We start from the raw sequence: 450,709 nt of genomic DNA, 5'->3' as shown, positions 1-450,709 counted from the left end.
GTGGCCGATCGCCACGTACGTGCACTTCAGCTTGGCCAGCATCGGGCCGGAGATCTCGCCGGTGTAGGCGCCGGAGTCGTGCGCCGAGATGTCCTGGGCGCCGTACTTGATCTTCAGCTTGTCGCCGTCGACCAGGGTCTGCACGGAGCGCAGGTCGGTGAAGGGCGGCAGGACGGCGACCTCGACGGCGTCGTAGTCCTTGTCGGCGAGGGCGAAGGCGAGCTTCTGGACGTGGGCGATGGCCTCCAGGTGGTTGAGGTTCATCTTCCAGTTGCCCGCCATCAGCGGCGTGCGGGTGCTCATTGAGGTCAGTCCTCCAGTGCGGCGAGGCCGGGGAGCGTCTTGCCCTCGAGGTATTCGAGGGAGGCGCCGCCACCGGTCGAGATGTGGCCGAATGCGTTCTCGTCGAAGCCCAGGGTGCGGACGGCCGCGGCGGAGTCGCCGCCGCCGACCACGGTGAAGCCCTGGGAGTCGACGAGGGCCTGGGCGACCGCCTTGGTGCCCTCGGCGTAGTCGGGGTGCTCGAAGACGCCCATGGGGCCGTTCCAGAAGACGGTGGCCGCGTCGGCGAGCTTCGAGGCGTACAGCTTGCGGGTCTCCGGACCGATGTCCAGGCCCTCCTGGTCGGCGGGGATGGCGTCCGCGGCGACGGTGGTGGGGTTGGCCGGGGCCTTGGTCTTCAGGTCCGGGAACTCGGTGGAGACCAGCACGTCCACCGGCAGGACCAGCTCGACGCCGTTCTTCTCGGCGCGCTCCATGTACTCGGTGACGGCCGGGATCTGGTCCTCCTGGAGGAGCGAGATGCCGACCTCGTAGCCCTTGGCCTTGAGGAAGGTGTAGGCCATGCCACCGCCGATGAGCAGGCGGTCGGCCTTGCCGAGGAGCTGGTCGATCACGGCGAGCTTGTCGGAGACCTTGGCGCCGCCGAGGGCGACGACGTACGGACGCTTGACGTCCTCGGTGAGCTTCTTCAGGACGCCGACCTCGGTGGCGATGAGGTGGCCGACGTAGTGCGGCAGCTTCTTCGGGAGGTCGAACACCGAGGCGTGCTTGCGGTGCACGGCGCCGAAGCCGTCACCGACGTAGACGTCGGCGAGGGCGGCCAGCCGGTCGGCGAAGCCGGCGCGCTCGGCGTCGTCCTTGCTGGTCTCACCGGCGTTGAAGCGCAGGTTCTCGATGACGGCGACCTGGCCGTCGGCGAGGCCCGCGACGGTGGACGTGGCGGAGTCGCCGACCGTGTCGGTCGCGAAGGCCACGTCGGCACCGAGGAGTTCGCCGAGCCGGGCCGCGGCGGGGGCGAGCGAGAAGGCGGGGTCCGGGGCGCCCTTGGGGCGGCCGAGGTGCGAGGCGACGACCACGCGGGCACCCGCCTCGGCGAGCGCCTTGACGGTGGGCAGGACCGCGCGGATGCGGCCGTCGTCGGTGATGGTGGTGCCGTCCAGCGGCACGTTGAGGTCGGCGCGGACGAAGACCCGCTTGCCCGCGACCCCGTCGGCGAGGAGTTCGTCGATCGTCTTCATGTTCAGGGGACTCCTACAGGAGGCTCGTTCTGCTCGTGACCGGATGGCTCGTGACCGATGACCAGGCCTGATCCTAGAGAGGAGGGCCGGTCGTGACGCGCGTCAGGGCCCGGGCCGCGCGTCCCTGCGCCTGGCCCGAGCCCTGCTCTCACATCAAAGTTGCTGCTTCAGCCGATCAGAGCTGGTTGCCCACGAAGACCGTGAGGTCGACGAGGCGGTTGGAGTAGCCCCACTCGTTGTCGTACCAGCCGATGACCTTCACGTTCTTGCCCTCCTGGACCATGGTCAGGGAGGAGTCGAAGGTGCAGGACGCCGGGGCGTTGACGATGTCGGAGGAGACGATCTGGTCCTCGGTGTAGTCGAGGAGACCCTTCAGCTCGCCCTCGGCGGCCTTCTGGAAGGCGGCGTTGACCTCTTCCTTGGTGACCTCGCGGGACAGCTCGACGACCAGGTCGGTGACCGAGCCGGTCGGGACCGGGACGCGCATGGCGATGCCGTCCAGCTTGCCCTTGAGCTGCGGCAGCACCAGGGAGGTGGCCTTCGCGGCACCCGTGGTGGTCGGGATGATGTTCTCGGCGGCGGCACGGGCGCGGCGCAGGTCCTTGTGCGGGAAGTCCAGGATGCGCTGGTCGTTCGTGTACGCGTGCACCGTGGTCATCAGACCCTTGACGATCCCGAAGTTCTCGTCGAGGACCTTCGCCATCGGGGCCACACAGTTGGTGGTGCAGGAGGCGTTGGAGATGACGTGGTGGTTCGCCGGGTCGTACTTGTCGTGGTTGACACCCATGACGATGGTGATGTCCTCGTCCTTGGCCGGAGCCGAGATGAGGACCTTCTTCGCACCGCCCGCGATGTGCTTCGCGGCGTCTTCCTTCTTGGTGAAGATGCCGGTGGACTCGATGACGATGTCGACACCCAGCTCGCCCCACGGGATGTCGGCGGGGTTGCGCTCGGAGAGCACCTTGATGGTGTGGCCGTCGACGGTGATCGTGTCGGCGGTGTGCGTGACCTCCTGCTTGAGGCGGCCCAGGATGGTGTCGTACTTCAGCAGGTGAGCGGTGGTCGCGGTGTCACCCAGGTCGTTGACAGCCACGATCTCGATGTCTGCACCCTGCTCCAGCAGCGCGCGGAAGTAGTTACGACCGATGCGGCCGAAGCCGTTGATGCCTACGCGGATCGTCACGAACCGATCTCCTCGTTGGTACGCCGGCTCCGTTGTCGCCGGCGAGCTCTATTTGGGATGTCCCCGACCGCCTACGACCCTACCTCTCCGAAGCCTCCGAAGTGACATCGAGACGGCCCCTACAAGGCACGGCGGTCCGTACCCGCCAGTAGGGGTACGGACCGTCTCAAGTGTGGCGGGTGGCGCTCAGGTGCGCCCTGTTGTTTTCAGTCGTCGAGCACGGCGAGCGCCCGGCCGATCAGGGCTGTGCGGTCGGCCGCCGCGGCGACGTGCTCCAGGCCGAAACCCAGCAGCACGGTGTCGTCCGTGGTGACCGCGCCGTACGTCTTGAACAGTTCCCCGGAAAGGCCCCAGTCCTCCACCACGGCGGGACTTCCGGCGGGCGGGCCGGAGGTGGTCCAGACGCCGAGCGACGTCTCGAAGCCCTCCGTCTGTCCCGCCGTGCCGCCGATGACGACGGAGGCGTTGTCGGCGAGCACGCCGTGGCCGCCGGAGCCGGGGTCGGTGATGTAGCTGAGCGACAGCTCCACCTTCTTCCCCGCGTACGCGGAGAGGTCGAAGGAGACGTCCTGCCAGCCCGCGGAGACGCCGGTGAAGCTGTTCCAGGCGCCGCTGGTCCCGGCGGGCGCGCACCCGTCGTCGCCGAGCGTCAGATACCGCTTCAGCGCGGGGTGCGCCTGGAGGAAGAACCCGGCCTCGCACTCGGCGGGCACGGCGGTGCTCGTGGCGCCGTTCCGCTCCGGGAGGGTGGTCCAGTCGTCGCCCCCGGCCGTACGGGCCTCCAGCACCGCGTGGTCGTAGCCCTCCTCGGTGTCCCACAGCAGGCGGGTGCGCAGGGCGGGCTGGTCGGAGGCGGTCACGCCGGTGAGGTCGACGGTGCGGGTGAGGCGGTTCCAGGCGTAGTCGGAGTGCGTGACGGCCGCCATGGAGGTGCCCTCGTACGGCCCGTAGGGGTTGACCGTGCCCGGGTACTGGCCCGCTCCCGCGCTCGTGAACTGCGGGAAGTCCGCCGCGGGCAGCGTGTCGGAGGTTACGCCGAAGGACCCGGCCGTGTTCAGCGGGTTGCCGGGCGCGTCGCCGAGCGGTGCCTTGACGCCCGCGAGGGCGCCGGTGCCGTCGAAGCCGGTGACCTTGGGGAGGGTCGTACGGGTGTAGGCGCCCAGGTAGTACTGGCTGAAGTCGTTCGACAGGGTGCCGCCGCCGAGGTCGACGGAGCCGCCGGCCGTCTCGCCCGCCTCGATCAGCTCGCCGCCCTCGTTGAGGTAGGCGCGCAGTTCGAGCTGGGTGGCGTTGCCGGGCCGCAGGGCGCCAGTGTAGTGGACGACCGTTCCGAAGTGGCCGAGGACGCCGAGCGCGTCGGGCGCGCCCTGGGTGGCGACGTCCCAGACGACGGCCTTCTCACCGTTGGCCCTCAGCGCGTCGACGTAGGTCTGGGCCTGCGTCGCGGCCTGCCCCTCCTCGGCGACGACGAGGACGTCCGCGCGGGGGCGTTCGGCGACGGTGTAGGTGAAGTGCTCGCTCTCGGTCCGCTTCCCGGAGCGGGTCTCGCCGGTGAACCAGACCTCGACCTTGTCGCCGCGATCGCCGTCGGCTACCTTCGCGCGGTACTCGTCGAAGTACAGGTTGTCCTCACCGCCGTAGGTCTCGCCGCCCTTCCAGGGCCGCAGCCGCATGTCGTGGACGCGGCCGCCGTTGACGCGGTACTTCAGCTCCTTGTCCCGCACCGACTTGCGGACGACGACCGAGACCTCCTGGTCGGCGCCGCGCGAGTACGAGGTGGTGAAGGGCGCCGGGGTGAAGTCGGGGGCGGGGGTGCCGACCGAGGACCTGGGCTGGTCGGGGCGGGCGGCGGACTCGGCGACGGAGAGCGCGAACGGGATGTTCTTCTCGAACTCCTGCTGGATCAGCTTCTCGTCGTCCGGGAAGGTGAAGACGGAGGCGCAGTCCGAGGCGTTCCAGGCGTCGTCCGGGTAGGCGTTCGACACGGTCTGGCAGGTCGACATCTCCGGCGTGAACATCGCGGTGCCGTTGACGTTGGCCGCGTGGCCGTCCGCCTCGCCGTTGGTGGTGTACAGCTCGGAGGAGACCTGCGGGTGGTAGCCGGGGATCGCCGAATTCCCGGGGGTGCCGGCGAGCGCCTTGTAGAGCACGTCGTCCGGGGTGTCGGTGGCGACCTGCCAGCCGACGCCGTAGAGGAGCAGTTCGGCCGCCGAGTGGTAGTTGATGCCGTACTCGAAGCCGACGCGCTTCTGGAAGGCGTCGACGGCCCGGGTCTCGGGCTCGGAGTTGGGGCCGCCGCCGCGGTAGGTCTGGCTGGTGGGGTACGGGGACGAACCCTCGTCGTCGTAGCCCCACTTGTAGGCGAAGTTGCGGTTGAGGTCGACGCCGTCGCCGATGGTGATGGCGCCGTCGCCGTTGACGTCGCGCATGTTCTTGCGCCACTGGCGGTCGCCGTCGGCGGCGTGTGTGTAGTCGTAGCCGTCGGGGTTGGCGGAGATGACGAACCACAGTTCGGTGGTGTCGACGATCTTCTTGACGCGTTTGTCGGTGCGGTAGTTGTCCAGGTAGTGGTGCATCAGCCGGCGGGTCATCTCCGGGGTGATCCACTCACGGGCGTGCTGGTTGGACATGTACAGCACGGCCGGCTTGGCGCCGTCCTCGCTCTTCCTGGCGTTCTTGGTGAGTTTCAGGGCGAGGATGTCCTGGCCCTTGACGGTCTTGCCGATGGAGACCACTTTGGTCAGGTCCGGGTGCTCCTGCCCCGTCCGGAGGATCTCCTCCTTGAGGTTGCCCGGTCCGCTGTACGGGCGGTAGACGCCGTTCCCGGCGGCGGCCACGCGGGCGCGGGTCCTCGCGGAGAGCGTGTGCTCCTCCAGGTCGACGCCCTGCTTCTCCAACTGTGCGGCCTGCTTGTCGGTGAGGTACACCTCGACGGAGGCGGTGCCCTTGTCGGGAGCCTGCTCGCCGAGTTCATGGGCGTCCTGACCGGCCGCCAGCAGCAGCGGGATCTGCTGCTTGGTGACCTCGGCGCGGAACACCCTGACTTCCTCGGTGTCGGGTTCCGGGGAACTCGCGTTCTGCGCCTGGGCTACGGGTGCGATGCTCACTCCGCTGATCAGGAGCGTGCCGATAGCGAGGATCGATCTCGCTCTGCGTCTCATGAACCCCCCTGCTGGTGGTTCGCCACAGCGACGAATAGGTGCCAGGCTCATGACAGTTCATGATCGAGTCAAGGGTGCCCGAACGAAGGCAGGCGGACGCGAACACGCCGGTGCCGACGCCCGATCGGACGTCGGCACCGGCGTGTTGACGAGGTGTCAGCCCACGAGGTTGTCGGCCAGCTCCTCACTGAGGTTGGCCTCCGTGCCCGGGATGCCCAGGTCGGCGGCCCGCTTGTCGGCCATCGCCAGCAGCCGGCGGATCCGGCCGGCGACCGCGTCCTTGGTGAGCGGCGGGTCGGCGAGCGCGCCCAGCTCCTCCAGGGAGGCCTGCTTGTGCTCCATGCGCAGCCGGCCCGCGGCGGCCAGGTGCTCCGGGACGTCGTCGCCGAGGATCTCCAGGGCGCGCTGGACGCGGGCACCGGCGGCGACGGCGGCCCGCGCGGAGCGGCGCAGGTTGGCGTCGTCGAAGTTGGCCAGGCGGTTGGCGGTGGCGCGCACCTCGCGCCGCATCCGGCGCTCCTCCCAGGCCAGCACCGACTCGTGGGCGCCGAGGCGGGTGAGCAGGGCGCCGATCGCGTCACCGTCCCGGACCACCACGCGGTCCACGCCGCGCACCTCACGGGCCTTGGCGGCGATGGACAGCCGGCGGGCGGCGCCGACCAGGGCGAGCGCGGCCTCGGGGCCGGGGCAGGTCACCTCCAGGGAGGACGAGCGGCCCGGCTCGGTGAGCGAGCCGTGCGCCAGGAACGCGCCGCGCCAGGCCGCCTCGGCGTCACAGGTGGCGCCGGAGACGACCTGCGGGGGCAGCCCGCGGATCGGTCGGCCCCGGCCGTCCACCAGGCCCGTCTGCCGGGCCAGCTGGTCGCCGCCCGCGACGACCCGCACCACGTACCGCGAGCCGCGGCGCAGCCCGCCGGGCGCCATCACGATCAGCTCCGAGCTGTGCCCGAAGATCTCGAGGATGTCCCGCTTGAGCCGGCGGGCCGCCATCGCGGTGTCCAGCTCCGCCTCGATCACGATGCGCCCGCTGACCAGGTGGAGGCCGCCGGCGAACCGCAGAATGGCGGAGACCTCCGCCTTCCTGCAGCAGGTCCGGGTGACGGGGAGCCGGGAGATCTCGTCCTTCACCGCTGCCGTCATCGCCATGGGCCGATCCTTCCATGCATCCGAAAAATACGGTCGTACGCGGCGGCCAGCAGCTCGGGGTCGTGCCGCGGAGTTCCGTCCCTCCGGGCCACCGGCGCCAGCTCGACCGCGGCCCCGAAACGCTTTGCGGCGTCGGTCAGCGAGTCGCGGTCGGGCACGGCGGCCTCGTCGGCCAGCACCACGTCCAGGGCGAGTTTAGGGGCGTGTCGTCCCAAAACCTCCAAATGACGCTGCGGGGAGAAGCCGTCGGTTTCTCCGGGCTGCGGCGCGAGGTTGAGGGAGAGCACGCGGCGCGCCTTCGTCTCCGTGAGCGCGTCCAGCAGCTGCGGCACGAGCAGGTGCGGGATGACCGAGGAGAACCAGGAGCCGGGACCGAGCACCACCCAGTCCGCGTCCAGGACGGCCGCGACGGCCTCCGGGACGGCTGGCGGGTCGTTCGGGACGAGGTGCACCGACTGCACCTCGCCCGGGGTGAGGGCGACGGTGGCCTGGCCGCGGACGGTCCCGACCTCGTCGGGCCGCTCCGGGTCGTGGCCCTTGACCAGGGCCTGCAGCTCCAGCGGCACGGCGGACATGGGCAGCACCCGGCCGTGCGCGCCGAGCAGCTTGCCGACCAGGTCCAGGGCCTGGACGTGGTCGCCCAGCTGCTCCCACAGGGCGACGATCAGCAGATTGCCGACCGCGTGGTCGTGCAGTTCGCCGTGCGACTGGAAGCGGTGCTGGATGACGCGGGCCCAGGTCTGGCCCCAGTCGTCGTCGCCGCACAGCGCGGCCAGCGCCTTGCGCAGGTCGCCTGGGGGCAGTACGCCCAGCTCGTCGCGCAGCCGCCCGCTGGAGCCGCCGTCGTCGGCCACGGTGACGACGGCGGTGAGGTCGCCGGTGATCCGGCGCAGCGCGGCGAGCGAGGCGGACAGGCCCATGCCGCCGCCGAGGGCCACCACCTTGGGCTGGGCGCCCCGCCGGCGCGCCCTGCCGCCACGGGGTTCGGCGGACCGGCCGCCGCGCCCCTCGGGGATGGCCCGGCGCAGCCTGCTCAGCCGCGGAGTACGTCCGGTCATTCGCGTCCCATGTCCCGGTGCACGACCACCGTCTCCACGCCCTCGGCCGCGAGGCGTGCGGCCAGCTTCTCCGACATGGCGACCGAGCGGTGCTTGCCGCCGGTGCAGCCGACCGCGATGGTCACATAGCGCTTGCCCTCGCGCCGGTAGCCGGTGGCGATCAGCTGGAGCAGTTCGGCGTACCGGTCCAGGAACTCCTTGGCGCCGGGCTGGTTGAAGACGTACGCCGCGACCTCGTCGTTGAGGCCGGTGAACGGGCGCAGCTCGGGCACCCAGTGCGGGTTGGGCAGGAACCGGCAGTCGACGACCAGGTCGGCGTCGACGGGCAGGCCGTACTTGTACCCGAAGGACATCACGGTGGCCCGCAGCTCGGGCTCCTCCTCGCCGGCGAACTGGGCGTCCATCTTGGCGCGCAGCTCGTGCACGTTGAGGCTGGAGGTGTCGATCACCAGGTCGGCGTCGCCGCGCAGCTCGCGCAGCAGTTCGCGCTCGGCGACGATGCCGTCCACGATGCGGCCGTCGCCCTGGAGCGGGTGCGGGCGGCGCACCGACTCGAAGCGGCGCACCAGGGCGTCGTCGGAGGACTCCAGGAAGACGATCCGCCGGGTCACGCCCCGGGTGTCGAGGTCGGCCAGGGACTCGCGCAGATTGTCGAAGAAGCGACGGCCGCGCACGTCGACGACGACCGCGATCCGCGCCACGTTCCCCTGGGAGCGGGCGCCCAGCTCCACCATGGTGGGGATGAGGGCGGGCGGGAGGTTGTCGACCACGAACCAGCCGAGGTCCTCCAGACACTTCGCGGCCGTGGAGCGGCCGGCGCCGGACATGCCGGAGATGATCACCAGCTCGGGGATCGCCGCCTCGGGCACCCCGGGGGCCTCGGCGCCCGTGTTCGTCTGTGCTCCGTTGCCCTGGGCCTCCTTGCGGTTCTGGTCCTCGCCGGTCTCCTTGTGTGGTTCCTGGATGTGGGCCACCTCGGCGTCCGCGTTCCCGGCCGCGCGGTCCGGCCCCGTCGTGGGACGGTTCTCGTGTTCGGTCATGTCTCCTGCCCCCGTCGCTCGTCCGGGGCGCCCGTGGGCACGGGCTCCCCTTGGGCATCCGCCGTCGTCTCGGGTGCCCCGTATTCCACGTCATCCATGATCTCTCCAGTCGCCGTGTTCACGGCAGGCGCGGCCGGAGCCGCCTGGGCGAGGACCACGGCGATGGTTTCGGCCGTCTTGCGGCCTATGCCGGGCACCTCACAGATCTGGTCGATTGTCGCGGATCGCAGCTTCTTCACCGAACCGAAGTGCTTGATGAGGGCCTGTTTGCGTGTCGCGCCGAGGCCGGGCACGTCGTCCAGCGGGCTGGTCCGGATGCGCTTGGCGCGCTTGCTGCGCTGGTAGGTGATCGCGAACCGGTGGGCCTCGTCCCGGACGCGTTGCAGCAGGTAGAGACCCTCGCTGGTGCGGGGCAGGATCACCGGGTCGTCCTCGCCGGGCAGCCAGACCTCCTCCAGGCGCTTGGCGAGACCGCACACCGCTATGTCGTCGATGCCCAGCTCGTCCAGCGCCCGCTGGGCGGCCGCGACCTGGGGCCGGCCGCCGTCGACCACGACGAGCTGCGGCGGGTAGGCGAACCGCTTGGGGCGGCCGTCGTCCTCGGTGAGGCCGCCGGCCGGAGCCTCGTCGGCGCCGTCCGTCAGAGCGGGCTCGCCGTCGGCCCACTCCCCCGTCCTCTCCTTCTCGGCCAGGTAGCGCCGGAAGCGGCGGGTGATCACCTCGTGCATCGAGCGGACGTCGTCCTGTCCCTCGAAGCCCTTGATCTGGAAGCGGCGGTACTCGCCCTTGCGCTGGAGACCGTCCTCGAAGACGACCATGGACGCCACCACGTCCTCGCCCTGGAGATGGGAGATGTCGTAGCACTCGATCCGCAGCGGGGCGCTGTCCAGGCCGAGGGCGTCGGCGATCTCCTCCAGGGCGCGCGAACGGGTCGTCAGGTCGGAGGCGCGCTTGGTCTTGTGCAGGACGAGCGCCTGCTGGGCGTTGCGCTGCACGGTCTCCATGAGGGCCTTCTTGTCGCCGCGCTGCGGGATGCGCAGCGAGACGCCGGAGCCGCGCCGCTCGGTGAGCCACTGCTGCACGGGGCCGACCGGGTCGGGCAGCGCCGGGACCAGGACCTCCTTGGGGACGGCGTCGCCGGTCTCCTCGCCGTACAGCTGCTGGAGGGCGTGTTCGACCAGGGCGCCGGTGGTGATCTCCTCGACCTTGTCGGTGACCCAGCCGCGCTGGCCGCGCACCCGGCCGCCGCGGACGTGGAAGATCTGCACGGCGGCTTCCAGCTCGTCCTCGGCGACCGCGATCAGGTCGGCGTCGGTCGCGTCGGCGAGCACGACCGCGTTCTTCTCCATGGCCTTCCTCAAGGCCTCGATGTCGTCGCGCAGCCGGGCCGCCCGCTCGTACTCCATCTCCTCGGCGGCCTCCGTCATCTGCTTCTCCAGACGGCGGAGGTAGGTGCCCGTACGGCCGGTCATGAAGTCGCAGAACTCGTCCGCCAGCTCCCGGTGGTCGTCGGCGGTGATCCGGTCGACGCACGGGGCGGAGCACTTGCCGATGTAGCCGAGCAGGCAGGGGCGGCCGGTGCGGGCGGCGTTCTTGAAGACGCCGGCCGAGCAGGTGCGCACCGGGAAGACGCGCAGCAGCAGGTCGACCGTGTCGCGGATGGCCCACGCGTGCGCGTAGGGCCCGAAGTAGCGCACGCCCTTCTTCTTGTGGCCGCGCATCACCTGCACGCGCGGGAACCGCTCGTTCATCGTGACCGCGAGGTACGGGTAGCTCTTGTCGTCGCGGTACTTGACGTTGAACCGGGGGTCGTACTCCTTGATCCAGGAGTACTCCAGCTGCAGCGCCTCGACCTCCGTGGACACCACCGTCCACTCCACCGACGCGGCGGTGGTCACCATGGACCGTGTGCGCGGGTGGAGGTTCGCCAGGTCCTGGAAGTAGTTGGCCAGGCGCTGGCGCAGGCTCTTCGCCTTTCCGACGTAGATCACCCGGCGGTGCTCGTCGCGGAACCTGTACACCCCGGGAGAGTCCGGGATCTCACCCGGCCTGGGGCGGTAGCTGGAGGGGTCGGCCATGTCTCACACCCTACTGGCGAGGACCGACACTCCGGCGGGCCTGTGGACGACGCCGCGGCCGCCGTGCGGTGACGTGGCGGACACCGGCCACGCCGGCATGGTCGAACCTCGGCCAGGAGTGCGCCACGGTTGGGTTTCAGGTGTTGTCGGGGCCTGGTCCACACGCTTCAATGCGGGGGAACTCGGGGCCCCTGAAACATGGCGTACGGATGTGCAGAACGCCGGCGCCGACGGGGGTGGCCCCGCTCAGCACCCGCGCGAACGGTCTGACCAGCCGTTGTGACCCGCAGAGAAAGGCCCCTGCATGCCGCACGCCACACAGCACGCGGACACCGCCGACATAGCCGCCGACGCGGACCTCGCCGACGCCGACCTGGACACGGCCCTGCGGGGCGGCCCCTTCCACGTCGCGCTGCGCGCCGCGATCGCCGCCCGCGGACTGCCGCTCCAGCGCGTGCAGCACCATCTGTCGCGGTACGGCGTGAAGGTGGGCGTCACCAGCCTGAGCTACTGGCAGCAGGGCGCCCGCCGGCCGCAGCGGCCCGAGTCGCTGCGCGCCGTCCGCGCGCTGGAGGAGATACTCCACCTGCCCGACGAGTCGCTGATCCGGCTGCTCGCCGACAGCGGAGAGCGCTCCGCGCGGCGCCCGGCGGCCCGCTCGTACCGGTCCCTCCTTGAGGCCTCCGACGTGCTGGCCCGGCTCCTCGTCGAGCTGGGCGCCCAGCTCGACTGCGGACTGCACATGCTCGGCCACCACGAGCGGGTGCGGATCGGGACGCGCCGCGAGCTGGTGGCGCGCGAGTCGCACCACATCGTCCGCGCGTACCAGGACGGCGTCGACCGCTTCGTAGCCGTCCACCACGGCGACCCGGGGTGCGCGCCGGAGCGGATGACGGTGCACGCCCTGGACAACTGCCGCACCGGGCGCGTGCGCTGGCACCGGGAGACCGGGGTGCTCGTCGCGGAGCTGCTGTTCGACACCCGGCTGCGGGCCGGGGACACCTTCCTCTTCCGGTACGGCGTCGAGGACGGCACGGCGGGGACTTCTCGTGAGTACGTCCGCGGGTTCGGACCCGCGGGCGGGCAGTACGCGCTCCAGGTGCGGTTCGACGAGGGCGCCCTGCCGGTGCGCTGCCACCGCTTCACCCAGCACTCGGCGGCGGCCCCCCGCAGCGGCCGCCAGGAACTGGCCCTGACCGGCCTGCACCACTCGGTCCACCTCGTCGAGCCCCGGGTGCGGTCGGGGATCGTGGGGATCGGGTGGGAATGGGAGTGAGCGCCCGCCCCGGGAGGGCGTAGGGCGTCCTCCCACGCGCGTGCCGTCAGGCCCGGGGGCTCGCCACGATCCTGCCGTTCTCGCTGCTGACCTCGAGTTCCGTCAGCGGCACGGTGGCCGGGGGAGCAAGCACCTCACCGGTCATGGCGTCGAACTCGCTGCCGTGGCAGAAGCACATCAGCTTGGTGCCCTCCAGCTTGCTGATCGGGCACTGCGCGTGCGTGCAGATCGTGCTGTACGCCTTCAGGGCGCCCTTCTCGTCCCGGCTGACGACCACGTTGTGCTCGCGGTACAGCCGCGCGCCGCCCTTCGCGACCTCGCTCTCCGCGCCGAGTTCGACCGGCGCGGTCGGGGCGGCCGGCTTGGCGGAGCCTCCCCCCGAGGAGCAGGCGGCCAGGCCGAGCCCGGCCACGGGCGCGAGCGCGGCTCCGCGCAGGACGGTGCGGCGGCTCGCGGAGGGACGGGGGGACATGCGGTTCTCCGACATGCGGGCTCCACTGGTCGTGGCTGGTGGGCTGGCGTGGCTGGCGGGCTGGTCGTGGCTGGTGGGAGGGGTGCGGCGCGGGTGCGGGGCGTGGGCGCCGCGTCCGCGTGCCGACGATAACCGGGGTGGTTTCGGGGTGTTCGGGTGGGGTGTGCGTAAGGCCCGGTGGGCGCGTAAACGCTTGCGTAAGCGTTTACATCTGCGGCCGGATGAGATACCTTCCCGCGCAGAAGGCCGGGCCGCCGCCCGCAGCCGTTCGCGTTGCCGCTGCCGCTGCCGTCGTGAGGAAGGAGAAACCGGGATGCCGACCATGGCCGACGTCGCACGGAGCGCCGGGGTCTCCGTGGCGACCGTCTCCCACGTCCTGAACGGCACCCGGCCCGTGCTGCCCCACACCCGGCAGGCCGTCCTCGACGCGATCGACGAGCTGGGCTACACCCCGAACACCCTCGCCCGCTCCCTGGTGACCTCCCGGACCCGCTCCATCGGCCTGGCGGTGTCCGCGATCAGCAACCCGTACTTCACGGAGATCCTCCAGGGCGTCGAGGCGAGCGCCCTGGAGCACGGCTACAGCCTGCTCATCGCCGATCCGCACGACGACCCCGAGCACGAGCGCAAGGTCGTCCAGCTGCTGCACGAGCGCCGGGTGGACGGCATGATCGTCGCCCCGTCCGCCGATCCGCGGGAACTCGTCTCCTACCTGCGCCGCCACGACGTACCGGCCGTCTTCCTGGACCGCGTCGTCGACGACCGCGCGGAGGGCGCCCAGCGCTTCGACCAGGTCTGCGCCGAGAGCGCCGAGCCCATGACCCGGCTGGTCACCCATCTCGCCGGGCTCGGCCATCGCCGGATCGGCCTGGTCGCGGGCCGGCCCGGACTCAGCACCACCGGCGAGCGGATCACCGGCTACCGGCACGGCCTCGCGGCCGCCGGGCTGCCGTTCGAGGAGCGGCTGCTGGAGCACGGCGACTCGGAGCAGGCGGGCGGTGAGCGGGCCACCCAGACCCTGCTGTCGCTGGCCGCGCCGCCCACCGCGCTCGTCACCGCCAACAACGCCATGACCATCGGCGCACTGCGCGCGCTGCGCGACCGCGGCCTGACCGTGCCCGACGACCTCGCGCTGTGCTGCTTCGACGACTTCGCCTGGGCCGACCTGTTCTCGCCCCGGCTCACCGCGATCGCCCAGCCCAGCAAGGAGCTGGGCGCGGAGGCGGTACGGGTGCTCCTGGAGCGCCTGGCCGCGCCGGACCGGCCCGCCCGGACCGTGCGGCTGCCCTGTGTGTTCGTCCACCGCAGTTCCTGCGGCTGTCCCGACCGGCCCGCGCGGCCGGATACGTCCGAAGGGCTCCAGCGGCCCGAGAGAGGAGCCGACTCGTGATCGTCGTCGCCGGTGAGGCCCTGATCGACCTGGTACCGCACGGCCCGGGTGCCCTGGCGAGCCTGCGGCCGGCGCTCGGCGGCGGCCCGTACAACACGGCCGTCGCGCTCGGCCGCCTCGGCTCGCCCACCGCCTTCTGCTCCCGCGTCTCCTCGGACGCCTTCGGCGAGGCGCTGCTGGACGGTCTGCGGGCGGCCGGGGTGGACGTGTCGGGCGTGGAGCGCGGCGCCGAGCCGACGACGCTCGCCGTCGCCACGATCGACGAGCAGGGCTCGGCGGCCTACTCGTTCTACGTGGACGGCACCGCCGACCGGCTGTTCACCGCTCCGGCCGCGCTCCCGGCGGGGACCCGCGCGGTGTCGTTCGGCACGTGCTCGCTGGTGTTGGAGCCGGGCGCGAGCGCCTATGAGGAGCTGATGCGGACCGCGACCGGGCAGGGCGTGTTCACGGCACTCGATCCGAACATCCGGGCGGGTCTGATCCCGGACGCGGACGCCTATCGGGCGCGATTCCTGAAGTGGCTGCCGTCGGTGACGCTGCTGAAGCTGTCCGAGGAGGACGCGCGGTGGCTGGGCGGCACGCCGCACGAGTGGCTGGCGGCCGGGCCCTCGGCCGTCGTGATCACCCGGGGCGGCGACGGGCTGACCGTCTTCACACGGGACGGCGCGGAGTACTCGGTGCCGGGCGAGAAGGTCACGGTGGTGGACACCATCGGCGCCGGGGACACCGTCAACGCGGCCCTGCTGCACGGTCTGGCCGCCCGGAACGCCCTCACCGCCGAGGCGCTCGCCGACCTGGGCGCCGACGGCTGGACGCGACTCCTGCGGTTCGCGTCCCGCGCGGCGGCGATCACCTGCTCCCGGGCCGGCGCGGAGCCGCCGTACGCGCGGGAACTGGACGACTGACGCCGGGCCCCTCCGGGGAGGACAGTGGTCGGGGGGCCGGTGGAGCGGTCGGCGTCGCGCCGCGAACGGGCGTCGTTCGGCGGTCGGGACGCCGGTCGAACGGGCGACGTCCCGAGACCCTGCGGCGCCCGGAGGCCCCGTGGCGGTCGCGACGCCGGCGAAATGGTCGGCGTCGCGCCGGGCGAAGATGGCGTCCGGTGCCCGGAGACCCTACGGCAGTCAGAGGCCGACGGAACGGTCGGTCAGCGTGGCGCCGGGCGAGCAGACGGCGTCCGGCACCCAGAGACGCTGCGGCGGTCGAGCGGGCGGCGTCCCGAGACCCTGCGGCGCCTGGAGCCCCATGGCGGTCCGGACGCCGACGGAACGGTCAGCGTCGCACCGGGCGAACGGACAGCGTCCGGGCTCGGACACCCGGTGGCGGTCGGGACGCCAGCGAAACGGTCGGCGTCGCGCCGAACGAAGATGGCGTCCGGTCCCCGGAGACCCTGCGGCGGTCAGAGGCCGGCGGAACGGTCAGCATCCGGGCCCGGAGACCCGGTGCGGCCGGGACACCGGTCGTCCGGGCGGCGTCGCGGCGGTCGAACGGGCGGCGCCCAGAGACGCTGCGGCGCCCCGCGCCCGACACTCGGCGCTACAAAACCCGCACCCCGCGGGGCCCTCAGCCCGCTGCTCGGCTCACCGCGCGCAGGGCGCCCGGGCGGCGGCCGGTCAGGCGGTCCAGGGCGGCTGCCGTGGCCTCGTCGGCCGGGAGGTGGATGACGACTCGCTGGCCGTCCTCCGGCAGGGCGAGCGTCTCGTGCAGCAGCCGCAGCGGACCGACCTCGGGGTGTTCGACGTGCTGTGAGCCCACCCGCCGCGGGGCCGTCGCCAGATCGGCGAACCGGTCGGCGAACTCCGCTCCCGCCGTCACCGTCAGCTCCTCGGCCAGCTCGGCGGCGTACGGGTCCCGGAGGGGGACGTCGTGCCGGAGCTGGGCGACCAGGTTGTCCGCCTCGCGTTCCCAGTCGGGGTAGGCGTCGCGCGCCCGGGCGTCGGTGAACAGATGGCGGAGCAGGTTGGGCTGCTCGGCGTCGAGCACCCCGATCGGGCCGAACAGCCCCGCGTACCCGGTGGTGTGGGCGAGGACGTCGCCGATCCAGTTGAGGACCACGGCGGGGGCGGGCTCCAGGTGCTCCAGGACGGCGCGCACGGTGGGGCGCGGAGTGCGGCTGAGCGGCGGGGCCGCCCCGCAGACGAGCGGGTCGCCGCCGTCCGCCTCCTTGGTCAGGCGGCGCAGCACCACCCGGTCCTGCAGGGTCAGGTTCAGCGCGTCGGCGAGGGCGCCGAGGACCTGGGCGGACGGGTTGCGGTCCCGTCCCTGTTCCAGCCGCGTGAGGTATTCGACGCTGATCCCGGCCAGGGTGGCCAGCTCGGCGCGGCGCAGTCCGGGGGTGCGGCGGCGCAGGCCCGGGGGCAGTCCGACTTCCTCCGGAGTCACCGCCTCGCGCCAGGTCCGCAGGTACGTGCCCAACTCGTTGTCGCTCACCCTGCGAACGTACCAACGCCCGCGCGCCGAAGGGTGGCCCTGCGACTACCAGGCTCGGCCCGGTCTCCCTGCGGCGCTTTCCGGCCCCCAGGGTGGAGGCATGACGCGAAACGACTTCTCGAACACGCTGACCACCTCCGCCCTGCCCCTGTCCCCCGGCGACTGGGAGCTGGACCACCTGCACTCGGCCGTCAACTTCACCATCCGCCACCTGGGCATCGCCAAGGTGCGCGGCCGCTTCACCGAGGTGAAGGCCGCCCTCCACGTCGGCGAGGCGCTGGAGGACGTACGGGTGACGGCGGAGATCGCGCTCGCCTCGATCGACACCGGCAACCCTGACCGGGACGCGCATGTCCGCGCCTCCGACCTGCTCGATGTGGAGAAGCGCCCCACGATGGCCTTCCGCTCGACCCGGGTGTCGGGCGAGGGCGAGGACTGGACCATGGAGGGTGAGCTGACGATCGGCGACGTGACCCGTCCGGTGACGCTCGCCGTGGAGTTCGGCGGACTGGTCGACGTGCCGATGGACGGCAGCCGGCACGCCGGATTCGAGGCGACGGGCGAGATCCGCCGCACCGACTACGGCCTCGACTTCGCGCCCGGGCTGCTCGGTGACGTGGTGAAGATCCAGCTCGACATGCAGTTCGTGGAGCCGAAGGCCGCCTGAGGGGGCGAGACGCGCGGTGCCCCGGGGGAACGGTCCGAACGGTCCGTCCCCCGGGGCACCGCGCGTCGCCGCGCGAGATCAGGCCTTGCGGGCCCGCGTGGTCTTCTTCGCGGGCGCTGCTTTCTTCGTGGCCGCGGCAGCCTTCTTGGTCGCCGTGTTGTTGGCGCTCTTGGCGGTGACGGTCTTCTTCGCCGTGGACCTGGCGGCGACAGTCTTCCGGGCCGTGCTCCGCGCGGGGGTCCGGACCGGCTCGGCGTCGCTGATCCGGTCGGCGCCGAGGACCTCCCGCAGGAACTTGCCGGTGTGGCTGGCCGGGACCGCGGCGACCTCCTCGGGGGTGCCCTCGGCGACCACGACACCGCCGCCCGCGCCGCCCTCGGGACCCATGTCGACGATCCAGTCGGCGGTCTTGATCACGTCGAGGTTGTGCTCGATGACGATGACCGTGTTGCCCTTGTCGACCAGGCCGGACAGGACCTTCAGCAGCTTGCTGATGTCCTCGAAGTGCAGACCGGTGGTCGGCTCGTCCAGGACGTAGACCGTACGGCCGGTGGAGCGCTTCTGCAGCTCGCTGGCGAGCTTGACGCGCTGCGCCTCACCGCCGGACAGGGTGGTCGCGGACTGGCCGAGGCGGACGTAGCCGAGGCCGACGTCGTTCAGCGTCTTCAGGTGGCGGGAGATCGCCGGGACGGCCTCGAAGAAGTGCATCGCCTCCTCGATCGGCATGTTCAGGACCTCGGCGATGGACTTGCCCTTGTAGTGGACCTCCAGGGTCTCCCGGTTGTACCGGGCGCCGTGGCAGACCTCGCACGGGACGTAGACGTCCGGGAGGAAGTTCATCTCGATCTTGATGGTGCCGTCGCCCGCGCAGTTCTCGCAGCGGCCGCCCTTGACGTTGAAGGAGAAGCGGCCGGGCATGTAGCCGCGGACCTTCGCCTCGGTGGTCTCGGCGAACAGCTTGCGGATGTGGTCGAAGACGCCGGTGTAGGTCGCCGGGTTCGACCGCGGGGTGCGGCCGATGGGCGACTGGTCGACGTGCACCACCTTGTCGACGAGGTCGTCGCCGTCCACGCGCGTGTGCCGCCCGGGGACGGTCCGCGCGCCGTTCAGTTCGCGGGCCAGGTGGGTGTACAGGATGTCGTTGACCAGGGTCGACTTGCCGGAGCCGGAGACGCCGGTGACGGCCGTGAACACGCCGAGCGGGAACGAGACGTCGATGTCCCTGAGGTTGTTCTCGCGGGCGCCGTGCACGGTGAGCCGGCGGGACGGGTCGAGCGGGCGCCGGATGTCCGGCACCGGGATGGACTTCTTGCCCGCCAGGTACTGGCCGGTCTGCGACTCGGCGTTGGCGAGCAGTTCCTTCAGGGAGCCGCTGTGCACCACCTTGCCGCCGTGCTCACCGGCGCCGGGGCCGATGTCGACGATCCAGTCGGCGACCTTGATGGTGTCCTCGTCGTGCTCGACGACGATGAGCGTGTTGCCCATGTCGCGCAGCCTGACCAGGGTCTCGATCAGCCGGTGGTTGTCGCGCTGGTGCAGGCCGATGGACGGCTCGTCGAGGACGTAGAGGACGCCGACGAGACCGGAGCCGATCTGGGTGGCGAGCCGGATGCGCTGGGCCTCGCCGCCGGAGAGCGTGCCGGCCGCGCGGTTCAGCGAGAGGTAGTCCAGGCCGACGTCGACCAGGAACCGCAGCCGCTCGTTGACCTCCTTCAGCACCCGCTCGGCGATCTTCTTGTCGCGGGCGTTGAGCTTCAGCTCGCCCAGGAACTCCGCGCAGTCGCTGATGGACATCGCGGAGACCTCGGCGATCGACTTCTCCATGATCGTGACCGCGAGGACGATCGGCTTCAGGCGCGTGCCCTCACAGGTGGGGCAGGGCACCTCGCGCATGTAGCCCTCGAAGCGTTCGCGGCTCGCGTCGCTCTCGGCCTCGCTGTGCCGGCGCTTGACGAAGGGCACGGCGCCCTCGAACGGCGTGGTGTACACGCGCTCGCGGCCGTACCGGTTGCGGTAGCGGACCTCGATCTGCGTCTTGTGGCCGTACAGCAGGGCCTTCCTGGCGCGCTGCGGCAGGCCCGCGAACGGGATGTCGGTGCGGAAGCCCAGCGCGTCCGCGAGGGCGCCGATCAGACGGCCGAAGTAGTCCTTGGTGTGACCGTGCGACCAGGGGTGGATGGCGCCCTCGTCGAGGGACTTGTCCGGGTCCGGGACGATCAGCTCGGGGTCGACCTCCATGCGCGTGCCGATGCCGGTGCACTCGGGGCAGGCGCCGAAGGGCGAGTTGAAGGAGAAGGAGCGCGGCTCCAGCTCCTCGAAGGACAGGTCGTCGTACGGGCAGTACAGGTGCTCCGAGTACATCCGCTCGCGCTCGGGGTCGTCCTCGGGGAGGTCGACGAAGTCGAGCACGACCATGCCGCCGGACAGGCCGAGGGCGGTCTCCACGGAGTCGGTGAGGCGGCGCTTGGCAGAGTCCTTGACCGTGAGGCGGTCGACGACCACCTCGATGGTGTGCTTCTCCTGCTTCTTCAGGGTCGGCGGGTCGGAGAGCTGGATCGTCTCGCCGTCCACGCGCGCGCGGGAGTAGCCCTTGGTCTGGAGGTCGGCGAAGAGGTCGACGAACTCGCCCTTGCGCTCGCGCACCAGCGGTGAGAGCACCTGGAAGCGGCTCCCCTCCGGCAGCTCCAGGACCTTGTCCACGATGGCCTGCGGCGACTGGCGCGAGATCGGGCGGCCGCACTCGGGACAGTGCGGCTTGCCGATGCGGGCGAAGAGCAGCCGGAGGTAGTCGTAGACCTCGGTGATGGTGCCGACCGTCGAGCGCGGGTTGCGCGAGGTCGACTTCTGGTCGATGGAGACCGCCGGGGAGAGGCCCTCGATGAAGTCGACGTCCGGCTTGTCCATCTGGCCGAGGAACTGGCGGGCGTACGAGGAGAGCGACTCCACGTAGCGCCGCTGGCCCTCGGCGAAGATGGTGTCGAAGGCCAGGGAGGACTTGCCCGACCCGGACAGGCCCGTGAAGACGATGAGCGAGTCACGTGGCAGGTCGAGCGAGACGTTCTTCAGGTTGTGCTCACGCGCGCCACGGACGATGAGACGGTCGGCCACGCCGGTCCGCACCTTTCTTGAGAGAAGTGACAGGGGCGGGGCCCCCGTCTTCCTCAGACTAGGGGGAGCCACTGACAACGCCGGTCGGATTTCCCGGTCGCATAACAATCCCCGACCATCCAGCATGCCCGACGCCGCCTTCGACCATATAGCACGCGCATTCGATTTATGGCCCCGGTCCGCCTCCTTCACCCGAAGGAGTGGCGGGGCTAGGGTCAGGCCCATGATTGATCACGCTCGTGACCTGGTGTCTGTACGCGAGGCGACCGAGCGGCTGCTCACCGCAGCCGCCAAGTTGGACAACGCGACCGTGACGGAACCGTCACGGCTGCCCGGCTGGACCCGCGGCCACGTCCTCGCCCACCTGGCCCGCAACGCGGACGCCCTCGTGAACGTCCTGGAAGGCCGGCCCATGTACGTCTCCGGCGAGGCCCGGAACGACGACATCGAGCGGGACGCCCCCCGGGCCCTCGACGTCCAGCTCGCCGACGTCCGCGCGAGCGCCGAGCGCTTCCAGGAGACGGGGGCGGCGCCCGCCGACTGGTCGCGGACCGTGGAGCTGCGCAACGGCGTCACCGACTCGGCGTCCCGGGTGCCCTTCCGGCGGTGGGTCGAGGTCGAACTGCACCACGTGGACCTCGGCATCGGCTACGAGCTGGAGGACCTGCCGGCGGAGTTCACGGAGCGGGAGATCGACTTCCTCGCCGACCGCTTCACGGGCAGCCCCGAGGTGCCGCCGACCCGTCTGACGGACGGCACGCGCGCGTGGAGCACCGGCCGGGAGGCCGACGTCCCCGAGGTCACCGTGCGGGGCACCCGCGCGGAGCTGCTCGGCTGGCTCGCGGGCCGGCGCGACGGGTCGGGGCTGACCGTGGCGGGCGGGACGCTGCCGCCGCTGCCTCCGCTGTGACCGCGACCTAGACTGGCGGCCATGACGTACAGCGGACAGGTGACGGTCGGCGGCCCGGCGGACGTGCACGAGCTCAAGGACCTGATGATCACCAAGATCGCGGTCGGCCCGATGGACAACAACGCCTATCTGCTGCGCTGCCGGGCCACGGACGAGCAGTTGCTGATCGACGCGGCGAACGAGGCGCGGACGCTGCTCGGCATGATCGGTGACGACGGCATCGCCTCCGTCGTCACCACCCACCGCCACGGAGACCACTGGCAGGCGCTCGCCGAGGTCGTCGCGGCCACCGGCGCCCGTACGTACGCGGGCCGCGACGACGCCGAGGGCATCCCCGTGCCGACCGACGTGCTGGTCGACGACGGCGACGTCATCCGGGTGGGGCGCGTGGAGCTCACCGCGCGCCACCTCGTCGGCCACACGCCCGGGTCGATCGCCCTCGTCTACGACGACCCGCACGGGCACCCCCACGTCTTCACGGGCGACTGCCTCTTTCCCGGCGGTGTCGGCAACACCCACAAGAACCCCAAGGCGTTCGCCAGCCTGATCCACGACGTCGAGACCAAGATCTTCGACGTCCTCCCGGACGAGACGTGGGTCTACCCGGGACACGGCAACGACACCACGCTGGGCACGGAGCGCCCGCAGCTGCCGGAGTGGCGGGCGCGGGGGTGGTGAACCCCGGGTGACGTCGGGGCGCGCGGCATCGCACGCGCGCCCCGTGTGAACGGCGTGCACGCACCGAGGCCCCGCGCACGCTCCCCGCGAACCGCATCGCGCGGTCAACTGATGGCAGCCCCGCGCGGGATGACGTTCCCGATGACGTTTCCGCGTGGCACGGGCCGCCGGTCTTCGATCCCCGCCCTCGGCCGGCGGCCCAGGGCGGGACACGCCCCCAGGGGTTACGCCTCCGCCCGAGTCTCCCCGAGCAGCGCGGCGACGCGTTCCACGCCGAACACGTATCCCTGGATGCCGCAGCCGGCGATGATGCCGTCGGCGCGCAGGGAGACGTAGGAGATGTGCCGGAACGACTCCCGCTTGTGGATGTTGGAGATGTGGACCTCCACCACCGGCATGCCGTCACAGGTGTTCAGCGCGTCGAACAGCGCGACGGAAGTGTGCGTGTAGGCACCGGGGTTGATGACGATCGCGCAGTGGTTCTCCCGCGCCTCGTGGATCCAGTCGACCAACTGGCCCTCGTGGTTGGTCTGCCGCAGGTCGATGGTGCCGCCGTGCGCGGCCGCCGCCTTGGCGCACAGCGCCTCGACGTCGGCGAGGGTGTCGGAGCCGTAGATCTCCGGCTGGCGCTGCCCGAGGAGGTTCAGGTTGGGGCCGTTGAGAATCATGATCGGGGCGTTGGCCAGGGTGCGGGGCACTGTTCCTCCGGTCGTTCGAGGTGGGGCGGTCCGGCCGGGACCGCTGCTCGACCCGGTTTATCACGGTGCGTCGGCGGCTCGACCGGCCGTACCCTCCCGGCATGATCACACCGGAGTACCCTCCCAAGCCCTCCCCCGGCGACCGCATAGCCGTCATCTCCCCGGCCAGCGGCCTGCCCGGCCTCTTCCCGCGCCCCCACGAGCTCGGCCTGGAGCGGCTGCGCGGCGAGTTCGGCCTCGAACCGGTCGAGTACCCGGCGACCCGGAAGATGGGGGCGACACCGCGCGAGCGGGCCGACGACATCCACGCCGCCTTCGCCGACCCGGACATCAAGGCGGTGATCGCCTCGATCGGCGGCGACGACCAGATCACCGTGCTGCCGCTGCTGGACCGGGAGCTGATCCGGGCCAACCCGAAGCCGTTCGTCGGGATGAGCGACAACACCAACCTGCTGGTCTACCTGCGCAACACCGGCATCGTCGGATACCACGGCGCGAGCGTGATGGTGGAACTGGGCCGCCCCGGCGCCATGAACCCGCGGACGGCGGACTCGCTGCGGGCGGCGCTGTTCACCTCCGGCCCGTACGAGCTGCGTCCCGCCGAGCGGTGGAACGACGTGGACCGCGACTGGGCCGACCCCGCGACCTTCCAAGAGGAGCCGCCGAGCCGGCCCAACGACGGCTGGACCTGGGTGAACGCCGACCGCGTGGTGGAGGGCCGCAGCTGGGGCGGCAATCTGGAGATCCTCGGCTGGATGCTGATGGCCGACCGTGAGATCGCCCGCGACCCGGCGGAATACCAGGGCGACGTGCTGTTCCTGGAGACCTCGGAGGAACTGCCGAGCGCCGCGGAGGTCTACCGCACGCTGCGCAACATGGGCGAGCGCGGGCTGCTGCGGCAGTTCTCCGCGCTGCTGATGGCGCGCGCCAAGACCTGGTCCTTCGAGCGCCCCAACAGCCCCGATGAGGGCGCCCGTTACGCCGCCGACCAGCGCGAGGCCGTACTGCGCGCCATGCGCGTGTACGCCCCCGACACCCCGATCGTCTTCGACGTCGACTGCGGCCACACGGACCCGCAACTCGTGCTCCCGTACGGCGGCACGGTACGGGTCGACGGCCCGGCCCGGCGCATTACGATCACATACTGAAGCGGACCGGCCACCTCCACGCGCCCCCGTAACCCGCGATCACTGTGGGTAGTTGACGCGGCATGCACGACGTACGCACCGTAAAGGCACCGTCCATGCTGCGGCTCGCGAGCGCCGCCCTGGCCGGTACCGCCATCGAGTTCTACGACTTCTTCGTCTACGGGACCGCTGCCGCGCTGGTCCTCGGGCCGCTGTTCTTCCCGACCGTCTCCCCGCTGGCGGGCACGCTGGCCGCGTTCGCGACCTTCGGCGTGGGATTCGTGGCGCGGCCGCTGGGGTCGGTGCTGTTCGGGCACATCGGGGACCGGCGCGGACGCCGGCCGGTCCTGGTCGTCTCGCTGCTGCTGACGGGGGCCTCCACGGTCGCGGTCGGCTGTCTGCCGACGTACGGCTCGATCGGCATGGCCGCTCCCCTGCTGCTCGTCACCCTGCGCTTCCTCCAGGGGCTGGGGCTCGGCGGGGAGTGGGGCGGGGCGGTGCTGCTGACCGCCGAGCACGCGCCCGCCGAGCGGCGCGCGCTGTGGTCGAGTTTTCCGCAGGTCGGGCCCGCGGTGGGCTTCCTGCTCGCCAACGGCTCGATGCTGGTTCTGTCGGCCACCTTGTCGGAGGCGGAGTTCGCCGCGTGGGGCTGGCGGGTGCCGTTCTGGGCGGCGGGGGTGCTGGCCGCCGTGGGGCTGTGGCTGCGCTCGTCGCTCGCCGAGAGCCCCCGCTTCCTGGAGATCGAGGAGCCCGCGCGCGTGCCGCTCGCCGAGGTCGTGCGCGGCCACTGGCGACTGGTCCTGCTGACCGCCGGCGCCCTCGCCGTCGGCTACGCGGTCTTCTACGCCGTCACCACCTGGTCCCTCGCCTACGGCACGGAACGGCTGGAGGTGAGCCGCAGCGTGATGCTGACCTGCATCATGGCCGCGGTGGTGGTGAAGGGCGCGCTCACCCCGGTGGCGGCGGTGCTCGGCGACCGGTACGGCCGGCGGCCGATGTGCCTGGCCGGCTGCGCGGCCACCGCCCTGTGGATGTTCCCGATGGTGGCGCTGCTCTCGACCGGCGCGCCGCTGCTGATGTTCCTCGGGTTCCTCGGCGCGATGCTCGCGTTCATCACGATGTTCGCGGTGATCGCCGCCTATCTGCCCGAGCTGTACGAGCCGCGGGTGCGCTGCACGGGCGCGGCCGTCGGCTACAACCTCGGCGGGGTGCTGGGCGGCGCTCTCACCCCGATCGCGGCGACCGCTCTGGCCGAGCAGGGCGGCCGGGTGCCGTGGGGCGTGGGCGCCTATCTGACCGGGATCGCCCTGCTCAGCCTGGCGTGCTTCGCGCTGCTGCCGGAGACCCGTCCGGTGCCGGTCGCGGTGGCGAAGCCGGTCATGGATTGATCGCCAGCTCCAGGTAGGCCGCGAACAGCACCAGGTGCACACCGCCCTGGAGGGGGGTGGCACGGCCCGGTACGACCGTCAGCGACGCCACGACCACGGTCAGCGCGAGCAGCACCATGTGGGTGGCGCCCAGGCCGAGGACGAGTGGTCCGGAGAGCCAGACGGAGGCGAGGGCCACGGCGGGAATGGTCAGGCCGATGCTGGCCATCGCGGAGCCGAGCGCCAGGTTGAGGCTGGTCTGGACCCGGTCGCGGCGGGCGGAGCGCAGTGCGGCGATGGTCTCGGGGAGCAGCACGAGCAAGGCGATGATGACGCCGACCACGGCGTGCGGCAGCCCGGCGGCCGCCACGCCGGACTCGATGGTCGGCGACACGCCCTTGGCCAGCCCGACCACGCCGACCAGGGCGAGGCCGAGCAGCCCGAGACTGAGCCAGGCGGTGCGGGCGGACGGCGCGTCGGCATGGGCGTCCTCGCTCATCACCTCTCCCTGCCGGGTGATGGGCAGGAAGTAGTCGCGGTGTCTGACCGTCTGGGTCGCCACGAACAGGCCGTACAGGGCCAGCGACGAGATCGCGGCGAAGGTGAGCTGCACCCCGGAGAACTCGGGGCCCGGCTTGCTGGTGGTGAACGTCGGCAGTACCAGGCTGAGCGTGGCCAGGGTGGCGACCGTGGCGAGGGCGGCGCCGGTGCCCTCGGGGTTGAAGAGCGCCGTGCCGTGCCGCAGCGAGGCGACCAGGAGACAGAGGCCGACGATGCCGTTGCACGTGATCATCACGGCCGCGAAGACGGTGTCCCGCGCCAGGGTCGCGCTCTTGTCGCCGCCGTCGGCCATCAAGGTGACGATCAGAGCGACTTCGATGATCGTGACGGCGACGGCGAGGACGAGGGAACCGAAGGGCTCCCCGACCCGGTGGGCGACGACCTCGGCGTGGTGCACGGCGGAGAGCACCGAGCCGGCCAGCACCAGGGTCACGACCGCGACGACCGCGCCGGGAAGATCACGACCCCAGGTGAAGACCAGCAGGATCACGGCGAGCACCGGCACGAGGAACGTCCACTGGTGGGTGAGCGACCTGAGCCGAACGATCATGTGGCGATCGTCGCAGCCGGGCTGTGGCCTCGCATTCCGGTCCGCGGGCCGTTCGACGGTCCAGCTCCCGCTGGTCAGGTGTTCCTTCTGGCCGGCTCCTACATCTCCTCCTCGCGTTCGCGTCTCGTCGCCCGGTCACGTCTTCGCTCGTGTCGGTGGCCCTCCTCGGTGGTCGGTGTGTTGTCGCGTGCGTCGGTGCACGGTGCCGGAAACGCGGCACCGGGAGCGGCGGTCGGCGGTGCGCCGCTGCCGCTCCCGGTGCTGGGTGCGCTGTCAGTACGACGCGATCAGGCGTCGACGCTGTCCTTCGGGTTCTGCTCACCCTCCGTCCGCGCCGCCTCGGCCTCGGTCTGCTTCCTGGTGGCCATCAGGCTGGTGATCGTGGTGACGATCAGGACGGCGCAGATCACGCCGAGGGAGACCGGGATGCTGATCTCGGGGACGTGGACCCCGGACTCGTGCAGGGCGTGCAGCACCAGTTTGACGCCGATGAAGCCCAGGATGACGGACAGGCCGTACGACAGGTGGACCAGCTTCTTCAGCAGGCCGCCGATGAGGAAGTACAGCTGCCGCAGACCCATGAGGGCGAAGGCGTTGGCGGTGAAGACGATGTACGGGTCCTGCGTGAGGCCGAAGATCGCCGGGATGGAGTCGAGGGCGAACAGGACGTCGGTGGTGCCGATCGCTAGCATCACGACCAGCATCGGCGTCATGACGCGCTTGCCGTTCTGCTCGATCCACAGCTTGGTGCCGTGGTATCGGTCGGCCACGCCGAAGCGGCGCTCGGCGGCCTTGAGGAGCTTGTTCTCCTCCCACTCCTCGTCCTCCTCGTCGGCCCGGGCCTCCTGGATGAGCTTCCAGGCGGTCCAGATCAGGAAGGCGCCGAAGATGTAGAACACCCACGCGAAGCTGGCGAGGATGGCGGCGCCGGCGGCGATGAAGATCGCTCGCAGCACCAGGGCTATGAGGACGCCGATGAGCAGCACCCGCTGCTGGTACTGCGACGGAACCGCGAACTTCGCCATGATCAGGACGAAGACGAAGAGGTTGTCGACGCTCAGCGACTTCTCGGTGATGAAGCCCGCGAAGAACTCGCCGGCGGGCTGGCCGCCGCCGAAGAAGAGCAGGCCGAGCCCGAAGAGACCGGCGAGGACGATCCAGACGACGGTCCAGATCCCGGCTTCCTTGATGGATACGTCATGGGGCTTGCGGCCGATGAAGAAATCGACCGCGATCAGGGCGGCGAGGCCCACGACCGTCAGGACCCACAGGGTCACGGAAACTTCCACTGCGCCTCCGGCAGTACGTAGCGGCGAACAGAACAGTCAGCGTCGTCGCGCTGCCGGAGGTCTCTTCCACCCACGATGGGCCGACGCCCCGGGATCTGGCCAGATCCGTATTGACGGGTACGCCGCAGCAGACAGGGAGTACTCCCCTCCGTGCGGAAAAGAGTACCCCAATCACCAAGGAAAGGTAAAGCGATTGGTAAAGGGAAAGGTAAATGACCAGGTCAGGCCGCTTTACTAAGGCTTGGCCCAGTACTGGGTGAGGGTCATGGGCGCCAGGCTCGGCGAGCCGCCGCGACCTGGGTGAGCACCTGCTGGAGCACCTGGCTGCCGGGCGGCACGAGCGGCGGCTCGTACGTCCAGGCGTGCCCGACCCACGGGTCGGCGAGGTGGTCGTCCGGCACCGGCGTCAGCCGCAGCAGCGAGCGCCACAGCGGATCGAGCAGCGGGCCGTACCCCGCGGCGTCCTCGCGGTCCGCGACCATCATCAGGTGGACGCCGACGTCGGGGCCCTCGTCCGCGAGGTACCGCAGCTGTGTGACGGCCCGGTCGTCGAAGCCGTGCGGGAAGTCGTTGACCACCAGCAGGTGGCGGGAGGTGTCGAAGCCCGGCGGGAGCGAGTCGGCGGCACCGCCGCGCACCGCCATCTGCACCAGGTCGACCCGCTGGGTCAGCCGGGACAGCACGTCCGCCACCCCCGCGGCGCCCAGCGCGGGCGGCGCCGCGAGGACGCCGGTCTGCACCAGCGGTGCCAGTGCCTGCGCGCCGGACCCGGCCGGGTCGATGACGTAGACGGTGAACTCGCCCGCCGGGTGGACGGCGAGCAGCCGGGCCGTGTGCGCCACCGCCGACTCCATCGCCAGGCGGCGCGACTCGTGCGTGTCGGTGAACGAGCCGTCGAGCGATCCCGCGCGCCCGCTGTCGATCCACAGACCGCGCTCCAGCGGCAGCCGGACCAGCATCGGGATGCGCAGCCGGGCGCACTCCGGCAGGTGCAGGTCGCCGAGGCGCACGGCCATCGGCAGTTCCATCGGCACCTGGTAGCCGTGCCAGACCGGGTTGTCCCAGCCCGCGTACGCCGACGGCAGCGCGGGTTCGACGACGTCCGCCTCCGCGGTGAGCTGGGCGAGGTCCCGGTCGAGGGCCTGGCGGGCCTGGTCGACGAGCTGGGAATGCTTGGCGCGGGCCGCCTCCCGGGCGGCGTCGGCCTGTCCGCCGATGCGGCTGCGCGGGTCGGAGAGGACCTGTTCGAGTTCCTTCTCCATGCGCGAGTCGGCGAAGTCGACGGCGCTGCGGTAGGCCGCCGTGGTGCGGGCCAGGTCCTCGAACATGCCCCACACCTGGTTGTAGAGCCGCTCGTCCATCGACCAGCCGGTCGCGTCGCCCGCGACGGGGTGCGCCGGCTGGCCGGGCGCCGCCGGGGGCGCGGTCGGTGGGGGCGGGGGCGGGGCGGCGTTCTGCCGGCGCGGGTGGTGGTAGTTGACCGGGCCGCCTGCGGTGGGCACGGACGGCTGGGTGACGGCGGACGGGTCCGCCGGGGCGGGGCCCGATCCGTACCCGGACGGGTCCGCCGGGGCCGGGTCCGCGCCGTAGCCCGGCAGGGAGCCGGTGGCCCTCTGAGTGCCCGGTGTGCCGTAGGGCGATCCGCCGCCGGCTTCCGGGCCGAGGGTGGGGGTGGCGGGCTGCCGGGTGCGGTCGCCGTCCGCCGTACGCGGCGGGGGCGCCGCCACCGAGCGGGCCATGCCCTGGGCCACCGCGTCGTTGATGACGGCGGCGAGGCCGTGGGCCTCGGGGAGGCTCTGGTCGGCGAAGAGGTCGGCGAGACCGCCCGCGTAGCCCTGGCCGACCGCGCGCACCTTCCAGGCGCCCTGCCGGCGGTAGAGCTCCAGGGCGACGACGGCCGTCTCGGCCTCCAGGCCGGTGAGGGTGAAGGTGGCTATCTCGGCGCCGTCGAGGCCGGTGACCGCGACGAAGGGTGCGGCGACGGCACCGAAGCGGCCGGGGCCGCCCGCGGTGCCGACGGGAAGGGAGAGCAGCACGTGAACCCGGTGCACGGCGTCCGGCATGGCGTCCAGGTCCACGGCGAGGCGGTGGTCGGCCGCCGCCTGGCGGGAGACCTCCAGGCCGGGCAGCGTGGGTGCGCCCGGGTGGGCCACCCCTTCCACGCCGTGGACCTTGCCGTTCTCGTCGCCGAGAGTGGCCGCGGCCACGATCGGCGTGCCGGCCGAGACCCTGATCTCCAGACGGGCCTGGGAGAGCGGGTGGTTCTGCCCCCGCACCAGCTCGGCCGTCATCGCCTTGTCCCCCTGTTGTCGCCGTGTAGGTGTGGTGTGCCGGACGCCGGCCGGGTCAGAGCAGCGGCAGGATGGCCGGCATCAGGTCCTGGAAGGTGCGGCCGTTGGCCGGGTTGCCGAGGGCGGTCATCGACCAGCCGGCGCCCGCGCGGTGCACCTTCGCCATGATCTGGGCCGTGTAGGCGCCGCCGCCCGCGAGGGTGTAGCGGGCCAGCTCCTGGCCGTTGGTCTCGTCGACCAGGCGGCAGAACGCGTTCTGCACCTCCTGGAAGGTCTGGCCCGTGAAGGAGTTCACGGTGAAGACGATCTGGTCGATGTGGACCGGGAGGCGCTGCAGGTCGACGAGGATCGCCTCGTCGTCGCCGCCCTGGCCGACACCGCCGACGAGGTTGTCGCCGGTGTGGCGGACCGAGCCGTCGTCGCTCACCAGGTGGCGGAAGAAGACGACGTCGACCGGCTGCTTGTCCGCGAACAGGACGGCGGAGGCGTCGAGGTCGATCTCGCGGGTGCGCGAGCCGAACAGGCCGCGTCGCGGGGCCGCCTGCCAGCCGAGACCCATGCGCACCGCGGTCAGGCTGCCGCCGTCGTTCTTCTGCAGACTGATGGCCTGACCCTTGGTCATGTTGACGGTCACGCGCTGATTCCCCTCTCGAACAGTCCCCTGTTGCCGCGGTGTCCGCGGTTGACCTGAACACTACGCAGGGGCACTGACAGTGCCGTACCCCGGCCCGGACTTTGTGTCGGTCTTGCAACACAGCGCAGCCGGTGGCGGGGCCTGCGGGGCTGCCGGGGCGCCGGTTCCGGGAGCGGAGGGCCGGCGCCCGCGCGGAGCCGTCAGGACAGGCCCGCCTCCTTCATCTGGCGCAGTTCCTTCTTCATCTCGGAGACCTCGTCGCGCAGTCGGGCCGCGATCTCGAACTGGAGGTCCGCGGCGGCGGCCCGCATGCGGGCGGTCAGCTCCTCGATCTGCTCGGCGAGTTCGGCCGCCGGACGGTCGGTCGGCACCGTCTCCCTGGCCTTGCCCTTGGCCGGCTTGGCGGCCTTGGTGGCCTTCGCGCCCTTGACCCCGTGCGCGGCGAGCGAGGGGACCGGGGCCTTGGTGCCGCGGCCGTCCTTCTTGGCCCGGTAGCCGGTGCCGAGCAGCTGCTCGGTGTCGACCTCCTCGCGGGCGATCTGAGCGACGATGTCGTTGATCTTCTTGCGCAGCGGCTGCGGGTCGATGCCGTTCGCCTTGTTGTAGGCGATCTGCTTCTCCCGGCGGCGGTTGGTCTCGTCGATGGCCTTCTCCATCGCCGGGGTGATCTTGTCCGCGTACATGTGGACCTGGCCCGAGACGTTGCGCGCCGCGCGGCCGATGGTCTGGATCAGGGAGGTGCCGGAGCGCAGGAAGCCCTCCTTGTCGGCGTCGAGGATCGCCACCAGGGACACCTCGGGCAGGTCGAGGCCCTCACGCAGCAGGTTGATGCCGACCAGGACGTCGAACTCGCCGGCCCGCAGCTCGCGGAGCAGTTCGACGCGGCGCAGGGTGTCGACGTCGCTGTGCAGATAGCGGACGTGGATGCCCATTTCCAGGAAGTAGTCGGTCAGGTCCTCGGCCATCTTCTTGGTGAGGGTGGTGACCAGGACTCGCTCGTCGCGCTCGACGCGGGTGCGGATCTCGTGCACCAGGTCGTCGATCTGACCCTCGGTCGGCTTGACGACGACCTCCGGGTCGACGAGGCCGGTCGGGCGGATGATCTGCTCGACGACGCCGTCCGCGCGGGACAGCTCGTAGGTGCCCGGGGTCGCGGAGAGATAGACGGTCTGGCCGATGCGCTCCTGGAACTCCTCCCACTTCAGGGGGCGGTTGTCCAGCGCGGAGGGCAGCCGGAAGCCGTGGTCGACGAGGGTGCGCTTGCGGGAGGCGTCACCCTCGTACATGGCGCCGATCTGCGGCACGGTGACGTGCGACTCGTCGATGACGAGGAGGAAGTCCTCAGGGAAGTAGTCCAGCAGCGTGTTGGGCGGGGAGCCGGGCGAGCGGCCGTCGAAGTGCATCGAGTAGTTCTCGACGCCGGAGCAGGTGCCGATCTGGCGGAGCATCTCCAGGTCGTAGGTGGTGCGCATGCGCAGCCGCTGGGCCTCCAGGAGCTTGCCCTGCTTCTCCAGATCGGTCAGCCGCTCGGCGAGCTCCTTCTCGATGTCGTTGACCGCGCGCTCCATGCGCTCGGGGCCGGCGACGTAGTGGGAGGCCGGGAAGACGTAGAGCTGCCGGTCGTCGCTGACGATCTCGCCGGTGATCGGGTGGAGCGTGGACAGGGCCTCGATCTCGTCGCCGAACATCTCGATGCGGACGGCCAGCTCCTCGTAGACCGGGAAGATCTCGATGGTGTCGCCGCGGACCCGGAAGGTGCCTCGGGTGAAGGCCATGTCATTGCGCGTGTACTGGATGTCGACGAAGCGGCGCAGCAGCTGGTCGCGGTCGATCTCGTCGCCCACCCGGAGGGGCACCATGCGGTCCACGTACTCCTGGGGCGTGCCGAGGCCGTAGATGCACGAGACCGAGGCGACCACGACGACGTCACGCCGGGTGAGCAGCGAGTTGGTCGCGGAGTGGCGCAGGCGCTCGACCTCCTCGTTGATCGAGGAGTCCTTCTCGATGTAGGTGTCCGACTGCGGGACGTAGGCCTCGGGCTGGTAGTAGTCGTAGTACGAGACGAAGTACTCGACGGCGTTGTTCGGCAGCAGCTCGCGGAACTCGTTCGCCAGCTGGGCGGCCAGGGTCTTGTTCGGCGCCATGACCAGCGTGGGGCGCTGGAGCTTCTCGATCATCCACGCGGTGGTGGCGGACTTGCCGGTGCCGGTCGCGCCGAGCAGCACGACGTCCTTCTCACCGGCTTCGACACGCCGGGCGAGGTCGGCGATGGCCGCCGGCTGGTCGCCGTTCGGCTGGTAGGGGCTGACGACCTCGAAGGGCGCCACCGTACGTTCGATCTGGGAAACGGGCCGCATGCCATCCACCGTACGACCCGCCACTGACAACGGGCTCGGGATCAGTGGTTCTGCGGCGTGCGGGCCCGGCGGCCGGCCGGCCGGCGGCGGGCGCGGAGCGGGAAGCGGATGTGCTGATGGCGGCCGGGGACGTGGGCCGGGACGCCCGGCTTGTTCTCCGGCCGGGGCCAGTCGGGCTTGCCCATGACCATCAGCGGGTCGAACAGAACGACGACGCCCGCGAGGCCGAGGAAGGCCAGCGGGCCGATCAGCATGGGGGCGAGCAGGGCGGCGGGCGAGTCGCCGGCGGTGGGGGCGGCGGTGCCGTGGACGTGGACGCTGAGCGCGGCCATGCCGGTGTAGTGCATGCCGCTGACCGCGAGGCCCATGACGAGGCTGGCGCCGATGCTCCACAGGAACCCTCTGACCTGCCCGGCGGCCCAGAGGGCGGCGGTCGCGGCGGCCATGGCTATGACGACCGAGGCGGAGACGGTGAGGGTGTTGTACTCCAGCTGCCCGTTCAGCCGCATCCCGGCCATGCCCAGGTAGTGCATCGAGGCCACGCCCAGACCGGTGATCGTGCCGCCGGTGAACAGCGCGGCCCCGCGGGCGCCCCGGTAGCCGACGATGAAGATCCCGACGCCCACCATGACGATGGCGACGGCCAGGCTGGCGTACGTGGTGGGCTTGTCGTAGTGGATCGGCGCCTCCTCGACCGTGAACCCCATCATCGCGATGAAGTGCATGGTCCAGATGCCGGAGCCGATGGCCGCGGACCCGAGGGCGAGCCAGCCGGGGCGCCAGGACCCGGCCACCAGCATGGATCTGGTGGTGCAGCGCAGGCCGAGGGCACCGCCGAGGCAGGCCATGAGATAGGCCGCCAGCGGGGTGACGAGGCCGTAGCTGAATCCGTCGACCGTGCCTTGCATGCGCGGTAGCCCTTCGCCCTCTTCCGTCCCGGAATTCCCTGAAATGACGCCCCTTCCCAGGACCGCCCGAGCGGTCAGGGTTGAGGCAGAGAGTATGACTCCCACCGGAATGGTCGAACGACTTTCCGGCAAAGAAACACGCCCCCGCCGCAGATGTGCGGTCCCGGTGAGCGGCTTCCGGTAAACCCGTTCCATCTGTGGTCATCGTGTACCCACCTCACGTTGACCCTCTGCTGTCAGAGTTGAGCTGACCGTGATCGCTCTACGCGAGGAGTACGCATGCACCCGCGCGCAGCCGCCGCCGCGACCACCGCGCTCCTGGGCGCCGCAGCCCTGCTGGTACCGGCCCCGCACCACCGCGCGGAGGCCGCGGTGGCCGAGCGGCCCGCCGTCATCGCCCACCGGGGGGCCTCGGCGTACGCCCCGGAGAACACCCTGGCCGCCGTCGACAAGGCCGCCGAGCTGGGCGTCGAATGGGTCGAGAACGACGTCCAGCGCACCAGGGACGGCGAACTCGTGGTGATCCACGACGACAGCCTGCAGCGCACCACCGACGCCGAGGCGGTCTTCCCCGGCCGGGCTCCCTGGAAGGTGAAGGACTTCACCGCCGCCGAGATCGCCCGCCTGGACGCCGGGAGCTGGTTCGACCCCGCGTACGCGGGCGCGCGCGTGCCGACACTGAAGGAGTATCTGCACCGCGTGGAGTCCCATCACCAGAAGCTGCTCCTGGAGATCAAGAAGCCGGAGCTGTACCCGGGCATCGAGCAGGACACGCTCAAGGTCCTCGCCAACGAGGGCTGGCTCGACCAGCAGCACGAGACGGACCGGCTCGTGCTGCAGAGCTTCAGCGCGGACAGCCTGCGGACCGTCCACGAGCTGCGCCCCGGCGTCCGGACGGGCTTCCTCGGGACACCGCCGGTGGCGATGCTCCCGCGATACGCACGGTTCCTGGACCAGATCAACCCCCCGTACACCAGCGTCCACACCGGTTACGTCCTCACCGTGCACGCCTTCACCGGGGCGCACGGCCAGAAGCTCCGGGTGTCCGCCTGGACCGTCGACTCCGCGGACACCGCCCGGACCGTCGCCTCGTACGGAGTGGACGGCATCATCACCAACAGGCCCGACCTGGTTCGGGATGCGCTGGGCGGCGAGTGACTTCCGGCCGGCGGGCGGGCGTTGTCAGTGGCGGGCCGTACGGTGGGTCGCATGAGCAGCGATGGGCAGTACGAGCAGCAGGTGGTGTGGACCGTCGTCGGTACCGACATCGGTCCCCTGCTGCTGGCCGCGACCCGTGACGGCCTGGTCAACGTCGTCTTCCATGCCACGGACGCCGTACGCGACAGGGCCCTGGACCGGCTCGCCGCCCGGCTGGGCACCGAGCCCGTCGAGGCTCCCGGCTCCCCGCTGCTCGCCGAGGCGATACGCCAGGTCGAGGACTACCTCACCGGCGCGCGGCACGACTTCGACCTGCCGCTGGACTGGTCACTGATCTCGGGCTTCAACCGGCAGGTGCTCCGCGAGCTGGCCCTGGGCGTGCCGTACGGCACGGTCGTGGGCTACGGCGATCTGGCCGACCGGGTCGGGCAGCCCGGCGCGGCGCAGGCGGTGGGCGCGGCGATGGGCGCCAATCCGCTGCCCGTCGTCGTGCCGTGTCACCGGGTCGTCGAGCGCGACGGCGGGATCGGTGGGTTCGGTGGCGGCCTGGAGACCAAGCGGAAGCTGCTGGCCCTGGAGGGCGTGCTGCCGGAGCCGCTGTTCTGAGGCCCGCTCTTCTGAGGCTCACTGTTCTGAGGCTCGTTGTTCTGAGGCTCGCTTCGAACTGGTGGCGTCTGGCACGGGCCGCGCGCGTTTGAGCGGGGCCGCCGCCCGCCAGGGATGAGGGAGGACCGGCGGACAGGAGGCAGTCGTATGACGCTGGTGGTGTCGGAAGAGGTGCGGGAGGCGGTCGCCGCACGCCGCCCGGTGGTGGCCCTGGAGTCCACGATCATCGCTCATGGACTGCCTCGCCCGCGCAATCTGCAGGTGGCGCTGGAGCTTGAGGAGGCGGTACGCCGCGAAGGGGCCGTCCCCGCGACGATCGCCGTCCTGGACGGGCGGCCGCACGTCGGCCTCGACAAGGAGCAGGTGGAGCGGATAGCCAACGAGGAGGGGATCCGCAAGCTGGGGCACCGGGACCTGCCGCTCGCCGTGGCCTTGGGGGCGAGCGGGGCGACGACGGTGTCCGCGACGGCGCTGCTCGCGAACCGGGCCGGTGTGCGGGTGTTCGCCACGGGCGGGCTCGGCGGCGTCCATCGGCAGTGGACGGTGACCCAGGACGAGTCGGCCGACCTCGGGCTGCTGGCCCGCACCCGGATCACGGTGGTGTGCGCGGGGGTCAAGTCGATCCTGGACGTACCGGCGACGCTGCAGCGGCTGGAGACCCTGGGCGTGGCGGTCGCCGGGTACGGCACGGACCGGTTCCCCGGCTTCTACCTATCCGACTCCGGCCACCCGGTGGACTGGACGCTGGACAGCCCGGAGCAGGTCGCGCGGGTGATGCGGGCTCAGGACACGCTCGGCACACCGGAGTCCGCGCTGATCGTGGCCAACCCGGTGCCGCGGGCGGAGCAGCTGGATCCCGAGCTGCACGCACGCGTGCTGGCCGACGCGCTGCGCGCCTGCGAGGAGGAGGGCGTCAGCGGTCAGGCGGTCACGCCGTTCCTGCTGGACTATCTGGTGCGGCACACCGACGGCGCCTCCCTGAGCGCCAATCTCGCGGCGGTGCGGGGCAACGTACGGCTGGCGGGCCGGATCGCGGCGGCCTGGGCCGGGGCGTGAGCGGGGCGGGGGGAACGGCGGGGGCACGGTCTCCCGGAGACGGCGCGCTGCCGGACGGCGCGCTGCTGGTCGTCGGCGACGTGATCACGGATGTCGTCGCCCGGCACAGCGGGCCGTTGGCGCCGGGCACGGACACGGCCGCCGCGGTCCGTACCGTGCCCGGCGGCGCGGGCGCCAATGTGGCCTGCTGGGCCGCTCGTTCCGGGAACGCTCAGGTGCGTCTGCTCGGGCGGGTCGGGGCGGAGTCGGCCGCCTGGCACGAGCGGGAACTGGCGGCCTGCGGGGTGCGTGCGCGGCTCGTCGTCGATCCCCAGGCGCCGACCGGCACGGTGATCTGCCTGGTCGACACGGGTGCGGCGGCCGAGCGGACGTTCCTCACCGACAGCGGGGCGTCACTGCGGCTCGACCCCGGCGACTGGTCGGACACGCTGCTCGACGGTGTCGCACGGCTGCATCTGTCGGGCTATCTGCTGTTCTCCGAACCGAGCCGGGCACTGGTGGCGGTGGCCATGGCGGCGGCACGCGCGCGTGGCGTGCCGGTGAGCCTGGATCCGGCGTCGGCCGGCTTCCTGAAGGACCTGGGCGTGGACCGGTTCCTCACGCTCGTCGACGGGGTGGACGTCCTGCTGCCCAGCCGTGACGAGGCCTGCCTGCTCACCGGCCTGAGCGACGCTGCGGCCGCCGCGGCCGAGCTGAGCCGGCGCATCCCGCTGGTGGTGGTCAAGCAGGGTCCAGACGGCGCGCTGCTGGCCCGGTCCGGCGCCGTTACCGCTCACGTTCCCGCCGTACCGGTGACGCCCCGGGACACCACGGGCGCCGGGGACGCCTTCACGGGAGCGTTCCTCGCGGCCCTGCTGGCGGGCGCCCACCCCGAGGCGGCAGCGGAAGCGGGCTGCGCGGCGGGAGCTCGGGCGGTCGAGGGGGTGGGAGGCAGACCGCCGGGACGCGGGGACCGTTCTGCAGGGGGCTGATCCCGGTCCATAGGGGGCTGATCCCGGCGCCTCACGCCTCACACCTTGCGCCGCCCCCACGCCGAGATCATCGGCGGCGCCGCCAGGTCCATCGCGCCGGCGGCGACGTTTCGGAGGTGGCGGTCGATGTCGTAGGCGTCGGCGAGGCCCTCGCGGATCAGCTCGTCGCGGATCTGATGGATCGTCGACGCCTCCAGCGAGGCGCACGCCGGTGAGGTGACGGGGAAGTACGCGTCGGCCTCGACGCGACGCAGACCGGCCGCGCGGAGCAGGCGCGGCAGGCCGCGGCCGTAGGCGAGGTCGGCGCCGCGATGGGCGAGGAGCTGGCGCAGCGCCTCCCGCATCCGGTTCGCCAGCTGCTGCTCGGGGCCGTACTCGTCGGGGCAGACCAGTGGCTGGAGGGCGAGGTCGACGTCCTCGACGAGCAGCCGGCCGCCGGGGCGCAGGGCCTCGACCATCGCGCGCAGCGCCTTCGCGCAGTCGGGCACCTGGGCGAGCACCAGCCGGGCGTGGACGAGGTCGAACCCGTCCCCCGGCGGCCCGTCGACGCTCACGTCGTGGACGCGTACCTCGACCGGCGGGCGGGAGGGCGACGCCGCCCAGGAGGGGTCGGGGTCGGTCGCGAGGACCTTGCCGGTCGGACCGACGCGCTTGGCCAGCCAGGAGACGATGGTGGTACCGCCCGCGCCGACCTCCCAGCAGCGCCAGCCGGGCCCGACGCCGAGCGCCTCGAAGTGCCGGAACGTCGTGGGGTCGAACAGGGCGGCGAGGGCGGCGGAGCGCTCGGCCGACCCGGACTGCCGGTGATCGCGGAGATTCCCGTCGGTTAGCGTCATGCCGCGATCATCCCAGTTGCCCGACTTGCCGGGAGTGGTCGACGCTCCGACGGCACCGAAGTCCCGTTGTCCACAGGCGGGAACAAAGCGGAACCCGCGCCGCCCACAGCCTTTTCCGCTGTTCTCGCCGTCCTGGCACACTGGCGCGACAGGCGCGGGAACGCGACGTGAGGATCCACGCGAGGAGATCCAGATGTCCATGGCAGGGAATCTGCGGAAGGTGACGAGCCTCGGCCGGGTCGGCGGCCTCCGCAAGGTGGCGGGGCTGGCGCGGCGACGCCGGCGTGTCGACCTGAGCCACCCGGCCCGCTCCCCGCTCGGCTCCTCCGTCGTGAACTGCGTGGCGTACGAGGAGGGTGCCCGGCTCCCGGTCGGCGGCGACCTGGTCGACGCCGTGGAACGGGTCCGCAAGAGCGGTGACGGTTTCGTCTGGCTCGGGCTGCACGAGCCGACGGTGCAGGAGTTCGCGGGTATCGCCGAACTGTTCGACCTGCATCCGCTGGCCGTGGAGGACGCCATCGAGGCGCACCAGCGCCCGAAGGTGGAGCGGTACGGCGAGACGCTGTTCGCCGTGTTCAAGACGGTCTGCTACGTCGATCACGAGGAGCTGACGGCCACCAGCGAGGTGGTGGACACCGGCGAGATCATGGTGTTCGTCGGCCGGGACTTCGCGATCACGGTGCGGCACGGCCGGCACGGCTCGCTGGGCCCGCTGCGCGAAGAGCTGGAGTCCCAGCCGGGCCAGCTCGCCAAGGGCCCGTCGGCGGTGCTGCACGCGATCGCGGACAACGTCGTCGACGACTACCTCAACGTCATCGAAGCGGTCCAGGCCGACATCGACCAGGTCGAGACGGACGTCTTCGCGGAGAACGGCGCCCGTGCCGACCCGGGCCGTATCTACCAGCTCAAACGGGAGTTGCTGGAACTGAAGCGGGCGGTGGTCCCGCTCGGACGGCCGCTGCTCGATCTCGCCGCCCGGCCGATACGGGTGGTCGACCCGGAGATACAGGCGTACTTCCGTGACGTCTCCGACCACCAGCTGCGCGCCGCCGAGCAGATCGCCGCCTTCGACGAACTGCTGAACTCGATCCTCCAGGCCCACCTCGCCCAGGTCACGGTCGCCCAGAACGAGGACATGCGGAAGATCACGGCGTGGGCGGCGATCGTCGCCGTGCCGACGATGGTGTGCGGGGTCTACGGCATGAACTTCGACCACATGCCGGAGCTGCACTGGCGGTACGGCTACGGCATGGTCATCGGCGTCATATCGGTGGCCTGTCTGGTGCTGTACCGGGGCTTCCGGCGCAACGGCTGGCTCTGAGGCGTGCCGCGGCGCACCGGCGCCGACGGGACGGATCGCGCGCCGGCGCCGGACGCGGCGGGGTCACCGGGGCGGGTCGTCAGCCCCTGGCGTAGACCTGCTCGGCCCACTCCGCGATCTGGTTCTCCGGCAGGTTCCGGACCAGGTCGGCCTCGCTGATCATGCCGACGAGGCGCTTGTTCTCTATGACGGGCAGCCGGCGGATCCGGTGGTCCTCCATCTCCTGGAGCGCGTCCCTGATGTCGGCGTTCGCGTCGATCCAGCGCGGGGTGCCCTGGGCCATCTCGCCCGCGGTGACCTTGGACGGGTCGTGGCCCATCGCCACACAGCCGACGACGATGTCGCGGTCGGTGAGGATGCCGCACATCCGTTCGTTCTCGTCGCTGATGGGCAGGGCTCCGACGCCCAGTTCACGCATCAGCTGGGCGGCGCGGTCCAGGGTCTCGTGAGCGGGGATCCACTGTGCGCCGCGGTGCATGATGTCTCCGGCAGTGGTCATGAAGTACCTCCCGATGCCGGACGGCCGGCGCGGCGCGGGGGGGCACCGCTAGTCCCGGCGCCCTTAATTCTCGCCGTGCCCCACGGCCCCCGCACCCGGAGTCAGGCCCTGGCCAGCGCCTGCCGGGCCGGATAGGTGCGGGTGCGGGCGCTCAGCCCCGCCAGGCCGGTCGCCGTGGGTCGTCCGCGCGCACCAGGACGTCGGCGGTGCCGGCGGGGTCGGTCTCCTCGTCGTAGCGCTCGAAGGCGGGCAGCGTCCAGTGGTCGGCGTCGGGGGTGCGGCGGCGCAGGGCACCCGGCGAGAGCAGGAGGTGAACGGTCAGGTCGAAGGGGAACCAGTGCCGCAGCAGGAGGGGGCCGTGCAGCAACAGCAGACCGTCGGGAGGGAGTTGGACGTAGGGGCTGCGGGTGGCGCGGTCGGTGACCGGGTCCCGGAGGTCGGGCAGGACCCGGCCGTCACCGCCCGGTTCGAGCGGGCCGAAGACCTCCCGCCACAGCGCTCCGGTGTCGAACCAGCCGTCGTAGTAGGCGTCCACGTCGCGGTGGCCGTGTTCGAGCCGGAGCGAGGCGGGGCGCAGGAAGCCTTCCGTGCCCACGACCAGGGAGGGCCTGCCGCGCAGGCGCAGCGCCTCGTGGACCCGCGCGGCGAGGTCTCCAGGGCGGGCCGCCGGGGCGCCGTCGAAGGCGATGCGCGGCCAGGGGCTGCCGTCGCCGGGCTTCAGGTCGAGCAGCCGCTCGGCCAGGAGATCGCCGAGCCGGTCCCAGGTGATCGCTTCGAGTCGCACATGGCCCATGATGCGTCAGCGGGCGGTCGGGACGTGTCTCGTAGTTGGCTCGGCGGGCGGCGGCGGACGCCGGCGGCTGCGCGCCCGGGCCGTCCGTGGCCCGGGTGGGGCGGGCGGCGCGGCGGCGTAGCTCCCCGGGCTCCGCGGGCATGAACCGGGTATGGCCGCACCCTTGAGTCCCCAGACCTTCCGGACGCCTGAGGGCCTTCTCGCCGTCCAGCCGCTGAAGCGCAAGCGCTGTGCCGCGTGCCGCCGCGGGCCGCTGCCGCTGCTCGTCCTGGAGGAGGGGGTGCCGCGCTGTCTCGACTGTGCCGACCTCGGGCATCTGGTGTTCCTGCCGCGCGGCGACACGGCCCTGACCCGCCGGGCACGCGAGGAGAGCGGGCTGTCGGTGGTGGTCATACGGTTCAACCGGCGCAGGGGGCGCTACGAGCGGCAGGGCGTGCTGGTGGAGGCGGCGGGGCTGGCCCGGGCCGAGCAGCGGTGCCTGGCGGACGCGGAGGTGCGGCGCCGGCGGCGGATGCGGGACGCGCAGCGGCGGGCGGAGCAGGACGTGCGGTTCGCGGAGGCGTTCGCCGCGGAGATACGGCGGCTGTTCCCGGGCTGCCCGGCCGGGCGGGCGCGGGAGATCGCCGCGCACGCCTCGGTACGGGGCAGCAGCCGGGTCGGCAGGAGTGCGGCGGGGCGGGCGTTGTCCGAGGGGGCGGTGATCTCGGCGGTCGTGGCCTCCGTACGGCATGTGGACACGCCGTACGACGACCTCCTGATGAGCGGGGTGCCCCGGCACGAGGCGCGGAGGCGGATCTCGGCGGCCGTGGAGAGCGTGCTGCGGGGCTGGCAGGACGAGGGGGCCGAAGCGGTCGGCTGAGGGCGGGCGCGGAGGCGGTCGGATGAGGGCGGGCGCGGGGCCGGGCGTCCGCGGCGGATCGGTGGACGCGCTCGCCGGTGTGCGGAATCGCTGGACGCTCGCTTATGGGTGTGCGGCGCTCGGGCATGGCTCGGTGGCGCGGACACGGCTTGGCTGGGGGTGACGGCAGGGCGGGGCACGACAGCAGGTCGGGGCGCCGGCCGGACGGGGAGACGAGGGCGACATGATCGAGGGTCCGTATTTCGTGCTGACGGTGCTGGGGGTGCTCGGCACCGGCCTGGTGGCCGGGGTCTTCTGCGCCTTCTCCACCTTCGTGATGCGCGGTCTCGCCGCCCTGCCGCCCGCGCAGGGCGTCGCCGCGATGCAGGCGGTGAACGTGGCGGCGGTGCGGCCGGCCTTCATGAGCGTCTTCCTCGGGTCGGCGGTGCTGTGCGCGGTGATCGCGGTGGTGACGTTCGTGCTGTGGCCGGACGCGGGCACGGTGGAGCTGCTGGCCGGCAGCGCGCTGTACCTCGTGGGTTCCCTCGGCGTCACGGTGGTCGCCAACGTGCCGCGCAACGAGGCACTGCGGCGGCTGGATCCGGGCACTCCGGAGGCCGCCGCGTACTGGGCGTCGTACGTGCGCCGGTGGACGGCGTGGAACCACGTCCGCACGGTCGCCTCGGCCGCCGCCGCACTCGCGTACGTGCTCGCGCTGACCTGACGGCCCCGGCGGCTTGGAAGCGCTCTCCGCCCCCGCTCTCCGACCCCTCTGCGGACAGGGCGAACGGGACGTATCGTGGCCGGAAGAGTGCCGCCGAGGACGCACGGCCGTCGAGGGCACGCGCGAGGAACACGCGAGACCCGCGCCTGCCACATGGAACGTGGAACGTACGCCAGCAAGCGTAGGGAGACGGCCATGGCCGATCCCAAGGGATTCATGACCACGCCTCGCCGGGAGTGGCCCCGCCGGCCCGTGGACGAGCGCGTGCGGGACTGGAACGAGGTGTACGTCCCGGGGGCGCTGCTGCCGATCATCAGCGAGCAGGCCGACCGCTGCATGGACTGCGGCGTCCCGTTCTGCCACCACGCCTGCCCGTTGGGCAATCTCATCCCCGAGTGGAACGACCTGGTCTCCCGGGAGGACTGGCGGGCGGCGGCGGACCGGCTGCACGCCACGAACAACTTCCCCGAGTTCACGGGCCGGTTGTGCCCGGCGCCGTGCGAGGCGGGCTGTGTGCTGGCCATCAACCAGCCGGCCGTGACGATCAAGAACGTGGAGTGCGCGATCGCCGACCGCGCCTGGGAGGAGGGGTGCGCCGCGCCCCGGCCCCCGGACCGGCTGTCCGGGCACACGGTCGCGGTGATCGGCTCGGGGCCCACCGGGCTCGCCGCGGCCCAGCAGCTGACCCGCGCGGGGCACACGGTCGCCGTCTACGAGAGGGACGACCGGCTCGGCGGGCTGATGCGGTACGGCATCCCCGAGTTCAAGATGGAGAAGCACCACCTTGAGCGGCGGCTGGAGCAGATGCGGGCCGAGGGGACGAAGTTCCGCACCTCGACGGAGGCCGGGCGGGACATCGACACGGCGGAGCTGCGGTCGCGCTACGACGCCGTGGTGATCGCCACCGGTGCCACGGCGTGGCGGGAACTCCCGGTGCCGGGGCGCGAGTTGACCGGGGTACACCAGGCCATGGAGTACCTGCCGCTGGCCAACCGGGTGTGCGAGGGGGACATCGCGGTGTCCCCGCTGTCCGCCGCCGGAAAGCACGTGGTGATCGTCGGGGGCGGCGACACCGGCGCGGACTGTCTGGGCACCGCGGTACGGGAAGGCGCCGCGTCCGTGACCCAGCTGGACATCTACGCCCAGCCGGGCACCGAGCGCGACGACGACACCGAGCCCTGGCCGACGTACCCGCGGATCTACCGGCTGTCGGCCGCCCACGAGGAGGCGGGCGAGCTGCGTACGGCACCGGCGGCGGACGCCGACGCCCGGCTGTTCGCGGCGTCGACGCTGCGGTTCACCGGCGACGCGGACGGGCATGTGCGCACGCTCCACCTCGTCGAGGTGGACGCGGAGCGCCGGCCGCTGCCCGGGTCCGGCCGCTCGCTCCCCGCCGACCTGGTGCTGCTCGCGCTCGGCTTCTCCGGGCCGGACCGCGCGGACGGGCTCATCGATCAGCTGGGCCTGGAACTCGAGCCGCGCGGCACGATCGCCCGGGACGGCGGCTTCGCGACCAACGTGCCCGGCGTGTTCGCCGCCGGGGACGCCGCGCGGGGCCAGTCGCTGATCGTGTGGGCCATCGCGGAGGGGCGGGCGGTGGCCGCGGCCGTCGACCGCTGTCTGACCGGCAGCTCCCGGCTGCCTGCGCCGATCGGGCCGTACGACCGGCCGATGAGCGTGTAGCCGGGCCGCCCGATGCGTGTGGGGCGCCGGGGCGGGCCTGCCGGTGAGCGTCGGGTGGCCGCGGCCCGCTGCGGCTTCAGCGGCGGCGCTCGTCCGTGCCCGCGCGCTTCGCCGTGGCCAGGGCCACCCGGTTCCAGGTGTTGATCGCGAGGATGAGGGCCAGGACCTGGCCCAGTTCCTCCTCGTCGAAGTGGGCCGCGGCTTCGGCGTAGACATCGTCCGGGACACCCTGGCCGGCCACCAGCGTCACCGCCTCCGTCAGGGCGAGAGCGGCCTGTTCCCGCTCGGTGAAGAAGTGCCGGGCCTCGCGCCACACGGCGACCATGTGCAGCCGTTCCTCGCTCTCGCCGGCCCGGCGGGCGTCGCTCGTGTGCATGTGGAGGCAGTACGCGCAGTGGTTGAGGTGCGAGGCGCGGATCTGGACGAGTTCGACGAGGGCCGGATCGAGTCCGGCGCGGGCGGCGGCGTCGAAGCCGACGAGCGCGCGGAAGGCCTTCGGGGCGGACCGCGCGAAGTCGAGGCGTGGCGTGTTCGTCGTCGTCGCCTTCCGAGCGTTCGTCGTCATCTCGTGCGTGCTCGTGGTCATGTGCTGCGTGTTCGTCGTCATGTGCTTCAACCTACGGGCCGTAAAGACCCTCTGTAGGGTGCACTTTCATGACGGATTCATGGGTCAATTCGGCGGAGCGGATCGGCGCCGACCTGCATCTGGAGCTGTCGGGGCCGGGCGGGCGGCGGGCCGCGCTGATCAGGGCGCTGCGCGAGGCGGTGCGCGGCGGGCGGCTGGCCCCCGGCACCCGGCTGCCGCCCTACCGTTCACTCGCCGCCGACCTCGGGGTCGCCCGCAACACGGTCGCCGACGCGTACGCCGAGCTGGTCGCCGAGGGCTGGCTGACCGCACGGCAGGGCTCGGGCACCCGGGTGGCCGACCGGGCCGAACCCCTCAGGAGCACCGCGCGGGTCCCCAAAAAGGCACCGCCACTCGCGCGTGGGCCCCGGCACGACCTGCGCCAGGGCACCCCTGACGCGTCGGCGTTTCCGCGCGCGGCGTGGCTCGCGTCCTACCGCCGGGCCCTCCAGCAGGCGCCCAACGAGGTGTTCGGGCCGGGCGATCCCGCCGGACGCCGGGAGCTGCGCGAGGCGCTGACCGAGTACCTGGCACGCGCGCGGGGAGTGCGCACCGAGCCGGACCGCATCGTCATCTGCTCGGGCTTCGCGCACGCGCTGCGCCTGCTGTTCCAGCAGAGCGGCCCCGGCGGCGCGCCCGTGCTGCGCGGCCCGCTGGCCGTCGAGGCGTACGGACTCGGCTTCCACCGCGGTCTGCTGACCTCCGCCGGCGTCCGTACGGTGCCGCTCCCCCTGGACGAGGACGGCGCCCGGGTCGACCGGCTGGGGCGCGAGCGGGGCGTGCTGCTCACCCCGGCGCACCAGTTCCCCACCGGCGGTCCCCTGCATCCCGCCCGGCGTGCCGCCGTCATCGACTGGGCACGCGCGCGTGGAGGGGTGGTTCTGGAGGACGACTACGACGGTGAGTTCCGCTACGACCGCAAGCCCGTCGGCGCCGTCCAGGGCCTCGACCCCGAGCGCGTGATCTACATCGGCTCGGTCAGCAAGAGCCTGTCGCCGGCGCTGCGGCTGGGCTGGATGGTCCTGCCGGAGCGGTACGTCGACGGCGTGCTCGCGGCCAAGGGCGAGCGCGAGGCGTGGGCGAGCGTGCTGGACCAGCTGAGCCTCGCCGACTTCGTCGCCGGGGGGTCGTACGACCGTCATGTACGGCGCATGCGGCAGCGGTACCGGAGCCGCCGGGACCGGCTCGTCGCGGCCCTCGCCGAGCAGGCGCCGCACATCGGGGTCACCGGGGTCGCGGCGGGCCTGCACGCCGTGCTGCGGCTGCCGCCCGGCACCGAACCGTCCGTCGTCAAGGCAGCCGCGTGGCAGGGCATCGCCCTGGACGGCCTGGCCGGGTTCCGGCACCCGTCGGCCGAGGCCGACGGGACGACGACGGACGGACTGGTGGTGGGGTACGCGACACCCTCGGAGCACGCGTACGGGGCGGCGCTGGAGGCACTGTGCGGCGTGCTCCCGCCGCCGTGACGGCAGGAGCGAACGACCGGACCACCAAAATGCGTCAGTTGGACGGGAAGCCAGACGGAAAGCCAGTACGAGAACGATGGAAAGGCGGGTGGGGAAGCATGAAAAGAAGATACAGAAAAGGAATTAACAGACAATCAGCATCAAATGGAGCGATTCACGACAGCAGGAAGTCCGCCACCCCCGCCTTGGCCCCCTCGATGAACGCCGTCATCTCGTCGGTGGTGTAGATCAGCGCCGGCCCGTCGGGGTCGGTCGACTGGCGGACGGCGATCCGGCCGTCGTCGAGCTTCATCGCCTCCAGGCAGTTGCCCCCGTTGCCGCCGCTCCACGGCTTGTGCCAGCCCTCGCTGCCCAACTCCCGCGCGGGCATGCCGTTGTAGATCCGCTCCGCGCGGACCCCCGGCTGGTGCTGGGACGTGATGCGATCCATTCACAGCTCCTTGCGGAGATCCCGCAGGATCTCCTTCGTGCGTTGTGCCGTGGCGGCCTGCGCCGCCATGCGGTCCATGACCTCCAGGTGGGTGGCCACCTCGGCGCGCGCGTCCAGGTAGACGGCGCCGGTCAGGTACTCGCTGTAGACCATGTCCGGCAGTTCGGGCATGGTGAATCGGAACAGCACGAAGGGCCCGTACGTGCCGGGGTGCGGTCCCGTGGAGAACGGGACGACCTGCAGCGTCACATGGGGCAGCTTCGTGGCCTCGAGCAGCTTGTCGATCTGCGCGCGCATCACCTCCGGGCCGCCGACGGGGCGGCGCAAGGCGGTCTCGTCCATCACCATCCACAGCCGTGGGGCGTCCGGACGCGTGAGCAGTTCCTGACGCTGCATGCGCAGCGCGACATGGCGCTCGATGTCCTCGGGACAGGTCTGGCCGACGGCTCCGGAGGTCAGGACCCCGCGCGCGTACTCCTCGGTCTGCAGCAGTCCGGGGACGAAGTGGGGCTCGTAGCTGCGGATGAGGCCGGCGGCGCCCTCCAGGCTGACGTACATCGAGAACCAGCCGGGCAGGATGTCGTGGAAGCGCTGCCACCAGCCCGGCTTGTTGGCCTCCTCGGCCAGCTGCACGAACGCTTCGGCCTCGTCGTCGGGGACGCCGTAGGCCTTCAGGAGGAGTTGGAGGTACGGGATCTTGAGTGCGACCTCGGCGGTCTCCATGCGGCGCACGGTGGCGGGGGCGACGTGGAGGACGCGGGCGGCCTCCTCGCGCTTGAGACCCGCGCGTTCCCGCAGGTCCAGCAGGCGCCGGCCGAGGACGACCTGGCCGACCGTCGGCGCGGACCGCGGCTCGCTCACGCTCCACCTCCAGTCAAGGGTTTCCGTACAGCCCGGCGGCGCCATTCGAAGACCCATTCGAAGGCCCGATCCGGTCGATGTCGATCCTGAACGGGCTGAAATCAGCCACATCCGGACGGCTCAGGCCTTCGGCGATCCCAAGTGGCGCCGCGCGACGTGCTGTTGCGAGCAGTGTGCCATGGCCGTTCAGAGAGTCACACCGCACTCTGCAATTTTCATAGTGACCCTTGCCAAGTGTTCGCGCCGGGGAGATAGTGGCAAGCGTGATTCCGTCCGCGCCCTTAGGAACAGACGCGGCAGCCGGCCGCCCGTTCGGCCCCGGCGCCGCCACGGAAGCCTCCCCCACCGGGGTCGCTGCCGAGCGCCGGTTCCGCTTCGAGCTGGCCGCACACCCGGGCTCTCCCGCGCAGGCCAGACGCCTGACACGGGCCCGACTGACCGGCTGGTCGGTGTGCGAGGACACCTGCGACTCGGCCGCCCTCGTGGTCTCCGAGCTGGTCACCAACGCCATCGTGCACACCGCGAGCGACGTCGTCGTCTGCGAGCTGTACGACGGCGCCGAACTGGTGCGCATAGCCGTGCGCGACCAGGGGTGCGCGCCGGGCGAGCTGTCCCCGTCCCCACAGCGACCCGACGAGGAGCACGGGAGGGGGTTGCTCCTCGTCGACGCCCTGAGCCACTCGTGGGGCGCGCAGGAGCACGGTCCCGGCCTGCTGGTGTGGGCCGAGCTGCCCCGCCAGGCCGAGGCGCCGCGCTCCGACCTCGGCTGGGGCGCCCGCCCCAAGCCGGGCCCGCAGGACGACGCCCCCGGCGAGGAGGACGAGGCGGAGGCGCGGACCCTGCCGGCGGGCGGCGGAGACGCACACGCCTCGGGCCTGGGACTCGGCTGGGGAAGCGTGTGACCGCCCTGTCCGGCGGCAGGCAGGTGCGCAACCTGGACACGCTGGTCCGGTTGGGGCGCGAGCCGCGTACGCCCGGCACGCCCCGTCGGCTGACCGTCCCCGACGGGATGACGGCCCCGCTCGGCTGCGACGCGGTCGCGGTGCCGGCGCGGTTCGGTCCCCAAGTGCTGACCCGGCTGCCGCGTGTGGGATGCGTGTACGCAGACCACACGCACTGGTGGTGGCTGGTCCCGTCCGACTCCGACTACGCCCTGGAATGGCCCGCCCCCGCGCGGTACGCCACAGGCGCGGTCGCCCCCGACGCGCCACGCCTCATCCACCGCCCGGACGGCGAGGTTCCGTACACCCCGCCGATCCCGCTGTACCTCACCCTCTGCCGGCTCACGGACACGACCCCGACGTGGTCGCGCCCGGTCAGCGCCTGAGGGCCGGCTCTCGGCGCACGCCGATGCCGCGGGCCCCGGCCCCCGCCCGCTGCAAGCTCCCCGCCCCGTGCGAGTCCCCGGACCCGGCGCACGTCCGCAGACCCTCGTCCAGCGCACGCCCGCGCACCCCCGCCCCGCCCCGCTGCGCCCTGCCTCACGGCATTCCGCGCCGGAATAGTGACCCTTCGTAGGGCGTCGGGGGAGGCGAACGGTGGGCGGGAAGCGTGACGAGGCGGCCGGGCAGGCGGAGCCGTCCGAATCGGAGCGGCTGCTGTTCGGCGGACCGTTGCGCTACGACATGGGTTGGAACCAGCACGCCGACGCCTTCCTGGAGCTGTCCTTCCGCGCGATGGTCGTGCGGCTGCCCGGCCTGCTGGCGTCCAGTCTGCGGCTGGCCCGGCGGGCCGACGGCCGGGCCGCGCGGACCGTGCTGACCGCCGAGGCCGGCCGGGGCGCTGCCCAGGCGGTGAGCCTGCTGGCGATGAACAGCGTGCTCGGTGACCTGATGGGCGGCGGCCCCATCGAGGACCGTCTGCGGAGCGTGGTCCCGGCACTGGTCACCATGGCCGTCGTACTCCTGGTCGCCGCCCTGCTGCGTGCCGCCTCGACGTACGCCACCGGTCGGCTGGAGCCCAAGGTCGAGCGGGTGGCGACCGAGCTGTATCTGGAGCGGGCCGCGTCCGTGGAACTGGCCGCGATCGAGGACCACGCCTTCCACAAGCTGCTGGACACCGCGCAGTACGGCGCCGACTCCGCCCGCCGGATGATCACGTACGGCACCCGCGTGGTGAACGCCATGATCTCCCTGATCGCGGCGGCCGGCGTGCTGACCGTCCTGCACCCCCTGCTGCTGCCCCTCCTCGTCACCATGACGCTGCCCAGCGCCTGGAGCGCGCTGACGAACGCCCGCCGCCGCTACGAGTCGTTCCACATCTGGGTGCAGCACGCCCGCGCGGGGCACCTGATCAGCGGTCTGCTCACGGAACCGGCCGCGGCCCCGGAGATCCGTGTGCACGGCGTCGGCCCCTTCCTGCTGCGTCACTTCCGGTCGATGTCGGAGGCGGCGGAGGCCGAGCAGGCCCGGCTGGCCCGGCTCGCCGCCCGGACCGGACTGTTCGCGGCGGCCTGGACGGGCCTCGCCGCGGTCGCGACCTACGCGACGCTCGGCGGTCTGCTGCTGGTCGGCGCGATGTCGCTGTCGGTGGCCGGTACGGCCGTGATCGCGATCCGCACCGGCTCCGCGAGCCTGGACTCCCTGGTCCTGGAGGTGAACCTGCTGCACGAGGAGGCCCTGTTCGTGGGCGACCTGGAACGGCTGTACACGGAGGCCGCCGAACGGGCGATCCCGGTCGGCGGCGCGGCCCTGCCCGAGAACCCGCGCGAGATCCGCTTCGAGAACGTCACGTTCAGCTATCCGGGCGACTCCGCCCGCCCCGCCCTCGACGACGTCACCCTCACCCTGCCGCTCGGCCGGATCATCGCCCTGGTCGGCGAGAACGGCTCCGGCAAGACGACCCTGGTGAAGCTGCTCGCCGGGCTGTACACCCCGGACCGGGGCCGGATCCTGTGGGACGGGGTGGACGCGGCGACCGCGGACCGGCACCGGCTGGCGGAGCGGATCGCGATGGTCGCCCAGGACTTCAAGCGCTGGCCGTTCACCGCGCGGGTGAACGTCGCGCTGGGCCGTCCGTCCGCACCGGTGACGGAGGAGCGGCTCACGGCCGCGATCGGCGAGGCCGGCGCCGAGGAGGTGGTCGCGGATCTGCCGCGCGGTCTGGACACCCTGCTGGCCCGTGAGTTCAGCGGCGGGCACGAACTGTCGGGTGGTCAGTGGCAGCGGCTGGGCATCGCCCGCGCGGCGTACCGGCGCGGCGGCATCCTGATCGTCGACGAACCGACGGCGGCCCTGGACGCCCGCGCCGAACTGGAGGTCTTCGAGAAGATCCGCGCGCTGGCCGGGACCGGGCAGACGGTCGTCCTCATCACCCACCGGCTGGCGTCCGTCCGCCACGCGGACCTGGTGCACGTCCTGGAACAGGGCCGGCTGGTGGAGTCCGGCGCACCGGAGGAGCTACTGGCCGGCGGCGGTGTCTACGCGGAGCTGTACGGGCTCCAGGCGCAGCAGTTCGCCGCGCGGGTGCCCGCCCCGAAGGCGGGCTGACCCCACCGGTCACAGGAGGGCCGCACAGATCCACTCGGGTCAGGCGGCCGCCTCGGCGACCGCTTCGCGGACGATCACCAGGAACGTGTCCGTCGCGAGGTCCATGACGACCTCCGCCGGCTGGCCCTCCAGACGCCGCGCGTGCGCGAACTCCTCGGCCGGCCACGACCCGCGCGGACCGCCGGCGGGAAAGCGCTCGAGCACTGTTCGCCCGTTCACCCTGCACCTCCAGAAAGCGACGTACGTGTACGAGTTAACGCCTACAGGAGGTCAAACACCTCGCTCGGTGACGGGACTGAGACGTAGTTGGCACCCGTTCACTCCAAAGTGTGAGCCGCGTCTCGGTGAACTCCCGATTTCGCATACCTGACGTATGCGCTCTCGTACTCGTCGTGAGATCGGATGGTCTCACCGTCCGCAGCGGTCCCGAAGGCCGACGCGCGCCCCTCGGGTCACTCCGCGTCGTACCGCTGGACGCGCCGCCCGTGCCCCCGGTCGAGGAGCGCCGGCAGGCGCTTCCCCAACTCCCTGACGGCGGACGCCACGTCGAGGGTGAGCAGCTCTCGGTCGCGCATCAGGACACGGCCGTCGACGATCGTGGTGCGGACGTCGGAGGCGCGGGCACTGTGCACCAGGGTCGCGGCGAGGTCGTGGACGGGCTGGGTGTGCGGTCCGGTCAGGTCGACGAGGACGATGTCCGCGCGGTGCCCCGGTGCCAGGGAGCCGACGACACCGTCGAGGCCCACCGCGCGGGCGCTCTGCAGGGTGGCGTGGTGGAGCGCCTGACGGGAGGTCATCCAGCGGGGATCGCCCTCGGCCGACTTCTGGACCAGCGCGGTGAGCGCCATCGACTCCCAGACGTCGAGGGAGTTGTTGGAGGCCGCGCCGTCGGTGGCGAGCCCGACGGGGACGCCGGCCGCGCGCAGGGCCCGTACCGGCGTGGTGGTGGGCCAGGCGAATTTCAGGTACCCGCGCGGTGCGCTCGCCACCGCGACCCGCCCGCCGGCCCGCTCCAGGACGGGCAGGTCGCGTTCGACGACACCGGTGCCGTGCGCGATCAGCACATCGGTGCCGAGGATGCCGGTGCGCTCCAGGACCTCGATCGGGGTGACGCCGTGCCGGGCGAGGCCGGCGGCGGTCTGGTCGCGGTTCTCGGCGGCGTGCAGATGCACCGGCAGGCCGTGCTCACGGGCCAGCTCGGCGGTGGCGGCCAGGTCGGCGTCGTCGACCGTGTAGGGGGCGTGCGGGGCGAGGGCGGTGGTGATACGGCCGCCGGCACCGCCCCGGTGCCGCAGCGCGAACTCCAGCGACCGCTCGCGCCCTTCGGGCCCCTGGGAGGAGAAGAACGCCTGGCCCAGATGGGCGCGGATCCCGCATTCCTCGACGACCGCGGCGACCGCGTCCATGGCGAAGTAGTGGTCGGCGAAGCAGGTGACGCCGCCCCGGATCATCTCGGCGCACGCCAGCCGCGCACCCCACTCGACGTCCCGCGCGGTGAGGTTGCTCTCGACGGGCCAGATCACGTCGTCGAACCACGCCTCGGTGGGCAGGTCCTCGGCGGCCCCGCGCAGCGCGACCATCGGGGCGTGCGTGTGGCAGTTGATCAGGCCGGGCAGGGCGGCCTGTCCGCGCGCGTCGATCCGCTCGGCGGCGGGCAGCCCCACGACGTCGGCGGCCGCGGTGACGGACTCGATCAGCCCGTCGCGTACGACGATCGCGGCGTCGTCCCGGAAGGCGACCCGCTCGTGGTCGTCCCGGCCTTCGACATGCACGAGAGCGGTGCATCCCGTGATGATGAGGTCGGCGGGAGAAGTCGTCATCACGCCAACGTACGGCGGGGCGGTACCGCGAGGTGAGCGGAACCGCGCATCCGGCCCCCGGCCCTGTCGCGAAGCGGCCGGGGACCGCACCCTGGCCTCACCACGCCCCGCCACCAGGCTCTGCGAAAGGGGCCCGGAATGCTTGTAGGCACCTGGAATCTGGAGAACCTCTACCGGCCCGGCGGGCTGTTCGGCCCGAAGGACCAGGCCGGGTACGAGACCAAGCTGGCCTCCCTCGCCGCCGTGATCACCGAGCTGGATCCGGACCTGCTGGGACTGCAGGAGATCGGCGAGCCGGTGGCGCTGACCGACCTGGTCGGCATGCTGGACGGCGACTGGCACACCGTGGTCTCCACGCATCCCGACGCCCGGGGCATCCGCGTCGGGTTCCTCAGCCGTACGCCGCTGCGCGTCCTGGCCGACACCACGGCGTTCCCGGACCCGGTGCGGTCGGTGCAGACCGACGACGCGGGGCACACCACGACCCAGGCGGGGCGGGGCGTGCTGGCCGTGGAGACGGCCGGCATGAGTGTCGCGGTCGCGCATCTGAAGTCGAAGCTGCTGACCTACCCGGGCAATCGTTTCAGCCCGAACGACGAGGGCGAACGCGCGCGCTTCGGCGCCTACGCCCTCTACCGCAGGGCCGCCGAGGCGACGGCGCTGCGCGCGCTGGCCGACGTGCTGCTGGCCGGTGACGGCCGGGAGCGGGACGTGGTGGTGCTGGGCGACCTGAACGACGAGGTGCAGGCGGCGACCACGCAGATCGTGCTCGGCCCGCCCGGATCGGAGATCGGCACGGGCGGGTTCTCCCGGGAGGACAAGGGCGACGCGTTCCGGCTGTGGAACATCGCCCCGCGCATACCGGACGAGCAGCGCTACTCGCGTGTGCACTCCGGCCGCCGCGAGCTGATCGACCACATACTGCTCAGCCATCGCCTGGTGCACCGGATCACCGCCGCGGGCACCGGGCTGCCCGGCGAGGAGGCGCCACGACTGCCGTCGGTCGGCGAGGACCCGGTCGAGCGGCGGGACGCCCCGGGCTCGGACCACGCGCCGGTGTGGGTGCGGATCGGCTAGCGCGGGCGTCCGTCCGCACCCGGTGGGCCTCCCGGTCGAGGCGCAGGGTCTCTACGGCGTCTGTGTCCCTGGAACGCCACTGGGCGGCTAGACGGCCAACGGGAGACGCGCCGCCCGTAGCCCGCCGCGCTCCGCGGCGAGGACGCCCAGCACGCCGAGCGCGTCGGTCTCCGCGGCCTCGGCGAGGAGGCGGTCGAGCCGGCCGATGTGCCGGGGCGTGAGCCGCCCGGTGTCGTCGAGGTGCACGGCACACGCGGTGGTCGTGTCCACGAGCCGTTCGAGGACGGCTGCCGCCTCGTCCGCGCCCCGCGTGTGCCGGGCCAGCGCGGGCAGTTCCGCCGCGGCGACGGCGATGGCCGTACGGGCCTCGGCGAGCGCGCGGTAGGCCTCTCGGCGCAGCACCCACCGCGCGGGGCGGTCGTCGGACCCGGCGAGCACGTGCGCGAGATAGGCGTGCGCGGCCCCGCCCGCCGCCGCCAGCCGGGCCCGCACCGTGCCGCCCCGCTCCCCCGGCATCGGCAGATGCCCGACGATCAGTACGATCGCGCAGGCCAGCAGCGTCTCACCGATCCGGCTCGCGGAGGCCTGCGGCTCCCCGCCGACCATCACCAGGGCGAGCACCAGCACCGTCACGACGGCGGTCTGCGCGGCGAAGTGCCGGGTGGCGACCGGGATCAGCGCCCCACTGACCGCGACGACCGCCACGAGCCCCGCCGGCTGCGGCAGCACGGCGGCGAGCCCGGCGAACACCAGCGCCCCCAGGACGGTGCCCACGGCCCGGCACAGCACCCGCGACACGAGCGGCCCCAGGTCGGGCTTGACGAGGAAGACGGCGGTGGCGGGCAGCCAGTACCAGTGGGTGTGGTGCAGCGCCTGGGCGATGGCGCCGGCAGCGCCGAAGGAGAGGGCCACCCGCACCCCGTACTCCCGCCCGCCGGCCCCGAACGCGGCGCGCAGCAGCTGCCGCGCGGTCCGCCGCCGGGTGTGCAGCGCGCCGCCCTCGGCCCGGTCGAAGGCCTCCGCCGCGCGCAGCAGCGCGTCGTCCAGGGCCCGCAGGGCGGGCGCGGAGCGCGAGGGCGCGGGCAGCGGCCCTGTGTGCGTGTTGCGGCGCACGGCCGCGGCGAGCCGCCGGGGCGCCTGCGCGGCCCGCGCGGAGACCGGCTCCCCCGCCCAGGCGAGCGCCGTGGCGGCCTCGGCGAGGGGCAGCGCGGCGGCGTACTGCGCGTGCAGCCGCCGCTCGGCCGCGGACCCCGCGTAGCGGCGCAGCCGGGGCCCGGTCAGGGCGTCCTGGGCGTGGTCGAGAGCGGCGGTGAGCGCGGCCCGGCGGGTCGTGGCGTGCGGGCCGCCGACGGCGTCGAGCAGGTCGGCGACGGCGTCGTACACGCCCGCCACGGCGGCCCGCTCCCCGTCGAACCTGAAGTCCCCGGCCAGCGCGCCGGGCGTAGGCACGACCAGCCGCAGCGCCAGCAGCCATCCGGCGCCGCACAGGAACGCGAGTCCGCGCAGCCACCCCGGCTCGGGCAGCGGCATCCCCGCCCCCACGACGCAGGCGACCAGCACCTGTGTCCCTGCCGCCGAGGCGACCGGGCCCACCGCGCTCACGCACCCGGCGAGCAGCCCCAGTGCCGTGAGCAGCACCGTCAGCGCGACGGGCCCGCCGTGCTCCCCCGCGTACGCCCCCACGACCAGCCCGGCCGCGCCTGCCGCCGCCGGAACACCCAGCCGCCGCACCGCCGCGCGGCGGCTCCCCGGCCGGTCGTTGATCCCCGCGAGCATCGCCGCGATCGCCGCCACGACGCCGACCGAGGCCCGCCCCGCCACCACGGCCACCGCCAGCAGCGGCCCCGCGGCCGACGCGCCGCGGACCACCGCGGCCCACGGCACGGGGCCCCGCTGCGCCCGCAGCGCATGGGTGAACCAGAGGGGCAGTGCGGGTACGACACGTCGCGACACGCGGCTCCTGTCGACACGAGGGCGGGGTGTGCCTGCGGGCGACGGCGGCCGGGCGGTAGTACAACCCACGGTAAGGGGCGTTGTCGGCGGACATGGGACGGGCGTGTTTCGGCCGTGTGACGGTTGGCCGGGGGCGTCAGCCGGCCCGCTCGGTCCGCTCCGGGGCGACCCGCGCGAACAGCCGCTCGACGCGGGCGATCGTCCGGCTGAGGGCGTGCGCGTCGCGTGCCGCGAACAGTGACGCGATGATCTCGTCCATCTCCCGCAGCCCCGCCCGTTCCAGCAGCCGCTTCTCGTTGGTCACCCACTCTCCCCTGGCCGCCAGTACGGCGTGGCTCGCCTGGGTCGCGGCGACGGCGAGGGCGCCGGCGAGTTCGGTACGGCGGTCGGCGGGGACGTGGTTGGCCTTGGCGTAGCCGAGGGTCGCGCGCGCGGCGCCGTACCAGCGGTCGGCGGCGGAGCGGCGGAGCTCGTCCGGGTAGCGCTCGGGGCGCGGCAGCGTGCCGCGCAGGGTCCGGTTGACGGCCAGTTCGGCGACGACCAGGTAGCTGGGGATGCCGGCGAGGTGGAAGAGCAGCGGCTCCACGCGGAACCTGCCCGTCTCCGCCTCCGCCAGCTCGTGCTCGATCACGTCGAGATCGCGGTAGTGCACGTCCACGCGCCGGCCGTCTACCGTCAGCCACGCGCCCCCGTTGAACACGCCGCCGCCCCAGCCGCCGATCTCCGACACCTCGCCCTCCCAGCCGAGGGCGCGCAGGTCGGCGGGGTCGAAGGGGCCTCGGTAGTAGATGCCGAGGTCCCAGTCGCTGTCCGCGCGGTGGGTGCCCTGGGCGCGGGAGCCGCCCAGAGAGACGGCTTCGACCGTGGGGAGGGCGGCGAGAGCGTCGGCGACGGTGTCGAGGAAGGCCGAGTCGGTGAGGGCGGGCATCGGCGGCTCCGGACGGTCGTACGGCCAGTGGGACGGGGCGGCGAGCGCATCGGGCGGCCACACGAGGGGGCCCGTGTCCGCGCGGGTCGCAGATTATGCGGGCCCGGACCGTCCCGCACCGGATTTTCCCCCACGTCAGCCTTCCGCCGTCGTCCGCGTCTGCGGTTGTCAGTGGCGCGCGCTATCAATGAATCGTCACGTGGTGTGATGATTACGGGGGAACGGCGATGATGACGCAGAGCAGGGCCGGCAACGGCCGCCGGCAAGAACCGCAGCCGGTACTGACGCACTGGTCCACGGCCCGGCTGAGGGCGCGCGGCTGGACCGCCACCATGGTGCGCCAACTCCTCGGCGAACCAGACCTGCTGCGCCCGCATCCGCTCTTCCGCACCGCCCGGCAGATCCGCCTCTATCGCGTGGAGCGGGTCCTGGAGGCCGAGCGCGGCGCCGAGTTCCGGGCCCTCGCGGCCGCCGCCGCACGACGCGGCGCCGCGGCACGGACCGCCGCGCTGCGCAGGCGGCGGGTAAATCCGGGTGCGGGCCCGTCCTCCGGCCCAGATGATCGACTGAACCGGCCCGATTGACCGACTGATCGTCGGCCGGACGTCCGTCATCGACAGCTCAGGAGCGCTCATGATCCGACGCGTCACCGTGCCCACCCTGTTCCCGCCCCCGACCTACTCCCACGCCTCCGTGGTCGAGGCCGGCACGAAACTGGCGTTCCTCGCCGGGGCCGTTCCGCTCGACGCCGAGGGCAAGCTGGTCGGGGAAGGCGATCCGGTCCGGCAGGCACGGCAGGTGATCGCCAATCTGGAGGAACAACTGCGCGCGGTGGACAGCGACTTGGCGCACGTCGTGGCGACCGACGTGTACGTGGTGAGCGGTGAGCCCGCGACGCTCTCCGCGGTGTGGGACGTGGTCGAGGCGTCCGGGCTCGGCACCGGCCCGCATTCGTCGACCCTGATCGGTGTGGCCTGCCTCGGCTACACGGGACAGCTCGTGGAGATAACGGCCACCGCCGTCGTCCCCGAGGAAAGCCACCCGTGACGCCGGCGGCCGCGCTGCGCCGGGCGACCCCTTCCGACGCCCGCCCCGCCGCCGACGTGTGGCTGCGGTCCTTCGCCGCCGCGCTGCCGGGCGTCGTACGCGCGCACTCGGACGACGAGGTCCGCGACTGGTTCCGGCATGTCGTCGTGCCGCGCCACGAGACGTGGGTCGCCGAGGCGGCGGACGGGACGGGGCTGGTCGGGGTCATGGTGCTGGACGAGGCGGAGCTGTCGCAGCTGTACCTCGCTCCCGACTGGCGGGGGCGAGGTCTCGGCGACCGGTTCGTCGCGCTGGCCAAGGAGCGCCGGCCCGACGGCCTCGGCCTGTGGACCTTCCAGGTCAACACGCCCGCCCACCGGTTCTACGAGCGTCATGGCTTCGTCGCCGTCGAGTGGACGGACGGCAGCGTGAACGAGGAACGGGAACCGGACGTGCGCTACGTCTGGCGGCCGGACCAGCCGCCCGGCGCCGCCGCCCACAGCTGACACTGCACGGGGGGGCGCTGGCAGAACTCTCCCGGTCGAATCCCCAGCAGGGTCCCTGGCCTGCCTAGCGGCGGGCGTACCCGTCCGTCGCGGCGACCAGCAGGTCCGCGATGCCGGGCGCGCCCGCGCTGTGCCCGGCCTGGTCCACGATCCGCAGCTCGCTGCCGGGCCAGGCCTGGTGCAGACGCCATACGACGCCCAGGAGGTTGCCGAAGTCGAGGGCGCCCTGCACCAGGGTGCCCGGGACGCCCTTCAGCAGGTGGGCGTCGCGCAGCACCACCCCCTCGTCGTTGCCGTCGCCGAGGAAGTGGTCGTGGCCCCAGTAGTGGGTCACCGTCCGGGCGAAGCCCATCCGGAACTCCGGGTCCTCATAGCGCGCCACCGAGCGCGGCGGGGCCGGCACGGTCGCCGTCTCCCAGTCGGTCCAGCCGCGCGCCGCGCGCTCCCGCACCTCCGGGTCCGGGGACTCCAGCAGCCGGTTGTACGCGGCGGCGAGGTTGCCGTCGCGCTCGTCCTCGGGCACGAGGGACACAAATCGCTCGAAGGCCTCCGGGAAGATCTTCCCCAGCCCCCTGGTCATCAGGGCCACTTCGGGGTTCGAGCCGGTCGCGACCCCTGTGAGCACCAGCTCCGAGACCACCCCGGGGTGCGTCTGCGCGTAGCGCAGCCCGAGCACCGAACCCCACGAGCCGCCCCACACCAGCCACCGTTCGACGCCCAGATGCCGGCGTAGCAGCTCGAGATCGGCCATGACGTGGGCCGTCGTGTTGACTCTCATGTCGGCCCCGTGGACGCCCGCGTGCGGTGTCGAACGCCCGCAGCCGCGCTGGTCGAGCTGGACGATCCGGTAGGCCGCGGGGTCGAACAGCCGCCGGAAGTAGGGCAGGCTGCCGGAGCCGGGCCCGCCGTGCAGCACCAGCGCCGGCTTGCCGCGCGGGTTGCCGCTGGTCTCCCAATAGACGCGGTTGCCGTCGCCGACGTCCAGCATGCCGTGGTCGTACGCCTCGATCTCCGGGTAGAGGGCCATCGCAGCAACGTAACGCCGCCCCGGCGGACTGTCGCCCGGTTTCCGGCCGGGCGGCGGCCGACAGTGACTCCGGCCCTACGGCAGCCCGGCCGCGGTCGCCGCCGTGCGCAGCACCTCGCGCAGCATCTCCGGGGTGAGCCGGCCGGTGAAGGTGTTGCGCTGACTGACGTGGAAGCAGCCGAAGAGGTCGAGGCCGGTGGCGCTTTCGGGGGCGTCGGAGGCGTCGAGGTGGACGCGAGCGCCGTGTCCGAAGGCGGGGCGCGGCCTCGGCACGGTCCAGCCCGCCTCCGCGAACGCGGGCAGCGCCGCCTGCCAGCCGAAGGCGCCGAGCACGACCACCGAGCGCAGCGTCGGACGCAGCAGCCTCAGCTCCTGGACGAGCCAGGGCCGGCAGGTGTCCCGCTCCCCCGGCGTGGGCTTGTTGGCGGGCGGGGCGCAGTGCACGGGCGCGGTGACGCGCACCCCGTACAGCTCCAGGCCGTCGTCGGCGGTGACGGCCGTGGGCTGGGAGGCGAGCCCCACGTCGTACAGCGCCTGGTACAGCACGTCACCCGAGCGGTCGCCGGTGAACATCCGCCCGGTGCGGTTGCCGCCGTGCGCGGCCGGGGCGAGCCCGACGATCAGCAGCCGGGCGTCCGCCGGCCCGAACCCCGGGACGGGACGGCCCCAGTACGTCCGGTCGGCGAAGGCGGCGCGTTTGACGCGGGCCACCTCCGTACGCCACGCGACCAGCCGTGGGCACGCGACGCAGTCCGCGATCCGGGCGTCCAGGTCGGCCAGGCTGTCCATGCCTCAACGGTACGGGCGCGGCGTTAAGGTCGGGGCATGGCTTCCGAGCGTACGGACAGGAACAGAGGCGACGGCCGCCGTGGGGACCGCCGACGGGGCACCGAGATCCCCGGCCCCACCGGGAGCGGACCGCGGGACGTCGTGGCACGCCGGGAACCGGAGGGCACCGGGCCGGACGGAAGCCGGGAGCACGCGCGGCCGACCGCTCAGGATCAGGTGCTTCCGCGGACCGGCGACGCCGGGAAGCCCGAGGAGAGCGTCTCGGCGGCTGCGCCGGACACTGTCGGCACCGGCTCCGGCGGCCACCCCGCGCCCGCCGCTGGCTCCGGCCCCGTGGATCCCAAGGTCGCCGCGGCCATCGCCGCCGCCGAGGCCGCCGCGCCGGCGAGCGGCGAGACCGTACGGGTGGACAGCTGGATCTGGTCGGTACGGCTGGTCAAGACCCGCTCCCTCGGCGCCGCCGCCTGCAAGGGCGGGCACGTCCGGGTGAACGGTGAGCGGGTCAAGCCCGCTCACTCGGTGCGGATCGGCGACGAGGTGCGCCTGCGGCACGAGGGCCGCGAGCGTGTCGTCGTCGTCAAGCGGCTGATCCGCAAGCGGGTCGGTGCGCCGGTCGCCGTGCAGTGCTACATCGACAACAGCCCGCCGCCACCGCCCCGCGAGGCCGTGGCCCCCGCCGGAATCCGCGACCGCGGCGCAGGCCGGCCGACCAAGCGCGACCGCCGCGAGCTGGAACGCCTCCGCGGCCTGGGTGGCCTCGGGGGCGCCGGAGGTCCCGGAGGCCTCGGAGGCCACCCTGGAGGGCGATGAATCCAGGCGGGGGCGGCGTACGGCCTGACAGATGCACGGGGACGGCGGACCTACGGGCCTACCGGCCCGCCGGCACCGCCCTCACCCAGATCCGGTCCTCCGTCAGATATCTGTCCACCTTCAGCCCTGCCTCCGCCAGCGCGTCCTCGAACTGCTCCTTGGTCAGGGGCCGCACCCGGAACGTCTGGGTCCAGGCGGCGTCCGGGAACTCGTACTCCGCGCGCACCGAACGCAGGCCCTCGCCGACCGGTTCGGACGACACGATCCGCACGGTGAAACCGCTGGGGTCGACCCGCTCACGCGGCACGTCGGTGTGGTAGTCCTCGCCCTCCCGCTGGATCAGCACGCAGCCGTCCTCCGCCACGTGCCGCACACAGGTCCGCAGCAGCCCCCTCCGCACCTCCGGGTCCCCGGTGTGCACCAGGAAGGAGGCCAGCAGCACCGCGTCGAACGTCTCGCCCAGGTCCAGGTCCTCGATCGGGCTGAGGACCGTCCGCGCCCCGCGGACGCGCTCCAGCATCTCGGGTGACTCGTCGACCGCCGTCACCCGGTAGCCACGCTCCAGCAGCGGATGTGTCATCCGCCCCACCCCGCTGCCCAGCTCCAGGATGTGCGCACCCGCCGGCACGGCGGAGGCGATGACGTCCGGCTCCGGCCCGACCGGAAGCCGTGAGTAGAGCTCGACCGCGCAGCCGTCCGGGGTGATCGCCCCGGGCCCCGTCCCCTGATGTCCCGCTCGCATTTTCAGCTCCATGACCGGCCAACGGACCGCTCCCGCACGCCCGTTCCCACCCCACCGCGACACCACCCGTTCGAGCGACACCCGGCGACGGCCGGTCGACGCCCGGCCGGCACCCGGCTGCCACCCGGTCGGCACCCAGCCGGAGAACCCCTGGCGGGACGGATGGGCCCGGGGCCTGGAGCGTGACGGCGCCCAGGAGTACGTTTCAAGGAGGAGTGGTGGTCCGATGCGTACCGGCAGTGAGCCGATGACCGCGCGCAGTGCACTGCGGGCGCGCTTCTGGCTGAGCCTGTGGGGCCTGACCTGGGCGATCTTCGGCACGGCCGCGTTCGCCCTGGTAGGGCGGGTCGGCTGGGCCATCGCCTGCGGCGTGCTGTGGCTGGTGGCCACGATCGACATGATCATGGTCCTCCGGCACATCCGCCAGGGCCCGCACTACCAGCCCGGGCCCGACGTCCCGCCGTACGAGCCACCGAAGAACCACCCGCGTTAGTCGAAGCGCGCCGCCTTCAGGTACTCCGGGTTGGGGTCCAGCGCGGCCGCCAGACGGAAGTGGCGCTTGGCCTGGTCGGGGCGGCCCTGACGCTCGTAGGTACGGGCGAGCGCGAAGTGCGCGAACGCGTTGTCCGGCTCGCGCTCCAGCACGATGGTGAATTCGAGTTCGGCGGGCCGCAGTTGCGCGGCCGCGAAGAAGGCGCGGGCGCGCAGCAGCCGCGCGGCGGTGTTCTCGGGGTGCGCGGCGATGACTCCGTCGAGCAGCTTCACCGCGCCCCGCGGGTCGCGCGCGGCGAGCAGTTGCTCGGCAGCGCGGAAGTCGATGACGTCCGTCTCCGGCGTACGTCCGGTCGAACCGCTGATCTCGGGCACGGCTTGTTCCTTCCCTCGCTGCACCCGTTCAACGCCCGCGAGCCAGGCCGCTATTCCTGGCCCGTGCCCAGGCCTACTCCTGGGCCGGCTGCTTCGGCGTGCGCGCTCGGCGCGCCAGTTCGGCCCAGACCTCCTTCACCCGCCGCTCCAGCTCCTCCAGCGGTACGTCGTTGTCGATCACGATGTCCGCGATCTCCCGGCGCTTCTCGCGGGTCGCCTGTGCCGCCATCCGCGCGCGGGCGTCCTCCTCGCTCATGCCGCGCAGCCGGACGAGGCGGTCGAGCTGGGTCTCCGGGGCGGCGTCGACGACGATCACCACGTCGTACAGCGGGGCCAGGCCGTTCTCCGTGAGCAGCGGTACGTCGTGCACGACGACGGCGTCCGGCGCGGCCGCGGCCTCCAGCTCGCGGGAGCGGGCGCCGACCAGGGGGTGCACGATCGAGTTGAGGACGGCCAGTCTCCCGGGATCGGAGAAGACGATCGAGCCCAGCTTGGGCCGGTCCAGACCGCCGTCCGGGCCGAGCACCTCCTCGCCGAAGGCCTCGACGACCTCGGCGAGCCCGGGCGTCCCGGGCGCGACCACCTCACGCGCGATGCGGTCGGCGTCGATCAGTACGGCACCGCACTCCACGAGGAGCCGCGACACCTCGCTCTTGCCGGCGCCGATGCCGCCGGTCAGGCCCACTGTCAGCATGAGCGGAAGCTTAGGCCCTGCCACCGGCGGCGCACCCCGGCGGGGCGCCGGCCGGGCAGACCGGCCCGCCCCGCCCCGCGTCTCAGCCGTCTCCCTCACGTTCCGCGAGGAACCGCTCGAACTCCCGCCCGATCTCGTCCGCCGACGGGATCTCCACGGGCTCGGCGAGCATGTTGCCGCGCGTCTCGGCGCCGGCGACCGCGTCGTACTGGTGCTCGAGACCCTGGACGAGCGCCGTCAGCTCCTCGTCGCCCTCGCGGATCTGGCGCTCGATCTCCGTCTGGGTGCGGTGCGCGTCGGTGCGCAGGGAGTGCGCGATGCCGGGGAGGACGAGCCCGGTGGCCGCGGTGACGGCCTCCAGGACGGTCAGCGCCGCGTCCGGGTACGGCGAGCGGGCGATGTAGTGCGGCACGTGCGCGGCGACGCCCAGCACGTCGTGCCCGGCCTGCATCAGGCGGTACTCGACCAGCGACTCGGCGCTGCCGGGCACCTGCGCCTCCTCGAAGGGGCTGCGGTGGCCGGGGACCAGCTCGCTGCGGTTGCCGTGCGGGGTGAGGCCCACCGGGCGGGTGTGCGGGACGCCCATGGGAATGCCGTGGAAGTTCACGGCGAGGCGCACGCCCAGCCGCTCCACGATCTGCTCGACGGCCGCCGCGAAGCGCTCCCACTCGACGTCCGGCTCGGGGCCGGACAGCAGCAGGAAGGGCGCCCCGGTGGCGTCCTGGACGATCCGGACGGCGAGCGTGGGCTCCTCGTAGCCGGTCCAGCGGTCGCGCCGGAAGGTCAGCAGCGGACGGCGGGCCCGGTAGTCCACGAGCCGGTCGTGGTCGAAGCGGGCGACGACCTGGTGGGGCAGCGAGTCGAGGAGCCGGTCGACGATCTGGTCGCCGGTCTCGCCCGCGTCGATGTATCCGTCGAAGTGGTAGAGCATGACAAGACCGGCCGACTCCTGGGCGAGCGCCATGTCGACGACGGCCAGGCCCTTCGGCTCCCACGTGTACAAACCCTGCGGATCAAGCACTGTGACCGCTCCTCCTCGTGTTCGTACTGCACAACGCGGCGCGGAGCACGGGCATTCCCGTCCGGTCCCGATCAACTACCGCGCGTGGTGGGCGGCTTCGCCATGGGGCACCGAGTCGCCCGCGTACGGTCCCGGAAACGCCGAAGGCCCGCATCCCTGACGGGATGCGGGCCCTCGGTCATCGGCTAACCCTCAGCGAGGAGCTGGGGTGCCCCCTCGGGGGGAGCTCAGCTCTGGCCGCCGGCGAGCTTCTCGCGCAGCGCGGCAAGCGCCTCGTCCGACGCCAGGGCGCCGGAGGTGTCGCCGCCCTCGGAGGAGTACGAACCGCCGGTCGCGGCCGGAGCGGCGGCCTCGCCACCCTCGGCGGCGGCAGCGGCGTCCGCCTCGCGGGACTTGATGACCTGCTGCTGGTGCTGCTCGAAGCGGGACTGCGCCTCGGCGTACTGGCGCTCCCACTCCTCGCGCTGCTTCTCGTAGCCCGGCAGCCAGTCGTTGGTCTCCGGGTCGAAGCCCTCGGGGTAGATGTAGTTGCCCTGGTCGTCGTAGGACGCGGCCATGCCGTACAGGGTCGGGTCGAACTCGACCGCGGACGGGTCGGCACCGAAGGACTCGTTGGCCTGCTTCAGCGAGAGGCTGATGCGACGGCGCTCGAGGTCGATGTCGATGACCTTGACGAAGATCTCGTCGTTGACCTGGACGACCTGCTCCGGGATCTCCACGTGGCGCTCGGCCAGCTCGGAGATGTGGACCAGACCCTCGATGCCCTCGTCCACGCGGACGAACGCACCGAACGGAACCAGCTTCGTGACCTTGCCGGGCACGACCTGGCCGATCTGGTGGGTGCGGGCGAACTGCTGCCACGGGTCTTCCTGGGTCGCCTTCAGCGACAGGGAGACGCGCTCGCGGTCCATGTCGACGTCGAGGACCTCGACGGTGACCTCCTGGCCGACCTCGACAACCTCGGACGGGTGGTCGATGTGCTTCCAGGACAGCTCGGAGACGTGGACCAGACCGTCGACGCCACCCAGGTCCACGAAGGCACCGAAGTTGACGATCGAGGAGACCACGCCGGAGCGGACCTGACCCTTCTGCAGGGTCGTGAGGAAGGTCTGGCGGACCTCGGACTGGGTCTGCTCGAGCCAGGCACGGCGGGACAGGACCACGTTGTTGCGGTTCTTGTCCAGCTCGATGATCTTCGCCTCGAGCTCCTTGCCGACGTACGGCTGAAGGTCGCGAACACGGCGCATCTCGACCAGGGAGGCCGGAAGGAAGCCGCGGAGGCCGATGTCGAGGATGAGACCACCCTTGACGACCTCGATGACGGTACCGGTGACGATGCCGTCCTCTTCCTTGATCTTCTCGATGGTGCCCCAGGCACGCTCGTACTGGGCGCGCTTCTTCGAGAGGATCAGGCGGCCTTCCTTGTCCTCCTTCTGGAGGACCAGGGCCTCGATCTCGTCGCCGACGGCGACGACCTCGTTCGGGTCGACGTCGTGCTTGATCGAGAGTTCGCGGCTCGGGATGACACCTTCGGTCTTGTAACCGATGTCGAGCAGGACCTCGTCCCGGTCGACCTTCACGATGACGCCGTCGACGATGTCGCCGTCGTTGAAGTACTTGATCGTCTCGTCGATCGCTGCGAGGAAGGCTTCCTCGTTACCGATGTCGTTGACCGCTACCTGCGGGGTGGTGGCGGTGGTCTCGGTGCTGCTCGTCATGTGGGAAAGGGCTCCGGTACGGACATTGAAGTCGTAGGTACTGCTACGCCGGGAGCCCGTTTCGCTCTGCAGAAGCCGGACAGCCAAGGAAGCGCCTCACCGGGGGAACCGGTGTTGGCGCCTCGACAACCGAGGGGACATACAACAGATGCGAGCGCAGCCTGCTACGTCTGAGGTGCGCAGGCCCGCAGCGCAACTTGTAGCATACGGGGGCAGCCGGGCAGGGTCAATGCGCGAAGCCGCACACCCGGGGCGGTTCGCCGCATTCCCGGCACAAATCCTGTCTCCTGAGGCCACGACGGCCTCGGCGCGTCCCTTCGGCGACGCCGCCTGGACGGGTTGCACGGAAGAGTACGACGAGGGAGCCCATCATCCAAGAGCCCGTTTCCCCCGAGCCCGTATCCGAGCCTGAGGCCACCCGTCGTGACGCCGGGGTCGCCGAGAGCGCCCGGGCCAACCGGGGCTGGTGGGACCGCAACGCGGACGAGTACCAGATCGAGCACGGCACGTTCCTCGGCGACGACCGGTTCGTGTGGGGCCCGGAGGGCCTGGACGAGGTGGAGGCCGAGTTGCTGGGCCCGCCGGAGGAGCTGAAGGGCAAGGACGTCCTGGAGATCGGCGCCGGCGCGGCGCAGTGCGCGCGCTGGCTGGCCGGCCAGGGGGCCCGTCCCGTCGCCCTGGACCTCTCCCACCGCCAGCTCCAGCACGCCCTGCGGATCGGCGGATCGTTTCCGCTGGTGTGCGCCGACGCGAGCGCGCTGCCCTTCGCGGACGCCTCCTTCGACCTGGCGTGCTCGGCGTACGGCGCGCTGCCGTTCGTGGCGGACCCGCGGCTGGTGCTGCGGGAGGTGCGCCGGGTGCTGCGGCCGGGCGGCCGCTTCGTCTTCTCGGTGACCCATCCGATCCGGTGGGCCTTCCCGGACGAGCCGGGCCCGGAGGGGCTGTCGGTCTCCGCCTCCTACTTCGACCGCACGCCCTACGTCGAGCAGGACGACGAGGGCCGCGCGGTGTACGTGGAGCACCACAGGACGCTCGGCGACCGGGTCCGGGACGTCGTGGCCGCCGGCTTCCGGCTGGTGGACCTGGTGGAGCCGGAGTGGCCCGCGTGGAACACCGTCGAGTGGGGCGGCTGGTCGCCGCTGCGCGGCAGTCTGATCCCCGGTACGGCGATCTTCGTCTGCGAGCGGGACTGAGGCGTGATCCGGCACGACGCCCTGGACGCCCTGCCCGTCCGCGACGCCCTGCCCGCGCTGCGGGACGCCCTGGAGGGGCCCGGTGCCGCCGTGCTGGTGGCGCCGCCCGGTACCGGCAAGACGACGCTGGTGCCGTTGGCGCTCGCCGGGCTGCTGGGTGAGGGGCCCGCGCGGCGGGTGCTGGTCGCCGAGCCGCGGCGGATCGCCGCGCGGGCGGCGGCCCGGCGGATGGCGTGGCTGCTGGGCGAGAAGGCGGGCGGGACCGTCGGCTACACGGTGCGCGGCGAGCGGGTGGCCGGGCGGCACACGCGCGTGGAGGTCGTCACGACCGGTGTGCTGCTGCAGCGGCTGCAGCGGGACCAGGAGCTGACCGGGGTCGACGTGGTGCTGCTCGACGAGTGCCACGAGCGGCATCTGGACGCGGACACGGCGGCGGCCTTCCTGTGGGACGTACGGGAGGCGCTGCGGCCGGAGCTGCGGCTGGTGGCCGCGTCGGCGACGACGGACGCCGAGGGGTGGGCGCGGCTGCTGGGCGGGGCGCCGGTGGTCGAGGCGCGGGGCGTCTCCCATCCGGTGGAGGTGGTCTGGGCGCCGCCCGCCCGTCCCGTACGGCCGCCGCACGGGATGCGGGTGGATCCGGCGCTGCTGACGCATGTGGCGTCGGTGGTGCGGCGGGCGCTGGCCGAGCGGCCGGGGGACGTCCTGTGCTTCCTGCCCGGTGTCGGCGAGATCGCCCGGGTCGCCGGGCAGCTGGGGCGTCTCGGGGACGTCGAGGTGCTCCAGGTGCACGGGCGGGCCCCGGCGGAGGTGCAGGACGCGGTGCTGGCGCCGGGGGCGCGCCGTCGGGTGGTGCTGGCGACGGCGGTCGCGGAGTCGTCGCTGACGGTCCCCGGGGTGCGGGTGGTCGTCGACGCGGGGCTGGCGCGGGAGCCGCGGGTGGACCACGCGCGCGGTCTGAGCGCGCTGACGACGGTACGGGCCTCGCAGGCGGCGGGGCGGCAGCGGGCCGGGCGTGCGGGGCGTGAGGCGCCGGGTGCGGTGTACCGGTGCTGGGCGGAGGCCGAGGACGCGCGTCTGCCGCGTTTCCCGGCTCCGGAGATCCAGGTGGCCGACCTGACGGCGTTCGCGCTCCAGGCCGCCTGCTGGGGCGATCCGGAGGCGACGGGGCTGGCGTTGCTCGATCCGCCGCCGGGCGGCGCGATGGCGGCGGCGCGGCAGGTGCTGTCGGCGGTCGGCGCGGTGGACTCCGCCGGGCGGGCCACCGAGCGCGGCGTCCGGCTCGCCCGCCTCGGTCTGCACCCCCGGCTGGGCCGTGCCCTGCTGGACGCCGCGCCGCTCGTCGGTACCGACCGGGCCGCCGAGGTCGTGGCGCTGCTCAGCGAGGAGCCGCCGCGTGAGTACGGCGACGATCTGGCCGGTGCCCTGCGGGCCGCCCGGCGCGGCGGTGACGGGTACGCGGCTCGGTGGCGCGCGGAGGTGCGGCGGCTGCGGGCCCTGGCGGGCGAGGCCGGCGGCTTCGATCGGGCGGCCGGGGCGGACGGCGCGAACGATCGGACGAACACAGCTCGTGATCGAAGTGCGGGCGGTCGGGCGAGCACCGGAGAGGACCACCTCGTCGGGCTGGTCGCCGCCCTGGCCTACCCGGAGCGGACGGCCCGCGTCGACGGTGGCTCCTATCTGATGGTGTCCGGGACGCGGGCCGAGGCCGGTGAGGGCACGGCGTTGCGGGGCGCGCGGTGGATCGCGGTCGCGGTGGCCGACCGGCCCGTCGGCCGGGGACACGCGCGCGTGCGGCTCGCGGCGGCCGTCGACGAGGACGTCGCGCGGCGGGCGGCGGGGGCGCTGCTGGCGGAGGGCGACGAGATCCGCTGGGCGGACGGCGACGTCGTCGCCCGGCGCGTGGAGCGGCTGGGGGCGGTCGAGCTGGCCGTACGGCCCCTCGCCGAGCCCGCCCCGGAGCTAGTGCGGGAGGCGTTGCTCGACGGGCTGCGGCGGGAGGGGTTCGGGCTGCTGCGGTGGTCGCGGGAGGCCGTCGTCCTGCGGCAGCGGCTCGCGTTCCTCCGGCTGCACCTCGGCGAGCCCTGGCCCGAGGTCTCCGACGAGGCGCTGCACGCGCGCGTGGCGGAGTGGCTGGAGCCGGAGCTGGGCCGGGCGCGGCGGCGGGCGGATCTGGCGCGGATCGGCGCCGCGGACTGTCTGGCGCGGCTGCTGCCGTGGGCGTCCGGCGACGCCGCGCGGTTCGACGAGCTGGCGCCGGAGCGGATCACCGTGCCGAGCGGGTCGGCCGTACGGATCGACTACGCGGATCCGGAGCGGCCGGTGCTCGCCGTGAAGCTTCAGGAGATGTTCGGGCTGCAGGAGTCGCCCCGGGTGGCCGGTGTGCCGCTGCTGGTGCACCTTCTCTCGCCCGCCGGGCGGCCGGCGGCCGTCACCGCCGATCTCGCCTCGTTCTGGAAGGACGGCTACCGGGGTGTCCGCGCGGAACTGCGCGGCCGGTATCCGAAGCATCCGTGGCCCGAGGATCCGGCGACGGCGGAGCCGACCCGGCACACCAACGCGCGGCCAAGGCGGTGAGCGGGGCGGGTTCGGTGGTCCGCGCGGGGGGCGGGCCGCCGGGCCGGCGGCCGCGGGCCTCCAGGAGGAGGGCGAGGGCCAGCAGGAGGGCGCCGAGGGTCAGCAGGCCCCAGGGCAGGTAGGACGTCGTCAGCAGGACGGGGGTGACGCCCTCGACGGGCATGGCCTTTGGGGAGGGGACCCGGGTCCAGGGGATGGTCTGCTCCAAGTGGTAGACCTCCAGGCCGCGGAAGTCCCGCGTGTCCTTGTAGTGGATGGGGGCCGTCACGCGCGCTTGTGCGTCGAAGTACTGGTAGTTCCGTTTTCCGGTCAGGAACGGCCATTTGAACTCGATGCCCTCGCGCCGCACGGGGTCGCCGTCGACCGTCTCGCCGCCTGCGTGGACGGGTTCCTGGGTGTGGGCGTCGAAGACGTACCGCTCGGGGATCCTGGAGACCATCTCGCCGTCGGGGCCCTGGACGTAGGAGAGGCCGTCCCGGACGACGACGTCCCGGTCCGTGGTCCGCTCCACGCCTTCGGAGGGCTCCACGTCGCCCCTGAGGGTCTGGACGATCGTGACCCGGGGGACCTCGCGGCCTTCATGGTGCCGTAGTCGAGGAGGGTGGCGTCCTTCGCCTCCATGACCTGCTACTGGTGCGCCGGGACCTTGGCGAGCCGGGGGAAGGCGTACCGGCGCAGCAGAGGGGACAGCGCCGTGCAGAACACGGCGAGGGCGAGCAGGACCAGGCCGGCCTTGCGGCGCATCTCGGCCTCCCTCCCGGGGTCACGGGTGTGCGGGCACGGTCGTCAGCAGCGGCTTCGGGGAGGTCTCGCCGTCCGGTGTGCCGAGCGCGGTGAGGGTGAGGACGAGGGCGAACGCGAGGGCGAGACCGGTCGCGGCGGCGATCAGGGCGCGCATGCGGGCCTCCCGGCTCCGGAAACTGATGCATCGTCAGATCGGGCCGCCGTAGCAACGCCGGGGTGAGATGAGAACACGTCGCACGCATGACGAGGGCGCCCGTCCGCCGCGGCGGAGGGGCGCCCTCGTGCGGGCCGGGTGCGGTTACGCGCCGGCCGGGGCCGACTCGCTCGCCGACGGGCTGGGCGAGGCCTCGGGTGCCGTCACCTTCAGCTCCACGGTCAGCGTGGCGCCGCCCGTGGTGGTGATGCGCAGCAGGAACGTGCCGGTGGCGTCGTCCGCGTACAGCTTCGGCAGCGTCAGCAGGCCGTCCTCGTCGGTCTTCAGGTCCTTCAGGGTGCGTACGGGCTTGCCGTCCGCGTCCTTGAAGTAGGGGCCCTTGTCGTTGGCCGTCGGGTCGTCCGCCGACTTGACGAGGGTCGCGGTGGCCGCGACACCGTCCGCGACGGCGCCCTTGTACGTCGCCTTCACCTGGACCTGGTCGGCGAACTCACCGCCCGCGACGCAGGTGAGCGCGGTGTCGCCGGTGCGGGCGAGGGTGTCGGCGGCCCGCGCGGTGACGGTGGCGGTGTAGCCGACACCGCTGATCGAACGGCCCACGACGTTGGCGCGCACGGTGAACGAGCCGGTCTTCTCCCCCGCCTGGAGGGAGGGCGCGACGGCCACGCCGGCGCTGCTGGTGACGACGGTGGCGACCTTCTCCCCGCCGGGGAAGGTGGCGTCCGTGGTGCCGACGATGGTGAAGCGGACCCGCACCTTGCCGACGCCCTCGCCGGACTCGGTCTCCGCGCGGGTGCTGATCCGCTCGGCGAACGTGTCGCCCGCCATGGCGGTCAGCTTCCCGGTGCCCGCGTCCTCCAGGTGGTGCACGGTGTCGGTCGGGGTCGGCGGGGTCGTGGTCGGCGGCGGGGTGGCCGGCGGGGTCGTGCCGGGCGGGGTGGTCGGCGGGGTCTGGGAGCCGCCGCCCGAGGCGGGCGGGGTGGGCTTCGGCTTGTGCGTGGGCGGCTTCGAGGTCGCGGGCGGCGTCGGCGACGGGCTCGCCCCCACGGTGTCGTCGCTGCGGTCGGCAGGCAGCTGGCCGGTGCCGTCCGGGACCTCGTGGGTGCCCTTGCGGTAGTACTCCAGCCAGGACAGGACCGTGTTCAGGTAGTCCGTCGAGTTGTTGTAACTGAGGATCGCGCTGCGCAGATCGGCGTCGGTGGACAGGTCCCAGCCGAAGCGGCACAGGTAGTGGCCGGCCGCGAGGGCGGCGTCGTAGACGTTGTTGGGGTCCTTCTTGCCGTCGCCGTTGCCGTCACGGCCCGCCCACTCCCAGGTGGACGGGATGAACTGCATCGGGCCGACGGCACGGTCGTAGGAGGCGTCCCCGTCGTAGGCGCCGTCGTCGGTGTCGCTGATGTTGGCGAAGCCGACGCCGTTGAGCTGGGGGCCGAGGATCGGGCTGGTCGTGGTGCCGTCGGCGGTCACCCGGCCGCCGCGGGCCTGACCGGACTCCACCTTGCCGATGGCGGCGAGGAGTTCCCACGGCAGGTTGCAGCCGGGCTTGCTCTCGCGCAGCTCGGCCTCGGCCTTCTTGTAGGCGTCGAGGACGGTGGCGGGTATGCCCGCCGCGGTCTCGCCGGTGACGCCCGGGGTGGCGGTGGCGCCGCTGGAGGGCGAGGGTTTCGGACTGTTCAGCGGCGGCAGGTCCGTGTAGTACGGCGAGTTGCCGGTCGCGCTGTCGTCGGCGAGCGCGTCGGGCGAGGGCGCGCCGGAGGTGGTCGGTCTGCCGGCGCCGTCGGTCGTCAGATCGGGAGCCTGGGACGCGGCCAGGGCCGCGACCGCGGCCGCGGCCACGGCGGTGTTCGCCGCCCCCTTGCGCAGCCTCGTGCCGAAATGCGCCGCCATGAAGTGAACCCCTCCCAGCGGGCGTCCCAGCGCCCGCGTCTGCCTGTCCTGTTGGCGTTGATCCGCTTTTGTGATTTTGTTGGCCGGCTCGACGCGCTCCCCGCACGCCAACCCTGGCGACCCTACGACAACTTGGTACGCACGGGCACCCGTCGGTGCCCGTTTTCCCCTACTTGGCACGCGACAGTCACGCACGCGGTTCCCGAGGGAGCGGACACCCTGCGCATACTGGGCGTCAACGTTCTTCGCGGGGGGCTCCGTTGCCGTTCACACTCAGCCACGCGGCAGCCGTTCTGCCCGCCGTACGCACCGACGGAACCGGCCGGTGGCGCCTGCTGCCGGCCGTGCTGGTCGCGGGGTCGTTCGCGCCGGACATGACGTACTACGCGGCGAGCGCCCTGCCCGAGGCGATGGAGTTCGGCGACGTCACCCACTCCTTCCCCGGGGTGTTCACGGTCGATGTGGCGGTGGCCTGGCTACTGGTGGGGCTGTGGCTGCTGATCCGGGAACCGCTGGTGGCACTGCTTCCGCGCGCGGGGCAGCACCGCGTGGCGTCACTGCTGAGATGCGGGGCGCCCCGCGCGCGCGTGCGGGCCGATCTGGTGCTGCGCTGGTACGCCTCCGCGTCGCTCGGGGCGCTGACCCATGTCGTGTGGGACGCGTTCACCCACTTGGACCGGTGGGGCATGCGGCTCTTCCCGGTGCTCGGCGAGGAGATCGCGGGTTCACCGCTCTACTGGTACCTGCAGTACGGCGGTTCGGCGGTGGCGGCGGCCGTGATCGCCGTGTTCGCCGCCCGGGCGCTCCGGCGTGCCCCCGCCGCGCGGCCGTCCGGAGTGCCGGTGCTGTCGTCGCGGGACCGGTGGTGGGCGGCGGCCCTGATCGGCGGTTGCGCCGGGGTCGCGGCGGCGCGGCGGGTGATGCGGTGGTGGGACCACTGGGGTGCCATGGCAAAGCCCTGGGAGCTGATCCCCACGCTGTGCTTCGGCGCGGGCGCCGGGCTGGTGGCCGGCGTGCTGCTGTACGCCGTGGGCGTCAGGGTGTGGCGCCCGGCCTCGGTGCCGGACGGTACGGGCACGGGCGGCGAGGACCGGCCCCGGAGCCGTTCGGCGGCTCGCTGAGAGCGGGGACCGTCGCGGTGAAGACGGTCACGGTGTACGCCGGCCTGGGCCGTGACAGCAGACGGGACATCAGGGCCAGGAACAGCGCCGGATAGCCGCGGACCAGATCGGCCCGCGGCCGCCGGGCCCCGGTGGCGTCACGCAGGCGTACGGCGGACGGCACGCGTCGGCCGATCCGGCGCCGGAGGTCCGTCGCGGTGTGCCGCAGGACCGTCGTCGGGCCGGCGACACGGGCGGTGCTTGCGCCGGCCGAGAAGGCCGGGACCGGCCGGAGCGGGGTCGCCGTCCGGCGGAGGCTGAGCATGCGTATACCCATGGCGGCATCTTGACGGCAGCGGTGGGTGGGGGCGTTTTCACGGAGGCCACGGGAGTGAAGGTGCCCTCCGGGGTCAGCCGGGTCTTCCCTGAGCGTCTGCCGGGTTGCTTGTCGTCCGCGGGTGCGGGCCGGCTGTGGCTGGTCGCGCGGTTCCCCGCGCCCCTTGGCGGCACAGCCGTCCCGCCCCCGAGAAAACCACTGCTAGTGCGCCGCCGACTCCCAGTCCGGGCCCACGCCCACCGAGACGTCCAGGGGAGCCCTGAGCTGTACCGCGGTGGCCATCTCGTGGCGGACGATCCTCTCGACGGTGTCGCGTTCGCCGGGGGCGATCTCCAGGACGATTTCGTCGTGGACCTGGAGGAGCATGCGGGAGGTGAGATCCGCCTCCCTCAGGGCGCGGTCGACGTTCAGCATGGCGATCTTGACGATGTCCGCGGCGGTGCCCTGGATGGGGGCGTTGAGCGCCATCCGCTCGGCGGCCTCGCGGCGCTGCCGGTTGTCGCTGTTGAGGTCGGGCAGGTAACGGCGGCGCCCGAAGAGCGTCGCCGTGTAGCCCGTCGCCCGCGCCTCGTCGACGACCCTGCGCAGATAGTCCCGCACGCCGCCGAACCGGTCGAAGTAGGCGTCCATCAGGGTGCGGGCCTCGGCGGCCTCGATGTTCAGCTGCTGGGAGAGACCGAAGGCCGACAAGCCATAGGCCAGGCCGTACGACATGGCCTTGATCTTGCGGCGCATCTCCGCGTCGACCGCGCCGGGCTCGACGGAGAAGACCTGCGCGGCGGCGGTCGTGTGCAGGTCCTCGCCGGAGGTGAACGCCTCGATCAGGCCCGCGTCCTCCGACAGGTGGGCCATGACGCGCAGCTCGATCTGGCTGTAGTCGGCGGTCATCAGGGACTCGAAGCCCTCGCCGACCACGAAGCCGCGCCGGATCGCCCGGCCCTCGTCGGTGCGGACCGGGATGTTCTGCAGGTTCGGGTCGGTCGAGGAGAGCCGGCCCGTCGCGGCGACGGTCTGGTTGAACGTGGTGTGGATCCGGCCGTCCGTCGCGATGGTCTTGATCAGGCCCTCGACCGTGACCCGGAGCTTCGCCTGCTCGCGGTGGCGGAGCATGATCACCGGCAGCTCGTTGTCGGTCTGGCCGGCGAGCCAGGCCAGGGCGTCGGCGTCGGTGGTGTAGCCGGTCTTGGTCTTCTTGGTCTTGGGCAGGCCCAGCTCGCCGAAGAGGACCTCCTGGAGCTGCTTGGGCGAGCCCAGGTTGAACTCGTGCCCGGCTGCCGCGTGGGCCTCCTTCACGGCCTGCTGCACGGCGCCCGCGAACATCTGTTCCATGGCTTCCAGGTGCGCGCGGTCCGCCGCGATGCCGTGCCGCTCCATCCGGGCCAGCAGCGCGGAGGTGGGCAGCTCCATGTCCCGCAGCAGGTCCGCCGCGCCGACCTCACGCAGCCGCTCCTCGAAGGCCTCGCCCAGGTCCAGCACCGCGCGGGCCTGGATCATCAGCGCCTCGGCCTCCGCGCCGTCGTCCGTGCCGAAGGCGAGCTGGCCGTCGGCCGCGGCGGCGGGGGCCAGCTCGCGGTGCAGGTACTCCAGGGACAGCGCCTCCAGGTCGAAGGAGCGGCGGCCCGGCTTCACCAGGTAGGCGGCGAGCGCGGTGTCCATGGTGACCCCGGCGACGGTCCAGCCGTGCTCGGCGAAGACCCGCATCGCGCCCTTGGCGTTGTGGAAGACCTTGGGTCGGGCCTCGTCGGCCAGCCAGCCGGCGAACGCCGTCTCGTCGGCCTCGTCGAGCTGCGAGGGGTCGAACCAGGCGGCCGGTCCGGAGGCGGCGGCGAGGGCGACCTCTGCGACCGAGCCGGTGCCGAGCGCCCAGGTGTCGACGGTGGCCACGCCGAGCGGGCCGGTGCCGTGCTCGGTGAGCCAGCCGGCCAGCTCGCCGGTGCCGAGCACCGTGCCGTCCAGCTCCACCCCGTCCGCGACGACCGGGGTGGTCTCGGCCTCCTGGGCGCCGGGGTCGACGGCGAGCAGCCGCTCGCGCAGCGAGGGGTTGCGGATCTCCAGGGTGTCGAGGACCATCGCGACGGCCTTGCGGTCGTACGCCGCCCGCTCCAGGTCGGCGACGGTCTTCGGCAGCTCGACCGTGCGCACCATCTCGGTGAGCCGGCGGTTGAGCTTGACGGCCTCCAGGTGGTCGCGCAGGTTCTGGCCGGCCTTGCCCTTGACCTCGTCGACCCGCTCGACCAACTCGGCGAAGGACCCGAACTGGTTGATCCACTTCGCGGCGGTCTTCTCGCCGACGCCGGGGATGCCGGGGAGGTTGTCGGACGGGTCGCCGCGCAGGGCGGCGAAATCGGGGTACTGGGCGGGCGTCAACCCGTACTTCTCGATGACCTTCTCCGGGGTGAACCGGGTCAGCTCGGAGACGCCCTTCGTCGGGTAGAGCACCGTGGTGTGCTCGCTGACCAGCTGGAAGGAGTCGCGGTCACCGGTGACGATCAGCACCTCGAAGCCCTCGGCCTCGGCCTGGGTGGCGAGGGTGGCGATCACGTCGTCCGCCTCGAACCCGTCGATCGCGAAGCGGGAGACGTGCATCGCGTCGAGCAGCTCGCCGATCAGCTCGACCTGGCCCTTGAACTCGTCCGGGGTCTTGGAGCGGTTCGCCTTGTACTCGGTGAACTCCTCCGAGCGCCAGGTCTTGCGGGAGACGTCGAAGGCCACCGCGAAGTGCGTGGGTTCCTCGTCACGCAGAGTGTTGGCGAGCATCGACGCGAAGCCGTAGATCGCGTTGGTCGGCTGGCCCGTCGCGGTCGTGAAGTTCTCCGCGGGCAGCGCGAAGAACGCGCGGTAGGCCAGGGAGTGCCCGTCCATGAGCATCAGCCGGGGACGGCTCCCGCCGGAGGGGTTGTCGGTCTTCTTCGATGCTGTCTCTGCCACGTCCCCGATCCTGCCACGCCCCACTGACAGTCGGCCCCCACGCGGGGACCGCCGCCGTGCCCGGGCACCGCGCGGGGGCGGGCCGGGAGGGGGCGCGCGAACCCCGGGACGTTCCGCAAGCGTTGCTCACGCGGGCCCCCGACCCCGCGGGCTGATCGTCGTCGGTGCCCCGTGCGAGGATCGGAGACGTACCTCACACGAGTACGCGAAGGAGAGCGCGCGATGGCGACGAAGCCACCGAAGGCCGATCCGGTGCAGGACGCGCCGCAGGTCGCCGAGCCGAAGCACGCCGCGGCGGGACTCCCGGCCATCGGGCACACCCTGCGCGTCGCCCAGCGGCAGATGGGTCTCAAGCGGACGGCGCTGACCCTGCTCAGCGTGAACCAGAAGGACGGCTTCGACTGTCCGGGCTGTGCCTGGCCGGAGCCGGAGCACCGGCACAAGGCGGAGTTCTGCGAGAACGGCGCGAAGGCGGTCGCCGAGGAGGCGACGCTGCGCCGGGTCACGCCCGAGTTCTTCGCCGCGAACCCGGTGGCCGATCTCGCGAACCGCAGCGGCTACTGGCTCGGCCAGCAGGGCCGTCTCACGCACCCCATGTACCTGCCGGAGGGCGGCGAGCACTACGAGCCGGTCACCTGGGAGCGGGCCTTCGACATCGTCGCCGAGGAGATCGCCGCGCTCTCCTCCCCCGACGAGGCCGTCTTCTACACCTCGGGCCGCACCAGCAACGAGGCCGCGTTCCTGTACCAGCTCTTCGCCCGCGAGCTGGGCACGAACAACCTGCCGGACTGCTCGAACATGTGCCACGAGTCCTCCGGCTCGGCACTGGGCGAGACGATCGGCATCGGCAAGGGCAGCGTCCTGCTGGAGGACCTCTACAAGGCCGACCTGATCATCGTGGCGGGCCAGAACCCGGGCACCAACCATCCCCGCATGCTCTCCGCTCTGGAGAAGGCCAAGGCGGGCGGCGCGCGGATCATCAGCGTCAACCCGCTGCCCGAGGCGGGCCTGGAGCGCTTCAAGAACCCGCAGACCCCGCAGGGCATGCTGAAGGGCGCCGCCCTCACCGATCTCTTCCTGCAGATCCGCATCGGCGGCGACCAGGCCCTCTTCCGGCTGCTGAACAAGCTGATCCTCGAGACCGAGGGCGCGGTGGACGAGGAGTTCGTCCGCGAGCACACCCACGGCTACGAGGAGTTCGCCGAGGCCGCCCGCGCCGCCGACTGGGACACCACGCTCACCGCGACCGGTCTGACCCGGCCGGAGATCGAGGAGGCCCTGCGCATGGTGCTGGCCTCCAAGCGCACCATCGTCTGCTGGGCCATGGGCCTCACCCAGCACAAGCACTCCGTGCCGACCATCCGCGAGGTGGTCAACTTCCTTCTGCTGCGCGGCAACATCGGCCGCCCCGGCGCGGGCGTGTGCCCGGTGCGCGGTCACTCCAACGTGCAGGGCGACCGCACGATGGGCATCTTCGAGCGGCCCGCGCCGGCCTTCCTGGACGCCCTGGAGAAGGAGTTCGGCTTCGCTCCCCCGCGCGAGCACGGCTACGACGTCGTGCGGGCGATCCGCGCGCTGCGCGACGGCGAGGCGAAGGTGTTCTTCGCCATGGGCGGCAACTTCGTCTCCGCCTCCCCCGACACGGAGGTCACCGAGGCGGCGATGCGGCGGGCGAGGCTCACCGTGCACGTGTCGACGAAGCTGAACCGCAGTCACGCGGTCACGGGCGCCCGGGCGCTGATCCTGCCGACGCTGGGCCGCACCGAGCGCGACGTCCAGAGCGGCGGCGAGCAGTTCGTGACCGTCGAGGACTCCATGGGCATGGTGCACGCCTCGCGCGGACGCCTGGAACCGGCGAGCCCGCGGCTGCTCTCCGAGCCGGCCATCGTGTGCCGGCTGGCCCGCCGCGTGCTGGGCGAGGGCAGCCGTACGCCGTGGGAGGAGTTCGAGAAGGACTACGCGACGATCCGCGACCGCATCGCGCGCGTGATCCCCGGCTTCGAGGACTTCAACGCGCGCGTGGCCGTCCCCGGCGGCTTCGCCCTGCCGCACGCCCCGCGGGACGAGCGCCGCTTCCCGACGGCCACCGGCAAGGCGAACTTCACCGCCGCGCCCGTGGAGTATCCCGAACTGCCCGAGCGCCGGCTGCTGCTGCAGACCCTGCGCTCGCACGATCAGTACAACACCACGATCTACGGCCTGGACGACCGCTACCGGGGCATCCGGAACGGCCGCCGCGTGGTGCTGGTGAACCCCGGGGACGCCGCCGCTCTCGGCGTCGCGGACGGGTCGTACGTGGACCTGGTGAGCGAGTGGAAGGACGGGGTCGAGCGGCGCGCGCCCGGGTTCCGCGTGGTGCACTACCCGACCGCGCGGGGCTGCGCGGCCGCGTACTACCCGGAGACCAACGTCCTGGTGCCGCTGGACGCCACCGCGGACACCAGCAACACCCCGGCCAGCAAGTCGGTCGTGGTGCGTCTGGAACAATCGGCGACCGACTGAGCGTTTGCTCAGCCAGAGCGACGACAGACGAACGGAGCCGGGCCCCATGGGCGAGCAGCACACCGTGAAGTTCCCGCAAGAGGTCATCGACGAGTACGCGGCGCTGGGCGTCGACCTGCCCGCCCTGTTCTCCGCCGGGCACCTCGGCACGCGGATGGGCGTGCAGATCCTGGAGGCCTCGGCGGACCGGGTCGTCGGCGTCATGCCGGTGGAGGGGAACACCCAGCCGTACGGGCTGCTGCACGGCGGCGCCTCGGCGGTCCTGGCCGAGACGCTGGGCTCGGTGGGCTCGATGCTGCACGGCGGCGTCTCGAAGATCGCCGTCGGCGTCGACCTGAATTGCACGCATCACCGCGGCGTGCGCTCGGGCATGGTCACCGGTGTGGCCACGCCCGTGCACCGGGGGCGGTCCACGGCGACGTACGAGATCGTGATCAGCGACGAGGACGACCGGCGGGTGTGCACCGCGCGGCTGACCTGCCTGCTGCGCGAGGTGACCCCGAGCGACGAGAAGCGCGCGAGCTCGCTGGGCTGACGACTCGCCAGGTCTCCCAACAGCCGCCGTGCACCGGCCCGTTGCCACGGGCCGGTCGCGGCGGCTTTCGCGTGTTCCGGAGCCTTTCCGTGACGGAACCTCACCCGCCTTTCCGGACGAAGACCGCCGAAGCCCGGCGAAGACCGCCGAAAACCGGATTCCTCCGCAAGATCACCCTTCTCATACCGGTGATCGAATGCGCGAAAGCACCTCCGGAACCCCAGATTCCCTTTCACGAGTGTAACTCTTCGTAATACGCGCGCAATACAAAGGCACCCTTTTCGGCATCCCTTCGCGCCCGGCGGACCCCGCCGCACGGCCGCTCCCGCAGGCCTCTCAAGTAGCCTGCAGCAACGAATCCGCGACATCAGCAAATGGCAAGAACACTACTGATAGAGGCAATGAAGGCCTGCGAGTCTCACGATATGGAACGGGCGAATCGGCCAGAATTCCGCTCTTCCACCCGTCGAGTACCGCTCTGCATTACGCCGTGTCATAACAAGAGAGTCACAGCCTTCGACAGGGTCTCCTCCACGTTCCCCACACACGCTTAGAGTCACGGCCAGTCACCGCGCCAACGGATTCGAAGTCACTTCGGTCCCGCGCTCGACTCGGCGTGCTCCACAGGGAGCCGGCGTGCCAGGGAAAGGACCTGATTCGTGCGTCAACGTTCGCTCATTGCCATCACGGCCGCGCTCGCGGCGGGATCGCTCACCCTCACCGCATGCGGGTCGCGCGACGACAGCAGCAACGGCGGCGGCGGCGGTGGCGACAAGACCACTGTCGTGATCGGCGTCGACGCCCCTCTGACGGGTGACCTCTCCGCCCTCGGCCTCGGCATCCGCAACTCTGCCGAGCTGGCCGTCAAGACGGCCAACAAGGAGGAGTTCGTCGAGGGCGTCGAGTTCAAGCTGGAGCCCCTGGACGACCAGGCCCAGCCGTCCGTCGGCCAGCAGAACGCCCAGAAGTTCATCAGCAACAAGGACGTCCTCGGCGTCGTCGGCCCGCTGAACTCCAGCGTCTCGCAGCAGATGCAGAAGCCGTTCAACGACGCCGGCCTGGTCCAGGTCTCCCCGGCCAACACCGGCACCGAGCTGACCCAGGGCGACGGCTGGAAGACCGGCAACTCGGTCCGCCAGTTCAAGACGTTCTTCCGCACCGCCACCACGGACGAGATCCAGGGCGCCTTCGCCGCCGAGTACCTGTACTCGAAGGCCGGCATCAAGAAGGTCTACCTGATCGACGACCAGAAGACCTACGGCGCCGGTCTCGCCGCCTCCTTCAAGGCGAACTTCACCAAGCTCGGTGGCAAGATCGTCGGCAGCGACCACATCAACCCCGACGACCGCGACTTCAACTCCGTCGTGGCCAAGATCAAGAAGACCGGTGCCGAGGCGCTCTACTACGGCGGCGAGTACCCGGCCGCGGCTCCGCTGAGCCAGCAGCTCAAGGACAGCGGCCAGAAGATCCCGCTGATGGGCGGCGACGGCATCTACTCCGGCGAGTACCCGAAGCTGAACAAGAAGGCCGAGGGCGACCTCGCCACCTCCGTGGGCAAGCCGGTCGAGCAGCTCGACTCCGCCAAGACGTTCATCAAGAACTACGAGGCCGAGAACTTCGAGGACGACTACGAGGCCTACGGCGGTCTGACCTACGACGCCACCTGGTCGATCATCGAGGCCGTCAAGCTGGCGGTCGAGGGCAACGACGGCAAGCTGCCGTCCGACGGCCGCAAGGCGGTCCTGGACGCCATGGCCAAGGTCAAGTTCGACGGCGTCACCGGCACCATCTCCTTCGACGAGTTCGGTGACACCACCAACACGCTGATGACCGCGTACAAGGTCAAGTCCAACGCCTGGGCGCCGGAGTACAGCGCCTCTCCCAAGGTGGACTGAGCAGGGGACGAGTAGAGAGAACATCCCCCTCACACATTGATCAGGCCGCGCGGGTAGCGCCCACCAGCGCTCCCGCGCGGCGCCATATCCGAACCACTCCACGGAGGCCCTGCGGTGAACGAACTGCCGCAACAGCTGGCCAATGGACTCATCCTCGGCGCGATGTACGGACTCATCGCGATCGGCTACACGATGGTCTACGGCATCGTCCAGCTCATCAACTTCGCCCACGGCGAGATCTTCATGGTCGGGGGCTTCGGGGCCCTCACCGTCTGGCTGATACTCCCCGACGGCTTCGCGCTCGGCGCGGCCGTCCCCCTCATGATCGTGGGCGGCATCCTCGTCTCGGTGGCCGTCGCCACCGCGGCGGAACGCTTCGCCTACCGGCCGTTGCGCACCGCGCCACGGCTCGCACCGCTGATCACCGCGATCGGCCTGTCCATCGTCCTGCAGCAGGTCGTGTGGATGTGGTACCCGGACGCGAAGAAGGACGTCTCCTTCCCGCAGTTCGACGGCGACCCCATCGACATCCTCGGCGCCAGCGTCCAGCGCGGTGACCTCTTCGTCCTGATCGCCGCCCCGCTGTGCATGGTCGCGCTCGGCCTCTTCGTCACGAAGACCCGCTCCGGCCGCGGCATGCAGGCCACCGCCCAGGACCCCGACACGGCCAAGCTGATGGGCATCAACACCGACCGCATCATCGTCATGGCCTTCGCCATCGGTGCCGCGTTCGCCGCCATCGCCGCCGTCGCCTACGGCCTGAAGAACGGTCAGGTCGGCTTCCGCATGGGCTTCCTGATGGGCCTGAAGGCCTTCACCGCGGCCGTGCTCGGCGGCATCGGCAACATCTACGGCGCCATGCTCGGCGGCATCGTCCTCGGCGTCGCCGAGTCCCTCGCCACCGGGTACGTCGGTGACATCCCCGGCATGGAGCTCTTCGGCGGCGGCGCCTGGAAGGACGTGTGGGCCTTCTCGCTGCTCATCCTCGTCCTGCTCTTCAGGCCACAGGGCCTGCTCGGCGAACGCGTCGCGGATCGGGCGTGATACCCATGACCACGAACACCACCAAGACCGACGCCACCACCAACGTGGCCACCGCCCCGGCCACCCCGATCGTCCCGCTGCCGCCCGCCGCGGCCCGCGCGATCGCCGTCGCGGGCTCCGCCGTCGCCTTCGTCGGCACCTTCCTCGCCTGGACCTGGACCGAGGAGTTCCCCGGCAACCTCACGGTGACGGGCTACCCCGGCGGCCTGCAGGTGCTCACGCTCGTGGGAGCACTGCTGACGCTGCTGTTCGCCGTCTCCGGCTACGGCGTCCGGGGCCTTCGCTGGCTCACCCCCGGCGGCACCAACAGCCCCGTGCTGCTGAGCGCCCTCGGTGTCCTCGGCACCACCGGCTACGCCCTCGGCGCGATCAGCTACGAACTCGGCGGCCTGGTCAACCTGGAGCCCGGTGCCTGGGTCTCCGGCGCCGGTGCCCTGCTCGCCCTCGTCGGCGCCCTCGGCCTCCCGGCCGACCAGCCCCACGACGCCGGCGACCCGGCCCCGAGCCTGTGGGGCCGCGTCCGCCACGCGTTCACCGCCCCCGAGCCCGCCCGCGCCAAGCAGCTGCCCTCCTGGGCGGAGATCCTGGTCATCGCCGCCGGCTTCGGCGTCGGCCTGTACGTCTTCGCGTACGGCATCGGCACCGAGTACTCCGAGCTGTTCATCGGCTTCCTGATCGTCGCCGCGTTCGGTTTCACGGCCGTCACCCGCGCGGGCCTGCTCAAGCGGCTCTCCGCGCTGACCGCCAAGCACCGCAACGTCACCATGGCGGCGGCGTTCGTCGCGGCGATCTGCTTCCCGTTCACCCAGTCGAACGACCAGTTCGCGCTGATCGGTGCGAACATCCTGATCTTCGCCACGGTCGCCCTGGGCCTGAACGTGGTCGTCGGCCTCGCCGGCCTCCTCGACCTCGGTTACGTCGCCTTCCTCGGCGTCGGCGCCTACGCCGCCGCCCTGGTCTCCGGCTCCCCGCAGTCGACGATCGGCGTGCACTTCCCGTTCTGGGCGGCCGTCCTCACCGGTGCCCTCGCCTCGCTGATCTTCGGCGTGGTGATCGGCGCCCCGACCCTGCGGCTGCGCGGCGACTACCTCGCCATCGTGACGCTCGGTTTCGGTGAGATCTTCCGCATCACCATGAACAACCTGAACGGCAACAGCGGCCCGGACGTCACCAACGGCTCCAACGGCATCCCGAACATCCCCGACCTGGAGGTCTTCGGGTTCAACCTCGGGATCCCGCACAACGTCCTCGGCCACGAGCTGACCCGCTCCGGCAACTACTACCTGCTGATGCTGCTGTTCACGGCGATCGTCGTGCTGGTCTTCCGCCGCTCCGCGGAGTCCCGCATCGGCCGTGCCTGGGTCGCCATCCGCGAGGACGAGACCGCCGCCACCGCCATGGGCATCAACGGCTTCCGCCTGAAGCTGCTCGCCTTCGCGCTCGGCGCCTGCCTCGCCGGTCTGGCCGGCACCGTCCAGGCACACGTGTCGTACAGCGTCACCCCCGAGCAGTACCAGTTCGCCGGTTCCGTGCCGCCGAACTCGGCCTTCCTGCTCGCCGCCGTCATCCTCGGCGGCATGGGCACCATCAGCGGCCCGCTCATCGGTGCCGCGCTGCTCTACCTGATCCCGGCCAAGCTCCAGTTCATGGCGGAGTACCAGCTGCTCCTCTTCGGCATCGCGCTGATGCTCCTGATGCGCTTCCGCCCCGAGGGCCTGGTCGCCGACCGCAGGAAGCAGCTCGAATTCCACGAGACCGGACAGCTCGACGTACCGGAGGACAAGTCGCTGCCCGAGGGCGCGACCGGCGTCGCCAAGGCAGGGGCGTGACCGCCATGACCACCACCACGACCGCACCCACCAGCACCACGGTGCTCGACGCCAGCGGCGTCACGATGCGCTTCGGCGGCCTCACCGCCGTCCGCGGCGTCGACCTCACCGTGAACACCGGGGAGATCGTCGGCCTCATCGGCCCCAACGGCGCCGGGAAGACGACCTTCTTCAACTGCCTCACCGGCCTGTACGTGCCGACCGAGGGCAAGGTCTCCTACAAGGGCACCGTCCTGCCGCCCAAGCCGCACCTGGTCACCCAGGCCGGCATCGCCCGTACGTTCCAGAACATCCGGCTCTTCGCCAACATGACCGTTCTGGAGAACGTGCTGGTCGGACGGCACACCCGCACCAGGGAAGGCCTCTGGTCGGCCCTGCTGCGCCTGCCCGGCTTCAAGAAGGCCGAGCAGGAGTCCCGGGAACGCGCCATGGAACTCCTGGAGTTCACCGGTCTCGCCGCCAAGGCCGACCACCTCGCCCGCAACCTGCCCTACGGCGAGCAGCGCAAGCTGGAGATCGCCCGGGCGCTGGCGAGCGAGCCGGGTCTGCTCCTTCTCGACGAGCCGACCGCCGGTATGAACCCGCAGGAGACCCGGGCCGCGGAGGAGCTGATCTTCGCGATCCGGGACAAGGGCATCGCCGTCCTCGTCATCGAGCACGACATCCGGTTCATCATGAACCTCTGCGACCGGGTCGCCGTGCTCGTCCAGGGCGAGAAGATCGTCGAGGGCCCCGCCGAGGTCGTCCAGGCCGACGAGCGCGTCATCGCCGCCTACCTCGGTACGCCCTTCGAGGGCGCGCCGGGCAAGGAGGAGGCCGCCGAGGTCGCGGCCGCGGAGGCCGAGGCCGAGGCGCACAGCACCACAGAGGGAGACGACAAGTGACCGCACTGCTGGAGGTCGAGGACCTCAGGGTCGCCTACGGCAAGATCGAGGCCGTCAAAGGCATCTCGTTCAAGGTGAACGCGGGCGAGGTCGTCACCCTCATCGGCACCAACGGCGCGGGCAAGACCACCACGCTGCGCACGCTGTCCGGGCTGCTCACGCCGGTGTCCGGCGAGATCCGCTTCGACGGCAAGTCGCTGAAGAAGGTCCCCGCCCACAAGGTCGTCTCGCTGGGCCTCGCCCACTCCCCCGAGGGGCGGCACATCTTCCCCCGGATGACCATCGAGGACAACCTCCGTCTCGGCGCCTTCCTGCGCAGCGACAAGGAGGGCATCGAGAAGGACATCCAGCGCGCCTACGACCTGTTCCCCATCCTCGGGGAGCGCCGGAAGCAGGCCGCGGGCACCCTCTCGGGCGGTGAGCAGCAGATGCTCGCCATGGGCAGGGCGCTGATGTCCCGGCCCAAGCTGCTGATGCTCGACGAGCCCTCCATGGGTCTGTCGCCGATCATGATGCAGAAGATCATGGCGACCATCCAGGAGCTGAAGTCCCAGGGCACCACCATCCTGCTCATCGAGCAGAACGCCCAGGCCGCGCTCTCGCTGGCCGACCACGGCCATGTCATGGAGGTCGGCAAGATCGTCCTGTCGGGCACGGGCCAGGACCTGCTGCACGACGAGTCGGTACGGAAGGCGTACCTCGGCGAGGACTGATCGCCCCTACGGGTGAGGCCCGCGTCCCCCTCGGGGGCGCGGGCCTCACTCATGCCGGTGCGGTGCCGGGCGTCAGCCCTTGGCGGCCTTCTTCTCCTCGGCGTCCTGGATGACGGCCTCGGCGACCTGCTGCATGGACATCCGGCGGTCCATGGAGGTCTTCTGGATCCAGCGGAACGCGGCCGGCTCGGTCAGGCCGTACTCCGTCTGCAGGATGGACTTCGCCCGGTCGACGAGCTTGCGCGTCTCCAGTCGCTGGGTGAGGTCGGCGACCTCCTTCTCCAGCTCCTTGAGCTGCGTGTACCGGGAGACGGCCATCTCGATCGCCGGTACGACGTCGCTCTTGCTGAACGGCTTCACCAGGTACGCCATCGCACCGGCGTCCCGGGCCCGCTCGACCAGGTCGCGCTGGGAGAAGGCGGTGAGCATCAGCACCGGGGCGATGGACTCCTCGGTGATCTTCTCGGCCGCGGAGATGCCGTCGAGCTTCGGCATCTTCACATCGAGGATCACCAGGTCGGGCCGGTGCTCGCGGGCCAGCTCCACGGCCTGCTCGCCGTCGCCGGCCTCGCCGACGACCGTGTAGCCCTCTTCCTCCAGCATCTCTTTGAGGTCGAGCCGGATCAGGGCCTCGTCCTCGGCGATGACGACTCGGGTCGTCAGCGGAGGCACGTGCGACTTGTCGTCGTCGGGCGCGTCTACGGGCTGGGGCGACTCGGCGGTCACGGGGGCTCCTTGTTCAGGGCAGGGGTACTGCTGACAAGAGCCTACCTAGCTGCGGTAAGGTGGGGACACGGCGGGTAGCCGCCAACCTTCTTTTTGAAGGGGGCCCCGGTAGCCCAGCGGTAGAGGCAATGGTCTCAAACACCATCCAGCGTCGGTTCGAATCCGACCCGGGGTACTTTTCCTTAATCTCCAAGGTCACGCCAAAAGCGGATGTCCACACTCACGTGAACATCCGCTTTTTCTCGTTGTCCACGGCTTATCGGGTACCGCGGTCCTCTCCGATGTGGTGGACGTGAACCAGATTGGTCGTGCCGGAGACACCGGGCGGGGAGCCGGCGGTGATGACGACCGTGTCGCCCTTCTGGCAGCGGCCGTATTCGGTGAGGAGTTCGTCCACCTGGGCGACCATGGCGTCCGTCGATCCGACGTGCGGGCCGAGGAAGGTCTCCACGCCCCACGACATGCTGAGCTGGGAGCGGGTGGCCGGGTCCGGGGTGAAGGCGAGGAGCGGGATCGGGGAGCGGTAGCGGGAGAGGCGGCGGACGGTGTCGCCGGACTGGGTGAAGGCGACCAGGAACTTCGCGCCGAGGAAGTCGCCCATCTCGGCGGCGGCGCGGGCGACGGCTCCGCCCTGGGTGCGGGGCTTGTTGCGCTCGGTCAGCGGCGACAGGCCCTTGGCGAGCAGGTCCTCCTCGGCGGCCTCGACGATCTTCGCCATCGTGCGGACCGTCTCCACCGGGTACTTGCCGACGCTCGTCTCGCCGGACAGCATCACCGCGTCCGTGCCGTCGATCACCGCGTTGGCCACGTCGCTGGCCTCGGCACGGGTCGGCCGCGAGTTCTCGATCATCGAGTCCAGCATCTGGGTGGCGACGATGACCGGCTTGGCGTTGCGCTTGGCCAGCTTGATCGCGCGCTTCTGCACGATCGGGACCTGCTCCAGCGGCATCTCGACGCCCAGGTCCCCTCGCGCGACCATGATGCCGTCGAAGGCGGCGACGATGTCCTCGATGTTCTCGACCGCCTGCGGCTTCTCGATCTTGGCGATGACCGGGAGGCGGCGGCCCTCCTCGTCCATGATGCGGTGGACGTCCTCGACGTCCCGGCCGCTGCGGACGAAGGACAGGGCGATGATGTCGAAGCCGTTGCGCAGGGCCCAGCGCAGGTCCGCCTCGTCCTTCTCGGACAGGGCGGGCACGGAGACGGCGACACCGGGGAGGTTGAGGCCCTTGTGGTCGGAGACCATGCCTCCCTCGACGACGGTGGTGCGGACGCGGGGGCCGTCGACCTCGGTGACCTCCAGGGTGACCTTGCCGTCGTCGACGAGGACGCGTTCGCCGGGGGTGACGTCGGCGGCGAGTCCCTTGTAGGTGGTGCCGCAGGAGTGCCGGTCGCCCTCGGCGCCGTCCTCGACGGTGATGGTGAAGGTGTCGCCGCGTTCGAGGAGTACAGGGCCTTCGGTGAAACGGCCGAGCCGGATCTTCGGGCCTTGAAGGTCGGCGAGGATCCCGACGCTGCGGCCCGTCTCGTCGGCGGCCTTGCGCACCCGGTGGTAGCGCTCCTCGTGTTCGGCGTGGCCGCCGTGGCTGAGGTTGAAGCGGGCGACGTCCATTCCGGCGTCGACCAGGGCCTTGATCTGGTCGTACGAGTCGGTGGCGGGCCCAAGGGTACAAACGATCTTTGCTCGGCGCATGTTTCGAGCCTATGACTTACCGGCGGGTAGACAATTGGCCGGGCATGACTACTCAACAACCTTTGCGTGAAGGGGCGTTGACAAGCGTTGAATTGTGCGGTGGGCCGCTCTGATGAGCATTTCGAGCAACCCATTTGCCGGTACTCCCTTTCCAGGATCGACCGCTTATTCGACTTTCGGGTCGGCCCGGCATTCTCCTCACAGCCGGGGCGGCGCCATCGTGAAGCGGGCGTTGACCGCGGCGAACACGTGCTGCCGCTGCGGTTCCAGGTCGAGCGGCGGTGCCGCGCCGGGCTCCGCGGGGCCGGCGAGGGCCGCGGCCCGCGCCCGGCCGGGAGCCTGCGGGAAGGACGCCGCCGGCCCCTCCGCGCCGATGTCGGCGAGTTCGACCAGGGCCGCGAGGGTGGTGCCCAGCGCGTCGGCGTACTCGCGGGCACGCTGCACCGCCTCCCGGACCGCCTGCCGGCGGGCGTCGCGGTAGGCGGGTGAGTCGCGGCGCAGCGCCCACCAGGGGCCGTCGACCCGGGTGAGGTCGAGGTCGGCCAGGCGGGTGGTGAGTTCGCCGAGCGCCGTGAAGTCGGACAGTTCGGCGGTGACGCGGACGCCGCCGTGGTAGGTGCGGACGCGTTCGCCGCGGCCGTGCTTGGTGAGTTCGGGGGTGATGGAGAAGGCGCCGGTCTCCAGCCGTTCCACCGCGTCACCGTAGGACTTCACGAACTCCAGGACCGTGGCGTTGCGGCGGGTGAGGTCGTCCAGGGCGGCGCGCCGGTCGCGGCCTCGGGCGCTGACGGTGATGCCGAGCCGGGCGATCTCCGGGTCGACTTCGAGGCGCGCCTCGCCGCGGACGGCGATACGCGGGGCGTCGGGGGTGCCGTAGGGGACGGCGGGCTGGTCTTCGGCTGCGGCGGGGCTGGTCATGGGACCCACTCTGTCACTCGTGCGCGGGGTCCAAGCCCCCGGCGGCGCACCGGGGTTTCACCGGTGAGGTCACCAGATCGAAACCTCGCGGACCTGTTGCCGCCGGGCATGTCCGGGTCAGAATCTACGCGCGTTTCGTCTACGCGCGTCATCGACCGTGGCACCGAGGAGAGCACGACATGCCGTTGAACCGCCGGAAGTTCCTGAAGAAGTCCGCCGTGACCGGAGCCGGGGTGGCACTGGCCGGTGCGGCGGCGGCGCCGTCGGCGCAGGCCGCGGAGACGGAGAAGGGCGCGACGCCGGCCAAGCGGTACTCGTTCACCGTGATGGGCACCACCGACCTGCACGGCAACATCTTCAACTGGGACTACTTCAAGGACGCGGAGTACACCGACGCCAAGGGCAACGCGAAGGGCCTGGCGCGGATCGCCACGCTGGTGGAGCAGGTCCGCGAGGAGAAGGGCCGCCGCAACACCCTGCTGCTGGACGCCGGTGACACGATCCAGGGCACCCCCCTGACGTACTACTACGCGAAGGTCGACCCGATCACCGCCGAGGGCGGCCCGGTGCACCCGATGGCGCAGGCGATGAACGCCATCGGCTATGACGCGGTGGCGCTCGGCAACCACGAGTTCAACTACGGCATCGAGACCCTGCGCAGGTTCGAGGAGCAGTGCGACTTCCCGCTGCTCGGCGCGAACGCGGTGGACGCGAAGACGCTGAAGCCCGCCTTCCCGCCGTACTTCATGAAGAAGTTCAAGGTGCCGGGCCTGCCGCCGGTCAAGGTCGCCGTGCTCGGCCTGACCAACCCGGGCATCGCGATCTGGGACAAGGCGTACGTGCAGGGGAAGCTGGCGTTCCCGGGTCTGGAGGAGCAGGCCGCGAAGTGGGTGCCGAAGCTGCGTTCGATGGGCGCGGACGTGGTCGTGGTGTCGGCGCACAGCGGTTCCTCCGGCACGTCCTCCTACGGCGACCAGCTGCCCCACGTGGAGAACGCCGCCGCGAACGTGGCGAAGCAGGTGCCCGGGATCGACGCGATCCTGGTCGGCCACGCCCATGTGGAGATCGAGGAGCTGCTGGTCACCAACGAGAAGACCGGCCGGACCGTCGTCCTGTCCGAACCCCTGTGCTACGCCGAGCGGCTGACCCTGTTCGACTTCGAGCTGGCCTTCCGCAAGGGCCGCTGGCACGTCGAGTCGGTGAAGGCGTCGCTGCGCAACTCCAACACCGTCGAGGACCACCCGTACATCGGCAAGCTGCTCGACGACGAGCACGCCAAGGTGGTGGCGTACGTCAACCAGGTCGTCGGCACCGCCACCGACACCCTGACGACGGTTGACGCCCGGTACAAGGACGCCCCGATCATCGATCTGATCACCAAGGTCCAGGAGGACGTGGTGAAGGCGGCCCTGGCGGGCACCGAGCACGCCTCGCTGCCGGTGCTGGCGCAGGCCTCGCCGTTCTCGCGGACCAGTGAGATCCCGGCCGGCGACGTGACGATCCGGGACCTGTCCAGCCTGTACGTGTACGACAACACGCTGGTCGCCAAGCTGATGACGGGTGCGCAGCTGCGGGCGTACCTGGAGTACTCGGCGGAGTACTTCGTGCAGACGGCGGCCGGCGCGCCGGTCGACGTGGACAAGCTGACCAACGCGAACGGCCGCCCCGACTACAACTACGACTACGTCTCCGGCCTGTCGTACGACATCGACATCGCCCAGCCGGCCGGTTCCCGGATCAAGAACCTCACGTACGGCGGTGCCCCGCTGGACGACGCGGCGCGGTTCGTGCTCGCGGTGAACAACTACCGGGCCAACGGCGGCGGCGCGTTCCCGCACGTCGCCTCGGCGCCGGAGCTGTGGGCGGAGTCGACGGAGATCCGCACCCGGATCGCCGAGTGGGTGACGGCCAAGGGCGTGCTGGACCCGAAGGACTTCGCGTCGGTGGACTGGAAGCTGACGCGGAACGGCACGCCGGTCTTCTAGGCCCGGCTCGGAGAACGGCCTCAGATCCCGTCCGCCAGCGGAGTCAGCGCCTTCGGGTGCTGGGCGGACGGGATCCGGGGCCGTCCCTGTTCCAGGCCGAACGTGGTGAACGCGGTGCGGTCGGGCAGCGGGTAGGGCTCCTTGCCGGTGAGGGAGTTCAGGATGCTCGCGCTGCGCCAGGCGGCGAGGCCGAGGTCGGGGGTGCCGACGCCGTGGGAGTGCGGTCCGGCGTTCTGCACGTACACCGAGCCGGTCACGGACGGGTCCAGGACCAGCCGGAACTCGTCGTCCACGCGCGGGCGCTCGCGGCTGTCGCGGCGCAGGTAGGGGTCGAGACCGGCGAGAATGCGGCCGAGCGGGCGCTCGCGGTAGCCGGTGGCGAGGACGACGGCGTCGGTGGTGAGCCGGGAGCGGGTGCCCTGCTGGAGGTGCTCCAGGTGCAGTTCGATCCTGGTGGTGGCGATCCGGCCGGCGGTGCGCACCCGGACGCCGGGGGTGAGGACGGCGTCGGGCCAGCCGCCGTGCAGGGTGCGGCCGTACAGCTCGTCGTGGACGGCGGCGATGGTTCCGGCGTCGATGCCCTTGTGGAGCTGCCACTGGGCGGCGACGAGTCCGTCGCGTACCGGTTCGGCGAGGGCGTGGAAGTAGCGGGCGTAGTCGGGGGTGAAGTGCTCCAGGCCGAGCTTGGAGTACTCCATGGGCGCGAACGCCTCGGTACGGCCGAGCCAGTGCAGCCTCTCCCGGCCGGCCGGGCGGCCGCGCAGCAGGTCGAGGAAGATCTCGGCGCCGGACTGCCCGGCACCGACGACGGTGACGTGCCCGGCGGCGAGCAGGGCGTCGCGGTGGGCGAGGTAGTCGGCGGCGTGCACGACGGGCACGCCGGACGCGTCGACGAGGGGGCGCAGCGGGTCGGGGACGTACGGCTCGCTGCCGATGCCGAGGACGACGTTGCGGGAGTACGTCCGGCCCAGGGCCTCCGCCTCCCCGTCGGCGTCGAGCTGCGTGAAGTCGACCTCGAAGACATCGCGTTCCGGGTTCCAGCGGACGGCGTCGACCTGGTGGCCGAAGCGCAGTCCCGGCACGCTCTGCGACACCCAGCGGCAGTAGGCGTCGTACTCGGCGCGCCGGATGTGGAAGCGCTCGGCGAAGTAGAAGGGGAAGAGCCGGTCGCGGCTCTTGAGGTAGCTGAGGAACGACCAGGGGCTGGCCGGGTCGGCGAGGGTCACCAGGTCGGCGAGGAACGGCACCTGGATGGTGGCGTCGTCGAGGAGCAGGCCGGGGTGCCAGTCGAAGGCGGGGCGCTGGTCGTAGAAGACGGCGTCGAGTTCGGTGAGCGGGTGGGCGAGGGCGGCGAGGGAGAGGTTGAACGGTCCGATGCCCACGCCGACCAGGTCGCGGGGTGCTTCGGGTTCGGTCCGGGGGACTCGGGGGGCGGGGGCCGGGGTCATCGGGGGGTGTGTCCTTCCACCAGTTCCAGGAGCGCGGCCAGGTCGTCGGGCCGGGCGTGCGGGTCGAGCAGGGTGGCCTTCAGCCAGAGCCGGCCGTCGAGGCGGGCCCGGCCGAGGACGGCGCGGCCGTCGGCGAGGAGGGTGCGGCGTACGGCGGCCGCGGCGTCGTCGGCGGCCCGTGCGGGCCGGAACAGGACCGTGCTGATCGTGGGCCGGTCGTACAGTTCGAGGGCGGGGCGCGCGGCGATCAGGCCGGCCAGCTCGCGGGCGCGGTCGCAGACCTGGTCGACGAGGGCGCCGAGCCCGGCGCGGCCGAGGGCCTTGAGGGTGACGGCGATCTTGAGGGCGTCGGGGCGGCGGGTGGTGCGCAGGGAGCGGCCGAGCAGGTCGGGCAGCCCGGCCTCGGTGTCGTCGTCGGCGTTGAGGTAGTCGGCGCGTTGGTGCAGGGCGGCGACGTCGCGGGCGTCGCGCACCGCGAGGAGTCCGGCGGCGACCGGCTGCCAGCCGAGTTTGTGCAGGTCGAGGGTGACCGTGTCGGCGGCGTCGAGTCCGTCGACGAGGGCCCGGTACCGGTCGCTGAACAGCAGGCCGCCCCCGTAGGCGGCGTCGATGTGCAGCCGCGCGCCGTGGGCCCGGCAGCGGGCGGCGATCTCCGGGAGCGGGTCGATGATCCCGGCGTCGGTGGTGCCGGCGGTGGCGGCGACGAGCAGCGGGCCGCGCAGGGCCGTGAGGGCGTCGTCGAGGGCGGCCGGGTCGAGGGTGCCGGCGGGTGCGGGGACGACGACGGGGCCGGGCAGGCCGAGCAGCCACGCGGCGCGGGTGAGCGAGTGGTGCGCGTTGGCCCCGAGGACCAGGCGTACGCCGCCGCCCAGGGCCTCGCGGGCGAGGAGGAGAGCGAGGTGGTTGGACTCGGTGCCGCCGGTGGTGACGAGGCAGTCGGGGGTGGGCGGCTCGTCCGTCTGCCGTCCGGGGGCGTCCGTGCGGCCGTACACCTCCGCCGCGAGCGTCGCCGTCACCAGCGCCTCCAGGGCGGAGGCGGAGGGGGCCTGGTCCCAGGAGTCCAGGGACGGGTTCAGGACGCTCGCGGCGAGGTCGGCGGCGGTGGCGACGGCGAGGGGCGGGCAGTGCAGGTGGGCGGCGCAGAGCGGGTCGGCGGGGTCGGCGGCGCCCGCCGCGAGGGCGTGCACGAGCAGGCGCAGGGCGTCCGGGTCGCCTTCGTCGGGGAGCAGCTCCCCCACCGCCGCCCGCATCCGCGCGGCGACCGTGCCGGGGCCGCCCCTCGGGAGCGGGCCGCCTCGCGCCCGGCCGCCGGCCGCCAGCGCGTCGAGGACCGTGTCGAGCAACGGCCGCAGCGCGCCGGGGCCTTGGGGGCCCGAGGCGAGAGGCGGCATGTGCATGCGGTCAGCTTGTACACGGCTGTGGCCACGCGCCCGGGAAGCGTGGAATCAGTACCCGAAAGGGGGTACCGCCGGCTTCAGCGCCGGAAGTCCGCCGCGTGGTCCTCGGCCCACTCGGTGAAGGTGCGGGCCGGGGCACCGGTGACCTTCTCCACGGTCCGGGTGATCTCGGGTTCGGTGCCGACCATGTCCCCCATCGTCTTCAGCAGGACGCCCAGCATGCCCTCCGGGACGTGCGGGAAGAGGTCGGGGCCCGCCTCGTGCGGCGGGACCTCGACGAAGCGAAGGTCCCGGCCGATCGCCCGGCCGATCACCGCGACCTGACCGGCGTGGGTGACCGCCTCCGGCCCGGTGAGCCGGTGCACGGCGCCCTCGTGGCCGTCGTCGAGGAGGGCGCGTTCGGCGACGGCGGCGATGTCGTCCTCGTGGATCGGCGCGGCGGGCGCGTCGGCGAAGACGCCGCGCACGGTGTCGCCGGAGCGGATCTGCGGGAGCCACTGGAAGGCGTTGGTGGCGAAGGCGTTGGGGCGCAGGAACGTCCACTCCAGACCGCTGTCGCGGACCTGGCGTTCGACGGTGGCGTGCATGACGTGGATCGGGTGGGTCTCGTCGGCGCCGTCCTGGATGATCCCGGAGGAGAGCATCACCACGTGCCGCACGCCTGCCTCGCGCGCGGCGGCGAGGAAGGCGCCGGTGCGGTCCCCGGCACCCTGGGCGTACAGGAACAGCCTGGAGGCACCGGCGAACAGCGGCGCGGGGTCGTCGAGGTCCAGCCGCGCCACCTCGGCTCCCTCGGGCAGCGCGGCGCGCGCCGGGTCCCGGGTCAGTGCCCGGACCGGGTGCTCGCGGGCGATGAGACGGCCGACGAGGGCACGGCCGACGTTGCCGGTGGCTCCGGTCACCACGATCACGGTTTGCCTCCTGGGGGCGCTGGGCTGATCGGTCTTGGCCCGGTCGAGCCTAGGAAGACCGATCAGCCGCCCGCGTCGGCCGATGGGAGGAGCCGCGCCCTACGCCGAGAGCCCTAGGGCTCCGGGAGCGCGTCCCTAGGACGCGGCCTCCCGGACCCGCAGCGCGCGCGCCAGGTCGTCGAGCTGGTCGACGAGCTTGCGGCGCAGCGCGGGGATGGGGTCGCCGTCGCTCAGGCACCGCTCGCCGAGGGTCAGGTTCTCGGCGTCGACGGCGTGCGCGGGGAACGCCCAGCGGCCGGCGGCGTCGGCGATGGCGGGGCCGCGCCGGGCGGCGACGGCGAGCGCGTCGTCGTAGAAGCGCGCCACGTACGGGCGTACCAGCTCGGCCTGTTCGGGCTGCCAGAAGCCGCGAGCGGTGGCCGTGAACAGGTAGTTGGACAGGTCGTCGCGGGCGAACATCGCCTCCCAGGCGCGTTCCTTGGCCTCCGGGTCGGGCAGGGCGGCGCGGCAGCGGGCGGCGCCCTCCTGGCCGGTGGCGCTCGGGTCGCGGTCCAGTTCGGCGGCGATGGCGGCCTCGTCGGTGGCGCCGAGGACGGCGAGCCGGCCGAGGATGCGCCAGCGCAGCTCCGGGTCGAGCTCGGGGCCGCCGGGCACGGTGCCGTCGGCGAGCCACGCGGCGATGGTCTCCGGGTGGGCGGCGACGTCGATGAAGTGGCGTACGGCGATCAGTCGCAGGCCGGGGTGGTCGCCGTCCTCGGTGCGGCGCAGCAGGTCCCGGCAGAGGCCGGCGACGGTGGCGAGGGCCGCCGGGCGGGCCTCGGGGGCCAGGTAGCGGTCGGCGACCTGGCCGGTCGCGAAGCCGAGGACGCCCTGGACGAGGGCGAGGTCGGTCTCGTGCGGGAGGTGGGCGCGGGCGGTCTCCAGATAGGCGTAGGCCGGGAGTTCACCGTCGCGGACGGCGTCCCGGAGCGCGTTCCACACCACCGCGCGGCTGAGCGGCTCGGGCAGTCCGGACAGGCCGGTGCGGACCGCTTCGAAGGACTCCGCGTCGAAGCGGACCTTGGCGTAGGTGAGGTCGCCGTCGTTGGGAAGCAGCAGGGTGGGCCGCTTGCCGATGGGCTGCGCGGCGGTCTGCGGCACGTCGAGTTCGAGGCGTTCGCGCAGGGTGAGGCGGCCCTCGTCGGCGACGTCCAGGTCGTACAGGCCGACGGCGATGCGGTGCGGGCGGCTGCCCGCGTGGTCGACGGTCAGGGCGCAGGTGCCGTCGGCGCCGGCGGTGACGCGCGGGGTGAGGGTGTCGACGCCGGTGGTGCGCAGCCAGGCGTCCGCCCAGGCGTGCACGTCGCGCTCGGTGGCGGAGGCGAGGGAGTCGATGAAGTCGGCGAGGGTGGCGTTGCCGAACCGGTGCCGGGCGAAGTGGGCGTTGATGCCGGCGAGGAAGTCCTTCTCGCCGAGCCAGGTGACCAGCTGGCGCAGCGCGGAGGCGCCCTTGGCGTAGGAGATGCCGTCGAAGTTGAGCAGTGCGGCGGCGGTGTCCTCGACGGCCTCGGGGGCGACGGGGTGGGTGGAGGGGCGCTGGTCGGCGTCGTAGCCCCAGGCCTTGCGGACGACGCCGAAGTCGGTCCAGGTGTCGGTGAAGCGGGTGGCCTCGGTGAGGGTCTGGTAGCCCATGTACTCGGCGAAGGACTCGTTCAGCCAGATGTCGTCCCACCACTTGAGGGTGACGAGGTCGCCGAACCACATGTGGGCCATCTCGTGGGCGATGACCATCGCGCGGGTCTGCCGCTCGGTGTCGGTGACGGCGGAGCGGTAGACGAACTCGTCGCGGAAGGTGACCAGTCCGGGGTTCTCCATCGCGCCGGCGTTGAACTCGGGGACGAACGCCTGGTCGTAGGAGTCGAAGGGGTACGGCTCCTCGAACTTCTCGTGGTAGCGGTCGTAGCACTGCTGGGTGATCTCGAGGATCTCCTCGGCGTCCGCGTCCAGGTAGGGGGCGAGGGAGCGGCGGCAGTGGATGCCGAAGGGCAGGCCGCGGTGCTCGGTGCGCACCGAGTGCCAGGGGCCGGCTGCGACGGCGACGAGGTAGGTGGAGATCAGCGGGGTCGGCGCGGCCTTCCACACGCCGTCGGTGTGCTCGGTGACACCGTTGGCGAGGACGGTCCAGCCGTCGGGGGCCTTCACCGACAGCTCGAAGACGGACTTGAGGTCGGGCTGGTCGAAGGCGGCGAAGACGCGCTGGACGTCTTCCATGAAGAGCTGGGTGTAGACGTACGTCTCGCCGTCGGTGGGGTCGGTGAAGCGGTGCATGCCCTCGCCGGTGCGGGAGTAGCGCATCGCCGCGTCGACGCGCAGCTCGTGCTCGCCGGCCGTGAGGTTCTTCAGCGGCAGGCGGTTCTCGACCAGGGTCTCGGGGTCGAGGGGCTGTCCGTCGAGGGTGACGGAGCGCAGCTCGGCGGGCTTGAGCTCGACGAAGGTGTCCGCGTCCGTGCGGGTGGTGAACCGGACGACGGTGAGGGAGTCGAAGGTCTCGTCCCCGGTCGTCAGATCGAGGCCGATCGTGTAGCGGTGGACGTCGAGGAGCTGGGCACGGGTCTGCGCTTCGTCGCGCGTGAGTACGGACATGCAGCACATGCTGCCTGATGGCATCGGCACGGGACAGAGGCGGAGGGGGGAGGCGGACGGGGGGAGGTACGGAGGGAGGTGCGGGGCGGGCGCGTCCCGCCCCGGGCCGGGCGCCGGGGCCGACCGGCGTTCGCGGTCAGCCGGCGGTCGGCGTCCGGCCGTTCACCGCGTCCTCGGCGATCCGCTCGTGGTGCCTGATCACCTCGGCGATGATGAAGGACAGCAGCTTCTCCGCGAAGGCGGGGTCCAGCTTGGCGCTCTCCGCGAGCGCCCGCAGCCGCTCGATCTGGCGCGCCTCGCGCGCGGGGTCGGCGGGCGGCAGCTGGTGCACGGCCTTGAGGCGGCCGACCTGCTGGGTGCACTTGAAGCGCTCGGCGAGCATGTGGACGACGGCCGCGTCGATGTTGTCGATGCTGTCCCGCAGCCGGGCGAGCTCCTCGCGGACGGCGGGGTCGACGTCACCGGTACCGGTGTTGCTGGTGGTCATGAGGGGCACCCTACGGGGCGGCGTCCCGGTCGCTCATGTGCCGATCACCTTGTGGAACGACACGTCGGCGTGGCCGCCGGGAACGCCGGGGGTGCGCCCCGTCTCCCGGAAGCCCAGCTTCAGGTAGAACTCCGGGGCCTGGAAGGTGTACGTCGAGACGACCATGTCGGTGCAGCCGCGCCGCACGCCCTCCTCCTCGGCGGCCCGCATCAGCCGGCTCCCCCACCCGTCGCCCCGCACGTCCTCGCGCACCCACAGCAGGTGGACGGCGCACAGGCCGCCCCAGGTCCACCCGGTGAGGCCGCCCGCCGGTTCACCGGCGGCGTCGTCGACCCGGACGCTGAACTCCTCCGGGGTCCCGGCGCCGCAGGCCGCGCCGTTGAAGGCGGTGAGTTCGTCGTCGAGGAGCTTTTCCAGGGCTTCGTCCTGGCCGCCGGTCCGCAGGGTGAGCGGGGCGGCGCCGGGGTGCTGCTGTTCGGCGGTCACGTGCCGGATTGTGCCAGGGGGTGGAGCGGGGGCCGAACGGTTTTCGCCGGGTGCGAGTGAGATCCGCACGGGCGCCGGAACGTCAACGGCGGAGCCGTCTCCCCCTGGGGGCGGCTCCGCCGTGCGTCTCGCGTCGGCCGGTTACAGCGCCGACGCGGCCTTGGCTATGTCCTTGGCGAAGGTGCTGACCTCGGTGTAGACGCCGGGCACGCCGGTGCGGGCGCAGCCGTCGCCCCAGCTGACGATGCCGACCTGGATCCACTTGCCCGCGTCGTCCTTGCGGAACATGGGACCGCCGGAGTCACCCTGGCAGGTGTCGATGCCGCCGCTGGTGTAGCCGGCGCACAGTTCCTCCTTGGGCACCAGGCGGTTGCCGTAGTGCCACTTGCAGGCCCGGTCGCTGACGAAGGGGACGGACGCCTTCTGGAGCTTGGTGGTGCCGGTGCCGGCACCCTCCTTGGTGTCGCCCCAGCCCGCGATGGTGAAGGTGCCGCGGTTGTAGCGGGTGGTGGTGGCGATCTTCAGCGTGGGCTTGTCGATCGGCTTGGCGAGCTTGATCAGCGCCCAGTCCTTGCCCGTGCCGTCGTAGCCGGGCGCCACCTTGACCTTGGTCGACTTGACCTTGATCGCGGAGGAGGAGTTCAGGTCGGCGACACCGGCGGTGACGGTGATGCTGGTGTTGTTGCCGGAGCCGTCCATGCAGTGGGCGGCGGTCAGGACGATGTCCTTCTTGTAGAGCGCCCCGCCGCAGCCCATGGAAAGGTGGACCATGAAGGGGTACTCGTTCTGCGCGGCGGGCTTCCCGCCGATGACGCGCGCGTCCGCGGCGTGCGCGCTGACCGGCTGGAGGCTGGCGACCGCGAGGGCTACGGCACCGGCCGCGGCGGCCTTCTTCGCCAGCGCCAGGCCGCCTCTCTTGGCGGCGGTGGTCGAGGTAAGTGTCAACGTATGTCCTTTCGTGGGGGGTTGGGCGGCTCGCAGTATGTGATCAGACGCCGTTCATGACAAGGACGGATCTCACGTCGTGCGGAAGGAACCCCTCGGGCGAAAATCCGCTCCCCTGCTCGTAGAGTGGGAAACGGGTTCAGGACGTCCTGGGGGTCGGCGTGGCGAACGGCGGACCGGTCGAGCACGGCTACCCACATCTGGAGACGGTGCGGGCCGCCGTCACCGCGCTGTACAAGCGCCTGTCGTACGACACCGTCCAGACCTTCGCGACCAGCGTGGCCCCGGCCGACGTGGCCTTCTGCGACACCGACGACCTGTATCTCGGGGCGCAGCGGGTGGCCCGGGAGCTGGTGCTGCACTACCGGCTGCCGGACGCCCGGCTCGTCGTGAGCTTCCGCGAGATGACCCACGCGGCGAACGTCGAACTCGCTGCGGGACCCGAGTACTTCGTGGAGCTGAACGACCGCTTCCGCACCCATCGCCGGGACATCGGCGCGGCCCTGGCGCACGAGGTGACGCACGTCTATCTGCACCGTCTGGGCCTGGCGTTCAACGGCACCCGTGACAACGAGATCCTGACGGACACGGTGACGACGTACCTGGGCGCCGGGTGGCTGCTGCTGGACGCCTACCGGGAGGACGCGGCCTCCAGCCAGAAGCTCGGCTATCTGACCCCGGAGGAGTTCGGCTACGTACTCGCCAAACGGTCCCTGGTGTTCGGGGAGGACCCGTCGACGTGGTTCACCAGCCCGCAGGCGTACACGGCGTACACCAGGGGCATGGCCCTGGCCCGCCATGACGGGGAGCAGCCCCCGCTGACGGCGGCCGGCTGGGCGGGCCGCCGCCGCTACGCCCGCGACCGGCGGCACGCCCAGGACCGGCGCACCGGCGTCACCGCGCCCGGCGCGCCCTACGCGTTCACGCCCGACGCGCAGGGCCCGCTGCGGGTGTCGTTCCCCTGCCCGACCTGCCATCAGCGGATCAGGGTGCCGGTGCGGGGGCGGATGCGGGCGCGGTGCGCGCTGTGCAGGACGGTGCTGGAGTGCGACACCTAGGGCGCGTGGGGCGAGGACCTAAAGCCGGTCGTGGGGGACTTCACCGATCCCCCCGCGGCCGGTGCGCTCGCCAAGACGGAGGTGCTGTTCACCGGCTGGGGCTGCCCGCCGCTGACCGCGCAGGCGCTGGAGCGGATGCCGCGGCTGCGCACGGTGGTGGACGCGGCGGGCTCGGTGAAGCACCACATCACCGACGCCTGCTGGGCGCGCGGTCTCACGGTCGCCTCCGCCGCCGACGCCAACGCGGTGCCGGTGGCCGAGTTCACGGTCGCCGCGATCCTCTTCTCCGGCAAGCGGGTCCTGCACGCGGCCCGCGTGTACCGGGAGCGGCGGTCCTGGGTGAGCCCCATCGAGGTGATCGGCGCGGGCGGCACTACCGGCAGCGTCGTCGGGGTGTCCCGCATCGGCCGCCGGGTGCTGGAGCTGCTGCGCCCGTACGATCTGCGGGTCCTGCTGTACGACCCGTGTGTCGACGCGGAGGAGGAGTTCAGGTCGGCGACACCGGCGGTGACGGTGAGGCCTGTCTGCGCCAGCAGGCGGAGCCGAGCCTGCGCCGGCTGGGCACCGACCGCCTCGACCCCGACTACCCGCTCGCCGACCAGATCGGCGCGCTCCGGCAGCTCCAGGAGGAGTGCAAGGTCCGGCACATCGGTCTGTCCGAGGTGTCGGTGGCTCAGATCGAGGCGGCGTCCGAGATCGCGCCGATCGCGGCCGTGCAGAACATGTACGACCTCGCCGAGCGCGGCCACGACCCGGTGGTCGACCACACCGCGAGGCGGGGCATCGCCTTCGTGCCGTACTTCCCGATCGCCATGGGCGAGCACGCGGCGGACGGGAGCCCGGTCGCCGCCGTCGCGGACGAGCTGGGCGCCAGCCGCTCGCAGACCGCGCTGGCGTGGCTGCCGCACCGCGCGCCGAACGTGGTGCCCATCCCCGGCACGTCGTCGCCGGAACACCTCGCGGAGAACGCCGGCGCGCCCGGCGTCACCCTCACCGAGGAGCAGTTCGAGCGGATCTCGTGAGCGGCTACGGCCGTACGATCCCCTGGGCCCGGGCGGCCGTCAGCCACGCCGGGAACTCGCCCACCAGGCGGTCGTACAGCTCCGCGTCGGACACCGCCCGCGGGTCCTCCCCCGCGTGGAAGAACCCGGCGTTGTCCACCGTCCGCTTGGCGGGCACCGGCAGTTCGTCCAGCTTGCGCAGGAACTCGAACTGCCGGCTGCCCGGGTCGCCGAAGCCGATGAACTGCCAGAACAGCGGCAGCCGGGAGGCCTTGCACAGGAACCGCTCGGCGGCGAGCTTGTTGATCGGGCCGCCGTCGGTCTGGAAGACGACCAGGGCGGGGGCGGTGGCGCCGCTGTCGAGGTAGTGGTCGATGACGGCGTCCATCGCCAGGTGGTAGCTGGTCTTGCCCATGTGGCCGAGCCCGGCCACGATCCGCTCGATCCGCCCCTGGTGGCCGTCGAGCGCGATGTCGGTGACGGCGTCGACGTCCGTGGAGAAGAACACCACCGGCACCCGGCCGTCGTCGTCGAGGTGGGCGGAGAGCCCGAGCACCCGGTCGGCGAGCGCCTGCACGGTGCCGTCCTTGTAGTACGGCTTCATGGACCCGGAGTAGTCGACGACGAGGTACACGGCGACCCGCTGCCCGTCCAGTCCGTGCCTGGCGAGCGAGACCCCGGCACTCTTGTACAGGTTCACCAGCGCGGGCGCGGTCTCCTGCACCTTGCTCAGACTGATCGCCGCCATAGCGCCACCGCCCCCTTGTGATCACCGCTCCCCGACCCGCCGAGCGTACGGCAACCGGGACCTCACGGGCCCCACCTTCCCCTGGCACCACCGGCGTTCGTTATTTTGTTCGCCGCCGTCCCCACCGGCTCAGTCCGTCCCCCAGCCCCAGAGGAGCCGGCCGTGGAACCCGAGTCCACCGTCACGACCTGTTACCGCCATCCCAAGGTGGAGTGCCGCGTCCGCTGTGTCCGCTGCGACCGGTACATCTGCCCGGACTGCATGCGTGAGGCCGCCGTCGGCCACCAGTGCCCGGAGTGCGTCAAGGAGGGCGCCCGGTCCGTCCGGCAGGCCCGGACGGTCGTCGGCGGCAAGATCTCGGGCACACCCGTGGTGACGTACGTCCTGATCGGGCTGAACGTGCTGGCCTACCTGCTGCAACTGGTGCTCCCGGACTTCCAGGACCGGTTCGCGATGCTCGGCGCCCGGCTGGTGGGACCGGACGACGTCCACTACGTCTACCAGGGCTCCTACTTCGGCATCTACCACGCGGAAGGCCTGGTCGCCGGGGAGTGGGAGCGGCTGGTCACCAGCGGGTTCCTGCATCTGATGCCCACCGAGGGCACCTTCGGGATCGCGCACATCGTGATGAACACGTTCGCCCTGTGGCACCTCGGGCGGATCCTGGAGACCCAGCTCGGCCGGGCCCGCTACCTCGCTCTCTACCTGCTGGCGATCCTCGGCGGATCGGTCGCCGAACTGCTCCTCGCCGAGCCGTCGGCCGTCTTCGTCGGCGCCTCCGGCGGCCTCTTCGGCCTGGGCGCCGCCTACTACGTCATGGCCCGGCGCTTCGGCGGGGACATGGCCACCGTCAACCGGGACACCGCGATGCTGCTGGTGTGGCTGCTGATCTCGGCGGGCGTCACCTCATGGCAGGGCCACCTCGGCGGCCTGCTCGCGGGCGGCGCGGTGACGGCGGCGTACGCCTTCGTGCCGCGGGGGCCGCGCCGCACCCTCGTGCAGACCGCGGCCTGCGCGGGGCTGCTGGTGCTGCTCCTGCTGCTGGCGTACGCGAAGGTCTCCCAGCTGAAGGGGTCCTGAACCCACCGCGCGCAAAAAGCGGCGGCGCCTGCCCATCGTCCGGTCGGGGACTGTCGGGCAGGCGCCGTCTGTGTTCCGTACGCCTTTGTACGGGACGTTCTGTGGTGGACCGTCAGACGGTCAGGGCGCGGTCCGTCGGGCGGATCGGGGCCGGCAGGTCGCTGGCTCCGGTCAGGAACCGGTCCACGCCACGGGCGGCCGAGCGGCCCTCGGCGATCGCCCACACGATGAGCGACTGGCCGCGGCCCGCGTCACCGGCGACGAAGACACCCGGGACGTTGGTCTGGAAGTCGGCGTCGCGAGCGATGTTACCGCGCTCGTCGAGGTCCAGGCCGAACTGCTCGACCAGGCCGTTCTCCCGGTCCGTGCCCGTGAAGCCCATCGCCAGCGTCACCAGCTGGGCGGGGATCTTGCGCTCGGTGCCCGGCTTCTGGGTCAGCTTGCCGTCGACGAACTCGACCTCGACCAGGTGCAGCCACTGGACGTTGCCGTCCTCGTCGCCCTCGAAGTGGGTGGTGGAGACGGAGTAGACCCGCTCGCCGCCCTCCTCGTGCGCGGACGTGACCTTGTAGAGCATCGGGAAGGTCGGCCACGGCTGGTTGGCGTTCCGCTCCTCGCCCGGCCGCGGCATGATCTCCAGCTGGGTGACGGAGGCCGCGCCCTGGCGGTGGGCCGTGCCGACGCAGTCGGCGCCGGTGTCGCCGCCGCCGATGACGACGACGTGCTTGCCCTCGGCCGAGACCGGGGTGGTGACGTAGTCGCCCTCCTGGACCTTGTTGGCCAGCGGCAGGTACTCCATCGCCTGGTAGACGCCCTTGAGCTCGCGCCCCGGCACCGGCAGGTCACGCGCGGTCGTCGCGCCGACGGCCAGGACCACCGCGTCGTACCGCTTCTTCAGGTCGGTCGCCTTGAGGTCGCGGCCGATCTCGACGCCGGTACGGAAGCGGGTGCCCTCCGCGCGCATCTGCTCGATACGGCGGTTGATGTGCCGCTTCTCCATCTTGAACTCGGGGATGCCGTAGCGGAGGAGGCCTCCGACGCGGTCCGCGCGCTCGTAGACGGCGACGGTGTGGCCGGCGCGGGTCAGCTGCTGGGCGGCGGCCAGACCGGCCGGGCCCGAGCCGACGACGGCGACGGTCTTGCCGGACAGCCGCTCCGGGATCTGCGGGGCGACGTCACCGGTCTCCCACGCCTTGTCGATGATCGAGACCTCGACGTTCTTGATGGTGACCGCCGGCTGGTTGATGCCCAGCACACACGCCGACTCACAGGGAGCGGGGCACAGACGGCCCGTGAACTCCGGGAAGTTGTTCGTCGCGTGCAGCCGCTCGGAGGCGGCGCCCCAGTCCTCGCGGTAGGCGTAGTCGTTCCACTCGGGGATCAGGTTCCCCAGCGGACAGCCGTTGTGGCAGAACGGGATGCCGCAGTCCATGCACCGGCTGGCCTGCTTGCTGATGATCGGCAGCAGCGAGCCGGGGACGTAGACCTCGTTCCAGTCCCTGACGCGCTCCTCGACGGGGCGGGACTTGGCGACCTCGCGGCCGTGGTTCAGAAAGCCCTTCGGGTCAGCCATTGATCGCCGCCTCCATCATCTTCTCGGTGATCTCGGACTCGGAGAGACCGTCTCGCTCGGCGGCGTCCTTGGCGGCGAGCACTGCCTTGTACGTGCTGGGGATGATCTTGCTGAAGCGCTCCGCGGCGGAGTCCCACTCGGCGAGCAGCTTCTCGGCGACGGTCGAGCCCGTCTCCTCGTGGTGGCGGCGCACCACGTCGTGCAGCCACTGCTTGTCCGCGTCGTCCAGCGCCTCGACGGCGTCCAGGTTGCCGACGTTGACGTTGTCCCGGTCGAGGTCGATGACGTAGGCGACACCGCCGGACATGCCGGCCGCGAAGTTGCGGCCCGTCTCGCCGAGCACCACCGCGTGACCGCCGGTCATGTACTCGCAGCCGTGGTCGCCCACGCCCTCCGAGACGACCAGCGCGCCGGAGTTGCGGACGCAGAACCGCTCGCCGACCTTGCCGCGCAGGAACATCTCGCCGCCGGTGGCGCCGTAGCCGATGGTGTTGCCGGCGATGACGCTGTACTCGGCGAGGTGGTCGGCACCGCGGTCCGGGCGGACCACGATCCGGCCGCCGGAGAGGCCCTTGCCGACGTAGTCGTTGGCGTCGCCCTCCAGACGCAGCGTGACACCGCGCGGGACGAAGGCGCCGAAGGACTGGCCGGCGGAGCCGGTGAAGGTGATGTCGATGGTGTCGTCGGGCAGGCCCGCGCCACCGAACTTCTTCGTCACCTCGTGGCCGAGCATGGTGCCGACCGTGCGGTTGATGTTGCGGATCGCGACCTGGGCGCGCACCGGCTGGGCGTCGGTGGCGTCCGAGGCGGCCAGGGCGTCCGCGGCGAGCTTGATCAGCTCGTTGTCGAGCGCCTTCTCCAGGCCGTGGTCCTGGGCGATCAGCTGGTGGCGGACCGCGCCCTCGGGCAGCTCGGGCACGTGGAACAGCGGCTCCAGGTCCAGGCCCTGCGCCTTCCAGTGGCTCACCGCGCGGGTCACGTCGAGGACCTCGGCGTGACCGACGGCCTCCTCGATGGAGCGGAAGCCCAGCTCGGCGAGGAGCTCGCGGACCTCTTCGGCGATGTAGTTGAAGAAGTTGACGACGTACTCGGCCTTGCCGGAGAACCGGTCCCGCAGGACCGGGTTCTGGGTGGCGATGCCGACCGGGCAGGTGTCCAGGTGGCAGACGCGCATCATGACGCAGCCGGAGACGACGAGCGGCGCGGTCGCGAAACCGAACTCCTCGGCGCCGAGCAGCGCGGCGATGATCACGTCACGGCCGGTCTTCAGCTGGCCGTCGGTCTGGACCACGATCCGGTCGCGCAGGCCGTTGAGCAGCAGGGTCTGCTGGGTCTCGGCGAGGCCGAGCTCCCAGGGGCCGCCCGCGTGCTTCAGCGAGGTGAGCGGGGAGGCACCGGTGCCGCCGTCGTGGCCGGAGATCAGCACCACGTCCGCGTGCGCCTTGGACACACCCGCCGCGACCGTGCCGACACCGACCTCCGAGACCAGCTTGACGTGAATCCGCGCCTGCGGGTTCGCGTTCTTCAGGTCGTGGATCAGCTGGGCCAGGTCCTCGATGGAGTAGATGTCGTGGTGCGGCGGCGGGGAGATCAGGCCGACGCCCGGCGTCGAGTGACGGGTCTTGGCCACCCACGGGTAGACCTTGTGGCCGGGCAGCTGGCCGCCCTCGCCGGGCTTGGCGCCCTGGGCCATCTTGATCTGGATGTCGTCCGCGTTGACCAGGTACTCGGAGGTCACACCGAAGCGGCCGGAGGCGACCTGCTTGATGGACGACCGGCGCGCCGGGTCGTACAGGCGCTCCGGGTCCTCGCCGCCCTCACCGGTGTTGGACTTGCCGCCCAGCTGGTTCATGGCGATGGCGAGGGTCTCGTGCGCCTCCTTGGAGATGGAGCCGTACGACATGGCGCCGGTGGAGAAGCGCTTGACGATCTCGCTGGCCGGCTCGACCTCGTCGATGGAGATCGGCTGCCGGTCCGACTTGAAGCCGAACAGGCCGCGCAGCGTCATCAGCCGCTCGGACTGCTCGTTCACGCGCTCGGTGTACTTCTTGAAGATGTCGTAGCGACCGGTGCGCGTGGAGTGCTGGAGGCGGAAGACCGTCTCCGGGTCGAACAGGTGCGGCTCGCCCTCGCGGCGCCACTGGTACTCGCCGCCGATCTCCAGCGCGCGGTGCGCGGGAGCGATGCCGGAGGCCGGGTAGGCCTTGGCGTGGCGGGCGGCGACCTCCTTGGCGATCACGTCGATGCCGACGCCGCCGATCTTGGAGGCGGTGCCGTTGAAGTACTTCTCGACGAAGGCCTCCTCGAGGCCGACGGCCTCGAAGACCTGGGCGCCGCGGTAGGAGGCGACGGTCGAGATGCCCATCTTGGACATGACCTTCAGGACGCCCTTGCCGAGGGCGTAGATCAGGTTGCGGATGGCCTTCTCGGGCTCGATGCCGGGCAGGAAGGTGCCCGCGCGGACCAGGTCCTCGACGGACTCCATCGCCAGGTACGGGTTGACCGCGGCGGCGCCGTAGCCGATCAGCAGGGCGACGTGGTGGACCTCGCGGACGTCACCGGCCTCGACCAGCAGGCCCACGTGGGTGCGCTGCTTGGTGCGGATGAGGTGGTGGTGGACGGCCGCGGTGAGCAGCAGCGACGGGATCGGCGCGTGCTCGGCGTCCGAGTGGCGGTCCGACAGGACGATCAGGCGGGCGCCGTTCTCGATGGCGGCGTCGGCCTCGGCGCAGATCTCCTCGATGCGCGCGGCGAGGGCGTCACCGCCGCCCGAGACCCGGTACAGGCCGGAGAGGGTCGCGGCCTTCATGCCGGGCATGTCGCCGTCGGCGTTGATGTGGATGAGCTTGGCCAGCTCGTCGTTGTCGATGACCGGGAAGGGCAGCACGACGGACCGGCAGGACGCGGCGGTCGGGTCGAGCAGGTTGCCCTGCGGGCCCAGCGAGGAGCGCAGCGAGGTGACCAGCTCTTCGCGGATCGCGTCCAGCGGCGGGTTGGTGACCTGCGCGAACAGCTGGGTGAAGTAGTCGAAGAGCAGCCGGGGGCGCTCGGAGAGGGCGGCGATCGGCGAGTCGGTGCCCATCGAACCGATCGGCTCGGCACCGCTCTTGGCCATGGGGGCCAGGATGACGCGCAGCTCCTCCTCGGTGTAGCCGAAGGTCTGCTGGCGGCGGGTGACCGAGGCGTGGGTGTGCACGATGTGCTCGCGCTCGGGCAGGTCGCCCAGCTCGATCTCGCCGGCCTCCAGCCAGTCGGCGTAGGGCTGCTCGGCGGCGAGCTGCGCCTTGATCTCGTCGTCCTCGATGATGCGGTGCTCGGCGGTGTCGACGAGGAACATCTTGCCGGGCTGGAGGCGGCCCTTGCGGACGACCTTGGCGGGGTCGATGTCGAGGACGCCGACCTCGGAGCCGAGGACGACGAGGCCCTCGTCGGTGACCCAGTAGCGGCCGGGGCGCAGACCGTTGCGGTCGAGCACGGCGCCGACCTGGGTGCCGTCGGTGAAGGTGACACAGGCCGGGCCGTCCCAGGGCTCCATCATCGTGGAGTGGTACTGGTAGAAGGCGCGCCGGGCCGGGTCCATGGAGTCGTGGTTCTCCCACGCCTCCGGGATCATCATCAGCACGGAGTGCGGCAGCGAGCGGCCGCCGAGGTGCAGCAGCTCCAGGACCTCGTCGAAGGAGGCGGAGTCGGAGGCGTCCGGGGTGCAGATCGGGAAGACGCGGTCCAGCTCGCGCTCGCCGAACAGGTCGGAGACCAGCTGCGACTCGCGGGCGCGCATCCAGTTGCGGTTGCCCTTGACGGTGTTGATCTCACCGTTGTGCGCGACGAACCGGTACGGGTGGGCGAGCGGCCACGACGGGAAGGTGTTCGTGGAGAACCGGGAGTGCACGAGCGCGATCGCGGAGGCGAAGCGGCGGTCGGACAGGTCCGGGAAGAAGGGCTCCAGCTGGCCGGTGGTCAGCATGCCCTTGTAGACGATGGTCCGCGCGGACAGCGACGGGAAGTAGACGCCGACCTCGCGCTCGGCGCGCTTGCGCAGCACGAACGCCTTGCGGTCCAGGGCGATGCCCGTGCTGGTGCCGTCGGCGACGAAGATCTGCCGGAAGGCGGGCATGGTCGAGCGGGCGGTGGCGCCGAGCAGGTCGGGGGCGACCGGGACCTCACGCCAGCCGAGGACGTCCAGGCCCTCCTCACCGGCGATCGTCTCGATACGCGAGACGGCGTCGGCGGTGCCGTCCTCCGGCAGGAAGGCGGTGCCGACGGCGTAGGCGCCGGCCTCGGGCAGCTGGAATCCGGCCACCTCGCGGAAGAAGGCGTCCGGCACCTGCGACAGGATGCCCGCACCGTCGCCGGAGTCCGGCTCGGAGCCGGTGGCGCCGCGGTGCTCGAGGTTCCGCAGGACGGTGAGGGCCTGCTCGACCAGCGTGTGGGACGCCTCGCCGGTGAGGGTGGCGACGAAGCCGACGCCACAGGCGTCGCGCTCGTTGCGGGGGTCGTACATACCCTGCGCAGCAGGGCGAGCATCCATGAAGGACCAGTTCTGGCCATTCGCGGAGTGCTGGGACGGCTGGCGCGGCGTACGCATCGGCTCTCCCGTCGTCGTCATGTGGCTGGTGGTACCTCCCAGGCCCGAAAGGCACTGGGGGAGCTGCCGAGGGACGACGTTGGCCCTCTGCGAGATCTGCGATGAGATCAAAATTTCGTGCAGGTTACATGATGGAGCGGTTCTCGGGAACCGGATACTCCGTTCCAGCATGCGGACACCGCGGTGGCGGCGAGTGCCGCGCTCGGCGGCGGAAAGTATGGGGGACCGGTGCGAACAGATCGGTGTCCGACGGCCCGAAGGCGGGGTCAGCAGCGTCGCTCACCCCGCGGTGCGCCGCGGGCGTCATTGCCCGCAGCGCTTACGGCTCATGCCCGCTGGTCACGCATCCGAAACCAACGAGTAACGGCTACTTATGCGGCCCATCGCATAAGTTCCAGCCGGGTCATCCTACGGCCACTCCGAACGCCATGCCCAGGGCGTACGTCACACCGGCCGCCGCGCCACCCAGGGCGAGCTGCCGCAAACCGCTGAACCACCAGCTGCGCGCGGTCACCTTCGCCACCACCGCGCCGCACAGGAACAGCCCGAGCAGCGCCAGCAGCACGGCCGGCCACAGGGCGCTCGCCCCGAGCAGGTACGGCAGCACGGGGAGCAGGGCGCCCAGCGCGAAGGAGCCGAAGCTCGACACCGCGGCGACCGCCGGCGACGGCAGGTCACCGGGGTCGATGCCCAGCTCCTCGCGGGCGTGGATCTCCAGCGCCTGCTCGGGATCCCTGGACAGCTGCCGGGCCACGTCCCGCGCCAGATCGGGATCCACTCCCCGGGACACGTACAGCGCGGCCAGCTCGGCCTCCTCGTCCTTGGGGTGCTTGCGCAGCTCGCGCCGCTCCACGTCCAGCTCCGCCTCGACCAGCTCGCGCTGGGAGGCCACGGACGTGTACTCGCCGGCCGCCATGGAGAACGCGCCGGCGGCGAGCCCCGCGAGCCCGCTCAGCACCACGGTGTGCTGACTCGCCGCACCGCCCGCGACACCGGTCATCAGGGCGAGGTTGGAGACCAGGCCGTCCATCGCGCCGAAGACGGCGGGGCGCAGCCAGCCGCCGTTGACGTCCCGGTGCGTGTGGTTGTCGCGGTGCGCCTCGTGCAGCGGCGCCTCGGTCTCGATGATGGCCATGAGGGTCCCCCAGAATGCTTCTTTGGACTGCTTCTACTTTTCGACAACACCCACGTTACGTCGTGAAATTTCCTCCCGCCAGCAAGGAAAGGCTGGGCTAACCTGCACTTTTACCCTCTTCCGCTCAATCGTGCGAGAGCTTGCACATATGTCGACCGGGTGACGCTGAGGCGCCTGAGGCTGCGCCGCACACCGCACCGGGGGACAGTTCCGCAAAGGGCTCTGCGCCGTCTCGGCGCCCTTGAGAGGAGAGGCCCGTATGGCATCGATCGCCTGCATTCCCTCGGTCCCGGCGCCCGGCGACGCCGCCGAGTTCCGCGAACGGGCACGCGGCGCGCTGCTCGGGCTCGCCGTCGGGGACGCGCTCGGCGCGCCGGCCGAGAACATGAAGCCGTCGGAGATTCGCGCCCGCTGGGGCCGCATCACCGGCTACGTCACCGACACCCCGTCCGGCACGGACGACACCGAGTACGCGATCTTCTCGGGCCTCCTACTGGCCCGGCACGGCTCCGCGCTCACCCCGGCCCATGTGGAGGCCGCCTGGCACGAGTGGATCGCCGACCGCGCCGAGGGCCCCTTCCGGGGCGCCGGCTTCAGCGAGCGCGGCACCCTGGAGAACCTGCGCCGGGGCCTGGCCGCCCCCATCTCCGCCCAGCACCGGCACGCCTGGAGCGACGGTCTGGCCATGCGCGCGGCCCCCTTCGGCGTCTTCGCGGCCGGCCGCCCCGCCGAGGCCGCCCGCCTGGTGGCGATCGACGGTTCCGTCAGCCACGACGGCGAGGGCATCTACGGCGGCCAGGCCGTCGCCGCGGGCGTCGCGGCGGCGATGACCGGCGCCCCGACGATCGCGGTGGTGGCCTCGGCCCTCGCCGTGGTCCCGGACGACTCCTGGACGGCCCGGTCGCTGCGCCGGGCCGTGACCGTGGCCCACCGGGGCGAACGCGCGGTCCGCTCCGCGGTCGTCATCGGCGGCTACCCCTGGACCGACCTCGCCCCCGAGGCGGTGGCCCTGGCCTTCGGCGCGTACGCCGCCGCCGACGGCGACTTCAAGGAGGCCGTCCTGACCGCCGTCAACATGGGCCGCGACGCCGACACCACGGCCGCGGTCGCGGGCGCCCTCGCCGGCGCGACCCAGGGCGTGTCGGCCATCCCCGCCGACTGGGCGTCGGCGATCGGCCCGGCCCGCGGCAGCTGCCTGCCGTCGATGGCGGGCCACCACGTCCTGGACGTGGCGGACCTGCTGACCGCGAAGACGGCGGAGAGGGCGACGGACAGGGCGCCGGACAGGGCGCCGGAAACGGCGGCGGAGAGGACGCCGGAGGTGACGCGGTGACGCCGCCTCCGGCTCCGTGGGACGACGCGACGACGACCCTCGACACACCCGCGGCCGCCGGCGGCGGGCAAGCCCCGCCGGGGCCACCCGCACCCGGCGACGAAAGCGGTACGGGTGGTGCCGGTGGGAACGACCCGGCCGAAGGCGGAGCCGAGACCGGAGCCGCACGGCCCCGCGCGGCGGCCCGCATCGAAGGCCTCCTGCTCGGCCTCGCCGCAGGCGACGCCGCCGGCTGGCCCGCCGCCCGCCACCGCGCCGCCCGCATGCCCGACTGGACCCGCCGCCTCACCCGCGAGCTGGACACCTTCGCCGAGCACAACGCCACCACCACGCTCCCCGTCCCCATCGCCCTGAACCAGCCCCCGGAACCCCTGCGCCTCGGCCCCTCCGACGACGCCGAGTGGGCGGCGTTCGCCGCCGAGGCGGTCCTGCGGGCCGGCGACGACGCCGCCCTCGGCGACCTCAGCCGGGACCGCCGGATGCGCGCGGCGATCGACCTCACCTGGAACGCGGTCGCGAGCGAGGTCGCCGCGGCGGCGGAACGCGCCCCCGAGGTCGAGTCCGCCGTACTCCCGCTGCGCGCCCGCATCTCGGTCCGGGCGGGTCTCGGCAACCTCGCCGCCGGCCTGCGCCCGCCCGCCACCGGCCACGACAACCCGCACTACTTCGACGACGCGGCCTGCGTCCGCGCCTGCGTGCTGGCCGTCGCGCACCCCGGCGACCCCGAGGGCGCCGCCGGCCTCGCCGAGTTCGACGCCCGCTACACCCAGGACGGCGACGGCGTGCACGGCGCCCGCGCGATGGCCGCGGCGGTGGCCGTCGCGCTGACCGGCGCGGACCCGCGGGCCTGTGCGTCGGCGGCGCTCGCCGAGCTGCCGGCGGAGACGGAGATCGGCCGCAACGCCCGTCACGCCCTGACCCTGGCGGACGAGGCCGACGGCGCCTTCGCGCTGGTTCCGCTGCTGGAGCACCAGATCGTCGACCACGTCTACAGCTACGGCATCGCCGCCGCCGAGACCGTCCCGGTGGCGCTGGCACTCGCCGTCGCCGCGCGGGGCCGGATCGCCGAGGCGATCCCCGCGGCGGCCTGTCTGTCCCGGGTCGCCGACTCCGCCCCGGCCCTCGTCGGCGCCCTGACCGGAGCGCTGGGCGGCGGCGCGGCGGTCCCCGCGTCGTGGCGGGACGCCTGCCGGGTGCTGTCCGGCTGTGTCCTGCCCCGGCTCACCGGCACCGATCTGGTGGAACTCGCCGAACTCCTGGAAGCGGCACAACCGGCCCCACCAGGAGGATGATTCGGGGCATGACGCCCAAAGGAGAAGAAAGCCGAGCGGAGTCCCTGGCCGAGCGGATCACCGGCGCACTGGTCGGCGCCGCCGTCGGTGACGCGCTCGGCGGCCCGGTGGAGGGCTACTCCCCCGACCAGATCCTCGAACGCCACGGCGGCCGCGTCCACGGCGTCGTCGGCCCCTGGAACGGCGACGCCTGGCGCACCGCCCGCCCCCTCGCCCCGTACCACAAGGGCGACGGACACGTCACCGACGACACCTTGATGACCCACGCCCTGGTCCGGGTCTACGCCCGGGTCCGCGACCATCTGGACGCCTACGCGATCGCCGAGCACCTGGTCCCGGACCTGATGACGACACCGCGCTGGATCCCCGAACTGGAGGCCGAGGCACTGCCGTTGCACCGCGTCTTCCTGGCGGAGAAATGGCTCGTGACGAGACTCCACTACGGCCATGCCGACCCCCGCGAGGCGGGCGTCGGCAACATCGTCAACTGCGGTGCCGCGATGTACATGGCGCCGGTCGGCCTGGTCAACGCGGCCCACCCGGCGGGCGCGTACACGGAGGCGCTGGACGTCGCGGGCGCCCACCAGTCGTCGTACGGCAGGGAGGCGGCCGGGGTCTTCGCGGCGGCGGTCGCCGCGGCCTGCGCCCCGGACGCGACCCCGGACTCGGTGGTGGCGGCCTGTCTGTCGCTGGCGAAGGACGGCACGCGGACGGCGATCGAGCGGGTCTGCGAGACCGCCGCCCGGCACGGCGACTTCGAGTCGGCGCTGGTGCCGCTGCGGGAGGCGGTGGCCCCGTACGACACGGTGGGCCCCGACTACCGGGCCCCCTCCCTGGGCGCCCGCCGCCCCTCCCGGCTGCACGCGATCGAGGAACTGCCCATCGCGCTGGGCATGTTGCTGGTCGCGGGCGGGGACTACCGGCACGCGGTCCTCGGCTCGGTCAACTACGGCCGTGACTGCGACTCCATCGCCACCATGGCCGGCGCGCTGGCCGGCGCCCTGGGCTCGCCGGTCCCGGAGGACTGGGCGAAGACGGTCGCCGAGGCCAGCCGTCTCGACCTGCACGAACCCGCACGCGTCCTCACCGAGGTGACCCGGGAGGTCTTCGCCCGTGACGTACGGCGCCGCCGCGCCCACGAGGCGGCCTTCGCCGCGCTGGGAGGTGCCGGATGCTCCGACTGACCTGGGTCCAGCCGGAGGACCTGCTCGGCCACGAACTCCGCCAGGCCGCCCTGGACGGCCGTGAGCCGTCGGCGATCGCCGAACGCTGGAAGGCGGCGGGCGGCTGCGAGGCCCCCGCCCGCGCCGGCGCCTCCCCCGAACCCGCGTCCCGCTATCTGCGTCTGCTCGCGGAGGACCTGCTCGACGAACTGGCCGACCTGCCCAGCAGGTTGGCGGACCAGGAGCCGACCGACCTGGGCCGGATCACCGCCCTGTGCCCCGGCTGGCCGTCCACACCGACCACCGCCCCCGCGCCGCCGGACGCCCTGCTGCCCCGGCTGCACGCCGCCTGGCTGGGCCGGGCCGTGGGCTGTCTGCTCGGCAAACCCGTCGAGAAGCTCCCCCTCGACGGCATCCGCCAGATCGCCCACGCCACCGGCAACTGGCCCCTCACCACGTACTTCACCGCCCGGGGCCTGCCCGACGACCTCGCCGCGAAGTACCCGTGGAACCGCCGCTCGGCCACCACCTCGCTCGCCGAGAACATCGACGGCATGCCCGAGGACGACGACCTCAACTACCCGCTGCTGAACCTGCTTCTGCTGCGCCGCCACGGCCGGGGCTTCACCACCGACGAGGTCGCCGCCCTCTGGCTCGACGCACTCCCCGCGGGCCGCGCCTTCACCGCCGAGCGCGTCGCCTACCGCAACCTGCTCTGCGGTCTGGAACCCCCGCGCACGGCCCGCCACCGCAACCCGTTCCGCGAGTGGATCGGCGCGCTGATCCGCGCCGACGTGCACGGCTGGACCAACCCCGGCGACCCGGCCCGCGCCGCCGCCCAGGCCCACCGCGACGCCACCCTCACCCACACCGCCAACGGCGTCTACGCGGCGATGTTCACGGCCGCCGTCATCGCCTGCGCCGCCACCGGGTCGTACGACGTCCACACCTGCCTGCGCACCGGCCTCACCGTGGTCCCGCCGCGCTCCCGGCTCGCCGGAGCCGTCCGCCACGCCGTCCGGCTGGCGCGGACCACACCGGACTTCGACATGGTCGTGGACGAACTCCACGCCACCCACGCCGCCCGCCACCACTGGGTGCACGCCGTCCCCAACACCGCCCTGATCGCCGCCGCGCTCACCCACGCCGACGGCGACTTCACCGGCTCCGTGTGCCGCGCGGTGTCGGGCGGCTGGGACACCGACTCCAACGGCGCCACGGCCGGCAGCGTCGCCGCCCTCCTCGCCGGGCACCCGGACGCCCTGCCCGAGCGCTGGACGGCCCCGCTGAAGAACCGCCTGGCCACCTCCGTCGCCGGGTTCGACGGCACCGGCTTCGACACCCTGGCCCAGCTCACCCTCCAGGAGGCAACCCGCCCATGACCCATATCGCCGTCCTCGGCAGTACGAACATGGACCTCGTCGCCTACGTCGAGAAGGCACCGCAGCGCGGAGAGACCGTGACCGGACGGGAGTTCCGTACGATCCCCGGCGGCAAGGGCGCCAACCAGGCGATCTCCCCCACTCTCGGCTTCGCTCGAGCGGGGGCACCCCCATCCGCCCGCGCCGGAGCGGCCGTGTCGATGATCGGCGCGGTCGGCAACGACGCCTTCGGCACCCGGCTGCGCGCCACCCTCGAGCACTCCGGGGTGGACACCGGCCGCCTGCGCACCACCGAGGGCCCGTCCGGCACCGCCCACATCGTCGTGGACGACGAGGGCGGCAACGCCATCGTGGTGATCGCCGCGGCCGACGCGCTGCTGCTCCAGCTGGAGGTCCCCCTGGCCGGGGTGACCGCCGGCGCGGAGGCGGCCCGCGCGCACGGCGTCCGCACCATCCTCACCCCGGCCCCGGCCCGCCCGCTGCCGCCGGAACTGCTCGCCGCCGTCGACCTGTTGGTGCCGAACGAGCCCGAGGCCGCCGCGCTGACCGGCGTCCCCGACCCGCGCGGGGCGGCCCTCGCCCTGCTCGACCGGGTCCCCGAGGTGGTGATCACCCTGGGTGCGGCGGGCAGCCTGCACGCCGCCCGGGGCACCGAACCGCTCACCGTCCCCGCCCCGCGGGTCAAGGCCGTCGACTCCACCGGCGCGGGCGACACCTTCGTCGGCGCGCTCGGCGAGGGCCGCCCGATGCCTCAGGCGCTGCGCTGGGCCGCCCCGGCGGCCGCCCTGTCGGTGCAGCGGGAGGGCGCGTCGGCGTCGATGCCGTCCCGCCAGGAGATCGAGGCCGGGTTCACGTCATGACCCAGGCACCCCCGCTGACCGGTCTGCGCGTCCTCGACCTCGCCACCCTGTTCGCCGGCCCGCTCGCCGCCACCCTCCTCGGCGACTTCGGCGCGGACGTCGTCAAGGTCGAGCACCCCATCCGGCCCGACCCGTCCCGCGGCCACGGCCCCTCGAAGGACGGGGTGGGCCTGTGGTGGAAGCTCCTCGGCCGCAACAAGCGCACCATCACCCTCGATCTGTCCAAGCCCGGCGGCCGCGCCACCCTGCTGCGGCTGGCCGCGACCGCCGACGTCGTCGTCGAGAACTTCCGCCCCGGCACCCTGGAGAAGTGGGACCTCGGCTGGCCCGAGCTGTCCGCCGCCAACCCGCGGCTGGTCCTGGCCCGGGTCACCGGCTTCGGCCAGTTCGGCCCGTACGCCCGCCGACCCGGCTTCGGCACCCTCGCCGAGGCGATGAGCGGCTTCGCCGCGATCACCGGCGAGCCGGACGCGCCCCCGACGCTCCCGCCGTTCGGCCTCGCCGACTCGATCGCCGGGCTGGCGACGGCGTACGCCGTGATGACCGCGCTCGCCGCCCGCGAGCACACCGGCGAGGGCCAGGTCGTCGACATGGCGATCATCGAGCCGATCCTGACCGTCCTCGGCCCGCATCCGCTCTGGTACGACCAGCTGGGTCACGTCCAGCCCCGCACCGGCAACCGCTCCCAGAACAACGCGCCGCGCAACACCTACCGCACGGCGGACGGCACCTGGGTCGCCGTCTCCACCTCCGCCCAGTCCGTCGCCGAACGCGTGATGCGGCTGGTCGGCCGCCCCGAGCTGATCGACGAGCCCTGGTTCGCCACGGGCGCCGACCGCGCCCGCCACACCGACGTCCTCGACGAGGCGGTCGGCAGCTGGATCGCCCGGCACACCCGCGCCGAGGTCATGGACGCCTTCGAGAAGGCGGAGGCGGCCATCGCCCCCATCCAGGACGTACGGGACGTGATGGCCGACCCGCAGTACGCCGCCCTCGACACCGTCACCACCGTCGACGATCCCGAGCTGGGCCCGCTGCGCATGCAGAACGTCCTCTTCCGGCTGTCCGCGACCCCCGGCGCGATCCGCTGGGCCGGCCGCCCGCACGGCGCGGACACCGACGCGGTCCTCACCGAACTGGGCCTGACCCCGGACGAACTGGCCGCGTTGCGCGCGGAGGGCGCGCTGTGATCCCGCTGACCTGGCTGTACGCCCCCGGCGACCATCCCCGCACCGTCGCCAAGGCCCTCGTCAGCGGTGCGGACGTGGTGATCGTCGACCTGGAGGACGCGGTCGCGCCGGACCGCAAGGAGTACGCCCGTACGGCCACCGCCGAGCTGCTCGCCGAGCCGCAGCCGGTGCCGGTCCACGTCCGGGTCAACGCCCTCGACGGTCCGCTCGCCGCGGCCGACCTGCGCGCGATGGCCGGTCTGCCCGGGGTGTCGGGGCTGCGCCTGCCGAAGGTGACCGCGCCCGGGCAGATCGTGCGGATCGCCGAGCACGCGGCACCCGCCGAGGGCGGGGCACCCGCGCTGTACGCCCTACTGGAGTCGGCCCTCGGCGTGGAGCACGCCTTCGCCATCGCCGCCGCCCACCCCGCGCTGCGCGGTATCGCGCTCGGCGAGGCGGACCTGCGGGCCGACCTCGGGGTACGGGACGACGCGGGCCTGGAGTGGCCGCGCTCCCGGGTGGTCGTCGCCGCCCGCGCGGCCGGCCTGCCGCCCCCGGCCCAGTCGGTCCATCCCGACACCCGGGACCTGAAGGGCCTGGCCGCCTCCTGCGCCCACGGTCGCGCGCTCGGCTTCCTGGGCCGTGCGGCCATCCACCCGCGGCAGCTGCCCATCATCGAACGGGCCTACCTCCCCACCCACGAGGAGATCGAGCAGGCGGAGACCGTCCTGAAGGCGGCGGCCCTGGAGCGGGGCGCCCAGGCGCTGGAGGACGGCACCTTCATCGACGCGGCGGTGGTGGTGGCGGCGCAGCGGACCCTGGCACTGGCCCACCGGCTCTGATCGCCGGTGTCCCGCCACGGACACCGAGAGGGCGCCCGGAAGATCTCCGGGCGCCCTCGGTGACGTAGGAGCCGCCGTCAGCTCTGCTTCGCCGACCCGGCCTCGTCCTTCGCGTCCGCGTCCTTGCCCTCGGCCTCCGCGTCCTTGCCCGCGGCCTCGGCGTCCTCGGTCGCGGCGTCGCCGCCGTCCTCGCTCTTCGCCGCCGTGTCACCGTCGCCGTCCGACGGCTGCGCCCCCGGCTCCACGACGTCCTCACGGCCGGGCCGCTTCTTCGCCGACACCACGATGTAGGTGACGGCGAGCAGGAAGACGACCAGCGCGGTCCAGTTGTTCAGGCGCAGGCCCAGGATCTCGTGGGCGTCGTCCACGCGCATGTACTCGATCCAGAACCGGCCCGCGCAGTACGCGGCGACGTACAGCGCGAACGCGCGGCCATGGCCCAGCTTGAAGCGCCGGTCGGCCCAGATCACCAGCAGGGCGACGCCGACGCACCACAGGGACTCGTACAGGAACGTCGGGTGGTAGTAGCCGGGCATCCGGCCGTCCGCGGTGGAGGTGATGTGCAGCGCCCACGGCAGGTCGGTCTCCCGGCCGTACAGCTCCTGGTTGAACCAGTTGCCCCAGCGGCCGATGGCCTGCGCGAAGGCGATACCCGGGGCGACGGCGTCGGCGTAGGCGGGCAGCGGGATGCCGCGGCGGCGGCAGCCGATCCACGCGCCCAGCGCGCCGAAGGCGATGGCGCCCCAGATGCCGAGTCCGCCCTCCCAGATCTTGAAGGCGTCCACCCAGTCACGGCCCTCGCTGAAGTACAGCTGATAGTCCGTGATCACGTGGTACAGCCGACCGCCGATCAGGCCGAACGGCACCGCCCAGACCGCGATGTCGGCGACCGTGCCGGCCCGCCCGCCGCGGGCGATCCAGCGTTTGTTGCCGAGCCAGACGGCAACGAACACGCCGATGATGATGCAGAACGCGTAGCCGCGCAGCGGAACGGGTCCGAGGTGGATCACCCCGCGCGACGGGCTGGGAATATAGGCAAGTTCCATGGCAAGGTCGACGCTACCGTGCCGGACCGGCCCGGCGACGGGCAGCCCGGCTACGGGTCCATAACGGGCGGTCGCCCGGCGTCATTTCCCGGTCACGACTTCGCGGCCTGCTGCACCTGCTGCTTCAGCTTGGCAGGGGTCATCGTCCGGTCGTCGAAGATGTTCTTGCCGTTGAGCAGCACGGTCGGCGTGCCCCGGAAGCCGCCGTTGCTGAACGCCTGGGCGGACTTGTCGACCCAGCTGTCGTGGGTGCCGTCCTCGACGCACTTTCTGAACGCGGGCGTGTCGAGGCCGTCGACCTTGCCCGCCAGCTCGATCAGCTCGTCCGTCTGGGCGAACGCGTCGTCGGTCTCGGGGGGCTGGTTGTCGAACAGCACGTCGTGGTAGGCGACGAACTTGCCGGCGTCCTGGGCGCAGGCCGCGGCGTTGGCGGCGGTCCGGGAGCCGCTGCCGCCCATGTTGCCGTCGATGATCGTGGCCAGGCGGTAGTCGACCTTGAGCTGTCCGGCGTCCGTCAGCTCGTGGACCGTCTGCCGGTACGTCGTCTCGAAGGACTTGCAGGCCGGGCAGCGGAAGTCCTCCCAGACGGTGAGCGTCGACTTGGCGCCGCTCTCGCCGACCGGGATGACGAGGCTGTCCTCGCCGTTGGCGCCCGAGGGGGCCACGACCGGGCCCGCGCTGTCGCCGCCGTCGTCCTTGCCGGCGTTGGCGGCGACGACGCCGATCACCGCCGCGAGGCCCAGGACGCAGACGACGCTCGCGCCCACGATCAGCGCCCGCCGTCGCTTCTCCGCGCTCTTCTGCTTCGCGCGCTCCGCCGCCAGCCGCTCTCGGGCCGTGCGCTTTCCGTCACGGTTGTTCTCGCTCACACCCGCAGAACGAACCGGGGAGACGCAGCGCGCCTCCCCGGCTCCAGGACCACCCGTTCGAGCGACCCGTACGAAGATCGCTCTGTTACTCCCGGCGAGTCACCCGCGTGACCGTCACGCCTGTCGGCGCACGCCCCGCGCGAGCTCACCGGCGAGCGCGCGGACGGCCTCCACGCCGGCCGCGTCGTCCGGGGCGTCCAGCATCCGCTTGACGAACGCCGAGCCGACGATCACGCCGTCGGCGAAGCCGGCCACCTCGGCGGCCTGCGCGGCGTTGGAGACACCGAGGCCGACGCAGACCGGCAGCTCGGTGGTGGCGCGGGTGCGCTCCACCAGGTTCCGCGCCTGCGTGCCGACCGACTCGCGGGTGCCCGTGACGCCCATCAGCGAGGCGGCGTAGACGAAACCGCTGCCCGCCGCGGTGATCTCGGCGAGCCGCTTGTCCTTGCTGCTGGGCGCCACCACGAAGACGGTCGCGAGGCCGTGCTTCTCGGCGTGCTCCCGCCACAGGGCGGACTCCTGCACGGGCAGGTCGGGCAGGATGCAGCCCGCGCCGCCCGCCTCGGCCAGTTCGGCGGTGAACCGCTCGACGCCGTAGCGGTCGATGGGGTTCCAGTACGTCATGACGAGGATCGGCTTGCCGGTGGCCTGGTGGGCCTCCCGGACGGTCCGCATCACGTCGGCGATCCTCACTCCGCCGCGCAGGGCGATGTCGTCGGCGGTCTGGATGACCGGGCCGTCGAGGACGGGGTCGCTGTGCGGCAGACCGACCTCCACGACGTCGGCGCCGCCGTCGAGGACGGCCTTGATCGCCTCGATGCCGCCGTCCACGGTCGGGAACCCGGCCGGGAGGTAGGCGATGAGGGCGGCGCGGCCCTCGGCCTTCGCCGCGGCGAGCGTGTCGGTCAGCAGCTGGACGTTCCCGCTCACTTGGCGTCCCCCTCGATCTCGGCGACGTCGGCGGCGTCGGCCGCGACCTCGGCGTCGGTGTCGTACAGGCCGAAGTAACGCGCGGCGGTGTCCATGTCCTTGTCGCCGCGGCCGGACAGGTTGACCACGATCAGCCCGTCCTCGCCCAGTTCCCGGCCGACCTCCAGGGCCCCGGCCAGGGCGTGGGCGCTCTCGATGGCGGGGATGATGCCCTCGGTGCGGGACAGCAGGCGCAGTGCCTGCATGGCCGCGTCGTCGGTGACCGCGCGGTACTCGCCGCGGCCGCTGTCCTTGAGGTACGAGTGCTCGGGGCCGATGCCCGGGTAGTCCAGGCCGGCCGAGATGGAGTACGGCTCGGTGATCTGGCCCTCGTCGTCCTGGAGGACGTAGGAGCGGGAGCCGTGCAGGATGCCGGGCTCGCCGGCGGTCAGGGTCGCCGCGTGCTCGCCGGTCTCGACGCCGTGCCCGGCGGGCTCGCAGCCGATGAGGCGGACGCCCTCGTCCGGGATGAACGCGTGGAACAGGCCGATCGCGTTGGAGCCGCCGCCGACGCAGGCGATGGCGGCGTCCGGCAGGCGTCCGGCGCGCTCCAGGAGCTGGCGGCGGGCCTCGACGCCGATGACGCGGTGGAAGTCGCGGACCATGGCCGGGAAGGGGTGGGGGCCGGCGACCGTGCCGAACAGGTAGTGGGTGTGGTCGACGTTGGCGACCCAGTCGCGGAACGCCTCGTTGATGGCGTCCTTCAGGGTGCGGCTGCCGGACTTCACGGCGATGACCTCGGCGCCGAGCATCCGCATCCGGGCCACGTTGAGGGCCTGGCGCCGGGTGTCGATCTCGCCCATGTAGATGGTGCAGTCGAGGCCGAACAGGGCGCAGGCGGTGGCGGTGGCCACGCCGTGCTGGCCGGCGCCGGTCTCGGCGATGACGCGGGTCTTGCCCATGCGCTTGGTGAGCAGGGCCTGGCCGAGCACGTTGTTGATCTTGTGGGAGCCGGTGTGGTTCAGATCCTCGCGCTTGAGGAAGATCCGGGCGCCGCCGGCGTGCTCGGCGAACCGCGGCACCTCGGTCAGGGCGCTGGGACGGCCGGTGTAGTTGACGAGCAGGTCGTCGAGTTCGCGGGCGAACTCGGGGTCGTTCTTGGCCTTGTCGAACTCCACGGCCACCTCGTCGACCGCCGCGACGAGGGCTTCCGGGATGAACTTGCCGCCGAACGCGCCGAAGTAGCCGTCCGCGCTCGGGACCTGGCCCTCCGGGTCGGGGATGAAGAAGTTGCTGGGCATGCTTGAGCCTCACGGTGGGTGTGGTGAAGAGTCACTGTTCGCCGTGGGGGCGGGGCTTGTCGTGTGGCCTCAGGTCGTCTGTGGCTTTTCGCGCAGTTCCCCGCGCCCCTGAAAGCCCTGCTGCCATCGGCGGCCGTTCACCTGCCCCGGTTCGTCACCGATGACGTACCGCACCCGGCGGCCGTGCACCCGGCGGGCGGGGGCACGGCAGCCACGGGGCCGGCAGCCGCGCGCGAGGCGGGCGTACGGGTCCCTGGCGGTCTCGGTGATCGGAGGAGTCATCGTCGGTCAGCCTAGCGAAGGATCAGCCCCGGCCGTGGCGCAGTGCGGGGTGCTCGCCCGCGGCCACCAGGTCGGCGACGGCCGCCTTCGGGTCCTTGCCCGTGACGAGGGACTCGCCGACCAGGACGGCGTCGGCTCCGGCGTTGGCGTAGGCGATGAGGTCGTGCGGGCCGCGTACACCGGACTCGGCGACCTTGACGATGTGGTCCGGGATCTCCGGGGCCACCCGCTCGAAGGTGCCGCGGTCGACCTCCAGCGTCTTGAGGTTGCGCGCGTTGACACCGATGACCTTGGCGCCGGCGTCCACCGCGCGGTCGACCTCCTCCTCGTCGTGGACCTCGACGAGCGGGGTGAGGCCGATGGAGACGGCACGCTCGATCAGCGACTCCAGCGCGGACTGGTCGAGGGCGGCGACGATCAGCAGCGCGAGGTCGGCGCCGTACGCGCGGGCCTCCCACAGCTGGTACGAGGTGACGATGAAGTCCTTGCGCAGCACCGGGATGTCGACGCGCGCGCGGACCGCCTCGAGGTCGGCGAGCGAGCCGCCGAAGCGGCGCTGTTCGGTGAGGACGGAGATGACGGCCGCGCCGCCCGCCTCGTAGTCCGCGGCGAGGCCCGCGGGGTCGGCGATCGCGGCCAGCGCGCCCTTGGACGGGCTGGAACGCTTGACCTCGCAGATCACCTTGACGCCGTCGCCCTTGAGCGCGGCGACCCCGTCCTTGGCGGCGGGCGCCTTCGCCGCGCGCTCCTTGAGCTCGTCGAGGCTGACGCGCGCCTGCCGCTCCGCGAGGTCGGCACGGACTCCGTCGATGATCTCGTCGAGCACACTCACGCGAGCGGCCCCCTTCCAGTCGGCTGACTGTCACAGCGGTCGGTCGAAACCTATGGTCATAGCGATGGTATCCGGGATGGGGCGAAGGCCCCGCATCCGGTTGACGCCGGTCCCAGTACCTGGACACCCGTCCGATGATCAAGGATGCAGCCAGCCACCGAACGGCAGGTTCCGGACAACCGTGAAGACCAGCACCAACGCGCCGACGGCCCACAGGTGCGCGGACCGCAGGTCGAGCCGCAGCGGCCGGCCGCGCGCCGCGCGGACCACCCAGACGGTCCACGCCACGGCGAACAGCGCGTAACCGGCGACCGCCACCGCGTTCGCCTGGAGCGCCGCCGCGAGGTCGCCGTGGACGACGGCGTGCGCGCTGCGCAGCCCGCCGCAGCCGGGGCAGTACAGGCCGGTGAGGCGCAGCAGCGGGCAGACCGGGTAGTGGCCGGGTTCGTTGGGGTCCACGGCCCCGACGTACGCGAAGGCCCCGGCGACGGCCGCCAGCACTCCGGCGGGCACGGCCAGCCGGCCCGCGGCCGGTGTCGTTCTGGGGGTGTCGGCGCTCACGTCTCGCATTGTGCCTCGCGGGGCCCCGGACACGCGTGAGGGGCGGCTCGTGGGCCGCCCCTCGACGAAGTACGCCGTGCTGTGTCGCGCCGGTCAGCTCTCGGCGGCGACGGGCTCGCGGGTCGCGGTGGCGGCCGGCTTCACCGTGGTGGCGCCCTGGACCATCTTCAGGGGCTGCGACTTCGGCATGCCCAGGCCCATCGTGCGCATCACGCCGCCCACGACACCGCCGAGGAGCACGATGGCCATGCCGCCCCAGAAGCCCATCGGGTTGGCCATCACCATGAAGGCACCCGCGACGGTGAAACCGATGAAGGCGATGATGACACCGGTCCAGGCGGCCGGGGTGTGACCGTGCCCGTGGCTGCTGTCCGCCATTGCTTGCTCCTCGTAGCCGTGTGCGTGTGTGAGCCTCGCGCTCGTCGTCCATTGTCCCGTACGCGTGCGCGTGCCATGCGCGGGGGTGGCCCCGGCGTCGCGTCTGTTTCGCCACATCCGGGCGCCGGTCCGGGGCGTCGGCGCCCGCCGGACGTCAGGCCGGTCAGGCCGGTCCGGTGCCGGTCGGGTCCTCGCCGCGGTCCAGGGCCTTCCACAGGTCCTCGGGCCGGTCCGGGTCGACGGCCGGCGCGGCGCGGCGGGGGCGGGGGGTGCCGGAGCGCTCGTAGCGGCCGGACATCGCGGGCCACAGCCGGCCGTAGCGCAGGGCGAGCAGTCCGGCCAGCAGGATCAGGGCGCCGCCGACGGCCGCGACGTACGGCCACGCGGAGTGGCTGAGCGCGTGCACGGTGGCGGAGGTGTCGCCGGAGACGCGGGCGGCCTGCTCGTCGAGCGCGGAGCTGTCCGAGGCGCCGAGCACGGCGGAGACGACGGTGCCGATGCCGCAGAGCGCGAGCAGCGCCGCGACCAGCAGCCGGCCCGCCCGGCGGACGGCGAAGACGGCGACGAGCGCGGCCAGGCCCACTATGGCCAGGGCCGCGGGGACGCCGGTGACGTCGCTGCCCTTGGCGGTCAGGGGGAAGGCGCCGCCGGCCACCGTCGCGGTGCCCTCCGACCACTGCTGGCGGGTGGCCAGCAGTGTCACGGCCGCGCCGAGCGCGCCGCACAGCAGGGCGATGGCGAGACTCCGGCGTCCGGCCCGCGCGGGTCGTGCGGCTTCGGTACGGGGGTGAGGTACGGCAGTCACGTACTCCACTATCGCCTGAACCCCGGGCGAACCGTCACCCGGGGTTCACGTGATAAGCGCCCTACTCGCCGAGCCGGTTGGCCGTGTGGACGGCCCTGAGGACCGCGGCGGCCTTGTTGCGGCACTCGGTGTCCTCGGCGACCGGGTCGGAGTCGGCGACGATGCCGGCGCCCGCCTGCACATAGGCGGTGCCGTCGCGCAGCAGGGCGGTGCGGATGGCGATGGCGGTGTCGGAGTCGCCCGCGAAGTCGAGGTAGCCGACACAGCCGCCGTACAGGCCGCGCCTCGACGGCTCCAGTTCGTCGATGATCTGCATCGCGCGCGGCTTCGGGGCGCCGGAGAGGGTGCCCGCCGGGAAGCAGGCGGTGAGCACGTCGAACGCGGTGCGGCCGGCGGCGACCTTGCCGGTGACCGTGGAGACGATGTGCATGACGTGCGAGTACCGCTCGACGGACATGAAGTCGACGACCTCGACCGAGCCCGGCTCGCAGACCCGCCCCAGGTCGTTCCGGCCCAGGTCGACGAGCATCAGGTGCTCGGCGCGCTCCTTGGGGTCGGCGAGGAGTTCGTCGGCGAGGGCCTGGTCCTCCTGCGGGGTGGCGCCGCGCCAGCGGGTGCCGGCGATGGGGTGGACCATGGCCCGCCCGTCCTCGACCTTGACCAGCGCCTCGGGGGACGAGCCGACGACGTCGAACCCGTCGAAGCGGAACAGGTACATGTACGGCGACGGGTTGGTGGCCCGCAGCACCCGGTACACGTCCAGCGCGCTCGCCGTGCACGGCGTCTCGAAGCGCTGCGAGGGGACGACCTGGAAGGCCTCGCCCGCGCGGATGCGCTCCTTGATGTCCTCGACGGCCGTCCGGAACTCGGGTCCGCCCCACCGCGCGGTGTACTCGGGCAGCTCGGAGGGCGGGAGGACGGCGGGCGGCTGGGCGACCGCGCGGGACAGGTCGGCCTCCATGGCGTCGAGGCGGGCGATCGCGTCCGCGTAGGCCTCGTCGACGCCGGTGTCCAGGTCGTTGTGGTTGATCGCGTTGGCGATCAGCAGGACGGAGCCCTCCCAGTGGTCCATCACCGCGAGGTCGCTGGTGAGGAGCATGGTCAGCTCGGGGAGCCGCAGGTCGTCCCGCTCGCCGGGGCCGATCTTCTCCAGTCGGCGCACGATGTCGTACCCCAGGTAGCCGACCATGCCGCCGGTGAAGGGCGGCAGGCCTTCCTGGTGGGGGGTGTGCAGCGCCTCGATGGTGGCGCGCAGCGCGGCGAGCGGATCGCCGTCGACGGGGACGCCGACGGGCGGCGTGCCCAGCCAGTGGGCCTGCCCGTCGCGCGCGGTGAGGGTCGCCGCGGAGCGGACGCCCACGAAGGAGTAGCGGGACCAGGAGCGGCCGTTCTCCGCGGACTCCAGGAGGAAGGTGCCGGGGCGCTCGGCGGCCAGCTTGCGGTAGAGCGCGACCGGGGTGTCGCCGTCGGCGAGCAGCTTGCGGGTGACGGGGATGACCCGGCGGTCGGTGGCGAGCTTGCGGAACGTCTCGATGTCCATGGCCGCCGACCTCACTGACCCGGCGCCGGCACGCCGGCGTCCTTGAGCAGCACGTCCTCGTCGAAGCAGGTGCGCGCGCCGGTGTGGCAGGCGGCGCCCACCTGGTCGACCTTGACCAGCACGGTGTCCGCGTCGCAGTCCAGGGCGACGGACTTCACCCACTGGAAGTGGCCGGAGGTGTCCCCCTTCACCCAGTACTCCTGGCGGCTGCGCGACCAGTAGGTGCAGCGGCCGGTGGTGAGCGTGCGGTGCAGCGCCTCGTCGTCCATCCAGCCGAGCATGAGCACCTCACCGGTGTCGTACTGCTGGGCGATGGCGGGCAGGAGCCCGTCCGCGCTGCGCTTGAGGCGCGCGGCGATCTCCGGGTCGAGGCTGCTGGGCGGCGGCGTGCTGGTCATGGGTGCCATTGTGCCGCGCCCCACAGACAGTCTCGGCCCGGCGTCCACTGGTTGAGCAAGGCGGCGCGCAGCGCCTAGTCGAGGGGTGGTGGCCGGGTGACGGGTGGGCGGACTTCTCCGGGCGGTCGTAGGCTGAACCGCATGTCGACCTTTGCCAAGCGTGAACGGCTCCTGCTCGCCGACCTCTTGGAAGCTCTGGGCCCGGAGGCCCCCACCCTGTGCGAGGGCTGGCAGACCCGTGAGCTGGCCGCGCACGTGGTGGTGCGGGAGCGCCGCCCGGACGCCGCCACCGGCATCCTGATCAAGCAGCTCGCGCCACGCCTGGACAGGGTGATGGACGAGTTCACGGCGAAGCCGTACGAGGAGCTGATCCAGCTCATCCGCACCGGCCCGCCGCGCTTCTCCCCCTTCGCGCTCAAGCAGATCGACGAGATGTCGAACACCGTCGAGTTCTACGTCCACACCGAGGACGTCCGCCGCGCCCAGTCCGACTGGTCCGCCCGCGTCCTCGACCCCGTCTTCCAGGACGCCCTGTGGTCCCGTCTGGAACGCACCGCCCGCCTCATGGGCCGCTCCGTCCCCACGGGTCTGGTCCTGCGCCGCCCCGACGGCCAGACGGTGGTCGCCCACCGCGGCACCCCGGTGGTGACGGTGACGGGCGAGCCCTCCGAACTCCTCCTCTTCCTCTACGGCCGCCAGCGCGCCGCCAAGGTGGACCTGGACGGCGACGCGGACGCGATCGACCGCCTGCACGACAGCAAGCAGCTGGGCATCTGAGGCCTCAGAGTTCCGCGCGGCGCACCGCGGACGACCCGAGGCCGACGACACCCGCCATCGCGCAGACGGCCGCACAGGCCGTGAACACCGGGCCGGTGCCCCACACGCCGATCGCGGCGCCGACCAGCGGCATGGTGAGCGGCGCGACACCCAGGCTGACCAGGTTGGACGCGGCGGTGACCCGGCCCAGGCAGGCGGGGTCGGACTCGGTCTGCAGCAGCGCCCCGCACAGGGCGCCGCTGAGCCCGGCCAGCAGGCCGATCACCACGGCCGCGGCGACGGCGGCCGGAACCGACGGGGCGTGGGCGAGCGCCGTGATGGCGCCGGCGCCGCCGACCACGGTGACCGACAGCACCAGCCCGGCGCGCGGTATCCGGCCCCGGACCGCGAGCAGCAGGGAGGCGGCCCCGGCGCCGATCCCGAACCCGGCGAGCACCCAGCCGACACCGGAGGCGCCCCAGCCGCGCCGGTCGGCGAGCAGCGTCAGGCCCACGTTGAGCGGCCCCACGAACCCGAGGTCACCGAGGGCGACGACCAGGAGGAGCGGCCCGAGCACCCGGTGCCGCCGGATGTACCGCAGCCCCGCGCGCAGGTCTTGCCAGGCGCCGGGCCGGGTGTCCCGGTCGTCGGGCGGCAGCTCGCCCACCCGCACCGAGACCAGCAGCGGCACCGAGACCGCGATGAGCAGTCCGGCGATCCCGAAGGCCGTGGCGGCACCGCCGAGCGCCACACCGAGACCGCCCAGGGGGGCGCCCACCACATGGGCGAGCTTGACGACCAGGCCGCGCATGCCCTGCACCCGGGCGAGCTGGTCCCGACGGGTGATCCGGGCGGGGAGGGCGCCCACCGCGGGCATGAAGACGGCGTCGACGGCGCCGAAGAGCAGGGCGAGCAGCGTCAGCGGCCACAGGCCGGGGTCGGCGGCGAACAGCAGCAGAGCCACCGCGAGCACGGCCGCGCAGCGCACGGCGTCGCTGCCGATGACGACCCGGCGCGGCCCGAACCGGTCGGCGATCACTCCCCCGCCGAGCATCAGCAGTGCCCGGGGTACGGCGCTGAGCGACATCACCAGCCCTGCCTGGGCGGGGGTGCCGGCGCGGACGGCCGCCCAGGACAGGGCGATGTAGTAGACGTTGTCGCCGATCGCCGAGGAGGCGTACGCGCCGAGCCAGCGCAGGACGTCGGGGTCGCGGTGGGCGGGTCCGGCGATGTCCGCCGCCGCCGGTAAGCGGGTCGTCGTCATGTGGAAACCCCCGGTCAGACGCGGAACGGGAACGTGTACGTGTGCACCGCGACGTTCTCGCGTCCCGTGCTCTCCCCCGCCGCCTCGGCGGCCCGGCCGCGTTCCTCGTACTTGCGGGCCAGGGCGAGCAGTTCGGCGTTGAACTCGGCCAGTTCGGCGGCGGTGAGGCGCAGCACGGACTCGGCGGAGTCCGCGGAGGTGTTCCACTCGGGGCCCCAGTGCGCCCGCTCGTCGAGGTAGCGGCGGTACATGGCCATGCGCTGGTCGGCGAAGAGCCGGCTGGCCGCGGTGTGCGCGGCGGCCTTCTCCGGGGCGTCCCGGAAGTCCTCGTCGCGGATGCTCACGCCGTCGGAGGCGGGCTGCCACCAGCGCTCCCGCCCGTCCTCGCTCTGCGGTTCGGCCTCCTCGATCAGGCCGTGCTCGGCCAGTTTCCGCAGGTGGTAGCTGACGAGCGACACCGCCTCGTCGACCTGTTCGGCCAGCTGGGAGGCGGTGGCGGTGCGTGCCACGAGCAGCCCTCGGTAGAGGTTCATCCGCAGCGGGTGGGCGAGCGCCTTGAGGGTGCCGAGGTCGGTGATCCGACGGTCTCTCTCCTTGTCTGCCATGCGTGCACGGTAGCCAGGAAAGAAAACTTGCACAATAAGTATTGCGCAAGTTCCCCTTCGCATCTGCTCGCGAAAGAGCCCCGGCCGAACGACCGGGGCTCAAGGACTCTACGAGCGGGCGGCTCGGGCCGAGGTCACCTGACCGCGTGCCCGGCCTCCCGCAGCGTCTCCTTCACCTGGCCGATGCGCAGGTCGCCGAAGTGGAAGACCGAGGCGGCCAGGACCGCGTCCGCGCCGGCGGTGATCGCCGGGGGGAAGTCGGTGAGCTTGCCGGCTCCGCCGGAGGCGATCACGGGGACGGTGACGTGCTTGCGGACGGCGCGGATCATCTCCAGGTCGTAGCCGTCCTTGGTGCCGTCCGCGTCCATGGAGTTCAACAGGATCTCGCCGGCGCCCAGCTCGGCGGCCCGGTGGGCCCACTCGACGGCGTCGATGCCGGTGCCCTTGCGGCCGCCGTGGGTGGTGACCTCGAAGGAGCCGTCCTGCGTGCGGCGGGCGTCCACTGACAGGACCAGGACCTGTCGGCCGAAGCGCTCGGCGATCTCGCGGATCAGGTCGGGGCGGGCGATCGCGGCCGTGTTGACGCCGACCTTGTCCGCGCCCGCGCGCAGCAGCTTGTCCACGTCGTCGGCCGTGCGCACGCCGCCGCCCACCGTCAGCGGGATGAACACCTGCTCGGCGGTGCGGCGGACGACGTCGTAGGTCGTCTCGCGGTTGCCGGACGAGGCGGTGATGTCCAGGAACGTCAGCTCGTCGGCGCCCTCGGCGTCGTACACCTTCGCCATCTCGACGGGGTCGCCCGCGTCGCGCAGGTTCTGGAAGTTGACGCCCTTGACGACCCGGCCGTTGTCCACGTCCAGGCAGGGGATGACTCGGACCGCCAGGGTCATGACTGCTCGGCTCCTCTGAATGCTTCTACTTCGACTTCGACCAGGATGCGCGGGTCCACGAAGCCCTCCACGACCAGGAGGGTGGACACCGGCCGCACCGCGTCGAAGATCTCCTTGTGGGCCCGGCCCACCTCGTCCACGTCCCGGACGTGGGTCAGGTACATCCGGGTGCGGATCACCGACCCGACCCCGAGTCCGAACTCGCCGATCGCCTCGATCGCGCTGGTGAAGGCCACCTTGGCCTGTTCGTAGGGGTCGCCCTCGCCGTACAGCACCCGCCCCTTGAAGGACGTGGTGCCCCCCACCAGCACACGGTCGCCCGCCGCGACGGCGCGTGCGAAGCCGAAGGAGTCCTCCCAGGGGCTTCCGCTCTGCACGCGCCGTACGGCTCCGGACGTCATGACGACACCGTCTCCAGGGCCTCTTCGAGGGTGAACGCCTTGGCGTACAGGGCCTTTCCGACGATGGCGCCCTCGACACCGAGGGGCACAAGACCGGACAGCGCGCGCAGGTCGTCCAGGGACGACACGCCGCCGGACGCCACGACCGGGCGGTCCGTGGCCGCGCAGACGTTCTTCAGCAGCTCCAGGTTGGGGCCCTGGAGGGTGCCGTCCTTGGCGATGTCCGTGACCACGTACCGCGCGCAGCCCTCCTTGTCGAGACGGTCCAGCGTCTCGTAGAGGTCGCCGCCGTCGCGGGTCCAGCCGCGGCCGCGCAGGGTCGTGCCCCGCACGTCCAGGCCCACCGCGATCTTGTCGCCGTGCTCGGCGATGACCTTGGCGACCCACTCCGGGGTCTCCAGCGCGGCCGTGCCGAGGTTGACGCGGGTGCAGCCGGTGGCGAGCGCGGCGGCCAGGGTGGCGTCGTCGCGGATGCCGCCGGACAGCTCCACCTTGATGTCCATCGCCTTCGCGACCTCGGCGATCAGCTCACGGTTGTCGCCGGTGCCGAAGGCCGCGTCCAGGTCGACCAGGTGCAGCCACTCGGCGCCCGCCCGCTGCCAGGCCAGGGCGGCCTCCAGGGGGGAGCCGTACGAGGTCTCGGTGCCGGACTCGCCGTGCACGAGGCGGACGGCCTGGCCGTCGCGGACGTCGACGGCGGGGAGCAGTTCGAGCTTGGCCATGTCTCTACAGGGTTCCGATCCAGTTGGTGAGCAGCTGCGCGCCGGCGTCGCCGGACTTCTCGGGGTGGAACTGCGTGGCCCACAGGGCGCCGTTCTCCACGGCGGCCACGAACGGCTTGCCGTGCGTGGACCAGGTGACCAGCGGTGCGGCCATCGCCGGGTTGGTGGTCTCCAGGGTCCAGTCGTGGACGGCGTAGGAGTGCACGAAGTAGAAGCGGGCATCCGCGTCCAGGCCGGCGAACAGCTCGGAGCCGGCCGGTGCCTCGACGGTGTTCCAGCCCATGTGGGGCACGATGTCGGCCTGGAGCGGTTCGACGCTGCCGGGCCACTCGTCGAGGCCGTCGGTCTCCACTCCGTGCTCGATGCCGCGCGCGAAGAGGATCTGCATGCCGACGCAGATGCCCATCACGGGCCGCCCGCCGGACAGCCGGCGATCGATGATCCAGTCGCCGCGCGCCGCGCGCAGCCCCTGCATGCAGGCGGCGAAGGCGCCGACGCCCGGCACCAGCAGGCCGTCGGCATTCATGGCGGCGTCGAAGTCGCGGGTGATCTCGACGTCGGCGCCGGTGCGGGCGAGGGCGCGCTCGGCGGAGCGGACGTTGCCGAAGCCGTAGTCGAAGACCACGACCTTCTTCGGGGTGCTCATCAGTTCCACACCTCCAGCCGCATGACGCCCGCGACGAGGCACATCGCGGCGCCGATGGAGAGCAGCACGATCAGGCTCCTGGGCATCTTCTGCTTGGCGAAGGAGATGATGCCGCCGACCAGGAACAGCCCGACGACGATCAGGACGGTCGACAGCCCGTTCACAGTGTCTCTCCGTTCTCTTCTCCGCCCGCGCGGCGCAGAGGTGCGGCCATCGTCGTCGTCTGCGGCCCGGCGGCCGCGCGTGCGTCGCTCACAGGGCGCCCTTCGTGGAGGGAAGGATGCCCACCGCGCGCGGGTCGCGCTCGGAGGCGTACCGCAGGGCGCGGGCGAGCGCCTTGAACTGGCACTCCACGATGTGGTGCGCGTTGCGCCCGTACGGCACGTGCACGTGCAGCGCGATCTGGGCCTGGGCGACGAAGGACTCCAGGATGTGCCGGGTCATCGTGGTGTCGTACTCGCCGATCATCGGCGCCATCTTCTCGGGCTCGGTGTGCACGAGGTACGGGCGGCCGGACAGGTCGACGGTGACCTGGGCGAGGGACTCGTCCAGCGGGACCGTGCAGTTGCCGAAGCGGTAGATCCCCACCTTGTCGCCGAGGGCCTGCCTGAAGGCGGCGCCCAGCGCGAGGGCGGTGTCCTCGATGGTGTGGTGGGAGTCGATGTGCAGGTCGCCCTCGGTCTTCACGGTGAGGTCGAACAGACCGTGCCGGCCGAGCTGGTCGAGCATGTGGTCGTAGAAGCCGACACCGGTGGAGATGTCGGTCTTCCCGGTGCCGTCGAGGTCTATCTCGACGACGACGGAGGTCTCCTTGGTCGTGCGCTCCACGCGTCCCACGCGGCTCATGTGTTCTGCTCCTTCTTCACTTCACGGACCGCGTCGAGGAACGCGTCGTTCTCCTCCGGGGTGCCGGCGGTGACCCGCAGCCATCCCGGTACGCCGTTGTCCCGGACCAGGACGCCCCGGTCGAGGATCCTCCGCCAGGCCTCGTGGGCGTCGGCGAACCGGCCGAACTGGACGAAGTTCGCGTCGGACTCCGTCACCTCGTAGCCGATCGCGCGCAGCTCGGCGACCAGCCGGTCCCGCTCGGCCTTCAGCTGCTCGACGTAGCCGAGCAGGGTGTCGGTGTGCTCCAGGGCGGCGAGGGCGGTGGCCTGGGTGACGGCCGACAGGTGGTAGGGCAGCCGGACCAGCTGGACGGCGTCCACGACCGCCGGGTGCGCGGCGAGGTAGCCGAGGCGCAGCCCGGCCGCGCCGAACGCCTTCGACATCGTGCGGGAGATCACCAGGTGCGGGCGGCCGTCGAGCAGCGGCAGCAGCGAGTCGCCGTGACTGAACTCGACGTACGCCTCGTCGACCACGACGATCGACGGCTTCGCGGCCTGCGCCGCCTCGTACAGCGCGAGCACCGTCTCGGGCGGGACGGCGTTGCCCGTGGGGTTGTTGGGGGTGGTGACGAAGACGACGTCCGGCCGGTTCTCGGCGATGGCCTTCTCGGCCGCCGCCACGTCGATGGTGAAGTCGTCGTTGCGCGGGCCGGAGATCCAGCCGGTGCCGGTGCCGCGCGCGATCAGGCCGTGCATGGAGTACGACGGCTCGAAGCCGATCGCCGTACGGCCCGGTCCGCCGAAGGTCTGCAGCAGCTGCTGGATGACCTCGTTGGAGCCGTTGGCCGCCCACACGTTGGCCGGGCCCACCTCGTGGCCGGACGTCTTCGCCAGGTACTCGGCGAGCCGGGTGCGCAGCTCCACCGCGTCCCGGTCCGGGTAGCGGTTGAGGCCGCGGGCCGCCTCGCGCACCCGCTCGGCGATCCGCTCGACCAGCGGCTCGGGCAGCGGGTAGGGGTTCTCGTTGGTGTTCAGCCGTACGGGGACGTCCAGCTGCGGGGCGCCGTAGGGGGACTTGCCGCGCAGTTCGTCCCGGACGGGGAGATCGTCGATGCCAGTCACTTGCCCTGCGGAACCTTCCAGTCGAACCTCGCCTTGATCGCCGCGCCGTGCGCGGGCAGGTCCTCCGCCTCCGCCAGCGTCACCACGTGGTGCGCGACCTCGGCCAGCGCGTCCTTCGTGTAGTCGACGATGTGGATGCCGCGCAGGAAGGACTGCACGGACAGACCCGAGGAGTGGCAGGCGCAGCCGCCGGTGGGCAGGACGTGGTTGGACCCGGCGGCGTAGTCGCCGAGGGAGACGGGCGCCCACGGGCCGACGAAGATCGCGCCGGCGTTCTTCACCCGGTCGGCCACGGCCGCGGCGTCGGCGGTCTGGATCTCCAGGTGCTCGGCGCCGTACGCGTCGACCACCCGCAGGCCCTCGTCGACCCCGTCGACCAGCACGATCGCGGACTGCTTGCCCTTCAGGGCCGGGACGATCCGGTCGTCGACGTGCTTGGTGGCCGCGACCTGCGGCTCCAGCTCCCGCTCCACGGCGTCGGCCAGCTCCACCGAGTCGGTGACCAGCACGGCCGCCGCCAGCGGGTCGTGCTCGGCCTGGCTGATCAGGTCGGCGGCGACGTGCGCCGGGTCGGCCGTGGCGTCGGCGAGGATCGCGATCTCGGTCGGGCCCGCCTCGGCGTCGATGCCGATCTTGCCGGTGAAGAAGCGCTTGGCGGCGGCGACCCAGATGTTGCCGGGGCCGGTGACCATGTTGGCGGGCGCGCAGGACTCGGTGCCGTAGGCGAACATCGCGACGGCGGTGGCGCCGCCCGCGGCGTACACCTCGTCGACGCCGAGCAGCGCGCACGCGGCGAGGATCGTCGGGTGCGGCAGCCCGCCGAACTCGGCCTGGGCCGGTGAGGCGAGCGCGATGGACCCGACGCCGGCCTCCTGGGCGGGCACGACGTTCATGACCACGGAGGACGGGTAGACCGAGCGGCCGCCCGGCACGTACAGCCCCACGCGCTCCACCGGCACCCACTTCTCGGTGACCGAGCCGCCGGGCACCACCTGGGTGGTGTGGGTGGAGCGGCGCTGCGCGCGGTGGACGAGCCGGGCGCGGCGGATGGACTCCTCCAGGGCCGCGCGGACGGCCGGGTCCAGCTCGTCGAGGGCACGGGTGAGCGCCTCGGCCGGCACCCGGACCCGCTCCAGCTTCACGCCGTCGAACTTCTCGGCGAAGTCGATCAGCGCCGCGTCGCCACGATGATGCACGGCCTCGCAGATCGGACGCACCTTCTCAAGGGCGACCGATACGTCGAAGTCGGCTCGGGGCAGCAGGTCGCGCAGGGCGGGACCCTCCGGGAGGGCGTCGCCGCGCAGATCGATTCGGGAGATCACAGGCCCAATTCTCGCAGACCGGTGACGGCGGCCGTCCGCACGTATCAATGGCTGATACAGAGTGTCCAGCGAACCGGGAGGATTCCCCTCACTTCCCGTGTTCCATCCGTCACAGAGCGGGCATGAACAGCTGTACGAAGGGATGAACCCGTGAGTATCCGGGAGGGGAGTGACAGCTGTGACCGAGGGGGCCGCCCTGCGGGCCGGGGACGTTCCGGACGATCTGACCGCCGCCGAGGCCGGCATGTGGCAGGCCTTCCGCAACGGCACCGTCTACGACCTCACCAGCGGTGACGCCGTCGTCGACGATCCGCACGGCGGGCATCCGTGGGGCCCGGAGCGGACCGTGCGGGCCCGCATCGTGTGCTGGCTGCTTCTGGACGGTCCGCCCGCGCTGGCCGGCCGGGTGTCCTCGCTGAAACTGTCCGGCGTGCAGATCAGCGACACGATGGATCTGTCCGGCGGGACCGTGGTGCCGTACGTCGAGCTGACCGGCTGCCGCTTCGAGCGGGAGGTCAGACTGCCGGAGGCCCGCTTCAGCACCGTGCGCCTGGTGAACTGCTCGGTGCCGCGGCTGGAGGCGGCCCGGGTGCACACCGAGGGCGACCTGCACCTGCCGCGCAGCCGGTTCCTCGGCGGGATGCGGCTCACCGACGCGCACATCGGCACCGACCTGCTGCTCAACCAGGCGATCGTGTACCGCGACCGCAGCGGCCGCTCCATCGCCGGGGACGGCATGAACGTCGGCCAGGACCTCCAGGCCGAGCTGCTGGAGTCGCACGGCGAGCTGAGCCTGCGCGGCGCCACCGTCGGCGTGTCGCTCAGCCTGCGCGGCGCGCGGCTGCGCAACCCGTACGGCAGGCTCGCGCTGAACGCGCCGCAGCTGACCGTCGAACGGACCCTGTACCTCACCCCGGCGGGCGTCGGCAGCCTCCAGCTGAGCGGCCGGACGCCCGCGCAGGGGACCCGGATCCAGCGGTTCGAGTGCCAGGGCGGGCTGCGGCTGGACGACGGCCGGTTCGGCGACGCGGTCGACTTCGACGGCGCCCGCCTCGTCCTCGACGACGACCAGGAGCTGTCCCTGCGCCGCGTCCAGGTGCCGGAACTTCGCTTCCTCGGGGACGGGCCGCAGCGCGGCAAGGTGGTGCTGTCCGGCGCGCGGGTCGTCAACCTCGTCGACCGGGCGAGCAGCTGGCCGGGCCCCGGCCGCCTGCACATGCCTGGCTTCACCTACGAGAACCTGGTCCCGCAGGGGCCTTTCCCGCTCGCCGAGCGGCTGGAATGGGTGGCCGCGGCCACCGCCGAGTACAACCCGGACCCGTACGAACGCCTCGCCTCCGTGCTGCGGGCCGGCGGCGAGGACGAGGACGCCCGCGAGGTGCTGCTCGCCAAGCAGCGGCGGCGGCGCGAGACGCTGCCGCCCGCGGCCAAGTTCTGGGGCTACGCGCAGGACTGGACCGTGGCCTACGGCTACCGGCCGGGCCGCGCCGCGGTGTGGATGGCGGTGCTGTGGGCGGCGGGCTCCCTCGCCTTCGCGTACGCCGGGCGGCCCGAGGCGGGCGGCGGCGGCGCCGCGAAACCGCCCTGGAACCCGGCCCTGTTCGCCCTCGACCTGCTGCTGCCCGTCATCGACCTCGGCCACGCGGGCGGCTGGCAGCTGCGCGGCGGGTGGCAGTGGCTGGGCGCGGCGATGATCCTGCTGGGCTGGGTCCTCGCGACGACGGTCGCGGCCGGGGCGACACGGCTGCTGAGCCGGAACTGACCGGACGGGACAGGGCCCGGCCCGCCCGGTCCGTGGGCGGGACGGACACGCCGCCCTCCGCGACCATTAGGCTTTTGCGTCGTGACCACCGTCCGGCTGCCGCTCTTCCCCCTCAACTCGGTGCTGTTCCCGGGACTCGTTCTCCCGCTGAACGTCTTCGAGGAGCGCTATCGCGCCATGATGCGTGCGCTGCTGAAGACCCCCGACGACGAGCCGCGCCGGTTCGCCGTCGTGGCGATCCGCGACGGCCACGAGGTGGCCGCGAGCGCACCGGGCATGCCCGACCCGACCTCCCTGCCGGAGCGCGGCCCCGCCGCCGGATTCGGCCCGGACCCCGTCAAGGCGTTCCACGGCACCGGCTGCATCGCCGACGCGGCGACCATCCGGGAGCGGGCCGACGGCGGCTTCGAGGTGCTGGCGACCGGGACCACCCGGGTGCGGCTGCTGTCGGTGGACGCGTCGGGGCCGTACCTCACGGCCGAGCTGGAGGAACTGCCCGAGGAGCCTGGCGACGAGGCGGGGGCGCTGGCCGAGGGCGTGCTGCGGGCGTTCCGGCAGTACCAGAAGCGGCTGGCGGGCGCGCGGGAGCGGTCGCTGGCGACCGGCGGGGACCTGCCGGACGAGCCGTCGGTGGTGTCCTACCTGGTCGCGGCCGCGATGATGCTGGACATCCCGACCAAGCAGCGGCTCCTCCAGGCGCCGGACACCGCGTCCCGGCTGCGCGACGAGCTGAAACTCCTTCGCGCGGAGACGGCGATCATCCGTACGCTGCCGTCGCTGCCCGCGGTGGACCTGACGCGCGGCCCCACGAGCCTGAACTGACCACGGAACTGGACGAGCGGAAGCCCGGATGGCGAAGAAGTCGAAGAAGCAGCAGTCCGGCGGCACTCCGGCGACGGTGGCGTTGACGGCGGCGGGCGTGGAGTACACGGTCCACGTCTACGACCACGACCCCTCCCACCCGTCGTACGGCGAGGAGGCGGCCGAGGCGATGGGCGTCTCCCCCGAGCGGGTCTTCAAGACGCTGGTCGCCGACGTCGACGGCAGCCTCACCGTGGCGGTGGTGCCGGTCGCGGGGCAGCTCGACCTGAAGGCCCTCGCGGCAGCGGTCGGCGGCAAGCGCGCGGCCATGGCCGACCCCGCCCTCGCGGAACGCACCACCGGCTACGTCCGGGGCGGCATCTCCCCCCTGGGCCAGCGCAAGAAGCTCCCGACGGTCCTGGACGCGTCGGCCTCGTTCCACACCACGATCTGCGTCTCGGCCGGCCGCCGTGGCCTGGAGGTGGAACTGTCCCCCACGGACCTGACAAAGCTCACGGACGCGGTGGTGGCCCCGATCGGCCGGACCTGACGCCTACCCCAGGCCAAGCCCCGGCACCTCGCCGCGCCGCCGAGAGCTTGGGGGAGGGTGGGCGCGGGCGGCACCCCGTCGCGCCGGGTCGCGCAACACTCCGCCCCAGCGAAAACGCCGGGCCCAGCTCAGCCCTGCCCTGCGGCAGCCCCCTTCGGCCCGTACCCGTACGGCACCTCCGGGTCCCGGGGCCCGAACAGCGCCGTGAGTCCGAGGTGCACCAGCAACCCGGCGAAGGACCACGTCAGCAGCACCCCCTTCGCGCCCAGCTTCACCGGCGCGGAGAACGTCACCCCCCGCCCGGCCGCCTTCGCGTGCGCCAGCACGTCCTGTGACGGTCCGAGCCACACGCCGACCCGCCACGCCACCAGCGATCCGAGCAGTCCGCCGACGCCCAGCGCCAGCACCAGCGGCACTCCGCCGCGCCGCCGCAGCAGGAACACCACCACGCCGGTCAGCACACCGAACGCCAAGGCCAGCAGGGTGAACGTTCCGTCGACGCCGACCGCCTGCTCGCCCTCGGTGTCCTTGACGTACACGACCCAGCTGCCGTCGATCACTTCCCCGACCAGCGGCACCCGGGGCGCCAGCCAGTTCCACAGCACCCCGAGCAGCACCCCGGCGAGCGCCGCCGCCACCGTGATCACCGCGGCGTCCCGCACTTCTTCGGTCTTCATCCCGGGGCCGTCCTGTCCCTGCCCTCCGTGGGCTCCGTACGCCACTGCCCCGTACCCGGCGCCGACGGCACCCGAGGGCGGCCACTGGCCGTGCGAGGAGTGTTCGTGCGGCGGCGGAGGCGGAGTCAACGGTGCTGTCACCCTGACATCGTGCCAGGCCCGTCCACCGGGCGCGTCACCGGACGGCGGCCCGCCGATACGCCCAGGTGGCGACGGCCAGCGAGATCACTCCGACCCCCGCGCACACCGCGAGGTCCACCGCGACGACGGCCCAGTCCGGGTCGGCCGCGAAGGTCCGCGCGTAGGCCTCCACCCCGTAGGTGGACGGCAGCAGGTCCCGCGCCAGCCGGATGATCTCCGGCATCCGCTCCGGCGGCAGCACTCCGAGCAGCAGCGCCGCCGACATGCCCAGCTGCCCGAGCAGGGTGGCCAGCTCCGGCCGCGGCGCGAGCAGCCCGCATGCCGCGCCGAGCCCGGCGAGTGCCGCTCCGGCGAGCGGGACGACGGCGAAGAGGATCCACAGATGGGTCAGCGGCAGCCCGAAGAGGAGGCAGCCGAAGACGGCGGTCACGAAGGTGCCGGGCACGGTGAACGAGGCGTACGCCCCGGCCGCCCCGAGCACCACCGCCGCGGGCGGCACCGGCAGGGTGGCGTAGTGGTCGAGCCCGCCGGTGGCGCGCAGCTGCCCGAAGTACTGCGCGAGCAGGTTCAGCGCGACGAAGGCGACGACCACGACGGAGGACCCGGCGACGACGGAGTGCGCCTCGCCGCCGCCGTCCACCACTCCCCGCATCATGATCATGATGCCGATGGACTGGAAGGTGGCCACGAACAGCAGCGGGATCCGCGCCACCCGCGCCCGGGACAGCTGGGCCCGGTACACGGCGGCGAGCGCCGGCCACAGCCGGGCCGGCGGCGCCAGCTCGGCGGCCGGACGGTCCGCCCCGTCCCCGGCCACGGCACCGCCCGGCAGAACCTCTGCGGGTACGACACTCACGTCGTGCTGCTCCTCTTCCCTGCGGCGGTGGCCCTGTTCCGTACGGACGCGGTGGCCGGGCTGCTCATGCCTTCACCAGTCCCTGCCGCGCGGCCCCGCCGAGCGCCATGTACACGTCCTCCAGGCTCGGCGTGGTCAGCGTGAAGTCGTCCAGCGCGGCGAAGGCCGCCCCGCCGGTGACGGTGGAGACGACCGCGCGGGCCTCCTCGGGGGCCAGCCGGAGCGTCCAGCGCCGTCCGGCCTGCTCGGCCCGGTCCTTGAGCGCGGCGACCTCCGGCACGTCCAGCGGTGCCCGCTCCCGCCACACCAGGTCGACCCGCACCTCGCCGGCGACCTGCTCCTTGAGCCCGGCGGGGGTGTCGCAGGCGATCACCCGGCCCTCGTCGAGCACGGCGACCCGGTCGAGGACGGTCTCCGCCTCGATGACGTTGTGGGTGACGAGGACGACGGTGGTGCCCCGCTCGGCGCGCCGCCGGTCGACGGCGGACCACACCGCCCGGCGCGCCACGGGGTCCATCGCGGTGGTCGGCTCGTCGAGCACCAGCAGCGGCCGCTCCCCCACCAGCGCGGCGGCGAAGCAGGCCAGCCGCCGCTGCCCGCCGGACAGCTTGCGCAGCGGCCGCCCGGCGATCGGCGCGAGCCCGAGTTCGTCGAGGACGGCGTCCCGCTCGGCCCGCGCCCGGCGCACGTCCAGCCCGCGCAGCCGCCCGGTGGTCTCGGCGGCGAGGGAGACGGTCAGGTCGTCGAGGGCGGTGGACTCCTGGCCGAGGTAGGCGAGGATGCGGGAGGCGCGCTCGGGGTGACGGACGATGTCGTGGCCGAGGATCTCGACGCGGCCGCTGTCGGGCCGCATCAGGCCGGTGAGCTGGCGTACGAGGGTGGACTTGCCGGCGCCGTTCGGTCCGAGCAGCCCGAAGATCTCACCGCGCCGCACGTCCAGCCGTACGTCGTCGGTGGCGCGCACCTCGGGGGTGCCCGGAGTGCCGCGCCGTCCCCGCGTCGCGGGGTACGTCTTGGTCAGTCCGCGCACCGCGCACACGACCTCATCGCTGTCCCCGAAGGCCTGTCCCGCGCGCGTACTCACAAGGGACGAGACTACGGGGTGCCGGACCGGCAGCCGAGCCCGGGGCGCCGTCCGCGCCCAAAAACCACCGTTACCGATAAATCCGCCGCGTTCCGCAGGGCCGTCCCGGGCGCCGCTACTCGCCCGCCGGCGCGTGTTCCACGCCCGTGCGGCCGTCGACCTCGCGCCAGAACCCGGCCCGGATCGCGTACCGGTCGTGCTCGTCGATCTGGTCGTCCTTGTGGGCCAGCAGCCCGAACCGGGCGGCGTAGCGCAGCAGCTCGCCGTCGATGCGGTGCGGGATGCGCGGGTACATGCCGGACAGCCGCTGCAGATGCCCGTGGTCGCCGAGCCGGGAGATCCAGCGCCTCGCGAAGACCTGCCCGACCTCGTACGGGTCGCCGCCGACGGTGGTGATGTCCTCCTCCCGGTCGGCCCACCGCTGCTCGGCGGTGGTCAGCTGGGCGAGGGTCGGCATGGAGACGGCCTCGGGCGGCTCGGTGGTGACGCCGGGCCGGTCCACCCACCCCTTGTCGGAGGACCAGCGCAGGGTCGCGGTGGCGGGATGCCGGTCCGCGGGCTGGGCGCCGTGCGCGCGCAGCGCGGCCAGGTCCTTCGGCGTCGGCACGCCCTTGGACGCCGGCACCCGCTCCTCCGCGCCGTTCTGCGCGGCGGCGGGCGCCGGGTGCGGGGGTTCCTCGGTGGTGCGTTCCGCCGCGCCGAGCGCCGACTCGGGCAGCGGCGCGGACAGGATCGCGGCGATCTCCGGGCGCGGCACGGGCGGCGGCGCGCAGACTCCGCCCAGTTCCTTCGCGCGTACCGCCTTGGTGATCCACGTGCGGTCCAGCACACGCCGCTCGTCGGCCTCGGCGACCAGGTCCTCGGACTGGTTGTAGTCGCCGTCGGCGGCCTGCACGGCCCACAGGTGGACGGCGACGCCGTGCTCCTTGGCCGCCATCATGCCGGGCAGCAGATCGCCGTCCCCGGTCACCAGCACCACGTCCGAACAGGCCCGGTTGCGGGCGAGTTCGGTCAGTTCGGCGTGCATGGCGGCGTCCACGCCCTTCTGGGCCCAGCGGCCGTCGCTGCGGGTGAGCGCGCCCAGCCGGACGGTGACCCGGGGCATCACCCGCAGCCGGCGGTGCTCGGGTTGCGGGACGCGGTCGGGGGCGCCGTCGAACCAGTAGATGCGCAGCAGCGGCTGCTGGGTGTCCGACTCGGCTCGTTCTCGCAGGCCCTGGATGAGGGCGGTGTGGTCGACGGTGATCCGGGACCTCGACGGCTCTCCGGCGAGGAGGCTGGCGGCGGCCCCCAGCAGATACCCGGCGTCCACCAGGACGATGCAGCGGTCCACGCGACTCACCCTCTTCCCGGGAGGTTTGCTTCGGGCTTCCTTCGAGTCTGCCCGACCGCGCGAGGGTTAACGGCCCGAACTCGATCTTCGGCGTGGCGTTTATGCGAATCGGCTCGCGGCCGCGCCCCTGGCGCACGCCGACAAGCCCTGTTACAGACGGTAATTGTCCGACATGCGCTGCGTGTCGGCGTATGTGAATCTGAACGCGGCCCTGGCCCCTAGATCCCCCAAGGGAGGCAGATCACCATGGCCAAGAACAAGAACCGTGACCGTAAGCAGCCCCAGTCCGAGCGCGGGCGGCAGCAGGCCCAGCAGAGCACGATCGAGCCGCAGGCCGAGCAGGACGCCCAGCAGATGAGCCCCGGCGACTTCGCCCACAAGGGCCGGCAGAAGCGCTTCGGCCACAACTGACATCCGTGTGACGGGCGTTGAGGCCCGGACACAGACCGAGGGGCGCATCCCGGCCGGGATGCGCCCCTCGTGGTGAGTGCGGTCAGCCCGCGAGGCAGGACGGCCCGAGCAGCACCTTCAGGTCGCCGAAGAGCGCCGGATCCGGCTTCACCCGGTGCCGGTCCAGGCGCAGCACGGTCGTCTTGGTCGGGCCCTGGAGCCTGATCCGCACCTCGCTGTCGCCCTTGTGGTGGGTGAGGATCTCACCGAGGCGGCTGACCATGGGCGGGGTGACCCGGGTGGCCGGGATGGTGAGCACCACGGGCGCGTTGGTGCCGGCGTTGGACAGGTCGGGGACCATCAGCTCCATGGCGACCAGCCGGGGCACGTCCTCCCGCTTGTCGAGGCGGCCCTTGACGAACACCACGGCGTCCTCGACGAGTTGGGTCGAGACCAGCTGGTAGGTCGCCGGGAAGAACATGCACTCGATGGAACCGGCCAGGTCCTCGACGGTGGCGATCGCCCAGGCGTTGCCCTGCTTGGTCATCTTGCGCTGGAGGCCCGAGATGATGCCGCCGATGGTGACGACCGCGCCGTCCGCGTGCTCACCGCCGGTGAGCTGGGCGATGCCCGCGTCCGCCTTGTCGGACAGCACGTGCTCCAGACCGAAGAGCGGGTGGTCGGAGACGTACAGGCCGAGCATCTCCCGCTCCTGGGCGAGCAGATACGTCTTGTCCCACTCGTCGGTGGAGAACTCCACGTCGAGCCCGAAGCCGGGTTCGCTGCTGTCCTCCTCGCCCATGCCGCCGAAGAGGTCGAACTGGCCCTCGGCCTCCTTGCGCTTGACCGCGACCACGTTGTCGATCATCGGCTCGTACTGCGCGGTCAGACCCTTGCGGGTGTGCCCCATGGAGTCGAAGGCGCCGGCCTTGATCAGCGATTCCGTGGTCCGCTTGTTGCAGACGACCGCGTCCACCTTGTCGAGGTAGTCCGGGAAGGAGGAGTACTTCCCCTTCGCCTTGCGGCACTTGATGATCGACTCGACGACGTTGGTGCCGACGTTGCGGACGGCGGACAGGCCGAAGAGGATCACGTCGTCGCCCTGGGCGGCGAAGTTGGCCTCCGACTCGTTCACGTTCGGCGGCAGCACCCGGATGCCCATGCGGCGGCACTCGTTGAGGTAGACCGCCGACTTGTCCTTGTCGTCCTTGACCGAGGTGAGCAGCGCCGCCATGTACTCGGCGGGGTGGTTCGCCTTGAGGTAGGCGGTCCAGTACGAGACCAGGCCGTACGCGGCGGAGTGGGCCTTGTTGAACGCGTAGCCGGCGAACGGGACCAGCACGTCCCAGAGCGCCTGGATGGCCTCGTCGCTGTAGCCGTTCTTGCGGGCGCCGGCCTGGAAGATGACGAAGTTCTTCTCCAGTTCCTCCGGCTTCTTCTTGCCCATCACGCGGCGGAGGATGTCGGCCTCGCCGAGCGAGTAGCCCGCGATGATCTGGGCGGCCTTCTGCACCTGCTCCTGGTAGACGATCAGGCCGTAGGTGACGTCCAGGACCTCCTTGAGCGGCTCCTCCAGCTCGGGGTGGATCGGCGTGATCTCCTGCTGGCCGTTCTTGCGCAGCGCGTAGTTCGTGTGGGAGTTCATGCCCATCGGGCCCGGGCGGTACAGGGCCGACACGGCGGAGATGTCTTCGAAGTTGTCCGGCTTCATCAGCCGGAGCAGCGAGCGCATCGGGCCGCCGTCGAACTGGAACACGCCGAGGGTGTCGCCGCGCTGGAGCAGGTCGAAGGTCGTGGGGTCGTCGAGCGGGAGGCTGAGGAGATCGATGTCGATCCCCTTGTTGGCCTTCACCATCTTGACGGCGTCGTCCATGATCGTGAGGTTGCGCAGGCCCAGGAAGTCCATCTTCAGCAGGCCGAGCGACTCACAGCTCGGGTAGTCCCACTGCGTGATGGTGACGCCGTCGGTGTGCCTCACCCAGACCGGGACGTGCTCGGTGATGGTCTCGCTGGACATGATCACGCCGGCCGCGTGCACACCCATCTGCCGGACCAGGCCCTCCACACCGCGCGCGGTGTCGATGACCTTCTTCACGTCCGGCTCGTTCTCGTACATCGACCGGACCTCGCCCGCCTCCGAGTAGCGGGGGTGGTTCGGGTCGGTGATGCCGGACAGCGGGATGCCCTTGCCGAGGACGTCGGCGGGCATGGCCTTGGTGATGCGGTCGCCCATCGCGTACGGGTAGCCGAGCACGCGCGCGGAGTCCTTGATCGCGTTCTTGGCCTTGATGGTGCCGTACGTGCCGATCATGGCGACCTTGTCGGCGCCGTATTTCTCCGTCACGTACCTGATCACCTCGACGCGCCTGCGCTCGTCGAAGTCGATGTCGACATCGGGCATCGAGATGCGCTCGGGGTTGAGGAACCGCTCGAAGATCAGGCCGTGCGGGATCGGGTCGAGGTCGGTGATGCCGAGGGCGTAGGCGACGATCGAGCCGGCCGCGGAGCCCCGGCCGGGGCCGACGGCGATGCCCTGCTTCTTCGCCCACATGATGAAGTCGGCGACGACGAGGAAGTAGCCCGGGAAGCCCATCGAGATGATCGTGTCCATCTCGTACTCGACCTGCTTCATGCGGTCGTCCGGGATGCCGTCCGGGAAGCGGCGCTGCATGCCGCGCATGGTCTCCTCGCGGAACCAGCTGACCTCGGTGTAGCCCTCGGGGATGTCGAACTTGGGCATGAGGTCGCGCTTCTCGAACATGCCGGTGGTGTCCACCATCTCGGCGACGAGGAGCGTGTTGGCGCAGCCCTCCTGCCAGGCGTCCGAGGAGTCGATGGCGTACATCTCCTCCGTGGACTTCAGGTAGTAGCCGGTGCCGTCGAACTTGAAGCGGTCCGGGTCGGAGAGGTTCTTGCCGGTCTGGATGCACAGCAGGGCGTCGTGCGCGCCCGCCTCGTGCGCGTACGTGTAGTGCGAGTCGTTGGTGACCAGCGGGGGGATGCCGAGCTTCCGGCCGATCTCCAGCAGGCCGTCGCGGACCCGGTGCTCGATGTCGATGCCGTGGTCCATCAGCTCCAGGAAGTAACGGTCCTTGCCGAAGATGTCCTGGTAGTCGGCGGCGGCCTTGAGGGCCTCGTCGAACTGTCCGAGCCGCAGCCGGGTCTGCACCTCGCCCGAGGGGCAGCCGGTGGAGGCGACGATCCCCTCGGACCACTTGGAGATCGTCTCCTTGTCCATCCGGGGCCACTTCTGGAGCCAGCCCTCGGCGTAGGCGTCGGAGGAGAGGCGGAAGAGGTTGTGCAGCCCCGTCCGGTTCACGGCCCACATCGTCTTGTGGGTGTAACCGCCGGAACCGGAGACGTCGTCCCGCTTCTGGTGCGGCTGGCCCCACTGGATCTTGCGCTTGTTGCGCCGGGACTCGGGGGCGACATACGCCTCGATCCCGATGATCGGGGTGATTCCGGCCTTCTTCGCGGAGTGGAAGAAGTCATACGCGCCGTGCAGGTTGCCGTGGTCGGACATGGCGATATGGGTCATGCCCATCTCGTTGCACGCGTTGAACATGTCCTTCAGCCGCGCGGCACCGTCCAGCAGCGAGTACTGGGTGTGGACGTGCAGGTGCGTGAACGGCGGCTTGGACACGGCTGCGGCCTCCTGGGGAAACGCGGGTCGACGGGGGCCCGACAGGCTGCGGACAGTCTGGGGGACAGCGTCGAAGTCTATGCCTCGGGACTGACAACCCGCGGGCACTCACGCGTACCGTCGGACGTTGGAAGGTGACGGACACCGTGTCCGAATCCTGTCCGATTCCCGTCCGCACAGGTCACGCACCATCCGTACCAGGAGGCACCCAGCGATGTCGTTCCCGCAGCTCAGCGACGAGCACCGCGGCGAGGAGATCCTTGCCGTCCTCGACACCGCCTTCGGCGAGCTCCTGGCCGCCGACCCGGCCGCGTTCCGGGTGAAGTTCCGGAAGATGGCCGCGTCCGCGTTCGCCTTCTACCGGGGCACGGCGGCGCTCTTCTACCACGACCTGGACGAGGAGAAGCGGGGCGGTCCGTACCTGGACGAGCGCACCTCCCGGGTGTGGATCCACGGTGATCTCCACGCCGAGAACTTCGGCACGTACATGGACTCGACCGGCCGCCTGATCTTCAACGTCAACGACTTCGACGAGGCCTACGTCGGCCCCTTCACCTGGGACCTCAAGCGCTTCTCCGCCTCGATCGCGCTGATCGGGTACGCCAAGGCGCTCAGCGACGAGCAGATCACCGAGCTGGTGCGGACCTACGCGGCGGCGTACCGCGAGCGCATCCACGCCCTGGCCACCGGCGCCAAGAGCGACGAGGTGCCGCCGTTCACCCTGGACACCGCCGACGGCCCGCTGCTGGACGCGCTGCGCGACGCCCGCTCGCTGACCCGGTTCGGGCTGCTGGACTCGATGACCGAGATCCGCGACTTCGAGCGCCGCTTCGCGCCCGGCGGCGGCGCCGTCGAGCTGGACGCGGCCACCCGCTACAAGGTGCTGGCCGCCTTCGACGGCTACCTGGAGACGCTGCCGGAGACCTCCCTGGCCCGCCCGGACTCCTACCGCGTGAAGGACGTCGTCGGCCGCCGCGGCATCGGCATCGGCTCGGCGGGCCTGCCGTCGTACAACATCCTGCTGGAGGGCCACAGCGACGCCCTGGAGAACGACGTCGTGATCTACATCAAGCAGGCCCAGACCCCGGCCGTCTCCCGGCACATCACGGACCCGTCGATCCGCGAGTACTTCCGGCACGAGGGCCACCGCACGGTGATCTCCCAGCGCGCCCTGCAGGCGCACGCCGACCCGTGGCTGGGCTGGACCGAGCTGGACGGCGCGGGCCAGCTGGTCGCCGAGGTCTCGCCGTACGCGGTCGACCTGGACTGGGGCGACATCGACGACCCGGAGGAGATCGCGGCGGTCGTCGCCGACCTGGGCCGGGCCACGGCCACCATGCACGCGGCCGCGGACGACGAGAGCGGCCACTCGGACCTGGTGCCGTTCTCCACCGAGCGGGCCATCGACGCGGCCCTCGCGGCCGACGAGGAGAGCTTCGCGCCGCTCCTGGTGGACTTCGCGCACGGCTACGGGGCACGCGCGCGTGCCGACCACCAGATCTTCCTCGACCTGTTCCGCAACGGCCGGATCCCCGGCCTGTAGCACCGGTCCGCCCGGCTCCCTCACAGGAACCTTTTAGGGGTCCCTTACGGGAGCCCATGACACACTCTCCAGACGATGGACATATCCGGGACCCAGCTCAGAGCCGTACGCGCGGCGCTGTTCACGGCGATCGTCGTGACGCTCAGCACCGCGTCACACGTGCTGCTCTCCGGCGTCCCGCTGCCCGTGGGGACGGTGGCGGCGATCGCCGCCGCCGTGTTCCTGATCGCGTACGCGCTGGCCGGCCGGGAACGCGGCTTCGGCCGGATCGCGGCGCTGCTGATCCCGCTGGAGCTGGCCGCGGACACCGTCTTCACCGCCGGCCAGCACGCCTGCTACGGCCGCGCGGGCGGCCCGGTCGCCGGTCCGCTGCGCTCGGTCGGCCTGGACGTGCTGTGCGCCGGCGAGGTGGGCGGCCCGCTGACCCGGATGGCCGGGACGACCGGCACCGACCGGGTCGCCGCGCTGCTCGCCGACGCCCACCCGGAGACCGCCTGGCTGCTGCTGGGCGCGCATGTCGGCGTGGGTCTGCTGGCGGCGGCGTGGCTGCGCCGCGGCGAGCGGGCGCTGGCCCAGGTGCTGCACGCGATGACCGCGACCACGTTCCGGCCGCTGCTGCTGGCGGCCGCCGCGGTGGCGGCCCGGCCGGCCCCGGCGGTCCGCCGGCTGCCGCGCCCCGCGCACCGCACCGCCCCCGTCCGTGACCTGCTCCTCGCGCACTCCCTGGGACGGCGTGGACCGCCGTGCTCGGCCACCGTCGCTCTCGCCGCCTGAGCGAAGCGACACATCCGAACACGAGCAGTCCTTCGTCCGTATCCGCGCACACCGGTGCGCGACCTTCAGGGAGAACACGAACATGAGCAAGCGGAACAGCCAGGCGGCGAAGACGGCGGCCCGGGAGCGGCTGCGCCAGGAGCGCGAGCGGCAGGCCAAGCGGGAGAAGACCAGGCGGCAGCTGATCGTCGCCGGGTCCATGGTCGCGGTACTGGCGCTGGCCGGCGGCATCGGCTACGCAGTCGTGCAGACCAACCAGCCCTCGGCGTGGGAGGCGGCCGCCGACGCCAAGGTCGTCGCCCCGGCCAACACCTCCGGCAAGAACGGCACCACGATCCTCGTCGGCGACTCCAAGACCGACAACGTCGTCCACCTCTACGAGGACCCGCGCTGCCCGGCCTGCGCCTCCTTCGAGCAGACCATCGGCGAGACCGTCAACAAGGGCATGGAGGACGGCGACTACAAGCTCTCCTTCACCCTCGGCACCTTCCTCGACGGCAACCTCGGCGGCGAGGGCTCCAAGAACGCGCTGAGCGCGCTGGGCGCCGCGCTGAACGTGAGCACCGACGCGTTCCTCGACTACAAGGCCGCGCTGTACTCGGCGGAGTACCACCCCGCGGAGACCACCGACGAGCTCGCCGAGGACGACTACCTGATCAAGGTGGCGAACACGGTCGACGCGCTGAAGGGCAACAAGAAGTTCCAGGACGCGGTCGAGAAGGGCACCTACGACGCCTGGGCGATGAAGATGAGCGACTCCTTCGACAGCACGGAGGACGTCAAGTCGACCCCGACCATCAAGATCAACGACAAGGTCATCACCAACCCCGAGACCGTCGACCAGTGGAAGGCGGCGCTCAAGGACGCGGGCGTCACCAAGTAGCGCCGGATACAAGTGCGGGCGAACTCTTGATCGGTTCGCCCGCTCTTCATGTCCGTTGCCTTACCAAGCCCCTTACCGATCAGTAATCTGATCGGCCGTGACCAGTCGTAACAGATCCCACACCGCCGCCAACCCGCCCGCCCCGCGCCGCCGTACGGTCGTCAAGGCCGCCGCGGCCGGGGCCGTTCTCGCGGCCCCGCTGGCCGTCCCCGCCCCGGCGCTCGCCGCCGAGGCCCCCGCCTTCCTGCACGGCGTCGCCTCCGGCGACCCGCTGCCGGACGGCATCCTGCTCTGGACCCGGGTGACGCCCACCCCGGAGGCCGTCCCCGGCTCGGGGCTCGGCCCCGATGTCGAGGTGCGCTGGACCGTCGCCCTGGACAAGGCGTTCACGAACGTCGTCGCCAAGGGCTCCGTCACCGCCACCGCCGCCTCCGACCACACCGTCAAGGCCGACGTACGCGGCCTCGCGCCCGCCACCGACTACTGGTTCCGCTTCTCGGCCGGCGCCACCGACTCCCCCGCCGCCCGCACCCGCACCGCCCCGGCCGCCTCCGCCGCGGTCGCGAACCTGCGCTTCGGCGTGGTCTCGTGCGCCAACTGGGAGGCCGGGTACTTCTCCGCGTACCGCCATCTCGCCGGCCGCGGCGACCTGGACGCCTGGCTGCACCTCGGCGACTACATCTACGAGTACGGCACCGGCGAGTACGGCACGCGCGGCACGGTCGTCCGGCCGCACGTCCCCGCCCACGAGATACTGACGCTCGCCGACTACCGTGCCCGGCACGGCCGCTACAAGACCGACCCGGACCTCCAGGCGCTGCACGCCGTGGCCCCGGTCGTCGCCATCTGGGACGACCACGAGATCGCCAACGACACCTGGTCCGGCGGCTCCGAGAACCACACCGAGGGCGCCGAGGGCACCTGGGCGGCGCGCCAGGCCGCCGCCAAGCGGGCCTACTTCGAGTGGATGCCGGTCCGCCCGGCGATCGCGGGCACCACCTACCGCCGGCTGCGCTTCGGCAAGCTCGTCGACCTCTCCCTGCTCGACCTGCGCTCCTTCCGTTCCCAGCAGGTGTCCGTGGGCGACGGCGAGGTCGACGACCCGGAGCGGACCCTCACCGGGCGGGCCCAACTGGACTGGCTGAAGGCGGGACTGACCTCCTCCGACACCACCTGGCGGCTGGTCGGCAACTCGGTGATGATCGCGCCGTTCGCCGTCGGCTCGCTCTCCGCCGACCTGCTGAAGCCGCTGGCGAAGCTGCTGGGCCTGCCGCAGGAGGGCCTCGCCATCAACCCCGACCAGTGGGACGGCTACACCGACGACCGCCGGGAACTGCTGGCCCATCTGCGGGCGAACGCCATCCGCAACACCGTCTTCCTCACCGGCGACATCCACATGGCGTGGGCCAACGACGTGCCGGTGAACGCCGGTACGTACCCGCTGTCGGCCTCGGCCGCCACGGAGTTCGTGGTCACCTCGGTCACCTCCGACAACCTCGACGACCTGGTGAAGGTGCCGGAGGGCACCGTCTCCGCGGTCGCCGCCCCGGTCATCCGGGCCGCCAACCGGCATGTCCACTGGGTCGACACCGACCGGCACGGCTACGGCGTCCTGGACATCACCGCCGACCGTGCGCAGATGGACTACTACGTCCTGTCCGACCGCACCGAGGCGGACGCGACCGCGTCCTGGGCCCGCTCGTACCGGACCCGCAGCGGCACGCAGAAGGTGGAGCGCACGTACGACCCGGTGTGACAGCCACGCCTGAGGGGTCATTTTCAGCCAAGAACAGCAGCACGGTGAGCTGTTAAGGCGAGATCACAACATCCTCCTCCTCGCTACGGCGGGTGGTGCGGACCATGGCTCGAATCCGGACACACCACCCGCCTGGTAACGGCCTTCGTTACGTCGAGATCTCAAACCTCGGACAGGCCGCCAGTTCATCTCCTCAATTCTCCCTGTTTGCCGGGAATTTGATTGGGCCTGATCGCCCCTCTTCCCGTCTGAGCATGTCCACGTAATCTCCGGGCGGCGGCCAGGAAGACCCCTGCGCCCCATTCCCCACCGCATCCGCTAGGAGCCAGCATGCGTGCGCTTGCCCGGATATCTCCCTCGACGCGCAGACGTGTTCTCGCCACCGCCGTCGTGGCCGGAACCCTGATGCTCACCCCCCTGTCGGCGCCCACGGGCGTCGCGGCGGCCGGCACTCTCGCCGCCGCCGACTGCGTCGAGGACACCCACGCGGACACCCACGCGAACGCTCCGGCCACGGCCCGCGAGGCCCGCCCCGGGTCCGGCGAGCACGCCGCCGAGCCCAACGCGGTGAGCGCGGCGAAGGCCCAGGCCATGGAGGCCGACCTGCGCAAGAAGCTCGACAAGCTGCCGGGCAACGGCCGCAGCCTGTCGGCCACGGCCACCATCCCCGTGTACTTCCACGTCATCCACGACGGTGCCGCCGGGCAGCTCGACTCGGCCGACATCAGCGCCCAGATGAACGTGCTCAACGCGGCGTTCGGCGGCCAGGGCACCGGCAACGTCGACTCCGGCTTCCAGTTCTCGCTGGCCGGCACCGACTACACGGACAACGCCGCCTGGTACAACGTCTCCTCCGGCTCGGCGGAGGAGAAGGCGATGAAGTCCGCCCTGCGCAAGGGCGGCGCGAACGCGCTGAACATCTACACCGCCAACCTCGGCGGCGGCCTGCTCGGCTGGGCCACCTTCCCCAGCTCCTACAACTCCAGCCCGTCCATGGACGGCGTCGTCCTGCTGGACGCCTCGCTGCCCGGCGGCTCGGCCGCGAACTACGACGAGGGCGACACCGCCACCCACGAAGTCGGCCACTGGCTCGGGCTGTACCACACCTTCCAGGGCGGCTGTAACGGCAACGGCGACTACGTCGAAGACACCGCGGCCGAGAAGAGCCCGGCCTACGAGTGCCCCGAGGGCCGGGACACCTGCACCCGCAAGGCGGGCGCCGACCCGATCCACAACTTCATGGACTACACGTACGACGCCTGCATGTACCAGTTCACCTCCGGCCAGGTGACGCGCATGCAGCAGAGCTGGGCGGCCTACCGCACCGCCGGCTGAACCGGCTAGCCGAGCGAGTCCAGGAAGCCGAGCGCCACCCGCCAGGTGGCCTCGGCGGCCTCCGCGTCGTAGTCCGGCAGGTCGGGGTCGGTGTACAGGTGACCGGCTCCGGCGTACCGGTAGACCTCCACGTCCGCGCCCGCGCGGCGCATCTGCAGATACCAGGAGCTCAGCCAGTCGTCCGTCTCGAACGCGTCCGGCTCGGCGACGTGCAGCTGCACCGGCAGGTCGTCCACCGTCGCGTTCGGCGCGATGTCCGAGGTGCCGTGCAGAAGCAGCAGCCCCTTGGCCTTCTCGTCGCCCAGCGCGAGGGTCTGCGCGATCGAGGCGCCGAGGGAGAACCCGGCGTAGACGAGGCCGCGCTCCGAGTAGGGCGCGGCGGCCAGCACGGCCCGCTTCAGCAGCTCGTCCTTGCCGATCTCCTCCTTGGCGGCCATGCCCTCCTCGACCGTGTCGAACGTGCGCCCCTCGAAGAGGTCCGGCGTCCACACCTCGTGCCCGGCGGCGCGCAGCCGGTCCGCCGCGGCACGCACCGCGGGCCTGAGGCCATAGGTCGAGTGGAAGAGCATGATGTTCATGAGGCCAATGGTGCCAGCCGGGTGTGACGAGGCGGGTCCGGGGCAGTACCCGCAACCGCCCCGGATTCACATGTTCAGGCCCGCCCGTGGCCGGTTACGTTCGAGGACATGGAGAACGTACTCCGCCCACTGATCGTGGTCGGCGGCGCCGTGCTGCTCACAATGGTGATCGGCTGGGCCACCGACCTGCTGCTGCGCAGGGCCGACGGACGGCAGAGCGAAACCCCGCTGTGGGGTCTGCTGCGCCGCGGCCGTGTCCCCTACCAGCTCCTGCTGTGCGCCGCCCTGCTGAGAGGGTCGTACGACGAGGCCCAGCTGTTCCAGGACCACCGCGTCGGGATCGGCCGCACCCTGACGGTCGTGCTGATCGGCTCGGCCGCCTGGCTGGTGATCCGGATCGCGGCGGCCGTCGTCGAGACGTCGTACACCCGCTACGCCAGCTCCCGCGCCCACCGCGACCCCGCGCGGGTCCGCCGGGTGCGCACCCAGGTGACGCTCATCATGCGGGTGGTGTCGGCGGTCGTCGGGGTGGTGGCGGTGGCGGCGATGCTGCTGACGTTCCCCGCGTTCCGCGCGGCGGGCGCCTCGCTGCTGGCCTCGGCGGGCATCCTCGGCATCGTCGCCGGTGTCGCGGCGCAGTCCACGCTGAGCAACATGTTCGCGGGGTTCCAGATCGCGTTCGGCGACATGGTGCGCATCGGGGACACGGTCGTCGTGGACGGCGAGTGGGGCACCGTCGAGGAAATCACGCTGACCTATCTGACGGTGCGGACCTGGGACGAGCGCCGGATCACCATGCCGGTGTCGTACTTCACGTCCAAGCCGTTCGAGAACTGGTCGCGCGGCACCCCGCAGATGACCGGCGTCGTCTACTGGCAGCTGGACCACTCCGCGCCGGTCGACGAGATGCGCGAAAAGCTCCGCGACATCCTGCGCGAGTGCCCGGCGTGGGACGGGCGGGCCTACGACCTGTCCGTCACCGACACCACGCCGAACACCATGGAGGTGCGGGCGCTGATGACGGCGAAGGACGCCGACGACGTCTGGACGGTCCGGGTCACGGTCCGCGAGCGGATGATCGGCTGGCTGGTCCGCGAGCACCCGTACGCGCTGCCCCGGGTCAACACGGCCGACGCGCTGCTGCCGCCGCACCGGCCGCCGGCCCCCCGCCGCTCGCCCGACGGCTTCCCGAACCGACGGGCCGTGGAGACGCCGAGGGCGGACCGGGGCTGAGCCGCGCTCAGCGCAGGCTGCGCACGTCCAGCTGGCGCAGCACCCTGTCCACCACCTCGGGGTCCGCCCCGGGCTCGCTGCGCGCCGCCAGCACCTCGTGGCGGGCGGCGCTCAGCAGCTCCCCCTCGATGCGGCGCACCCGCTGCAGCCGCCGCACCCGCTTCTCGTGCGCCTCCCGCCGCTCCTCCTCGCCGATCTCCGGGCTGATCCGCACCCCGATCTCGAAGGCCCGCCGCAGCATCCGCTCCGACAGCTCGTCCGGCAGTTCCTCGACCGACTCGATCTCCCGCAGCCGCCGCTTGGCCGCCTTGGCCGCCCGCACCGCCAGCGCCTTCTCGAACTCCTTCTCCCGCTCGGTGTCGGCCTGCACGCCGAGCCGCTTCACCAGCCACGGCAGCGTCAGGCCCTGGAGCACCAGCGTCACCATGATCACTCCGAACGCGATGAAGACGATCTCGTCCCGGTCGGGGAACGGCGAGCCGTCGTCGGTCCGCAGTGGAATGGCCAGCGCCAGCGCCACCGACGCCACGCCCCGCATCCCCGACCACCACATGACGACCGTCTCCCGCCAGCTCATCGGGATCTCCTCGTCGTAGTCGCGCCGCGCGTGCAGCCGTTTGGTGAGCCAGGTCGCGGGCAGCAGCCACAGCAGTCGTACGAGGACGACGACCCCGGCGATCGCGAGGGCCCAGCCCAGCATCTCGCCCCAGCGCCCGGACGCGGTGCGGACCGCGTTGTGCAGTTCGAGCCCGATCAGGCCGAAGGCGACCCCGGTGACGAGGGTGTCGACGATGTCCCAGAAGGTGTGCCCGGCGAGCCGGGTCATCACGTCGTCGGCGTCCGTCGCGTACTCGGAGATGAACAGCGCGGTGGTCAGCACGGCCAGCACACCGGAGCCGTGCAGTTCCTCGGCGAGCACGTAGGAGGCGTACGGCACCAGCAGGGTGAGCCCGATCTGCAGGGTCGCGTCGCCGAGCAGGTCCATCAGCTTGTTGGCGCCCCAGCCGAGGACGAGCCCCACGGCGACCGCGACCACGGCGGACAGCACCAGGTCGAGCCCGGCGCCCCAGGGCGAGAAGGTGCCGCTGACCACGGCGGCGATCGCCACGTGGTAGAGCACGATGGCCGTCACGTCGTTGAACAGCCCCTCGCCCTCCAGGATCGACACCAGCCGGCGCGGCAGCCCCAGCTGCCCGGCGACGGCGGTCGCGGCAACCGGGTCGGGCGGCGCGACCAGCGCGCCGAGCGCCAGGGCGGCGGCGATCGGCAGCCCCGGCACGATGGCGTGGGCGACGCCGGCGACGCAGAACATGGTGACGAACACCAGCGCCACGGCGAGCAGGAAGATCGGCCGTTTGTTCGCCGTGAACTGCCGCCAGGAGGTGCGCCGTACGGCCGCGTAGAGCAGCGGCGGCAGCAGCAGCGGAAGGATCAGGTCCGGCGGGATCTCGACGTTCGGCACGAAGGTGAGCAGCGCCAGCACGACGCCCAGCAGGGTCATCAGCACCGGCGACGGCAGACCCAGCCGGTCCCCGACCGGCACGCTCACCACGGCCCCGAGCAACAGGACGAACAACAGGGCCAACTGGTCCACGCTCAGCGCTCCGACGGTCTAGGCGATCACAACCCCCGGCCCAGCCTGCCACGCGCGCTACAGAACGCGGCGCATCCCCTGGTGCGGGATCCCGGCCTCCAGGTACTCCGGCCCGTACGCCTCGTACCCCAGCCGCTCGTAGAACCCCAGCGCGTGCGTCTGCGCGTGCAGGTCCACCACCGCGAGCCCGCGCGCGCGTGCCGCGTCCTCGATGGCCCGCACCAGCAGCGCGCCGAGGCCCAGCCCCCGCGCGTCCTTGGCGACCGCCAGCCGCCCCAGGGACCCCAGGGACGGGTCGCCGCCGGTGCGCTCCTTCGCGCCCTCGCCGTACAGCAGCCGCCCGGTGCCCAGCGGAGTGCCGTCCTCGCGCACGGCGAGGACATGCAGCGCCACCGCGTCGAACTCGTCGTACTCCAGGTCCTCCGGGACGCCCTGCTCGGCGACGAAGACCTCCTTGCGCACCGCGAAGCACGCCTCGCGGTCGGCGGCCTCCTCGGCGACGCGCACCGCGTACGACGGCGAGGTCATCCGTAGGTCTCCTCACGGACCTGGTCCAGCGCCTGCTGGAGGTCCTCGGGGTAGTCGCAGGCGAACTCGGCCCACTCGCCGCTGCCCGGGTGCTCGAAGCCGAGGCGCACGGCGTGCAGCCACTGGCGGGTCAGCCGCAGCCGCTTGGCGAGCGTCGGGTCGGCGCCGTAGGTCAGGTCGCCGACACAGGGGTGGCGGTGGGCGGACATGTGGACGCGGATCTGGTGGGTGCGGCCCGTCTCCAGCTTCACGTCGAGCAGGGAGGCCGCGCGGAACGCCTCGATCAGGTCGTAGTGCGTGACCGAGGGCTTGCCCTCGGCGGTGACCGCCCACTTGTAGTCGTGGTTCGGGTGGCGGCCGATGGGCGCGTCGATGGTGCCGCTGGTCGGGTCCGGATGGCCCTGGACCAGGGTGTGGTAGCGCTTGTCGACCGTGCGCTCCTTGAACTGGCGCTTCAGCGACGTGTACGCGTACTCCGACTTCGCCACGACCATCAGGCCCGAGGTGCCGACGTCGAGGCGGTGCACGATGCCCTGGCGCTCGGCGGCGCCGGAGGTGGAGATCCGGTAGCCGGCCGCGGCGAGGCCGCCGATGACCGTCGGACCGGTCCAGCCGGGGCTGGGGTGGGCGGCCACGCCCACCGGCTTGACGATGACGACCACGTCGTCGTCGTCGTGCACGATCTCCATGCCCTCGACCGGCTCGGCCACCACCTGCACCGGCGCGGCGGCCTGCGGCATCTCGACCTCCAGCCAGGCGCCGCCGCGCACCCGCTCGGACTTGCCGACGACCGTGCCGTCGACCAGCACCTTGCCCGCCGCGGCCAGCTCCGCCGCCTTCGTACGGGAGAAGCCGAACATGCGGGAGATGGCGGCGTCGACGCGCTCGCCCTCCAGGCCGTCCGGCACGGGCAGGGTACGGATCTCGGGAATCGTGCTCACCCGTCGAGTATGCCGGACGGGTCCGGCAACCCTGCACGCGCGTTCAGTCCTTGTGGACGGTCCCGTCCGGGTCGAGGCCCCTGAACGACAGCAGCACGATCAGGATGCCGCCGCACACGATCGCCGAGTCGGCGAGGTTGAAGACCGCGAAGTGCTTGGGCGCGATGAAGTCCACCACCGCGCCCTCGAAGACGCCCGGCGAGCGGAAGATCCGGTCGGTGAGGTTGCCCAGCGCGCCGCCCAGCAGCATGCCGAGCGCGATCGCCCAGGGCAGGCTGTACAGCTTGCGGGCGAGGCGGGCGATGACCACGATCACGGCCGCCGCGATCACCGTGAAGATCACGGTGAAGGCCTCGCCGAAACCGAAGGCCGCGCCCGCGTTGCGGATCGCCTCGAACCGCAGCCAGTCGCCGATGATCTCGATCGGCTCCTGGTGCTCCAGCTTCTCGACCACGATTATCTTGCTGACCAGGTCGAGGACGTAGGCGAAGGCGGCGACCGCGAAGAGCACGGCGATCCGCCGCTTGCCCCGCGGCCGCGCGGGGGCGTCCCCGGCCTCGGACCCGCCGTCGCCGGTCCCCTCGACGTCCGGCCGCTCCGGTCCCTCGGCCCGCGCCGCGTCCGAATCGTCCGGCGTACCGATGATGCGTTCCGCCTCTGCCACGTGAGTCCCTCAACTTAGGTACCTGACTGAGGACGAGGGTACGGCACGCCCTCGGCGCCGATCAGTACCGGCGTTCCTGCTTCTGCTTGCACTCCACGCAGAGGGTTGCCCGCGGGAAGGCCTGCATGCGTGCCTTTCCGATCGGGTTGCCGCAGTTCTCGCACAGGCCGTAGGTGCCGGCGTCCAGGCGGTGCAGGGCGCGCTCGGTCTGGTCGAGCATCTCGCGCGCGTTGGCGGCCAGCGCCAGCTCGTGCTCGCGGGTGATGTTCTTGCTGCCGGTGTCCGCCTCGTCGTGGCCCGCGCCGTCCCCGGGGTCCCGCATCAGGCCGGCCAGGGACGCCTCGGAGGAGGCGATCTCGGCGCCCAGCCGCTCCAGCTCGCCGGTCAGCTCCGCGCGAGCCTCCTCGACCTCCTCCGCGGTCCAGGGGTCCTCACCGGGGCGCACCGCCAGCTCGCCGGGCTCCACCGCGGCGACGCGTGCCTTGGGAACGGCGGTCTGGGCCGCCGCGGCCGTGCCAGGAGTCTTCTTCGCAACCACCGTCGTGGCTCCCGTCTGCTCCGCGGCCTCAGCCGCGCCCGCCTTCTTCGCCCTGCTCTTCCCGCCCGTACTCCGGGCGACGCTCTCCGAACCGAGGTCCTCCCCGCCCGACGCGCCACCGACGCCCAGGCCCTCGGCGCCCGCGCCCTCCGCCGCCACTCCGGCGGCGACATCCTCATCGGCGACGGCCCTGTCGGCGACCACCTCATCGCCCGCCGCTGCCCGAGCCGCCACCTTGCCGGCGGCGGTCCGCTGGCCGGCGGTCCTCTTGGCCGCCGCCTTCTCCGGGCCCGTCTCACCGGCGACGCCCTTCTGGGCAGCCGCTTCGTCGGACACCGCGGCACCGGCCGCCACCTTCCCGGAGGCCGACCGCCTGGCAGCCGTCTTCTGGGGCGCCGCCCGCTCAGCCGCCGTCTCACCGGCGCCTGCCTTGCCGGCGGCGGTCTTCCTGACGGCCGACTTCTTGGCGGCCTGCTTCTTCGCTGCCGACTTCTCCCCGGCGGCGGCTTGGGGAGTCGCCGTCCTTCCCACCGGCTCCTTCGCAGCCGGGGTCTTCTTCACGGCGGCCTTCTTGACCGAGGCCTTCTCCACCGCGGCCTCCGTCGCGGTCTCCCTCGCCGCGCTCTTCTTGACCGCTGCTTCCTTGACGACCGCTTCCTCGGCCCTCCCGTGCCTGGCCGCCTTCAGGTCGGAGCCCGGCCCCTTGGAGGCCTGCTCCTTGGCAGCCGACTCCTCGGGGGCCGACTTCCTCCCGGCCGGCTTCCTCGCAGCCGTCTTCTTCGCCGCCGACTTCTTGCCCGCGGTCCTGTCGGCCGCGGTCTTCCTGGCCCCCGCCTTCTTCCCGGCCGCAGCCCCCGTCCCGGCCTTCGTCTGCGCCACAGCCGCCGAATCCGCCACCGCCGTCCCCGCGGCCGCCGAATCCGCCCCCGCCGCCGTCTTCCGCACGGCACCCGAATCCGCCCCCACCCGCGCCCTCACCCCAGCGGCGCCCGCCCCCGAGACCGCCTCCCCCCGCACCGCCCTCACCGACTTCACCGCGCGCTTCGCCGCCCCCTCCCCCCGCGCGCTCTTCTTCCCGCTCGCGTCCTTGGCCGTACCCGCGGCGGCGTCGGCGTCGGCGCCGGTGCGTGTGGGCCGGCCGGACGCCGACTGCTGTACGGCGGTCTTCTTCGCCACCATGGCCGCGGCCCCTTCACATATTGTGATCTTGCTCGCGAATCGTGCTGGGACGATAAATCGACTCGAGTCACGCGGCAACGGGGCACGCCGCCCGATTCGCCCGCCCCGCGCCCCCCGCGCGTCCGGCATGCATGCGTTGTGCCCAGCTCCCCGCGTGGTAATCCGCCGAGCCGGACATCCCCGGATCCGGGCCCGCGCACCTGACCATTCGGGTCATCCCGCACCCGGTCCGCCCCGCGCCCGTAAACCGGTCGGCCGCTGTCCGTGTGGCGCCGTACACTGGGCGGAGCGAAAAGCGTGGATGGGGACGAGTAGCGGCGTACGCAGCCCAGAGCGACCCGGGGACGGTGGAAGCCCGGGGGCGAGCGCGACGTGAAGATCACCCCGGAGCCGCCGGAAGAAAGCCGCAGCCAGCGAGCCGCGGCGAGTAGAACCGGCATCGCGACCCCAATGAGGGGGCTCACCGAGGCACGACCTGCCCCGGAGGGCCAAGGAGGGTGGTACCGCGGGAGCGCGCCGAAGGCGGCGTAAGGAAAGACGTAGCTCTCGTCCCTCCGACGGAAGGCAGCAAGTCCGCCGGAGGAAGATCGATGACGACGTACCGCCAGGTGCCCGCACAGGTCGACCTGCCCGCCCTTGAGCACGCCGTGCTCGACTTCTGGCGCGAGCAGAAGATCTTTGCCAAGAGCCTGGAGCAGTCCCAGGGCCGCCCCGAATGGGTGTTCTACGAGGGCCCGCCCACCGCCAACGGCATGCCCGGCGCCCACCACATCGAGGCGCGCGTCTTCAAGGACGTCTTCCCCCGCTTCCGCACCATGCGCGGCTACCACGTGGCCCGCAAGGCGGGCTGGGACTGCCACGGCCTCCCCGTCGAGCTGGCGGTCGAGAAGGAGCTGGGCTTCAGCGGCAAGCAGGACATCGAGGCGTTCGGCATCGCCGAGTTCAACGCCAAGTGCCGCGAGTCCGTGACCCGCCACACCGACGCCTTCGCCGACCTGACGACCCGCATGGGCTACTGGGTCGACCTCGACGACGCCTACCGCACGATGGACCCCGAGTACATCGAGTCGGTGTGGTGGTCGCTCAAGGAGATCTTCGACAGGGGACTCCTGGTCCAGGACCACCGCGTGGCCCCCTGGTGCCCCCGCTGCGGCACCGGCCTGTCCGACCACGAGCTGGCGCAGGGCTACGAGACGGTCGTCGACCCCTCGGTCTACGTCCGCTTCCCGCTGACCTCCGGCCCGCTGGCCGGCGAGGCCGCGCTGCTGGTCTGGACGACCACTCCGTGGACCCTGGTCTCCAACACCGCCGTGGCCGCCCACCCCGAGGTCACCTACGTCGTCGCCACCGACGGCGAGGAGAAGCTGGTCGTCGCCGAGCCGCTGGTCGCCAAGGCCCTCGGCGAGGGCTGGGAGCTCACCGGCCAGTCCTTCACGGGCGCCGAGATGGAGCGCTGGACGTATCAGCGCCCGTTCGAGCTGGTCGACTTCCCGGCCGAGGCCCACTTCGTGGTCAACGCCGACTACGTCACCACCGAGGACGGCACGGGTCTGGTCCACCAGTCCCCCGCCTTCGGTGAGGACGACCTCAAGGTCTGCCGTTCGTACGGCCTGCCCGTGGTCAACCCGGTCCGCCCGGACGGCACCTTCGAGGAGGAGGTCCCGCTGGTCGGCGGCGTCTTCTTCAAGAAGGCCGACGAGAAGCTCACCGAGGACCTCGGCGCCCGCGGCCTGCTCTTCAAGCACCTGCCGTACGAGCACAGCTACCCGCACTGCTGGCGCTGCCACACCGCGCTGCTCTACTACGCGCAGCCGTCCTGGTACATCCGCACGACGGCCGTCAAGGACCGCCTGCTCCAGGAGAACGAGAAGACCAACTGGTTCCCGGACACGGTCAAGCACGGCCGGTTCGGCGACTGGCTGAACAACAACATCGACTGGGCACTGTCCCGCAACCGCTACTGGGGCACCCCGCTGCCGATCTGGCGCTGCGAGGAGGGCCACCTCACCTGCGTCGGCTCCCGCGCGGAGCTGACCGAGCTGACCGGCACCGACCAGTCCGGCCTCGACCCGCACCGCCCGTTCATCGACGACGTCACGTTCACCTGCACCCACGAGGGCTGCTCCCTCGACGCGGTGCGCGTGCCGGAGGTCATCGACGCCTGGTACGACTCGGGCTCGATGCCGTTCGCGCAGTGGGGCTACCCGTACAAGAACAAGGAGCTGTTCGAGAGCCGGTACCCGGCGCAGTTCATCTCCGAGGCCATCGACCAGACCCGCGGCTGGTTCTACACGCTGATGGCGGTCGGCACGCTGGTCTTCGACAGGTCGTCGTACGAGAACGTGGTCTGCCTCGGCCACATCCTCGCCGAGGACGGCCGGAAGATGTCCAAGCACCTGGGCAACATCCTCCAGCCGATCCCGCTCATGGACCAGCACGGCGCGGACGCGGTCCGCTGGTTCATGGCGGCCGGCGGCTCCCCGTGGGCGGCGCGCCGCGTGGGCCACGGCACCATCCAGGAGGTCGTCCGCAAGACGCTCCTCACGTACTGGAACACGGTCGCCTTCCAGGCTCTGTACGCGCGTACGTCGAACTGGGCGCCCTCCGAGGCCGACCCGGCCCCGGCCGACCGCCCGCTGCTGGACCGCTGGCTGCTGTCCGAGCTGCACGCGCTGACCGACCAGGTGACCCAGTCGCTGGAGGCGTACGACACCCAGCGCGCCGGCAAGCTGCTGTCCGCGTTCGTCGACGATCTGTCGAACTGGTACGTCCGCCGCTCGCGGCGCCGCTTCTGGCAGGGCGACAAGGCCGCGCTGCGCACCCTGCACGAGGTCGTCGAGACGGTCACCAAGCTGATGGCCCCGCTGACCCCGTTCATCACCGAGCGGGTCTGGCAGGACCTGATCGTCCCGGTCACCCCGGGCGCGCCGGAGTCGGTGCACCTGGCGTCCTGGCCGGAGGCGGACCTCGGCGCCATCGACCCGGAGCTGTCGAGGCAGATGGTGCTGGTGCGCCGCCTGGTGGAGCTGGGCCGGGCCACCCGCGCGGAGTCCGGGGTCAAGACGCGTCAGCCGCTCAGCCGCGCGCTGATCGCGGCGACCGGCTTCGAGACGCTGGACCGCGAGCTGCACACCCAGATCACCGAGGAGCTGAACGTCGAATCGCTGGCGTCGCTCTCCGAGGTCGGCGGTTCCCTGGTGGACACCACCGCCAAGGCCAACTTCCGTGCCCTGGGCAAGCGGTTCGGCAAGCGGGTCCAGGACGTCGCCAAGGCCATCGCGAACGCCGACGCGGCCGCGCTGTCGCTGGCCCTGCGCGAGGGCACCGCCTCCGTGGAGGTCGACGGCGAGACGATCACCCTGGCCCCGGACGAGGTGATCATCACCGAGACCCCGCGCGAGGGCTGGTCGGTGGCGTCCGACGCGGGTGCCACGGTCGCCCTCGACCTGGAGATCACCGAGGAGCTGCGGCAGGCGGGTCTCGCCCGTGACGCGATCCGGCTGATCCAGGAGGCCCGCAAGAACAGCGGCCTGGACGTGGCGGACCGGATCGCGCTGCGCTGGACGGCCACGGACCCGGCGGTCGTCGCGGCCCTGTCCGAGCACTCCGGGCTGATCGCGGACGAGGTGCTGGCCACGGACTTCGCCCAGGGCGAGGCGGACGACACCGGTTACGGCGAGCCGTTCACCGACGAGGGCCTGTCCCTGACGTTCCGCCTGCGCAAGGCGTAAGCGGGAACGAATCCGGCAGGCAGCGCACGCAGAAGGCCCGGTCCCCCACGGGGGCCGGGCCTTTCGCGTGCGCACGCCGGTCACAGGTCACGGAAGGACGGCGAGGACGCCGGGGTGGGCCGGATTCGAACCGGCGTCCTCCGTCGATGCCATCGAGGCGCGACTACCACTGCGCTACACACCCCGCCGCCGCGAGCACCCTACCGTCCGCGTCGTGACCCGGCCCACTCGGTTCCCGCGCCCCCGGAACGACAGCCGAAAAGGGCGGGGCCCCGGATCGGAATCCGGGGCCCCGCCCTGAACGCTGCCGACTGCTACGCCGTACTACGAACCGTCAGTTGTCGTCCTCGTCGATGAGGAACCCACGCATCGGCGAGGGGGCCTGACCCATCGGCGACGGGCCCTGCGGCCGCACCGGAGCCATCGGCTGGGTCATCGCCGGGGACATCTGCTGCTGACCGCCGTAGGACGGAGCGGACGGGCTCGGCGCACCCCCCATCGACTGGTTGCCGCCGTAGGACGGGGCGCTCGCGCCGGCCGGCGCCATGGAGGGCGACGGGGACGGCGGGAGGGACGCGGCCGCCGGGGTCCGCGGCGGGGCGAGGGAGTCGTCGGCCTGGGTCTCCAGCTGGCGCAGCTGCGACTCCAGGTACGACTTCAGTCGCGTGCGGTACTCGCGCTCGAAGCCGCGCAGGTCCTCGACCTTGCGCTCCAGCGTGGCGCGGGCGGACTCCAGGGAGCCCATCGCGACACGGTGCTTCTCCTGCGCGTCCCGCTCCAGGGCGTCGGCCTTGGCACGGGCGTCACGCTCCAGACCCTCGGCACGCGAACGAGCCTCGCCGACGATCTTGTTGGCCTCGGAACGGGCCTCGGCGATCGCCTGGTCGGCCGTCTGCTGGGCCAGCGACAGGACACGGGCGGCGCTGTCGCCACCGGGGCCCTGACCGGGGCCGCCCATGGGACCGCCCATGGGGCCGCCCATCGGACCCGGGCCCATCTGGCCCTGCATCGGGCCCTGGCCCATCGGACCCTGACCCATCGGGCCGGGACCCTGCGGACCCTGACCGCCGGGACCGGCGGGCAGCTGCGGGGCACCGCTCGGCAGCTGGGGCGGACCACCCATGGGGCCACCCATCTGCTGCTGCGGCGGGCCCGATATGCCGGCGGGTACCGGAGCGCCCGGACCTCGCATCCCCTGCTGCGGCATCCCCTGCTGCGGCATCCCCTGCTGCGGCGGCTGCTGCTGCTGGTCCTGCGGCTCCTGCGGCTTGCGCATGTTCTGCTGGTTCTGCGCGGCGGCACGCGTGGCGGCGGCCAGCTTGGCGCGCAGATCCTCGTTCTCGCGGAGCAGACGGGTCAGTTCGGCTTCGACCTCGTCGAGGAAGGCATCGACCTCGTCCTCGTCATAGCCTTCTCGGAGGCGGACGGTCGTGAACTGCTTGTTCCGCACGTCCTCGGGGGTCAACGGCATCTCTTCACCTCAACGTAGTCGTCGGCATCGGCAAGACGGTAGGTCACATCGCTCACAGCCGGCTCACGATCGAGATCAGGATGTAGACGATGATCATCAGTACGAAGAAGGACAGGTCGAGCGCCACGCCCCCGAGACGCAGCGGCGGAATGAACCGCCGCAGAAGCTTGAGCGGTGGATCAGTGACAGTGTAGGTGGCCTCCAGAACGACCACCATCGCCTTGCCGGGTTGCCATGAGCGGGCGAACTGGAAGACGTAGTCCATGACCAACCGGAAGATGAGCACGATGAGGAAGCACATCAGCGCGATGTAGATGACATCAAGGACCACGCTCATGACCCGTGCTTCCCTCTCCCCTGTTTCCCGTGCTGTGTGGGTACTGCTTTGTACCGCGTTTTCCGGTCGTGCGTCTCAGCTCTGGTTGAAGAACCCGCCCTCTGCGATGCGGGCCTTGTCCTCCGCCGTGACATCGACGTTAGCAGGCGACAACAGGAACACCTTCTGCGTCACCCGCTCGATGCTGCCGTGAAGACCAAACACCAAACCCGCCGCAAAGTCGACAAGTCGCTTCGCATCTGTGTCATCCATCTCAGTCAGATTCATGATCACCGGGGTGCCCTCACGGAAGTGTTCCCCGATGGTACGGGCCTCGTTGTAGGTCCGCGGGTGAAGCGTGGTGATCCGGTAAGGCTCTCGTTCCGATACGACCTTGGGCATGATCACCGGTGCGTTCTTCTCCAGGCTTGCGCGTTCTTGTGTGATGGACGCCACGGGCGCGATGCGCGCCGGGCGCCCGGATTCCGCGGGTAGCGAAGCGGAATGGGCCACCGGCTCCCGAGGGGCCGGCGGATGTACCACTCTTACCGATTCGTCCCTTTGGGGCTGATGCGAACCGTGAGACTGGTGGGACGGTTCGTGCCGTCGGTGATCCCGCTCGGGCTCCGGGTCCAGTTCGGGCTCGAAGTCGTCATCGGGGTCGAATCCCCGGCCGTCGTACCCATCGTCCTCCACGAGGCCGAGGTAGACCGCCATCTTGCGCATCGCGCCGGCCATGCTCTGAGTCCTCCGCTCTGTGGTGGATCGACTGACGACTGCCAAGTGCCCGCGATCCACGAGGTCGTTGCGCCCGCCCTTCGACGGTAATGACCATATTTTCTGCTGTGGTCCGACTTCTTGGCGACGTTACCCGAGCCTGGGGCGGACTCCGAGTACCGCGCTGCCGACGCGCACATGTGTCGCTCCGGCGGCCACGGCCTGCTCGAGGTCCGCACTCATCCCCGCGGAGACCATGTTGGCAGCCGGATGGGCTCGGCGCAGGTCGGTCGACAAATCCATCAACCGCTCGAAGACCGCCTGTTGGCGCCCGGCGTACTCGCCGGTGAGCGGTGCCACGGTCATCAGTCCGTCGAGCCGCAGCCCCGCCGAGGCGGCGACCAGACCGGCCAACTCCTCGATTCCCTCGGGCGCCACCCCGCCCCGCTCGCCCCGGCCGCTCGCGCCCGCGTCGAACGCGACCTGGAGCAGGCACCCGATCTCCCGTTCGGCCCGGACGGCCTCCCGGGACAGGGCCGTCACGAGCTTGGCGCGGTCGACGGACTGCACCACGTCCGCGTAACCGACCACGGAACGGACTTTGTTGGTCTGCAACTGGCCGACGAAGTGCCAGGAAAGGGGCAGATCCGAGCATTCCGCGGCCTTCGGTGCCGCGTCCTGGTCGCGGTTCTCGGCGACATGACGTACACCGAGTTCCGACAGGATCCGCACATCGCTCGCGGGGTAGGTCTTGGTGACCACGATCAGGGTCACCTCTTCACGCTTGCGCCCGGCCGCCACGCAGGCCGCGGTGATGCGGTCCTCGACCCGCGCCAGGTTTGCGGCGAGTTCGCCCTTACGGTCCGTCATGCCCCATCAGTCCAGCCAGACGTAGCCCGCCAGCCGACCGGTGGTGCGGTCGCGGCGGTAAGAGAAGTGGTCCTGCGACTCCAGCGTGCACACCGGCGACTGCTCCCGGTCGTGCACCCCGAGCCGTTCGAGCTGCGCGTGCACCCCGGCGGCCACATCGACCGCCGGCGTGCCCCAGCTCGTCTCGGCGTACGCCCCCGGCTCCACGGCGGCCACCTCGGCGCGCATCGGCTCCGGCACCTCGTAGCACCGGCCGCAGACGGCGGGTCCAGTGCGGGCGACGATCCGGGAGGGGTCGGCGCCGAGCTTCACCATGGCCGCCACGGCGGCGGGAACGATCCCGGCGACCATGCCGGGCCGGCCCGCGTGGGCCGCGGACACCACACCGGCCACCGGATCGGCCAGCAGGACCGGGACGCAGTCGGCCGTGAGCACGGCGAGCGCGATGCCGCGCCCGGCGGTCACCAGCCCGTCGACCTGGGGGACGCGCTCGACGTTCCACGGCCCGTCGACCACGGCCACCTCGTTGCCGTGCACCTGGTTCATCCAGACGACCAGGCCGGGGTCCACGCCGAGCGACTTCGCCGCCAGCTCCCGGTTGGCCCGTACGGCCTCGGGGTCGTCGCCGACCGCGCCGCCGAGATTGAGCTCCTCATACGGAGCGGCGCTCACCCCGCCCCACCGGTCGGTGAAGGCGAAGTGCGCGCCGCTCACGTGTCCGTGCTGTCCTATCACTTGAGGAAGTCCGGGACGTCCAGTTCCTCGGCCGCGCTGTCCGTGTAGGTCCGCGGCGCCGGCGGGACCGGCGGGGCGACCGGGATTTCGGCGACCGGCTCCGGGGCGGGCTCCGGCTCCTCCTTCGGCGTCACGCTGCCGAGCGAGCCGAAGGACGGGCGGCTCTCCGGCTGCCGTACCGGAGCGGGCTCCTCGCGGCGGGCCGGGGCGGAGGAGGCCGAGCCGAGGACGTTGTCCCGGCGGGCGGGCGGCTGGCCGCCGTCGAAGCCGGCCGCGATCACGGTGACCCGGACCTCGTCGCCGAGGGCGTCGTCGATGACCGCACCGAAGATGATGTTGGCCTCGGGGTGCGCGGCCTCGCTCACCAGCTGGGCGGCCTCGTTGATCTCGAACAGGCCGAGGTCGGAGCCGCCGGAGATGGAGAGCAGCACGCCGCGGGCGCCGTCGATGGACGCCTCCAGCAGCGGCGAGGAGATCGCCATCTCGGCCGCGGCCACCGCACGGTCGTCGCCGCGGGCCGAGCCGATGCCCATGAGGGCGGAACCGGCCTCGGACATGACCGACTTGACGTCGGCGAAGTCGAGGTTGATCAGGCCGGGGGTGGTGATGAGGTCGGTGATGCCCTGAACACCGGAGAGCAGGACCTGGTCCGCCGACTTGAAGGCGTCGAGGACCGAGACCTGGCGGTCCGAGATGGACAGCAGCCGGTCGTTCGGGATGACGATGAGGGTGTCGACCTCTTCGCGGAGCTCGGCGATGCCGTCCTCGGCCTGGTTCGCGCGGCGCCGTCCCTCGAAGGTGAACGGGCGCGTGACCACGCCGATGGTGAGCGCGCCGAGGGAGCGTGCGATGTTGGCCACGACGGGCGCGCCGCCGGTGCCGGTGCCGCCGCCTTCACCGGCCGTCACGAAGACCATGTCGGCCCCCTTGAGGACCTCCTCGATCTCCTCGCGGTGGTCCTCGGCGGCCTTGCGGCCGACGGCCGGGTTGGCTCCGGCGCCGAGTCCGCGGGTGAGTTCGCGGCCGACGTCGAGCTTGACGTCGGCGTCGCTCATCAACAGAGCTTGCGCGTCGGTGTTGATGGCGATGAACTCGACGCCCTTGAGACCGACCTCGATCATCCGGTTGATGGCATTGACACCACCGCCGCCGACACCGATGACTTTGATGACTGCGAGGTAGTTCTGCGGTGCTGCCACGTCGAAGGCCTCTCGCCTCGAGTTACGTGTCGCCGCCTCGCGGGTGCGCCGCGATCCGACGACTGATGCCGAATGGGACGGTCCGTTTCGCCGACCCGAACCCTAACGTTGAAGTTTAGGGTTACCAGTGTGTCTGTTCCCTGGAGTCTTCTGAACAGGACACTAAGTCGACAAGTGGCGCACGTTCAACGAACACGCCGAACCTCCCGTTTTTCTTTTCACCCTATGTGATCAGCCGTAGCAGTGCCCAACCAGGGTGCTGGCCTGCGCTGATGTGCGTCAACTCCCCGATGACGCCGGGGCGGTGGGCACGCTCACGTCGAAGTGCCGGGCCTCCGGGGCCGCTTTCATCAGCGCATTGAGGGTACGGGCCTTCAGGGCGCCCTTCTCGCCGCTCCCCCAGGCGACGGTGCGGCCGTCACCCAACTCCAGCGAGACGTCGTCGTACGAACGCACCTTGACGACCCGGGTGAGCCGCGCGACCCGGTCCGGCAGGGCGCCGGCCACCCGCACCGCCTCCCGGGTCAGCCGGGCCTCGCCGAAGCGGCGCAGGCTGGCCGCGGCGGAACTGGAGCGGGAAACCCTCAATTCCAGAAGGGGAACACCTTTCGGCGCGTCAGAAACCGTGGCGAAACGGACACCCTCGTCGTCCACTTCGACGAACTTCCCGCCCTTTTCGACGAGCAGAACCGCCGTCCGCTCGGTCACTTTCAGCCCCATTCCATGCGGCCAGGAACGCTCCACGTCAACCGTGTCAATTCGGGGCAATTTCTGGCGCAGTCGGCTCTCCATCGCCTCGGTGTCGACGGAAATCAGCGGTTCCCCGACCGGCGCGTCGGCCGCCTCGCGCACCTGCTCGGGCGTGAGCACGCGGGTGCCGGAGACGGAGACGCGCTCGAGACGCAGCAACTGCGAGCCGTACAACAGCCAGCCGCCGCCCGCGCCGAGGAGCGTCAGGGCGACGGCAAGGATGATGATCGTACGGAGCCGGGGCGACCGCAGCAGCAGCCGCAGCCGCCGGACGGGGGGCGGGCCGGACGGCTCCTGCCGACGTGCACCGCGTTCGGCGGTGGTGGGTCCGGCCACACTCGCTCCCTTTCTGGGCGTTACCGGCGCGAGGCGATCGCCTCGTACACCATGCCGACGAGCAGGTCGTCGGCGTCCCGGCGGCCGAACTCGCTGGCGGCGCGGGACATCTCGTACAGCCGGTGCGGGTCGGCGAGCACGGGCAGCACGTTCTGCTGCACCCACTCCGGTGTGAGTTCCGCGTCGTCGACCAGCAGGCCGCCGCCGGCCTTGACCACCGGCTGGGCGTTGAGCCGCTGTTCGCCGTTGCCGATGGGCAGCGGGACGTAGGCGGCCGGGAGCCCGACGGCGGAGAGTTCGGCGACGGTCATCGCGCCCGCGCGGCAGAGCATCATGTCGGCCGCGGCGTACGCGAGGTCCATCCGGTCCAGGTAACTTACCGGGATGTAGGGGGGCATTCCCGGCATCTGCTGCACCTGCGGCAGTTCGTTCTTCGGGCCGACCGCGTGCAGGATCTGGATGCCGGCCTGCTGGAGCCAGGGCGCGACCTGCTGGACGACCTCGTTGAGGCGGCGGGCGCCCTGCGAGCCGCCGGAGACGAGCAGCGTCGGCAGGTTCGGGTCGAGCCCGAACATCGCGCGGGCCTCGGGGCGGACGGCGGCCCGGTCGAGGGTGGCGATCGAGTGCCGCAGCGGGATGCCGATGTAGCGCGAGTTCCTCAGCTTGCTGTCCGGGGTGGCTACGGCGACCTGGGCGGCGTACCGGGAACCGATCTTGTTGGCGAGGCCGGGGCGGGCGTTGGCCTCGTGGATGACGATCGGCACGCCGAGGCGCTTGGCGGCCAGGTAGCCGGGCAGCGCCACGTAGCCGCCGAAGCCGACCACGACGTCCGCCTTGGTCCGCTCCAGGATCTGCTCGGCCGCCTTGATGGTGCCGCGCAGCCGGCCCGGGACGGTGATCAGCTCGGGCGTGGGCTTACGGGGCAGCGGTACGGCCGGGATCAGCGCCAGCTCGTAGCCCCGCTCGGGGACCAGCCTGGTCTCCAGGCCGCGCTCCGTGCCCAGGGCCGTGATGCCCACGGTCGGGTCCTGCCTGCGCAGGGCGTCCGCGAGGGCGAGCGCGGGCTCGATGTGGCCCGCGGTACCCCCGCCGGCGAGTACGACATGCACCGAAATTCACCGCTCTCCGGACGAGCGCACCGCCGAGGTGCGCCGTCGCATCGTGTTCCATCTCCGGGGCCCCGCAGAGCCCCCAGCCCCCCGCTTTCTACCAAAGCGGGGTTGCCGCATCGCAAGCGCCGCCCGCGCAGCGGGCTCGTCGCGCGCGAAGGCGATCAGCAGCCCGATGGCGAACATGGTCGGCAGCAGGGCGGATCCTCCGTAGGAGAACAGCGGGAGCGGGACGCCGGCGATCGGCAGCAGACCGAGCACCGCACCCATGTTGATCACGGCCTGGGCCGTGATCCAGGTGGTCACGCCTCCCGCGGCATACCTGACGAAGGGGTCCTCCGTGCGTCCGGCCACGCGGATACCCGCATAGCCTAGAGCGGCGAAGAGGGCGAGCACCGACAGCGTCCCCGCGAGGCCCAGTTCCTCACCGGTGACGGCGAAGATGAAGTCGGTGTGCGCTTCGGGTAGTTGGCCCCATTTTTCCACACTCGCGCCCAGTCCGGAACCGAAGAGTCCGCCGGAGGCGAGGGCGTAGATCCCGTGCACGGCCTGCCAGCAGGAGCCGTCGGGGCCCATCTCGGTGGCGCCGACGCAGGCGAAGCGGTCCAGCCGGTTGGCGCTGGTCTTGATCAGGACCGTGCCGATCACGGCGGCGACCGCCAGCACCCCGACGAACAGCCGGGTGGGCGCCCCTGCCAGCCAGAGCAGGCCGAACAGGATCGCGGTGAGGATGATCGCCGTGCCCATGTCGCCGCCGAGCATGATCAACCCGAGCAGCAGGAACGCCACCGGAACGAGCGGCACCAGCATGTGCTTCCACTGCGCCAGCAGCCTCTTGTCCGACTTGCGGGCGAGCAGGTCGGCGCCCCACAGGACGAGGGCCAGCTTGCCGAACTCGCTGGGCTGGATCTGGAAGGAGCCGCCGAGGGAGATCCAGTTCTGGTTGCCGTTGACCGCCATCCCTATCCCGGGCACCTGCACCAGCGCCATCATGACGACGGCGCCCGCGAGGATCGGGTACGCGAGCGCGCGGTGCAGCTTCACCGGCATCCGCGAGGCCGCGTACAGCAGCCCGGCGCCGATCACGGCGGCCAGCAGCTGCTTGCGGAAGAAGTAGGACCCGGGCAGCGACATCTGGAGCGCGGTGATCTGGGAGGCCGAGTAGACCATCACCAACCCGAGCACGGTGATCATCAGGCTGCCGCCGAGGATCAGGTAGTACGCGGTCAGCGGCCGGTCCCAGGCCCGGCGGGTGCGCGTGTAGAACCCCACGACGGGATTCTCGCGGGAGGCGGTGGAGGGCCGCACCACCCGCCGCTGGACGGGCGGACGCCCGGTACGGCTACCGGGCATCGGCGTCTCCGCTGTACGGTCCCACGCGTCGTCCCTCCCAGGGTCGCCCGGCAGGCGGCCGGGTCAGGCTCCGAGTCCGCGAACCGCCTCCGCGAACGCTTCACCGCGCTTGTTGTAGTTGGCGAACATGTCCATGGAGGCGCAGGCCGGGGCCAGCAGCACCGTGTCGCCGGGCCGGGCGAGGCGCCGGGCCTCCTGGACAGCCGCGAGCATCGCCCCAGTGTCGGTCCGGTCGAGGTCGACGACGGGTACTTCCGGGGCGTGTCGCGCGAGCGCTTCACGGATCAGCGCGCGGTCGGCGCCGATCAGCACGACCCCGCGCAGCCGCTTCGCCGACTTGGCGACCAGTTCGTCGAAGGTGGCTCCCTTGGCGAGGCCGCCCGCGATCCACACGATCGACTCGTACGCCGCCAAAGAGGCTTCCGTGGCGTGGGTGTTGGTCGCCTTGGAGTCGTCGACGTACGCGACGCCGTCCACGTCGGCGACGTGCTCGATCCGGTGGGCGTCCGGCCGGAAGGCCCGCAGCCCGTCCCGTACGGCCTGCGGGGGCACCCCGAAGGCGCGGGCGAGGGCCGCCGCGGCAAGGGCGTTGGCGATGTTGTGCGGGGCCGGCGGGTCGACGTCGGCGACCTCGGCGAGCTCCTGGGCGTTCTTCTGCCGGTTCTCGACGAAGGCCCGGTCGACCAGGATGCCCTCCACGACGCCGAGTTGGGACGGCGCCGGGGTGCCGAGGGTGAAGCCGATGGCGCGGCAGCCCTCCTCGACGTCCGCCTCGCGCACCAGGTCCTCGGTGGCCTTGTCGGCCACGTTGTAGACGCAGGCGACCCGATTGCCTTCGTAGACGCGGCCCTTGTCCTTGGCGTACGCCTCCATGGAGCCGTGCCAGTCGAGGTGGTCCGGGGCGAGGTTGAGGACGGCGGCGGAGTGGGCGCGCAGGGACGGCGCCCAGTGGAGCTGGTAGCTGGACAGCTCCACGGCGAGCACGTCGTACTCCTCGTCGCCGAGTACCGCGTCCAGCAGCGAGACGCCGATGTTGCCGACGGCGGCGGTGCGCAGCCCGGCGGCCTTCAGGATCGACGCCAGCATCTGCGTGGTCGTGGTCTTGCCGTTGGTGCCGGTCACGCAGAGCCAGGGCGCCGAGTCCGGGCCGCGCAGCCGCCAGGCCAGTTCGACGTCGCCCCACACCGGCACGCCGGCCTGCTCGGCGGCCGTGAACAGCGGCTTGTCCGGCTTCCAGCCGGGCGCGGTGACGATCAGCTCGGTGCCGTCGGGCAGGGTCGCGCCGTCGCCGAGGCGGACGGTGACGCCCAGGGCCTCCAGCTCGGCCGCCTGTGCCCGGGCACGCTCGTCGTCGCCGTCGTTGACGACCGTGACGATCGCGCCGAGCCCGTGCAGCACCTTGGCCGCCGGGACACCGGAGACGCCGAGCCCGGCGACGGTGACGCGCTTTCCCTGCCAGTCGGTCACTTCTCTGCTGCCCATCCCGCGTAGAAGAGGCCCAGTCCGACGATCACGCAGATGCCCTGGATGATCCAGAAACGGACCACGACGAGCACTTCGGACCAGCCCTTGAGTTCGAAGTGGTGCTGGAGCGGAGCCATCCGGAAGACCCGCTTCCCGGTGAGCCGGAACGAGCCGACCTGGATGACCACCGACATGGTGATGAGGACGAACAGACCGCCGAGGATGGCGAGCAGCAGCTCGGTGCGGGAGCAGATCGCGAGACCCGCGAGCACACCGCCGAGCGCCAGCGAGCCGGTGTCACCCATGAAGATCTTGGCCGGCGAGGTGTTCCACCACAGGAAGCCGAGGCAGGCGCCCATCAGCGCGGAGGCGACCACCGCGAGGTCGAGCGGGTCGCGCACCTCGTAACAGGCACCCGGGTTGGTCAGGGTGCCCGCGTTGGCGCAGGACTCCTGGAACTGCCAGACGCCGATGAAGGTGTAGGCGCCGAAGACGAGGACGGAGGCGCCGGTGGCCAGACCGTCGAGGCCGTCCGTCAGGTTCACGCCGTTCGACATGGCGAGGATCATGAACAGCGCCCAGACCACGAACAGCACCGGGCCGATCGTCCAGCCGAAGTCGGTGATGAACGACAGCTTGGTGGAGGCCGGGGTGTTGCCGCGGTTGTCCGCGAACTGCAGGGAGAGCACCGCGAAGGCGATGCCGACGATCAGCTGGCCGGCCATCTTCGCCTTGGCCCGCAGACCCAGCGACCGCCGCTTGACGATCTTGATGTAGTCGTCGAGGAAGCCGACCAGGCCCATGCCGACCATCAGGCCGAGCACCAGCAGACCCGAGTAGGTCGGGGTGTAGCCGGTGATGACCTTGGACAGGAAGTACGCCGCGACCGTCGCCAGGATGAAGGCGATACCGCCCATGGTCGGCGTACCGCGCTTGCTGGCGTGCTCGCGCGGGCCGTCGTCACGGATGTACTGGCCGTAGCCCTTGCGCGCGAGGAGCTTGATCAGCAGCGGGGTGCCGACCAGCGTCAGGAAGAGGCCAATGACTCCCGCGAACAGGATCTGCTTCATCATCGGGCGGCAACCTCACCCTCGGCACCGGACTCGAGCAGCGCCTGGGCAACGCTTTCGAGGCCGACCGAACGGGACGCCTTCACGAGCACGACGTCCCCCGGGCGCAACTCGCTGCGCAACAGGTCGACCGCCGCCTGTGCGTCGGACACGTGCACCGACTCCTCACCCCACGAACCCTCGTTATATGCGCCCAGTTGCAGCCAGGCGGCTTCCCTGCCCCCGACCGCGACGAGCTTGCTGACGTTGAGCCGGACGGCGAGCCGTCCGACCGCGTCGTGCTCGGCGAGCGCCTCGTCCCCGAGCTCGGCCATCTTGCCGAGCACCGCCCACGTACGACGCCCGTTGCCCATGGCCGCCAGCGCACGCAGAGCGGCCTTCATGGACTCGGGGTTCGCGTTGTAGGCGTCGTTGACGACCGTCACGCCGTCCGGGCGCTCGGTGACCTCCATCCGCCAGCGGGAGAGGGAGCCCGCCTCGGAGAGCGCGGTGGCGATCTCTTCCGCGGACATGCCCAGCTCATGGGCGACGGCGGCCGCGGCGAGCGCGTTCGACACGTGGTGCTCACCGTACAGGCGCATGGTCACATCGCTGCACCCGGAGGGTGTGTGAAGGGTGAAGGAGGGCTGCCCGGTGTCCGTCAACCGCACGTTCTCGGCGCGTACGTCCGCTTCGTCGGACTCTCCGAAAAAGAGCACCTTCGCCTGCGTACGGGACGCCATGGCCCGTACGAACGGATCGTCTGCGTTGAGGACCGCCGTACCGTCCTCCGGGAGGGCCTCGACCAGCTCGCCCTTGGCCTGGGCGATCTGCTCGCGGCCGCCGAACTCGCCGATGTGGGCGGAGCCGACGTTGAGGACCAGCCCGATCTTCGGCGGGGTCAGTTCGGTGAGGTACCGGATGTGCCCGATGCCCCGGGCGCCCATCTCCAGGACCAGGAACCGGGTCTCCTCGGTGGCGCTGAGGGCGGTCAGCGGCAGCCCGATCTCGTTGTTGAGGGAGCCGGGCGTGAACACCGTCGGTGCCTTGCGCCGCAGGACCTGCGCGATGAGGTCCTTGGTGCTGGTCTTGCCCGCCGAGCCGGTGAGCGCGACCAGCGTGGTGCCGAGCTCGCGCACCACGTGCCGGGCGAGGGCGCCGAGCGCCGCCTGGACGTCGTCCACGACGATCGCGGGCACGCCGCAGGGGCGCGAGCCCAGTACGGCGGCCGCGCCCGCCGCCACGACCTGTGGTGCGAAGTCGTGGCCGTCCACGCGTTCGCCGACGAAGGCGGCGAAGAGGGCGCCGGGCTCCACCTCACGGGAGTCCCGGACGACCGGCCCGGTCACCATGACCGACGGATCCGGTATGTCGTACGTCTGCCCGCCGACGACTTCTGCGATCTCGGCGAGAGAGAGGGCGATCACAAGTTCATCCCCTGGGTCTGCTGGATTCTCATCCCTGGGTGTTCGGGCCCTGGGTGTTCTGGATGGCTTCGCGAAGCACCTGGCGGTCGTCGAACGGACGGATCACGCCGGCGATGTCCTGGCCCTGCTCGTGCCCCTTGCCCGCGACCAGCACGGTGTCGCCCGGTCCCGCCCGGTCGACGGCGGCGGCGATCGCGGCGGCGCGGTCCTCGAAGAGCAGGACCTCGCCGCGCTCGTGCACCGGCACGGACGCCGCGCCCTGGAGCATGGTGGCGAGGATCGCCAGGGGGTCCTCGGAGCGGGGGTTGTCGGAGGTCAGTACGGCGACGTCGGCGAGCCGCGCCGCGGCGGCGCCCATCGGCGCGCGCTTGGTGGTGTCCCGGTCGCCGCCGCAGCCGATGACGACGTGCAGCCGGCCCTTGGTGACCTTGCGCAGCGCCTTCAGCACCGATTCGACGGCGTCCGTCTTGTGGGCGTAGTCCACGACCGCGAGGTACGGCTGTCCGGCGTCCACCCGCTCCAGCCGGCCCGGCACGCCCGGCACGGCCGCGATGCCGTCGGCGGCGGTCTGCGGGTCCAGACCGGCGACGGCCAGGGCGACCAGCGCGGCGAGGGTGTTCGCCACGTTGAACGGGCCCGGCAGCGGGGACTTGGCGGTGATCCGCTCGCCGTTCGGGCCGAGGACGGTGAACGTGGAGTCGAGCTGGCCGATCCGGACGTCCTCGGCGCGCCAGTCGGCGTCGGGGTGGCCCTCGGCGGAGTAGGTGACGACCGGGACCGTGGCCTCCTGGGCGAGCCTGCGGCCGTACTCGTCGTCGACGTTGACCACGCCCAGTCTGCTGCGTTTCGGCGTGAACAGCTGCGCCTTGGCCCGGAAGTAGTCCTCCATGTCGGAGTGGAACTCCATGTGTTCCGGGCTGAGGTTGGTGAAGACCGCGACGTCGAAGACGCAGCCGTCGACCCGGCCGAGGACCAGGGCGTGGCTGGAGACCTCCATGGCGACCGCCTCGACGCCGCGTTCCCGCATGACCGCGAACAGGGCCTGCAGGTCGGTGGCTTCGGGGGTGGTGCGCTCGGACTTGATGCGCTCGTCGCCGATGCGCATCTCGACCGTGCCGACCAGGCCGGTGGACCTGACCGTCCGCAGGCCGCCCTCGACGAGGTACGCCGTGGTGGTCTTGCCGGAGGTGCCGGTGATGCCGATCTGGAGCAGGTCCGCTCCGGGCCGGCCGTAGATCGTGGCGGCCAGCTCGCCCATCCGCGCGCGCGGGTCGTCGACGGTCAGCACCGGCAACCCGGTGGCGGCGGCGCGTTCGGCGCCGGCCGGGTCGGTCAGCACGGCGGCCGCGCCGAGACCGGCGGCCTGCGTGACGAAGTCGGCGCCGTGCGCGCGGGCGCCCGGCAGGGCGGCGTACAGGTCGCCGGGGCGGACGGCGCGCGAGTCATGGGTGATGCCCGTGACCCCGGCGGTGCTGTCCGGTACTGCGACACCCAGCTGACCGGCGAGTTCCGCGAGGGGTGTGGCGGAGAGCTGCGTCGGCCGGGGCGGACCCGGGTATGTCACGGGGTGGCCCTTCTGGGTGGTTTGGGACTGATCAGCGTGTGGCACGGCGGTGAGCGTACCGGGCGTACCCGCTCCGGAGCGAAGCGAGGGGCGGGGGGCGCCTTGGTTCCCGGCATCCGGGGTGATCGTGGTCACGGGTGGTTCCTGGTTGCTCGGTACTGGTCGGGTCTGCTCAGGGCCGGTAGGTCACCGGCAGATTCGCGGGCGGTGCGCCGGTGGGCGGGATCTGGAGGGTCTTGAGCGCGAACTCCATCACCTGCTTGTAGACCGGCCCGCAGATCTGACCGCCGAAGTAGCTGCCCTTGGTGGCGTTCTGGATGGCGCAGTAGACGGTGACGCGGGGCTGGTCGGCGGGCGCGAAACCGGCGAACGACGACGTGTAGCCGCGGTACTTGCCGGTGGCCGGATCCACACGGTTCGCGGTGCCCGTCTTGCCCGCCACCCGGTAGCCGGGGATTCGGGCCTTGGTGCCGGTGCCCTCCTCGTCGTCGACCACCGACTCCAGCATCCGGGCCAGCGTCTTCGCGGTCTTCGTGCTGATCACCCGCGTCTTCTCGGGCTTGGGGGCCGGGGTGAACTGTCCGTCGGGGCCCTTGGTGCCGCGGATCAGGGTGGGCTCGATCCGGACGCCGCCGTTGGCGATGGTCGAGTAGACGGACGCCGCCTGCATGGCGTTGATGGAAACGCCCTGGCCGAAAGGAATCGTGTACTGCTGCGAGGTCGACCACTCCTGCGGCGGGGCGAGGATGCCCTCGGTCTCGCCGGGGAAGCCGAGTCCGGTGGGTTCGCCGATGCCGAACTTGCGCAGGTAGGAGTGGAGCACCTTGTTGGCCTCCGCCTGGTTCTTGCCGAGCTGGCCGGTGGCGAGGATGGTGCCGATGTTGCTGGACTTGGCGAGCACGCCGTTCAGCGTCAGGTACCAGGTCGGGTGGTCGATGTCGTCCTGGAAGAGCCGGTCGCCGCGGTGCAGCCGGTTCGGCACCACCACATGCGTCTCCGGGGTGGCAGCCTTCTCCTCGAGCACGGCGGCCATCGACATGACCTTGGCGGTGGAGCCGGGCTCGAAGGCGTCGACGAGCGCCGCGTTGCCCATGTTCGCCGAGGTGGCGGTGGACAGGTCGTTGGGGTCGAAGCCGGGCGAGTTCGCCATGGCCAGGATCTCGCCGGTCCGGGTGTCCTGCACGATCACGTAGCCGCGGTCCGCCTGCGACTTCTCCACCTGCTCGGCGATGGCGTTCTGGGCCGCCCACTGGATGTCGCGGTCGATGGTCAGCTCGACGTCCGTGCCGGGCACGGCGGGCGTCTCCTCGGCGCCGATGGTGGGCACCTGGCGGCCGCCGGACTGGGCGTAGCGGATCTCGCCGTCCTCGCCGGCGAGCTGCTTCTCCAGCTGCTGCTCGATGCCGCCGCTGCCCTTGCCCTCGGCGTTGACCCAGCCCAGTATCCCGGCGGCCAGCTCGCCGTTCGGGTACACCCGCTTGCTGCTGGGGGTGGCCAGGACGCCCGCGAGGACGTTCACCGTGCCGGCGTCCGTCTGCTGCTTCTTGGCGAGCGCGGACTTCAGGTCCTTGATCTGCTTCCAGACCTGCGGGGTCTGCCGGTCGGCGAGCTTGACGTAACGGATCGTCTCGTCCTCGGGGCGGAGCTTCGCGACCAGTTCCTCCTGGTTCTTGTCGAGGATCGGCGCGAGCAGGGCGGCCGCCTGCTCGGGGCCGTCGTCGACCTTCAGCTGCTCGCGGGTGAACAGCGTCGGGTCGGCGGTGATGTCGTACGCGTCCACGCTGGTGGCCAGGGCCACGCCGGCGCGGTCGGTGATCTCACCGCGCTCGGCGGCCAGCACCTGGCCGACGTACCGGTTCTTCTCCGCCTTGGCCGCGTACGCGCTCGCGTCGACCGCCTGCACCTGGAGCAGACGGACGACGAAGACGAGCAGGACGAGGGTGAGCGCGACGCCGACCAGGCGCAGGCGGGGGCGCGGGTTGCCGAGCCGGATGACGCGGGGGGCGTGGCCGCCGCGGGGCGGGGCCGGGCGCGCCGGACGGCGGGCCGGGCGGGCGCCGGGGGCGGGGCGCCGCTGCGCGCCCGGGCGGGCGGGCCGCGCGGGGCCGGGCACGCGGCGGCGCGGCGGTTCCCTGTCGGTCACTTCCGTCACCTGCCGGGATTCGTCGGGGTCGGGGTGAGACGGGCGGCCGCCGCGGTGGGGGTGGTCGCGGCCGGCAGGGGCGCGGCGGCGGTCAGCGCCTCCGGGGCGAGGACGAGGGGCGCGCCCGCGGTGGCCGGGGCGGGTGAGGGGACGCCTCTGACCGTGCCGTCGGGGTTCAGGAAGGCCGGGTCGCCGCCGGGGACCATGCCCAGCTCACGGGCGCGGTGCTGGAGGGCGTCGGGGGCGGAGTAGGCGTCGATGTCGCGCTGGAGGGCCTGTTCCTCGTCGGTGAGGTTCTTGGTCTCCCGCTGGAGGTCGTCCAGCTTGAACGAGCCCTCGCTGAGCGCGGAGTTCAGTACCAGAAGGCTGATCAGCCCGCCGCCGAGGAGAAGGACGACGAGGAGTACGAACGGGGTGCGGGCGGCCTGGCCCCGGGCGGTGGGGAAGAGCCGCGCGAGCCGCGCCGCCCTGCCCCTCAGTTCGGGTTTCCTACTCACTCGCCCTCCCCCTGGGTCCAGGTTTCCAACCCGCGACTGCGCGCTCCCGCCCCTCCGCCCGGCTCACTCCACGTCCTCCCTGATGCGCTCGGCGCCGCGCAGCCGGGCCGGGGCGGCCCGCCGGTTCTCGGCGACCTCTTCCTCGGTGGGAAGTTCGGCACCGCGCGTGAGCAGCTTGAGCCGGGGCTGGTAGCGCTCGGGGACGACGGGCAGACCGGGCGGCGCGGTGGTCGCGGCACCGGCCGCGAACACCTGCTTGACCAGCCGGTCCTCCAGCGAGTGGTACGACAGCACGGCGATCCGCCCGCCCACGGCGAGCGCCTTGACGGCCGCCGGGATCGCCCGCTCCAGCACCGAGAGTTCGCCGTTGACCTCGATCCGCAGCGCCTGGAAGGTGCGCTTGGCCGGGTTGCCGCCGGTGCGCTTGGCGGCCTGCGGCAGCGCGTCGCGGATCAGCTCCACCAGGCGGGCGCTGTTGCTGAACGGCTCCTTCTCGCGCTCGCGCACGATGGCCGCGACGATCCGCTTGGCCTGCTTCTCCTCGCCGTACGCGCGCAGGATGCGCACCAGCTCGCCGGCCGGGTAGGTGTTGAGGACCTCGGCGGCGCTGATGCCGGTCGTCTGGTCCATCCGCATGTCGAGCGGGGCGTCCTGCGCGTAGGCGAAGCCGCGGTCGGCCTCGTCGAGCTGCATGGAGGAGACGCCGAGGTCGAACAGGACGCCCTGCACGCGCGGCAGGCCGAGCCGGGCCAGGACGTCGGGCAGCTCGTCGTAGACGGCGTGCACGAGGGTGGCGCGCTCGCCGTAGGGGGCGAGTCGCTCACCGGACAGGCGCAGCGCCTCCTTGTCCCGGTCCAGGGCGACCAGGCGCGCCTCGGGGAAGCGGGTGAGCAGGGCTTCGCTGTGGCCGCCGAGGCCGAGGGTGCAGTCGACGACCACCGCTCCCGGTTCCTGGAGGGCGGGGGCCAACAGGTCCAGGCACCGCTGGAGCATCACCGGGACGTGTCGACTCTGGCTCAAGGGGCCCTCTCAGGTCCGGCGGGCGGTACGCACCGCCGGGTCCCCGCCCGCTCGTGAAGGGGAGACCGGCCGGCGCCGGAGGCGTCGGCCGGCCGGAGCGGGTGGAGGCCGAGCCGTACGTACGCGCCGCGCACGTGGGGGATCTCCGGTACGTCGCCGGGGACTCCGGGGGAATTCAGTCCAGCGGGGAGAGCGCGCCTCGCCTCCCGCTTCGCGTCACTTTAGTCCACCCTGTCTTCCGGTCAATCAACCGGCCTGCGCGTCGCGGCGGGGCTGCGTTCGACACCGTACGAGGGGGTGGACCACCCGTCCGGGCGCCTCCGAGCCGCATCTGTGGGTTACCTCACACAACAACCCCGATGGCGCTCTTTGTCCTCTCTCACGGCAGGACCGGACCGGACGTGACCAGTAACGTCATAACCATGACGACTTCTGCATCGGTACCCGCCGGCCCCCAGGACCCCGCCGCCACCCGAGGCGGCACCGTCACCGACCGGCTCGTCGAGGCCAACGAGCGTTACGCCGCCGGCTTCACCGACCCCGGCATGGACGCCCGGCCGGTGCTCCGCGTCGCGGTCGTGGCCTGCATGGACGCCCGTCTCGACCTGCACGCGGCGCTCGGCCTGAACCTCGGCGACTGCCACACCATCCGCAACGCGGGCGGCGTCGTGACCGACGACGTGATCCGCTCGCTGACCATCAGCCAGCGCAAGCTGGGCACGCGCAGCATCGTCCTCGTCCACCACACCGGCTGCGGCCTGGAGTCCCTCACCGAGGACTTCCGCACCGAGCTGGAGCAGGAGGTCGGCCAGCGCCCCGCCTGGGCGGTGGAGTCCTTCCGGGACGTCGACCAGGACGTACGGCAGTCGATGAAGCGGGTGCGGACCTCGCCCTTCCTGCAGCACACCGACGACGTGCGCGGGTTCGTCTTCGACGTGAAGTCCGGCCTGCTGCGCGAGGTCGACCCGGCGTAACCCCCGCCACACGGCTGTCGTTTCGCTGTCAATTCTCGCCTGTGGCGCCGCGAAAGGCACCAAAGCCGACATATCGCGGGCAGTTGTCCACAGGCGAGTGACACGAACCGGTAACGGCAACAAGAATGCGGTGGGTGGCGTCACGCGGAACTATTCACGCGTGGTGCCCGTGTTTCGGGGTGGGCCGGTTTCGCATGCCAGAGCGTCGGCCCGGAAGAACGGGCCGAGGAGGGCCGGGTGACGACCTATGACGATCGAGCGAGCCTCACTGATCTGACTGCCACCGTGGAGCGGATCCGCAGTTCGGTGGAGGAAGTGATCGAGGGCAAGCCCGAGGTCGTACGGCTTTCGCTGACCGTGCTGCTCGCCGAGGGGCACCTGCTGATCGAGGACGTCCCCGGCGTCGGCAAGACGATGCTCGCCAAGACGCTCGCGCGGTCCATCGACTGCTCGGTGCGGCGCATCCAGTTCACGCCCGACCTGCTGCCGTCCGACATCACCGGCGTGTCCATCTGGGACCAGCAGCGCCGGGACTTCGAGTTCAAGCCGGGCGCGATCTTCGCTCAGATCGTGATCGGCGACGAGATCAACCGTGCCTCGCCGAAGACCCAGTCGGCGCTCCTCGAGTCCATGGAGGAGCGCCAGGTCACCACCGACGGGCAGAGCTACGAACTGCCCAGCCCGTTCATGGTGGTGGCCACCCAGAACCCGGTCGAGATGGAGGGCACCTATCCGCTGCCCGAGGCCCAGCGCGACCGGTTCATGGCCCGGGTCTCCATCGGCTATCCGAGCCCGGAGGCCGAGCTGCAGATGCTGGACGTGCACGGCGGCGTCAGCCCGCTGGACGACCTCCAGCCGGTGGCCCACGCGCACGAGATCGTGAAGCTGATCGAGGCCGTGCGCGGCGTCCACGTCGCCGAGACCGTCCGGCGGTACGCGGTCGACCTGGTCGCCGCCACCCGCGTCCACCCCGACCTCAGACTCGGCGCCTCCCCCCGCGCCACGCTGCACCTGCTGCGCGCCGCCAAGGCGTCCGCCGCCCTCAGCGGCCGGGACTACGCGCTGCCGGACGACGTCCAGGCGCTCGCCGTGCCCGTGCTCGCCCACCGCCTGCTGCCCACCGCCCAGGCCCAGCTGAACCGGCGCACGTCCGAGCAGGTCGTCCAGGAGATCCTCCAGCGCACCCCGGTGCCCGCCGCGCCCCAGCAGAACGGCTACGGCCTGGGTCACGGCGCGCCGGCGTACGGCCAGCAGCCGCCGCGGAGGCTGTGATGAGCGCGGGGGCGGGTCAGCCGGAGGGCGAGCGGGGCGGGCTGCGCACCGCCCTCGCCGGTCTCACCACCCGGGGGCGCTCCTTCCTGGCCGCCGGAGTGGCCGCGGCGATCTGCGCGTACGTCCTCGGGCAGAGCGATCTGCTGCGGGTCGGCCTGCTGCTCGCGGTGCTGCCGCTGGTGTGCGCGGTCGTGCTCTACCGCACCCGCTACCGGGTCGCGGGCAGCCGCCGCCTCTCCCCCGGCCGGGTGCCCGCCGGCAGCGAGGCCCGGGTCCACCTGCGCGTCGACAACGTCTCACGGCTGCCCACCGGCCTGCTGATGCTCCAGGACCAGGTGCCCTACGTGCTCGGCCCGCGCCCCCGGTTCGTGCTGGACCGGGTGGAGGGCGGCGGGCGCCGCGAGGTGTCCTACCGGGTCCGCTCCGACCTGCGCGGCCGCTACCCGCTGGGACCGCTCCAGCTCCGCCTGACCGACCCGTTCGGGATGTGCGAGCTGACCCGGTCCTTCTCGGCGTACGACACCCTGACCGTGGTCCCGCGCGTGGAGGCGCTGCCGCCGGTGCGCCTGACCGGTGAGGCCAAGGGGTACGGCGACGGACGGCAGCGCTCGCTGGCGCTGGCCGGCGAGGACGACGTGATCCCGCGCGGCTACCGCTACGGCGACGACCTGCGCCGGGTGCACTGGCGCTCCACCGCGCGGTACGGCGAGCTGATGGTGCGCCGCGAGGAACAGCCGCAGCGCTCCCGCTGCACCGTGCTGCTGGACACGCGAGGCGCCGCCTTCCGGGGCGCGGGCCCCGACTCGGCCTTCGAGTGGGCGGTGTCGGGCAGCGCGTCCGTGCTGGTGCACATGCTCGAACGGGGCTTCTCGGTGCGGCTGCTGACGGACACCGGCAGCTCGGTGCCCGGTGAGGGCGCCGACGGGTTCGCGGGCGCGAGCCAGGAGTCCGCGGACGCGGCCGGACTGATGATGGACACCCTCGCGGTGATCGACCACTCCGACGGCTCGGGGCTCTCCCGCGCCTACGACGTGCTGCGCGGCGGCAACGAGGGACTGCTGGTCGCCTTCTTCGGCGACCTCGACGAGGAGCAGGCCGCGGTGGCCGCCCGGATGCGCCAGCGCAGCGGGGCCGCCGTCGCCTTCCTGCTGGACAGCGAGAGCTGGGTGCGCGAACCGCACGACGCGCCCGGACCGGTGAACCGGAGTGAGGAGCGGCTGCGGATGCTGCGGGAGGCGGGCTGGACCGCCGTGAGCGTCCCGCGCGGGGCGTCGCTGAACGACGTGTGGCGGCAGGCCGACCGGGACCGGGGCGGCGTCGTCACCGCGGGCGGTCCGGGCGGCGGGGAGGTGCGGCGATGAGCGGGCGGGCCCGGATGGCGGTGTGCGCGGCGGCGGCCACGATGATGGCCGCGTGCGCCCTGCTGCCGCTGGTCGACCCGGCCACCTGGTTCCTCCAGGCGGCCATCCTGCTGGTGATACAGACCGCCGTCGGCGCGGCCGCCCGCCGCATCCCGCTGGCCCGGCCGCTGACCGTGGCGGCGCAGCTCGTGGTCACACTGATGCTGTGCACCCTGGTCTTCGCCCGCGAGCAGGCACTGCTCGGGCTGATCCCGGGCCCGGAGGCGTTCGCCCGCTTCGCGGACCTGCTCCAGCAGGGCGCGGACGACGTCTCGCGGTACGCGATCCCGGCGCCGCTGTCCGACGGCATCCGGCTGCTGCTGATCGGCGGTGTGCTGCTGATCGGGCTGGCCGTGGACACCCTCGCGGTGACCTTCCGCAGCGCCGCCCCGGCCGGGCTGCCGCTGCTCGCGCTGTACTCGGTGGCCGCGGGGCTGTCCGACGGCGGCGCCGACTGGCTGTGGTTCCTGATCGCCGCGGTCGGCTACCTGATGATGCTGCTCGCCGAGGGCCGGGAGCGGCTGTCGCAGTGGGGCCGGGTGTTCGGCGGGCCGCCGCGCACCCCGGGCGGGGAGCCCGGGGCGGTGTCCCCGGCGCGCACCGGACGGCGGATCGGCGCGGTCGCGCTGGGCGTCGCCCTGGTGGTGCCGCTCGCGCTGCCCGCGATGAACGGCGGACTGCTGGACGGCGCCGGGAGCGGTGTCGGCGCCGGGACCGGGGGCGGCGGCACGATCTCCGCGGTGAACCCGCTGGTCTCCCTGCGTGACAGCCTCAACGTGGACGAGGACCGTCAGGTGCTGTCGCTGCGCACCGAGACGAGCGACCTGTCCAACCTGTATCTGCGGATCGTCTCCCTGGACGACTTCGACGGCACCACCTGGAAGCCGTCCCGGCGCGGCATCATCGGGGTGCCGGACGAGTTCCCCACCCCGCCGGGCCTCGGCCCGGACGTGCGGCGCGCGGAGGTGCGGACCCGGATATCCGCGGCGGAGTGGTACGCGCAGGACTGGCTGCCGATGCCGTACCCGCCGAGCGGTGTGGACGTCGACGGGAACTGGCGATACGAGCCGGTCGGCATGACCGTCGTCGGCGACCACGGCCAGAACACGCGCGGCGCGCAGTACACGGTGACCAGCCTCGACGTACAGCCGACCGCGCGGCAGCTCGCCGATGCCCCGGCGCCGTCGGCGGCCCTCGTGCGCGACTTCACGGAGGTCCCCGAATCGCTGCCGGCCGTCGTCTCCCGGACCGCCCGCGAGGTCACCGAGGGCGCGGCGAACCCGTACGAGCAGGCGGTGAAGCTGCAGGAGTACTTCGCCCTGAACGGCGGGTTCCAGTACGACACGGAGGTCGACGCGGGCAGCGGTTCGCAGGCGATCGCCAAGTTCCTGCGGGACAAGCAGGGCTTCTGCATCCACTTCTCGTTCGCGATGGCGTCGATGGCCCGCACCCTCGGCATCCCGGCCCGGGTCGCCGTGGGCTTCGCGCCCGGCACCCCGCAGGCCGACGGCTCGGTGTCGGTGGGGCTCAGGGACGCGCACGCCTGGCCGGAGCTGTACTTCGAGGGCGTCGGCTGGACCCGCTTCGAGCCGACCCCGAACCGGGGCACCACCCCGCCGTACACCGTGCCGGAGATCCCGGGCAGCACCATTCCGGAGCTGCCGGAGCAGTCCCGGCCGACGGCCGAGGCCCCGTCGGCGGAGCCGTCGGCGAGCACCAGCTGCACCGTGGAGCAGAAGCGGCTCCAGGAATGCGGCGCGGCCCTCCCGGTGGAACCGGGCGCCCCGGAGGACAAGAGCGGGCCGTGGTACGAGACGGCTGCCTGGGTGGCCCTCGGGGTGGTGGTGGTCGTACTGCCGCTGCTGCCCATGCTGTGGCGGCTGAGACGGCGGTCCGTGCGGCTGACCTCGACCCTGCACGCCCCGTCCGGCGCGGCCGGGGTGCTCGGCGGAGGCCGGGACCGGGGCGCCGAGAGCCGTGCGGACGGCATCCGGGTGGAGGCCGTGCCCGGTGAGGCGGAGCGGCGGGCGGCCGAGATGGCCGCTGGGCATGTGCTCGCCGTGTGGCGGGAGCTGACGGACAGCGCCTGGGACTACGGCATCGTGCCGGACGAGGCGCTGACCCCGCGCAAGGCGGCCGCGCGGATCGTCCGGCTCGGGGAGTTGGAGGAGGCGCCGGCCGCGGCGGTGCACCGGGTGGCCGGGGCTGTCGAGCAGGTGCTGTTCGCGCCGCGGCCGCAGGCGGTGACCGGGCTGGCCGCCGAGGTACGCCAGGTGCGTGCGGCGCTCAGGTCGCGGGTGGGCTGGCGCACCCGGGTGCGGGCGGTGCTCGCGCCGCGGTCGGCCGTACGCGCGCTCTGGGACGTGGCGGACCGCTGGTCGGCCTTCAGGGCCCGCTGGGCGGGGCGACGGTCGGCCCTGCTGCGCCGGCCGTCCGGTCAGCAGAGCGGCTGAGAACATGTGTGAGGGGGTTGCCGCCCGATGGCGGCAACCCCCTCACACATGTTCCGTATGGGTTCCGGTGTCCTACGTCAGAGGAGCGGGATCAGAGGAGCGAGAAGGGGCTAGTGGCCCTGCTGCTCGTCACGGCGCCGCTGCCAGCGCTGTTCGATGCGATCCATCATCGAACGCCGCTGACGTCCCTGATGGCGGGCGTGGGGACCGCCGCCGCCGGGCTGCTCGCCTGGTCGGGGGGCCTTGCGCCAGCCGGTTACGGCGAGCACCGCACAGCCCAGCATGACGAGGAAGCCCACCACGCTGAGCCAGACCTGCTTGGCGACCATTCCGGCCATGAGGAGCGCGATACCTACGAGGAAGCCCGCGACCGCCTGGTAGACCCGTCGCCGGGTGTACGTACGCAGCCCGCTTCCCTCAAGCGCTGTCGCGAACTTGGGATCTTCGGCGTACAGCGCTCGCTCCATCTGCTCGAGCATGCGCTGCTCGTGCTCTGAGAGCGGCACGGAGTCCTCCTCATCGTGCAGTCGCCGGGGCGACTCGGGGGGTCCCTTCAGGATAGGCAGGGAATCGCCCCCGTGAAACCCGCCCCTCTACGCCAATTGGCCAACCGGGTGCCGCCATGTCGGCCCGGCTCGCTGAGGCTTGCATTCCCCAGCGACCGACCCGTCATGCCGGGCGGTCTCCCTCGATCATACGGCGACAACCGCCCGATCGGGTGGCCTGTGGCGTACTCCATCCGCAACCAATGCCCTGATCAGCGGCTCGTCACAGGAGGTGACTCAGGACCCCTCCGCCGCATCGGTCCCGGGCGTCTCACCGAGCACATGGAGCTGTGTGGCCACGGCGTGGAACGCCGGCAGCTCGGCCGCGGCGGCCTCCAGCTTGAGCAGCGCCTCCACGGCTCCGGGCTCGGTGTCCACCAGCACCCCGGGAACGAGGTCGGCGAAGACCCGCACGCCGTGCACGGCGCCCACCCGCAGGCCCGCGCCCTCGACCAGGCCGGTGAGCTGTTCGGCGGTGAAGCGGCGCGGCATGGGGTCGCCGGCGCCCCAGCGGCCGTCGGGGTCGCCGAGTGCCTGCCGGGCCTCCGTGAAGTGGCCGGCGAGGGCCCGGGCGAGCACGGCGCCGCCGAGGCCGGCGGCGAGCAGGCTGAGGACGCCCTCGGGGCGCAGGGCGGCGACGGCGTTGCGGATGCCCTCGGCGGGGTCGTCGACGTACTCCAGGACGCCGTGGCAGAGCACCGCGTCGTAGCCGCCGCGCTCGACCACGTCGAACAGGCCGTGGGCGTCGCCCTGCACGCCCCGGACCCGGTCGGCGACGCCGGCCTCGGCGGCGCGGCGCTCCAGGGCGAAGAGCGCGTTGGGGCTGGGGTCGACCACGGTGACCCGGTGGCCGAGACGGGCGACCGGCACCGCGAACTTGCCGCTGCCGCCTCCGGTGTCGAGGACGTCCAGCGACTCCCGACCCGTGGCCTTGACCCGGCGGTCCAGGGCGTCCTGAAGGACCTCCCAGACCACGGCGGTACGGAGAGAGGCGCGGGGGCGCATCGGGTCCGACACGGCAGTTGACTCCTCGGCACGGCCACCGCCTGTCCAACGGCGGAGCGGAACGGGGTGCCTTCCCGCCCGGGGTACGGGGCGGGGAAGGCCTCAGGCGCCCTCCACCCTATTGCCTCCGGCCCCTGCCCGGTCACCGCGGTTCGCCCGGCGGCGCCGGTGCTCAGCCCGCGTCCGGCATCGCGTGCCCGGCGTCCGGGTCGTCCTCCCCCTTCCGGTCCTGGCGCGGCTGCGGGAGCACCGGCTGGGGCACCAGCATCCGCTCGACGAGGCGGAGGAACATCGCCACGTCCCGTATCAGATCGTCGGCGTCCCGGGGACTGGCCGCGCCCTGGATGCCCGCCTCGGCGCGGGCGCGGCGGCGGGCGCCGGAGGCGAACAGGGCGCTCCACTCGGTCAGCTCGGGCGCGATCTCGGGGAGCACTTCCCAGGCGCTCCGGATGCGGGCCCGGCGTCGCGGGTTGGGCTCGGGGCGGCCGCGGGCGGCGAGCACGGCGGCGGCGGTGCGCAGGGCGGCGAGGTGGGCCGTCGCGTAGCGCTCGTTCGGGGTTTCCAGGACGGCGGCCTCGTCGAGTCCGGCGCGGGCCTGGGCGAGCAGGTCGAGGGCGGCGGGCGGGGCCGAGGCCCGGCGGAGGACGGGGTGCACATCGCTCGCGGGGCCGGTCAGTGAGGGGGCAGGGCCGGTGGCGCGGCGCCGGCGCGCGGCGGCGGACGGGTTGGCCATGACGAACCTCCTGTCGTCTGGGTGACGGCATCGTGGCCGTATGTGCCCATCGTGAGGTATGGCACTGACAATCCGTTCTGACCTGCGCCTTTGCCTCGATCGAAGGTTCGGGTTAGTTTTTGCACTGACCAGTCAGTTCAAATTGGTCGGCTCATGGGACGGCCGGCTCGCGAGGTGGAGGGACGTGCTGTGGGGGAGGCAGCCGCGAGGGGACTCGCTGTCAGCGCCCGGGACTTCGGGCTGAAGGGGCCCCGCGGCTGGGCGTTCCGCGGGATCTCACTGGAGGCGGAGCCCGGCTCGCTGATCGCGATCGAGGGACCGTCCGGCACCGGCCGCACGAGTCTGCTGCTCGCGCTGACCGGGCGGATGAGGCCCACGGAGGGGACGGCGGTCGTCGGCGACGTCCGGCCACCGAAGCGGATGGCGGCCCTCCGTCAGGTCAGCGCCCTCGCGCACGTCCCGGGCGTCACCGACCTCGAACCGGCCCTCACCGTCGCGGAGCACCTGCGCGAGCGGGCCCTGCTCCAGCGCCGCTTCGGCGACTCGCTGCGCGGGCTGTTCCGGCCGCGCCGTGAGCGCCGCGACGAGGCCGCGCTGCGCGTCGACGCCGCCCTGGCCGCCGCCGGCCTCGACCCGGCCGCCCTGCCCAAGGGCACCCGCACGGCCGTACGGGACCTGGAGCGCCTGGAGACGCTGCGGCTGTCCGTCGCACTCGCCCTGATCGGCGGGCCGCGCCTGCTCGCCGTCGACGACACCGACCTCAAGCTGTCGGACGCGGAGCGGGCCGAGGTGTGGACGCTGCTGCGTTCCATCGCCGCGGCCGGGACGACGGTGCTGGCGGTGTGCAGCGAGGCCCCGCAGGACGCGGTGGTCGTGTCCACGCGGGCGCCGCGGGACACGGAGGCCCCCGCGGGGGACGGCGGCACGGAAGAGGCGGACGCCGCAGACGAAACCGGCGCCGAAGACACCGGCGCCCCGGAAGCCGACGACGAAGCCGACGACGACGAAGCGAAGGAGACGGCCGATGCGGTCGCCGAAACTGGCCGCGCTTGAGCTGCGGCGCTTCGCGCGGGGCAGGCTGCCGCGCGCGGGCCTGGTGGCACTGTTGCTGCTGCCGCTGCTGTACGGGGCGCTGTACCTGTGGTCCTTCTGGGACCCGTACGGTCGTCTCGACCGCCTGCCCGTGGCGCTGGTGAACGACGACAAGGGGGCGACGGCCGGCGGGAAGAAGCTCCACGCGGGCGACGACATCGTGGCCGGGCTGCGCGACAGCGAGGTCTTCGACTGGCACGAGGTGAGCGCCGCCGAGGCCCGCGCGGGCGTGGAGGACGGCCGGTACTACCTGTCGCTGACCATGCCGGAGGACTTCAGCGCGCGGATCGCCTCCAGCTCCGGCGACTCCCCGGAGACGGGCGCGCTCCAGGTGCGCACCAACGACGCCAACAACTACATCGTGGGGCAGATCTCGCGGACCGTGTTCAGCGAGGTCCGCACCGCGGCGTCCACCAAGGCGTCGCGGTCCTTCCTGGACAAGATCTTCATCTCGTTCTCCGACATCCACGGCGAGACGGTGAAGGCCGCGAGCGGCGCCGACAAGCTGAAGGGGGGCATCGGGAAGGCGGAGCAGGGCTCCAAGGACCTCGCCGACGGCCTGAAGGACGCCAAGGACGGCAGCGGCGACCTGTCCAAGGGGCTGAAGAAGCTCCACACGGGCGCGGGCGACCTGGAGGACGGTTCCAAGCGGGTCGCGGAGGGCACGCAGGCCCTCGCCGACAAGGTCAACGGGATCTCCGGCAAGATCGGGCCGTTCCTGAAGGACAACGAGAAGGCCATCGGGGACACCGCCCAGTTCGTCGCCGACTCCGCCGGCACGATCCGCGACAACCTGGACAGCCTCTCCGAGACGGCCCCGGAAGCGGCGAAGAAGGCCCGCGAGTCCGCCGACAGCCTGGCCGGCGTCTACACGACCCGCTGCGAGAAGGCCGTCCTGCCCGACGCGGCCTGCCCCGACCTGAAGCTGGCCAAGGACGCCGCCGCCGACGTGGCGTCGATCGCCGGCGACCTCGACACGCTGGTCACCGAGCACAGCGGCGAGCTGAAGCAGCTGGACAAGCACCTGGCCGCCCTGGAGCAGCAGGCCCAGGCGCTCGCCGACCGCGCGCCGCACCTCTCCGAGGACCTGGACGACGCGGTCAAGCGGATCAACAAGCTGAACGAGGGCGCCGGGAAGGTCGCCGCGGGCGCCGTGAAGCTCCACTCGGGGCTCGGCACCGCGAAGACCGGCGCCTCGGACCTGGACACGGGCGTCGGCAAGCTGAAGACGGGCGCCGACGACCTCAGCGGCGGCATGTACAAGCTCGTCGACGGCTCGGTGAAGCTCGCGGACGGGCTGCACGACGGCGCGGAGCAGATTCCCGACTACGACGAGCGGGAGCGCGACAAGCGCACCGAGGTCATGGCGGACCCCGTCCAGCTCGCCGCCAAGTCGCTGCACCAGGCGCCCAACTACGGCACCGGCTTCGCCCCGTACTTCATCCCGCTGTCCCTGTGGGTGGGCGCGATGGTGGCGTACATGCTGATCCCGCCGCTGAACCGGCGCGCCCTGGCCGCCGGAGCCGCGGCCTGGCGGATCGCCCTGGCCGGCTGGCTGCCGGTGCTGGCGATCGGGATCGCGCAGACCGTGGCGCTGATGGCGGTGCTGCACTGGGCGATCGGCCTGGAGATGGCCCGCGCGGCCGGCACGGTGGGCTTCCTGTTCCTGGTGACGGGCTGCTTCGCGGCGATCGTGCAGCTGCTCAACGCCCGCTTCGGGGCGGCCGGCCGGATCCTGGTGCTCGCCCTGCTGATGCTCCAGCTGACGTCGGCGGGCGGCACGTATCCCGTGCAGACCAGCCCGGGCTTCTTCAACGCGATCCACCCCTTCCTGCCGATGACCTACGTCGTCGAGGCCCTCAGGAGGCTCATCACGGGCGGCGGCCTGGGCCCGGTCTGGCAGGCGTGCGCGGTGCTCGCGGCCTTCACGGTGGGCGCGCTCGCGCTGACCGCTCTGTCGGCCCGCCGCCGCCAGGTGTGGACGCTGGACAAGCTGCACCCGGAGCTGAGCCTGTGACCTCGCCTCCCGTGCCGTGCCCCGACGCCGTTCCTGTGACAATCGGGGCCATGGAAAGCAGCAGCGCCCCGTCGGGCGGCAGCACGCGCCGCGAGGCCACCCGGCAGAAGCTCTACGAGGCGGCCGTCACCCTCATCGCCGAGCAGGGCTTCTCGGCGACCACCGTGGACGAGATCGCCGAGCGGGCGGGGGTCGCCAAGGGCACGGTGTACTACAACTTCGCCAGCAAGTCGGTCCTCTTCGAGGAACTGCTGCGGCACGGCGTGGGCCTGCTCACCGCGTCCCTCCAGGAGGCGGCCGAGCAGACCGAGCGCGACGGCGGCAGCAAGGTCGACGCGCTGGACGCGATGATCCGCGCGGGGCTCGGTTTCATCGCCCGCTACCCGGCTTTCACACAGCTCTACGTGGCGGAGCTGTGGCGCACCAACCGCGCCTGGCAGTCCACGCTCATGGTGGTGCGCCGGCAGGTCGTGGCGGTGGTGGAGGACGTGCTCCGCGCGGGGGTGGAGAACGGTGAGCTCGCCGACGAGATCGATGTCCAGCTGACCGCGGCGGCGCTGGTCGGCATGGTCCTGGTGGCCGCCCTGGACTGGCAGTCGTTCCAGCCGGAGCGCACCCTCGACGACGTCCACGCCGCGCTGTCCCGGCTGCTTCAGGGGCGGGTGAGCGGCCGCCCCTGAGACGGCACTGCGCAAAAAGGCGAAAGCGCCGGTCCTGGACCGTGGCCGCGTCCCCCGCGGGCCACCGTCCGGACCGGCGCCTTCCGTTCCCCCGTACTCCCCCGTACGTCCCCCCGTTCGGTCGTTCCCCCGGGTCTCCCCCGTGCCTCGCCTCCGCCGGCCTTCGCCGGCGGAAGGAGCGGATCGAGGGCCGCTCCGTTCCGGCGCCCCGTGTCGCCGGTGCCGGAGCCGCGCCCTTCCTCCGTGCCTCAACTCTTTCGTTCGCGCGGGGTGGTCCCCATCCGCGCGCGTACTCATCTCGCCACCTAGGTACGGATACTCAGCCGTCCGTGCTCGCCCCCAGACGGCCGTTTCCACCGGGCGGGCCGCACGCGGCCGGCCAGGGCCGGACCACCGGGCGGGACTGTCGGTGGCGGCCGATAAAGTCGCGGGCATGGCACGGATTGCGGTGATCGGCGCCGGGATGGGCGCGATGGCGGCCGCTGCCCGGCTGGCCGTCGCGGGCCACCGGGTGGCGGTGTACGAGCGTACGGAGACGTACGGCGGTGGTGTGCGCCGCCGGGAGCGGGACGGCTTCCGCTTCGACACCGGGCCGGGCCTGCTTCCCCTGCCCGCGGTCTACCGCGATCTGTTCGTCAAGACCGGCAAGGAGCCACTGGAGGACTGCGTCGAGCTGGTCCAGGTCGACCCGTCGGCCCGGCACGTCTTCGCGGACGGCACGGCGGTCTCCCTGCCGAACGCCTCCCGCGCGGGCGTCGTCGCCGCGCTGGACGAGGCCCTGGGGGCGGGCGCGGGCGGCCGCTGGGGCGACTTCCTGGTGCGGGCCCGCGAGGCCTGGGACCGCACGCGGCGGCCGCTCCTGGAGGAGCCGCTGTGGCCGAACTGGACGGTGCTGGCCGAGCGCGAGCCCTACCCGGCGGTCCCCCACAAGCGGCTGCTGCGCACCCGCCGGGCCGGCACGCCGGCCGAGATCGGCGCCTGGGAGCTGCGCGACCCCCGGCTGTCCGCCCTGCTGGAGAGCCACGTCCTCGGCCACGGCCTGGACCCGCGCGTGGCTCCGGCGAGCGTGGCCGTGCTGCCGTACATGGAGCACGCCTTCGGCGTCTGGTACGTCCGCGGCGGTCTGCGCGAACTGGCCCGCGCGGTGTACGACCGCTGCCGGGCCCGCCGCGTCGAGTTCCGCTTCGGTGCCGAGGTCGCACGCGTGCTGGTGCGGGACGGCCGCGCGGCCGGCGTGGAACTGGCCGACGGCACGACGGCGGAGGCGGACTTCGTGGTCGCCGGTGTCGCCCCCGGCGTACTGGACGGCCTCACCGCGGGCACGGCGGTGCGCGGTGCGGACGAGGTCCCCGCGCGGGGCGGGCTGCCGAGCCGGCTGACGGTGCTGCTGGCGCTGCGCGGCGGCCGCCCCGAGGGGACGCCGTGTCGCACGGTGGTGCATCCGCTGGACCGCGACGCCGAGTTGGCGTACGTGTTCGACGGCGGCGCCGGGACGGAGGTGCGGCCCACGGTCACCGTGCTGCGCCCGGACGACCCCGAACTGGTCCCGGACGCCGCCCACGAGGCGGTCACGCTGACGGCGACCGTTCCGGCGGGCGCCACCGGGCCGGAACTCCGGCTCCACGCGGACCGCATGATCTCCGCCGCCGAGCGCGCCGTACCCGGTCTGCGCGACCGGCTGCTGTGGCAGGAGGAGCACACCCCGGCCGACATCGCGGAGGAGACCGGCGGAGCGGGCGGGGCCGTGCCCGCGCCCGCGCTGGCGGCGGGCGGGGGCGTCTGCTGTACCCGGCCAACTCCACTGCCGTGGAAGGGCTTTTCACCGTGGGCGGCTGGTCGCATCCGGGCGGCGGACTGCCGCACGCCGGGATGTCGGGCGCGCTGGTCGCCGGGCTGATCGTGGAGGGTCCGGAGTTCCGGGGCTCCCAGTGAGCCGCTGAGCCGCCGGTAGAGGCCGGCGGCTCGACACCGGTCAGAACCGGTAGTGCTCGTCGTAGCCCTGGCCGTGCGCCTGCCCGTCGCCCTGGTAGGGGTACGGCTGCTCCGGCGGGAGTTCGGCGCCCAGGGGGTCGTCGGTGGTGCGCTGCTGCGGGACCCACACCCCGCCGGGCGGAGTCTCGCCGCCGTAGCCGTGGGCGGCGTACTGGTCCTGGCCGTAGGCCTGCTGGCCGTACTGCATGTCGTAACCGGGGTCGTACGAGACACCGCTGTAGGTCTGGGTGCCGATGTACGGGTCGGAGTAGGCGGCGTACTGCTGCTGGCCGGTGGTGTCGTAGCCGTACTGCTGCGGGTAGCCGGAGTAGCCGTCGTAGCCGTATCCCTGGCCCTGGTCGGCCGTCTGGGCGGTGGCCGCGTACTGGTCCTGGGAGCGGTCGCCGCCGTGGGCCGAGTCGCCGTATATGCCGTAGGAGCCGGTCTCGTCCGGGAGCGGCTGAGGCTCGTAGACGGCGGTGGTCTCGGCGGCGGAGGCGGCGCCGGAGCGGGCCGGGGTGAAGACGTCGTCGCGGTCGTGGTCGTCGCCGTAGGACCCGTATCCGTCACTCCGAGTGGTGACGGCGTGATCCGTCGCTTCGAGGTCGGAGACCTCCAGGGTCGGGTGCTTGCGACCCCCGCGGTCACGCTTGCCGCCGCCCGCGCCAGGGCGGCCGGTGACCGCCCAGCCGGCCGCGAAGCCTCGGCGGAACGACAGCGTGACGTAGGTCTGCCCGACCGCGAACGCGGCGGCACCCAGTCCGATCACGATGACGGACGGGATCAGTACACCGACGACGACACCCAGGAAGCCCGCGAACGCCAGCAGCCGCCAGCGCAGCCGCGCCTTGTACTGCAGCAGGACCTCGCCGAGCAGCCACAGCGCGACGATGCCGAACGCGATGTAGAGGACCGTCCAGCCCATGTACGCCCCTCTCCCAGTGGCCGCTACGCAGTGTGTCGTATGACCGTGCGACCGGTCTAGGCCCGCGGTGGGTGGTGCAGGCCCAGGTTCTCGTAGATTTCCAGCGTCGCCGTGGAGTTGTTGAGCGTGATGAAGTGCAGTCCGGGCACTCCTTCGGCCAGCAGCCGCGCGCAGAACTCCGTGGCGAAGTCGATGCCAATGGAGCGTACAGCGGCGGGATTGTCTTTTGCTGTGAGGATCCGCTCTTTCAGGGCGTCCGGGAACGCCGCGTTGGTGAGGGACGGGATCCGCTCCAGCGTCCTCACGCTACCGATGGGCATGACCTCGGGGATGATCGGGGTCTCGCAGCCGGCCGCCGCGACGCGGTCGCGCAGCCGCAGGTAGTCCTCCGGGTGGAAGAACATCTGGGTGATCGCGTAGTCGGCGCCCGCGCGGCACTTGTCGACGAAGTGGCGGACGTCGGTGTCCCAGTCCTCGGACCGCGGGTGCATCGCGGGGAAGGCCGCGACGCCCACGCAGAAGTCACCGGAGGTCTTGATCAGTTCGACCAGGTCGGCGGCGTAGGTGAGGCCCTGCGGGTGCGGCACCCACTCGCCCATCGGGTCCCCGGGCGGGTCGCCGCGCAGCGCGAGCATGTTGCGGATCCCCGCGTCGGCGTACTGGCCGATGATGTTGCGCAGGTCGGCGACGGAGTGGTCGACCGCCGTGAGGTGGGCGATCGGGGTGAGGGTGGTGTCCGAGGCGATCGCCTCGGTCGCCTTGACCGTGCCCGCGCGGGTGGAGCCACCCGCGCCGTAGGTCACGGAGACGAAGTCGGGAGCCACGGCCTCGACCCGGCGCAGCGCGTTCCACAGGTTCCGCTCGCCCTTCGGGGTTTTCGGGGCGTAGAACTCGAACGAGTACGTCGTCTTGCCGGTCGCGAGCATGTCGCGGACGGTCGGAGCGTGATCCGACCTGGTGGATGCGGTGCCGAGGGCCATACGGGCAGGTTAGCCAGGGCTTCGTGGTCCCCCAACCGGAGTCGGGAAATTTGCCCGATTTGTCACTTTGTTGTCCACCCCTTGGACAGATCCGTGGACATCACGCCTCCCGCAGCCGCTTCACCAGCTCCGCCGTCGCCGCGGCCGGGTCGTCCGCCTCGGTGATCGCGCGGACGACGACCACCCGGCGGGCTCCCGCGTCCAGTACCTCGTCGAGGTTGCCCAGGTCGATGCCGCCGATGGCGAACCAGGGGCGGTCGGTGCCCAGGGCGGCGGTGTACCGCACGAGGTCGAGACCGGGGGCGTGCCGGCCGGGCTTGGTGGGGGTGGGCCAGCAGGGGCCCGTGCAGAAGTAGTCCACGCCCTCCTGGACGGCGGCCGCGGCGGCCTCGGACTCGGCGTGGGTGGAGCGGCCTATGAGCACGTCGTCGCCGAGGATCGCGCGGGCCGCGGGGACCGGGAGGTCGCCCTGGCCCAGGTGGAGCACGTCCGCGCGGGCGGCGTGGGCGACGTCCGCGCGGTCGTTGACCGCGAGGAGCCTGCCGTGCCGGGCGCAGGCGTCGGCGAAGACCTCCAGGTGCTCCAGCTCCTCGGCCGCCTCCATGCCCTTGTCGCGCAGCTGCACGATGTCGACACCGGCGGCCAGCACCGCGTCCAGGAACTCGGGCAGGTCGCCCTGGCGCCTGCGGGCGTCCGTGCAGAGGTAGAGCCGGGCGTCGGCGAGGCGGGCGCGGGCCGTGGTGGCGTCGGGCATGGGTGTCCCCCCGTTGTCGGTGGCGTACGGGCAGCGGCGGGCCGCCGCGGGCCGCGGTGAACCACGGCCGTGGCGACTGTGCGCGCCGCGGCCCGTACGCCGGACGGTTGTTCAGGTCAGCTTGCTCAGATCACACGGCGAGCGCCTGGGCCCGGCGCTTCACCTCCGTGCCGCGATTCTCGCTGAGGGCCTGCGCGGGAGTGCCGGGCAGGCTGTCGTCGGGGGTGAAGAGCCACTCCAGCATCTCTTCGTCCGTGAAGCCGTCGTCCCGCAGGAGTGTCAGGGTCCCGGACAGGCCCTTGACGACCTTGTCCCCGTCGATGAAGGCGGCGGGGACGTGCAGCGCGCGGTTCTCACCACGGCGTACGGCGATGAGCTGGCCCTCCTTGACCAGCTGCCGCACGCGCGTCACCTCGACGCCGAGCTGTTCGGCGATGTCGGGGAGGGTGAGCCAGGCGGGGACGAGAGCATCGATCTTTGCGTCAATCTCGGTCACGTCACCAAGCCTGCCATCCCGGACTGACAGTGGGTAGCCAGCACGGGCGCGGCGGGGCCGACGGAGTGGACCGTAGCCCTCCGGGCGGATCCTACGCCGTCGCCGCCTTCAACGGCCGCCCGGGGTCGGTCAGCAGCTCGGGGTCCATCGGCGCGCCCGACTCGATCAGCCGGCGGCCCTGGGCGAGGTCCCTCGGGCGGCCCACCGCCAGCAGGGCGACCAGGCGCTTCTCGCGCAGCCAGCACACCGACCAGGCGGGCCCGGACGGGTCCCCGCGCCACAGCAGCGTGTCGGCGGACGCGTGGTGCCCGGCGTACTGGACGAAGCGGCCGAACTGCTCGGACCAGAAGTACGGGACCGGGTCGTACACCGCGGGGGCCTCGCCCGTGGTGGCGCCGACGATGTTCGCGGCGACCGTGCGCGGGCCCTGGAGGGCGTTGTCCCAGTGGTGGACCAGCAGCCTCTCGCCGTACCGCGCGGAGGGGAACGACGCGCAGTCGCCGACCGCGTACACGTCCGGCGCGGAGGTGCGCAGACCGGCGTCGGCGACGACCTCGCCGTACGTCCCCAGCTCGATGCCGGAGCCCGTCAGCCAGGCCGTGGCGGGCCGGGCGCCGATGCCGACGACGACGGCCCCGGTGGGCAGCCGCGTCCCGTCGTCGAGGAGCACCGTGCCGGGCTCGACGCGCGCCACGCGCGCGTGGGTCCGCAGATCGGCGCCGGCGTCGGCGTACCAGGAGGTCATCGGGGCGGCCACCTCGGCGGGCAGCGCCCCCGGGAGCGGCCGGTCGGCGGCCTCCACGACGGTCACCGCGCAGCCCGCCTCCCGCGCGGCGGTGGCGAACTCGGCGCCGATCCAGCCCGCGCCGACGACCACGACGTCGTGCTGGCGCGCGAGCACCGGCCGCAGCCGTTCCGCGTCGTCCAGGGTGCGCAGCAGGTGTACGCCGGGCACGCCCTCGGCGCCGGGCAGCCGAATCGGTTCGGCGCCGGTGGCGACGACCAGGACGTCGTACGGCTCCGGCCCGGCCTCGGTGTCCAGCTCGTGGTCGGCGGGGCGCACCCCCTGGACCTCGCGCCCGAGGTGCAGCTCGATGCCGAGCGCCTCGAAGTCGACGTCGAAGGCGGAGCCCTCGGCCGTGCCGAGCAGGACCGCCTTGGACAGCGGCGGCCGGTCGTACGGCTGGTGGGGTTCCGCGCCGATCAGGGTCACCGTGCCGGTGTAGCCCTGTTCGCGCAGGGCGACCGCGGTCTGCACACCGGCCATGCCCGCGCCGGCGACGACCACCCGCCGCGGTGCGGACGATCCCCGTTCCTGGGTCTGCTCGCTCACCTGATCACCATAGACAACTGACATCTCGTCAGTCAGTGCTCGTGCGTCGTGACCTGCTCCACAACACTGGTCCCGGAGCCCTCCTGGGACTCCCACCGCCAGGTCTCCTCCAGCCGCAGCCGCCCGTCGGGCAGCTCCACCACGAGCGACACGCAGTGCCCGGAGGAGGTCGTCCCGTCCGTCTTCAGCTGGACATACCGGAAGTCCAGCCGGTCGCCCTCCCGGGTACCCACCAGATGCCCGCGGACGACGTCTCCGCCCGCGTACTCGGCCCAGATCTCGCCGTCCTTCTCGTGGTAGGTGAACCGGGTGCGGGTGCCCACCTGGCCGGGGGCCTGGTCGGCGACGGGGGCGAGGACGAGACCGTCGAGGGATCGGTGGTGCGGGCGGGTCACGGGCGGAGGCTCCCTTACTGAGCGGCACGGGGTCGGGCTAGGGTGGCCAACGTAAAGCACTCGCGGGAGCCCGGACGCACCGGGCTGAGAGGGAGGCTGGCGGCCTCCGACCGTACGAACCTGATCCGGGTCATGCCGGCGAAGGGAGGGGCTGGACGCCCATGTCGCGTACGTCCGACACATCCGACGTCCTCGTCATCGGGGGCGGGATCATCGGTCTGGTCACGGCCTGGCGGGCCGCGCAGCGCGGTTTCGCCACGGCGGTGGCGGACCCCGAACCGGGCGGCGGGGCCGCCCAGGTGGCGGCCGGGATGCTCGCCGCCGTCACGGAACTGCACTACGGCGAGGAGACCCTGCTCGGCCTGAACCTCGCCTCGGCCCACCGCTACCCGGAGTTCGCGGCCGAACTGAGCGAACTCACCGGCCACGACCTCGGCTACCGCCGGTGCGGCACGCTCGCCGTCGCCCTCGACGCCGACGACCGGGCCCATCTGCGCGAACTGCACGCCCTGCAACGGCAGTCGGGGCTGGAGTCGGAGTGGCTGTCGGGCCGCGACTGCCGGCGGCTGGAGCCGTTGCTCGCGCCCGGGGTGCGCGGGGGCCTGCGGGTGGACGGCGACCACCAGATCGACCCGCGGCGGCTGGCGGCGGCGCTGGTGGCGGCCTGCGAGCGCGCGGGGGTCGTGTTCCACCGCGTGTGGGCGGAACGGCTCACCGTCGCGGGGGGCCGGGCCACGGGCGTCGTCACCGCCGACGGCACCGTGCTGGGCGCCGGGCAGGTGGTGCTCGCCGCGGGCAGCTTCAGCGGGCGCCTGGCGGGCGTCCCGGACGAGCTGCTGCCGCCGGTGCGGCCGGTGAAGGGGCAGGTGCTGCGGCTGACCGTGCCCGCGCGGTACGCGCCGTTCCTCAGCCGGACCGTGCGGGCCATGGTGCGCGGCAGCTACGTCTACCTGGTGCCGCGCGAGAACGGCGAGCTGGTGGTCGGCGCGACCACCGAGGAGCTGGGCTGGGACACCACGGTGACCGCGGGCGGGGTGTACGAGCTGCTGCGCGACGCGCACGAGCTGGTGCCGGGCATCACCGAGCTGCCGCTGACGGAGACCCGCGCGGGACTGCGCCCCGGCTCCCCCGACAACGCGCCGCTGCTCGGCCCGACCGACCTGGACGGGCTGCTGCTGGCCACCGGCCACTACCGCAACGGGGTGCTGCTGACCCCGGTGACCGGTGACGCCATGGCCCACGTCCTGGCCACCGGTGAACTTCCGGAGGAGGCCCGCTCGTTCACGCCGAAGCGTTTCACCGCCGCCCGCACGGAGCCCGCACCGACGGAACCGGCGCTCAAGGAACCGGCGCTCAAGGAACCCGCACGCACGGAGCCCGCACTCACGGAGCAGTCCGCATGAACATCTCGGTCAACGGCGAGAGCCGCGAGGTCGCGCCCGGCACGGCGCTCGACGCCCTCGTCCGCACGCTCACCGCGGCGCCCTCCGGAGTGGCCGCCGCCCTCAACGAAACCGTCGTCCCGCGCGCGCAGTGGGCGGCCACCGCGCTCTCCGACGGAGACCGCGTCGAAGTCCTCACCGCCGTCCAAGGAGGCTGACCCATGGCCGACGACCCCCTCGTCCTCGGGGACACGACGTTCACCTCCCGGCTGATCATGGGCACCGGCGGCGCCCCCAGCCTGGACGTGCTGGAGCGGTCCCTGGTGGCCTCCGGGACCGAGCTGACGACCGTCGCGATGCGCCGGGTGAACCCGGACGTGCACGGCTCGGTGCTCTCCGTGCTGGACCGGCTCGGCATCCGGGTGCTGCCCAACACGGCGGGCTGCTTCACCGCCGGGGAGGCGGTGCTCACCGCGCGGCTGGCGCGGGAGGCCCTGGGCACGGACCTGATCAAGCTGGAGGTCATCGCCGACGAGCGGACCCTGCTGCCCGACCCGATCGAACTGCTGGAGGCCGCGGAGACCCTGGTCGAGGACGGGTTCACGGTGCTGCCGTACACCAACGACGACCCGGTGCTGGCGCGGAGACTGGAGGACGTGGGCTGCGCCGCGATCATGCCGCTCGGCTCCCCCATCGGCTCCGGCCTCGGCATCCGCAACCCGCACAACTTCCAGCTGATCGTGGAGCACGCGCGCGTGCCGGTGATCCTGGACGCCGGGGCCGGTACGGCGTCCGACGCGGCGCTCGCCATGGAGCTGGGCTGCGCGGGTGTGATGCTCGCCTCGGCCGTCACCCGCGCCCAGCAGCCGGTGCTGATGGCGGAGGCCATGCGCCACGCGGTGGAGGCGGGCCGGCTGGCCCACCGCGCGGGCCGCATCCCCCGCCGGCACTTCGCCGAGGCGTCGTCCCCGACGGAGGGCCGGGCCCGCCTCGACCCGGAGCGCCCGGCGTTCTGACCGGACCGGCCCGGGACGGTCACAGGTCTGCTGCAGTCCGTCCCCCGGGACACCGGGAGGGACGGTCGTGTCGGTGGCGGCTCGTACACTCACCTGCGTGGACACGACCCTTCAGGACCCTCTGGTCGGGCAGCTGCTCGACGGCCGTTATCGCGTCGACGCGAGGATCGCGGTCGGCGGGATGGCCACGGTCTACCGGGCCGTGGACACCCGCCTCGACCGCGTCCTCGCGCTGAAGGTGATGCACCCCACGCTGGCGGCCGACGCGTCGTTCGTGGAGCGGTTCATCCGGGAGGCGAAGTCGGTCGCCCGGCTCGCCCACCCCAACGTGGTCCAGGTCTTCGATCAGGGCGCCGAGGGGGCGTACGTCTACCTGGCGATGGAGTACGTCGCCGGCTGCACCCTGCGCGACGTGCTGCGCGAGCGCGGCGCGCTCGCTCCCCGGGCCGCGCTGGACATCCTGGAGCCGGTGCTGGCCGCGCTCGGCGCCGCGCACCGCGCGGGGTTCGTGCACCGCGACATGAAGCCGGAGAACGTCCTCATAGGGGACGACGGCCGGGTCAAGGTCGCCGACTTCGGGCTGGTCCGTTCCGTCGACACCGTCACCAACACCACCGGAACGGTCCTCGGCACGGTCTCCTATCTGGCCCCCGAGCAGATCGAGCACGGCACGGCCGATGCGCGCGTGGACGTCTACGCCTGCGGTGTCGTGCTGTACGAGATGCTGACGGGCGGCAAGCCGCACACCGGCGACACCCCCGCCCAGGTGCTGTACCAGCACCTCCACGCGGACGTGCCGCCGCCCTCGGCCGCCGTCCCCGGTCTGGCGTACGAGCTGGACGAACTGGTCGCCTCGGCCACCGCGCGCAGCCCGGAGGTCCGCCCGCACGACGCCGTGGCGCTGCTCGGCCAGACCCGGGAGGCACGGGCCGCGCTGAGCGAGGACCAGCTCGACGCGGTACCGCCGCGGGCCCTGACGGCGGAGCACGACAACGCCGAGGACCGCACCAGCGTGATCCCGCGCGCGCTGACCTCCCCCGCACTCGGCTTCGCTCGCGCGGGGGGACCCCCATCCCGCCCGCTGCCGGTCGACGGGGACGACGAGCCGCGGGTCGAGCGGACCAGTCGGCTCCAGGCGCCGCCGCCGGCGGCGGCTCCCCGGCGCCGGCCGCCCCGCACGGTGGTGACGATCGTCGCGGCCGTCCTGCTGGTCCTCGGCGTCGGCGCGGGCGTCTGGTACATCAACTCCGGCCAGTTCACCCAGGTCCCGCCGCTGCTGGCGAAGACCCAGGAGCAGGCCGAGGACCGGCTCGCGGACGCCGGCCTGGAGGTCGGTGACGTCGAGCACGCCTACAGCGACACCGTCGAGCGCGGCACGATCATCAGCACGGACCCGAAGCCGGGCAGCCGGATCCGGCAGAACGACTCGGTCACGATCACCGTCTCCGACGGGCCCCGGACCGTGAAGGTGCCCAACCTGGCGGGCTACCGCCTGGACAAGGCGCGGGAGGTGCTTAAGGACGAGGGCCTGGAGCCGGGCATGGTCACCCGCGCGTTCTCCGAGGACGTGGCGCGCGGTGTCGTGATCGGCACGGAGCCGGTGGCGGGCACCGAGCGCAAGGCGGGCTCCGCGATCGCCCTCACCGTCAGCAAGGGCAGCCCCATCGACGTCCCGGACGTCACCGGCCAGGACCTCGCCGACGCCCGGCAGCGGCTCCAGGAGGCCGGCCTGAAGGTGCGGGTCGCCGAGCAGCAGGTGCACTCGGAGTTCGACAAGGGGCAGGTCGCCGAGCAGACCCCGGACGCCGGGCGGCGCGCCGCCGAGGGCGACACGGTGACGCTCACGGTGTCCAAGGGCCCGGTGATGGTCGAGGTCCCGGACGTGGTCGGCGACAGTGTCGACGAGGCGAAGGACAAGCTGGAGGCCGCCGGCTTCCAGGTCGAGGAGGACCGCGGACTGCTGGGCCTGTTCGGCGACGAGGTCGAGAGCCAGTCGGTCGAGGGCGGCGAGACGGCCCCGAAGGGCGCCACGATCACGATCACGATCCGCTAGAGACCGGTGAGGGATCAGCTGAGAGCCACCCCACACCCTCCGCGGCCGGGGCAGGGGAAGCGTCATGACACCCTGAAAGGGTGAAGAGTGAACTTCCCGGCCCCTTGCGCAACCCCGTCGGCGGTCACGTCCCCGTGGCCGGCGGTCTCAGCTCCGTAGGACTGTCGTACGCCCGCGACCTGAGGGCCGAGGCCGTGCAGGTCTTCGTCGCCAACCCGCGTGGCTGGGCCACCCCGGCCGGCAATCCGCGGCAGGACGAGGAGTTCCGGGCGGCGTGCGCTGCCGAGTCGATACCGGCGTACGTGCACGCGCCGTATCTGATCAACTTCGGCTCGCACACCGAGGCGACGGTGGAGCGGTCGGTGGAGTCGCTGCGGCACTCGCTGCGGCGCGGCCGGGAGATCGGCGCGCTCGGCGTCGTCGTGCACACCGGCAGCGCGACCGGCGGGCGGGAGCGGTCGGTGGCGCTGAAGCAGGTGCGGGAGTTCATGCTGCCGCTGCTGGACGAGCTGACCCACGACGACGACCCGTACCTGTTGCTGGAGTCGACGGCCGGCCAGGGCTTCTCGCTCTGCTCACGGACCTGGGACTTCGGGCCGTACTTCGAGGCGCTGGACGCCCACCCGAAGCTCGGCGTGTGCCTGGACACCTGCCACATCTTCGCCGCGGGGCACGACCTGACCGGCCCTGACGGCATGCATCAGACGCTGGACCTGCTGGTGGACACGGTCGGCGAGGGCCGGCTGAAACTGATCCACGCCAACGACTCCAAGGACGTGGCCGGCGCGCACAAGGACCGGCACGAGAACATCGGCGTCGGCCACATCGGCGAGGATCCGTTCCGGGCGCTGATGACGCACCCCGCGACCGAGGGCGTACCGCTGATCATCGAGACGCCGGGCGGCAAGCAGGGGCACGCTGCGGACGTGGAGCGGCTGAAGAAGCTGCGCGACGGCTGAGCCCTCCCCCGAAAAACCGAGGTCAGGGCCGGGATCAGAGCTCGGGGCCGTCCCCGGGCCCCTCCTGGTAGGAGTAGCGCTGCTCCCGCCAGGGGTCGCCGATGTTGTGGTAGCCGCGCTCCTCCCAGAAGCCGCGGCGGTCGGCGGTCATGTACTCCACGCCCCGGACCCACTTGGGTCCCTTCCAGGCGTACAGGTGCGGCACCACCAGGCGCAGCGGGAAGCCGTGCTCGGCGGTGAGCAGCTCACCGTCCTTGTGGGTGGCGAAGATCGTGCGCTCGGCGGCGAAGTCGGACAGCCGCAGATTCGAGCTGAAGCCGTACTCTGCCCACACCATCACATGGGTGACATTCCCGGCGGGCGGCGCGATCTCCAGGATGGTCCGCGCGGGGATCCCGCCCCACTCCGCGCCCAGCATGCTGAACTTCGTCACGCAGTGCAGATCGCCCATGACGGTGGTGTAGGGCAGGGCCGTGAACTCCTCGTGGGTCCAGCAGTGCTTCTCGCCGTCGGCGGTGGCCCCGAAGACCCTGAACTCCCAGCGCTCGGGCCGGAACTTGGGTACCGGGCCGTAGTGCGTGACCGGCCAGCCGCGCTGCAGTCGCTGTCCCGGCGGAAGCTCGGACCGTGCCGCTTCTCCTGTTTCGCGCTCCACCGGATGACCCATGACTCCATCCTGACAGACCCCGACCGGTGCACATGACCACGTGGGGTCCGGAAACGGGCAACCAGCACCAAGCATGCACTTACTTACTAAGTGCGCACTTACTGGACGATCTTCGATCGTCGGTGCAATCATGCGGCGCAACCTGCCAGTTCCCCCGCGTGGAAGGAGCCTCTGCGATGCAGGGCGACCCCGAGGTCCTCGAATTCCTGAACGAGCAGTTGACCGGCGAGCTGACGGCGATCAACCAGTACTGGCTGCACTACCGGATCCAGGACAACAAGGGCTGGACGAAGCTCGCCAAGTACACGCGTGAAGAATCCATCGACGAGATGAAGCACGCGGACAAGATCACCGAGCGCATCCTGATGCTGGACGGCCTGCCCAACTACCAGCGCTTGTTCCACGTGCAGGTCGGCCAGACGGTGACCGAGATGTTCCGGGCCGACCGGCAGATCGAGGTGGAGGCGATCGACCGCCTCAAGCGGGGCATCGAGGTGATGCGCACCAAGGGCGACATCACGTCCGCGAACCTCTTCGAGTCGATCCTCGAGGACGAGGAGCACCACATCGACTACCTGGACACGCAGCTGGAGCTCATCGACAAGCTCGGCGAGGCGCTCTACCTCGCGCAGCAGATCGAGCAGCCGAGCTAGGGCCCGAGAGGCAGGATCTCAGGCCGCGTCTTCCAGTCCGGCCAGCACCGGCTTGCCCTGGTCGGCCAGCTCGCGGCGCGGGCACGCGCCCCTGCCCAGGAGTGCCTGGATGCGCCGTACGCACGAACCGCAGTCCGTGCCGGCCTTGCAGGCGGAGGCTATCTGGCGGGGGGTGCAGGCGCCGTTCTCCGCGTGCTGCTTGACCTGCTGCTCGGTGACGCCGAAGCAAGAGCAGACGTACACGCGGTTCACCTCCCGCAGGGATCGATAAGTGGCGCCGTCCCCGTGATCGGTGAGGCTAACCTAACCTTACCCATCAGACAGGACCCGCAAAAGTGCGGTGGGGCGCGGATCGTATGTGATCCGCGCCCCACTTCATGGCTGGAAACAGCCGATGATCGGCGAGAACGTCACTGGTCCCGGTACATCTCCGCGACCAGGAACGCCAGGTCCAGCGACTGGCTGCGGTTGAGCCGCGGGTCGCAGGCCGTCTCGTAGCGCTGGTGCAGGTCGTCGACGAAGATCTCGTCGCCGCCGCCCACGCACTCGGTGACGTCGTCACCGGTCAGCTCCACGTGGATGCCGCCCGGGTGGGTGCCGAGTGCCTTGTGGACCTCGAAGAAGCCCTTGACCTCGTCGAGCACGTCGTCGAAGCGGCGGGTCTTGTGGCCCGAGGCCGCCTCGAAGGTGTTGCCGTGCATCGGGTCGGTCACCCAGGCCACGGTGGCACCGGAGGCGGTGACCTTCTCGACCAGCTCGGGAAGCTTGTCGCGGATCTTGTCCGCGCCCATCCGGACGATGAAGGTCAGACGGCCCGGCTCGCGCTCCGGGTCCAGGCGCTCGATGTACTGCAGCGCCTCCTCGGCCGTCGTCGTCGGGCCGAGCTTGATGCCGATCGGGTTGCGGATCTTCGAGGCGAACTCGATGTGCGCGTGGTCCAGCTGCCGGGTGCGCTCACCGATCCACACCATGTGCCCGGAGACGTCGTACAGCCGGCCGGTGCGGGAGTCCACGCGGGTCAGCGCCGACTCGTAGTCGAGCAGCAGCGCCTCGTGCGAGGCGTAGAACTCGACGGTCTTGAACTCCTCCGGGTCGGCGCCGCAGGCGTGCATGAAGTTCAGCGCGTTGTCGATCTCGCGGGCCAGCTGCTCGTAGCGCTGACCGGACGGCGACGACCTCACGAAGTCCTGGTTCCAGGCGTGCACCTGACGCAGGTCGGCGTAGCCGCCGGTGGTGAAGGCGCGCACCAGGTTCAGCGTCGAGGCGGACGCGTGGTACATCCGCTTCAGCCGCTCGGGGTCCGGGACGCGGGCCTCTTCGGTGAAGTCGAAGCCGTTGACGGAGTCGCCCCGGTAGGTCGGGAGCGTCACGCCGTCACGGGTCTCGGTCGGCTTGGAGCGCGGCTTGGAGTACTGGCCGGCGATCCGGCCGACCTTCACCACGGGCACGGACGCGGCGTACGTCAGCACGGCGCCCATCTGGAGCAGGGTCTTGAGCTTGTTGCGGATGTGATCGGCGGACACCGCGTCGAAGGCCTCGGCACAGTCGCCGCCCTGGAGGAGGAACGCCTCTCCCTTGGCGACGGCCGCCATCCGGGCACGCAGCTGGTCGCACTCGCCTGCGAAGACGAGCGGCGGATACGACTCGAGGTCCGCGATCACTGCGCGCAGAGCCTCGGCGTCGGGGTACTCGGGCTGCTGCGCCGCGGGCAGGTTTCGCCAGGTGTTGCCAGCGCTCGCGCTGGTCTTAGCGTTCACGGTCACAACCCCAACATTACGGGGTGATGTCCTTGCTTCCGGACCACGACCAGCAAGTGAGACGCAGCCGACGTGTGACGGACACGGGGTCACGTGTGACGGACATCGGGTAGGGTGCGCCGTATGTTCGCGCACTCGAACCAGAACTGGTGGTGGACCGCTTCTCCGGCGGCCCACTGACTGCGCGTACCCAAGACTTCGCGAAGGCCGCCCGAGGGGCGGCCTTCGGCGTGTCCGGCGGTCCGCTCCTCTCCTGAGACTGAGAAGGAGCACGGACCATGAACCTGCTCGGCTTGCTGGACGACCCCCGTCCGTTCGCCCTGCTGCGCCGCCGTACCCCGGGCCACGACCACGACCGCGTCGAGGTGCTGATCGGCCGCGTCGGCACCCGCGAGCGGCTCGCCGACCTGCCCGACGAGGGCCTGGCCCTGGTGCCGTTCCGGCAGATCCGCGAGCGCGGCTTCGACGTCCGCGACGACGGCACCCCGCTGCTGGTGCTGACCCCCGAGGAGTCGTACGACGTCCCGCTCGCCGAGGCGCTGGAGCAGCTGCCCGCGCACGAGGTGCGGGTCGAGGGCGGCGGCTTCGACGTCGGCGACGAGGAGTACGCGCGGATCGTCGGGCGGGTGCTGGACGAGGAGATCGGGCGTGGCGAGGGCGCGAACTTCGTGATCCGGCGGACCTACGAGGGTGAGATCCCGGGGTTCGGCCGCGCCGACGCGCTGGCGCTGTTCCGGCGGCTGCTGGCGGGCGAGCGCGGCGCGTACTGGACGTTCGTGGTGCACACCGGGGAGCGCACGCTGGTCGGCGCCAGCCCCGAGGTGCATGTGCGGATGTCCGGCGGCACCGTCGTGATGAACCCGATCAGCGGCACGTACCGCTACCCGGCACAGGGGCCGACGCCCGAGCACCTGCTCGACTTCCTCGCCGACGGCAAGGAGATCGAGGAGCTGTCGATGGTCGTCGACGAGGAACTGAAGATGATGTGCACCGTCGGCGACATGGGCGGGGTGGTCGTCGGGCCCCGGCTCAAGGAGATGGCCCATCTCGCCCACACCGAGTACGAGCTGCGGGGGCGGTCCTCGCTGGACGCGCGGGAGGTGCTGAAGGAGACCATGTTCGCGGCGACCGTCACCGGCTCGCCGGTGCAGAACGCCTGCCGGGTCATCGAACGGCACGAGGTCGGCGGGCGGCGCTACTACGCGGGCGCGCTCGCCCTGCTCGGCCGGGACTCCGGCGGGGCGCAGACCCTCGACTCCCCCATCCTGATCCGCACCGCCGACATCGACGCGGCGGGGCGGCTGCGGGTACCGGTCGGCGCCACCCTCGTGCGCGGCTCGGACCCGGTGAGCGAGGTCGCCGAGACCCATGCGAAGGCGGCCGGGGTGCTGGCCGCGCTCGGGGTCCGTCCGGGCCGGCCGCGCGAGGAGGCCGTACGGCCGCGGCTCGCCGACGATCCGCGGGTGCGGGCCGCGCTGGACGGGCGGCGTGCCTCGCTGGCGCCGTTCTGGCTGCGGATGCAGGAGCGGTCGGCCGAGCTGGACGGGCACGCGCTGGTCGTCGACGGGGAGGACACCTTCACCGCGATGCTGGCGCACGTCCTGCGGTCGAGCGGTCTCGAGGTGACCGTCCGGCGGTACGACGAGCCGGGGCTGCGGGAGGCGGTGCTCGCGCACGAGGGGCCGCTGGTGCTGGGCCCCGGGCCGGGCGATCCGGGGGACCTCGACGATCCGAAGATGCGGTTCCTGCGGGCCCTGACCGCCGAGGTCGTCCGCGGCCACCGGCACGGCGTGCTCGGCGTGTGCCTCGGGCACGAGCTGATCGCCGCCGAGCTGGGCCTGGACATCGTACGGAAGGAAGTGCCGTACCAGGGAGCGCAGACCGACATCGACCTGTTCGGGCGGCCGGAGACCGTCGGTTTCTACAACAGCTTCGTCGCGCGCTGCGACGACGAGGCGGCGGCGGAGCTGGCCGCGCACGGGGTGGAGGTGAGCCGGGCCGCGAACGGTGAGGTGCACGCCGTACGGGGTCCCGGGTTCACGGGCGTGCAGTTCCACCCGGAGTCGGTGCTGACGCTGAACGGCGCCGCCGTCGTGCGGGAGCTGGTCGGTCAGCTGCGCGGGACCAGCACGTTCTCCGAGCGGCGGCCCGCCCGGTAGTCCAGGACGTTCTTGACGGTGGTCTCGACGATCTGACCGACGGCGTCCCGCGTGTAGTAGGCCTGGTGGGAGGTGACCAGGACGTTGGGGAAGGTGACGAGGCGGGCCAGCGTGTCGTCGTCGACGGCCTCCAGGGACTTGTCGAGGAAGAACAGGCCCGCCTCCGCCTCGTAGACGTCGAGACCGACGCCGGTGAAGCGGCCCTCGCGCAGTTCGGCGACGAGGGCCGCCGTGTCGATGAGGCCGCCGCGACTGGAATTGACCAGGATCGCGTCGTCCTTCATCGACTTCAGCGCGGCCGCGTCGATCAGGTGCTGGGTCTGCGGCATCAGCGGGACGTGCAGAGTGATCAGGTCGGACTCGGCGAGCAGCTGCTCCTTGGGGACGTATGTCATGCCGAGCTGCATGCAGGCCGGGTTCTCGGCGATGTCCCAGCCGAGCAGCCGCATGCCGAAGCCGTGCGCGATCCGGGCGAAGGCCTCGCCGATCTTGCCGGTGCCGAGGACGCCGGCGGTGCGTCCGTGCAGGTCGCGGCCCATGAGTCCGTCGAGGCGGAAGTCGAAGTCGCGGGTGCGGATGGAGGCGCGGACGATCCGGCGGTTGACCGCCATGGCGAGGGTCCAGGCGAACTCGGCGACCGCGTACGGCGAGTAGTACGAGACGCGGGCGACGGTCATGCCGAGGCGTTCGGCGGCATCGAGGTCGATGTTGTTGAAGCCGGTGGAGCGCTGGGCGACCATGCGGGTCCCGCCCGCCGCCAGGATCTCCAGGACGCGCCCGCCCAGCTCGGCGTTGACGCTGGAGGAGACGATCTCGTGGCCGGCCGCGATGGGGGCGGTGTCCTCGTTGAGGAGGACGTCCAGACAGCGGACCTCGTGGTGGCCCGCGAACGCCTCCTCGATCAGCGGCTTCTCGTCGGCCTGGACGCCGAACGCCAGGATCTCCACGGGGTCCCTCCGGGGGTTTGACGGAATTTGCCGGGTTCCTGTGAATATAGACAGCTTCCTACAAGCCCCTTCTCAGACGCTCCGTCAGGGCTCGGCCCTGCTGGGGGGACGGGCGGGGCTCCGCCAGGCGGGCCAGCAGGCGGTCCAGGTGGAGATCGACGGCCGACTCGACCAGCTCCGCGTACACCTCGGCGGCGAGGCGGGCGCGGTGGCGGGCGACGGCCGCAGCGACCAGGGCGATCAGCGCGGCCGGCCACCACAGGGCGGCAAGCGGCAGATACAGCACCGCCCAGCCGCCGAGCGTGAACGCGGTGTCCAGGCGGGCGCGGGTCTCGGTGAGGGTGTCCCGGGTGGCGGAGGGCAGCAGCAGCCACAGCCGGGGCCAGACGGTGGCGAGGTCGATGCCGTACTCCTGGCGCAGCCGTACGGCGGGGGCGTGCAGCCGGTCGCCGAGCCAGGTGGGGTGGCACGGCGGGATCGGCGCGAGCGCGTTGCGGCGGGCGGCGTCCTCGGGCCGGCCGTCGGTGCGGTACGCGGTGTCGGCGGACTGCCAGGCGTCGGCACGGCGGGCGGTGCGGCGGGCCGCGAGGGCGGCGAGGGGGCGCGGCCAGGCGCCGGTGAGCGCGCGTTCGACGGGGCCGGCGAGGGCCTGGGCGAGCAGGCCGAGCCCGGCGGAGAGCGGTACGGCGGCCAGGACCAGCAGGACCGCGCGGACCGCGAGGGCGTTCTGTCCGCCAGGTTCGCCCTCGGTGAGCGAGACGAAGGCGTCCCCCAGGGCGCGCCAGTCGGACCAGCCGTGGTGGCCCAGCTCGACGGCGGCGCCGGCGACCAGCAGATAGCCGAGGCCCGGCAGCACCAGCAGCGTGAACCAGCGTTCGGCCAGCTTGCGGCCCAGCTCGGCGAGGAAGCCCGTCACCGCGGTCAGCCGTCCGCGACGAAGTCGAGCACCCGCTCGTGCACCAGGCACTCCGGTGGTCCCTGTCCGGCCCGGCGCTGCTCGACGCGTCCGCAGCTGCCGACCGGGCACAGGTACAGGCCCTCGACGGGCGGGCCGGGAGCGCCGACCGGTGTGGGGGCGTGGCGGGCGAGCAGCGGGCCGGTGACGGTGACGTCGAGGGAGCGCAGCACCTCGTCGAAGTCGGCGCCCTCGCGCAGTCGCCGCACCGCCTGTTCCAGGGCCGCGCGCCGGGGGCCGCTGAGCAGTCGCAGGGTGGCCAACTCCCGGCAGAACTCGGCGCGCAGGTCGTCGTCGGCTGGTTCCACGGGGTCGATCGTAGGACGGGTCATAGGCCTCACGCCCCGGAATGCACATGCGCGGCCCAGCTGAGCGGCCGGTCCGGGTGGCGGGCGCGCAGTCGCCGCACCGCGTGGTGCAGGGCGAGGGCGGCGGGCGGGGCGTCCCCGGGCACCCGGTTCGCCGGTGCCAGCGCCCCGTACACCTCCCGGGCCAGCTCCGCCGACGAGTCGTCGTCCACGCGCCACAGGGTGCCGATGACCTGTGAGAAACCGGCGAGTTGGAGGGATGCGGCCAGGTGCAGGGCCTCGTCGGGGAGGCGGGTGCCGCCGAGGGCGGTCTCGCAGGCCGAGAGGTAGGCGAACTCCGCGCCGGGCAGGTCGAGTCGGGAGACGTCCAGCACGGACAGCTCGCCGCCGGGGAGCAACAGGCGGCCCTGGGAGGGGTGTTCGGGGTCCTGTACGCCGTGGCAGGCGAAGTGGGCCCAGGAGTGGGTGGTGAGCGCGGACCGTATCGCGTCGGCGTGGGCGTCGGCTCCCCGGAGCAGGGTGCCGCCGACGGCGGTGTGGGCGAGGGCGGCCTCGCGCAGGGCGCCCGGGAGCGGGGCGAGGCCGTCGAGTTCGGGGACGGCGACGATCAGCGGGCGGGGCTTCGCCGCGGGGGCGCGCCGGGTGCGGGCGCGCAGCAGGGCGGCCACGCTCGGGGTGTAGGAGGACACCACCCGGTCCGGGACCTCGCCGGCCGCGTGCAGCGGCAGGAAGGACAGGGCCCCGGCCGGGCACCACCACAGCCGGGGCGGTGGTTCGCCGGGCGGCGGCGGGCCGGTGATGCCGAGGGCGTCGAGGACGGGGGCGGCGACCGTGCGCCACAGCCAGTCCAGCACGTCGGCGACGGCCTGTTCGGCGAAGGCGCGGGCGAGGCCGGAGCGGGCGGCCGCGGCGGTGGCCGTGAGGAGTGTGCCGGCGCGTTCCCGGGCCTCGGTGTCGGAGTACTCCGGCAGCGGGCGGACTTTCAGGTCCGCCGGGTCCGGGCCGTCCAGCAGCAGGGCGTATCCGCCGGGGTCGGGGCCGCCGGTGATCACGACGACCGGCCCGTGCGCGCCCGCGGCGAGCAGCCGGTCCGCGCGGGGCGGGCGCAGGAAGTCCGCGAAGCCGGGGCAGGCGCGGATGGCCTCCAGGGTCTCCTGCCATTCGCGGGCGAGCCGGTGGCGGCGGTCCGCGTCCTCCCCGGTCAGGCCGTCGCCGGTGGCGCGGTCGAGGCCGTGTCGCACCGCTTCGAGCCGGGCGGCCAGCGCGGGTTCGGCGGCGGCCAGTTCGTCGGTCTCGGTGCGCAGTTCCAGCGCCTGGGCGGCGAGCACGCCGCGGCCGGCCTCCAGCAGTTCGAGGGCGTCGGCGGGCCGGCCGGCGGCCAGGGCGGTCAGTCCGGCGAACGCGCCGGCGCGGGCGACGCGGGCGAGCATCTCCTCCTGGTCGGTCCGGTCGACGCCGCGCCAGGCGAGCAGCGGCAGGGTCTCGACGGCGCTGCGGGCCGCGGCGAGGGACCGCTCGGTGTCGCCGGTGGCGCGGGCCACGGCGGCCAGCTCCAGCGCGGCGGAGGTGCGCACCAGGGCGGACTGGGCCGGGTCGGCGGCGAGTTCGGCGTTCACGGCGAGCGCATCGTCGCGCACGGCGTCGTGGCTGCCGTCGACGCGGGCGATCTCGGTGAGCGCCCGGGACAGCGCGGCCAGGGCGCCGGCGCGCCGCTGGTCCCCGGGCGGTATCAGGCGCACGGCGGTCCGCGCGGCCGTCACGGCCCGGTCGAGGTCGGCCCGGTCGCCGCGGTGCCGGTGGCGCTCCCACAGGGCGTGGGCGTGGTTGGCGTGCAGGGCGCCGGCGCCCTGCGGCAGGCCGATGTGCGCGGTGTCCCGCAGGGCGGTCTCGAAGTGGCGTACGGCGGTGTCGGCGGCCTCGGGTGGGGCGCCGGGCCGGCGGGCGCGGGCGAGCAGGACGCCGCCGAGGGCGTTCAGGAGCTGGGCTCGCCAGTGGTGGCCGGGGGAGGTGGTGGCCAGGGCGCGCTCCACCAGTTCCTGGGCGTGGTCGAGTCCGGCGGCGCCCTCGGACTCGCGGGCGTACTCGACGAGCAGGCCGACCAGGGTGCCGAGGACGACGGGGTACTCCGCGCCGAACTCGGGTGTCGACCGGGCCAGTCGCTCGGCCGCGGTGACGGCCTCGCGGAGCGAGGAGAGGTGCCGGACGCGGGTGTACCGCTCGCTCAGCGCCATGACGAGGCTGGCGGGCAGCTGAGCGGGTACGTCGGCGTCCGGCGGCAGGAGGGCGAATCCCGCACGGCAGCAGTCGACGGCCTCGTCGAGCAGGGCGAGGTCGGAGGTGTCCCGGTACCGGGCGATCAGGACCTCCGACAGCCGGCCGAGGGCGTCGACGCGGCGGGCGGCGGTGCCGGCCAGGTCGACGGCGCGGCGGGCGGCGGCCTCGGCGGGCCCGAGATCGCTCGTCGCGGACAGCTCGCGCCGGGCGAGCAGCAGGGCCACGAGGCTGGTGAGGACGCTGCTGTCGTCGGCGTGGGCGGCGCCCGGCGCGGTCAGCCGGCCCACGGTGGCGAGGGCGCGCGCGACGACCTCCGGGTCGCCGTGCGCGCGGTACTCGTGCAGCGCGGCGGCCGTGTAGGACGTCACGGCCTCGGGGTCGGGGCGGTCGCCGGTCAGTCCCTCGGCCATCAGCTCCAGGGCGCGTCGCCGGTCCGCCGGGTCGCCGCGCAGCTGGTAGCGGTACTGGTGGTGGCGGCCGAGGTCGGCGGCGTACCGGGCGGGTTCCTCCCGGTACAGCTCGGTGTAGGCCTCGACGGCCTGGTCGAGGATCTCCGGGTCGCGGCGGCGGGCGAAACGCTGGGCGAGCACACCGGCGTAGATCGGCCGGTCGTTGCCTTGGAAGAGGTGGTGGTGGGGGTTGCCGCGCATGTCGCGCATCAGCGCCAGGGCCTCGTCGACGACGGTGACGTCCCTGTGCTCGTGGGCGGTGGCGTCGAGCAGGATGCCCACGGTCCCCGCGGCCTGGACCAGCCACTCGCGGCTCGTCGGGTCCAGCGCGGCGAGCGCGGCGCGGGCCAGGTCGGGGGCGTCCTCGGCGAGGGAGGGGTCCCCCAGCCGTCCGGCGCGGGCGGACAGGAGGGTGGCGAGGTGGGCGGCGCGTTCGGGCGCGGTCGCCGGTGTGGCGGCCTGGTGGGCGGCGCGGGCGTGGCGGATCGCGGCGTCCTGGTCGGCGGGGTCGGCGTCCCGCGCGAAGCGCTGCGCCGCGAGGTGTGCCACGAGGTGGTGGACGTCGCCGTGGGCGGCGGGATGGGGGGCGGGGCCGTTCAGGGCGCGGACGGCGCAGATCAGGGCGGCGTCCAGGCACCAGGGGCGCAGCCAGTCCGGGGTCTGCTCGGCTCGGGCCCGGGCCGCGAGTCCGGCGGCGAGGCCCCCGACGGCGAGGGCCGCGGCGGCGTCGACCTCCGCCGCCGGGTCGACGAGGGCGCGCAGGGCCGGGGGAACGGCGACGGGGTGGGCCCGGTACAGCACGGCGGTGGTGAGGAGGACGACCGCGTGTTCCGGCGCGTCCTCCCCGCCGTCGGCGGCCGCCCTGGCCGCCGCCGTGGACAGCGCCGCCAGCGAGCGGGCCTCGGCGGGCGGCGGGGGCGGCGGCGGCTCGCCGTCGCGTAACGCGGGCCAGACGCCGCGCAGCGTCTCGCGGTGCCCTTCCAGCAGGGCGCGCAGGCCCAGCGTCCGCCACCGTCCCCCCATGACTCCCCCGCCCCTCGGCTCGCTCAGCTCCCGTGACGCTCCGTCAACCGAAGAACACCCCGACCTCGTCGTAGAGTTCCGGGTTCACCCTTTTGAGTTGCGCGGTCGCCTCGGCGAGGGGCACGCGGACGATGTCCGTGCCGCGCAGGGCGACCATCGTGCCGAAGTCGCCGTCGCGGACGCAGTCGATGGCGTGCAGGCCGAAGCGGGTGGCGAGCCAGCGGTCGAAGGCGCTGGGGGTGCCGCCGCGCTGGACGTGTCCGAGGACCGTGGTGCGGGCCTCCTTGCCGGTGCGCCGCTCGATCTCCTTGGCCAGCCACTCCCCGACGCCGGACAGCCGGACGTGCCCGAAGGAGTCCAGCGACCGGTCCTTGAGGACCATGTCGCCGTCCTTCGGCATCGCGCCCTCGGCGACGACGACGATCGGCGCGTACGACGCCTTGAACCGGGAGGTCACCCAGGCGCACACCTGGTCGACGTCGAAGCGCTGCTCGGGGATGAGGATGACGTTGGCGCCGCCGGCCAGACCGGAGTGCAGGGCGATCCAGCCGGTGTGGCGGCCCATCACCTCCACCACCAGGACCCGCATATGGGACTCGGCGGTGGTGTGCAGCCGGTCGATGGCCTCGGTGGCGATGCCGACGGCGGTGTCGAAGCCGAAGGTGTAGTCGGTGGCCGACAGGTCGTTGTCTATCGTCTTGGGCACGCCGACGCAGGGCAGCCCGTACGTGTCGGACAGCCGGGCGGCGACGCCGAGGGTGTCCTCGCCGCCGATCACGATCAGCGCGTCGACGTCGTGCTTGGCCAGGTTCTCGCGGATCCTGCGGACGCCGTTGTCGTCGTTGAGGGGGTTGGTGCGCGAGGAGCCGAGGATCGTGCCGCCGCGCGGGAGGATGCCGCGCACGGCCGGGATGTCCAGGCGCGTGACGTCCCCCTCCAGGGGGCCGCGCCAGCCGTCCCGGAAGCCGGTGAAGTCGTAGCCGTACTCCTGCGCGCCCTTGCGGACGATGCCCCGGATGACGGCGTTGAGCCCGGGGCAGTCGCCGCCTCCGGTCAGTACTCCGACCCGCATGGAAAGTCCCTTCGCCGGGTTGCCGTGAGCCGTGCCGTGCGTGTGACGGTGTGCCGTACGAGCAGGCTAGGGGTGACCCAGGTCACTTCGGCAGGGTCCGGAGGGGCGGTTCCGGTGCGGAGTCAGCCGGTCGGCCGAACCCCGGCCGGGCGGCGCTACTCCTCGTCGAGGCCGCGCTCTATCGCGTACCGCACCAGCTCCACCCGGTTGTGCAGCTGGAGCTTGCCGAGGGTGTTCTGGACGTGGTTCTGCACCGTGCGGTGCGAGATGACCAGGCGTTCGGCGATCTGCTTGTAGCTCAGGCCCTTGGCGACCAGGCGCAGCACCTCGGTCTCCCGGTCGGTGAGCCGGGGCGCCCCCGGCTGGTCGGTGTCGGCGGCGGGCGCGGGCTCGGAGGCCAGCCGCCGGTACTCGCCGAGGACCAGGCCCGCGAGGCCCGGGGTGAAGACGGGGTCGCCGACGGCCGTACGGCGCACCGCGTCCAGCAGTTCCTCGGTGGACGCCGACTTCAGCAGGTAGCCGGTCGCGCCGGACTTCACCGCCTCCAGGACGTCGGCGTGCTCACCGCTCGCGGACAGCACCAGGACGCGCAGCGCGGGGTCGGCGGCGACGACCTCCTTGCAGACCTGGACGCCGGGCTTGAGGGGCAGGTTGAGGTCGAGGACCAGCACGTCGGGCGCGGCGGCCTTGGCGCGGCGCACCGCCTGTTCGCCGTCGCCCGCGGTGGCGACCACGTCGAAGCCGTGCTCGGTGAGGTCGCGGGCGACGGCGTCGCGCCACATGGGGTGGTCGTCGACCACCATGACCTTGATCGTGGTCGTCGTCGTGGTCTGCTCGCTCATCGCTTCCCCCGTGCCGTCCGTTCGCTCTTCTCGCTCTTCGGGACCTTCAGTTCCACCTCGGTGCCCTGTCCGGGCGTGGAGAACAGCTCGGCGCTGCCGCCCAGGTCGCGCAGCCGCCCCCGGATGGACAGGGCCACCCCCATCCGCCCCTCGCCCTCGGCCTGCGCGAGGCGCCCCTCGGGGATGCCGGGTCCGTCGTCCCGTACGGACACGATCACCTCGTCGGGCTCGTCCTCGATGAGGATCCACGCGCGCGCCTGCGCGCCCGCGTGCCGCTCGACATTGTCCAGGGCGGCGCCGACGGCCGCGGCCAGTTCCCGGGCGGCGTCCGCCGGCAGGGTGACGGGCGCGCCGGGCTCGGCGACGCTGACCCGGGCCCCGGCGTACGGCATGAGCAGCCCCCGCAGGTCGACGGGACCGTCGCCGCCGTCCGGCTCCTCCACGACCCGTACGACCGCGCCCTGGGCGGCGTCCTCGGAGACCCGGGAGACCGGCACCATCCCGCCGGAGACCAGGGTGCGCAGCGCCACCTCCTGCTCGCCGGCCAGCCGGCCCAGCTCGGCCGCCTCGCCGCCGAGGGCGGCGCCGCGGCGCTTCACCATGGCCAGCACCTGGAGCACGCTGTCGTGGATGTCCCGGGCGAGCCGCTCCCGCTCCCGGGTGGCGGCCTCGATCTCCAGGGCGCGGGCGAGGGTGCGCTCGGAGGCGCGGGCGACCTCGACGACGTAGCCGATGGCGATGGAGGCGACCCAGACCAGGATGACGTTGTGGACGGTGTCGCGGGCCGGGGTGCCGCGTTCGACCAGGTTGGCGACCGCGACCGCGGTGGAGGCGAGGGCCGCCCAGCGCCAGCCGCCCTTGAGGGCGAAGGCCAGCACGGAACCGGCGGTCCATATGGACGGCAGGGTCGGGCCGCCCCCGAGGATGCGGTCGTGGTCGTCGGCGACGAGGGTGAGCAGGATGCCCCCGACGGCGATGGTGAGGTCGACGGCGAGGAAGCGCCTGGTGCAGCCGGCCTCGCTCGCGACCTTGGGCAGGGTCGCCAGGGTCCATACGGCGAGGAGGGCGTAGAAGGCGACGGCGATCCAGGGGCGGGCGAACTCGTCGTACGCGGTGACGAAGAGGCCGATCGCGTACATCATGGTCAGCACCCGGTAGGCGGCGAGCGCACGCCACAGCGGCTGCTCGACCGACATCCTCATGACTTTCTCGCGCCTGGCCATGTCCCCCACCCCCGCCCTGGACCGACGCGTCCAGGGCCCGGACCGTTCCCGGTCCGCTCCGGCAATCCGGTGATCCGGTACTGCGCCGCGTGCCTAGGGGGTGTCTCGCCGATCATGCCGGGCTGATCCGGCATGATCGACGAGACACCCCCTAGTCCGCCTGCTCCCGGTGCGTCTTCTCCTTCTCGGCCTGTTCCTTCTCGGCCTGCGCGAGCGCGGCCTTGGCCGCCTTCGCCGCTTCCTTCTCGGCCTTGGCCGCGTCCGCGATCTGCCGCTTGGCGGCGGTCGCGTACATGTCGACGTACTCCTGGCCGGAGAGCTTCATGATCTCGTACATGACCTCGTCGGTCACCGCGCGGAGCACGAACCGGTCGTGCTCCATGCCCTGGTAGCGGCTGAAGTCCAGGGGCTTGCCGATGCGGATGCCGGGGCGCATCACCTTGGGGACGACCTTGCCGGGCGGCTGGATCTTCTCGGTGTCGATCATGGCGACCGGGATGACGGGCGCGCCGGTGGCCAGCGCCACGCGCGCGAGGCCGCCGGGCTTGCCCCGGTAGAGGCGGCCGTCCGGCGAACGGGTGCCCTCGGGGTAGATCCCGAACAGCTCACCCCGCTCGATCACCTCGATGCCGCTCTTCACGGCGGCCTCGCCCGCGCCGCGCGCGCCGGAGCGGTCCACCGGCAGCTGGCCCACGCCCTTGAAGAACGCGGCGGTCAGCCGGCCCTTGACGCCCGGGGTGGTGAAGTACTCCGCCTTCGCGATGAAGGTGACCTTGCGGTCGAGCACCGCAGGCAGGAAGAAGGAGTCCGAGAAGGACAGGTGATTGCTCGCGAGGATCGCGGGGCCCTCGGCGGGAACGTTCTCCAGGCCCTCCACCCAGGGCCTGAAGACGAGCTTCAGCGAACCCCCGACGGTGACCTTCATCGCGCCGTAAAACAACCGAGTGCCTCCTGTGTCTGTAGATCAGACCTTAACCCGGAGGCCGGGCAAAGCGACCGACGGCCCTGGTCGGTGTCAGTGCGGTCGCGTACGGTGAAGCATCACCTGGACTCGTTTCACGCCCCTTGGGATGAAACCCCCGAGATGAACAGGAGACCGAAGGTGCCGGTCCTCCCTGGAGCCGAGCCGTACCGCCACGAGGGCGGAGACGTCGGCGTCCTGCTCTGCCACGGCTTCACCGGTTCCCCGCAGTCGCTGCGCCCCTGGGCGGAGTACCTGGCCGAGCGCGGCCTGACGGTCTCGCTGCCGCTGCTCCCCGGGCACGGCACCCGCTGGGAGGACATGCAGCTCACGAGCTGGCAGGACTGGTACGCCGAGGTGGACCGCGAGCTGCGCGCCCTGCGCGAGCGCTGCGCACAGGTGTTCGTGGCCGGGCTGTCGATGGGCGGCGCGCTCGCGCTGCGGCTCGCCGCCAGGCACGGCGACGCGATCAGCGGCGTGGTGGTCGTCAACCCGGCGAACAAGGTGCACGGCCTGTCCGCCTACGCCCTGCCGGTGGCCCGGCACCTGGTCCGCACCACCCGGGGCATCGCCAGCGACATCGCCAAGCCGGGCAGCGTGGAGGTGGGGTACGACCGGGTGCCGCTGCACGCGGCGCACTCCCTGCGGATCTTCTTCCGGGTGGTCGACGCCGAGCTGCCCCAGGTCACCCAGCCGCTGCTGCTGCTCCACAGCCCGCAGGACCACGTGGTGCCGCCCGCGGACTCGGCCCGCATCCTCAGCCGGGTGTCGTCCACGGACGTCACCGAGCTGCTGCTGGAACAGAGCTACCACGTCGCGACGTTGGACCACGACGCGGACCGGATCTTCCAGGAAAGCCTGGCGTTCGTCGGCCGGCTCGCACCCAGTGTCGGCGCCGGCAAGGAAGGGACGGCCGCAGGTGGCTGAGTTCGACTCGGAGCGGGAGGACCGCGAGAGCCGGGAGGAACGGGAGGCCCGCGAGGCCCGGGAGAGAGGCGTGGGCGGGCTCGCCGGGGTCGGCGGCACGGGCCGCCCCGGCCGCGAGCCCGAGGAGCAGTCGGTGCCGTTCGACGAGGACGCCGCGTGGGCCGCGATCGTCGCCGGGTACGGCGAGGAGCCGCCGGACCCGCCGGGCGCCAAGCCGTTCAAGTCGGTGGAGGACCTGGCCCTGCTGGAGCCGGAGACCAACGACGACGACGGCGAGGCACCGCGCAAGGGGGCGGCGAAGCCGCTGGGCAGCTCCGTCTCCTTCGCCCCCGGCGTCGGCGGCGGTCCCCGCGACTACTCGGTGCCCGAGCCGGCGGAGGACGACTTCGACGAGGACGACGAGGGCCACTTCGTGCCGCCCGAGCCGCCCCCGCTGCCCGCCGCCGACACGACCGCGAAGTTCGCCTGGCTGGCGGTGATCGGCGGCCCGGTGCTGCTCCTGCTGGCCGTCCTGTTCGGCTGGGACATGACGTGGTGGCTCACCACCCTCGGCATCGGCGGCTTCGTGGGCGGCTTCACCACGCTGGTGATGCGGATGCGGACGGACGACGAGGACGACGACGATCCGGGGCGCGGAGCGGTCGTCTGACGGTCGAGCTCTCAGTTCGCCGGCACTCTGAGGGCGGCCAGGACCGGAAGGTGGTCCGTGGCCGCCCTCAGGTCTGTCTCCGTGATCCCGGGGTGCCCGGTCGGGACGCCGCACCCCAGTACCTCGACACCCTTCGTCGCGAAGATCGCGTCGATGCGCTGGTGGGGTTCGACGGGCGTGGAGGTGTACTCGGCGCCCCAGGGGGCGGCGGCCCAGCAGTCCTGGAGATCGGCGGCGAGCCGCCGGAAGGTACGGCCGTCCGGGCGCTCGTTGATGTCACCGCCCACGACCGCGTGCTCCACGCCCAGCGCGGCGAGCCGGTCGAGGACCATGCCGCCCTGCTCGTACCGCTCGTCCTTCTGCAGGCTGAGATGGCAGCTCACCACCCCCAGCCGTGCGCCCCCGAACCGCACGACGGCGGTGGCGAGGCCGCGCCGGTGCAGGCCGGGGGTGAGCGGCAGCAGCACGTCCTCGGTGCGCTCGACGGTGGCCCGCAGGGAGCACAGCAGGGCCGGTCCGGCGGCCGTGGCGCCGCCGGAGAGGATCACCAGGTCGGCGGCGCCGGCGAGCCGGGCGAGTTTCTTGCGCCAGCGGAAGAAGCGGGGCGCTTCCTGGACGAAGACCAGATCCGGGGCGCAGGCGGAGATCACCCGGGCGAGAGCGGCGGTGTCGTCCCGCAGGGACCGGACGTTGTAGCTGAGGACCCGCAGCACGACGGAACCGTCGGGTTCCGTACGGGAGTTGGGCAGCAGCGGAGTCGGATTCGCCATACGGATGAAGTTACGCCCAGGACCCCCACCCAGGGGCGCGGGGAACTGCGCGACAGGCCACGATTCACCCGCGGCCGAAATCGCGCAGAACCCCTGCGGCGAAACCACTCACATGATCGGGTCGGGCTCCCGGGCCAGGTCGGCCGCGCCGACGAGACCGGCCTTGTTGCCCAGCTGGGCCGCGATCACATCGGCGACCGGACGCCAGTTGCCGCCCACCAGCCAGCGCTTGTACGACTTGCGGATCGGGTCGAGCACCAGCTCGCCCTCGTCCGACAGGCCGCCGCCGACGATGAACGCGGACGGGTCGAACAGCGACGCGAGGTCGGCGAGGCCCGCGCCGGCCCAGCGGGCCAGCTCACGGTAGGAGTCCACGGCGACCGGGTCGCCCTGCCGGGCGGCCATGGAGATGTGCTTGCCCTCGATGCCGTCGGGGGTGCCGTCACCCAGCCCGAGCAGCACCTCGGCGCGCTCCGGGGTGGCGTTGGCGCGCTGCTTGGCGTACCGGACGAGGGCGCGGCCGGAGGCGTACTGCTCCCAGCAGCCCTGCGAGCCGCAGCCGCACAGCAGGCCGTCCGGCACCATCCGGATGTGGCCGAACTCGGCGGCCACGCCGAAGTGGCCGCGGCGCAGCTTGTTGCCGATGATGATGCCGCCGCCGAGGCCGGTGCCGAGCGTGATGCAGATGACGTTGCGGTGGCCCTTGCCCGCGCCGAACTTGTACTCGCCCCAGGCGGCCGCGTTGGCGTCGTTCTCCACCACGACCGGGAGGCCCACGCGGGCCTCAACCTTCGCCTTCAGCGGCTCGTTGCGCCAGTCGATGTTCGGCGCGAAGTAGACCTCGGAGCGCTGGCGGTTGACGTAGCCGGCGGCGCCGATGCCCACGCCGACGATGTCGTGACCGGCGCGCGCGCCTTCCACCGCGGAGGCGATGGCGTCCACGATGCCCTCGGGCGTGCCCGGGGTCGGCACCTTGTGGGTCGAGAGGATGTTGCCTTCCTCGTCGACCACGCCGGCCGCGATCTTCGTGCCGCCGATGTCGACGCCGATGGTGAGTCCCATGAATCCCTCAGTTTCGGTCGAGCCCCGCTATGGCCAACCGTACCCGAGGGCGGTTCAGTCCAGGTCGATGCGTTGCCCTGGACCGGTGCCCTCACCGGGGTCGCGGCGGGGGTCGGACGTCTCGTCGAGCTCTTCTGTCCCCGCCGTCCCGGCAGTCCCCGTGGTCCCGCTGGTCCAGCGGTGTTCCTGGTTCTGCACGGCGGAGCGGTAGGCGGCGAGGAGTTCCTGGCCGGCCGCGGCGAGGTGGTCGAAGACGTCCGGGTTGCGTTCGATGACCGGTTCGACGGCCGCCTTGGCCTGCTGGACGACCTGCTGCACCACCTGCTGCGCGGCGGGTCCCGCGACCGCTCCGAGCAGCGGCGACTGGAGCCCGGCCAGCTTGTCGAAGGCCGCGTCGACGAACTTGCGCAGCTCCTCGGCCGCGGAACCGGGTGGCGGTCCCTGGCGGGCCCGGTGGCGGGCCTTCTCCGCTTCCAGGTCCTCGGCGCAGGCGGTCGCCCACGCGTCGGCGTCACCCGGCGGACGGGTGTCCTCGGCCGCCTGCTCCCGAGCGGCGTCGTGGGTGGGGCGCTCTTCGCTCATGGCGGACTCCTGACTGCGTTTCGTCCCTACGACGTTACCCGAACGGGTGCGGCGGCTTCATCTGGTCGCGGGCCACAAGCGGGGATCGGGGGCGAACCGGACGCGCAGCTCGCCGTCGCTGAGGCCCGCCCCGTCGACGGTGCAGCGGCGCAGCGCGGACGGAAGCGGAACGATACGGCGGAACTGCCCGGCGGTGACGACGAGTTCGTCGCCGCGCCGGATCAGGTCGAGGTCGTCGCGGACCGCGCCGGGCAGCGGGATGTGCCAGACGAGCACACCGTCCTCGGCGAGCCGGTCGGTGACCGGCCAGGCGACGCGGGCGGAGCCGGGGGCGGCGGCCGGCACGGGGAGCGCGGCGAGGTCGTCGGTGCCGCGCGGGTCGCGGCCGAGGTGCGGCACGGGACGGACGTCGTACGACTCCTGCCACTCCGCGAGGACCTTGCGCTGCTGGGCGAGCGGCCCGGCCAGCCAGCCCTCGGCGTCGCCTTCGGGTTCCGGGAACACCCGGTTGGCGAGCAGCGCCTCCGGGCGGTGGCCGTGCAGGGCGAGACCGAGGGTCGCGGTGCGTACGGCGTCGGCGCCGGCCGGGGTGGGGTCGGCGACCAGGCGGACCTGGGTGGTGCGGTCGGCGAGGACGGCGGTGAGGGCGGCGAGTTCGACGTCCCAGCGGGCGGCGGTCTCGTACAGCCACTCCGCGGGCATCGGCACTCCGGCCAGCCGGCCGAGGACGGGGCGCAGGGCGCGGGCCGCCTGGCGTTCGGGCGGGAGGAGGCGGCGCAGGTAGCGGCGCAGTTCCTCGGGGAGGGCGAGCAGGGCGAGGGCCTGCGGCGCGGGCGGGAGGTCGACGACGACCAGGTCGTGGGCCTCGGAGAGGGCGGCGTCGCGCAGGGCGCGGAGCACGGCGAGTTCCTCCGCGCCGGGCAGCGGGGTGACCTCCTCGGGGTCCAGGCGGGCGGCGCCGAGCAGGTCGAGGGCGGCGGAGGCGCGGTCCTGGAGGGCGGCGAGGTCGTCCCGGAAGGCGGCGGTCGCGTCGGGGCGCCAGACGGTGAGGTGGGGGGTGATGCGCACCGGGGCGGGTCCCGTGGGGGTGCCGAGGGCGGCGCCGAGGGTGTCGGTGCGGTCGGTGCCGAGGAGGAGGGTGCGGGTGCCCTCGCGGGCGGCGGCGAGCGCGGTGGCGGCGGCGAGGGTGGTACGGCCGGTGCCGCTCTGGCCGGTGAGCAGGAGGGTGCGCATGGGGGTGAACGGTACTCGGGGTGATCGCCGGGGGGGGTGCGCGGCCCGGCGCGACGGGGTGCCGCCGCGCCCGCCCTCGCCGGCGTCCTTGCAGCCGCTTACCTCGCCCCCGACTCCACCCTCTTCTTCAGGCCCGCCAGCGCGCGGTCGATGATGACCTTCTCCGCCTTGCGCTTGATCATGCCGAGCATGGGGATCTTGACGTCGACGGTGAGCTGGTAGGTGACCTCGGTGCTGCCGGCGGGGCCGGGCTCGAGGAGGTAGGAGCCGTCGAGGGAGCGCAGCATCTGGGACTTGACCAGGGTCCAGGAGACCTCGTGGTCGCCGGTCCAGGTGTAGGCGAGGGTCTGGTCGTCCTTGATCGCGCCCGCGTCCATGACCAGGCGGACCTGCTCGGCGCGGCCCCGCTCGTCGGTCTTGAGGACCTCCGCCTCCTTCACCTCACCGGTCCAGTCCGGGTAGCGGGCGAAGTCGGCGATGACCGCCATGACGTCGGCCGGTGCCGCCTCGATCGTGGTGCTCGAGCTGGTGTGTTCCGCCATCGCCGTGGCTCCTCCAGATGCGGGCCGTACTGAGGAAGTGTGCGCACGTGTGTGCCGTGTGAAGGCTATCGCGCGGCGACCGGGCCGATGTCACCCGTATCCACGCCGCCTGCGTGGAGCGCGCGGCCCCCGGCCACCGGCGTGCCGCCGTTCACCACTCCAGCGCCCACGGCCGCCCGGCGCCCGCGAAATGCCCGACGTTCACGCACTCGGTCGACCCGATCCGCATCCGCCGGACCAGCGGCTGGTGGACGTGCCCGAAGAGGGAGTAGCGGGGTCTGGTGCGCCGTATCGCCTCCAGGAGCGCCTTGCTGCCCCGCTCGAAGCGGCGGGCGACCGTGTCGTAGACGAGTTCCGGCACCTCCGGCGGGATGTGGGTGCACAGCACGTCCACCTCGCCGACCGCCTCGATCTTCGCGGCGTACTCCTCGTCGCTGATCTCGAACGGTGTCCGCATGGGGGTGCGCAGACCGCCGCCGACGAAGCCGAAGGTCCAGCCGCCGATCTCGACCCGCTCGCCGTCCAGCACCGTCGTGCCGGGGCCGGCGTACTCCTGCCACAGGCGGGGCATGTCGACGTTGCCGTAGGTGGCGTACGTAGGGGTCGGGAACGCGGCGAACATCTCGGCGTACTGTGCCCGCACCGCCCGTTCGATCACCGTGGCCCGGTCCCCGTCGACACCCGCCCACAGCCGGGCGCCCAGTTCGCGGGCCTCGTCGAAGCGGCGGGCGGTGCGCAGGGCGACCAGGCGGTGGGCGTTCTCGACGCCGAACAGGTCGGGGAAGATGCCGCGCGAGTGGTCGGCGTAGTCCAGGAACAGCACCAGGTCGCCCAGGCAGATCAGGGCGTCGGCGCCGTCGCCGGCCCTGGCCAGGTCCGTCGAGTTGCCGTGCACGTCGCTGACGACATGGACACGGTGGGTGCGCGTTCTGCCGTTTCCGACCGGTGTGGGTGCCATGTCGATCAAGCGTAGGCGTGTGCGGCAAACGTGAACAGTAGCGGTCGGACCTGCGCTTACTCGCCAGTCGGGAGAGGCGTGGACTACTGTGCGCGAAGTAGCAGCAATCCGTGTGACGCAGCGAACATCTCGCCGGGACCCCCTGTCGTAGACGCCATACCGGCGGGTAACGTCCGGGCAGTCCAGTCGTGCTCAGGATTTCAACCACTGGGGTCCCCACCCCTGGCGGACGTCCTGACGCACTTGCCCGAGCCTTGGACCGCACCGTCGCATCACACAACGTCGTGGCGCCGGCGCCCTGTGAGGAGCAGCAGTCTTGCGCGAGTTCAGCCTTCCGGCTTTGTACGAGGTCCCCTCGGACGGCAACCTGACCGACATCGTCCGCAGAAACGCCGCGCAGCACCCCGAGGTCGCCGTCATCGCCCGCAAGGTGGACGGTGCCTGGCAGGACGTCACCGCGACGGCCTTCCTCGCCGAGGTCCACGCGGCCGCCAAAGGCCTGATCGCCTCGGGCGTTCAGCCCGGCGACCGGGTCGGCCTGATGTCCCGCACCCGCTACGAGTGGACGCTGCTCGACTTCGCGATCTGGAGCGCCGGCGCGGTCACCGTGCCGGTGTACGAGACCAGCTCGCCGGAGCAGGTGCAGTGGATCCTCGGCGACTCGGGCGCCACCGCCTGCGTCGTGGAGACCGACGGCCACGCCGCCGCCGTGGAGTCGGTGCGCGCCTCGCTGCCCGCGCTGAAGAACGTCTGGCAGATCGAGGCCGGCGGCGTCGAGGAGCTGGGGCGGCTCGGGCAGGGCGTCAGCGACGAGACGGTCGAGGAGCGCAGCTCGCTGGCGAAGGCCGACGACCCGGCGACCATCGTCTACACCTCCGGCACGACCGGCCGCCCCAAGGGCTGTGTGCTCACCCACCGCAGCTTCTTCGCCGAGTGCGGCAACGTCGTCGAGCGCCTGCGGCCCCTGTTCCGCACCGGCGAGTGCTCGGTCCTGCTCTTCCTGCCGCTCGCGCACGTCTTCGGCCGCATGGTGCAGATCGCGCCGATGGTGGCGCCGATCAAGCTGGGCTGTGTCCCGGACATCAAGAACCTCACCGACGAGCTGGCGGCGTTCCGCCCGACGCTGATCCTGGGTGTGCCGCGGGTCTTCGAGAAGGTCTACAACTCGGCGCGCGCCAAGGCCCAGGCGGACGGCAAGGGCAAGATCTTCGACAAGGCCGCGGACACGGCGATCGCGTACAGCAAGGCGCTGGACACCCCGTCCGGCCCGTCGCTCGGGCTGAAGCTGAAGCACTTCCTCTTCGACAAGCTGGTCTACAGCAAGCTGCGCGCGGTGCTCGGCGGCCGCGGCGAGTACGCCATCTCCGGCGGCGCCCCGCTGGGCGAGCGGCTCGGCCACTTCTTCCGCGGCATCGGGTTCACGGTGCTGGAGGGCTACGGCCTGACCGAGTCCTGCGCGGCCACCGCGTTCAACCCGTGGGACCGGCAGAAGATCGGCACGGTCGGCCAGCCGCTGCCGGGTTCGGTGGTGCGGATAGCGGACGACGGTGAGGTGCTGCTGCACGGCGAGCACCTGTTCAAGGAGTACTGGAACAACCCGGGCGCCACCGAGGAGGCGCTGGAGGACGGCTGGTTCCACACCGGCGACATCGGCACCCTCGACGAGGACGGCTATCTGCGGATCACCGGCCGGAAGAAGGAGATCATCGTCACCGCGGGCGGCAAGAACGTCGCCCCGGCCGTGATCGAGGACCGGATCCGGGCGCACGCGCTGGTCGCGGAGTGCATGGTGGTGGGCGACGGGCGGCCGTTCGTGGGCGCGCTGGTCACCATCGACGAGGAGTTCCTGGGCCGTTGGGCGGCCGAGCACGGCAAGCCGGCCGGTGCCACCGCGGCGTCGCTGTCCGAGGACGCCGACCTGCTGGCCGCGATCCAGTCGGCGGTCGACGACGGCAACGCCGCGGTGTCGAAGGCGGAATCGGTGCGGAAGTTCCGCATTCTGTCCTCCCAGTTCACCGAGGACTCGGGCCACCTGACGCCGTCGCTGAAGCTGAAGCGGAACGTGGTGGCGAAGGACTTCGCGCACGAGATCGAGGCGATCTACGCGAAGTAGTCACGCGGTACGGCCCTATGGCGCGGTGTCCTCCACGAGGACCCGCGCCATCGTGCGTTCGGCGAGCGCGGTGATGGTGACGAACGGGTTCACCCCGATCGAGCCGGGCACGAGCGAGCCGTCGGTGACGTAGAGCCGCCGGCAGCCCTTCACCCGGCCGTAGTCGTCCGTCGCCCAGTCGGTGCCGGCGCCGGTCCACAGCCGGCCCATCTCGAGCACGAGGGTGCGGATCCCGGCCTGGCCGGGCCGGAGGGCGGCGACCGCGCCGCCGTAGCCGGAACCGACCACGACGGCGGGGGCGGACTCGACCGCGTCGGGCTCGGCCGCGTGGGCGGACCGGAGACCGACGCGGGTGAAGGCGAGGGCGGCGGCCGTCCGGAGGGCCGCCATGCCGAGGATTGACGCCGCGTCAGCTGACCCCGCATCAGGTATGGGGATCATGCTGCGCAGCATGCGGCGAATTCCCGGTTCCGCCTGGAGGGCTGCCGCTTCATCCGCGTCGGGGGCCGCGGGTTGTCCGGGGTTCCCCTACAGCAGCGTTCTCAAGTCCTCCGCGAGCAGGTCCCAGCGCCACTTCTCCTCGACCCACCGGCGGCCCCGCTCCCCCATCCGGCGGCGCAGTTCCGCGTCGCCGAGGAGGGTGACGATCCGGTCGGCGGCCTCCTCGGGGTCGCCGCCGCGCACCACCCAGCCGGTCTCGCCGTCGAGCACCGCGTCGGGCGCGCCGCCGGAGTCCCCGGCGACGACGGGCAGCCCGGTCGCGGAGGCCTCCAGGTAGACGATGCCCAGGCCCTCGACGTCGAGCCCGCCGCGCCGGGTGCGGCACGGCATGGCGAAGACGTCCCCGGCGCCGTAGTGCGCGGGCAGCTCCGCCCAGGGCACGGCACCCGTGAAGCGCACGGAGCCGGCGACCCCGGTCTCGCGGGCGAGCCGCCGCAGGTCCTTCTCGTAGGGGCCGCCGCCGACGATCAGCAGCACCGCCTCCGGCTCCGCGGCGAGGATGCGCGGCATGGCCTGGATGAGGGTGTCCTGGCCCTTGCGCGGCACGAGCCGCGAGACGCAGACCACGACCGGCCGGTCGGTGAGGCCCAGCCGGGCCCGCACCTCCGCGCCGCCCGACTCCGGGTGGAAGGTCTTCTCGTCGACGCCGGGCGGCAGCTGCACCATGCGTGCGGCCGCCTCGGGGGTGAGCGCGCCGGCTATCCGGGAGCGCGTGTACTCGCCCAGGTAGGTCAGGGTGTCCGTGCTGTCGCCGATCCGCCGCAGCAGCTGACGGGCGGCGGGCAGCTGGGCCCAGCCGGCCTCGTGCCCGTGGGTGGTGGCCACCAGACGCTCGGCACCGGCCCGGCGCAGCGCGGGCGCCATCAGCCCGAGCGGCGCGGCCGCCCCGAACCACACCGCCGTACAGCCGTGCTCCCGCAGCAGCCCGACGGCCCGCCGGGTGGCGGCGGGTGTCGGCAGCAGCATGGTCGTGCTGTCCCGTACGACGGTGAAGGGCTGCTCGGCGTCGAACGCGGCCGTCGCCTCCCGGCCCTCGCGGCCACGCTTCCAGGTGGAGGCGTAGACGACCAGCCGAGCGGGGTCGAGGCGGAGTGCCATGTTGTGCAGGAACGCCTGGATGCCGCCGGGGCGCGGCGGGAAGTCGTTCGTCACGATGAGGGTCTTGCGCATCGTCGCAGACCCTACCCAACGTAGACTCACAGGCCGGCACGGCCGTACGGAACAGGGGCTCGAAGGTGAACAGGACGGACAGCCGAGGGCACCTGGCGTCACTGCTGGGGGCGTGGTGCCTGACACGCCTGTTCCTGCTGCTGTTCGTCTTCAAGGTGTACGTGTTCCCCGGCCCGGACGTCACCAGCGACATCTCGGTGATCTACCAGGGCTGGTACGGGGTGCTGCGCACCGGAACGTTTCCGCTGGGCGACGTCACCTGGCAGTACCCGCCGGCCGCCGCACTCGCCGTCCTCTCCCCCGCGCTGCTGCCCTTCCTCGACTACGCGCACGCCTTCTTCGTCCTGGCCTTCCTCGCCGACCTGGTCGTCCTCGCCCTGCTGTGCCGCGCCGCCCGGCGGCCGGAGCGGACCCTGCGCGGCGCCTGGGTTTGGGTCGCCGGCGTGGCGCTGCTCGGGCCGACGGTCTACGCCCGCTACGACGTGATGGTCACCGCCGTCGCGGTCGCCGCGCTGCTCGCGGGCGCCCGGCGGCCCCGGCTGATGGGCGCGCTGGCCGCGTTCGGGGCGCTGCTGAAGGTGTGGCCGGTGCTGCTGCTGGTCGCCGCCCGCAGACGGGGCACCTGGGTGGCGGCGGCGTGCACGGCGGGCGGTCTCGCGGCGCTGTTCGCCCTCGCCCTGCCCGGCGCCTTCGCCTTCCTGACCTTCCAGCGGGACCGGGGCACCGAGGTGGAGTCGCTGGGCGCGCTGGTCTTCCACGTGGCCCGGCACTTCGGCTGGGACGGCGAGGTGCTGCTGAACTACGGCTCGGTGGAGTTCCTCGGCCCGTACGTCGAGGTGGTCAGCACGGCCGCGCTCGCGCTGACCGGCGCGGCGTTCGGCTGGCTGCTGCTGTGGCGGCTGCTGGCGGTGCGGTTCGAGGCGGGCACGCTCGCGGACGCGGCGTTCGTGGCGGTGCTGATGTTCACCACCACCAGCCGGGTGATCAGCCCGCAGTACCTGGTGTGGCTGGTCGGGCTGGCCGCGGTCTGCCTGGGCTTCCGGGCGAGCCGGATGCGGCTGCCGGCCGGCCTGGTGCTGGCGGCGTGCCTCGCGACGGTCCTGGAGTTCCCCGTCTGGTTCGCGCACGTCGTCGCCAGTGACGGCCTCGGCGTCACGCTCCTCGCGGTCCGCAACGGCCTGCTGGTCGCCGCCACCGTCGTCGCGGCCCGCGAGCTGTGGCGGGCGACGGTGCCCCGCACCGCCCGCCGCACCCGGCTGCCCTCTCAGGCCGCCCGCGCCAAGGAGCCGACGGTCTCCTCCTGACGCCGCCGGGCGCGGCGCAGCACCGCAACCGCCGCGCACTGCACCGCCATCGCGAGCGCCAGCGCCAGGCACACACCCGGCAGCCCGAACCCGGACAGGCCGTACGCCAGCGGCAGCTGCACCGCCGTGCCGAGCACGGTCACCCGCAGCAGGAGTGGCGCTCCCCCGCCGCCCTCGAAGACCCCGCCCAGCGCGATGAAGCAGGCCATGAGCAGCAGATACGGCCCGACGCAGCGCAGGAACAGCGCGCCGGCCGCGGCGACCTCGGGCTCGGCGCCGAAGGCGGCCATGATCCAGGGCGCGGCCAGGGCGAAAAGTACGGCGGCGAGCGCGCCGGCCGTCCCGGAGAGCAGCACGGCCGCCCGGCCGATCGCCCGCCGCTCGTCGCGGCCCGCGCCGAGCAGGTGGGCGGTGTGGATGGCGGCCGCCTGCCGGACGGAGTAGAAGGCCATGGTGGCGACGTGGAGGGACTTGTAGGCGATGGCGTACGCGGCGACGGCGGTCCCCCCGATCCGTGCGACGACGGCGACCAGGACCAGCGCGCCGCCCTGGCGGACGGTGAAGTCGGCGGCCATCGGCAGCCCGGTGCGCAGGGTGCGGCGCAGAGCGGGCCGGACGCCTTCGGCGGGGCGGGCCGAGCGGGCCGCTCGCAGCAGTGCGGAGCGGCGCAGCACCGCCAGCCCCGCCGCGAGGGCCGCGCAGCGGCAGAGGACGGTCGAGAGGGCGGCGCCCTGGACCCCGTACCGGTGGATCAGCCAGGGGTCGCAGACGAGGATCAGGCCGCCTGCGAGGAGCGCCAGCCGCATCGGGGTCCTGGTGTCGCCGGTGCCCTTGAGGATGCCGTCGACGAGGTTCTGGGCGAAGAAGACGGCCATGCCCGGCAGGGAGATCGCGAAGTAGCCGACGGCGAGTGCGAGAGCGGCGCTCTCGTCGCCGAGCACCGCTCCCGCCAGGGGTTCCCGCAGCAGGAAGCCGCCTCCCGCGACCACCGGTGCGATCAGCGCCCACACCGCCCAGCCGCCCCGCACGGCGGCCCGGACCGCGCCCGGGTCGCGGGCCCCTCGGGCGCGCGCGACCAGCACGGTCGTCCCCGAGCCGAAGACCAGCGCCACGCCGAGCAGCACGTTCTCGGTGTTGGTCGCGACGGCGACGGCCGCCACCGCCGGGCCGCCGAGCCGGGCCACCCAGACGGTGTTGATGATCCCGGCGGCCACGGAGGCGAGGAGTTCGACGTAGACGGGCCGGGCGAGCGAGACGAGCTGTCCGCGATGCGTGTCCACGACTGACGACCCCCTCGAAGCGAGCTACCTCGATTCGAGGTAGCTCGACAAGAGGTACCATCGTCGTCACCACCGCCGCAAGGAGGAAAGGAGGAACCGGGCGCATGCTGGAGCTGTCGATCCTCGGCTTCCTCGCCGAGGAACCGCTGCACGGCTACGAGCTGAAGGAGCGCATCAAGGCCCTCAGCGGCCACGTCCGCCCCGTCAGCGACGGCGCCCTGTACCCGGCGATCACCCGCCTCGTCGCCGCCGGCAAGCTGGCGCAGCACACCGAGCCCGGCACGAGCGCCGCCCCCCGCCGCGTCCTCTCGCTCACCGACGAGGGCCGCGCCGACCTGCACGCACGCCTGCGGCAGCCCAAGCAGACGGAGATCACCGACCAGGTCCGCTTCAACACCCTGCTGGCGTTCCTGCGCCATCTGCCGGACCCCGCCGAGCAGGCGGCGGTGCTCCGCAGGCGCCTGGACTTCCTTGAGACCCCGGCGAGCTTCTTCTACCGCGCGGGCGAGCCGGTGCGGGCCGAGGAGGCTGGCGATCTGTTCCGCCTGGGCATGCTGCGCGTGGCCCGGGCGACCGGCGAGGCGGAGCGGGCCTGGCTGAGGGAGGCCATCGCGCTGCTGGAGGACGCACCGGCTCAGTCGCCGAGCTGATCCCGCAGATACTCCCGCCACAGCGCCGTGAAGTCCTCCGGCGTGGTCCCCAGCACCTCGGCCGTCGCCGCCGCGACCGCCCCGTCCCGCTTCCCGTGCTCCCCGACGGCCCGGTAGAACGCGCCGAGCCGCGCCTCGCCCCAGCGGTCCGCGATCAGCCGGCAGGCCAGCCAGCCGCCCTCGTACGCCTGCGCCAGCGCCGCCGCGTCCCCGGTGAAGCCGAAGTCCTCGTCGGCGGGCAGAGCGGCGGGCACCCGCCCCTCGGACACCGCGCGCGCCAGCTCGGGCGCGGCCTGCGCCGGGGAGCGCCCGGTGCCCCGGTAGCCGACCCAGTCGGCGTAGCCCTCGGACAGCCACAGCGGGGTGGCGGCGTTGGTGTGGGCGCGGGTGGCGACGTGGGTGGCCTCGTGGGTGAGCACGACCTGCCGGCCGACCGGCCCGAGGACGCCGTACGCGTCCGGGTTGACGATGATCCGGTCGGCGGGCGCGCTGCCCGTACCGGTCTCGCCGGTGGTGACCGCGGCGATGCCCCGGTAGGAGGAGGCGGGCGAGCCGAGCAGGGCCGCCATGCCGTCCAGCGACTTCGGCACGAGCACCACGAGCCGTCCGCTCCACGCGGTGCGCCACGTCCCGGAGACGGCGGGCACCGCGCGGTCCGCGAGGCCGGCGAAGGCCCGCAGCTCCTCGCGGGACCGTCCGACGCCGAGGACCAGGCTGTCGTCGCCGCGCACGGCGGTCACCGTGCCCTGGTCCCACAACTGCTGGGCGGCCTCGGGCGCGGGCCGGTCGGAGGCCACCGTCCACCGCCCGTCGGCGCCGTGGGCGAGGGTGAGGGTGCGGCCGGCGGTGACGGGGGCGGCGTCGTATCCGGCCACGCGGTAGCGCAGGTCGACGTCGGCGGTGGCGGTGTCGCCGCTGCGGTCCAGGGACTTCAGCCGGTACGACCAGGCCGCCAGCGGCACCGCGCGCAGCCGGTCGAAGCCGACGGTCGCGCCTGTCGCGCGGTGGGCCGCCGGGTCGTGGTCCAGGACGGCGGCGGCCCGCCGGTCGAGCAACCGCTGCACCTCGACCCGCGCGGCGTCCGTGGCGGGCCGCCCCCCGCATCCGGTCAGGGCGACGAGCAGCAGACACAGCGCCATCACCCAGGGCCCTGACGCCCGCCTTCGATCAGCCACCTTCCCGAGGGTAAGCGGCCCCGGCCGGTTCAGACCCGGGTGACCGCCGAGACCGGCATCATCCCGACCGGGTCGTAGCGCACCGGCGCGCCCGGGTAGGGCGCGTGGATGACCTGGCCGTTGCCCACGTACATGCCGACGTGGCTGGCGTCGGAGCGGTAGGTGACGAGGTCACCGGGCCGGGCCTGGGAGAGCGGGACGTGCCTCCCGGCCGCCCGCTGCGCCTGCGAGGTGCGCGGCAGGGAGACCCCGGCCTGCGCGTACGACCACTGCATCAGGCCGGAGCAGTCGAAGCCGCCGGGGCCCGCGGCGCCCCACACGTACGGCTTGCCGAGCGCCGAGCGGGCGGCGGCGACCGCGGCGGCGGCGCGGCCCGAGGCGGGGGCGGCGTCCCCGAGGTCGGGCATGCCGTCGCGGCCGGAGCGGGAGGCCCGGTCGTACGCGGCGCGTTCCTCGTCCGGCAGCGAGTCGAGCAGCCGCCGGGCCTTGGCGAGCTTGCGCTCCACGGCACGCTTGTGGGAGGCGACGGCCTTGCGGGTCTTCTCCAGCTCGCCGAGGGTCTCGGTGGCCTCCGCGCGGTCCTGGGTGAGTACCCGCAGGGCCGTCTGGAGGTCCTTCAGCCGGGCGGCCTGGTGGACGGAGATCCGGTCCAGGACGGCCGCCTTGTCGAGGTAGTCGTCCGGGTCCTCGGAGAACAGCAGGGCGAGCGACGGGTCGAGGCCGCCGGAGCGGTACTGGGCGCCGGCCAGCGAGCCCAGCGCCTCCCGCATGGTGTTGACGCGTTCCTGCTGCCGGGCGATCCGGTCCTGGGCGCGGTTCACCTGGCGGCGCAGTGTGTCGGCGCGCTCGTCGGCCTTGTTGTAGGCCTCGGTGGCCTTCTCGGCCTCCGCGTAGAGGCGGTCGACCTCGGCACGGGTGTCGTCGTGCGGCGCGGCCACGGCCGGGATCGCGCCGAGCGCGGCCGCCGCGGCCGACAGGAGGGAGACCGCGACGGTCGTGCCGCGGTCGAGACCGGACGACGGTGCCTGACGGCGATGGGACCCCACGAGAAGCCGCGCTCCTTCCACTGGCGGACAGGAAAACCCCCGCACGCCGGTGACACGGCGTAGGGGGAAACGCGGCAGACAGTAACCCTGTGACGGGGCGGCGACCAAAGACCTCGGCGGGCGCAAACGATGACGCCCCGCCGCTGACGCAGGTCATCGGCGGGGCGCGAGGTCAGAAACCGTCCCGGTGATTCGCCCGTTCGGGCGGTGTGGTGTCCCGGTCTCGGAGACGGGTCAGACGCGGACACCGAACATGAACGGGCCACCGATGGTGTCGAACGACTCGTAGCGGACGACCGTGCCGGTGCGCGGGGCGTGGATGATCTGCCCGTTGCCCGCGTAGAGGCCGACGTGGTGCAGGTCGTTGAAGAAGAAGACGAGGTCGCCGACCTGGAGGTCGCTCTGCGAGTAGATGCGGGTGCCGTAGTTCGCCTGCTGCTCGGAGGTCCGCGGGATCGCGACGCCGGCCTGGGCGTAGGCCCAGGAGGTCAGCCCCGAGCAGTCGAAGGAGGACGGGCCGGTGGCGCCGTAGACGTAGGGGCTGCCGAGCTTGGTCTGGGCGGCGGAGTAGGCGGCGCCCGCCCGGCCCGAGGCCGAGGCCGAAGCCGAGGCCGCGGCCGCGGGGGTGAGGGCCTGACGGCTGCTGTCCCGGCTCGCCCGCTCCTCCTCCGCCGCCAGTGCCGCCTTCTCCTGCGCGGTGAGGGTGTTCAGGAGCTTCTGCGCCTCGGCGAGCTTGGCCTGGACTTCCTTCTTCTTCTCGCCCAGCTCCGTGCGGGTGGAGGAGAGGTCCTTCAGCTTGTCGGAGGCCTCGGCGCGCTGCTGGGCGAGGTCGCGCTGCTTGTCCTGGATCTTCTTCAGCGCCTCGACCTGCTGACTGCTCAACTGGTCGAGCGTGGACGCCTTGTCGAGGTAGTCGTCCGGGTCGGCGGAGAGGAAGAGCTGGAGGGACGGGTCGAGGCCGCCGGAGCGGTACTGGGCACTGGCCATCGAACCCAGGCCGTCGCGCAGCTCGTTGACCTCTTCCTGGCCACGGGCGACGTTGTCCTGGATGGTGGAGATCTCCTTCTGGAGCTTCTCCTGCTTCTCCTTGGCGCCGTTGTACTTCTCGGTGGCCTGCTCGGCCTGCTCGTAGAGCTTGTCGACCTTGGACTTGACCTCGTCCTTGCTCGGCTTCTCGCTCGGTGCCGCGTTGGCGGCCTGGGAGCCGAGGGCGACGGCAGCGGCGGCTGCGGTGGTCAGCACGGTCACACGGGCGCGACTGGGCTGCTTGGGTCGACGGTGGGACGCCACGGAGGTGAACTCCTTCTTCTGAGTGATCACCCGCTCGGAGGTACGAGCCCAGACCCTAGTGATGTTCTTGTGATCAGTTCAAATCCTCACAAGAAAATTCTCGTCACACACGGCATTCTTTGCCCACAACTCACGGGGCGCTGTTGACGGTTGACGCTACGTTGCGTGACAGTTCCGTCAATTCGGGCATCGAAGCCCGTACGCCGACCTTCAGGACAGTCGCTTGAGAAGTACCGCGGAAGCCACCGGCCGGGCGCCGGCACGCGCCACCCCGTCGGCGACCTCGCGGTCGGTGGAGGCGACGATGACCGGACGGCCCGGCGGCTCGGCGCGCACCAGCTGGCGGATCAACTCGTCGGCGGTCACACCGGGCTTGGAGAACAGCACCCGCACGCCGCGCGGCGGCGCCAGCAGCACCGGCGCAGCCAGCTCGGCCCCGTCGAAGACACAGGTGACCTCGGCGCCGGTCTGCGCGGCGAGCTGGGAGAGCTGGCCGAGCAGCCGCAACCGCTGCTTCTCCAGGGGCATCTGGGGATAGCCGGTCTTGGTGACGTTGTAGCCGTCGACGACCAGATGCGCCTGCGGCAGCGCGAGCAACTGGTCGAGGATGGCCGGATCGTTCTCCGACAGGGCGCGCGCGGCGATGTCCTTCGGGGTCATACGTCCCGGTTCGACCGCGTCCACGGTCTCGGCCGGCCGTACCGAAACCGGCGGCAGGGCGAGTTCGCGGCGCAGGCCCTGGGTGGCGTCGAGCAGGGTGTCCAGCAGCAGCCGTACCCGCATGTCCTCCACGCTGCGTCCCTCGCGGGCCGCCCGGCGGGTGGCCTCCAGGGCGGCCTCCGCCTCCCCCAGCCGCGCCTTGAGCCGCCGTACCTCGCTGTCGGCGGCGGACGCCTGGGCGTGCCCCTCGGCCCGCAAGGCGTCGATCTCGGCGTGCACCTTGCGCAGTGCCGCCTCGCCGCGCTTGACGTCACTGAGGGCGGCGCGCAGTTTGCGGTGAAGCGATTCCGCTTCCTTGCGGGCGGCGTCCAGTTCGGCGCGCAGCCGCTCGGTCTCGGTGCGGGTGTGCTCGCGGGCGGCGTCCAGTTCGGCGCGCAGCCGCTCCAGTTCGGCCCGGCTCTCCTCGTCGGCGCGTTCGGCGTCGGCGCGCTGGGCCTCCTCGCCGGCGGCGGTCACCAGCTTCACCCAGCCCGCGGGCCGCAGCACGTAGGCCGCGGCCGCCACGTCGAGCGGGTCCGCGGCCGGCGGCGGCGAGCCGGAGTCGAGGGCGCCGGCGAGTTCCGGCTGGGCCTCTCTCAGCTTCTCGCCGATGCGCTGCCGGAACAGCGGGTCGGTCTCCAGCGCCGAGGCCATCGCGTTGCCCGCGAACTTGGCCCGTCGATTGGGGGCGAACCGGGCGTACTGCCGCAATTGTGCGGGCAGTTCGGTCACGGTCAGTCCGCCGAAGCCGTCCGCGACGATCTGCACGACGCGGCGGCGCACCCCTTCGGGCAGCGGGCGGTCGAGCACCTCAGCGGCGCCGTCGCCCGGCCCCCCGCCTTGTGTCTCCACCATCCGTCACACCCCAATGCCTCTACGGGACCCCCCGGAGGGGGCCGCGCCTGCGGGGCCCTCCCGCACTCTCGACCTCGCGCGAGCGGGGGGACCCCTGTCGTCAGGAGCCGGCGCCCGGCCTGTCCACGAGTTCCACCTGGTCCACGGCGTTGCACCAGCGGCAGCGCACGGACTCGATGGTCTCACTGACCACCTCGCGCTCCTCGACCGTCGGCTCTCCGGCCAGATCCAGGTGGACGTACTCGACGACCTTCGACGAGCGCGTCACGTCGAAGCGGGTGAGGTTGCCGCAGAGGGTGCAGCGCCACCGCGTCGTGGCGGTCGGCAGGGGAACCGTCATCGTGACTGTTCGCTTTCCTTCTAGTGTCCGTGACACGCCGGACTTCCCGCGGCGTGTGGCTCGTAACCCTACGGCCTGCGGGGACCCGGGCGCCCGTCCGTCCACGGCGGCGAGGCGGTCTGTGCGGTTGCGTCCGGTTACGTCATGCTCTGTGTTCATGATCAGCAACTGGAGGGTGCCGGACTGGCGGACGATCCGCCGGCCGTCGGCCCCGGTGACGTACGCACTGATGGCGCTGTGCTGCCTGATCTTCGTGATCGGCCCCGCCTCGGGCCTCAGCCCCGTCTACGGCTCCGGCGACGAACTGCTCGCCGCGCAGCGGGCCTATTTCCGGCGCTGGGGAGTGGTTCCCGCAGAACTGTTCGAGGGGTCCCCCCGGGCGGCCCTGACCCCGGCGACGGCACTGTTCGTGCACGGCACCTGGGTGCATCTGCTCGGCAACATGCTCTTCCTCTACGTCTTCGGGGCCATGACCGAGGAACGGATGGGCCGCGTGCAGTTCACCCTCTTCTACCTCGGCTGCGGCTACCTCGCGCTGCTCGGTTACGCGTGCGCCAACTCCGACTCCGCTCAGTCGCTGGTCGGGGCGTCGGGCGCGATCTCCGCCGTCCTCGGCGCGTTCCTCTTCCTCTTCCCCCGGGCGCGGGTGACCAGTCTCCTGCCGTTCCTGTTCTTCCTGCCGCTGCGGTTCCCGGCCTGGCTGGTGCTGCCGTTCTGGGCGGCCCTGCAGTGGCTGGCGGCGGGGCAGGCCTCGCAGGGGCCGGGGGTGGCGTATCTGGCGCACGTCGTGGGCTTCGCGCTGGGCCTGCTCTTCGCGTGGGCCCGGTTCGGGCCTGCGACTAGAGTGAAGGCCGCCCCAGCTCCGGCACCCGAGGGAGAGAACCAGCCGTGATCACCGCGATCGTCCTCATCAAGACCAGCGTGGACCGGATCCCCGAGATCGCGGAGTCGATCGCCGCGCTGGACAACGTCAGCGAGGTCTTCTCCGTCACCGGCACCTACGACCTGATCGCCATGGTCCGGGTGAAGGAGCACGAGGAGCTGGCGGAGGTCATCCCCGGCCGCATCAGCAAGATCCCCGGCGTCGAGGGCACGGACACCCACGTCGCGTTCCGCACGTACTCCCAGCACGACCTGGAGGCGGCGTTCTCGATCGGCCTGGACAACTGACACGCCGCGAGGGGGCGCGGGCCGTATCGGACATGCGGCTCCGCCGCAGGGGCGCGACCGGCGACACAGTCCGCAGATGAAGGCTTCCTCATCCGCCGCTCATCCGCACCGCACCGAACCGGGGCCAGGATCGGGCCCATGGTCTTCACACGCCGGATGGCGGCCCTGGCCGCGGTCGTAGTCATCCCCCTCGGCATCGCCGCGACCAGCTTCGCCCTCACCGACAGCCCCGAGTCGCCGGAGGTCCCGGCGAAGGTCGAGCTGGAAAGCGGCTCCCCCACGCCGGCACCGACGCCGACGCCGACGCCCGGCGACGAGGTCGTCTCCCGGCCTCCGGTGACCGACGACCCCGCGAGTGATGACGATGACGACGACCGCGGCACCGGCACCGGCACCGACGACGACGGCCCCGGCGACGACGGCTGACCGCCCGCGCCGGCGGATCTCCGCCCGCGTCCGCATCCTGCTCTGGCTGCTGCTGGTGATGGCGGTCGCGCTCGCCTCGGTGGCCACCACCACCCGCTCCATCCTGCTGCGCGACACCGACCAGCGGATCAACAACCTGCTCGCGCAGGAGGCCGGCGAGTTCGCCCACTTCGAGGAGGCGGGCGTCGACCCGGAGACCGGCCGCCCGTTCACCGACCCGGCCCGGCTGCTGCGGGTCTTCCTGGAACGGCAGTACGCCGACCTGGACGAGGAGCTGGTCGGCCTGGTCGGCCACCCTGGCGGCACCCCCGCGCAGATCGTCCAGCAGCGGGAGATCCCCGTCGCGCTGCCGCTGCACCGGGACACCGACGCCCGCCGCCGCATCTTCGCCTCCCCGGACTCCAGCGGCACCCTGCACCGCCCGTCCGGCGACATCCGCTGGGCGAAGGTCGCGGTCGCCCGGTACGGCGGCGAACCGGAGGCCGCGTTCGTGGTGGCGTTCCACCCGGGCCGCGAGCAGGACCGCGCGGACGAGGTGTTCCGGGTGCTGCTCGCCATCTCCGGGGTCGCCCTGCTGATGACCATCGGCATCGCCTGGGTGGTCGCCGGGCGCATCCTGAAGCCGGTCCGGCTGGTGCGCACCGCCGCCGCACAGCTCACCGAGCAGGACCTGACCCGTCGTATCGCCGTGGTGGGCCGGGACGACGTGGCCGCGCTCGCGGAGACGTTCAACGCGATGCTGGACCGCCTGGAGCGGGCCTTCGCCGCCCAGCGGCAGTTCGTCGACGACGCGGGCCACGAGCTGCGCACCCCGATCACCATCGTGCGCGGCCATCTGGAGCTGATGGGCGACGACCCGGCCGAGCGCGAGGAGACGATCCGGCTGGTGACCGACGAACTGGACCGGATGAGCCGGATCGTCGAGGACCTGCTGCTGCTCGCCAAGGCCGAACGCCCCGACTTCGTCACCCCGGAGCCGGTCCAGCTCGCCGAACTCACCGCCGACGTCTACGTCAAGGCCCGCACCCTCGGCGACCGCGACTGGCGGCTCGCCGAAGTCGCGGAGGCGGAGGCCGAGTTGGATCCGCAGCGGATCACGCAGGCGATGGTGCAGCTCGCGCAGAACGCCGTGCAGCACACCGCCCCCGGCCAGACCATCCGCATCGGCTCCCGCGCCGGCTCCGACGGGATCGAGCTGTACGTCGCCGACTCCGGGTCCGGGGTGCGGCCGCAGGACGCCGAGCTGATCTTCGAACGGTTCCGGCGCGGCACCGCCCGGCGCGGGGCTCGCGGTTCCGGCGCCGGGCTCGGGCTGTCGATCGTGAAGGCGATCGCGGAGGGCCACGGCGGCCGGGTCCGGCTGCGCCCCACCGAGGGCGGCGGCGCCACCTTCGTACTCACCCTGGGCGGGCCGCACCCATGAACCCGCTGGAAGGAGCACGCCCGTGAACCGCATCCTCATCGTGGAGGACGAGGAGCGCATCGCCTCCTTCGTCGAGAAGGGCCTGCGCGCCAACGGCTTCACCACCACCGTCGTCGGCGACGGCGACGCCGCCTGCGACTACGCCCTCACCGGCGGCTTCGACCTGGTGGTGCTGGACATCGGCCTGCCCGGCCGGGACGGCTTCACGGTGCTGCGCGAACTGCGCGAGGCCCGGGTGACGGTCCCGGTGATCGTGCTGACCGCGCGGGACTCCGTCCGGGACACGGTGGCCGGCCTGGAGGGCGGCGCCGACGACTGGATGACCAAGCCGTTCCGCTTCGAGGAACTCCTCGCGCGGGTGCGCCTGCGGCTGCGCACGGCAGCCAGGGCGCCGGAGGTGACCGTGCTGCGGTCGGGCCCGCTCAGCCTGGACCTGCGCACCCGCCGGGCCCGCTCCGGGGACCGCACGGTCGATCTGACGGCCCGTGAGTTCGTGCTGCTGGAGCTGTTCCTGCGCCACCCCGGGCAGGTGCTGTCCCGCGAGCAGATCCTGTCCCACGTGTGGGGCTACGACTTCGACCCCGGCTCGAACATCGTGGACGTGTACGTCCGGGCGCTGCGCAAGAAGCTCGGCGCGGAGCGGGTGGAGACGGTCCGCGGGATGGGGTACCGGCTGCCGGCCGCGTGAAGTTCCCTTCATGTCCGGCTCATCGACGGCTCACCGCCGCCCGGAACTCTCGACGATGTGACCCTCACTCCCCGTCTCGCCGTGGCCCTGTGCGTGGCGCTGTCCCTGTGCGCGCTGCTCGCCGTGCCCGGCAACTTCCCCGGCCTGAGCGGTGACGCGCGCCTCACCCTCGCCGTGTTCGCGCTGGCGACCTGCGCCTGGATCGGCACCCCGATCGACGACACGTACATCGCGCTGGGCGCCGGACTCGCGCTCACCGCGACCGGGGTGATCAGCAGCGACACCCTGTTCGGCACCCTCGGGGACTCCACGGTCTGGTTGCTGATCTGCGCGTTCGTGCTGGCGGCGGCGGTCACCCGGACGGGGCTCGCGGGCCGGGCGGCGGCCTTCCTGGTGGGCGGCGCGCGCACGGTGCGCCAGCTGGTGCACCTGACCACGGCCGCGTCGGTCGTCACGGCGTTCGCGGTGCCGGCCACCTCCGGCCGGGCGGCCCTCGCGCTGCCCGTCTTCCTGGCGCTCGCCAAGGCCCTCGCCGACCGGAAGCGACTGGTCGTGATGCTTGCGCTGCTGTTCCCGACCGTGATCCTGCTGTCGGCGGTGGCGACCCTGATCGGTGCGGGCGCGCATCTGATCACCGTGTCGGTGCTGTGGGAGGCCACCGGGGAGCGGATCGGGTTCGTGGAGTGGCTGCTGCCGGCCCTGCCGCTGGCGGTCGCGTCCTCGCACCTCGCCGCCGAGGCCGTGCTGCTCACCACCACCCGCCGCGCGGACCGCCGCGGCCCGGTGCGCGTCACCGCAGAGGAGATCCAGCGGCACAGCCAGACCCCCGTGACCGGCCCCTGGACACCGGAGGAGACCCGCTGCGCGCTGCTGCTGGCCACGGTGGTGCTGCTGTGGTGCGGCGAGCCGCTGCACCGGGTGCCGCCCGCCGTCGTCGCGCTGATCGGCGCGGTCGTCGCCGCGTCACCGGCCCTGGGCACCGTACGGCTGAAGGACGCGCTGCGGACGGTTCCCTGGTCGCTGCTGCTGTTCATGGCCGCGACCATGGCGATGGGTGTGGCGCTCGCCGACTCGGGCGCCGCGAGGTGGCTGGTGTCGGGGCTTCCGTCGGGGGTCGGTCCGGTGGTGTTCCTGGCGGTCGTCGTCGCGGTCAGTACGGCGGCCCACCTGGCCCTGCAGTCCCGCTCCGCCCGCTCCTCCGTCCTCGTGCCGCTGGTGGTGGCCGCCGCGGCGGGCGCCGGCGTCAACCCGGTCGCCGCGGCGCTCGCCTCGACGGCCGCGGCGGGCTTCTGCCATACCCTGCCCGCCTCCGCCAAGCCGGTCACGCTCTTCGCGGACATCCCCGGCACCCCCACCTACACCCCGCGCGACCTGCTGCGTCTGTCCGCCGTGCTGGCCCCGCTGACCGCCGCCCTCGTCCTGCTCTTCGCCGTGGCGGTGTGGCCGCTGCTCGGCGTTCCCCTGACCCGTTAGGAGACCCGCCATGCTGAGCCGAGTCGTCGTAGCCCCCAGCGGCTTCAAGGAGTCGCTGTCCGCCCAGGCCGCCGCCGACGCCATCGCGGACGGGGTCCGCCGGGTGCTGCCGGACGCCGAGATCGATCCGGTCCCGCTGGTGGACGGCGGTGAGGGCACGGCCGTCGCGCTGGCCGCCGCGACCGGCGGGCGGCTGGTGGCGCTGCCCGCGACCGGCCCCGTAGGCGACCGGCTCGGCACCCACTTCGCGCTGCTCGGCGGCGCCGGGGACACCGCGCTGGTGGAGATGGCGGCCGTCGCCGGGCTCGCCCTCGTCCCGCACTCCCTGCGCGACCCTGGCGCCACCACGACCTACGGCGTCGGTGAGCTGATCCGCGCCGCGCTCGACACCGGCGTACGGCGGATCCTGGTCTGCTGCGGCGACTCCGGCACCTCGGACGGCGGCGCGGGCGCCCTGCAGGCCCTCGGCGCCCGCCTGCTGGACGCCAACGGCTTCGAACTGCCGCCTGGCGGGGCCGAGTTGATCCGCCTGCACCGCGTCGACCCGACCGGCCTCGACTCCCGGCTGCGCGACACGGAACTGGTGGTCGCCTGCAACCCGTACAACGTGCTGTGCGGCGAGCGGGGCGTGGCGCGGGTCTTCGGACCGCAGAAGGGGGCGACGCCCGCGCAGGTGGAGCATCTGTCGGCGGGCCTGGAGAACTGGGCGTACGTCCTCACCCGCGATCTCCGGGTGGCGGGCACCGATCTGCGGCACGGGCCCGGCACCGGCGCGTCCGGCGGGCTCGGCGCGGGCCTGGCCGCGCTCGGCGCCCGGCTGCTGCCCCGCTTCGACGTCCTCCTCGACCATCTCGACCTGGACGCCCGGTTGGCCCGCGCCGACCTGGTCATCACCGCGGAGGGCGCCCTCGACCACCAGACGCCGCGCGGCAAGGTCCCGGCCGAGGTGGCCCGCCGCGCCAAGCGGTACGGCCGTCCGGTGCTCGCCCTGGCCGGCACGCTCGGCGAGGGCGCGCACGAGGTGCCGGGTGTGGACGCGTTCAGCGGGATCCTGCCCGCGCCGATGGCGCTGGCGGAGGCGCTGTTGCGGGCGGGCGAACTGCTCACGGACGCCGCCGAACGCGCCCTGCGGTTGATCCTGCTGGGCGCCCGGCTACCGGCTCACGCGGAGGTGTCCGGCACGCAACGCCCGTCCTCGGTGCGGTAGTTCCAGCGGGCGCCGTCCCGGACCAGTTCCCGCACGGCGGTCAGGAACCGCTCCACGTGCTCGTCCGGCGTGCCCGCGCCGAAGCTGACCCGGATGGCGTTGAGGGACTTCTCGCCGGGCGCGGCCTCGGGGGCGCCGCACTCGCCCTGGGTCTGCGGGTCGCTGCCGAGCAGGGTGCGGACGAGCGGGTGGGCGCAGAACAGGCCGTCGCGCACGCCGATGCCGTACTCCGCGGAGAGCGCGGCGGCGAAGTGCGAGCTGTTCCAGCCGTCGACGACGAAGGAGATCACGCCGACGCGCGGGGCGTCGTCGCCGAAGAGGGACAGGACCCGCACCTCGGGCACCTCGGCGAGGCCCGCGCGGACCTTCTCGATCAGGTACCGCTCACGGGCGACCAGGCTGTCGAACCCGGCGTCGGTCAGCGCCTTGCAGGCGGAAGCAATGGCGTAGGCGCCGATGACGTTCGGCGAGCCCGCCTCGTGCCGGGCGGCGCTCTCGTGCCACTCCACGTCCACGCCGCCGTCCTCGCACCGGCTCACCTTGCGGCTGGCGCCGCCGCCCGCGAGGTACGGCTCGGCCTCCCGCAGCCAGTCGGCGCGGCCCGCGAGGACGCCGGAGCCGAACGGGGCGTACAGCTTGTGGCCGGAGAAGGCGACCCAGTCGACGTCCAACTCCTGTACGGAGACCGGGTGGTGGGGGGCCAGCTGGGCGGCGTCGAGCACGATCCGGGCGCCGTGCGCGTGCGCCGCCGCGGCGAGCTCGCGGACCGGCCACAGCTCGCCGGTGACGTTGGAGGCGCCGGTGACGCAGACCAGCGCCGGGCCGTAGGGGTCGCGGTCGGCGAGGGCGCGCTCGAGGGTCGCCACCGCCTCAGCCGGGGTGCGCGGCGCGTCCAGGTAGGTGACCTGGGCGTTCTTCCAGGGCAGCAGGGAGGCGTGGTGCTCGGTCTCGAAGACGAAGACCCGGCAGTCGGCGGGCAGGGCCGCGGCGAGCAGGTTGAGCGAGTCGGTGGTGGACCGGGTGAAGACGACCTGGTCGCCGTCGCGGCAGTCCAGGAACTCGGCGACCGTGCGGCGGGCGTTCTCGAAGAGGTCCGTGGACAGCTGGGAGAGGTATCCGGCACCGCGGTGGACGCTGCCGTAGTACGGCGCGTAGGCGGCGACGTCGTCCCAGACCCGCTGGAGCGCCGGCGCGCTGGCGGCGTAGTCGAGCGCGGCGTAGGCGACCTCGCCGCCGGTGACGAGCGGCACGGTGACATCTCGCCCCAGAACGGGCAGCGGGGCACAAACGGACTGGTCGGCGGCAGCGGTGGAGACGGACATGGCGAAGCTCCCGTGAGGTGAGAGAGAGGAAGAGAGAAAAAGGGATGCGGAGGCGGGGCTCTGCGGCCCTATCGCATTCGCTTGCTCACGGGAGACTCCCTCGAACGACCAGGACCCCTGGTTTGCGAGGGGTCCGCGCTTGCCGTAGGCCTTGCTGCCGTACGGCCTGGTCTTCACCCGGGGCACCCCGCCACGGACGGAGGGTTGCCGGACAGTCGGCCGGGGCCTCATGACTGTCACTCATGACCTGGTACGGGAACGTACGCGAAATGATCGTCGTCCCGCAACCCGTGTCCGGATCGCGGGACGCTCCTCGGTGAAACGCTACGCGTTGCTGGCCGCCACCCAGCGCTCCAGCGTCCGCTTCGCGGCGCCCGAGTCGATCGACTCCGCCGCCTTCGCCATCCCGGCGCGGATCTGCTCCGCCAGCGGCTCCCCGGTCGGCTCCAGCGCGACCAGCGCCGCCGCCGAGTTCAGCAGCACCGCGTCCCTGACCGGGCCGGTCTCGCCGTCCAGCAGGCGGCGGGCGACCTCGGCGTTGTAGGAGGCGTCCGCGCCGCGCAGCGCCTCCACCGGGACCAGTTCGATGCCGACGTCCCGCGGGTCGAAGGTCTCCTCGGCGACCTTGCCGTCGCGGACGATCCACACCCGGGAGGTGGAGGTGGTGGTCAGCTCGTCGAGGCCGTCGTCGCCGCGGAACACCAGGGAGGAGTTGCCGCGTTCGGCGAAGACGCCCGCGACGATCGGCGCCATCCGCAGATCCGCCACACCGACCGCCTGGGCCTTCACCCGGGCCGGGTTGGTCAGCGGGCCGAGGAAGTTGAACGTCGTGCGGATGCCCAGCTGGCCGCGGGCCGCCGCCACATGGCGCAGCGCCGGGTGGAACTTCACCGCGAAGCAGAAGGTGATCCCGGCCTCCTCGGCGACCTCCGCCACCCGCTTCGGCGTCAGCTCCAGATTGACGCCCAGCTTCTCCAGCACGTCGGAGGCACCGGACGCCGACGACGCGGCCCGGTTGCCGTGCTTGACCACCTTCGCGCCGGTGCCGGCCACGACGACGGACGACATCGTGGAGATGTTCACCGTCTTCGCGCCGTCACCGCCGGTGCCGACGATGTCGACGGTGGCGCCGGGCACCTCGATCACATTGGCGTGCGCGTACATCGCGCGGACCAGGCCGGTGATCTCCTCGACCGTCTCGCCCTTGGCCCGCAGCGCCACCGCGAACCCGGCGATCTGCGCGTCGGTCGCCTCGCCGCGCATGATCCGGTCCATCGCCCAGGCCGTGTCGTCGGCGCCCTGGTCCCGGCCCTCCAGCAGCGCGTTCAGTACGACGGGCCAGGAACGGCCCGCCGCGGTGTCGCCTCCAGCGGGGGTCACAGCGCTCATCAGCCGCTCCTGATCGTCGTAGAACACATGAAACACATCGGTGCGATCCCAGCCTATCCAGCCCCGGGCACGGCGAAGGGCCCCCGTCCGAACACCGGACGGGGGCCCTTCAGCGTGGCGTGGCGAACGCAGCGATCAGTGGTGGCCGTGGCCGCTCGTGATCTCCTTGTACTCCTCGACGGTGGGCTTGGCGATCTGGGACTCCTCGCCGTAGTACGCCTTGCTCAGCTTGGCGCGCAGCTTCTCGGAGCCCTTCACCTTGCGCTCGACGCCGTTCTCGTCGACCGTCGGGCCGATCTCGGCCGGCTTGTACTGCTCGTGCGCGGTGAGCGTGTACAGCTTGTCCTGGCTGAGCGGCTCGTGCACCTCGATGAACTCACCGTGCGGCAGGCGCTTGATGGTGCCGGTCTCGCGACCGTGCAGCACCTTGTCCTTGTCCCGGCGCTGCAGGCCCAGGCAGATCCGCTTGGTGATGATGAACGCGAGGACCGGGCCGGCGAAGAAGCCGATCCGCACGAACCAGGTGACGTCGTTGATCGACAGGTTGAAGTGCGTGGCGACGATGTCGTTGCCACCGCCGATCAGCATGATCATGTAGCCGGTCACCCAGGCGACACCGAAGGCCGTACGGGTCGGGGCGTTGCGCGGGCGGTCCAGGATGTGGTGCTCGCGCTTGTCCCCGGTGATCCACGACTCGATGAACGGGTAGAGCGCGATCACCGCGAGGAACAGACCGAAGAGGACCAGCGGGATGAACACGCCGAGGACCAGCGTGTGACCCCAGAAGTTGACCTCCCAGCCCGGCATCGCACGGATCAGACCCTCGGCGAAGCCCATGTACCAGTCGGGCTGGGCGCCCGTGGACACCTGGTCCGGACGGTACGGGCCGAGGACCCAGATCGGGTTGACGGACGCGATGCCGGCGATGGCCGCGATCACACCGAAGACCAGGAAGAAGAAGCCTCCGGCCTTGGCCATGTAGACCGGCAGCAGCGGCATGCCGACGACGTTCTTGTTGTTCTTGCCGGGACCCGCGAACTGCGTGTGCTTGTGGTAGAAGACCAGGATCAGGTGGGCCACCACGAGGCCGAGCATGATGCCCGGCAGCAGCAGGATGTGGATCGAGTAGAACCGGGCCACGAAGTCGGTGCCGGGGAACTCGCCGCCGAACAGGAACATCGAGATGTACGTGCCGACGATCGGCACGGACAGGATCGCGCCCTGGGTGAAGCGGACACCGGTGCCGGAGAGCAGGTCGTCCGGGAGCGAGTAGCCGGTGAAACCGGTGAACATGCCCAGGACGAACAGCAGGAAGCCGAACAGCCAGTTGATCTCACGCGGCTTGCGGAACGCGCCGGTGAAGAAGACGCGCATCATGTGCACGAACATGCCGGCGAGGAAGACGATCGCCGCCCAGTGGTGGATCTGCCGGATCAGCAGACCGCCGCGGACGTCGAAGCTGATGTCCAGCGTGGAGGCGAACGCCTCCGACATGAGCTGGCCCTGCAGCGGCACGTACGAGCCGTGGTACTCCACCTCGTTCATCGACGGGTGGAAGAACAGCGTCAGGTACACACCCGTGAGGATGATGATGATGAAGCTGTAGAGGCAGACCTCACCCAGCATGAACGACCAGTGGTCGGGGAAGATCTTGCGCATGTTGGCCTTGGCCAGGGAGTAGATCCCCAGCCGGCCGTCGGCCCAGTCGGCGACGCGCTCGCCGGCCGGTGCCTTCCCGCGTGCGCGGGACCCGGTGGTGTCTTGAGTGCTCATCCGCGCTCCCAGAAAGCAGGACCGACGGGCTCTTCGAAGTCGCCGAGCGCCTCGAGGTAGCCCTCGTCGTTCACGCCGATGCGCAGCTGCGGAAGGGCGTGGCCGGCGGGGCCGAAGATGACCCGGGCACCGTCGGACAGGTCGAAGGTGGACTGGTGGCAGGGGCACAGCACGTGGTGCGTCTGCTGCTCGTACAGGGAGATCGGGCAACCGACGTGGGTGCAGATCTTCGAGTACGCCACGATGCCCTCGTGCGACCACTCGAGCTCTTGCTTGTCCTTGATGTCGCCCGGCTCGAGCCGGACGACCATCAGGGCGGCCTTGGCGATCTCGTTCTGGAAGTCGTGGTCGTGCTCCTCCAGGCCCTCGGGCATGGCGAAGGTGAGCGAGCCGACGGCGACGTCGGAGGGACGCAGCGGCTCGTGCGTGTTCATGTTGACCAGCAGCTTGCCCTTGGACCACAGGGTGTGGCGCAGCTTGTCCTCGGGCAGCGGACCGAGGTCGCGCAGCAGGACGACGCCGGAGAGCGGCACCAGGGTGAGCGCACCGAACATCGTGTTGCGGATCAGCTTGCGGCGGCCGATCGCCGACTCCTTGGCGCCCTGCTTGAAGTCGGCGAACACCTGGGCACGGACGTCGGCCGGGGCCTCGATCGGGTGCCGCTCCTGGACCAGCTCCTCGTCGGACATCAGGGTGCGGCCCCAGTGGACCGCGCCCGCGCCGATGCAGAACAGGGCGAGGCCGAGGGTCAAGCCGAGCGCGAGGTTCAGCGCGCCTACGTGGCCGAGCGGCCACACGTAGATCGACTTGTCGACGGGGATCGCCACGAACGAGGCGATGAAGCCGATGGTGGCCAGCATCGACACCGTGAACAGCAGGGCGACCGTGCGCTCGGACCGCTTGGCGGCCCGCTCGTCGATGTCCTGGATCCGGTGCTCGTGGGGCGGCAGGCCGGGGTCGGCGAACGGGTGCTTCTCGTCCGCGACGTCCACCGCGCCGTGGGCGGCGTCCTGCGCAGCGGGCAGGTTCTCTTCTGGAATGTCTTGGCTACTCATGACTTCTTGGCCTTTGCGGTCCGGGCGGCGACCCACACGGCTACGGCGATCAGCCCGCCGAGACCGGCGATCCAGCCGAAGAGACCCTCGCTGACCGGCCCGAGGCCGCCCAGGTCCGTCCCGCCGGGGTTCACGGTGTCGTCACTGTTGACCGCGTTCAGGTACGCGATGATGTCCTTCTTGTTCTGCTCCGACAGCGTGGTGTCGGGGAAGGAGGGCATGTTCTGCGGGCCGGTCTGCATGGCCTCGTAGATGTGCTTCGGGTCCACGTCCTCGAGGGTCGGCGCGTACTTGCCCTTGGTCAGGGCACCGCCCTTACCGGTGAAGTTGTGGCACTGCGCGCAGTTGGTGCGGAACAGCTCGCCACCCTCGGCGATGTCCGCGCCCTGCGGGCCGTACTGCTCCTCGGTGGGCACGGACGGACCGGCGCCCAGCGACGAGATGTAAGCCGCGAGCTGGTCGATCTCGGCCTGGGTGTAGATGTTCTTCTTCCGCGGCACCTGGGCGCCCTGGGAGGTCGCGGCAGGCATACGGCCGGTGGCGACCTGGAAGTCGACGGCCGCCGCGCCCACGCCGACCAGGCTCGGACCGTCGGAGGTGCCCTGACCGCCGGTGCCGTGGCAGCTGGCGCAGCCGACGGCGTAGAGCTTCTTGCCCTCGTCGATGGCGAGGGACTGGGCGGCTTCATCGGCCTGCGCCTTGCCCGCGGGTGCGAAGGCGGCGTACAGCCCCCCGGTAGCCGCCAGCGCGAGGAGTAGGACGACGACCGCCGCCAGCGGATGGCGTCGTCGTGCGGAGAGCTTTTTCACGGATTACCCCGGTGTCAGGATCTTCTGCGTCGATGCTTCTGGAGGTGCGCTTCGGTAACGCGCGTGGGATCGGGTCCGGCTACTTGATCATGTAGATCGTGGCGAAGAGGCCGATCCAGACGACATCGACGAAGTGCCAGTAGTAGGACACGACGATGGCGGCGGTCGCCTGCTCGTGGGTGAACCTGCGGGCCGCGTAGGTACGGCCCAGGACCAGCAGGAAGGCGATGAGACCGCCCGTCACGTGCAGGCCGTGGAAGCCGGTGGTCAGGTAGAAGACCGAGCCGTAGGGGTCGGACGAGAGCGAGAGGCCCTCGTGCTTGACCAGCTCGGTGTACTCGTACACCTGGCCGCCGATGAAGATCGCACCCATGATGAAGGTGACGATGAACCAGCCCCGGAGCTTCTTCACGTCACCGCGCTCGGCGGCGAACACGCCGAGCTGGCAGGTGAGGGAGGAGAGGACCAGGATCGTGGTGTTCGTCGCCGAGAACGGGAAGTTCAAGGCTTCCGCCTTCTCACTCCAGAACTCGGGTCCTGTCACCGATCGCAGGGTGAAGTACATCGCGAAGAGGGCCGCGAAGAACATCAGCTCGGAACTCAGCCAAATGATGGTTCCGACGCTGACGAGGTTCGGTCGGTTGACCGACGGGTGCGCGTGCCCGGTGTCTACTGTCGTTGCTGTCGCCACGACCGACATTATGTCGGTCGCTTATCCCGCCCTCACTCCGGGGGGTGCCGTTCGGAGTGTTGCCGTCGGCCGTACCGGTGTTGACGTGGTGTTCAGAGGAGTAGCATCCGGGCCTACGGGCCTTTCCGTACGACGCCGAAGTCACGGAGGAAGCTATGCAGCCGACCGCCACGGTGCTGGTCTACAGCGACGACTCCAACACCCGCGAGCAGGTGCGGCTCGCCTCCGGTCGACGGCCGGCTCCGGACGTCCCCGTGGTGGAGTTCGTCGAGTGCGCGACGCCCGCGGCGGTCCTCGGGGAGCTGGAGAAGGGCGGGATCGACGTCTGTGTGCTGGACGGGGAGGCCGTGCCCATGGGGGGCATGGGGCTCTGCCGGCAGATCAAGGACGAGGTCTTCGAGTGCCCGCCGGTGCTGTTGCTGATCGGGCGGCCGCAGGATGCCTGGCTGGCCACCTGGAGCCGTGCGGAGGCGGCTGTGACGTTGCCGGTGGATCCGGTGGAGTTCGCGGGGGCGCTGGCGGCTTTGCTGCGGCAGAAGAGGCTTCAGAGCGCCTAGGAGTCCGGGAGGCGTGGTGTTCGCGCGGGTGCGGGCCGTCCGTGGCTCGTCGCGCAGTTCCCCGCGCCCCTGAGGGGCGTCACACTGCCGTCGGTCTGAGGCGTGCCGCTTGCTCCGGTCCCGCGGTCTCCGGCTTGCCGGCCGTCAGGGCGCTGCCCTCGCGCCACTGGGCCCAGCTGAGGTTCCAGTCGCCGAAGCCGTTGCCGAAGGGTTCCATGGGGGCGCCGTAGGAGTTGACGACCTTCACGAGGTCGCCTTCGCGGACGTTCTCGAAGAACCAGGCCGCGTTGCCGGTGCTCATGCCGGTGCAGCCGTGGCTGACGTTGGCGGCGCCGTGGGAGCCGGCGGACCAGGGGGCGGCGTGGACGTACTCGCCGCTCCAGGTGACCCGGGTCGCGTAGTAGACCGGCAGGTCGTACGACTCGGAGGAGCCGGCGGCTATGCCGATGCTGGTGCTGCGCATCCGTACGAAGTACTCCTTGCCGAGCACCACCTTGACACCGTTGCGGGTCTCGAAGCCGGGCTTGCCGGTGGTGACGGGTATGGAGTTGATCTCCTCGCCGTTGCGGTAGACGGTCATAGAGTGCGAGGCGGCGTCCGTCACGGCGACTATCTGGTCGCCGGTGGATATCTTCAGCGGCTTGGCCGCCCCGCCCCACAGCCGGTCGCCGACCTTGATGCCCTCCAGGTTGCTGCGGACCTGGACGGTGGCGTGGGTGGGCCAGTAGTCCTTGGGCCGGTAGTGGAGTTCCTTGTCGTTCACCCAGTGCCAGGCGCCCTCCACGGCGGGCGTGGACTGCACCTTCAGGGCGCGTTCGATGACGGCCCGCTGTGCCGGGTCCCGGACCGCGTGGCTGAGTTCGGCGGTGACGGGCTGCCCGACCCCGTACGTGCCCGCCTTGGGGCCGAAGGTGACGTCCAGCTGCTTGCGGGTGACGGGCTTGCCGGTGTCGAAGGCCAGGAGGCGGCGGCCGGGCCTGCCGTCCTCGTCCTCGGTGCTCACCCGGACCGTGTAGTGGGTGCCGGCGGCGAGCGGGGAGGTGGAGTGCCAGCGGGTGCCGTCGGCGGTGAGTTCGCCCGCCAGACGGCGTCCTGCCGCGTCTGTCGCGGTGACGTCCGTGATGCGGCCCTCGTCCCCCTGCCGGGTGATCTCCAGGGCCTTGTCGGGGTCGGCCTTCTGCCCCCCGCCGGTGGGGCCGTTGAAGGAGATCTGGTCCGCCGCGTCGTAGGGCGCGGCCGACAGGGGGTGGTCCTCGTCCCCGCAGGCGGAGACGGCCGGGGCGATGGATATCGCCAGCAGAGCGCAGGCGGTGACGGTGCGGGTGCGCGGTGTGTGCCTCATGAGCTCACGCTAGGGAGCTTCGTCAAGCACGGCGCGCCGGGTCACCCGGTCGAAGGACCGATGTTGCTGCAAAAGCGGGAGCCCGGACTCTCCTGACGGAGTGTCCGGGCTCCCGTGGGCTCAGCGGGTGCTACTGGGTGCGGTTCTCACCGCGGTAGTACTCGAAGACCCAGCCCCAGATGCCGATCAGGATCAGCGGGGCGGAGAAGTAGAGCAGCCACCAGCCGACCGCGACACCGAGGAAGGCGAGGGCGCCACCGATGGCCAGGGACAGCGGCTGCCAGCTGTGCGGGCTGAAGAAGCCCAGCTCGCCCGCGTCGTCCGCGACATCGGCCTCCAGGTCGTCCTGGGCACCGGCGTCGACTCGCCGGGCGGTGAAGCCCAGGTAGAAGCCGATCATGATGCACAGACCGAAGGCCAGGAAGAGGGCCGTGGTGCCGGCCGGCTCCTTCGACCACACGCCATAGACGATCGCCATGGCGAGGACGAAGACGCTCAGCCACATGAACATCTTGCCCTGGATCTTCACTTGCCGGCCTCCTTGCTACCCGCGAGCGCTTCCTGGCCGCCGGTGTGGCCCAGCTGCTCGAGGGCGGCGATGTCGGGGTGGTGCAGGTCGAACGCCGGGGATTCGCTGCGGATCCGCGGCAGGGTGAGGAAGTTGTGCCGCGGCGGCGGGCAGGAGGTCGCCCACTCGAGGGAGCGGCCGTAGCCCCACGGGTCGTCGACGCCGACCGGCTTGCCGTACTTGGCCGTCTTCCAGACGTTGTAGAGGAACGGCAGGATCGACAGGCCGAGCACGAACGAGCTGATCGTGGAGATCGTGTTCAGGGCGGTGAAGCCGTCGGCCGCCAGGTAGTCGGCGTACCGGCGCGGCATGCCCTCGGCGCCCAGCCAGTGCTGGACCAGGAAGGTGCCGTGGAAGCCGACGAACAGCGTCCAGAAGGTGATCTTGCCGAGCCGCTCGTCGAGCATCTTGCCGGTGAACTTCGGCCACCAGAAGTGGAAGCCGGAGAACATCGCGAAGACGACCGTGCCGAACACCACGTAGTGGAAGTGGGCCACCACGAAGTACGAGTCGGAGATGTGGAAGTCCATGGGCGGCGAGGCCAGGATGACACCGGTCAGACCACCGAAGGTGAAGGTGATCAGGAAGCCGGTCGCCCAGAGCATCGGTGTCTCGAAGGACAACGAGCCCTTCCACATCGTGCCGATCCAGTTGAAGAACTTCACACCGGTCGGGACGGCGATGAGGAACGTCATGAAGGAGAAGAACGGCAGCAGCACACCACCGGTGACGTACATGTGGTGGGCCCACACGGTCACGGAGAGACCGGCGATGGCGATGGTCGCCGCGATCAGGCCCCAGTAGCCGAACATCGGCTTGCGGGAGAAGACCGGGATGACCTCACTGATGATGCCGAAGAACGGCAGGGCGATGATGTACACCTCTGGGTGTCCGAAGAACCAGAAGAGGTGTTGCCACAGTAGTGAGCCGCCGTTGGCCGCGTCGAAGACGTGAGCGCCGAACTTGCGGTCCGCCTCCAGGGCGAACAGCGCGGCCGCCAGGACCGGGAAGGCCAGCAGGACCAGGACACCGGTCAGCAGGACGTTCCAGGTGAAGATCGGCATGCGGAACATCGTCATGCCGGGTGCGCGCATGCAGATGATCGTGGTGATGAAGTTGACCGAGCCGAGGATGGTGCCGAAGCCGGAGAAGGCCAGACCCATGATCCACATGTCGGAGCCGATGCCGGGCGAGCGGATCGCGTCGGACAGCGGGGTGTAGGCGAACCAGCCGAAGCTGGCGGCGCCGTTCGGGGTGAGGAAGCCACCCACCGCGATCAGCGAGCCGAACAGGTAGAGCCAGTAGGCGAACATGTTCAGTCGCGGGAACGCGACGTCGGGTGCGCCGATCTGCAGCGGCATGATCCAGTTCGCGAAGCCCGCGAACAGCGGCGTCGCGAACATCAGCAGCATGATCGTGCCGTGCATCGTGAACGCCTGGTTGAACTGCTCGTTCGAGAGCATCTGCGTACCCGGCCGGGCGAGCTCGGCGCGCATGACGAGCGCGAGCACACCACCGATGCAGAAGAACGCGAACGACGTCGCCAGGTACAGCGTGCCGATGGTCTTGTGGTCGGTGGTCGTCAGCCACTTCACCACGACGTTGCCGGGCTGCCTGCGTCGGACCGGCAGCTCGTTCTCGTAGGTGCCGGCCTCGGCGGCACCCGAGGGTTCGTTGACGATACTCACAGGACGTTCGTCTCCCGGTTCTTCTCGTGCTCGGTCTGCTCGATACCGGCGGGCACGTAACCGGTCTGGCCCTTCTCGGCGAGCTCCTTCAGGTGCTGCTCGTAACGCTCGGGGGAGACCACCTTCACGTTGAACAGCATCCGGGAGTGGTCGACGCCGCACAGCTCGGCGCACTTGCCGAGGAAGGTGCCCTCATGGTTGGGAGTCACCTGGAAGGCGTTGGGGTGGCCCGGGATGACGTCCTGCTTCATGAGGAACGGCACCACCCAGAAGGAGTGGATGACGTCCCGCGAGGTGAGGACGAAGCGGACCGTCTTGCCCTCCGGCAGCCACAGCGTGGGGCCGGGGTTGCCGGTCTGCGGGTTGCGCTCACCCGGCGTGCCGCAGGTGTAGACACCGCCCGCGTTGTCCGGGAAGTCCTTCTTGTAGCGTTCCGGGACCGCGTCCAGTTCCTTGGCGGTCTTGGCGTCGCCGGTGGAACCTTCGACGTTCTCGATGTAGTTGAAGCACCAGCTCCACTGGAAGCCGACCACGTTCACCGTGACGTCGGGCTTCTTCTCGAGGCTGAGCAGCTTCGACTCGTCGCGGGCCGTGAAGTAGAACAGGACCGAGACGATGATGATCGGAACGACCGTGTACAGCGCCTCGATGGGCACGTTGTACCGGGTCTGCGGAGGTACCTCGATCTTGGTGCGGCTGCGCCGGTGGAAGATCGCACTCCACAGAATGAGGCCCCACACCAGCACGCCGACGGCGAGCGCGGCAGCCCAGGAGCCCTGCCACAGAGAGAGGACGATCGGCGCCTCTTCCGTGGTGGGGGTGGGCATGCCAAGGCGGGGGAAGTCCTCCCATGTGCAACCGGTGGCGGTCGCCAGGACCAGGCCCGCGGTCAGTGCCTGCAGCAGCTTCCGCCGCATCGGGCGCCGCGGCGAGCGGTCGGAGCCGTTGGGACTCACGTAGCGCCTTCCCGAGAGTCTCGCCCGCGCGGATCGGCTGCGGCCTGGCCTTCTCGCTGGTCGGTCGCCGCCCTGCGTCGGGCAGGGGTTTGGATGTTTATGCGGACCAAACCCTACTGGACGCGTTTTGGGGTCGCGCGGGGAGGGTCCCTACACGCGCGGGGGGTCACTCAGACGGGGTGGAACGCGGTGTTCCGGGGGGATCTGACGCCCAGTGGAGTGACACGTCCGGCGAGGCGGGGTGCGGGTCGCCGGCGGGTGCCGGTGCGCGGCGGCCGGTCGCGGCCGACGCGGCGCCCGCCTCGTGTCCGCGCAGGCCGCGCAGGTCACGCGGGTCGCGCGGGGGTGGCGCGGGTGGCGCGGGTCGCGTGGGTCGCGCCCCTGACGGCGTCCGCTCGGCCCGGCGTTCTAGCGTTGCTGTGTGTCCTACTTCGATGCTGCTTCCGCCGCCCCCCTGCATCCCGTGGCCCGGCAGGCCCTCCAGGCCTCCCTCGACGAAGGGTGGGCCGATCCCGCGCGGCTCTACCGGGAGGGGCGACGGGCCCGGTTGCTGCTGGACGCGGCGCGGGAGGCCGCCGCGGACGCGGTCGGGTGCCGGCCCGACGAGCTGGTGTTCACCCCTTCCGGCACCCGGGCCGTGCACTCGGGGATCGCGGGCGCGCTGGCGGGCAGGCGGCGTGCCGGACGCCACCTGATCGTGTCAGCGGTCGAACACTCCTCGGTGCTCCACGCGGCCGAGTCCCACGAGGCGGACGGCGGCACGGTCACCCGGGTGCCGGTGCGGCGGACCGGTGAGGTGGAGGCGGCGGAGTACGCCGCCGCGCTGCGCGACGACACCGCGCTGGCCGTGCTGCAGTCCGCCAACCACGAGGTGGGCACGGTGCAGCCGGTGGCCGAGGTCGCCCGGGCCTGCCGGGCGGCCGGGGTGCCGCTGCTGGTGGACGCGGCGCAGTCGCTGGGCTGGGGACCGGTCGCCGGCGACTGGTCGCTGCTGACAGCGAGCGCCCACAAGTGGGGCGGGCCGTCCGGGGTGGGGCTGCTCGTCGTCCGCAAGGGCGTGCGGTTCGCGCCGCAGGGCCCCGCGGACGAACGGGAGTCGGGCCGGGCCGCCGGTTTCGAGAACATCCCGGCGATCGTCGCCGCCGCGGCCTCCCTGCGGGCGGTGCGGGCGGAGGCGGCCGCCGAGGCGGTACGGCTACGGGAGCTGACGGAGCGGATCCGGGCGCGGGTGCCCGCGCTGGTGCCGGACGTGGAGGTGGTCGGCGAGCCGGAGCGCCGGCTGCCGGGGATCGTCACCTTCTCCTGTCTCTATGTCGACGGTGAGGCCCTGCTGCACGAGCTGGACCGCGAGGGTTTCTCGGTTTCGTCCGGATCGTCCTGTACGAGCAGCACCCTGACGCCCAGCCATGTGCTGAAGGCGATGGGCGTGCTCAGCGAGGGCAACGTCCGGGTGTCGCTGCCGCCGGGGACGCCGGAGGAGGACGTCGACCGGTTCCTGCGGGTGCTGCCGGGGGCGGTGGCCGGGGTGCGGGAGAAGCTCGGGGCTCCGGCCGGCGCCGCCGTCGTACGGCAGGAGGACACGCTCGTGCTGGACGCGCTGGGCAAGCTGTGCCCGCTGCCGGTGATCGAGCTGGCGAAGGTCATCGGGCAGGTGCCGGTCGGCGGGACCGTCCGGGTGCTCGCGGACGACGCGGCGGCCCGGCAGGACATCCCGGCGTGGTGCGAGATGCGGGGCCAGGAGTACGTCGGGGAGGAACCGGCGGAGCGGGGTACGACGTACGTGGTCCGCCGGGTGGCGTGACCCGTCCGTCTGACGGGGCGCGGGGAACCGGGCGACCGGTCCCCGCGCGCCCACGCACCCGCGGGCGAGGGATCAGCCCAGATGCGCCTGGACCTCGGCGGCGGCGTCGTGCCCGTACGCCTTGGTGAAGCGGTCCATGAAGTGAGCCCGCCGCAGCTGGTACTCCTGCGTGCCCACCGTCTCGATGACGAGGGTCGCCAGCATGCACCCGACCTGCGCGGCCCGCTCCAGCGAGACGCCCCAGGCCAGCCCCGACAGGAACCCCGCGCGGAACGCGTCGCCGACGCCGGTGGGGTCGGCCTTGCGGTCCTCCTCCGGGCAGCCGACCTCGATCGGGTCCTCGCCGACCCGCTCGATGCGCACACCGCGCGAGCCGAGGGTGGTGACCCGGTGGCCGACCTTGGCCAGGATCTCCTCGCCCGTCCAGCCGGTCTTGGACTCGATGAGGCCCTTCTCGTACTCGTTGGAGAACAGGTACGTGGCGCCCTCCAGCAGTATCCGGATCTCCTCCCCGTTCATCCGGGCGATCTGCTGGGAGAAGTCGGCGGCGAAGGGGATGTTCCGGGAGCGGCACTCCTCGGTGTGGCGGAGCATCGCCTCCGGGTCGTCGGCGCCGATGAGCACCAGGTCGAGGCCGCCCACCCGGTCGGCGACGGTCTTCAGCTCGATCAGCCGGGCCTCGCTCATCGCGCCCGTGTAGAAGGAGCCGATCTGGTTGTGGTCGGCGTCCGTGGTGCAGACGAAGCGGGCGGTGTGCAGGGTCTCGGAGATCCGGACCGAGCCGGTGTCGACGCCGTGCCGGTCCAGCCAGGCGCGGTACTCGTCGAAGTCGAAGCCCGCGGCGCCGACCAGGATCGGCTTCGTGCCCAGCTGACCCATGCCGAAGGCGATGTTCGCGCCGACGCCGCCCCGGCGGACGTCGAGGTTGTCGACCAGGAAGGAGAGCGAGACCGTGTGCAGCTGGTCCGCGACCAGCTGGTCGGCGAAGCGGCCGGGGAAGGTCATGAGGTGGTCGGTGGCGATGGAGCCGGTGACTGCGATGCGCACGGCGTGGACGCTCCTGGGTGGAGGGGTAATGACAGTTCACGCTACCCGGTGTGCGCGGTGACCCTGAAGTGTGGAAAACTACCCGATAGTAGACGTTTCTACGTGAGTCGATCCGTGCAACGGTGCCGCTATGACGAACCTCGACGGACCCGCCCCCGCCCCCGCCCTCGCCGACCTCGAAGGCGACCTGGCGTCGCTGCGCTGCGACTGCGCCCGGATGGCCCGGCGCTGGACGGCCCCGGAGCGGGGCGCGGTGCCGCACGTCCCGCTGACCCTGATCCACGGCGTGAGCGTGCCGCCGGCCTCCGCGCGGCTGCTGGACGCGATGTCCGACTACGGCGACTGAGCCGCCCCCGCGCCCCCAGGGGAACCGTGCGCTCCCCCGCCGCGTCCCATCGCTGTCCCCCGTAACAGCTGTGTGGCCGAAGGAGCGATGCGGTGAACAGCGAGCGACCCGACAACGACGACGAGGTCGTGGAGGAGGCCGGCGCCGTCGAACGTCAGACGGAAGGGCGTGCGACGGAAGAGCGTGCGGCGGAGGAGCGCGCTGCGGAGGAGCACGCTGCGGAGGAGCGCGCTGCGGAGGAGCGCGCTGCGGAGGAGCGCGCTGCGGAGGAGCACGCTGCGGAGGAGCACGCTGCGGAGGAGCGCGCTGCGGAGGAGCTTGAGCCGCAGGAGCGTGAGCCGGACGAGCGTGAGCCGCAACAGCGTCAGCCGGACGAGCCCGACCCGCAGCAGCCTGAGCCGGAAGAGCCCGACCCGCGCCGGCGTGAGCCGGAAGAGCTCGACCCGCAGCAGCTCGCCCCGGAGCGCGCCGAGCGCATCGCCTCGGACCCGGACGCCGCGCCCCGCGGCTCCCGGCACCGCTCCCCCGCCCTGATCGCCGCCGTCGCCGCGGCCGTGCTGCTGGTCGGGGGTGGCGGGGCGTATCTGGCGGCGTCCGCGGGCGGCGGTTCCGGCGCCGGTTCGGGGTCCGGCGTGCCCGGCGGGAACGGCACGCCGCCTCCGCTCGCCCTCGACGGCTACTCCGAGGGCGGCGGGAACGGCATCGCGCCCGGGGAGCCCGACCCGAACGGCGTCATCTACACGGCGTCCGGCGACCTTCCGAAGGGTCCGGGCTCCGCGCCCGTGCACTGGGCGAAGGGCGACGTCACCCGGGAGGACGTCACCCGGCTGGCGGCAGCGCTCGGCCTGGAGGGGAAGCCGGTGGCCGATGGGCAGGCCTGGAAGGTGGGCTCCGACAAGGACGGGCAGGGGCCGAGCCTCCAGGTGAACCGGCAGGCCCCCGGCACCTGGACCTTCCACCGGTACGCGCCCGGCACCGACGACTGCGAGGGCGTCACGGTGTGCTCCAAGCCGCCCGCCTCGCCGTCCGCCGACCCGGTGAGCGAGGCCGCGGCGCGCAAGGCCGCCGCGCCGGTGCTCCGGGCGCTCGGGCAGGACTCCGCCGAGGTGGACGCCTCCCGGACCCTGGGCGCGCAGCGGGTGGTGAACGCCGATCCGGTGATCGGCGGGCTGCCCACGTACGGCTGGCCGACCGGGCTGACGGTCGGCGCGCAGGGCGAGGTGGTGGCCGGCAGCGGCCAGCTGAAGACGCCGGTGAAGGGGGACACGTACCCGGTGCTGGACGCCCGGCGGACGCTGGACCGGCTCAACGGGGCCCAGGAGCCCGTCCGTACCGGCGGCATCGGCGGCTGCGCCAGTCCCGTACCGCTGGAGGAGGACGGCCCGCAGGCGTCCTGCGAGGTGTCGGAGCCGTCGGTGTCCCCGCGGGAGCCGGTCGTGGTGGAGAAGGCGGTGTTCGGGCTGGCCTCGCACTCCGTGGACGCGCGGCCGGTCCTGGTGCCGTCCTGGCTGTTCGAGGTGCGGGCGCCGGGCGCGGCGGACGGCTACACAGTGACGTATCCGGCGATCGACCCCCGGTATCTGACCTCGCCCGCGCCTCCCGGTGAGCCGAGCGGGCAGCCCAGCCCGCGGCCGACGGGCCCGGAGGTGCCCGGCGACACGCAGGACGTGAAGGTGGAGGGCTACACGACCGAGGGCACGGAGCTGACCGTCGCCTTCACCGGCGGGGTCTGCTCGGACTACGAGGCGACGGTGAAGGAGAGCGCGGACCGGGTGACGGTCACGGTGACCGAGACGCCCTGGCCGGACAAGGTCTGCATCATGATCGCCAAGGTGCACCACCGCACGGTCGAGCTGGACGAGCCGCTCGGCGACCGCGAGGTGGTCGGCTCGGACGGCGAGGGTATCCCGCTGGAGAAGCCGGGGGCGCGGCTGCCCGCGCCGCGGTAGGGCACACCGCCGCCACGGCACATACGCGAAGGCCACGGCGCATACGCGAAGGCGGTGACCTCCCGTCCGGGGGGTCACCGCCTTCCGTGTCACTCGGCTCAGCCGCGTGTCACTCGGTCAGCTGAAGGAGTCGCCGCAGGCGCAGGAACCCGTCGCGTTCGGGTTGTCGATCGTGAAGCCCTGCTTCTCGATGGTGTCGACGAAGTCGATGGACGCGCCGCCGAGGTACGGGGCGCTCATGCGGTCGGTGACGACCTTGACGCCACCGAAGTCCTTGACGACGTCACCGTCGAGCGAGCGCTCGTCGAAGAAGAGCTGGTAGCGCAGGCCGGAGCAGCCGCCGGGCTGAACGGCGACACGCAGGGCCAGGTCGTCGCGGCCTTCCTGGTCGAGCAGGGCCTTGACCTTCGCCGCGGCGGCGTCGGACAGGATGATGCCGTCGGTGACGGTGCTGGTCTCGTCCGATACGGACATCTACATCTCTCCCGGGTTGTACGGAGACTGCTTGCCGACGGTTGCAACCGGCGGGGCCGCGGATTCATTCCGGGACGGGCCCGAGTCTTTTTCTCCTTGGCTTCTTTTCATGCTCGCACATGCGCGGGCGGGCGCACAGCGCCCTGTGGACAAGCTGACGACACTCCGCGGGGAAGGCGGGGAAGGCGACGATCCGGACATAGGGATTCACGTCACATCGACGCAATGGCCATCGTCAAAGTGACGTGAAGCGGTTATGATAGATAGCGTCATTTCGACGAAAAGGTCGAAACGCCGTCCCGCTATCCCGCCGGTCCGGTCCCCCGGATCGGCGAGCCGCAGAAAAGAAAGGGTGCGTGTCGTGACCACCGCCCAGACCCAGGAGCTCGACGTACAGCCGACGCCCCTCGCCCTGCTGCTCCTCGGCCGTGAGGCCGACCCCAGGAGCGAGCGCGGTGTGGAGTGCCCCGGCGACCTGCCCTCGCCGTCCGACCCGGACCTGGTCGAGCGCGCCCGCGCGGCCAAGGAGAAGCTGGGCGACAAGGTGTTCGTGCTCGGACACCACTACCAGCGCGACGAGGTCATCCAGTTCGCCGACGTCACGGGCGACTCCTTCAAGCTGGCCCGCGACGCGGCCGACCGCCCCGAGGCCGAGTACATCGTCTTCTGCGGCGTCCACTTCATGGCGGAGTCCGCCGACATCCTGACCTCCGACGACCAGAAGGTCGTACTGCCCGACCTCGCGGCCGGCTGCTCGATGGCCGACATGGCCACGGCCGAGCAGGTGGCGGAGTGCTGGGACGTGCTGACCGAGGCCGGCATCGCCGAGCAGGTCGTCCCCGTGTCGTACATGAACTCGTCCGCGGACATCAAGGCGTTCACGGGCAAGCACGGCGGCACCATCTGCACCTCGTCCAACGCCAAGCGCGCGCTGGACTGGGCCTTCGAGCAGGGTGAGAAGGTGCTGTTCCTCCCCGACCAGCACCTCGGCCGCAACACCGCCGTGCGCGACATGGGCATGTCCCTCGACGACTGCGTCGTCTACAACCCGCACAAGCCGAACGGCGGCCTGACCGCCGACGAGCTGCGCGCGGCGAAGATGATCCTGTGGCGCGGCCACTGCTCGGTGCACGGCCGCTTCAGCCTGGACTCGGTGAACGACGTGCGCGAGCGCATCCCGGGTGTGAACGTCCTCGTCCACCCCGAGTGCAAGCACGAGGTCGTGGCCGCGGCGGACTACGTCGGCTCGACCGAGTACATCATCAAGACGCTGGAGGCCGCGCCGGCCGGCTCCAAGTGGGCCATCGGCACGGAGCTGAACCTGGTCCGCCGTCTGGCGAACCGTTTCGCCCCCGAGGGCAAGGAGATCGTCTTCCTCGACAAGACGGTCTGCTTCTGCTCCACCATGAACCGCATCGACCTCCCCCACCTGGTCTGGGCCCTGGAGTCGCTGGCCGAGGGCAACCTGGTCAACCGCATCGAGGTGGACAAGGAGACCGAGGCGTTCGCCAAGCTGGCGCTGGAGCGGATGCTGGCACTGCCGTAAGTAACCGTGACCACGGCCTCAGCTTCGGCCGTGAGAGTGTGACCGACCCCGGTCACCCCGACGATCGGATCAGCCCGCCGCGGGCTTCCGGTCGGGGTGGCCGGGGTCGACGGTGAAGAGGGTGCCGTCCGGCGTGACGACGACCAGGCCGCCCTCGTGCAGGACGACCTCGGGCTGGGCCCAGCCGTTGGCCGCGACCCGCGCCGAACGCGGCCGCGTCTCCCACAGCAGCGTCCCCTCACGGGCGTCCAGGGCCGCCACCCGGCCGCTGAGGCTGGCCAGGAACAGGGTGCGGCCCCGCTGGTCGAGCACCGCCCGGCCCGGCTGTTCCAGCGTGGTCCCGGTCTCCCACAGCTCCTTGCCCGTGGTCGGCGAGACTGCCCGTACGACACCGTTGGACATCGTGAACAAGAGGCGGCCGTCCGTCAGCGTGGGGTGCCCGCCGAAGTCCTCGGCCAGCGTCACCCGCTTGCGGTCCCCGGTGTCCGGGTCCACCAGCAGGATCGCCTCGTACGCGTCGTCGGTGGTGCCCAGGCCCCCGCTGTCCTCGGCCCACTGGAGGAAGGCCAGCCGGCCGTCGACGACGCCGTAGAGCGTGCTCTCGATCGGCACTTTCACCTGCCGGGTCGAGCCGTCGGCCGCGTCGAGCTCCAGGATCACCGAGTTCTCCGACTCGGTCTCGGGGCTGCACTCCGTGTACAGGCCGGGGGCCATCCGCAGGAACGTGCAGTAGTGGCCCGCGGGCAGCTTCGCCCTCCAGCGCTCCTCGCCGGTACGCGCCGCGCGGGCGACGAGCGCGCTTCCGCCGGCGTCCGGAGTCACCACCAGACCGTCGGCGAAGGAACTGTCGGCGTACTGCTCGTTCCCGGGGCGCGTCCACAGCCGTCCGCCGTCGTCCGCGTCGAGGCCGATGAGGGTGACCTCGTCGTTCTCCCACTCCTCGTCGGAGACGACCAGGCGCACGACCACCACGCCGTCCGCCACTCCCAGCACGGCGGCGGAGGAGAGCCGGTCCCCGGACACCCCGTCCGGCAGCAGGTCGGCCCGCCACGCCGTCCTCCCCGTGAGGGCGTCCACGCGCACCGGCAGCATGGCGTCACCCCCGCAGTAGACGGCACTCTCGTGCAGCAGGCACTCCGGCCCGGTCATCGCGCCGTTCTCGCCCAGGGCCTTCGCGCCGCGCGCGGGCTTCTCGAACACCGTCGTCTGCCAGGGCTGCCAGCCCTTCGGCAGGTCCGCCCACCGGGACGGCGCGCTCGACTTGGGCACGGCCGACGGTCCGGGCGCCGCCCCGCCGTTCGCACCCGGCCCCAGCAGATACGCCGTGAGCCCGAGGGCCAGCGCGCCGACCGTGCCGGCCGCGGCCAGCAGCGGGCGGACCCGGCCGGGACGGCGCCCGGACTGCGTGGTCCGCTGGTCGGCGACCGTGCCGGGGTGCGTCGTCGCCAGGTCCGACGGGTCGAGGCGCAGGGTGACGGTCGCCGGGTCGCCCGGGTCCGGCTCGGGCAGGGCGGCGGCGAACTCCCGGGCCAGCTCGTCGAGTCCGGGGCGGTCCTCGCGCTCCTTGGTCAGGCAGCGTTCCAGCAGTGTTCGCAGCTGCCGCGGCACACCCTCCAGCACCGGCTCGTCGTTTATGACCCGGTACGCCGTCAGGTACGGGCTCTCCGCGTCGAACGGCCCGCGCCCCGTCGTCGCGTACGCCAGCAGCGCGCCGAGCGAGAAGACGTCCGAGGCCGGGCCGACCGAACGGGCGTCGGTGAACTGCTCCGGGGACATGAACGGCGGGGTGCCGATCATCTGCCCGGTCTCGGTCAGGGTGAGGTTCTCGGTGGCGCGGGAGATGCCGAAGTCGATGACGCGGGGCCCGTCCTCGGCCATCAGCACATTGGCCGGTTTCAGATCCCGGTGCACCACCCCGGCCCGGTGGATGTCCCGCAGCGCCTCCACCAGGCCCAGCGCGAGCCGCCGCAACTCGGCGTCCCTGAGCGGCCCCTGCGCCCGTATCCGCTCGGCGAGGGACCGGCCCGGCACGTACTGGGTGGCCATCCACGGCCGGTCCGCCTCCGCGTCGGCGTCCACGACCGGCGCGGTGAAGGCACCGCTGACCTTGCGGACGGCCTCGATCTCCTGGCGGAAACGGGCACGGAAGACGGGGTCCTGCGCGTACTGCGCGTGCACCACCTTCACGGCGACCTCACGCCCGGACCGCGCCCTGCCCCGGTAGACGACGCCCATGCCTCCGGCCCCGAGCCGGTCGACCAGCTTGTATCCGCCGACCGACCGCGGATCGTCCTTGCTCAGCGGCACCGCCGTGATCCTCTCCCCCGTCACGCAGTTCGAGCGACAGGATACGTAAGGGGGGTGGTGGGCCGGGTTGCCCCAGCCTGTTGATTGTGGCCGTACCGGGTCTCTTCCCCCTCCCGCGTCACTACCCTTGTCTCCTCACGGCACGTGCACGCGCGGGGGCGGAATGGCGTATCGGCGCAACCAGGTCGACGATCTCGTGATCGTGGTCCCGGGGATCATGGGCAGTCGGCTGGCGGACGCGGACGGCAGGGAGGTGTGGGGGCCGTCGGGCGAGGCGCTGTTACGGGGGATCAGAACCCTGGGCGGCTCCCTGAAGGACTTGGCCCTGCCGAGGGGGGTGCTGGACGGCCATCCCGGGGACGGTGTACGGCCGGTGGGCGTGATGCGAGACGTCCACGGCCTGCCGGGCCTCTCCCCGCTGGTCGAGGGATACACGGACCTGCTCGGCTGGCTGCGACGGCACTTCACCCTGGACTGCCGACAGCCCGGCGACGACCCGAGAACCCCGGCCAATCTGACTGCCTTCGCGTACGACTGGCGGCTGTCCTGCCGTTACAACGCCGAGCGGCTGGGCGAGCGGGTGAGGGAAGAGCTGGGCCGATGGCGGGACGCCGGGCACCCGGACGCCAAGGTGGTCTTCGTCTGCCACTCCATGGGCGGGCTGGTGGCCCGGCAGTACGTCGAACTGGGCGGCGGGGCGGAGATCACCCGGCGGGTGGTCACCCTGGGCACACCGTACCGGGGCTCGCTGGACGCCCTGCTGTACCTGGTCAACGGACTGCGCGTGAGCGAGCTGCGGGGCGGCCTCGCCCGCCTGATACCGCTGAACCTCTCGGACTTCGCGCGCAGCCTGCCGTCGCTGCACCAGCTGAGCCCCGACTACGCCTGCCTGGACGGGGTGCCCGGTCAGACGGGGCTGCGGTACGCGCGTGAGGTGACCGGACTGCCGGGGCTGGACGCGGAGTTGCTGGATGATGCCGAGAAGTTCCACTCGGATCTGCGGGAGTCCCGGGCGGGGGCGGCGTACGGGGTTGAGTACGCACCGGTGAGCGGCGTACTGCAACCGACGCCCACTACGGCGGTCGTGGACGGTGCGGGACGACTTACTCCCCTGCTCACCATCGGCGGCGCCGACGAGGGTGGCGACGGCCGGGTGCCTCGGTTGTCCAGTGCGCACGTGGGGGCGGGACGGCCCGCGTACACGCCGTGGGAGCAGCACGGTTCCTTGCAGAACAACCCGGCTGTGCGGGAGGGGTTGTCGGGGTGGCTGGCGGGCGAGCCGACCTATCACCGGGGGCCGGGCGACGAGACGACGGCGCTGGGCGTGCGGGTGCCCGACGTGGTGGCCGAGGGCGAGCCGTGCGAGGTGGCGGTGACGGCCGCGCGGGATGTGCCCGGGTATGCGGAGCTGGCCGTGGGGGTTCGGGTGGACGGGGACTACGGGGTGATTCCGCTGCGGAATCTGGACGGCGGGCGCTATGTCACCGCCCTGACCGGTCTCACGCCGGGCGTGCACCGGCTGGAGGTGGGTGCCGGCAGTCAGCCCGAGCGGACGGTGACGGCGCTGGTGCTGGTGGTGGGCTGTGAGTGAGCCGTCGGCTGAGGCGTACGCGGCGACCGCGCTGTGCGTCGTCTGCGAGGCGTACGAGGGCGCGCCCGCGTCGCGTCGGCTGACCGGTGCGCGGGAGCAGATGCTGGGGATCGCGGAGAGGTTGCGGGGGCTCGGGTTCGCCGTGCGGGTCGTCGGCGCGGAGGAGGACCCGGATCTGGCGACCTTCCGGAGAGAGAAGGAGGAGTGGCGGACCTTCTGGCAGCGGGAGGGCGGGAACGGGCCGGCGCTGGTCCTCTGGTCGGGGCACGGCGAGCTGGACGGCCAGGAGCTGAGGCTGGTGCTCGGCGACCTGAAGCTGACCGGCAACCAGTTCGAACGCGCGATGCTGCTGCAGGAACGCGGGGTTTCCGCACGGGACCTCGTCGACGCGGCGATGGCCTCCGGCGCCGATCAGGCACTGCTGGTGGTGGACACCTGCCATTCGGGGGCCGGTCTCGCCCCGAGTGTCGACCGTGCCTTGGCTCATCTGCGGCAGACTTCACTGCCCCAGGGCCGGTCGAAGTGGCTGGGGGTGATGGCGAGTTGCCGTCCTGGTGAACTCGGCGAAGGCTACGGGCCTCTGATGGAAGCCGTGGCGCGAGCTCTGGCCACCGGCCCGCACACCGACCACTACCGCACCGCGTGGAGCGCTCACAACGAGCTGGTCACCGGTACCGACCTGATGTCGGCGGTCCGAAGCCACTGGGCGGAGGACAAGCAGACGCCGGAGAGGGTGGCGGTCGGCGACGAGCGCCCTGCGTTCCCCAACCCGAAGTCCGATCCGGCCGCGCCCCCTGTACTGGTCGAGCACCTGGTCCTCGCGGCACGCGGGGTGGGGCATCTGGAGGAGGGCTGGTTCTTCACCGGGCGGCAGCGCGTGCTCGGCGAGATCGTCGACTGGATGCGGGCGGCGGCGCCCGGCCTCTTCCTCGTCACCGGACCAGCAGGGTGCGGCAAGTCGGCGGTGCTGGGGCGGGTGGCGACGCTCGCGGATCCCGCGCAGCGCAGGAAGGCCGAGGAGCAGGGTGCGATCCGGGACGGCGATCCGGACCCCGGTGAACGGTCCGCCCGGAGCTTCGCGGCCGTGCACATGCGGGGTCTGGACGCGACGCAGGTGGCGGCGGACATCGCCGCTCAGCTCGGCCTGGACGAGCCGAGGAACGCGGACGCTCTCAGAGCGGAACTCCGAGATCTTCCGACCCCGCCGGTCGTGGTCCTGGACGGCCTCGACGAGGTGCCGGCCGAACACACCCAGAGCGTCATCGAGGAACTGGTCTTCCCGCTGAGCCGGATGCTGCCGGTGCTGGTCGGCTCCCGGGAGCGGCCCTTCCGCAACCTGCTGAAGCCCGACACGACGCTCTACGACGCCCTGGTCCAGCACATCGGTGACAGCGTCCACAGGGTCGACCTGGAGAACGAGCCGGGCACTCGGGACGACATCGCGGAGTACGTACGGCGTCGTTGCGAGGCGGACAGGGTCGACGGCACCGCGGTCGCCGAGGCCCTGGCGAACCGCGCGACGGCACGAGACGGGGGCTTCCTGTTCGCACGGCTGATGACGGACTTCCTCATCGCACGGCTGCGGAAGGGGATCGTCGTCGCCGAGGAGCTGCTGGCCGGGCTGCCGGACTCCGTGGAGGCCGCGTTCGAGGAAGACCTGCGTGGCGGCGAGCGACCGTCGGCGGCGCGAGACCTCCTCACGGCACTCGCGTGGTCCGCCGGGCGCGGCATGCCGGCGGGCGGAGTGTGGGAGGCAGTGGCCTCGGCGCTCGGCGGGGAGGGGGTCTCATACGACGAGGGGGACGTGGACTGGGCGCTCTCGGAGTACGGCCGCTACATCGTCGAGGACAGCGCGGGCCCGCAGGCCGTGTACCGGTTGTATCACCGGGAGTTCGTCACTCACCTGCGGAAGCGCGGAGGCCCTGAGGATGCCGACGCCGCGATGGTGGTGTTGCGGGCGCTGGTGGATCTCCTGCGGCGGCAGGCCGAGGTCGGTGACTGGGAACGGGTCGATCCGTACGTAGGCATGTGGCTGGCGCGTCACGCGGTGTGGGCAAGCAATCCTGGGCCAGGCATCGATGTGCTGCGTGAGCTTGTGGTGTGGGATCCGGACAGCGCGCGGCCTTTTCTCGCGGAGGCTCTGCTGGAAGCGTCGGTGGGCCTGGCGGAAACGGCCCAGCACGTCACTGCCGCAGAGTTGGCGCACGAGGCGGCCGACCTTTACAAGGGATTGGCCGACGCAGACCCCGTGCATCTCCCCGACCTCGCCGGATCACTCAACAACCTCGCCAACCACCTGGCCGACACCGGAGACCGCCAAGGCGCCCTCGAACCCGCCCACGAAGCCGTACGCATCCGCCGCGAACTCGCCCGCACCAACCCCGCCGCCTACCTCCCCGACCTCGCCATGGCACTCAACAACCTCGCCGTCAGCCTGGCCGAGACCGGAGACCGCCAAGGCGCCCTCGAACCCGCCCACGAAGCCGTACGCATCCGCCGCGAACTCGCCCGCACCAACCCCGCCGCCTACCTCCCTAACCTCGCCGGATCACTCAACAACCTCGCCGTCCGCCTGACCGAGACCGGAGACCGCCAAGGCGCCCTCGAACCCGCCCACGAAGCCGTACGCATCCGCCGCGAACTCGCCCGCACCAACCCCGCCGCCTACCTCCCCGACCTCGCCATCGCACTCAACAACCTCGCCGTCAGCCTGACCGAGACCGGAGACCGCCAAGGCGCCCTCGAACCCGCCCACGAAGCCGTACGCATCCGCCGCGAACTCGCCCGCACCAACCCCGCCGCCTACCTCCCCGACCTCGCCATCGCACTCAACAACCTCGCCGTCAGCCTGGCCGAGACCGGAGACCGCCAAGGCGCCCTCGAACCCGCCCACGAAGCCGTACGCATCCGCCGCGAACTCGCCCGCACCAACCCCGCCGCCTACCTCCCTAACCTCGCCGGATCACTCAACAACCTCGCCAACCACCTGGCCGAGACCGGAGACCGCCAAGGCGCCCTCGAACCCGCCCACGAAGCCGTACGCATCCACCGCGAACTCACCCGCACCAACCCCGCCGCCTACCTCCCCGACCTCGCCGCATCACTCAACAACCTCGCCGTCCGCCTGGCCGAGACCGGAGACCGCCAAGGCGCCCTCGAACCCGCCCACGAAGCCGTACGCATCCGCCGCGAACTCGCCCGCACCAACCCCGCCGCCTACCTCCCTAACCTCGCCGGATCACTCAACAACCTCGCCGTCCACCTGGCCGACACCGGAGACCGCCAAGGCGCCCTCGAACCCGCCCACGAAGCCGTACGCATCCGCCGCGAACTCGCCCGCACCAACCCCGCCGCCTACCTCCCCGACCTCGCCATGGCACTCAACAACCTCGCCGTCAGCCTGGCCGAGACCGGAGACCGCCAAGGCGCCCTCGAACCCGCCCACGAAGCCGTACGCATCCGCCGCGAACTCGCCCGCACCAACCCCGCCGCCTACCTCCCTAACCTCGCCGGATCACTCAACAACCTCGCCAACCACCTGGCCGAGACCGGAGACCGCCAAGGCGCCCTCGAACCCGCCCACGAAGCCGTACACCACTACACCCAACTCACCCGCACCAACCCCGCCGCCTACCTCCCCGACCTCGCCGGATCACTCAACAACCTCGCCAACCACCTGGCCGAGACCGGAGACCGCCAAGGCGCCCTCGAACCCGCCCACGAAGCCGTACACCACTACACCCAACTCACCCGCACCAACCCCGCCGCCTACCTCCCCGACCTCGCCGCATCACTCAACAACCTCGCCAACCACCTGGCCGAGACCGGAGACCGCCAAGGCGCCCTCGAACCCGCCCACGAAGCCGTACACCACTACACCCAACTCGCCCACACCAACCCCGCCGCCTACCTCCCCGACCTCGCCGGATCACTCAACAACCTCGCCGACCACCTGGCCGACACCGGGAACGAACCAGCCGCCATTCAGGCGTACACCGATGCGGCTGCCAGCCTGTCCGAGGCTCACCCGGCCGCCGCCCGCACGATCGAGTACGAGCGAGACGCCTTCCGGCTCCGATGTCCCGAGCCGACGCGGACAGCAGGTCTGCTCGGGCTCATCCGCATGGTCACTGACACGTCGGCCGAGCAGCCCGGCGAGGTCACCCTGCGAGCTCGGCAGGCACTTCGGGACCACGCCCACGGGTCCCGGTCTGGTCGCGAACTGCTGGAGCGCGCTTGGCGGCAGGAGACGAGCGCGCCCCTCCCGGACTGGCTGTCGCTCTCGGAAGAGACTCTGCAACTGGTCATCGACTGGGTGAACACGCCTTCCTGGCCGGACAGCCGGGCGTTCTGGTCGCACCATGCCGATGCCCTCGCCTCCGACGAAGCCTCGATCGCTCTGGCGGAGCTGGCGCTCGCGTGGCCGGTCGCCGCGCAGCACCGGGCCCTGCGGGAAGACATCCTCTCCGAGGGCAGCGATGCCGTCTTCCAGCCGCTGATCATCCACGACCGTCTCGTGGACTGGCTGCGCTGCGAGGACTGGGACGACTCGGCACGCTTCCTCCGGGAGAACGCGGAACTACTCCTCGACGAGTCCGCCGAGGAAGTACTGGCGCAAGTCGAGCCCTACACCCCTGCGGTCGCGGTACACGCCGCCCTCCTGCACATCGCGCGCGCCGAGGACATCGACACCGCCTTCCGCCGCGTCCAGGACCGAAGCGCGCTCCAGGAGTACGTCCTCCGCGCCCTGAACGAACGTGACGCACAGGCACTGGCCCACATCGCCGCCATCGAGCATTCAGCCTTCGACGACCAGCCCTCCTCCGTCACCCACCTGCAAGCCGCCCTCCTCCTCTCCGACGCCCCGGACGCGCTGGACGTCGATGCCCTGTCCGAAGCGGCGGTGGAGACCGACCCAGAGACCCGCAACCGCCTCACCTCCGAACTGGCGACCCTCGTCGCCGGTTCCCCGGACCCCCGCCACACCCCCCACTGGATGCGCCTGATCCAGGCCCTCACCCAAGCCCGCCCCTGACCACCGTGTACGTGATCTGCCTGGTCCTGGCAGCCGCCCCCAACCTCCCGAACGCGCCCAACGTCCTGGAGGAGCACCGCGACGTCCAGCAGAGCATCACGTACTCCCGCTACGGCCACACCATCCGGCTGGACACCCTCCCGGCGGCCCGCTGGGAGGATCTGGCCCAGTACCTGGCCGACGGCACCCCCGACGTACTGCACTTCGCCGGGCGGGGCACGCCCGACGACGGCCCCCGGTTCGTCACCGACGACGGCGGCGAGGCCCCGGCAGCCCTCGACGGTCTGCGCCGCTGTATCGCCGCCGCCGGCGCGAGCGGGCTTCACCTCCTCGTCCTGAACGCCTGCTGGACGGGAGACCTGGCCAAGACGCTCAGCGACACGGTCCCCGCCGCCATCGGCTGGCAGGCCGAGGCCGCCGAGATCCACGCCCGGAATTACGCACGGGTCCTCCACCGCAACCTCTCCGCCGGCGAGTCCGTCGCAAGGGCGCACTCAGCCGCCTGCATGATGCTGCGGCTCGCCGGCTGCACGAGCCCGCCGACCATGCACAGCGGCGTCGGGCACATCCCCGAGGCGCACTTCCTCATCGGCCCGGAAGTACGCCAAGTGCCTCAGCGGGCACCGCTCACCCTCCGGGATCACGAGACCATCGCGCGCCTGCGCAAACCCCGTCTCCCGTGACCTCTCGGCTCAGTTCAGCCGCCCGCCCCGGCTCGCCGCGATCCGCAGCGCGTCCCCGAGGGATTCCGCGAGGCGGATTCCGGTGAAGCGCAACTCGCCCTTCCCCACCGTCGGATCGTCGAGGAGCGACTTCGCCGCGGTGAGGACGTATGCCGCCGACGCCAGCAGTTCGCTCTCCACCTCGTCGGCCATGCGGGACAGTTTGCTGCCGTCACCGTCCGAGCTGAGGTAGCACGGGCGTCCGTCGGGCGTGGTCCAGGGCAGCAACCGCAGGGGCGCACCCGTTCCGTCACGCAACATGTTCTCCGCTCCTTTCTGCCCGTTTCCCCGACGGGCGCGAATGCAAATGGTTACCGTTTGTGCCCCCATCGTCGCGCTGTGGCACCAGCCGCAACAGACACGCCGTATCCCAGACCTCAGAAAGGGACGCAGCCATGACCTTCAAGCCGCAGACCCTGACCCCATACCTCTCCGCCCGCCACTACTTCGGCGCCGAGCAACGCCGCCACCGCGAATCCGCCCAACTGTCGCTCGTACAGCTCGCGGGCATCGTGAACTCCAGCAAGAGCACCCTCGCCCGGATCGAGACGGCCGAGCTGATGCCGCCCCCGGACCTGCCCGACCGGCTGGACGCCGCGTTCGGCACCGACAAGCACTTCCACGGGCTGTACGAGCTGGCCAAGCGCGAGGCGCACCCGGATCAGTACCGGCGGTTCATGGACTTCGAGGCGCAGGCGGAGGTCGTCGAGAACTACGTAGCGCAGGCCATTCCAGGGCTGTTGCAGACCAAGGAGTACGCCCGCGCGCTGCTCAGCTGCCAGGAGGACCTGCCCAGGGAGCAGATTGAGGAGCGCGTCAACGCCCGCCTGTCCCGGCAGGCTCGGCTGAGGTCGGAGCAAGCGCCTCTGCGTTGGGCGATCATCGAAGAGTCCGTCCTCCGACGCCGGGTCGGCAGCAAAGAGTGCTGGTACAACCAACTGGCCTTGCTACTCGAACAGGTGGATACTCCCGACAGCAAGGTCCAGGTTCTGCCTTTCAGTGCGGGTCCTCATTCACTGATGGGCGGCGCCCTGACCCTGCTGACCCTTCCCAAGGGTTCCGTCATGGCCTACGAAGAGGGCATCCAGGTCGGTCACCTCTACGAGGACCGGGACTCGGTGAAGAAGTGGCGGCGGCAGTACGAGGTGCTGCGCGCCAACGCCCTCCCACCGGCGGCCTCGGCGGAGCTGATCCGAGACGCGATGGAGGACTACAAGCCATGCAGCACACCCCCGAGCTGAACTCTGCCCGGTGGCGTCGGAGCAGCTACAGCAACACCAACGGGGGCGATTGCGTCGAGATCACCGAGGACTTCCCCGGCGTCGTCCCCGTACGCGACAGCAAGACGCCCAACGGCCCGGCACTCGTCGTCCCAGCAGCCGCCTGGGACGCGTTCGTCAACTCCCTGAAGGCGTAACCGGCGTAAACGAAAGCGGCCGGGCCCCGTACCCACGGGACCCGGCCGTTCTCACACCGTCAGGCGACACTCACGCGTCACACCCCCGCCGGCTCCAGCACCTCCTCGGACTTCTGCTTCGCCGCCCGCTTGGCCGCCCGCTTCTTCGCACGCCGCTCCTTGCGGAGTTCCAGCATCGCGTAGAGGGTCGGGACGAGGAGCAGGGTCAGCAGCGTGGAGGTGACCAGGCCGCCGATCACGACCACGGCCAGCGGCTGGGCGATGAAGCCGCCCTCGCCGGTGATGCCGAGGGCCATGGGCAGCAGGGCGAAGATGGTCGCCAGGGCCGTCATGAGGATCGGCCGCAGACGGTGGCGGCCACCCTCGATGACCGCCTCCACCACACCGTAGCCCTGCGCCCGGTACTGGTTGATCAGGTCGATCAGCACGATCGCGTTGGTGACCACGATGCCGATCAGCATCAGCATGCCGATCATCGCCGGGACGCCCATCGGAGTACCGGTGGCCACCAGCAAACCGATCGCCCCTGTCGCGGCGAAGGGGATCGAGACCAGCAGGATCAGCGGCTGGGCCAGCGAGCGGAACGTCGCGACCAGCAGCATGAAGACGATCGCGATCGCCGCCAGCATCGCCAGGCCCAGGTTGGCGAACGCCTCGTCCTGGTCCTCGGAGACGCCGCCGATCTCGGCGGTGGCGCCCGCCGGGAGGTCCAGGGAGTTGAGCTTCGTCTGGAGGTCGGCGCTGACCGCGCCCGTGTTGTCGCCGGTCGGCTTGGCGGTGATGGTCGCCGCGCGCTGGCCGTCGATGCGGGTCATGGAGACGGGGCCGTCGACCAGCTCGACGTCCGCGATGGTGCCGAGCTTGACCGGGCCCAGGCGGAGCTTCTCGAGCTGGGCCATCGTCTCGGCGGGCTGCGCCGAGCGGATGACGATGTCGCGCTCGGTGTCGTCCAGGGTGGCCTTGGCGGCGGTGGTGCCGCGGACCGCCTGGGCGACGGCCGCGCCGAGGGTCTGGTCGTCGAAGCCGGCCGCGGCCGCCTTCTCGTTGGCCTTGACCGAGATCCGGGGGACGCTCTGCGAGAGGTCGCTGGTGACGTCGGTGACGTCGTCCAGGTCGGCGACCGCCTCGCGGACCTCCTCGGAGGCCTCGCGCAGCACCTTCGCGTCGGCCGCCTTCACCACGACGCTGAGGTCCTGGTTGGCGAAGCCGTCACCGGCGGCGATCGTCGTCGTACCGATGCCGTCGAGCTTCTTCAGGCCCTCGTCGATGGCCTTCTCGACCTTCTCAAACGACGCCGACTCCTCCAGCATCACCGAGTACGACGCCTGGTTGGTGTCGGTGCCACCGCCGAAGGCCGCCATGAAGCCGGAGGAGCCGACAGTGACCTGGTAGTCCTTGACGCCGTCGACGCCGTCGAGCAGCTTCTCGATCTTCTTGGCCTGGGCGTCGGTCGCCGCGAGGCTGGTGCCGGGCTTCAGCTCCTGCTTGACGGTGAGGACTTCCTGCTCGCCCTGGTCGAAGAAGTTGGTCTTCAGCAGCGGGGCCATGCCGAACGTGCCGATCAGGACGACGACGGCGATGGCCACACTGGTCAGGCGGCGGCGCGTCGCGAAGCGCAGGACCGGGACGTAGAAGCGCTGGAGCCGGCTCCTGGCCTCCTTCTCCTCGGCGAGGCGGCGGGCCTCGTCGGCGTCCTCCGGGGTGCCCTTGGGGGCGCGCAGGAACCAGTAGGAGAGGACCGGGACGACCGTCAGGGAGACCAGGAGGGACGCCAGCAGGGCCGCCGTCACGGTCAGCGAGAAGGAGCCGAACAGTTCGCCCACCATGCCGCCGACCAGGCCGATCGGCAGGAACACGGCGACGGTGGTGAGGGTGGAGGAGGTGACCGCGCCGGCCACTTCGCGGACCGCCTTGAGGATCGCCTCCTGGCGCTCCTCGCCGTAGCCGAGGTGCCGCTTGATGTTCTCCAGGACGACGATCGAGTCGTCGACCACGCGGCCGATGGCGATGGTCAGCGCGCCGAGGGTCAGGACGTTGAGCGAGAGGTCACGGGTCCACAGGACGATCAGGGCCAGGACCACGGACAGCGGGATCGACACCGCGGTCACGAGGGTGGAGCGGACCGACGCCAGGAAGACGAGGATCACCAGGACCGCGAAGAGGAGGCCCAGGGCGCCCTCCGTGGTCAGGCCGTCGATGGACTTCGAGACCGCCGGGCCCTGGTCGCTGACGACCGTGACCTCGGCGCCGGAGCCGAGGTCGGCGCGCATGCCGGGGAGCTTGTCCCGGACGGCGTCGGAGATGGCGACCGCGCTGCCGTCGCGGTCCATGGTGACCATCACGGCGAGGCTGGGCTCGCCGTTGGTGCGGGTGAGGGAGTCGGCGCGGGCCGCCTCCTGCTTCACCTCGGCCACGGAACCGAGGCGGACCGGCCGCTCGACGCCCTCGCCGGTGACCCTCAGGTCCTCGATCTGCTTCAGCGAGGTGAAGCCGCCGCCGACCTGCACGGTGCGGTTGGCGCCGTCCTCGTCGAAGGAGCCGGCCGGGACGGTGGCGCCGCCCGCCTGGAGCGCCTGGGCGAGGGACTGGGCGGTCAGGCCCGCCCTGGCCAGCTTCGCGTCGTCGGGTGTGACGGTGACCTGGAGGTCGCGTACGCCGTCCACGGTGACCTGGCCGACGCCGTCGATGTCCTTCAGCGCGGGCACGACGGTCCGGTCGAGCTGGTCGGCGAGGGCCTGCTGGTCGCGGTCGGAGGTGACGGCGAGGACGACGGTCGGGATGTCGTCGGTGGACCCGGCGACGACCTGCGGGTCGACGTCGTCCGGGAGCTGGACGCGGGCCCGGTTGACGGCCTGCTGGACGTTGGCGACGAGCTGGTCGGTGTCGTTGCCGTAGTCGAAGGACGCCATGATCACGGCGTTGCCCTCGCTGGCGGTGGCGGTGACGCCGGTGATGCCGTCGACCGCCTCGAGGTTGTTCTCGATCGGTTCGACGACCTGCTTCTCGACCACGTCCGGGGACGCGCCCTGGTACGGCGCGATCACCGACACCATGGGCAGTTCGATGGTGGGCAGCAGCTGCTGCTTGAGCTGGGGGATCGCAATCGCCCCGAAGGCGAGCGCGATGATCGACATCAGCCCTATCAGGGCCCGTTGCGCGAGGCTGAATCTTGACAGCCAGGACATGGGTCAGCGTCTCTCTTCCGTGGCCTGAGCGGAGCGGTGGGCGCGTGACGGCGCCCACCCCACCACCCTGGTCCATGGCGAAGGCCCCGGCCGTCGGTCCCAGGTCCATTTCCTTATGCGGCGCATACTGCGGGTGGAGTACCGCCCGTTGCGGTCACTCCACCCTTGGACGTACCAGCCCGGACTCGTAGGCGATGACCACCAGCTGGGCCCGGTCGCGGGCGCCCAGCTTGGCCATGGCCCGGTTGACGTGCGTCTTCACGGTGAGCGGGCTGACCTGGAGGCGTTCGGCGATCTCGTCGTTGGAGTGGCCGCCGGCGACCTGGACCAGCACCTCGCGCTCCCGGACGGTGAGGGCGTCCAGCCGCTCGGAGCGGGCCTGGTCGTGGTCGCCGTCCGCGCCGTCGCCGCCCTGGGCGAGGAAGCGGGCGATCAGGCCCTTGGTGGCGGCCGGGGAGAGCAGGGCCTCCCCGCCGGCGGCGACCCGGATCGCGTTCAGCAGCTCCTCCGGTTCGCTGCCCTTGCCGAGGAAGCCGGCGGCGCCCGCGCGCAGGGACCGCACCACGTAGTCGTCGACCTCGAACGTCGTCAGGATGACGATGCGGACGTGGGCGAGCGCCGGGTCGGCGCTGATCTCGCGGGTGGCGGCGAGCCCGTCGGTGCCGGGCATGCGGATGTCCATCAGGACGACGTCGGGCCCGTGCTCCTTGGCCAGCCGCACCGCCTCGGCGCCGTCCGAGGCCTCGCCGACGACCTCCATGTCGGGCTCGGAGTCGACCAGCACCCGGAAGGCGCTGCGGAGCAGTGCCTGGTCGTCGGCGAGCAGGACACGGATGGTCATGCGGGACCCCTTTCGGCGGTGTTCCGGGTCTCGACCGGCAGGATCGCATGGACGCGGAAACCGCCGCCGTAGCGGGGGCCGGTGGTGAGGGTGCCGCGCAGGGCGGTGACGCGCTCCCGCATGCCGAGCAGGCCGTGGCCGCCGCCGGCCGGCGGGCGGTCGGTGTCGCCGGTGCCGTCGTCGAGGACGGTGATCTCGATGTTCCGTCCCACGCGGACGACGCTGACCTCGGCCTTCGCCGCGGTGCCGGCGTGCTTCTGGATGTTGGTGAGGGCTTCCTGGATGACCCGGTAGGCGGCGAGGTCGACGGCGGCGGGCAGGGCGGTGCCGTGGTCGGTGCGGGCGACCTCGACGCGGAGGCCGGCGTTGCGGAAGGTGCCGACGAGTTCGTCGAGGCGGTCCAGGCCGGGGGCGGGCTCGGTGGGGGCCTCGGGGTCGCCGGACTGGCGGAGCAGGCCGACGGTGGCGCGCAGCTCGTCGAGGGCGGAGCGGCTGGCCTCGCGGACGTGGCCGAGGGCTTCCTTGGCCTGGTCGGGACGCCGGTCCATGACGTGTGCGGCGACCCCGGCCTGCACGTTGACCAGGGCGATGTGGTGGGCGACCACGTCGTGCAGGTCGCGGGCGATGCGCAGGCGTTCCTCGGCGACCCGGCGGCGGGCCTCCTCCTCGCGGGTGCGTTCGGCGCGTTCGGCGCGTTCCCGGATGGCCTGGACGAAGGCGCGGCGGCTGCGCACGGCGTCCCCGGCGGTGGCGCCGATGCCGGTCCAGGCGAAGATCGCCAGGTTCTCCTGGGCGTACCAGGGCAGCGGGCCGCTGAGCATGGCGGCGCCGGTCAGCACGGTCATGGTGAGCAGGCCGACCCGCCAGGTGGTGGGGCGGTCGGTGCTGGCGGCGACGGTGTAGAGGGCGATCACCGCGGCCATCGCGACGGGGGTGCGGGGGTCGCCGGTGACGAACTCGACGAGGGAGAGGGCGCCGGTGAGGGCCAGCACGACCAGGGGGGCGCGGCGGCGGAACACCAGGGCCGACGCCCCGAGCACCATCAGGACCAGGCTGAGCACGTCGGGGCTGTGCAGGCCCCAGGTGACGCCGTCGTCGCCGTGCGGGTCGACGAAGGAGCCGGCGACCATGCAGAGCAGCACTCCCGCGGCCAGCGCCGCGTCCAGCGCCATGGGGTGGGCCTTGAGTCGGTGCCGGGCGCGTTCGAGGGTGCTCACGGTGGTCCACCGTAGCCCGGCGGCGGGCTCGCCCGGCCGGGGACGGCGGTCCCCGGTGGCGGTCAGTCGGGGATCAGGCCGTCCCCGGCGAGCAGCTCCCGGACCTCGTCCAGGGTCGCCTCGGGGGACGGGAGGATGAGCTCGGAGGGTTCGAGGGAGTCGTCGGGCAGGGGCGTGCCCAGTTCCCGGACCCGGTCCAGGAGGGCGCTCAGGGTGCGGCGGAAGCCGGGGCCGTCGCCCTGTTCCATCTCGGCGAGCAGGTCGTCGTCCAGCTTGTTCAGCTCGGCGAAGTGGCTGTCGGCCAGCTCCACCTGCCCCTCCCCCATGATCCTGACGATCATGTCGCCCTCCTCGGCGTGGGCCCCTACTGCTTGTCGAACCTCGGGGTGTCCTGCGGCTGCTGCCGGCCCTGCTGCTGTCCCTGGCCGCCCTCGATGGCCTGCTGGCCACCCGTCGTGCCGCCGGCCAGCTCCGCCTTCATGCGCTGCAGTTCCAGCTCTACATCCGTACCACCGGAGAGCCGGTCCAGCTCGGCCTGGATGTCGTCCTTCGCCATGCCGGAGGGGTCGTCGAGGGCGCCGGAGGCGAGCAGTTCGTCGATGGCGCCGGCGCGGGCCTGGAGCTGGGCCGTCTTGTCCTCGGCGCGCTGGATGGCCAGGCCGACGTCGCCCATCTCCTCGGAGATACCGGTGAAGGCCTCGCCGATGCGGGTCTGTGCCTGGGCCGCGGTGTAGGTCGCCTTGATCGTCTCCTTCTTCGTACGGAAGGCGTCGACCTTGGCCTGGAGGCGCTGGGCCGCGAGGGTGAGCTTCTCCTCCTCGCCCTGGAGCGTCGCGTGCTGGGTCTCCAGGTCGGTGACCTGCTGCTGGAGGGCGGCGCGGCGGGACAGCGCCTCGCGGGCCAGGTCCTCGCGGCCCAGCGCGAGCGCCTTGCGGCCCTGGTCCTCCAGCTTGGAGGACTGCTGCTGCAGCTGGTTGAGCTGGAGTTCCAGACGCTTGCGGGACGTGGCGACGTCCGCGACACCGCGGCGCACCTTCTGGAGCAGCTCCAGCTGCTTCTGGTACGAGTAATCGAGGGTCTCGCGCGGGTCCTCGGCCCGGTCAAGGGCCTTGTTCGCCTTCGCGCGGAAGATCATCCCCATACGCTTCATGACACCGCTCATGGGCTTCGCGCGCCCCCTTCTGACCGACTCCGGCTCCAGCTCTGCGACAGAACCCACAGTACGGGCCCTGCATCCATTACCGCACTGTTCGGGGACGGATGCGCTCATCCCCAAGGACGACTGGGGACGGTCCCGCTCCGGCGTAGGGAGTAGGTGGTCCCCCGGTACGCCCTCGAGTGCCCACCAGGGGTCCGGGGCGTACGCATCGTCCCCTCTGTCCCCCTACAGACGACTGGTGTTGCCGGATCGTTCCCCGCGGGGCTGGGGTCCAACCCCGGGCACCCCGTACCCTTGGGTTTTGTGTTCCGTAGCCGTGCCAAGGAAGAGAAGGCCACCGTCGCCGACAACGCGCAGGTGAACCTCTCCAAGCAGCCCCGTGACCCGCAGGCCCCCAAGGGCCGCCCCACGCCCAAGCGCAGCGCCGCCCAGTCGCAGCGCCGCAGCGTGGCCAATACGCCGACGACGCGCAAGGAGGCCGCCAAGCGTCAGCGCGAGGAGCGGCGGGCCGCCCTGGAGCGGCAGCGTCAGGCGCTGGCGGGCGGTGACGAGCGGTATCTGCCGGCCCGCGACAAGGGCCCGATCCGCCGGTTCGCGCGCGACTTCGTCGACTCGCGGTTCAACATCGCGGAGTTCTTCCTGCCGATGGCCGTCGTCATCCTGGTGCTGAGCATGATCCGGGTGCCGGCGCTGCAGAACATCGCGCTGCTGCTGTGGCTCGTGGTGATCGTCCTGATCGTGCTGGACTCGATCGTCACCGGTGTCCGGCTGAAGAAGCGGCTGAACGAGCGCTTCCCCGACGACAACAAGCGCGGCGCCGTCGCCTACGCGCTGATGCGCTCCCTCCAGATGCGCCGACTCCGGCTGCCCAAGCCGCAGGTCAAGCGCGGGGAGCGGCCCTGAGCGCTGCGTCGTTCTCCGGGAGCGCGGCCGACGCCCGGCTCGGTGAGGCGGGCGGTCTGCGCGAAGTCGTACGACAGGAGCTGGTGACCCGGCAGCTCGAGGAGCAGATAGCCGGGCGGTTCCCGGTCGGGCAGCGGCTGCGGGTGCTCGACGTGGGGATGGGCCGGGGCACCCAGGCGCTGCGGCTGGCCCGGGCCGGGCACCAGGTCACCGGCCTGGAGCAGGACCCGGCGATGGTCTGCGCGGCGCGTGAGGCGCTGTCCGGCGAGCCCGAGGGCATCCGGGAGCGGATGCGGATCATCGAGGGGGACGGCCGGGAGACCGGTGTGCACTTCCTGCCGGGCAGCTTCGACGTGGTGCTCTGTCACGGGGTGCTGATGTACGTCGAGGAGCCCGATCCGCTGCTGGCGGGGCTGGCCCGGGTGCTCGCGCCGGGCGGACTGCTGTCGCTGCTGGTGCGCAACGGGGACGCGCTGGCGATGCGGCCGGGGCTGTCCGGCGACTGGGCGGGGGCGCTGGCCGCCTTCGACACCACCACCTACCTGCCCCACGCCCGGACGGACTCGGCCACCGGTACCCCGGTGCGCCCCGGGGCCGAAGCACGGGCCGACCGGCTGAGCGCGCTGACCTCCACCCTGGCCGGGATCGGGGCACCGCTGCGCGCCTGGTACGGGGTGCGGGTCTTCACGGACACGGTCGCGGACGGCACGCAGCCGCCCGCCGATCCGCGGGCGCTGCTGGCGGCGGAGGAGCGGGCCGGGCGGACGGACCCGTACCGGGGCGTCGCGGCGCTGCTGCACCTGTGCGGGGTGCGCGGCTAGGGGACACCCCCTGGCGGTCTCCCGTTCGGGTGAGCACCGGGGGCCGGGCGGACGCGCCGCCACCACACTCGGGGCATGGACGCTTCCCGTGGGCCCCTGCTGCGCCGTGCCGTTCTCTGCCTCCTGCCGTTCGTCCTGCTCGCGGGCTGCTCGCTCCCCGGGTCCTCGTCGTCCTCGTCGTCCTCGTCCTCGCAGTCCTCGTCGCCTTCCGCCGGGAAGGACCTGCCGGGCACGGCCCAGGCGGCCGTGCCCGGGGCGGCCGATCTGGAGAGCGGCTACCGGAAGGTGATCCGGGACGTCCTGCCGTCGGTGGTGCAGATCCAGGCCGGCGACGAACTCGGCTCGGGAGTCGTCTACGACGGGAAGGGTCACATCGTCACCAACGCGCACGTCGTCGGCGACGGGAAGACCTTCCAGGTGACCACCGCCGGCAGCGAGACCCCCCTCACCGCCGAGCTCGTGTACTCGTACCCCCAGCAGGACCTCGCCGTCGTCAGGCTGGAGCGGGTGCCGGACGGGCTGAAGGCCGCCAGGTTCGGGGACTCCGCCGAGGTCGAGGTGGGGCAGATCGTGCTGGCCATGGGGTCGCCGCTCGGACTGGCGTCGAGCGTGACGCAGGGCATCGTCTCGGCGACCGGGCGGACCGTCACCGAGGGCGGCACCGGCGGGGGCACGGGCGCCACCCTCGCCAACATGGTGCAGACGTCCGCGGCGATCAACCCCGGCAACAGCGGGGGCGCCCTGGTCGACCTCCGCGGCGAGGTCGTCGGCATCCCGACGCTCGCCGCCGCCGACCCGCGCGTCGGGAACGGCGCGGTCGCCGGCATCGGGTTCGCCATCCCGGCGTCGACGGTGAAGACCGTCGCCGGCCAGATCGTCGAGCAGGGCCGGGTCACCCACTCGGGGCGGGCGGCCCTCGGCATCACCGGCCGTACGCTCGTCGACGCGGACTACCAGGCCGTCGGGGTCGCGGTCGTGGAGGTCCAGCGCGACGGGGCGGCCGACGAGGCGGGCATCCAGCCCGGGGACGTCATCACCGGTCTGGGTGACACGGACGTCACCACCATCACCTCACTCGCCGAGGCGCTGGCCGCGCGGCAGCCGGGCGACCGGACGACGGTGACGTTCCGGCGGGGCGGCGCGGAGCGGACGGCGGACGTCACGCTCGGCGAGCAGTGAGCGGGCGGGGCGGCCGGGTGGTGCGTGCCGCCCCGCGGTGCCTACGACGCCGCTTCCTCCGCGTGCAGGCTCATCGGGCCGTAGATCTCCGTGCCGTCCTCGAACAGCCGTACCTGGTCCGCGCCTCCTTCGAGCAGGTCCTTCCAGTGCTCGCCGATCCACGACTCGGCGTCCCCCTGCGTGGTGAACTCCTCGGGCTGCACCGCGGGCTGGACCTCCGTCCCGTCGGCCTTCTCGAACCGCCACGTCCATGCCGCCATGTACGCCTCCCAGCTGTCAGCACAAGCAGAGCGCGGGCCGGATCTTGGTCCGGCTCCTGTCCCGAGCCTAGGCCCTCTCGTCAACCTCCCGCCCGCCCCACGACGCCATGCACGCACTCTCGCCGTAGGGCCCGCCCTCCGGGCGGACGACGGAAGTTTGACGAGAGAGCCTGGCCGGGCGCGCACGACCTGCGGCGGCACGCGAAAATCGGGTCCGTGGAACTGACTCTGCTCGGCACCGGTGCCCCCGCGGGACTGCCCCGCCCGGACTGTCCCTGCGCGACCTGCGCGACCGCGCTCGGACCGGACGCGCGGGCGGCCACCGCGCTGCTCGTGGACGGGGCGCTGCTGCTGGACCTGACGCCGGGCGCGGCGTTCGCGGCGGCGCGGGCGGGCCGGTCGCTGGGCGGCGTACGGCGGGTGCTGCTGTCGCATCCGCACGACGGGCCCGCCGTCGAGGTGCCGGCCGGGCTGCCGCAGCCCGAGCGGGTGCCGGACGGGCGGGAGCAGGCGCTGCCGACCGGGCACCGGGTGCGGGCTGTGGCGATGGACGCGCCGGGCACCGGGTACGCGGTGACCGGGCCGGACGGGCACCGGCTGCTGTATCTGCCGCCGGGGGGCGCGCCGGCCGGGCTGGAGGAGGGCACCCCGCACGCGGAGCCGTACCACATGGTGCTGGCGGACGTGGTGGGTCGGCCGGACGCGCTGGCGCGGCTGCGGGCGGTCGGGGCCGTCGCGCCGACGACGGATGTCGTCGCCGTGCACATCGATCACGACGTGCCGCCGGGCGCCGAGCTGCGGCGGCGGCTGGCGGCGGCCGGGGCGACGGTGGTGCCGGACGGCACGACGCTGGTGGTGGGGGCGTACGAGGACGCGCCGCACGTGCCGCGGCGGACGCTGGTGCTGGGCGGGGCGCGGTCCGGGAAGTCGGTGGAGGCGGAGCGGCGGCTGGAGGCGTTCCCGGAGGTGCTGTACGTCGCCACCGGCGGGACGCGGGGCGGGGACACCGAGTGGGCGGCGCGGGTGGCGACGCACCGGGAGCGGCGGCCGGGGTCGTGGCGGACGGTGGAGACGTGCGACCTGGTGCCGCTGCTGAAGGACGAGGGGCCGCCGCTGCTGATCGACTGTCTGTCGCTGTGGCTGACCTACGCGATGGACGCCGTCGGCGCGTGGGACGACGCGGAGTGGGCGAACGGGGGTGAACGGGGGCTGCGGGAGCGGGTGCGGGAGCTGACGGCGGCCGTGCGGGAGACCCGGCGGACGGTGGTCGCCGTGTCGAACGAGGTGGGTTCCGGGATCGTCCCGGCGACGGCGTCGGGGCGGCGGTACCGGGACGAGCTGGGGCGGCTGAACGCGGCGGTCGCCGGGGAGTGCGAGCAGGTGCTGCTGGTGGTGGCGGGGCAGGCGATGGTGCTGCGAGACACCCCCTAGGCCGCGCGGGTGCGGCCGGGTCAGCCCAGGCGGGCGATGACCCGGTACGCGTTGGCGAACGGGGTGTGGCGCAGGAGGGGGGCCAGGGTGTGGTCCGCCGCCGTGGTCGCCGCCGTCAGCGGGGCCGCCGCTCCGGCGAGGACCGCGCGCGTCGCGCGCTGGATGTCCGTCGGCGGGACGGGACGCCAGGGGGCGTCGGGGGACGGCAGCAGCCGGGTGAGGACGAGGGAGGTCGCGGCGGACAGGTCGTCGGGGGAATGGACGCTGTCCGTTTGTACGACCGTGCAGCCCCGGGCCTCCAGTTCCGCGTGGAGGTTGGCCGGCGGGACGAGGTGGAGGTGGTGGGGCTGGGTGTGGTGCAGCCACCATCTGCCCAGGACCTTCGCGAACACGCTCGTCGGGTCGGGGAGTTCGATCAGGATGTGGCCGCCGGGGCGGAGCAGGCCCAGCGCCGCGTGGAGGCCGGCCCGGGGGTCGGGGCCGCGGTCCAGGTGGTGCAGGACGCTGACGACGTCGTAGCGGCCGCGGAGCCGGTCGGTGACGGTCCGGGTCGTCAGGTCGCCGACGTACGCCTCCTCGACGCGTCCCTGCTCGCGGGCCGTCAGGACGTGCGGGGTGGGGTCCAGTCCGTCGAACGCGGTGTACGGGAGGTATTCGCGCGCCACGTCCGGCAGGTCCCCGTCCGCCGTGCCCACGTCGAGCCAGCTCTCCGGTTCCCCGTACGGCAGCATCGCGCGGACGGTGGCGCGCAGCCGGCGCCGGGAGGGCCGGCCGCGGGGGGTTTCCTGCTGGGGGTAGCGGGCGTAGAACGCCAGGCCCTCGGGGGTCAGGCGGGGGTTCTGGAAGACGTGCGCGCAGTCCCGGCACTCGTCGACGCTGAGGGTGCCCGGTCTGTGCTGGAGGAGGTCGGGCGCGGAGAACCGGGTCCGCAGGATGCGGGAGCCGCACCACGGGCAGTCCTCGCGGCGTGGTTCGTGGAACCGGTCGGTGCCGCGGGCGAGTTCGGCGAGGCAGGCGGCGCGGCGCCGGGCGGTCACCTGGGCGGCGGAGGGCGAGGACGGCATCGGTGGCTCCCGGGACGGGCACAAGCACGTACACGAACGCATCCATGCATACCCGTACACATACGCGTACACAGACAAATTGGAACGTATGGGATCGCGATCTTGGGTGCAACGACGTGGTGACCGCGTGGTGACCATGTGGCGCCGTCCGGTTCGACCGGTGCCGGTACTGTTCGGCGAATGAGCTCGCTTAATCTCGACGACTTCACCGATCTGATCGAGCGCCCCGACGGCGGGGTGCGCCGGGACGCCGAGGCGCGCCGGGAGCGTCAGATCGTGCCGCCCGGATCGCTGGGGCGCCTCGACGACCTGGGTGAGTGGCTGGCCGCGGCGCAGGGCGTCGTACCGGTGCGGCCGGTCGAACATCCGCGGGTGGTGCTGTTCGCCGGAGACCACGGCATCGCGGAACTGGGCGTCTCGGCGCGGCCCGCGGGCAGCGCCCACGAGCTGGTGCGCGAGGTGCTGGAGGGCGCCCGTCCGGTGGCGGTGCTGGCCCGGCGGTCCGGGGTGCCGGTGCGGGTCGTGGACATGGCGCTGGACTGCGACCCGGGCACGCTCCCCGAGGACGTCGTACGGCACCGGGTGCGGCGCGGCAGCGGGCGGATCGACGTCGAGGACGCGCTCACCCCGGAGGAGGCGGAGGCCGCCTTCCGGGCCGGGGTGGCGGTGGCCGACGAGGAGGCCGACTCGGGCACGGACCTGGTGGTCCTCGGCGACATCAGCGTGGGCGGCACCACGGCCGCCGGTGTGCTCGTGGCCGCGCTGTGCGGGACGGACGCCTCGGTGGTGACCGGGCGGGGCGGGCTCGCGATCGACGACCTGGCGTGGATGCGCAAGTGCGCGGCGATCCGGGACGCGCTGCGTCGCGCCCGGCCGGTGCTCGGGGACCAGTTGCGGCTGCTGGCGACGGTCGGCGGCGCCGATCTGGCCGCGATGACCGGGTTCCTGCTGCAGAGCGCGGTCCGGAAGATGCCGGTGATCCTGGACGGTGTCGTCGCCGCCGCGTGTGCGCTGGTGGGCCAGCGGATCGCGTTCCGGGCGCCGGACTGGTGGCTGGCCGGGCACGACAGCGGGGAGCCGGGCCAGGCGAAGGCCCTGGACCGGATGGCGCTGGAGCCGCTGCTGAGCCACGGGGTGAAGGTCGGCGAGGGCGCGGGCGGCCTGCTGGCCCTGCCGCTGGTGCGGGCCGCGGCGGCGCTGGCGGCGGAGCTGCCCGAGAAGCCGGCGCCGGAGCCGGACGTGAAGGAACCGTCCGACGTCTGAAGGAACCGTCTGACGTCTGAGCGAGCCAGGTCACGTCGGCCCGGCTGAACTTCTCCCCGTTCGGCGCGGTCTTCCCGGGCGATGAACACGCTCGTCCGCCACGCCCGCGCCGAATGGGGTCCGCTCTCCGCCACCCTGCGCGAAGCCCTGCTCCGACGGCGGGCGCGGGCCGTCCCGCTGACCGTCGCAGCGGTCTGCCTCACCGCCGTACTGCACGACGTGCACGGCCGGTCGTGGGGCTACGGGCTCGTGCAGAACCTCGGGACCGTGCGCGCCGAGGACCCGCTGTGGCTCGCCCTGCTGCGCACCCCGCTCTCCCTCTTCGTCCCGGCCCTGGACCTGCCGGCGTGGGGTGCCCTCGCGCAGATCCTGCTGGTGTTCGGCATCGCGGAGATCTGCCTGGGCCGCCGCCGCACGCTCGCGCTCGCCTACACCGCGACGCTCGCCGGGACGCTGTACGCCCGGCTCGGCGTCGCGCTCGGCCCGCACGTCCCGCTGGGGCTGCCCGCGGCGGACGCGCACGTCGTGGACACCGGGCCGTCGGCGGCCGTGGTGGGGCTCGCGGTGTACGTGGCCTGGCGGTACCGGGCGTATGTCACCGCCGGGGCGGTGATCGTGGCGATGGTGGCCGAGGTGCTGGTGAAGGCGAACCTGGCCGGCAAGGAGCATCTGGCGGCGATCGCGGCGGTGCTGGCGCTGTGCGTGGTGGAGGCGGTGTTTCAGCGGCGGTCCAGCTCGGGGGCGGCCGGTTCGTCGGGCGCGCCGCCGATCCAGTCCTGCACCCGGCGGGCGGGTCCGGTCCAGCGGCGGTCGTGGTGGTACGCGCGCAGCTCGGCGCGGGCGCGGGCGTGCGGGCGGCGGGCGTAGAAGCGGCGGGCCCACAGGGAGCCGGGGCGGGCCAGGCGGAGCGCGCCGATCAGGGCGACGAACGGCACGATCGCGCCGAACAGGGCGGTGGGCAGCTTGCCCTTGATCAGGGCGACGAGGGAGAAGACGAAGTTCCCGACGACGGTGGCGATGACGGTGCCGCGGTCCTGGAGCTCGTCCTGGTCGAGGTCGTTCACGCCGAACGGGGAGAACCCGGAGAGGACCAGGCCGACCACCGCTGCCGTCAGCACCACGACCTCGACGCTCCTGCGGCCCTCCTCGCTCCAGTAGACGTCGTTGAGGTGGAGGATCAGCGCGAACTCGTCGAGCACCAGCCCCGCGCCGATCCCGAAGATCACCGCGCACAGCGCCGGGCCGAGCCCTTCCCGTCCGCTGGCCACCGCCCCGAAACCGCCGATGACGACGAGCACGACCCCGGGCACGACGTGGTGGATGTGGAGCCCGCCCGCCTTCACGTTGCCGAAGGGGCCCTTGCCCGCCCGGATGAGACGGGTGACCAGCCGGGTGATCAGGAAGGTGAGCACGAAGGCGGTAAGGGCGAGCAGCAGGGGGAGTTTGCCCGGTTCGATGATGTTGCGCTCCAGCCACTGCACCATGAGTCCAAGTGTGGCGGGATTCCGCACCGGGCGCCGTCCGGACCGTCGCGTACTCTTCCGGGCGTGTCCTCCCCGATCTTGCCGCTTCCGCCGCTGCACGGCCTCCGCTTCGCCTTCGGCACGCTCACCGTCCTGCCGGTCCGGGTAACCCGCTGGGACCGGGAGGCCGCGCGGGGCGGGATGCTGTGCGCGCCGGTCGCCGGACTGGTCGTCGGGATCCTCGCCGCGGCGGCCGGGGTGGCGCTCCTGCTGCTCGGCGCCGGTCCGCTGCTCGCCGCCGTGGCCTCCGCCGCCGTGCCGGCCGTGCTCACCCGGGGACTGCACCTGGACGGGCTGGCCGACACCGCCGACGGGCTGGGCAGCGGGAAGCCCGCCGAGGACGCGCTGCGGATCATGAAGCAGTCGGACATCGGGCCGTTCGGGGTGATCACCCTGCTCTTCGTGCTGCTGGCCCAGGTGGCCGCCCTCGCCGAGGCCTACGACGGCTCCTGGGCGCGGGGTGCGCTCGCCGCCGTCGTCGCGGGCACCGCCGCCCGGCTGGCGCTCACCCTGGCGGCCCGCGCCGGGGTGCCGGCCGCCCGCCCGGACGGGCTGGGCGCGGCCGTCGCGGGGGTGGTGCCCCGGGGCGGAGCGCTGCTCGTGGGCCTCGGGGTGGCCGGGGCGGCGGCGGGCGCGGGTGTGTTCGCGGGGTCGTACGACCTCGGCCGTGCGGCTCTCGCGGCCGTCGCGGTGGTCCTCGCGGTAGCCGCGGCGGAACTGCTGCTGCGGCACTGTGTCCGCCGGTTCGGCGGGGTGACCGGCGATGTGTTCGGCGGGCTCGCCGAGACGGCGGCGACCACGGCGCTGGTGGTGCTGGCGCTGGGCTGAGGCCGGGGCCGGCCCTCGGGGCTCAGCAGGGCCGCCGCCACACCCCCAGCTCGTACTTCTTCAGCATCGAGCTGAGCCGCAGCCGCCGCGCCTCGGGGCAGAAGTCGCGCGTGGGCAGCTCGTACTCCACGTGGAAGACGGCCTTGTCCGCCTCGATGAACGGGGTGAGGGTGTCGCACTCGTCGTACTGGGCGCACTGCTCGTTGACCGCGAAGTCGAAGTCGCCGACCAGCTCCGGGATCTGGTCCAGGTCGTTCTTCAGGCCGACGGCCATGCCCCGCTCGTGGACGAGCCGGGCGATCAGCCGGTTGTAGCGGAGCTGGTCGTCGGCGGTGAGCGGGAAGCCGGTCCGGTTGCGGTAGCCGTCCATGTTGTCCGGCTCCACCGCGTCGAAGCCCTTCTCGCGGCACATGTCGATCCGGGCCGCCATCAGCGGCTCCAGGACGTCGGTGCGGCGGATGTCGAGCCAGCGCTCCCCCTCCCAGCCGTTGCCCTCGCCCAGCACGGACTCCGGGAACTCGCCGGCGTCCGGGCGGAAGTCCTCCCAGGCGCCGGTGGACAGGTAGCAGATGACCTTGCGGCCCCGGTCGTGCAGATCGGCGACGGCGTCCGCGTCGTGGTCGAAGCCGTCGATGTCGTACACCGGCACGTCGACCGCCGGGTCGAGACGGCCGCTGAGCTGCCACTGCCAGGGGGTGCCGGGGCGCGGCTGCCAGCGCTGCCCGGACGGCCCGTCCGGACGCGCGGGACGGTCCGGCCGGTCCTCGGGGGCTGACGTACAGCCCGCGAGCAGCAGCAGAAGCAGGGCGAGCAGAGGGATCGGGCGTCTCACCGGGCGGGCTCCAGGGTGTGCGGCAACGTACCCCAGGGATGATCTCCCGTGCCGGGCACCGCGCAGTACACGGTCGCCCCCAGCTCCCGGGCCGGGCCCTCGACATCGGCGCCCGGCGGGACCCCGTGGACGAGGTGGCACTGCCGCGCGCCCGTGCCCGGCCAGGGGCGCGGGGGCCGGGCGCGGTACGTCGCCCAGTCCCCCTCGAACGTGACGACGAGGTCGGCGATCCGGGCGTAGCAGGGGTGCGGCTCGGTGCCGTGGTTCAGGGCGACGGTGACACAGTCCGCCGCCCGGGCGGCGGAGGCCAGGCGGCGGTAGTGGGCGAACTCGCCGGGGCCCGCCGCGGCCTGGTCGAGGAAGACGCCGTCCGTGCCGTACCAGGCGCGGTGCCGTTCGATCTCGCGGACCACGTCGGCGTACGGGCGGCGGCCGTAGTCGGTGTCGGTGTACCCGAGCACCCGCACTCCCCCGGACGGCCCCCTTGCGGCCCGCAGCCGGGCGGCGACCTCGGCGAACGCCGGGTCGGGGGCGTCGCCGGGGCCGCTGGCCGGGTTGAGGACCACGCCGTGGAGGCGGGGCGCGGCCGCGACGACGGCGTCCCACTCGGCGGGGCGGACGGACGGGTGCTCGTAGTACGGGACCAGCAGGGTGCTCATCGGTGGGCGGTCGCCCTCCCCAGCAGGCCGCACACCAGGGCCGCCAGTACGGCTGCGGCGACGCCGTGGACGGTCACGCCGACCCGGTGCGGATCGCCCGTGTGGGTCGTCAGCGCGAGGGTCTGGGCGAGGGCGGCCGTGCAGCACACCGCCGCCGCGCCGTGGATCGCGCCGAACGACTGGAGCAGCAGGCCGGTCCAGAGCACCACCCCGAGCAGTAGGAGTCCCGTCAGGCGGACGCCGGTGACGGCCGGGGACCCCGGCCACAGGGCGGCGGCCGCCAGGGCGAGGGCGGACAGGGCCGCCAGGTAGCCGGCCAGGCAGCGGACGACGGTCAGGGCGGTGGTGCGCCGGAACGCGCGGGGCGTGCTGGTGGAGCGCAGCCCGGCGAGGCTGCCGCTGCGGAAGCGGTACAGCAGCCATTCGGCGGGCCCCGTGCTGAGGGTGAGCGCCACCGCTGCGGGTGCGGCGACCACGCTGTGCGCCTGCCCGGCGAGCACGTCGCCGAGGGCCGCGTACAGCACGAGGACACCGCTGCCGAGGCCGAACAGCGCGTACGGCAGCGAGGCGGCGAGCCGGGGCCCGCCCGGCCGGTGCGCGACGGGGCCGAACGACCCGAACGGCAGCAGCGCCGTCAGGCCCGCCGTCCAGCTGCCCTCCCCCAGCTGCCGCAGCGCGGGCGCCACCTCGAGCAGGGCGAGCGCGGCGACCACGGCCGGCGAGCCGAGCAGCAGGGTGAGCCGGGTCGCCTCGGGCACCTCGGTGACCAGGGCCGCCACCGCCCCGGCCGCCATCGGCAGCAGGGCGACGAGCAGTGCCTTCTCCCGGCCCAGGACCAGCAGGACGGTGGCCGCGCCGAGATAGCAGGACTGGCCGGCGGCGAAGGCGACGGCGGCAGGCTCGGCGGTGCCGGCGACGGCGAGCGCGGTCAGGGAGCAGAGCAGGGCGCCGAGGGGCGCGCCGACGAGGAGGCAGCGGCGGGCGGCCGAGCCGTCGCCGAGGCCGAGCCAGGAGTAGGCGCGGTGGGCGAGGCCCTGGTTCCAGGTCCAGCCGGTGAGGGCGCCCGCGAGCAGCGGGACCGTGCCGACGGGGAGGCCGAAGTCGCCCTCCGGGCCGGCGAGGAGGGGGCCGCCGAGGACGTAGGCGAGGCCCGGCAGGGCGAACACCACGCCGCGCAGCAGACAGCCCAGCAGACCGGCCTGCCAGGGGTCGTGGACGGGCCCGTCGGGTTCGGGGTGGCGGCGGGGGACGCGCGCGTACAGCTCCTCGGCGAGGGCGAAGGAGTCCTTCACCCCGTACTGCTCGCGTATCCGGTCGTCGGAGAGGCCGTCGGACTCCAGCAGCGCGGCGATCTCGTCCGGGTGGACGGCGGCGCCTATGAAGTCGTGCAGGTTCTCGGCGAGTTCGTCGATGGGATCGGGCCCGGCCCAGTGGGGGACGCGCTGCCTGGGGGCGCGCTGCCGCGGGACGGCGGGCACGCTGCCGGGGTGGGCGCCCGGGGGCGGCCGGACGTCTCCGCTCACCAGTCCGTCCCGTCCGTCGCCACGGCCGCGTACCAGGGGTCGCGCAGTTCGAGGGTCCAGTCGGCGACCGTCTCGACGGTCGGCTCGTACACCTCGGGGGCGCCCGCCAGTTCGTGGTAGATCGTGCGGAAGTTGTCCACGGAGCGGCGCAGGGTGAACCGGTCGACGACCCGCTGACGGCTCAACTCGCCCAGTGCGCGGCGGCGTTCGTCGTCGCGGAGCAGGGTGAGCGCGGCGGCGGCCATCTTCTCCGGCTCGCGCGGCGGGACCACCAGGCCGGTGTCGCCGACGGCCTCGCGCACTCCGCCGACGTCCGTCGACACCGTCGTACGGCCGCAGGACATGGCCTCGATGATGGAGAACGGGAAGCCCTCGGAGATGGAGGACAGCATCACCACGTGGCCGGCCGCGTAGGCGCGCCAGACCTCGCTGACGCGGCCCTCGAAGGTGAGGCCGTCGGTGACGCCGAGTTCGGCGGCGAGCTTCTCCAGCTTCGTCCGGTAGGCCTCGCCGCCGGGCGGGACCGGGCCGAACAGGCGCAGCCGGGTCTGCGGGATCTCGGCGCGGACCAGGGCGTAGGCGCGGATCAGGGTCTCCAGGTCCTTGATGGGGTCGACGCGGCCGCACCAGGTGAGGGTGGGGGTCTCGGGTTCCGGGCCGGCGTGCGGGAAGGCGGCCGGGTCGACGCCGTTGTAGACGGTGCGGATGCGGTGGGCGGCGGCGCCGCCGCGCTCCTCCCAGCGGCGGTTGTACTGGTTGCACGGCGTGATCAGGTCGGCCGAGCGGTAGCCGTGTGAGATGAGTTCACGGTAGAAGCCGAGCATGAACGCCTTCACCGGCCAGCGCTGGGCCTCGCGGCGATAGCCGAGATAGCGCTCGCGCAGATAGATGCCGTGCTCCGTGAGGAGGAACGGCACACCGTCCAGGGCGCGGGCGGCGAGTGCGGGCAGCGTGGCGAGGCCGCTGCCCGTCGCGTGCGCCACGGAGTCCTCCGGTATCCGCGTCCCCAGCGGGCGCAGGGCGTGTTCCAGCAGGTCGGTGGCGGTCAACGCGTCGTGCACGGTGGGTCCGGCGGCCGCGGTCGGCAGATGCGGCATCGTCCATATCCACATCAGCGAGCGCAGCGCCGCCTCCGTGCGCAGCGCCGCCGCCAGCCGGCCGTCGCGGGCGAGGACGGCCAGCTCGGTCAGCGCCTCGCCGAAGTCGCAGGGCGACTCGGGGTCCAGGAACGACATCAGCAGCCGCTCGTAGGCGTCGACGAAGCGGCGGCGGGCCCTGCCGTACGGCGCCCGCCGGTGTCCCGGGCGCGGGCCCCAGGTCGGCACCGAGGTGTGCCGGCAGACGTTGGGCGGCAGGTCCCAGGTGACCGGTTCACGGCCGCTGCCGGTGAGCGAGACGATGTGGAAGTCGACCTCCGGCATGCCCTTGACGAGTTGGTCGCACCAGGTGCTGACGCCGCCGTGGACGTGCGGGTAGGTGCCTTCGGTGAGCATGGTGACGTGCAATGCCGCGCGCCTTCCCCCTGTTTGCGGACTCCGTGCGGGGAACTGCTGCCTCGTCGCCCGGGTGCGGGGTCGTCGTGGCTGGTCGCGCCCCCGCGGCGGAGCCGCATATCGATACGGCCCCGCGCCCCTTGTCGGCGTTGCGCCTACGGCAGTTTCAAGGTGACCGCCGACTGCAGAAGCTCAGGTGCCGTCCACGCCGAGCGTCGGCCCGCGTACGGCGTGCCGAACGTCGTCGTGCCCAGCAGGAGTTGTTTCCTGGTGCCCTCCGGGGCCGTCACCGGGATCTGGGTGCCGGCCGGGGCGGTGACGGTGACCGTGTCGCCGACGCGGTACGCCGTGACCCGGCCGGCGTCGAGCGCGGACCGCCAGGCGGCGCGGCGCTTCAGCTCGGTGCCGGCGGCGCTGTGGCTCGGGTTCTCCAGCGGTGTGTTGTCGGCGAACATCGCCCGGTAGTCGGCGAGGATCTTGTCCAGCACCGGGTAGAGGATGCGGTCCTCGGCCAGGTTGGACTGGTGGACGTAGTGCGGGCGCGGGTCGCCCGCGAGGACGTGGCCGAGGGCGATGCGGGCCTCCTGCGGGACGATGTAGGAGTCGTAGCCGGTGGCGAGGTCCAGCGGCTCGTCGAGGCAGGTGGAGTTGGCGTTGTCCTCGCAGGCACCGCTGCCGCCGTCGGCCCTGGAGGTGTAGATCCAGTTGTACTCGTCGGTCATCTCCGCCTCGGTGCCGACGTTGTAGTACACGTTCATCGGATGCCGGGGCACGGTCACCGCGGCCCCGACCGGGCGCTGCTGCGGTTCGCGGGAGTTGTCGGAGGCGATCCACTTCACGCCGGTGTCGGCGAGCGCGCCCGCCAGGTTCGGGTTGTCGGCGGGCTGCTGCGGCAGGGTCTTCAGGCCGGAGTGCTCGCCGGTGACCAGCTCGGTGCGGTCGACGGGCAGGCCCTTGGCGGTGGCCCAGTTCTGGTTGTCGCGGATCTGCGCGGCGATCTCGGCACGGCTCATGTACCGGGTGCTGCCGTCGGCGTTCTTCGCGCAGGTCCACGGCACGGTGGAGGTGTCCTGCACACAGCCCAGGAAGGGGTGGGTGTAGGTGTGGTTGATCCAGCGGTACCGCGCCCGGTCGGCGAGCAGCCGGTCGGCGAGCGGGTCGGTGCCGCCGTTCTCGGTCTTCCACTGCTCGCCGGAGCCCGCGTTGTAGACCATGTCGAGGGTGAAGCCGCGCTCGCGCTGCCACTGGGCCGCGTAGGCCGCGTCGGCGGCGGTCATCCGGATCGGCGTGGTCCCCTCGCCCTCGCCGCCCGCGCAGTCGAGGTCGCCGGGCGTGCAGTCGCGCTCGGTGTCCCAGCGGCTGTCGGCGGCCAAGACGTCGTCGACGTGGACCGCGAAGTGGTTGCGGGAGCGGCCCAGGTGCACGCCCTGCGTCAGCCATTCGACGACGCCCCGGGCGAGCGCCCGGAACTGCCGCTGGTGCTGGTTGTAGGCGAACGTCACCACCAGTTCGCGGCGCCCGTCGTGGGCATACTCCCCGACGACGCTGCCGCGGCCGGTGCCGCCGGGCACGGGGATGTCGACGTAGCTGGTGAAGCCGGCGCGGGGCCGGGCCACGTAGCCGTAGCTCTCCTGGACGGCCGGGTCGATGTCCTCGAAGGCGAGGGGGCCGTCGAGATAGCCGAACCAGCCGGCCCTGCCGGCCTCGGTGACGGTCGCCTCGCGCCCGTCGAGCGCGCCGGCCCAGCCGCCCTCGCTGGTGTGGTCGAGCCCCACCCCGGGATGGGCCCAGGTGTAGGCGTCGACCTGCGGGACGCCGTACGTGCGCTCGTAGGTCTCCAGCGCGGTCTGCTCGGCGGAGCCCGCGCCGAACGGGGCCTCGTGGGGCAGTACGATGCCCTGGAACCTCGCCCGGGGCCTGCCGTTCACGGTGTCGCTGAGGAACGCCTCGGTGACCGCCGGGCGGCCCGGGTCGTTCAGGTCGAGCGTGGTGTACGGGATGCCGGTGCTCTCCAACTGGGCGGTGATGGCCTCGACGGAGCTGTCCCCGTTGTCCACCACCAGCACCCTCAGATCGATCCGCGGCTCGACCGCCGCCGACGCTCCGGGCACCCCCAGGCCCAGCGTCATCAGTCCGGCCGCCGTCAGAACCGCGACCGTTTCTCTCCTTCTGCGCACGCGTGGCGCCATGGTGTCCTCCCCCCAGAAGATCCCCCGTGTCCGTTCGGCCCTTTACGACCCCCGGGCCATTTACGGAGGATCACGCGGAAATCATGCGAACCGGTGAGCACGGGACCCACCGGAACCCGACGAGTGTGACCCAGCTCATCGAGTGCGAGGATCAGGAAACGGCCACGACGCCACTCACAGGTGAACGCCCGCAGGCGTGAGCGAATGAACGCGCGAGCGTAGTCTCGTCCCAGGTCCGCGCCGCACAGACACGGACCCGGACGAGACCTCCTCGAAGGGCCGGATCCAGGGTCGGCTGTCGGGCCCGGCCGACCCACCCTGTTCGGCCACAGCAACTTCACATCGGAAGCGAGAATTCACCACCGTGACTGCTCTCACTCTCAGCACCGCCGCGGCGGCCGGCCTGCGGGCCGACGCGATCGTGATCGGTGTCACCAAGAGCCCGAAGGGCGGAAAAGGGCTCGCCGTCGCGCCGGGCGCCGAGGCCGTGGACAGCGCCTACGACGGCAGGCTCGCCGGTCTCCTGGAGACCCTGGGCGCCTCCGGTGCCGAGGGCGAGGTGACCAAGCTGCCCGCGCCGTCCGGCTTCAAGTCGCCGCTCGTGGTGGCGGTGGGCCTGGGCGCGCAGCCGGACAAGGACGGCGAGTACGACGCCGAGGCGCTGCGCCGCGCCGCCGGCGTGGCCGCCCGCGCGCTGTCCGGCTCCAAGAAGGCCGCCTTCGCCCTGCCGGCCGCGGACGCCGCCGCGATCGGGGCGATCGCCGAGGGCGCGCTGCTCGGCGCGTACTCCTTCGACGCCTACAAGGAGAACGGCAGGAACGCCAAGGACAAGAACGGCAAGGCGCCGCTCGCCGAGGCCGCGATCCTCGGCGGCAAGCCCCGCGACAAGGAGCACAAGGCCGCCCTCGAGCGCGCCACCGCCGTCGCCGAGGAGCTGAACCGCGCCCGCGACCTGATCAACACCCCGCCCAACGACCTCAACCCCGAGGCGTTCGCGGCCATCGCCCAGGCCGCGGCCAAGGAGCACGGCATCAAGGTGCAGGTGCTCGACGAGAAGGCCCTCGCCAAGGGCGGCTACGGCGGCATCCTCGGCGTCGGCGGCGGCTCCGCGTCCGCGCCGCGCCTGGTGAAGCTGTCGTACACCAACTCCAAGGCGAAGAAGCACCTGGCCTTCGTCGGCAAGGGCATCACCTACGACTCCGGCGGCATCTCGCTGAAGCCGGCCGGGCACAACGAGACGATGAAGTGCGACATGAGCGGCGCGGCGGCGGTCTTCGCCGCGGTCGTCGCCGCCGCGCGGCTCGGTCTGGAGGTGAACGTCACCGGCTGGCTGGCGCTCGCCGAGAACATGCCGTCGGGCTCCGCCGTGCGCCCCGGTGACGTGCTGCGCATGTACAGCGGCAAGACGGTGGAGGTGCTGAACACCGACGCCGAGGGCCGGCTGGTGCTGGGCGACGCGCTGTGGGCGGCGTCCGAGGAGAAGCCGGACGCGATCGTGGACGTGGCGACGCTGACCGGTGCGATGGTGCTGGCGCTGGGCAACCGCACGTTCGGTGTCATGGCCAACGACGACGCGTTCCGGACGGCGATCGTGGAGGCCTCGGAGGAGGTCGGCGAGGAGTCCTGGCCGATGCCGCTGCCGGAGCACCTGCGCAAGGGGATGGACTCGCCGACGGCGGACATCGCCAACATGGGCGAGCGGATGGGCGGCGGTCTGGTCGCCGGTCTGTTCCTGCGCGAGTTCGTGGGCGAGGGGATCACCTGGGCGCACCTCGACATCGCGGGGCCGGCGTTCAACGAGGGCGGGCCCTTCGGGTACACGCCGAAGGGTGGCACCGGGTCCGGGGTGCGGACGCTGGTGCGGCTCGCGGAGCTGACGGCCGCGGGTGATCTGGGCTGACGCCCGCCCACTGAGTCGGGTGTTTCCGCCGCGGGGCGGCTTCAGGGGCGTGGGGGCTGGTCGCGCAGTTCCCCGCGCCCCTTGGCGGCGTCCCCTCACCCGGCGTCACGAGTGAACGTGCTGTGTCTCACACCCCGGCCCCGCGTCTCGTCCGGTGCGGACAAGTGCGAAGATGGGGCTCGGCAGGACAGGGCCCCACCTAAGGGCCGAAGAACGAGCGGCCGGACACCAGCCGCCGACCGGTCACTGGAGACCGGCGTGGCGCACATGCATGGAGGACGTGACGTGGCGAACGACGCCAGCACCGTTTTCGACCTAGTGATCCTCGGCGGTGGTAGCGGTGGTTACGCCGCGGCCCTGCGCGGGGCGCAGCTGGGCCTGGACGTCGCCCTGATCGAGAAGGACAAGGTCGGCGGCACCTGCCTGCACCGGGGTTGCATCCCCACGAAGGCCCTGCTGCACGCGGGCGAGATCGCCGACCAGGCCCGCGAGAGCGCGCAGTTCGGCGTCAAGACCACCTTCGAGGGCATCGACGTCCCGGCGGTCCACAAGTACAAGGACGAGGTCATCTCGGGCCTGTACAAGGGTCTGCAGGGTCTGGTCGCCTCCCGCAAGGTGACGTACATCGAGGGCGAGGGCCGGCTGTCCTCCCCCACCTCCGTCGACGTCAACGGTCAGCGGGTTCAGGGCCGCCACGTCCTGCTGGCGACCGGCTCCGTGCCGAAGTCCCTGCCGGGCCTGGAGATCGACGGCAACCGCATCATCTCCTCGGACCACGCCCTCGTCCTGGACCGCGTGCCGAAGTCCGCGATCATCCTGGGCGGCGGCGTCATCGGCGTCGAGTTCGCCTCCGCGTGGAAGTCCTTCGGTTCGGACGTCACGATCATCGAGGGCATGAAGCACCTCGTCCCGGTCGAGGACGAGAACAGCTCCAAGCTCCTGGAGCGCGCCTTCCGCAAGCGCGGCATCAAGTTCAACCTGGGCACGTTCTTCCAGAAGGCCGAGTACACCCAGGACGGTGTCAAGGTCACCCTGGCCGACGGCAAGGAGTTCGAGGCCGAGGTCCTGCTGGTGGCCGTCGGCCGCGGCCCGGTCTCGCAGGGCCTGGGCTACGAGGAGGCCGGCGTCGCCATGGACCGCGGCTACGTCCTCGTCGACGAGTACATGCGGACCAACGTCCCGACCATCTCCGCGGTCGGCGACCTGGTCCCGACGCTCCAGCTCGCGCACGTCGGCTTCGCCGAGGGCATCCTGGTGGCGGAGCGGCTGGCCGGTCTGAAGACCGTCCCGATCGACTACGACGGTGTCCCGCGGGTGACGTACTGCCACCCGGAGGTCGCCTCCGTCGGTATCACCGAGGCCAAGGCCAAGGAGATCTACGGCGCGGACAAGGTCGTCGCCCTGAAGTACAACCTGGCGGGCAACGGCAAGAGCAAGATCCTGAAGACCGCGGGCGAGATCAAGCTCGTCCAGGTCAAGGACGGTGCCGTGGTCGGCGTCCACATGGTCGGCGACCGGATGGGCGAGCAGGTCGGCGAGGCCCAGCTGATCTACAACTGGGAGGCGCTGCCGGCCGAGGTGGCCCAGCTCATCCACGCCCACCCGACGCAGAACGAGGCGCTCGGCGAGGCCCACCTGGCCCTGGCCGGCAAGCCGCTGCACTCCCACGACTGACCTCCCTCGGTCACTGGGCGCGACGACACAGACTTCCGCAATTCGTAAGGAGCAACAGAAACCATGGCGGTTTCCGTAACCCTTCCGGCGCTCGGCGAGAGCGTCACCGAGGGCACCGTCACCCGCTGGCTGAAGGCCGAGGGTGAGCGTGTCGAGGCCGACGAGCCACTGCTCGAGGTCTCCACCGACAAGGTCGACACCGAGATCCCGGCCCCCGCCGCCGGTGTCCTGGCCTCCATCAAGGTCGCCGAGGACGAGACCGTCGAGGTGGGCGCCGAGCTGGCGATCATCGACGACGGCACGGGCGCGCCCGCCGCCGCCCCGGCTCCGGCCGCCGAGGAGGCTCCGGCCCCGGCCGCCGAGCCCGCCCCGGCCCCCGCGGCCGAGGCCCCGGCCGCCCCCGCCGCCCCGGCTGCCGCTCCGGCCGCGCCGGCCGGTGCCGCCGAGGGCACGGACGTGGTCCTGCCCGCGCTCGGCGAGTCCGTCACCGAGGGCACCGTCACCCGCTGGCTGAAGTCGGTCGGCGACAGCGTCGAGGCCGACGAGCCACTGCTCGAGGTCTCCACCGACAAGGTCGACACCGAGATCCCGGCCCCGGCCTCCGGTGTGCTGCTGGAGATCGTGGTCGGCGAGGACGAGACCGCCGAGGTCGGCGCCAAGCTGGCCGTCATCGGCGCCCCGGGTGCCGCTCCGGCCGCCGCGCCCGCCGCCGAGGCCCCGGCCGCCCCCGCGGCTCCGGCTGCCGCCCCGGCCGCCCCCGCCGCCGCTGCCCCGGCCCCGGCCCAGCCCGCGGCTCCGGCGCCCGCGCCGGCCGCCCCGGCTCCGGTCACCCCGGCGCCTGCCGCTCCGGCCCCGGCCGCCGCGCAGGCCACCGACGAGGGCGCCTACGTCACCCCGCTGGTGCGCAAGCTCGCCGCCGAGAACGGTGTCGACCTGTCCACCGTCAAGGGCACCGGCGTCGGCGGCCGTATCCGCAAGCAGGACGTCGTCGCCGCCGCCGAGGCCGCTAAGGCCGCTGCCGCCGCTCCGGCTCCGGCTCCGGCTGCCGCCGCGCCGGCTGCCGCCGCCGCCAAGAAGGCGCCGGTCCTGGAGGCGTCCCCGCTGCGGGGCCAGACCGTGAAGATGCCGCGGATCCGCAAGGTCATCGGCGACAACATGGTCAAGGCGCTGCACGAGCAGGCCCAGCTGTCGTCGGTCGTCGAGGTCGACGTCACCCGCCTGATGCGTCTGCGTGCCCAGGCCAAGGACTCCTTCGCCGCGCGCGAGGGCGTCAAGCTGTCCCCGATGCCGTTCTTCGTGAAGGCGGCGGCCCAGGCGCTGAAGGCCCACCCGGTCATCAACGCCAAGATCAACGAGGCCGAGGGCACCATCACCTACTTCGACTCCGAGAACATCGGGATCGCGGTGGACTCCGAGAAGGGCCTGATGACGCCGGTCATCAAGCACGCGGGCGACCTCAACATCGCCGGCATCGCGAAGGCCACGGCGGAGCTGGCCGGCAAGGTCCGCGCCAACAAGATCACGCCCGACGAGCTGTCCGGCGCGACCTTCACCATCTCCAACACCGGTTCGCGCGGCGCGCTGTTCGACACGATCATCGTGCCGCCGGGCCAGGTCGCGATCCTCGGCATCGGTGCCACGGTGAAGCGTCCGGCCGTCATCGAGACGGAGGAGGGCACGGTCATCGGCGTCCGCGACATGACGTACCTGACCCTGTCCTACGACCACCGCCTGGTGGACGGCGCCGACGCCGCGCGTTACCTGACCGCGGTCAAGGCGATCCTGGAGGCGGGCGAGTTCGAGGTCGAGCTCGGCCTGTAGGCGCCTCTCGGTGCTCATGACGGTGCCCCCACCCGGAATCTCCGGGTGGGGGCACCGTTGTGGAGGGCGCGGGGCCCTCTCAGCGGGGGATCACGCCGGTGGCTGCGGGGTGACCGCGGTCCACGGGGACGTACACACGAGATCGGTCCCCGGCACGTCGCAGAAGGTTTCCACCACCCTGCCGGTGGTGGTGATCACCTGGACGTTCAGCGTGTTGCCCTGCACGGTCACGGTGATGTCGCACGGGTTCCCCGGAGCGTTCGGGTTGTCCGAGAGATCCGACCACGTGTACGCGCCGGGGGTCGGCTGGAGGCTCCGCGAGCCGACCGAGATGTCGCCGTCGGGGTCGACGACCCCGGTGAACTGCTGCGAGTCCCGGTTGTAGCTGTCGATGCTCACGCACGGTCCGGGAGGGCCGGGAGGGCCCTGCTCGCCCTTGCAGGGGTCGCGGTGGCTGGACCCGCAGTTGCCCGGGTCCGGGTTGACCTGGTCGATACTGTGGGCCGCGGCGACCCCGGACGGCGAGACGCCGAACAGTGCGGCAGCCATGATCATCGCGCCGCCCAGCCGAAGACCGTATCGCCGGGCGGAGGCCCGGGTCTCGGAGGGTGGTTGTTTGACTTGCATCATGAACGCTTCGTGTCCCATCTGATCGGGGGGATATGGCGCGATCATTTGATACGAATCATTCGCCCGCGGCTCGCGACACACGCGCCGGAGCGTGACGATTCACCGGTCCGGCGCAGAGCGGACCGGCACGGCGCACCGGCTCCGGCACCACCCGCGCTCCCCCCGCCCGCACCGGAAACGGCATCAGCACCCGGCGACGCACCACCGGCATGTAAGCCTCGTCTCACCTGCGCCAAAGCACCGTCGCAGGCCCTTCCGGCGAAGCGTCCGGGCCTTATTGTCTAAACGTCAAACGCCCTAAGGAGCCCTCATGACCGCGCCCGTCGTCCACTCGCTGCGCGAACAGATCCGCGAGCACATCCTCGAGGGGATCATCAGCGGACGCTGGCAGCCGGGCGAGCGCATCGTGGAGCGCCGGATCGCGACCGAGCTGGAGGTCAGCCAGACACCCGTGCGGGAGGCCCTGCGCGAGCTTGAGTCCCTGCGCCTGATCGAGTCCGCGCCGAACAAGGGCGTCCGGGTGCGGAACCTGACCGCCGCGGACCTGGAGGAGAGTTATCCGGTCCGGGCGGGCCTGGAGGCGATCGCGGCCGAACTGGCGGCGGAGCGGCTGGCGGAGGACTGCTCGGCGCTGGAGCCGCATGTGAGTGCGCTGTACGACGCGGACCGGGAGTCCGACGGCACGGCGCAGGTGCGGCACACGGTGGGCTTCCACCGGGAGCTGGTGCGCGCCGCGGGCAACTCGGTGCTGCTGCACACCTGGGAGGGCCTGGGCATCGAGGTGTTCACGGCGCTGTCGATCCGCTGGCTGGGCACGGTGCAGCAGTCGTACGCGGAGGAGCACGAGGAGCTCCTCGCCGCGTTCCGCCGCCGTGACCCGCGTATCGCCGAGATCGTGAAGGCGCACGTGCTGGGGTGCGCGCCGCGGGCGTGACCGGACGGCCGCGCGGTCGCCGCCTCCGGGGCCGCCATCACCGTATGCCCTAGTGTGACCGGCATGTCCGAAACGCCGCAGCACTGGGCCCGCTTCAAGGAGTCGCCATTCCTGCCGGCGACGGTGCTGGTCCTGATCCTCGGCGCGGCCGCGGGCCTGTTCGCCTGGTCGTACACGTACGCCATGGCCGATCCGACGCCGCGTTCCGTTCCGGTGGCGGTGCTCGGCCAGTACGAGCAGGCGCGGGGCCGGGCCTTCCTGGACGGCATGGAGGAGGCGCTGAACGCCTCGGTGAAGGTGCGCGCCTACGACAGTGCGGCCGCCGCCCGGGACGCGGTCGACGAGCAGGAGATGTTCGGGATCTTCGAGGTCCGCGGCGACGGCGCCGCCGTCACCCTCGACGTCTCGGGGGCGTCCGGCGCGTCGGTGGCCGAGGTGCTGTCGGAGGCGGCGCTGGAGGTCGGCGAGAGGACCGGGGTGTCCGTCACCGTCCAGGACATCAAGCCGCTCCAGCCGGGCGATCCCCGCGGGCTCGCGATCTTCTACATCTCGTTGGCGGCGGTGATCATCGGTTTCGTCGGCGCGATCCAGCTCAGCGTGCACGCCCGGGCGCTCAACCCGCTGGAGCGGATCGCGTTCACGGTGGCGTACGCGCTGCTGGGCGGGTTCGCGATCGCCGCGGCGGTGGACTGGCTGCTGGGGGCGCTGGACCTGCCGTTCCTGGCGTCGTGGGGGATCCTGGCGCTGACGATGTTCACCAGCGGCATGGTCTTCACCATGTTCAACACCCTGATGGGCCGCTGGGCGATGCTGCCGACCTGGGGTCTGATGGTGCTGCTGGGCAACCCGTCGTCGGGCGGCGCGGTGTCCTGGCCGCTGCTGCCGTCGGCGCTGGGCACGATCGGCCGCTGGCTGCCGCCGGGCGCCTCGGTGAACGCCCAGCACACGGCGGTGTACTTCCCCGGGCGCCAGCACGCCTTCCCCTATCTGGTGCTGATCGGCTGGTCGGTGCTGTCCTGCGGGGTCTTCCTGAACTGGTCGCACCGGCATCCGGGCGGCCGGGACAAGCCCGAGTGACATCCGAGCGTTTCTCCGCTCATGCGCGCCCCACCTGCGCAAACCCTTCCCCAGAGCGTCACCGCGTGCCATCACTCAAGGCACCGCGTGCCGACTTTCTCGGTATCGAGAGGTTTTGGACATCAACCCTTTGATCGATCATCGATCAGGGAGTTACAGTCACCGACGGGCTTCCACCGAAGCCCCAGCCCTGTCCTGCCAAAGACCAAGGGCACCCCCGAACCCTTACCGATGAGGGAACCCCCTTCGACTGAGGAAGGCGGCGACATGACCGACCCCAACGCCATCCAGCCGAGCGCGCTCGACCAGCTCCCTGACCGCGACCCCGAGGAGACCGCCGAATGGCAGGCCTCGCTGGACGCGGTCGCCAAGGCGGCCGGCCCGCACCGCGCCGCCTACCTGATGCGGCGCACGCTGGAGCGCGCCGAGGGCGCCGGCGTCGCACTGCCGAAGCTCCTGGAGACGGACTACGTCAACACCATCCCCACCGCCGCGGAGCCCGCCGTTCCGGGTGACGAGGCGATGGAGGCCCGGATCACGGCCTGGAACCGCTGGAACGCCGCGGCCATGGTGACCCGCGGCTCGAAGTACGGCGTCGGCGGCCACATCGCCACCTTCGCCTCCGCGGCCTGGCTGTACGAGACCGGCTTCAACCACTTCTTCAAGGGCAAGGAGGCCGACGGCTCGGGCGACCAGCTCTACATCCAGGGCCACGCCTCCCCCGGCATCTACGCCCGTGCCTTCCTCGACGGCCGGCTGAACGAGGACCACCTCGACAACTTCCGCCGCGAGGCCGGCGGCAACGGTCTGCCGTCCTACCCGCACCCGCGCCGGCTGCCCTGGCTGTGGGAGTTCCCCACCGTCTCGATGGGCCTCGGCCCGCTCTCCGCGATCTACCAGGCGCGCTTCAACCGCTACCTGACCAACCGCGGCATCAAGGACGTCTCCGCCTCCCACGTGTGGGCCTTCCTCGGCGACGGCGAGATGGACGAGCCGGAGTCGACGGCGGCGCTCGCGCTGGCCGCGCGTGAGGAGCTGGACAACCTCACCTTCGTCATCAACTGCAACCTGCAGCGCCTCGACGGCCCGGTCCGCGCCAACTTCAAGATCGTGCAGGAGCTGGAGGCCCAGTTCCGCGGCGCCGGCTGGAACGTCGTCAAGACGCTGTGGGGCTCCGCCTGGGACGAGCTGTTCCAGCTCGACACCACCGGCGCGCTGGTACGCCGCCTGCGCGAGGTACCCGACGCGCAGGTCCAGACGTACCAGACCCGCGACGCCGCCTACATCCGGCAGGACTTCTTCGGCAAGGACCCGGCGCTCGCCGAGATGGCGAAGCTGCTGAGCGACGACAAGATCCTGGAGATCTTCCACTTCTCGCGCGGCGGTCACGAGCCGCGCAAGGTCTACGCCGCCTACAAGGCCGCCGTCGAGCACAAGGGCGCGCCGACCGTGATCCTGGCGCAGACGGTCAAGGGCCACACCCTCGGTGAGGGCTTCGCGTCGAAGAACGCCAACCACCAGATGAAGAAGCTCTCGGTGGACGAGTTCAAGACGATGCGCGACCTGCTCGACCTGCCGATCAAGGACAGCGACTTCGCCGACGGCGTGGTCCCCTACGGCCACCCGGGCGCCGACTCCCCCGAGGTCCGCTACCTCCAGGAGCGCCGCGCCGCCCTCGGCGGTCCGGCCCCGGCCCGCCGCGTGCACCCGGTCGCCCCGCTGCCCGCGCCCGCCGACAAGGCCTTCGCCTCCTTCGACAAGGGCTCCGGCTCGCAGAACGTCGCCACCACCATGGCGTTCGTCCGCCTGGTCAAGGACCTGGTGCGCGACAAGGAGACCGGCAAGCGCTGGGTGCCGATCGTCCCCGACGAGGCGCGCACCTTCGGCATGGAGTCGCTGTTCCCGTCGCTCGGCATCTACTCCCCGAAGGGCCAGACGTACGAGCCGGTCGACCGCGACCAGCTGATGTACTACAAGGAGGCCGAGAACGGCCAGATCCTCAACGAGGGGATCACCGAGGCCGGTTCGATGGCCGACTTCATCGCCGCTTCGACGTCGTACGCGACGCACGGCGAGGCGATGATCCCGTTCTACATCTTCTACTCGATGTTCGGCTGGCAGCGCACCGCCGACCAGATGTGGCAGCTCGGCGACCAGCTCGGCCGCGGCTTCCTCGTCGGCGCCACCGCCGGCCGCACCACGCTGACCGGTGAGGGCCTGCAGCACGCCGACGGCCACTCGCCGGTGATCGCGGCCACCAACCCGGCCGCCCTCACCTACGACCCGGCGTTCGCGTACGAGATCGCCGTGATCGTCAAGGACGGTCTGCGCCGCATGTACGGCGAGGCGGCCCCGGGCGAGGACCCGAACGTCTTCTACTACCTGACCGTCTACAACGAGCCGCTGCCGCAGCCCGCGAAGCCGCAGGGCCTCGGCATCGACGAGGGCATCGTCAAGGGCCTGTACCGCTTCAACACGGCGGAGTCGGCGGGGCTGACCCCGGTGGCGAACGCCCCGCGCATCCAGCTGCTGGGCTCCGGCACCGCGATCCACTGGGCCCTGGAGGCGCAGAAGCTGCTCAGCGAGGAGTGGGGCGTGGCCGCCGACGTGTGGTCCGCGACCTCCTGGAGCGAGCTGCGCCGGGACGCGCTGGAGGCCGACGAGGCGCTGCTGCGCGGCGAGGAGCGGGTGCCGTTCGTCCGTCAGGCGCTGCAGGGCGTCGAGGGCCCGGTGCTGGCGGTCTCCGACTACATGCGCCAGGTCCCGGACCAGATCGCGCAGTGGGTCGAGCAGGACTGGTCCTCGCTCGGTGCGGACGGTTTCGGCCTCTCCGACACCCGTGAGGCCGCCCGCCGCCACTTCGGCGTGGACGCCCAGTCGATCGTCGTCGCGGCCCTGGCCCAGCTGGCCCGGCGCGGCGAGGTCAAGGCGACGGCCGTGAAGGAGGCGCGCGAGCGCTACGGCCTGTAAGGCCGGCCGGTCACGAGGAGGCCCCCGCTTCGGCGGGGGCCTCCTGCATGATGTGCGCATGCGTGCTGCCCGGCTGATCAAGATGGTGCTGCTGCTCCAGTCCCGGCCCTCGATGACCGCCGCCGAGCTGGCGCGGGAGCTGGAGGTGTCGGAGCGGACGATCACACGGGACGCGCAGGCCCTGTCGGAAGCGGGCGTACCGGTGTACGCCGACCGCGGCCGGGCCGGCGGCTACCGGCTGATCGGCGGGTACCGGACCCGGCTGACCGGGCTGCACCGCGGCGAGGCCGAGGCGCTGTTCCTGTCCGGGGTGCCGGGGGCGCTGCGCGAGATGGGGCTGGAGGACGCCGCGTCGGCGGCCCGGCTGAAGGTGTCGGCGGCGCTGCTGCCGTCCCTGCGGGACGCCTCCCGTACGGCGGCCCAGCGGTTCCATCTGGACGCGCCGGCCTGGTTCAAGGAGCCCGCGACCCCGCCGCTGCTGCCGGTGGTCGCCGACGCGGTGTGGGACGACCGGCGGGTCACCGCCCGGTACCGGCGCGGTGAGGGGGAGGTGGAGCGGCTGCTGGAGCCGTACGGGCTCGTGCTGAAGGCGGGCGTCTGGTACCTGTGCGCGCGGGTCGCGGACGCGGGCGCGTTCCGGACGTACCGCATCGACCGCTTCACCGCCGTGGAACCCGGCGAGGACCGGTTCGTGCGCGACGAGGAGTTCGACCTGCCCGCGTACTGGGAGGAGCAGGCCGAGCGGTTCGCGCGCTCGCTGCTGCGCGCCGAGGTCGTCGTCCGGCTCACCGAACGCGGCGTGCGCGCGCTGCCGTACGCCGTCGACCCGCTCTCCGCCCGGGACGCCCTGGCCACCGCGGGCGGACCCGATCCGCGCGGCCGGGTCACGGTCACCCTGCGCGTGGAGTCGGAGGAGGTCGCCCACACCCAGCTCGCGGCCCTCGGCCCGGAGGCGGAGGTGCTGTCCCCGGCGTCCCTGCGCGAGCGTTTCGCGGAGGACGCGCGGAGGCTGGCCGAGCTGTACCGGTCATAGCGCCCGCACTCCGGGTGCGACGGCCCGGCGCAGGGCAGATGCTGGAGCGGTGATGGACGAGACGGAGTTCTGGGAGCTGGTCGACGCCACCCGTGAGGCCGCCGAGGGCGACCCCGAGGAGCAGGCCGATCTGCTTCTGGACCGGCTGCTCCAGCTGGAGCCGGACTACGTCCTCGACTTCGCCCGGCACTTCGAGGCCCGCTACAACCGCGCCTACCGCTGGGACCTGTGGGGTGCCGCCTGGGTGCTGCTGGACGGGGCCAGCGACGACGCCTTCGACTTCTTCCGCTGCTGGCTGATCGGCCAGGGCCGCGAGGTGTACGAGGGCGCCCTGCACGACCCGGACTCGCTCGCCGACCTGCTGGAGGACTTCGACGAGGAGATCGACGGCGACGGCGAGGACCTCGGCTACGCGGCCGACGAGGCCTACGAGCAGCTGACCGGCACCGTCGCCCCGGACCTGGGCATCGCCCCCGCCCCGACGGAACCGGCGGGCACCCCGGTCGACTTCGAGAACGAGCGGGTGCTCGCCGAGCGCTATCCCCGGCTCTGGTACCGGTTCAGGGAGTGACCCGGCGCCGGCCGCCGTCCGAGGGGAGGTACGCCTGTGCCTGGTCCGTCCGCGCCGCGTGGTGCGGCGGTGCCGCGTTGGCCTCGTCGAGTGCGGACGCGGTGACCGCCGCCGGGCCCAGCACCACCGCCACGGCGGCGCACAGCGCCGTCCACACGTGACTCCGTCCGCTTCCGTCCCTGCTCATGATCCCCACCTCCGGTGCGTTGGTGACGCCGACGGTAGGGCGGTGGCCTGGGAGAGCCCCACGGACGTGCTGTGCGCCCGCTGTGGGAGGGGCGGACGGCCCTGGATGCGGGCGGCGAGGTCGCGGATCTCCGGGAGGCGGGCGGTGAGGGCGGCGCCGGGGCAGCTGGTCATGTAGCCGTCGTTGTGGCCGCCGAGGGTGGGCAGGGTGGCGGCGGTGCCGGCGGCGTAGCGGCTGCCGCTGTTGCTGGAGACGAGGCGGACCCTGGCCCGCGGGTCGGTGTCCGACAGGCCTAGCTTCCAGGCGGCCAGCGCGGCGATCGCGTGGGTCATCACGGCGGGCACCTCGACGCCGGCCGGGAAGGTGCCGATGGCGGCGATGCCCGCGGTGCGGTGGTTGAAGCCCTGGGTGTGGGCGCCGGTGACGGGGCGGTCGACGCCGCCCGCGCGGCCCTCGTAGATGGTGCCGCAGCGGTCGACGAGGAAGTTGTAGCCGATGTCGTCGAAGTCGCGGGCGCCGGTCTGGCCCGTGTGCAGGTGGCGGATGATGCGCGGGGTGTCGGCGCAGTCGTAGGCGTTCGGCGAGTCGGTGTGGTGCACGAAGACGGCGACGACCTTGTCGTCGTACCGCGCGGGCGGCTGTTTCGGCGCGGGTCCGGTCAGCCAGGCGGAGCGGGGCACGATGGGCGGCCTGGCCGCGGCGTGCGGGGCCGCCGGGCGGGGCGCGCGCGGGCGGTCGGCGCTGGACCGGACGGCGCGCTCCACCCCGTTCACGCACAGCACCAGCGCGACCACGGCGGCGAGCCCGGGGAGCACCCGGAGCAGCGCCAGAGCGCGACCCGGCACGGGGAGCGGCCGCCGTCGTGACCGCCGTGCGCCTCGGGCTCCTCGGAAGACACGCATGACCCCACTGTCGGCAGGGTGCCGTCCGCCCGCGATGTGCGCTCTGCCACCTGGCGGAACCATCGTCCCGGTCCACGACGTTTCCCCGGGTACACACCGCGTGACCGGTTCGGCGGCGACGGCGCGCGGGTGCGCTGATCACTGGGCCCGTTCCCCGCGTATATGGGAACCGAGAGAAAGGCGGCTTGGTGGACCTCCTCGACATCCTCCTGGTGCTGGCGATCCTGGTCTACGCCGGCTCCGGCTACCGGCGCGGACTGGTGGCCGGCTGTGTCTCGCTGGCCGGCTTCGTGGGCGGCGCGGCGATCGGCGTCTGGGTGCTGCCCTGGGTGATGGACCTGGTGACGCCGGGTTCCACGGCGGCCACGGTCACCGCGGTGCTCACCGTGCTGGTGCCGGCGGCGGTGGGCCACGAACTGGCGGGGCGGCTGGCGCTGCGGGTGCGGCGGGAGCTGTCGTGGGGGCCGCTCAGGGTGGCGGACGGCGTCGGCGGCGCGGTGGCGAACACGGCGGCCGTGCTGATCGTGGCGTGGGTGGCGGCGAGCGTGCTGGCGGCGTCCTCGTCGACCATGCTGTCGGCGGCGATCCGCGACTCGCGGCTGCTGGGGGCGGTGCAGCAGGCGATGCCGGACACCACGCCCGCCTGGTTCTCGCGGGCCACCTCGGCGCTGACCGAGGCGGGCTTCCCGCAGGTCTTCAACCCGTTCGAGAACGAGTCGACGGCCGAGGTCGCGCGGCCTTCCGGGGACAGTGTCACGGTGGCCGCCACGACCGCAGCCCAGCGCAGCACGGTGAAGGTGGAGGGCGTCGCGGGCACCCAGGGCCGCGAGGGCAGCGGGTTCGTGTACGCGGCGGAGCGGGTGATGACCAACGCGCACGTGGTGGCGGGCATCGACGAGCCGACCGTGCGGGTGGGCGGGATCGGCCCGGCGTACGAGGCGCGGGTGGTGTTGTTCGACCCGGAGAAGGACGTGGCGGTGCTGCACGTGCCGGACCTGCGCGCCCCGGTGCTGCGCTTCGACGACGACGCGGATCGCGGGGACGCCGCGGTGGTCGCCGGGTATCCGCAGGACGGCGGCCTGGACCTGCAGGCGGCGACGGTCGCGAACCGGGTGCGGGCGACGGGCCAGAACATCTACAACGACGAGTCGGTGACCCGGGAGATCTACTCGATCCGCTCCATGGTCCGCCCGGGTAACTCCGGCGGGCCGCTGCTGACCACCGAGGGCCGGGTGTACGGGGTGGTGTTCGCCCGGTCCACCTCCGACGCCGAGACGGGCTACGTCCTGACGGCGGAGGAGGTCGCGGGCGACGCGGCGCGGGCCGCGCGGACGACGACGCCGGTGGACACGGGCGAGCTGGTCACCTCGTAGACGTCAGGGGCGGTCGGGGACGTCAGGTCAGCTTCTGCCCCATGAGCACGTCGTCGGCGTAGGTGCCGTCGAGGCAGAACTCCTCCGGCTGCACGCCCTCGACGACGAAACCCTCCGACTCGTACAGGGCGCGGGCCCGGGTGTTGTGGCCCAGCACGCGCAGGGTGATCCGGCGGAAGCCGCCGCTGCGGGCCTCCTCGACGGCGGCGCGGACCAGGGCCCGTCCGACGCCCTTGCCGCGGGCCTCGTCGGCGACGGCGAGGCCGCGGATCTGCCGGACGTGCGCGTTGGAGGGCAGCGGGGTGGGGAACCCGAGGCGGACGTAGCCGACGACCCGGCCGTCGAGCTCGGCGACCAGGTGGTCGGCGGGGCCGCAGGTGTCGCGGAAGAAGGGCTCGTCGGGCGCGGGGCGGGCGGTGACGGCGTGCAGATGGGACCAGGTCGTGTGGTCCAGGTGGCGCAGTTGCTCCTCGTCCTCGGGACGGGCGACGCGTAGGAACGGCTCAGACATGCCGGTCACCTTACGTGGGGAATGCAGCTGCCTCACCGGGGTTTTCCCGGCTCGACGGGCAGGATGAGGTCATGCAGCCTTCAAGGATCGCGGTGGCCGGCGCGTCCGGTCTCATCGGCGGCGCCCTGGTGCGTTCCCTGGTCGCGGACGGGCACGACGTGGTGCGGCTGGTGCGCCGCATGCCCCGGTCCGCCGACGAGGCGCGCTGGGAGCCGGAACGGCGGCGGGTGGACCCGGCGGTGCTCGCCGGGTGCGACGCCGTGGTGAACCTGGCGGGCGCAGGGGTGGGCGACCGCCGCTGGACCGAGGAGTACAAGGCGCTGATCCGCTCCAGCCGGGTGGACGGCACGGCGGCCCTCGCGCGGGCCGTCGCCGCGCTGGACCGGCCGCCGCGGGTCTTCCTGAACGGCAGCGCGATCGGCCTCTACGGCGACACCGGCGGCCGTGCGGTCGACGAGGACGCCCCGCCGGGTGCCGGGTTCCTGCCGGAGCTGTGCGTGGAGTGGGAGGCGGCCGCGGCACCGGCGCGGGAGGCGGGCGTCCGGACGGTGTTCGCCCGCACGGGCCTGGTGGTGGCCCGGGAGGGCGGCGCCTGGGGCCGGCTCTTCCCGCTGTTCAAGGCGGGTCTCGGGGGGCCGATCGGCGGCGGGCGGCAGTACTGGTCGTACATCGCGCTGCACGACGAGGTGGCCGCGCTGCGGCATCTGCTGGACCGGGAGGATCTGTCCGGGCCGTTCAACCTGACCGCGCCCGAGCCGCTGACGAACCGTGAGATCAGCGCGGCGATGGGCCGGGTGCTGCACCGGCCGGCGGTGTTCGCGGTGCCGGCGCCGGTGCTGCGGGCGGTGCTGGGCGAGATGGCGGGGGATGTGCTGGGCAGTCAGCGGGTGCTGCCCAAGCGGCTGTCGGAGTCCGGGTTCCGGTTCGCGTTCCCCGGGATCGAGGACGCGATCCGCGCGGCACTGTGAGAACGGGGCGGCCCGACCGTATGCGACCGCCGTGCGACCGTGCCCTGCCGATGCGCGACTGCACCTGACCGATCGCGGGCCTAACCTCGACGCGAACTCGGGTATCCCCGGAGCCCGTTGGGGGCATCAGGTCTCCACCGGCCGCGCAACCTCGAGGAGGGGCACGTGCTTGAGCCCGCGTTTCAGGCGGATGTCGTCGTGGTGGGAGCCGGGGTCGCCGGTCTCTCCGCGGCGCTTCGGCTGGCCCATGCAGGAGTGACGACCACGGTCCTGGAGGCCGGCCCAGGAGTGGGCGGGCGGATGTCGACCGAGAAGGTCGACGGATTCCGGCTCGACCGCGTCGGGCAGCTGCTGTTCACGTCGTATCCCGAACTACGGCTGACCCCGGGGCTCGACGCGCTCGCGCTGCGGCTGTTCGCCCCGGGCGTCCTGCTGCACAGCGACGGCCGCCGGCACCGGGCGGGCACCCCGGTGCACGGACGGAGCGCGAGGGGCGCACTCAATGCCGTGCGCGCCCTTGCGAGCGCCCCCCGGGCGACTCCGGGACGCGGCCGAGGAGGCGCCGTGCCCCCGCCCAGGAACCGGCCCACGGCCCCGGTCGGCGGAGCCGTCGACCAGGCCCGGCTCGGCAGCGCGCTCGCCCGGATCGCGGGCACCCCACTGGAACGGCTGCTGGCCCGCCCGGAGCAGCCCGCCGGGCAGGCGCTGGCCGCCCGGGGCCTGCCCGCGCGGACCGTCGACGGCTTCCTGCGGCCGCTGCTCGCCGCGCTGCTGTGCGATCCGGAGCTGACCACCTCCAGCCGGTGCGCCGATCTGGCGCTGCGGGCGTTCGCCGCCGGGCGGACGGCCGTGCCGGAGGGCGGCGCCGAGGTGCTGCCGGAGCTGCTGGCCCGCGCCCTGCCGCCGGGGAGCGTGCACACCGGCGTGCGGGTCACCTCGGTCTCCACGACCTCGGTGACCACCGCCGAGCACGGCGAGTTCCGCTGCCGGGCGGTGCTGCTGGCCACCGACGCGCGCAGCGCGGCCGAGCTGCTGCCGGGCCTGCGGGTGCCGGACTTCCACCCGGTGACCGTGGTGCACCACACCACCGACGCGCCCCCGGCGACCGGCGCGGCACTGCTGCTGGACTCCGACCGGGGCGGGCCGGTGGCGCACACGGCGGTGATGAGCGCGGTGGACCCGAGCCGGGCCCCGGCGGGCCGGACGCTGATCTCCTCGACGGTCCTCGGCTCCCCGCCGGACGACGTGGACACCGCCGTACGCATGCACCTCGCCCGCCTCTACGGCACGTCCACGGCACGCTGGGAGACCCTGGCCGTGCACCGCACCGCCGAGGCGGTGCCCGCGATGCGGGCGCCGCACGATCTGCGGCGACCGGTACGGCTGCTGGCCGGGCTGTACGTGTGCGGCGACCACCGGGACTCCAGCACCGTCCAGGGCGCCCTGCACTCGGGCCACCGCGCCTCGGCGGCGATCCTGGCCGACCTGGGCGCGGCGGGCTCGATGCACACGGCGGACCCGAACCCGACGGCCCGGGCGGCGTGAGGCCCGGGCCGCCCGGGGGCGTGCGGGGTCAGCCCAGTGCCGCCGCCACCTTGTCCCGGTAGCTGCGCACGGGCGCGGCGTCCTTGTACGGCTCCAGTCGTCGCTCGAATTCCTTGACGTACTCCACCGCCCGCACCGACCGCATCTCGGCCGCCTGACCCGCCGCCTCGGCGGCGAGCGCGCAGGCCTGGTCGAGTTCGCCGAGGCCGAGGCGGGCGGTGGCGAGGACCACCCGGCAGAACAGGCGGCTGCGGGCGAAGGACGGGGCCCGCAGCTGCAGGGAGCGCTCGGCGTGCTGGGCGGCGGCGCGGAACTGCTGCAGGTCGCGGTGGCAGTGGCCGAACTCGTCGGCGAGCTGCGCCTCGTCGAAGGAGCGCGCCCAGTGCGGGACCTCGTCGCCGGCCCGGGCGGCCTCCAGGGCCCGCTCGGCGCGGACCAGGGAGGCGGTGCAGGCCCGCACCTCCCCCAGGACGCCGTGCCCGCGCGCCTCGGCGGCGTGCAGCAGGGCCTGCACGGCCGGCGGCGCCGAGCCGCCGACGCCCTGCTGGGCGACCCGCGCCAGCTGCACGGCCTCCCGCCCGTGCCCCAGGTAGACGGCCTGGCGGCTCATGGTGACGAGCACGTAGGCGCCGTACGGCCGGTCCCCGGCCGCCTGCGACAGCCGCAGCGCCTGCACGAAGTACCGCTGGGCGAGGCCGTGCGCGGCGATGTCGTACGACGTCCAGCCCGCGAGCCGGGTGAGGTCGGCGGCGGCGGCGAACAGCCGGCGGCCGGTCTGCTCGCCGTAGGTGCCGCGCAGCATCGGCTCGCACTCGTGCTCCAGATAGCGCACCAGCGCCTGCCGGGCGTGCCCGCCGCCGTAGGCGTCGTCGAGGGTGCGGAACAGGTCGGCGACCGAGCGCAGCGCGGCGATGTCACCGCCGGTGACCCGGTGGCCGGGGCCCCGGTCGACACCGCGCTGCCGGGGCACCCCGGGGCGGCCCTGCGCGGGGATCCTGGGGAGGTTGCCCTGCTCCAGGCCGCCCGGGACCTTGGGCACGGGCTCCGTGCCGCGGGCGACCCGCTCGTCGGCGCGGCCGATCAGCCAGTCCCGGCTCGGCACGACCAGGCCCGCCGGGGTGAAGGCGATCTTGCGCAGTTCGGCGTGGCTGCCGGAGTCCTTGCGCCACAGGCCGCTGACGATGTCGACGGCCTCCTCGGGGCCGGCCGCGAACTCCAGTCCCGCGTAGACGGGTGCGCAGGCGTCCAGGCCCAGGTCCTGGGCGGTGAGCCGGCGCCCGAGGCGGCGGGTGAACACCTCGGCGATGAGGGCGGGCGTGGTGCCTCTGGGCTGCTGGCCGCGCAGCCAGCGGGTGACGGATGTCTTGTCGTATCTGAGATCGAGCCCGTGCTCGAGGCCGAGCTGGTCCACTCGACGGGCCAGACCTGCGTTGGAGAACCCCGCTTCTGCGATGAGCGCGGCGAGCTGTCGGTTGGGGGTGCGCTGCGCGGGTCGTTCCGTCATCTGCGGTGCGATCTCCTGCCTCCGGGCTTCCGAATTGCCCGGACTGCCTGTGAGCAGCCCTTATGGCCTTGTGAACGGCGCGAATGTAGCGGAGAGTAAACACCCGATCGCACACTTCCACGTTCATTCATCCGATCGTGTGAGGATTGCCCCCGAGGCTGACGCGCGACCGACGGTCGTACAGTGACGTAGGCGCGTTTCACGCCTTACGACCTTCTAGGGAGGCGCTTGCCGTGAGTGAGTTGCGGTTCGTCCGTATGGGATTCGGTGCCGAGGCCGTCGACTACCAGGAGGCCTGGGACGAGCAGCGCCGGGTGCACGCGGCGCGCTTCGAGGACCGGGTCCCGGACACCGTGCTGCTGCTGGAGCACCCGCCGGTCTACACGGCCGGCCGGCGCACCGAGCCCAGCGAGCGGCCCCTCGACGGCACCCCCGTCATCGACGTGGACCGCGGCGGCAAGATCACCTGGCACGGTCCGGGGCAGATAGTGGGCTACCCGATCCAGAAGCTGCCCCGCCCGGTGGACGTGGTCGCGCACGTCCGCCGCCTGGAGGAGGCGCTGATCCGCACCTGTGCCGAGTTCGGCGTGGAGACCACCCGGGTCGAGGGACGCAGCGGGGTGTGGGTGCTGGGCGACCCGGTGGAGCAGCGGCCGGCGCTCGGCGGGCTGTCCCTGGACTTCGACCCGCGGCTGACCGACGACGAGTTCGACCCCCGGCTCAACGGCCCGGAGTACGCCCCGTCCAACGCCGGCCAGCGCCGCGAGGACCGCAAGATCGCGGCGATCGGCATCCGGGTCGCCAAGGGCGTCACCATGCACGGCTTCTCGTTCAACGTGAACCCGGACAACGCCTGGTTCGACCGGATCATCCCGTGCGGCATCCGGGACGCCGGGGTCACCTCGCTCGCCAACGAACTGGGCCGGGACGTGACCATCGACGAGGTGCTGCCGGTCGTCGAGCGCCACCTGCGGGACGTGCTGGAGAACGCGGACCTGAAGCCGAGGGTGATCGAGAAGACTCCGGCATAGGGAATGGGCCCCGCCCGGCGCGGGTTGGCCCGGTCGCAGGGGGTTGGCCCGGTCCGAGGGCCATCGAATACACGGGCGTACCCTTGAGGGCGCCGAAGAATCAACGCTAGGGAGCCGGTCGTGTCCGCAGTCGCACCCGACGGACGCAAGATGCTGCGCCTGGAGGTCCGGAACAGCCAGACCCCCATCGAGCGCAAGCCCGAGTGGATCAAGACCCGGGCGAAAATGGGCCCCGAGTACACGCAGATGCAGAACCTCGTGAAGAGCGAGGGCCTGCACACGGTCTGCCAGGAAGCCGGCTGTCCCAACATCTACGAGTGCTGGGAGGACCGTGAGGCCACGTTCCTCATCGGCGGCGACCAGTGCACCCGGCGCTGCGACTTCTGCCAGATCGACACCGGCAAGCCCGAGGCCCTGGACCGCGACGAGCCCCGCCGGGTCGGCGAGTCCGTGGTCACGATGGACCTGAACTACGCCACCATCACCGGCGTCGCCCGCGACGACCTGGAGGACGGCGGCGCCTGGCTGTACGCGGAGACCGTGCGCCAGATCCACGCGCAGACCGCCGGCCGTGAGGGCGGGCGCACCAAGGTCGAGCTGCTGGCCCCCGACTTCAACGCGGTCCCGGAGCAGCTGGAGGAGGTCTTCTCCTCCCGTCCGGAGGTCTTCGCGCACAACGTCGAGACCGTCCCGCGGATCTTCAAGCGGATCCGCCCCGGCTTCCGCTACGAGCGCTCCCTGAAGGTCATCACCGCCGCACGCGACTACGGCCTGGTGACCAAGTCGAACCTGATCCTCGGCATGGGCGAGACCCGCGAGGAGGTCGGCGAGGCGCTGCGGCAGCTGCACGAGGCGGGCTGCGAGCTGATCACGATCACCCAGTACCTGCGCCCGTCCGTGCGTCACCACCCCGTGGAGCGCTGGGTGAAGCCGCAGGAGTTCGTGGAGCTGAAGGAGGAGGCCGAGCAGATCGGCTTCTCCGGTGTGATGTCGGGCCCGCTGGTCCGCTCCTCCTACCGGGCCGGCCGCCTGTACCAGATGGCCATCGAGAAGCGCGGTACGTACGTCGCCGCGCAGGCTGTGTGATCGCCGCCCCGAGAAGGCGTGTGAATTCACGCACAAGTAGTTACCGCCAAGTAGTAGCCGTGTGACCGCGGCCCCGACCGTCCTCCCAGTTGAGGACCCCGGTCGGGGCCGCGACGGCGTTCCGGGCCCGGCAACAGTTCGGCCATCCGGCGGCATCGGGGCTTCATGCGTGTTTGACCGGTCGGTCACGTCCTGGTAACACCAGTCAGTGACCCTGGTTTCACACCCCGTGAACCACGCTGAGCCCTAGGGGGATCCACCATGCAGGCCGCGCCAGTCCGCGCCACCGCGCTTCCGACCTTCACCGACGCACTGCGTGCGGTCGAGTCCCTGCTCATGAGCTCCGGCCAGCGCACGGCCCGCCGCAACGCCTGGACCTCGGTCCTGGAGGACCGCCGCCGCGCGAAGGACCGCGTGGAGGCCGAGCGCGTCCTCGAACAGGCCTACGCGGGCCGTTCCTGATCTTTCCCCGGGTAACCGCCGGGGCACTGCCGTCGAAGGCGCTCCCGGAGCCACGTAGACTTCGTGGCATGGCGAGGAAGGACACGGCAGCGGACGACGCTGCGAACCCCGGGCGACTGAAGCAGATCGCCCTGACCTACAAGATGACCCGCAGGGCCGACAAGAAGATCGGTCTTGTACTCGCGGCTGTCGGAATCGTCACCTTCGGTGTCTTCCTCGCGATCGGTTTCTTGATCGGTCACCCCATCTATCTCGGCATCCTGGGCTTCCTGCTCGCCTTCCTCGCGACGGCGATCGTGTTCGGACGCCGGGCCGAGCGGGCCGCCTTCGGGCAGATGGAGGGCCAGCCGGGCGCCGCCGCGGCGGTGCTGGACAACATCGGCCGGGGCTGGACGACCACCCCCGCGGTGGCGATGAACCGCAGCCAGGACGTGGTGCACCGGGCGGTCGGCAAGGCCGGCATCGTGCTGGTCGCCGAGGGCAACCCGAACCGGGTGAAGAGCCTGCTGGCCGCCGAGAAGAAGAAGATGAACCGCATCGTCGCGGACGTCCCCGTGCACGACCTGATCGTCGGCACCGGCGAGGGCCAGGTGGAGCTGAAGAAGCTGCGCACCACCATGCTGAAGCTCCCCCGGGTGCTCACCGGCCCGCAGGTCACCGCCACCAACGACCGGCTGCGCGCGCTCGGCGACCTGATGAGCAACATGCCGCTGCCGAAGGGCCCGATGCCGAAGGGCATGCGCCTGCCGAAGGGCGGCCCGAAGGCCCGCTGAGTCTCCTCGTACGAGAAATACGACGAAGGGGGCGCCCGGAGATTTCCGGGCGCCCCCTTCGTCGTATCCGCTCGTCGTATCCGATCGGAGCTCAGATCCGCACTTCCACCGTGCGGGCGAGGCGGTCGTGCAGGCCGCGGCCGTCGCGGTCCCAGACCAGCGCCGGGATCGCCAGGCAGAGCAGGACCGTGCGGAGCGCGGCGCGGCCGGGGTGGACGGTGCCGGTGTCCAGGTGGGCGACCCGCAGACCGAAGAGGCGCTTGCCGGGGGTGAAGCCGAGCGTGCCGACGGTGAGCAGGCTCATCACGAGGAAGATCAGCAGCGCCCAGTTGCTGGTCGCCTGGCCGTAGCCGTCCGTGATCAAGCCGTATGCGATCAAGAGGCACAGGCCCCAGTCCACGGCCAGCGCGCCGAGCCTCCGTCCGGGGCGGGCGAGGGAGCCCGGCCCGTCCTCCGGCAGCCCCAGCTGCTCGCCGCGGTATCCGAAGTCGGCACCGGCCTCCTCCATGGCCGCGCGCGGCCCGGAAAGCCATGATCCGATTGCTTGCCTCTTGTCCACCCGTACACGGTACTGCGCCCATATATGACCGGAGGACGCCGGGGTGTTTCCGGGCCTCATGCGGACTACTGTGGAACGCGAGCCGGTTAACTTGTGCGAAACAAATGGGTCACGCCGGAGAAATCCCGCCTCCCTAGGGTCGAGGCAGCGTGTGCCACCGCACTGGCCGCACGAACGATCTACCACCCCGGCGGGATGGTCGGGAGTAGGAGGAGCTGGATGTTCCAGAACGCCGACGAGGCCAAGAAGTTCATCGCGGACGAGGACGTCAAGTTCATCGACGTCCGCTTCTGCGACCTGCCGGGCGTCATGCAGCACTTCACCATTCCGGCTGCGGCGTTCGACCCGGACGAGGAGCTGGCCTTCGACGGGTCCTCGATCCGCGGCTTCCAGGCCATCCACGAGTCCGACATGGCGCTCCGCGCCGACCTCTCGACCGCGCGCGTGGACCCGTTCCGCCGCGACAAGACGGTCAACATCAACTTCTTCATCCACGACCCGATCACCGGTGAGCAGTACTCCCGTGACCCGCGGAACGTGGCGAAGAAGGCCGAGGCGTACCTCGCCTCCACCGGTATCGCCGACACCGCGTTCTTCGGCCCCGAGGCCGAGTTCTACGTGTTCGACAGCGTGCGCTTCAAGACCGCCGAGAACGAGGCCTACTACCACATCGACTCCGAGGCGGGCGCCTGGAACACCGGCGCGCTGGAGGACAACCGGGGTTACAAGGTCCGCTACAAGGGCGGTTACTTCCCGGCCCCGCCGGTCGACCACTTCGCCGACCTGCGTGCCGAGATCTCCCTGGAGCTGGCCAAGGCCGGTCTGCAGGTCGAGCGCCAGCACCACGAGGTGGGCACCGCCGGCCAGGCCGAGATCAACTACAAGTTCAACACGCTGCTCGCCGCCGCCGACGACCTCCAGCTCTTCAAGTACATCGTGAAGAACGTGGCCTGGCGCAACGGCAAGACCGCGACCTTCATGCCGAAGCCGATCTTCGGTGACAACGGCTCGGGCATGCACGTCCACCAGTCGCTGTGGAGCAACGGCGACCCGCTGTTCTACGACGAGCAGGGCTACGCCGGCCTGTCCGACACCGCCCGCTACTACATCGGCGGCATCCTCAAGCACGCCCCGTCGCTGCTGGCCTTCACCAACCCGACGGTGAACTCCTACCACCGTCTGGTGCCGGGCTTCGAGGCCCCGGTGAACCTGGTGTACTCGCAGCGCAACCGCTCCGCCGCGATGCGTATCCCGATCACGGGTTCGAACCCGAAGGCCAAGCGCGTCGAGTTCCGCGCGCCCGACGCCTCCGGCAACCCGTACCTGGCCTTCTCGGCGCTGCTCCTCGCGGGCCTGGACGGCATCAAGAACAAGATCGAGCCGGCCGAGCCGATCGACAAGGACCTGTACGAGCTGGCTCCCGAGGAGCACGCGAACGTCGCGCAGGTCCCGACCTCCCTCGGCGCGGTCCTGGACCGCCTGGAGGCCGACCACGAGTTCCTGCTCCAGGGCGACGTGTTCACCCCGGACCTGATCGAGACGTGGATCGACTTCAAGCGCGCGAACGAGATCGCCCCGCTGCAGCTGCGTCCGCACCCGCACGAGTTCGAGCTCTACTTCGACGTGTGATCGACCCCTCCCGGTCGTCCCGGCGCCCCCGTCCCTGTATCGCGTTTCTCAGGGCGGGGGCGCCGCCGTATGGTTCTGCTGTACAGCTGTTCGAGCGATGTGATCGTGGCGACGGGGAGACGGGGATGTCCGAACAGGACGAGGAGAAACGGGAGTTCGACCTCCGGTGGGCGGACGACGCCGAGCACAAGGAGCCCTCGGCTCGGGCCCGGATGCTCGCCGCGCGGTGGAAGGACAACCCGCCCGGGCCGGTGCCGTTCCGCGCCGACCCGGAGCCCAGGACTCCCCGGCGGTCGTCGTGGGTGTCGACGGCGGTCGTCCTCGGCTGCGTGGCCGCCGTGATCGTGCTGCTGGGGTACATCAACTTCCGGGCGCCGTACTGACCGGGCGGCACTGGGCCGCGCAGACCGTGCAGCGCTGGCGCGGCTTCGAAGCGCGCGGGCATCCCGAGGTGGGTGAGCTGCTCGACCGGTCGGCCCATCTGTTCAGCTCGTACGTGCTGAAGCGGCGCAAGTGGGAGGCCGGGCTGCCGGCCTGAGTCGCGCCGGGCGGGCGGGTGCACACTGGCTTAAGGGGCGAGTGCCCGGCTGTGAGGTGGTGTGCCATGCGGAGCCGCTTCCGGAGCGACCGGCGGCTGACCGCGCGGATGGCGGTCACGCTGTTCCTGCTCGGGCTGTTGTACGTGGGCTTCGTCGCCGCGTTGATCGTGCTGCTGAAGTCCTGGGTGCTGGTCGTGGTGGTCGCGGCGGTGGCGCTGGGGGCGCAGTACTGGTTCTCCGACCGGGTCGCGCTGTACGCGATGCGCGGGCGGGTCGTCGAGCGGGACGAGTACCCCGAGCTGCACGCCGTGGTGGACCGGCTGTGTGCGCTCGCGGACATGCCGAAGCCGGTCGTCGCCGTCTCCCCGATGGACATGCCGAACGCGTTCGCGACCGGGCGGAACGCCGACCACGCGGTGGTCTGTGTGACCACCGGGCTGCTGCGGCGGCTGGAGCCCGCGGAGCTGGAGGGGGTGCTGGCGCACGAGCTGTCGCACGTGGCGCACAAGGACGTCGCCGTGATCACCGTGGCCTCGTTCCTCGGGGTGATCGCCGGACTGGTCGTGCGGTTCGCGTTCTACTCGCAGCTGTTCGGCGGCGGACGCCGGGACCAGAACACGGCGGCCGTGTTCGCCGCGGTGCTGGGGGTGTCCCTTGCCGTGTACGCGATCAGCTTCCTGCTGATCCGGGCGCTGTCCCGGTACCGGGAGCTGGCCGCCGACCGCGCGGCCGCGCTGCTCACCGGCCGGCCCTCGGCGCTGGCGTCGGCGCTGACCAAGGTGACCGGGGATATCGCCCGCATCCCCACCCGTGACCTGCGGACGGCCCAGGCCTTCAACGCGTTCTACTTCACGCCGGCGCTGGGCCGGGAGCCCGGTCTCGCCCGGATCTTCTCCACCCATCCGACCCTGGAGCAGCGGCTGGCGCAGCTGGGCCGTATCTCCGGGGAGCTGGGTGAGGCGGCGTCGCCCGGGAAGGCGGGGTGAGCATGCGGCTGCTGGACATCCTGCTCGGGCGCAGCAAGCCGGTCGCGCCCGACCTCGACCAGCTCTTCGCCCTGCCCTCGGCGGCGGTGACCCTGGAGGCCGCCGTCTCCTTCGCCCCGACCGGGCGGGGCGCGGTGTGCTTCGCCACGGTGGAGGGCGCCGCGTTCGAGCAGACGCATCGCGAGGTGCGGGCGCTGCTGGACGCGGACACCGACCGCAGCGGCCCGCCGGTGGGTCTGGAGCGGGACGTGTACGGCTACTCCTGGCTGGTCTCGCGCCGCTCCCCCGGCGAGCTGCCGCTGCTGGTCAACGACCTGCACGCGGTGAACAGCTCTATGGAGATGAACGGCTTCGGGCCGCAGCTGCTGTGTTCGCTCGTCGGCTTCCGCGATCCGGAGGAACACCGGCTGGCACTGGTCTACCTGTACAAGCGGGGCACCTTCTACCCGTTCGCGCCGCTGCCCGGCGGGAGGCAGCGGCGCGACAACGCGCTGGAGCTGGAGGTTCGGGCGGCGCTCGCCGGTGATCTGCGGATCGAGGAGGACCTGGGGCGGTGGTTCCCGGTGTGGGGCGCCCCGGGTCTGTGACCTCGGTGCCTGGTCACCGGACCGACGGCTCACCCGCTCCTCTCGCGCTCCTGACGGCGGGCCTCCAAGGGGCGCTCGCGGCGGTAGCGGCGCTCCCACTTGGCCTGCTGGTCACGGCGTTCGCGGTAGTCCTGGTACGTGGCGGGCGCGGACCCCGCACCCGTGGGGGGCGTCGGCGTCGTCGCGTCCCGCCCGGACCGGACGTACAGGAAGAGCAGGGCGGCGGCGGCGAGCCAGTAGAGACTGTTTCCGAATCCCAGGACGACCAGGACGGCCGCCCCGGAGAGCACGACGGTTCCCATGACGGGCCTCCTCCCTGGGACGTGAGGTGGGTGTGTTCCGAGGGTGCCGTGTGCGCCCGGCACGGCGCATCCCCTTTTCCGACATGGGTGAATGGGGGGCATGACCCAACTGCCTCCCCGACGCGCGTTGTCGACGTCTTTCGTCCACGATCACGACGGCGAACGGCTCAGTGGGACGTACGGCGGTGACGGTGCCGCTCCCGGGGCGCCCGCCGCCGTCCTGCTGCACGGGGCGGGCACCGGCAGCAGCAGGCCGCTGCTGCCCCTGCTCGCGGAATTCGCCGGGCGGGGCTGCCACGCGCTGGCCTTCGACTTCTCCGGGCACGGCGAAAGCACCGGCCGGCTCGCCGAGTCGAGCCTGCGCCGCCGGTTCGAGCAGGCCGTGGCGGTGATCGACGCGCGGCTGCCTGCGGACGCGCCGCTGGTCCTGGTCGGGTTCAGCATGAGCGGGCAGACGGTGGCCGACCTGGTCCGCCACTACGGCGACCGGGTCGCCGCGGTGGGCCTCGGCGCGCCCGCGGTGTACGCGGCCGATGCGTGGGACGTGCCGTTCGGGGACGGCACGGGCCGCTTCACCGGCGTCCTGCGCACCCCCGGCAGCTGGCGGGGCTCCCCCGCCCTCGACACGCTGCGCGGCTTCCGCGGCCGGGCGGTGCTGGCCGTCCCCGGCACCGACGCGGTGATCCCGGCGGAGGTGACGGAGGCGGTCCAGGACGCGCTGGCCGCCCGCGCCCAGTACACCCGCTTCGAACTGCCCGACGCGGAGCACAGGTTGGGCTTCTGGCTGCGCGACCGCCCGGAGGACGGGCGGCGGTTCGTGACCGCCGTGCTGACCGGACTCGGCGACCGGGGCTGGACCGCGACCCGCGCCTGGGTGGCCAAGCGGCTCCCGGAGGGCCGGGAGGTCGTCGGGAGCCGCGCGCTGCGCGGGGGCTGGAGCTCGCAGATGCGCCGCCTCACCCTGGACGACGGTTCGGCCCTGGTGCTGCGCACCTTCGTGAAGCCGTTCTTCCGCCGCCACGCCCCGGGCCTGCTGACCCGCGAGGCGGACATGCTCCGGCTGCTCGCCGTGCGGGCGGGAATCCCGGTGCCGGAGCTGGTCGCGGTGGACGCGACCGCCGAACTCTGCGACCACCCCTCGCTGCTGATGACGTCGCTGCCCGGCCGGGTGCGGGTCGACGAGGAGGACCTGGAGCGGCGCGTGGAGCTGCTGGCGGGCGGGCTCGCCCGGATCCACGCGGTCGTACCCGGCGAACGGCCGCGGACTTACCAGGCGTGGACGTCACCGGACCGGGTGCGCACCCCCGGGGGCGCGCTGTGGGAGCGGGCGGTGGACGTGATCCGCCGTGACCCGCCGCCGTACGACGGCTGCTTCCTGCACCGGGACTTCCACCCGGGGAACGTGCTGTTCGACGGCGCCGGCGACAGCCTGCGGATCAGCGGGATCGTGGACTGGGTGGAGACCTCGTGGGGGCCCGCCGACCTGGACGTGGCCCACTGCTCGACGGCTCTGGCGCTGCTGCACGGGCCGGAGTGGGGGCTCGGCTTCCGGGAACGCTACGAGCGGCACGGCGGTCGCCGGCTCGCCGACGGCGCGGACCACCTGTACTGGCGGCTCCTGGACGCGCTCGGCTACTCCCCCGACGCGGTCAGGCTCGCCGGGCCGTGGCGGGAGCTGGGCCGGACGGATCTCACGCCTGAGGTGCTGGGCGGGCGGCTGGAGGCGTACGTCCGGGGCCTGCTGGAGCGCTACGCCGGCTGACCGGACCCGATCGGGGCGGCCGGCGCTCACGGCTCCGGAGCGGCCGTGACCACGCCCGCTGCCACGGCCGCGCCCAGCGCGGTGTGGTCGGCGGCGGTCTGGTCGGCGTAGCGCAGCGCGAAGTCGGCGACCGCGCGGTCGAAGGTGTCGGCACCGCCGAGGTAGGCGGCGATGGCGATGCGGTCACCGGAGCGGGCGTGCGCGCGGGCCAGGGCGGTGCCGCACAGGGCCGCGTAGGCGTGCAGGTCGCCGGGGGTCATGCCGGCGACGTCGGCGGAGCCCTTCATGTCGCGCAGCTGACGCCAGTAGAAGGCGCGGCCCTGGGGCCCGGTCGTCCAGCCGAGGAAGATGTCGCCCGAGGCCTGGAGCAGCCGCTGACCGGCGACGACCCGGTGGCCGGGATGGTCGTAGGGCCCGCTCGGCAGGTGCTCCTCCAGCACGGATCTGCGGGCCTCCTTGATCTGGAGGAACAGCGGGTCCGCGGCGTCGCGGCCCTCCAGCAGCACGATGAAGCAGCGGGTGCCGACGCTGCCGACGCCGACCACCTTGCGGGCGGCGTCGGCGAACCGGTAGCGCTCCAGGAGCAGCCGGCGTTCCTCGGCGAGGGTGGAGCGGTAGTCGCTGAAGATCTTGCGCAGGGCGGCCGTGTCGGGAACGCCGGCCGGTTCGAGCAGCGGCGGGTCGTGGATGATGCGGCGCCGCCCGTCGACGACCTCGGTCAGCTTGTCGAGGGCCTGCAGGCTGGTACGGCGACGGGCCCGGGTGAGGCTGGCCTCGACGCGGCGGCGGCGCCGGGCGGAGCGGACCAGCGGCAGCAGCCCGTCCGCCTCGATGCGCTCGTACCAGACGTCCAGCTCGCCCATCCGGGCCAGCCGCCGCATGGTGGTGCGGTAGGCGGCGGCCGCCTCCAGCGCGGACCGGTGCGCCTTGGCGTCGCCGTGCCCGTTCTCGCGGGCGGCCACCGCCGTGCTGGCGGCGAGCCGTTTGACGTCCCACTCGAAGGGGCCGGGAAAGGTCTCGTCGAAGTCGTTGAGGTCGAACAGCAGGGTGCGTTCCGGGGAGGCGTACAGGCCGAAGTTGAGCAGGTGGGCGTCGCCGCACAGCTGCACGGTCAGCCCGGTGTGCGACTGGGTGGCGAGATCGGCGGCCAGCACGGCGGCGGCGCCGCGCAGGAAGGCGAACGGGGAGGCGGCCATCCGCCCGTACCGGATGGGCAGCAGCTCCGGCATCCGGTCCTGGCCCTGCCGCTCCAGTACGGCGACGGGGTCCTGCCGGTCGACGGGGGCGAGCCAGGCGGCGTGCGCGGTGCGGGGGACGTGCTTGCGGACGGCCTTGCCCTGCCGGGCGCGCTCGGCCGGCGTGGCGGTGGTGTTCACGGTGCGGCGGCCGGCGGCCGTATGCGGGGGTGGTCGTTGCCGTCGCGCTCCATCGCACACCTCCCGGGGTCACGGTCTCCTGTTCGCAGTGAACGGCCGGGGCGGGGGCGGCGCATGCCCGGTACGGCGATCGGGTGACGGGCGGTGGGAGGCGTGGGCGGGGGGCCGGTTGTCAGTGGCGTCGGGCAGGATCGACGGCAGGGACCCGGCTGACGGGAACCGGGCCCCTGGGGAGGTCGGAATGAGCGGCGGGACGGCACTGCGGCACATCGGCACGGCGGAGCGGCGGGCCCGGCTGGGGCTGCGGCACCGGCTGGCGGCGGAGGCGCGGGCGGCGAGCCCGGAGGAGGTCGCCGAGGCGCTGGTGGCGCTGCACGGCACGGATCCGGCGACCGTCCATCTGGCGGTCGGCGCCCGGCTGGCGGAGCCGGTGAAGACGGTCGCGGAGACCGAGCGCGCGCTGTACGAGGACAGGACCCTGGTCCGGATGCACGGCATGCGGCACACCGTGTTCGTGTTCCCGACACAGCTGACCGCCGTCGTGCACGCCTCGACGGGGATCACGGTCGCCGCGCGGGAGCGGGCCTCGCTGGTGAAGGACATGGCGAAGGCGGGCGCGCCGGACGCCGCGTGGCTGGCCGAGGTGGAGGCGTCGGCGCTGGCCGCGCTGGCGCGGCGCGGGGAGGCGACGGCGGCCGAGCTGGCGGCGGACGAGCCACGGCTGCGGGAGCAGTTCGTTTACGCGGCCGGGAAGAGCTACGAGGGCGTGCACACGGTCTCCGGCCGGCTGCTGCGGGTGCTGGGGGTGGAGGGCAAGGTGGTCCGGGGCCGCCCGCTGGGCTCCTGGACGTCGTCGCAGTTCCGCTGGGCGCCGGCGCCGGAGCATCCGGAGCTGGACGTCGCCGGGGCGCAGGCGGACCTGCTGCGCCGCTGGCTCACCGTCTGCGGGCCGGCCACCGAGGCGGACCTGAAGTGGTGGACGGGGTGGCGGGTCACGGAGGTGCGCCGGGCTCTGGGGGCGATCGGGGCGCGGGAGGTCGGGCTGGACGAGGGCACGGGGTACGTCGTCGACGGCGACGAGGACCCGGTGGCGGCCCCCGCCGAGCCCTGGGCGGCCCTGCTGCCCGCGCTCGACCCGACCGCCATGGGCTGGCAGCAGCGGGACTGGTATCTCGCGCCGGAACTGCGCGCGTCCCTCTTCGACCGCAGCGGCAACGTCGGACCGACCGTGTGGTGGGACGGCCGGGTGGTGGGCGGCTGGGCCCAGCGGCCCGACGGCGAGATCGTCTGGCGGATCCTCGAGGGCACCGGGCTGGGCCGGGAGGCGGAGGCGGCGATCGGCGCGGAGGCGGAAAGACTGCGGGAGTGGGTGGGGCAGACCCGGGTGACTCCGCGCTTCCGGACGCCGCTGGAGCGGGAGTTGGCCGGGTGAGGCGCTTCCGGTGCCGTGAGGCGCTTCCGGTGCCGGGTGAGGCGCTCCCGGTGCCGGGCGCCGCACGAGGACACGGCACCCGGCACCGGCCTCACCTCACCGGCTGTACTTCATCAGCGCCCGCACCATGTGGCACGTCGTGTCCGACGGCGGGTGGACACCGATGAGCCGCGCGGTGTCGCGGATCGTCTCGTTGCGGGCCTGGCCCGGCAGGTACACGCCGGAGTCGAGCAGCGCTATGGCCAGGCGCATCGCCTTGAGCCGGCGGTTGTGCGAGATGTACCACTCGCGCGGCCGCCCCGCCGGCAACGGCCGCTTCGCGACCGGGACGTACGGCAGGTCGAGCTGGACGGCGCGGCGGGCGGTGGACTGGGTGGGCAAGGGCTTCGGCTTCAGTGCGGCAGCGGGCACGGGCATCCTCCTGTCGCGGTCAGAGAACCGCCCGGAAGGCCCCGGCGATCCCCTCGAACACTGCTTCAATTCTACTGCCCGCCACTGACAATCGGATGACCCTGAGACGCAGGATATCCCCAGGTGAGCAAGGGAATTGGCGATGCGTCAGAACGGTTTCCCGAGACCCCTGGGACGCACCCTCAAAATCGAACAGAGCAGGGTGCCCGCACTGCGCCCGGCGACCCCCGGCGTACCGTGTCCGGCATGGAAATCTGGATCAACCCCGCCTGCTCCAAGTGCCGCAGCGCGATCAGCCTGCTCGACGCCGAGGGCGCCGACTACACCGTCCGCCGCTACCTGGAGGACGTGCCGACCGAGGACGAGATCCGCGACGTGCTCGACCGCCTCGGCCTCGAACCGTGGGACATCACCCGCACCCAGGAGCCCGCCGCCAAGGAGCTGGGCCTGAAGGAGTGGCCGCGGGACGCCGCCTCGCGCGACCGCTGGGTGACGGCGCTGGCCGAGCACCCGAAGCTGATCCAGCGCCCCATCATCACCGCCGACGACGGCACGGCCGTGGTCGGCCGCACCGACGAGGCGGTACGCGACATCTTGTCCCGTTAGCGGCGTTTCCAACTGTTCGTCGGCGGGGGCGAGTCGGGGTGGCTCCCGCTGTTACCCTCCGCCGCCATGACCTTCGGTGATCAAGGAATCGACCCATACGCCCAGTGGGCGGCCGAGCAGGAGCGCATACGGAGGCACCGCCGCACCCGCTGGGCGGTGGCCGGAGCGACCGGTGCCGTCCTGCTCGCCGCCGTCGCCGCCGGGACCGTGATGTACACCGGCGGCGACGAAGGCGACACCGCCGCCCCGCCGCCCGCGACCGCCTCCGGGACCACCGCCGCCCCGGTGGTCCCCTCCGTCACCAGCTCGCTGCCGCCGGACGCCCCGTCCGCCCTCCCCTCCCTGCTGGCGCGCCCCGTGGTCCGGCCCGAGCAGGCGTTCCCGGCGACGAGCGTGCGCCTGGACGACGGCTCCCGCTACGAGCGGGTCGACCTGGCCACCACACCCGACTGCGCCCAGGGCATGTCCCCGGAGCTGGCCGCGCTGATCGAGCAGGGCGAGGGCTGCCTGCGGCTGACCGCCGCGCTGTTCACGGACGTGGAGCGGCGCTCGCAGGTGACGGTGACCGTACTGAGCTTCCGCCGCGTCGAGGACGCCTCGTCGGTGTTCGCGATGGCCTCGATGGACCCGGTGACCTATCAGACGGTCTCCCTCGACCCGCCGCCCGAGGCGGGCATGCCGACGGTGCCGCCGGGCTCGGCGGGGGTGTTCCGCCGGCTGATGACGGTCCGCTCGGTGGTGTTCGCCAACGGCCAGTGGGGCGACGGCGCGGAGACGGAGGAGGCCGCGATCACGGCGCAGACCGAGGACCTGCTCCAGTACGTCAACGACAACGTGGTTGCGTACGAGGAGGGCTGAGAGGAGCCCGGGCCGGCAGGCGGCGGAGCGGGAAACCCGCACCCCAACCCCCGTGTGACACAGCCCACTTCAACATCCTCCCGTGACCGCTGAGTAACCTCGTTCGGGATCTCGTACATAGCGGCGTACGCTCCACCGACCTCTTCAGGAGGCGCGCATGTCGCGTAGGAGAACGCTCAGTACGAAGAAGAAGATCGCGCTGCTGGTGAGCGCGGCGACGGTGGCGGGGGGCGGGGCCTTCGTCATGGCGAGCACGTCGAACGCCGCGCAGTCGGCGAAGGACTCGTCCGTCTGCCAGGGTCTCGCCACCGCGCTCGGCAACAACCAGCGGTTCATCGAGGGACAACGGGCCAATCCGGACGCGCAGTCGGAGGCGAGGATCGCCAACCGCGAGGCGGTCATCGCCGAGATCCAGCGCAAGCAGGAGGCGTCCGGGTGCGAGGTGGGCGAGGCGGTCGGGGGGTCGGCTCAGGACTCCCAGGCCGGGCAGCCCGCCGACCCGTCCGCGCCCGCCGAGGAGGCCCAGCCCTCCGCTCCCGCGGAGGAGGCCGCGCCCTCCGAGCCAGCGGAGGAGGCACAGCCGTCCGCGCCCGCCGAGGCGGCCGGGCAGCAGGTGTGCAACGGCTCCACCGTCACCCTCTCCGGCGAGGGCGGCGCCCCGGCCGCGTCCAGCAACCAGTTCCCGGCCGGGACGAAGCTGAAGGTCACCAACCTGGACAACAACAAGTCCACGACGGTGGAGGTCACCTCGGTCTCCGGCAGCTGTGTGCTGCTCAACAACGCGGCCTTCGAGCAGGTCCGGGAGCCCGGCAAGTTCCTGATCCGCCGGGCCGTGATCGAGAAGGTGGGGTGAGGCTCAGGAACCTGACGATCCACGCAGGAATCCGCTGAGGCGGCGGCCCGTACCGGGGGGTGCGGAGTGCGGCAGCGCGTGATGGGAGACGTCCGGGAGGACGACCGTCTCGACGTGCGGCAGCAACTCTTCCGCCCGGGCCGCCACCTTGCGCGGGTCATGCGTCCTGCCGCTCGCGGCCACGAGCAGCAGGACCGGCAGGTCGAGCCCGCGCAGCGCCCGGGGGGTCGGGCGCGGGCCGGTCACCGGCTTCACGGAAGGGAAGCCGGCGGCCGCCTCCTGGAGGCGGAGCCAGTCGGGGTCCAGGGGTGCTCCCCCGGTCTCCCACTCCAGGAATGCGCGGACGCTCCGCGCGGAGGGCCGCAGCAGCATCGGCAGGGCGTGCAGCAGGTACGCCGTCTTGTACCCGGCGAAGCACTGGGTCGGGTCCAGGAGGAACAGACGGCGCACCCGCCGCGGCGAACGCAGGGCGTGGTGCAGGGCGATCCACGCCCCGTACGAGTGCCCGCCGACGTCCGCCGCGCCGATGCCGAGGCCGTCGAGGAGCGCGTCCAGCCAGGCCGTCAGGTCGGCGACCGTACGGAGGGGACGGTCGCCGGCCGGGACGCTGCGGCCGGGGTCGCCGATCAGGTCGACGGCGTGCACGCGGTGCTCGCGGGCCAGGTCGGCGGCCTGCGCGTACCAGGAGGCCGAGGTGGCCCCGCCGCCGGGCAGCAGAAGCAGCGGGGGCGCGTCGCGCGGGCCGCAGACGTTGACGTACGTGCTGCCGTACGGCGTGGGCACCTCGCGTGCCTCCCGCTCGGCCGGCCACTTGGCCATCACCTTGTCGTACGCCGCCCGGAAGCCGTCGGTGTCGTACATGCTCTCCGCCCCCCTCGTCACGGTTATTATCTCGCTCAGCGAGATACACGTCTGGCGAGATGATAGGCGGAGGGCGTCGGCATGGCGAGTGAGGGACCGGAGATGGAGCTCGTCCATCTGCTGCGGGCGGTGACGGTCGAACTGGGCCTGCACAGCGCGCGATTCGCGAACCGGAACGGTATGCACCCGACGGACGTCCGCGCCCTGATCGCGCTCATGGACGCCACGCGGGTCGGCGAGGAGATGACCGCGGGCAGGCTCGGCGCGGCGCTCGGGCTGAACTCCGCGGGGACCACGGCACTCGTCGACCGCCTGGAACGGGCCGGCCATGTGCGGCGGGTGCGCGGGCGGCGCGACCGGCGCCAGGTGGTCGTCGAGGTCGAGCAGCGGGCGGTGGAGCTGGGCCAAGCCCACTTCGGCCCGCTCATCGCCCATGCCGTGGAGCTGCTGCGGGGTTACGACGAGCGGGAGCGGGCGGCGATCCGCGGCTTCCTGGAAGGGGTGCGGGAGGCGGCGGCCGGGGCGGACTGAGCGCGGGGTTCCCCGGCCGGCCGGGGTATTCCCATCGCATACGAGCCGCCTGGCCGCTCACCGTCCGCGAACGCGAACGGTGAGGTCCCGCACCGACGGCTCCCTCACGATGTGAGTCGCGCCACACCACCCCCAGGTAACACGGGGTTCACAAACGAGCAATGACCGGGAAATCGCCTGTTGACAGGCTCACGGACATCAACGCGGCGCCCCAGTGCCGCAGCGCCGCAGCACCCGCAAGTGCGTCAGACACACCCCCGAAGGAAGTGGCCCGTGACCTTCAAGGCTGAGTACATCTGGATCGACGGCACCCAGCCGACCGCCAAGCTCCGCTCCAAGACCAAGATCATCGCGGGTGAGCCCGCCGGTCTGGACGCACTGCCGATCTGGGGCTTCGACGGGTCCTCCACGAACCAGGCCGAGGGCCACTCCTCGGACCGTGTCCTCAAGCCGGTCTTCACCTGCCCCGACCCGATCCGCGGCGGCGACGACATCCTCGTCCTCTGCGAGGTCCTGAACATCGACATGACGCCGCACGAGTCCAACACCCGTGCCGCGCTGGCCGAGGTCGCGGAGAAGTTCGCCGCGCAGGAGCCGATCTTCGGCATCGAGCAGGAGTACACCTTCTTCGACGGCTCCCGCCCGCTCGGCTTCCCCGAGGGCGGCTTCCCCGCCCCGCAGGGCGGCTACTACTGCGGTGTCGGCGCCGACGAGATCTTCGGCCGCGACATCGTCGAGAAGCACCTGGACAACTGCCTGAAGGCGGGCCTGGGCATCTCCGGCATCAACGCCGAGGTCATGCCGGGCCAGTGGGAGTTCCAGGTCGGCCCGCTCGCCCCGCTGGAGGTCTCCGACCAGCTGTGGGTGGCCCGTTGGCTGCTCTACCGCACCGCCGAGGACTTCGGCATCTCCGCGACCCTCGACCCGAAGCCGGTCAAGGGCGACTGGAACGGCGCCGGCGCGCACACCAACTTCTCCACCAAGGCGATGCGCGAGGGCTACGACGCGATCATCACCGCCTGCGAGTCGCTCGGTGAGGGCTCGAAGCCGCTCGACCACGTCAAGAACTACGGCGCGGGCATCGACGACCGCCTGACCGGTCTGCACGAGACCGCCCCGTGGGACGAGTACTCCTACGGCGTCTCCAACCGCGGCGCCTCGGTCCGCATCCCGTGGCAGGTCGAGAAGGACGGCAAGGGCTACATCGAGGACCGCCGTCCGAACGCCAACGTCGACCCGTACGTGGTGACCCGCCTGCTGGTGGACACCTGCTGCTCCGCCCTGGAGAAGGCCGGCCAGGTCTGATCCGCATCGCGGCTCCGTGAGGGGACGCCCGCCTTTCCGGCGGGCGTCCCCTCACGCGTTCATGGCCGAGAGCGTCCAAGCAGTGAGAGAAGGGTCCCGGACCATGGGCGGCGTCTGCTTGAATGGAGGCATGGCCAGCTTCCAGAAGTACTCCGCGACGGGTCGCCATGACCTCGAGCCCTTCTGGCCTTCCCGTCAGCACCACGACTTCGACCGGGTGTGTTGCCGCGCGACGAACGCGCCGGCCCTCTAAAGCCGTCACACCCTGGCCTTCGGCCGGCGCGCCGACGTACGTCCCCTTCCCGACGGACTCCTCGCGCGAAAGAGCTGACCTCTCATGGCGACCACTCGTTCCCTGCCCACCGCCCCCTCACCCGTCTCCCGGCACCGGCTGCGAGCCGTCGGCCGCGACGACGTCGTCGACGTGACGGACTTCCTGCCGCCGGGCGCCACCTGGCTGCCGGCCCCGCCGCACACCCTGCCCGCCCTGCCGGGCCGGCCGCCGATGGTCGGGTACCTGGTGCTCGTCCCGGCCGACCAGCAGACGCCGTTCGCGCCGGTCGCGGTGCCGGACCAGCAGCCCGCCGGCATACCCGCCCCCGAGGCGGCCGCCGCCGAACCCCTCATCCGCATCGACTCCGTCCGCCGCACCGCCCAGGTGGACGGCCACGAACTCGACCTGACCTACCTGGAGTTCGAACTCCTCGCCCACCTGGTGGCCAACCCGCACCGGGTGCACACCCGCGACCAGCTGGTCACCACGGTGTGGGGGTACGGGCACGTGGGCGACGGCCGCACGGTCGACGTGCACATCGCCCGGCTGCGCCGCAAGCTGGGCGCCGAGCACCGCGACACCATCCGCACCGTGCGCCGGGTCGGCTACAAGTACACGCCGCCGACCGGTCGCTGAGTCTGCCCACGGCAGATTCCCCTTCCCCGCCGCGCGGTCGGCGGGCAGAGTCACCGGCATGAGACTTCTCGTGCTGGGCGGAACGGAGTTCGTGGGGCGGGCCGTCGTGGACGCGGCCCTGGAACGCGGCTGGGAGGTGACCGTCTTCCACCGGGGGCGCCACACGGCGCCCGACGGGGCGCGGGCGCTGCACGGCGACCGCACCGCGCCCGACGGGCTCGCCGCGCTCGCCGAAGGCGAATGGGACGCCGTCGTCGACACCTGGTCGGCGGCGCCCCGCGCGGTGCGGGACGCGGCGCGGCTGCTGCGGGGCCGCGCCGCCCGATACGTGTACGTGTCCAGCTGCTCGGTGTACGACTGGGCGCCGCCCGCCGGATACACCGAGGAGGCGCGGTTGGTCGAGGGCGCCGAGCCGGACGCGGAGCAGACCGAGTACGCGCGTGACAAGCGGGGCGGCGAACTGGCCGCGCTCGACGCTTTCGGCGCGGACCGCACGCTGCTGGTGCGCGCCGGGCTGATCATCGGGCCGTACGAGAACGTGGGCCGGCTGCCGTGGTGGCTGACCCGGACGGCCCGCGGCGGCCCGGTGCTGGCGCCGGGCCCCCGGGACCTGCCCGTTCAGTACGTGGACGTCCGCGACCTGGCCGAGTGGATCCTCGGGGGCGTCGAGCAGGAGCTGAGCGGCCCGTACAACCTGATCTCCCCGCGGGGCCACGCCACCATCGGCACCCTTCTGGAGGCCTGCGCGCGCGTCACCGGCGGGACGGCCGAACTGTGCTGGACCGACCCCGAGTTGATCCTGGAGGCCGGGATCGAGCCCTGGACCCAGCTGCCGGTGTGGGTGCCGCCGAACAGTGATCTGCACGAGGCGCTGCACTGCGCGGACGTCTCGCGGGCGGTCGCGGCGGGCCTGCGCTGCCGTCCCGTCGAGGAGACCGTCGCCGACACCTGGAACTGGCTCCGCGAACTCGGCGGGGTGGCCCCGCTCCGCCCCGACCGGCCGCAGAAGGGCCTGGATCCGGAGACGGAGGCGAAGGTGCTCGCCCAGCGGGAAAGTCGTCAACTGCTGTAAACCAGAGGCAATTTCCGGAACGTTTGAACACCCGTGGGACCGGTTCCGTATGGAGGGGAGCCGCTTCACTCCTGTCGGGCGCCTCGATGCTGCCCCGCAAGGAAGTCAGAGGAGTTCCATGGGACGCAACACACGAAAACGCCGTACGCCGCTGGCCACCAAGGCCATTGCCGCATCGGCGGCCCTAGCGCTCGGTGGGGGCGGGCTGATCTGGGCGAACTTCTATGCCTCGGCGCACGAGGAGAACCGCTGGCCGGACCGGACGAAGGCAGCCACGGCGCAGGTCGCCACCATCGACTGCCCGGACGTCGGCCAGCAGCTCACCGAGGTACCGGACCAGGCGCGGGGCGAGGTGGACGGCGAACTGGCCACGCTCGACCAGCAGATCACCGACGCCTACCAGCGGCTGGCGACCACCCGGGACGCGCAGGCCAGAGACGCGAGCTACGTCCAGAACGCGATCCTCCAGCCGCTCAAGGACCGCCGCAAGGCGATCATCGACCGCATCCAGCTGGAGATCAACCGGGCCGGCGGCAGCGCCTCCGAGGAACTGGACACCCTCTCCGGCTGCACCGGCACACCGGCCGAGCAGCCGCAGACCACGGACGGCCAGAACGGCGACGGCCAGAACGACGGCCAGGACGGCGACGGTCAGCAGCAGGACGGCGGGGACCAGAACCAGGACGGCGGGGACCAGAACGGCGACGGAGACCAGAACGGCGACGGCCAGCAGGGCGACGGCGGCCAGCAGCAGGGCAACGGCGGTCAGGCCGGCAACGGCCCGGTGGCGGCCGACTTCCAGGACATCACCACCGTCCAGCCCGGCTCCCGCAACCTGCCGAACGGGCTCGCCGCGAACGGCCGGTCCGGATCGCGGGGCAGCTTCACCACGAAATGCGGCACCAACGGCAACGACAACCACAACACGGACAACGTGATCGTCGCCCCCGGTGTCACCAACGGCGCCCACCACCTGCACGACTACGTCGGGAACCAGAACAACGACGCCTTCGCGAGCGACGAGGACCTGGCGGCCGCCGGCACCAGCTGCCAGAACCAGGGCGACAAGTCGTCGTACTTCTGGCCGGTGCTGCGCCTCCAGGACGGCTCGCAGGACTTCGACCAGAACGCCGCCGGCGGCGGCACGGAGGGCAACGTCGGCCGCATCCTGCAGCCCAAGGTGGCCCAGCTGAAGTTCGTCGGCAACAAGCGCGGCCCGGTCGTCGCGATGCCGCCGGCGCTGCGCATCATCACCGGTGACGCCAAGGCCTTCGTCAACGGCCTGGCGAACGCCAACACCGCGTGGACCTGCACCGGCTTCGAGGACCGGCAGCTGACGGACAAGTACCCGCTGTGCCCCGAGGGCAGTGACGTGGTGCGCCTGTCCAACTTCCAGAGCTGCTGGGACGGCCAGAACATCGACAGCGCCAACCACCGCACCCACGTGGCGTTCGTCCAGGCCGACGGCTCCTGCGCCAACGGCTTCAAGGCGATCCCGCAGCTCCAGGTGCGGCTGGTGTACGAGGTTCCGACCCCGACCATCGAGAACGGGGTGGTCCAGAACCCGTTCGCGGTGGACACCTTCCCGGAGCAGCTGCACAAGCCGATCACCGACCACAACGACTTCATCAACTTCTTCTCCCCGCAGTTGATGAACAAGATGGTCGACTGCATCAACACCGGCCGTAAGTGCGCGTGAGCCCGGCGAAGGCCGGCGGCGAGGGGCTTCCCCTCACCGCCGGCCTTCGGCGTGTCCGGTCACGTGCCGGGACGGTCGCGTGCCGGGGCGGTCGGTGCAGGTCAGTGCCCCGCGTGCGAGGCCCCGTGGCCGGCTCCGTGGTCCTTGCCCTCCTCCAGCGTCCCGCCGAGCGTCCCGCGCAGCGCCGTCACCACCTCGGTCTCGCCGACGGCCACCCACTTGCGGCCGACCAGGTAGTGACCGCCGTAGTCCTTCGCCCCGTTGATCCACTCGCGCTGGCCGCGGTCGGTGGCGAAGGTGGCGAGGATGAACTTGCCGTCGCCGTTCTCGCAGATCGCCTGCCGGATCTCGTCGGCGTCCGTCTGCATGTCCGGTGCGCAGTCCACCTCCGCTGCCAGCTGTTCCAGGCTCCCCGCGGCGGTCTCGGGCACCTCCGCCCGCGCACCGCCGGAGCCGCAGCCCGCGAGCGCCAGGGCGGCCACGGCCACGGCGAGCATCGGTCGGATCAGCCTCATCAGTTCCTCCGGTCGGGCGTCGAACGGGCAGCTGCCTCAGGTCGATACGGCTGCCGGGACCGGGGTGCTCAAATCGCCCACGCGAATCGCCGGCCGGTCCCCCGAACGGGTGTGACCATCCGCCGTGCCGCTCGTTCTCCCGGACGTGCAGTCACAGGATTTCGCCCAGCGTCAGAACTCCCCGGCCGTCGCCGATCCGGTGGTCGACGTCGAGCGTGCCGAGGCCGCGCTCGTCGAGCACTACCCCCGGCTGGTCCGCCTGGCCTACCTGGTGCTGCCCCCGAGTCTGGGCCGCAACCGGCGGGTCCTCACCGCCCACGCGCTCACCCAGCGGGCCCTGCCGCGCGGCCGTGCCCGGGCCTCGGTCATCCCGGCCCAGGCCACGGGCCGCGAGGGCGACCCCGGGTACGCGCTGCTGCGCCTGCGGGTGCTGCGCTCGGCGCTGGAGGCGGGACTCCCGCTGCGGCGCAGGGCGTGGCCGAAGCGCTCCCAGCTGCCGCCGCTGCTCCCCCAGGTGTGGGGGCTGCGGCTGTTCCCGCGCTCGGGTGGCGCCGACGAACTCGCCCTGGACCAGCAGCTGTCGGCGCTGTCCGCCCCCGCCCGTGCCGTCCATGTGCTGCGCGGCCTGGAGCGGCTGGCCGACCCCGACGTCCGTACGGTCCTCTCGGCCGCCGGGGTCGAGGACCCGCGGGCCGCGCTCGCCGAGGCCGACACCGTCGCCGCGCGGTACGCGCTGCTGGACTCCCCCGAGTTCGACCCGTGCTCCCTCCAGGCCCGGCCCACCGACCTGATGCGCCGCCGCCAGCATCTGAAGGCGGCGCTCGCGGCGGCCGCGGCGGCCGCGGTGTGCGGGGCGCTGCTCGCGCTGCCCGGTGACGGCTGGGGCCCGGACGGCGCCGCCGCGCCCCCGTACGCGCTGAACGCCGCCGCCCAGGCCGCCCTCGACCCGGCCAGGCTGACCAAGGTGGCGCCCACGGTCTGGCGGTCGGCGACCCGCAGCGACTTCTCGGTGTGGCCGGCCCGCGGCGACCTCACCGACGACACCGCGCTGCTGCGCCGCACCCTCGCCGTCTGGGCCCGCCCCGGCGAGAACGTCCGGGTCTCGGCGACCCCGGGCACCCCATCCGGCGGCCCGGCCGGACCGCCGCAGCTGCTGTACGCGGGGCGGGTGGACCGGGCCCGGGTGGTGATCCTCTACGACGGCCTGCGCATCGCCCGCTACGCCGAGCCGAAGGACGGCACGGCGGGCGCCGCCCTGGACTTCGCCCGCGCGGACGGCGCGACCCGGGCCGAGGCGAGCGCGCTGGTGCTGGGCCGCACCGACGGCAACGTCCGCTATCTGATGGCCCCCTGGGTGAAGTCGGCGGCCGAGCGGGACCTGACGAAGCCGGGCTCCGGCGCGATGGCGCTGACCCTGACCGGCGGGATCACCTCGCCGCTGGCCAGCCCGGTCACCCGGACCGGCTCGTGCACCTCCTGGAACGTGCTCCAGGTGACCGACGGTTCCGGCACCCGGCTGATGGCCGACCTCGGCGAGCTGATGCCGGCCCGGCTCACCAGCGGCCGTCCGGGCTCGGTCGAGGACGCGGCGGGCGCGCGGGCGCTGCGCACCTGGGCGCCGTTCGCCTGTTCGCTGGGGGCGGCCCGCGGGCAGGGCGTGCGTTCGGTGAACGCCTGGGAGTACGCCCGGCAGCCGCTGCCCGACGGCAGCGGTTCGGCGGCCTGGGTGTGTACGCGGGCGGAGACCTGGCGGGGCGGCGGCGAGCAGGTGCTGGCCCAGTTCCAGACGCCGGGCGGGGCGTACGGCGCGGTCGCGGCGAAGGGCGGCGACGTACCGGCGTGCGGCGTGAAGGATCCGCATGTGCTGGCCGGGGTGCTGTGGAAGTCCGAGGCCGGCGCCTGGTATCTGCTGGCCGCCGGGAGCGGGGACACCACGTCGGTCAGCGCGTCGGGCGGGGTGAACGGATCGGCGAACGGCAACCTGCTGACCGTACGGACCGAGCAGGGCGCGCGGGCCGAGCTGAAGGGGACGCTGAAGAGCGGGCGGTCGATCAGCGGCCTCCGCCAGGACACGCCCTGAGGACAGCCTCGCTGACTCCGGTGTCAACAAGCTCGCGCAGAGGGCTTCACCCCCGGCCTACCCGTCAGTACATTGACGCCATGTCTAACAAGCAGGCCGGGGTGCCGGAGCCCGTCGAGTCCGAGCGGATACCGCTCAAGGCGCGGAAGGTGTCGTTCTCCTGGGAGGGCACCCCGCTGCACTGGGTGCCGGGGGACCCGTTCACCACGCACACGATCAATGTGCTGCACCTGCTGCTGCCGGCCGGTGAGCGCTGGTTCGTGCACGTCTACAAGCAGGTGCTGCCCTACATACGCGACGAGCGGCTGCGCGAGGACGTCATCGGGTTCATCGGCCAGGAGGCGATGCACTCCCAGGCCCATGACGAGGTGCTGCCGCACTTGCGGGAGCAGGGGCTCGATCCGACGCCGTACACCGCCCAGGTCGACTGGCTCTTCGAGAAGCTGCTCGGCGACCGCACCCTCCCGCCGGGCCGGGCCCGCCGCTGGTGGCTGATGGAGCGGGTGGCGCTGATCGCGGCGATCGAGCACTACACCGCGTTCCTCGGCGACTGGGTGCTCAACGCGGAGGAGCTGGACCGGCGGGGCGCCGACCCCACCATGCTGGACCTGCTGCGCTGGCACGGAGCGGAGGAGGTCGAGCACCGTTCGGTCGCCTTCGAGCTGTTCATGCACGTCGACGGCGGCTACCGGCGCCGGGCCCGCACCTGGGCCACCGCGTTCACCGCGCTGGTGTTCCTGTGGCAGCGCGGTGTCCGCTTCTTCATGGAGAACGACCCGACCCTCCTGGACGGCAAGGCCACCTTCAAGGACTTCCACGTGCGCGGGCGGCACGGACTGCTGCCCTCGACCGGGGACATGCTCAGGTCCGTCCCGCGCTATCTGAGCCGCGACTACCACCCCTCGCAGGAGGGTTCCACCGAGCAGGCGATCGCGTATCTCGCCTCCTCCCCCGCCGCCGTGGCCGCCGACGCCGCCGTCACCGCCGCCGTCGCCGACGACAAGAGGAGCGCCGCCTGATGCCGAAGCCGATGACCGTCGTCCTGGTCGCGGGTGCCGCGCTGCTCGCCCGGCGGGCGCTGCGGCGCCGGATCCAGGCCTCGCCGCTGTGGCCGATGCCGGCGCTGGAGGAGCCGGTCTCCGGGCGGCCCCGGTCGCGGGCGCTGCGGCTGCTGGTCACCGCGCACGAGGAGATCGCCGACGGGGTCGTCCAGCTCCGGCTGGAGGGACACGACCTGCCGCGCTGGGCGCCGGGCGCCCACCTCGACCTGGTGCTGCCGTCGGGGCTGGTGCGGCAGTACTCGCTGTGCGGCGACCCGGAGGACACCTCGTCGTACACGGTGGCGACCCGGCTGGTGCCGGACGGGCGGGGCGGCTCGCGCGAGGTGCACGAGCAGGTGCGGGAGGGCACGGAGCTGGAGGTGCGCGGGCCGCGCAACCGCTTCCCGCTGGTCGAGGCGGACTCGTACGTCTTCGTGGCGGGCGGCATCGGCATCACGCCGGTCCTGCCGATGCTGCGGGCGCTGCCGGACGGCACCGAGTGGCGGCTGCTGTACGGCGGGCGGACGCGGGCGTCGATGCCGTTCCTGGAGGAGGTCGTGAAGATCGGCGGCGACCGGGTGACGGTCGTCGCGGAGGACGAGGACGGGCTGCCGGACCTGGACGCGCTGCTCGCGGACGTGCCGGAGGGGGCCGCCGTCTACTGCTGCGGGCCCGAAGGGCTGATGGCGGCTGTGGAGGAACGATTCCCCGGGGTCCGTACGGAACGGTTCGCGCCACGTACGGCGGCGGGCGGCGAGGGCGCCTTCGAGGTGGAACTGCGTCGCAGCGGCGTGACGTTGACGGTGCCGGCGGACCGGAGCGTGCTGGACGCCGTCCGGGACGAGCTGCCGAACACGGCGTACTCCTGCGCGCAGGGGTTCTGCGGCACCTGCCAACAGCGGGTGCTGGAGGGCGAGGTGGACCACCGGGACGAGCTGCTGACGGACGCGGAGCGTGGCGACTCGATGCTGATCTGTGTGTCGCGGGCGCGCAGCGAGCGAATCGTGCTCGACATGTGAAGCCAGATGAACGCCGGCGACCGATCCAGACCGTTCGAGGCTGGATTCGATCGGTAAGGTGTTCGTATGACTACCGGGGTTCGCCGCAGAATGGGAGTCGAGGAGCGGCGGCAGCAGTTGATCGGCGTCGCCCTCGAACTGTTCAGCCGCCGTTCTCCCGACGAGGTGTCCATCGACGAGATCGCGTCGGCGGCGGGCATCTCGCGCCCCCTGGTCTACCACTACTTCCCCGGCAAACTCAGCCTGTACGAGGCCGCGTTGAAGCGCGCGGCGGAGGATCTGGCGGGCCGGTTCGTGGAACCGGCCGAAGGGCCGCTGGGCGCGCGGCTGCTGCGGGTGATGGGGCGGTTCTTCGACTTCGTCGAGGAGCACGGGCCCGGTTTCTCGGCGCTGATGCGCGGCGGCCCGGCGGTCGGCTCGTCGACCACCAACGCGCTGATCGACTCCGTACGGCAGGCCGCCTACGAGCAGATCATCGCGCATCTGCGGGTGCCGGAGCCGCCGGCCCGGCTGGAGCTGGTGGTGCGCTCCTGGATCTCCCTCGCCGAGTCGACGGCGCTGATCTGGCTGGACGGGCGGCGCATCCCGCGCGAGGAGCTGCAGACGCAGCTCGTGCACGACTTCGCCGCGCTGATGGCCGTCAGCGCGGCCTTCGACGACGAGATGGGCGCCCTGGTCCGCCGCGTCCTCGCCGACGAGCCCGCCGACGGCCCGTTCAGCGACCTGGTGACCCGGCTGATCTCGCTGGCGTCCTAGGGGGTGTCTCCTAGCTCTCGAACTTCCGGTACGACGGGTCCAGTTCACGGACCTCCGCCGAGGCGTGCAGGGCCAGGCCCGCGGCCGGCTTGATGTGGTCCCGCAGGAGTTCCAGGACGGCCTCGGTGAGCTTCGCCTTGGTCTCCTCGGTACGCCCCGCCAGCAGGCCGATCATGACGTGCACGACGGCGTGCCCCTCGGTGTCGGGGCCGACCGTGGTGTGCTCGGTACGGCGGAACTGGGTCTTGCAGGCCGGGGGCTTGGCCGCCGCGATCTCCACCACGGTGGCGTGCAGCGCCGTGGCGAACCCCGGCCGATCGAAGTCCTCCGCCAGCTGCTCGGAGTAGTCGACGGTGATCTGCGGCATGGGTGCTCCTGTTCTGGGTCCGGACAGGAGCACCCTAACCGCAGCGTCCGTCAGCCGGCCCGGGTGAAGACCGCCACCGTGCGGCCCGGGACGGTGAACGTGCCCGATTCCTCCGTGTAGGCCGACTTCTTCACCACGGCGTCCGAACCGGACGCCTGCACCGGGTGCAGCCGGTATCCGTCACCGGCGAGCTGGGCGATCCGCTGCTCCTGGCGCTCGGGCGTCGCGTTGAACACGATGACGAGTTCACCCAGCTTCATGGTGATCACGCCGGGCGTCTCCTCGGTGCCGGACAGCGGGAAGGACAGCGCGGACTGCACCTGCGCGGCCGTGTCGAGGGAGAACGCCTTCTCCGTCGTACGGATCCTCAGCAGGTCCCGGTACGCGGCCGAGGCGCCCTCGATCTGCGGGCAGCCGACCTGGATCTTGGTCAGCAGGGCCTTGGCGTACGGCCACTTCGCCTGGTTGTCGGCGGCCGGGGGCAGGCCGCGGCCGAAGCCGTTGCCGTCGGCGCAGTTCCAGTGGATCGCGTTGAACCAGTCGCCGCTGTCGTAGGAGTTGCGGTCCAGGGACTTCGAGCGCAGCAGGTCGGTTCCCGCCTGGGAGAGGGCCGGGCCCTGCGAGAGGGTGGCCGTCGCCATGGCGAGTACCTGCATCCGCGCCCGGTCGGCGGCGCTCACCGACGACGGCAGCTTGAACGCGAGGGCGTCGAAGAGCGTCTCGTTGTCGTGCGCGTCGGCGTAGGCGAGGGCGTCGCCCGGGGCCGCCGCGTATCCGGCGGGCGCACCGTTGTAGTCGACCTCGGAGCCCTTGACCCGCTCGCCGCGCGTGTCGGTGAAGCGGTAGCCGGCGAGGTTGCCGGTCAGGCCGACCTTGATCAGGTCCTGGTAGTGCAGCAGCCGGGCCCTCTGCTCGGCCTCGGTGCCGTTCTCGGCGTTCGGGTTGGGCTCGGTGTACAGGCCGGAGGCGAAGCCCTGGACGCCGGGGTCGGCGTCGAAGGGGCCGCCGCCGCGCACCGCGTCACGGGCCCGGTCGGAGAAGGTGGCGATGCCGGTGCCGGCCATGTTCTTCTGCGTGGCCTGGACGAAGCGGGCGTCGTCGGCGATCTCGCCGAAGTTCCAGCCCTCGCCGTACAGGATGATCTGCTTGCCGTCGACGCCGTCCTTCTCCGGGGTCAGGGCGTCGAGGGCCTTGCGGACGGCGAGGATGTTCTCCTTCGGGTGGTGGCCCATGAGGTCGAAGCGGAAGCCGTCGACCTTGTACTCCTTGGCCCAGGTGACGACCGAGTCCACGACCAGCTTGCCCATCATGGCGTTCTCGGTGGCCGTGTTGGCGCAGCAGGTGCTGTTGGCGACCGAGCCGTCGGCGAGCAGGCGCTGGTAGTAGCCGGGGACGATCCGGTCCAGGACGCTGGTGTCGGCCTGGCCGCTCGCGGCGGTGTGGTTGTAGACGACGTCCATGACGACCCGCAGGCCGTCCTCGTTGAGCGCCTTCACCATCTCGCGGAACTCGACCGTGCGGGCGGTGCCCTCCGGGTCGGTGGCGTAGGAGCCCTCGGGGACCGTGTAGTGGTACGGGTCGTACCCCCAGTTGTAGGCGTCCTTCGCGGCCGCCTTCGCCACGCACTCCTGCTGCTTGTCGGAGTCGGCCGGGTAGGAGGCCAGGTCGCAGTCGACGGTCGCCTGCTCGGACTTCTTCTCGGGGATGGTGGCGATGTCGAACGCCGGCAGGAGGTGGACGTAGGCGGTGCCGGCCTCGGCGAGCTCGCGCAGGTGCCTGCTGCCGTCGCTGTCCTTGTCGGTGAAGGCGAGGTAGGTGCCCCGGTCCTTCGCCGTCCTGTCCGCCACGGAGAAGTCGCGGATGTGCAGCTCCTGGATCTGGGCGTCCTTCAGCGGCACGGCCTTCGGCTTCTTCAGCCCGTTCCAGCCGCTCGGCGCGAGGGACCTGTCGGCGAGGTCGACGACGAGGCTCCGCTTCGAGTCGGTGGTGAGGGCGACCGAGTACGGGTCGGTGACCTTGTTGGTGACGACCTCGCGGACGCTGGGCGCCCAGACCTTCACCACGTACCGGTACGGCTTGCCCTTCCAGGACTTCGAGCCGGTGACGGACCAGACGCCGGTGGCGGCGTCACGGCGCATCGGCTTGAGGGAGCCGTCCAGCTCCAGGGACACGCTCTGGGCGGTGGGTGCCCACACCGCGAGGGTGGGGCGGCCGTCGCGGAAGGTGGGACCGAGGTCCGCCCTGGTCGCGTCGTAGAGGTCGTCGAGCACTCCGGCGATCTGCACGCCGGTCGCCGACAGAACGGCCCCGTTGGCGGCGTACTGGGCGGCGACGAGCTGGCCGCGCAGGGCCTCGCGAACCCGGTCGCGGTCGCGCGGGTCGACGGACCAGGCGGTGTGGCTCTTCAGGTGCGGGAACTTCGCCTTCTGCGCGTCGGTGAGAGACGTCCTGCTGAGCCGCAGCCGGCGCTCGTCGGTGCTGGTCAGCACGCCCTTCTCGGCCTTGATGGAGCCGGTGCGGGAGTACAGCAGCTGGGTGGAGGCGGCCGCGTCGGAGCCGTTCCAGACGAGGGTGTCCCGATCGATCCAGACCGCCTTGGCGGTGGTCGGGTCGACGGCGGCCGCGGAGCCCGCGGGCTGCGGCAGCAGGTACTTCTCCTGGCCGTTCAACAGCCACACCTCGTGGCCGTTCGCCTTGAGGTCGAGCGACTGGTCGGTGGACAGGTCCTTCTCGTCGCCCTTGTGGATGATGTAGCTGAGGCTGGTGGCACCCTCGGTGAGCGGCACCTCGAAGACCGCGCCATAGGCATCAGTCTTCACCGGCTCGAGGGGTTTCGACCAGTCGGTGGGGTTCGCGGCACCCGTCCAGACGTGCAGTCCCCAGCCGTCGTAGTCGCCGTCGGCGCGGTGGTAGTGCAGGACGGCCTTGCTCTTGTCCTGCTCCGGGTACTCGGGCCGTTCGGTCCGGACGGCCTCCTTGCCCTGCTCGATCCAGATCTCGCCGGTCTTCGTGACGTCGATCGTGCGGTCGGCGGAGACGTCCTTGCCGCCCTGCTCGTCGATGACCAGGAAGCCCACGCTCGAGGCGCCCGGCTTCAGCTTGACGTAGGCGAAGGCGCCGTAGGCGTCACGGCCGGTGAACGGGTGGCTGTCCGGCCACTCGGTGGCCTCGCCGTCGGCGAGGTCGCCCCAGGCGTACAGGCCCCAGTCGGCGTAGTTCCCGTCCTCGCGCTTGTAGTGCACGATCGCGTAGTCGCGGGAGGAGGCGGTGGGGACTTCCTCGGCGGGCGGCGTGCCGGTGGCGGACGCGGCGGTGGCGCTCGCCGTGCGGCCCTTGGAGTCGATCACCACGGCCTTGTAGCGCAGGGCGGTGCCGGCGGGCACGTCCTCGCCGATGGTGTGGGTGACCTTGTACGGGGCGTGGTCGGCGGAGCCCAGGGTCCGCCACTTGCCGTTGCCGGTCTGCGCGGCGAAGACGACCCGGTTGAGCTGCCCGCCGTCGACGTCGGCCGTGATCTCGACGGTGCCGGTGGCTCCGGTGGCCGGGGCCTTCAGGGTGAGCGCCGGCTCGGTGGCGGGGGCGGGAAGCCTGCCGGCGGCCTTGAGGACGACGGCGGATCCGGCGGGGACGGTGACGGTGAGCTTGCGGTCGGCGCCGGACTTCACGGACCCCTCGGTTCCGTAGATCCCGTCGAAGGCCGTGTCCGCGGAGCCGGTCGTGAAGGTCGCGGTCTTCGCCTCGCCCGCGTTGTTGAAGGCGACGACGTACTCGGTGCCGGTCTTCGCGTCGGTGCGGGAGACGGCGTAGACGCCGGGGCCGTCGGCGGCGTAGCGCTCGGTCTGGACGCCGTCGGCGAGGGCCGGGTGGGCCTTGCGGAGCTTCGCGAGAGCACTGATCTGCCGGTAGAGCGGCGCTCTCGGGTCGTACGCGTCGTCGGCGTGGGTGCGGTCGGTGCCGAGCTGGTCGTCGTCGAGGTAGTCGGCGACCTTCGAGGCGAACATCGTCTGGCGGGCGTCCTTGTCGCCGCCCGCGCCGGTGAAGCCCTGCTCGTCGCCGTAGTAGATCACCGGGTTGCCCCGGTTGAGGAACATCAGCTCGTTGGCGAGGGAGGCCTTCTTCAGCAGCTCGGCGTCGCTCGCGTCCGGGTCGTCCTGCTTGAGGAAGGTCCCGAAGCGGCCCATGTCGTGGTTGCCGAGGAAGGTGACCTGCTCGTACGCGTTGGCCTTGTCGGTCGTGTACTTGTAGTCGTCGCCGAAGACCGACGCCAGCTTCTTCGCGCTGCCACCCTGGGAGGCGTAGGCGCGGGCCGCGTCCTGGAAGGGGAAGTCGAGGGTGGAGTCGAGGCGGCCCTCGGTGACGTAGGGGGCGGTGACGTTCGTGTCGGCGGAGTAGACCTCGCCGAACATGAAGAAGTCGTCGCGGCCCTTCTTCGCCGCGTAGGCGTCCAGGGCGGTCGCCCACTGCGTCCAGAACTCGGTGTTGACGTGCTTCACGGTGTCGATCCGGAAGCCGTCGATGTCGAAGTCCCTGACCCAGCGCTGGTAGATCTTCTCCATGCCCTCGACGACCTCGGGACGCTCGGTCCACAGGTCGTCCAGGCCGACGAAGTCACCGTAGGTGGCGGACTCGCCGGCCCAGGTGGAGTCGCCGCGGTTGTGGTACATCGTCGGGTCGTTGAGCCAGGACGGGACCTTCACGTCCTTCTTGCCCTCGGCGACGACCGGGGTGCGCGGGAAGGAACCGGAGTCGACGGCGGGGAAGTCGCGCTCGCCGTCCGCGTAGTCCGCGTCGTCGAAGGGCTCGCCGTCCTTCGTCAGGTACGGGAAGGCGCCCTTGGAGAGGTAGTCGTAGGACTTCTCCTCGTAGTCGACGACGTCGGCGGTGTGGTTGGTGATGACGTCGAAGAAGACCTTCATGCCCTTGGCGTGCGCCTTGGAGATGAGGGTCTCCAGGTCCTCGTTGGTGCCGAAGTGCGGGTCGACCTGGGTGAAGTCGGTGATCCAGTAGCCGTGGTAGCCGGCCGAGGCGTTCGCGCCCTCGCCCTGCACGGGCTGGTTCTTGAAGATGGGGGCGAGCCAGATGGCGGTGGTGCCGAGGCCCTTGATGTAGTCGAGCCTCTTCGTCAGGCCCTTGAGGTCTCCGCCCTGGTAGAAGCCCTTGTCGGTGGGGTCGTACCCGGTGGTGAGGCGGGTGCCGGCGAGCCCGCCCTTGTCGTTGCCGGTGTCGCCGTTGGCGAAACGGTCCGGCAGGACGAAGTAGAACTGCTCGCGGGTCAGGTCGTGCCGGGCGGGCGCCTTGGCCAGCGCCGCGTCCGACGGCGGGGGCGGCGGCGCGGCGTGGGCGGCGAGCGGCTGGACCAGCGCCGCGGCGAGCGCGGCGACGGTGACGGCCGCCACCCGTCTGCTGTGCACGGTGCGGCGCGTCCCAGGCGCCGGCCATCTCGGTATCACAGGCGTGAACTCCTTGCGATTACGGCTCATTCGGGTCCGACCCCGGGCGCGACGGTATCCCCGGAGCAACACTTGCAGCAAGGGTCGTGAAAGTAACGGAAAGGCATTTCACGACCCTTGCCCGTCCGCCGTGTCAGCAGCTGGACTTGCCCGCGTAGAGGGCGAGGGCGGTGTTCGCCCCGAGGGTGGCCGTGAACTGGCCGCTGGAGTTCACCGACACCGGGGTGTTGTTCTGCACGTTGCAGTACGTCCCCGCGGGCAGCGAGGTCTGGTAGGTGCGGGTCAGCGAGGACGTCTCGTGGTTGATGGCCACGTAGCCCTTGCTGCCCCGGCCGAAGGCGATCGCGTCGCCGCCGTTGTCCCACCAGTTGGTGACCGCCGTACCGCGCGTGGCGTTGCGGAAGGCGACCATGCTCTGGATCTCCGGCCAGGCGTGCTGGCACTTCCAGCCGTTCTGCCAGCAGGCGTCGACCCGGCCGCCGTTCGGCGGGCCTGCGTCGTGGTCGGTGAACTCGTAGCCGGAGTTGATGTCGGGCGCGCCGTACGGCCAGGCGAGCATGAAGACGTTGGCCAGGGTGTAGTTGGCGCCGTCCTTGTAGTTCAGTGTGGAGCCGTTGCGCTCGGTGTCGTGGTTGTCGACGAAGACCCCGGCGGACGCGTTGTTCAGGTAGCCCCAGCCCTCGCCGTAGTTCTTGAGGTAGGCGAGGTTCTCGTTGTTGAAGACCCGCTTGAGGTCGTAGGCGTAGCGGAACTCCTGGACGTCGCCGTTGCCGGTGTACTCGCCCGGCTGGACGGCCTCTCCGCTGCCGTAGATGACCTCCTGCTTCCAGTAGACGGAGGGGTTGGTCAGCCGGGACTTGATGTTCGCCAGGTCGGCGGTGTCGATGTGCTTGGCGGCGTCGATGCGGAAGCCGTCCACGCCCAGCGACAGCAGGTCGTTCATGTACCCGGCGATGGCGCCGCGCACGTAGTTCTCGCCGGTGTCGAGGTCGGCGAGGCCGACGAGCTCGCAGTGCTGGACGTGCCAGCGGTCCTGGTAGTTGCTGATCTGGGCGGTGCAGTCGTCGAAGTCGTACGACGAGTACAGCCCGGGGTAGGCGTACTTCGTGTACGACGAGCCGCCGGTGCCGGTGCCGTTGCCGGCCGACATGTGGTTGATGACGGTGTCGACGACGACCTTCACTCCGGCCGAGTGGCAGGTGTCGACCATGTTCTTGAAGGCCGTGCGGTCGCCGAGCCGTCCGGCGATCTTGTAGCTGACGGGCTGGTAGGACGTCCACCACTGGGACCCGGCTATGTGCTCGGCAGGCGGGGAGACCTGCACGTAGCCGTAGCCGGCGGGACCGAGGCGGGTGGTGCACTCCTTCGCCACCGAGGCGAAGTTCCACTCGAAGAGGACGGCGGTGACGTCCTTGGTGCCGGGCGGGGCGGCCTCGGCGGTGGTGGCGGGCGCGAGGAACGCCGCCGAGGCGGCGAGCACCAGGGCGCCCGAAAGGGCTCTGCTTCTGGCCATGTGGGGTTCCTTCACCGTTGAAGGGCAGTGTCACTGAAGGGACTTGCTGAAATCTTTCAGAAACCTTGCGGTGGCCAGATGTTAAAGGCCCGCTGTCCAAAAGGGCAGCGGGCCGTGTGAAGTTACTGCAAGAAGTTACCCGGCCGTGCTGAACCACACCGTGGTGTCGGCGGGCACCTTCACCTCGCCGTCGGCCTCCAGCACCTCACCGCTCGCGAGCAGCAGCCGCCCGTACGCCGGGGTCGTCACCGATTCGGCGCCGGTGTTGGCGACACAGACGAACTCCCCGCGCCGCAGCGCCAGCACGCCCTCGGGCGCCTTCAGCCACTCGACTTCGTCGCCCGCACCGAGGTCCGGCTGCGAGCGGCGGACGGCCAGCGCGGAGCGGTACAGCTCCAGGGTGGAGCCGGGCACGCCCGCTTGCGCCTCCACGCTCAGCTCGGCCCACTCCGCCGGCTGGGGCAGCCAGCTGCCGCCGCTGCCGAAGCCGTACGACGGGCCGCCGCGGGTCCACGGGATCGGCACCCGGCAGCCGTCGCGGAAGCCGTCCTGGCCCTCGCCGCGGAAGTATGCCGGGTCCTGGCGCACCTCGTCGGGCAGGTCGACGACGTCCGGCAGGCCCAGCTCCTCGCCCTGGTAGACGTAGGCCGAGCCGGGCAGCGCCAGCATCAGCAGCGTCGCCGCGCGGGCCCGCCTCAGGCCCAGCTCGCGGTCGCCGGCGGTGCGGATCTGGGTGCCGAGGCCGGGCGGGTTGGCGAAGCGGGTGGCGTGCCGGGTGACGTCGTGGTTGGACAGCACCCAGGTCGCGGGGGCGTTGACGGGGCGCATCGCCTCCAGTGTGCGGTCGATGACCGTGCGCAGCTCCTCGGCGTCCCATTCGGTGCCGAGGTACTGGAAGTTGAACGCCTGGTGCAGCTCGTCGGGGCGCACGTAGTTGGCGGTGCGCTCCACGGTCGGCGTCCAGGCCTCGGCGACGAAGATGCGTTCACCGGCGTACTCGTCGAGCACGTGCCGCCACTGGCGGTAGATCTCGTGCACGCCGTCCTGGTCGAAGAACGGCATGACATCGTTGCCCAGCAGCTTCAGCTGGTCGTGGGATCCCAGGTCCGGCAGGCCCTCGGCCTTCACCAGGCCGTGCGCGACGTCGATGCGGAAGCCGTCGACGCCCATGTCGAGCCAGAAGCGCAGGATGGAGCGGAACTCGTCGCCGACCGCCGGGTGGTCCCAGTTGAAGTCGGGCTGCTCGGGGGCGAACAGGTGCAGGTACCACTCGCCGGGGGTGCCGTCGGGCTCGGTGACCCGGGTCCAGGCGGGGCCGCCGAAGATGGACTCCCAGTCGTTGGGCGGCAGTTCGCCGCTGACGCCCTTGCCGGGGCGGAAGTGGTAGCGCTCGCGCAGCGGGGAGCCGGGGCCCTCGGCGACGGCGCGCTTGAACCACTCGTGCTGGTCGGAGGAGTGGTTGGGCACCAGGTCGACGATGATCCGCAGGCCCAGCTCGTGGGCGTCGCGGATCAGCGCGTCGGCGTCCAGGAGGTTGCCGAACATGGGGTCGACGGCGCGGTAGTCGGCGACGTCGTAGCCGGCGTCGGCCTGCGGGGAGGCGTAGAAGGGGCTGAGCCACACGGCGTCCACGCCGAGGTCGCGCAGGTACGGGAGTCGGGAGCGTACGCCTTCCAGGTCGCCCATGCCGTCGCCGTTGCTGTCGGCGAAGCTGCGCGGATAGACCTGGTAGATCACCGCCTCCCGCCACCAGTCGCGGCGCTTGGCGACGGTGGCGACGGCGGAGTCCGGTGCCGGGTCAACAGTGTGCTGGCTCATGGCGTCCTTGATGTGTAACCGATTCGAGGTCATGGAGGCGTGGGTACGGCGGCGGGGTGGGGTGACGAGGCGGCCGCGGTGACAGCGGGGTCGGATGGGCACCGCGGCCGCCACCCGCGCGGACAGGGCGCGGGAGTCGTGAGGGACGGGCGTCAGCCCTTGGTGCCGCCCGCGGTGAGTCCGGTCACCAGGTTCTTCTGCACGAGGTAGAAGAACGCGGACACCGGTATCGCGATGAGCACCGCGGTCGCGGCCATCAGGTTGCGCTGGGCGTCGTGCTCGCTGACGAAGCTCTGCAGACCGACGGCGAAGGTGTACTTCTCGTCGTCGAGCAGGAACGTGGTGGCGAAGGCGACCTCGCCGAAGGCGGTGATGAAGCTGTAGAACGCGGCCACCGCCAGGCCCGGCCGGGCCAGCGGCAGGATCAGCCGCAGGAAGGTGCCGAACGGGGAGAGCCCGTCGACGCGGCCGGCCTCGTCGATCTCGAAGGGGATGGTGTCGAAGTATCCCTTGAGCAGCCAGGCGCAGTACGGGACCGCGGTGGAGCAGTAGACGAGGATCAGGCCGAGGTAGGTGTCGATGAGCTGCAGCTCCGACAGGATCTGGTACATCGGCACGATCAGCACGGCGATCGGGAACATCTGGGTGCACAGCAGCACCCACATGAACTTCTTGTAGCCGGGGAAACGCATGCGGGACACCGCGTAGCCGGTGGTGGCCGCGATCATCACGCCGATGACGGTGGTGCCGAGCGAGACGATCAGCGAGCTCTTCAGCCAGTCGAAGAAGTTCGTCTCCTGGAGCACGAAGCTGTAGTTGTCCAGGGTCATCGTCGACCAGATGCGCCCGGGGTGCAGATAGTCGTCCTTGTCCGGGCCGAGGGACAGGAAGACCAGCCAGACGATCGGGAAGAGGGCGATCAGGCTCGCGATCGTGAGCAGGCCGTGGGAGACGAGGGTCGCGGCGAGGCTGCGCTCACTGCGCCGGCGCACCTTGGCGGGCGTGGGGGCGGAGCCGGCAAAGGCCTGGTCCGCGGTGGCGGACTTGGTGACGGTCGTGGTGCTCATGGGGGCTCCTGCCTCAGATCGCGGCTTGCTCATCGCGGTTCAGCCAGCGGCGGTAGAAGGAGGTGAAGACGATCAGAATGCCCAGCAGCAGGATGCCGTAGGCGGCCGACTCGGCGAACTCGCGCGGCTGCTGTCCGAAGCCGAGCTGGTAGGCCCAGGTGACCAGGATCTGCGCCTCCGGGGCGGTGTTGCCGAACAGCAGGAAGATGATCGCGAACTGGTTGAAGGTCCAGATCACGCCGAGCAGGATCACCGTGGAGCTGACCGTGCGCAGGCCCGGCAGGGTGACGTAGCGGAACTGCTGCCAGCGGCTGGCGCCGTCCATCTCGGAGGCCTCGTACAGGGTGCTGTCGATCGACTGCAGACCGCCGAGGAGCGAGAGCATCATGAACGGCACACCGCACCAGGTGTTGACCATGATCGCGGCGAACCGCTGCCAGAAGGTGTCCTCCAGCCAGGCCGGGGCCGGCAGGTGCAGGAAGTCGAGGACGGAGTTGATCAGGCCGGTGTCGGCGAGCATGAAGCGCCAGCCGAAGACCGTGGTGAACGTCGGCACGGCCCAGGGCAGGATCAGGATCAGCCGGTAGAAGGTGCGCCCGCGCAGCTTCTGGTTGAGCAGCAGCGCGAGGCCGAGGCCGATGGAGTAGTGCAGGGCGACACAGGCCGCCGTCCACACGATCGTCCAGATGAAGTGGGACCAGAAGCGGTCGTAGGCGGTCTCGCCCCACAGGATGTCGGCGTAGTTGTCGATGCCGATGAACTTGTAGGTGGCCTCGATCTCGTTGACACCGATCGTGCGCGCCGAGTTCAGGCTGTCGGCGTCGGTGAGCGTCAGGTAGAAGCCGTAGGCAAGGGGGTACAGCACCAGGGCGCCCAGGACGACGATCACCGGGGCGATCATCGCGTAGGCGTACCAGTGCTTCTGGTAGCTGAGCTTGAGGCGCCGGCCCAGCCCGGGCCGGGGACCGCGGTCACCGCTCCGCTTGCCGGTCGCACGGTCGATGGCGACTGTCATGGTTCGACAACCTTCTAGTGATTCGGCAGATCAGTCAGTACGGCTCACAGGCCGACGGCCGCCGGATCCTTCCCCCTCTGAAACGGAGGATCCGGCGGCCACGCGGCTTACTTGCTGAAGTCCGGGACCAGCTTGGCGATCGACGTCTCGGCGTTGGCCAGGCCCTCGTCCAGGGACACCTTGCCGCCGGCGACCTTCAGCAGCTCGTCGTCGAGCGGGCCCCACAGCGAGCTGTACTCGGGCAGCGCCGGGCGCGGCTGGGCGGCCGCGAGCACCGTCTGGTAGCCGGCGATGCCCGGGTCGGCCTTGACCTGCTCGGTGTAGGCGTCGTCGCGGGTCGGCAGCGTGTTGTTCTTCAGGGCGATGGTCTCCTGGGCCTTCGCGGAGGTCATGAAGTTCACGAACTTCAGCGCGGCCTTCTGGTGCGCCTCGTCCGAGCCCGCGTAGACGGACAGGTTGTGACCGCCGGTCGGGGCGCCCGCCTTGCCGGTGGAGCCGGCCGGGACGGTGGCGATGCCCAGGTTGTTCTTGTCCTTGAAGGCGGAGCCCTTGTAGAAGTTGGTGATCTCCCACGGGCCCTGGATGATCGAGGCGACCTTGCCGTTCACGAACGCCTCCTGGATGTGGGCGTAGGCGTCGGCGGTGGTGTCGGCCTTGTGCAGGCCCTTGCCGTCGAACAGGCTCTCCCAGGTCCCATAGCCCTTCTTGGCGGCGGGCGAGGTGACCGTGATCTTCTTGGCGTCGACGTCGACGGTGTCGGCGCCCTCGCCGTAGAGGAAGGACTGGGCGTAGTAGGCCTGGGTGGAGCCCCAGTAACCGTCGACGCCGGTCTTCGCCTTGATCTTGGCGGCGGCCTTCTTCAGGTCGTCCCAGGTCTTGGGGGCCTCGACGCCGGCCTTCTCGAACAGCTCCTTGTTGTAGACGAGGGCGAGGGTGTCCGTGGTGAACGGGACGCCGTAGGTCTTGCCCTCGTACTTGGCCTGCTCGAGCAGGTTGGACTTGAACTTGTCCTGCTCGGCGAGGGCCTCGGTGCCGTCCAGCGGCAGGAAGAAGCTCTTCTTGGCGAACGCCGGGGTCCAGCCGACCTCGGAGCGCAGCACGTCCGGGGCACCCTTCGAGCCGGCGGCGGTGTCGAACTTGTTCTGCGCCTGGTCGAACGGGACGTTGACGTACTTGACCTTGATGTCCTTGTTGGCGGCCTCGAACTCCTTGACCAAGGCCTGGTAGGTCGGCGCCTCGTTGGTGGCGTTGGAGGTGTCCCACCAGGTGATGGTGACCGGCCCGTCGGCCTTGTCGCCGCTGTCGCCGTCTCCGCCGCAGGCCGTCATCGCGAGAGCGAGGGACGCCACCAGCGCGGTGGCCGCTATGCCACGCCGCATGAGTTCTCCTTGAGGGTGAAAGCCCGTTTACCTACCGACTGCGCCATCGCGGCCGCCGGGCGACGTGAACGTAACAGCGATGCAATAGTTGCGAAAGACCTTGCAGAAAAAAAGTGCAAGACGTCTCGGAAGTTATCCGCGCGTGACCCGCCGTAGGCCTTCTCGAGACCGCTACCTACCGCTACTGAGCGGGGACGGACGGAGTTGTGCAAGACTCTGCAAGCTCTTGCCACATGGTTTCAACAGAGGCCGATCAAGACTTCAAGGGGACGACGCGATGACGCAGCAACCCGGAGCGGGCCGACCAGCCGCTCGCACCCGGCGTCCGGTTGGTGGGCAAGGCGAGACCCGCCCGGTACAGTCCCACCCTGTGACCACACGGCTTGCGGACATCGCTGCGCAGGCGGGGGTGAGCGAAGCGACCGTCAGCCGCGTCCTCAACGGGAAGCCCGGCGTCGCCGCCACCACCCGCCAGTCCGTGCTGGCCGCGCTCGACGTCCTGGGCTACGAGCGTCCGGTGCGCCTGCGGCAGCGCAGCGCCGGTCTCGTGGGCCTGATCACGCCCGAGCTGGAGAACCCGATATTCCCGGCCCTCGCCCAGGTCATCGGACAGGCGCTGACCCGGCAGGGCTACACCCCGGTGCTCGCCACCCAGACCCCCGGCGGCTCGACCGAGGACGAGCTGACCGAGATGCTGGTGGACCGCGGGGTCGCGGGCATCATCTACGTCTCCGGCCTGCACGCCGACACCACCGCCGACATGCAGCGCTACGAGCAGCTGCGGGCGCAGGGTGTGCCGTTCGTGCTCGTCGACGGCTTCTCGCCGAAGGTGCAGGCGCCGTTCATCTCGCCCGACGACCGCGCGGCGATGACGCTGGCGGTCACGCATCTCGCCTCGCTCGGTCACACCCGGATCGGGCTCGCGCTCGGCCCGAAGCGGTTCGTGCCGGTGCAGCGCAAGATCGAGGGGTTCGTGCGGGCCGTGCAGGACCAGTTGGGGCTGTCCGCGGAGGTGGTCGAGTCCGAGCTGATCCAGCACTCGCTGTACACCCTGGAGGGCGGCCAGGCCGCCGCGACCGCGCTGATCGGCAGGGACTGCACGGCCGTGGTGTGCGCCAGCGACATGATGGCCCTGGGGGCGATACGCGCGGCCCGTCAGCTCGGCCTCGACGTCCCGAAGGACATCTCCGTCGTCGGCTTCGACGACTCCCCGCTGATCGCCTTCACCGACCCGCCGCTGACCACGGTCCGCAAGCCGGTGCCGGCTATGGGCCAGGCCGCGGTGCGCACGCTGCTGGAGGAGATCGGCGGGACGCCCGCGCCGCACAGCGAGTTCGTGTTCATGCCGGAACTGGTGGTGCGCGGTTCGACCGCTTCGGCCCCTGGGGACCGAAATCGTCCGTAAGGCGGAGTGTGCGAGGCCGGGCGCCGTGCTCCCGCAGTACGAGCAGGTGTCCGTACGGCGGAGAACGTGCGACCGGAACCCGACCGGGGGATGATCGGTGAGGGAACGCTTTTCTGGCAGACTCTGTGCCCATGGGTGAGACGACCGTGACGACACTGGAAGGCCGAGAAGAGGCCGTTCCGCAACCCGTCGCGGACGCTGTCGCGGACGAATCGGGCAAGACCGAACAGAGCGTACTGCGTCGACTGCGCACCCCGCGCCGCCCCCGGCTGTGGTTCGAGATCCTGCTGATCGCGGTGAGTTACTGGACGTACTCGCTGATCCGCAATGCCGTACCGGAGCAGAAGGTGGCGGCGCTGCGCAACGCGGACTGGATCTGGAAGACCGAGCAACAGCTCGGCATCGCCGTCGAACAGACGGTCAACCACGCGGTCAACGCGGTGACTTGGCTGGTCGTGGGCATGAACTACTACTACGCCACACTGCATTTCGTGGTGACGCTCGGCGTGCTCGTATGGCTGTACCGCGGTCATCCCGGCCGCTACGCGGCGACCCGGCTGGTGCTGTTCGCGACGACGGGCGTGGCCCTGGTCGGCTACTACCTGTATCCGCTCGCCCCGCCCCGGTTGATGAACGGCGGCCACTTCGTCGACACCGTCCTGGTCCACCAGACGTGGGGCTCGATGGCGTCCGGCGACCTGAAGAACATGTCGAACCAGTACGCGGCGATGCCGTCGATGCACATCGGCTGGTCCCTGTGGTGCGGCCTGACCATCTTCGCGCTGGCCGCCGTGCCCTGGGCGCGCGTCCTGGGCCTGCTCTACCCGGCCGCCACCCTCGTCGTCATCGTCGCCACCGCCAACCACTTCTGGCTGGACGCGGTGGGCGGAATCCTCTGCCTGGGCTTCGGCTACGGCGTGGTCCGGGTCTGGTACGGCGCCCTTCCGCACGCCCTGCCGAGGCTGGCGCCGACGCCGGCGCCCACGACGAGGCGGGCGTTCCTGCCGACCAAGGCGTAAGGGCCGGCGTCACCCGGCCGTGCTCACGCCGGTCTGCGCCGCCTCCCTCAGTGCCTCGATGAAAGAGGCCATGGCCGGTTGCGGGGGTGCCGTGGCTCGCAGGGCGACGCTGATGGTGCGGGCCGGTTCCGGGGAGCGCAGGCGGCGTACCGCGACGTCCGGGTGGCGGCCGCCGAGGCCGAGGCGGGGGATCAGGGTGACGCCCAGGCCCGCCGCGACGAAGCCCTGGGCGGTGGCGTAGTCCTCGCTGTCGACCACGAAGCGGGGCCGGAACCCCGCCGCCTCGCAGGCGGCGAGCTGTGCGTCGAGGCACGGTCCCGGCCACTCGCTGCCCACCCAGGGCTCCTCCGCCAGCTCCGCCAGGTCCACGCTGCGGCGGGCGGCCAGCGGGTGGCCCTTGGGCAGCACGGCGAGGTAGGGGTCGTCCAGCAGCCGCAGCAGCCGTACGCCGTCGTCCTGGCCGGCCGTCTCCGGCCGCCCGACCACCAGGGCCAGGTCCGCCCGCCCCTCCCTGACGTCCGGCAGCGGATCTCGGGCGTCCGCCAGCCGCAGTTCGACCCGCACTCCCGGATGCAGCGCCCGCAGCCGGGCCACCGCCGGGGCGACCAGTGCCGCCCCGGCCGTCGCGAAGTACCGCACCGACAGCCGCCCGGTGCGTCCCGCCAGCAGATCGGCGAGCGCGGTCTCGGCCTCGGCGACCCGCCGGGCGATCGCGTCGGCGTGCTCGGTCAGCAGCACGCCGGCCGCCGTGGGCCGCACCCCGCGCCCCACCCGCTCCAGCAGTTCCGTGCCGGCCTCCTTCTCCAGTGCCGCGATCTGCTGGCTGACCGCGGAGGGCGTGTAACCGAGCCGCGCGGCCGCCGCGGTCACCGATCCGGTGCCGACGACGGCCCGCAGCACCTGCATTCGTCGCACATCGAGCCGCATGCAGTCGAGCTTAAAGGAGCGTAAGAACTCTTCACTTGTCCTGAAGCAATCCGGCGCGGACCGTGGAGCCATGCCCCTCGCCTCCACCCTCCGTATGGCCGCCCTCGCCCTCCTGTGGGGCTCCGCCTTCCTGTGGATCAAGGTCGCGCTCACCCACGGCCTGTCCCCCGCCCAGATCACCATCGCCCGGTGCGCCCTCGGCACCGCCGTACTGCTCCTCCTGGCCCGCCGGGCCGGCCAGCGGCTGCCCCGCGCCCGCGCCACGTGGCGTCATCTCGTGGTGGCCGCGCTGTTCTGCAACGCCCTGCCGTTCGCCCTGTTCAGCCTGGGTCAGCAGACCGTCGACTCGGGTGTCGCGGGCGTCCTGAACGCCACCACGCCCCTGTGGTCCCTGCTCATCGGCCTCCTGCTCGGCACCGACCGCGGCCTCGGCCCGGTGCGCCTGACCGGCCTGCTGTGCGGCTTCGCCGGTACGGTGCTGATCTTCGCGCCCTGGCAGCGCTCGAGCCTGCTGAGCTGGGGCGCGGCGGCGCTGCTGGCCGCGGCCGCGAGTTACGCCGTGGCGTTCGCGTACATGGCCCGCCATCTCGGCGACCGCCGGGCCCCGCTGGCGCTGTCGGCGGCGCAGCTGCTGACCGCCACCGCCTGGACCGGGCTCGCCCTGCCGGTGGCCGGCCCGGTCGACGCCGACCTCACGGCGCTGCTGGCGGTCACCGCGCTCGGTGTGCTCGGCACCGGCGTGACCTTCTACCTCAACTACCGCCTCATCGCCGACGAGGGCGCGACGACCGCGGCGACGGTCGGCTATCTGCTGCCGGTGGTGTCGGTGTCGCTCGGGGCGCTGGTGCTGGGCGAGGACGTCGGCGCGCGGGTGGTCGCGGGGATGGCGGTCGTCCTGCTGGGGGTGGCGCTGACCCGCCGGCCGCGGCGGGCCGGGTCGGCGGCGCCCCGGCGGGGGGCGGCTCACGTCGCGCCGTAGAACAGCTCCTCCACCACGCCCCGCGCGAGCCGCGTCGTACGCCGGTACGCGTCGAGCATGTCGCCCACGTGGCCCGGCCCGTACCCCAGGTACCGGCCCACGGCCGCCAGCTCCCGGCCGTCCGACGGGAAGGTGTCCCCCGCCCGGCCCCTGACCAGCATCACCGCGTTGCGCACCCGGGTGGCCAGCACCCATGCCTCGTCCAGGGTCGCCGCGTCCTCGGCGGAGATCAGACCGGCCTCGCGGGCCGCCGCCAGCGCCTCGCGCGTACGCGGTGTGCGCAGCGCCTCGTGGGCCGCGCCGTGCCGCATCTGGAGGAGCTGGACGGTCCACTCGACGTCGGACAGGCCGCCCGGCCCGAGCTTGGCGTGCAGCTTGGGGTCGACGCCCCGGGGCAGCCGCTCGGACTCCATGCGGGCCTTCAGCCGGCGGATCTCGCGTACGGCGTCGTCGTCGAGCCCGCGGGCGGGGTAGCGCAGCGGGTCGATCAGCTCGACGAACCGGCGGCCCAGGTCCGCGTCGCCGGCCACCGGTTCCGCCCGCAGCAGCGCCTGTGACTCCCAGACCAGGGACCAGCGGCGGTAGTACGCCTCGTACGACTTCAGGGACCGTACGAGCGGCCCGGACTTGCCCTCGGGGCGCAGGTCCGCGTCGATCAGCAGGGGCGGGTCGGCGCTGGGCACCTGGAGCAGCCGGCGCATCTCGGCGACGACACGGTTCGCGGCGTCACCGGCCTCGCGCTCGTCCACGCCCTCCCTGGGCTCGTGCACGAACAGCACGTCCGCGTCGGAGCCGTAGCCCAGCTCGTGACCGCCGAAGCGGCCCATGCCGATCACCGCGAACCGGGTCGGCAGGGTGTCGCCCCAGCCCTCGCGGACCACGGCGCGCAGGGTGCCCGCGAGGGTCGCGGCGGTCAGGTCGGACACGGCCGCGCCCACCCGGTCCACCAGGGCGCCCTGATCGGCCTCGGCGGGCCGGTCCTCGGTGCCGTAGGAGCCGACGATGTCGGCGGCGGCCGTACGGAACAGCTCCCGGCGGCGTACGCCGCGCGCCGCGGTGACCGCCTGCTCGCCGTTCCCGGCGCGGCCCACGGCGGCGAGGATCTCCTGCTCCAGATGGGCGCGCGTACGCGGCTCCAGTCCCGCGCCGTCGCCGTCGCCGAGCAGCGCCACCGCCTCCGGGGCGCGCATCAGCAGGTCGGGGGCGAGCCGGCCGGCGGACAGCACCCGGGCGAGGTTCTGCGCGGCGGCGCCCTCGTCCCGCAGCAGCCGCAGGTACCAGGGCGTCTTGCCGAGCGCGTCCGACACCTTGCGGAAGTTGAGCAGGCCCGCGTCGGGGTCGGCGGAGTCCGCGAACCAGCCCAGCAGCACCGGCAGCAGGGTGCGCTGGATGGCGGCCTTGCGGGTGACGCCGGAGGCCAGCGCCTCCAGGTGGCGCAGGGCGGCGGCCGGGTCGGCGTAGCCGAGGGCGACCAGGCGTTCGCGGGCCGCCTCGGGGCTGAGCCGGGCCTCGCCGGGGGCGAGCTGCGCGACCGCGTCGAGCAGCGGCCGGTAGAACAGCTTCTCGTGCAGCCGGCGTACGACGGCGGCGTGCCGCCTCCACTCGCGGTTCAGCTCGGCCACCGGGTCGGTGCGCAGGCCCAGCGACCGGCCGAGGCGCCGCTGGTCGTCCTCGGCCTCGGGGACCAGGTGGGTGCGGCGCAGCCGGTACAGCTGGATGCGGTGCTCCATGGAGCGCAGGAAGCGGTACGCGTCCTCCAGCTGGGTGGCGTCGGCGCGTCCCACGTACCCGCCCGCGGCCAGCGCCCGCAGGGCGTGCAGGGTGGTGCCGCTGCGCAGCGTGGCGTCCGCCCGCCCGTGCACCAGCTGCAGCAGCTGGACGGCGAACTCGACGTCCCGGAGCCCGCCGGGCCCCAGCTTCAGCTCCCGGTCGACCTCGGCGACGGGGATGTTCTCCACCACGCGCCGCCGCATCTTCTGCACGTCGGCGACGAAGTTCTCCCGCTCGGCCGCCTGCCACACCAGCGGCGCCACGGCCGCGATGTACTGCTCGCCCAGCTCCCGGTCGCCGGCGACCGGGCGCGCCTTGAGCAGGGCCTGGAACTCCCAGGTCTTGGCCCAGCGCTGGTAGTAGGCGAGATGGCTGCTGAGGGTGCGCACGAGGGGACCGTTGCGGCCCTCGGGCCGCAGATTGGCATCGACCGGCCAGATCGACCCCTCGACGGTGGTCTCCGAGCAGATCCGCATCATGTGCGAGGCGAGCTTGGTGGCCGCCTTGAGCGCCTTGCTCTCGTCGGCGCCCTCCGCGGCCTCGCCGACGAAGATGACGTCCACGTCGGAGACGTAGTTCAGCTCGTGACCGCCGCACTTGCCCATCGCGATCACCGCGAGCCGGCACATCGCGGCGTCCTCGGGCGCGTCCGCGCGGGCCTGGCGCAGTGCCGCGCGCAGGGTGGCGGTGGCCAGGTCTGCCAGTTCACCGGCGGTGTCGGCGACATCGGTGGTGCCGCACACGTCCCGGGCGGCGATGGAGAGCAGGCAGCGCCGGTACGCGACCCGCAGGGCGACGGGGTCGGACGCCGCCGCCAGGCCCCGCTCGAACTCCTCCACGCCGGGGTGCAGGTCACGTGGCTCGTACCTGGCGAGCGCCCGCCAGTCACCGGCGTGCCGGGCCAGGTGCTCGCCGAGCGCGGCGGAGGCGCCGAGCACTCCCAGCAGCCGGTCGCGCAGCGGCTTCGCCGCTATCACCGTGTCGAGCAGTTCCCGGCGGTCGGCGGGAGCCGGCTGCGCCTCCAGCAGGCGCAGCAGGCCGCGCAGGGCCAGATCCGGGTCGGCGGTGGCGCCCAGTGCCTCCAGCAGGACGGGGTCGTTGCGCACCGGCGCGAGCTCGTCGCTGTCCAGTAGCCGTTCGGCGGCGGTGGCGTCGGTGAAGCCGTGCCGCAGCAGCCGCGTGAAGGTACTGCTTCTGCGCCCCGGCGCCGTCATCCCAGGCCTCCCGTTCCGGATCCCGTCGTACGAGATCACCGTCGTACGAGCCGAGCCTAACCGCAGTGGGGTGCGCGGGCCGCGATGAGTTCGACGGGTGGACCGGGTCTCTACTCGTGACACGTGAGGCAGGGACGTTAGACCGGGAGGATCGACCATGACCGACGGACACCCGCACACCCGGCTCGACGCGCGGTACAGCGACGAGAAGGCCACCGCGACACCGTGGCCGCGCGCCGAGTCGCTGCTGGCCGCGGCCGAGCTGTTCTGGATCTCGACGGTACGACCGGACGGGCGCCCGCACGTGACGCCGGTCCCGGCCGTGTGGTCGGCGGGCGCGCTGCACTTCTGCACGGGACCGGAGGAACGCAAGGCGCGCAACCTGGCGGAGAACCCGCGGGTGGTGCTGACGACCGGCACCAACACCTGGAACCAGGGCTACGACGTGGTCGTCGAGGGCGAGGCGGTGCGCGTGACGGACGACGGCCGGCTGCGCGAGCTGGCGGCGGCGTGGGAGACGAAGTACGGCGACTTCTGGCACTTCGAGGTACGGGACGGGTATTTCCACCACGGCCCCGGGCGGGCCGCCGTCTACGCGGTGGCGCCCCGCACGGTTTTCGGCTTCGGTAAGGGGGAGCCGTTCAGCCAGACGCGCTGGCGGTTCGAGTCGTAGGTCTGCAGGACGTCCGGCGCCGGCGAAGGAGTCTCGTACATGGACCTCACCATGGACCTCACCCTGGAAGTGATCCCGCTGCCCGTGAGCGACGTCGACCGCGCCCGGGACTTCTACCGGGACAAGGTCGGCTTCCACGTGGACATCGACGCGGAGGTCATGCCGGGGATGCGGATCGTCCAGCTGACTCCGCCCGGCTCCGGCTGCTCCATCGCCCTCGGCGACAGCCTCTGGGAGCTGACCAAGGGCCCGACGCCGGCGCCGGGCTCCTACCAGGGGCTCCAGCTGTGCGTCGCCGACATCGAGGCGGCCCGCGCGGAGCTGGTCGAGCGGGGCCTGGAGGTGTCGGAGCCGGTGCGGTACGCGCCGGACGACGGGGCGACGTTCATGTACTTCGCCGACCCCGACGGCAACGGCTGGTCGATCCAGGAGTACCGGCGGCGGGCCACGGAACCGCTGTACCGGGTGCTGGCGGAGCTGGCGCGGAAGCAGCAGCAGTAGTAGTGACCGCGAACCGTCCCTGACCGGCCAGGACACCACATCCGGGGCCGCCGTGTACGTGGTTTCCGCAATCGCCCTCCCGGGCCCGCGGCTGCCGCTAGCATCGCCCGACAACGCCTGTTTCAGGGCGAGTTGATGCACAAGGAGCCCCATTGCACACCGAAGTGCGGACCGTCACGCCCGATCTGGCTCAGGAGTGGCTGGAGCTCAACACCTCCAACCGCCCCCTGAGCCGGCCGACGGTCACCCACCTCACCCGGGCCATCGAGCGCGGCGAGTGGAAACTCACCCACCAGGGCATCGCTTTCGACGAACAGGGCAAGCTGGTCGACGGTCAGCACCGGCTGCACGCGGTGGTCAAGGCGGGCCGGGCGGTGGACATGCTCGTCGCGCACGGCGTGCCGAGGGCCGCGTTCACCGTGATGGACACCGGCCGCAAGCGCACCGGCCGGGACGCGCTCTCCCTGGCCGGCGAGGCCAACAGCAACCACCTGGCGGCCGCCCTGCGCGGCCTCCAGCTCTTCCTGACCTCCCCGGACGCCCACTGGTCGGGCGGCTCGTCGCAGGTCTCCAACGACCAGCTGCTGACGATCCTGGAGCAGCATCCCGACATGCGGGAGGCCATCAACCGCGGCATCGCCATCCACCGCGCCTCACGTGTCACGGTCACGGCCGCGTCGATCGGCTGGTACGTGACCTCCCGCGAACGCCCCGACATCGACCAGACCCCCTGGTACGACGGCCTGCTCAGCGGCGCGGGCCTCTCCGAGGCCGACCCCCGTCTGATCCTGCGCAACACGATGCTCGGCATGGCGGCCGGCAAACGCCATCGCCGCAAGGACGACTCACGTGAGCACCTGCTCTACTACCTCAAGGCGTGGAACGCCTGGGTGGAGGGCCGCTCCCTGAAGCTGCTGCGCCGGTCGCCCGGGGAACGCATGCCCAAGATCACCAAGAGGCCTCAGGAGTCCCAGGGGGACGCGGACGCCGCCCAGGCGTCGGATCCGTAGGCCCTGGCGAGCACGCCGACCGTGTCGGCCATGGCCCGGCGCAGCCCGGCCGGCGCGACGACCTCGACGTCCACGCCGAGCCGCAGCAGCTCGCCGCAGGCGTGATCGGTGCTCTCGATGGGGATGACCGCCTCGACCCAGCCGTCCTCGCCGACGGCGGTCGCGGTGTCGTCGACGGCCCGCACCACCTCCGGCGGGACGTTGTCGGGCAGGCGCCGGCGTCCCCGTGGGGACAGGCGGACGGTGGCCGTGCCGGTGTAGCGACGGCTCCGGAAGTCCTCCAGGTAGGAGGCCCAGTACGCGCCGAGGTCGAAACCCGGCGGCCGGTCGAACCGCTCGTCGCTCAGCACGGCGTCCAGGACCTGGGTCACGCGGTACGTCGCGGCACGGTCGCTCGCGGCCCGATCGTTCGCCGTCCGGTCTTCCGCGGCCCGGTCCTTCGCGGCCCGGTCCTTCGCGGCCCGGTCCTTCGCGGCCCGGTCCTTCGCGGTCCCGTCCTTCGCGGCGGCCACGAGGTACCAGGTGCCGGACTTGAGCACCAGGCCGTACGGGCGCAGCCGGCGACGCACCTCCTGCGGCGCGCGCCAGCGGCGGTAGCGCACGTCCACCGCCCGCCGGGTGAGCACCGCGTCGACGAACAGCGGAAGACGCGGCGTCGGCTCGGGCTCCCGGTACCAGCCGGGAGCGTCCAGGTGGAACACCGCGGCGGTCCGCACGGCCTCCTCGCGCAGCCCCGCCGGCAGCGCGGCCAGCAGCTTCAGCCGTGCCGCCGCCACCTCCTCCGCGAGCCCCAGGTCGGCGGCGGGGCCGGGCAGCCCGGCGAGGAACAGTGCCCGCGCCTCGCCCTCGCTCAGCCCGGTCAGACGGGTGCGGTAGCCGTCGACCAGCCGGTATCCGCCGCCCCGCCCGGTCTCCGCGTAGACCGGCACGCCGGCGGCCTGCAGCCGCACCAGGTCACGGTAGGCGGTGCGCACGGACACGCCCAGCTCCTCGGCGAGCCCTCGCGCGGACACGCGGCCCCGGGATTGCAGCAACAGCAGCACCGACAGCAGTCGACCGGCAGACATGGCCGCATTCTCCACGGCGGCCGAAACCCTGACAGCTCCTGGCACACGGCTCCCCTACCGTCGGCTCGCGCCCGCTGAACGCGACGACCACCACCAGGAGCCCGCCGTGCCCTCCACCGCCCCCGTCGACCGCCCCGCCGTGATCGAGCTGCGCCAGTACACGCTGCGGCCCGGCCGGCGCGACGAGCTCATCGAGCTGTTCGACCGGGAGTTCGTCGAGCCCCAGGAGGAGACCGGGATGGTCGTGCTCGGCCAGTTCCGGGACCTCGACGATCCGGACCGCTTCGTCTGGCTGCGCGGCTTCCGCGACATGAACGTACGGCACCGGGCGCTGACGTCCTTCTACGGCGGCCCCGTCTGGGCCGAGCACGGCCCCCGGGCCAACGCGACAATGACCGACTCCGACGACGTCCTGCTGCTGCGCCCCCTGTCGGACGGGAGCGGTCTCGCCGTCTCCCCGCCCGAGCGGGCCCCGGCCGGTTCGCCGGCGCCGGCCCGGTTCGTGGCCGCCACCGTGTGGTCCTTCCCGCGCGACCGGCACCACGGCATCACCCTGATCCGGGACGGCCTCCTGCCCGCGCTCGCGGAGACCGGGCCCGCCCCGCTCGCGGCCCTTACCACCGAGACGGCACCCAACACCTTCCCCAGGCTGCCTGTCCGCACCGGGGAGAACGTCGCCGTGGTCCTCACCTCGTACCGCGATGAGAGCGCCCACCGGCGGCACCTCGCCGCCGTACTGGCCCACCCCCGTGTACGGGACGGGATCCTCCGCGCCCTGGAGCGAGAGCAGACCGAGGCCCCCCGGACCCTGCGGCTGGCGCCCACAGGCCGTTCGCTCGTCTCCTGACCCCGGTACCGCCGCTCGTGTCGCCGGGCCGTACCGTCTACGCGTCCAGGGGAACCGGATCGGGGAGTGGCAGTGGGGGCAAGGCGTGTGGGCGCGGCGAGTGCCGCGATGGTCGCCGGGGTGTTCGTCCTGTGCGGGTGCCTGGGAGAGGAGTCGTCCGGGGCACGGGGGGTGCCGGCGACGGCATCGCCGTCGAAGTCCGCCGCCCCCTCCCCGTCGCCTTCGGAGTCGCGGCCGTTGACGACCCCGCAGCTGAGGTCCCTGCTGCTGCGGGACACGGACATGCCGCAGACCGACGGCATGTCCGAGCAGGCTCCGGCGCCCGAGTACCCGCGCATCGCGGCGGACGGCCCGGACTGCCAGAAGGTGCTCGACACCCTCGTCATGCACGACGCGTCCACGTCCGTCATCCAGGACTGGTGGCAGGACGAACGCTGGAGCGCCCGGACGTGGCTGGCCTCCTACAGCGGTACCGGAGCACAGGAGCAGTTCCGGCGGCTGGAGGAGGGGCTGGAGAGCTGCGAGTCGCTTCGGGGACAGACCCCCGAAGGCAAGCTGAACTCACGGGTCGCCGTGTCGGCGGCCCCGGCGCTCGGTGACGAGGCCGTCGCCTTCGAGCTGAGCATGGAAGGCCCGGACGGCACCACCCTGACCGACCGCCACGTCGTTGTACGGGTGGGCTCCCTCACCGCCGATATCAGCGACCGCGGCACGGAGCACGCCGACCCCTTCCCGCTCGACGCCCTGGTCGACAAGCAGGTGGCCAGACTGACGCGGAGCCCGTCCGCCTGACCCGGGGCCGGCCGCGAGGCCGCTGCCCCGGGACCGGGGCGTCGAAGGGCGCGAGAGCTACAGCACCGGCAGGTTCTTCCGCAGCTCGAACGCGGTGACCTCGGAGCGGTACTCCTCCCACTCCTGGCGCTTGTTGCGCAGGAAGAAGTCGAAGACGTGTTCGCCCAGGGTCTCGGCGACGAGGTCGCTGCTCTCCATCAGGGTCAGGGCCTCGCCGAGGTTCTGCGGGAGGGGTTCGATGCCCATCGCGCGGCGCTCGGCGTTGGACAGGGCCCAGACGTCGTCCTCGGCGCCCGGCGGCAGCTCGTAGCCCTCCTCGATGCCCTTGAGGCCGGCGGCCAGCAGGACGGCGTAGGCCAGGTAGGGGTTGGCGCCGGAGTCGAGGGAGCGGACCTCGACGCGGGCGGAGCCGGTCTTGCCCGGCTTGTACATCGGGACGCGGACCAGGGCCGAGCGGTTGTTGTGGCCCCAGCAGATGTAGGAGGGGGCCTCGCCGCCCGCGCCGGCGGTGCGCTCGGAGCCGCCCCAGATGCGCTTGTAGGAGTTGACCCACTGGTTGGTGACCGCGGAGATCTCGGCGGCGTGGCGCAGGAGGCCCGCGATGAAGGAGCGGCCGACCTTGGAGAGCTGGTACTCGGCGCCGGACTCGTAGAACGCGTTGCGGTCGCCCTCGAAGAGGGACAGGTGGGTGTGCATGCCGCTGCCGGGGTGCTCGGAGAACGGCTTCGGCATGAAGGTCGCCTGGACGCCCTGCTCCAGCGCCACCTGCTTCATGACCAGGCGGAACGTCATGATGTTGTCGGCCGTGGACAGCGCGTCGGCGTACCGCAGGTCGATCTCCTGCTGGCCGGGCGCGCCCTCGTGGTGGGAGAACTCGACCGAGATGCCCATGGACTCCAGCATGGTGATCGCCTGGCGGCGGAAGTCCATGCCGATGTTCTGCGGGGTGTGGTCGAAGTAGCCGGAGTTGTCGGCCGGGGTGGGGCGTGAGCCGTCCAGCGGGCGGTTCTTCAGGAGGAAGAACTCGATCTCCGGGTGCGTGTAGAAGGTGAAGCCCAGGTCGGAGGTGCGGGCCAGGGCGCGCTTCAGCACGTAACGCGGGTCCGCGAAGGACGGGGAGCCGTCGGGCATGAGGATGTCGCAGAACATCCGGGCCGTGCCGGGGGCCTCCGCGCGCCACGGCAGGACCTGGAAGGTGGAGGGGTCCGGCTTGGCGATCATGTCGGACTCGTAGACCCGGGCGAAGCCCTCGATCGCGGAGCCGTCGAAGCCGATGCCCTCGTCGAAGGCCTGCTCCAGTTCGGCCGGGGCCACGGCAACGGACTTGAGGAAGCCCAGCACGTCCGTGAACCACAGGCGTACGAACCGGATGTCGCGCTCCTCCAACGTCCGGAGCACGAACTCCTGCTGCTTGTCCATCTTCCGCTTCCCCATCCTTGCTGGTCAGGCCGCCTGCCCCGCGCACCACCGGGAGGCGGTCGGGCACCTGAGCATCCCACCACAACACCATTTCATGCGCGTTGCGGACCTTGATCGGCCGGCCGACCCCGGTCTGAACGGCTCGGGTACGGCAGATGTACGGCGCTGCAGCCCATCTTGCCTGCTCGTCCCGCCATCCGTAATGGCTGATCGGCAGCCGGCGCCGGGCCCGCTCCGCGCCCTCCGCCGCCAGGTGCGGAACCGGCCATTCCAGGTGCTGTTCCGCGGGCCATTCCCGTGACCTCCCTACGAGATGACCGCTGTCCCCCATTACGATCAGCGCACCCGTCCGTCTCCCGTTCCCCAGAAGGGCCAGCCCCATGGGTTCCGCCAAGAACAAGAACAGCGCGGCACGCCAGGCACGCATAGCCGAGATGCGGCGTGCCGAGCAGGCCCGCGAGCGCCGCAACCGGTTCCTAGCCATCGGCGCGAGCGTGGTGATCGTCGCCGGTCTCGTCGTGGGCGGCGTCGTGCTCGTCCGGTCGCAGTCCGACGACTCCGGCAACTCGGCGAGCGACGACAAGACCACCGGTAAGTTCGTCACCGGCTCGGACGGGGTGCGCAAGTGGGAGGGGACACTCTCCCGCAACCACGTCAAGACGGACGTCAAGTACTCGATGGAGCCACCGGTCGGCGGCGACCACCACCAGGCCTGGATGAACTGCAACGGTGACGTCTACACCGAGGAACTGAACAACGTGAACGCCGTGCACTCGCTGGAGCACGGCGCGGTCTGGGTCACGTACAACAGCAAGGCCGACAAGGCCGACGTCGAGAAGCTGGCCGAGAAGGTCAAGAAGACGCCGTACACGCTGATGAGCCCGGACGAGAAGCAGAAAGACCCGATCATGCTGACCGCCTGGGGCCACCAGCGGACGGTGACCGGCGCGGACGACGCGAACGTCGACAAGTTCTTCCAGACGTACGTGCAGGGCGAGCAGACCCCCGAGAAGGGCGCCGCCTGCACCGGCGGTCTCGCGCAGTGAGGCAGGCGCAGGCCGGCTGGATCGCGGGCGCCGCGGCGGCGGCGCTCGTCGCGGCCGGCGCGATCACCTACGCGGTCGCCTCGGACGGCGGGTCCGGTGTCGAGCCGCCCGCCGCCGACTCCGCGGACGCCGGCTTCGCGCGTGACATGGCGGTGCACCACCAGCAGGCCGTGGAGATGTCGTACATCGTGCGCGACCGCACCGAGGACGAGGAGGTGCGGCGCCTCGCGTACGACGTCGCCCAGACCCAGGCCAACCAGCGCGGCATGCTGCTGGGCTGGCTGGACCTGTGGCGCCTGCCGAAGGTGTCCGCGGACCCGCCGATGAGCTGGATGGGCATGGGCGACGCCCCGGCGAAGGGCGACGGCTCGCTGATGCCGGGCATGGCGACCGACGAGGAACTGGCGAAGCTCGGCGAGCTGAACGGCAAGGCCGCCGAGGTCTACTTCCTGAAGCTGATGACGGAGCACCACCGGGGCGGCATCCACATGGCCGAGGGCTGTGTCTCGGCGTGCACGGTCGACGTGGAGAAGCAGCTGGCCCAGGGCATGGTCGAGGCGCAGCAGTCGGAGATCGACCTGATGGCCGACATGCTGGCAGAGCGGGGCGCGAAGGCACGCTGAGCGAGCCGGCTCACTCGCTCACCACCCCATCGCGTCGCTTTGACGATTACACTGGGCGCGTGCCTCGACTTCGCCTCGCCCTGAACCAGATCGACGCGCGCGTCGGCGACCTCGCCGGTAACGCGGAATCGATCCTCCGCTGGACCCGGCACTCCGCCGAGCGGGGAGCGCACCTGGTGGCGTTCCCGGAGATGGCGCTGACCGGGTATCCCGTCGAGGACCTGGCCCTGCGGTCCTCGTTCGTCGAGGCGTCCCGCACGGCTCTGCGCTCGCTCGCCGCGCGGCTCGCCGAGGAGGGCTTCGGGGAGCTGCCGGTGATCGTCGGCTACCTGGACCGCTCCGAGACCGCCCAGCCGAAGTACGGCCAGCCGGCCGGCGCCCCGCAGAACGCGGCGGCGCTGCTGCACCGCGGCGAGGTCGCGCTCACCTTCGCCAAACACCACCTGCCGAACTACGGCGTCTTCGACGAGTTCCGCTACTTCGTGCCCGGCGACACCATGCCGGTGCTGCGGCTGCACGGCGTCGACATCGCGCTGGCCATCTGCGAGGACCTGTGGCAGGACGGCGGCCGGGTGCCGGCGGCCCGCTCCGCCAAGGCCGGCCTGCTGATCTCCGTCAACGCCTCGCCGTACGAGCGCGACAAGGACGACACCCGGCTGGAGCTGGTCCGCAAGCGCGCCCAGGAGGCCGGCTGCACCACCGCCTACCTCGCCATGATGGGCGGCCAGGACGAGCTGGTGTTCGACGGCGACTCGATCGTGGTCGACACGAGCGGCGAGGTCGTCGCCCGTGCCGCGCAGTTCGCCGAGGAGTGCCTGGTCGTCGACCTGGACCTGCCGGCCGCGGCGCCGGACGCGCCGGACGGCGTGGTCGACGACGGTCTGCGCATCGACCGCCTGGTGCTCTCCGAGGAGCCCCTGCCGCCGTACGAGCCGGAGTACACCGGCGGTCACGCGCGGCGTCTGGAGGACGACGAGGAGGTGTACTCGGCGCTGGTCGTGGGCCTGCGCGCGTACGTCGCCAAGAACGGCTTCCGCTCCGTCCTCGTCGGCCTGTCCGGCGGGATCGACTCGGCCCTGGTCGCCGCGATCGCCTGCGACGCGGTGGGCCCGGAGAACGTGTACGGCGTGTCCATGCCGTCGAAGTACTCCTCCGCGCACTCCAGGGACGACGCGGCGGAGCTGGCCCGCCGTACCGGCCTGAACTTCCGCACGGTCCCGATCGCCCCGATGTTCGACGCGTACATGGACTCGCTGGGCCTGACCGGTCTCGCCGAGGAGAACCTCCAGTCCCGCCTGCGCGGCACGCTGCTGATGGCCGTCTCCAACCAGGAGGGCCACATCGTGCTGGCCCCCGGCAACAAGTCCGAGCTGGCCGTCGGCTACTCGACGCTGTACGGCGACTCGGTCGGCGCGTACGGCCCCATCAAGGACGTCTACAAGACGTCCGTCTTCCGCCTCGCCGAGTGGCGCAACAAGGCGGCCGAGGAGCGCGGCGAGACCCCGCCCATCCCGGAGAACTCCATCACCAAGCCCCCGAGCGCCGAGCTGCGCCCCGGCCAGGTGGACACCGACTCCCTGCCGGACTACCCGGTCCTCGACGCCATCCTGGAACGCTACGTGGACCGCGACGAGGGCGCCGCCACCATCGTCGCGGCCGGCTTCGACCCGGAGCTGGTGGCCCGCACCCTGCGCCTGGTGGACACCGCCGAGTACAAGCGCCGCCAGTACCCGCCGGGCACGAAGATCTCCCCGAAGGGCTTCGGCAAGGACCGCCGGCTGCCGATCACGAACGGCTGGCGGGAGACGACCCCCGGGTGACCGGCAGGACGGGTGAGCGGAAGGGGCCGGGTGTGCCGCCGGCCCCTTCGTGTGTGCCGCCCGCGGCCGCCGTGGCGGCTCAGCCGCGCACGGACTCGGTCTCCGCCGGCATGCGGCCCGCCACCAGCAGTTCCCGGCCCGGCTGGGGGGCGGTGCGGCGGTGGTCGACCGCGTAGGCGATCGCCGCGACCGCGAGGCCAAGGACCGCCAGCAGGGCGCCCGCGAGGGCGGGGGACGTGGTGCCGAAGCCCGCGGCCAGGGCGAGGCCGCCGATCCAGGCGCCGCCGGCGTTGGCGAGGTTGAAGGCGGCCTGGTTGGCGGAGGAGGCGAGGGAGGGGGCCGCGGCGGCCTTCTCCATGACCATCAGCTGGAGCGGGGAGCCGGTGACGAAGGCTGCCGTGCCGAGGAGGGCCACCGCGAGCGCCGCGGTCCACCCGGTCCGCATCAGCAGGGGGAACGCGGCGAGGACCGCCGCCAGGGCGATCAGGCCGCCGAACAGGGTGGCGCGCATCGCGTGGTCGGCGAGGCGGCCGCCCAGCAGGTTGCCCACCGTCGCGCCGACGCCGAACAGGGCCAGCAGCACGGTCACGCTGGTCTCGGCGTAGCCCGCGGAGTCGGTGAGCATCGGCGTGATGTAGCTGTACGCGGCGAAGAGCGCGCCGAAGCCCGCGACCGTGGTGCCGAGCGCCAGCCAGACGGGGAGCGAGCGCAGGGCGGCCAGTTCGCCGCGCAGGCCTGCCGCGGGGGCCGTCGCCGTGTCGCGCGGGATCAGCAGGGCCAGGGACGCGATCGCCGCCAGGCCGATCGCGCTGACGCCGAGGAAGGTGGCGCGCCAGCCGAGGTGCTGGCCCATGAGCGTGGCGACGGGGACGCCGGCGATGTTGGCGACGGTCAGGCCGAGGAACATCAGCGAGACGGAGCGGGCCTTGCGTTCGGGCGCGACCAGGGTGGTCGCGACGACCGCGCCGACGCCGAAGAACGCGCCGTGCGGGAGGCCGCTGAGGAAGCGGGCGGCGAGCAGGTAGTGCTCGTCGGGGGCGAACGCCGACAAGGCGTTGCCCGCGACGAAGAGGATCATGAGGCCGATCAGGACGGCGCGGCGGGACAGGCGCGCGGTGAGCGCCGCGAGCAGCGGGGCGCCGATGACGACACCGAGGGCGTAGGCGGACACGAGGTGTCCGGCGCTGGGGATGGATATGTGCAGGTCGGCCGCGACTTCGGGCAGCAGGCCCATCATCACGAATTCGGTCGTGCCGATACCGAAGGCACCTACGGCCAGGGCGAGCAGGGCCAGGGGCATGAAGGCATCGCCTTTCGAGCGCGTACAGGGGCTTACAGGGGAGCGGGGTTCGGTTCCCTCGTATGTTCAGATACGGAACAAATACTCCCCCGGCCGCTATTCCGGCGGGGTTCCGGAAGGCTTCCTGCCGGTTAAGACTCCGTTGCCAGCCGCATGCGCGCCGCCACCGGCAGATGGTCGCTGCCCGTCTCCGGCAGCGTCCAGGAGCTGACCGGCTCGACGCCCTTGACCAGGATCTGGTCGATCCGCGCCATCGGGAACGAGGCCGGCCAGCTGAACCCGAAGCCGCTGCCCGCCGCGCCCTGCGTGGAGCGCATCTGGGAGGTCACCGCGTTCAGCGCCCGGTCGTTCATGGTGCCGTTGAGGTCGCCGAGCAGGACCACCCGGTCCAGCGGCTCGTGGGCGATGGCCTCGCCGAGCGCGTCGGCGCTGGTGTCCCGCTGCCGGGCGGTGAACCCTGCCTCCAGCTTCACCCGCACCGACGGCAGATGGGCGACGTACACCGCGACCGGCCCCTGCGGGGTGGTCACGGTGGCCCGCATGGCCCGGGTCCAGCCCAGCTTGATGTCCACCGGCTCGATCCCGCTGAGCGGGTACTTGCTCCACAGCCCGACCGTGCCCTGCACCGAGTGGTACTCGTACGTCGGCGCCAGCGCCTCCTCGTACGTGGACACCGCCGAGGCGCGCAGTTCCTCCAGCGCCACCACGTCCGCGCCGGACGCGGCCACGGCCCGGGCGGTGCCCGCCGGGTCGGCGTTGTCGGCGTTGACGTTGTGCGTGGCCACCGTGAGGTCGCCGCCGGCGGCGGCCTTGTCGGTGAGCAGTCCGCCGAAGAGGTTGAGCCAGACGGCCGCCGGGAGCAGCACCGCGATCAGCGCGGTCGCGGACCTGCGCAGGACGGCCGTGAGGAGCAGCACCGGGACGCCGAGGCCGAGCCAGGGCAGAAACGTCTCGGTGAGGCTGCCGAGGTTGCCGAACCGGTTCGGGATGTGGGCGTGGGCCGCCATCACCAGGGCGAGCACGACGGCGAGGGCGGCGGCGACCAGTCCGCGGCGCCAGATCCGCGGGTCGCCGCGCCAGCCGGCGGCGATACGGTTCGCCAGGCGCCGCAGTCCGGACTCTCGGCGCCCGGCCTTCGAGCCGCCGCCGTCCGTCTCCGTCACGTACGCCTGCTGCGCCATACCGTCGCCTCGCTACCTGCCGTGCTCATCGTCGTCCCCCGCGCCTATGACCCTAGGGGATGATCGACTTCGTTCCTGCCGTCCCATGACGGCCGTACAGGCACCAGGACGAAGAAGTCGGCGCGGGGAGTTCCGGGTGTCGCTCCGATGGCCGGGTCTGTGACGAAACGATCACATTCCGGTTCACGGGCGCAGGCCCTCCAGCAGCCGGTCGACGATCTCCTCCGACAGGCCCTCCGGCAGGGAGGCGCCCGGGCGCATCACCGTGCGCACCAGCATGGGACCGAGGAACAGGTCGATCAGCAGTTCCAGGTCCACGTCGTCGCGCAGCTCGCCGTCGCGCTGGCCGCGGCGCAGCACCTCCAGCTGCAGGCGGCGGCGGGGCTCGACGACGCTCGCGTGGTAGGCGGCCCAGATCTTCGGGCTGCTCTTCATCTGGGCGTAGACGTTGAGCAGGATCGCCGACGACTGGGCCATCAGTCCGCGCCCGCGCAGCTGTTCCAGCAGGGCCACCAGGTCGTCGCGCATGGAGGTGCCGGGCAGCTCGGGGTCGGGGGGTTCGGCGGCGCGGACGACGTCGACGAAGAGTTCCTCCTTGCCGGGCCAGCGGCGGTAGATGGTCGCCTTGCCGACGCCGGCGGTGCGGGCGATCCGCTCGATGGACAGCTCCGCGAGCGGTACGCCGTCCTCCAGCAGTTTCACCACGCCCTCGATGATGGCCCGCTCCACCGCCTCGCTGCGGGGGCGGCCCCTGGCGGGGGTGTCCTGATCGGGACGGCTGTCGGCGAGCCTCACGTCACTGTCCTTTCCATGACGGCTGGGAGTGATTCTTCCTGCCGCCGTCCCGGCAGGAACAGCGCCACCACCAGCGCCCCGGCCACCGCGACGCCCGCGCCGCACAGCGCGGCCAGCCGCATGGCGTGCAGGAAGGCGTCGTGGGCCGGGCCGATCAGGGCGTCGCCGCGCGGGCCGAGGCGGGCGGCGACGGCAAGGGTGGCCTCGACGGACTCGCCGGCGGTGTGGCGCAGGGCGGCGGGCAGGGCGGTCAGCTTGCCCTCGATGGCGGTGCGGTAGGCCGCGGAGAGGACGGAGCCGAGCACCGCGACGCCGAGGGCGCCGCCGACCTGGCGGAAGGTGTTGCTGAGGGCGGAGGCGGAGCCCGCCTTCTCGCGGGGCAGGGCCTGCATGATGACGACGCTGGTGGGGGTCATGATGTGCGCCATGCCGGTGCCCATGAGGAAGAAGACGACTTCCAGGACCCAGACCGGGGTGTCGGCGTCGAAGGTGGCGAACACGGCGAGCATGGCGGCGAGCAGCAGCATGCCGCCGGTGGTGGTGGCCTTGTTGCCGAAGCGGTCGACGAGCAGCCGGGCGCGGGGCGCGAAGAGCAGCTGGGCGGCGGCGAGCGGCAGCATCAGCAGGCCGGTCTCCAGCGGCGAGTAGCCGCGCACGCTCTGGGTGTAGAAGACCGAGAAGAAGGTCACGCCCGTCAGCGCGAAGAAGACCAGCGAGATGGCGGCGATCGCGGCGGAGAAGACCTTGTTCCTGAAGTAGGTGACGTCGATGGACGGGTGCTCGCTGCGCTTCTCGAAGACGACGAAGGCGATGAGCACGGCTAGGCCCGCGCCGCTGGTGGCCAGGACGGCCGGGTCGGTGAAGTCGGCGAGTTCGCCGCCCTTGATGATGCCGAAGACGAGCAGGACGAGGCCGACGACGGACAGCAGCACGCCGACGGGGTCGATCCGCCCGGGGCTGGGGTCGCGGGAGTCGGGCACCAGCCACACCATGAGGGCGACCGCGAGCAGCACGATCGGCACGTTGACGAGGAAGACGGATCCCCACCAGAAGTGCTCCAGGAGAAATCCGCCGGTGATCGGGCCGATGGCGATGGCGAGGCCGACGCCGCCGGCCCAGAAGCCGATGGCCTTCGGCTGCTCGTCGCGTTCGAAGACGTTCATCAGCACGGCGAGGGTGGCGGGCATCACGAAGGCGGCGCCGAGGCCCATGACCGCGCGGTAGGTGATCAGTTCGCCCGGGGTGCCGGCGAACGCGGCGAGCGCGGAGCCGGTCCCGAACACGGCGAGCCCGCCGAGCAGCACCTTCTTGCGGCCGAGCCGGTCGCCGAGGAGCCCGGCGCTGAACAGCAGGCCCGCGAAGACCAGGGTGTAGGAGTTGATCGCCCACTCCAGTTCGCTCTGGGTGGCGCCGATGCCGGTCGGGGCCGGGGTGGAGATCGTCTTGATGGCGACGTTCAGGATGGAGTTGTCGAGCACCACGATCAGCAGGCTCAGCATGAGCACACCCAGGATGGCCCAGCGGCGCCGGTGCACCGCTTCGGGTATGCGGGGGGCGTGGACGGCGGCGTCAGTCATGGGGCCGAGCCTAGGAGATTTACGATACGAGACGGTTCCGTATCGAATATTTTTTGCCCGTTCTTGTGCACGTCTCGCGGCGTGACGGGGGTCCCCTAGCCGACCGTGGCACGAGGTGCCACCATGGGGGTGATCCGGGGACGCCGTGAGGGCGCCTCGAGATGACGTAAGGAGCCGTTGCCATGACGCAGCTTTCGGCTGCCCAGACTGCGAAGACAGGAACCTCCGACGGCAGCAAGGCGCTGTACGGGGGCAAGGGCACCCGCCGTATCACCGTCCGCGACATCGCCCTCGCCAAGGAGCGGGGCGAGAAGTGGCCCATGCTCACCGCGTACGACGCGATGACCGCGTCCGTCTTCGACGAGGCCGGCATCCCGGTGATCCTCGTCGGCGACTCGGCGGGCAACTGCCATCTCGGGTACGAGACCACCGTGCCCGTCACCCTCGACGAGATGACCATGCTCTCCGCCGCGGTGGTGCGCGGCACCCGGCGCTCGCTGATCGTCGGCGACCTGCCGTTCGGCTCCTACCAGGAGGGTCCGGTGCAGGCGCTGCGCTCGGCGACCCGGCTGGTGAAGGAGGCCGGGGTGCAGGCCGTCAAGCTGGAGGGCGGCGAGCGCTCGCACGAGCAGATCCGGCTGCTGGTGGAGTCCGGCATCCCGGTGATGGCCCACATCGGGCTCACCCCGCAGTCCGTGAACGCCATGGGGTACCGGGTGCAGGGGCGCGGCGAGGAGGCGGCCCAGCAGCTGCTGCGGGACGCCAAGGCCGTGCAGGACGCGGGCGCCTTCGCGGTGGTGCTGGAGCTGGTGCCGGCCGAGCTGGCGGCCGAGGTGACGCGCACCCTGCACATCCCGACGGTGGGCATCGGCGCCGGGGCGGAGACGGACGCTCAGGTGCTGGTGTGGACCGACATGCTGGGGCTGACCGGCGGCCGGGTGCCGAAGTTCGTCAAGCGGTACGCGAACCTGCGTGAGGTCATGGGCGACGCGGTGAAGGCGTTCGCCGAGGACGTGGTCGGCGGAACGTTCCCGCAGGAGGAGCACTCCGTCCACTGAGCCATCGCGGTACCGGACAGCCCCGCCGACCGTCCCCCGTCGGCGGGGCTGTTCCGTCGCCGGGCGCGGCCCTCACCGACACGCGCCGTCGGCGGCTGTCGGCGGCTGTCGGTGACCTGTCGGCCGTTTGTCGGTGGGCCCTGACACTGTCGTCCGCATGACACGGATCGAGAAGAACGACGGCACCATGGCCGTGACCGTACGAGGGCTGGTGAAGCACTACGGGGAGACCAAGGCGCTGGACGGCGTCGACCTGGACGTGCGGGAGGGCACCGTGATGGGGGTGCTCGGGCCGAACGGCGCCGGGAAGACCACCCTGGTACGGATTCTGTCCACCCTGCTGTCCCCCGACGCCGGGCAGGCCACCGTCGCCGGTTACGACGTCGTACGGCAGCCCCGGCAGCTGCGCCGGGTGATCGGGCTCACCGGGCAGTACGCCTCCGTCGACGAGAAGCTGCCGGGCTGGGAGAACCTGTATCTGATCGGGCGGCTGCTGGACCTGTCCCGCAAGGACGCCCGGGCCCGCGCCGACGAACTGCTGGAGCGGTTCTCGCTGACGGAGGCGGGAAAGCGTCCGGCGGCCACCTACTCCGGCGGCATGCGGCGGCGGCTCGACCTGGCCGCCTCGATGATCGGCCACCCGGCGGTGCTCTACCTGGACGAGCCGACCACCGGACTGGACCCGCGCACCCGCAACGAGGTGTGGGACGAGGTCAAGCGCATGGTCGGGGACGGCGTGACCGTGCTGCTGACCACGCAGTACATGGAGGAGGCCGAGCAGCTGGCCTCCGAGCTGACCGTCGTCGACCGCGGCAAGGTCATCGCGCGCGGCGGCATCGACGAGCTGAAGGCCAAGGTGGGCGGGCGCACCCTGCGGGTGAAGCCGGCCGATCCGCTCCAATTGCGGCCGCTGGCCCGCGCGCTGGACGACCTGGGCATCACCGGGCTGGCCACCACCACCGTGGACGCCGAGCGCGGCACCGTGCTGGTGCCGATCCTCAGCGACGAGCAGCTGACCGCCGTGGTCTCGGCGACCGTCGGGCTCGGCATCACGCTGTCCTCCGTCACCACCGAACTGCCCAGCCTGGACGAGGTGTTCCTGTCGCTCACCGGCCACCGCGCCACTGCCCCGCAGGACCCCGAGCCCACCGACGCCCGCGAGGAGGTCGCCGTATGAGCGCCACCACCGTCACCACCGCAAGCCCGAAGGCCGACACGCCCATTCCGCTGCGCGGCCATCTGCGGCACACCGGCGCGCTCATCCGCCGCAACCTGCTGTGGATCCGGCAGGACCCGGAGTCGATGTTCGACGCGGTGCTGATGCCGATCGTGTTCACCCTGCTGTTCGTCTACGTCTTCGGCGGGTCGATCGGGCAGGCGCTGGGCGGCGGGCAGGAGACGTACGTGCAGTACGTGGTGCCCGGACTGCTGGCCATGATGGGCATGAACATGGCCATGGGAGTGGGCACCGGGTTCAACCAGGACTTCAACTCCGGTGTCATGGACCGCTTCCGCTCGCTGCCGATCGGCCGGGGCTCCGTGCTCTTCGCGAAGATCGCGGTGGAGCTGATGCGGATGCTGGTCGCCACCGTGATCCTGCTGATCGTGGGTGTGCTGGTGGGGTTCGACATCACCAACTGGGGCGGCCTGATCGCGGGCGTGGCCCTGGCGGCGGCGTTCGGCTCCTCCCTGATGTGGGTGTTCCTGACGCTCGGCGTCGTCCTGAAGAACGCCCAGTCCGTGCAGGGCATGGGGTTCCTGGTGCTGTTCCCGCTGCAGTTCGGCTCGTCGGTGTTCGCGCCGCCGCAGTCGATGCCGGGCTGGCTGCAGGCCTTCACCGACTACAACCCGCTGTCCACGCTCGCGGACGCGGCGCGCGGACTGATGGTCGGCGGCCCGGTCGCACGCGACCTGTGGGTGACGCTCGGCTGGACCGCGCTGATCACGGCGGTCATGGCGCCGATCGCGATCCGCAAGTTCAAGACGAAGGCCTGACGGGGCGCCGCGTCGAAGAACCGTCACACCGGCCGTCACACCAAGGCGGTGGCCTCCTGCTCGGTGAGGCCACCGCCTTCGGCGTACGCGGCCGTGAACTCCGCCGCGGACAGCGCGGCCCGGACGGCGGCCTCGGCCCGCCCGCGCGCCTCGCGTTCCAGGGCCGACGGCACGTGGCCGGGCGGCAGCAGCGCCGCGGACGCGCCCAGGCAGCGGGCGGCGTCAAGGGCGTCGCCGCAGCCGGCCATGGCGAAGGCCGCTGTGGCGAGGTACCCGGCGACCAGTTGCGGGGCCATCGACCTCGACAGCGGGTCGTCGGCCCGTTCCAGGGCGCGCCGGATCTTCTTCCTGGCCTCCTCGTGGTGGCCGTCCACGGCGTCCACCCACGCCTCCCCGCCGAGGATGAACGCGTCGAAGACGACGAAGTGGGCGACGCCGAACTCCTCGCGCAGCGCCCGCAGATGCTCGCGTGCCTCGGCGGTCCGGTCGGTGATGCTGAGCCACCCGGCGAGCATGACCCGGCAGAAGGGCATCGCCTCGGTCTGCGCGCCGTCCGCGCGTTCGAGCACGTCCCGCAGCAGGCGCTCGCCCCGCTCGGCCTCGCCCGCCTCCAGCAGCGCGCCGCCCAGCCGGGCGGAGAGGACCGTGAGCTGCGCCCGGGCGCCGAGCCGCCGGGCGTGCTCCATGGCTGCCTCGTAGTCGGCGGCCGCCTGGAGGTGGTGTCCCCGGCGCTCGCGGGACTCGGCTCGCGCGGACAGCGCCTCGGTGGTGCCCCAGGCGTCGCCGAGACGTTCGTAGATCGCCAGCGACTCGTCGGCGTCCCGGCCGGCGTCGCCCGCGCGGTCCGGACGGGCGGCGAGGAGGTTGGCGCGGATCTGCAGGCTGGCGGCCAGCTCCCAGTCGTATCCCGGGGTGGCGCGGCAGGTCTCGACGGCGGCGTCGAGGATCAGGGACAGCCGGTCCATGCCGCCGGTCAGCATCACGGCGTAGAAGGAGAGCATGCCGGGGCTGCGGCAGGTCTGCGGCAGGCCGGGCTCGTAGGTCTCGGCGATGATCTGCAGCTTGCGCTGCGCCTCCGGGGTCTGCCAGGCGTCCAGCTCGGTGTCCATGCAAGCGAGGTGCGCGAGGTGGACCCCGCGCCGGGCCTCACGCAGGACCTCCCCGGACATGGGGGGCGGGTCGGCGGTGCAGCGCTGCCACACGGGGGCGGCCTTGCGGACCGGATCGGTGAAGGGGTCGGGACCCAGTTCCATGACCGCGCGGCACCAGTTGCGGGCCTCGATGCGCAGGTCGCGCATCTGCCAGTACCAGGCCAGCGACAGCACCAGGCACAGCGCCTCCTGCTCGTCGCGGGCGGCGACGGCGTGCCGCAGGGCGGTGCGCAGGTTCTCGTACTCGCGCTCGAGTGCCTCGATCGCGGCGAGCTGGCCCGGGCCGCGCAGCAACGGGTCGGTGGTGCGGGCGAACTCGCGGTAGTACGTGAGGTGGGCGCGCTCGGTGCCGGGGCGCCTGCCGGACTCGTCGAGGCGTTCACGGGCGTACTCGGCGACGGTCTCCAGGAGCCGGTAGCGCATCTCGCCGTCGCCGGCCGGGGCGGCCACCACCAGGGACTTGTCGACGAGGGAGCCGAGCGCGTCCAGGGCGGCGGGGCCGCAGACGGCCTCGGCGGCGGCGAGGCCGCAGCCGCCGGCGAAGACCGACAGGCGGCTCAGCACGTCGCGTTCGTCGGCGTCGAGCAGGTCCCAGGACCAGTCGACGACGGCACGCAGGGTCTGCTGGCGGGGCAGGACCGTGCGGCTGCCGGAGGTGAGCAGGCGGAAGCGGTCGTCGAGGCGGTCGGCGATCTGCCGGGGGGTGAGCATCCGCAGCCGGGCGGCGGCCAGTTCGATGGCGAGGGGCAGTCCGTCGAGGCGGCTGCAGATCTCCGCGCAGGCCTCCGGGTCGTCCTCGACGCGGAACCCGGGCCGGGCGGCGGCGCCGCGGTCGGCGAGCAGCCGCAGCGCGTACGGCTCGGGCAGCGGCTCGACGGGCCGCAGCACCTCGCCGGGTACGCCGAGGGGTTCGCGGCTGGTGGCCAGCACGGTCAGGTCCGGGCAGCGCTCCAGCAGCTCGGCGGTGAGCCGGGCGGCGGCGTCGACGACGTGCTCGCAGTTGTCGAGGACGATCAGCATGCGCCGCCGGCCACAGTGCTCGACCAGGCGTTCGATGGGATCGTCGTGGCGGTCGGCGACCGCGGCCCGCAGCTCCTCCGCGCCGGCGCCGTGCAGCACGGTCTCGCGGGCGCCGATCGCGGTGAGCACGGCCTCGGGGACGGCGGCCGGGTCGTCGACCGGCGCCAGCTCCGCCAGCCACACCCCGTCCCTGGCCGGGCCGTCCGCGCTCTCGGCGGCCTCCTGCGACAGCCGGGTCTTCCCGGCGCCGCCGGGGCCCAGCAGGGTGACGAGCCGGGCGGTGGCGAGGTCGTCCCGGATGGTCTCGATGTCGGTCTCACGGCCGACGAAGGAGGTCAGGCGGGCCCGCAGGTTGCCCTGCGGGCGCGGGGCCCGCGACGGGACGGGCACGTCCTGCTGCCGCAGCAACTCGGCGTGCAGCTCCCGCAGTTCGGGCCCCGGGTCGGAGCCGAGGCGGTCCGCGAGGAGATGCCGTACGTCGTCGTAGGCGGCCAGTGCCTCCGCCGTACGGCCGGCCTCGCGCAGGGCGCGCAGCCGCAGCGCCTGGAGGGGTTCGTCCAGAGGGTGGGCCTCGCACAGGGCGGTCAGCTCGGGCAGCGTCTGCGCGGCGTGGCCGAGGGCCAGGGCGGCGGTGAGGCGGGCGCGGCGGACGTCCAGCCGGCGGGCCTCGCAGCGGGCGGCCTCGGCGGCGCGGTCGGGCAGGTCGGCGAGGGCGGGGCCCTGCCACAGGGCGAGGGCGTCGTCGAGGAGAGCGGCGGCCTTGGCGGGGTCGCCGTCGGCCAGGGCGCCGGCGCCGTCGTCGGCCAGGCGGGTAAAGCGGTGCAGGTCGACGTCGTCGGGGCGGGCGCTCAGCCGGTAACCGCCGTCCACCGACTCCACGGCGTCCGCGCCGAGGGCCCGCCGCAGCCGGCCGACCAGGGCCTGGAGGGCGCCCGGCGCGTCGGCGGGCGGGTCGCCGTCCCACACCTCCTCGACGAGCAGCCCCGCGGGCACGGCCCGCCCGGCCCGCAGGGCCAGCACGGTGAGCAGCGCACGCAGACGCGCCCCGCCGACGGGGACGGCCGTGCCGTCGGAGCGGAATGCCTGGGTGGTGCCGAGGATGCGATAGCGCACGGGGTCCATTGTCTCCAGGGACGCCCGGCCGCCGCCTCCGGGTTTCGGACCGGCCGGAAACAGGCGGGAACCCATAGCCCCTCACGGAACGTTCCCCCTCCGTCACGGACCGGCCGGAACGCTCGGGAGCCCTCACCATGACCACCGCCACCATCCGCCCGGGCGAACGGCGGATCAGTCCCGTCTTCCTCGGGATCCTCGCCGTGACGGCGGTCACCGGCTGGGCCACCTGGACCGGGTTCGCGGAGCAGCCCGGGGTGGCCGTGTTCCTGTTCGTGACGGCGGCGTGGATCGTCTCGCTGTGTCTGCACGAGTACGCGCACGCGCGGACCGCGCTGCACAGCGGCGACATCACGGTCGGCGCGAAGGGCTATCTCACGCTCAATCCGCTGCGGTACACGCACGCGCTGCTGAGCATCGTGCTGCCGGTGGTGTTCGTGATCATGGGCGGGATCGGTCTGCCGGGCGGTGCCGTGTTCATCGAGCGCGGGCGGATCCGGGGCCGCTGGCGGCACAGCCTGATCTCGGCGGCGGGCCCGCTGACGAACGTGCTGTTCGCGGTGGTGTGCACGGCCCCGTTCTGGCTGGACGCGCTGGACGGCGTGCCGCCTGACTTCCGGTTCGCGCTGGCGTTCCTGGCGCTGCTCCAGGTGACGGCGGCGATCCTGAACTTCCTGCCGGTGCCGGGGCTGGACGGCTACGGCGTGCTGGAGCCCTGGCTGTCGTACGAGGTGCGGCGCCAGGTGGAGCCGCTGGCGCCGTTCGGCCTGCTGATCGTGTTCGCGCTGCTGTGGATCCCGTCGGTCAACGCGGTGTTCTTCGACCTGGTCGACGCGGTCCTGCGCGGGCTGGACGTCAGCGACTTCGACACGTACTGCGGCTACGACCTGTACCGCTTCTGGCGCGGTGGGAGCGAGGTCTGCTCGGTCAGTCCGTGACGCGGTGGCGCTTGAGGTAGTACCAGCACATGTTGGACGACAGTCCGGCCATCAGCACCCACACGATGCCCAGCCAGCTGCCCTGCGCGAAGGAGACCACGGCGGCGACCACGGAGAGGACGCATACGACGAGGGCGTAGAGGGCGAGACGCCGGGCCGGGCCGGGTGGGGGCGAGAGGGGCATGTCGGTCGGCTCCTGTCGGGGGACACTGCTGGACTTGCTGCCCACCAGTGTCCCCCATGGGCTCATACGTCCGTGACGCGGAGCCCCGCGTGCGCCTTGTAGCGGCGGTTCACGGAGATCAGGTTGGCGACCAGCGACTCCACCTGGTGGGCGTTGCGCAGCCGCCCGGCGAAGACGCCGCGCATGCCGGGGATGCGGCCGGCCAGCGCCTGCACGATCTCCACGTCGTCGCGCGCCTCGCCGAGGACCATCACATCGGTGTCGATCTGCTCGATCTCCGGGTCCTGGAGGAGGACGGCGGACAGGTGGTGGAAGGCGGCGGTGACCCGCGCGTCCGGCAGCAGGGCGGCGGCCTGCTCGGCGGCGCTGCCCTCCTCCGGCTTCAGCGCGTAGGCACCCTTCTTGTCGAAGCCGAGCGGATTGACGCAGTCCACGACCAGCTTCCCGGCCAGCTCCGCGCGCAGCGATTCGAGGGTCTTGGCATGCCCCTCCCACGGCACGGCGACGATCACGATGTCGCTGCGCCGCGCGCACTCGGCGTTGTCGGCGCCCTCGATGCCGTGTCCCAGGTCCCCGGCGGCGGTCTGCGCCCGGTCGGCGGCCCGGGAACCGATGATCACTTTCTGGCCTGCCTTGGCGAGCCGGTAGGCGAGGCCCTTGCCCTGCGGACCGGTCCCGCCGAGCACGCCGACGACGAGCCCGGAGACGTCGGGCAGGTCCCAGGGGTCCTTGGCGGGGGCCTTCGCGGGGGTCTGTGCACTGTCGGTAGAGGTCATGGGCCGACTCTACGTCCGCCACCGCCGCCGCACCGGTCGAGGTGAGCCGCGTCACGAGGGACGGGTGGGAACTGCCGGTGTTCTCGCGGGTGTTGGGGTCGGTGTGACCGAGGGTTGTACCCAGGTCGGGCGAATTCGGGGTGAACCCGGGGCCACGGCCGGACGGTTGCGGCAGGATGCGGGCGCATGGATGCCGTACGGGTGGCGCTGTTGCGGGAAGTGCTCGCGGGGACGGAGTGGTTGTCGTCCACCCGGCGGTTCGCGGGTGTGCTGCGCGGGTCCGTGGTGTCGCACGGGGGCGGGCTGCTGCTGGTGGGGACGCCGGAGTACGAGCCGTGGCATCTCGCGGCACATCTGGTGGACGAGGCCGCGTGGTCGGGGACGCCGGAGCTGGCGCCGACGCTCGTACGGCACGACGCGCGCCCGACGGACCCGGCGCATCTGGCGGTGGGCCCCGGCCGGATCGAGGCTGCGCGGCGCGGCGAGACGCTGCTGGTCGTGTCGCCGGCCGAGGCGGGGGCGCCGCTCCTGGAGCGGGTGCACGACGCCCGGCGGGCCGGGGCGACGGTCCTCGCCCTCACGCCCGGCGCGGACGACCTGACCACGATGGCCCACGAGGCGCTGACCGTGCCCGACGGCGGCGAGCTGGACCTGGACACCGTGCAGCACCTGGTCGGCGCGGCGGCCGGGGAGAACTCGGTGCCCCCGCCGCGCGGCCGCCGCCGGTGGCGCGACCGGCTCTCCCGGCTGGCGGACCAGCTGACGGCGCCGCCGCCGGCCCGCTGGTAGGGCCGCTCCGCGGCCGCCGGGAAAAACGGTTGCCCGCGTCGTTCCGGCGACCGAGCATGGCGCCTCGTGACCGACGACACCGACGACGCGCCCTCCGGCCTGCGCGCCCTGCTGCCCGACCTCGCGCCCTGGCGGGCCTCCGCGGACTTCCGGCGGCTGTGGCTGTCGGGTCTGGTCACCAACTTCGGCAGCTTCCTGACCTTCGTCGCGCTGCCCGTGCAGATCAAGGAGCTGACCGGGTCCGCGGCGGCGGTCGGGGCGATCGGCGCGGTGGAGCTGGTGCCGCTGGTGGTGTTCGGGCTGTACGGCGGGGCGCTCGCCGACGCCTGGGACAAGCGGAAGCTGATCGTGTGGACGGAGGCCGGGCAGGGTGTGCTGTGCGCGGCGCTGCTGGTGAACGCGCTGCTGCCGAGCCCCGCCGTCTGGCCGCTGTACGTGATCGCCGCGTTCGCGTCGGCGCTGACGTCGGTCCAGCGCCCCGCGCTCGACTCGCTGATCCCCCGCATCGTCGCCCACGAGCAGCTGCCGGCCGCCGCCGCGCTGAACTCGCTGCGCTGGCAGGTCGGCGGGATCGCCGGCCCGGCGCTGGCGGGCGTGGTGGTGGCGTACGCCGGCATGGGCTGGGCGTACACCGTGGACCTGCTGACCTTCGTGGTGTCCCTCGCCCTGGTCGTCCGGCTGCGGCGGTCCCCCGCGTCGCACGAGGCGCAGAAGCCGTCGCTGCGGGCGGTCGCCGAGGGCGCCCGCTACGCGTGGAGCCGCAAGGAGCTGCTGGGCACGTACGCCATCGACCTGGCCGCGATGTTCCTGGCGATGCCGCTCGCGGTGCTGCCGTTCCTCGCGGACGAACTGCGCGCCGAGTGGTCGCTCGGACTGATGTACGCGGCGCTGCCCGCCGGGTCCCTGCTGGTGAGCCTCACCAGCGGCTGGACGTCGCGGGTGCACCGGCACGGGCGGATGGTGGTGCTGGCGGCCGTGCTGTGGGGGCTGGCCGTCGCCGCGGCGGGGGTGGCGGGGAACGTGTGGCTGGTGCTGCTGTTCCTGACCCTGGCCGGCGGCTTCGACATGGTCAGCGGCATCTTCCGGGGCGCCATGTGGAACCAGACGATCCCCGACGAGCTGCGCGGCCGGCTCGCCGGGATCGAGCTGCTGTCGTACTCGGTCGGCCCCCAGCTCGGCCAGGTCCGCTCGGGCGGCATGGCCGCGTGGGCGGGGGTGCGCGCCTCAGTGTGGTCGGGCGGTCTGGTCTGCGCGGCCGGGGTGGGGCTGCTGGCGCTGTGCCTGCCCAAGCTGATGACGTACGACGTGCGGACCAACGAGCACGCGGCGCGGCTGCGCGATCAGCGCGCAGCCGCGGCCGGGACGGAGGCGGCCGGGGTGCCGGCGGCCTGATCAGTCCTCGTCGGCCTGGCCCGGGGTCGGCGCGTCGTGCCAGCGCGGGTCGTTCTCCCACTGGAGGTTGCGTTCCCGCGCGTTCTCCATGGCGTGCCGGGCCTCCTCGCGGCTGGCGTACGGCCCGAAGCGGTCCTTGCCCGGGCAGTCCGGGCCCTCCTCGACCTTCTTGTGCTCCAGGCAGTAGTACCACTCGCCCGGCTTGCCCGCCGTGCGCTTCTTGAACAGGGCCATGACCGGCTCCTTTCGCCAGGGACATGTTCCCCATGCCCGCTGGTTAGACTCGCTGGCATGTCTGGCCAGTCGCTGCTCGTACCAGGGGAGCTGTCTCCCACCCGTTCCGTACCCGGAAACATCCGCCGCCCCGAGTACGTCGGCAAGCCCGCGCCGACTCCGTACACCGGGCCGGAGGTGCAGACTCCGGAGACCATCGAGGCGATGCGGGTCGCCGGCCGGCTCGCCGCGCAGGCGATGGCGGAGGCCGCGAAGATCATCGCGCCCGGCGTCACCACGGACGAACTGGACAAGGTGGCGCACGAATACCTGTGCGACCACGGCGCCTATCCCTCCACGCTCGGCTACCGGGGCTTCCCGAAGTCGCTGTGCACCTCCGTCAACGAGGTGATCTGCCACGGCATCCCCGACTCGACGGTCCTGCGGGACGGCGACATCGTCAACCTCGACGTCACCGCGTACCTCGGCGGGGTGCACGGCGACAACAACGCCACGTATCTGGTGGGTGACGTGGACGAGGAGAGCCGGCTGCTGGTGGAGCGCACCCGGGAGTCGCTGAACCGGGCGATCAAGGCGGTCAAGCCGGGCCGGCAGATCAATGTGATCGGCCGGGTCATCGAGTCGTACGCCAAGCGGTTCGGCTACGGCGTGGTCCGGGACTTCACCGGCCACGGCATCAACTCGTCGTTCCACTCGGGGCTGATCATCCCGCACTACGACAGCCCGCACGCGACGACCGTGATGCAGCCCGGGATGACGTTCACGATCGAGCCGATGCTGACGCTCGGCACGCACGAGTACGACATGTGGGACGACGGCTGGACGGTGGTCACGAAGGACCGCAAGCGGACGGCGCAGTTCGAGCACACGCTGGTGGTGACGGAGACCGGGGCGGAGATCCTGACTCTGCCGTGACCCCGCCCGCCCGGCACCTGGAGCCCGCTCTCTTCGGAGGGCGGGCTCTTTCGCGTGCGGGCTCTTTCAGGTGCGGGCCGGGGTGAGGCGGGTGAGGATGGTGGATACGGAGTTACCGACAGGGAGTCGGCATAGCGTTGACTTAGGTAAGCCTAACCACAGAGAATCCGGATCATGGACTCGTTCTCGACTCTCCTCCGCACCGCGTCCCACGAACAGCACGTGGAGGCGGAGACCTCGACTTTCATGAGCGACCTGCTCGGCGGCCGTCTCGGCGTGGACGCGTACGCGCGCTACACCGAGCAGCTGTGGTTCGTGTACGAGGCCCTGGAGGCCGGGGCCGAGCGGCTGGCGTCCGACCCGGTGGCGGGCCCGTTCGTCCGGCCGGAGCTGTTCCGGCTGGCCGCGCTGGAGCGTGACCTGGAGCATCTGCGCGGCCCCGGCTGGCGCGGCACGCTGAACGCGCTGCCCGCGACCCGGGGGTACGCGGACCGGGTGCGGGAGTGCGCCGAGCGGTGGCCCGGCGGATACGTCGCCCACCACTACACCCGCTACCTGGGCGACCTCTCCGGCGGCCAGATCATCCGCGACAAGGCGGAGAGGACGTGGGGCTTCGAGCGGAAGGGCGACGGCGTCCGCTTCTACGTCTTCGAGGGGATCCCCAACCCGGCCGCCTTCAAGCGGGGTTACCGGGAACTGCTGGACGCGGTGAACGCGGACGAGCTGGAGCGGCAGCGGATCGTGGCCGAGTGCAAGCGAGCGTTCGCGCTGAACACGGCCGTCTTCCGGGCTCTGGGCGAGGAGTTCCCGCTGAGCGCCTAACGCTTGGCGCTCGGCGCTCGGCGCTCGGCGCTCGGCGCTCGGCGCTCGGCGCTCGGCGTCAGCGTTCCAGGAAGACGCGGCCGCCGATCTCCACCCAGCCCCCCGGCTGTGGTGCCGTCAGGATCTGGGAGCCCGTGCCCTGTGTGATGTTCAGGGCCCTGCCCAGGCGGTCGGTGAGGAGCAGGGCCGCCGCGCCCGTCGCCTCGTCCTCGTCGATGCCGTCGTCGCGGCCGGGGAAGGCGCGGGCGCGGATCCGGCCGGCGGGTTCGTCCTCCCAGGCCCAGGCGTAGATCCACTCCCCCGGCGGCGGCACCGGCAGGTCGTCGACCTCGGCGGCCGTCGCGTACTGGCGCAGCGTGCGCGGCGGCGCCCACTCCGGCCGCGCCTCGATCCAGCTGAACTCCCCGTCCTGGCGGGCCCCCACGACGCCGGCCGGGGTGACGAGTTCCGGCACGTCCAGCAGCCAGGCCGCGCCGACGCAGGGGTGACCGGCGAAGGGCAGCCGCAGGGTGGGGGTGTAGATGTCGACGACGCCGCGCTCCGGGTCGTCGACGAAGACCGTCTCGCTGAAGCCCAGCTTCGCCGCGAACGCCTGCCGGTCGCTCTCCTCGGGCAGCACCGTTCCGTCGCGGACGACCCCGAGTTCGTTGCCGTATCCGCCGTTCGCCGCGCAGAACACGCGCAGCACGTCGTAGTCAGTCACCGGGGAATTGAAACATCGTGCGGGCGGCGAGGTCGTCCCAGGCCGCGACACCGCCGGGCAGCGGCCAGGTGCGGGTGGTCTCCCGGTCGTAGGGCAGCTCGGCCACGGCGTCGGCGTAGCCGCGCTCCATGGCGGCGCGCCGGCGGTCGGTGCCGGGCCCCGGAGGGCGGGCGGCGAGGGCACGCAGATGCCGGCGGTGCCCCTCGGTGATGCCGTCGACCGTGCGCCGCCACTCCTCCTCGTCGGGTGCGCGCGTCAGCTCCACGCACTCCGGGACGCCCTCTTCGGCCAGGGCGGCCACGGCCCGGTCGTGGCCGTCGAGGAGGAGCCAGCCGTCGAGGAAGGTCACCCACCACAGCAGGACGGGCGCGAGGGTGCCCTCGCGGGCGTGCTTGCGGTAGGCGCGGACCCGGGGCGCGTCCGGCGGGGAGAGCCGCCGCAGCGGGAGGACGCCGTGCCAGCCGCCGCCGCACAGCAGCTCCAGCCGGGCGCCAGGCCAGTCGCGTACGAAGTCCTGGGTCCACACGGTGGGCTCGAAGAAGCCGCGCCTGGCGAGCCTCCAACGCCCGTCGTGCAGCGGGCTCTCGGGGGCGTCCTCCAGCCAGTCCGCGTACCGGTGGGCCCAGGAGCGCCGCGCGCGCTGCAGGTCGGCGCGCAGGGGCGGCAGCGGGGAGCGGTAGCCGTCGAGGCGGTGCAGGACGAGGTCGCGGCAGCAGCCCTCGCCGAGCGTCCTGCCGAGCCACAGCGGCCGTTCACCCTGGTGCAGCGCCCGCCGCCCGTCGTGCGCCCACTCCAGGCGCAGCGGGGGCGGGCCGGGCCTGCCCTGGACGGTCAGTACCAGGCGGTCCGGCCCCAGTGACTCCCTGTGTGCTCCGCGCATGGCACAAGTCTCAGGGAGCCAGGGGATGTTCCGACAGCGGATTACGCCTCGCCGCGGCGGCGGAGACAGACCGGCGGGACCAGCAGAGCACGGCCCTGGTCGTGGCGCTGCTGACGGCGGCCGCGGTCAGCGTCTCCGGAGTGATCGGCTTCGTCGGGCTCGTCGTCCCGCACCTGCTGCGCACGGCGGCCGGCCCCGGGCACCGCTTCCTCGTCCCCGGCAGCGCGCTGGGTGGCGCGGTGGTGCTGCTCGCCGCCGACCTCGCGGCCCGCACCGTCGCCGCCCCCGCCGAACTGCCGCTCGGCGTCCTGACCGCCCTGGTGGGCAGCCCGTTCTTCTTCTGGCTGCTGCGCCGCACCCGCCGCACGCAAGGAGGCTGGGCCTGATGCCGCTGTTCCGCACCCGGCGCCCCGTTCCCCCGCCCGCCCCGGCCGCCGGGGACGTCCTCGCCGAGACGCGGAACCTGCACGTCCGGCTCGGCGCGCGGCATGTGCTCCGTGGCGTCGACGTCACCGTCCGCGCGGACGAGGTGCTGGCCCTGGTCGGCCCCAACGCAGCGGGCCAGTCGACCCTGTTGGGCGCGCTCGCCGCCGATCTCCCGGCCGCCGAGGGGGCCGTACGGATCCACGGGCGTCCGGCAGGCGACTGGCCCGCGCCCGAACTGGCGCGCGTCGCTCGGTGTTGCCGCAGTCGGCGGCGGCGAACGGGCCCGGGTCGCGCTCGCCCGGGTGCTCGCCCAGCGGGCCCCGCTGCTGCTGCTCGACGAGCCGACCGCCGCGCTCGACCTCAAACACCAGGAGCCGGTGCCGCAGTTGTGCCGGGAGCGGGCGGCGGCCGGCCCGCCGGCCGAGGTCTTCTCCGACCACCTGCTGTCGGAGGTCTACGACCAGCCGGTGGAGGTGCTGCCGCATCCGCGCACCGGAGCGGTGCTGGTGACACCGCGCAGGGACGGCTGACAGGTCACGGTGTGGCCGCTGTACCCGGTCCCGACGACCGGCGTCCGCCCCGCCCCGGTAGGGTTCGCCTCCGGGAAGGGGAAGGTGAAGGAGCCCGATGAGCAGGGATCGCAGCCCGCGCCGGCTTCGCAGGCGTGACCGGAACGCTCTCATAGCGGCCTCGTTGACCGCTATGTCACTGACCGCGAGCGGGTGCGTGGTGGTGCACGGCGAGCGCGAGGTGCTGCCCGCGACCACCCGCGCCGAGGCCGCCGAGGCGCTGGAGGAGTTCACGGCCGCGTACAACAAGGCCGACAAGGAGTACGACAGCACCCAGGACGCCGAGTTCGTCACCGGGCCGCTCGCCGACATCGACGGCGCCCGGCTGAAGGCGGGCCGGGCGAACAACCCGGCCGGCAACCCGAACCACAGCGCGCTGGAGTTCTCGGACGCCGAGTACACCATCCCCAAGAAGGCCGGCTGGCCGCGCTGGTTCCTCGCCGACGCGAAGGCGAACAAGGGCGGCACCGCCCGCTGGCTGCTGGTGTTCACCCGCGACGGGCTCGACGAGCCGTGGCAGGTGTCGTATCTGACGCTGGTCTCCCCGGACGCCGTACCGGAGTTCGAGAAGGACAAGGACGGCTGGGCCGAGGCGGTGCCCGCGAACGCGCCCGGACTGACCATCTCCCCGGGCGGCCTGAGCAAGGCGTACACCACCTACCTCAAGGAGAACGGCTCGGAGTTCGCGCCCGGCCTGCACACCAGCCAGTGGCGGACCCAGCGTCAGAAGGACGCGCGGAAGCCGGGCCTCGTCACCCAGTACATCGACTCGCCGCTGACCGACGGCGCCTACGCCCCGGTCGCGCTGCGCACCAAGGACGGCGGGGCGCTGGTGTTCTTCACCACCCGCCACTACGTGAAGCAGACCGCCCACGCGGGTTCCACGGTGCCGACGCCGACCAAGGACGTGCTGGCCCTGACGACCGGCGAGATCAAGCAGTCGCTGACGAAGGAGATCGTCTCCAACGAGGTGGCCCTCGTCCCGGAGAAGAGCGCCGGGTCGCAGGTCTCCGTGCTGGGACGGATCCAGGGGATGACCTCGGCGAAGGGCGAGTAACCCCGGACGTCTAGTGCCGCAGCGGCCAGGCCGTGTGCGCGTGGTCCTCGCCGGCGTGGCGGGCGCAGGCGTCCGTGAGGTGTTCCAGCAGGGTGAGCGGGTCGGGCAGCGCGTGCTCCGGGCCGCGCACCCAGTGCACGGTCTGGTCGTCACCGGGGAGCCGGGCGGGCGGTACGAGGACGTAGGAGCCGCGGCAGTGCCAGCGCAGGCCCGGATGCTCGTCCATGGTCTCGGGGTGGCAGTCCAGCTCGCACGGCCACCACTCGTCCTCGTCCTCGGGGGTGCCGCGGGTGAGGGTGAAGAACAGCATGCGGCCGTCGTCGCTCTCGGCGACCGGGCCGACCTCGACGCCGGCGGCGAGCAGCCCGGCGAGCGCCTCGCGGCCCGCTCCCAGGGGCACGTCGAGGACGTCGTGCATCATGCCGGTCGCGGTGATGAAGTTGGCCTGCGGCTGGTGGCGGGCCCAGCGCTCGATCTGGGCGCGGTCGGTGGTCGACTGCGTCTGCCAGGCGAAGGACACCGGGTGCCGGGCGGGGGTGGGACAGCCGACCCGGTCGCAGGAGCAGCGGTAGTCGGGCGCCGGGTGCGCGGCGGGCGCCAGCGGCAGCCCCGCGGCGGCGGCGGCGAGCAGCAGGGCCTCACGGCCGCCGTCCTCGGCGGTGTCCTTGGGGCCGCCTCCCCGCAGCCACTGGGAGAGTTTGCCCCGCAGGCCGCTCCGGCCGCCGAACTCCGCGCTCATCTATCCCCTCGCCTCGCCTGTCGTGCGGACAGCATGCCTTATGGTCGCACCATCCTGCGCGCCGGGGGGCCCAAGTACCCAACCGGGGTACAGGGGACGAGACGTACCCCACACCGGCGCGCGGCGGCTCAGCGCGGGGCGAGTCCGTACAGGGCGTAGTCGACGAGGGTGTCCGTGTACTCGTAGGAGATCGGTCCGGTGCGCTGGAGCCAGCGCTGGGCGAGCGGGGAGACGAACAGCTCCAGGGCGATGCGCGGGTCGATCTCCGGGCGGACGTCCCCGGCGTCCTGGGCGGCGCGCAGCCGGTCGACGTACAGCTGGAGGGACGGTTCGAGGAGCTGGGCCACGAAGACGCGGCCCATCTCCTCGTTGACGACTCCTTCGGCGGCGAGGGCGCGGGAGGGGACCTCGAAGCGCGGGTCGACCAGTTCGTCGACGGTGGCCCGCAGCACCAGCTTGAGGTCGGCCGCGAGGTCGCCGGTGTCCGGCAGGGCGTGGTCGCCGCGCCGGCCGCCGGCCTGCTCGTTGGCCTGCTCGGCGAGGTCGAGGAAGGCCTCCAGCAGCACGTCGGCCTTGGACGACCACCAGCGGTAGATCGTCTGCTTGCCGACTCCGGCGCGGGCGGCGATGCCCTCGATGGTGGTCTTGGGGTAGCCGACCTCGCCGACGAGGGCGAGGGCGGCGTCGTAGATGGCGCGGCGGGACTTCTCGCTGCGTCGGGAGGCGTCGGGGGCGGTTTTGCGGGCGATGGAGGACATGGCTCGAATCTATCAGGTTGACAAGACGGTCCGTCTCGCCTCACCCTGGGGATCACAGAAAGCGAGACGAGACGTCTCGTTACGACGGGTTCGCAGAAGGAGACACACCATGACCCGAGGCGGAGCAGGAAGCATGCTGGGCGTCGGCGGTACGCGGCGGAACCTCGGCCGCAAGGCCCTGCGGGGCGGCGGCAAGGGCGGCCGGGTCGGCGGCGGCCAGGACGCGCAGGCCCAGAAGCGCGAGCTGCTGTTCAGGTTGCAGCAGCGGCGCGACGACGAGAAACGGGACTGAGGCGACTCAGCCGAGGCCGTCGGTGTCCCGCGCCGGCGGCCAGGCGTCGCCCCAGTCGGCGTCGCGGGCGGCGCGGTAGTCGTCGCCGTGCCGCTTGGTGACCGTGGTGCGGCGCAGCCGCTCGTCGGCCTCGCACAGGTCCAGCAGCACCTGGCCCTTGCGGATCTGCGGACGCCGGACGACCCGGGCGGGGGCCGGGGCGACGGGGAAGCGGACGGCGGCGACGTAGCTGAACTTCTCGTCCTCGTAGGCGAGGGAGCCGCCCTTGACCTGGCGGTGCAGGGAGGAGCGGCTGACCCGGGCCGAGAAGTGGCACCAGTCGGTGCCGGGGGCGATGGGGCAGGCGGCGCTGTGCGGGCAGGGGGCGGCGATGTGGAAGCCGGCGGCGACGAGGCGGTCGCGGGCGGCGAGCATCCGGGCGTAGCCGTCGGGGGTGCCGGCCTCGACGATCACGACGGCTCGGGCGGCCTCGGCGGCGGCGTCGACGAGGGCGGCGCGGTCGGGTTCCGAGAGCTCGTTGAGGACGTAGGAGACGGTGACGAGATCGGTGCTCTCCAGAGTGAGCGCCGCTCCGATCCGGGAGCGCTGCCAGCGCACGTCCCGCAGCAGCGGGTTCGCGGCGGCGATCTCCCGGCCCAGCGCGAGCGCGGGCTCGGCCCAGTCCAGCACGGTGACGGGCCGGACGCCCGGCCAGGTCGCGGCGACCGCCCAGGTCGCGGCCCCGGTCCCGCCACCGACGTCGACGTGGCCGCCGGGCACCCAACCGGGCGCCGCGTCGGCGAACGCCGCCAGCGCCGAACGGACCGCCTCGAACGTGGCCGGCATGCGGTACGCCGCGTACGCGGCCACGTCGGCCCGGTCCCGCAGAATGGGCGCGTCGGTCGGCGTCGCCCCCCGATAGTTGGCGATCAGCCGCTCGACGGCCTGCGCCGCCTGCTTGGGCGGCAGCCCGTCGAGCAGCCCGGCGAGGGCGGCGCGCAGGGTCTCGGCCGGGGCGGACACGGGGGTGGGGGCGGGGGCGTTCACCTTGCGATTCTCTCAGGTCGCCGGCGCCCCGCCGGTGTCATGTCCCCCGCACCGCCCGCGCCACCCGCGTCCCCGCCGCCGCGCGCGGTGCGCTGTCCGGGGTGCGGCGCCTCGGGTGGACGGTGTTCGCCAGCAGCACCAGGAAGGTGTCCGTCGCCGGGTCCAGGACCAGGGACGTGCCCGTGAACCCGGTGTGCCCGGCCGCGCCGCGTCCCGCCAGGGCGCCCATGAACCACGGCTGGTCCAGCGCGAACCCCAGTCCGGGCGGGGTCAGCAGCAGCTCCACGAAGTCCGGGCCCAGGATGCGCGCGGGCCCGTACGCGCCGCCCGCGAGCAGTGCCCGGCAGAACACCGCCAGGTCCCGCCCGGTGGAGAAGAGCCCGGCGTGCCCGGCGACCCCGCCCAGCGCCCAGGCGTTCTCGTCGTGCACGACGCCCCGCAGCATGCCCCGGTCCGCCTTGGCCCACGGCCGCCGCTGGTCCTCGGTGGCGGCCGCGCCGGGGCAGGGTCCGAAGTGGGTGTTCGTCATGCCCAGCGGGCGGGTGATGCCGTCCCGGACCAGGGTGTCCAGCGGGCGTCCGGTGACCCGCTCGAGGACGTGCTGGAGCAGCAGCATGTTCAGGTCCGAGTAGCGGTGCACGCCCGGCTCCCCGGTCGGCGGCTCGGCCCGCAGCAGGGCGAGCCGTTCGGCGTCGTCGGCGCAGTCGTACAGCGGGAGTTCGGGCCGCAGTCCGGAGGTGTGGGTCAGCAACTGGCGTACGGTGACGCCGTGCCGGGCCGCCGCGCGGAACTCGGGGAGGTACGCGCCGACCTTGGCGTCGATGCCGAGTGTGCCCCGCTCGATCTGCTGCACCGCCGCGACCGAGGTGAACAGCTTGGTCAGCGAGGCCAGGTCGAACGGGGTGTCGAGGGTCATCGGCACCCGGGCCGTCTCCGGCAGCTCCACCCCGGCGTCGCGCTGCGGGTCGTACGCCGCGTAACGCACCGCCCAGCCCGCCGCCTCGGCCACCGCCACCACCGGGCCGCGTCCGGCGACCACGACCGCGCCGGCCGCCCAGGGGCGTTCCCCGGCGGTGAGGGCGTGGACCTCGTCGACGAGCCGGCCGCATTCGGCGGGGTCGAGTCCGGCGCGTTCCGGTGTGCCGTCGCGCAGTCTCGGTGCGCTCAGCTTGCTCCCCCCTTGCTCTGCGCTTCGCCCGAGCGGGTCACGGGCCCGCCCTCCGCGATCGCGTCGGCCTTCCAGGGGCGGCACATTGCCACGAAGCAGGCCGCCGCCACCAGCGCGGCCGCCAGCTGGACGACCGCCATCGGGACGGCGGTGTCCTCCCCGGCGATGCCGACCAGCGGGGAGGCGATCGCGCCGATGAGGAACGAGGACGTGCCGAGCAGCGCGGACGCGGAACCGGCCGCGTGCCGGGTGCGCAGCAGGGCGAGGGACTGGGCGTTGGGCAGGGTGATGCCCATCGCGGTCATCAGTACGAACAGGGCGGCGGCCACCGGCGCCAGGCCGGTCTCGCCGAAGACGCCGAGCGACATCAGCAGCAGCGCGGTCGCGGCGAGGACGACGATGATGAGGCCGACGGCGAGGACCCGGTCGAGCCGGACCCGGCCGATGAGCACCTTGCCGTTGATCTGCCCGGCGGCGACCAGTCCGACCGAGTTCAGGCCGAACAGCAGGCTGAAGGTCTGCGGGGAGGCGCCGTGGATCTCCTGGATGACGAACGGCGAGGCGGCGATGTAGGCGAACAGGGCGGCGAAGGCGAAGCCGCCGGTGAGCAGGTAGCCCGTGAAGGGCGGGTCGGCCAGCAGGCCGCGCATCGAGCGGAGCGCCTCGCCGACGCCGCCGGTGTGCCGTTCGGCGGCCGGCAGGGTCTCGGGCAGCTTCGCCCACACCACCGCGGCGAGCAGCGCGCCGACGACGGTGAGCACCACGAACACGCCCCGCCAGTCCGTCACCTGGAGGATCTGCCCGCCGATGAGCGGGGCGACGATCGGGGCGACCCCGGAGATCAGCATGAGGGTGGAGAAGAAGCGGGCCATCTCCACGCCGTCGTAGAGGTCGCGCACGACGGCGCGGGCGATGACGATCCCGGCCGCGCCCGCGAGGCCCTGCGCCAGCCGGAAGGCGACCAGGGACTCGACGGTGGGGGCCAGCGCGCACAGGGCGGTGGCGACGACGTAGACGGCGAGTCCGGCGAGCAGCGGGCGGCGGCGGCCCCAGCGGTCGCTCATCGGGCCGACGACGAGCTGTCCGAGCGCCATGCCGGCCAGACAGGCGGTGAGGGTGAGCTGCACGGTCGCGGCGGGGGCGTGCAGGGAGCGGGTGACCTCCGGCAGCGCGGGGAGGTACATGTCCATCGCCAGCGGCGGCGTGGCGGTCAGTCCGCCGAGCACCAGGGTCACCAGCAGTCCGGTCCGGCGTCGCGCACGCGGGGACGGCCGCGCCTGGGGTGCGTCGGCCGCCTGTGACAGTTCCGGTATGGATGCCCCGCGTTCGGGCATGTGGCCTCCCTTTCCTCGCGGTCCGGTCCCTATGCTCTCAGCTCGAACAGAGTGCCTGTTGTCACTGAGACGAGCATGGGGCGGGAATGACGGCGGACAGCGTGCGGTGGGGGATTCTGGCGACCGGCGGGATCGCCGCCGCGTTCACGGCGGATCTGGTGGATCTGCCGGACGCGGAGGTGGTCGCGGTGGCCTCGCGGACCGAGGCGTCGGCGAAGGCGTTCGCGGAACGGTTCGGGATCGACCGGGCGTACGGGGACTGGGAGGCGCTGGCGCGGGACGAGGACGTGGACGTGGTGTACGTGGCCACGCCGCACTCGGCGCACCGGGCGGCGGCCGGGCTGTGTCTGGCGGCGGGGCGGAACGTGCTGCTGGAGAAGCCGTTCACGCTGAACGCGCGTGAGGCCGGGGAGCTGGTGGCGCTGGCGCGGGAGCACGGGCGCTTCCTGATGGAGGCCATGTGGATGTACTGCTCGCCGCTGATGCGGCGGCTGACGGCGCTGGTCGCGGACGGGGCGATCGGCGAGGTGCGCAGTGTGCAGGCGGACTTCGGGCTGGCCGGTCCGTTCCCGCCGGCGCACCGGCTGCGGGATCCGCTGCAGGGCGGGGGCGTGCTGCTCGATCTCGGGGTGTATCCGGTGTCGTTCGCTCAGCTGCTGCTGGGTGAGCCGTCGGGGATCGCGGCGAGTGCGGTGCTCTCGGAGGAGGGCGTCGATCTCCAGACGGGGGCGGTGCTCTCGTACGCGAGCGGTGCTCTCGCCTCGGTGCACTGCTCCATCGTGGGCGGTACGCCGACGGCGGCGTCCGTCACCGGGTCGCTGGGCCGCATCGACATCCCGCACGGCTTCTTCCACCCGGAGCGGTTCGTGCTGCACCGCGCGGGGCGCGAGCCGGAGGAGTTCGTCCACGACCCGGCCGACGCCCCGCACAACAGCCTCAAGCACGAGGCCCGCGAGGTGATGCGGGCGCTGCGCGCCGGGGAGACCGAGTCCCCGCTGGTCCCCCTCGACGGCACGCTCGCCGTGATGCGGACGCTCGACGCGATCCGTGACCGCGTCGGCGTCCGCTATCCGGGTGAGGCCCCCGAGGCGGACCCCACCGCGCGGCTCACGCCGGCTTGAGCCCCGGCTGACCCGCCTCCGTCACGAAGGACGCCGCCGTCGTGACCGGCGCCCCGGGCGTCGTCACGTACGGCACGGTCCGGAAGTCGGCCCGCGCCTGCTCCCGGCCGAGCGTGACCGCCACGTAGCCGCGCCGGCCGTTGTAGAACTTCAGGTGCGGGTTGGCGGTCATGTAGGTGTCCCAGTTGGCGGGCTTGTCGGAGCCGTCCCGGCCGCTGGCGATGGAGGTGGCGACGATCTCGGTGCCCAGGGTGCGGGAGGCCGGGTCGTCGAAGTCGTCCTTGATGTCGAAGGCGTACCCGACGTGCACGTCACCGGTGAGCACCATCAGGTTCTCGATGCCGGCCGCCTTCGCGCCGTCCAGCACCCGGCGGCGCGAGGCCCGGTAGCCGTCCCAGGCGTCCATGGACACCCGTGAGGGCTCGGTCAGGTCGAACTTCCGCTGGGAGAAGGTGACCTGCTGCGGGACGACGTTCCACAGCGCCCGGGACCGCTGCCAGCCGTCGAGCAGCCAGCGCTCCTGGGTCTCGCCGGTCATGGTGCGGGTCGGGTCGTCGACCTCGGGGCCGGGGACGTCGGCGCCGTCGCCGTAGGCCTGGTTGCTGCGGTACTGGCGGGTGTCGAGGACGTCGAACTGGGCGAGGCGGCCCCAGTGCAGGCGCCGGTAGAGCTGCATGTCCGGGCCCTCGGGCAGCTGCGGGCGGCGCAGCGGCTGGTTCTCCCAGTAGGCGCGGTAGGCGGAGGCGCGGCGCAGCAGGAACTCCTCCGGCGGCACGTTGTTCTCGGGGGTGTCGTCGGCGTAGTTGTTCTCGGTCTCGTGGTCGTCCCAGGTGACGACGAAGGGGTGCGCGGCGTGCGCGGCGCGCAGGTCGGGGTCGGTCTTGTAGAGGGCGTACCGCAGGCGGTAGTCCTCCAGGGTGACGGTCTCCCGGTTGAAGAGGGCCGGCAGGACGCGGTCGGTGTAGTTGCGGTGGCCGCCGACGGAGTTGACGGCGTACTCGTACAGGTAGTCGCCGAGGTGGAAGACGACATCGACGTCGTCCTGGGCGAGATGGCCGTACGCGGTGAAGTAGCCGTCGTGGTAGGCCTGGCAGGAGACGGCGGCCAGGCGGAGCGCGCCGGCCTGTTCGCGGGGGTCCGGCGCGGTGCGGGTGCGGCCGGTCTCGCTGATCCAGCGGCCGACGCGGAAGCGGTAGTAGTAGGCGCGGCCGGGGTCGAGGTGGGAGACCTCGACGTGCACGGTGTGGTGGAACTCGGGGTGGGCGGGGGCGGTGCCGCGTCTGACGATGCGGCGGAACCGCTCGTCGTGGGACAGCTCCCAGTGCACGGTGACCCGTTCGGCCGGGAGGCCGCTGTCGGGCTGGTAGGGGGCCGGGGCGAGGCGGGTCCACAGCAGGACCGAGCCGGGCAGCGGGTCGCCGGAGGCGACACCGAGGGTGAAGGGGTCCTCGGTGATCCGGGCCGCGTCGAGTTCGGTAGCGCTCGCCGCGCCGGCGGCCGGCAGGTTGACGGCGAAGGCGAGGGCGGCGGCCGCGCCGGTGACGGTGAGGAAGCGGCGTCGGCCCAGGTGGCGGGCGGCGGCGCGGAGTTCGGGGGCGTGCTGTGGCTGGCGGTCTGCGTGAGTCATCCGGTCCTCCCCTGACAGATGGGTGCCTCACGCATTGGAGTGGCCGGGGGCGACTCCCGATAGGCGTGTACAGGACAACCAGATGTCGGATGGATGAGTTCCGGATGGCGGACCGTCCCGTACGCTGCGGGCCCATGAATGCGAAGCGAACGGAGAGTCGGCCGGGGATCGCCGTGGTGACCGGCGCGGGTTCCGGCATCGGGCGCGCGGTCGCCGTGGAGCTGCTTTGCGCGGGCTGGTCGGTGGCGCTGGCGGGCCGCCGGGCACAGACGCTGGAGGAGACGGCGGCGCTGGCGCCCGAGGGCGTCTCGCTCGCCGTGCCCACGGACGTGTCACGGCCGCAGGACGTGGACGCGCTGTTCTCGGCCGTCGTCGACCGGTTCGGGCGGGTGGACCTGCTGTTCAACAACGCCGGGACGTTCGGGCCGGGCGGGGTGCCGGTCGAGGAGCTGCCGTACGACGCCTGGCGGCATGTCGTGGACACCAACCTCAACGGGGCGTTCCTGTGCGCGCAGGCGGCGTACCGGCGGATGAAGGAGCAGGACCCGCAGGGCGGCCGGATCATCAACAACGGCTCGATCTCGGCGCACACGCCCCGCCCGCACTCGGTCGCCTACACGGCCACCAAGCACGCGCTGACCGGCCTGACCAAGTCGCTGTCGCTGGACGGGCGGCCGTACGGCATCGCGGTCGGCCAGATCGACATCGGCAACGCGGCCACCGACATGACGGCCCGGATGCAGACGGGCGCGCTCCAGGCCAACGGCGAGATCGCGCCGGAGCCCGTCATGGACGTGGCCGATGTGGCACGCACGGTGCGGCACATGGCGGAGCTGCCGCTGGAGGCGAATGTCCAGTTCGCGACGGTGCTGGCGACGGCGATGCCGTACGTGGGGCGCGGCTGAGCGGACGGGTCACGCGCGAGGACGCCCGAAGGCCGGACCCGAAGGTCAACCTACACATACGGAATTCAACCATCCGCCCCCATGGCCTCTGGCGGACGGCCTATGCTCGACTCCCCTCCACAAGAACTTCACACTTGGAGGGCCGAGCTTCCGCCGACCATCACCAGGGGGGAGGCGCGGCGGCCGTTCCACGGCACCGGGTTGGGGGTGGGCCTCGTGAGGGACCGCGAGGAACGCACCGGTCCGTGGAACGGCCGCCGCGTCACACGGTCGCCGGCCGGCCGCCCAGGATGCGGTCCACCTCCGCCAGCTGCCCGGCGGTCAGCGGCCCCTTCGCCAGCGCGCCCGCGTTCTCCTCGGCCTGCGCGACCGAACGGAAGCCGGGGATCGGCACCGCGCGCGGACTGCGCGCCCACAGCCAGCCGAGGGCGCCCTGCGTCAGCGTCCGGCCGTCGGCGGTGAGCACCTCGCGCACCGCCTCCACCCGGGCCAGCCACGCGGGATCGGCGCCGGAGCCGTCACCGAAGCCGCGCAGCCAGGCCGGCGGCCTGCTGCGGATGTCCCCCGCCTCCGGGCGCGGGCGGCCGACGTGCCATCCGGTGAGCAGGCCCATCGCCAGCGGGCTGCGCACGACGCTCGCCAGGTCCAGCGCCTCGCTCAGCGCGAACAGCTCCGGCGCGTCCTGGAGCACGTTCGCGGCGTGCTGGACGGCCGTGCAGTGCGGGCCCTCGGCGAACAGGGCGGCGCGGGCCGGGTCGTCGGTGCTCCAGGCGTACGCCCGGACCAGCCCCTGGCGGACGAAGTCCTCGCACAGCTCCCGCAGCCGCACGGCCCGCTCCGGGTCCGCGTCGGGCAGGTGGAACTGGTACAGGTCGACGTAGTCGGTGCCGAGGCGGCGCAGGGAGGCGGTCAGCGCGCGCCGGGCGTACGCCACGGAGTCGTCGCCGCCGGTGAAGGTGCGGGTGGGCTCGTCGAACAGGAAGCCCCACTTGGTGGCGACGACCACCTCGGCGCGGCGCTTGCCCAGCGCCCGGCCGAGGACGCGTTCGCTGTGCCCGGCGCCGTAGGAGTCGGCGGTGTCGAAGAAGGTGACGCCGACGTCGAGGGCCCGGCGGATCGCCCGTACGGACTCCTCGTCGTCGACCCTGCCCCAGCCCAGGGGCTGCCCGTCGGGCGTGCTGTACTCGCCGCCGACGGCCCAGCAGCCGAAGCCGAGGGCGCTGACCCCGATACCGCTGCGTCCCAGTACGCGTGTGGTGCTCTCCATGCCCGCGCACGCTAGGAGTTGAAGTGCGCGCGAGGGCAAGGGAAAGAGTCAGGCCTGCCCGGTCTCGAAGCGCGAGATCCGGCCGTCGTCCTCGACGGTGAAACGCCAGCGGGTGCGCATCTCGCCCCAGGTGTCGTTGCGGTAGCGGGCGATGAGGGCGCGGCCGCCGGCGGACTCGTTGTCGACCTCCATGTGGCCGTGCGAGGAGAAGATCTCCTCGTCGATCCATGCGGCGAGGTCCCGGTCGGAGCCGTCGTCGGCCATCGTCGCGCCGGGCGCGAGCAGCGCCATGAAGCCCTCGCGGTCGTGCGCGTTGACCGCGGTGACGAAGGCGCGGACGGCCGGGTCGCGCAGCTTGGCTGTCTGAATCGTCATGCCGTCAGCGTCACACCGGCCCCGGCACCCCGCCACCCGAACGGATGCGGCGGAAGGGACCGCCGGGAGCGAGGGTGCGACGGTGAGAGCGGGGAAACCGGGGCGGGGTCGCATCACACGCTTGTTCCGTTCCGTCTGTGCTCCGGGAGTCAACGTGACGTTCTTCGACCGACGTGATCTGGGTCTGCTGCTGCTCCGGCTGGGTGCCGGCGGGGTGCTCGCCGCGCACGGGACGCAGAAGCTGTTCGGCTGGTTCGGCGGCGGCGGTATCGAGGGGACCGGCCAGTTCATGGAGTCCGTCGGCTACCGGCCGGGCAAGGCCAGCGCCACCGCGGCGGGCCTCGCGGAGACCGGCGGCGGCACCCTGCTGGCCCTGGGCCTGGCCACCCCGGCGGCGGGCGCGGCGGCCGCCGGGGCGATGGCGGGCGCGGCGGCCGTGCACGCCCCGAACGGCTTCTTCAACATGAGCGGCGGCTACGAGTACGCCGCCACCCTCGGCCTCGCCGCCACCGGCCTCGCCGTCACCGGCCCCGGCCGGCTGTCCCTCGACCACGCCACCGGCCATGTCCTGGACCGCGGCTGGATGGTCCCGCTCGCGCTCTGCGCGGCGGCGGCCGGGACGGCGGCGGTGGTGGGCACCCGGGTCAGGCACCTCCAGCGGCAGGCGGAGAACCAGGGCGCGGAGCAGGACGCCCTGTTCGACGAGGCGACGCCCAGCTAGGGCCGGTCGTTCCGATCACTCTCGTGTATCACCGCACACCCGCAGGTTCTGTTCGACGCGGAGCTGATCCAGCTCGCGCAGTTGCTCCTCCAGGGCCTGCGGTTCGACGAGGTGGCGCAGTACCGCCTGGTGGAAGGCGTCCCGCAGGGTGCGGGGCATCGCGTCGGAGGCGTCCCAGCAGCGGGTGCGGCCCTCCTCGCGGAGGATGCCGCCGATCCGCCGCTCGGTCGCGTCCTGTCCGGGGTCCGGGGCCGACTTCTTGTTGGCGGAGTGGTCGGGCAGCGGGGTCTTCGGGTCGGCCAGGTAGCGGATGAGCTCGCGGGCCTCCTCCTTGGGCGTCAGCAGAGCCGCGAGGTCGCCGGAGACCTCCCAGGCCCCGGCGTCCGGCCCGGCCTCGGGGATCACCTCGGCGGAGGGGACGTACTCCCCGCCCTGCCGCTGCCAGTGCCCGGCGCGGAAGGAACCCTGGTGCTCCAGCCGGCCGGTGCCCGCGCAGGGCGCGCCGAACCCGGTCGTCAGCATCCTCGCGACGCGGTCGGTGTCGCCCGCGCCGACCATCCCGCCCCAGGTCGTCCAGGCCTTGCGGACGCGGGGATCGGTCCACGCCAGCTCGCCGTTCACCCACTTCGCGTACTCGCGCGGCCCGGCCTGCTGGAGCAGGACGTCCTCCACCCAGTCGGTGCCGGGCCAGCCGGAGGTGGCGCCGTCCTCCATGCCCAGGCACCACCGCTCCGGCGCGCCCGCCGACTCCACGGTGGGCTTCTCGCCCGTGTACCAGACCATGCTCTTCAAGCTGGTCTTGACGGGCAGCCAGTAGGTGTGGGTGCCGCGGCCCTCGACGGGCACCTCGGGTGCCCACATCTCGTCGTAGTCACCGGCCTCGAACAGGCCGTCCAGCGGCTGGAGCCGGCCGGCGTCGGCGTAGGCCAGCAGTTCGCCCGGCCCGGGCAGCACCGCCACGTCCGGCGGGTTCCCGGCGGCCATGTCGGCGGCCAGCACCTGGCTCAGCGCGGAGCTGCCCTGGTAGACGACGTCGATGCCGTAGTCGTCCTCGAACTTCTGAATGACCTGTTCGTCGAAGTCCTCCGCCTCCTGGCCGGTCCAGCTGGCGAGCAGGGTCACCGTCTCCTTGGGGCCCCGCGCCCAGCGAACCCCCGCGTACACGCCGGCCCCGAGCAGGGCCAGGCACACGGCGAGGGCGACGAGCGTACGAGGTCGCGGGCGTCTCATCGCGGCCCCCGGAACCGGTACTCGGCGATACGCGGCCACAGCCCCCACACCGTCAGTGCCATCACCACGGCCCCTCCCAGCAGCACCCAATCCGACAACGAGGCCCAGAACCCGGCGTCCGCCAGGGCCTCCTGCACCCGGTCGGCGTCCAGCGGGATCCCGTCCGGGTCGGCCTCCGGGACGCGGATCCCGTCGACGGAGCCGGTCATCGCGGACTGTGCCCTGCGGGTGAGCCAGGCCAGCACCGGCACGCCGAGCGCGCACACCACGGTGGCGGCGAGCAGCCGCACCTGCACGGGACGCCGGAAGCGGCGCCGCAGGAACCGCTGGGTCTCCAGCAGTGCCGTGAACAGCGCGAGGTACAGCACGACGACCGTGCTCCAGCCGAGCCACAGCTGCCAGGGGAACGCCGCCTGCCGCTCGGCCTCGTCGAGTTGCTTGTCGCGCAGGGCGTCGAGCCGGCTCAGGACGTCCCCGTCGGTGCCGTCCTCCTCCTGGAAGCCGAGCACCTGTTCCGCGTAGTACAGGTAGGCGCCGTGCAACGCCTCCTGGTCCTCCCGGCCCCAGCGCTCCACCCAGCTGGAGTAGACGGCGATCAGCCCGGTGACGGTCTGCAGGTCGTGGCGGCCCTCCACGCCGATGACGTTCTCCGCGGCGGCCAGGGCGAGGCTCTGCTGGGCGACCGAGATCTGGGTGTGGAACTCGCCGCTCATGTCGCCGCCCGGCCCGCTGCCGCGTACGACCTCGTGTGCCGTGCGCAGCGCGTTCTCCGCGGTGTCGACGGCGAGGATGCCGGGGGCGCTCGACGACGCCAGCGGCACGGTGTCGTCGTGCACGCCCCGGTAGGCGAAGAACAGCACGAGGGTGGTGGCCGCGCCCAGCGCCAGCAGCAGCCGCAGTCTCAGGGTCAGTTCGCGCGCGGTGGTGCTCACGGCCGCTCCTCGAGGCGGTGGCCGCAGGCGGGGCAGAACCGTGCGCCCGCCGGTGCCTTGCTCGCGCAGACCGGGCAGGGCACGGTGACCCCGCCGGTTCCCCCGGCGCCGGTGGCGGCGCCCGTGCCGGTGCCGGACGCGGGGCCGTAGCTGCTCTGGCTGCTCGCGGTGATCAGGTGCTGGAAGTCGACGGCCGTCACCTCGGGGCGCAGGGCGACCCGCCCGGCCGCCGCGTCGTCGACCCGCACCAGCCGGGCCAGTCGGGCCAGCTGCTCGTCGGCGCCCATCGCGTGGGCCAGCTGCACGGCCCGGCCGAGCTGGTGCTCCGCCAGGTCGCGTTCGCCGCGCCGGTGCGCGTCGGTCGCGGCGGCGACCGCCTCGCCGAGCCGCTGGTGCTGCTCGAAGTGCTCGACCTGGGCGTCGGTCTGCCGGGACAGGGCCGGGTTGTCCGTCCAGTGCACCAGGCAGGGCTGCGGCGTCGGCAGCCGCACCTCGCCGCCGGGCACGTCGACGGCCACCACGGCGAGCTGGAGGTCCTCCCGGCGCGGGCGGCCGGCCGGATCGGCGGACAGGCACAGCTGGTAGCGGCGGGTCTCGTCGCCCCAGGCGCGGGTGACGAACCGTCCGGTGCCCTCGGCGGTCAGTTCCGCCTCGGTCGGGAAGACCTGTTTGAGGTAGCGCACCCCGGCGCCGGGCATCGGGGTCACGGAGATCGCCAGCTCGGGCACGGTCTTGGTGAGGAGACGGTCCATCAGCTTGGCGTACTCCCCCGGCAGGGCCTCCTCCTCACGCACGGAGGAGGAACTGCCGTGCAGGCGGCGGGTGATGCGCAGCAGCTCCTGGCCGTCCCAGCCGTCGCCGATGCCCCAGGCGTCGCAGACGAACCGGCCCGCGCAGGCGTCGAGCACACCCGCCAGCGGCATCCGCTCGTCGTGCTGGTTCTTGCCGTCGGTGAGCAGCAGGACGTGTCCGATGGGCGCGTCCTGCTCGGTCAGCAGCCGGCGGCACAGGTCCAGCCAGGCGCCGATGCAGGTGCCGCCGCCCGCGACCAGCTGGTGCACGGCCCGCTCGGCCCGCGCCCGGGTCCGGTCGGAGGCCCGGGCCATGCGCTGGGTGTCCGGATAGACCATGGCCGCCTGCTCGTTGCCGCGGACCACCGCGAACGGGGTGCCGTCGGGAAGCTTGCGGATCGCCGCGACCGCCGCCTGCTGCGCGGCGTGCAGCTTCTCCGGCGGCCAGGTCATCGAGCTGGAGCAGTCCACGGCCAGGACCTGCGCGAGCACCGGGCCGCCCACACGGCCGCCGCCCTCGGTGCCGTCCACGCGCACACTGAGGATGGCGTGCATCTGCGGGTCGTCGGCCTCGCCGGACAGGTACTTCCACTGGCTGATCTCCAGCCCGACGGTGACCTGCCCGGCCGTCCCGTCCGCCCCGGGCGCTGCTGTCTCCACGATGTCCGTACACCTCGCCCTCGTCGTCGCTGTGTCGCTGTGTCGCTCAGTCGCCGTGTCGCCGTGTCGCCGTGTCGCGCCGTGGCGCGCTCACGCCGTACGCCGCCGGCCCCGCAGCAGCTGCCGGAAGGCGGCCGGCTCGGGGAGCACCGCGTAGGCCCGGTCCAGCAGGTCGCCGCGCTCGCCGGCACTGCCCGCCTGGTCCGCGAGCCGCTTCAGCGACCGGGACAGCAGTTCCGCCAGGGCCTCCTCGCCGTCCGCCGGGCCGAACAGGTCTCCTGCGGGGAAGCCGGTCCCCCATCCGCCGGGCGGACGGCAGCCGAGCGCGTGCTCCCTCAGTTCGGTGACCAGCCGGTCCCAGGAGCCGCTGCCGTCCAGATGCAGCCCGGCCAGCCGGTCGGCGGCCGCGCGCAACTCGGCGGTGCCGGGCCCGGATCCGCGGGGCAGCCGGCCGGCCAGCACCCGGACCGCGGCGACCCGCGCGGCGTCGTAGTGCCGGGACGTCGTCGGCACCTCGTCCAGGACGGCGACGGCCCGCCGCCGGTCGCCGCGGCGCAGCCGGATCCGGGCCAGTCCGAACGCGGCGCTGCCCTGGGCGGGGTCGCGCCGCCGGACGGCCTCGTAGTACTCCTCGGCCTGCCGCTCACGGGCCTCGGCCCGTCTGACCTGCTGTTCCTCGGCGCGCCGGATCCGGGCCAGGCCGGCCCCGGCCCGCGGCACCGTGATCTCCTCCGCCGCCGCGTTCCGCAGCGCCTCGGCCAGGTACTCCGAGCAGTATCCGAGGGCCAGCTTCGGCGCGGCCTCGCCCGGCAGCGCGGCGTAGGCGGCCATGAACTCGCCCTCCGCCGCCTCCACCCGGCCGCACGTCAGATGCACCAGGCCCCGGTGCCAGAAGATCCGCCAGTCGTACTCGCCGCTGCGCTCCTCGGCCCTCAGCACCCATGTCTCGGCCCGGTCCGCCCGCCCGGCGTCCAGATAGGCGCGGCACAGCCACAGCGCCGTCTCCACGGTGTCCAGCGCCGGGTCGCCGAAGGCCCGTTCGGCGATCCGGTCGGGGGTGTCGGCGGCGAGTCCGCCGAGCAGCACGGTGGCGGCGTCGGCGGGGTCGGGGAGCGGCACGGGCAGCGCGCGGGCCGTCTCCCGGGGGTCGGGGGCGCCGACGGGCAGCTCGGGTGTCCCGGTCCCGGTGCGGCCCGTCCAGTGCTCCAGCGCGGGGACGGTGCCGAGGGCGGCGCCGAAGACGGCAGCCGTCGGCTCGAACCGGGTGGACCGCTCCGGGTACGGCTCGTGCCCGCCGAGCGCCTGGTGCTCGCGCAGCACCTCCCACAGCTGCCGGGACATCTCGGCGGCCGAGCGGAACCGGGCGGCCGGCTCGGGGTGGGTGGCGCGGCGGATCAGCGCCTCGAAGGAGCGGGCGGCCAGTCCGGCGGGCGGGCCGGCCCGTTCGGCGAGGACCTTCAGGGTGCGGCCGACGGTGTAGAGGTCGCTGTCGACGCCGAGGCCGCGCTCGTCGCGTTCCTTCTTCGGCGGGGCGTATCCGTGGGTGTAGACCAGCCCGGAGGAGCGGTCGTCGACGCGGCGGATGGCCCCGAGGTCGATGACCTTGATCTCACGCCCGTAGTGGATGACGTTCTCGGGCTTCATGTCGCAGTAGAGCAGCCCCTGGCCGTGCAGGTACTCCAGGGCGCCGAGGATCTTGCAGCCGTACGTGATCACGTGCCCGAACTCGAGGCCGCCGTCCCCGAACAGCCGGGCCAGGTCCTCGTCCGGGGCGAACCGGATCCAGGCGAGGGAGCGGCCGCCGACGTACTCCATCACGATGTAGCCGGTCGGTTCGCTGTCGCCGGGCGCCTGGTGCCGCACGTACGTGACGATGCGGACGATGTCGCGGTGGTGGAGCGTGGTGAGCGAGCGGCGCTCCTCGACGGCCGCCCGCCGGGCCACGGCGTCACCGGTGTTGATCAGCCCCTTGAGCACGACGTGCAGCCCCGGCACCCGGGTGTCCTCGGCCAGGTAGACCCAGCCGTGGCCGCCGACCGCGAGATAGCCCAGCACCTCGTAGTGCCCGGCGACGCGGTCGCCGGGGCGCAGTTTCGGCCGGAAGGAGTACTCCGAACCGCACTCCGGGCAGAAGCCGTGGTCGGGTGCCGGGCCGCCGTCGTAGGACACCCCGATCGTGCCGGCGCAGTTGTCGACGCCGCAGCGCCGGCCGCCGGTGGGCGGCCGGGCCGTGGTGTCGGCGGCCTCCGAGGGCTCCGGGGAGGGCAGGTACGGCAGGACCAGCAGGCCGTCGCGGTCCAGCTCGCCGGCGGCCGGGCCGGCGGGGCGGCGCGGGGGCTCTGCGGGGTGGGCGGGGTCGGGGGTCCCGCTCGTGGAGGGCCCGGGTGCCGGGGGCGGCGGCTCGGGGGCCGCGGGGCGGCGGTGGCAGGTGTCGCAGAAGCCGGTCACCATGAGGTGACCGCCCTGGCAGTCGGGTCTGACGCAGGCCGCCCCGCTCATACCGAGGACTCCGCGCCGCGCCCGTCGACCCGGCGGGTGTAGGCCTCCACCGCCGCCTCGGCCGCGCGTACGTCACAGGGTCTGGTCCGGAGCAGGTCGTGCGCCCGCAGATAGAGGGCGTCCACCACCGGGTCCTCCTCGCCTTGGGTGGAGTGCTGGTGCAGGACGTGGTAGCTGCGCAGCCGGCCGGTGAGTTCGTCGCGCCGGTCGCGCAGGCGGTCCAGCCGGCCGAGGGCCCTCGCCAGGCGGGCGGCGACCCGGTCGGCCAGCCGCTCGTAGCGGGCCAGGTCCGGGACCTGGCCGGCGTCGCGGCCCGCCGCGCGGAGCAGGTCGGCCAGGGCGGCGTGGGCGGCCACCAGGTCGGAGTCCACGGGCCGGACGCCGTCCGGGAGCACTGCCGCGCGACGCTCGTACAGGGCCCCGGCGAGCGGCCCGGTGATCTCCTTCAGCCGTTCGACGAGCCGGGCGCGGCGCTCCTGCGCGGGCCGGGTCAGCAGCTGGTAGCGGGCGCGGCGGTGGCAGGCGCCGGCGGTGCGGAAGACCAGCAGCAGCCGGCTGCCGCCGACGCGCAGCACCTCCAGCAGGTCCAGCAGGGCCGGCGGGTCGAGTGCCTCGTCGACGCCGACGACGACCAGGTTGAGGGTGACCTTCGCGGCCCGGATCCGGTCCGGCGCGGACACCGCCGGCTGGTGCCACAGCCCCATGCGTTCGGCGATCCGCTCGGCGATCTCGGCGGAGGTGAGCCCGCCGGCGTGCACCGCGAGGTCGTGGCCGCCGGCCGACGGGACGGTGCCCGGCGGGTCGAGCGAGGCCCGGTCGACGGAGACGGCGGTGCGCAGCTCCCGGTCGGCGAGCGTGATGGCGCGGCGCAGGGTGGCGGCCCGGGCGGCGTCCTCGTGCCGGACGACGCTGATCTTCACCTGGTGGCCGTCGTCGCGGAACCAGGCGGCGAGGCGCTGGGCGAACGGCTCGTCGAGCAGCGCCTCCGCGGCGTCGTCGGCGGTGGACCGCAGCCGGTCGTCGACGGCGGTGGGCCCGACGATGAACGGCTCGGCCTGCGGCAGGTGCCGGGCGATGGTCTCGGCCGGGCTCATGAAGGAGAACCGGTTGCCGTGCTGGTCACTCTGACCGGTGAGCACCATGCCGATGACCTCGCCGGTGAAGCTGTCGGCGACGCCCGCGCCGCTGCATCCGGGGCTGGCGAGTTCGCCGGGGCTGGTGGGGCTGAGCTGCACCTGCCCGTCGCGTCCGCAGCCGCCGACGACGGTGGCGCGGAACCAGATGCCGCCGTTGTGGTCGTACGGGAAGCCGTACATCCGCACCTCGCGGCCGGGTGTGGACAGCCGGTGCAGCCGGACGGTGTCCTCGACGGGCCGGGGCCGCTCCAGCCGCAGCAGGGCGACGTCCCCGCTGGGGTCGCCGTCGGCGTCCTGGGTCTCCGGTACGTACGCGGTCCCGTCGACCCAGGCGGTGACCGCGGGCACGCTGTGGTCGGCCGCGCCCACGAACTCCGCGGTGACCCGCTCCGCGGCCCTGTCCACCACATGGGCACAGGTGAGGACCCGGTCGGGGCTCAGCAGGATGCCGGCCCCCGCGATCTCCCCGTCCGCTCCCCGGATCCGCACGGCCCAGCTCGGCGTCTCCATCGACGAGGCGGCTTGCACTCCCCCGGCAGCAGCCATATTCGGAACTATACGGGCGCTCGGTCCTGGCGCATACTGGTGCGACAAGGGAACAACGGGCCTTCTGAGGAGGCGAGTTGCCGGACGAACCGGGGTTCGTGGGACTGGCCGAGGTGATCCGCCAGATCCGGGGTGAACTGGAGGAGGCCCGCGTCGAGGCGCAGGGCCGGGCCCTGGGTTTCACCGTGGAGAACGTGAGCCTCACCTTCACCGTCCAGGTCCACCGCTCCGGCACGGGCCGGGGCGGTGTCCGGATCGGTGTGGTGACCGCGGAACTCGGCGGCACCGTCGACCGCCAGACGACCCATCAGGTCCAGGTCGACCTGAAGCCGGAGCTGCCCGGCGGCGAGCGGGTGAAGGTGAGCCGGTAGGGCCTTGCCGCCGGAGCACGGCGGCGCGGGCCCTCCCTTCCGGGTCATGCCGACGCGGGCGTTTCCTTCCGGGTCACGCCGGCGCGGGCGTTCTCAGACGCCGAGGCGGCGGGTGAGGGGGCGGCGGAACAGGAGCAGCACCGCGCCGGTGGCGAGGGCCGCGGCGCCCAGGGCGAGGAACCAGCCGGGGCCGGGGACACGGTCGCCGGACACCTTCAGGGCGTTGCCGCCGAGGCCGCCGCCGAGCGCGCCGGCCAGCCAGAACAGGGCGACCATCTGGCTGACGAAGGTGGCCGGGGCGATCGCCGTGGTGGCGCTCATCCCGATCGGGCCGAAGGAGATCTCGCCCGCCGCCAGCAGCAGGAACGCCACCAGCAGCCACAGCGGCGACACCCGCGTGCCGTCGGACGCGAGCGTCGCGGCCGTCGCCATCACCAGGTAGGCGGCGGCGGTGGCGCCCATGCCCACCGCGTACTTCCCGACGGTCGGCACCCGGTCGCCCGCCCGGGTCCACAGCCAGGCGAACAGCGGCGCCACCACCAGCACGAACAGCGGGATCGCCGCCTGGAACCAGCTCGCGGGCACGGTCCAGCCCAGCACCTCGCGGTCGGTGGCGTCCTTGGCGAACAGCGCGAAGGCCGAACCGCCCTGGAGGAACAGGGCCCAGAAGACGGCCGAGGCGAGGAACAGCCAGACGTAGGTGCGCACCCGGACGCGTTCCTCGGCGGTCAGCGCCGGGTCGCGCAGCAGCCGCCAGAAGCAGACGATCGGCAGCCCCACGCACAGCAGCCCGATCAGCGCCATCATGTGGCCGAGCCGGAAGGTGCCGAGCGCGGCGTCGACGCCGTACACGACGACGACCAGCGCGGTGGCGGCGAGGGTGCCGCGCAGCACGCGGGTGCGCTCGGCGGGCGTGGCGGAGCGCTCGGGGGCCCGGCAGACGTCGCCGAAGTGCCGGGAGCCGCGGACGTACTGGACCAGGCCGAGGCCCATGCCGACGGCGGCGGCGCCGAAGCCGAGGTGCCAGTTGACGCCCTCGCCGAGCGCGCCCACGACGATCGGCGCGATCAGCGCGCTGACCTGGACGCTCATGTAGAAGACGGAGAAGCCCGCGTCGCGGCCGGCCCGGTCCTCGCGGTCGTAGAACGCGCTGAGCAGGCCGGCCATGTTGGGCTTGAGCAGCCCGGTGCCGAGGGCGATGAGCAGCAGGCCGGGGTAGAGGGACCAGGCGACGGGCACCGCCATCGACAGATGGCCGAGGCCGATCAGGGCGCCGCCGTAGAGCACGGCACGCTGTGCGCCGAGGACGCGGTCGCCGATCCAGCCGCCGGGCACGGAGGCCAGGAAGACGGAGGCCATGTACAGGCCGTACAGCAGCGAGGCGTCCCCGGCGGACATGCCGAGGCCGCCGCGGTCGGTGTCCTCGGTGGCGTACAGCACGAGGATCGCGGTCATGCCGTAGAAGCTGAAGCGTTCCCAGATGTCGGTGCCGAAGAGGGTGGTGAACCAGCGCGGGCGGCCCAGCAGGCCGGTGGCCGGGCGGGCGGGGGCGTCGGTGGTGGTGACGGGCCGCCGGTCGGCGGCGGACGGTTGGGTCGGGGCGGCCATGGCTCCTCCGGTGGACACGTCGAACGGGCGCACGCCGAGCCTCACCGGGGGCGTTCGGGGACCGCTCGAGGACCGCTCGGGCCCTAGGGGGTGTCTCGTCGATCAGGCCGGATCAGGGAGCGGCGCCTGGTGCCGTGCGTCGCAAGGCGGAGGAGGGAGTCGATGCGATGGGGGTCCCCCCTGCTCGAGCGGAGCCGAGAGCTTGGGGGAATCGGGGACCGACGACAACGCGGCGAGGCGCGGTGCCAGGCGCCGCGAGCCCGGCATGATCGGCGAGACGCCCCCTAGGGGGCGTCCGGCACGCGTACGGCGCCCGGCCGGGGGAAGTACCGGGCGCCGCGCGTAGGGAGGGGGCGGACCGGGCGCCGGGTGCGGCGGTGGCGACGGGGGACTGCCACCACGGCGGCCCCGGGGCCCGGCCCGGCTCCCGGCAGCGCTGCCGGGAGCCCTTTCCCCTCACCCCCTCAGGGAACCGTCCGCCCCTAGGAAGCCGCTCGCGCCCCGCTCGCCCGCGAGCGGTCCCTGTTCGAACACCGGGACGGCAAGGAGCCCGGGCGCGTCAGGACGCCCGGGCTCCGGTCTCGGGTACGGCTGCCGTGCCGTCAGCCGTGCTTCTCGAAGTCCACCTCGGGCAGCCGGCGGTCCAGCGCGGCCGGGAGCCACCAGGCCCGGCGCCCCATCAGCTGGAGCGCGGCGGGCACGATGAGGCAGCGGATGATCACGGCGTCGACGAAGACCGCGACGGCCATGCCGAAGCCGAACTGCTGGAGCATCCGGTCGCCGCCGAGCATGAAGGCGCCGAAGACGGCGATCATGATCGCGCCGGCGGCGGTGACGACCGAGCCGGTGTGCGCCAGTCCCTCGCGGATCGCGGCGGTGGCGTCCTGGGTGCGCAGCCACTCCTCACGGATGCGGGAGATGATGAAGATCTCGTAGTCCATGGAGAGACCGAAGACGATCGCGAAGATCATGATCGGCAGGTATGCCTCGATCGGCCCGGGCTCCACGCCGAACCAGCCCTTCTGGAAGACCAAGACCATGGCGCCCAGCGAGGCCGCGATGCTCAGCAGGTTCAGCAACGCCGCCTTGAGCGGCACCAGCACCGAGCGGAACACGGCGACGAGGATCAGCAGCGACAGGCCGACCACGATGGCGACGAACACGGGCATGCGGTCCGAGACGGTGTCGGCGTAGTCGATGACGGCGGTGGTGGCGCCGCCCACCAGATAGCGGGCGCCGGTGTCGCGCTCCAGGTCCACCAGGACGTCGTCGCGCAGGGTGTGCACCAGGTCGGTGGTGCGCGCGTCCTGCGGCGAGGTCTCCGGGAAGGCGATCACGGTGAACGCCTTGCCGTCCTCGGCGGGGATCGGCTCGGTGGCGACGGCGACGCCGTCGGTGCCGTTCAGCGTCCGGGTGAGCGCCGTGCCCGCCGCGTCGTCGCCCTCGGCGACCACCACGAGCGGGCCGTTGAAGCCGGGTCCGAAGCCGTCGGCGAGCAGGTCGTAGGCCTTGCGGCTGGTGCTGCTCGCCGGGTCGTTGCCCGCGTCGCCGAAGCCCAGCCGCAGGTCGAGCGCGGGGACGGCGAGCGCGCCCAGCGCGACGACGGCCAGCAGCAGGGCGGCCAGCGGGCGGCGCTGCACCAGGCCCGCCCAGGCGCGCCAGCGGGCCTCTCCGCCGCCCACCTTGCCCTTGGCCTCACGCTTGGCCGCCCGGGCCCGGAACTGGCGGGCGAAGCGGTTGCCGAACAGGGCGAGCAGCGTGGGCAGCAGGGTGAGCGAGGCGATCATGGTGACCAGGACGGTGAGCGCGACGGCGACCGCGGTGCCCTGGAGCGAGCCGATCCCGAGGGCGACCAGGCCGAGCAGGGCCACGATGACCGTGCATCCGGCGAAGAAGACGGTGCGGCCCGCGAGGTCCAGGGCGCGCCGGCCCGCCTCCTCCGGGGTCGCGCCGCGCACCAGTTCGCTGCGGTAGCGGGCGAAGATCAGCAGCGCGTAGTCGATGCCGACGCCGAGGCCGACCAGCATCATGATGTACGGCGTGTAGCTGGCGATGGTGAAGACGTGCGACAGCAGGATGATCGCGCCGAGGGTGCTGCCGACGGCGAACACGGCGGTGATGACGGGCAGTCCGGCCGCGATGACGGTGCCGAACATCAGGCCGAGGATGACGAGCGCGGCAAGCATGCCGGCGCCCTCGGCGGCGCCGCCCTCCGGTTCGGCGAGGGTGCGCGCGGCCTCGCCGCCGAGTTCGACGGTGAGGCCGCCGGACCGGGCGGTCATCGCGGTGTCGTGGATCCGCAGGGTGTCGTCCCTGGTCATCTCCTCGGACCGGCCCTCGAGGACGACGGTGGCGTAGCCGACGGTGCCGTCCTCGGAGACGGCCTGCTCGTCCTGGTAGGGGCTGCGCACCTGGGCGACCTTGGGCAGGCCGGCCACCTTGTCCAGCATGGCCGTGACCCGGCGGCGGGTGTCTGCGCCGGCCAGGCCCGCCTCGTCGTGCAGCACGATGTCGAGGGTGTCGCCGGCCTGCGCGGAGCCGTGCTCGCGCATGGTCTCCAGGGCCTGCTGGGTCTCCGTGCCGGGCAGTGAGAAGTCGTCGCGGTAGGCGTCGCCGGCGGCGGTGGCGCCGCCCCAGACGGTGAACAGGACCACGACCCACAGCAGCAGTGCCGTCCACCGGTGCCGCTGGGCGAAACCGGCGGTGCGCTCCAGCAGGGAGCGGCGGTGTGGGGGTGGCGGCGGTGTGGGGGTGTCGCCCCGGACCGGTGTCATGGTCACCATGAACTCCTTGTTGAGACAGGACGTTCAGTGATGCCACAGCGGTGTCGAGCCCGGCTCGAGCCGCTGCCGAGCACGGCGGCGCGAGGGGCGCTCAAGCGGGACTCCAGGCATCCTCGACCACAACTCCCTTTCATCGTAGGTGAATTCACTACCCTGTCCCATATGTGGCTTATCGGGTTACTGGGGGCATTCGCCGTCATCGTCCTTCCCGCACTGCTCGCCCGGCGACTGCTCGGCATGCGGGCCGGCGCCCTGCGGGTGGTGCTCGCCGCGCTGGTCGGCGTCTCGGTGTCCGGGACGCTCGTCGGACCGCAACTGCAGAACGCCGGGGGCGGCTGGGCACTCCTGCCGCTGATGCTCGGCATCGGACTGCTGACCGCGATGGTCTGCCTCGTCCTGCTCGACCTGATCGTGGCGGACCGCCGCGTCCGCCCGCTGGGCTGGGTGCGGGCCGTACGGGGGCGCCTGGCCCGCACCCGCCGCTACTCCGAGATCCTCGCCATCATCGGACGGCACGGCCTCGGCCCCTACGTCACCGGCCGGCCCCGGGGCGGCGGCGGCACCCGCCACCAGCAGCTCGCCCACGAACTGCGCGAGGCACTCCAGGCCGGCGGCACCACCTTCGTGAAACTGGGCCAGCTGATGTCCACCCGCCGCGACCTGCTGCCCGAGGCGTACGTCACCGAACTCAGCCGGCTCCAGGACCGGGTGCCGCCCGCGCCGTGGCCGCAGGTCGAGGCCGTGCTGCTGGAAAGCCTCGGCGCGCCACCGCAGGAGGTGTTCGCCGAGTTCGACCCTGAACCGCTCGCCGCGGCCTCCGTCGCCCAGGTGCACGCCGCCGTGCTGCGCGACGGCACCCGCGTCATCGTCAAGGTGCGGCGCCCCGGCATCCGCGACGCCGTCGAACGCGACCTGGACATCGTCGGACGGCTCGCCCGCACCCTGGAGAACCGCACCGAGTGGGGCCGCTCGCTGGGCCTGACAGAACTCGCCCGCGGGTTCTCGGTCGCGTTGCGTGAGGAACTCGACTTCCGGGTCGAGGCACGCAACCTCACCATGGTGCGGCGGGCCGCCGAGGAGCGCCGCGACGGCAGCGTCACGCTGCCCGCGGTGTACGAGGAACTGAGCACCGAACTCACCCTGGTGATGAGCCGCATCGACGGCGTACCGCTCGGCCAGGCCCGGCCGGACAGCCCCGAGCACGGGGCGAAACTGGCGCGGACCCTGCTCACCGCGCTCCTCGACCAGATCATGTACGACGGGGTCTTCCACGCCGACCCCCACCCCGGGAACATCCTGCTGCTGCCCGACGGGAGCCCGGCACTGCTCGACTTCGGCTCGGTGGGACGGCTCGACGGCGGGCTGCGCTCCGCCATGGTCGGCCTGTTCCTCGCCGTGGACCGCGGCGACCCGGCCGCCCTGCGCGACGCCCTGCTCGAAGTGACCGAGCGGCCCGAGGACGTGGACGAACAGCGGCTGCAGCGGGCGCTCGGCCAGTTCAGCGGCCGGCACCTCGCCCGGGGCGCCGCCCCCGACGTACGGATGTTCACCGATCTGTTCCGGCTGGTCGCCGACTTCCGGCTGGCCGTACCCCCCGAGATGGCGGCGGTGTTCCGGGCGCTGGCCACCCTCGAGGGCACGCTCAGCCGGGTCTCGGCGGACTTCGACATCCTCACCGCCTCCCGGTCGTACGCCTCGGCCCGGTTCAGCCGGCAGCTGGAACCCGAGACCGTACGGGACGCCGCGCGCGACGAACTCCTCACCCTGCTGCCGGTGCTGCGCCGCCTCCCCCGGCGCCTGGACCGCATCACCGGTGCGCTGGAGGAGGGGCGGCTCGGGGTGAACGTCCGCCTCCTCGCGGACGCTCGCGACCGGCGGGTGATCGGTGAACTGCTCAGCCGGGTGCTGCTGGCCGGACTGGGCGTCTTCTTCGGAGTGCTCGGGGTGCGGCTGCTCGGCCTGGAGGGCGGCCCGGAGGTGACGGCGGACCTCAGCCTGTACGCGCTGATCGGCTATCACCTGCTGGTGGTGTCGGCGGCGGTGGTGCTCCGCACGATCCACGTGCTGACCCGGCCGCTGTCCTGACGGCGGCCGGGACCCGGACCGCGCCCCTCACACGGAAACGGTGAGGGGCGCGTCCGCGTCCTTCGGCGGGGACGCGAGAACGGCCCGGGGAGCACCGCGGCGGACGACCCGGCCCCCGTCCATCACCAGCACCTCGTCCATCGCCTCCAGTCCCACGGTGCGGTGGGTGACGAGGATCAGGGAGGTGCCCCGGGTGGAGGCGAGCACATCGGCCAGCACCGCGTCGGCGGTCGCCGGGTCCAGGCCCTCGGTCGGTTCGTCGAGCAGCAGCAGCGGTGGCGCGGCGAGCAGGGCGCGGGCGAGGACCAGCCGCCGGCGCTGGCCCCCGGACAGCCGGTCCCCGTCGGAGCCGACCACCGTGTCGAGCCGTCCCGGCAACGACTGCACCCACTCCAGCAGACCCGCCCGGCGCAGCGCGTCGTGCAGCCGGGCGTCCGTGGCGCCGGGCCGGGCGGGCAGCAGGTTGTTCCGTACGGTGGTGTGGAAGACGTGCGCGTCCTGGAGCGCCCCGCTGACCGTGCGCCGCAGCTCCGCCTCGGGCACCCGCGCCAGGTCCGCGCCGCCGAGCCGGATCTCGCCCCCGCACGGCACCGCGAACCGGGCGATCGCGGCGAGCAGCGTCGACTTGCCCGCCCCGCTCGCCCCGACGACGGCCACCCGCCGCCCGGGCGGCAACTCCAGATCGACCCCGCGCAGGGCGAGCGGCCCGCCGGGGCGGTGGCGTACGGAGAGGTCCCGGACGGAGAGGTGCGCGGCACCCGCGAAGGGCGCCGGCCGGTGGGCGGCGGGGGCCGTCCGGGCCGGGGCGACGGCTCCGTCAGGGGACGCCGTCGCCCCGGCAGTCGGGTGCGCCCGGGTCGCGGCACCCTCGGGGAGCGCCGTGGTCCCCGAGGGCGCCACGGGCGCACCCGCGGCCCGCTCGGCGGACCGTGCCGTCCTGGCAGGCGGCCCGGCCGGGGCCGTGACGCCGTCAGGGAGCGGTGCGGGGCTCGTGGGCGTCGGGGCGGGGGCCGTGTGTGCCGGGGTCAGCAGGGCCTGGACTCGGCGGGCGGTCTCCGGGAGGGCGGTGAGGTGCTGGGCTGCCGTGGGCAGGGGGGCCAGGACTTCGAAGGAGGCCAGGGTCAGCAGGGGCAGGGTCACCGACCACACACCGGGCACGGACCGTGCGCAGACCACGGCGACGGCGACGGTCGTGGCGCCCTGCACCACCGTCAGCGCGGCAGCGGCCAGCACGTTCAGCAGGGCGGCGCCCCGGTCGTGGGCGCGCAGGCGGCGGGCGGTGCCGACGGCCCGCTCGGTCTCCCGGTCCGCCGCGCCGAAGACCCGCAGGTCCGCCGCGCCGTCCAGCAGGTCGGCGGTCCGCACGGCGAGTTCCGCGCGCAGGGCCGCACCCCGCCGCGCCGCGCGGGCCGACGCAGCGGCGGTCAGCGCGGGCACCAGCAGTCCGCCGCACGTCAGGCCGAGCGCCAGGACGAGCGCGGCGGACGGGGAGACCAGCGCCGCGCAGCCGACCGCGACGACGGACACCGCGGTCGCGGACAGCGCGGGCAGCGCCACCCGCAGCAGCGCGTCCTGGACCAGGTCGACGTCGGCCACCAGCCGGGACGCGGCGTCCGCGTCCCGTACCGTGCGGGCGTCCTCGTGGGCGGGCCGGCGGGCCAGCGCGCCGAACACCCGGCCGCGCAGCCGGGCCACCGCGCGCAGGGCCGCGTCATGGCCGGCCAGCCGCTCCCCGTACCGGAAGAGGCCGCGGGTCACGGCCAGCGCCCGCACCGCGACGATGGCCACCGACAGCGCGCCCATCGGGGGGTGCTGCGCGGCGCGCGCGATGAGCCAGGCGGCCAGCGCCATCAGCGTCACCCCGGCCAGGTCGGCGGCGAGCGCCAGGCCCGCGGCGGGCAGCAGCCGCCGCAGCGGTCCCGCCGTGCGCAGTACCGAGAACAACGCCCTCACCGGGCCACCTCCCTCTCACGGACCGCCCCGTCCCGTACGTCGAGCCGGCGGTCGGCGCCGTCGAGGAGCCTCGCCCGGTGCGCGACCACGAGGACGGTCCGGCCGGTCATCAGCCGTTCACCGGCCGCCAGGACCGCCGACTCGCTGTCGGCGTCGAGGCCGGCCGTGGGTTCGTCGAGCAGGACGAGCGGCGCGTCCCGCAGGAAGGCGCGGGCCAGCGCGATCCGCTGCCGCTGTCCGGCGGACAGCCCGGTGCCGCGGGCGCCGAGCCGGGTCGCGTAGCCGTCGGGCAGCGCGGCGACGAAGTCGTGGGCGGCGGCGGCACGGGCGGCGCGTACGACGTCCTCGTCGGTGGCGTCGGGGTCGCCGAGCCGGATGTTGTCGGCGACGCCGCGGTCGAAGAGGTACGGCCGTTGCGGCACCCAGCCGATGCTCCGGCGCCAGGCGTCGGGGTCGAGCGAGGCGAGGTCCTGTCCGCCGACGAGGACGCGTCCCTCGTCGGGCCGCACCAGGCCGAGGAGCACGGCGAGCAGGGTGGACTTCCCGGCGCCGCTGGGGCCGGTCAGGGCGACGCGCTCCCCCGGTTCGACGGTGAAGGAGACCTGGTGGAGGACGGGCCGGGGCCTGCCGGGGAGCCGGACGGTGACGTTCTCGAAGCGGATGCGGACCGGCCCCTCGGGGCACTTCGCGGCCCCGGCGGCCCCGGTGCTTCCGGCGTTCCCGGTGCCTTCCGCGTTCCCGCCCTCGGCGTCGAGCAGGGCGAACGCCTCGCGGGCCGTCGCCGTGCCCTCCGTACCGGCGTGGAACTGGCTGCCGAGCGCGCGCAGCGGCAGATACGCCTCCGGGGCGAGCAGCAGCACCGTCAGCGCGGTCGTCAGGTCGAGGGAGCCGTGCAGCAGCCGCAGGCCGACCGGGACGGCGATCAGGGCGAGCGAGAGGGTCGCCACCGTGTCCAGGACCAGGGTGGACAGGAACGTGATGCGCAGGGTGCGCATGGTGGCCCGGCGATGGGAGTCCGCGACACCGGCGACGATGTCCTCCTGGGCCTCGGCGCGGCCGAACGTGCGCAGGGTCGGCAGGCCGCGCAACGCGTCGAGGAAGTGTCCGCCGAGCTGGGCGAGGGCCGCCCACTGGCGGGCCGTGGCGTCCCGGGTGTGCAGTCCGACCAGGGCGCCGAAGACCGGGATGAGCGGCAGGGTGACCAGCAGGATCGTCGCGCCGAGCGGGTCGTGCAGCAGCATCGCCGCCAGCACGGCGGGCGGCACCAGCGCGGCCACCAGGATCTGCGGCAGATAGCCGACGAGGTACGCGTCGAGGGCGTCCAGGCCGCGCGTGAGCAGGGTGCTGATCTCGCCCGTCCGGCGGTCCTGGGCGTCGTAGCCGCTGCGGCGCGCGGCGGCCCGGAGCAGGCGGGTGCGCAGTTCGAGCTTGATCCCGGCGGCGGCGCGCTGCGCGGCGGCGGCCCGCAGCCAGCCGGCGAGGCCGCGCGCGGCGACCGCCACGGCGACCCAGGCGACGGCCGCGGCCGTGGGCCCGCGCCCGGTGAAGGTGTCGCCGAGCAGCCGGGCCAGCGCCAGCGCCTGTCCGACGGTGCCCGCCGCGCCGAGCAGCACCCCGGCCGCGACGAGCGCGCCCGCTCCCCGGACGCGGGGGGTCAGCCCGAGCAGCCGCGCCCGTACCGCCCGGTCACCGGACTCGTCCCCGGCGTCCCGGCGCCGTCGCGGCCTGTCGTCCTGGAACCCGGTCACCACGTCTCCCCCGTTCGTCACCGGTTCGGTTCGCTCAAGGGGCGGCGCCCCGTCAGAAGTACGCCGGGGAACGCTCGTCCGCCTTGGCGCGGTGGGCCCACCACTGCATGGCCTGGAAGGCGAGCAGCACGGGGAGGACGAGCAGCACGACGGGGCCGACGACGCTGAGCGTGGAGGGGTCGGCCGCGGCGTCGGAGACCGAGACGTGCTCGCCGGTGCCGTGGCGGCTGACGACCACCTCGGGGAAGTGCGCGGCGCCGAGCAGCAGTACCGGGGCCAGGGCGGCGACGGCGCTGACGACGGGGGCCTTCCAGCCGGCGGACGACGTCAGCCGGGGGGCCAGCAGCAGGGCGGCGACGGCGGCCAGGAACAGCAGCGCGGCGGGAAGCGGGTTGAGCAGTCCGTCGCGTGCGGTGCCGTCGGCGACGGCGGTGACCGCCGTGAGGGCGGCGAGGCCGGCCGCCCCGGGCGCCAGCCGGCGGGCGAGGTCCGCGGCCCGCCCGGAGACGGGCCCCTCGGTGCGGACCGCGAGGAACACCGCGGCGTGCACGGCGAAGACGGCGACGGCGGTCAGCGCGGACAGCACGGTCACCGGGCGCAGCAGCACCCCCGCGTCGACGGAGAGGTGGCCGTCCTCGACCGGTACCGCGCCGAGCAGCGCGCCGCCGAGGGTGCCCCACATCAGCGCGAGGACCAGGCAGGCGATCCGGACCAGGGCGTCCCAGCGGCGGTGCGCGCGCTCGCCGGAGACCCGGCGGCGGAACTGGGTGGCGGCCTCGCGCACCAGCAGGGCGGCGACGGCGAACACGATCACCGGGTACATCCCGCTGATGACGCTGGACTCCAGGCCGGGGAAGCCGCCGAGGGTGATGCCGGCCGCGGCGACCAGCCAGACCTCGTTGCCGAGGAAGAACGGCCCGGTGGCGGCGGCGACGGTGTGCCGTTCGGCGTCGTCACGGGCCAGCCACCGGCCGATGATGCCGGTGCCGAGGGTGATGCCGTCCAGGGCGAGGTAGCCCGCGAGGAAGAGCCCCAGCAGCGCGTACCAGATGTTGTGCCACACGATGAACTCCCAGTGCGTTCGGCGCCGTCGGGCTGTCAGAAGGTCGGGGCGGAGGACGAGGCGGAGGACCGGGCGGAGGCCTGCTGCGGGAGGTCCGGCAGGTCGGGGGCCTCGGCGGAGGTCTCACCGGGGGTGCGGCCGAGGTGCGAGCCGTCGGGTCCGCGCCGCGCGAACCGCAGCAGCAGCGCCCAGTCCACGACGAGGAGGACGACGACGAGGGTGCCGAAGACGAGCAGCGAGGTGAGGACGGTGCCGTAGCCGAGTCCCGGGGTGACCGCGTCCTCGGTCTTCAGCAGGCCGTAGACGGCCCAGGGCTGGCGTCCCACCTCGCGGAAGATCCAGCCGGAGATGTTCGAGACGTACGGCAGGACGAGGGCGGCGGTGAGCAGCCACAGCAGCACCTTGCGGCGGATCAGGTTCCGCTTGATCATGAACAGCACGCCGATGACCGCGATCAGCATCATGAACAGCGCCGGGATGATCATCACGAACTCGGCGGTCTGGCTGAACCCGGGCGGGAAGTAGTTGTCGGGCCCGAACTTCTGCGTGAACGTCTCGACCATGTCCTGAGCCCGGTCGGACCGCTCGCCGTACTTGGTCGGCGTCTGCTTCACGGAGTGCCCGATCTGCAGGCCGCCCAGCGAGGCGGTCACCAGGATGAACACCGGGGTGAGCGGCAGCGCCAGCTTCATCGAGGACCAGAAGAACTCGTCGTGGCCGGTGCGCTTGCGCAGGTGCCAGGCGCTGACGGCGATGATGAAGAACGATCCGGTGACCACGGCGGCGGCGAGGATGTGGAACGCCGCGGACAGCGCGTTGGAGTTGGTGAGCAGGGCCGTGAAGTCGGTGAGGCGGGCCTCCCCGTCCTTCATCTCGTAGCCCACCGGGTGGTTGAGGAAGCCGTTGGCGGTGAGGACGAAGAAGACCGAGGAGTACGCGGTGAGCGCCACCAGCCACAGCATCACGGTGTGCGTGACCCGGCCCATCCGGTTCCAGCCGAAGATCCACAGACCGAGCAGGGTGGACTCGGCGAAGAACGCGACGAGGGTCTCGATGGCCAGCGGGGCGCCGAAGACGTTGCCGACGAAGTGGGTCAGTCCGCTCCAGGTGAGCCCGAACTGGAACTCCATCACGATGCCGGTGCCGATGCCCAGGGCGTAGTTGATGACGTAGAGCTGGCCCCAGAAGCGGGTCTGCCGGCGGTGGGCTTCCTTGCCGGTGATCGCCCAGCGCGTCTGCATCACCACCAGGTAGGTGACCAGCCCGAGCGTCAGCGCGACGAACAGGAAGTGGGCGATGGCGGTGATGGCGAACTGGAGCCGTGCGAGTACGAGCACGTCGTCCACGATGGTTCCCCTCGGTCGGCTGAGCAGCCGTGTGTCGGTGGTGGCTTTGCGTCGTTCAGCGGGTGGATGGACGGCCTCCCCACTTCAGCCGAGCCGGCTGGAGGGGCGCTCGAGCGGTACTTGAGCCGGGGGCCGCGGCCGTCCCTGACGCCGGGACGGCCGCGGCCGGTGCCGGACGGCCGTTCAGGAGTGGCTGGAGTAGGCGAGTTCGTCGTGCTCGATCGCCAGCTCGTCGGTGTACACGAGGTCGAGGTAGCGCTCCCCCCGGTCGGCCAGCAGGGTCAGGACGCGGCTGGGGCGCGGGATGTCGGGCAGCAGTTCCTCGACGGCGGCCACCACCGACCCGGAGGAGCCTCCGGCGAAGATGGCCTCCTGGCGCAGCAGCCGGTGGCAGCCGCGGATGGCGGCGGCGTCGTCGATGTGCACCACCCGGTCGATCTCGGCGGGCGTGAGCAGTTCCGGCACCCGGCTGGATCCGACACCGGGCAGCATCCGCGGCCCCGGTGGTGTGCCGAAGATGACCGAGCCGACGGCGTCCACCGCCACCACCTGCATCTGGGGCCACACGCGGCGCAGGCCGCGGGCGAGTCCGTGCAGGGTGCCGGTGGTGCTGACGGCGGCCACCAGGACGTCGACGGGCTCCGGGCAGTCGTCGATGACCTCGCGGGCGGTGGTGACCGCGTGGGTCTCCCAGTTGAGGTGGTTGGCGTACTGGTTGATCCAGACGGCGTCCGGGTCCTCGGTCAGCAGGTCCTGCACCCGGGCGAGCCGGGTGTGCAGATAGCCGCCCGCGGAGTCGACCTCGCGGACCATCTCGATCTCGGCGCCGTACTGGCGGAGGATGCGCAGGTTGGTGCGGGAGGCGTTGGGGTCGACGACGGCGGTGAACCGCAGCCCGTAGCGGACGGCCACCATGGCCAGCGCCACGCCGAAGTTCCCGGAGGTGCTCTCGACGATGTGGGTGCCGGGGCGGATCATGCCGTCGCTGATGCCGCGTTCCACGATGTAGCGCGCGGAGCGGTCCTTGACGCTGCCGCCCGGGTTGAGCATCTCGAGCTTGGCGAGGACCTCGACGCCGTCCTGGGGGAAGAGCCGGCTCAGCCGGACGAGCGGGGTGCCGCCGACGCAGTCGGTGATGGAGTCGTGGATCACGCCGTCTCCTGGTGGGCGGAGGGGGCGCCGAACAGCGCGCGGCACCCGTCGAGTCCGTGGATCTCGGTGGTCACCTCGGCGGCGGGGCTCAGCTCCCACTGGGCGCGGGTCATGCGCCAGCGGGTGAGCACCACCGGTTCGCCCCGCCGGTCCTGCACCTCGATGCCGTCCGGCTGGTAGCCGAGCTTCTTGTTGACGCCGAGGGCGGCGGAGTTGTCCTCGTACACGGCGGAGGTGGCGTGCCGGGCACCCAGCCCGGCGAAGGCGAGGTGGAGTGCCGCGGCACGCATCTCGGTGCCGAGGCCGCGGCCCTGGTGGCCGCGGGCCAGCCAGCTCTCGCTCGCCACTTCCCGCAGGCGGGGGAAGTTGCGGGCCTGCAGACCCTGGACGCCGACCGGGCGGCCGTCCAGGAACACGGCGAGGCCGAGGTTCCAGTAGTCGGGGCGGCTCAGCGCGAGTCCCTTCCACAGGTACTGCAGGACTCGGCCCGCCACGACCTGCGGCAGTGCGTTGCTCCAGCCGCCCTGGAAGGGTGATGCGTCGGGGGCGTGGATGCCCTGGTCGGCGACGAGTTCGGCGAGCGAGCGCAGATCGCTCTCGTCGGGGACGCGCAGCTCCAGCCGCGGGGTGGTGAGCCGGAGCCGGAACTGGGGCGCCCAGACCGCGAGTGCGGCGCGGTGGCCGCCGGGGGCGGACGCCGATCCGTCGCGCGGTGCGCCCGGCGTGGTCCGGGTGCTTTCAGCGATGTTCTCTGCCATGGGGGAATGCTCCGCAGGCGGTCTCAACGGGTGGTGGAAGACGTCTTGACGTGCGGACGGGCGGTGATCCCGGGCGCGGGCACACGGATCTCCCGCCGGCGACCGGACGTCAGCCGTACGACGCCGGTCACCAGGCCGGTCAGGATGATCAGCGGCCACAGCACGTCGGGCAGGGCTCCGATCGTCCCGCCGAGCCCGAGCAGCCCGAACGCCGCGGCGCGCAGCCGGCGCAGCCGGGCCGGTCCGGGCGCCGGTACGGCGAGCAGGACGCCGGCGAGGAGCACGGCGCCGGCGGCCGCCGGGTCGAGGACGCCGAGCGCGTCGAAGGCGTCGCCGAAGGCGCCGCGCACGGCGGCCAGCGGCGGCACCACCCAGAACCAGGCGAGACCGGCGGCGGCGAGCGCGCCGGCGAACCGTTCGGGGGTGCCGTGCCACCGCCCCCGCATGCCCCGTTCGGCGAGGTCGACGGCGTTGAACGGGCCGTACAGCACGGGCCGCCGGCCCAGCAGCAGCACCGGCAGGGCGGCCAGTTCGATGCCTCCGTACCCGGTGAGCCCGGCGACCAGCACCGAGAACTCGACATACAGGGCGACGCCCAGGGCCGGGCCGTCAGGCAGGACGCCGATCGGGTAGAGCAGCATCGGCAGCAGGAGCAGGGCGCCGCCCGGCCAGCCCGACAGCCCGTTGCGGGCGCCGCGTGCCAGCAGCGGCCCGAGCAGGACGAGGAGCCCGGTGTAGGCGGCGGCCAGGCCGAGGGCCGTGCCGGCGGCCGCGAGGAGTTCGCCGCCGCCGTGCTCGGGGGCCTTGGTGGTGAGGATGTGGGTGAGGGCGGCGGCGCCCGCCGCGACGCGTACGGCCCGGCCGACCGGCCCGGCGTCCCGTCCGAGCACGAGGGCCCGGCCGCGGCCGGTGGTGCCCGCCGCGCTCACAGCTCCACCCGCACGCCGTAGCGGCGCAGCCAGTCGTTCAGGCCGAGCAGCATCTCCACGTTGGCCCGGGCGACCCAGGCGCGCATGCCGCTGTCCAGGACGGACGGGTCGTCGATGAGGGCCCGCACCCCGGCGGTGTCGGCGAGCGGCGCGGCCGGTGCGGCGGGATCGGCGAGCAGGGCCGCCATGCCCTCGCACAGGGCGTGGCCGTAGGCCGGGTCCTGGGTGACGGGGTAGGGGCTCTTGGCGCGGTTGACGACGTCGTCGGGGAGCAGGTCGGCGACGGCGGCGCGCAGCAGGGACTTCTCGCGGCCGTCGAAGCTCTTCAGCGACCACGGCACGTTGTAGGCGTAGTTGACCAGGCGCCAGTCGCAGAACGGCATGCGGGTGCCGAGGCCGGCCGCCGAGCCGAGGGACTCGTCGTGGCTGAGCAGGGTCTCCAGCCAGCGGGTGAGGTGGAAGTAGGTGATCTCCCGCATGCGCAGGGTCTGGCCGCTCTCGCCGTCCAGGCGCGGCACCTCGGCCATGCTGGTCGCGTACGCGTCGGCGCAGTAGCCGTTGAGGTCGAGCTTGCCGAGCAGGTCGGGGGCGAGCAGGTCGCCGCCGAGGCCGTGCTTGCCGCCGCCGAAGCGGGCCATGGCCACCCAGGGCAGGGTGGGGGCCTCGACGAGTTCCTTGTTGTGGACCCAGGCGAAGCCGCCGAACACGGCGTCCGCGATCTCGCCGAGCAGCACCGAGCCGACGTGTTCGCGCACCGCCCGGCACAGCAGGTGCAGGGAGGTGTTCATGTTGCCGAGCGGGCTGGGCACGTCCTTGGCGCGCAGCACGGCCGCGCGCACCGCCGGGTCGATGATGTCGGCGGTGTCGAGGACGAGGTCGGTGTGCTCGGTGCCCAGGTGCCGGACGACGGACTGCACGAACGGCGCGTCGGGGCTGCCCCAGATCTCGTCCTGCTTGAACTCCTCGGCGGAGCCGAAGGAGACCGTGAAGGTGCGCACGGTGCCGCCGCCGCGCTCGGCGAGCGCCTGGTGGGCGAGGGCGGTGACGGCGCTGGAGTCGATGCCGCCGGACAGCAGGATGCCGGGGACGGCCCCGGTGCCCAGGCTGCGGCGGACGGAGGCGCCGAGCAGCTCGCGGATCCGGGCGATGGTCTCCGCCTGGTCGTCGGTGTGCTCCTGGGCGGTCAGCTGCCAGTACCGGTGGCTGGTGCGGCCGGCGCGGGTGAAGCGCAGCACATGGCCGGGCGGCACCTGGGCGAAGCCCTTGAGGATGCCGTGTCCGGAGGTGCCGGCGTAGGAGAACAGCTCGCGCAGGCCGTCGGCGTCGATGACCGGTTCGACGGCGGGGTGGGCGAGGATCGCCTTGCGCTCGGAGCCGAACAGCACGCCGGAGGCGAGCGGGTAGTAGTAGAGCGGCTGGTTGCCGAGCCGGTCGCGGGCCAGCACCAGTTCCTGGTCGCGCTCGGACCAGACGGCGGCGGCGAAGGCCCCGTCGAGGTGTTCGGCGAACCGCTCGCCCCAGCGCAGGTAGGCGCGGCCGACGAGTTCGGCCTGGGTGACGGGGCGGCCGGTCACCCCGAGGTCGGCGCGCAGGCCCTCGGCGTCGTACAGGGTGCCGGTGACGGCGGCGGCGAGCACGGTGCGCCCGCCCTCCTCCAGCACCCACGGCTGGCGCGGGGCGCCGGTGCCGTCCGCGTCGGACCAGCGGGCGCCGACGGCGGCGTGCTCGGCGGTCCACAGCTTCTCCCCGTCGGGGCCGCGCTGGGCGAGGGAGGCGGTCATGGCGAGCAGCGCGGGCCGTTCGCGCCGCAGATCCCGTTCGGGGTCGATCCATCCTGCGATTCCGGACACGGCGTGGGGCTCCTCTCGGTAAGGGGAGCCACAGGCTGGCCGCGGTACCTCAAGTTTGACTGGACGGCCTCTCCAGCAGCCGTGCGGACGATGCTCCACGGACGGGATCCGGTCGATCCGGGTCCGGCCGTTCGTACCGGAAGGGAGTGTGGCTGTGGGCAAGGAGCCCGAGGAACTTGTGGAGCGGTCCGAGGAGTCGACGGACGTTCTGATCGTGGGCGGCGGCATCACCGGACTGAGCTGTGCGCTGTTCCTGCGGCACCACGGGGTGCGGTGCGCGCTGGTGGAGCGGCACGCGTCGACCTCCGTCCACCCCCGGGCGTGGGGGTGGTACCCGCGGACGCTGGAGCTGCTGCGCTCCGTCGGGGTGGAGGAGCCGGTGCTGCGGGCCGCCGCCGGCTACGCGGAGCACCGCCGGCAGGCGACCGTGGAGTCGCTGGCGGGCCGGGAGCTGAAGGCGGCCATGCTGCCCGAGCCGGGCGATCTGAGCGCCGTGACACCGTCCCGGCAGATCGCGCTGGGCCAGGACGTCATGGAGCCGATCGTCCGTGAGGCCGCCGACCGGGCGGGGGCGGTGCTGCGCTACGGCACCGAACTGATCTCGTTCGAGCGGCCGGAGGGCCCGGACGGCCCGGTCGTCGCCACGGTGAAGGACCGGGGCACCGGCGAGGAGCGCCGGGTGCGGGCCCGCTGGCTGATCGCCGCGGACGGCGGGCGCAGCCCGGTGCGGGAGACGCTGGGCATCCGCCGGGTCGGCCGGGGCACCCTCCAGCACCAGGTGAGCATCCTGTTCCGCGCGGACCTGAGCGGGCCGCTGGCCGGGCGCCGGTTCTCCATCTGCCAGATCGAGAACGCCGACATGAGCGGCGCGGTGCTGGGCCACGACGACACGCTGGGGCGCGGCACGCTGATCCTCCAGTACCGCCCCGAGCAGGGCGAGACACCGGAGGACTTCGACACCGAGCGCAGTGTGCGGCTGGTCCGTTCGGCGATCGGCGTCCCGGACGCGCCGGTGGAGATCATCGGTGTGCTGCCGTGGGAGCTGGCCGCGCTGTCCGCGGAGCGGTTCCGGGACGGCTCGGTGTTCCTGGTCGGGGACTCCGCGCACGTGATCCCGCCGATCGGCGGCTACGGCGCCAACACCGGTGTGCACGACGCGCACAACCTGGCCTGGAAGCTCGCGGCGGTGCTGCGCGGCGAGGCGGGTGAGGGGCTGCTCGACACGTACGACGCGGAGCGCAGGCCGGTCGCGGAGGCGACCATCGAGCAGGCGCAGCTGCGGCTGCTGGTGCGGTCGGGGCGGGCCGGTGAGGAGCAGCGCCGGGCCACCGTGGACGTGCTGGCGGTGATGCTCGGGCACGCCTATCCGGCCGTCGCCGAGCCGGGTGTGAGCCTGGCGCGGTTCCGGGAGCCGGCGGAGCTGTCCGGGGAGCCCGGCACGCGTGCCCCGCATGTGCCGGTGCTGCGGCGCGACGGGGAGGGGGACCGGCCCGGCTCGCTGCTGGACCTGTACGGCTCGTCGCTGGTGCTGGTGTGCGGCGCCGACGGCTCGCCGTGGCGGCGGGCCGGTGAGGACGCCGCGCGCCGGGTCGGGGCGCGGCTGCGCACGGTCGCGTTCGGCGCGGAGCTGCGGGACGGTTCGGAGGAGGGCTGGCACCGGCGGTACGGGGTGAGCGCCGACGGTGCCGTGCTGGTGCGTCCCGACGGGTTCGTGGCCTGGCGTTCGGCCGGTGCCGTGGCGGACGGTGCCGCCGTCCTGGAGGCGGCCCTGCGGCGCACGCTGGTGCGGGACGCGGACTGAGCACGCGGAAGGGGCCGCCGTCCGGGAGGACGGCGGCCCCTTGGCGTTGCGGGGAGGCAACGGATGAACCGTGTTACGACACGCGGAAGTTGGCCATCATCGCCATGTCCTCGTGCTCGAGGTTGTGGCAGTGGAAGACGAACTTGCCGGTGTGGTCGTCGAAGCGGACGAGCAGGCTGAGCTTCTCGTTGGGCATCATGCGCGCCGTGTCCTTCCAGCCGACGTCCTCGGGGTTGACCGAGGTGGAGCCGCCGCGCTTGTACACCTGGAAGGGCGACAGATGCAGGTGGATCGGGTGGTGGGTGGTGGAGCTGAACTCCCAGATCTCGATCTCGCCGCGCTTGACGTCGGCCCAGCTGCGGTCGGTGCTGAACGGGTAGCCGTTGATCTTGTAGACGTAGTGTCCGTTCTCCTGGTTGCGGGCGAGGGTGAAGGACCGGGTGCGGACGGCCTTCGCGGGGTCGAGCCGCTCGACCGTCGACAGCGTCGCCGGCACGGAGGTGTTGTCCGTGATCCTGTCGCCGACCACGAACTGCATGACCTCGGCGGTGGAGCCGTCACCGAGGCTGTTCTCCATGGTGACCTTGGTGCCGGGGGCGTACAGGCCGAAGTTCACGATCACGTCGAAGCGCTCGCCCGGCACCATGTAGACGGAGTCCATCTCCTGCGGCTTGGCGAGGAGTCCGCCGTCGCTGGCGACCAGGGTGAAGGGCTCGCCGGACGGGGGCTCCGGGTCCAGCCTGATCCGGTAGCGGCGGGAGTTGGAGGCGTTGACCAGCCGCAGCCGGTGGCGGGCGCCCGGCACCTGGAGCCGCGGCCAGGGCACGCCGTTGACCAGGATGACGTCCCCGGTCATGCCGTTGTGCGCGTCGCCGGTGACGCCGGGGGTGGTCTTCAGGGTCGGGTCGATGGACGGGTAGGACAGCGCGCCGTTGGAGTCGAAGGCCCGGTCCATGATCATCACGGGGATGTCGCGGTCGCCCTTGGGCAGCGGCAGCGCGTCCTCCTCCGCGTCGCGGACGATGTACAGGCCGGCCAGCCCGCGCCAGACCTGCGGCCCGGTGAAGTCCATCCGGTGGTCGTGGTACCAGAGCGTGGCCGCCCGCTGGGCGTTCGGGTAGGTGTAGTTCCTGGTGCCCTCGGCGGTCGTGCCCTCCATCGCCACACCCGAGTGGTGCTGGTGGGCCGACGCGGTCCAGCCGGAGGTGGGCAGCAGCAGGTCGGTCGGGTAGCCGTCGCTCTCCGCCGGCGTCTTGCCGCCGTGCAGGTGGGTGACGATCGGCACGGGCAGGTCGTTGCGGGTCCGCACGACCGCCGTACGGCCCTTGCGGACCTCGAAGGTGGGGCCGGGGAACGTGCCGTTGTAGCCGAAGATCTCGGTCTGCACGCCGGGCAGGATCTCCACCTTGGCGGTGTGGGCCCGTACGTCGAAGTAGTCGGTGGTGCCCTCGGACGAGGTCGGCTTGATGACCGGCGGCCGTTTGAAGGCGAGGGTGAAGCGCTCCGGCAGCGGCACGTCCCCGGACTGTATGACGCCCTCGCCGTCGCCGCCGCTGTTGCAGCCGGCCGCGAACGGGAGGATCAGCCCGGTGGAGGTGACGCCCAGGGCGCCCAGGAATCGGCGTCGTGAAAGAGACATGTGCCTTCCTAGTCGATGACGATGAGCGAGCGGTCCAGCGTGGTCAGGAGCCGGTTGCCGTCGGACTCGACGACAAAGGGGTCCTCTACATGGACGCCGCCGAGGCCGAACTCGTAGTACGGCGTCTCGGAATTGACGACGGTTCCCTCCTCGATCACGTCCCCGTTGCCGGGGGTGAGGAGGACCGGCTCGTAGATCTCCGCGCCGATGCCGTGACCGACGTGGTGCCTGCGGTAGTGCGGCACACCGGCCGCGCGGACCGCCTCCACGGTGCGGTCGAACAGCTCGCCGCCCGTCATGCCGGCCTTGGCGCCGTCCAGCGCGGCCTGCTCGCCCGCCAGCATCGCCGCGTACACCGCGGCCAGCCGGGGCGCGGGCTCGCCCAGGCAGGCGGTCCGGGCGATGTCGGACCAGTAGCCGCGCCAGGTGCAGCCCACGTCGAACCAGATCGAGTCGCCGCGCCGCAGCCGTGTGTCCGACGGCCGGGTCTGTCCCAGCACCCCGTCCCGGCCGAACTTGATCAGGGTGAACCGGGGGCGGCCGCCCGCCCGCGCGACGGCGGTCTCGAACTCCCGCACCATGTCCCGTTCGGTGACGCCCTCGGCGGCGATGCCCAGGGCGGCCCGGATCCCGGACTCCGCGATGGCCGCGGCCTCCGCTATCCGGTGGGTCTCCGCCTCCGTCTTGACCTTGCGGACCTGCTGGAGCACGGCCGCGGCGGGGCGCACCGCGGCGCCCGGCAGGGCCTCGGCGAGCCGGTCGAGGAAGCCGAGCGGGGCGGCGTTCTCGTCCACGCCGACCCGCGCCTTCGCCAGCCCGGCCTCGGTGAGGATCCGCACCAGGGCGCCCAGGGCGTCCGGCGCGGGCGGGGCGTCCACGCCGATCTCCTTGAACCGCTCCTCGCGCGGGGTGAGTTCCAGTCCTTCCGGCAGTTCGCGGTGGAACGTCCCGTAGGCGACGACACCGCTCAGCGCGGTCGTGGCGTCCAGGAACTGGTCGACGTCACCGCGCGAGCTGGCGAAGTACGGGGCGTCCGGGCGGTCCCGGGTGACCACGGCCAGCGCGCGGCTGCTGTACGGGTGGTTCTGGCCGCCGACGCTGGAGATCCCCGTCAGGTACAGCACGTTCTCCGCCGATGTGGCGACCAGGACGTCCAGGCCCGCCTCGTCCAGGTGCCGGGCGAGGCGCCGGGCGCGCGAACCGTCGGCGGTCACAGCGCGAGCCTCACCCGGTAGTGGTCCAGCCACAGGTTCAGCTGGAGCATCAGCTCCACGTCGGCCCGGGCCATCCGGTCCTTGGTCAGCCGCTCCAGGCTCGCCGCGACCGCCCCGGCCGCCTCCACGTCCATGATCTGCCGCACCGGCGCGTCCGGGTCGGCGAGCACCGCCTTCATCGCCCGCTGCAGACCGGCCGGGTAGTCGGGGTGGTTCGACACCGGGGAGGCGCTGCGGTGCCGGTTGAGCACCGACTCCGGCAGCAGGTCGGCGACGGCCGCGCGCAGGATGCCCTTCTCGATGCCGCGCCGGTTGTGCATCTCGTTGGGGATGTTGTACGCGTACTGGACGAGCTCCGGGTGGTTGATCGGCGTACGCAGCTGGAGGCCGGCCGCCGAGTAGGAGCCCGCGTCGATGCCGAAGCGGGTGTTCATCAGGTAGGCGACGCGCCGCATGTGGCGCTGCCACTCGTCCTCCTCCGGCAGGTACTCGACCTCGGCGACCGCGGTGGAGTACACGTCGCGGTAGTACGTCGGGAAGTCGAGCGCGGCGAGCGCGTCGGCGTTGAACAGGCCGGTGCCGAAGCCGTTGGCGGCGCCGAACTTCTGGGCGAGCGCCACCCAGGGGAAGGTCCCGGACAGCACCAGGTCCTTGTGCGTGAACCAGGTGGCGCCCTGGAAGTACTTGTCGCCGCCGTACCCGGCGAAGACCACCTTGCAGCCCTCCTGCGCGGCGCGCTGCACCGTCAGGTACTGGGCGGTGTCCATGTCGTACTGGCGGGTGGGGAAGTCCTTCGACTTCAGCATGCCGACCCGCACGATCGGGTCGAGGATGTCACCGGTCTCCAGCTCCACCAGGGTGTGGTCGGCGCCGATGTGTGTGGCGACCTCGGTGGCGAACGGCGTGTCGTGGGTGCTGCGCATGACGTCCGCGCGGAACTCGCTGCTGCGGAACTCGATGGTGAACGCGCGCAGGCTGCCGCTCTGCGAACGGGCCAGCGAGTCCGCGGCCAGGCCCGCCACGGCGGAGGAGTCGGCGCCGCCCGAGAGCATCACCAGCATCTGGGACGGGTCCTCGGTCAGGTTGTCCTCGACGCTGCGCGCCAGGATCTCGCGCACCCGGGCGACGGTCGTGTCGTAGTCGTCGGTGTGCGCCTGGGTGCTGATGCCCCAGTACTTGCGGCGCTTGAGACCGTCGCGGCCCCAGCGGGCGATCTCGGCGGCGCCGACCCGGTCGAAGCCGGAGAAGATGCCGCCGTGCGGCAGCGCCTGGGACACCGCCTCGCGCAGTCCGGCCGCGTCGACGACCGGGTCCACCTCGGGGTGGGCGAGCAGCACCTTGCGCTCGGAGCCGAAGACCATGCCGGTGGAGGTGCGGGTCCAGTACAGGGGCTGGCCGCCGAGGTGGTCACGGGCGAGGACCATCTCCTCGGTGCGGCCGTCCCAGATCGCCACCGCCCAGGCGCCGGTGAGCCGGGGCAGGAAGCCATCGCCCCACTCGCGGTAGGCGTGCGCGACCAGGGCGGTCGGCCCGGCCGACGCCGGCACCCGCACCCCGGCGGCGGCCAGGTCTGCGCGCACCGCCTCGGTGCCGGTCGGCCAGCCGGTGACACAGGCCACGATGTCGTGCTCGCCGGCGGGCAGCACGAACGGCTGCTCGTCCGTCAGTCCGTCGAGGTGCAGCAGCCGGGCGCCGAGCGCGGCGTGCTCGCCGGTCCACACCGCCTCCCCGTCCGGCCCGCGCTGCGCCAGCGTGGACGCCATCGCCGTGACGACCGGCCGATGCCTGCGCAGGTCCCTTTCGAAGTCGATCCAGCCAACGAGCCCGGACACGGCGTCACCTCTGTTCCCACGTGAAGTTGCGTTCTGACTGCGTCTGAAGGTCACCGGCAGCATCCGGGCGCACGGTCGCGCCCCGGACGCACCCCGCTAGAGCGGCGGTCGACAGCGCAGGCCGCGCGGCTTGGTCGTCGAACGATCCTCGAGCCGTCCTCCGTGGTTCCTGCGGACAGTGGCCGCGACCTCAAGTCGGACTTCCAGGAGGCGTACGTGACCACCCACCCGACCGTGCCGCGGAGCTCCTGGCTCGCGCTCGGTGCGGTCCTGCTCGCAGGATTCCTGCACACCTTCGACGTGACCGTGGTGAGCATCGCGGCACCGTCGATCCAGGACGGACTCGGCGCGTCCGACGCGGCCGTGCAGTGGCTGCTGGCCGGCTACAGCCTCGCCTTCGCACTGCTGCTGGTGACCGCCGGCCGGCTGGGCGACGCGTACGGGCGCCGCCCCCTGGTGCTGTGGGGCATCGTCGCGTTCACCCTGGCGTCGGCGCTGTGCGCGGCCGCGCCGAACGCCGGGGTGCTCGTCGCCGCGCGCGTGCTCCAGGGGCTGTCGGCGGCGCTGCTGGCCCCGCAGATCGCCCCGGTGATCATCCTGCTGTTCCCCAAGGAGCGGCGCGGCCCGGCGTTCGGGGTGCAGGCCGCCGTGATCGCCGCCGCCACCTGCGGCGGGCCCGTGCTCGGCGGGCTGCTCGCCCACGCCGACCTGTTCGGCCTCGGCTGGCGGGCCGTGTTCCTCGTCAACCTGCCCGTGGGCGCGGTCGCCCTGGTGCTCGCCGCGCGCTGGCTGCCCGCCGAGCGGGCGCAGCGGCCACCCCGCCTGGACCTGGTCGGCGTGGCCGTGGCCACCGCCGGCCTGTTGCTGCTGCTGGTCCCGCTGGTCCAGGGCCGCGAGACCGGCCACCCGCTGCTGCTGATGCCGGTGGCCCTGGTCGGCGTAGGCGTGCTCGCGCTGCTGGCGCCGTTGCAGCGCCGGGCCGAACGCGCCGGACGCACCCCGCTGCTCGCGCCGGGCCTCTTCCGCGGGCGGGCCTTCCCGGCCGGCGCCGCGGTGAACTTCCTGGTGCTGGGCGCGGTGGCCTCGTTCTTCCTGGTCTACGTCGTCCATCTGCAGGACGGCCTCGGCTACAGCGCGAAGGAGGCGGGGTTCACCCTGCTGCCCTTCGCCCTGTCGGCGGCGGTCGCCTCGGGCGCGTCGGTGCCGCTGACCGGGCGTCTGGGGCGCCCCATGCTGGAGTGCGGCGCGCTGCTGATGGCCGTGGGCACCACCGTCCTGCTCTGGCAGAGCGTGGACCGCGGCCTGGAGCTGCGCCCGCTGCACGTCCTGCCCGGCCTGGTGCTGTGCGGGGCGGGGATGGGTCTGCTGAGCCCCCCGCTGTACAACATCACCCTCTCCGCGATGCCCCACGGCGGCATCGGTTCGGCGAGCGGGGTGTTCTCCACGTTCGGCCAGATCGGCAACGCGTTCGGGGTGGCGCTCGTCGGCTCGGTGTTCTACGGCCTGGCGGCCGGCGCGACGGACTCCGTCCGGGCGGTGGGCTGGGCCCTCGGCTGCCAGCTCGTCATGTACGTCCTGGCGCTGGGCCTCCTGCGCTTCGGCCTGCCCCGGCCGGCCCGGCCCGCCGAGACCCCCGTCCCCCGGACACCGGTACGCGAGCACCAGCCGCACTGAGGCCCGGCTCCCGCCCGCCCCCGGTCGTCGTCCTTCGACCGGGGGCGGAGTGCTGGGCCCGGACCGGCTGCCGGGTGCGGGCATTCAGGGGCGCGGGGAACTGCGCGAACAACCCCCCACCGGCCCGCACCCCGCAGCGCATCCGCACCCCCACGGCGCTCCCCGCACGACGAAGGGCGCCGCCGCGAAGGAATGTCCCTCGCGGCGGCGCCCTTCAGGGGCCGGTGTCACGCCGGGGCTATCTCACGGATCACCTCGGTGACATGCATCGCCCCGCCCTTGCGGTACGGCTTCAGCTTCAGCCGGTGCGCCAGGTGGCGCTCGCTCACCTCGAACGCCCGGAAGCGGTCCTCGGACGTCCAGTCGCTGAGCACCCAGTACACGCCCTCCTCCTCGGTGTCCCGCACCAGCGTCTGACCGAGGTTGTCCGGCTCCCGGGAGATCGACTCCCCCACCTCCCGCCACGTCCGTTCGAAGTCCATGGCCATCTCCGGGAAGACCTCCATGCGGAGGATCACCCTGTGCGTCACCGTCGTCCGTCCCTTCCCTCGTCGGTCGTCGCCGCGTTCGTGCCGTCCCGCCCGAGCAGCCGCGTCACGACCGCGCGCAGCGTGTTGCGGGCGAAGACCGGCGCGTCCGCGCAGCGCCAGGCGACGACCCCGTCGGGCCGTACCAGCACCGCGCCCTGCGCCGTCACGCCGTACCGCTCCGGCCAGCGGTCCTCGACATCGGTCAGCTCCGCGCCGATGCCGTACACCTCCAGCGGCACCCCCAGTTCGTGGGAGACCGCCGGGGCCGCCTCCCGCCAGGCCCGGTTGTCGGGCCCGGTGAGCAGCACCGGGCGGGAGCCGAACAGGTCCAGCACGGACAGTTCGGCGCCGCCCCGGCGCAGCCGCAGGTGCGGGGCCCGGCTGCCGGGCCGTCCGTCGTTCTCCGCGGACCAGACGCCGTAGCCGGGCAGGACGCCCTCGTCCCAGGAGGTCACGGCCGAGGAGCGGTACCGCCAGGACAGCCAGACGAGGGGGTCCTCGACGATGCCCGGATGCGCCGGCTGCCGCTCCCCCGGCTCGTCGGCGAGCCGCGGCCGGTCCTGGGAGCGCAGGACGGCCTGCTCGACGGTGGCCACGCTGATCGGCCGGCGTTCCTCGTCGTAGCTGTCGAGCAGTTCAGGACCGGCCCAGCCGTCGAGGACGGCGGCGAGCTTCCAGGCCAGGTTGTGCGCGTCCTGGATGCCGGTGCTGGAGCCGAAGCCGCCGCTGGGCGGCATGACGTGCGCGGCGTCCCCGACCAGGAAGACCCGTCCGTCGCGGAAGCGCTCTGCGGTGCGGGCGGCGCCCTCCCACGGGGAGACGGACAGGATCCGGGGGCTGAGGTCCGGTACGCCGGCGGCGGCCCGGACCAGTTCGGCGCACCGCTCCTCGGTGTACGACTCAAGGTCGGTCACGGCGGGGTCGCAGGCGATGTGCAGCAGCCAGTCGGTGGCGTTGTCCAGTGGCATCAGGGCGCCGCGCACCTGCTCGTTGAACGTGTAGCACATCAGGAACCGGCGGCCGGCGAGCTGCTCGGTGAGGTCGGCCCGGAAGTGCACGTTGACGTAGTGGCCGAGTGCCTCTCCCTCGAAGGGGATGCCGAGCGAGTCCCGGATCCCGCTGTGCGCGCCGTCCGCGGCGACGAGGTACCGGGCCTTGACGGTCCGCTCGGCGCCGGTGACGCGGTCCCTGACGCGTGCGGTGATCTCCTCGCCGGCGGGGCCGTCCTGGGTGAAGGAGAGCAGCTCGCTGTGGAAGCGCAGGGCGACGCCGAGCCGTTCGGCCCGGCCCCGCAGCACGTCCTCCAGTTCGCCCTGGTGGCACAGACACCAGCCGGTCGGGGACAGCGTGCCGACGTCGGCGCCGACGTCCATGACGTACTTCTCGTCGAGGGCGCCGAGTTCGGGTCCGGCCAGCGAACGGGCCGCGATGACGCCGGAGTTGCGGGCGAGGGTCCGGGCCGAGGGCATGGCCCGGATCTCGTCCTCGACGCCGGCGGCCCGCATCAGCTCCATGGCCCGCGGATGGACGCCGCGGGCGCGGGGGTGGCCGGAGAGCTCGGGCTGCCGCTCGATCAGCAGGCAGTCCACGCCCTGCTGGGCGAGGAACACTGCGGCCGAGAGTCCTGCGAGCCCCCCGCCGACCACCAGGACGTCGGTGTTCCGGAGCGTGCTCCGGGTGGTACTGAGCATGTCACCCTCCTTGCTCGGGCCGGTGTTCGACCAGGACGGAGGCGTCCTTGTCCCCGTCACCGGCGGCCAGTACCTGGGCGAACCGCTCCCGCACCGCGCCCAGGACGGGCATGACGGTGCCGAGCTCGGCGGCCGCCTCCATCGCGATCCGGATGTCCTTCTCCATCAGCTCGGAGCGGAAGAAGGCCGGCTCGTAGGTGCGCTTGAGCATCAGTTCGGCGCGGAACCGCATCACCAGGGAGCTGAAGCCGCTGCCCGAGACGACGCCGATCAGCTGGTCGCGGTCCAGGCCGGCCGCGGTGCCGTAGTCGACGGCCTCGGCGAGGGCGGCGACCTGCGCGCCGAGCAGCAGGTTGAGGATCAGCTTCATGCTGGCGGCGGTGCCGGGGGCACCCAGGTGGACGACCTCGCTGCCGATGGCCTCCAGGACGGGCCGCGCCTCGTAGAGGTCCTCGGTGGTCCCGGAGACGAACACCCGCAGCTCGCCCTTGCGGGCCTGGAGCGGGTTGCCGACGACACAGGCCTCGACCCGGCGCAGGCCCTTGGCGGCCAGCCGGGCGGCGGCCTCGCGGGCGTAGCCGGGGGACACCGTGGAGGTGTCCACGATGACCGTGCCGGGGGCCAGGACCGGGACGACCCGGCCGAACAGGATCTCCTCGACGGCCGCTTCGTCGCTCAGGCTGAGCATGACGAGCTGGTGCCCGGCCGCCGCCCGCTCCGGGGCGTCGGCGAGCCGTGCGCCGGCCTCGACGAGCGGCGCGGCCTTGGCCGCGGTCCGGTTGAAGACGGTCAGGGTGTGCCCGGTGTCCAGCAGCCGCCGGGCCATGCCGCCGCCCATGTTGCCGAGGCCGATGAACGCCAACTGGCGGTCTGTCATGGTGGTTTACTCCTCTTACGTCGCTAAGCCTCAGGAACTCGTCTCGCGCCGGGCGCGCTTGTCTCAGTACGCCGCGTCGACCTCGTAGACGGCGAAGGGGGCGCCGCCGCGGTCGTCGCGGAACGGCCGCAGCGGCGCGGTGTCCTGGCGGTGGTCCGGGCCGGCCTCCCAGGCCCGGAACGCCGCCAGCGACTCCCAGCGGCTCAGCACGGCGAGCGCGGTGGGGTCGTGGGGGCTGCGCAGCAGCTCGTTGCCGAGCATGCCGGGCGCCCCCGCGAGCCGCTCGCTCACCTCGTGGTACGCGGCCCGGACCGCGGCGAGCTGTTCCTCGTCGTACGCGGCCTGGTACACCACGACCCGGACCTCACCGCCGCCCGCGCCGCCCTCACCGGGCATCGACGGCCGCCCTGCCCTCGATGCCGTGCAGCACCTCCATGACGTGGAAGGTGCCGCCCTTGCGGAACGGGTGGAGGGTCGCCCGGTGCTCCAGGTGGGCCGGGCTGTCCTCGAACTCGCGGAAGCGGGGCTCGTCCACCCAGTCGCTGACGATGACGTAGGTGCTGCCGGGGCCGTCCTCGCGGGACAGCGACTGCCCCAGGTTGGCCGGGTGGCCGGTGACCGCCTCGGTCCCCTCCAGCCAGGCCTTCTCGAAGTCGGCCTCCTTGCCCGGCTCGATCTCCATGCGCAGCATCACCCGGAAGGCCATCAGGAGATCCCCCCGTCGACGCCGATCGTGTTGCCGGTGACGTACCGGGACAGGTCGCTGGCCAGCCACAGGATCGCGCCGGCGACCTCGTCGGGGGTGCCGAGGCGGCCCAGGGCGGTCTTGGCGCCGTACCGCTCGGCCATCAGGCGCTGCTGCTCCTCGGGCATGGCGTGGAAGTTCTCGGTCTCGATGACGCCGAGAGCGACCACGTTGAAGCGGATGCCCTTGGGGCCGAACTCCTTGGCCAGGGAGCGGTTCAGGCCGACCAGGGCGGCCTTGGTGGTGGTGTAGTGGGCGCGCAGCGGTATGCCGGCCTCGACGGCGCGGGAGCCGATCGACACCACCGAGGAGCCCTCGCCGAGCAGCGGCAGCGCGTGCTGGATGACGAGGTGGGCGCCGGTGACGTTGGTGGCGAGGATGCGCTGCCACTCCTCGAGCGGCAGCTCGGCGTACGGGATGTGGCTGATCGCGCCCGCGTTGTTGACGAGCAGGTCGAGGCGGTCGCCGTGCAGCTCGCGGACCTTGGTCAGCAGCGCGGCGATCTCCTCCGGCTGGGACAGGTCGGCGCGCACCACGTGGTGGTCGCCGCCGGTCTCCTTCAGTTCCCGCTCCAGGGAGGCGACGTACTCGCTGTCGCGCTGGTAGCAGGTGACGACGTCGACGCCGGCGCGGGCGAGCGCCAGCACGACGCCTCGGCCGACACCTCGGGTGCCGCCCGTGACCAGGGCTTTCTTGCCCTTGAGGCCGAGATCCATGGGATACCTCCGTAGCACGTTCACAGGGTGGGAGCAGGTGGGAGCAGGTCGGAGCAGGTCAGAGCAGGAAGCCGAGCGCGGCGCAGTTGGCGACGAGCGCCGTGATGGTGAGCACGCTGCGGCGCTGGTTCCACGCGCCCCACTCGCGGCGCGGGTCCCGGAAGTCCTTCGGCAGGTTCTCCGGGTCGATGGTCCGCATCCACCGGTTGACCGGCGCGTTCTTGGTGACCGAGATCAGGGCGGTGGCCAGGGCGAGCACCCCGGCGACCGCGAACAGGGTGCGCGCCGCGGTGCCGGCGGAGCCGACCGCCAGCACCGCGTCGAGGACGACGGTGGCGAGCAGGCAGATCGGCATCGCCGGGTCGTAGCGCTGCCCGAAGAACGCGTGGGCGTGCACATAGCGGTCGGTGGGCAGCGACGCGAGATAGGGGAAGCCGCCGAGCTGGGTGCCGAAGAGGACGCCGGCGGCCAGGCCGTTGCAGAGCAGGAGCAGGGGGGCGAGTAGGTTCAGCACCGGGGCTCCTCAGCGGGTGAGCACGCGTGCCGCGGCCTCGACCCGCTCCTTGATGAGCGCCATCTGCACCTTGGTGTTGATGTTGAGGTGCTCGGTCATCGCGTCGTCGGTGGCGGGCGCCTCGGGCTTCATGTGGAAGTCCTGGACCCAGCGCATGCGCACCCCGCCGCCGGGCTCCTCGGTGTACTCCCAGTAGATGTTCATGAACTCGAAGGGGCCGGTCTCGACGCGCTCGGCGCGCACCGTGCGGGTGGCCGGGTCACCGGTCCGCCTGGAGACCCAGCTCCAGACGTTGCCGTCCTCGTCCGGGTGCATGGTGAGCCGGAAGACGACGGTGTCGCCGTCCCGCTCCAGCACCTCGGCGGAGGCGTACTCGCTGAACAGGTTGGGCCAGTTGGGGACGTCGTTGGTCAGGTCCCAGACGACGTCCATGGGCGCGTCGATCACGATGTGGTTGTCGGTGTGTCCAGCCATGACAACTCCTCGGTACGGAGGCTTTCGAAAAGCGGTGTCGGTCGGTTCAGCGGCCCAGCACCAGGGCCGAGGCGAAACCGCCGTGGCCGCGGGCCAGCACCAGCGCGTGCCGCAGCGGCAGCTCGCGCGGGGCGCCGGTGACCAGGTCGACGTCCAGGCCGGGGGCCACCTCGCGGATGTGGGCGGTGTGCGGGACGACGCCCTCGCGCAGCGCGAGCAGCGCGGTCGCCACGTCGAGCGGGGCGCCGCCGCCGTACATCCGGCCGGTGAGCGTCTTGGGCGCGGTGACCGGGACGCCGTTCGGGCCGAAGACGGCGGCGATGGCCTCCGCCTCGTCCCGGTCGTCCTCCGGGACGCCGGAGGCGTCGGCGAAGACGACGTCGATGTCGGACGGGGTGAGTCCGGCGTCGGCGATGGCCTGTTCGGCGGTGCGGCGCAGGGCGCGCGGCCGGCCCGAGCCGGGGGCCGGGTCGAATCCGGCGGCGTAGCCGAGCACCCGGCCGTAGCCGGTGCCCGCGCCGCGCTCGGCGGCCTGCTCGGCGCTCTCCACGACGAGGATGGCGCCGCCCTCGCCGGGCAGGTGCCCGGAGGCCTCGGCGTCGAAGGGCAGGTAGGCGCGCTCCGGGTCCTGAACGGTGGACAGCCGGCCGGTGGTGAGCTGCGCGGTCAGACCGTAGGGGCACAGCGAGGCGTCGGTGCCGCCGGTGACGACCAGCCGGGAGCCGCGCCGGACCAGCCGCCGGGCCTGGCCGATCGCGTCGAGTCCGCCGGCCTGCTCGCAGGCGAGCACGCCGCACGGGCCGCGCATCTTGTGCCGGATGGACAGCTGGCCGGTGGTGGCCGCGTAGAACCAGGCGATGGACTGGTAGGCGCCGACCCAGCTGGGGTCGTTCTGGTAGAGCGCCGTCATCTCCTTCTGCCCGAACTCCGTGCCTCCGGAGGACGAGGAGGTCACGACGGCCATCTCGTACTCGGGGATGGCCGTGACGTCGGCGCCGGAGTCGGCCAGCGCGGCCTCCCCGGCGGCCAGCGCGAGATGCGTCCAGTGGTCGGTCTGCACGATCAGCCGGCCCGGCACGTTCTCGGTGGCGTCGAAGCCCGGCACCTGCCCGGCGTAGCGCACCGGGTAGGGCGTCGGGTCGAAGCGTTCGATCCGTCCGATGGCCGACTTCCCGGCCAGCACCGAGGACCAGTGGGCCTCGACGCCGATACCGGTGGGCGCGCAGATCCCCAGTCCCGTGATGACGGGAGCGGTCGATGCGCTCATTCTCACTCCCCCCTCCCCGCGGCGGCGGCCGCGGTCCCGGGCCGGGCCAGCACCATCGCGCTCTGGAAGCCGCCGAAGCCGCTGCCGACGGACAGCACCGCGTCCATGGCGTGCTCCCGGGCGGTGACCGGCACGTAGTCCAGGTCGCAGAGCGGGTCCTTGGTGGTCAGGTTGGCCGTGGGCGGCACCACCTGGCGGTCCAGCGCCAGGGCGCAGGCGGCCACCTCGATGGACCCGATCGCGCCGAGCGAGTGCCCGACCATCGACTTGATGGAGCTGACCGGGATGTCGTAGGCGTGCTGTCCGAGACTGC

General features: G+C 72.4%; 393 protein-coding genes, 2 tRNA genes, 7 pseudogenes and 2 riboswitches (2 of these 404 running past the window's edge). Of the genes and pseudogenes, 170 read left to right on the top strand and 232 right to left on the bottom strand.

Features of this window, described 5'->3' with window-relative positions; genetic code table 11:
- The 8 genes from tpiA to uvrC all read right to left on the bottom strand — a co-directional run.
- On the bottom strand, positions 1-303 hold the 5' portion of the coding sequence (gene tpiA / locus ACSU6L_RS28570) for a triose-phosphate isomerase (RefSeq protein ID WP_437061351.1). Its footprint begins 474 nt before the window's first position; 303 of the gene's 777 nt are visible here — the first part of the coding sequence; it begins with the start codon at positions 301-303; its stop codon lies beyond the left edge, outside the window.
- A gap of 5 nt (positions 304-308) precedes the next feature.
- The gene (locus tag ACSU6L_RS28565) at positions 309-1,520 is read right to left on the bottom strand and encodes a phosphoglycerate kinase (protein ID WP_437061349.1); all 1,212 of its coding nucleotides are present in this window, start codon (positions 1,518-1,520) and stop codon (positions 309-311) included.
- A gap of 175 nt (positions 1,521-1,695) precedes the next feature.
- Positions 1,696-2,703: a type I glyceraldehyde-3-phosphate dehydrogenase gene (gene gap / locus ACSU6L_RS28560; RefSeq protein ID WP_437061347.1), complete on the bottom strand. Its 1,008-nt coding sequence runs from the start codon at positions 2,701-2,703 to the stop codon at positions 1,696-1,698.
- A 206-nt stretch (positions 2,704-2,909) separates the two neighbouring features.
- Positions 2,910-5,864, bottom strand: coding sequence for a M14 family zinc carboxypeptidase (locus ACSU6L_RS28555; RefSeq protein WP_437061345.1), 2,955 nt, complete (start codon positions 5,862-5,864; stop codon positions 2,910-2,912).
- A gap of 156 nt (positions 5,865-6,020) precedes the next feature.
- Positions 6,021-7,010: a DNA-binding protein WhiA gene (gene whiA / locus ACSU6L_RS28550; protein ID WP_437061343.1), complete on the bottom strand. Its 990-nt coding sequence runs from the start codon at positions 7,008-7,010 to the stop codon at positions 6,021-6,023.
- A complete protein-coding gene (locus ACSU6L_RS28545; RefSeq protein ID WP_437061341.1) occupies positions 7,001-8,068 on the bottom strand; it encodes a gluconeogenesis factor YvcK family protein in 1,068 nt (355 codons plus the stop codon). The genes whiA and ACSU6L_RS28545 overlap by 10 nt, the downstream gene beginning before the upstream one ends.
- On the bottom strand, positions 8,065-9,108 hold the full coding sequence (gene rapZ / locus ACSU6L_RS28540) for an RNase adapter RapZ (RefSeq protein WP_437061339.1): 1,044 nt from the start codon (positions 9,106-9,108) through the stop codon (positions 8,065-8,067). The genes ACSU6L_RS28545 and rapZ overlap by 4 nt, the downstream gene beginning before the upstream one ends.
- On the bottom strand, positions 9,105-11,186 hold the full coding sequence (uvrC, locus tag ACSU6L_RS28535; RefSeq protein WP_437061337.1) for an excinuclease ABC subunit UvrC: 2,082 nt from the start codon (positions 11,184-11,186) through the stop codon (positions 9,105-9,107). Before uvrC ends, rapZ begins: the two co-directional genes overlap by 4 nt.
- A gap of 304 nt (positions 11,187-11,490) precedes the next feature.
- Here uvrC and ACSU6L_RS28530 point away from each other — a divergent pair, with 304 nt between their 5' ends.
- Complete coding sequence (locus ACSU6L_RS28530) at positions 11,491-12,462, top strand: hypothetical protein (RefSeq protein WP_437061335.1); 972 nt, start codon at positions 11,491-11,493, stop codon at positions 12,460-12,462.
- A 46-nt stretch (positions 12,463-12,508) separates the two neighbouring features.
- Here ACSU6L_RS28530 and ACSU6L_RS28525 read toward each other — a convergent pair whose 3' ends face one another.
- A complete protein-coding gene (locus ACSU6L_RS28525; protein ID WP_437065100.1) occupies positions 12,509-12,934 on the bottom strand; it encodes a Rieske 2Fe-2S domain-containing protein in 426 nt (141 codons plus the stop codon).
- A 313-nt stretch (positions 12,935-13,247) separates the two neighbouring features.
- On the opposite strand from ACSU6L_RS28525, the gene ACSU6L_RS28520 reads away from it, so the two are divergent.
- Complete coding sequence (locus tag ACSU6L_RS28520) at positions 13,248-14,324, top strand: LacI family DNA-binding transcriptional regulator (RefSeq protein ID WP_437061333.1); 1,077 nt, start codon at positions 13,248-13,250, stop codon at positions 14,322-14,324.
- Complete coding sequence (locus ACSU6L_RS28515) at positions 14,321-15,229, top strand: carbohydrate kinase family protein (RefSeq protein ID WP_437061331.1); 909 nt, start codon at positions 14,321-14,323, stop codon at positions 15,227-15,229. Before ACSU6L_RS28520 ends, ACSU6L_RS28515 begins: the two co-directional genes overlap by 4 nt.
- 658 nt (positions 15,230-15,887) lie before the next feature.
- Here the strand turns inward: ACSU6L_RS28515 and ACSU6L_RS28510 are convergent.
- Entirely contained in the window at positions 15,888-16,754 is an 867-nt protein-coding gene (locus tag ACSU6L_RS28510) for a helix-turn-helix domain-containing protein (protein ID WP_437061329.1), read from the bottom strand.
- A gap of 100 nt (positions 16,755-16,854) precedes the next feature.
- On the opposite strand from ACSU6L_RS28510, the gene ACSU6L_RS28505 reads away from it, so the two are divergent.
- On the top strand, positions 16,855-17,421 hold the full coding sequence (locus ACSU6L_RS28505; RefSeq protein ID WP_437061327.1) for a YceI family protein: 567 nt from the start codon (positions 16,855-16,857) through the stop codon (positions 17,419-17,421).
- A gap of 78 nt (positions 17,422-17,499) precedes the next feature.
- Here the strand turns inward: ACSU6L_RS28505 and uvrA are convergent, their stop codons facing one another.
- Positions 17,500-20,529, bottom strand: coding sequence for an excinuclease ABC subunit UvrA (uvrA, locus tag ACSU6L_RS28500; RefSeq protein ID WP_437061325.1), 3,030 nt, complete (start codon positions 20,527-20,529; stop codon positions 17,500-17,502).
- A gap of 223 nt (positions 20,530-20,752) precedes the next feature.
- Between uvrA and ACSU6L_RS28495 the strand changes: the two genes are divergently transcribed.
- Together ACSU6L_RS28495 and ACSU6L_RS28490 are read left to right on the top strand one after the other, a co-directional pair.
- Positions 20,753-21,439 carry a maleylpyruvate isomerase family mycothiol-dependent enzyme gene (locus ACSU6L_RS28495; RefSeq protein ID WP_437061323.1) on the top strand — a complete coding sequence of 229 codons (687 nt, stop codon included), beginning with the start codon at positions 20,753-20,755 and terminating at the stop codon, positions 21,437-21,439.
- A gap of 21 nt (positions 21,440-21,460) precedes the next feature.
- The gene (locus ACSU6L_RS28490) at positions 21,461-22,117 is read left to right on the top strand and encodes an MBL fold metallo-hydrolase (protein WP_365512251.1); all 657 of its coding nucleotides are present in this window, start codon (positions 21,461-21,463) and stop codon (positions 22,115-22,117) included.
- 224 nt (positions 22,118-22,341) lie between these two features.
- On the opposite strand, the gene aroQ is transcribed toward ACSU6L_RS28490, so the two are convergent.
- Positions 22,342-22,815, bottom strand: a complete 474-nt coding sequence (aroQ, locus tag ACSU6L_RS28485; RefSeq protein WP_365512248.1) for a type II 3-dehydroquinate dehydratase — start codon at positions 22,813-22,815, stop codon at positions 22,342-22,344.
- A gap of 101 nt (positions 22,816-22,916) precedes the next feature.
- On the opposite strand from aroQ, the gene ACSU6L_RS28480 reads away from it, so the two are divergent.
- Positions 22,917-23,963: a S66 family peptidase gene (locus ACSU6L_RS28480; RefSeq protein WP_437061320.1), complete on the top strand. Its 1,047-nt coding sequence runs from the start codon at positions 22,917-22,919 to the stop codon at positions 23,961-23,963.
- A gap of 95 nt (positions 23,964-24,058) precedes the next feature.
- The gene (locus ACSU6L_RS28475; protein WP_437061318.1) at positions 24,059-25,330 is read left to right on the top strand and encodes an MFS transporter; all 1,272 of its coding nucleotides are present in this window, start codon (positions 24,059-24,061) and stop codon (positions 25,328-25,330) included.
- Here the strand turns inward: ACSU6L_RS28475 and ACSU6L_RS28470 are convergent.
- From ACSU6L_RS28470 to ACSU6L_RS28445, 6 genes are all read right to left on the bottom strand, one after another.
- Positions 25,320-26,420: a calcium:proton antiporter gene (locus ACSU6L_RS28470; RefSeq protein WP_437061316.1), complete on the bottom strand. Its 1,101-nt coding sequence runs from the start codon at positions 26,418-26,420 to the stop codon at positions 25,320-25,322. The genes ACSU6L_RS28475 and ACSU6L_RS28470 overlap by 11 nt on opposite strands.
- A gap of 287 nt (positions 26,421-26,707) precedes the next feature.
- Positions 26,708-27,709 (bottom strand): TerC/Alx family metal homeostasis membrane protein, encoded by a 1,002-nt coding sequence (locus tag ACSU6L_RS28465; RefSeq protein ID WP_437061314.1) that lies wholly within the window; start codon positions 27,707-27,709, stop codon positions 26,708-26,710.
- A gap of 263 nt (positions 27,710-27,972) precedes the next feature.
- On the bottom strand, positions 27,973-30,000 hold the full coding sequence (locus ACSU6L_RS28460) for a TerD family protein (RefSeq protein ID WP_437061312.1): 2,028 nt from the start codon (positions 29,998-30,000) through the stop codon (positions 27,973-27,975).
- A gap of 55 nt (positions 30,001-30,055) precedes the next feature.
- Entirely contained in the window at positions 30,056-30,634 is a 579-nt protein-coding gene (locus ACSU6L_RS28455) for a TerD family protein (RefSeq protein WP_073942382.1), read from the bottom strand.
- Positions 30,635-30,834: 200 nt separating this feature from the next.
- Positions 30,835-32,991, bottom strand: a complete 2,157-nt coding sequence (gene uvrB, locus ACSU6L_RS28450; RefSeq protein WP_437061310.1) for an excinuclease ABC subunit UvrB — start codon at positions 32,989-32,991, stop codon at positions 30,835-30,837.
- Positions 32,992-33,032: 41 nt separating this feature from the next.
- Entirely contained in the window at positions 33,033-33,899 is an 867-nt protein-coding gene (locus ACSU6L_RS28445) for an MHYT domain-containing protein (RefSeq protein WP_437061308.1), read from the bottom strand.
- A gap of 279 nt (positions 33,900-34,178) precedes the next feature.
- Between ACSU6L_RS28445 and ACSU6L_RS28440 the strand changes: the two genes are divergently transcribed.
- The 4 genes from ACSU6L_RS28440 to ACSU6L_RS28425 all read left to right on the top strand — a co-directional run bounded on the left by ACSU6L_RS28440 (position 34,179) and on the right by ACSU6L_RS28425 (position 37,690).
- The gene (locus tag ACSU6L_RS28440) at positions 34,179-35,057 is read left to right on the top strand and encodes a glycerophosphodiester phosphodiesterase (RefSeq protein ID WP_437061306.1); all 879 of its coding nucleotides are present in this window, start codon (positions 34,179-34,181) and stop codon (positions 35,055-35,057) included.
- Positions 35,058-35,108: 51 nt separating this feature from the next.
- The gene (locus ACSU6L_RS28435) at positions 35,109-35,663 is read left to right on the top strand and encodes a methylated-DNA--[protein]-cysteine S-methyltransferase (protein WP_365512227.1); all 555 of its coding nucleotides are present in this window, start codon (positions 35,109-35,111) and stop codon (positions 35,661-35,663) included.
- A gap of 147 nt (positions 35,664-35,810) precedes the next feature.
- A complete protein-coding gene (locus ACSU6L_RS28430) occupies positions 35,811-36,719 on the top strand; it encodes a pseudouridine-5'-phosphate glycosidase (RefSeq protein WP_437061304.1) in 909 nt (302 codons plus the stop codon).
- Positions 36,716-37,690, top strand: a complete 975-nt coding sequence (locus tag ACSU6L_RS28425) for a carbohydrate kinase family protein (RefSeq protein ID WP_437061302.1) — start codon at positions 36,716-36,718, stop codon at positions 37,688-37,690. Before ACSU6L_RS28430 ends, ACSU6L_RS28425 begins: the two co-directional genes overlap by 4 nt.
- A 38-nt stretch (positions 37,691-37,728) precedes the next feature.
- Here ACSU6L_RS28425 and ACSU6L_RS28420 read toward each other — a convergent pair whose 3' ends face one another.
- Positions 37,729-38,526 (bottom strand): methyltransferase domain-containing protein, encoded by a 798-nt coding sequence (locus tag ACSU6L_RS28420; protein ID WP_437061300.1) that lies wholly within the window; start codon positions 38,524-38,526, stop codon positions 37,729-37,731.
- Between the two features lie 193 nt (positions 38,527-38,719).
- Here ACSU6L_RS28420 and ACSU6L_RS28415 point away from each other — a divergent pair, with 193 nt between their 5' ends.
- On the top strand, positions 38,720-39,847 hold the full coding sequence (locus tag ACSU6L_RS28415; protein WP_437061298.1) for a magnesium and cobalt transport protein CorA: 1,128 nt from the start codon (positions 38,720-38,722) through the stop codon (positions 39,845-39,847).
- Positions 39,848-39,926: 79 nt separating this feature from the next.
- Here the strand turns inward: ACSU6L_RS28415 and ACSU6L_RS28410 are convergent, their stop codons facing one another.
- Together ACSU6L_RS28410 and ACSU6L_RS28405 are read right to left on the bottom strand one after the other, a co-directional pair.
- Positions 39,927-40,346, bottom strand: a complete 420-nt coding sequence (locus tag ACSU6L_RS28410) for a CBS domain-containing protein (RefSeq protein WP_073942391.1) — start codon at positions 40,344-40,346, stop codon at positions 39,927-39,929.
- Positions 40,347-40,497: 151 nt separating this feature from the next.
- Entirely contained in the window at positions 40,498-41,139 is a 642-nt protein-coding gene (locus ACSU6L_RS28405; protein ID WP_437061296.1) for a uridine kinase, read from the bottom strand.
- 151 nt (positions 41,140-41,290) lie between these two features.
- Here ACSU6L_RS28405 and ACSU6L_RS28400 point away from each other — a divergent pair, with 151 nt between their 5' ends.
- From ACSU6L_RS28400 to ACSU6L_RS28390, 3 genes are all read left to right on the top strand, one after another.
- A complete protein-coding gene (locus ACSU6L_RS28400) occupies positions 41,291-41,998 on the top strand; it encodes a DUF2293 domain-containing protein (protein ID WP_437061294.1) in 708 nt (235 codons plus the stop codon).
- Positions 41,999-42,221: 223 nt separating this feature from the next.
- Positions 42,222-42,701, top strand: coding sequence for a DUF1772 domain-containing protein (locus ACSU6L_RS28395; protein WP_437061292.1), 480 nt, complete (start codon positions 42,222-42,224; stop codon positions 42,699-42,701).
- A 195-nt stretch (positions 42,702-42,896) separates the two neighbouring features.
- Positions 42,897-44,384, top strand: coding sequence for a glutamate synthase subunit beta (locus tag ACSU6L_RS28390; protein ID WP_437061290.1), 1,488 nt, complete (start codon positions 42,897-42,899; stop codon positions 44,382-44,384).
- A gap of 76 nt (positions 44,385-44,460) precedes the next feature.
- Here the strand turns inward: ACSU6L_RS28390 and ACSU6L_RS28385 are convergent, their stop codons facing one another.
- Positions 44,461-44,949 (bottom strand): carboxymuconolactone decarboxylase family protein, encoded by a 489-nt coding sequence (locus ACSU6L_RS28385; protein ID WP_437065098.1) that lies wholly within the window; start codon positions 44,947-44,949, stop codon positions 44,461-44,463.
- 89 nt (positions 44,950-45,038) lie between these two features.
- Between ACSU6L_RS28385 and ACSU6L_RS28380 the strand changes: the two genes are divergently transcribed.
- Positions 45,039-46,475 (top strand): PLP-dependent aminotransferase family protein, encoded by a 1,437-nt coding sequence (locus tag ACSU6L_RS28380; protein WP_437061288.1) that lies wholly within the window; start codon positions 45,039-45,041, stop codon positions 46,473-46,475.
- 154 nt (positions 46,476-46,629) lie between these two features.
- On the opposite strand, the gene ACSU6L_RS28375 is transcribed toward ACSU6L_RS28380, so the two are convergent.
- Positions 46,630-46,905, bottom strand: a complete 276-nt coding sequence (locus tag ACSU6L_RS28375; protein WP_073942397.1) for a DUF397 domain-containing protein — start codon at positions 46,903-46,905, stop codon at positions 46,630-46,632.
- Positions 46,906-47,766, bottom strand: coding sequence for a helix-turn-helix domain-containing protein (locus ACSU6L_RS28370; RefSeq protein ID WP_437061286.1), 861 nt, complete (start codon positions 47,764-47,766; stop codon positions 46,906-46,908).
- A gap of 254 nt (positions 47,767-48,020) precedes the next feature.
- Here ACSU6L_RS28370 and ACSU6L_RS28365 point away from each other — a divergent pair, with 254 nt between their 5' ends.
- The 3 genes from ACSU6L_RS28365 (at position 48,021) to ACSU6L_RS28355 (ending at position 51,254) form a co-directional block, all read left to right on the top strand.
- Positions 48,021-48,668, top strand: coding sequence for an ATP-binding protein (locus ACSU6L_RS28365; RefSeq protein WP_437061284.1), 648 nt, complete (start codon positions 48,021-48,023; stop codon positions 48,666-48,668).
- Between the two features lie 5 nt (positions 48,669-48,673).
- On the top strand, positions 48,674-49,093 hold the full coding sequence (locus tag ACSU6L_RS28360; RefSeq protein ID WP_437065096.1) for a hypothetical protein: 420 nt from the start codon (positions 48,674-48,676) through the stop codon (positions 49,091-49,093).
- A 298-nt stretch (positions 49,094-49,391) separates the two neighbouring features.
- The gene (locus tag ACSU6L_RS28355; RefSeq protein ID WP_437065094.1) at positions 49,392-51,254 is read left to right on the top strand and encodes an ABC transporter ATP-binding protein; all 1,863 of its coding nucleotides are present in this window, start codon (positions 49,392-49,394) and stop codon (positions 51,252-51,254) included.
- A gap of 39 nt (positions 51,255-51,293) precedes the next feature.
- Here ACSU6L_RS28355 and ACSU6L_RS28350 read toward each other — a convergent pair whose 3' ends face one another.
- Both ACSU6L_RS28350 and ACSU6L_RS28345 read right to left on the bottom strand, forming a co-directional pair.
- On the bottom strand, positions 51,294-51,473 hold the full coding sequence (locus ACSU6L_RS28350) for a hypothetical protein (RefSeq protein WP_437061282.1): 180 nt from the start codon (positions 51,471-51,473) through the stop codon (positions 51,294-51,296).
- 233 nt (positions 51,474-51,706) lie between these two features.
- Positions 51,707-53,074 carry an amidohydrolase gene (locus tag ACSU6L_RS28345; protein ID WP_437061280.1) on the bottom strand — a complete coding sequence of 456 codons (1,368 nt, stop codon included), beginning with the start codon at positions 53,072-53,074 and terminating at the stop codon, positions 51,707-51,709.
- A gap of 138 nt (positions 53,075-53,212) precedes the next feature.
- Here ACSU6L_RS28345 and ACSU6L_RS28340 point away from each other — a divergent pair, with 138 nt between their 5' ends.
- The gene (locus ACSU6L_RS28340; protein WP_437061278.1) at positions 53,213-54,151 is read left to right on the top strand and encodes an endonuclease/exonuclease/phosphatase family protein; all 939 of its coding nucleotides are present in this window, start codon (positions 53,213-53,215) and stop codon (positions 54,149-54,151) included.
- Between the two features lie 87 nt (positions 54,152-54,238).
- Here ACSU6L_RS28340 and ACSU6L_RS28335 read toward each other — a convergent pair whose 3' ends face one another.
- Both ACSU6L_RS28335 and ACSU6L_RS28330 read right to left on the bottom strand, forming a co-directional pair.
- Positions 54,239-56,104 carry an FUSC family protein gene (locus ACSU6L_RS28335; RefSeq protein WP_437061276.1) on the bottom strand — a complete coding sequence of 622 codons (1,866 nt, stop codon included), beginning with the start codon at positions 56,102-56,104 and terminating at the stop codon, positions 54,239-54,241.
- Between the two features lie 136 nt (positions 56,105-56,240).
- Entirely contained in the window at positions 56,241-57,032 is a 792-nt protein-coding gene (locus ACSU6L_RS28330; protein ID WP_437065093.1) for a nucleotidyltransferase domain-containing protein, read from the bottom strand.
- Between the two features lie 230 nt (positions 57,033-57,262).
- Here ACSU6L_RS28330 and ACSU6L_RS28325 point away from each other — a divergent pair, with 230 nt between their 5' ends.
- The 3 genes from ACSU6L_RS28325 to ACSU6L_RS28315 are packed head-to-tail and all read left to right on the top strand — an operon-like array spanning position 57,263 to position 58,564.
- Entirely contained in the window at positions 57,263-57,616 is a 354-nt protein-coding gene (locus ACSU6L_RS28325; RefSeq protein WP_437061274.1) for a hypothetical protein, read from the top strand.
- 49 nt (positions 57,617-57,665) lie between these two features.
- The gene (locus tag ACSU6L_RS28320) at positions 57,666-58,079 is read left to right on the top strand and encodes a RidA family protein (protein ID WP_437061272.1); all 414 of its coding nucleotides are present in this window, start codon (positions 57,666-57,668) and stop codon (positions 58,077-58,079) included.
- The gene (locus ACSU6L_RS28315) at positions 58,076-58,564 is read left to right on the top strand and encodes an N-acetyltransferase family protein (RefSeq protein ID WP_437061270.1); all 489 of its coding nucleotides are present in this window, start codon (positions 58,076-58,078) and stop codon (positions 58,562-58,564) included. Before ACSU6L_RS28320 ends, ACSU6L_RS28315 begins: the two co-directional genes overlap by 4 nt.
- Positions 58,565-58,628: 64 nt before the next feature.
- Here ACSU6L_RS28315 and pip read toward each other — a convergent pair whose 3' ends face one another.
- Together pip and ACSU6L_RS28305 are read right to left on the bottom strand one after the other, a co-directional pair.
- Positions 58,629-59,591: a prolyl aminopeptidase gene (pip, locus tag ACSU6L_RS28310; protein WP_437061268.1), complete on the bottom strand. Its 963-nt coding sequence runs from the start codon at positions 59,589-59,591 to the stop codon at positions 58,629-58,631.
- A gap of 75 nt (positions 59,592-59,666) precedes the next feature.
- Positions 59,667-60,380, bottom strand: a complete 714-nt coding sequence (locus ACSU6L_RS28305; RefSeq protein WP_437061266.1) for a uracil-DNA glycosylase — start codon at positions 60,378-60,380, stop codon at positions 59,667-59,669.
- A 333-nt stretch (positions 60,381-60,713) separates the two neighbouring features.
- On the opposite strand from ACSU6L_RS28305, the gene ACSU6L_RS28300 reads away from it, so the two are divergent.
- Complete coding sequence (locus tag ACSU6L_RS28300; RefSeq protein WP_437065092.1) at positions 60,714-61,190, top strand: RNA-binding S4 domain-containing protein; 477 nt, start codon at positions 60,714-60,716, stop codon at positions 61,188-61,190.
- A gap of 58 nt (positions 61,191-61,248) precedes the next feature.
- Here ACSU6L_RS28300 and ACSU6L_RS28295 read toward each other — a convergent pair whose 3' ends face one another.
- Positions 61,249-61,944: a class I SAM-dependent methyltransferase gene (locus ACSU6L_RS28295; protein ID WP_437061264.1), complete on the bottom strand. Its 696-nt coding sequence runs from the start codon at positions 61,942-61,944 to the stop codon at positions 61,249-61,251.
- A 214-nt stretch (positions 61,945-62,158) separates the two neighbouring features.
- On the opposite strand from ACSU6L_RS28295, the gene ACSU6L_RS28290 reads away from it, so the two are divergent.
- A complete protein-coding gene (locus ACSU6L_RS28290; RefSeq protein WP_437065091.1) occupies positions 62,159-62,425 on the top strand; it encodes a DUF6343 family protein in 267 nt (88 codons plus the stop codon).
- Here the strand turns inward: ACSU6L_RS28290 and ACSU6L_RS28285 are convergent.
- The 4 genes from ACSU6L_RS28285 to rpsA all read right to left on the bottom strand — a co-directional run bounded on the left by ACSU6L_RS28285 (position 62,422) and on the right by rpsA (position 66,232).
- Positions 62,422-62,799, bottom strand: coding sequence for a tetratricopeptide repeat protein (locus tag ACSU6L_RS28285; RefSeq protein WP_073942758.1), 378 nt, complete (start codon positions 62,797-62,799; stop codon positions 62,422-62,424). The genes ACSU6L_RS28290 and ACSU6L_RS28285 overlap by 4 nt on opposite strands.
- A 73-nt stretch (positions 62,800-62,872) precedes the next feature.
- Positions 62,873-63,493 carry a dephospho-CoA kinase gene (gene coaE / locus ACSU6L_RS28280; protein WP_437061262.1) on the bottom strand — a complete coding sequence of 207 codons (621 nt, stop codon included), beginning with the start codon at positions 63,491-63,493 and terminating at the stop codon, positions 62,873-62,875.
- Positions 63,494-63,575: 82 nt separating this feature from the next.
- Positions 63,576-64,514: a PAC2 family protein gene (locus ACSU6L_RS28275; RefSeq protein ID WP_073942760.1), complete on the bottom strand. Its 939-nt coding sequence runs from the start codon at positions 64,512-64,514 to the stop codon at positions 63,576-63,578.
- A 227-nt stretch (positions 64,515-64,741) separates the two neighbouring features.
- The gene (gene rpsA / locus ACSU6L_RS28270; protein WP_073942761.1) at positions 64,742-66,232 is read right to left on the bottom strand and encodes a 30S ribosomal protein S1; all 1,491 of its coding nucleotides are present in this window, start codon (positions 66,230-66,232) and stop codon (positions 64,742-64,744) included.
- A gap of 368 nt (positions 66,233-66,600) precedes the next feature.
- Here rpsA and ACSU6L_RS28265 point away from each other — a divergent pair, with 368 nt between their 5' ends.
- Complete coding sequence (locus ACSU6L_RS28265; protein ID WP_437065090.1) at positions 66,601-67,425, top strand: class I SAM-dependent methyltransferase; 825 nt, start codon at positions 66,601-66,603, stop codon at positions 67,423-67,425.
- A gap of 3 nt (positions 67,426-67,428) precedes the next feature.
- Entirely contained in the window at positions 67,429-69,999 is a 2,571-nt protein-coding gene (hrpB, locus tag ACSU6L_RS28260; protein WP_437061259.1) for an ATP-dependent helicase HrpB, read from the top strand.
- Here hrpB and ACSU6L_RS28255 read toward each other — a convergent pair.
- The 3 genes and pseudogenes from ACSU6L_RS28255 to ACSU6L_RS28245 all read right to left on the bottom strand — a co-directional run.
- A pseudogene (locus ACSU6L_RS28255) lies at positions 69,992-70,743 on the bottom strand (DUF3068 domain-containing protein); the annotation flags it as partial. The gene hrpB and the pseudogene ACSU6L_RS28255 sit on opposite strands and share 8 nt — an antisense overlap.
- 19 nt (positions 70,744-70,762) lie before the next feature.
- Positions 70,763-70,897 carry an SPW_0924 family protein gene (locus ACSU6L_RS28250; protein WP_437061257.1) on the bottom strand — a complete coding sequence of 45 codons (135 nt, stop codon included), beginning with the start codon at positions 70,895-70,897 and terminating at the stop codon, positions 70,763-70,765.
- Between the two features lie 144 nt (positions 70,898-71,041).
- On the bottom strand, positions 71,042-72,784 hold the full coding sequence (locus ACSU6L_RS28245; protein WP_437061255.1) for a lytic transglycosylase domain-containing protein: 1,743 nt from the start codon (positions 72,782-72,784) through the stop codon (positions 71,042-71,044).
- Between the two features lie 260 nt (positions 72,785-73,044).
- Here ACSU6L_RS28245 and ACSU6L_RS28240 point away from each other — a divergent pair, with 260 nt between their 5' ends.
- On the top strand, positions 73,045-73,905 hold the full coding sequence (locus tag ACSU6L_RS28240; RefSeq protein WP_437061253.1) for a DUF4184 family protein: 861 nt from the start codon (positions 73,045-73,047) through the stop codon (positions 73,903-73,905).
- 517 nt (positions 73,906-74,422) lie between these two features.
- On the opposite strand, the gene polA is transcribed toward ACSU6L_RS28240, so the two are convergent.
- Positions 74,423-77,149: a DNA polymerase I gene (gene polA / locus ACSU6L_RS28235; protein WP_437061251.1), complete on the bottom strand. Its 2,727-nt coding sequence runs from the start codon at positions 77,147-77,149 to the stop codon at positions 74,423-74,425.
- A 222-nt stretch (positions 77,150-77,371) separates the two neighbouring features.
- On the opposite strand from polA, the gene ACSU6L_RS28230 reads away from it, so the two are divergent.
- The 7 genes from ACSU6L_RS28230 (at position 77,372) to ACSU6L_RS28200 (ending at position 86,551) form a co-directional block, all read left to right on the top strand.
- Positions 77,372-79,651: an FdhF/YdeP family oxidoreductase gene (locus ACSU6L_RS28230; RefSeq protein WP_437061249.1), complete on the top strand. Its 2,280-nt coding sequence runs from the start codon at positions 77,372-77,374 to the stop codon at positions 79,649-79,651.
- 46 nt (positions 79,652-79,697) lie between these two features.
- Entirely contained in the window at positions 79,698-80,186 is a 489-nt protein-coding gene (locus ACSU6L_RS28225) for a hotdog fold thioesterase (protein WP_437061247.1), read from the top strand.
- 659 nt (positions 80,187-80,845) lie between these two features.
- The gene (locus ACSU6L_RS28220) at positions 80,846-82,081 is read left to right on the top strand and encodes a branched-chain amino acid ABC transporter substrate-binding protein (protein ID WP_437061245.1); all 1,236 of its coding nucleotides are present in this window, start codon (positions 80,846-80,848) and stop codon (positions 82,079-82,081) included.
- Positions 82,082-82,195: 114 nt separating this feature from the next.
- Complete coding sequence (locus tag ACSU6L_RS28215; RefSeq protein WP_365512137.1) at positions 82,196-83,125, top strand: branched-chain amino acid ABC transporter permease; 930 nt, start codon at positions 82,196-82,198, stop codon at positions 83,123-83,125.
- Positions 83,126-83,130: 5 nt separating this feature from the next.
- Complete coding sequence (locus tag ACSU6L_RS28210; RefSeq protein ID WP_437061242.1) at positions 83,131-84,954, top strand: branched-chain amino acid ABC transporter permease; 1,824 nt, start codon at positions 83,131-83,133, stop codon at positions 84,952-84,954.
- 5 nt (positions 84,955-84,959) lie between these two features.
- Positions 84,960-85,838 carry an ABC transporter ATP-binding protein gene (locus ACSU6L_RS28205; RefSeq protein ID WP_437061240.1) on the top strand — a complete coding sequence of 293 codons (879 nt, stop codon included), beginning with the start codon at positions 84,960-84,962 and terminating at the stop codon, positions 85,836-85,838.
- The gene (locus tag ACSU6L_RS28200) at positions 85,835-86,551 is read left to right on the top strand and encodes an ABC transporter ATP-binding protein (RefSeq protein WP_073942772.1); all 717 of its coding nucleotides are present in this window, start codon (positions 85,835-85,837) and stop codon (positions 86,549-86,551) included. Before ACSU6L_RS28205 ends, ACSU6L_RS28200 begins: the two co-directional genes overlap by 4 nt.
- Positions 86,552-86,623: 72 nt before the next feature.
- On the opposite strand, the gene ACSU6L_RS28195 is transcribed toward ACSU6L_RS28200, so the two are convergent.
- Positions 86,624-87,277: an ANTAR domain-containing response regulator gene (locus ACSU6L_RS28195; protein ID WP_073942773.1), complete on the bottom strand. Its 654-nt coding sequence runs from the start codon at positions 87,275-87,277 to the stop codon at positions 86,624-86,626.
- Between the two features lie 102 nt (positions 87,278-87,379).
- Here ACSU6L_RS28195 and ACSU6L_RS28190 point away from each other — a divergent pair.
- A tRNA-Leu gene (locus ACSU6L_RS28190) sits at positions 87,380-87,452 on the top strand.
- 81 nt (positions 87,453-87,533) lie between these two features.
- Here ACSU6L_RS28190 and pyk read toward each other — a convergent pair.
- Both pyk and ACSU6L_RS28180 read right to left on the bottom strand, forming a co-directional pair.
- Positions 87,534-88,970 (bottom strand): pyruvate kinase, encoded by a 1,437-nt coding sequence (pyk, locus tag ACSU6L_RS28185; RefSeq protein WP_437061237.1) that lies wholly within the window; start codon positions 88,968-88,970, stop codon positions 87,534-87,536.
- Positions 88,971-89,168: 198 nt separating this feature from the next.
- Entirely contained in the window at positions 89,169-89,888 is a 720-nt protein-coding gene (locus tag ACSU6L_RS28180; protein WP_437061235.1) for an SIMPL domain-containing protein, read from the bottom strand.
- A 179-nt stretch (positions 89,889-90,067) separates the two neighbouring features.
- Here ACSU6L_RS28180 and ACSU6L_RS28175 point away from each other — a divergent pair, with 179 nt between their 5' ends.
- Positions 90,068-91,873, top strand: coding sequence for a bifunctional metallophosphatase/5'-nucleotidase (locus ACSU6L_RS28175; protein WP_437061233.1), 1,806 nt, complete (start codon positions 90,068-90,070; stop codon positions 91,871-91,873).
- Between the two features lie 20 nt (positions 91,874-91,893).
- Here ACSU6L_RS28175 and ACSU6L_RS28170 read toward each other — a convergent pair whose 3' ends face one another.
- The 7 genes from ACSU6L_RS28170 to ACSU6L_RS28140 form a co-directional block, all read right to left on the bottom strand.
- Positions 91,894-93,321, bottom strand: coding sequence for a lysine N(6)-hydroxylase/L-ornithine N(5)-oxygenase family protein (locus tag ACSU6L_RS28170; protein ID WP_437061231.1), 1,428 nt, complete (start codon positions 93,319-93,321; stop codon positions 91,894-91,896).
- Entirely contained in the window at positions 93,318-94,718 is a 1,401-nt protein-coding gene (locus ACSU6L_RS28165; protein ID WP_437061229.1) for a pyridoxal phosphate-dependent decarboxylase family protein, read from the bottom strand. The genes ACSU6L_RS28170 and ACSU6L_RS28165 overlap by 4 nt, the downstream gene beginning before the upstream one ends.
- Before the next feature lie 77 nt (positions 94,719-94,795).
- Positions 94,796-95,629, bottom strand: a complete 834-nt coding sequence (locus ACSU6L_RS28160) for an NmrA family NAD(P)-binding protein (protein ID WP_437061227.1) — start codon at positions 95,627-95,629, stop codon at positions 94,796-94,798.
- Between the two features lie 135 nt (positions 95,630-95,764).
- A complete protein-coding gene (pepN, locus tag ACSU6L_RS28155; RefSeq protein WP_437061225.1) occupies positions 95,765-98,251 on the bottom strand; it encodes an aminopeptidase N in 2,487 nt (828 codons plus the stop codon).
- 136 nt (positions 98,252-98,387) lie between these two features.
- A complete protein-coding gene (locus tag ACSU6L_RS28150) occupies positions 98,388-98,738 on the bottom strand; it encodes a chorismate mutase (RefSeq protein ID WP_437061223.1) in 351 nt (116 codons plus the stop codon).
- Positions 98,739-98,771: 33 nt separating this feature from the next.
- Positions 98,772-99,224 (bottom strand): GNAT family N-acetyltransferase, encoded by a 453-nt coding sequence (locus ACSU6L_RS28145; protein WP_437061221.1) that lies wholly within the window; start codon positions 99,222-99,224, stop codon positions 98,772-98,774.
- Between the two features lie 141 nt (positions 99,225-99,365).
- Positions 99,366-100,130 carry a S1 family peptidase gene (locus ACSU6L_RS28140; protein ID WP_365512348.1) on the bottom strand — a complete coding sequence of 255 codons (765 nt, stop codon included), beginning with the start codon at positions 100,128-100,130 and terminating at the stop codon, positions 99,366-99,368.
- Between the two features lie 200 nt (positions 100,131-100,330).
- On the opposite strand from ACSU6L_RS28140, the gene ACSU6L_RS28135 reads away from it, so the two are divergent.
- Positions 100,331-101,227 carry a hypothetical protein gene (locus ACSU6L_RS28135; protein ID WP_437061219.1) on the top strand — a complete coding sequence of 299 codons (897 nt, stop codon included), beginning with the start codon at positions 100,331-100,333 and terminating at the stop codon, positions 101,225-101,227.
- Here ACSU6L_RS28135 and ACSU6L_RS28130 read toward each other — a convergent pair.
- Positions 101,224-101,631: a hypothetical protein gene (locus ACSU6L_RS28130; protein ID WP_437061217.1), complete on the bottom strand. Its 408-nt coding sequence runs from the start codon at positions 101,629-101,631 to the stop codon at positions 101,224-101,226. The genes ACSU6L_RS28135 and ACSU6L_RS28130 overlap by 4 nt on opposite strands.
- 60 nt (positions 101,632-101,691) lie before the next feature.
- Here ACSU6L_RS28130 and ACSU6L_RS28125 point away from each other — a divergent pair, with 60 nt between their 5' ends.
- Positions 101,692-102,249, top strand: a complete 558-nt coding sequence (locus tag ACSU6L_RS28125; protein WP_437061215.1) for an aldo/keto reductase — start codon at positions 101,692-101,694, stop codon at positions 102,247-102,249.
- A 4-nt stretch (positions 102,250-102,253) separates the two neighbouring features.
- Here the strand turns inward: ACSU6L_RS28125 and ACSU6L_RS28120 are convergent, their stop codons facing one another.
- Positions 102,254-102,976, bottom strand: coding sequence for a vWA domain-containing protein (locus ACSU6L_RS28120; RefSeq protein WP_437061213.1), 723 nt, complete (start codon positions 102,974-102,976; stop codon positions 102,254-102,256).
- 162 nt (positions 102,977-103,138) lie between these two features.
- Between ACSU6L_RS28120 and ACSU6L_RS28115 the strand changes: the two genes are divergently transcribed.
- The gene (locus tag ACSU6L_RS28115) at positions 103,139-104,056 is read left to right on the top strand and encodes a rhomboid family intramembrane serine protease (protein ID WP_437061211.1); all 918 of its coding nucleotides are present in this window, start codon (positions 103,139-103,141) and stop codon (positions 104,054-104,056) included.
- Between the two features lie 112 nt (positions 104,057-104,168).
- Here ACSU6L_RS28115 and ACSU6L_RS28110 read toward each other — a convergent pair whose 3' ends face one another.
- The 3 genes from ACSU6L_RS28110 to ACSU6L_RS28100 form a co-directional block, all read right to left on the bottom strand.
- Positions 104,169-105,629 (bottom strand): glutamate synthase subunit beta, encoded by a 1,461-nt coding sequence (locus ACSU6L_RS28110; protein ID WP_073942793.1) that lies wholly within the window; start codon positions 105,627-105,629, stop codon positions 104,169-104,171.
- The gene (gene gltB / locus ACSU6L_RS28105; RefSeq protein ID WP_437065088.1) at positions 105,622-110,214 is read right to left on the bottom strand and encodes a glutamate synthase large subunit; all 4,593 of its coding nucleotides are present in this window, start codon (positions 110,212-110,214) and stop codon (positions 105,622-105,624) included. The genes ACSU6L_RS28110 and gltB overlap by 8 nt, the downstream gene beginning before the upstream one ends.
- A gap of 403 nt (positions 110,215-110,617) precedes the next feature.
- Positions 110,618-111,349 (bottom strand): VIT1/CCC1 transporter family protein, encoded by a 732-nt coding sequence (locus tag ACSU6L_RS28100; RefSeq protein WP_437061209.1) that lies wholly within the window; start codon positions 111,347-111,349, stop codon positions 110,618-110,620.
- Between the two features lie 259 nt (positions 111,350-111,608).
- Here ACSU6L_RS28100 and ACSU6L_RS28095 point away from each other — a divergent pair, with 259 nt between their 5' ends.
- From ACSU6L_RS28095 to ACSU6L_RS28065, 7 genes are read left to right on the top strand one after another with little or no spacing between them, the layout of a single operon-like run.
- Entirely contained in the window at positions 111,609-112,682 is a 1,074-nt protein-coding gene (locus ACSU6L_RS28095) for an ADP-ribosylglycohydrolase family protein (RefSeq protein WP_437061207.1), read from the top strand.
- Positions 112,679-113,974, top strand: a complete 1,296-nt coding sequence (locus ACSU6L_RS28090; RefSeq protein ID WP_437061205.1) for an ADP-ribosylglycohydrolase family protein — start codon at positions 112,679-112,681, stop codon at positions 113,972-113,974. The genes ACSU6L_RS28095 and ACSU6L_RS28090 overlap by 4 nt, the downstream gene beginning before the upstream one ends.
- Positions 113,975-113,982: 8 nt before the next feature.
- Positions 113,983-115,158, top strand: coding sequence for an ADP-ribosylglycohydrolase family protein (locus ACSU6L_RS28085; protein WP_437061203.1), 1,176 nt, complete (start codon positions 113,983-113,985; stop codon positions 115,156-115,158).
- Positions 115,146-116,519 carry an ADP-ribosylglycohydrolase family protein gene (locus tag ACSU6L_RS28080; protein ID WP_437061201.1) on the top strand — a complete coding sequence of 458 codons (1,374 nt, stop codon included), beginning with the start codon at positions 115,146-115,148 and terminating at the stop codon, positions 116,517-116,519. The genes ACSU6L_RS28085 and ACSU6L_RS28080 overlap by 13 nt, the downstream gene beginning before the upstream one ends.
- Positions 116,516-117,379: a ribokinase gene (locus ACSU6L_RS28075; RefSeq protein ID WP_437061199.1), complete on the top strand. Its 864-nt coding sequence runs from the start codon at positions 116,516-116,518 to the stop codon at positions 117,377-117,379. Before ACSU6L_RS28080 ends, ACSU6L_RS28075 begins: the two co-directional genes overlap by 4 nt.
- Positions 117,376-118,569 carry a CaiB/BaiF CoA transferase family protein gene (locus ACSU6L_RS28070; RefSeq protein ID WP_437061197.1) on the top strand — a complete coding sequence of 398 codons (1,194 nt, stop codon included), beginning with the start codon at positions 117,376-117,378 and terminating at the stop codon, positions 118,567-118,569. Before ACSU6L_RS28075 ends, ACSU6L_RS28070 begins: the two co-directional genes overlap by 4 nt.
- Positions 118,566-119,390 (top strand): HpcH/HpaI aldolase/citrate lyase family protein, encoded by an 825-nt coding sequence (locus tag ACSU6L_RS28065; RefSeq protein WP_073942799.1) that lies wholly within the window; start codon positions 118,566-118,568, stop codon positions 119,388-119,390. The genes ACSU6L_RS28070 and ACSU6L_RS28065 overlap by 4 nt, the downstream gene beginning before the upstream one ends.
- 77 nt (positions 119,391-119,467) lie before the next feature.
- Here ACSU6L_RS28065 and lgt read toward each other — a convergent pair whose 3' ends face one another.
- The 11 genes from lgt to hisI all read right to left on the bottom strand — a co-directional run bounded on the left by lgt (position 119,468) and on the right by hisI (position 128,311).
- Positions 119,468-120,436 (bottom strand): prolipoprotein diacylglyceryl transferase, encoded by a 969-nt coding sequence (gene lgt, locus ACSU6L_RS28060; protein WP_437061195.1) that lies wholly within the window; start codon positions 120,434-120,436, stop codon positions 119,468-119,470.
- A gap of 92 nt (positions 120,437-120,528) precedes the next feature.
- Positions 120,529-121,305: a DsbA family protein gene (locus tag ACSU6L_RS28055; protein WP_437061193.1), complete on the bottom strand. Its 777-nt coding sequence runs from the start codon at positions 121,303-121,305 to the stop codon at positions 120,529-120,531.
- A 114-nt stretch (positions 121,306-121,419) separates the two neighbouring features.
- The gene (trpA, locus tag ACSU6L_RS28050) at positions 121,420-122,235 is read right to left on the bottom strand and encodes a tryptophan synthase subunit alpha (RefSeq protein ID WP_437061191.1); all 816 of its coding nucleotides are present in this window, start codon (positions 122,233-122,235) and stop codon (positions 121,420-121,422) included.
- Positions 122,232-123,515: a tryptophan synthase subunit beta gene (gene trpB / locus ACSU6L_RS28045; RefSeq protein ID WP_437061189.1), complete on the bottom strand. Its 1,284-nt coding sequence runs from the start codon at positions 123,513-123,515 to the stop codon at positions 122,232-122,234. The genes trpA and trpB overlap by 4 nt, the downstream gene beginning before the upstream one ends.
- Before the next feature lie 69 nt (positions 123,516-123,584).
- A complete protein-coding gene (gene trpM, locus ACSU6L_RS28040) occupies positions 123,585-123,797 on the bottom strand; it encodes a tryptophan biosynthesis modulator TrpM (protein ID WP_365512064.1) in 213 nt (70 codons plus the stop codon).
- Between the two features lie 22 nt (positions 123,798-123,819).
- Positions 123,820-124,629 carry an indole-3-glycerol phosphate synthase TrpC gene (trpC, locus tag ACSU6L_RS28035; protein WP_073942805.1) on the bottom strand — a complete coding sequence of 270 codons (810 nt, stop codon included), beginning with the start codon at positions 124,627-124,629 and terminating at the stop codon, positions 123,820-123,822.
- Between the two features lie 138 nt (positions 124,630-124,767).
- Positions 124,768-125,199 (bottom strand): DUF2752 domain-containing protein, encoded by a 432-nt coding sequence (locus tag ACSU6L_RS28030; protein WP_437061186.1) that lies wholly within the window; start codon positions 125,197-125,199, stop codon positions 124,768-124,770.
- 84 nt (positions 125,200-125,283) lie between these two features.
- Positions 125,284-125,568 carry an HGxxPAAW family protein gene (locus tag ACSU6L_RS28025; RefSeq protein ID WP_073942807.1) on the bottom strand — a complete coding sequence of 95 codons (285 nt, stop codon included), beginning with the start codon at positions 125,566-125,568 and terminating at the stop codon, positions 125,284-125,286.
- A gap of 163 nt (positions 125,569-125,731) precedes the next feature.
- A complete protein-coding gene (locus ACSU6L_RS28020; RefSeq protein ID WP_437061183.1) occupies positions 125,732-126,382 on the bottom strand; it encodes a TIGR02234 family membrane protein in 651 nt (216 codons plus the stop codon).
- 52 nt (positions 126,383-126,434) lie between these two features.
- Entirely contained in the window at positions 126,435-127,913 is a 1,479-nt protein-coding gene (locus ACSU6L_RS28015; RefSeq protein ID WP_437061181.1) for an anthranilate synthase component I, read from the bottom strand.
- Between the two features lie 11 nt (positions 127,914-127,924).
- Positions 127,925-128,311, bottom strand: coding sequence for a phosphoribosyl-AMP cyclohydrolase (gene hisI / locus ACSU6L_RS28010; RefSeq protein WP_107468710.1), 387 nt, complete (start codon positions 128,309-128,311; stop codon positions 127,925-127,927).
- Positions 128,312-128,452: 141 nt separating this feature from the next.
- Between hisI and ACSU6L_RS28005 the strand changes: the two genes are divergently transcribed.
- Positions 128,453-129,088 (top strand): TIGR03085 family metal-binding protein, encoded by a 636-nt coding sequence (locus tag ACSU6L_RS28005; RefSeq protein ID WP_073942811.1) that lies wholly within the window; start codon positions 128,453-128,455, stop codon positions 129,086-129,088.
- Positions 129,089-129,092: 4 nt separating this feature from the next.
- Here ACSU6L_RS28005 and ACSU6L_RS28000 read toward each other — a convergent pair whose 3' ends face one another.
- From ACSU6L_RS28000 to hisD, 10 genes are all read right to left on the bottom strand, one after another.
- Positions 129,093-130,331: an MFS transporter gene (locus tag ACSU6L_RS28000; RefSeq protein WP_437061179.1), complete on the bottom strand. Its 1,239-nt coding sequence runs from the start codon at positions 130,329-130,331 to the stop codon at positions 129,093-129,095.
- Between the two features lie 14 nt (positions 130,332-130,345).
- Positions 130,346-130,936: an ArsR/SmtB family transcription factor gene (locus tag ACSU6L_RS27995; RefSeq protein ID WP_437061177.1), complete on the bottom strand. Its 591-nt coding sequence runs from the start codon at positions 130,934-130,936 to the stop codon at positions 130,346-130,348.
- Between the two features lie 134 nt (positions 130,937-131,070).
- On the bottom strand, positions 131,071-131,826 hold the full coding sequence (hisF, locus tag ACSU6L_RS27990; protein ID WP_437061175.1) for an imidazole glycerol phosphate synthase subunit HisF: 756 nt from the start codon (positions 131,824-131,826) through the stop codon (positions 131,071-131,073).
- Positions 131,823-132,227, bottom strand: coding sequence for a RidA family protein (locus tag ACSU6L_RS27985; protein ID WP_073942815.1), 405 nt, complete (start codon positions 132,225-132,227; stop codon positions 131,823-131,825). The genes hisF and ACSU6L_RS27985 overlap by 4 nt, the downstream gene beginning before the upstream one ends.
- Positions 132,224-132,949 (bottom strand): bifunctional 1-(5-phosphoribosyl)-5-((5-phosphoribosylamino)methylideneamino)imidazole-4-carboxamide isomerase/phosphoribosylanthranilate isomerase PriA, encoded by a 726-nt coding sequence (priA, locus tag ACSU6L_RS27980; protein ID WP_073942816.1) that lies wholly within the window; start codon positions 132,947-132,949, stop codon positions 132,224-132,226. Before priA ends, ACSU6L_RS27985 begins: the two co-directional genes overlap by 4 nt.
- A gap of 4 nt (positions 132,950-132,953) precedes the next feature.
- Positions 132,954-133,595, bottom strand: coding sequence for an imidazole glycerol phosphate synthase subunit HisH (gene hisH / locus ACSU6L_RS27975; RefSeq protein WP_437061172.1), 642 nt, complete (start codon positions 133,593-133,595; stop codon positions 132,954-132,956).
- Entirely contained in the window at positions 133,595-133,759 is a 165-nt protein-coding gene (locus ACSU6L_RS27970) for a hypothetical protein (protein WP_198948566.1), read from the bottom strand. The genes hisH and ACSU6L_RS27970 overlap by 1 nt, the downstream gene beginning before the upstream one ends.
- Before the next feature lie 88 nt (positions 133,760-133,847).
- Positions 133,848-134,441, bottom strand: a complete 594-nt coding sequence (gene hisB / locus ACSU6L_RS27965) for an imidazoleglycerol-phosphate dehydratase HisB (RefSeq protein ID WP_073942818.1) — start codon at positions 134,439-134,441, stop codon at positions 133,848-133,850.
- Positions 134,438-135,544, bottom strand: a complete 1,107-nt coding sequence (locus tag ACSU6L_RS27960; protein ID WP_437061170.1) for a histidinol-phosphate transaminase — start codon at positions 135,542-135,544, stop codon at positions 134,438-134,440. Before ACSU6L_RS27960 ends, hisB begins: the two co-directional genes overlap by 4 nt.
- A complete protein-coding gene (gene hisD, locus ACSU6L_RS27955) occupies positions 135,541-136,866 on the bottom strand; it encodes a histidinol dehydrogenase (RefSeq protein WP_437061168.1) in 1,326 nt (441 codons plus the stop codon). The genes ACSU6L_RS27960 and hisD overlap by 4 nt, the downstream gene beginning before the upstream one ends.
- Before the next feature lie 178 nt (positions 136,867-137,044).
- Between hisD and ACSU6L_RS27950 the strand changes: the two genes are divergently transcribed.
- From ACSU6L_RS27950 to ybaK, 3 genes are all read left to right on the top strand, one after another.
- Positions 137,045-138,628, top strand: a complete 1,584-nt coding sequence (locus ACSU6L_RS27950) for an oxidoreductase (RefSeq protein ID WP_437061166.1) — start codon at positions 137,045-137,047, stop codon at positions 138,626-138,628.
- An 81-nt stretch (positions 138,629-138,709) separates the two neighbouring features.
- The gene (locus ACSU6L_RS27945) at positions 138,710-139,450 is read left to right on the top strand and encodes an LON peptidase substrate-binding domain-containing protein (protein WP_073942822.1); all 741 of its coding nucleotides are present in this window, start codon (positions 138,710-138,712) and stop codon (positions 139,448-139,450) included.
- 28 nt (positions 139,451-139,478) lie between these two features.
- Positions 139,479-139,979, top strand: a complete 501-nt coding sequence (gene ybaK, locus ACSU6L_RS27940; RefSeq protein WP_437061164.1) for a Cys-tRNA(Pro) deacylase — start codon at positions 139,479-139,481, stop codon at positions 139,977-139,979.
- 128 nt (positions 139,980-140,107) lie between these two features.
- Here the strand turns inward: ybaK and ACSU6L_RS27935 are convergent, their stop codons facing one another.
- The 4 genes from ACSU6L_RS27935 to ACSU6L_RS27920 all read right to left on the bottom strand — a co-directional run bounded on the left by ACSU6L_RS27935 (position 140,108) and on the right by ACSU6L_RS27920 (position 144,070).
- Positions 140,108-140,797, bottom strand: a complete 690-nt coding sequence (locus ACSU6L_RS27935) for an AAA family ATPase (protein WP_437061162.1) — start codon at positions 140,795-140,797, stop codon at positions 140,108-140,110.
- A 34-nt stretch (positions 140,798-140,831) separates the two neighbouring features.
- Positions 140,832-141,653 carry an ABC transporter permease gene (locus tag ACSU6L_RS27930; RefSeq protein ID WP_437061160.1) on the bottom strand — a complete coding sequence of 274 codons (822 nt, stop codon included), beginning with the start codon at positions 141,651-141,653 and terminating at the stop codon, positions 140,832-140,834.
- A gap of 64 nt (positions 141,654-141,717) precedes the next feature.
- A complete protein-coding gene (locus tag ACSU6L_RS27925; RefSeq protein WP_437065086.1) occupies positions 141,718-142,692 on the bottom strand; it encodes an ABC transporter ATP-binding protein in 975 nt (324 codons plus the stop codon).
- Positions 142,693-142,852: 160 nt separating this feature from the next.
- Positions 142,853-144,070 (bottom strand): NYN domain-containing protein, encoded by a 1,218-nt coding sequence (locus ACSU6L_RS27920; RefSeq protein WP_437061158.1) that lies wholly within the window; start codon positions 144,068-144,070, stop codon positions 142,853-142,855.
- A gap of 246 nt (positions 144,071-144,316) precedes the next feature.
- On the opposite strand from ACSU6L_RS27920, the gene ACSU6L_RS27915 reads away from it, so the two are divergent.
- The gene (locus tag ACSU6L_RS27915; protein WP_437061156.1) at positions 144,317-144,481 is read left to right on the top strand and encodes a hypothetical protein; all 165 of its coding nucleotides are present in this window, start codon (positions 144,317-144,319) and stop codon (positions 144,479-144,481) included.
- 82 nt (positions 144,482-144,563) lie between these two features.
- Here the strand turns inward: ACSU6L_RS27915 and dnaE are convergent, their stop codons facing one another.
- Positions 144,564-148,103 carry a DNA polymerase III subunit alpha gene (gene dnaE / locus ACSU6L_RS27910; RefSeq protein ID WP_437061154.1) on the bottom strand — a complete coding sequence of 1,180 codons (3,540 nt, stop codon included), beginning with the start codon at positions 148,101-148,103 and terminating at the stop codon, positions 144,564-144,566.
- 214 nt (positions 148,104-148,317) lie between these two features.
- Between dnaE and ACSU6L_RS27905 the strand changes: the two genes are divergently transcribed.
- The 5 genes from ACSU6L_RS27905 to ACSU6L_RS27885 all read left to right on the top strand — a co-directional run bounded on the left by ACSU6L_RS27905 (position 148,318) and on the right by ACSU6L_RS27885 (position 154,394).
- The gene (locus ACSU6L_RS27905) at positions 148,318-149,646 is read left to right on the top strand and encodes a DUF2252 domain-containing protein (protein ID WP_437061152.1); all 1,329 of its coding nucleotides are present in this window, start codon (positions 148,318-148,320) and stop codon (positions 149,644-149,646) included.
- A gap of 75 nt (positions 149,647-149,721) precedes the next feature.
- Positions 149,722-150,420 carry a hypothetical protein gene (locus ACSU6L_RS27900; protein WP_437061150.1) on the top strand — a complete coding sequence of 233 codons (699 nt, stop codon included), beginning with the start codon at positions 149,722-149,724 and terminating at the stop codon, positions 150,418-150,420.
- An 82-nt stretch (positions 150,421-150,502) separates the two neighbouring features.
- Positions 150,503-151,303, top strand: coding sequence for a DsbA family protein (locus ACSU6L_RS27895; RefSeq protein ID WP_437061148.1), 801 nt, complete (start codon positions 150,503-150,505; stop codon positions 151,301-151,303).
- Positions 151,304-151,400: 97 nt separating this feature from the next.
- Complete coding sequence (locus ACSU6L_RS27890) at positions 151,401-153,059, top strand: alkaline phosphatase D family protein (protein ID WP_437061146.1); 1,659 nt, start codon at positions 151,401-151,403, stop codon at positions 153,057-153,059.
- Positions 153,060-153,389: 330 nt separating this feature from the next.
- Positions 153,390-154,394 (top strand): zinc metalloprotease, encoded by a 1,005-nt coding sequence (locus ACSU6L_RS27885; protein ID WP_437061144.1) that lies wholly within the window; start codon positions 153,390-153,392, stop codon positions 154,392-154,394.
- A 5-nt stretch (positions 154,395-154,399) separates the two neighbouring features.
- Here ACSU6L_RS27885 and ACSU6L_RS27880 read toward each other — a convergent pair whose 3' ends face one another.
- Positions 154,400-154,972 carry a dienelactone hydrolase family protein gene (locus ACSU6L_RS27880; RefSeq protein ID WP_437061142.1) on the bottom strand — a complete coding sequence of 191 codons (573 nt, stop codon included), beginning with the start codon at positions 154,970-154,972 and terminating at the stop codon, positions 154,400-154,402.
- Between the two features lie 108 nt (positions 154,973-155,080).
- Here ACSU6L_RS27880 and ACSU6L_RS27875 point away from each other — a divergent pair, with 108 nt between their 5' ends.
- Entirely contained in the window at positions 155,081-156,205 is a 1,125-nt protein-coding gene (locus tag ACSU6L_RS27875; protein ID WP_437061140.1) for a mechanosensitive ion channel family protein, read from the top strand.
- Positions 156,206-156,212: 7 nt separating this feature from the next.
- Here ACSU6L_RS27875 and ACSU6L_RS27870 read toward each other — a convergent pair whose 3' ends face one another.
- The 5 genes from ACSU6L_RS27870 to ACSU6L_RS27850 all read right to left on the bottom strand — a co-directional run bounded on the left by ACSU6L_RS27870 (position 156,213) and on the right by ACSU6L_RS27850 (position 161,649).
- Positions 156,213-157,799, bottom strand: a complete 1,587-nt coding sequence (locus tag ACSU6L_RS27870; RefSeq protein WP_437061138.1) for a Na+/H+ antiporter — start codon at positions 157,797-157,799, stop codon at positions 156,213-156,215.
- A 57-nt stretch (positions 157,800-157,856) separates the two neighbouring features.
- Complete coding sequence (locus ACSU6L_RS27865; protein ID WP_437061136.1) at positions 157,857-158,327, bottom strand: GNAT family N-acetyltransferase; 471 nt, start codon at positions 158,325-158,327, stop codon at positions 157,857-157,859.
- Complete coding sequence (locus ACSU6L_RS27860) at positions 158,324-159,268, bottom strand: RluA family pseudouridine synthase (RefSeq protein WP_437061134.1); 945 nt, start codon at positions 159,266-159,268, stop codon at positions 158,324-158,326. Before ACSU6L_RS27860 ends, ACSU6L_RS27865 begins: the two co-directional genes overlap by 4 nt.
- Before the next feature lie 43 nt (positions 159,269-159,311).
- Positions 159,312-159,932, bottom strand: a complete 621-nt coding sequence (gene lspA / locus ACSU6L_RS27855) for a signal peptidase II (protein WP_437061132.1) — start codon at positions 159,930-159,932, stop codon at positions 159,312-159,314.
- 61 nt (positions 159,933-159,993) lie between these two features.
- Positions 159,994-161,649: a TraR/DksA C4-type zinc finger protein gene (locus ACSU6L_RS27850; protein ID WP_437061130.1), complete on the bottom strand. Its 1,656-nt coding sequence runs from the start codon at positions 161,647-161,649 to the stop codon at positions 159,994-159,996.
- A 590-nt stretch (positions 161,650-162,239) separates the two neighbouring features.
- On the opposite strand from ACSU6L_RS27850, the gene ileS reads away from it, so the two are divergent.
- Positions 162,240-165,380 (top strand): isoleucine--tRNA ligase, encoded by a 3,141-nt coding sequence (ileS, locus tag ACSU6L_RS27845; protein ID WP_437061128.1) that lies wholly within the window; start codon positions 162,240-162,242, stop codon positions 165,378-165,380.
- Between the two features lie 110 nt (positions 165,381-165,490).
- Here the strand turns inward: ileS and ACSU6L_RS27840 are convergent.
- From ACSU6L_RS27840 to rsmH, 17 genes are all read right to left on the bottom strand, one after another.
- Positions 165,491-165,565: transfer RNA gene (locus tag ACSU6L_RS27840), tRNA-Ala, on the bottom strand.
- Positions 165,566-165,714: 149 nt separating this feature from the next.
- Positions 165,715-166,851, bottom strand: coding sequence for a DivIVA domain-containing protein (locus tag ACSU6L_RS27835; RefSeq protein ID WP_437061126.1), 1,137 nt, complete (start codon positions 166,849-166,851; stop codon positions 165,715-165,717).
- Between the two features lie 52 nt (positions 166,852-166,903).
- Positions 166,904-167,188: a YggT family protein gene (locus ACSU6L_RS27830; RefSeq protein ID WP_016435858.1), complete on the bottom strand. Its 285-nt coding sequence runs from the start codon at positions 167,186-167,188 to the stop codon at positions 166,904-166,906.
- Between the two features lie 75 nt (positions 167,189-167,263).
- Positions 167,264-167,905, bottom strand: coding sequence for a cell division protein SepF (locus ACSU6L_RS27825; RefSeq protein WP_351839935.1), 642 nt, complete (start codon positions 167,903-167,905; stop codon positions 167,264-167,266).
- A gap of 129 nt (positions 167,906-168,034) precedes the next feature.
- Positions 168,035-168,754: a YggS family pyridoxal phosphate-dependent enzyme gene (locus ACSU6L_RS27820; protein WP_073942843.1), complete on the bottom strand. Its 720-nt coding sequence runs from the start codon at positions 168,752-168,754 to the stop codon at positions 168,035-168,037.
- 6 nt (positions 168,755-168,760) lie between these two features.
- On the bottom strand, positions 168,761-169,489 hold the full coding sequence (pgeF, locus tag ACSU6L_RS27815) for a peptidoglycan editing factor PgeF (protein WP_437061122.1): 729 nt from the start codon (positions 169,487-169,489) through the stop codon (positions 168,761-168,763).
- Positions 169,486-170,688, bottom strand: coding sequence for a cell division protein FtsZ (gene ftsZ / locus ACSU6L_RS27810; RefSeq protein ID WP_437061120.1), 1,203 nt, complete (start codon positions 170,686-170,688; stop codon positions 169,486-169,488). Before ftsZ ends, pgeF begins: the two co-directional genes overlap by 4 nt.
- Before the next feature lie 279 nt (positions 170,689-170,967).
- Positions 170,968-171,774, bottom strand: coding sequence for a cell division protein FtsQ/DivIB (locus tag ACSU6L_RS27805; RefSeq protein ID WP_437061118.1), 807 nt, complete (start codon positions 171,772-171,774; stop codon positions 170,968-170,970).
- Between the two features lie 20 nt (positions 171,775-171,794).
- Positions 171,795-172,883 carry an undecaprenyldiphospho-muramoylpentapeptide beta-N-acetylglucosaminyltransferase gene (murG, locus tag ACSU6L_RS27800; protein WP_073942848.1) on the bottom strand — a complete coding sequence of 363 codons (1,089 nt, stop codon included), beginning with the start codon at positions 172,881-172,883 and terminating at the stop codon, positions 171,795-171,797.
- Between the two features lie 6 nt (positions 172,884-172,889).
- Positions 172,890-174,236 carry a putative lipid II flippase FtsW gene (ftsW, locus tag ACSU6L_RS27795; RefSeq protein WP_437061115.1) on the bottom strand — a complete coding sequence of 449 codons (1,347 nt, stop codon included), beginning with the start codon at positions 174,234-174,236 and terminating at the stop codon, positions 172,890-172,892.
- A gap of 63 nt (positions 174,237-174,299) precedes the next feature.
- The gene (gene murD, locus ACSU6L_RS27790) at positions 174,300-175,718 is read right to left on the bottom strand and encodes a UDP-N-acetylmuramoyl-L-alanine--D-glutamate ligase (protein ID WP_437061113.1); all 1,419 of its coding nucleotides are present in this window, start codon (positions 175,716-175,718) and stop codon (positions 174,300-174,302) included.
- Complete coding sequence (mraY, locus tag ACSU6L_RS27785) at positions 175,700-176,770, bottom strand: phospho-N-acetylmuramoyl-pentapeptide-transferase (RefSeq protein ID WP_437065084.1); 1,071 nt, start codon at positions 176,768-176,770, stop codon at positions 175,700-175,702. Before mraY ends, murD begins: the two co-directional genes overlap by 19 nt.
- A complete protein-coding gene (locus ACSU6L_RS27780; protein ID WP_437061111.1) occupies positions 176,770-178,176 on the bottom strand; it encodes a UDP-N-acetylmuramoyl-tripeptide--D-alanyl-D-alanine ligase in 1,407 nt (468 codons plus the stop codon). The genes mraY and ACSU6L_RS27780 overlap by 1 nt, the downstream gene beginning before the upstream one ends.
- A 28-nt stretch (positions 178,177-178,204) precedes the next feature.
- Positions 178,205-179,875 carry a UDP-N-acetylmuramoyl-L-alanyl-D-glutamate--2,6-diaminopimelate ligase gene (locus tag ACSU6L_RS27775; RefSeq protein WP_437061109.1) on the bottom strand — a complete coding sequence of 557 codons (1,671 nt, stop codon included), beginning with the start codon at positions 179,873-179,875 and terminating at the stop codon, positions 178,205-178,207.
- 37 nt (positions 179,876-179,912) lie between these two features.
- Positions 179,913-181,883, bottom strand: coding sequence for a peptidoglycan D,D-transpeptidase FtsI family protein (locus ACSU6L_RS27770; protein ID WP_437061107.1), 1,971 nt, complete (start codon positions 181,881-181,883; stop codon positions 179,913-179,915).
- Positions 181,884-181,888: 5 nt separating this feature from the next.
- A complete protein-coding gene (locus ACSU6L_RS27765; protein WP_437061105.1) occupies positions 181,889-182,380 on the bottom strand; it encodes a septum formation initiator family protein in 492 nt (163 codons plus the stop codon).
- Between the two features lie 63 nt (positions 182,381-182,443).
- Positions 182,444-183,400, bottom strand: a complete 957-nt coding sequence (gene rsmH / locus ACSU6L_RS27760; protein ID WP_073942856.1) for a 16S rRNA (cytosine(1402)-N(4))-methyltransferase RsmH — start codon at positions 183,398-183,400, stop codon at positions 182,444-182,446.
- A gap of 359 nt (positions 183,401-183,759) precedes the next feature.
- Here rsmH and ACSU6L_RS27755 point away from each other — a divergent pair, with 359 nt between their 5' ends.
- From ACSU6L_RS27755 to ACSU6L_RS27740, 4 genes are all read left to right on the top strand, one after another.
- Entirely contained in the window at positions 183,760-184,374 is a 615-nt protein-coding gene (locus ACSU6L_RS27755; protein WP_437061103.1) for a beta-class carbonic anhydrase, read from the top strand.
- Positions 184,375-184,611: 237 nt separating this feature from the next.
- On the top strand, positions 184,612-185,646 hold the full coding sequence (locus tag ACSU6L_RS27750) for an AAA family ATPase (RefSeq protein ID WP_437061101.1): 1,035 nt from the start codon (positions 184,612-184,614) through the stop codon (positions 185,644-185,646).
- Entirely contained in the window at positions 185,646-187,007 is a 1,362-nt protein-coding gene (locus ACSU6L_RS27745; RefSeq protein ID WP_437061099.1) for a DUF58 domain-containing protein, read from the top strand. The genes ACSU6L_RS27750 and ACSU6L_RS27745 overlap by 1 nt, the downstream gene beginning before the upstream one ends.
- Positions 187,004-189,499, top strand: a complete 2,496-nt coding sequence (locus ACSU6L_RS27740) for a transglutaminase TgpA family protein (RefSeq protein WP_437061097.1) — start codon at positions 187,004-187,006, stop codon at positions 189,497-189,499. Before ACSU6L_RS27745 ends, ACSU6L_RS27740 begins: the two co-directional genes overlap by 4 nt.
- 110 nt (positions 189,500-189,609) lie before the next feature.
- Here the strand turns inward: ACSU6L_RS27740 and ACSU6L_RS27735 are convergent, their stop codons facing one another.
- The 3 genes from ACSU6L_RS27735 to ACSU6L_RS27725 all read right to left on the bottom strand — a co-directional run bounded on the left by ACSU6L_RS27735 (position 189,610) and on the right by ACSU6L_RS27725 (position 191,782).
- Positions 189,610-190,005: a DUF3040 domain-containing protein gene (locus tag ACSU6L_RS27735; RefSeq protein ID WP_437061095.1), complete on the bottom strand. Its 396-nt coding sequence runs from the start codon at positions 190,003-190,005 to the stop codon at positions 189,610-189,612.
- A gap of 276 nt (positions 190,006-190,281) precedes the next feature.
- Positions 190,282-191,061 carry a methyltransferase gene (locus tag ACSU6L_RS27730; protein WP_437061093.1) on the bottom strand — a complete coding sequence of 260 codons (780 nt, stop codon included), beginning with the start codon at positions 191,059-191,061 and terminating at the stop codon, positions 190,282-190,284.
- A gap of 160 nt (positions 191,062-191,221) precedes the next feature.
- On the bottom strand, positions 191,222-191,782 hold the full coding sequence (locus ACSU6L_RS27725; RefSeq protein WP_437061091.1) for an SAV_6107 family HEPN domain-containing protein: 561 nt from the start codon (positions 191,780-191,782) through the stop codon (positions 191,222-191,224).
- Positions 191,783-191,935: 153 nt separating this feature from the next.
- On the opposite strand from ACSU6L_RS27725, the gene ACSU6L_RS27720 reads away from it, so the two are divergent.
- From ACSU6L_RS27720 to ACSU6L_RS27705, 4 genes and pseudogenes are all read left to right on the top strand, one after another.
- Positions 191,936-192,835 (top strand): ATP-binding cassette domain-containing protein, encoded by a 900-nt coding sequence (locus ACSU6L_RS27720; protein ID WP_437061089.1) that lies wholly within the window; start codon positions 191,936-191,938, stop codon positions 192,833-192,835.
- On the top strand, positions 192,807-194,891 hold the full coding sequence (locus tag ACSU6L_RS27715; RefSeq protein ID WP_437061087.1) for a YhgE/Pip family protein: 2,085 nt from the start codon (positions 192,807-192,809) through the stop codon (positions 194,889-194,891). Before ACSU6L_RS27720 ends, ACSU6L_RS27715 begins: the two co-directional genes overlap by 29 nt.
- A gap of 50 nt (positions 194,892-194,941) precedes the next feature.
- Positions 194,942-195,571, top strand: coding sequence for a TetR/AcrR family transcriptional regulator (locus ACSU6L_RS27710; RefSeq protein WP_437061085.1), 630 nt, complete (start codon positions 194,942-194,944; stop codon positions 195,569-195,571).
- Between the two features lie 433 nt (positions 195,572-196,004).
- A pseudogene (locus tag ACSU6L_RS27705) lies at positions 196,005-197,503 on the top strand (phytoene desaturase family protein).
- Positions 197,504-197,543: 40 nt separating this feature from the next.
- Here ACSU6L_RS27705 and ACSU6L_RS27700 read toward each other — a convergent pair.
- From ACSU6L_RS27700 to ACSU6L_RS27675, 6 genes are all read right to left on the bottom strand, one after another.
- Entirely contained in the window at positions 197,544-198,467 is a 924-nt protein-coding gene (locus tag ACSU6L_RS27700) for a hypothetical protein (protein ID WP_437061083.1), read from the bottom strand.
- A 56-nt stretch (positions 198,468-198,523) separates the two neighbouring features.
- Positions 198,524-199,447, bottom strand: coding sequence for a methylenetetrahydrofolate reductase [NAD(P)H] (metF, locus tag ACSU6L_RS27695; protein WP_437061081.1), 924 nt, complete (start codon positions 199,445-199,447; stop codon positions 198,524-198,526).
- Positions 199,448-199,547: 100 nt separating this feature from the next.
- Complete coding sequence (gene thiE / locus ACSU6L_RS27690; RefSeq protein ID WP_437061079.1) at positions 199,548-200,201, bottom strand: thiamine phosphate synthase; 654 nt, start codon at positions 200,199-200,201, stop codon at positions 199,548-199,550.
- A 130-nt stretch (positions 200,202-200,331) separates the two neighbouring features.
- Positions 200,332-200,697 (bottom strand): Rv2175c family DNA-binding protein, encoded by a 366-nt coding sequence (locus tag ACSU6L_RS27685; RefSeq protein WP_073942871.1) that lies wholly within the window; start codon positions 200,695-200,697, stop codon positions 200,332-200,334.
- Positions 200,698-200,788: 91 nt separating this feature from the next.
- On the bottom strand, positions 200,789-202,030 hold the full coding sequence (locus ACSU6L_RS27680; protein WP_437061077.1) for an NAD(P)/FAD-dependent oxidoreductase: 1,242 nt from the start codon (positions 202,028-202,030) through the stop codon (positions 200,789-200,791).
- Between the two features lie 32 nt (positions 202,031-202,062).
- Positions 202,063-202,425, bottom strand: a complete 363-nt coding sequence (locus ACSU6L_RS27675; RefSeq protein WP_437061075.1) for a hypothetical protein — start codon at positions 202,423-202,425, stop codon at positions 202,063-202,065.
- A gap of 52 nt (positions 202,426-202,477) precedes the next feature.
- Positions 202,478-202,589, top strand: a riboswitch (TPP riboswitch).
- On the opposite strand from ACSU6L_RS27675, the gene thiO reads away from it, so the two are divergent.
- The 5 genes from thiO to ACSU6L_RS27650 all read left to right on the top strand — a co-directional run bounded on the left by thiO (position 202,587) and on the right by ACSU6L_RS27650 (position 207,835).
- Positions 202,587-203,828, top strand: coding sequence for a glycine oxidase ThiO (gene thiO / locus ACSU6L_RS27670; protein ID WP_437061073.1), 1,242 nt, complete (start codon positions 202,587-202,589; stop codon positions 203,826-203,828). Its footprint overlaps the riboswitch before it by 3 nt.
- Positions 203,825-204,025, top strand: coding sequence for a sulfur carrier protein ThiS (gene thiS, locus ACSU6L_RS27665; RefSeq protein WP_073942874.1), 201 nt, complete (start codon positions 203,825-203,827; stop codon positions 204,023-204,025). Before thiO ends, thiS begins: the two co-directional genes overlap by 4 nt.
- A 3-nt stretch (positions 204,026-204,028) precedes the next feature.
- Entirely contained in the window at positions 204,029-204,823 is a 795-nt protein-coding gene (locus ACSU6L_RS27660) for a thiazole synthase (RefSeq protein WP_437061071.1), read from the top strand.
- A 97-nt stretch (positions 204,824-204,920) separates the two neighbouring features.
- Entirely contained in the window at positions 204,921-206,876 is a 1,956-nt protein-coding gene (pknB, locus tag ACSU6L_RS27655) for a Stk1 family PASTA domain-containing Ser/Thr kinase (RefSeq protein WP_437061069.1), read from the top strand.
- Positions 206,877-206,956: 80 nt separating this feature from the next.
- Positions 206,957-207,835: a deoxyribonuclease IV gene (locus tag ACSU6L_RS27650; RefSeq protein WP_437061067.1), complete on the top strand. Its 879-nt coding sequence runs from the start codon at positions 206,957-206,959 to the stop codon at positions 207,833-207,835.
- A gap of 34 nt (positions 207,836-207,869) precedes the next feature.
- Here the strand turns inward: ACSU6L_RS27650 and ACSU6L_RS27645 are convergent, their stop codons facing one another.
- A complete protein-coding gene (locus tag ACSU6L_RS27645) occupies positions 207,870-208,502 on the bottom strand; it encodes a sulfite oxidase-like oxidoreductase (protein ID WP_437061065.1) in 633 nt (210 codons plus the stop codon).
- 176 nt (positions 208,503-208,678) lie between these two features.
- Between ACSU6L_RS27645 and bfr the strand changes: the two genes are divergently transcribed.
- The gene (gene bfr, locus ACSU6L_RS27640) at positions 208,679-209,155 is read left to right on the top strand and encodes a bacterioferritin (RefSeq protein WP_437061063.1); all 477 of its coding nucleotides are present in this window, start codon (positions 208,679-208,681) and stop codon (positions 209,153-209,155) included.
- 18 nt (positions 209,156-209,173) lie between these two features.
- On the opposite strand, the gene ACSU6L_RS27635 is transcribed toward bfr, so the two are convergent.
- Positions 209,174-209,398: a (2Fe-2S)-binding protein gene (locus ACSU6L_RS27635; RefSeq protein ID WP_198948571.1), complete on the bottom strand. Its 225-nt coding sequence runs from the start codon at positions 209,396-209,398 to the stop codon at positions 209,174-209,176.
- A 167-nt stretch (positions 209,399-209,565) separates the two neighbouring features.
- Positions 209,566-210,918, bottom strand: coding sequence for a class II 3-deoxy-7-phosphoheptulonate synthase (locus ACSU6L_RS27630; RefSeq protein ID WP_437061061.1), 1,353 nt, complete (start codon positions 210,916-210,918; stop codon positions 209,566-209,568).
- 117 nt (positions 210,919-211,035) lie between these two features.
- Here ACSU6L_RS27630 and ACSU6L_RS27625 point away from each other — a divergent pair, with 117 nt between their 5' ends.
- A complete protein-coding gene (locus tag ACSU6L_RS27625; RefSeq protein ID WP_073943045.1) occupies positions 211,036-211,092 on the top strand; it encodes a trp operon leader peptide in 57 nt (18 codons plus the stop codon).
- Between the two features lie 98 nt (positions 211,093-211,190).
- Positions 211,191-213,071: an anthranilate synthase family protein gene (locus tag ACSU6L_RS27620; RefSeq protein WP_437061059.1), complete on the top strand. Its 1,881-nt coding sequence runs from the start codon at positions 211,191-211,193 to the stop codon at positions 213,069-213,071.
- On the opposite strand, the gene ACSU6L_RS27615 is transcribed toward ACSU6L_RS27620, so the two are convergent.
- From ACSU6L_RS27615 to ACSU6L_RS27580, 8 genes are all read right to left on the bottom strand, one after another.
- Entirely contained in the window at positions 213,023-214,018 is a 996-nt protein-coding gene (locus ACSU6L_RS27615; RefSeq protein ID WP_437061057.1) for a 2-hydroxyacid dehydrogenase, read from the bottom strand. The two genes, ACSU6L_RS27620 and ACSU6L_RS27615, sit on opposite strands and share 49 nt — an antisense overlap.
- 58 nt (positions 214,019-214,076) lie before the next feature.
- Positions 214,077-214,934 (bottom strand): hypothetical protein, encoded by an 858-nt coding sequence (locus ACSU6L_RS27610; RefSeq protein ID WP_437061055.1) that lies wholly within the window; start codon positions 214,932-214,934, stop codon positions 214,077-214,079.
- Positions 214,935-214,939: 5 nt separating this feature from the next.
- Positions 214,940-215,281 carry a hypothetical protein gene (locus ACSU6L_RS27605; protein WP_073942885.1) on the bottom strand — a complete coding sequence of 114 codons (342 nt, stop codon included), beginning with the start codon at positions 215,279-215,281 and terminating at the stop codon, positions 214,940-214,942.
- A gap of 29 nt (positions 215,282-215,310) precedes the next feature.
- Entirely contained in the window at positions 215,311-219,027 is a 3,717-nt protein-coding gene (locus ACSU6L_RS27600) for a CHAT domain-containing protein (protein WP_437061052.1), read from the bottom strand.
- A gap of 43 nt (positions 219,028-219,070) precedes the next feature.
- Complete coding sequence (locus tag ACSU6L_RS27595; RefSeq protein ID WP_437061050.1) at positions 219,071-220,099, bottom strand: 6-phosphofructokinase; 1,029 nt, start codon at positions 220,097-220,099, stop codon at positions 219,071-219,073.
- Positions 220,100-220,254: 155 nt separating this feature from the next.
- Complete coding sequence (locus ACSU6L_RS27590) at positions 220,255-220,941, bottom strand: response regulator (protein WP_073942888.1); 687 nt, start codon at positions 220,939-220,941, stop codon at positions 220,255-220,257.
- A complete protein-coding gene (gene macS / locus ACSU6L_RS27585; RefSeq protein WP_437061048.1) occupies positions 220,938-222,164 on the bottom strand; it encodes a MacS family sensor histidine kinase in 1,227 nt (408 codons plus the stop codon). The genes ACSU6L_RS27590 and macS overlap by 4 nt, the downstream gene beginning before the upstream one ends.
- A gap of 151 nt (positions 222,165-222,315) precedes the next feature.
- Positions 222,316-223,089, bottom strand: a complete 774-nt coding sequence (locus tag ACSU6L_RS27580; protein ID WP_073942890.1) for a lysophospholipid acyltransferase family protein — start codon at positions 223,087-223,089, stop codon at positions 222,316-222,318.
- A 177-nt stretch (positions 223,090-223,266) separates the two neighbouring features.
- On the opposite strand from ACSU6L_RS27580, the gene ACSU6L_RS27575 reads away from it, so the two are divergent.
- Entirely contained in the window at positions 223,267-224,052 is a 786-nt protein-coding gene (locus ACSU6L_RS27575) for an alpha/beta hydrolase (protein WP_437061046.1), read from the top strand.
- Positions 224,045-224,701, top strand: coding sequence for a hypothetical protein (locus ACSU6L_RS27570; protein WP_437061044.1), 657 nt, complete (start codon positions 224,045-224,047; stop codon positions 224,699-224,701). Before ACSU6L_RS27575 ends, ACSU6L_RS27570 begins: the two co-directional genes overlap by 8 nt.
- A gap of 11 nt (positions 224,702-224,712) precedes the next feature.
- On the opposite strand, the gene ACSU6L_RS27565 is transcribed toward ACSU6L_RS27570, so the two are convergent.
- The 6 genes from ACSU6L_RS27565 to ACSU6L_RS27540 all read right to left on the bottom strand — a co-directional run bounded on the left by ACSU6L_RS27565 (position 224,713) and on the right by ACSU6L_RS27540 (position 229,848).
- Positions 224,713-225,471, bottom strand: a complete 759-nt coding sequence (locus ACSU6L_RS27565) for an endonuclease/exonuclease/phosphatase family protein (RefSeq protein WP_437061042.1) — start codon at positions 225,469-225,471, stop codon at positions 224,713-224,715.
- A 108-nt stretch (positions 225,472-225,579) separates the two neighbouring features.
- Positions 225,580-226,533, bottom strand: a complete 954-nt coding sequence (locus ACSU6L_RS27560) for an ROK family glucokinase (protein WP_073942894.1) — start codon at positions 226,531-226,533, stop codon at positions 225,580-225,582.
- Between the two features lie 54 nt (positions 226,534-226,587).
- A complete protein-coding gene (locus ACSU6L_RS27555) occupies positions 226,588-227,115 on the bottom strand; it encodes a DUF5304 domain-containing protein (RefSeq protein WP_437061039.1) in 528 nt (175 codons plus the stop codon).
- 57 nt (positions 227,116-227,172) lie between these two features.
- Entirely contained in the window at positions 227,173-228,348 is a 1,176-nt protein-coding gene (locus ACSU6L_RS27550) for an ArsA family ATPase (RefSeq protein WP_437061037.1), read from the bottom strand.
- Between the two features lie 98 nt (positions 228,349-228,446).
- On the bottom strand, positions 228,447-228,890 hold the full coding sequence (locus ACSU6L_RS27545; protein WP_437061035.1) for an SRPBCC family protein: 444 nt from the start codon (positions 228,888-228,890) through the stop codon (positions 228,447-228,449).
- Positions 228,891-229,041: 151 nt separating this feature from the next.
- Entirely contained in the window at positions 229,042-229,848 is an 807-nt protein-coding gene (locus tag ACSU6L_RS27540) for a metallophosphoesterase family protein (protein WP_437061033.1), read from the bottom strand.
- A gap of 316 nt (positions 229,849-230,164) precedes the next feature.
- On the opposite strand from ACSU6L_RS27540, the gene ACSU6L_RS27535 reads away from it, so the two are divergent.
- Positions 230,165-231,961 (top strand): AMP-dependent synthetase/ligase, encoded by a 1,797-nt coding sequence (locus ACSU6L_RS27535; RefSeq protein ID WP_437061031.1) that lies wholly within the window; start codon positions 230,165-230,167, stop codon positions 231,959-231,961.
- Between the two features lie 15 nt (positions 231,962-231,976).
- On the opposite strand, the pseudogene ACSU6L_RS27530 reads toward ACSU6L_RS27535, so the two are convergent.
- A pseudogene (locus ACSU6L_RS27530) lies at positions 231,977-232,135 on the bottom strand (GMC oxidoreductase); the annotation flags it as partial.
- Between the two features lie 354 nt (positions 232,136-232,489).
- The gene (locus tag ACSU6L_RS27525) at positions 232,490-233,632 is read right to left on the bottom strand and encodes a glycosyltransferase family 4 protein (RefSeq protein WP_437061029.1); all 1,143 of its coding nucleotides are present in this window, start codon (positions 233,630-233,632) and stop codon (positions 232,490-232,492) included.
- Positions 233,633-233,697: 65 nt separating this feature from the next.
- On the opposite strand from ACSU6L_RS27525, the gene ACSU6L_RS27520 reads away from it, so the two are divergent.
- On the top strand, positions 233,698-234,936 hold the full coding sequence (locus ACSU6L_RS27520; protein ID WP_437061027.1) for a glycosyltransferase 87 family protein: 1,239 nt from the start codon (positions 233,698-233,700) through the stop codon (positions 234,934-234,936).
- Here the strand turns inward: ACSU6L_RS27520 and ACSU6L_RS27515 are convergent.
- Positions 234,897-236,216: an MATE family efflux transporter gene (locus ACSU6L_RS27515; RefSeq protein ID WP_437061025.1), complete on the bottom strand. Its 1,320-nt coding sequence runs from the start codon at positions 236,214-236,216 to the stop codon at positions 234,897-234,899. The genes ACSU6L_RS27520 and ACSU6L_RS27515 overlap by 40 nt on opposite strands.
- Before the next feature lie 104 nt (positions 236,217-236,320).
- On the opposite strand from ACSU6L_RS27515, the gene ACSU6L_RS27510 reads away from it, so the two are divergent.
- A complete protein-coding gene (locus ACSU6L_RS27510) occupies positions 236,321-236,866 on the top strand; it encodes a helix-turn-helix transcriptional regulator (protein ID WP_437061023.1) in 546 nt (181 codons plus the stop codon).
- Here the strand turns inward: ACSU6L_RS27510 and ACSU6L_RS27505 are convergent.
- The 5 genes from ACSU6L_RS27505 to ACSU6L_RS27485 all read right to left on the bottom strand — a co-directional run bounded on the left by ACSU6L_RS27505 (position 236,851) and on the right by ACSU6L_RS27485 (position 242,271).
- Positions 236,851-238,041, bottom strand: a complete 1,191-nt coding sequence (locus ACSU6L_RS27505; RefSeq protein WP_437061021.1) for a hypothetical protein — start codon at positions 238,039-238,041, stop codon at positions 236,851-236,853. The genes ACSU6L_RS27510 and ACSU6L_RS27505 overlap by 16 nt on opposite strands.
- Before the next feature lie 29 nt (positions 238,042-238,070).
- Complete coding sequence (locus ACSU6L_RS27500) at positions 238,071-239,087, bottom strand: NlpC/P60 family protein (RefSeq protein ID WP_437061019.1); 1,017 nt, start codon at positions 239,085-239,087, stop codon at positions 238,071-238,073.
- Between the two features lie 234 nt (positions 239,088-239,321).
- Positions 239,322-240,377, bottom strand: a complete 1,056-nt coding sequence (locus tag ACSU6L_RS27495) for an NlpC/P60 family protein (RefSeq protein WP_437065083.1) — start codon at positions 240,375-240,377, stop codon at positions 239,322-239,324.
- A gap of 210 nt (positions 240,378-240,587) precedes the next feature.
- The gene (locus ACSU6L_RS27490) at positions 240,588-241,931 is read right to left on the bottom strand and encodes an NYN domain-containing protein (protein ID WP_437061017.1); all 1,344 of its coding nucleotides are present in this window, start codon (positions 241,929-241,931) and stop codon (positions 240,588-240,590) included.
- A gap of 100 nt (positions 241,932-242,031) precedes the next feature.
- Complete coding sequence (locus ACSU6L_RS27485) at positions 242,032-242,271, bottom strand: hypothetical protein (RefSeq protein ID WP_014672226.1); 240 nt, start codon at positions 242,269-242,271, stop codon at positions 242,032-242,034.
- 157 nt (positions 242,272-242,428) lie between these two features.
- On the opposite strand from ACSU6L_RS27485, the gene ACSU6L_RS27480 reads away from it, so the two are divergent.
- The 7 genes from ACSU6L_RS27480 to ACSU6L_RS27450 all read left to right on the top strand — a co-directional run bounded on the left by ACSU6L_RS27480 (position 242,429) and on the right by ACSU6L_RS27450 (position 248,658).
- Positions 242,429-243,163, top strand: a complete 735-nt coding sequence (locus ACSU6L_RS27480) for a rhomboid family intramembrane serine protease (RefSeq protein WP_437061014.1) — start codon at positions 242,429-242,431, stop codon at positions 243,161-243,163.
- Positions 243,160-243,441 (top strand): Lrp/AsnC family transcriptional regulator, encoded by a 282-nt coding sequence (locus ACSU6L_RS27475; protein WP_073942907.1) that lies wholly within the window; start codon positions 243,160-243,162, stop codon positions 243,439-243,441. Before ACSU6L_RS27480 ends, ACSU6L_RS27475 begins: the two co-directional genes overlap by 4 nt.
- A gap of 138 nt (positions 243,442-243,579) precedes the next feature.
- The gene (locus ACSU6L_RS27470) at positions 243,580-243,867 is read left to right on the top strand and encodes a small secreted hydrophilic protein (RefSeq protein WP_437061012.1); all 288 of its coding nucleotides are present in this window, start codon (positions 243,580-243,582) and stop codon (positions 243,865-243,867) included.
- Positions 243,806-245,290, top strand: coding sequence for an ATP-binding protein (locus ACSU6L_RS27465; protein WP_437061010.1), 1,485 nt, complete (start codon positions 243,806-243,808; stop codon positions 245,288-245,290). Before ACSU6L_RS27470 ends, ACSU6L_RS27465 begins: the two co-directional genes overlap by 62 nt.
- A gap of 22 nt (positions 245,291-245,312) precedes the next feature.
- On the top strand, positions 245,313-245,978 hold the full coding sequence (locus tag ACSU6L_RS27460; RefSeq protein ID WP_437061008.1) for a response regulator transcription factor: 666 nt from the start codon (positions 245,313-245,315) through the stop codon (positions 245,976-245,978).
- A 57-nt stretch (positions 245,979-246,035) separates the two neighbouring features.
- Positions 246,036-247,451 carry an SLC13 family permease gene (locus ACSU6L_RS27455; protein ID WP_437061006.1) on the top strand — a complete coding sequence of 472 codons (1,416 nt, stop codon included), beginning with the start codon at positions 246,036-246,038 and terminating at the stop codon, positions 247,449-247,451.
- Positions 247,452-247,461: 10 nt separating this feature from the next.
- Complete coding sequence (locus tag ACSU6L_RS27450; protein ID WP_437061004.1) at positions 247,462-248,658, top strand: glycerate kinase; 1,197 nt, start codon at positions 247,462-247,464, stop codon at positions 248,656-248,658.
- On the opposite strand, the gene ACSU6L_RS27445 is transcribed toward ACSU6L_RS27450, so the two are convergent.
- The 6 genes from ACSU6L_RS27445 to ctaE all read right to left on the bottom strand — a co-directional run bounded on the left by ACSU6L_RS27445 (position 248,613) and on the right by ctaE (position 255,706).
- Complete coding sequence (locus tag ACSU6L_RS27445) at positions 248,613-249,980, bottom strand: aminotransferase class V-fold PLP-dependent enzyme (protein ID WP_437061002.1); 1,368 nt, start codon at positions 249,978-249,980, stop codon at positions 248,613-248,615. The genes ACSU6L_RS27450 and ACSU6L_RS27445 overlap by 46 nt on opposite strands.
- Positions 249,981-250,110: 130 nt before the next feature.
- A riboswitch (SAM riboswitch) is annotated at positions 250,111-250,228 on the bottom strand.
- 76 nt (positions 250,229-250,304) lie between these two features.
- Positions 250,305-251,369 carry an anthranilate phosphoribosyltransferase gene (gene trpD, locus ACSU6L_RS27440; RefSeq protein WP_437061000.1) on the bottom strand — a complete coding sequence of 355 codons (1,065 nt, stop codon included), beginning with the start codon at positions 251,367-251,369 and terminating at the stop codon, positions 250,305-250,307.
- 135 nt (positions 251,370-251,504) lie between these two features.
- Positions 251,505-253,142 carry a cytochrome bc1 complex cytochrome b subunit gene (gene qcrB / locus ACSU6L_RS27435; RefSeq protein ID WP_437060998.1) on the bottom strand — a complete coding sequence of 546 codons (1,638 nt, stop codon included), beginning with the start codon at positions 253,140-253,142 and terminating at the stop codon, positions 251,505-251,507.
- Positions 253,139-254,197, bottom strand: coding sequence for a cytochrome bc1 complex Rieske iron-sulfur subunit (gene qcrA / locus ACSU6L_RS27430; protein WP_073942914.1), 1,059 nt, complete (start codon positions 254,195-254,197; stop codon positions 253,139-253,141). The genes qcrB and qcrA overlap by 4 nt, the downstream gene beginning before the upstream one ends.
- Positions 254,194-255,006 carry a cytochrome bc1 complex diheme cytochrome c subunit gene (gene qcrC / locus ACSU6L_RS27425; protein ID WP_073942915.1) on the bottom strand — a complete coding sequence of 271 codons (813 nt, stop codon included), beginning with the start codon at positions 255,004-255,006 and terminating at the stop codon, positions 254,194-254,196. Before qcrC ends, qcrA begins: the two co-directional genes overlap by 4 nt.
- Positions 255,007-255,085: 79 nt before the next feature.
- The gene (ctaE, locus tag ACSU6L_RS27420) at positions 255,086-255,706 is read right to left on the bottom strand and encodes an aa3-type cytochrome oxidase subunit III (RefSeq protein ID WP_437060995.1); all 621 of its coding nucleotides are present in this window, start codon (positions 255,704-255,706) and stop codon (positions 255,086-255,088) included.
- A 146-nt stretch (positions 255,707-255,852) separates the two neighbouring features.
- Between ctaE and ACSU6L_RS27415 the strand changes: the two genes are divergently transcribed.
- Positions 255,853-256,254, top strand: a complete 402-nt coding sequence (locus ACSU6L_RS27415) for a response regulator transcription factor (protein WP_073942917.1) — start codon at positions 255,853-255,855, stop codon at positions 256,252-256,254.
- A 79-nt stretch (positions 256,255-256,333) separates the two neighbouring features.
- On the opposite strand, the gene ACSU6L_RS27410 is transcribed toward ACSU6L_RS27415, so the two are convergent.
- From ACSU6L_RS27410 to ctaC, 4 genes are all read right to left on the bottom strand, one after another.
- Positions 256,334-257,596, bottom strand: a complete 1,263-nt coding sequence (locus ACSU6L_RS27410; RefSeq protein ID WP_437060993.1) for an Ig-like domain-containing protein — start codon at positions 257,594-257,596, stop codon at positions 256,334-256,336.
- 130 nt (positions 257,597-257,726) lie between these two features.
- Positions 257,727-258,125, bottom strand: coding sequence for a cytochrome c oxidase subunit 4 (locus tag ACSU6L_RS27405; protein WP_437060991.1), 399 nt, complete (start codon positions 258,123-258,125; stop codon positions 257,727-257,729).
- Entirely contained in the window at positions 258,122-259,852 is a 1,731-nt protein-coding gene (gene ctaD / locus ACSU6L_RS27400; RefSeq protein WP_437060989.1) for an aa3-type cytochrome oxidase subunit I, read from the bottom strand. Before ctaD ends, ACSU6L_RS27405 begins: the two co-directional genes overlap by 4 nt.
- A complete protein-coding gene (gene ctaC / locus ACSU6L_RS27395; RefSeq protein WP_437060987.1) occupies positions 259,849-260,808 on the bottom strand; it encodes an aa3-type cytochrome oxidase subunit II in 960 nt (319 codons plus the stop codon). Before ctaC ends, ctaD begins: the two co-directional genes overlap by 4 nt.
- 421 nt (positions 260,809-261,229) lie before the next feature.
- On the opposite strand from ctaC, the gene ACSU6L_RS27390 reads away from it, so the two are divergent.
- The gene (locus ACSU6L_RS27390; RefSeq protein ID WP_437060985.1) at positions 261,230-262,609 is read left to right on the top strand and encodes a cysteine desulfurase/sulfurtransferase TusA family protein; all 1,380 of its coding nucleotides are present in this window, start codon (positions 261,230-261,232) and stop codon (positions 262,607-262,609) included.
- A 72-nt stretch (positions 262,610-262,681) separates the two neighbouring features.
- Here ACSU6L_RS27390 and ACSU6L_RS27385 read toward each other — a convergent pair whose 3' ends face one another.
- Entirely contained in the window at positions 262,682-263,656 is a 975-nt protein-coding gene (locus ACSU6L_RS27385; RefSeq protein WP_437060983.1) for a carbohydrate kinase family protein, read from the bottom strand.
- A gap of 130 nt (positions 263,657-263,786) precedes the next feature.
- Here ACSU6L_RS27385 and ACSU6L_RS27380 point away from each other — a divergent pair, with 130 nt between their 5' ends.
- Entirely contained in the window at positions 263,787-264,002 is a 216-nt protein-coding gene (locus ACSU6L_RS27380) for a hypothetical protein (protein ID WP_365505398.1), read from the top strand.
- A 92-nt stretch (positions 264,003-264,094) separates the two neighbouring features.
- Positions 264,095-265,951 carry a hypothetical protein gene (locus tag ACSU6L_RS27375; RefSeq protein WP_437060980.1) on the top strand — a complete coding sequence of 619 codons (1,857 nt, stop codon included), beginning with the start codon at positions 264,095-264,097 and terminating at the stop codon, positions 265,949-265,951.
- Between the two features lie 117 nt (positions 265,952-266,068).
- Here ACSU6L_RS27375 and ACSU6L_RS27370 read toward each other — a convergent pair whose 3' ends face one another.
- A complete protein-coding gene (locus ACSU6L_RS27370; RefSeq protein WP_030582488.1) occupies positions 266,069-266,425 on the bottom strand; it encodes an iron-sulfur cluster assembly accessory protein in 357 nt (118 codons plus the stop codon).
- Between the two features lie 361 nt (positions 266,426-266,786).
- On the opposite strand from ACSU6L_RS27370, the gene nadA reads away from it, so the two are divergent.
- Positions 266,787-267,971, top strand: a complete 1,185-nt coding sequence (gene nadA, locus ACSU6L_RS27365; protein ID WP_437060978.1) for a quinolinate synthase NadA — start codon at positions 266,787-266,789, stop codon at positions 267,969-267,971.
- Positions 267,972-268,040: 69 nt separating this feature from the next.
- On the opposite strand, the gene ACSU6L_RS27360 is transcribed toward nadA, so the two are convergent.
- On the bottom strand, positions 268,041-270,278 hold the full coding sequence (locus tag ACSU6L_RS27360) for a protein kinase domain-containing protein (protein WP_437065081.1): 2,238 nt from the start codon (positions 270,276-270,278) through the stop codon (positions 268,041-268,043).
- 163 nt (positions 270,279-270,441) lie between these two features.
- Here ACSU6L_RS27360 and ACSU6L_RS27355 point away from each other — a divergent pair, with 163 nt between their 5' ends.
- The 3 genes from ACSU6L_RS27355 to ACSU6L_RS27345 are packed head-to-tail and all read left to right on the top strand — an operon-like array spanning position 270,442 to position 277,587.
- Positions 270,442-271,869, top strand: coding sequence for an esterase/lipase family protein (locus ACSU6L_RS27355; RefSeq protein WP_437060976.1), 1,428 nt, complete (start codon positions 270,442-270,444; stop codon positions 271,867-271,869).
- Entirely contained in the window at positions 271,862-276,904 is a 5,043-nt protein-coding gene (locus ACSU6L_RS27350) for a tetratricopeptide repeat protein (RefSeq protein ID WP_437060974.1), read from the top strand. The genes ACSU6L_RS27355 and ACSU6L_RS27350 overlap by 8 nt, the downstream gene beginning before the upstream one ends.
- Before the next feature lie 5 nt (positions 276,905-276,909).
- On the top strand, positions 276,910-277,587 hold the full coding sequence (locus ACSU6L_RS27345; protein ID WP_437060972.1) for a CHAT domain-containing protein: 678 nt from the start codon (positions 276,910-276,912) through the stop codon (positions 277,585-277,587).
- A 9-nt stretch (positions 277,588-277,596) separates the two neighbouring features.
- Here the strand turns inward: ACSU6L_RS27345 and ACSU6L_RS27340 are convergent, their stop codons facing one another.
- The gene (locus ACSU6L_RS27340; RefSeq protein WP_437060970.1) at positions 277,597-277,887 is read right to left on the bottom strand and encodes a hypothetical protein; all 291 of its coding nucleotides are present in this window, start codon (positions 277,885-277,887) and stop codon (positions 277,597-277,599) included.
- Between the two features lie 134 nt (positions 277,888-278,021).
- Here ACSU6L_RS27340 and ACSU6L_RS27335 point away from each other — a divergent pair, with 134 nt between their 5' ends.
- On the top strand, positions 278,022-278,867 hold the full coding sequence (locus ACSU6L_RS27335) for a helix-turn-helix domain-containing protein (protein WP_437060968.1): 846 nt from the start codon (positions 278,022-278,024) through the stop codon (positions 278,865-278,867).
- Positions 278,846-279,043 (top strand): DUF397 domain-containing protein, encoded by a 198-nt coding sequence (locus ACSU6L_RS27330; RefSeq protein WP_437060966.1) that lies wholly within the window; start codon positions 278,846-278,848, stop codon positions 279,041-279,043. The genes ACSU6L_RS27335 and ACSU6L_RS27330 overlap by 22 nt, the downstream gene beginning before the upstream one ends.
- 77 nt (positions 279,044-279,120) lie before the next feature.
- On the opposite strand, the gene ACSU6L_RS27325 is transcribed toward ACSU6L_RS27330, so the two are convergent.
- The 5 genes from ACSU6L_RS27325 to ACSU6L_RS27305 form a co-directional block, all read right to left on the bottom strand.
- A complete protein-coding gene (locus ACSU6L_RS27325) occupies positions 279,121-282,228 on the bottom strand; it encodes an efflux RND transporter permease subunit (RefSeq protein WP_437060964.1) in 3,108 nt (1,035 codons plus the stop codon).
- 154 nt (positions 282,229-282,382) lie between these two features.
- Positions 282,383-283,069, bottom strand: a complete 687-nt coding sequence (locus tag ACSU6L_RS27320; RefSeq protein WP_073942934.1) for a response regulator — start codon at positions 283,067-283,069, stop codon at positions 282,383-282,385.
- Positions 283,066-284,286: a sensor histidine kinase gene (locus ACSU6L_RS27315; RefSeq protein ID WP_437060961.1), complete on the bottom strand. Its 1,221-nt coding sequence runs from the start codon at positions 284,284-284,286 to the stop codon at positions 283,066-283,068. The genes ACSU6L_RS27320 and ACSU6L_RS27315 overlap by 4 nt, the downstream gene beginning before the upstream one ends.
- Positions 284,287-284,348: 62 nt before the next feature.
- On the bottom strand, positions 284,349-284,627 hold the full coding sequence (gene pspAA, locus ACSU6L_RS27310) for a PspA-associated protein PspAA (protein WP_437060959.1): 279 nt from the start codon (positions 284,625-284,627) through the stop codon (positions 284,349-284,351).
- Between the two features lie 23 nt (positions 284,628-284,650).
- Entirely contained in the window at positions 284,651-285,427 is a 777-nt protein-coding gene (locus ACSU6L_RS27305) for a PspA/IM30 family protein (protein ID WP_437065080.1), read from the bottom strand.
- Positions 285,428-285,709: 282 nt separating this feature from the next.
- Between ACSU6L_RS27305 and ACSU6L_RS27300 the strand changes: the two genes are divergently transcribed.
- From ACSU6L_RS27300 to ACSU6L_RS27290, 3 genes are all read left to right on the top strand, one after another.
- Entirely contained in the window at positions 285,710-286,348 is a 639-nt protein-coding gene (locus ACSU6L_RS27300; RefSeq protein ID WP_198948574.1) for a DUF3043 domain-containing protein, read from the top strand.
- Positions 286,349-286,431: 83 nt separating this feature from the next.
- On the top strand, positions 286,432-287,169 hold the full coding sequence (locus ACSU6L_RS27295) for a class I SAM-dependent methyltransferase (protein WP_437060957.1): 738 nt from the start codon (positions 286,432-286,434) through the stop codon (positions 287,167-287,169).
- 75 nt (positions 287,170-287,244) lie between these two features.
- Positions 287,245-288,348 (top strand): S1C family serine protease, encoded by a 1,104-nt coding sequence (locus tag ACSU6L_RS27290; RefSeq protein ID WP_437060955.1) that lies wholly within the window; start codon positions 287,245-287,247, stop codon positions 288,346-288,348.
- A gap of 41 nt (positions 288,349-288,389) precedes the next feature.
- On the opposite strand, the gene ACSU6L_RS27285 is transcribed toward ACSU6L_RS27290, so the two are convergent.
- Positions 288,390-288,608, bottom strand: a complete 219-nt coding sequence (locus tag ACSU6L_RS27285) for a hypothetical protein (RefSeq protein ID WP_073942940.1) — start codon at positions 288,606-288,608, stop codon at positions 288,390-288,392.
- A gap of 216 nt (positions 288,609-288,824) precedes the next feature.
- Between ACSU6L_RS27285 and ACSU6L_RS27280 the strand changes: the two genes are divergently transcribed.
- A complete protein-coding gene (locus ACSU6L_RS27280; protein ID WP_437060953.1) occupies positions 288,825-290,039 on the top strand; it encodes a bifunctional adenosylcobinamide kinase/adenosylcobinamide-phosphate guanylyltransferase in 1,215 nt (404 codons plus the stop codon).
- Between the two features lie 20 nt (positions 290,040-290,059).
- On the opposite strand, the gene ACSU6L_RS27275 is transcribed toward ACSU6L_RS27280, so the two are convergent.
- Positions 290,060-291,103, bottom strand: coding sequence for a class I SAM-dependent methyltransferase (locus ACSU6L_RS27275; protein ID WP_437060951.1), 1,044 nt, complete (start codon positions 291,101-291,103; stop codon positions 290,060-290,062).
- A gap of 180 nt (positions 291,104-291,283) precedes the next feature.
- On the opposite strand from ACSU6L_RS27275, the gene cobT reads away from it, so the two are divergent.
- Together cobT and ACSU6L_RS27265 are read left to right on the top strand one after the other, a co-directional pair.
- Positions 291,284-292,366, top strand: a complete 1,083-nt coding sequence (cobT, locus tag ACSU6L_RS27270; RefSeq protein ID WP_437060949.1) for a nicotinate-nucleotide--dimethylbenzimidazole phosphoribosyltransferase — start codon at positions 291,284-291,286, stop codon at positions 292,364-292,366.
- Between the two features lie 81 nt (positions 292,367-292,447).
- Positions 292,448-293,143, top strand: a pseudogene (locus ACSU6L_RS27265) (hypothetical protein); the annotation flags it as partial.
- On the opposite strand, the gene ACSU6L_RS27260 reads toward ACSU6L_RS27265, so the two are convergent.
- Positions 293,086-293,850, bottom strand: a complete 765-nt coding sequence (locus ACSU6L_RS27260; protein WP_437060947.1) for a hypothetical protein — start codon at positions 293,848-293,850, stop codon at positions 293,086-293,088. The pseudogene ACSU6L_RS27265 and the gene ACSU6L_RS27260 overlap by 58 nt on opposite strands.
- Positions 293,851-293,913: 63 nt before the next feature.
- Here ACSU6L_RS27260 and ACSU6L_RS27255 point away from each other — a divergent pair, with 63 nt between their 5' ends.
- Positions 293,914-294,717, top strand: a complete 804-nt coding sequence (locus ACSU6L_RS27255; RefSeq protein WP_437060945.1) for an adenosylcobinamide-GDP ribazoletransferase — start codon at positions 293,914-293,916, stop codon at positions 294,715-294,717.
- Positions 294,718-294,739: 22 nt separating this feature from the next.
- On the opposite strand, the gene ACSU6L_RS27250 is transcribed toward ACSU6L_RS27255, so the two are convergent.
- The 5 genes from ACSU6L_RS27250 to ACSU6L_RS27230 form a co-directional block, all read right to left on the bottom strand.
- The gene (locus ACSU6L_RS27250) at positions 294,740-295,549 is read right to left on the bottom strand and encodes an endo alpha-1,4 polygalactosaminidase (protein WP_437060943.1); all 810 of its coding nucleotides are present in this window, start codon (positions 295,547-295,549) and stop codon (positions 294,740-294,742) included.
- Entirely contained in the window at positions 295,546-296,208 is a 663-nt protein-coding gene (locus tag ACSU6L_RS27245; RefSeq protein WP_437060941.1) for a spherulation-specific family 4 protein, read from the bottom strand. The genes ACSU6L_RS27250 and ACSU6L_RS27245 overlap by 4 nt, the downstream gene beginning before the upstream one ends.
- Positions 296,205-297,731: a hypothetical protein gene (locus tag ACSU6L_RS27240; protein ID WP_437060939.1), complete on the bottom strand. Its 1,527-nt coding sequence runs from the start codon at positions 297,729-297,731 to the stop codon at positions 296,205-296,207. The genes ACSU6L_RS27245 and ACSU6L_RS27240 overlap by 4 nt, the downstream gene beginning before the upstream one ends.
- Positions 297,728-299,224, bottom strand: coding sequence for a GT4 family glycosyltransferase PelF (pelF, locus tag ACSU6L_RS27235; protein WP_437065078.1), 1,497 nt, complete (start codon positions 299,222-299,224; stop codon positions 297,728-297,730). The genes ACSU6L_RS27240 and pelF overlap by 4 nt, the downstream gene beginning before the upstream one ends.
- A gap of 155 nt (positions 299,225-299,379) precedes the next feature.
- Positions 299,380-301,413: a hypothetical protein gene (locus ACSU6L_RS27230; protein WP_437060937.1), complete on the bottom strand. Its 2,034-nt coding sequence runs from the start codon at positions 301,411-301,413 to the stop codon at positions 299,380-299,382.
- Positions 301,414-301,777: 364 nt separating this feature from the next.
- Here ACSU6L_RS27230 and ACSU6L_RS27225 point away from each other — a divergent pair, with 364 nt between their 5' ends.
- From ACSU6L_RS27225 to sucB, 3 genes are all read left to right on the top strand, one after another.
- Positions 301,778-303,313 carry a leucyl aminopeptidase gene (locus tag ACSU6L_RS27225; protein ID WP_437060935.1) on the top strand — a complete coding sequence of 512 codons (1,536 nt, stop codon included), beginning with the start codon at positions 301,778-301,780 and terminating at the stop codon, positions 303,311-303,313.
- Between the two features lie 285 nt (positions 303,314-303,598).
- Positions 303,599-304,987, top strand: coding sequence for a dihydrolipoyl dehydrogenase (lpdA, locus tag ACSU6L_RS27220; RefSeq protein ID WP_437060933.1), 1,389 nt, complete (start codon positions 303,599-303,601; stop codon positions 304,985-304,987).
- A 63-nt stretch (positions 304,988-305,050) separates the two neighbouring features.
- On the top strand, positions 305,051-306,808 hold the full coding sequence (gene sucB / locus ACSU6L_RS27215; RefSeq protein WP_437060931.1) for a 2-oxoglutarate dehydrogenase, E2 component, dihydrolipoamide succinyltransferase: 1,758 nt from the start codon (positions 305,051-305,053) through the stop codon (positions 306,806-306,808).
- A gap of 90 nt (positions 306,809-306,898) precedes the next feature.
- Here the strand turns inward: sucB and ACSU6L_RS27210 are convergent, their stop codons facing one another.
- On the bottom strand, positions 306,899-307,357 hold the full coding sequence (locus ACSU6L_RS27210) for a hypothetical protein (protein WP_437060929.1): 459 nt from the start codon (positions 307,355-307,357) through the stop codon (positions 306,899-306,901).
- Between the two features lie 391 nt (positions 307,358-307,748).
- On the opposite strand from ACSU6L_RS27210, the gene ACSU6L_RS27205 reads away from it, so the two are divergent.
- From ACSU6L_RS27205 to ACSU6L_RS27185, 5 genes are all read left to right on the top strand, one after another.
- Complete coding sequence (locus tag ACSU6L_RS27205; RefSeq protein WP_437060927.1) at positions 307,749-308,372, top strand: GntR family transcriptional regulator; 624 nt, start codon at positions 307,749-307,751, stop codon at positions 308,370-308,372.
- A gap of 63 nt (positions 308,373-308,435) precedes the next feature.
- On the top strand, positions 308,436-309,449 hold the full coding sequence (locus ACSU6L_RS27200; RefSeq protein ID WP_437060925.1) for an ABC transporter permease: 1,014 nt from the start codon (positions 308,436-308,438) through the stop codon (positions 309,447-309,449).
- A gap of 267 nt (positions 309,450-309,716) precedes the next feature.
- The gene (gene aceE / locus ACSU6L_RS27195) at positions 309,717-312,419 is read left to right on the top strand and encodes a pyruvate dehydrogenase (acetyl-transferring), homodimeric type (protein ID WP_437060923.1); all 2,703 of its coding nucleotides are present in this window, start codon (positions 309,717-309,719) and stop codon (positions 312,417-312,419) included.
- Positions 312,420-312,477: 58 nt separating this feature from the next.
- Positions 312,478-313,452 (top strand): helix-turn-helix transcriptional regulator, encoded by a 975-nt coding sequence (locus tag ACSU6L_RS27190; RefSeq protein WP_437060921.1) that lies wholly within the window; start codon positions 312,478-312,480, stop codon positions 313,450-313,452.
- A gap of 52 nt (positions 313,453-313,504) precedes the next feature.
- Positions 313,505-314,023, top strand: a complete 519-nt coding sequence (locus tag ACSU6L_RS27185) for a DUF4240 domain-containing protein (RefSeq protein ID WP_437060919.1) — start codon at positions 313,505-313,507, stop codon at positions 314,021-314,023.
- On the opposite strand, the gene ACSU6L_RS27180 is transcribed toward ACSU6L_RS27185, so the two are convergent.
- Together ACSU6L_RS27180 and ACSU6L_RS27175 are read right to left on the bottom strand one after the other, a co-directional pair.
- Complete coding sequence (locus ACSU6L_RS27180) at positions 314,013-314,210, bottom strand: hypothetical protein (protein WP_437060917.1); 198 nt, start codon at positions 314,208-314,210, stop codon at positions 314,013-314,015. The genes ACSU6L_RS27185 and ACSU6L_RS27180 overlap by 11 nt on opposite strands.
- The gene (locus ACSU6L_RS27175; RefSeq protein WP_437060915.1) at positions 314,207-315,175 is read right to left on the bottom strand and encodes a peptidoglycan recognition protein family protein; all 969 of its coding nucleotides are present in this window, start codon (positions 315,173-315,175) and stop codon (positions 314,207-314,209) included. Before ACSU6L_RS27175 ends, ACSU6L_RS27180 begins: the two co-directional genes overlap by 4 nt.
- A gap of 125 nt (positions 315,176-315,300) precedes the next feature.
- Here ACSU6L_RS27175 and ACSU6L_RS27170 point away from each other — a divergent pair, with 125 nt between their 5' ends.
- Positions 315,301-316,485: a MarP family serine protease gene (locus ACSU6L_RS27170; RefSeq protein WP_437060913.1), complete on the top strand. Its 1,185-nt coding sequence runs from the start codon at positions 315,301-315,303 to the stop codon at positions 316,483-316,485.
- 22 nt (positions 316,486-316,507) lie between these two features.
- On the opposite strand, the gene ACSU6L_RS27165 is transcribed toward ACSU6L_RS27170, so the two are convergent.
- Entirely contained in the window at positions 316,508-316,996 is a 489-nt protein-coding gene (locus ACSU6L_RS27165; protein ID WP_437060911.1) for an N-acetyltransferase family protein, read from the bottom strand.
- 71 nt (positions 316,997-317,067) lie between these two features.
- Between ACSU6L_RS27165 and ACSU6L_RS27160 the strand changes: the two genes are divergently transcribed.
- The gene (locus tag ACSU6L_RS27160) at positions 317,068-317,964 is read left to right on the top strand and encodes a TIGR01777 family oxidoreductase (RefSeq protein ID WP_073942961.1); all 897 of its coding nucleotides are present in this window, start codon (positions 317,068-317,070) and stop codon (positions 317,962-317,964) included.
- Between the two features lie 165 nt (positions 317,965-318,129).
- Positions 318,130-319,509: an NAD(P)/FAD-dependent oxidoreductase gene (locus ACSU6L_RS27155; protein ID WP_437060909.1), complete on the top strand. Its 1,380-nt coding sequence runs from the start codon at positions 318,130-318,132 to the stop codon at positions 319,507-319,509.
- A gap of 28 nt (positions 319,510-319,537) precedes the next feature.
- Here the strand turns inward: ACSU6L_RS27155 and ACSU6L_RS27150 are convergent, their stop codons facing one another.
- Positions 319,538-321,013, bottom strand: a complete 1,476-nt coding sequence (locus ACSU6L_RS27150) for a regulator (protein WP_437060907.1) — start codon at positions 321,011-321,013, stop codon at positions 319,538-319,540.
- Between the two features lie 233 nt (positions 321,014-321,246).
- Here ACSU6L_RS27150 and lipB point away from each other — a divergent pair, with 233 nt between their 5' ends.
- From lipB to ACSU6L_RS27130, 4 genes are all read left to right on the top strand, one after another.
- Positions 321,247-322,044: a lipoyl(octanoyl) transferase LipB gene (gene lipB / locus ACSU6L_RS27145; RefSeq protein ID WP_437060905.1), complete on the top strand. Its 798-nt coding sequence runs from the start codon at positions 321,247-321,249 to the stop codon at positions 322,042-322,044.
- A gap of 120 nt (positions 322,045-322,164) precedes the next feature.
- Complete coding sequence (gene lipA, locus ACSU6L_RS27140; RefSeq protein ID WP_437060903.1) at positions 322,165-323,130, top strand: lipoyl synthase; 966 nt, start codon at positions 322,165-322,167, stop codon at positions 323,128-323,130.
- Between the two features lie 261 nt (positions 323,131-323,391).
- Entirely contained in the window at positions 323,392-323,592 is a 201-nt protein-coding gene (locus ACSU6L_RS27135) for an SCO2195 family GlnR-regulated protein (protein WP_073942966.1), read from the top strand.
- A gap of 68 nt (positions 323,593-323,660) precedes the next feature.
- A complete protein-coding gene (locus tag ACSU6L_RS27130; RefSeq protein ID WP_073942967.1) occupies positions 323,661-324,365 on the top strand; it encodes a DUF4191 domain-containing protein in 705 nt (234 codons plus the stop codon).
- 91 nt (positions 324,366-324,456) lie between these two features.
- Here the strand turns inward: ACSU6L_RS27130 and ACSU6L_RS27125 are convergent, their stop codons facing one another.
- A complete protein-coding gene (locus tag ACSU6L_RS27125) occupies positions 324,457-324,924 on the bottom strand; it encodes an RDD family protein (RefSeq protein ID WP_437060901.1) in 468 nt (155 codons plus the stop codon).
- Between the two features lie 219 nt (positions 324,925-325,143).
- On the opposite strand from ACSU6L_RS27125, the gene glnA (ACSU6L_RS27120) reads away from it, so the two are divergent.
- The 5 genes from glnA (ACSU6L_RS27120) (at position 325,144) to pspAB (ending at position 328,665) form a co-directional block, all read left to right on the top strand.
- On the top strand, positions 325,144-326,553 hold the full coding sequence (glnA, locus tag ACSU6L_RS27120; protein WP_073942969.1) for a type I glutamate--ammonia ligase: 1,410 nt from the start codon (positions 325,144-325,146) through the stop codon (positions 326,551-326,553).
- A gap of 125 nt (positions 326,554-326,678) precedes the next feature.
- Positions 326,679-326,936 (top strand): hypothetical protein, encoded by a 258-nt coding sequence (locus ACSU6L_RS27115; RefSeq protein ID WP_437060898.1) that lies wholly within the window; start codon positions 326,679-326,681, stop codon positions 326,934-326,936.
- Positions 326,937-326,962: 26 nt separating this feature from the next.
- Positions 326,963-327,091: a hypothetical protein gene (locus ACSU6L_RS27110; protein ID WP_437060896.1), complete on the top strand. Its 129-nt coding sequence runs from the start codon at positions 326,963-326,965 to the stop codon at positions 327,089-327,091.
- 66 nt (positions 327,092-327,157) lie between these two features.
- Positions 327,158-328,078 (top strand): zinc metalloprotease HtpX, encoded by a 921-nt coding sequence (gene htpX / locus ACSU6L_RS27105; protein WP_437060894.1) that lies wholly within the window; start codon positions 327,158-327,160, stop codon positions 328,076-328,078.
- Between the two features lie 2 nt (positions 328,079-328,080).
- Positions 328,081-328,665 (top strand): PspA-associated protein PspAB, encoded by a 585-nt coding sequence (gene pspAB / locus ACSU6L_RS27100; RefSeq protein ID WP_437060892.1) that lies wholly within the window; start codon positions 328,081-328,083, stop codon positions 328,663-328,665.
- 29 nt (positions 328,666-328,694) lie between these two features.
- Here pspAB and ACSU6L_RS27095 read toward each other — a convergent pair whose 3' ends face one another.
- Positions 328,695-328,967, bottom strand: coding sequence for a hypothetical protein (locus ACSU6L_RS27095; RefSeq protein WP_437060890.1), 273 nt, complete (start codon positions 328,965-328,967; stop codon positions 328,695-328,697).
- Between the two features lie 100 nt (positions 328,968-329,067).
- Here ACSU6L_RS27095 and ACSU6L_RS27090 point away from each other — a divergent pair, with 100 nt between their 5' ends.
- Entirely contained in the window at positions 329,068-330,729 is a 1,662-nt protein-coding gene (locus tag ACSU6L_RS27090) for an alpha/beta fold hydrolase (protein WP_437060888.1), read from the top strand.
- Between the two features lie 26 nt (positions 330,730-330,755).
- Here ACSU6L_RS27090 and ACSU6L_RS27085 read toward each other — a convergent pair whose 3' ends face one another.
- Positions 330,756-332,105 (bottom strand): DUF2252 domain-containing protein, encoded by a 1,350-nt coding sequence (locus ACSU6L_RS27085; RefSeq protein ID WP_437060886.1) that lies wholly within the window; start codon positions 332,103-332,105, stop codon positions 330,756-330,758.
- 241 nt (positions 332,106-332,346) lie between these two features.
- Here ACSU6L_RS27085 and ACSU6L_RS27080 point away from each other — a divergent pair, with 241 nt between their 5' ends.
- Complete coding sequence (locus ACSU6L_RS27080; protein WP_437060884.1) at positions 332,347-333,537, top strand: winged helix DNA-binding domain-containing protein; 1,191 nt, start codon at positions 332,347-332,349, stop codon at positions 333,535-333,537.
- A 96-nt stretch (positions 333,538-333,633) separates the two neighbouring features.
- Here ACSU6L_RS27080 and ACSU6L_RS27075 read toward each other — a convergent pair whose 3' ends face one another.
- Positions 333,634-333,948 carry a hypothetical protein gene (locus ACSU6L_RS27075; protein ID WP_437060882.1) on the bottom strand — a complete coding sequence of 105 codons (315 nt, stop codon included), beginning with the start codon at positions 333,946-333,948 and terminating at the stop codon, positions 333,634-333,636.
- Positions 333,949-334,194: 246 nt separating this feature from the next.
- Here ACSU6L_RS27075 and ACSU6L_RS27070 point away from each other — a divergent pair, with 246 nt between their 5' ends.
- The 3 genes from ACSU6L_RS27070 (at position 334,195) to ACSU6L_RS27060 (ending at position 336,265) form a co-directional block, all read left to right on the top strand.
- Positions 334,195-334,554 carry an arsenate reductase family protein gene (locus ACSU6L_RS27070; RefSeq protein ID WP_437060880.1) on the top strand — a complete coding sequence of 120 codons (360 nt, stop codon included), beginning with the start codon at positions 334,195-334,197 and terminating at the stop codon, positions 334,552-334,554.
- A 66-nt stretch (positions 334,555-334,620) separates the two neighbouring features.
- Positions 334,621-335,412 (top strand): hypothetical protein, encoded by a 792-nt coding sequence (locus ACSU6L_RS27065; RefSeq protein WP_437060878.1) that lies wholly within the window; start codon positions 334,621-334,623, stop codon positions 335,410-335,412.
- Between the two features lie 157 nt (positions 335,413-335,569).
- Positions 335,570-336,265, top strand: a complete 696-nt coding sequence (locus tag ACSU6L_RS27060; protein ID WP_073942976.1) for a hypothetical protein — start codon at positions 335,570-335,572, stop codon at positions 336,263-336,265.
- Positions 336,266-336,268: 3 nt separating this feature from the next.
- Here ACSU6L_RS27060 and ACSU6L_RS27055 read toward each other — a convergent pair whose 3' ends face one another.
- Positions 336,269-337,126 carry an alpha/beta fold hydrolase gene (locus ACSU6L_RS27055; protein ID WP_437060876.1) on the bottom strand — a complete coding sequence of 286 codons (858 nt, stop codon included), beginning with the start codon at positions 337,124-337,126 and terminating at the stop codon, positions 336,269-336,271.
- Between the two features lie 81 nt (positions 337,127-337,207).
- Between ACSU6L_RS27055 and ACSU6L_RS27050 the strand changes: the two genes are divergently transcribed.
- The 5 genes from ACSU6L_RS27050 to ACSU6L_RS27030 all read left to right on the top strand — a co-directional run bounded on the left by ACSU6L_RS27050 (position 337,208) and on the right by ACSU6L_RS27030 (position 342,643).
- On the top strand, positions 337,208-337,657 hold the full coding sequence (locus tag ACSU6L_RS27050; protein ID WP_437060874.1) for a MarR family transcriptional regulator: 450 nt from the start codon (positions 337,208-337,210) through the stop codon (positions 337,655-337,657).
- A 273-nt stretch (positions 337,658-337,930) separates the two neighbouring features.
- On the top strand, positions 337,931-338,962 hold the full coding sequence (glnII, locus tag ACSU6L_RS27045; RefSeq protein WP_437060872.1) for a glutamine synthetase: 1,032 nt from the start codon (positions 337,931-337,933) through the stop codon (positions 338,960-338,962).
- A 337-nt stretch (positions 338,963-339,299) separates the two neighbouring features.
- A complete protein-coding gene (locus ACSU6L_RS27040; protein WP_437060870.1) occupies positions 339,300-339,872 on the top strand; it encodes a winged helix-turn-helix domain-containing protein in 573 nt (190 codons plus the stop codon).
- 58 nt (positions 339,873-339,930) lie between these two features.
- Complete coding sequence (locus ACSU6L_RS27035) at positions 339,931-340,944, top strand: NAD-dependent epimerase/dehydratase family protein (RefSeq protein ID WP_437060869.1); 1,014 nt, start codon at positions 339,931-339,933, stop codon at positions 340,942-340,944.
- Positions 340,945-341,062: 118 nt separating this feature from the next.
- Positions 341,063-342,643: a DUF1996 domain-containing protein gene (locus ACSU6L_RS27030; RefSeq protein ID WP_437060867.1), complete on the top strand. Its 1,581-nt coding sequence runs from the start codon at positions 341,063-341,065 to the stop codon at positions 342,641-342,643.
- 101 nt (positions 342,644-342,744) lie between these two features.
- On the opposite strand, the gene ACSU6L_RS27025 is transcribed toward ACSU6L_RS27030, so the two are convergent.
- Complete coding sequence (locus ACSU6L_RS27025; RefSeq protein ID WP_437060865.1) at positions 342,745-343,158, bottom strand: hypothetical protein; 414 nt, start codon at positions 343,156-343,158, stop codon at positions 342,745-342,747.
- Between the two features lie 145 nt (positions 343,159-343,303).
- Between ACSU6L_RS27025 and ACSU6L_RS27020 the strand changes: the two genes are divergently transcribed.
- The 4 genes from ACSU6L_RS27020 (at position 343,304) to ACSU6L_RS27005 (ending at position 348,053) form a co-directional block, all read left to right on the top strand.
- Positions 343,304-345,238: a hypothetical protein gene (locus tag ACSU6L_RS27020; RefSeq protein WP_437060863.1), complete on the top strand. Its 1,935-nt coding sequence runs from the start codon at positions 343,304-343,306 to the stop codon at positions 345,236-345,238.
- 80 nt (positions 345,239-345,318) lie between these two features.
- Positions 345,319-346,257: a metal-dependent hydrolase gene (locus tag ACSU6L_RS27015; protein ID WP_437060861.1), complete on the top strand. Its 939-nt coding sequence runs from the start codon at positions 345,319-345,321 to the stop codon at positions 346,255-346,257.
- The gene (locus ACSU6L_RS27010) at positions 346,257-347,297 is read left to right on the top strand and encodes a PDR/VanB family oxidoreductase (protein ID WP_437060859.1); all 1,041 of its coding nucleotides are present in this window, start codon (positions 346,257-346,259) and stop codon (positions 347,295-347,297) included. Before ACSU6L_RS27015 ends, ACSU6L_RS27010 begins: the two co-directional genes overlap by 1 nt.
- Positions 347,298-347,363: 66 nt before the next feature.
- Positions 347,364-348,053 carry a TetR/AcrR family transcriptional regulator gene (locus ACSU6L_RS27005; RefSeq protein ID WP_437060857.1) on the top strand — a complete coding sequence of 230 codons (690 nt, stop codon included), beginning with the start codon at positions 347,364-347,366 and terminating at the stop codon, positions 348,051-348,053.
- Positions 348,054-348,063: 10 nt separating this feature from the next.
- On the opposite strand, the gene ACSU6L_RS27000 is transcribed toward ACSU6L_RS27005, so the two are convergent.
- The 7 genes from ACSU6L_RS27000 to ACSU6L_RS26970 form a co-directional block, all read right to left on the bottom strand.
- On the bottom strand, positions 348,064-348,420 hold the full coding sequence (locus tag ACSU6L_RS27000) for a 5-carboxymethyl-2-hydroxymuconate Delta-isomerase (protein WP_437060855.1): 357 nt from the start codon (positions 348,418-348,420) through the stop codon (positions 348,064-348,066).
- A gap of 50 nt (positions 348,421-348,470) precedes the next feature.
- Positions 348,471-353,870, bottom strand: a complete 5,400-nt coding sequence (gene pulA, locus ACSU6L_RS26995) for a pullulanase-type alpha-1,6-glucosidase (protein WP_437060853.1) — start codon at positions 353,868-353,870, stop codon at positions 348,471-348,473.
- A gap of 133 nt (positions 353,871-354,003) precedes the next feature.
- Entirely contained in the window at positions 354,004-355,383 is a 1,380-nt protein-coding gene (locus ACSU6L_RS26990; RefSeq protein ID WP_437060851.1) for an alpha-amylase, read from the bottom strand.
- A gap of 135 nt (positions 355,384-355,518) precedes the next feature.
- On the bottom strand, positions 355,519-357,201 hold the full coding sequence (locus ACSU6L_RS26985; protein WP_437060849.1) for a glycoside hydrolase family 13 protein: 1,683 nt from the start codon (positions 357,199-357,201) through the stop codon (positions 355,519-355,521).
- Between the two features lie 152 nt (positions 357,202-357,353).
- Entirely contained in the window at positions 357,354-358,268 is a 915-nt protein-coding gene (locus ACSU6L_RS26980) for a sugar ABC transporter permease (protein ID WP_437060847.1), read from the bottom strand.
- A 13-nt stretch (positions 358,269-358,281) separates the two neighbouring features.
- On the bottom strand, positions 358,282-359,283 hold the full coding sequence (locus tag ACSU6L_RS26975; protein ID WP_437060845.1) for a carbohydrate ABC transporter permease: 1,002 nt from the start codon (positions 359,281-359,283) through the stop codon (positions 358,282-358,284).
- A gap of 107 nt (positions 359,284-359,390) precedes the next feature.
- The gene (locus tag ACSU6L_RS26970) at positions 359,391-360,662 is read right to left on the bottom strand and encodes an extracellular solute-binding protein (protein ID WP_073942993.1); all 1,272 of its coding nucleotides are present in this window, start codon (positions 360,660-360,662) and stop codon (positions 359,391-359,393) included.
- A 370-nt stretch (positions 360,663-361,032) separates the two neighbouring features.
- Here ACSU6L_RS26970 and ACSU6L_RS26965 point away from each other — a divergent pair, with 370 nt between their 5' ends.
- Positions 361,033-362,067 carry a LacI family DNA-binding transcriptional regulator gene (locus ACSU6L_RS26965; protein ID WP_437060842.1) on the top strand — a complete coding sequence of 345 codons (1,035 nt, stop codon included), beginning with the start codon at positions 361,033-361,035 and terminating at the stop codon, positions 362,065-362,067.
- 131 nt (positions 362,068-362,198) lie between these two features.
- A complete protein-coding gene (locus ACSU6L_RS26960; RefSeq protein WP_437060840.1) occupies positions 362,199-363,086 on the top strand; it encodes a phosphatase PAP2 family protein in 888 nt (295 codons plus the stop codon).
- A 9-nt stretch (positions 363,087-363,095) separates the two neighbouring features.
- Here ACSU6L_RS26960 and ACSU6L_RS26955 read toward each other — a convergent pair whose 3' ends face one another.
- Positions 363,096-363,992: a LysR family transcriptional regulator gene (locus ACSU6L_RS26955; protein WP_437065077.1), complete on the bottom strand. Its 897-nt coding sequence runs from the start codon at positions 363,990-363,992 to the stop codon at positions 363,096-363,098.
- Positions 363,993-364,083: 91 nt separating this feature from the next.
- On the opposite strand from ACSU6L_RS26955, the gene ACSU6L_RS26950 reads away from it, so the two are divergent.
- Entirely contained in the window at positions 364,084-364,992 is a 909-nt protein-coding gene (locus ACSU6L_RS26950) for a DMT family transporter (RefSeq protein ID WP_437060838.1), read from the top strand.
- Here the strand turns inward: ACSU6L_RS26950 and ACSU6L_RS26945 are convergent.
- On the bottom strand, positions 364,977-367,976 hold the full coding sequence (locus tag ACSU6L_RS26945; protein WP_437060836.1) for a bifunctional [glutamine synthetase] adenylyltransferase/[glutamine synthetase]-adenylyl-L-tyrosine phosphorylase: 3,000 nt from the start codon (positions 367,974-367,976) through the stop codon (positions 364,977-364,979). The two genes, ACSU6L_RS26950 and ACSU6L_RS26945, sit on opposite strands and share 16 nt — an antisense overlap.
- Before the next feature lie 157 nt (positions 367,977-368,133).
- Here ACSU6L_RS26945 and ACSU6L_RS26940 point away from each other — a divergent pair, with 157 nt between their 5' ends.
- The 3 genes from ACSU6L_RS26940 to ACSU6L_RS26930 all read left to right on the top strand — a co-directional run bounded on the left by ACSU6L_RS26940 (position 368,134) and on the right by ACSU6L_RS26930 (position 370,160).
- A complete protein-coding gene (locus ACSU6L_RS26940) occupies positions 368,134-368,649 on the top strand; it encodes a pyridoxamine 5'-phosphate oxidase family protein (protein ID WP_437060834.1) in 516 nt (171 codons plus the stop codon).
- 51 nt (positions 368,650-368,700) lie between these two features.
- A complete protein-coding gene (locus tag ACSU6L_RS26935) occupies positions 368,701-369,150 on the top strand; it encodes a VOC family protein (RefSeq protein WP_437065075.1) in 450 nt (149 codons plus the stop codon).
- A gap of 152 nt (positions 369,151-369,302) precedes the next feature.
- Positions 369,303-370,160, top strand: coding sequence for a hypothetical protein (locus ACSU6L_RS26930; RefSeq protein WP_437060832.1), 858 nt, complete (start codon positions 369,303-369,305; stop codon positions 370,158-370,160).
- On the opposite strand, the gene ACSU6L_RS26925 is transcribed toward ACSU6L_RS26930, so the two are convergent.
- A complete protein-coding gene (locus tag ACSU6L_RS26925) occupies positions 370,112-371,227 on the bottom strand; it encodes a helix-turn-helix transcriptional regulator (protein ID WP_437060830.1) in 1,116 nt (371 codons plus the stop codon). The two genes, ACSU6L_RS26930 and ACSU6L_RS26925, sit on opposite strands and share 49 nt — an antisense overlap.
- Positions 371,228-371,333: 106 nt before the next feature.
- Between ACSU6L_RS26925 and ACSU6L_RS26920 the strand changes: the two genes are divergently transcribed.
- Together ACSU6L_RS26920 and ACSU6L_RS26915 are read left to right on the top strand one after the other, a co-directional pair.
- The gene (locus ACSU6L_RS26920) at positions 371,334-372,074 is read left to right on the top strand and encodes an NIPSNAP family protein (protein ID WP_437060828.1); all 741 of its coding nucleotides are present in this window, start codon (positions 371,334-371,336) and stop codon (positions 372,072-372,074) included.
- Between the two features lie 237 nt (positions 372,075-372,311).
- Complete coding sequence (locus tag ACSU6L_RS26915; protein ID WP_437060826.1) at positions 372,312-372,866, top strand: hypothetical protein; 555 nt, start codon at positions 372,312-372,314, stop codon at positions 372,864-372,866.
- A gap of 57 nt (positions 372,867-372,923) precedes the next feature.
- Here the strand turns inward: ACSU6L_RS26915 and glnA (ACSU6L_RS26910) are convergent, their stop codons facing one another.
- The gene (gene glnA / locus ACSU6L_RS26910) at positions 372,924-374,285 is read right to left on the bottom strand and encodes a type I glutamate--ammonia ligase (protein WP_073943004.1); all 1,362 of its coding nucleotides are present in this window, start codon (positions 374,283-374,285) and stop codon (positions 372,924-372,926) included.
- A 380-nt stretch (positions 374,286-374,665) separates the two neighbouring features.
- Here glnA (ACSU6L_RS26910) and ACSU6L_RS26905 point away from each other — a divergent pair, with 380 nt between their 5' ends.
- The 3 genes from ACSU6L_RS26905 to ACSU6L_RS26895 are packed head-to-tail and all read left to right on the top strand — an operon-like array spanning position 374,666 to position 377,774.
- Positions 374,666-375,331 carry a DUF3105 domain-containing protein gene (locus ACSU6L_RS26905; RefSeq protein ID WP_437060824.1) on the top strand — a complete coding sequence of 222 codons (666 nt, stop codon included), beginning with the start codon at positions 374,666-374,668 and terminating at the stop codon, positions 375,329-375,331.
- Entirely contained in the window at positions 375,328-375,954 is a 627-nt protein-coding gene (locus ACSU6L_RS26900; protein ID WP_437060822.1) for a DUF305 domain-containing protein, read from the top strand. Before ACSU6L_RS26905 ends, ACSU6L_RS26900 begins: the two co-directional genes overlap by 4 nt.
- 59 nt (positions 375,955-376,013) lie before the next feature.
- Positions 376,014-377,774 (top strand): NAD+ synthase, encoded by a 1,761-nt coding sequence (locus tag ACSU6L_RS26895; RefSeq protein ID WP_437060820.1) that lies wholly within the window; start codon positions 376,014-376,016, stop codon positions 377,772-377,774.
- 79 nt (positions 377,775-377,853) lie between these two features.
- On the opposite strand, the gene ACSU6L_RS26890 is transcribed toward ACSU6L_RS26895, so the two are convergent.
- The 4 genes from ACSU6L_RS26890 to ACSU6L_RS26875 form a co-directional block, all read right to left on the bottom strand.
- Complete coding sequence (locus tag ACSU6L_RS26890; protein WP_437060818.1) at positions 377,854-379,074, bottom strand: MFS transporter; 1,221 nt, start codon at positions 379,072-379,074, stop codon at positions 377,854-377,856.
- A 131-nt stretch (positions 379,075-379,205) separates the two neighbouring features.
- Positions 379,206-380,255 (bottom strand): endonuclease/exonuclease/phosphatase family protein, encoded by a 1,050-nt coding sequence (locus tag ACSU6L_RS26885; protein ID WP_437060816.1) that lies wholly within the window; start codon positions 380,253-380,255, stop codon positions 379,206-379,208.
- 183 nt (positions 380,256-380,438) lie between these two features.
- A complete protein-coding gene (locus tag ACSU6L_RS26880; RefSeq protein WP_437060814.1) occupies positions 380,439-381,050 on the bottom strand; it encodes a TetR/AcrR family transcriptional regulator in 612 nt (203 codons plus the stop codon).
- Positions 381,047-382,627, bottom strand: a complete 1,581-nt coding sequence (locus ACSU6L_RS26875; protein WP_437060812.1) for an MFS transporter — start codon at positions 382,625-382,627, stop codon at positions 381,047-381,049. Before ACSU6L_RS26875 ends, ACSU6L_RS26880 begins: the two co-directional genes overlap by 4 nt.
- Positions 382,628-382,809: 182 nt before the next feature.
- Here ACSU6L_RS26875 and panB point away from each other — a divergent pair, with 182 nt between their 5' ends.
- The 3 genes from panB (at position 382,810) to ACSU6L_RS26860 (ending at position 385,680) form a co-directional block, all read left to right on the top strand.
- Positions 382,810-383,685, top strand: coding sequence for a 3-methyl-2-oxobutanoate hydroxymethyltransferase (gene panB / locus ACSU6L_RS26870; protein WP_437060810.1), 876 nt, complete (start codon positions 382,810-382,812; stop codon positions 383,683-383,685).
- Between the two features lie 157 nt (positions 383,686-383,842).
- On the top strand, positions 383,843-384,862 hold the full coding sequence (locus ACSU6L_RS26865; RefSeq protein WP_437060808.1) for an ATP-binding cassette domain-containing protein: 1,020 nt from the start codon (positions 383,843-383,845) through the stop codon (positions 384,860-384,862).
- The gene (locus ACSU6L_RS26860; RefSeq protein WP_437060806.1) at positions 384,859-385,680 is read left to right on the top strand and encodes an ABC transporter permease; all 822 of its coding nucleotides are present in this window, start codon (positions 384,859-384,861) and stop codon (positions 385,678-385,680) included. Before ACSU6L_RS26865 ends, ACSU6L_RS26860 begins: the two co-directional genes overlap by 4 nt.
- A gap of 35 nt (positions 385,681-385,715) precedes the next feature.
- On the opposite strand, the gene ACSU6L_RS26855 is transcribed toward ACSU6L_RS26860, so the two are convergent.
- Positions 385,716-388,973: a BTAD domain-containing putative transcriptional regulator gene (locus ACSU6L_RS26855; protein WP_437060804.1), complete on the bottom strand. Its 3,258-nt coding sequence runs from the start codon at positions 388,971-388,973 to the stop codon at positions 385,716-385,718.
- A gap of 128 nt (positions 388,974-389,101) precedes the next feature.
- Between ACSU6L_RS26855 and ACSU6L_RS26850 the strand changes: the two genes are divergently transcribed.
- Positions 389,102-389,902, top strand: coding sequence for a site-2 protease family protein (locus ACSU6L_RS26850; protein ID WP_437060802.1), 801 nt, complete (start codon positions 389,102-389,104; stop codon positions 389,900-389,902).
- Here ACSU6L_RS26850 and ACSU6L_RS26845 read toward each other — a convergent pair.
- Entirely contained in the window at positions 389,892-390,086 is a 195-nt protein-coding gene (locus tag ACSU6L_RS26845; protein ID WP_437060800.1) for a hypothetical protein, read from the bottom strand. The two genes, ACSU6L_RS26850 and ACSU6L_RS26845, sit on opposite strands and share 11 nt — an antisense overlap.
- A gap of 62 nt (positions 390,087-390,148) precedes the next feature.
- A complete protein-coding gene (npdG, locus tag ACSU6L_RS26840) occupies positions 390,149-390,862 on the bottom strand; it encodes an NADPH-dependent F420 reductase (RefSeq protein ID WP_437060798.1) in 714 nt (237 codons plus the stop codon).
- A 186-nt stretch (positions 390,863-391,048) separates the two neighbouring features.
- Between npdG and ACSU6L_RS26835 the strand changes: the two genes are divergently transcribed.
- Positions 391,049-391,651 (top strand): hypothetical protein, encoded by a 603-nt coding sequence (locus tag ACSU6L_RS26835; RefSeq protein ID WP_437060796.1) that lies wholly within the window; start codon positions 391,049-391,051, stop codon positions 391,649-391,651.
- Positions 391,652-391,717: 66 nt separating this feature from the next.
- On the top strand, positions 391,718-393,043 hold the full coding sequence (locus ACSU6L_RS26830; RefSeq protein ID WP_437060795.1) for an MFS transporter: 1,326 nt from the start codon (positions 391,718-391,720) through the stop codon (positions 393,041-393,043).
- Here the strand turns inward: ACSU6L_RS26830 and ACSU6L_RS26825 are convergent, their stop codons facing one another.
- Positions 393,044-393,277 carry a hypothetical protein gene (locus ACSU6L_RS26825; RefSeq protein ID WP_437060793.1) on the bottom strand — a complete coding sequence of 78 codons (234 nt, stop codon included), beginning with the start codon at positions 393,275-393,277 and terminating at the stop codon, positions 393,044-393,046.
- Between the two features lie 57 nt (positions 393,278-393,334).
- Here ACSU6L_RS26825 and map point away from each other — a divergent pair, with 57 nt between their 5' ends.
- Together map and ACSU6L_RS26815 are read left to right on the top strand one after the other, a co-directional pair.
- Complete coding sequence (map, locus tag ACSU6L_RS26820) at positions 393,335-394,192, top strand: type I methionyl aminopeptidase (protein WP_437060791.1); 858 nt, start codon at positions 393,335-393,337, stop codon at positions 394,190-394,192.
- A 174-nt stretch (positions 394,193-394,366) separates the two neighbouring features.
- Positions 394,367-395,014 carry a heme oxygenase (biliverdin-producing) gene (locus ACSU6L_RS26815; RefSeq protein WP_437060789.1) on the top strand — a complete coding sequence of 216 codons (648 nt, stop codon included), beginning with the start codon at positions 394,367-394,369 and terminating at the stop codon, positions 395,012-395,014.
- A gap of 58 nt (positions 395,015-395,072) precedes the next feature.
- Here ACSU6L_RS26815 and ACSU6L_RS26810 read toward each other — a convergent pair whose 3' ends face one another.
- On the bottom strand, positions 395,073-395,717 hold the full coding sequence (locus ACSU6L_RS26810) for a PhzF family phenazine biosynthesis protein (protein ID WP_437060787.1): 645 nt from the start codon (positions 395,715-395,717) through the stop codon (positions 395,073-395,075).
- A complete protein-coding gene (locus ACSU6L_RS26805; protein WP_437060785.1) occupies positions 395,710-396,597 on the bottom strand; it encodes a hypothetical protein in 888 nt (295 codons plus the stop codon). The genes ACSU6L_RS26810 and ACSU6L_RS26805 overlap by 8 nt, the downstream gene beginning before the upstream one ends.
- A 95-nt stretch (positions 396,598-396,692) precedes the next feature.
- Between ACSU6L_RS26805 and ACSU6L_RS26800 the strand changes: the two are divergent.
- From ACSU6L_RS26800 to ACSU6L_RS26785, 4 genes and pseudogenes are all read left to right on the top strand, one after another.
- Positions 396,693-396,983 (top strand): annotated as a pseudogene (locus ACSU6L_RS26800) (iron chelate uptake ABC transporter family permease subunit); the annotation flags it as partial.
- A pseudogene (locus tag ACSU6L_RS26795) lies at positions 396,983-397,553 on the top strand (ATP-binding cassette domain-containing protein). The pseudogenes ACSU6L_RS26800 and ACSU6L_RS26795, both read left to right, overlap by 1 nt.
- Positions 397,554-397,691, top strand: a pseudogene (locus ACSU6L_RS26790) (iron transporter); the annotation flags it as partial.
- Positions 397,651-398,649: a hypothetical protein gene (locus ACSU6L_RS26785; RefSeq protein ID WP_437060783.1), complete on the top strand. Its 999-nt coding sequence runs from the start codon at positions 397,651-397,653 to the stop codon at positions 398,647-398,649. The pseudogene ACSU6L_RS26790 and the gene ACSU6L_RS26785, both read left to right, overlap by 41 nt.
- A 10-nt stretch (positions 398,650-398,659) precedes the next feature.
- Here ACSU6L_RS26785 and ACSU6L_RS26780 read toward each other — a convergent pair whose 3' ends face one another.
- The gene (locus ACSU6L_RS26780; protein ID WP_437060781.1) at positions 398,660-399,388 is read right to left on the bottom strand and encodes a bifunctional DNA primase/polymerase; all 729 of its coding nucleotides are present in this window, start codon (positions 399,386-399,388) and stop codon (positions 398,660-398,662) included.
- Positions 399,389-399,516: 128 nt separating this feature from the next.
- The gene (locus tag ACSU6L_RS26775) at positions 399,517-400,146 is read right to left on the bottom strand and encodes a TetR/AcrR family transcriptional regulator (RefSeq protein WP_437060779.1); all 630 of its coding nucleotides are present in this window, start codon (positions 400,144-400,146) and stop codon (positions 399,517-399,519) included.
- 109 nt (positions 400,147-400,255) lie between these two features.
- On the opposite strand from ACSU6L_RS26775, the gene ACSU6L_RS26770 reads away from it, so the two are divergent.
- Positions 400,256-400,438: a DUF6243 family protein gene (locus ACSU6L_RS26770; protein WP_437060777.1), complete on the top strand. Its 183-nt coding sequence runs from the start codon at positions 400,256-400,258 to the stop codon at positions 400,436-400,438.
- A 6-nt stretch (positions 400,439-400,444) separates the two neighbouring features.
- Here ACSU6L_RS26770 and ACSU6L_RS26765 read toward each other — a convergent pair whose 3' ends face one another.
- Genes ACSU6L_RS26765 through ACSU6L_RS26755 form a run of 3 tightly spaced genes read right to left on the bottom strand, consistent with a single transcriptional unit; the run spans position 400,445 to position 403,966 of the window.
- Positions 400,445-401,464 (bottom strand): small ribosomal subunit Rsm22 family protein, encoded by a 1,020-nt coding sequence (locus tag ACSU6L_RS26765; RefSeq protein WP_437060775.1) that lies wholly within the window; start codon positions 401,462-401,464, stop codon positions 400,445-400,447.
- A gap of 37 nt (positions 401,465-401,501) precedes the next feature.
- The gene (locus ACSU6L_RS26760; protein WP_437065074.1) at positions 401,502-402,617 is read right to left on the bottom strand and encodes a serine hydrolase domain-containing protein; all 1,116 of its coding nucleotides are present in this window, start codon (positions 402,615-402,617) and stop codon (positions 401,502-401,504) included.
- A gap of 11 nt (positions 402,618-402,628) precedes the next feature.
- Positions 402,629-403,966: a multidrug effflux MFS transporter gene (locus ACSU6L_RS26755; protein WP_437060773.1), complete on the bottom strand. Its 1,338-nt coding sequence runs from the start codon at positions 403,964-403,966 to the stop codon at positions 402,629-402,631.
- An 86-nt stretch (positions 403,967-404,052) separates the two neighbouring features.
- Here ACSU6L_RS26755 and ACSU6L_RS26750 point away from each other — a divergent pair, with 86 nt between their 5' ends.
- Positions 404,053-405,087, top strand: coding sequence for a Gfo/Idh/MocA family protein (locus tag ACSU6L_RS26750; protein WP_437060771.1), 1,035 nt, complete (start codon positions 404,053-404,055; stop codon positions 405,085-405,087).
- Here the strand turns inward: ACSU6L_RS26750 and ACSU6L_RS26745 are convergent.
- A complete protein-coding gene (locus ACSU6L_RS26745) occupies positions 405,074-406,714 on the bottom strand; it encodes an alkaline phosphatase D family protein (RefSeq protein ID WP_437060769.1) in 1,641 nt (546 codons plus the stop codon). The genes ACSU6L_RS26750 and ACSU6L_RS26745 overlap by 14 nt on opposite strands.
- A gap of 134 nt (positions 406,715-406,848) precedes the next feature.
- Here ACSU6L_RS26745 and ACSU6L_RS26740 point away from each other — a divergent pair, with 134 nt between their 5' ends.
- On the top strand, positions 406,849-407,619 hold the full coding sequence (locus tag ACSU6L_RS26740) for an SDR family oxidoreductase (RefSeq protein ID WP_437060767.1): 771 nt from the start codon (positions 406,849-406,851) through the stop codon (positions 407,617-407,619).
- Positions 407,620-407,881: 262 nt separating this feature from the next.
- Here the strand turns inward: ACSU6L_RS26740 and ACSU6L_RS26735 are convergent, their stop codons facing one another.
- A complete protein-coding gene (locus ACSU6L_RS26735) occupies positions 407,882-408,886 on the bottom strand; it encodes an aldo/keto reductase (protein WP_437060765.1) in 1,005 nt (334 codons plus the stop codon).
- 48 nt (positions 408,887-408,934) lie between these two features.
- Complete coding sequence (locus ACSU6L_RS26730) at positions 408,935-409,261, bottom strand: nuclear transport factor 2 family protein (protein WP_073943035.1); 327 nt, start codon at positions 409,259-409,261, stop codon at positions 408,935-408,937.
- 154 nt (positions 409,262-409,415) lie between these two features.
- Here ACSU6L_RS26730 and ACSU6L_RS26725 point away from each other — a divergent pair, with 154 nt between their 5' ends.
- Positions 409,416-409,982, top strand: coding sequence for a DoxX family protein (locus tag ACSU6L_RS26725; protein WP_437060762.1), 567 nt, complete (start codon positions 409,416-409,418; stop codon positions 409,980-409,982).
- Between the two features lie 15 nt (positions 409,983-409,997).
- Here the strand turns inward: ACSU6L_RS26725 and ACSU6L_RS26720 are convergent, their stop codons facing one another.
- From ACSU6L_RS26720 to ACSU6L_RS26700, 5 genes are all read right to left on the bottom strand, one after another.
- Positions 409,998-411,212, bottom strand: coding sequence for an ABC transporter substrate-binding protein (locus ACSU6L_RS26720; protein WP_437060760.1), 1,215 nt, complete (start codon positions 411,210-411,212; stop codon positions 409,998-410,000).
- Complete coding sequence (locus ACSU6L_RS26715) at positions 411,209-412,144, bottom strand: hypothetical protein (RefSeq protein ID WP_437060758.1); 936 nt, start codon at positions 412,142-412,144, stop codon at positions 411,209-411,211. The genes ACSU6L_RS26720 and ACSU6L_RS26715 overlap by 4 nt, the downstream gene beginning before the upstream one ends.
- Complete coding sequence (locus tag ACSU6L_RS26710) at positions 412,141-413,595, bottom strand: VWA domain-containing protein (protein WP_437060756.1); 1,455 nt, start codon at positions 413,593-413,595, stop codon at positions 412,141-412,143. Before ACSU6L_RS26710 ends, ACSU6L_RS26715 begins: the two co-directional genes overlap by 4 nt.
- 90 nt (positions 413,596-413,685) lie before the next feature.
- Entirely contained in the window at positions 413,686-416,094 is a 2,409-nt protein-coding gene (locus tag ACSU6L_RS26705) for a tetratricopeptide repeat protein (RefSeq protein ID WP_437060755.1), read from the bottom strand.
- Positions 416,091-417,776: a trypsin-like serine peptidase gene (locus ACSU6L_RS26700; RefSeq protein ID WP_437060753.1), complete on the bottom strand. Its 1,686-nt coding sequence runs from the start codon at positions 417,774-417,776 to the stop codon at positions 416,091-416,093. Before ACSU6L_RS26700 ends, ACSU6L_RS26705 begins: the two co-directional genes overlap by 4 nt.
- 77 nt (positions 417,777-417,853) lie before the next feature.
- Here ACSU6L_RS26700 and ACSU6L_RS26695 point away from each other — a divergent pair, with 77 nt between their 5' ends.
- Positions 417,854-418,147: a trypco2 family protein gene (locus ACSU6L_RS26695; protein WP_437060751.1), complete on the top strand. Its 294-nt coding sequence runs from the start codon at positions 417,854-417,856 to the stop codon at positions 418,145-418,147.
- Between the two features lie 93 nt (positions 418,148-418,240).
- Here the strand turns inward: ACSU6L_RS26695 and ACSU6L_RS26690 are convergent, their stop codons facing one another.
- Positions 418,241-419,755 (bottom strand): peptide MFS transporter, encoded by a 1,515-nt coding sequence (locus ACSU6L_RS26690; RefSeq protein ID WP_437060749.1) that lies wholly within the window; start codon positions 419,753-419,755, stop codon positions 418,241-418,243.
- A gap of 602 nt (positions 419,756-420,357) precedes the next feature.
- Positions 420,358-422,529, bottom strand: a complete 2,172-nt coding sequence (locus ACSU6L_RS26685) for an MMPL family transporter (protein WP_437065072.1) — start codon at positions 422,527-422,529, stop codon at positions 420,358-420,360.
- A gap of 171 nt (positions 422,530-422,700) precedes the next feature.
- Between ACSU6L_RS26685 and ACSU6L_RS26680 the strand changes: the two genes are divergently transcribed.
- Positions 422,701-424,623, top strand: a complete 1,923-nt coding sequence (locus ACSU6L_RS26680; RefSeq protein ID WP_437060747.1) for an ABC1 kinase family protein — start codon at positions 422,701-422,703, stop codon at positions 424,621-424,623.
- A 27-nt stretch (positions 424,624-424,650) separates the two neighbouring features.
- Here the strand turns inward: ACSU6L_RS26680 and ACSU6L_RS26675 are convergent, their stop codons facing one another.
- From ACSU6L_RS26675 to asnB, 8 genes are all read right to left on the bottom strand, one after another.
- Positions 424,651-426,576 carry an ATP-binding cassette domain-containing protein gene (locus tag ACSU6L_RS26675; RefSeq protein ID WP_437060745.1) on the bottom strand — a complete coding sequence of 642 codons (1,926 nt, stop codon included), beginning with the start codon at positions 426,574-426,576 and terminating at the stop codon, positions 424,651-424,653.
- Positions 426,573-428,324, bottom strand: a complete 1,752-nt coding sequence (gene cydD, locus ACSU6L_RS26670) for a thiol reductant ABC exporter subunit CydD (RefSeq protein ID WP_437060743.1) — start codon at positions 428,322-428,324, stop codon at positions 426,573-426,575. Before cydD ends, ACSU6L_RS26675 begins: the two co-directional genes overlap by 4 nt.
- Positions 428,325-428,376: 52 nt before the next feature.
- Entirely contained in the window at positions 428,377-429,387 is a 1,011-nt protein-coding gene (locus ACSU6L_RS26665) for a cytochrome d ubiquinol oxidase subunit II (RefSeq protein WP_437060741.1), read from the bottom strand.
- Between the two features lie 35 nt (positions 429,388-429,422).
- The gene (locus ACSU6L_RS26660) at positions 429,423-430,724 is read right to left on the bottom strand and encodes a cytochrome ubiquinol oxidase subunit I (protein WP_437060739.1); all 1,302 of its coding nucleotides are present in this window, start codon (positions 430,722-430,724) and stop codon (positions 429,423-429,425) included.
- A 192-nt stretch (positions 430,725-430,916) separates the two neighbouring features.
- Entirely contained in the window at positions 430,917-431,885 is a 969-nt protein-coding gene (gene sbnA / locus ACSU6L_RS26655) for a 2,3-diaminopropionate biosynthesis protein SbnA (protein WP_437060737.1), read from the bottom strand.
- Positions 431,882-432,643, bottom strand: coding sequence for a GNAT family N-acetyltransferase (locus ACSU6L_RS26650; protein WP_437060735.1), 762 nt, complete (start codon positions 432,641-432,643; stop codon positions 431,882-431,884). The genes sbnA and ACSU6L_RS26650 overlap by 4 nt, the downstream gene beginning before the upstream one ends.
- Before the next feature lie 23 nt (positions 432,644-432,666).
- The gene (locus ACSU6L_RS26645; RefSeq protein ID WP_437060733.1) at positions 432,667-433,572 is read right to left on the bottom strand and encodes a DUF6410 domain-containing protein; all 906 of its coding nucleotides are present in this window, start codon (positions 433,570-433,572) and stop codon (positions 432,667-432,669) included.
- Positions 433,569-435,422 carry an asparagine synthase (glutamine-hydrolyzing) gene (asnB, locus tag ACSU6L_RS26640; protein ID WP_437060731.1) on the bottom strand — a complete coding sequence of 618 codons (1,854 nt, stop codon included), beginning with the start codon at positions 435,420-435,422 and terminating at the stop codon, positions 433,569-433,571. The genes ACSU6L_RS26645 and asnB overlap by 4 nt, the downstream gene beginning before the upstream one ends.
- A gap of 154 nt (positions 435,423-435,576) precedes the next feature.
- Here asnB and ACSU6L_RS26635 point away from each other — a divergent pair, with 154 nt between their 5' ends.
- Complete coding sequence (locus ACSU6L_RS26635; protein WP_437060729.1) at positions 435,577-437,223, top strand: FAD-dependent oxidoreductase; 1,647 nt, start codon at positions 435,577-435,579, stop codon at positions 437,221-437,223.
- A 73-nt stretch (positions 437,224-437,296) separates the two neighbouring features.
- Here the strand turns inward: ACSU6L_RS26635 and ACSU6L_RS26630 are convergent, their stop codons facing one another.
- Genes ACSU6L_RS26630 through ACSU6L_RS26620 form a run of 3 tightly spaced genes read right to left on the bottom strand, consistent with a single transcriptional unit; the run spans position 437,297 to position 441,908 of the window.
- Positions 437,297-438,862: a multicopper oxidase family protein gene (locus ACSU6L_RS26630; protein WP_437060727.1), complete on the bottom strand. Its 1,566-nt coding sequence runs from the start codon at positions 438,860-438,862 to the stop codon at positions 437,297-437,299.
- A gap of 8 nt (positions 438,863-438,870) precedes the next feature.
- Entirely contained in the window at positions 438,871-440,076 is a 1,206-nt protein-coding gene (locus ACSU6L_RS26625) for a M24 family metallopeptidase (RefSeq protein ID WP_437060725.1), read from the bottom strand.
- Positions 440,073-441,908, bottom strand: coding sequence for an asparagine synthetase B family protein (locus ACSU6L_RS26620; protein WP_365505696.1), 1,836 nt, complete (start codon positions 441,906-441,908; stop codon positions 440,073-440,075). Before ACSU6L_RS26620 ends, ACSU6L_RS26625 begins: the two co-directional genes overlap by 4 nt.
- A 216-nt stretch (positions 441,909-442,124) precedes the next feature.
- Between ACSU6L_RS26620 and ACSU6L_RS26615 the strand changes: the two genes are divergently transcribed.
- Positions 442,125-443,582: an MFS transporter gene (locus ACSU6L_RS26615; protein ID WP_437060722.1), complete on the top strand. Its 1,458-nt coding sequence runs from the start codon at positions 442,125-442,127 to the stop codon at positions 443,580-443,582.
- Positions 443,583-443,809: 227 nt separating this feature from the next.
- Here ACSU6L_RS26615 and ACSU6L_RS26610 read toward each other — a convergent pair whose 3' ends face one another.
- From ACSU6L_RS26610 to ACSU6L_RS26565, 10 genes are all read right to left on the bottom strand, one after another.
- Entirely contained in the window at positions 443,810-444,112 is a 303-nt protein-coding gene (locus tag ACSU6L_RS26610) for an antibiotic biosynthesis monooxygenase family protein (RefSeq protein WP_437060720.1), read from the bottom strand.
- Positions 444,109-445,803: an FAD-dependent oxidoreductase gene (locus ACSU6L_RS26605; protein WP_437060718.1), complete on the bottom strand. Its 1,695-nt coding sequence runs from the start codon at positions 445,801-445,803 to the stop codon at positions 444,109-444,111. Before ACSU6L_RS26605 ends, ACSU6L_RS26610 begins: the two co-directional genes overlap by 4 nt.
- 1 nt (position 445,804) lies before the next feature.
- Positions 445,805-446,680 carry an NAD(P)-dependent oxidoreductase gene (locus ACSU6L_RS26600; RefSeq protein WP_073938888.1) on the bottom strand — a complete coding sequence of 292 codons (876 nt, stop codon included), beginning with the start codon at positions 446,678-446,680 and terminating at the stop codon, positions 445,805-445,807.
- Between the two features lie 63 nt (positions 446,681-446,743).
- Complete coding sequence (locus ACSU6L_RS26595) at positions 446,744-447,076, bottom strand: antibiotic biosynthesis monooxygenase family protein (RefSeq protein ID WP_073938887.1); 333 nt, start codon at positions 447,074-447,076, stop codon at positions 446,744-446,746.
- A complete protein-coding gene (locus tag ACSU6L_RS26590) occupies positions 447,066-447,386 on the bottom strand; it encodes an antibiotic biosynthesis monooxygenase family protein (protein WP_437060716.1) in 321 nt (106 codons plus the stop codon). The genes ACSU6L_RS26595 and ACSU6L_RS26590 overlap by 11 nt, the downstream gene beginning before the upstream one ends.
- Complete coding sequence (locus ACSU6L_RS26585) at positions 447,386-448,141, bottom strand: SDR family NAD(P)-dependent oxidoreductase (protein ID WP_073938885.1); 756 nt, start codon at positions 448,139-448,141, stop codon at positions 447,386-447,388. Before ACSU6L_RS26585 ends, ACSU6L_RS26590 begins: the two co-directional genes overlap by 1 nt.
- A gap of 58 nt (positions 448,142-448,199) precedes the next feature.
- Positions 448,200-448,655 carry a DUF1772 domain-containing protein gene (locus ACSU6L_RS26580; protein WP_437060713.1) on the bottom strand — a complete coding sequence of 152 codons (456 nt, stop codon included), beginning with the start codon at positions 448,653-448,655 and terminating at the stop codon, positions 448,200-448,202.
- Between the two features lie 9 nt (positions 448,656-448,664).
- Complete coding sequence (locus ACSU6L_RS26575; protein WP_073938883.1) at positions 448,665-449,129, bottom strand: SRPBCC family protein; 465 nt, start codon at positions 449,127-449,129, stop codon at positions 448,665-448,667.
- Between the two features lie 46 nt (positions 449,130-449,175).
- Complete coding sequence (locus ACSU6L_RS26570; RefSeq protein ID WP_437060711.1) at positions 449,176-450,396, bottom strand: ketosynthase chain-length factor; 1,221 nt, start codon at positions 450,394-450,396, stop codon at positions 449,176-449,178.
- Between the two features lie 2 nt (positions 450,397-450,398).
- Positions 450,399-450,709, bottom strand: partial view of a beta-ketoacyl-[acyl-carrier-protein] synthase family protein gene (locus ACSU6L_RS26565; protein ID WP_437060709.1) — the end only. The gene runs 976 nt beyond the window's last position; only the last 311 of its 1,287 coding nucleotides appear in the window; its start codon lies beyond the right edge, outside the window; its stop codon occupies positions 450,399-450,401.

It is taken from the genome of Streptomyces sp. enrichment culture, assembly GCF_964272855.1.
Lineage (GTDB): Bacteria > Actinomycetota > Actinomycetes > Streptomycetales > Streptomycetaceae > Streptomyces.
The sequence above is the reverse complement of the archived record's forward strand: the minus strand, read 5'-3'. Positions and strand labels throughout refer to the sequence as shown.

What these genes read in the sequence shown, in the direction of transcription:
- ACSU6L_RS28495 (WP_437061323.1), top strand. Translation starts at nt 20,753, where the DNA reads ATGATTGATCACGCTCGTGACCTGGTGTCTGTACGCGAGGCGACCGAG.
- ACSU6L_RS27015 (WP_437060861.1), top strand. Translation starts at nt 345,319, where the DNA reads ATGTCTAACAAGCAGGCCGGGGTGCCGGAGCCCGTCGAGTCCGAGCGG.
- ACSU6L_RS26990 (WP_437060851.1), bottom strand. Translation starts at nt 355,383, where the DNA reads ATGGCCAGAAGCAGAGCCCTTTCGGGCGCCCTGGTGCTCGCCGCCTCG.
- ACSU6L_RS28440 (WP_437061306.1), top strand. Translation starts at nt 34,179, where the DNA reads ATGCACCCGCGCGCAGCCGCCGCCGCGACCACCGCGCTCCTGGGCGCC.
- ACSU6L_RS27165 (WP_437060911.1), bottom strand. Translation starts at nt 316,996, where the DNA reads ATGTCTGAGCCGTTCCTACGCGTCGCCCGTCCCGAGGACGAGGAGCAA.
- ACSU6L_RS26950 (WP_437060838.1), top strand. Translation starts at nt 364,084, where the DNA reads ATGCCCCTCGCCTCCACCCTCCGTATGGCCGCCCTCGCCCTCCTGTGG.
- ACSU6L_RS26860 (WP_437060806.1), top strand. Translation starts at nt 384,859, where the DNA reads ATGAGCGCCACCACCGTCACCACCGCAAGCCCGAAGGCCGACACGCCC.
- ACSU6L_RS27340 (WP_437060970.1), bottom strand. Translation starts at nt 277,887, where the DNA reads ATGTTGCGTGACGGAACGGGTGCGCCCCTGCGGTTGCTGCCCTGGACC.
- ACSU6L_RS26630 (WP_437060727.1), bottom strand. Translation starts at nt 438,862, where the DNA reads ATGTCTCTTTCACGACGCCGATTCCTGGGCGCCCTGGGCGTCACCTCC.
- ACSU6L_RS28250 (WP_437061257.1), bottom strand. Translation starts at nt 70,897, where the DNA reads ATGCGCGCCCTGATCGCCGCCGCGACCGGTCTCGCCCTCGCGTTCGCC.
- glnA (WP_073943004.1), bottom strand. Translation starts at nt 374,285, where the DNA reads ATGGACAAGCAGCAGGAGTTCGTGCTCCGGACGTTGGAGGAGCGCGAC.
- ACSU6L_RS27040 (WP_437060870.1), top strand. Translation starts at nt 339,300, where the DNA reads ATGGCGACCACTCGTTCCCTGCCCACCGCCCCCTCACCCGTCTCCCGG.
- ACSU6L_RS26745 (WP_437060769.1), bottom strand. Translation starts at nt 406,714, where the DNA reads ATGACTCACGCAGACCGCCAGCCACAGCACGCCCCCGAACTCCGCGCC.
- ACSU6L_RS28120 (WP_437061213.1), bottom strand. Translation starts at nt 102,976, where the DNA reads ATGGCGGCGATCAGTCTGAGCAAGGTGCAGGAGACCGCGCCCGCGCTG.
- ACSU6L_RS28505 (WP_437061327.1), top strand. Translation starts at nt 16,855, where the DNA reads ATGACGCGAAACGACTTCTCGAACACGCTGACCACCTCCGCCCTGCCC.
- ACSU6L_RS26905 (WP_437060824.1), top strand. Translation starts at nt 374,666, where the DNA reads ATGGGTTCCGCCAAGAACAAGAACAGCGCGGCACGCCAGGCACGCATA.
- ACSU6L_RS26680 (WP_437060747.1), top strand. Translation starts at nt 422,701, where the DNA reads ATGTGGCTTATCGGGTTACTGGGGGCATTCGCCGTCATCGTCCTTCCC.
- ACSU6L_RS28430 (WP_437061304.1), top strand. Translation starts at nt 35,811, where the DNA reads ATGACGCTGGTGGTGTCGGAAGAGGTGCGGGAGGCGGTCGCCGCACGC.
- ACSU6L_RS27450 (WP_437061004.1), top strand. Translation starts at nt 247,462, where the DNA reads ATGCTGAGCCGAGTCGTCGTAGCCCCCAGCGGCTTCAAGGAGTCGCTG.
- rpsA (WP_073942761.1), bottom strand. Translation starts at nt 66,232, where the DNA reads ATGACGAGCAGCACCGAGACCACCGCCACCACCCCGCAGGTAGCGGTC.
- ACSU6L_RS26835 (WP_437060796.1), top strand. Translation starts at nt 391,049, where the DNA reads ATGGATGCCGTACGGGTGGCGCTGTTGCGGGAAGTGCTCGCGGGGACG.
- ACSU6L_RS28320 (WP_437061272.1), top strand. Translation starts at nt 57,666, where the DNA reads ATGATCCGACGCGTCACCGTGCCCACCCTGTTCCCGCCCCCGACCTAC.
- ACSU6L_RS27205 (WP_437060927.1), top strand. Translation starts at nt 307,749, where the DNA reads ATGACCGCGCCCGTCGTCCACTCGCTGCGCGAACAGATCCGCGAGCAC.
- ACSU6L_RS28015 (WP_437061181.1), bottom strand. Translation starts at nt 127,913, where the DNA reads ATGGACATCGAGACGTTCCGCAAGCTCGCCACCGACCGCCGGGTCATC.
- ybaK (WP_437061164.1), top strand. Translation starts at nt 139,479, where the DNA reads ATGGCGAAGAAGTCGAAGAAGCAGCAGTCCGGCGGCACTCCGGCGACG.
- ACSU6L_RS28555 (WP_437061345.1), bottom strand. Translation starts at nt 5,864, where the DNA reads ATGAGACGCAGAGCGAGATCGATCCTCGCTATCGGCACGCTCCTGATC.
- ACSU6L_RS27880 (WP_437061142.1), bottom strand. Translation starts at nt 154,972, where the DNA reads ATGAACATCATGCTCTTCCACTCGACCTATGGCCTCAGGCCCGCGGTG.
- ACSU6L_RS28415 (WP_437061298.1), top strand. Translation starts at nt 38,720, where the DNA reads ATGTCCATGGCAGGGAATCTGCGGAAGGTGACGAGCCTCGGCCGGGTC.
- ACSU6L_RS28545 (WP_437061341.1), bottom strand. Translation starts at nt 8,068, where the DNA reads ATGACCGGACGTACTCCGCGGCTGAGCAGGCTGCGCCGGGCCATCCCC.
- ACSU6L_RS27000 (WP_437060855.1), bottom strand. Translation starts at nt 348,420, where the DNA reads ATGCCGCAGATCACCGTCGACTACTCCGAGCAGCTGGCGGAGGACTTC.
- ACSU6L_RS26730 (WP_073943035.1), bottom strand. Translation starts at nt 409,261, where the DNA reads ATGACGATTCAGACAGCCAAGCTGCGCGACCCGGCCGTCCGCGCCTTC.
- ACSU6L_RS27370 (WP_030582488.1), bottom strand. Translation starts at nt 266,425, where the DNA reads ATGTCCGTATCGGACGAGACCAGCACCGTCACCGACGGCATCATCCTG.
- ACSU6L_RS28330 (WP_437065093.1), bottom strand. Translation starts at nt 57,032, where the DNA reads ATGCCCGCCCTCACCGACTCGGCCTTCCTCGACACCGTCGCCGACGCT.
- murD (WP_437061113.1), bottom strand. Translation starts at nt 175,718, where the DNA reads ATGGGCAGCAGAGAAGTGACCGACTGGCAGGGAAAGCGCGTCACCGTC.
- ACSU6L_RS28395 (WP_437061292.1), top strand. Translation starts at nt 42,222, where the DNA reads ATGATCGAGGGTCCGTATTTCGTGCTGACGGTGCTGGGGGTGCTCGGC.
- ACSU6L_RS27985 (WP_073942815.1), bottom strand. Translation starts at nt 132,227, where the DNA reads ATGACGTCCGGAGCCGTACGGCGCGTGCAGAGCGGAAGCCCCTGGGAG.
- ACSU6L_RS27995 (WP_437061177.1), bottom strand. Translation starts at nt 130,936, where the DNA reads ATGGCAGACAAGGAGAGAGACCGTCGGATCACCGACCTCGGCACCCTC.
- ACSU6L_RS27260 (WP_437060947.1), bottom strand. Translation starts at nt 293,850, where the DNA reads ATGGTGCAGTGGCTGGAGCGCAACATCATCGAACCGGGCAAACTCCCC.
- ACSU6L_RS27865 (WP_437061136.1), bottom strand. Translation starts at nt 158,327, where the DNA reads ATGACCTCGCCGTCGTACGCGGTGCGCGTCGCCGAGGAGGCCGCCGAC.
- pyk (WP_437061237.1), bottom strand. Translation starts at nt 88,970, where the DNA reads ATGCGCCGAGCAAAGATCGTTTGTACCCTTGGGCCCGCCACCGACTCG.
- ACSU6L_RS26590 (WP_437060716.1), bottom strand. Translation starts at nt 447,386, where the DNA reads ATGGCCTTCCGGGTGATGCTGCGCATGGAGATCGAGCCGGGCAAGGAG.
- ACSU6L_RS28205 (WP_437061240.1), top strand. Translation starts at nt 84,960, where the DNA reads ATGACCACCACCACGACCGCACCCACCAGCACCACGGTGCTCGACGCC.
- ACSU6L_RS28375 (WP_073942397.1), bottom strand. Translation starts at nt 46,905, where the DNA reads ATGGATCGCATCACGTCCCAGCACCAGCCGGGGGTCCGCGCGGAGCGG.
- uvrB (WP_437061310.1), bottom strand. Translation starts at nt 32,991, where the DNA reads ATGCGGCCCGTTTCCCAGATCGAACGTACGGTGGCGCCCTTCGAGGTC.
- ACSU6L_RS28420 (WP_437061300.1), bottom strand. Translation starts at nt 38,526, where the DNA reads ATGACGCTAACCGACGGGAATCTCCGCGATCACCGGCAGTCCGGGTCG.
- ACSU6L_RS27660 (WP_437061071.1), top strand. Translation starts at nt 204,029, where the DNA reads ATGGCCGACGACCCCCTCGTCCTCGGGGACACGACGTTCACCTCCCGG.
- ACSU6L_RS27060 (WP_073942976.1), top strand. Translation starts at nt 335,570, where the DNA reads ATGTCGCGTAGGAGAACGCTCAGTACGAAGAAGAAGATCGCGCTGCTG.
- ACSU6L_RS27565 (WP_437061042.1), bottom strand. Translation starts at nt 225,471, where the DNA reads ATGGCGAATCCGACTCCGCTGCTGCCCAACTCCCGTACGGAACCCGAC.
- sucB (WP_437060931.1), top strand. Translation starts at nt 305,051, where the DNA reads ATGGCGGTTTCCGTAACCCTTCCGGCGCTCGGCGAGAGCGTCACCGAG.
- ACSU6L_RS27325 (WP_437060964.1), bottom strand. Translation starts at nt 282,228, where the DNA reads ATGTCCTGGCTGTCAAGATTCAGCCTCGCGCAACGGGCCCTGATAGGG.
- ACSU6L_RS27115 (WP_437060898.1), top strand. Translation starts at nt 326,679, where the DNA reads ATGTCCGAACAGGACGAGGAGAAACGGGAGTTCGACCTCCGGTGGGCG.
- ACSU6L_RS27720 (WP_437061089.1), top strand. Translation starts at nt 191,936, where the DNA reads ATGGGACGGCCGGCTCGCGAGGTGGAGGGACGTGCTGTGGGGGAGGCA.
- ACSU6L_RS28000 (WP_437061179.1), bottom strand. Translation starts at nt 130,331, where the DNA reads ATGACGACGACCCGCTTACCGGCGGCGGCGGACATCGCCGGACCCGCC.
- ACSU6L_RS27320 (WP_073942934.1), bottom strand. Translation starts at nt 283,069, where the DNA reads ATGACCATCCGTGTCCTGCTCGCCGACGACCAGGCACTGCTCCGCAGC.
- ACSU6L_RS27180 (WP_437060917.1), bottom strand. Translation starts at nt 314,210, where the DNA reads ATGAGCAGGGACGGAAGCGGACGGAGTCACGTGTGGACGGCGCTGTGC.
- ACSU6L_RS26750 (WP_437060771.1), top strand. Translation starts at nt 404,053, where the DNA reads ATGACGGCGGACAGCGTGCGGTGGGGGATTCTGGCGACCGGCGGGATC.
- ACSU6L_RS26885 (WP_437060816.1), bottom strand. Translation starts at nt 380,255, where the DNA reads ATGGCGCAGCAGGCGTACGTGACGGAGACGGACGGCGGCGGCTCGAAG.
- ACSU6L_RS27465 (WP_437061010.1), top strand. Translation starts at nt 243,806, where the DNA reads ATGACGACGACCGCGGCACCGGCACCGGCACCGACGACGACGGCCCCG.
- ACSU6L_RS28390 (WP_437061290.1), top strand. Translation starts at nt 42,897, where the DNA reads ATGGCCGATCCCAAGGGATTCATGACCACGCCTCGCCGGGAGTGGCCC.
- ACSU6L_RS28210 (WP_437061242.1), top strand. Translation starts at nt 83,131, where the DNA reads ATGACCACGAACACCACCAAGACCGACGCCACCACCAACGTGGCCACC.
- rapZ (WP_437061339.1), bottom strand. Translation starts at nt 9,108, where the DNA reads ATGACCGAACACGAGAACCGTCCCACGACGGGGCCGGACCGCGCGGCC.
- ACSU6L_RS27590 (WP_073942888.1), bottom strand. Translation starts at nt 220,941, where the DNA reads ATGAGCGAGCAGACCACGACGACGACCACGATCAAGGTCATGGTGGTC.
- ftsW (WP_437061115.1), bottom strand. Translation starts at nt 174,236, where the DNA reads ATGCCCGGTAGCCGTACCGGGCGTCCGCCCGTCCAGCGGCGGGTGGTG.
- ACSU6L_RS27380 (WP_365505398.1), top strand. Translation starts at nt 263,787, where the DNA reads ATGACGAACCTCGACGGACCCGCCCCCGCCCCCGCCCTCGCCGACCTC.
- ACSU6L_RS26735 (WP_437060765.1), bottom strand. Translation starts at nt 408,886, where the DNA reads ATGGAGAGCACCACACGCGTACTGGGACGCAGCGGTATCGGGGTCAGC.
- ACSU6L_RS26600 (WP_073938888.1), bottom strand. Translation starts at nt 446,680, where the DNA reads ATGACAGACCGCCAGTTGGCGTTCATCGGCCTCGGCAACATGGGCGGC.
- ACSU6L_RS28225 (WP_437061247.1), top strand. Translation starts at nt 79,698, where the DNA reads ATGGGCGAGCAGCACACCGTGAAGTTCCCGCAAGAGGTCATCGACGAG.
- ACSU6L_RS28150 (WP_437061223.1), bottom strand. Translation starts at nt 98,738, where the DNA reads ATGACCACCAGCAACACCGGTACCGGTGACGTCGACCCCGCCGTCCGC.
- ACSU6L_RS27875 (WP_437061140.1), top strand. Translation starts at nt 155,081, where the DNA reads ATGGAGAACGTACTCCGCCCACTGATCGTGGTCGGCGGCGCCGTGCTG.
- ACSU6L_RS27905 (WP_437061152.1), top strand. Translation starts at nt 148,318, where the DNA reads ATGTCGTTCCCGCAGCTCAGCGACGAGCACCGCGGCGAGGAGATCCTT.
- ACSU6L_RS27620 (WP_437061059.1), top strand. Translation starts at nt 211,191, where the DNA reads ATGAACCTGCTCGGCTTGCTGGACGACCCCCGTCCGTTCGCCCTGCTG.
- ACSU6L_RS27820 (WP_073942843.1), bottom strand. Translation starts at nt 168,754, where the DNA reads ATGACGGACCGTAAGGGCGAACTCGCCGCAAACCTGGCGCGGGTCGAG.
- pelF (WP_437065078.1), bottom strand. Translation starts at nt 299,224, where the DNA reads ATGCTCACCGAAGGCACCTACCCGCACGTCCACGGCGGCGTCAGCACC.
- ACSU6L_RS28405 (WP_437061296.1), bottom strand. Translation starts at nt 41,139, where the DNA reads ATGGGCCATGTGCGACTCGAAGCGATCACCTGGGACCGGCTCGGCGAT.
- ACSU6L_RS27200 (WP_437060925.1), top strand. Translation starts at nt 308,436, where the DNA reads ATGTCCGAAACGCCGCAGCACTGGGCCCGCTTCAAGGAGTCGCCATTC.
- ACSU6L_RS27415 (WP_073942917.1), top strand. Translation starts at nt 255,853, where the DNA reads ATGCAGCCGACCGCCACGGTGCTGGTCTACAGCGACGACTCCAACACC.
- ACSU6L_RS26985 (WP_437060849.1), bottom strand. Translation starts at nt 357,201, where the DNA reads ATGAGCCAGCACACTGTTGACCCGGCACCGGACTCCGCCGTCGCCACC.
- ACSU6L_RS27025 (WP_437060865.1), bottom strand. Translation starts at nt 343,158, where the DNA reads ATGAGGCTGATCCGACCGATGCTCGCCGTGGCCGTGGCCGCCCTGGCG.
- ACSU6L_RS26825 (WP_437060793.1), bottom strand. Translation starts at nt 393,277, where the DNA reads ATGGCCCTGTTCAAGAAGCGCACGGCGGGCAAGCCGGGCGAGTGGTAC.
- npdG (WP_437060798.1), bottom strand. Translation starts at nt 390,862, where the DNA reads ATGACCTCTACCGACAGTGCACAGACCCCCGCGAAGGCCCCCGCCAAG.
- ACSU6L_RS27915 (WP_437061156.1), top strand. Translation starts at nt 144,317, where the DNA reads ATGGCCAAGAACAAGAACCGTGACCGTAAGCAGCCCCAGTCCGAGCGC.
- ACSU6L_RS26700 (WP_437060753.1), bottom strand. Translation starts at nt 417,776, where the DNA reads ATGGCTGCTGCCGGGGGAGTGCAAGCCGCCTCGTCGATGGAGACGCCG.
- ACSU6L_RS27335 (WP_437060968.1), top strand. Translation starts at nt 278,022, where the DNA reads ATGACCTTCAAGCCGCAGACCCTGACCCCATACCTCTCCGCCCGCCAC.
- ACSU6L_RS28410 (WP_073942391.1), bottom strand. Translation starts at nt 40,346, where the DNA reads ATGACCACTGCCGGAGACATCATGCACCGCGGCGCACAGTGGATCCCC.
- ACSU6L_RS26690 (WP_437060749.1), bottom strand. Translation starts at nt 419,755, where the DNA reads ATGGCCGCCCCGACCCAACCGTCCGCCGCCGACCGGCGGCCCGTCACC.
- ACSU6L_RS27725 (WP_437061091.1), bottom strand. Translation starts at nt 191,782, where the DNA reads ATGGCCAACCCGTCCGCCGCCGCGCGCCGGCGCCGCGCCACCGGCCCT.
- pip (WP_437061268.1), bottom strand. Translation starts at nt 59,591, where the DNA reads ATGGCCCTCTACCCGGAGATCGAGGCGTACGACCACGGCATGCTGGAC.
- ACSU6L_RS27305 (WP_437065080.1), bottom strand. Translation starts at nt 285,427, where the DNA reads ATGGGGATGATCTTCCGCGCGAAGGCGAACAAGGCCCTTGACCGGGCC.
- ACSU6L_RS28085 (WP_437061203.1), top strand. Translation starts at nt 113,983, where the DNA reads ATGACGCCCAAAGGAGAAGAAAGCCGAGCGGAGTCCCTGGCCGAGCGG.
- ACSU6L_RS28245 (WP_437061255.1), bottom strand. Translation starts at nt 72,784, where the DNA reads ATGGCGGCGCATTTCGGCACGAGGCTGCGCAAGGGGGCGGCGAACACC.
- ACSU6L_RS27285 (WP_073942940.1), bottom strand. Translation starts at nt 288,608, where the DNA reads ATGGCGGCATGGACGTGGCGGTTCGAGAAGGCCGACGGGACGGAGGTC.
- ACSU6L_RS27005 (WP_437060857.1), top strand. Translation starts at nt 347,364, where the DNA reads ATGACTACCGGGGTTCGCCGCAGAATGGGAGTCGAGGAGCGGCGGCAG.
- ACSU6L_RS27135 (WP_073942966.1), top strand. Translation starts at nt 323,392, where the DNA reads ATGCAGGCCGCGCCAGTCCGCGCCACCGCGCTTCCGACCTTCACCGAC.
- ACSU6L_RS28095 (WP_437061207.1), top strand. Translation starts at nt 111,609, where the DNA reads ATGGCATCGATCGCCTGCATTCCCTCGGTCCCGGCGCCCGGCGACGCC.
- ACSU6L_RS27080 (WP_437060884.1), top strand. Translation starts at nt 332,347, where the DNA reads ATGAGCGGCGGGACGGCACTGCGGCACATCGGCACGGCGGAGCGGCGG.
- ACSU6L_RS27290 (WP_437060955.1), top strand. Translation starts at nt 287,245, where the DNA reads ATGGACGCTTCCCGTGGGCCCCTGCTGCGCCGTGCCGTTCTCTGCCTC.
- bfr (WP_437061063.1), top strand. Translation starts at nt 208,679, where the DNA reads ATGCAGGGCGACCCCGAGGTCCTCGAATTCCTGAACGAGCAGTTGACC.
- ACSU6L_RS28325 (WP_437061274.1), top strand. Translation starts at nt 57,263, where the DNA reads ATGACGCAGAGCAGGGCCGGCAACGGCCGCCGGCAAGAACCGCAGCCG.
- macS (WP_437061048.1), bottom strand. Translation starts at nt 222,164, where the DNA reads ATGGCCAGGCGCGAGAAAGTCATGAGGATGTCGGTCGAGCAGCCGCTG.
- whiA (WP_437061343.1), bottom strand. Translation starts at nt 7,010, where the DNA reads ATGGCGATGACGGCAGCGGTGAAGGACGAGATCTCCCGGCTCCCCGTC.
- ACSU6L_RS26755 (WP_437060773.1), bottom strand. Translation starts at nt 403,966, where the DNA reads ATGCCCGAACGCGGGGCATCCATACCGGAACTGTCACAGGCGGCCGAC.
- qcrA (WP_073942914.1), bottom strand. Translation starts at nt 254,197, where the DNA reads ATGAGTAGCCAAGACATTCCAGAAGAGAACCTGCCCGCTGCGCAGGAC.
- gltB (WP_437065088.1), bottom strand. Translation starts at nt 110,214, where the DNA reads ATGCGTACGCCGCGCCAGCCGTCCCAGCACTCCGCGAATGGCCAGAAC.
- ACSU6L_RS27275 (WP_437060951.1), bottom strand. Translation starts at nt 291,103, where the DNA reads ATGCCGTCCTCGCCCTCCGCCGCCCAGGTGACCGCCCGGCGCCGCGCC.
- pspAA (WP_437060959.1), bottom strand. Translation starts at nt 284,627, where the DNA reads ATGATCGTCAGGATCATGGGGGAGGGGCAGGTGGAGCTGGCCGACAGC.
- hisH (WP_437061172.1), bottom strand. Translation starts at nt 133,595, where the DNA reads ATGAGCACCCCGAAGAAGGTCGTGGTCTTCGACTACGGCTTCGGCAAC.
- mraY (WP_437065084.1), bottom strand. Translation starts at nt 176,770, where the DNA reads ATGAAGCAGATCCTGTTCGCGGGAGTCATTGGCCTCTTCCTGACGCTG.
- ACSU6L_RS26980 (WP_437060847.1), bottom strand. Translation starts at nt 358,268, where the DNA reads ATGAGCACCACGACCGTCACCAAGTCCGCCACCGCGGACCAGGCCTTT.
- ACSU6L_RS28100 (WP_437061209.1), bottom strand. Translation starts at nt 111,349, where the DNA reads ATGGCCATCATCGAGACCGAGGCGCCGCTGCACGAGGCGCACCGCGAC.
- pepN (WP_437061225.1), bottom strand. Translation starts at nt 98,251, where the DNA reads ATGTCCGTACTCACGCGCGACGAAGCGCAGACCCGTGCCCAGCTCCTC.
- ACSU6L_RS27445 (WP_437061002.1), bottom strand. Translation starts at nt 249,980, where the DNA reads ATGTCCGTCTCCACCGCTGCCGCCGACCAGTCCGTTTGTGCCCCGCTG.
- qcrB (WP_437060998.1), bottom strand. Translation starts at nt 253,142, where the DNA reads ATGAGCACTCAAGACACCACCGGGTCCCGCGCACGCGGGAAGGCACCG.
- map (WP_437060791.1), top strand. Translation starts at nt 393,335, where the DNA reads ATGTCTGGCCAGTCGCTGCTCGTACCAGGGGAGCTGTCTCCCACCCGT.
- ACSU6L_RS27490 (WP_437061017.1), bottom strand. Translation starts at nt 241,931, where the DNA reads ATGGTGGAGACACAAGGCGGGGGGCCGGGCGACGGCGCCGCTGAGGTG.
- ACSU6L_RS28355 (WP_437065094.1), top strand. Translation starts at nt 49,392, where the DNA reads ATGGGTTGGAACCAGCACGCCGACGCCTTCCTGGAGCTGTCCTTCCGC.
- ACSU6L_RS27885 (WP_437061144.1), top strand. Translation starts at nt 153,390, where the DNA reads ATGCGTGCGCTTGCCCGGATATCTCCCTCGACGCGCAGACGTGTTCTC.
- ileS (WP_437061128.1), top strand. Translation starts at nt 162,240, where the DNA reads ATGACGACGTACCGCCAGGTGCCCGCACAGGTCGACCTGCCCGCCCTT.
- ACSU6L_RS27850 (WP_437061130.1), bottom strand. Translation starts at nt 161,649, where the DNA reads ATGGTGGCGAAGAAGACCGCCGTACAGCAGTCGGCGTCCGGCCGGCCC.
- metF (WP_437061081.1), bottom strand. Translation starts at nt 199,447, where the DNA reads ATGGCCCTCGGCACCGCATCCACCAGGTCGGATCACGCTCCGACCGTC.
- ACSU6L_RS26945 (WP_437060836.1), bottom strand. Translation starts at nt 367,976, where the DNA reads ATGACGGCGCCGGGGCGCAGAAGCAGTACCTTCACGCGGCTGCTGCGG.
- ACSU6L_RS26785 (WP_437060783.1), top strand. Translation starts at nt 397,651, where the DNA reads ATGAGCAGGGATCGCAGCCCGCGCCGGCTTCGCAGGCGTGACCGGAAC.
- ACSU6L_RS27480 (WP_437061014.1), top strand. Translation starts at nt 242,429, where the DNA reads ATGATCAGCAACTGGAGGGTGCCGGACTGGCGGACGATCCGCCGGCCG.
- ACSU6L_RS28435 (WP_365512227.1), top strand. Translation starts at nt 35,109, where the DNA reads ATGAGCAGCGATGGGCAGTACGAGCAGCAGGTGGTGTGGACCGTCGTC.
- ACSU6L_RS27560 (WP_073942894.1), bottom strand. Translation starts at nt 226,533, where the DNA reads ATGGGACTCACCATCGGCGTCGACATCGGCGGCACGAAGATCGCGGCC.
- ACSU6L_RS28025 (WP_073942807.1), bottom strand. Translation starts at nt 125,568, where the DNA reads ATGGCGGACAGCAGCCACGGGCACGGTCACACCCCGGCCGCCTGGACC.
- ACSU6L_RS27150 (WP_437060907.1), bottom strand. Translation starts at nt 321,013, where the DNA reads ATGACGGAACGACCCGCGCAGCGCACCCCCAACCGACAGCTCGCCGCG.
- ACSU6L_RS28475 (WP_437061318.1), top strand. Translation starts at nt 24,059, where the DNA reads ATGCTGCGGCTCGCGAGCGCCGCCCTGGCCGGTACCGCCATCGAGTTC.
- ACSU6L_RS28470 (WP_437061316.1), bottom strand. Translation starts at nt 26,420, where the DNA reads ATGATCGTTCGGCTCAGGTCGCTCACCCACCAGTGGACGTTCCTCGTG.
- ACSU6L_RS27700 (WP_437061083.1), bottom strand. Translation starts at nt 198,467, where the DNA reads ATGGGCTGGACGGTCCTCTACATCGCGTTCGGCATCGTCGCGCTGTGG.
- panB (WP_437060810.1), top strand. Translation starts at nt 382,810, where the DNA reads ATGACGCAGCTTTCGGCTGCCCAGACTGCGAAGACAGGAACCTCCGAC.
- ACSU6L_RS27070 (WP_437060880.1), top strand. Translation starts at nt 334,195, where the DNA reads ATGGAAATCTGGATCAACCCCGCCTGCTCCAAGTGCCGCAGCGCGATC.
- thiS (WP_073942874.1), top strand. Translation starts at nt 203,825, where the DNA reads ATGAACATCTCGGTCAACGGCGAGAGCCGCGAGGTCGCGCCCGGCACG.
- ACSU6L_RS28110 (WP_073942793.1), bottom strand. Translation starts at nt 105,629, where the DNA reads ATGGCTGACCCGAAGGGCTTTCTGAACCACGGCCGCGAGGTCGCCAAG.
- ACSU6L_RS26975 (WP_437060845.1), bottom strand. Translation starts at nt 359,283, where the DNA reads ATGACAGTCGCCATCGACCGTGCGACCGGCAAGCGGAGCGGTGACCGC.
- ACSU6L_RS26855 (WP_437060804.1), bottom strand. Translation starts at nt 388,973, where the DNA reads ATGGACCCCGTGCGCTATCGCATCCTCGGCACCACCCAGGCATTCCGC.
- ACSU6L_RS27210 (WP_437060929.1), bottom strand. Translation starts at nt 307,357, where the DNA reads ATGGCTGCCGCACTGTTCGGCGTCTCGCCGTCCGGGGTCGCCGCGGCC.
- ACSU6L_RS27645 (WP_437061065.1), bottom strand. Translation starts at nt 208,502, where the DNA reads ATGGGTCATCCGGTGGAGCGCGAAACAGGAGAAGCGGCACGGTCCGAG.
- ACSU6L_RS27175 (WP_437060915.1), bottom strand. Translation starts at nt 315,175, where the DNA reads ATGGTTCCGCCAGGTGGCAGAGCGCACATCGCGGGCGGACGGCACCCT.
- ACSU6L_RS27410 (WP_437060993.1), bottom strand. Translation starts at nt 257,596, where the DNA reads ATGAGGCACACACCGCGCACCCGCACCGTCACCGCCTGCGCTCTGCTG.
- ACSU6L_RS26575 (WP_073938883.1), bottom strand. Translation starts at nt 449,129, where the DNA reads ATGGCTGGACACACCGACAACCACATCGTGATCGACGCGCCCATGGAC.
- ACSU6L_RS27580 (WP_073942890.1), bottom strand. Translation starts at nt 223,089, where the DNA reads ATGAAGGTCACCGTCGGGGGTTCGCTGAAGCTCGTCTTCAGGCCCTGG.
- ACSU6L_RS26775 (WP_437060779.1), bottom strand. Translation starts at nt 400,146, where the DNA reads ATGTCCTCCATCGCCCGCAAAACCGCCCCCGACGCCTCCCGACGCAGC.
- ACSU6L_RS27830 (WP_016435858.1), bottom strand. Translation starts at nt 167,188, where the DNA reads ATGAGCGTGGTCCTTGATGTCATCTACATCGCGCTGATGTGCTTCCTC.
- ACSU6L_RS28180 (WP_437061235.1), bottom strand. Translation starts at nt 89,888, where the DNA reads ATGACCAGCCCCGCCGCAGCCGAAGACCAGCCCGCCGTCCCCTACGGC.
- ctaE (WP_437060995.1), bottom strand. Translation starts at nt 255,706, where the DNA reads ATGTCGGTCGTGGCGACAGCAACGACAGTAGACACCGGGCACGCGCAC.
- ACSU6L_RS26940 (WP_437060834.1), top strand. Translation starts at nt 368,134, where the DNA reads ATGACCGACGGACACCCGCACACCCGGCTCGACGCGCGGTACAGCGAC.
- thiE (WP_437061079.1), bottom strand. Translation starts at nt 200,201, where the DNA reads ATGCCCGACGCCACCACGGCCCGCGCCCGCCTCGCCGACGCCCGGCTC.
- priA (WP_073942816.1), bottom strand. Translation starts at nt 132,949, where the DNA reads ATGGCCAAGCTCGAACTGCTCCCCGCCGTCGACGTCCGCGACGGCCAG.
- ACSU6L_RS26960 (WP_437060840.1), top strand. Translation starts at nt 362,199, where the DNA reads ATGGGTGAGACGACCGTGACGACACTGGAAGGCCGAGAAGAGGCCGTT.
- ACSU6L_RS26605 (WP_437060718.1), bottom strand. Translation starts at nt 445,803, where the DNA reads ATGCTCAGTACCACCCGGAGCACGCTCCGGAACACCGACGTCCTGGTG.
- ACSU6L_RS27715 (WP_437061087.1), top strand. Translation starts at nt 192,807, where the DNA reads ATGCGGTCGCCGAAACTGGCCGCGCTTGAGCTGCGGCGCTTCGCGCGG.
- ACSU6L_RS28230 (WP_437061249.1), top strand. Translation starts at nt 77,372, where the DNA reads ATGGCGACGAAGCCACCGAAGGCCGATCCGGTGCAGGACGCGCCGCAG.
- ACSU6L_RS27055 (WP_437060876.1), bottom strand. Translation starts at nt 337,126, where the DNA reads ATGTACGACACCGACGGCTTCCGGGCGGCGTACGACAAGGTGATGGCC.
- pspAB (WP_437060892.1), top strand. Translation starts at nt 328,081, where the DNA reads ATGCGGCTGCTGGACATCCTGCTCGGGCGCAGCAAGCCGGTCGCGCCC.
- ACSU6L_RS26955 (WP_437065077.1), bottom strand. Translation starts at nt 363,992, where the DNA reads ATGCAGGTGCTGCGGGCCGTCGTCGGCACCGGATCGGTGACCGCGGCG.
- ACSU6L_RS26685 (WP_437065072.1), bottom strand. Translation starts at nt 422,529, where the DNA reads ATGACACCGGTCCGGGGCGACACCCCCACACCGCCGCCACCCCCACAC.
- ACSU6L_RS28175 (WP_437061233.1), top strand. Translation starts at nt 90,068, where the DNA reads ATGCCGTTGAACCGCCGGAAGTTCCTGAAGAAGTCCGCCGTGACCGGA.
- ACSU6L_RS26780 (WP_437060781.1), bottom strand. Translation starts at nt 399,388, where the DNA reads ATGAGCGCGGAGTTCGGCGGCCGGAGCGGCCTGCGGGGCAAACTCTCC.
- ACSU6L_RS27230 (WP_437060937.1), bottom strand. Translation starts at nt 301,413, where the DNA reads ATGGCGCCACGCGTGCGCAGAAGGAGAGAAACGGTCGCGGTTCTGACG.
- ACSU6L_RS28565 (WP_437061349.1), bottom strand. Translation starts at nt 1,520, where the DNA reads ATGAAGACGATCGACGAACTCCTCGCCGACGGGGTCGCGGGCAAGCGG.
- ACSU6L_RS28490 (WP_365512251.1), top strand. Translation starts at nt 21,461, where the DNA reads ATGACGTACAGCGGACAGGTGACGGTCGGCGGCCCGGCGGACGTGCAC.
- ACSU6L_RS28295 (WP_437061264.1), bottom strand. Translation starts at nt 61,944, where the DNA reads ATGGAGCTGAAAATGCGAGCGGGACATCAGGGGACGGGGCCCGGGGCG.
- ACSU6L_RS27090 (WP_437060888.1), top strand. Translation starts at nt 329,068, where the DNA reads ATGACCCAACTGCCTCCCCGACGCGCGTTGTCGACGTCTTTCGTCCAC.
- ACSU6L_RS28005 (WP_073942811.1), top strand. Translation starts at nt 128,453, where the DNA reads ATGTCGACCTTTGCCAAGCGTGAACGGCTCCTGCTCGCCGACCTCTTG.
- ACSU6L_RS28445 (WP_437061308.1), bottom strand. Translation starts at nt 33,899, where the DNA reads ATGCAAGGCACGGTCGACGGATTCAGCTACGGCCTCGTCACCCCGCTG.
- ACSU6L_RS27010 (WP_437060859.1), top strand. Translation starts at nt 346,257, where the DNA reads ATGCCGAAGCCGATGACCGTCGTCCTGGTCGCGGGTGCCGCGCTGCTC.
- ACSU6L_RS27190 (WP_437060921.1), top strand. Translation starts at nt 312,478, where the DNA reads ATGCGTGCTGCCCGGCTGATCAAGATGGTGCTGCTGCTCCAGTCCCGG.
- ACSU6L_RS28080 (WP_437061201.1), top strand. Translation starts at nt 115,146, where the DNA reads ATGCTCCGACTGACCTGGGTCCAGCCGGAGGACCTGCTCGGCCACGAA.
- ACSU6L_RS27065 (WP_437060878.1), top strand. Translation starts at nt 334,621, where the DNA reads ATGACCTTCGGTGATCAAGGAATCGACCCATACGCCCAGTGGGCGGCC.
- ACSU6L_RS27895 (WP_437061148.1), top strand. Translation starts at nt 150,503, where the DNA reads ATGAGCAAGCGGAACAGCCAGGCGGCGAAGACGGCGGCCCGGGAGCGG.
- ACSU6L_RS27710 (WP_437061085.1), top strand. Translation starts at nt 194,942, where the DNA reads ATGGAAAGCAGCAGCGCCCCGTCGGGCGGCAGCACGCGCCGCGAGGCC.
- ACSU6L_RS26595 (WP_073938887.1), bottom strand. Translation starts at nt 447,076, where the DNA reads ATGCCCGGTGAGGGCGGCGCGGGCGGCGGTGAGGTCCGGGTCGTGGTG.
- ACSU6L_RS26740 (WP_437060767.1), top strand. Translation starts at nt 406,849, where the DNA reads ATGAATGCGAAGCGAACGGAGAGTCGGCCGGGGATCGCCGTGGTGACC.
- ACSU6L_RS26925 (WP_437060830.1), bottom strand. Translation starts at nt 371,227, where the DNA reads ATGTCTGCCGGTCGACTGCTGTCGGTGCTGCTGTTGCTGCAATCCCGG.
- ACSU6L_RS26845 (WP_437060800.1), bottom strand. Translation starts at nt 390,086, where the DNA reads ATGCCCCTCTCGCCCCCACCCGGCCCGGCCCGGCGTCTCGCCCTCTAC.
- htpX (WP_437060894.1), top strand. Translation starts at nt 327,158, where the DNA reads ATGCGGAGCCGCTTCCGGAGCGACCGGCGGCTGACCGCGCGGATGGCG.
- lgt (WP_437061195.1), bottom strand. Translation starts at nt 120,436, where the DNA reads ATGGAACTTGCCTATATTCCCAGCCCGTCGCGCGGGGTGATCCACCTC.
- ACSU6L_RS26850 (WP_437060802.1), top strand. Translation starts at nt 389,102, where the DNA reads ATGACCACCGCCACCATCCGCCCGGGCGAACGGCGGATCAGTCCCGTC.
- ACSU6L_RS28460 (WP_437061312.1), bottom strand. Translation starts at nt 30,000, where the DNA reads ATGACGGCCGAGCTGGTGCGGGGGCAGAACCACCCGCTCTCCCAGGCC.
- ACSU6L_RS27330 (WP_437060966.1), top strand. Translation starts at nt 278,846, where the DNA reads ATGCAGCACACCCCCGAGCTGAACTCTGCCCGGTGGCGTCGGAGCAGC.
- ACSU6L_RS27550 (WP_437061037.1), bottom strand. Translation starts at nt 228,348, where the DNA reads ATGCGCACCCTCCTGCTCACCGGCCAGAGCGGCACCGGCCGTACCACC.
- ACSU6L_RS27600 (WP_437061052.1), bottom strand. Translation starts at nt 219,027, where the DNA reads ATGGGGGGACGGTGGCGGACGCTGGGCCTGCGCGCCCTGCTGGAAGGG.
- ACSU6L_RS27835 (WP_437061126.1), bottom strand. Translation starts at nt 166,851, where the DNA reads ATGCCGTTGACCCCCGAGGACGTGCGGAACAAGCAGTTCACGACCGTC.
- ACSU6L_RS27030 (WP_437060867.1), top strand. Translation starts at nt 341,063, where the DNA reads ATGGGACGCAACACACGAAAACGCCGTACGCCGCTGGCCACCAAGGCC.
- ACSU6L_RS27555 (WP_437061039.1), bottom strand. Translation starts at nt 227,115, where the DNA reads ATGAGCGAAGAGCGCCCCACCCACGACGCCGCTCGGGAGCAGGCGGCC.
- ACSU6L_RS28345 (WP_437061280.1), bottom strand. Translation starts at nt 53,074, where the DNA reads ATGACGACTTCTCCCGCCGACCTCATCATCACGGGATGCACCGCTCTC.
- ACSU6L_RS26815 (WP_437060789.1), top strand. Translation starts at nt 394,367, where the DNA reads ATGGACTCGTTCTCGACTCTCCTCCGCACCGCGTCCCACGAACAGCAC.
- ACSU6L_RS28130 (WP_437061217.1), bottom strand. Translation starts at nt 101,631, where the DNA reads ATGCGGGACACCCCGACGACGCTGCCGGTAGTGCCGCCCGCGCCGATC.
- ACSU6L_RS26650 (WP_437060735.1), bottom strand. Translation starts at nt 432,643, where the DNA reads ATGGCAGAGAACATCGCTGAAAGCACCCGGACCACGCCGGGCGCACCG.
- ACSU6L_RS27540 (WP_437061033.1), bottom strand. Translation starts at nt 229,848, where the DNA reads ATGGCACCCACACCGGTCGGAAACGGCAGAACGCGCACCCACCGTGTC.
- ACSU6L_RS28380 (WP_437061288.1), top strand. Translation starts at nt 45,039, where the DNA reads ATGACGGATTCATGGGTCAATTCGGCGGAGCGGATCGGCGCCGACCTG.
- ACSU6L_RS27245 (WP_437060941.1), bottom strand. Translation starts at nt 296,208, where the DNA reads ATGAGCACCCTGCTGGTCCCGTACTACGAGCACCCGTCCGTCCGCCCC.
- ACSU6L_RS26720 (WP_437060760.1), bottom strand. Translation starts at nt 411,212, where the DNA reads ATGAGACGCCCGCGACCTCGTACGCTCGTCGCCCTCGCCGTGTGCCTG.
- ACSU6L_RS27470 (WP_437061012.1), top strand. Translation starts at nt 243,580, where the DNA reads ATGGTCTTCACACGCCGGATGGCGGCCCTGGCCGCGGTCGTAGTCATC.
- ACSU6L_RS27095 (WP_437060890.1), bottom strand. Translation starts at nt 328,967, where the DNA reads ATGGGAACCGTCGTGCTCTCCGGGGCGGCCGTCCTGGTCGTCCTGGGA.
- ACSU6L_RS27050 (WP_437060874.1), top strand. Translation starts at nt 337,208, where the DNA reads ATGGCGAGTGAGGGACCGGAGATGGAGCTCGTCCATCTGCTGCGGGCG.
- ACSU6L_RS28030 (WP_437061186.1), bottom strand. Translation starts at nt 125,199, where the DNA reads ATGCGAGACGTGAGCGCCGACACCCCCAGAACGACACCGGCCGCGGGC.
- ACSU6L_RS28525 (WP_437065100.1), bottom strand. Translation starts at nt 12,934, where the DNA reads ATGTCCCCCCGTCCCTCCGCGAGCCGCCGCACCGTCCTGCGCGGAGCC.
- trpM (WP_365512064.1), bottom strand. Translation starts at nt 123,797, where the DNA reads ATGACTCCTCCGATCACCGAGACCGCCAGGGACCCGTACGCCCGCCTC.
- ACSU6L_RS26770 (WP_437060777.1), top strand. Translation starts at nt 400,256, where the DNA reads ATGACCCGAGGCGGAGCAGGAAGCATGCTGGGCGTCGGCGGTACGCGG.
- glnA (WP_073942969.1), top strand. Translation starts at nt 325,144, where the DNA reads ATGTTCCAGAACGCCGACGAGGCCAAGAAGTTCATCGCGGACGAGGAC.
- ACSU6L_RS28480 (WP_437061320.1), top strand. Translation starts at nt 22,917, where the DNA reads ATGATCACACCGGAGTACCCTCCCAAGCCCTCCCCCGGCGACCGCATA.
- ACSU6L_RS27755 (WP_437061103.1), top strand. Translation starts at nt 183,760, where the DNA reads ATGGCGCTCTTTGTCCTCTCTCACGGCAGGACCGGACCGGACGTGACC.
- ACSU6L_RS28340 (WP_437061278.1), top strand. Translation starts at nt 53,213, where the DNA reads ATGCTTGTAGGCACCTGGAATCTGGAGAACCTCTACCGGCCCGGCGGG.
- ACSU6L_RS27485 (WP_014672226.1), bottom strand. Translation starts at nt 242,271, where the DNA reads ATGACGGTTCCCCTGCCGACCGCCACGACGCGGTGGCGCTGCACCCTC.
- hisB (WP_073942818.1), bottom strand. Translation starts at nt 134,441, where the DNA reads ATGAGCCGCGTGGGACGCGTGGAGCGCACGACCAAGGAGACCTCCGTC.
- ACSU6L_RS28385 (WP_437065098.1), bottom strand. Translation starts at nt 44,949, where the DNA reads ATGACGACGAACGCTCGGAAGGCGACGACGACGAACACGCCACGCCTC.
- ACSU6L_RS26570 (WP_437060711.1), bottom strand. Translation starts at nt 450,396, where the DNA reads ATGAGCGCATCGACCGCTCCCGTCATCACGGGACTGGGGATCTGCGCG.
- ACSU6L_RS26935 (WP_437065075.1), top strand. Translation starts at nt 368,701, where the DNA reads ATGGACCTCACCCTGGAAGTGATCCCGCTGCCCGTGAGCGACGTCGAC.
- ACSU6L_RS27545 (WP_437061035.1), bottom strand. Translation starts at nt 228,890, where the DNA reads ATGGCGGAACACACCAGCTCGAGCACCACGATCGAGGCGGCACCGGCC.
- ACSU6L_RS26805 (WP_437060785.1), bottom strand. Translation starts at nt 396,597, where the DNA reads ATGCGCGGAGCACACAGGGAGTCACTGGGGCCGGACCGCCTGGTACTG.
- ACSU6L_RS27130 (WP_073942967.1), top strand. Translation starts at nt 323,661, where the DNA reads ATGGCGAGGAAGGACACGGCAGCGGACGACGCTGCGAACCCCGGGCGA.
- ACSU6L_RS27740 (WP_437061097.1), top strand. Translation starts at nt 187,004, where the DNA reads ATGAGCGGGCGGGCCCGGATGGCGGTGTGCGCGGCGGCGGCCACGATG.
- ACSU6L_RS28075 (WP_437061199.1), top strand. Translation starts at nt 116,516, where the DNA reads ATGACCCATATCGCCGTCCTCGGCAGTACGAACATGGACCTCGTCGCC.
- ACSU6L_RS27900 (WP_437061150.1), top strand. Translation starts at nt 149,722, where the DNA reads ATGGACATATCCGGGACCCAGCTCAGAGCCGTACGCGCGGCGCTGTTC.
- ACSU6L_RS28400 (WP_437061294.1), top strand. Translation starts at nt 41,291, where the DNA reads ATGGCCGCACCCTTGAGTCCCCAGACCTTCCGGACGCCTGAGGGCCTT.
- ACSU6L_RS26875 (WP_437060812.1), bottom strand. Translation starts at nt 382,627, where the DNA reads ATGACTGACGCCGCCGTCCACGCCCCCCGCATACCCGAAGCGGTGCAC.
- hisF (WP_437061175.1), bottom strand. Translation starts at nt 131,826, where the DNA reads ATGACCCTGGCGGTCCGAGTCATCCCCTGCCTGGACGTGGACAACGGC.
- coaE (WP_437061262.1), bottom strand. Translation starts at nt 63,493, where the DNA reads ATGCTGACAGTGGGCCTGACCGGCGGCATCGGCGCCGGCAAGAGCGAG.
- ACSU6L_RS26585 (WP_073938885.1), bottom strand. Translation starts at nt 448,141, where the DNA reads ATGGATCTCGGCCTCAAGGGCAAGAAAGCCCTGGTCACGGGCGGCACC.
- ACSU6L_RS27185 (WP_437060919.1), top strand. Translation starts at nt 313,505, where the DNA reads ATGGACGAGACGGAGTTCTGGGAGCTGGTCGACGCCACCCGTGAGGCC.
- ACSU6L_RS27745 (WP_437061099.1), top strand. Translation starts at nt 185,646, where the DNA reads ATGAGCGCGGGGGCGGGTCAGCCGGAGGGCGAGCGGGGCGGGCTGCGC.
- ACSU6L_RS27595 (WP_437061050.1), bottom strand. Translation starts at nt 220,099, where the DNA reads ATGCGGGTCGGAGTACTGACCGGAGGCGGCGACTGCCCCGGGCTCAAC.
- ACSU6L_RS28305 (WP_437061266.1), bottom strand. Translation starts at nt 60,380, where the DNA reads ATGGACAGCCTGGCCGACCTGGACGCCCGGATCGCGGACTGCGTCGCG.
- ACSU6L_RS26970 (WP_073942993.1), bottom strand. Translation starts at nt 360,662, where the DNA reads ATGCGGCGTGGCATAGCGGCCACCGCGCTGGTGGCGTCCCTCGCTCTC.
- cobT (WP_437060949.1), top strand. Translation starts at nt 291,284, where the DNA reads ATGAGCTCGCTTAATCTCGACGACTTCACCGATCTGATCGAGCGCCCC.
- ACSU6L_RS28530 (WP_437061335.1), top strand. Translation starts at nt 11,491, where the DNA reads ATGCCGCACGCCACACAGCACGCGGACACCGCCGACATAGCCGCCGAC.
- ACSU6L_RS27035 (WP_437060869.1), top strand. Translation starts at nt 339,931, where the DNA reads ATGAGACTTCTCGTGCTGGGCGGAACGGAGTTCGTGGGGCGGGCCGTC.
- ACSU6L_RS28290 (WP_437065091.1), top strand. Translation starts at nt 62,159, where the DNA reads ATGCGTACCGGCAGTGAGCCGATGACCGCGCGCAGTGCACTGCGGGCG.
- hisI (WP_107468710.1), bottom strand. Translation starts at nt 128,311, where the DNA reads ATGACCAGCACGCCGCCGCCCAGCAGCCTCGACCCGGAGATCGCCGCG.
- ACSU6L_RS28170 (WP_437061231.1), bottom strand. Translation starts at nt 93,321, where the DNA reads ATGACCCCGGCCCCCGCCCCCCGAGTCCCCCGGACCGAACCCGAAGCA.
- uvrC (WP_437061337.1), bottom strand. Translation starts at nt 11,186, where the DNA reads ATGGCCGACCCCTCCAGCTACCGCCCCAGGCCGGGTGAGATCCCGGAC.
- aceE (WP_437060923.1), top strand. Translation starts at nt 309,717, where the DNA reads ATGACCGACCCCAACGCCATCCAGCCGAGCGCGCTCGACCAGCTCCCT.
- ACSU6L_RS27355 (WP_437060976.1), top strand. Translation starts at nt 270,442, where the DNA reads ATGGCGTATCGGCGCAACCAGGTCGACGATCTCGTGATCGTGGTCCCG.
- ACSU6L_RS27525 (WP_437061029.1), bottom strand. Translation starts at nt 233,632, where the DNA reads ATGCGCAAGACCCTCATCGTGACGAACGACTTCCCGCCGCGCCCCGGC.
- ACSU6L_RS28070 (WP_437061197.1), top strand. Translation starts at nt 117,376, where the DNA reads ATGACCCAGGCACCCCCGCTGACCGGTCTGCGCGTCCTCGACCTCGCC.
- ACSU6L_RS28165 (WP_437061229.1), bottom strand. Translation starts at nt 94,718, where the DNA reads ATGCACATGCCGCCTCTCGCCTCGGGCCCCCAAGGCCCCGGCGCGCTG.
- ACSU6L_RS26705 (WP_437060755.1), bottom strand. Translation starts at nt 416,094, where the DNA reads ATGAGCGGGGCGGCCTGCGTCAGACCCGACTGCCAGGGCGGTCACCTC.
- ACSU6L_RS27825 (WP_351839935.1), bottom strand. Translation starts at nt 167,905, where the DNA reads ATGGCCGGCGCGATGCGCAAGATGGCGGTCTACCTCGGCCTCGTGGAG.
- trpD (WP_437061000.1), bottom strand. Translation starts at nt 251,369, where the DNA reads ATGAGCGCTGTGACCCCCGCTGGAGGCGACACCGCGGCGGGCCGTTCC.
- ACSU6L_RS28520 (WP_437061333.1), top strand. Translation starts at nt 13,248, where the DNA reads ATGCCGACCATGGCCGACGTCGCACGGAGCGCCGGGGTCTCCGTGGCG.
- ACSU6L_RS27510 (WP_437061023.1), top strand. Translation starts at nt 236,321, where the DNA reads ATGCTGGAGCTGTCGATCCTCGGCTTCCTCGCCGAGGAACCGCTGCAC.
- ACSU6L_RS26865 (WP_437060808.1), top strand. Translation starts at nt 383,843, where the DNA reads ATGACACGGATCGAGAAGAACGACGGCACCATGGCCGTGACCGTACGA.
- thiO (WP_437061073.1), top strand. Translation starts at nt 202,587, where the DNA reads ATGTCGCGTACGTCCGACACATCCGACGTCCTCGTCATCGGGGGCGGG.
- ACSU6L_RS26890 (WP_437060818.1), bottom strand. Translation starts at nt 379,074, where the DNA reads ATGCCCCTGGCCCTGCTCGCCCTGGCCGTAGGTGCCTTCGGTATCGGC.
- ACSU6L_RS27160 (WP_073942961.1), top strand. Translation starts at nt 317,068, where the DNA reads ATGCAGCCTTCAAGGATCGCGGTGGCCGGCGCGTCCGGTCTCATCGGC.
- trpB (WP_437061189.1), bottom strand. Translation starts at nt 123,515, where the DNA reads ATGCCCAGCAACTTCTTCATCCCCGACCCGGAGGGCCAGGTCCCGAGC.